This is a genomic window from Bradyrhizobium diazoefficiens (assembly GCF_016612535.1).
Classification (GTDB): Bacteria; Pseudomonadota; Alphaproteobacteria; order Rhizobiales; family Xanthobacteraceae; genus Bradyrhizobium; species Bradyrhizobium diazoefficiens_C.
The window spans coordinates 1,383,202-1,841,051 of the sequence record NZ_JAENXS010000001.1 but is presented as its reverse complement, the minus strand read 5'-3'; the positions used below and the strand labels follow the sequence as shown (position 1 = coordinate 1,841,051).

Annotated in this window: 420 protein-coding genes, 2 tRNA genes, 10 pseudogenes and 1 riboswitch (2 of these 433 only partly in view); of the genes and pseudogenes, 264 read left to right on the top strand and 168 right to left on the bottom strand. The window is 62.8% G+C overall.

Translation table 11 applies throughout. The features are described 5' to 3' along the window. The 5 genes in view from JJE66_RS08695 to JJE66_RS08675 are tightly spaced (at most 25 nt apart) and all read left to right on the top strand, a layout consistent with a single transcriptional unit that may run on beyond the window. A protein-coding gene (locus JJE66_RS08695) for an ABC transporter ATP-binding protein (protein WP_200513822.1) crosses the window boundary here: on the top strand, positions 1-618 show its 3' end. The gene continues 1,191 nt to the left of window position 1, outside the view; only the last 618 of its 1,809 coding nucleotides appear in the window; the start codon falls outside the window, past its left edge; the stop codon is at positions 616-618. Positions 619-643: 25 nt separating this feature from the next. Then, positions 644-835 carry a DUF4089 domain-containing protein gene (locus JJE66_RS08690; protein WP_200513821.1) on the top strand — a complete coding sequence of 64 codons (192 nt, stop codon included), beginning with the start codon at positions 644-646 and terminating at the stop codon, positions 833-835. A gap of 7 nt (positions 836-842) precedes the next feature. Next, positions 843-2,237 (top strand): AtzE family amidohydrolase, encoded by a 1,395-nt coding sequence (locus JJE66_RS08685; RefSeq protein WP_200513820.1) that lies wholly within the window; start codon positions 843-845, stop codon positions 2,235-2,237. Position 2,238: 1 nt separating this feature from the next. Continuing rightward, entirely contained in the window at positions 2,239-2,631 is a 393-nt protein-coding gene (hpxZ, locus tag JJE66_RS08680) for an oxalurate catabolism protein HpxZ (protein ID WP_200513819.1), read from the top strand. Positions 2,632-2,635: 4 nt separating this feature from the next. Further along, positions 2,636-3,358: a GntR family transcriptional regulator gene (locus JJE66_RS08675; protein WP_200513818.1), complete on the top strand. Its 723-nt coding sequence runs from the start codon at positions 2,636-2,638 to the stop codon at positions 3,356-3,358. Positions 3,359-3,473: 115 nt separating this feature from the next. On the opposite strand, the gene atzF is transcribed toward JJE66_RS08675, so the two are convergent. Both atzF and JJE66_RS08665 read right to left on the bottom strand, forming a co-directional pair. Then, positions 3,474-5,303 carry an allophanate hydrolase gene (gene atzF / locus JJE66_RS08670; protein WP_200513817.1) on the bottom strand — a complete coding sequence of 610 codons (1,830 nt, stop codon included), beginning with the start codon at positions 5,301-5,303 and terminating at the stop codon, positions 3,474-3,476. A gap of 194 nt (positions 5,304-5,497) precedes the next feature. Further along, entirely contained in the window at positions 5,498-6,004 is a 507-nt protein-coding gene (locus JJE66_RS08665; protein WP_200513816.1) for a MarR family winged helix-turn-helix transcriptional regulator, read from the bottom strand. Positions 6,005-6,154: 150 nt separating this feature from the next. Here JJE66_RS08665 and JJE66_RS08660 point away from each other — a divergent pair, with 150 nt between their 5' ends. After that, entirely contained in the window at positions 6,155-8,005 is a 1,851-nt protein-coding gene (locus tag JJE66_RS08660) for a feruloyl-CoA synthase (protein ID WP_200513815.1), read from the top strand. A 281-nt stretch (positions 8,006-8,286) separates the two neighbouring features. Here the strand turns inward: JJE66_RS08660 and JJE66_RS08655 are convergent, their stop codons facing one another. Beyond that, entirely contained in the window at positions 8,287-8,790 is a 504-nt protein-coding gene (locus tag JJE66_RS08655) for a MarR family winged helix-turn-helix transcriptional regulator (protein ID WP_200513814.1), read from the bottom strand. A gap of 83 nt (positions 8,791-8,873) precedes the next feature. On the opposite strand from JJE66_RS08655, the gene JJE66_RS08650 reads away from it, so the two are divergent. Continuing rightward, positions 8,874-10,082 carry a cytochrome P450 gene (locus JJE66_RS08650; RefSeq protein ID WP_200513813.1) on the top strand — a complete coding sequence of 403 codons (1,209 nt, stop codon included), beginning with the start codon at positions 8,874-8,876 and terminating at the stop codon, positions 10,080-10,082. 32 nt (positions 10,083-10,114) lie between these two features. Next, positions 10,115-11,326 (top strand): ABC transporter substrate-binding protein, encoded by a 1,212-nt coding sequence (locus JJE66_RS08645; protein WP_200513812.1) that lies wholly within the window; start codon positions 10,115-10,117, stop codon positions 11,324-11,326. Positions 11,327-11,397: 71 nt separating this feature from the next. Here JJE66_RS08645 and JJE66_RS08640 read toward each other — a convergent pair whose 3' ends face one another. After that, positions 11,398-12,663, bottom strand: a complete 1,266-nt coding sequence (locus JJE66_RS08640; RefSeq protein ID WP_200513811.1) for an NAD(P)/FAD-dependent oxidoreductase — start codon at positions 12,661-12,663, stop codon at positions 11,398-11,400. Positions 12,664-12,976: 313 nt separating this feature from the next. On the opposite strand from JJE66_RS08640, the gene JJE66_RS08635 reads away from it, so the two are divergent. Further along, on the top strand, positions 12,977-14,149 hold the full coding sequence (locus JJE66_RS08635; protein ID WP_200513810.1) for an ABC transporter substrate-binding protein: 1,173 nt from the start codon (positions 12,977-12,979) through the stop codon (positions 14,147-14,149). A gap of 154 nt (positions 14,150-14,303) precedes the next feature. Here the strand turns inward: JJE66_RS08635 and JJE66_RS08630 are convergent, their stop codons facing one another. The 10 genes from JJE66_RS08630 to JJE66_RS08585 form a co-directional block, all read right to left on the bottom strand. Next, positions 14,304-16,175, bottom strand: a complete 1,872-nt coding sequence (locus JJE66_RS08630) for a bifunctional sugar phosphate isomerase/epimerase/4-hydroxyphenylpyruvate dioxygenase family protein (RefSeq protein WP_200513809.1) — start codon at positions 16,173-16,175, stop codon at positions 14,304-14,306. Continuing rightward, on the bottom strand, positions 16,172-17,230 hold the full coding sequence (locus JJE66_RS08625; RefSeq protein ID WP_200513808.1) for a Gfo/Idh/MocA family protein: 1,059 nt from the start codon (positions 17,228-17,230) through the stop codon (positions 16,172-16,174). The genes JJE66_RS08630 and JJE66_RS08625 overlap by 4 nt, the downstream gene beginning before the upstream one ends. Next, complete coding sequence (locus JJE66_RS08620; RefSeq protein WP_200513807.1) at positions 17,227-17,964, bottom strand: ABC transporter ATP-binding protein; 738 nt, start codon at positions 17,962-17,964, stop codon at positions 17,227-17,229. Before JJE66_RS08620 ends, JJE66_RS08625 begins: the two co-directional genes overlap by 4 nt. 10 nt (positions 17,965-17,974) lie before the next feature. Then, positions 17,975-18,718: an ABC transporter ATP-binding protein gene (locus JJE66_RS08615; protein WP_200513806.1), complete on the bottom strand. Its 744-nt coding sequence runs from the start codon at positions 18,716-18,718 to the stop codon at positions 17,975-17,977. After that, positions 18,715-19,713 carry a branched-chain amino acid ABC transporter permease gene (locus JJE66_RS08610; protein WP_200513805.1) on the bottom strand — a complete coding sequence of 333 codons (999 nt, stop codon included), beginning with the start codon at positions 19,711-19,713 and terminating at the stop codon, positions 18,715-18,717. The genes JJE66_RS08615 and JJE66_RS08610 overlap by 4 nt, the downstream gene beginning before the upstream one ends. Next, positions 19,710-20,585 (bottom strand): branched-chain amino acid ABC transporter permease, encoded by an 876-nt coding sequence (locus tag JJE66_RS08605; protein WP_200513804.1) that lies wholly within the window; start codon positions 20,583-20,585, stop codon positions 19,710-19,712. Before JJE66_RS08605 ends, JJE66_RS08610 begins: the two co-directional genes overlap by 4 nt. A 181-nt stretch (positions 20,586-20,766) precedes the next feature. Further along, positions 20,767-21,897: an ABC transporter substrate-binding protein gene (locus JJE66_RS08600; RefSeq protein WP_200513803.1), complete on the bottom strand. Its 1,131-nt coding sequence runs from the start codon at positions 21,895-21,897 to the stop codon at positions 20,767-20,769. 55 nt (positions 21,898-21,952) lie between these two features. Further along, positions 21,953-22,831 carry a shikimate dehydrogenase gene (locus JJE66_RS08595; protein ID WP_200513802.1) on the bottom strand — a complete coding sequence of 293 codons (879 nt, stop codon included), beginning with the start codon at positions 22,829-22,831 and terminating at the stop codon, positions 21,953-21,955. A gap of 132 nt (positions 22,832-22,963) precedes the next feature. Next, entirely contained in the window at positions 22,964-23,902 is a 939-nt protein-coding gene (locus JJE66_RS08590; protein ID WP_200513801.1) for a LysR family transcriptional regulator, read from the bottom strand. A gap of 207 nt (positions 23,903-24,109) precedes the next feature. Further along, the gene (locus tag JJE66_RS08585; RefSeq protein WP_200513800.1) at positions 24,110-24,286 is read right to left on the bottom strand and encodes a hypothetical protein; all 177 of its coding nucleotides are present in this window, start codon (positions 24,284-24,286) and stop codon (positions 24,110-24,112) included. Between the two features lie 167 nt (positions 24,287-24,453). On the opposite strand from JJE66_RS08585, the gene JJE66_RS08580 reads away from it, so the two are divergent. The 7 genes from JJE66_RS08580 to JJE66_RS08550 all read left to right on the top strand — a co-directional run bounded on the left by JJE66_RS08580 (position 24,454) and on the right by JJE66_RS08550 (position 29,801). Continuing rightward, complete coding sequence (locus JJE66_RS08580) at positions 24,454-25,182, top strand: LuxR family transcriptional regulator (RefSeq protein ID WP_200513799.1); 729 nt, start codon at positions 24,454-24,456, stop codon at positions 25,180-25,182. Positions 25,183-25,267: 85 nt separating this feature from the next. Further along, entirely contained in the window at positions 25,268-25,927 is a 660-nt protein-coding gene (locus JJE66_RS08575) for an acyl-homoserine-lactone synthase (protein ID WP_200513798.1), read from the top strand. Between the two features lies 1 nt (position 25,928). Then, positions 25,929-26,147, top strand: coding sequence for a hypothetical protein (locus JJE66_RS08570; protein ID WP_200513797.1), 219 nt, complete (start codon positions 25,929-25,931; stop codon positions 26,145-26,147). A gap of 314 nt (positions 26,148-26,461) precedes the next feature. After that, entirely contained in the window at positions 26,462-27,379 is a 918-nt protein-coding gene (locus tag JJE66_RS08565) for a branched-chain amino acid ABC transporter permease (RefSeq protein ID WP_200513796.1), read from the top strand. Then, the gene (locus JJE66_RS08560) at positions 27,376-28,320 is read left to right on the top strand and encodes a branched-chain amino acid ABC transporter permease (RefSeq protein ID WP_200513795.1); all 945 of its coding nucleotides are present in this window, start codon (positions 27,376-27,378) and stop codon (positions 28,318-28,320) included. Before JJE66_RS08565 ends, JJE66_RS08560 begins: the two co-directional genes overlap by 4 nt. After that, the gene (locus JJE66_RS08555) at positions 28,313-29,080 is read left to right on the top strand and encodes an ABC transporter ATP-binding protein (RefSeq protein ID WP_200513794.1); all 768 of its coding nucleotides are present in this window, start codon (positions 28,313-28,315) and stop codon (positions 29,078-29,080) included. Before JJE66_RS08560 ends, JJE66_RS08555 begins: the two co-directional genes overlap by 8 nt. Continuing rightward, positions 29,073-29,801 (top strand): ABC transporter ATP-binding protein, encoded by a 729-nt coding sequence (locus tag JJE66_RS08550; RefSeq protein ID WP_200513793.1) that lies wholly within the window; start codon positions 29,073-29,075, stop codon positions 29,799-29,801. Before JJE66_RS08555 ends, JJE66_RS08550 begins: the two co-directional genes overlap by 8 nt. A 198-nt stretch (positions 29,802-29,999) precedes the next feature. Here JJE66_RS08550 and JJE66_RS08545 read toward each other — a convergent pair whose 3' ends face one another. The 3 genes from JJE66_RS08545 to JJE66_RS08535 form a co-directional block, all read right to left on the bottom strand. Next, positions 30,000-30,350 carry a hypothetical protein gene (locus tag JJE66_RS08545; protein WP_200513792.1) on the bottom strand — a complete coding sequence of 117 codons (351 nt, stop codon included), beginning with the start codon at positions 30,348-30,350 and terminating at the stop codon, positions 30,000-30,002. A gap of 288 nt (positions 30,351-30,638) precedes the next feature. Further along, complete coding sequence (locus JJE66_RS08540) at positions 30,639-32,075, bottom strand: glutamine synthetase family protein (protein WP_200513791.1); 1,437 nt, start codon at positions 32,073-32,075, stop codon at positions 30,639-30,641. 129 nt (positions 32,076-32,204) lie between these two features. Further along, a complete protein-coding gene (locus JJE66_RS08535) occupies positions 32,205-33,563 on the bottom strand; it encodes an aromatic ring-hydroxylating dioxygenase subunit alpha (protein WP_200513790.1) in 1,359 nt (452 codons plus the stop codon). A gap of 112 nt (positions 33,564-33,675) precedes the next feature. Here JJE66_RS08535 and JJE66_RS08530 point away from each other — a divergent pair, with 112 nt between their 5' ends. Further along, a complete protein-coding gene (locus JJE66_RS08530; protein WP_200513789.1) occupies positions 33,676-34,461 on the top strand; it encodes an IclR family transcriptional regulator C-terminal domain-containing protein in 786 nt (261 codons plus the stop codon). Between the two features lie 115 nt (positions 34,462-34,576). On the opposite strand, the gene JJE66_RS08525 is transcribed toward JJE66_RS08530, so the two are convergent. Both JJE66_RS08525 and JJE66_RS08520 read right to left on the bottom strand, forming a co-directional pair. After that, complete coding sequence (locus tag JJE66_RS08525; protein ID WP_200513788.1) at positions 34,577-34,972, bottom strand: group II truncated hemoglobin; 396 nt, start codon at positions 34,970-34,972, stop codon at positions 34,577-34,579. A 13-nt stretch (positions 34,973-34,985) separates the two neighbouring features. Beyond that, positions 34,986-35,894: a helix-turn-helix transcriptional regulator gene (locus tag JJE66_RS08520; protein WP_200513787.1), complete on the bottom strand. Its 909-nt coding sequence runs from the start codon at positions 35,892-35,894 to the stop codon at positions 34,986-34,988. A gap of 133 nt (positions 35,895-36,027) precedes the next feature. Here JJE66_RS08520 and JJE66_RS08515 point away from each other — a divergent pair, with 133 nt between their 5' ends. The 4 genes from JJE66_RS08515 (at position 36,028) to boxB (ending at position 41,808) form a co-directional block, all read left to right on the top strand. After that, the gene (locus tag JJE66_RS08515; RefSeq protein WP_200513786.1) at positions 36,028-37,569 is read left to right on the top strand and encodes a benzoate-CoA ligase family protein; all 1,542 of its coding nucleotides are present in this window, start codon (positions 36,028-36,030) and stop codon (positions 37,567-37,569) included. 115 nt (positions 37,570-37,684) lie between these two features. Next, complete coding sequence (locus JJE66_RS08510; RefSeq protein WP_200513785.1) at positions 37,685-38,503, top strand: alpha/beta fold hydrolase; 819 nt, start codon at positions 37,685-37,687, stop codon at positions 38,501-38,503. A gap of 156 nt (positions 38,504-38,659) precedes the next feature. Further along, positions 38,660-40,348, top strand: coding sequence for a 2,3-epoxybenzoyl-CoA dihydrolase (gene boxC, locus JJE66_RS08505; protein WP_200513784.1), 1,689 nt, complete (start codon positions 38,660-38,662; stop codon positions 40,346-40,348). Positions 40,349-40,371: 23 nt separating this feature from the next. Next, positions 40,372-41,808 (top strand): benzoyl-CoA 2,3-epoxidase subunit BoxB, encoded by a 1,437-nt coding sequence (gene boxB, locus JJE66_RS08500; RefSeq protein WP_200515306.1) that lies wholly within the window; start codon positions 40,372-40,374, stop codon positions 41,806-41,808. A gap of 174 nt (positions 41,809-41,982) precedes the next feature. Here boxB and JJE66_RS08495 read toward each other — a convergent pair whose 3' ends face one another. Both JJE66_RS08495 and JJE66_RS08490 read right to left on the bottom strand, forming a co-directional pair. Next, the gene (locus JJE66_RS08495) at positions 41,983-42,783 is read right to left on the bottom strand and encodes an SDR family oxidoreductase (protein ID WP_200513783.1); all 801 of its coding nucleotides are present in this window, start codon (positions 42,781-42,783) and stop codon (positions 41,983-41,985) included. A gap of 117 nt (positions 42,784-42,900) precedes the next feature. After that, on the bottom strand, positions 42,901-43,959 hold the full coding sequence (locus tag JJE66_RS08490; protein ID WP_200513782.1) for a polysaccharide deacetylase family protein: 1,059 nt from the start codon (positions 43,957-43,959) through the stop codon (positions 42,901-42,903). A gap of 165 nt (positions 43,960-44,124) precedes the next feature. On the opposite strand from JJE66_RS08490, the gene JJE66_RS08485 reads away from it, so the two are divergent. The 10 genes from JJE66_RS08485 to phoB all read left to right on the top strand — a co-directional run bounded on the left by JJE66_RS08485 (position 44,125) and on the right by phoB (position 54,143). After that, a complete protein-coding gene (locus JJE66_RS08485) occupies positions 44,125-45,519 on the top strand; it encodes an OmpA family protein (RefSeq protein ID WP_200513781.1) in 1,395 nt (464 codons plus the stop codon). 2 nt (positions 45,520-45,521) lie between these two features. Continuing rightward, the gene (locus tag JJE66_RS08480; RefSeq protein WP_200513780.1) at positions 45,522-45,821 is read left to right on the top strand and encodes a hypothetical protein; all 300 of its coding nucleotides are present in this window, start codon (positions 45,522-45,524) and stop codon (positions 45,819-45,821) included. A gap of 452 nt (positions 45,822-46,273) precedes the next feature. Further along, a complete protein-coding gene (locus JJE66_RS08475) occupies positions 46,274-47,329 on the top strand; it encodes a lysylphosphatidylglycerol synthase domain-containing protein (protein ID WP_200513779.1) in 1,056 nt (351 codons plus the stop codon). A gap of 33 nt (positions 47,330-47,362) precedes the next feature. Continuing rightward, positions 47,363-48,661 carry an ATP-binding protein gene (locus tag JJE66_RS08470; RefSeq protein WP_200513778.1) on the top strand — a complete coding sequence of 433 codons (1,299 nt, stop codon included), beginning with the start codon at positions 47,363-47,365 and terminating at the stop codon, positions 48,659-48,661. 144 nt (positions 48,662-48,805) lie between these two features. After that, entirely contained in the window at positions 48,806-49,816 is a 1,011-nt protein-coding gene (gene pstS, locus JJE66_RS08465) for a phosphate ABC transporter substrate-binding protein PstS (protein ID WP_200513777.1), read from the top strand. A 184-nt stretch (positions 49,817-50,000) separates the two neighbouring features. Next, positions 50,001-50,996 (top strand): phosphate ABC transporter permease subunit PstC, encoded by a 996-nt coding sequence (gene pstC, locus JJE66_RS08460; protein WP_200513776.1) that lies wholly within the window; start codon positions 50,001-50,003, stop codon positions 50,994-50,996. Positions 50,997-51,000: 4 nt separating this feature from the next. Next, the gene (gene pstA / locus JJE66_RS08455) at positions 51,001-51,846 is read left to right on the top strand and encodes a phosphate ABC transporter permease PstA (RefSeq protein ID WP_200513775.1); all 846 of its coding nucleotides are present in this window, start codon (positions 51,001-51,003) and stop codon (positions 51,844-51,846) included. Continuing rightward, on the top strand, positions 51,843-52,664 hold the full coding sequence (gene pstB, locus JJE66_RS08450; RefSeq protein WP_200513774.1) for a phosphate ABC transporter ATP-binding protein PstB: 822 nt from the start codon (positions 51,843-51,845) through the stop codon (positions 52,662-52,664). Before pstA ends, pstB begins: the two co-directional genes overlap by 4 nt. 11 nt (positions 52,665-52,675) lie before the next feature. Then, a complete protein-coding gene (gene phoU / locus JJE66_RS08445) occupies positions 52,676-53,392 on the top strand; it encodes a phosphate signaling complex protein PhoU (protein ID WP_200513773.1) in 717 nt (238 codons plus the stop codon). Between the two features lie 37 nt (positions 53,393-53,429). After that, positions 53,430-54,143 (top strand): phosphate regulon transcriptional regulator PhoB, encoded by a 714-nt coding sequence (phoB, locus tag JJE66_RS08440; RefSeq protein ID WP_200513772.1) that lies wholly within the window; start codon positions 53,430-53,432, stop codon positions 54,141-54,143. Positions 54,144-54,259: 116 nt separating this feature from the next. On the opposite strand, the gene JJE66_RS08435 is transcribed toward phoB, so the two are convergent. Further along, the gene (locus tag JJE66_RS08435; RefSeq protein WP_200513771.1) at positions 54,260-54,772 is read right to left on the bottom strand and encodes a GcrA family cell cycle regulator; all 513 of its coding nucleotides are present in this window, start codon (positions 54,770-54,772) and stop codon (positions 54,260-54,262) included. Positions 54,773-55,224: 452 nt separating this feature from the next. Between JJE66_RS08435 and JJE66_RS08430 the strand changes: the two genes are divergently transcribed. From JJE66_RS08430 to JJE66_RS08420, 3 genes are all read left to right on the top strand, one after another. Continuing rightward, the gene (locus JJE66_RS08430) at positions 55,225-56,427 is read left to right on the top strand and encodes an aspartate aminotransferase family protein (protein WP_200513770.1); all 1,203 of its coding nucleotides are present in this window, start codon (positions 55,225-55,227) and stop codon (positions 56,425-56,427) included. Further along, the gene (gene argF, locus JJE66_RS08425) at positions 56,427-57,362 is read left to right on the top strand and encodes an ornithine carbamoyltransferase (RefSeq protein ID WP_200513769.1); all 936 of its coding nucleotides are present in this window, start codon (positions 56,427-56,429) and stop codon (positions 57,360-57,362) included. Before JJE66_RS08430 ends, argF begins: the two co-directional genes overlap by 1 nt. Before the next feature lie 170 nt (positions 57,363-57,532). Then, a complete protein-coding gene (locus JJE66_RS08420; protein WP_200513768.1) occupies positions 57,533-58,552 on the top strand; it encodes an Hsp33 family molecular chaperone in 1,020 nt (339 codons plus the stop codon). Positions 58,553-58,676: 124 nt separating this feature from the next. Here JJE66_RS08420 and apaG read toward each other — a convergent pair whose 3' ends face one another. Then, positions 58,677-59,081, bottom strand: coding sequence for a Co2+/Mg2+ efflux protein ApaG (gene apaG, locus JJE66_RS08415; protein WP_246756136.1), 405 nt, complete (start codon positions 59,079-59,081; stop codon positions 58,677-58,679). A 168-nt stretch (positions 59,082-59,249) separates the two neighbouring features. Between apaG and JJE66_RS08410 the strand changes: the two genes are divergently transcribed. The 3 genes from JJE66_RS08410 to JJE66_RS08400 are packed head-to-tail and all read left to right on the top strand — an operon-like array spanning position 59,250 to position 62,305. Then, entirely contained in the window at positions 59,250-60,521 is a 1,272-nt protein-coding gene (locus JJE66_RS08410; protein WP_200513767.1) for an OpgC domain-containing protein, read from the top strand. After that, a complete protein-coding gene (locus JJE66_RS08405) occupies positions 60,521-61,291 on the top strand; it encodes an SGNH/GDSL hydrolase family protein (RefSeq protein WP_200513766.1) in 771 nt (256 codons plus the stop codon). The genes JJE66_RS08410 and JJE66_RS08405 overlap by 1 nt, the downstream gene beginning before the upstream one ends. Before the next feature lie 12 nt (positions 61,292-61,303). Continuing rightward, the gene (locus JJE66_RS08400; protein WP_200513765.1) at positions 61,304-62,305 is read left to right on the top strand and encodes an SGNH/GDSL hydrolase family protein; all 1,002 of its coding nucleotides are present in this window, start codon (positions 61,304-61,306) and stop codon (positions 62,303-62,305) included. Positions 62,306-62,442: 137 nt separating this feature from the next. Here JJE66_RS08400 and JJE66_RS08395 read toward each other — a convergent pair whose 3' ends face one another. Further along, on the bottom strand, positions 62,443-63,639 hold the full coding sequence (locus JJE66_RS08395; protein ID WP_200513764.1) for an O-succinylhomoserine sulfhydrylase: 1,197 nt from the start codon (positions 63,637-63,639) through the stop codon (positions 62,443-62,445). 70 nt (positions 63,640-63,709) lie between these two features. After that, positions 63,710-63,789, bottom strand: a riboswitch (SAM riboswitch). Positions 63,790-63,898: 109 nt separating this feature from the next. Here JJE66_RS08395 and JJE66_RS08390 point away from each other — a divergent pair. From JJE66_RS08390 to JJE66_RS08380, 3 genes are all read left to right on the top strand, one after another. Beyond that, the gene (locus JJE66_RS08390) at positions 63,899-65,011 is read left to right on the top strand and encodes a 2'-deoxycytidine 5'-triphosphate deaminase (protein ID WP_200513763.1); all 1,113 of its coding nucleotides are present in this window, start codon (positions 63,899-63,901) and stop codon (positions 65,009-65,011) included. Positions 65,012-65,167: 156 nt separating this feature from the next. Next, positions 65,168-66,220: a hypothetical protein gene (locus JJE66_RS08385; RefSeq protein ID WP_200513762.1), complete on the top strand. Its 1,053-nt coding sequence runs from the start codon at positions 65,168-65,170 to the stop codon at positions 66,218-66,220. Positions 66,221-66,386: 166 nt separating this feature from the next. Further along, entirely contained in the window at positions 66,387-67,829 is a 1,443-nt protein-coding gene (locus JJE66_RS08380) for an MATE family efflux transporter (protein ID WP_200513761.1), read from the top strand. Here JJE66_RS08380 and JJE66_RS08375 read toward each other — a convergent pair. From JJE66_RS08375 to JJE66_RS08355, 5 genes are all read right to left on the bottom strand, one after another. After that, positions 67,826-68,305: a hypothetical protein gene (locus tag JJE66_RS08375; RefSeq protein WP_200513760.1), complete on the bottom strand. Its 480-nt coding sequence runs from the start codon at positions 68,303-68,305 to the stop codon at positions 67,826-67,828. The genes JJE66_RS08380 and JJE66_RS08375 overlap by 4 nt on opposite strands. A gap of 101 nt (positions 68,306-68,406) precedes the next feature. Continuing rightward, a complete protein-coding gene (locus tag JJE66_RS08370) occupies positions 68,407-68,805 on the bottom strand; it encodes an SRPBCC family protein (protein ID WP_200513759.1) in 399 nt (132 codons plus the stop codon). Between the two features lie 90 nt (positions 68,806-68,895). After that, entirely contained in the window at positions 68,896-69,255 is a 360-nt protein-coding gene (locus JJE66_RS08365; protein ID WP_200513758.1) for a VOC family protein, read from the bottom strand. A 55-nt stretch (positions 69,256-69,310) separates the two neighbouring features. Beyond that, on the bottom strand, positions 69,311-70,150 hold the full coding sequence (locus JJE66_RS08360) for a helix-turn-helix transcriptional regulator (RefSeq protein WP_200513757.1): 840 nt from the start codon (positions 70,148-70,150) through the stop codon (positions 69,311-69,313). A gap of 93 nt (positions 70,151-70,243) precedes the next feature. Next, positions 70,244-70,819 carry a methylated-DNA--[protein]-cysteine S-methyltransferase gene (locus tag JJE66_RS08355; RefSeq protein WP_200513756.1) on the bottom strand — a complete coding sequence of 192 codons (576 nt, stop codon included), beginning with the start codon at positions 70,817-70,819 and terminating at the stop codon, positions 70,244-70,246. Positions 70,820-70,994: 175 nt separating this feature from the next. Between JJE66_RS08355 and JJE66_RS08350 the strand changes: the two genes are divergently transcribed. The 4 genes from JJE66_RS08350 (at position 70,995) to JJE66_RS08335 (ending at position 72,808) form a co-directional block, all read left to right on the top strand. Beyond that, a tRNA-Gly gene (locus JJE66_RS08350) sits at positions 70,995-71,068 on the top strand. 170 nt (positions 71,069-71,238) lie between these two features. After that, a complete protein-coding gene (locus JJE66_RS08345) occupies positions 71,239-71,820 on the top strand; it encodes a helix-turn-helix domain-containing protein (protein ID WP_200513755.1) in 582 nt (193 codons plus the stop codon). Next, a complete protein-coding gene (locus JJE66_RS08340; RefSeq protein ID WP_200513754.1) occupies positions 71,820-72,332 on the top strand; it encodes a GNAT family N-acetyltransferase in 513 nt (170 codons plus the stop codon). The genes JJE66_RS08345 and JJE66_RS08340 overlap by 1 nt, the downstream gene beginning before the upstream one ends. Before the next feature lie 2 nt (positions 72,333-72,334). Beyond that, on the top strand, positions 72,335-72,808 hold the full coding sequence (locus tag JJE66_RS08335) for a GNAT family N-acetyltransferase (protein ID WP_200513752.1): 474 nt from the start codon (positions 72,335-72,337) through the stop codon (positions 72,806-72,808). Here JJE66_RS08335 and JJE66_RS08330 read toward each other — a convergent pair whose 3' ends face one another. Then, the gene (locus tag JJE66_RS08330; protein WP_200513750.1) at positions 72,809-73,336 is read right to left on the bottom strand and encodes a DUF1003 domain-containing protein; all 528 of its coding nucleotides are present in this window, start codon (positions 73,334-73,336) and stop codon (positions 72,809-72,811) included. It abuts the gene before it with no gap. 105 nt (positions 73,337-73,441) lie between these two features. On the opposite strand from JJE66_RS08330, the gene JJE66_RS08325 reads away from it, so the two are divergent. From JJE66_RS08325 to JJE66_RS08290, 8 genes are all read left to right on the top strand, one after another. Continuing rightward, positions 73,442-74,485, top strand: coding sequence for a LacI family DNA-binding transcriptional regulator (locus tag JJE66_RS08325; protein WP_200513748.1), 1,044 nt, complete (start codon positions 73,442-73,444; stop codon positions 74,483-74,485). 91 nt (positions 74,486-74,576) lie between these two features. Then, entirely contained in the window at positions 74,577-76,031 is a 1,455-nt protein-coding gene (gene xylB / locus JJE66_RS08320; RefSeq protein ID WP_200513746.1) for a xylulokinase, read from the top strand. Beyond that, entirely contained in the window at positions 76,032-77,354 is a 1,323-nt protein-coding gene (gene xylA, locus JJE66_RS08315; protein ID WP_200513744.1) for a xylose isomerase, read from the top strand. Between the two features lie 12 nt (positions 77,355-77,366). After that, positions 77,367-78,125, top strand: a complete 759-nt coding sequence (locus JJE66_RS08310; RefSeq protein ID WP_200513742.1) for an ATP-binding cassette domain-containing protein — start codon at positions 77,367-77,369, stop codon at positions 78,123-78,125. Further along, positions 78,125-79,207 carry an ABC transporter permease gene (locus tag JJE66_RS08305; protein ID WP_200513741.1) on the top strand — a complete coding sequence of 361 codons (1,083 nt, stop codon included), beginning with the start codon at positions 78,125-78,127 and terminating at the stop codon, positions 79,205-79,207. The genes JJE66_RS08310 and JJE66_RS08305 overlap by 1 nt, the downstream gene beginning before the upstream one ends. A gap of 97 nt (positions 79,208-79,304) precedes the next feature. Beyond that, complete coding sequence (locus tag JJE66_RS08300) at positions 79,305-80,237, top strand: sugar-binding protein (protein WP_200513740.1); 933 nt, start codon at positions 79,305-79,307, stop codon at positions 80,235-80,237. Positions 80,238-80,339: 102 nt separating this feature from the next. Continuing rightward, on the top strand, positions 80,340-81,317 hold the full coding sequence (locus JJE66_RS08295; RefSeq protein WP_200513739.1) for an aldo/keto reductase: 978 nt from the start codon (positions 80,340-80,342) through the stop codon (positions 81,315-81,317). Positions 81,318-81,320: 3 nt separating this feature from the next. Then, positions 81,321-82,169, top strand: coding sequence for an amidohydrolase (locus JJE66_RS08290; protein WP_200513738.1), 849 nt, complete (start codon positions 81,321-81,323; stop codon positions 82,167-82,169). Positions 82,170-82,291: 122 nt separating this feature from the next. On the opposite strand, the pseudogene JJE66_RS08285 reads toward JJE66_RS08290, so the two are convergent. From JJE66_RS08285 to JJE66_RS08265, 5 genes and pseudogenes are all read right to left on the bottom strand, one after another. Next, a pseudogene (locus tag JJE66_RS08285) lies at positions 82,292-82,935 on the bottom strand (IS5 family transposase); the annotation flags it as partial. A 294-nt stretch (positions 82,936-83,229) separates the two neighbouring features. Beyond that, positions 83,230-83,595 (bottom strand): nuclear transport factor 2 family protein, encoded by a 366-nt coding sequence (locus JJE66_RS08280; protein ID WP_200513737.1) that lies wholly within the window; start codon positions 83,593-83,595, stop codon positions 83,230-83,232. A 108-nt stretch (positions 83,596-83,703) separates the two neighbouring features. Then, entirely contained in the window at positions 83,704-84,054 is a 351-nt protein-coding gene (locus JJE66_RS08275) for a RidA family protein (RefSeq protein WP_200513736.1), read from the bottom strand. Positions 84,055-84,223: 169 nt separating this feature from the next. After that, positions 84,224-85,141 (bottom strand): PHB depolymerase family esterase, encoded by a 918-nt coding sequence (locus JJE66_RS08270; protein WP_200513735.1) that lies wholly within the window; start codon positions 85,139-85,141, stop codon positions 84,224-84,226. Positions 85,142-85,144: 3 nt separating this feature from the next. Further along, positions 85,145-86,803, bottom strand: a complete 1,659-nt coding sequence (locus JJE66_RS08265; protein WP_200513733.1) for an FAD-binding dehydrogenase — start codon at positions 86,801-86,803, stop codon at positions 85,145-85,147. Between the two features lie 252 nt (positions 86,804-87,055). On the opposite strand from JJE66_RS08265, the gene JJE66_RS08260 reads away from it, so the two are divergent. The 5 genes from JJE66_RS08260 (at position 87,056) to JJE66_RS08240 (ending at position 91,549) form a co-directional block, all read left to right on the top strand. Next, a complete protein-coding gene (locus tag JJE66_RS08260) occupies positions 87,056-87,583 on the top strand; it encodes a hypothetical protein (protein WP_200513732.1) in 528 nt (175 codons plus the stop codon). Positions 87,584-87,756: 173 nt separating this feature from the next. Then, positions 87,757-87,882 carry a hypothetical protein gene (locus JJE66_RS38415; RefSeq protein ID WP_283818438.1) on the top strand — a complete coding sequence of 42 codons (126 nt, stop codon included), beginning with the start codon at positions 87,757-87,759 and terminating at the stop codon, positions 87,880-87,882. 24 nt (positions 87,883-87,906) lie between these two features. Continuing rightward, the gene (locus JJE66_RS08250; protein WP_200513731.1) at positions 87,907-88,497 is read left to right on the top strand and encodes an SCO family protein; all 591 of its coding nucleotides are present in this window, start codon (positions 87,907-87,909) and stop codon (positions 88,495-88,497) included. Between the two features lie 246 nt (positions 88,498-88,743). Further along, positions 88,744-89,679, top strand: a complete 936-nt coding sequence (locus JJE66_RS08245) for a transporter substrate-binding domain-containing protein (RefSeq protein WP_200513730.1) — start codon at positions 88,744-88,746, stop codon at positions 89,677-89,679. A 226-nt stretch (positions 89,680-89,905) separates the two neighbouring features. Continuing rightward, a complete protein-coding gene (locus tag JJE66_RS08240) occupies positions 89,906-91,549 on the top strand; it encodes a lysine--tRNA ligase (RefSeq protein WP_200513729.1) in 1,644 nt (547 codons plus the stop codon). 114 nt (positions 91,550-91,663) lie between these two features. Here the strand turns inward: JJE66_RS08240 and JJE66_RS08235 are convergent, their stop codons facing one another. Beyond that, the gene (locus JJE66_RS08235) at positions 91,664-92,317 is read right to left on the bottom strand and encodes a helix-turn-helix transcriptional regulator (protein ID WP_200513728.1); all 654 of its coding nucleotides are present in this window, start codon (positions 92,315-92,317) and stop codon (positions 91,664-91,666) included. A gap of 181 nt (positions 92,318-92,498) precedes the next feature. Between JJE66_RS08235 and JJE66_RS08230 the strand changes: the two genes are divergently transcribed. Together JJE66_RS08230 and JJE66_RS08225 are read left to right on the top strand one after the other, a co-directional pair. Beyond that, the gene (locus tag JJE66_RS08230) at positions 92,499-92,843 is read left to right on the top strand and encodes a DUF952 domain-containing protein (RefSeq protein ID WP_200513727.1); all 345 of its coding nucleotides are present in this window, start codon (positions 92,499-92,501) and stop codon (positions 92,841-92,843) included. Then, entirely contained in the window at positions 92,840-93,937 is a 1,098-nt protein-coding gene (locus tag JJE66_RS08225; RefSeq protein ID WP_200513725.1) for a quinone-dependent dihydroorotate dehydrogenase, read from the top strand. Before JJE66_RS08230 ends, JJE66_RS08225 begins: the two co-directional genes overlap by 4 nt. Positions 93,938-94,063: 126 nt before the next feature. Here the strand turns inward: JJE66_RS08225 and JJE66_RS08220 are convergent, their stop codons facing one another. From JJE66_RS08220 to JJE66_RS08205, 4 genes are all read right to left on the bottom strand, one after another. Then, positions 94,064-95,389 (bottom strand): MATE family efflux transporter, encoded by a 1,326-nt coding sequence (locus JJE66_RS08220; protein WP_200513724.1) that lies wholly within the window; start codon positions 95,387-95,389, stop codon positions 94,064-94,066. 189 nt (positions 95,390-95,578) lie between these two features. Continuing rightward, entirely contained in the window at positions 95,579-95,881 is a 303-nt protein-coding gene (locus JJE66_RS08215; protein WP_200513723.1) for a DUF6460 domain-containing protein, read from the bottom strand. A gap of 273 nt (positions 95,882-96,154) precedes the next feature. Further along, complete coding sequence (locus tag JJE66_RS08210; RefSeq protein ID WP_200513722.1) at positions 96,155-97,816, bottom strand: cisplatin damage response ATP-dependent DNA ligase; 1,662 nt, start codon at positions 97,814-97,816, stop codon at positions 96,155-96,157. Further along, entirely contained in the window at positions 97,813-98,850 is a 1,038-nt protein-coding gene (locus tag JJE66_RS08205) for a ligase-associated DNA damage response exonuclease (RefSeq protein ID WP_200515304.1), read from the bottom strand. Before JJE66_RS08205 ends, JJE66_RS08210 begins: the two co-directional genes overlap by 4 nt. Before the next feature lie 53 nt (positions 98,851-98,903). Between JJE66_RS08205 and JJE66_RS08200 the strand changes: the two genes are divergently transcribed. The 4 genes from JJE66_RS08200 to pdeM all read left to right on the top strand — a co-directional run bounded on the left by JJE66_RS08200 (position 98,904) and on the right by pdeM (position 104,785). Beyond that, positions 98,904-99,830, top strand: coding sequence for a class I SAM-dependent methyltransferase (locus JJE66_RS08200; protein ID WP_200513721.1), 927 nt, complete (start codon positions 98,904-98,906; stop codon positions 99,828-99,830). Positions 99,831-99,935: 105 nt separating this feature from the next. After that, the gene (locus JJE66_RS08195; protein ID WP_200513720.1) at positions 99,936-101,165 is read left to right on the top strand and encodes an ABC transporter substrate-binding protein; all 1,230 of its coding nucleotides are present in this window, start codon (positions 99,936-99,938) and stop codon (positions 101,163-101,165) included. A 204-nt stretch (positions 101,166-101,369) separates the two neighbouring features. Then, on the top strand, positions 101,370-103,934 hold the full coding sequence (locus JJE66_RS08190; RefSeq protein WP_200513719.1) for a ligase-associated DNA damage response DEXH box helicase: 2,565 nt from the start codon (positions 101,370-101,372) through the stop codon (positions 103,932-103,934). A gap of 152 nt (positions 103,935-104,086) precedes the next feature. Next, positions 104,087-104,785, top strand: a complete 699-nt coding sequence (pdeM, locus tag JJE66_RS08185) for a ligase-associated DNA damage response endonuclease PdeM (protein ID WP_200513718.1) — start codon at positions 104,087-104,089, stop codon at positions 104,783-104,785. 164 nt (positions 104,786-104,949) lie between these two features. Here the strand turns inward: pdeM and JJE66_RS08180 are convergent, their stop codons facing one another. After that, complete coding sequence (locus tag JJE66_RS08180) at positions 104,950-105,810, bottom strand: LysR family transcriptional regulator (RefSeq protein ID WP_200515303.1); 861 nt, start codon at positions 105,808-105,810, stop codon at positions 104,950-104,952. Between the two features lie 98 nt (positions 105,811-105,908). Here JJE66_RS08180 and JJE66_RS08175 point away from each other — a divergent pair, with 98 nt between their 5' ends. Both JJE66_RS08175 and JJE66_RS08170 read left to right on the top strand, forming a co-directional pair. Further along, positions 105,909-106,835, top strand: a complete 927-nt coding sequence (locus JJE66_RS08175) for a DMT family transporter (protein ID WP_200513716.1) — start codon at positions 105,909-105,911, stop codon at positions 106,833-106,835. A 12-nt stretch (positions 106,836-106,847) separates the two neighbouring features. After that, complete coding sequence (locus JJE66_RS08170) at positions 106,848-107,621, top strand: MBL fold metallo-hydrolase (RefSeq protein ID WP_200513715.1); 774 nt, start codon at positions 106,848-106,850, stop codon at positions 107,619-107,621. A gap of 119 nt (positions 107,622-107,740) precedes the next feature. Here JJE66_RS08170 and JJE66_RS08165 read toward each other — a convergent pair whose 3' ends face one another. The 4 genes from JJE66_RS08165 to JJE66_RS08150 all read right to left on the bottom strand — a co-directional run bounded on the left by JJE66_RS08165 (position 107,741) and on the right by JJE66_RS08150 (position 113,178). Next, positions 107,741-111,238 carry a tetratricopeptide repeat protein gene (locus JJE66_RS08165; protein ID WP_200513714.1) on the bottom strand — a complete coding sequence of 1,166 codons (3,498 nt, stop codon included), beginning with the start codon at positions 111,236-111,238 and terminating at the stop codon, positions 107,741-107,743. 285 nt (positions 111,239-111,523) lie between these two features. After that, on the bottom strand, positions 111,524-112,027 hold the full coding sequence (locus tag JJE66_RS08160) for an RES domain-containing protein (protein WP_200513713.1): 504 nt from the start codon (positions 112,025-112,027) through the stop codon (positions 111,524-111,526). Next, positions 112,024-112,497, bottom strand: coding sequence for an antitoxin Xre/MbcA/ParS toxin-binding domain-containing protein (locus tag JJE66_RS08155; RefSeq protein WP_200513712.1), 474 nt, complete (start codon positions 112,495-112,497; stop codon positions 112,024-112,026). Before JJE66_RS08155 ends, JJE66_RS08160 begins: the two co-directional genes overlap by 4 nt. Before the next feature lie 90 nt (positions 112,498-112,587). Next, entirely contained in the window at positions 112,588-113,178 is a 591-nt protein-coding gene (locus JJE66_RS08150; protein WP_200513711.1) for a PadR family transcriptional regulator, read from the bottom strand. Between the two features lie 189 nt (positions 113,179-113,367). Between JJE66_RS08150 and JJE66_RS08145 the strand changes: the two genes are divergently transcribed. From JJE66_RS08145 to JJE66_RS08130, 4 genes are all read left to right on the top strand, one after another. After that, positions 113,368-113,754 carry a nuclear transport factor 2 family protein gene (locus tag JJE66_RS08145; protein ID WP_200513710.1) on the top strand — a complete coding sequence of 129 codons (387 nt, stop codon included), beginning with the start codon at positions 113,368-113,370 and terminating at the stop codon, positions 113,752-113,754. Positions 113,755-113,791: 37 nt separating this feature from the next. Then, positions 113,792-115,582: an acyl-CoA dehydrogenase C-terminal domain-containing protein gene (locus tag JJE66_RS08140; protein ID WP_200513709.1), complete on the top strand. Its 1,791-nt coding sequence runs from the start codon at positions 113,792-113,794 to the stop codon at positions 115,580-115,582. 70 nt (positions 115,583-115,652) lie between these two features. Continuing rightward, the gene (locus JJE66_RS08135) at positions 115,653-116,861 is read left to right on the top strand and encodes an acetyl-CoA C-acetyltransferase (RefSeq protein WP_200513708.1); all 1,209 of its coding nucleotides are present in this window, start codon (positions 115,653-115,655) and stop codon (positions 116,859-116,861) included. A gap of 183 nt (positions 116,862-117,044) precedes the next feature. Beyond that, positions 117,045-119,258 (top strand): FAD-dependent oxidoreductase, encoded by a 2,214-nt coding sequence (locus tag JJE66_RS08130; RefSeq protein ID WP_200513707.1) that lies wholly within the window; start codon positions 117,045-117,047, stop codon positions 119,256-119,258. A gap of 89 nt (positions 119,259-119,347) precedes the next feature. On the opposite strand, the gene gstA is transcribed toward JJE66_RS08130, so the two are convergent. Next, the gene (gene gstA / locus JJE66_RS08125) at positions 119,348-119,962 is read right to left on the bottom strand and encodes a glutathione transferase GstA (protein ID WP_200513706.1); all 615 of its coding nucleotides are present in this window, start codon (positions 119,960-119,962) and stop codon (positions 119,348-119,350) included. Positions 119,963-120,088: 126 nt separating this feature from the next. Between gstA and JJE66_RS08120 the strand changes: the two genes are divergently transcribed. From JJE66_RS08120 to JJE66_RS08110, 3 genes are all read left to right on the top strand, one after another. Continuing rightward, positions 120,089-120,586: a MarR family winged helix-turn-helix transcriptional regulator gene (locus tag JJE66_RS08120; RefSeq protein WP_128968787.1), complete on the top strand. Its 498-nt coding sequence runs from the start codon at positions 120,089-120,091 to the stop codon at positions 120,584-120,586. 99 nt (positions 120,587-120,685) lie between these two features. Then, positions 120,686-122,056, top strand: a complete 1,371-nt coding sequence (locus JJE66_RS08115) for a glutamate--cysteine ligase (RefSeq protein WP_200513705.1) — start codon at positions 120,686-120,688, stop codon at positions 122,054-122,056. Between the two features lie 112 nt (positions 122,057-122,168). Further along, entirely contained in the window at positions 122,169-122,747 is a 579-nt protein-coding gene (locus JJE66_RS08110) for a PAN domain-containing protein (RefSeq protein WP_200513704.1), read from the top strand. A gap of 114 nt (positions 122,748-122,861) precedes the next feature. Here the strand turns inward: JJE66_RS08110 and JJE66_RS08105 are convergent, their stop codons facing one another. The 3 genes from JJE66_RS08105 to tldD are packed head-to-tail and all read right to left on the bottom strand — an operon-like array spanning position 122,862 to position 125,410. Continuing rightward, complete coding sequence (locus JJE66_RS08105; RefSeq protein WP_200513702.1) at positions 122,862-123,200, bottom strand: MmcQ/YjbR family DNA-binding protein; 339 nt, start codon at positions 123,198-123,200, stop codon at positions 122,862-122,864. Between the two features lie 9 nt (positions 123,201-123,209). Next, the gene (gene lepB / locus JJE66_RS08100) at positions 123,210-123,986 is read right to left on the bottom strand and encodes a signal peptidase I (RefSeq protein ID WP_200513700.1); all 777 of its coding nucleotides are present in this window, start codon (positions 123,984-123,986) and stop codon (positions 123,210-123,212) included. Then, positions 123,983-125,410 carry a metalloprotease TldD gene (gene tldD, locus JJE66_RS08095; protein WP_200513698.1) on the bottom strand — a complete coding sequence of 476 codons (1,428 nt, stop codon included), beginning with the start codon at positions 125,408-125,410 and terminating at the stop codon, positions 123,983-123,985. Before tldD ends, lepB begins: the two co-directional genes overlap by 4 nt. A gap of 254 nt (positions 125,411-125,664) precedes the next feature. On the opposite strand from tldD, the gene JJE66_RS08090 reads away from it, so the two are divergent. Genes JJE66_RS08090 through JJE66_RS08080 form a run of 3 tightly spaced genes read left to right on the top strand, consistent with a single transcriptional unit; the run spans position 125,665 to position 126,574 of the window. Beyond that, positions 125,665-125,961 carry a hypothetical protein gene (locus tag JJE66_RS08090; RefSeq protein WP_200513697.1) on the top strand — a complete coding sequence of 99 codons (297 nt, stop codon included), beginning with the start codon at positions 125,665-125,667 and terminating at the stop codon, positions 125,959-125,961. Between the two features lie 59 nt (positions 125,962-126,020). Continuing rightward, positions 126,021-126,245 (top strand): DUF433 domain-containing protein, encoded by a 225-nt coding sequence (locus tag JJE66_RS08085; protein ID WP_200513696.1) that lies wholly within the window; start codon positions 126,021-126,023, stop codon positions 126,243-126,245. Then, positions 126,242-126,574 (top strand): DUF5615 family PIN-like protein, encoded by a 333-nt coding sequence (locus JJE66_RS08080; RefSeq protein ID WP_200513695.1) that lies wholly within the window; start codon positions 126,242-126,244, stop codon positions 126,572-126,574. The genes JJE66_RS08085 and JJE66_RS08080 overlap by 4 nt, the downstream gene beginning before the upstream one ends. Positions 126,575-126,587: 13 nt before the next feature. On the opposite strand, the gene JJE66_RS08075 is transcribed toward JJE66_RS08080, so the two are convergent. Next, a complete protein-coding gene (locus tag JJE66_RS08075) occupies positions 126,588-127,133 on the bottom strand; it encodes an invasion associated locus B family protein (RefSeq protein WP_409362799.1) in 546 nt (181 codons plus the stop codon). A 447-nt stretch (positions 127,134-127,580) separates the two neighbouring features. On the opposite strand from JJE66_RS08075, the gene coxB reads away from it, so the two are divergent. The 9 genes from coxB (at position 127,581) to JJE66_RS08030 (ending at position 134,647) form a co-directional block, all read left to right on the top strand. Then, complete coding sequence (gene coxB, locus JJE66_RS08070) at positions 127,581-128,435, top strand: cytochrome c oxidase subunit II (RefSeq protein ID WP_200513694.1); 855 nt, start codon at positions 127,581-127,583, stop codon at positions 128,433-128,435. A gap of 88 nt (positions 128,436-128,523) precedes the next feature. After that, positions 128,524-130,149 (top strand): cytochrome c oxidase subunit I, encoded by a 1,626-nt coding sequence (ctaD, locus tag JJE66_RS08065; RefSeq protein WP_200513693.1) that lies wholly within the window; start codon positions 128,524-128,526, stop codon positions 130,147-130,149. A gap of 62 nt (positions 130,150-130,211) precedes the next feature. Continuing rightward, on the top strand, positions 130,212-131,156 hold the full coding sequence (locus JJE66_RS08060) for a heme o synthase (RefSeq protein ID WP_200513692.1): 945 nt from the start codon (positions 130,212-130,214) through the stop codon (positions 131,154-131,156). Positions 131,157-131,163: 7 nt separating this feature from the next. After that, positions 131,164-131,328 (top strand): CoxF protein, encoded by a 165-nt coding sequence (locus JJE66_RS08055; protein ID WP_200513691.1) that lies wholly within the window; start codon positions 131,164-131,166, stop codon positions 131,326-131,328. A gap of 6 nt (positions 131,329-131,334) precedes the next feature. Further along, positions 131,335-131,991: a cytochrome c oxidase assembly protein gene (locus JJE66_RS08050; RefSeq protein WP_200513689.1), complete on the top strand. Its 657-nt coding sequence runs from the start codon at positions 131,335-131,337 to the stop codon at positions 131,989-131,991. A 64-nt stretch (positions 131,992-132,055) separates the two neighbouring features. Then, positions 132,056-132,913 carry a cytochrome c oxidase subunit 3 gene (locus tag JJE66_RS08045; protein WP_200513687.1) on the top strand — a complete coding sequence of 286 codons (858 nt, stop codon included), beginning with the start codon at positions 132,056-132,058 and terminating at the stop codon, positions 132,911-132,913. Positions 132,914-133,008: 95 nt separating this feature from the next. Beyond that, entirely contained in the window at positions 133,009-133,410 is a 402-nt protein-coding gene (locus JJE66_RS08040) for a DUF983 domain-containing protein (protein WP_200513685.1), read from the top strand. Further along, positions 133,407-134,171: an SURF1 family protein gene (locus JJE66_RS08035; protein ID WP_200513683.1), complete on the top strand. Its 765-nt coding sequence runs from the start codon at positions 133,407-133,409 to the stop codon at positions 134,169-134,171. The genes JJE66_RS08040 and JJE66_RS08035 overlap by 4 nt, the downstream gene beginning before the upstream one ends. A 110-nt stretch (positions 134,172-134,281) precedes the next feature. Beyond that, entirely contained in the window at positions 134,282-134,647 is a 366-nt protein-coding gene (locus JJE66_RS08030) for a nuclear transport factor 2 family protein (RefSeq protein ID WP_200513681.1), read from the top strand. Here the strand turns inward: JJE66_RS08030 and JJE66_RS08025 are convergent. After that, entirely contained in the window at positions 134,644-135,984 is a 1,341-nt protein-coding gene (locus tag JJE66_RS08025; protein WP_200513680.1) for a histidine kinase, read from the bottom strand. The genes JJE66_RS08030 and JJE66_RS08025 overlap by 4 nt on opposite strands. 86 nt (positions 135,985-136,070) lie before the next feature. Between JJE66_RS08025 and JJE66_RS08020 the strand changes: the two genes are divergently transcribed. From JJE66_RS08020 to JJE66_RS08000, 5 genes are all read left to right on the top strand, one after another. Continuing rightward, entirely contained in the window at positions 136,071-136,715 is a 645-nt protein-coding gene (locus JJE66_RS08020; protein ID WP_200513679.1) for a response regulator transcription factor, read from the top strand. Positions 136,716-137,261: 546 nt separating this feature from the next. Then, complete coding sequence (gene thrC, locus JJE66_RS08015; RefSeq protein ID WP_200513678.1) at positions 137,262-138,680, top strand: threonine synthase; 1,419 nt, start codon at positions 137,262-137,264, stop codon at positions 138,678-138,680. Beyond that, positions 138,677-139,966 (top strand): pitrilysin family protein, encoded by a 1,290-nt coding sequence (locus JJE66_RS08010; protein ID WP_200513677.1) that lies wholly within the window; start codon positions 138,677-138,679, stop codon positions 139,964-139,966. The genes thrC and JJE66_RS08010 overlap by 4 nt, the downstream gene beginning before the upstream one ends. 35 nt (positions 139,967-140,001) lie before the next feature. Then, positions 140,002-140,589, top strand: coding sequence for a GNAT family N-acetyltransferase (locus JJE66_RS08005; RefSeq protein ID WP_200513676.1), 588 nt, complete (start codon positions 140,002-140,004; stop codon positions 140,587-140,589). A gap of 148 nt (positions 140,590-140,737) precedes the next feature. Continuing rightward, a complete protein-coding gene (locus tag JJE66_RS08000) occupies positions 140,738-141,391 on the top strand; it encodes a hypothetical protein (RefSeq protein WP_200513675.1) in 654 nt (217 codons plus the stop codon). A gap of 128 nt (positions 141,392-141,519) precedes the next feature. On the opposite strand, the gene JJE66_RS07995 is transcribed toward JJE66_RS08000, so the two are convergent. From JJE66_RS07995 to JJE66_RS07975, 5 genes are all read right to left on the bottom strand, one after another. Then, positions 141,520-142,005: an ATP F0F1 synthase subunit B gene (locus tag JJE66_RS07995; protein WP_200513674.1), complete on the bottom strand. Its 486-nt coding sequence runs from the start codon at positions 142,003-142,005 to the stop codon at positions 141,520-141,522. A 5-nt stretch (positions 142,006-142,010) separates the two neighbouring features. After that, entirely contained in the window at positions 142,011-142,574 is a 564-nt protein-coding gene (locus tag JJE66_RS07990) for a F0F1 ATP synthase subunit B' (protein ID WP_200513673.1), read from the bottom strand. Between the two features lie 62 nt (positions 142,575-142,636). Continuing rightward, positions 142,637-142,867: a F0F1 ATP synthase subunit C gene (locus tag JJE66_RS07985; RefSeq protein WP_200457466.1), complete on the bottom strand. Its 231-nt coding sequence runs from the start codon at positions 142,865-142,867 to the stop codon at positions 142,637-142,639. 52 nt (positions 142,868-142,919) lie between these two features. After that, positions 142,920-143,669, bottom strand: coding sequence for a F0F1 ATP synthase subunit A (locus tag JJE66_RS07980; protein WP_200513671.1), 750 nt, complete (start codon positions 143,667-143,669; stop codon positions 142,920-142,922). A gap of 114 nt (positions 143,670-143,783) precedes the next feature. Then, the gene (locus JJE66_RS07975) at positions 143,784-144,158 is read right to left on the bottom strand and encodes an AtpZ/AtpI family protein (RefSeq protein WP_200513669.1); all 375 of its coding nucleotides are present in this window, start codon (positions 144,156-144,158) and stop codon (positions 143,784-143,786) included. Between the two features lie 414 nt (positions 144,159-144,572). Between JJE66_RS07975 and JJE66_RS07970 the strand changes: the two genes are divergently transcribed. The 3 genes from JJE66_RS07970 to JJE66_RS07960 all read left to right on the top strand — a co-directional run bounded on the left by JJE66_RS07970 (position 144,573) and on the right by JJE66_RS07960 (position 146,807). Beyond that, the gene (locus JJE66_RS07970) at positions 144,573-145,091 is read left to right on the top strand and encodes a hypothetical protein (protein ID WP_200513667.1); all 519 of its coding nucleotides are present in this window, start codon (positions 144,573-144,575) and stop codon (positions 145,089-145,091) included. 125 nt (positions 145,092-145,216) lie between these two features. After that, positions 145,217-145,690: a secondary thiamine-phosphate synthase enzyme YjbQ gene (locus tag JJE66_RS07965; RefSeq protein WP_200513665.1), complete on the top strand. Its 474-nt coding sequence runs from the start codon at positions 145,217-145,219 to the stop codon at positions 145,688-145,690. A 177-nt stretch (positions 145,691-145,867) separates the two neighbouring features. Then, a protein-coding gene (locus tag JJE66_RS07960; protein ID WP_409362789.1) for an IS630 family transposase occupies positions 145,868-146,807 on the top strand; the annotation gives its coding sequence in 2 pieces (ribosomal slippage) (positions 145,868-146,203 and positions 146,205-146,807; 939 coding nt in all). 12 nt (positions 146,808-146,819) lie between these two features. Here JJE66_RS07960 and JJE66_RS07955 read toward each other — a convergent pair. Then, the gene (locus tag JJE66_RS07955; protein ID WP_409362827.1) at positions 146,820-148,448 is read right to left on the bottom strand and encodes an MFS transporter; all 1,629 of its coding nucleotides are present in this window, start codon (positions 148,446-148,448) and stop codon (positions 146,820-146,822) included. A gap of 312 nt (positions 148,449-148,760) precedes the next feature. On the opposite strand from JJE66_RS07955, the gene JJE66_RS07950 reads away from it, so the two are divergent. Then, entirely contained in the window at positions 148,761-149,432 is a 672-nt protein-coding gene (locus JJE66_RS07950) for a response regulator transcription factor (RefSeq protein WP_200513663.1), read from the top strand. Positions 149,433-149,670: 238 nt separating this feature from the next. On the opposite strand, the gene JJE66_RS07945 is transcribed toward JJE66_RS07950, so the two are convergent. Then, positions 149,671-150,576 (bottom strand): LysR substrate-binding domain-containing protein, encoded by a 906-nt coding sequence (locus JJE66_RS07945; RefSeq protein WP_200513662.1) that lies wholly within the window; start codon positions 150,574-150,576, stop codon positions 149,671-149,673. Between the two features lie 120 nt (positions 150,577-150,696). Between JJE66_RS07945 and JJE66_RS07940 the strand changes: the two genes are divergently transcribed. The 3 genes from JJE66_RS07940 (at position 150,697) to JJE66_RS07930 (ending at position 154,078) form a co-directional block, all read left to right on the top strand. Next, on the top strand, positions 150,697-151,119 hold the full coding sequence (locus tag JJE66_RS07940; RefSeq protein WP_200513660.1) for a DoxX family protein: 423 nt from the start codon (positions 150,697-150,699) through the stop codon (positions 151,117-151,119). A gap of 46 nt (positions 151,120-151,165) precedes the next feature. Continuing rightward, the gene (locus JJE66_RS07935) at positions 151,166-152,032 is read left to right on the top strand and encodes an NmrA family NAD(P)-binding protein (RefSeq protein ID WP_200513659.1); all 867 of its coding nucleotides are present in this window, start codon (positions 151,166-151,168) and stop codon (positions 152,030-152,032) included. Positions 152,033-153,046: 1,014 nt separating this feature from the next. After that, complete coding sequence (locus JJE66_RS07930) at positions 153,047-154,078, top strand: alpha/beta fold hydrolase (protein ID WP_200513658.1); 1,032 nt, start codon at positions 153,047-153,049, stop codon at positions 154,076-154,078. Between the two features lie 15 nt (positions 154,079-154,093). Here JJE66_RS07930 and JJE66_RS07925 read toward each other — a convergent pair whose 3' ends face one another. The 5 genes from JJE66_RS07925 to JJE66_RS07905 form a co-directional block, all read right to left on the bottom strand. Beyond that, entirely contained in the window at positions 154,094-157,603 is a 3,510-nt protein-coding gene (locus JJE66_RS07925) for a hybrid sensor histidine kinase/response regulator (protein ID WP_200513657.1), read from the bottom strand. A gap of 303 nt (positions 157,604-157,906) precedes the next feature. Further along, positions 157,907-159,136, bottom strand: coding sequence for a 5-aminolevulinate synthase (gene hemA / locus JJE66_RS07920; RefSeq protein WP_200513656.1), 1,230 nt, complete (start codon positions 159,134-159,136; stop codon positions 157,907-157,909). Between the two features lie 227 nt (positions 159,137-159,363). After that, a complete protein-coding gene (locus JJE66_RS07915) occupies positions 159,364-160,425 on the bottom strand; it encodes an MBL fold metallo-hydrolase (RefSeq protein WP_200513655.1) in 1,062 nt (353 codons plus the stop codon). Between the two features lie 184 nt (positions 160,426-160,609). Next, positions 160,610-162,763, bottom strand: a complete 2,154-nt coding sequence (locus tag JJE66_RS07910; RefSeq protein WP_200513654.1) for a methyl-accepting chemotaxis protein — start codon at positions 162,761-162,763, stop codon at positions 160,610-160,612. A 166-nt stretch (positions 162,764-162,929) separates the two neighbouring features. Then, a complete protein-coding gene (locus JJE66_RS07905) occupies positions 162,930-163,652 on the bottom strand; it encodes an outer membrane protein (protein WP_200513653.1) in 723 nt (240 codons plus the stop codon). 279 nt (positions 163,653-163,931) lie between these two features. On the opposite strand from JJE66_RS07905, the pseudogene JJE66_RS38610 reads away from it, so the two are divergent. Beyond that, positions 163,932-164,360 (top strand): annotated as a pseudogene (locus JJE66_RS38610) (PAS domain-containing protein); the annotation flags it as partial. 75 nt (positions 164,361-164,435) lie between these two features. Beyond that, positions 164,436-165,266 (top strand): annotated as a pseudogene (locus tag JJE66_RS07900) (methyl-accepting chemotaxis protein); the annotation flags it as partial. 61 nt (positions 165,267-165,327) lie between these two features. Here the strand turns inward: JJE66_RS07900 and JJE66_RS07895 are convergent. Then, positions 165,328-165,648, bottom strand: a complete 321-nt coding sequence (locus JJE66_RS07895; RefSeq protein ID WP_200513643.1) for a hypothetical protein — start codon at positions 165,646-165,648, stop codon at positions 165,328-165,330. Positions 165,649-166,015: 367 nt separating this feature from the next. Here JJE66_RS07895 and JJE66_RS37920 point away from each other — a divergent pair, with 367 nt between their 5' ends. Then, a complete protein-coding gene (locus tag JJE66_RS37920; protein ID WP_246756130.1) occupies positions 166,016-166,306 on the top strand; it encodes a hypothetical protein in 291 nt (96 codons plus the stop codon). A 13-nt stretch (positions 166,307-166,319) separates the two neighbouring features. Here JJE66_RS37920 and JJE66_RS07890 read toward each other — a convergent pair whose 3' ends face one another. After that, on the bottom strand, positions 166,320-166,529 hold the full coding sequence (locus JJE66_RS07890; protein ID WP_200513642.1) for a hypothetical protein: 210 nt from the start codon (positions 166,527-166,529) through the stop codon (positions 166,320-166,322). After that, complete coding sequence (locus JJE66_RS07885) at positions 166,526-166,690, bottom strand: hypothetical protein (protein WP_200513640.1); 165 nt, start codon at positions 166,688-166,690, stop codon at positions 166,526-166,528. The genes JJE66_RS07890 and JJE66_RS07885 overlap by 4 nt, the downstream gene beginning before the upstream one ends. A gap of 365 nt (positions 166,691-167,055) precedes the next feature. On the opposite strand from JJE66_RS07885, the gene JJE66_RS37915 reads away from it, so the two are divergent. Continuing rightward, positions 167,056-167,328 (top strand): hypothetical protein, encoded by a 273-nt coding sequence (locus JJE66_RS37915; RefSeq protein WP_246756129.1) that lies wholly within the window; start codon positions 167,056-167,058, stop codon positions 167,326-167,328. An 11-nt stretch (positions 167,329-167,339) separates the two neighbouring features. On the opposite strand, the gene JJE66_RS07880 is transcribed toward JJE66_RS37915, so the two are convergent. From JJE66_RS07880 to JJE66_RS07865, 4 genes are all read right to left on the bottom strand, one after another. After that, complete coding sequence (locus JJE66_RS07880; protein WP_200513638.1) at positions 167,340-168,959, bottom strand: ABC transporter ATP-binding protein; 1,620 nt, start codon at positions 168,957-168,959, stop codon at positions 167,340-167,342. 2 nt (positions 168,960-168,961) lie between these two features. Then, positions 168,962-169,801, bottom strand: coding sequence for an ABC transporter permease (locus tag JJE66_RS07875; protein WP_200513636.1), 840 nt, complete (start codon positions 169,799-169,801; stop codon positions 168,962-168,964). Then, complete coding sequence (locus JJE66_RS07870; protein ID WP_200513634.1) at positions 169,798-170,769, bottom strand: ABC transporter permease; 972 nt, start codon at positions 170,767-170,769, stop codon at positions 169,798-169,800. Before JJE66_RS07870 ends, JJE66_RS07875 begins: the two co-directional genes overlap by 4 nt. Before the next feature lie 280 nt (positions 170,770-171,049). Continuing rightward, the gene (locus JJE66_RS07865) at positions 171,050-172,600 is read right to left on the bottom strand and encodes an ABC transporter substrate-binding protein (protein ID WP_200513633.1); all 1,551 of its coding nucleotides are present in this window, start codon (positions 172,598-172,600) and stop codon (positions 171,050-171,052) included. A 216-nt stretch (positions 172,601-172,816) separates the two neighbouring features. On the opposite strand from JJE66_RS07865, the gene JJE66_RS07860 reads away from it, so the two are divergent. The 3 genes from JJE66_RS07860 (at position 172,817) to JJE66_RS07850 (ending at position 174,958) form a co-directional block, all read left to right on the top strand. Further along, entirely contained in the window at positions 172,817-173,440 is a 624-nt protein-coding gene (locus JJE66_RS07860; protein ID WP_200513632.1) for a TetR/AcrR family transcriptional regulator, read from the top strand. A 253-nt stretch (positions 173,441-173,693) separates the two neighbouring features. After that, positions 173,694-174,356 (top strand): DUF3313 domain-containing protein, encoded by a 663-nt coding sequence (locus JJE66_RS07855; protein ID WP_200513631.1) that lies wholly within the window; start codon positions 173,694-173,696, stop codon positions 174,354-174,356. A 32-nt stretch (positions 174,357-174,388) separates the two neighbouring features. Further along, the gene (locus JJE66_RS07850) at positions 174,389-174,958 is read left to right on the top strand and encodes a DUF2147 domain-containing protein (RefSeq protein ID WP_200513630.1); all 570 of its coding nucleotides are present in this window, start codon (positions 174,389-174,391) and stop codon (positions 174,956-174,958) included. Positions 174,959-175,031: 73 nt separating this feature from the next. On the opposite strand, the gene JJE66_RS07845 is transcribed toward JJE66_RS07850, so the two are convergent. Beyond that, the gene (locus JJE66_RS07845) at positions 175,032-176,582 is read right to left on the bottom strand and encodes a winged helix-turn-helix domain-containing protein (RefSeq protein ID WP_200513629.1); all 1,551 of its coding nucleotides are present in this window, start codon (positions 176,580-176,582) and stop codon (positions 175,032-175,034) included. A 134-nt stretch (positions 176,583-176,716) separates the two neighbouring features. Here JJE66_RS07845 and mddA point away from each other — a divergent pair, with 134 nt between their 5' ends. Next, entirely contained in the window at positions 176,717-177,505 is a 789-nt protein-coding gene (gene mddA, locus JJE66_RS07840) for a methanethiol S-methyltransferase (protein WP_200513627.1), read from the top strand. Positions 177,506-177,641: 136 nt separating this feature from the next. Beyond that, complete coding sequence (locus JJE66_RS07835; RefSeq protein ID WP_200513625.1) at positions 177,642-178,064, top strand: GFA family protein; 423 nt, start codon at positions 177,642-177,644, stop codon at positions 178,062-178,064. A 49-nt stretch (positions 178,065-178,113) separates the two neighbouring features. On the opposite strand, the gene JJE66_RS07830 is transcribed toward JJE66_RS07835, so the two are convergent. Next, a complete protein-coding gene (locus JJE66_RS07830; RefSeq protein ID WP_200513623.1) occupies positions 178,114-179,673 on the bottom strand; it encodes a winged helix-turn-helix domain-containing tetratricopeptide repeat protein in 1,560 nt (519 codons plus the stop codon). Positions 179,674-179,959: 286 nt separating this feature from the next. Here JJE66_RS07830 and pcaB point away from each other — a divergent pair, with 286 nt between their 5' ends. Together pcaB and JJE66_RS07820 are read left to right on the top strand one after the other, a co-directional pair. Continuing rightward, positions 179,960-181,321, top strand: coding sequence for a 3-carboxy-cis,cis-muconate cycloisomerase (gene pcaB / locus JJE66_RS07825; RefSeq protein ID WP_200513621.1), 1,362 nt, complete (start codon positions 179,960-179,962; stop codon positions 181,319-181,321). Between the two features lie 102 nt (positions 181,322-181,423). Next, positions 181,424-182,680: an aminopeptidase gene (locus JJE66_RS07820; protein ID WP_200513619.1), complete on the top strand. Its 1,257-nt coding sequence runs from the start codon at positions 181,424-181,426 to the stop codon at positions 182,678-182,680. Between the two features lie 131 nt (positions 182,681-182,811). On the opposite strand, the gene JJE66_RS07815 is transcribed toward JJE66_RS07820, so the two are convergent. Further along, a complete protein-coding gene (locus JJE66_RS07815; RefSeq protein WP_200513617.1) occupies positions 182,812-183,366 on the bottom strand; it encodes a hypothetical protein in 555 nt (184 codons plus the stop codon). A 236-nt stretch (positions 183,367-183,602) separates the two neighbouring features. On the opposite strand from JJE66_RS07815, the gene JJE66_RS07810 reads away from it, so the two are divergent. Further along, positions 183,603-184,058 (top strand): cupin domain-containing protein, encoded by a 456-nt coding sequence (locus tag JJE66_RS07810; RefSeq protein ID WP_200513615.1) that lies wholly within the window; start codon positions 183,603-183,605, stop codon positions 184,056-184,058. A gap of 190 nt (positions 184,059-184,248) precedes the next feature. Then, on the top strand, positions 184,249-184,638 hold the full coding sequence (locus JJE66_RS07805; protein WP_200513613.1) for a nuclear transport factor 2 family protein: 390 nt from the start codon (positions 184,249-184,251) through the stop codon (positions 184,636-184,638). Here the strand turns inward: JJE66_RS07805 and JJE66_RS07800 are convergent. The 4 genes from JJE66_RS07800 to JJE66_RS07785 form a co-directional block, all read right to left on the bottom strand. After that, positions 184,635-185,174, bottom strand: coding sequence for a hypothetical protein (locus JJE66_RS07800; RefSeq protein WP_200513611.1), 540 nt, complete (start codon positions 185,172-185,174; stop codon positions 184,635-184,637). The two genes, JJE66_RS07805 and JJE66_RS07800, sit on opposite strands and share 4 nt — an antisense overlap. A 65-nt stretch (positions 185,175-185,239) precedes the next feature. Beyond that, the gene (locus JJE66_RS07795; protein WP_200513609.1) at positions 185,240-186,052 is read right to left on the bottom strand and encodes an MBL fold metallo-hydrolase; all 813 of its coding nucleotides are present in this window, start codon (positions 186,050-186,052) and stop codon (positions 185,240-185,242) included. 91 nt (positions 186,053-186,143) lie between these two features. After that, complete coding sequence (locus JJE66_RS07790; protein WP_200513607.1) at positions 186,144-187,670, bottom strand: permease; 1,527 nt, start codon at positions 187,668-187,670, stop codon at positions 186,144-186,146. After that, on the bottom strand, positions 187,667-188,416 hold the full coding sequence (locus JJE66_RS07785) for an ABC transporter ATP-binding protein (RefSeq protein WP_200515300.1): 750 nt from the start codon (positions 188,414-188,416) through the stop codon (positions 187,667-187,669). The genes JJE66_RS07790 and JJE66_RS07785 overlap by 4 nt, the downstream gene beginning before the upstream one ends. A gap of 275 nt (positions 188,417-188,691) precedes the next feature. Between JJE66_RS07785 and JJE66_RS07780 the strand changes: the two genes are divergently transcribed. The 6 genes from JJE66_RS07780 to JJE66_RS07755 all read left to right on the top strand — a co-directional run bounded on the left by JJE66_RS07780 (position 188,692) and on the right by JJE66_RS07755 (position 195,465). Further along, positions 188,692-189,567: a branched-chain amino acid ABC transporter permease gene (locus JJE66_RS07780; protein ID WP_200513605.1), complete on the top strand. Its 876-nt coding sequence runs from the start codon at positions 188,692-188,694 to the stop codon at positions 189,565-189,567. 5 nt (positions 189,568-189,572) lie between these two features. After that, positions 189,573-190,724: a branched-chain amino acid ABC transporter permease gene (locus JJE66_RS07775; RefSeq protein ID WP_200513603.1), complete on the top strand. Its 1,152-nt coding sequence runs from the start codon at positions 189,573-189,575 to the stop codon at positions 190,722-190,724. Beyond that, positions 190,721-191,479 carry an ABC transporter ATP-binding protein gene (locus JJE66_RS07770; protein ID WP_200513601.1) on the top strand — a complete coding sequence of 253 codons (759 nt, stop codon included), beginning with the start codon at positions 190,721-190,723 and terminating at the stop codon, positions 191,477-191,479. The genes JJE66_RS07775 and JJE66_RS07770 overlap by 4 nt, the downstream gene beginning before the upstream one ends. A 3-nt stretch (positions 191,480-191,482) precedes the next feature. Beyond that, entirely contained in the window at positions 191,483-192,271 is a 789-nt protein-coding gene (locus JJE66_RS07765) for an ABC transporter ATP-binding protein (protein ID WP_200513599.1), read from the top strand. A gap of 77 nt (positions 192,272-192,348) precedes the next feature. Then, entirely contained in the window at positions 192,349-194,187 is a 1,839-nt protein-coding gene (locus tag JJE66_RS07760) for a long-chain fatty acid--CoA ligase (protein WP_200513597.1), read from the top strand. A gap of 78 nt (positions 194,188-194,265) precedes the next feature. After that, positions 194,266-195,465, top strand: a complete 1,200-nt coding sequence (locus JJE66_RS07755; protein WP_200513595.1) for an ABC transporter substrate-binding protein — start codon at positions 194,266-194,268, stop codon at positions 195,463-195,465. A gap of 165 nt (positions 195,466-195,630) precedes the next feature. Here the strand turns inward: JJE66_RS07755 and JJE66_RS07750 are convergent, their stop codons facing one another. Both JJE66_RS07750 and JJE66_RS07745 read right to left on the bottom strand, forming a co-directional pair. Continuing rightward, positions 195,631-196,773 (bottom strand): DUF1311 domain-containing protein, encoded by a 1,143-nt coding sequence (locus tag JJE66_RS07750; RefSeq protein ID WP_200515299.1) that lies wholly within the window; start codon positions 196,771-196,773, stop codon positions 195,631-195,633. Positions 196,774-196,859: 86 nt separating this feature from the next. After that, positions 196,860-197,612, bottom strand: coding sequence for a transglutaminase-like cysteine peptidase (locus JJE66_RS07745; protein ID WP_200513593.1), 753 nt, complete (start codon positions 197,610-197,612; stop codon positions 196,860-196,862). 656 nt (positions 197,613-198,268) lie between these two features. Here JJE66_RS07745 and JJE66_RS07740 point away from each other — a divergent pair. The 11 genes and pseudogenes from JJE66_RS07740 (at position 198,269) to JJE66_RS07695 (ending at position 219,797) form a co-directional block, all read left to right on the top strand. Beyond that, positions 198,269-209,260, top strand: coding sequence for a VCBS domain-containing protein (locus tag JJE66_RS07740; RefSeq protein ID WP_200513591.1), 10,992 nt, complete (start codon positions 198,269-198,271; stop codon positions 209,258-209,260). A gap of 163 nt (positions 209,261-209,423) precedes the next feature. Then, positions 209,424-211,655, top strand: coding sequence for a CHASE2 domain-containing protein (locus JJE66_RS07735; RefSeq protein WP_200513590.1), 2,232 nt, complete (start codon positions 209,424-209,426; stop codon positions 211,653-211,655). A gap of 160 nt (positions 211,656-211,815) precedes the next feature. Further along, positions 211,816-212,080: pseudogene (locus JJE66_RS07730) on the top strand (dipeptide/oligopeptide/nickel ABC transporter ATP-binding protein); the annotation flags it as partial. A 10-nt stretch (positions 212,081-212,090) separates the two neighbouring features. After that, positions 212,091-212,288: a hypothetical protein gene (locus tag JJE66_RS07725; RefSeq protein ID WP_200513589.1), complete on the top strand. Its 198-nt coding sequence runs from the start codon at positions 212,091-212,093 to the stop codon at positions 212,286-212,288. Next, positions 212,285-213,700: an amidase gene (locus JJE66_RS07720; protein WP_200513588.1), complete on the top strand. Its 1,416-nt coding sequence runs from the start codon at positions 212,285-212,287 to the stop codon at positions 213,698-213,700. Before JJE66_RS07725 ends, JJE66_RS07720 begins: the two co-directional genes overlap by 4 nt. A 61-nt stretch (positions 213,701-213,761) precedes the next feature. Beyond that, a pseudogene (gene dppD, locus JJE66_RS37910) lies at positions 213,762-213,920 on the top strand (dipeptide ABC transporter ATP-binding protein DppD); the annotation flags it as partial. Positions 213,921-214,136: 216 nt separating this feature from the next. Further along, positions 214,137-214,406, top strand: a complete 270-nt coding sequence (locus tag JJE66_RS07715; RefSeq protein WP_200513587.1) for a GlsB/YeaQ/YmgE family stress response membrane protein — start codon at positions 214,137-214,139, stop codon at positions 214,404-214,406. A 272-nt stretch (positions 214,407-214,678) separates the two neighbouring features. Further along, the gene (locus tag JJE66_RS07710; RefSeq protein ID WP_200513586.1) at positions 214,679-216,427 is read left to right on the top strand and encodes a type I secretion system permease/ATPase; all 1,749 of its coding nucleotides are present in this window, start codon (positions 214,679-214,681) and stop codon (positions 216,425-216,427) included. Beyond that, on the top strand, positions 216,424-217,758 hold the full coding sequence (locus JJE66_RS07705) for an HlyD family type I secretion periplasmic adaptor subunit (RefSeq protein WP_200513585.1): 1,335 nt from the start codon (positions 216,424-216,426) through the stop codon (positions 217,756-217,758). Before JJE66_RS07710 ends, JJE66_RS07705 begins: the two co-directional genes overlap by 4 nt. Before the next feature lie 215 nt (positions 217,759-217,973). After that, on the top strand, positions 217,974-219,443 hold the full coding sequence (locus JJE66_RS07700; RefSeq protein ID WP_200513583.1) for an AMP nucleosidase: 1,470 nt from the start codon (positions 217,974-217,976) through the stop codon (positions 219,441-219,443). A gap of 78 nt (positions 219,444-219,521) precedes the next feature. Next, positions 219,522-219,797 (top strand): DUF1488 family protein, encoded by a 276-nt coding sequence (locus tag JJE66_RS07695; RefSeq protein WP_200513581.1) that lies wholly within the window; start codon positions 219,522-219,524, stop codon positions 219,795-219,797. Positions 219,798-219,869: 72 nt separating this feature from the next. Here the strand turns inward: JJE66_RS07695 and JJE66_RS07690 are convergent, their stop codons facing one another. Further along, on the bottom strand, positions 219,870-220,352 hold the full coding sequence (locus JJE66_RS07690; RefSeq protein WP_200513578.1) for a CinA family protein: 483 nt from the start codon (positions 220,350-220,352) through the stop codon (positions 219,870-219,872). Between the two features lie 169 nt (positions 220,353-220,521). Here JJE66_RS07690 and JJE66_RS07685 point away from each other — a divergent pair, with 169 nt between their 5' ends. Genes JJE66_RS07685 through JJE66_RS07675 form a run of 3 tightly spaced genes read left to right on the top strand, consistent with a single transcriptional unit; the run spans position 220,522 to position 223,139 of the window. Then, on the top strand, positions 220,522-221,580 hold the full coding sequence (locus JJE66_RS07685) for an amidohydrolase family protein (protein WP_200513576.1): 1,059 nt from the start codon (positions 220,522-220,524) through the stop codon (positions 221,578-221,580). A 24-nt stretch (positions 221,581-221,604) separates the two neighbouring features. Further along, positions 221,605-222,726, top strand: a complete 1,122-nt coding sequence (locus tag JJE66_RS07680) for an amidohydrolase family protein (RefSeq protein ID WP_200513575.1) — start codon at positions 221,605-221,607, stop codon at positions 222,724-222,726. Then, positions 222,726-223,139: a Rieske (2Fe-2S) protein gene (locus JJE66_RS07675; RefSeq protein WP_200513573.1), complete on the top strand. Its 414-nt coding sequence runs from the start codon at positions 222,726-222,728 to the stop codon at positions 223,137-223,139. Before JJE66_RS07680 ends, JJE66_RS07675 begins: the two co-directional genes overlap by 1 nt. A 68-nt stretch (positions 223,140-223,207) precedes the next feature. Here JJE66_RS07675 and JJE66_RS07670 read toward each other — a convergent pair whose 3' ends face one another. Together JJE66_RS07670 and JJE66_RS07665 are read right to left on the bottom strand one after the other, a co-directional pair. After that, entirely contained in the window at positions 223,208-224,557 is a 1,350-nt protein-coding gene (locus JJE66_RS07670) for an MFS transporter (protein ID WP_200513571.1), read from the bottom strand. 142 nt (positions 224,558-224,699) lie between these two features. Continuing rightward, entirely contained in the window at positions 224,700-225,593 is an 894-nt protein-coding gene (locus tag JJE66_RS07665) for a transcriptional regulator GcvA (RefSeq protein ID WP_200513569.1), read from the bottom strand. A gap of 110 nt (positions 225,594-225,703) precedes the next feature. Here JJE66_RS07665 and JJE66_RS07660 point away from each other — a divergent pair, with 110 nt between their 5' ends. Next, positions 225,704-225,907, top strand: a complete 204-nt coding sequence (locus tag JJE66_RS07660; RefSeq protein ID WP_200513567.1) for a DUF1127 domain-containing protein — start codon at positions 225,704-225,706, stop codon at positions 225,905-225,907. A 68-nt stretch (positions 225,908-225,975) separates the two neighbouring features. After that, positions 225,976-226,599, top strand: a complete 624-nt coding sequence (locus JJE66_RS07655; RefSeq protein WP_200513565.1) for a GNAT family N-acetyltransferase — start codon at positions 225,976-225,978, stop codon at positions 226,597-226,599. 189 nt (positions 226,600-226,788) lie between these two features. On the opposite strand, the gene JJE66_RS07650 is transcribed toward JJE66_RS07655, so the two are convergent. Together JJE66_RS07650 and JJE66_RS07645 are read right to left on the bottom strand one after the other, a co-directional pair. Further along, positions 226,789-227,619, bottom strand: coding sequence for an enoyl-CoA hydratase (locus JJE66_RS07650; RefSeq protein WP_200513563.1), 831 nt, complete (start codon positions 227,617-227,619; stop codon positions 226,789-226,791). 110 nt (positions 227,620-227,729) lie between these two features. After that, positions 227,730-228,431, bottom strand: coding sequence for an SDR family NAD(P)-dependent oxidoreductase (locus JJE66_RS07645; protein ID WP_200513561.1), 702 nt, complete (start codon positions 228,429-228,431; stop codon positions 227,730-227,732). Positions 228,432-228,664: 233 nt separating this feature from the next. Between JJE66_RS07645 and JJE66_RS07640 the strand changes: the two genes are divergently transcribed. Then, positions 228,665-230,449 carry an acyl-CoA dehydrogenase family protein gene (locus tag JJE66_RS07640; RefSeq protein ID WP_200513559.1) on the top strand — a complete coding sequence of 595 codons (1,785 nt, stop codon included), beginning with the start codon at positions 228,665-228,667 and terminating at the stop codon, positions 230,447-230,449. A gap of 43 nt (positions 230,450-230,492) precedes the next feature. Next, entirely contained in the window at positions 230,493-231,581 is a 1,089-nt protein-coding gene (locus JJE66_RS07635) for a Zn-dependent alcohol dehydrogenase (RefSeq protein ID WP_200513557.1), read from the top strand. A 124-nt stretch (positions 231,582-231,705) separates the two neighbouring features. Here the strand turns inward: JJE66_RS07635 and JJE66_RS07630 are convergent, their stop codons facing one another. The 4 genes from JJE66_RS07630 to mbfA all read right to left on the bottom strand — a co-directional run bounded on the left by JJE66_RS07630 (position 231,706) and on the right by mbfA (position 235,674). Then, positions 231,706-233,178: an amidase gene (locus JJE66_RS07630; RefSeq protein ID WP_200513556.1), complete on the bottom strand. Its 1,473-nt coding sequence runs from the start codon at positions 233,176-233,178 to the stop codon at positions 231,706-231,708. A 90-nt stretch (positions 233,179-233,268) separates the two neighbouring features. Continuing rightward, positions 233,269-233,799, bottom strand: coding sequence for a cytochrome b (locus JJE66_RS07625; RefSeq protein ID WP_200513554.1), 531 nt, complete (start codon positions 233,797-233,799; stop codon positions 233,269-233,271). Between the two features lie 30 nt (positions 233,800-233,829). Further along, positions 233,830-234,693 carry a hypothetical protein gene (locus tag JJE66_RS07620; RefSeq protein WP_246756126.1) on the bottom strand — a complete coding sequence of 288 codons (864 nt, stop codon included), beginning with the start codon at positions 234,691-234,693 and terminating at the stop codon, positions 233,830-233,832. A 9-nt stretch (positions 234,694-234,702) separates the two neighbouring features. After that, positions 234,703-235,674: an iron exporter MbfA gene (gene mbfA / locus JJE66_RS07615; protein ID WP_200513553.1), complete on the bottom strand. Its 972-nt coding sequence runs from the start codon at positions 235,672-235,674 to the stop codon at positions 234,703-234,705. A 164-nt stretch (positions 235,675-235,838) separates the two neighbouring features. Here mbfA and JJE66_RS07610 point away from each other — a divergent pair, with 164 nt between their 5' ends. Continuing rightward, positions 235,839-236,561 (top strand): hypothetical protein, encoded by a 723-nt coding sequence (locus JJE66_RS07610; RefSeq protein WP_200513552.1) that lies wholly within the window; start codon positions 235,839-235,841, stop codon positions 236,559-236,561. A 181-nt stretch (positions 236,562-236,742) separates the two neighbouring features. Here the strand turns inward: JJE66_RS07610 and JJE66_RS07605 are convergent, their stop codons facing one another. The 6 genes from JJE66_RS07605 to JJE66_RS07580 all read right to left on the bottom strand — a co-directional run bounded on the left by JJE66_RS07605 (position 236,743) and on the right by JJE66_RS07580 (position 241,998). Beyond that, positions 236,743-237,105, bottom strand: a complete 363-nt coding sequence (locus JJE66_RS07605) for a hypothetical protein (RefSeq protein WP_200513551.1) — start codon at positions 237,103-237,105, stop codon at positions 236,743-236,745. Positions 237,106-237,217: 112 nt separating this feature from the next. After that, on the bottom strand, positions 237,218-238,375 hold the full coding sequence (locus JJE66_RS07600) for an alpha/beta hydrolase (RefSeq protein ID WP_200513550.1): 1,158 nt from the start codon (positions 238,373-238,375) through the stop codon (positions 237,218-237,220). A 26-nt stretch (positions 238,376-238,401) separates the two neighbouring features. Further along, positions 238,402-239,268 (bottom strand): MBL fold metallo-hydrolase, encoded by an 867-nt coding sequence (locus tag JJE66_RS07595; protein ID WP_200513549.1) that lies wholly within the window; start codon positions 239,266-239,268, stop codon positions 238,402-238,404. Positions 239,269-239,282: 14 nt separating this feature from the next. Next, complete coding sequence (locus JJE66_RS07590) at positions 239,283-239,894, bottom strand: glutathione S-transferase family protein (protein ID WP_200513548.1); 612 nt, start codon at positions 239,892-239,894, stop codon at positions 239,283-239,285. 161 nt (positions 239,895-240,055) lie between these two features. After that, positions 240,056-240,898 (bottom strand): fumarylacetoacetate hydrolase family protein, encoded by an 843-nt coding sequence (locus JJE66_RS07585; RefSeq protein ID WP_200513546.1) that lies wholly within the window; start codon positions 240,896-240,898, stop codon positions 240,056-240,058. 248 nt (positions 240,899-241,146) lie between these two features. Next, positions 241,147-241,998, bottom strand: coding sequence for an MBL fold metallo-hydrolase (locus tag JJE66_RS07580; RefSeq protein ID WP_200513545.1), 852 nt, complete (start codon positions 241,996-241,998; stop codon positions 241,147-241,149). Positions 241,999-242,120: 122 nt separating this feature from the next. On the opposite strand from JJE66_RS07580, the gene JJE66_RS07575 reads away from it, so the two are divergent. Then, the gene (locus JJE66_RS07575; RefSeq protein ID WP_200513544.1) at positions 242,121-242,552 is read left to right on the top strand and encodes a DUF3775 domain-containing protein; all 432 of its coding nucleotides are present in this window, start codon (positions 242,121-242,123) and stop codon (positions 242,550-242,552) included. A gap of 54 nt (positions 242,553-242,606) precedes the next feature. Here the strand turns inward: JJE66_RS07575 and JJE66_RS07570 are convergent, their stop codons facing one another. From JJE66_RS07570 to JJE66_RS07555, 4 genes are all read right to left on the bottom strand, one after another. Next, entirely contained in the window at positions 242,607-243,389 is a 783-nt protein-coding gene (locus JJE66_RS07570; RefSeq protein WP_200513543.1) for an SDR family oxidoreductase, read from the bottom strand. 180 nt (positions 243,390-243,569) lie between these two features. Then, entirely contained in the window at positions 243,570-244,082 is a 513-nt protein-coding gene (locus tag JJE66_RS07565) for a CvpA family protein (RefSeq protein ID WP_200513542.1), read from the bottom strand. Positions 244,083-244,402: 320 nt separating this feature from the next. Continuing rightward, positions 244,403-245,995 (bottom strand): GMC family oxidoreductase, encoded by a 1,593-nt coding sequence (locus JJE66_RS07560; protein ID WP_200513541.1) that lies wholly within the window; start codon positions 245,993-245,995, stop codon positions 244,403-244,405. A gap of 70 nt (positions 245,996-246,065) precedes the next feature. Next, complete coding sequence (locus JJE66_RS07555) at positions 246,066-247,442, bottom strand: coniferyl aldehyde dehydrogenase (protein WP_246756319.1); 1,377 nt, start codon at positions 247,440-247,442, stop codon at positions 246,066-246,068. A 392-nt stretch (positions 247,443-247,834) separates the two neighbouring features. On the opposite strand from JJE66_RS07555, the gene JJE66_RS07550 reads away from it, so the two are divergent. The 3 genes from JJE66_RS07550 to JJE66_RS38600 all read left to right on the top strand — a co-directional run bounded on the left by JJE66_RS07550 (position 247,835) and on the right by JJE66_RS38600 (position 248,416). Continuing rightward, positions 247,835-247,911: transfer RNA gene (locus JJE66_RS07550), tRNA-Met, on the top strand. A 7-nt stretch (positions 247,912-247,918) separates the two neighbouring features. Next, a complete protein-coding gene (locus tag JJE66_RS38605; protein WP_311979835.1) occupies positions 247,919-248,116 on the top strand; it encodes a hypothetical protein in 198 nt (65 codons plus the stop codon). Between the two features lie 51 nt (positions 248,117-248,167). Beyond that, positions 248,168-248,416: a hypothetical protein gene (locus JJE66_RS38600; protein WP_311979834.1), complete on the top strand. Its 249-nt coding sequence runs from the start codon at positions 248,168-248,170 to the stop codon at positions 248,414-248,416. Positions 248,417-248,452: 36 nt separating this feature from the next. Here JJE66_RS38600 and JJE66_RS38595 read toward each other — a convergent pair. After that, positions 248,453-249,526, bottom strand: a pseudogene (locus JJE66_RS38595) (recombinase family protein); the annotation flags it as partial. 547 nt (positions 249,527-250,073) lie between these two features. On the opposite strand from JJE66_RS38595, the gene JJE66_RS07540 reads away from it, so the two are divergent. The 9 genes from JJE66_RS07540 (at position 250,074) to JJE66_RS07500 (ending at position 256,356) form a co-directional block, all read left to right on the top strand. Further along, positions 250,074-250,376: a hypothetical protein gene (locus JJE66_RS07540; protein WP_200513539.1), complete on the top strand. Its 303-nt coding sequence runs from the start codon at positions 250,074-250,076 to the stop codon at positions 250,374-250,376. Further along, the gene (locus JJE66_RS07535; RefSeq protein ID WP_200513538.1) at positions 250,373-250,807 is read left to right on the top strand and encodes a type II toxin-antitoxin system VapC family toxin; all 435 of its coding nucleotides are present in this window, start codon (positions 250,373-250,375) and stop codon (positions 250,805-250,807) included. The genes JJE66_RS07540 and JJE66_RS07535 overlap by 4 nt, the downstream gene beginning before the upstream one ends. 11 nt (positions 250,808-250,818) lie before the next feature. After that, complete coding sequence (locus JJE66_RS07530) at positions 250,819-251,760, top strand: restriction endonuclease (protein ID WP_200513537.1); 942 nt, start codon at positions 250,819-250,821, stop codon at positions 251,758-251,760. A gap of 18 nt (positions 251,761-251,778) precedes the next feature. Continuing rightward, positions 251,779-253,101 carry a hypothetical protein gene (locus tag JJE66_RS07525; protein ID WP_200513536.1) on the top strand — a complete coding sequence of 441 codons (1,323 nt, stop codon included), beginning with the start codon at positions 251,779-251,781 and terminating at the stop codon, positions 253,099-253,101. Positions 253,102-253,189: 88 nt separating this feature from the next. Further along, a complete protein-coding gene (locus JJE66_RS07520; RefSeq protein WP_200513534.1) occupies positions 253,190-253,534 on the top strand; it encodes a hypothetical protein in 345 nt (114 codons plus the stop codon). Continuing rightward, positions 253,504-253,902, top strand: a complete 399-nt coding sequence (locus JJE66_RS07515) for a helix-turn-helix transcriptional regulator (RefSeq protein ID WP_311979833.1) — start codon at positions 253,504-253,506, stop codon at positions 253,900-253,902. The genes JJE66_RS07520 and JJE66_RS07515 overlap by 31 nt, the downstream gene beginning before the upstream one ends. Before the next feature lie 3 nt (positions 253,903-253,905). Further along, entirely contained in the window at positions 253,906-254,919 is a 1,014-nt protein-coding gene (locus JJE66_RS07510) for an ImmA/IrrE family metallo-endopeptidase (RefSeq protein ID WP_210349643.1), read from the top strand. Continuing rightward, positions 254,916-255,602 carry a C1 family peptidase gene (locus JJE66_RS07505; RefSeq protein ID WP_200513532.1) on the top strand — a complete coding sequence of 229 codons (687 nt, stop codon included), beginning with the start codon at positions 254,916-254,918 and terminating at the stop codon, positions 255,600-255,602. Before JJE66_RS07510 ends, JJE66_RS07505 begins: the two co-directional genes overlap by 4 nt. Continuing rightward, a complete protein-coding gene (locus JJE66_RS07500) occupies positions 255,574-256,356 on the top strand; it encodes a hypothetical protein (RefSeq protein ID WP_200513530.1) in 783 nt (260 codons plus the stop codon). Before JJE66_RS07505 ends, JJE66_RS07500 begins: the two co-directional genes overlap by 29 nt. Here JJE66_RS07500 and JJE66_RS07495 read toward each other — a convergent pair. The 3 genes from JJE66_RS07495 to JJE66_RS07485 are packed head-to-tail and all read right to left on the bottom strand — an operon-like array spanning position 256,329 to position 258,411. Further along, the gene (locus tag JJE66_RS07495; RefSeq protein WP_200513528.1) at positions 256,329-257,036 is read right to left on the bottom strand and encodes a uracil-DNA glycosylase; all 708 of its coding nucleotides are present in this window, start codon (positions 257,034-257,036) and stop codon (positions 256,329-256,331) included. The genes JJE66_RS07500 and JJE66_RS07495 overlap by 28 nt on opposite strands. After that, positions 257,033-258,208, bottom strand: coding sequence for a nucleoside triphosphate pyrophosphohydrolase family protein (locus JJE66_RS07490; RefSeq protein WP_200513526.1), 1,176 nt, complete (start codon positions 258,206-258,208; stop codon positions 257,033-257,035). The genes JJE66_RS07495 and JJE66_RS07490 overlap by 4 nt, the downstream gene beginning before the upstream one ends. Beyond that, the gene (locus JJE66_RS07485; protein ID WP_200513524.1) at positions 258,205-258,411 is read right to left on the bottom strand and encodes a hypothetical protein; all 207 of its coding nucleotides are present in this window, start codon (positions 258,409-258,411) and stop codon (positions 258,205-258,207) included. Before JJE66_RS07485 ends, JJE66_RS07490 begins: the two co-directional genes overlap by 4 nt. Positions 258,412-258,689: 278 nt before the next feature. Between JJE66_RS07485 and JJE66_RS07480 the strand changes: the two genes are divergently transcribed. From JJE66_RS07480 to JJE66_RS07460, 5 genes are all read left to right on the top strand, one after another. Continuing rightward, positions 258,690-259,538 carry a hypothetical protein gene (locus tag JJE66_RS07480; protein WP_200513523.1) on the top strand — a complete coding sequence of 283 codons (849 nt, stop codon included), beginning with the start codon at positions 258,690-258,692 and terminating at the stop codon, positions 259,536-259,538. Positions 259,539-259,735: 197 nt separating this feature from the next. Beyond that, positions 259,736-260,932: a DUF932 domain-containing protein gene (locus JJE66_RS07475; RefSeq protein WP_200513521.1), complete on the top strand. Its 1,197-nt coding sequence runs from the start codon at positions 259,736-259,738 to the stop codon at positions 260,930-260,932. A 232-nt stretch (positions 260,933-261,164) separates the two neighbouring features. Then, positions 261,165-263,252, top strand: coding sequence for a ParB/RepB/Spo0J family partition protein (locus tag JJE66_RS07470; protein ID WP_200513520.1), 2,088 nt, complete (start codon positions 261,165-261,167; stop codon positions 263,250-263,252). Between the two features lie 57 nt (positions 263,253-263,309). Further along, the gene (locus JJE66_RS07465) at positions 263,310-264,359 is read left to right on the top strand and encodes a toprim domain-containing protein (RefSeq protein WP_200513518.1); all 1,050 of its coding nucleotides are present in this window, start codon (positions 263,310-263,312) and stop codon (positions 264,357-264,359) included. 327 nt (positions 264,360-264,686) lie between these two features. Next, positions 264,687-265,622, top strand: a complete 936-nt coding sequence (locus tag JJE66_RS07460) for a DUF2493 domain-containing protein (RefSeq protein ID WP_200513516.1) — start codon at positions 264,687-264,689, stop codon at positions 265,620-265,622. Between the two features lie 45 nt (positions 265,623-265,667). Here the strand turns inward: JJE66_RS07460 and JJE66_RS07455 are convergent, their stop codons facing one another. Continuing rightward, on the bottom strand, positions 265,668-266,372 hold the full coding sequence (locus tag JJE66_RS07455; RefSeq protein ID WP_200513514.1) for a hypothetical protein: 705 nt from the start codon (positions 266,370-266,372) through the stop codon (positions 265,668-265,670). 357 nt (positions 266,373-266,729) lie between these two features. Between JJE66_RS07455 and JJE66_RS07450 the strand changes: the two genes are divergently transcribed. From JJE66_RS07450 to JJE66_RS07440, 3 genes are all read left to right on the top strand, one after another. Then, complete coding sequence (locus JJE66_RS07450; RefSeq protein WP_200513512.1) at positions 266,730-266,897, top strand: hypothetical protein; 168 nt, start codon at positions 266,730-266,732, stop codon at positions 266,895-266,897. A 148-nt stretch (positions 266,898-267,045) separates the two neighbouring features. Beyond that, positions 267,046-267,564, top strand: a complete 519-nt coding sequence (locus JJE66_RS07445; protein ID WP_409362798.1) for a hypothetical protein — start codon at positions 267,046-267,048, stop codon at positions 267,562-267,564. A gap of 513 nt (positions 267,565-268,077) precedes the next feature. Further along, positions 268,078-268,404: a DUF736 domain-containing protein gene (locus JJE66_RS07440; protein WP_200513510.1), complete on the top strand. Its 327-nt coding sequence runs from the start codon at positions 268,078-268,080 to the stop codon at positions 268,402-268,404. Between the two features lie 104 nt (positions 268,405-268,508). Here the strand turns inward: JJE66_RS07440 and JJE66_RS07435 are convergent, their stop codons facing one another. Together JJE66_RS07435 and JJE66_RS07430 are read right to left on the bottom strand one after the other, a co-directional pair. Beyond that, on the bottom strand, positions 268,509-268,919 hold the full coding sequence (locus JJE66_RS07435; protein ID WP_200513508.1) for a hypothetical protein: 411 nt from the start codon (positions 268,917-268,919) through the stop codon (positions 268,509-268,511). A 155-nt stretch (positions 268,920-269,074) separates the two neighbouring features. Further along, positions 269,075-269,308 carry a helix-turn-helix domain-containing protein gene (locus JJE66_RS07430; protein WP_060910525.1) on the bottom strand — a complete coding sequence of 78 codons (234 nt, stop codon included), beginning with the start codon at positions 269,306-269,308 and terminating at the stop codon, positions 269,075-269,077. A 229-nt stretch (positions 269,309-269,537) separates the two neighbouring features. On the opposite strand from JJE66_RS07430, the gene JJE66_RS07425 reads away from it, so the two are divergent. The 26 genes from JJE66_RS07425 to JJE66_RS07300 all read left to right on the top strand — a co-directional run bounded on the left by JJE66_RS07425 (position 269,538) and on the right by JJE66_RS07300 (position 290,886). Further along, the gene (locus JJE66_RS07425) at positions 269,538-269,801 is read left to right on the top strand and encodes a DNA -binding domain-containing protein (RefSeq protein WP_200513506.1); all 264 of its coding nucleotides are present in this window, start codon (positions 269,538-269,540) and stop codon (positions 269,799-269,801) included. Positions 269,802-269,934: 133 nt separating this feature from the next. Continuing rightward, positions 269,935-270,144 carry a transcriptional regulator domain-containing protein gene (locus tag JJE66_RS37905; RefSeq protein ID WP_246756124.1) on the top strand — a complete coding sequence of 70 codons (210 nt, stop codon included), beginning with the start codon at positions 269,935-269,937 and terminating at the stop codon, positions 270,142-270,144. 61 nt (positions 270,145-270,205) lie between these two features. Beyond that, on the top strand, positions 270,206-270,724 hold the full coding sequence (locus tag JJE66_RS07415; protein ID WP_200513503.1) for a DUF2285 domain-containing protein: 519 nt from the start codon (positions 270,206-270,208) through the stop codon (positions 270,722-270,724). Between the two features lie 200 nt (positions 270,725-270,924). Continuing rightward, on the top strand, positions 270,925-271,176 hold the full coding sequence (locus JJE66_RS07410) for an AlpA family transcriptional regulator (RefSeq protein WP_200513502.1): 252 nt from the start codon (positions 270,925-270,927) through the stop codon (positions 271,174-271,176). A gap of 14 nt (positions 271,177-271,190) precedes the next feature. Then, on the top strand, positions 271,191-272,306 hold the full coding sequence (locus JJE66_RS07405) for a replication initiator protein A (protein ID WP_200513501.1): 1,116 nt from the start codon (positions 271,191-271,193) through the stop codon (positions 272,304-272,306). After that, positions 272,303-272,941, top strand: coding sequence for a ParA family partition ATPase (gene parA / locus JJE66_RS07400; RefSeq protein ID WP_200513500.1), 639 nt, complete (start codon positions 272,303-272,305; stop codon positions 272,939-272,941). Before JJE66_RS07405 ends, parA begins: the two co-directional genes overlap by 4 nt. Beyond that, positions 272,938-273,192, top strand: coding sequence for a hypothetical protein (locus tag JJE66_RS07395; protein ID WP_200513499.1), 255 nt, complete (start codon positions 272,938-272,940; stop codon positions 273,190-273,192). The genes parA and JJE66_RS07395 overlap by 4 nt, the downstream gene beginning before the upstream one ends. Further along, positions 273,189-273,707, top strand: coding sequence for a DUF2840 domain-containing protein (locus JJE66_RS07390; protein WP_200513498.1), 519 nt, complete (start codon positions 273,189-273,191; stop codon positions 273,705-273,707). The genes JJE66_RS07395 and JJE66_RS07390 overlap by 4 nt, the downstream gene beginning before the upstream one ends. After that, positions 273,704-274,249 carry a S26 family signal peptidase gene (locus JJE66_RS07385; RefSeq protein ID WP_200513497.1) on the top strand — a complete coding sequence of 182 codons (546 nt, stop codon included), beginning with the start codon at positions 273,704-273,706 and terminating at the stop codon, positions 274,247-274,249. Before JJE66_RS07390 ends, JJE66_RS07385 begins: the two co-directional genes overlap by 4 nt. Positions 274,250-274,284: 35 nt before the next feature. Further along, positions 274,285-274,620, top strand: a complete 336-nt coding sequence (locus JJE66_RS07380; RefSeq protein ID WP_200513496.1) for a DUF736 domain-containing protein — start codon at positions 274,285-274,287, stop codon at positions 274,618-274,620. 246 nt (positions 274,621-274,866) lie between these two features. Then, on the top strand, positions 274,867-275,532 hold the full coding sequence (locus JJE66_RS07375; protein ID WP_200513494.1) for a lytic transglycosylase domain-containing protein: 666 nt from the start codon (positions 274,867-274,869) through the stop codon (positions 275,530-275,532). Between the two features lie 354 nt (positions 275,533-275,886). Then, positions 275,887-277,626, top strand: coding sequence for a VirD2 family relaxase/mobilization nuclease (locus JJE66_RS07370; protein WP_200513492.1), 1,740 nt, complete (start codon positions 275,887-275,889; stop codon positions 277,624-277,626). A gap of 41 nt (positions 277,627-277,667) precedes the next feature. Further along, complete coding sequence (locus tag JJE66_RS07365) at positions 277,668-279,647, top strand: conjugal transfer protein TraG (RefSeq protein WP_200513491.1); 1,980 nt, start codon at positions 277,668-277,670, stop codon at positions 279,645-279,647. 7 nt (positions 279,648-279,654) lie between these two features. Continuing rightward, positions 279,655-280,095, top strand: a complete 441-nt coding sequence (locus JJE66_RS07360) for a CopG family transcriptional regulator (RefSeq protein WP_200513489.1) — start codon at positions 279,655-279,657, stop codon at positions 280,093-280,095. A gap of 237 nt (positions 280,096-280,332) precedes the next feature. Continuing rightward, complete coding sequence (locus tag JJE66_RS07355) at positions 280,333-280,806, top strand: GNAT family N-acetyltransferase (protein ID WP_200513487.1); 474 nt, start codon at positions 280,333-280,335, stop codon at positions 280,804-280,806. A 356-nt stretch (positions 280,807-281,162) separates the two neighbouring features. After that, the gene (gene trbB, locus JJE66_RS07350; protein ID WP_200513485.1) at positions 281,163-282,161 is read left to right on the top strand and encodes a P-type conjugative transfer ATPase TrbB; all 999 of its coding nucleotides are present in this window, start codon (positions 281,163-281,165) and stop codon (positions 282,159-282,161) included. After that, entirely contained in the window at positions 282,158-282,499 is a 342-nt protein-coding gene (locus tag JJE66_RS07345; RefSeq protein WP_200513483.1) for a TrbC/VirB2 family protein, read from the top strand. Before trbB ends, JJE66_RS07345 begins: the two co-directional genes overlap by 4 nt. Beyond that, complete coding sequence (locus JJE66_RS07340; protein ID WP_200513481.1) at positions 282,499-282,774, top strand: VirB3 family type IV secretion system protein; 276 nt, start codon at positions 282,499-282,501, stop codon at positions 282,772-282,774. Before JJE66_RS07345 ends, JJE66_RS07340 begins: the two co-directional genes overlap by 1 nt. A 7-nt stretch (positions 282,775-282,781) precedes the next feature. Further along, a complete protein-coding gene (gene trbE / locus JJE66_RS07335) occupies positions 282,782-285,220 on the top strand; it encodes a conjugal transfer protein TrbE (RefSeq protein ID WP_200513478.1) in 2,439 nt (812 codons plus the stop codon). Next, on the top strand, positions 285,217-285,975 hold the full coding sequence (gene trbJ, locus JJE66_RS07330) for a P-type conjugative transfer protein TrbJ (protein WP_200513477.1): 759 nt from the start codon (positions 285,217-285,219) through the stop codon (positions 285,973-285,975). The genes trbE and trbJ overlap by 4 nt, the downstream gene beginning before the upstream one ends. Before the next feature lie 10 nt (positions 285,976-285,985). Further along, positions 285,986-286,306 (top strand): putative entry exclusion protein TrbK-alt, encoded by a 321-nt coding sequence (gene trbK-alt / locus JJE66_RS07325; protein WP_200513476.1) that lies wholly within the window; start codon positions 285,986-285,988, stop codon positions 286,304-286,306. Continuing rightward, positions 286,303-287,664: a P-type conjugative transfer protein TrbL gene (gene trbL / locus JJE66_RS07320; protein WP_200513475.1), complete on the top strand. Its 1,362-nt coding sequence runs from the start codon at positions 286,303-286,305 to the stop codon at positions 287,662-287,664. The genes trbK-alt and trbL overlap by 4 nt, the downstream gene beginning before the upstream one ends. Before the next feature lie 3 nt (positions 287,665-287,667). Next, the gene (trbF, locus tag JJE66_RS07315; RefSeq protein ID WP_200513474.1) at positions 287,668-288,354 is read left to right on the top strand and encodes a conjugal transfer protein TrbF; all 687 of its coding nucleotides are present in this window, start codon (positions 287,668-287,670) and stop codon (positions 288,352-288,354) included. Then, positions 288,354-289,433 carry a P-type conjugative transfer protein TrbG gene (gene trbG / locus JJE66_RS07310; RefSeq protein ID WP_200513473.1) on the top strand — a complete coding sequence of 360 codons (1,080 nt, stop codon included), beginning with the start codon at positions 288,354-288,356 and terminating at the stop codon, positions 289,431-289,433. Before trbF ends, trbG begins: the two co-directional genes overlap by 1 nt. After that, positions 289,424-290,632 (top strand): TrbI/VirB10 family protein, encoded by a 1,209-nt coding sequence (locus JJE66_RS07305; RefSeq protein WP_200513472.1) that lies wholly within the window; start codon positions 289,424-289,426, stop codon positions 290,630-290,632. The genes trbG and JJE66_RS07305 overlap by 10 nt, the downstream gene beginning before the upstream one ends. Next, positions 290,629-290,886 carry a DUF2274 domain-containing protein gene (locus JJE66_RS07300; protein ID WP_200513470.1) on the top strand — a complete coding sequence of 86 codons (258 nt, stop codon included), beginning with the start codon at positions 290,629-290,631 and terminating at the stop codon, positions 290,884-290,886. Before JJE66_RS07305 ends, JJE66_RS07300 begins: the two co-directional genes overlap by 4 nt. Here JJE66_RS07300 and JJE66_RS07295 read toward each other — a convergent pair. Next, positions 290,850-291,761, bottom strand: coding sequence for a LysR family transcriptional regulator (locus JJE66_RS07295; protein WP_311979905.1), 912 nt, complete (start codon positions 291,759-291,761; stop codon positions 290,850-290,852). The two genes, JJE66_RS07300 and JJE66_RS07295, sit on opposite strands and share 37 nt — an antisense overlap. Between JJE66_RS07295 and JJE66_RS07290 the strand changes: the two genes are divergently transcribed. From JJE66_RS07290 to JJE66_RS07215, 16 genes are all read left to right on the top strand, one after another. After that, complete coding sequence (locus tag JJE66_RS07290) at positions 291,747-293,225, top strand: FAD-binding oxidoreductase (RefSeq protein ID WP_200513468.1); 1,479 nt, start codon at positions 291,747-291,749, stop codon at positions 293,223-293,225. The genes JJE66_RS07295 and JJE66_RS07290 overlap by 15 nt on opposite strands. Positions 293,226-293,347: 122 nt before the next feature. Continuing rightward, positions 293,348-295,387 carry a hydantoinase/oxoprolinase family protein gene (locus tag JJE66_RS07285; protein ID WP_200513466.1) on the top strand — a complete coding sequence of 680 codons (2,040 nt, stop codon included), beginning with the start codon at positions 293,348-293,350 and terminating at the stop codon, positions 295,385-295,387. Positions 295,388-295,392: 5 nt separating this feature from the next. Next, positions 295,393-296,859 carry an NAD-dependent succinate-semialdehyde dehydrogenase gene (locus JJE66_RS07280; protein ID WP_200513464.1) on the top strand — a complete coding sequence of 489 codons (1,467 nt, stop codon included), beginning with the start codon at positions 295,393-295,395 and terminating at the stop codon, positions 296,857-296,859. Between the two features lie 18 nt (positions 296,860-296,877). Beyond that, positions 296,878-298,887: a hydantoinase B/oxoprolinase family protein gene (locus tag JJE66_RS07275; protein ID WP_200513462.1), complete on the top strand. Its 2,010-nt coding sequence runs from the start codon at positions 296,878-296,880 to the stop codon at positions 298,885-298,887. Positions 298,888-299,076: 189 nt separating this feature from the next. Then, positions 299,077-299,664 carry a TetR/AcrR family transcriptional regulator gene (locus JJE66_RS07270; protein WP_200513460.1) on the top strand — a complete coding sequence of 196 codons (588 nt, stop codon included), beginning with the start codon at positions 299,077-299,079 and terminating at the stop codon, positions 299,662-299,664. 312 nt (positions 299,665-299,976) lie between these two features. Next, a complete protein-coding gene (locus JJE66_RS07265; RefSeq protein ID WP_311979832.1) occupies positions 299,977-300,810 on the top strand; it encodes an aldo/keto reductase in 834 nt (277 codons plus the stop codon). Positions 300,811-300,833: 23 nt separating this feature from the next. After that, on the top strand, positions 300,834-301,682 hold the full coding sequence (locus tag JJE66_RS07260; RefSeq protein ID WP_200513458.1) for a D-amino-acid transaminase: 849 nt from the start codon (positions 300,834-300,836) through the stop codon (positions 301,680-301,682). A gap of 155 nt (positions 301,683-301,837) precedes the next feature. Beyond that, positions 301,838-302,920, top strand: a complete 1,083-nt coding sequence (locus JJE66_RS07255) for an ABC transporter substrate-binding protein (RefSeq protein WP_200513456.1) — start codon at positions 301,838-301,840, stop codon at positions 302,918-302,920. A gap of 156 nt (positions 302,921-303,076) precedes the next feature. Then, the gene (locus tag JJE66_RS07250) at positions 303,077-304,174 is read left to right on the top strand and encodes an ABC transporter ATP-binding protein (RefSeq protein WP_409362797.1); all 1,098 of its coding nucleotides are present in this window, start codon (positions 303,077-303,079) and stop codon (positions 304,172-304,174) included. Between the two features lie 16 nt (positions 304,175-304,190). Further along, positions 304,191-305,963: an ABC transporter permease subunit gene (locus tag JJE66_RS07245; RefSeq protein WP_200513453.1), complete on the top strand. Its 1,773-nt coding sequence runs from the start codon at positions 304,191-304,193 to the stop codon at positions 305,961-305,963. A 149-nt stretch (positions 305,964-306,112) separates the two neighbouring features. Further along, complete coding sequence (locus JJE66_RS07240; protein ID WP_200513451.1) at positions 306,113-306,961, top strand: aminotransferase class IV; 849 nt, start codon at positions 306,113-306,115, stop codon at positions 306,959-306,961. A 66-nt stretch (positions 306,962-307,027) separates the two neighbouring features. After that, positions 307,028-307,444 carry a RidA family protein gene (locus JJE66_RS07235; protein ID WP_200513449.1) on the top strand — a complete coding sequence of 139 codons (417 nt, stop codon included), beginning with the start codon at positions 307,028-307,030 and terminating at the stop codon, positions 307,442-307,444. A gap of 69 nt (positions 307,445-307,513) precedes the next feature. Beyond that, complete coding sequence (locus tag JJE66_RS07230; RefSeq protein ID WP_200513447.1) at positions 307,514-308,983, top strand: M81 family metallopeptidase; 1,470 nt, start codon at positions 307,514-307,516, stop codon at positions 308,981-308,983. 244 nt (positions 308,984-309,227) lie between these two features. After that, entirely contained in the window at positions 309,228-310,391 is a 1,164-nt protein-coding gene (locus JJE66_RS07225) for a CapA family protein (protein ID WP_200513445.1), read from the top strand. 130 nt (positions 310,392-310,521) lie between these two features. Further along, on the top strand, positions 310,522-312,171 hold the full coding sequence (locus JJE66_RS07220) for an AMP-binding protein (protein ID WP_200513443.1): 1,650 nt from the start codon (positions 310,522-310,524) through the stop codon (positions 312,169-312,171). A 392-nt stretch (positions 312,172-312,563) separates the two neighbouring features. Next, the gene (locus JJE66_RS07215; protein ID WP_200513442.1) at positions 312,564-313,259 is read left to right on the top strand and encodes a GntR family transcriptional regulator; all 696 of its coding nucleotides are present in this window, start codon (positions 312,564-312,566) and stop codon (positions 313,257-313,259) included. Positions 313,260-313,601: 342 nt separating this feature from the next. Here JJE66_RS07215 and JJE66_RS07210 read toward each other — a convergent pair whose 3' ends face one another. The 8 genes from JJE66_RS07210 to torT (JJE66_RS07175) all read right to left on the bottom strand — a co-directional run bounded on the left by JJE66_RS07210 (position 313,602) and on the right by torT (JJE66_RS07175) (position 324,434). Beyond that, entirely contained in the window at positions 313,602-314,525 is a 924-nt protein-coding gene (locus JJE66_RS07210) for an alpha/beta hydrolase (protein ID WP_200513441.1), read from the bottom strand. A 312-nt stretch (positions 314,526-314,837) separates the two neighbouring features. Continuing rightward, positions 314,838-315,614: a cyclase family protein gene (locus tag JJE66_RS07205; protein WP_200513440.1), complete on the bottom strand. Its 777-nt coding sequence runs from the start codon at positions 315,612-315,614 to the stop codon at positions 314,838-314,840. Between the two features lie 139 nt (positions 315,615-315,753). Then, positions 315,754-317,583 (bottom strand): hydantoinase B/oxoprolinase family protein, encoded by a 1,830-nt coding sequence (locus JJE66_RS07200; RefSeq protein ID WP_200513439.1) that lies wholly within the window; start codon positions 317,581-317,583, stop codon positions 315,754-315,756. A 4-nt stretch (positions 317,584-317,587) separates the two neighbouring features. Beyond that, positions 317,588-319,660: a hydantoinase/oxoprolinase family protein gene (locus JJE66_RS07195; protein WP_200513438.1), complete on the bottom strand. Its 2,073-nt coding sequence runs from the start codon at positions 319,658-319,660 to the stop codon at positions 317,588-317,590. Positions 319,661-319,708: 48 nt separating this feature from the next. Further along, entirely contained in the window at positions 319,709-320,755 is a 1,047-nt protein-coding gene (locus tag JJE66_RS07190) for an ABC transporter permease (protein ID WP_246756120.1), read from the bottom strand. Next, positions 320,712-321,737: an ABC transporter permease gene (locus JJE66_RS07185; RefSeq protein ID WP_246756119.1), complete on the bottom strand. Its 1,026-nt coding sequence runs from the start codon at positions 321,735-321,737 to the stop codon at positions 320,712-320,714. The genes JJE66_RS07190 and JJE66_RS07185 overlap by 44 nt, the downstream gene beginning before the upstream one ends. Beyond that, positions 321,734-323,272, bottom strand: coding sequence for a sugar ABC transporter ATP-binding protein (locus JJE66_RS07180; protein ID WP_246756117.1), 1,539 nt, complete (start codon positions 323,270-323,272; stop codon positions 321,734-321,736). The genes JJE66_RS07185 and JJE66_RS07180 overlap by 4 nt, the downstream gene beginning before the upstream one ends. A gap of 55 nt (positions 323,273-323,327) precedes the next feature. After that, positions 323,328-324,434, bottom strand: coding sequence for a TMAO reductase system periplasmic protein TorT (gene torT, locus JJE66_RS07175; RefSeq protein ID WP_246756115.1), 1,107 nt, complete (start codon positions 324,432-324,434; stop codon positions 323,328-323,330). Between torT (JJE66_RS07175) and JJE66_RS07170 the strand changes: the two genes are divergently transcribed. From JJE66_RS07170 to JJE66_RS07110, 13 genes and pseudogenes are all read left to right on the top strand, one after another. Continuing rightward, positions 324,417-326,015 carry an aspartate aminotransferase family protein gene (locus JJE66_RS07170; protein WP_246756113.1) on the top strand — a complete coding sequence of 533 codons (1,599 nt, stop codon included), beginning with the start codon at positions 324,417-324,419 and terminating at the stop codon, positions 326,013-326,015. The two genes, torT (JJE66_RS07175) and JJE66_RS07170, sit on opposite strands and share 18 nt — an antisense overlap. Further along, positions 326,012-327,727 (top strand): acetolactate synthase catalytic subunit, encoded by a 1,716-nt coding sequence (locus JJE66_RS07165; protein ID WP_200513435.1) that lies wholly within the window; start codon positions 326,012-326,014, stop codon positions 327,725-327,727. Before JJE66_RS07170 ends, JJE66_RS07165 begins: the two co-directional genes overlap by 4 nt. Before the next feature lie 175 nt (positions 327,728-327,902). Then, complete coding sequence (locus JJE66_RS07160) at positions 327,903-329,339, top strand: aldehyde dehydrogenase family protein (RefSeq protein WP_200513433.1); 1,437 nt, start codon at positions 327,903-327,905, stop codon at positions 329,337-329,339. A 189-nt stretch (positions 329,340-329,528) separates the two neighbouring features. Then, positions 329,529-330,794: a Glu/Leu/Phe/Val dehydrogenase gene (locus tag JJE66_RS07155; RefSeq protein ID WP_200513431.1), complete on the top strand. Its 1,266-nt coding sequence runs from the start codon at positions 329,529-329,531 to the stop codon at positions 330,792-330,794. 41 nt (positions 330,795-330,835) lie between these two features. Further along, positions 330,836-332,911 (top strand): hydantoinase/oxoprolinase family protein, encoded by a 2,076-nt coding sequence (locus JJE66_RS07150; RefSeq protein WP_200513430.1) that lies wholly within the window; start codon positions 330,836-330,838, stop codon positions 332,909-332,911. Continuing rightward, positions 332,908-334,656 carry a hydantoinase B/oxoprolinase family protein gene (locus JJE66_RS07145; RefSeq protein ID WP_200513428.1) on the top strand — a complete coding sequence of 583 codons (1,749 nt, stop codon included), beginning with the start codon at positions 332,908-332,910 and terminating at the stop codon, positions 334,654-334,656. Before JJE66_RS07150 ends, JJE66_RS07145 begins: the two co-directional genes overlap by 4 nt. A 64-nt stretch (positions 334,657-334,720) precedes the next feature. Then, positions 334,721-335,188 (top strand): PaaI family thioesterase, encoded by a 468-nt coding sequence (locus JJE66_RS07140; protein WP_200513426.1) that lies wholly within the window; start codon positions 334,721-334,723, stop codon positions 335,186-335,188. Between the two features lie 531 nt (positions 335,189-335,719). Then, positions 335,720-336,955: a branched-chain amino acid ABC transporter substrate-binding protein gene (locus tag JJE66_RS07135; RefSeq protein WP_200513424.1), complete on the top strand. Its 1,236-nt coding sequence runs from the start codon at positions 335,720-335,722 to the stop codon at positions 336,953-336,955. A 120-nt stretch (positions 336,956-337,075) separates the two neighbouring features. Further along, the gene (locus JJE66_RS07130; protein WP_200513422.1) at positions 337,076-338,023 is read left to right on the top strand and encodes a branched-chain amino acid ABC transporter permease; all 948 of its coding nucleotides are present in this window, start codon (positions 337,076-337,078) and stop codon (positions 338,021-338,023) included. Next, positions 338,020-339,321 carry a branched-chain amino acid ABC transporter permease gene (locus tag JJE66_RS07125; RefSeq protein WP_200513420.1) on the top strand — a complete coding sequence of 434 codons (1,302 nt, stop codon included), beginning with the start codon at positions 338,020-338,022 and terminating at the stop codon, positions 339,319-339,321. The genes JJE66_RS07130 and JJE66_RS07125 overlap by 4 nt, the downstream gene beginning before the upstream one ends. 8 nt (positions 339,322-339,329) lie before the next feature. Further along, entirely contained in the window at positions 339,330-340,079 is a 750-nt protein-coding gene (locus tag JJE66_RS07120) for an ABC transporter ATP-binding protein (RefSeq protein WP_200515288.1), read from the top strand. Beyond that, positions 340,079-340,774, top strand: coding sequence for an ABC transporter ATP-binding protein (locus JJE66_RS07115; RefSeq protein ID WP_200513419.1), 696 nt, complete (start codon positions 340,079-340,081; stop codon positions 340,772-340,774). The genes JJE66_RS07120 and JJE66_RS07115 overlap by 1 nt, the downstream gene beginning before the upstream one ends. A gap of 243 nt (positions 340,775-341,017) precedes the next feature. Continuing rightward, a pseudogene (locus JJE66_RS07110) lies at positions 341,018-342,065 on the top strand (transposase); the annotation flags it as partial. Positions 342,066-342,301: 236 nt separating this feature from the next. Here the strand turns inward: JJE66_RS07110 and JJE66_RS07105 are convergent. From JJE66_RS07105 to JJE66_RS07090, 4 genes are read right to left on the bottom strand one after another with little or no spacing between them, the layout of a single operon-like run. Further along, complete coding sequence (locus JJE66_RS07105) at positions 342,302-343,114, bottom strand: ABC transporter permease (protein ID WP_200513418.1); 813 nt, start codon at positions 343,112-343,114, stop codon at positions 342,302-342,304. 16 nt (positions 343,115-343,130) lie between these two features. After that, positions 343,131-344,087 carry an ABC transporter permease gene (locus tag JJE66_RS07100; protein ID WP_200513417.1) on the bottom strand — a complete coding sequence of 319 codons (957 nt, stop codon included), beginning with the start codon at positions 344,085-344,087 and terminating at the stop codon, positions 343,131-343,133. 41 nt (positions 344,088-344,128) lie between these two features. Further along, complete coding sequence (locus JJE66_RS07095; protein WP_200513416.1) at positions 344,129-345,163, bottom strand: extracellular solute-binding protein; 1,035 nt, start codon at positions 345,161-345,163, stop codon at positions 344,129-344,131. A gap of 20 nt (positions 345,164-345,183) precedes the next feature. Beyond that, the gene (locus JJE66_RS07090) at positions 345,184-346,146 is read right to left on the bottom strand and encodes an ABC transporter ATP-binding protein (protein ID WP_200513415.1); all 963 of its coding nucleotides are present in this window, start codon (positions 346,144-346,146) and stop codon (positions 345,184-345,186) included. A gap of 477 nt (positions 346,147-346,623) precedes the next feature. On the opposite strand from JJE66_RS07090, the gene JJE66_RS07085 reads away from it, so the two are divergent. The 22 genes and pseudogenes from JJE66_RS07085 to JJE66_RS06980 all read left to right on the top strand — a co-directional run bounded on the left by JJE66_RS07085 (position 346,624) and on the right by JJE66_RS06980 (position 379,468). Then, positions 346,624-347,520, top strand: coding sequence for an ATP-binding cassette domain-containing protein (locus tag JJE66_RS07085; RefSeq protein WP_200513414.1), 897 nt, complete (start codon positions 346,624-346,626; stop codon positions 347,518-347,520). A 28-nt stretch (positions 347,521-347,548) separates the two neighbouring features. Then, a complete protein-coding gene (locus JJE66_RS07080; protein ID WP_311979831.1) occupies positions 347,549-349,177 on the top strand; it encodes a GMC family oxidoreductase N-terminal domain-containing protein in 1,629 nt (542 codons plus the stop codon). Between the two features lie 106 nt (positions 349,178-349,283). Next, positions 349,284-350,306, top strand: a complete 1,023-nt coding sequence (locus JJE66_RS07075) for a Gfo/Idh/MocA family protein (RefSeq protein WP_200513410.1) — start codon at positions 349,284-349,286, stop codon at positions 350,304-350,306. Between the two features lie 358 nt (positions 350,307-350,664). Further along, on the top strand, positions 350,665-352,269 hold the full coding sequence (locus tag JJE66_RS07070) for a GMC family oxidoreductase (protein WP_200513409.1): 1,605 nt from the start codon (positions 350,665-350,667) through the stop codon (positions 352,267-352,269). 130 nt (positions 352,270-352,399) lie between these two features. Beyond that, positions 352,400-354,574 carry a thiamine pyrophosphate-dependent enzyme gene (locus tag JJE66_RS07065; protein WP_200513408.1) on the top strand — a complete coding sequence of 725 codons (2,175 nt, stop codon included), beginning with the start codon at positions 352,400-352,402 and terminating at the stop codon, positions 354,572-354,574. A gap of 80 nt (positions 354,575-354,654) precedes the next feature. Next, complete coding sequence (locus JJE66_RS07060; protein ID WP_200513407.1) at positions 354,655-355,917, top strand: dihydrolipoamide acetyltransferase family protein; 1,263 nt, start codon at positions 354,655-354,657, stop codon at positions 355,915-355,917. A 316-nt stretch (positions 355,918-356,233) separates the two neighbouring features. Then, entirely contained in the window at positions 356,234-357,313 is a 1,080-nt protein-coding gene (gene torT, locus JJE66_RS07055; protein WP_200513406.1) for a TMAO reductase system periplasmic protein TorT, read from the top strand. 21 nt (positions 357,314-357,334) lie between these two features. Beyond that, the gene (locus JJE66_RS07050) at positions 357,335-357,577 is read left to right on the top strand and encodes an ATP-binding cassette domain-containing protein (protein WP_200513405.1); all 243 of its coding nucleotides are present in this window, start codon (positions 357,335-357,337) and stop codon (positions 357,575-357,577) included. A gap of 186 nt (positions 357,578-357,763) precedes the next feature. Continuing rightward, positions 357,764-358,135, top strand: a complete 372-nt coding sequence (locus JJE66_RS38840; protein WP_200513400.1) for an ATP-binding cassette domain-containing protein — start codon at positions 357,764-357,766, stop codon at positions 358,133-358,135. A gap of 1,109 nt (positions 358,136-359,244) precedes the next feature. Next, entirely contained in the window at positions 359,245-360,858 is a 1,614-nt protein-coding gene (locus JJE66_RS07040; RefSeq protein ID WP_200513398.1) for a GMC family oxidoreductase, read from the top strand. Between the two features lie 164 nt (positions 360,859-361,022). Continuing rightward, positions 361,023-362,771: a thiamine pyrophosphate-binding protein gene (locus tag JJE66_RS07035; RefSeq protein ID WP_200513396.1), complete on the top strand. Its 1,749-nt coding sequence runs from the start codon at positions 361,023-361,025 to the stop codon at positions 362,769-362,771. A gap of 271 nt (positions 362,772-363,042) precedes the next feature. Further along, the gene (locus JJE66_RS07030; RefSeq protein WP_409362796.1) at positions 363,043-364,107 is read left to right on the top strand and encodes an amidohydrolase family protein; all 1,065 of its coding nucleotides are present in this window, start codon (positions 363,043-363,045) and stop codon (positions 364,105-364,107) included. A 17-nt stretch (positions 364,108-364,124) separates the two neighbouring features. Next, positions 364,125-365,732, top strand: a complete 1,608-nt coding sequence (locus tag JJE66_RS07025) for a GMC family oxidoreductase (protein WP_200513394.1) — start codon at positions 364,125-364,127, stop codon at positions 365,730-365,732. A 230-nt stretch (positions 365,733-365,962) separates the two neighbouring features. Then, a pseudogene (locus JJE66_RS07020) lies at positions 365,963-366,224 on the top strand (DUF2274 domain-containing protein); the annotation flags it as partial. Between the two features lie 86 nt (positions 366,225-366,310). Beyond that, positions 366,311-367,765 (top strand): FAD-binding oxidoreductase, encoded by a 1,455-nt coding sequence (locus JJE66_RS07015; RefSeq protein ID WP_200513392.1) that lies wholly within the window; start codon positions 366,311-366,313, stop codon positions 367,763-367,765. Beyond that, positions 367,752-368,687: a fumarylacetoacetate hydrolase family protein gene (locus JJE66_RS07010; protein WP_246756111.1), complete on the top strand. Its 936-nt coding sequence runs from the start codon at positions 367,752-367,754 to the stop codon at positions 368,685-368,687. The genes JJE66_RS07015 and JJE66_RS07010 overlap by 14 nt, the downstream gene beginning before the upstream one ends. Positions 368,688-368,878: 191 nt before the next feature. Further along, entirely contained in the window at positions 368,879-369,850 is a 972-nt protein-coding gene (locus JJE66_RS07005) for a MurR/RpiR family transcriptional regulator (RefSeq protein ID WP_200513390.1), read from the top strand. 173 nt (positions 369,851-370,023) lie between these two features. After that, positions 370,024-371,367, top strand: a complete 1,344-nt coding sequence (locus JJE66_RS07000) for an aminotransferase class III-fold pyridoxal phosphate-dependent enzyme (RefSeq protein ID WP_311979830.1) — start codon at positions 370,024-370,026, stop codon at positions 371,365-371,367. Positions 371,368-371,441: 74 nt separating this feature from the next. Continuing rightward, complete coding sequence (locus tag JJE66_RS06995; protein WP_200513386.1) at positions 371,442-373,520, top strand: hydantoinase/oxoprolinase family protein; 2,079 nt, start codon at positions 371,442-371,444, stop codon at positions 373,518-373,520. A 109-nt stretch (positions 373,521-373,629) separates the two neighbouring features. Then, on the top strand, positions 373,630-375,360 hold the full coding sequence (locus JJE66_RS06990; RefSeq protein ID WP_200513385.1) for a hydantoinase B/oxoprolinase family protein: 1,731 nt from the start codon (positions 373,630-373,632) through the stop codon (positions 375,358-375,360). A 436-nt stretch (positions 375,361-375,796) separates the two neighbouring features. Beyond that, complete coding sequence (locus JJE66_RS06985; RefSeq protein WP_200513384.1) at positions 375,797-377,674, top strand: MBL fold metallo-hydrolase; 1,878 nt, start codon at positions 375,797-375,799, stop codon at positions 377,672-377,674. Between the two features lie 162 nt (positions 377,675-377,836). Further along, a complete protein-coding gene (locus JJE66_RS06980) occupies positions 377,837-379,468 on the top strand; it encodes a long-chain fatty acid--CoA ligase (RefSeq protein WP_200513382.1) in 1,632 nt (543 codons plus the stop codon). A 165-nt stretch (positions 379,469-379,633) separates the two neighbouring features. On the opposite strand, the gene JJE66_RS06975 is transcribed toward JJE66_RS06980, so the two are convergent. The 4 genes from JJE66_RS06975 to JJE66_RS06960 form a co-directional block, all read right to left on the bottom strand. After that, the gene (locus JJE66_RS06975) at positions 379,634-380,254 is read right to left on the bottom strand and encodes an aminodeoxychorismate/anthranilate synthase component II (RefSeq protein ID WP_200513380.1); all 621 of its coding nucleotides are present in this window, start codon (positions 380,252-380,254) and stop codon (positions 379,634-379,636) included. Continuing rightward, complete coding sequence (pabB, locus tag JJE66_RS06970) at positions 380,251-381,636, bottom strand: aminodeoxychorismate synthase component I (protein WP_200513378.1); 1,386 nt, start codon at positions 381,634-381,636, stop codon at positions 380,251-380,253. The genes JJE66_RS06975 and pabB overlap by 4 nt, the downstream gene beginning before the upstream one ends. Positions 381,637-381,785: 149 nt before the next feature. Next, on the bottom strand, positions 381,786-382,097 hold the full coding sequence (locus tag JJE66_RS06965) for a Dabb family protein (RefSeq protein ID WP_200513376.1): 312 nt from the start codon (positions 382,095-382,097) through the stop codon (positions 381,786-381,788). Between the two features lie 162 nt (positions 382,098-382,259). Then, complete coding sequence (locus JJE66_RS06960; RefSeq protein WP_200513374.1) at positions 382,260-382,895, bottom strand: GntR family transcriptional regulator; 636 nt, start codon at positions 382,893-382,895, stop codon at positions 382,260-382,262. A gap of 114 nt (positions 382,896-383,009) precedes the next feature. On the opposite strand from JJE66_RS06960, the gene bioB reads away from it, so the two are divergent. From bioB to JJE66_RS06930, 6 genes are all read left to right on the top strand, one after another. After that, on the top strand, positions 383,010-384,005 hold the full coding sequence (gene bioB, locus JJE66_RS06955; RefSeq protein ID WP_200513372.1) for a biotin synthase BioB: 996 nt from the start codon (positions 383,010-383,012) through the stop codon (positions 384,003-384,005). Between the two features lie 55 nt (positions 384,006-384,060). Beyond that, on the top strand, positions 384,061-384,414 hold the full coding sequence (gene panD, locus JJE66_RS06950) for an aspartate 1-decarboxylase (RefSeq protein ID WP_200513370.1): 354 nt from the start codon (positions 384,061-384,063) through the stop codon (positions 384,412-384,414). 85 nt (positions 384,415-384,499) lie between these two features. After that, positions 384,500-385,654 carry an 8-amino-7-oxononanoate synthase gene (locus tag JJE66_RS06945; RefSeq protein ID WP_200513369.1) on the top strand — a complete coding sequence of 385 codons (1,155 nt, stop codon included), beginning with the start codon at positions 384,500-384,502 and terminating at the stop codon, positions 385,652-385,654. Continuing rightward, a complete protein-coding gene (bioD, locus tag JJE66_RS06940) occupies positions 385,651-386,286 on the top strand; it encodes a dethiobiotin synthase (RefSeq protein WP_200513368.1) in 636 nt (211 codons plus the stop codon). Before JJE66_RS06945 ends, bioD begins: the two co-directional genes overlap by 4 nt. Then, positions 386,283-387,569, top strand: a complete 1,287-nt coding sequence (locus JJE66_RS06935) for an adenosylmethionine--8-amino-7-oxononanoate transaminase (protein ID WP_200513367.1) — start codon at positions 386,283-386,285, stop codon at positions 387,567-387,569. Before bioD ends, JJE66_RS06935 begins: the two co-directional genes overlap by 4 nt. 19 nt (positions 387,570-387,588) lie before the next feature. Continuing rightward, positions 387,589-388,056, top strand: coding sequence for an SDR family oxidoreductase (locus JJE66_RS06930; protein ID WP_200513366.1), 468 nt, complete (start codon positions 387,589-387,591; stop codon positions 388,054-388,056). 876 nt (positions 388,057-388,932) lie between these two features. Here JJE66_RS06930 and JJE66_RS06925 read toward each other — a convergent pair. From JJE66_RS06925 to JJE66_RS06915, 3 genes and pseudogenes are all read right to left on the bottom strand, one after another. Continuing rightward, positions 388,933-390,252, bottom strand: a complete 1,320-nt coding sequence (locus tag JJE66_RS06925; protein ID WP_246756110.1) for an SIR2 family protein — start codon at positions 390,250-390,252, stop codon at positions 388,933-388,935. Next, positions 390,249-390,620, bottom strand: a complete 372-nt coding sequence (locus JJE66_RS06920) for an XRE family transcriptional regulator (RefSeq protein WP_200513365.1) — start codon at positions 390,618-390,620, stop codon at positions 390,249-390,251. Before JJE66_RS06920 ends, JJE66_RS06925 begins: the two co-directional genes overlap by 4 nt. A 4-nt stretch (positions 390,621-390,624) precedes the next feature. Beyond that, a pseudogene (locus JJE66_RS06915) lies at positions 390,625-390,990 on the bottom strand (type II toxin-antitoxin system RelE/ParE family toxin). Between the two features lie 812 nt (positions 390,991-391,802). Between JJE66_RS06915 and JJE66_RS06910 the strand changes: the two are divergent. Both JJE66_RS06910 and JJE66_RS06905 read left to right on the top strand, forming a co-directional pair. After that, entirely contained in the window at positions 391,803-393,455 is a 1,653-nt protein-coding gene (locus JJE66_RS06910; RefSeq protein ID WP_200513364.1) for a tripartite tricarboxylate transporter substrate-binding protein, read from the top strand. 58 nt (positions 393,456-393,513) lie between these two features. After that, a complete protein-coding gene (locus JJE66_RS06905; RefSeq protein ID WP_200513363.1) occupies positions 393,514-394,500 on the top strand; it encodes a tripartite tricarboxylate transporter substrate binding protein in 987 nt (328 codons plus the stop codon). A 231-nt stretch (positions 394,501-394,731) separates the two neighbouring features. On the opposite strand, the gene JJE66_RS06900 is transcribed toward JJE66_RS06905, so the two are convergent. The 4 genes from JJE66_RS06900 to JJE66_RS06885 form a co-directional block, all read right to left on the bottom strand. Then, positions 394,732-395,328 (bottom strand): DUF1349 domain-containing protein, encoded by a 597-nt coding sequence (locus tag JJE66_RS06900; RefSeq protein ID WP_200513362.1) that lies wholly within the window; start codon positions 395,326-395,328, stop codon positions 394,732-394,734. Positions 395,329-395,468: 140 nt separating this feature from the next. Next, on the bottom strand, positions 395,469-396,386 hold the full coding sequence (locus JJE66_RS06895) for a substrate-binding domain-containing protein (protein ID WP_409362826.1): 918 nt from the start codon (positions 396,384-396,386) through the stop codon (positions 395,469-395,471). 37 nt (positions 396,387-396,423) lie between these two features. Beyond that, entirely contained in the window at positions 396,424-397,761 is a 1,338-nt protein-coding gene (locus JJE66_RS06890; protein ID WP_200513358.1) for an ABC transporter permease, read from the bottom strand. Then, positions 397,758-399,398, bottom strand: a complete 1,641-nt coding sequence (locus JJE66_RS06885) for a sugar ABC transporter ATP-binding protein (RefSeq protein WP_200513357.1) — start codon at positions 399,396-399,398, stop codon at positions 397,758-397,760. Before JJE66_RS06885 ends, JJE66_RS06890 begins: the two co-directional genes overlap by 4 nt. A 168-nt stretch (positions 399,399-399,566) precedes the next feature. Between JJE66_RS06885 and JJE66_RS06880 the strand changes: the two genes are divergently transcribed. Both JJE66_RS06880 and JJE66_RS06875 read left to right on the top strand, forming a co-directional pair. Next, complete coding sequence (locus JJE66_RS06880) at positions 399,567-400,280, top strand: GntR family transcriptional regulator (RefSeq protein ID WP_200513355.1); 714 nt, start codon at positions 399,567-399,569, stop codon at positions 400,278-400,280. Between the two features lie 220 nt (positions 400,281-400,500). After that, a complete protein-coding gene (locus tag JJE66_RS06875) occupies positions 400,501-401,502 on the top strand; it encodes a restriction endonuclease (RefSeq protein ID WP_200513353.1) in 1,002 nt (333 codons plus the stop codon). A 113-nt stretch (positions 401,503-401,615) separates the two neighbouring features. Here the strand turns inward: JJE66_RS06875 and JJE66_RS06870 are convergent, their stop codons facing one another. The 4 genes from JJE66_RS06870 to JJE66_RS06855 all read right to left on the bottom strand — a co-directional run bounded on the left by JJE66_RS06870 (position 401,616) and on the right by JJE66_RS06855 (position 405,894). Beyond that, entirely contained in the window at positions 401,616-402,806 is a 1,191-nt protein-coding gene (locus JJE66_RS06870; protein WP_200513352.1) for a hypothetical protein, read from the bottom strand. Positions 402,807-402,996: 190 nt separating this feature from the next. After that, positions 402,997-403,779: a hypothetical protein gene (locus JJE66_RS06865; RefSeq protein WP_200513350.1), complete on the bottom strand. Its 783-nt coding sequence runs from the start codon at positions 403,777-403,779 to the stop codon at positions 402,997-402,999. A gap of 345 nt (positions 403,780-404,124) precedes the next feature. Further along, the gene (locus JJE66_RS06860) at positions 404,125-405,162 is read right to left on the bottom strand and encodes a thermonuclease family protein (RefSeq protein ID WP_200513348.1); all 1,038 of its coding nucleotides are present in this window, start codon (positions 405,160-405,162) and stop codon (positions 404,125-404,127) included. Positions 405,163-405,393: 231 nt separating this feature from the next. Further along, positions 405,394-405,894, bottom strand: a complete 501-nt coding sequence (locus tag JJE66_RS06855) for a hypothetical protein (protein WP_200513346.1) — start codon at positions 405,892-405,894, stop codon at positions 405,394-405,396. A gap of 305 nt (positions 405,895-406,199) precedes the next feature. Between JJE66_RS06855 and JJE66_RS06850 the strand changes: the two genes are divergently transcribed. Continuing rightward, positions 406,200-409,238, top strand: a complete 3,039-nt coding sequence (locus JJE66_RS06850; protein ID WP_200513345.1) for an AAA family ATPase — start codon at positions 406,200-406,202, stop codon at positions 409,236-409,238. 12 nt (positions 409,239-409,250) lie between these two features. On the opposite strand, the gene JJE66_RS06845 is transcribed toward JJE66_RS06850, so the two are convergent. Next, on the bottom strand, positions 409,251-409,454 hold the full coding sequence (locus tag JJE66_RS06845; protein WP_200513343.1) for a hypothetical protein: 204 nt from the start codon (positions 409,452-409,454) through the stop codon (positions 409,251-409,253). Between the two features lie 53 nt (positions 409,455-409,507). Between JJE66_RS06845 and JJE66_RS06840 the strand changes: the two genes are divergently transcribed. Together JJE66_RS06840 and JJE66_RS06835 are read left to right on the top strand one after the other, a co-directional pair. Next, positions 409,508-410,701 carry an OpgC domain-containing protein gene (locus JJE66_RS06840; RefSeq protein WP_200513341.1) on the top strand — a complete coding sequence of 398 codons (1,194 nt, stop codon included), beginning with the start codon at positions 409,508-409,510 and terminating at the stop codon, positions 410,699-410,701. A gap of 12 nt (positions 410,702-410,713) precedes the next feature. Continuing rightward, positions 410,714-411,202, top strand: coding sequence for a DUF2059 domain-containing protein (locus tag JJE66_RS06835; RefSeq protein WP_200513340.1), 489 nt, complete (start codon positions 410,714-410,716; stop codon positions 411,200-411,202). A gap of 9 nt (positions 411,203-411,211) precedes the next feature. Here the strand turns inward: JJE66_RS06835 and JJE66_RS06830 are convergent, their stop codons facing one another. The 6 genes from JJE66_RS06830 to JJE66_RS06805 all read right to left on the bottom strand — a co-directional run bounded on the left by JJE66_RS06830 (position 411,212) and on the right by JJE66_RS06805 (position 418,295). Beyond that, a complete protein-coding gene (locus tag JJE66_RS06830) occupies positions 411,212-412,708 on the bottom strand; it encodes a sugar ABC transporter ATP-binding protein (protein ID WP_200513339.1) in 1,497 nt (498 codons plus the stop codon). After that, positions 412,705-413,802 carry a hypothetical protein gene (locus tag JJE66_RS06825; protein ID WP_200515284.1) on the bottom strand — a complete coding sequence of 366 codons (1,098 nt, stop codon included), beginning with the start codon at positions 413,800-413,802 and terminating at the stop codon, positions 412,705-412,707. Before JJE66_RS06825 ends, JJE66_RS06830 begins: the two co-directional genes overlap by 4 nt. Then, entirely contained in the window at positions 413,799-415,922 is a 2,124-nt protein-coding gene (locus JJE66_RS06820; RefSeq protein WP_200513338.1) for an ABC transporter permease subunit, read from the bottom strand. The genes JJE66_RS06825 and JJE66_RS06820 overlap by 4 nt, the downstream gene beginning before the upstream one ends. A 79-nt stretch (positions 415,923-416,001) precedes the next feature. Beyond that, the gene (locus tag JJE66_RS06815) at positions 416,002-417,018 is read right to left on the bottom strand and encodes a sugar ABC transporter substrate-binding protein (RefSeq protein ID WP_200513336.1); all 1,017 of its coding nucleotides are present in this window, start codon (positions 417,016-417,018) and stop codon (positions 416,002-416,004) included. 40 nt (positions 417,019-417,058) lie between these two features. Further along, entirely contained in the window at positions 417,059-418,030 is a 972-nt protein-coding gene (locus JJE66_RS06810; protein ID WP_200513334.1) for an ABC transporter permease, read from the bottom strand. Further along, complete coding sequence (locus JJE66_RS06805) at positions 418,011-418,295, bottom strand: hypothetical protein (RefSeq protein ID WP_200513332.1); 285 nt, start codon at positions 418,293-418,295, stop codon at positions 418,011-418,013. The genes JJE66_RS06810 and JJE66_RS06805 overlap by 20 nt, the downstream gene beginning before the upstream one ends. A 348-nt stretch (positions 418,296-418,643) precedes the next feature. On the opposite strand from JJE66_RS06805, the gene JJE66_RS06800 reads away from it, so the two are divergent. Continuing rightward, positions 418,644-420,257, top strand: coding sequence for an acyl-CoA synthetase (locus tag JJE66_RS06800; RefSeq protein ID WP_200513330.1), 1,614 nt, complete (start codon positions 418,644-418,646; stop codon positions 420,255-420,257). 52 nt (positions 420,258-420,309) lie between these two features. Here JJE66_RS06800 and JJE66_RS06795 read toward each other — a convergent pair whose 3' ends face one another. Then, on the bottom strand, positions 420,310-421,509 hold the full coding sequence (locus JJE66_RS06795) for an MFS transporter (RefSeq protein WP_200513328.1): 1,200 nt from the start codon (positions 421,507-421,509) through the stop codon (positions 420,310-420,312). Positions 421,510-421,695: 186 nt separating this feature from the next. On the opposite strand from JJE66_RS06795, the gene JJE66_RS06790 reads away from it, so the two are divergent. From JJE66_RS06790 to JJE66_RS06780, 3 genes are all read left to right on the top strand, one after another. Further along, a complete protein-coding gene (locus JJE66_RS06790) occupies positions 421,696-422,499 on the top strand; it encodes an MBL fold metallo-hydrolase (RefSeq protein WP_200513326.1) in 804 nt (267 codons plus the stop codon). 158 nt (positions 422,500-422,657) lie between these two features. Next, a complete protein-coding gene (locus tag JJE66_RS06785; protein WP_200513325.1) occupies positions 422,658-423,674 on the top strand; it encodes an alpha/beta fold hydrolase in 1,017 nt (338 codons plus the stop codon). Positions 423,675-423,687: 13 nt separating this feature from the next. Beyond that, entirely contained in the window at positions 423,688-424,635 is a 948-nt protein-coding gene (locus tag JJE66_RS06780; RefSeq protein WP_200513323.1) for a fatty acid desaturase, read from the top strand. A gap of 61 nt (positions 424,636-424,696) precedes the next feature. Here the strand turns inward: JJE66_RS06780 and JJE66_RS06775 are convergent, their stop codons facing one another. Together JJE66_RS06775 and JJE66_RS06770 are read right to left on the bottom strand one after the other, a co-directional pair. Then, positions 424,697-424,927 carry a hypothetical protein gene (locus JJE66_RS06775; protein ID WP_200513322.1) on the bottom strand — a complete coding sequence of 77 codons (231 nt, stop codon included), beginning with the start codon at positions 424,925-424,927 and terminating at the stop codon, positions 424,697-424,699. Between the two features lie 137 nt (positions 424,928-425,064). Then, on the bottom strand, positions 425,065-426,045 hold the full coding sequence (locus JJE66_RS06770; RefSeq protein WP_200513320.1) for a YafY family protein: 981 nt from the start codon (positions 426,043-426,045) through the stop codon (positions 425,065-425,067). A gap of 86 nt (positions 426,046-426,131) precedes the next feature. On the opposite strand from JJE66_RS06770, the gene JJE66_RS06765 reads away from it, so the two are divergent. Beyond that, entirely contained in the window at positions 426,132-426,776 is a 645-nt protein-coding gene (locus JJE66_RS06765; RefSeq protein ID WP_200513319.1) for a glutathione S-transferase family protein, read from the top strand. Positions 426,777-426,793: 17 nt separating this feature from the next. Next, complete coding sequence (locus JJE66_RS06760) at positions 426,794-427,228, top strand: DUF6157 family protein (protein ID WP_200513317.1); 435 nt, start codon at positions 426,794-426,796, stop codon at positions 427,226-427,228. On the opposite strand, the gene JJE66_RS06755 is transcribed toward JJE66_RS06760, so the two are convergent. The 4 genes from JJE66_RS06755 to JJE66_RS06740 all read right to left on the bottom strand — a co-directional run bounded on the left by JJE66_RS06755 (position 427,229) and on the right by JJE66_RS06740 (position 431,054). Beyond that, entirely contained in the window at positions 427,229-428,014 is a 786-nt protein-coding gene (locus JJE66_RS06755) for an enoyl-CoA hydratase/isomerase family protein (protein ID WP_200513315.1), read from the bottom strand. Between the two features lie 12 nt (positions 428,015-428,026). After that, entirely contained in the window at positions 428,027-429,136 is a 1,110-nt protein-coding gene (locus tag JJE66_RS06750) for a cyclic nucleotide-gated ion channel (RefSeq protein ID WP_200515283.1), read from the bottom strand. A 141-nt stretch (positions 429,137-429,277) separates the two neighbouring features. After that, the gene (locus tag JJE66_RS06745) at positions 429,278-429,496 is read right to left on the bottom strand and encodes a hypothetical protein (RefSeq protein ID WP_200513313.1); all 219 of its coding nucleotides are present in this window, start codon (positions 429,494-429,496) and stop codon (positions 429,278-429,280) included. Between the two features lie 121 nt (positions 429,497-429,617). Then, positions 429,618-431,054, bottom strand: a complete 1,437-nt coding sequence (locus JJE66_RS06740) for a TAXI family TRAP transporter solute-binding subunit (protein WP_200513311.1) — start codon at positions 431,052-431,054, stop codon at positions 429,618-429,620. Between the two features lie 403 nt (positions 431,055-431,457). Here JJE66_RS06740 and JJE66_RS06735 point away from each other — a divergent pair, with 403 nt between their 5' ends. Both JJE66_RS06735 and JJE66_RS06730 read left to right on the top strand, forming a co-directional pair. Further along, positions 431,458-431,805 (top strand): DUF3307 domain-containing protein, encoded by a 348-nt coding sequence (locus tag JJE66_RS06735; protein ID WP_246756297.1) that lies wholly within the window; start codon positions 431,458-431,460, stop codon positions 431,803-431,805. 149 nt (positions 431,806-431,954) lie between these two features. After that, the gene (locus JJE66_RS06730; RefSeq protein WP_200513307.1) at positions 431,955-432,353 is read left to right on the top strand and encodes a hypothetical protein; all 399 of its coding nucleotides are present in this window, start codon (positions 431,955-431,957) and stop codon (positions 432,351-432,353) included. On the opposite strand, the gene JJE66_RS06725 is transcribed toward JJE66_RS06730, so the two are convergent. Both JJE66_RS06725 and JJE66_RS06720 read right to left on the bottom strand, forming a co-directional pair. Next, on the bottom strand, positions 432,350-432,664 hold the full coding sequence (locus tag JJE66_RS06725) for a YkgJ family cysteine cluster protein (protein ID WP_200513305.1): 315 nt from the start codon (positions 432,662-432,664) through the stop codon (positions 432,350-432,352). The two genes, JJE66_RS06730 and JJE66_RS06725, sit on opposite strands and share 4 nt — an antisense overlap. A gap of 16 nt (positions 432,665-432,680) precedes the next feature. Continuing rightward, the gene (locus JJE66_RS06720; RefSeq protein ID WP_200513303.1) at positions 432,681-433,379 is read right to left on the bottom strand and encodes a YafY family protein; all 699 of its coding nucleotides are present in this window, start codon (positions 433,377-433,379) and stop codon (positions 432,681-432,683) included. A 112-nt stretch (positions 433,380-433,491) separates the two neighbouring features. On the opposite strand from JJE66_RS06720, the gene JJE66_RS06715 reads away from it, so the two are divergent. Together JJE66_RS06715 and JJE66_RS06710 are read left to right on the top strand one after the other, a co-directional pair. Continuing rightward, on the top strand, positions 433,492-433,779 hold the full coding sequence (locus JJE66_RS06715; RefSeq protein ID WP_200513302.1) for a hypothetical protein: 288 nt from the start codon (positions 433,492-433,494) through the stop codon (positions 433,777-433,779). Positions 433,780-433,816: 37 nt separating this feature from the next. Then, entirely contained in the window at positions 433,817-434,545 is a 729-nt protein-coding gene (locus JJE66_RS06710) for a glutathione S-transferase family protein (RefSeq protein WP_200513300.1), read from the top strand. 77 nt (positions 434,546-434,622) lie between these two features. On the opposite strand, the gene JJE66_RS06705 is transcribed toward JJE66_RS06710, so the two are convergent. The 11 genes from JJE66_RS06705 to JJE66_RS06655 all read right to left on the bottom strand — a co-directional run bounded on the left by JJE66_RS06705 (position 434,623) and on the right by JJE66_RS06655 (position 443,951). Further along, entirely contained in the window at positions 434,623-435,774 is a 1,152-nt protein-coding gene (locus JJE66_RS06705; RefSeq protein ID WP_200513298.1) for an ABC transporter substrate-binding protein, read from the bottom strand. Positions 435,775-435,865: 91 nt separating this feature from the next. Then, positions 435,866-436,285: a thioesterase family protein gene (locus JJE66_RS06700; protein WP_200513296.1), complete on the bottom strand. Its 420-nt coding sequence runs from the start codon at positions 436,283-436,285 to the stop codon at positions 435,866-435,868. A 12-nt stretch (positions 436,286-436,297) separates the two neighbouring features. Next, on the bottom strand, positions 436,298-437,059 hold the full coding sequence (locus tag JJE66_RS06695) for an SDR family NAD(P)-dependent oxidoreductase (RefSeq protein ID WP_200513294.1): 762 nt from the start codon (positions 437,057-437,059) through the stop codon (positions 436,298-436,300). Between the two features lie 18 nt (positions 437,060-437,077). Then, positions 437,078-438,961 carry a feruloyl-CoA synthase gene (locus JJE66_RS06690; protein ID WP_200513292.1) on the bottom strand — a complete coding sequence of 628 codons (1,884 nt, stop codon included), beginning with the start codon at positions 438,959-438,961 and terminating at the stop codon, positions 437,078-437,080. After that, a complete protein-coding gene (locus tag JJE66_RS06685) occupies positions 438,958-439,767 on the bottom strand; it encodes a crotonase/enoyl-CoA hydratase family protein (protein ID WP_200513291.1) in 810 nt (269 codons plus the stop codon). Before JJE66_RS06685 ends, JJE66_RS06690 begins: the two co-directional genes overlap by 4 nt. A 153-nt stretch (positions 439,768-439,920) precedes the next feature. Then, entirely contained in the window at positions 439,921-440,319 is a 399-nt protein-coding gene (locus tag JJE66_RS06680) for a type II toxin-antitoxin system HicB family antitoxin (protein ID WP_200513289.1), read from the bottom strand. Between the two features lie 5 nt (positions 440,320-440,324). Beyond that, entirely contained in the window at positions 440,325-440,513 is a 189-nt protein-coding gene (locus JJE66_RS06675; protein WP_200513287.1) for a type II toxin-antitoxin system HicA family toxin, read from the bottom strand. A 45-nt stretch (positions 440,514-440,558) separates the two neighbouring features. Continuing rightward, positions 440,559-441,020 (bottom strand): DUF3237 domain-containing protein, encoded by a 462-nt coding sequence (locus tag JJE66_RS06670; protein ID WP_200513286.1) that lies wholly within the window; start codon positions 441,018-441,020, stop codon positions 440,559-440,561. An 11-nt stretch (positions 441,021-441,031) separates the two neighbouring features. Then, the gene (locus tag JJE66_RS06665; protein ID WP_200513285.1) at positions 441,032-442,351 is read right to left on the bottom strand and encodes a TRAP transporter large permease; all 1,320 of its coding nucleotides are present in this window, start codon (positions 442,349-442,351) and stop codon (positions 441,032-441,034) included. Positions 442,352-442,353: 2 nt separating this feature from the next. Beyond that, entirely contained in the window at positions 442,354-442,860 is a 507-nt protein-coding gene (locus JJE66_RS06660) for a TRAP transporter small permease (protein ID WP_200513284.1), read from the bottom strand. Between the two features lie 74 nt (positions 442,861-442,934). Continuing rightward, positions 442,935-443,951 (bottom strand): TRAP transporter substrate-binding protein, encoded by a 1,017-nt coding sequence (locus JJE66_RS06655; protein WP_200515282.1) that lies wholly within the window; start codon positions 443,949-443,951, stop codon positions 442,935-442,937. Between the two features lie 255 nt (positions 443,952-444,206). On the opposite strand from JJE66_RS06655, the gene pobA reads away from it, so the two are divergent. Then, positions 444,207-445,376, top strand: coding sequence for a 4-hydroxybenzoate 3-monooxygenase (gene pobA, locus JJE66_RS06650; RefSeq protein WP_200513283.1), 1,170 nt, complete (start codon positions 444,207-444,209; stop codon positions 445,374-445,376). A gap of 240 nt (positions 445,377-445,616) precedes the next feature. Continuing rightward, positions 445,617-446,036, top strand: a complete 420-nt coding sequence (locus JJE66_RS06645; protein WP_200513282.1) for a PaaI family thioesterase — start codon at positions 445,617-445,619, stop codon at positions 446,034-446,036. Positions 446,037-446,061: 25 nt separating this feature from the next. Here the strand turns inward: JJE66_RS06645 and JJE66_RS06640 are convergent, their stop codons facing one another. Beyond that, positions 446,062-446,946, bottom strand: coding sequence for a LysR family transcriptional regulator (locus tag JJE66_RS06640; RefSeq protein WP_200513281.1), 885 nt, complete (start codon positions 446,944-446,946; stop codon positions 446,062-446,064). Between the two features lie 123 nt (positions 446,947-447,069). On the opposite strand from JJE66_RS06640, the gene JJE66_RS06635 reads away from it, so the two are divergent. Further along, on the top strand, positions 447,070-447,702 hold the full coding sequence (locus JJE66_RS06635; RefSeq protein WP_200513280.1) for a pyridoxamine 5'-phosphate oxidase family protein: 633 nt from the start codon (positions 447,070-447,072) through the stop codon (positions 447,700-447,702). Here JJE66_RS06635 and JJE66_RS06630 read toward each other — a convergent pair. Both JJE66_RS06630 and JJE66_RS06625 read right to left on the bottom strand, forming a co-directional pair. After that, positions 447,699-448,784, bottom strand: a complete 1,086-nt coding sequence (locus JJE66_RS06630) for an AbrB family transcriptional regulator (RefSeq protein ID WP_200513279.1) — start codon at positions 448,782-448,784, stop codon at positions 447,699-447,701. The two genes, JJE66_RS06635 and JJE66_RS06630, sit on opposite strands and share 4 nt — an antisense overlap. Positions 448,785-448,884: 100 nt before the next feature. After that, positions 448,885-449,160 carry a PsiF family protein gene (locus tag JJE66_RS06625; protein WP_200513278.1) on the bottom strand — a complete coding sequence of 92 codons (276 nt, stop codon included), beginning with the start codon at positions 449,158-449,160 and terminating at the stop codon, positions 448,885-448,887. Between the two features lie 187 nt (positions 449,161-449,347). On the opposite strand from JJE66_RS06625, the gene JJE66_RS06620 reads away from it, so the two are divergent. Beyond that, complete coding sequence (locus tag JJE66_RS06620) at positions 449,348-449,848, top strand: hypothetical protein (RefSeq protein WP_200513277.1); 501 nt, start codon at positions 449,348-449,350, stop codon at positions 449,846-449,848. 134 nt (positions 449,849-449,982) lie between these two features. On the opposite strand, the pseudogene JJE66_RS06615 reads toward JJE66_RS06620, so the two are convergent. Both JJE66_RS06615 and JJE66_RS06610 read right to left on the bottom strand, forming a co-directional pair. Further along, positions 449,983-450,626: pseudogene (locus tag JJE66_RS06615) on the bottom strand (IS5 family transposase); the annotation flags it as partial. 105 nt (positions 450,627-450,731) lie between these two features. Further along, positions 450,732-451,208, bottom strand: a complete 477-nt coding sequence (locus JJE66_RS06610) for a hypothetical protein (protein WP_246756109.1) — start codon at positions 451,206-451,208, stop codon at positions 450,732-450,734. A 64-nt stretch (positions 451,209-451,272) separates the two neighbouring features. On the opposite strand from JJE66_RS06610, the gene JJE66_RS06605 reads away from it, so the two are divergent. The 3 genes from JJE66_RS06605 (at position 451,273) to JJE66_RS06595 (ending at position 453,122) form a co-directional block, all read left to right on the top strand. Then, positions 451,273-451,656 (top strand): CidA/LrgA family protein, encoded by a 384-nt coding sequence (locus JJE66_RS06605; protein WP_200513275.1) that lies wholly within the window; start codon positions 451,273-451,275, stop codon positions 451,654-451,656. After that, entirely contained in the window at positions 451,653-452,375 is a 723-nt protein-coding gene (locus JJE66_RS06600) for an LrgB family protein (RefSeq protein ID WP_200513274.1), read from the top strand. The genes JJE66_RS06605 and JJE66_RS06600 overlap by 4 nt, the downstream gene beginning before the upstream one ends. Positions 452,376-452,462: 87 nt before the next feature. Next, the gene (locus JJE66_RS06595) at positions 452,463-453,122 is read left to right on the top strand and encodes a DsbA family protein (protein ID WP_200513273.1); all 660 of its coding nucleotides are present in this window, start codon (positions 452,463-452,465) and stop codon (positions 453,120-453,122) included. Between the two features lie 80 nt (positions 453,123-453,202). Here JJE66_RS06595 and JJE66_RS06590 read toward each other — a convergent pair whose 3' ends face one another. From JJE66_RS06590 to JJE66_RS06580, 3 genes are all read right to left on the bottom strand, one after another. Continuing rightward, positions 453,203-453,409: a hypothetical protein gene (locus JJE66_RS06590; RefSeq protein ID WP_200513272.1), complete on the bottom strand. Its 207-nt coding sequence runs from the start codon at positions 453,407-453,409 to the stop codon at positions 453,203-453,205. A gap of 82 nt (positions 453,410-453,491) precedes the next feature. Next, positions 453,492-454,562: a phospholipase gene (locus tag JJE66_RS06585; protein ID WP_200513271.1), complete on the bottom strand. Its 1,071-nt coding sequence runs from the start codon at positions 454,560-454,562 to the stop codon at positions 453,492-453,494. Between the two features lie 21 nt (positions 454,563-454,583). Next, positions 454,584-455,573, bottom strand: a complete 990-nt coding sequence (locus tag JJE66_RS06580) for a S1C family serine protease (protein WP_200513270.1) — start codon at positions 455,571-455,573, stop codon at positions 454,584-454,586. A gap of 281 nt (positions 455,574-455,854) precedes the next feature. Here JJE66_RS06580 and JJE66_RS06575 point away from each other — a divergent pair, with 281 nt between their 5' ends. Next, positions 455,855-457,273 (top strand): M20 family metallopeptidase, encoded by a 1,419-nt coding sequence (locus JJE66_RS06575; protein WP_200513269.1) that lies wholly within the window; start codon positions 455,855-455,857, stop codon positions 457,271-457,273. Positions 457,274-457,536: 263 nt separating this feature from the next. Next, positions 457,537-457,850 carry the 5' portion of a peptide ABC transporter substrate-binding protein gene (locus JJE66_RS06570; RefSeq protein WP_200513268.1) on the top strand. It continues 1,477 nt past the right edge of the window, so the window shows 314 of its 1,791 coding nt (coding positions 1-314); the start codon lies at positions 457,537-457,539; its stop codon lies beyond the right edge, outside the window.

Below are 457,850 nucleotides of genomic sequence, written 5' to 3'. Positions count from 1 at the left end.
CTCGACCAGACCTCCGGCCTGATCCGGTTCGACGGCGAGGACATCGGCGCCATCGCGCCTGCTGCCTTTGCCCGGTTGCCGCAGCGCAGCCGCATCCAGATGGTGTTCCAGGACCCGACCGACAGCCTCAACCCGCGCTTCACCGCCGTCCGCGCCATCGCCGATCCGATCATGCAGCTCGGCGACATCAGGGGACGCGACGCCCTCCGCTTCCGCTGCGAGGAGTTGGCCACCATGGTCGGTTTGCCGCACAATTTGCTGGATCGTTTCCCGCACCAGCTCTCCGGCGGCCAGAAGGCCCGCGTCGGCATCGCCCGTGCCATCGCCCTGCATCCAAAGCTCGTCATCCTGGACGAGCCGACGGCGGCGCTGGACGTCTCTGTCCAGGCCGTGGTGCTGAACCTGCTCCAGGACCTCAAGGCGCGGCTAGGTATGAGCTATCTGTTCGTCTCGCATGATTTGAATGTAGTGCGCTTGTTGTGCGATCGTGTCATTGTGATGCGGTCGGGGCGGATCGTCGAGGAAGGCTCTTCCGAAAGGGTCTTGAACGATCCGCAGGACGACTACACCAAGGAGCTGTTGACGGCGATCCCGCATCCGCCGTTGCCGGTACACTGAGAGTGCACTGTTGTTTGGGAGCGTGATGGCCGAGCCACAACAAAATCAGTTCGACGACTATATCGACGCCGTATCGAAAGCGCTGGCGCTGCCGGTCGAGGACGCCTGGAGGCCGGCGATCCGAGCCAATCTCGAAGTCTCGCTGCGGCTCGCCCGCCTGGTCGACGAATTCGCGTTGCCGGACGAGACCGAGCCAGCGCCGATTTTCACGGTCTGACGCTGCCATGACCACCAAGCCAGAGATGACCGCTGCCGAGATCGCAAGTGCGGTTGCGGGCAGCAAGATGTCCGCGCTCGATGTCACCGAAGCAGCGCTCGCGCGGATCAACCAGCACGACACCATCCTCAACTCCTTCACCGATGTCACCGCCGAGCGCGCCCGTGCCAAGGCGCGTGCGATCGATACCGATATCGCCGCGGGCAAGGACGTCGGCCCGCTCGCCGGCGTGCCCTTCGCCGTGAAGAACTTGTTCGATGTCGCGGGTCTCGCCACGCGGGCCGGCTCGAAGATAAATCGCGATCGTGCTCCCGCGACGCGCGACGCCACGCTGATCGAGCGCATGGAAGCGGCCGGCGCCGTTCTCGTCGGCGCGCTCAACATGGGCGAATACGCCTACGACTTCACCGGCGAGAACGTCCATGATGGTCCCTCGCGCAATCCGCATGACACCACGCGGATGACCGGTGGCTCGTCCGGCGGTTCGGGCGGCTCCGTCGGCGGCGCTCTGGTGCCGATCGCGCTGGGCTCAGACACCAATGGCTCGATCCGCGTGCCGTCCTCGTTCTGCGGCATCTTTGGCCTGAAGCCGACCTATGGCCGGCTCTCGCGCGCGCGCTCCTTCCCGTTCGTCGCGAGCCTCGATCATCTCGGCCCGTTCGCGCGCTCGGCGACTGATCTCGCGCTCGCCTATGACGCGATGCAGGGGCCGGATGCCGACGATGCCGCCTGCACCATGCGCGGTCTGGAACCGACGACGCCGCTGCTCGCCAATCCGGTTTCGGACCTGCGCATCGCGATCGCAGGAGGCTATTTCCAGAAGAACCTATTTCCGGAAGCCGTCGAAGCCGTCAGCCGTGTCGCCAAGGCACTTGGCGCAACGCAAGTGGTTGACGTGCCCGAAGCCTCGCGTGCCCGCGCTGCCGCTTACGTCATCAGCACCACCGAAGGCGCCTCGCTGCATCTCGATCGCCTGCGCAAGCGCCCGAATGATTTCGATCCCGCCGTGCGCGACCGGCTGATTGCGGGCGCCATGGTGCCGGCGCCGCTGGTCGATCGCGCCCAGAAATTCCGCCGCTGGTATCGCGCACAGTTTTCCGAGATCTTCAAATCGGTCGACGTGCTGCTCGCGCCGGCGACGCCCTGCACTGCGCCAAAACTCGGCCAAGTGAACTTCAATCTCGACGGTGTTGAGCTGCCGGTGCGCGCCAATATCGGCATCCATACCCAGCCGATCTCCTTCATCGGCCTGCCGGTGGTCGCCGTCCCGGTACCGCTCGAGCCGCTGCCGATCGGCGTGCAGATCATTGCCGCGCCCTGGCGCGAGGACATCGCGCTGCGGGTCGCGTACGCATTGGAAAAGCTGGGCGTAGTCGCCGCACCGTCGCCGAGAGGAATTTAGAATGGAGATCGATCTCCCCGACGTGCTCGCGGAAGTCCAAGCCGCGTTCGAGCGCTACGAGCAGGCTCTCGTCAGCAACGACGTCGCCGTGCTCGGCGAGCTCTTTCGCAACGACTCCCGCACGCTGCGCTACGGCATCGGCGAGAACCTCTATGGCTACGAGGCGATCGCCGGCTTCCGCGCCGGCCGCTCGCCGTTCGGCCTCAACCGCCGCACTGCGAAAACCGTGATCACCAGCTACGGCCGGGATGCGGCAGTAGCCTCCACCCTGTTCTATCGCGACACGGCTCCCGGCAAGGTCGGTCGGCAGATGCAGACCTGGATTCGCTTCCCGGAGGGCTGGCGCGTCGTCGCTGCCCATGTCAGCATCATCGACGAGTCGAAAGAGACCTGACCGTATGACGCTTGACGATTTTCCGCAGGGGATACTGCCGGCCGAGCCGGTAGTGCCGCGCGTCGACCGGGCATTGCCGTCGGTGCAGAAGGTCACGCGCGCCGAGGAGCTGCGTTTGCAGCTTGCGGACGAGATCGTGCGCGGCGCCCTGGCCCCCGGCTCGCCGCTGGACGAGACCGACATCGCACGGCGCTTCAGCGTCTCGCGCACGCCGGTCCGCGAGGCGTTGCGTCAGCTTGTGGCAAGCGGCCTGATCGAGGCGCGGCCCCATCGCGGCGCGGTCGTCGCGCAGCCGTCGTTCGAACGGCTGACGAGCATGTTCGAGGCGATGGCGGAGCTGGAGGCGTTGTGCGCCGGCCTCGCGGCCGAGCGCATGTCGGCCGCCGAGCGCCATGGGCTCGAAGCCATCCACGAGGAGCTGCGGGTGCTGAGCTACGCCGGAAATCCCGATCGCTTCCACGAGGTCAACGAGCGCTTCCACAACGCGATCTATGCGGGATCGCAGAACGGCTACATCGCCGAGATCACGCTAGCGACGCGCGTACGCGTGCAGCCGTTCCGCCGCGCCCAGTTCCGCAATCTTGGCCGCCTCGCCAAATCGCAAGCCGAGCACGACCGCGTCGTCGTCGCCATCATGCGCGGCGACAAGCAGGGCGCGGCGGCTGCGATGCGCGCGCATATCGAGCTGGTGCGCGGAGAGTACGAGATTTACGCGGTGTCGGTCTGATCTTGTAGGGTGGGTTAGCCGTAGGCGTAACCCACCACTGTCCGTATCTGCGGAAACAGAAGAGGTGGGTTACGCCAGCGGACTGCGCTTCGCGCAGCCGCAGGGCTAACCCACCCTACGAAACCTGCGCCGTCGCAGCTTCCGCCACATAGGCACGCCAGCCGCCATAACTTGTGATGTCGCGGGCGTCACTCAGCACCTCCGGCTCGACGAGAAACCCCTTCACACGACGTCCATCCGCAAGCCTGATCGTGCCGATCGCCATCGGCGCGGGGATTGCATTGACGAACTTGCCGAAGGCGGACGACGACAGCGACCAGATCTCCAGCTCGATCGCCGTGCCCTTGCCGGCTTCGACGCGCAGCATGCCGGGCTTCGGCGGCGTGGTCTGAAGCGCATAGAGCTTGTAGTCCGGCGAAGTCTTGGTCGCCTCGATCAGCTTCGCGTCCAGCGCCTTCAATTCACCGTTCAGCGCCATGCCGGAGAGATGCGCGCCGACCACCGCGATCGGAATCTCGTCGCTGCTGCTCGCGGCAAGCTGGGCAAGCGGTGCCTGCGCCACACCCTTGGCGCCCACGGTGAGCTTGGTGTCGGCATGGAAGACACGGCCGATGCTTGCGAGCATGGCGTCGTGGCCCGCGGGGGCGAGCAGTGTGATGCCGAACGGAATGCCGTCGGCGCGCATCGCCGCCGGCAGCGCGAGACCGCACAAGTCGAGCAAATTGACGAAATTGGTATAGGTGCCGAGCCGGCTGTTGAGCTCGACCGGATTGGCCAGCACCTGCGCTGTCGTATAGGCCGTCGGCGCGGTCGGCAGCACCAGCGCGTCGATATTGGTGAAGGTGCGCTCGGCGATCTTGCGCAAACCTTGCAGGCGGTAGAGCGCCGAGAAGGTTTCCGCCGCCGTGAGCCGCGCGCCGGCCGCGGTGATCTCGCGCGTCACCGGATGGATCGAGTCGGGCGCAGAGGCGAGCAGATTCTTGATCACGAGATAGCGTTCGGCGACCCAGGGCCCCTCATAGAGCAGCCGCGCCGTCTCGTAGAACGGCTCCAGGTCGAACTCGATCAACGTCACCCCGAGCGACGTCCAGCGCTTCAGCGCATCGCTGTAGGCGGCCTCCGCCTTCTTGTCGCCGAAGAAGATCAGCTGTCCGTTGCGCGGCACGCCGAGGCGCAAGTTTGCGGGGAACGGCGTGAGAGCGCCAAGCGGCCGGTCGCGCGAGAATGGATCGGCCTGGTCGGGGCCGGCCATCACCGACAACGCGAGCGCGGCATCGTCGACCGTCAGTGCGAACACCGAGATGCAGTCGAGCGTACGGCAGGCCGGCACGAGGCCTGCCGTCGAGATCATGCCGAGGCTCGGCTTCAGCCCGACGATGTTGTTGAGCATCGCCGGCACGCGGCCGCTGCCGGCGGTATCGGTGCCGAGCGACAGCGGCACGAGGCCCGCGCCGACTGCTGTCGCCGATCCCGAGCTCGATCCGCCAGGAATGAGATCCTCGCGGATCGAGTTCTTCGGGATGCCGTAGGGCGAGCGCACGCCCACCAGGCCGGTTGCGAATTGATCGAGATTGGTCTTGCCGATGATGATCGCGCCGGCGGCGCGCAGCCGCTCCACCGCAGTGGAATCATGCGTGGGGGTGTAGGAGAAGGCCGGGCAGGCCGCCGTGGTCGGAAAGCCCAGTGCGTCGATATTGTCCTTCACCCCGACCGGCACGCCATAGAGCGGCAGGCTGGCGGCATCCGCGCGCGTGGCGAGCTTTTCGGCCTCCGCGATTGCGTTCTTCTCGTCGCGCAGGCTGATGAAGATGGCGGGATCGTTGTGGTCGCGGATGCGCTGATAGGTCCGCGCGACCGTCTGTACCGGCGTGAGCGTGCCCGCGCGATGCGCGGCCACGATCTCGGCGATCGTTTCAGGCTGCTCAGCCCCCAGTTCAGCCTTCATGGCGACAAAACTCCGGCAACTTGTCCTCACCCGGAATGAAGCAAGCCATGTGCCATTGTGTACAGAATCCGGGCAGGCGCGGCATCCAGGATACTATCGAAGGATCAGTAGGTTGGGGGATATTTCGATTGCCGGCCAGGCTCTCGCGGCAGCGCCCTGTTACGTGCATCTGCCCAAAACATGGGCGGGCGGGATCAAGTGAAGCAAGCGAGGATCTGGAGCAGCTGCTCCCGGTTCGCCTTGCCGATCTTGTCCTCGACATGCCGCTCGTGCTCGGCGGCGAGCCGCTTGAACTTCTCCAGCGCTGTCTCGCCCTGCGCGGTGAGGTGCAAGGCGTGGGAGCGCCGGTCCGCCTTCGACCTGACCCGCTTCACGAGCTTGCGGCTCTCGAGACTGTCGAGCAGATGCACCAGCCGGGCGCGCTCGATGCCGAGACGCTTGGCGACTGCCATCTGCGACAGCCCGGGATTGGCGCCGATCACCGTCAGCACCGAATATTGCGTCGGCCGTATGTCGACATCGCCGAGCGTCTTGATGAAGTCCTGAAAAACCCAGATCTGGAAGCGCCGCACGGCATAACCGGCGTGGCCGACCAGCGCATCGAGGCCGATCTCGTCCGCGTCGTTCCGTCGCGCTGCGCCATTGCCGGCGCGTTTGCGTGGGGAAGGGCGGGTGTCGGCTCGATCTGCGCTGGCTGTCACATCGTGTCTCCTGCCGGGCGATCTTAGCGCCTCGACGGCTCAAGCGGAAGATTGTTGTTGACGACAACAATCGTCCTGCCCAACATTGTGGCCAAAGCAGCCCGGAACGAGGCTGCGGCCGATCCGGACATCCGGGTGGAGGAGGAAACCATGACAACCGCCCCACGCGGTGATGCCTCGAACCTGTTCGCAACGCCAAAGACCACAGCCGAGCATCGCGCCGACGGCAGCATCGTGCTGCGCTCGTCCGAGCCTCTACGCGAAGATGCGCGCTGCATCGGCGACTGGCTGGAGCATTTTGCGCGACAGACGCCCGACAAGGTCTTCCTCGCCGAGCGCGGCAACGCCGAGGCGCCCTGGGCCATGGTCACCTATGCACAGGCGCTGCGGCAGGTACGAGCGGCTGCATCCTGGATTTTGGCGCAGGGCTTGGGCGCGGAGCGTCCGCTCGTGATCCTCTCCGACAACAGCATCGATCACGCGCTGCTCGCGCTCGCCGCTCAGCATGTCGGTGTGCCCTCAGCCGCGATCTCGCCGGCCTATTCGCTGATGTCCAAAGACTTCGACAAGCTCAAAAGCATGATCGCGTTGCTTGAGCCGGGCGCAATCTACATCTCGGCCACAAAGCCGTTCGCGGCGGCGCTGGCCGCCATCAAGCCGCTCCACACGGCGCAGATCATCAGCGGCAATGGCGAGGACGCCGACGCGCTAGCCTTCCGCACCATCGCCGCGACGTCCGAGACGCCCGACGTCGCAGCAGCCTTTGCCGCGGTGACGCCGGACACGATCGCAAAATTCCTCTTCACCTCGGGCTCGACCGGTACGCCGAAAGCCGTCATCAACACCCAGCGCATGCTGACCTCGAGCCAGCAGGCCAAGGCGCAGACCTGGACCTTTCTCGAGCAGGGGCCCGGCGATCTCGTCATTCTCGACTGGCTGCCCTGGAGCCATACGTTCGGCGCCAACCACAATTTCAACCTCGTCCTGCGTAACGGCGGCTCGCTCTATATCGACGGCGGCAAGCCTGCGCCCGGCCTGTTCGCGACCTCGCTTGCCAATCTGAAAAGCGTGATGCCGACGGTCTATTTCAACGTACCGCGCGGCTTCGACATGCTGATCACGGCCCTGCGTGGCGACGAGGATCTGCGCCGCCGCTTTTTCGACGAGGTGAAATTCGCCTTCTATGCCGGCGCGGCGCTGCCGCAAAGTCTCTGGGATGCGCTCGAAGAGCTTTCGATCAACACCGTCGGCCGCGCGCTGCCGATGGTCTCGGCGTGGGGCTCGACCGAGACCTCGCCGCTGGCGACCGACTGCCATTTCCTCGCCGAACGCTCCGGCAATATCGGCGTGCCGATTCCCGGAACGGAGTTGAAGCTCGTCACCTCCGGTGACAAGCTGGAAGTGCGCGTGCGCGGTCCCAACGTCACGCCCGGCTATTGGAAGGCACCGGAGCTGACGAAGCAGGCGTTCGATGAGGAGGGGTTCTATCTCATCGGCGACGCCGTGAAGCTTGCAGACGCCGGGCGGCCTGAGCGCGGCCTGTTCTTCGATGGCCGCGTCGCGGAAGACTTCAAACTCAATTCCGGGACCTGGGTCAGCGTCGGCACGCTGCGCGTTGCCGGGATCGCTGCGCTGGCGCCGCTGGTGCAGGACATCGTCGTCGCCGGTCATGGCGGCGATGAGGTGCGCTTGCTGGTGTTCCCGAACATCATCGCCTGTCGCGCCCATGCCGGCCTGCCCGAGACGGCCGGTGTGGATGATGTGCTGATGCATGGCAAGGTCAGGACCGCGATCGCGCAAGGTCTTGCAAGAATGAAGCAGCAGGGCGCCAATTCCTCCGGCCACGCCACGCGTGCGCTGCTGCTCGTTGAGCCGCCGTCGGTGGATGGCGGCGAAATCACCGACAAGGGCTACATCAATCAGCGCACGGTGCTGACGCGCCGCGCGGATGCGGTGAAACGGTTGAACGATGATGGGTCGGCCGAGTGGATCGGCCTGTAGCTTTTCAGGGATAAAGATAGAGTTAGGCACGCTCGCTCCTCGTCGCAATGACGGCGATGGGGCAGCGCGGCAAAATGAGCCAGCCATTCTTCCGCAATATCCTGCATGATTATTTTGTTGCTCAAGCAACTAATTTATGCGAACCGTTCCAAACAAGGATGACGGCGGGGGAACCGCTGCGCCGGATATCGGAGGAAATAATGCTCGGCAGAGAGGGTGCCGCCGGCAAACACCAGCGCCTGCCTGAAGGCAGCAATATCGCGCGCCCGCGATGGCGGGCCTCAGGTGTCGGTGCTCCCCGTCACCGTACCCAAATTCTCGTGCAGCCGGCGCAACAGATCGACCAGCACCTCGCGCTCGTCCTTGCTCAGACAGGACAACAGCCGCCGCTCGCGCTCGAAGGCCGCGACGATCACCTTGTCATGGGTGGCGCGACCTCGCGCCGTCAGCGAGATCGAATGGGTGCGGCCGTCGTTCGGATCGGTGCGGATCGACACCTGCCCGCGCTTCTCCAGCCCCGCAAGCGTTCGGCTCACCGGGCCCTTGTCGAAGCCGATGACGTGGCAGATGCGCGAGGCCGGAATGCCGGGCTCGATCGCCAGCAGCGACATGATCCGCCATTCCGTGACGTTGACGCCGAACTGCCGCTGATAGAAGGCAGTCGCGCTGTTCGAGAGCTTGTTGGCGATGAAGGTGATGAAGGCCGGCACGTAACGGTCGAGATCGAGCGTCGGTCCCGTCTCAGCGGGCGCGGGCTTCTGTCGGGATCTGGTCGAAGGCGGCATATCGGGTGTCTGACTCGCGGCGTGCCTGCAGACCTAAGGGCATGCGCCACCCTTTCACAAGATCAAAATGAGGGAGGACTTCAATGAGCGCACCCGATTCCTCAGCGACCGGCGTCCCGCATCTCGACGTCGATCCCTTCGCGATGAACTTTTTTGCCGACCCCTATCCCACGCATGAGCTGCTGCGGGAGACAGGGCCGGTGGTCTATCTCGACAAATGGAACGTCTACGGCGTGGCCCGGCATGCCGAGGTTCATGCCGTGCTGAACGACCCCATGACCTTCTGCTCCAGCCGCGGCGCCGGTCTGTCCGATTTCAAGAAAGAGACGCCGTGGCGGCCGCAGAGCCTGATCCTCGAGGCCGATCCGCCTGAACACACCCGCACCCGCGCCGTTTTGTCGAAGGTGCTGTCGCCGACTGTGATGAAGGGGCTTCGCGACCGCTTTGAAGCAGCGGCCGAGGAGCGGGTTGACATGCTCATCGAGAAGCGCAGCTTCGATGCCATCGCGGACCTCGCCGAGGCCTATCCGCTCTCGATCTTTCCGGATGCGCTCGGGTTGAAGCCGGAGGGCCGCGAGCACCTCATTCCCTATGCGAGTGTGGTCTTCAATGCCTTTGGGCCGCCGAATCAGTTGCGGCAGGACGCCATCGAGCGCTCGGCTCCGCATCAGGCCTACGTCACCGACCAGTGTCAGCGCGATAATCTCACGCCCGGCGGCATTGGCGCTTGCATTCACGCCCATGTCGATGAGGGCGCAATCACGGCCACGGAAGCGCCGCTGCTGGTGCGCTCACTGCTCTCGGCCGGCCTCGACACCACCGTCAACGGCGTCGGCGCGGCCCTCTATTGCCTCGCCCGCTTCCCCGACCAGTGGCAGCGCCTCCGCGGCGATCTCACGCTTGCGCGCAACGCCTTCGAAGAAGCCGTGCGCTTCGAAAGCCCGGTGCAGACCTTCTTTCGCACCACCACGCGCGATGTCGAGCTGTCCGGCGCGACCATCGGCGAGGGCGAGAAAGTGCTGATGTTTCTTGCTGCCGCCAATCGCGATCCGCGACGCTGGGACAAGCCCGATAGTTATGACATCACCCGCCGCACGTCCGGCCATGTAGGCTATGGCTCGGGCATCCACATGTGCGTCGGGCAGCTCGTTGCGCGACTCGAGGGCGAGACGATGCTCACGGCGCTGGCGCGTCGTGTCGCCACGATCGAGATCACGGGCGAGCCGCGCCGCCGCTTCAACAACACGCTGCGCGGGCTCGACAGCCTGCCGGTCGCCATCACGCCGGCCTGACCGCGACGGCAAATCAAACAGGGGAGGGAACGATGAAGTATCTGAAGTGGCCGCTCGTACTGGCTGCGAGCCTTATGAGCGGCGCGGCGAGCGCCGAGATATCGGACAATATCGTTCGCGTCGGCGTGCTCAACGACATTTCCGGAATTTTCCAGGATACCAACGGCATGGGCTCGGTCGAAGCCGCGCGCATGGCGGCGGAGGATTTCAACGGCGGAGCTAAGGGCATCAAGGTCGAGGTCGTCTATGCCGACCACCAGAACAAGGCCGATGTCGGCAGTGCCATCGCCCGCAAATGGCTTGATGTCGAAGGCGTCGATGCCATCGTCGACGTGCCGAATTCGGCGGTCGGACTCTCCATCAACACGCTGTTGCGCGGCAGCCGCATGACGTACCTCGCATCATCGACCGCGAGCGCCGATCTCACCGGCAAGGCCTGCTCGCCCAACACCATCCAATGGGTCAACGACACCTGGGCGACCGGAAACACCACGGCGGCTGCGATGATGTCGCGCGGCGGCAAGGACTGGTATTTCCTCACGGTCGACTACGCGCTCGGCAAGGGCATCGAGGCGGAGGCGCAGAAATATATCGAGGGGCACGACGGCAAGGTGCTCGGCTCCTCGAAGCATCCGCTCGGCACCTCCGACTTCGCCTCGTTCCTGTTGCAGGCGCAGGGCTCGAAGGCGCAGGTGATCGGGCTGGCGAATGCCGGCGGCGACACCATCAATGCCGTGAAGCAGGCGGTCGAGTTCGGCATCCAGCAGGGCGGCCAGAAGCTCGTCGCGTTCCTGCTCTTCATCAACGACGTGCACGGCATGGGGTTGAAGGTCGCGCAGGGCCTCCAGCTCATGGAAGCCTTTTACTGGGATATGAACGACGACACCCGCGCCTTCGCCAAGCGCTTCGCCGCGCGGCCCGGTATGAACGGCAAGATGCCGAGTGGCAACCAGGCCGGCGTCTATGCCTCCACGCTCGCTTATCTCAACGCGGTCGCGGTCACAGGCAGCGACAACGCCAAGGACGTCGTACCGGAGATGAAGAAGTTCAAAGGCAGGGACAAGCTATTCGGTGACACCGCGATCCGTCAGGATGGGCGCGTTGTGCATCCGATGTATCTGTTCGAGGTGAAGAAGCCGGAGGAATCGAAATATCCATATGACTATTACAAGCTGGTTTCGACCATCCCGGCGGAGCAGGCGTTCCGTCCGATGGCGGAGGGCGGGTGCGAGCTGGTGAAGTAGCGATGTAGCTGCGGGCGCTTCTTCACCCTCCCCTGGAGGGGCCCTCCAGGGATCGGTAAAAAGAAGCCGCGCTACCCCACCACCTTGCTTGAGCCCTGCGTGATCAGCCGTGCCGCGCGCTGGTCGCGGGCGTAGATCCAGAGCCAACTGAGCGCGACGCTGAGGCGGTGCCGGAGACCGATCAGGAAGTAGATATGGGCGATGCCCCAGATCCACCACGCGATGGTGCCGCGCAGTTTGATCCGGCCGAAATCGATGACGGCCAGCCCCTTGCCGATCTGGGCGAGGCTGCCGGAATGTTTGTAGCGGAACGGGGCCGTCGCCGCGCCGCGCAAGCGGGCCTTGATCGTCTCGGCGACATGGCGGCCCTGCTGCTTCGCGGCCGGCGCGATGCCGGGCACCGGCTTGCCGTCCCAGGCGTTGATCGTCACGGTGTCGCCGATCGCAAAGATCTCGGGATGGCCCGGAATGGTGAGATCGGCCTCGACCTGCACGCGCCCGGCGCGATCGGCCGGCGCGCCCAGCCATTCGGCGGCGGGTGAGGCGCGCACGCCAGCGGCCCAGATCATGGTTTTCGCGTTCAGCCGCTGTCCGCCATAGACGACGCCGTCGCGATCGACCTCGGTCACGGGCTGGCCCAGCACGACCTCGACGCCGATTTTTTCGAGCGAGGCCTGCGCATAGGCGGAGAGATCGTCGGCGAAACCGGCGAGCACGCGCGGCCCCGCCTCGATCAACACGACGCGCGCCTTCGTGGTGTCGATGTTGCGGAAGTCCGGCTGCAGCGTGTGCCGCGCCAGCTCTATAATGGTGCCGGCTAGTTCGACACCGGTTGGTCCAGCGCCGATGATGACGAAGGTGAGCCGTGCCGCGCGCCGCGCTGGATCGGTCTCACGCTCGGCGCGTTCGAACGCCACCAGGATATGGCGCCGCAATGTGGTCGCATCCTCCAGCGTTTTCAGTCCAGGCGCGAACTGCTCCCATTCGTCATGGCCGAAATAGGCGTGGCGGACCCCTGTCGCAAGTACGAGCGTGTCGTAGGGTACCTCGCTGCCGTCATCGAGCAGCACCCGACGCTTCTCCGCGTCCACGCCACTGACGTTCGCAAACAGCGTCGTCACCTCGCGCCGGTCGCGCATGAGATGACGCACCGGCCAGGCGATCTCGCTGGTCGCAAGCGAGGCGGTCGCGACCTGGTAGAGCAGCGGCTGAAACAGATGATGGTTGCGGCGGTCGATCAGCGTGATCTCGACCGGGCTGCCTGCGAGCCGGTAGGTCGTCTCCAGCCCGCCGAAGCCGGCGCCGACGATGACGACGCGATGGGGAGTTGCGGCCATGATGCACCCTCGAATCTTGCTGCTGCTATCCTTCATTTAAGTGCGGATTGGGCGCCGCGGTCCAATAGCCGTCATCAATGACGGAATAGGCTGGGCGTATCGACAGTCTCCGAAAGAAAGCGCCGCAGCCTTGGACCAGTCCTTGGTCGAAGTAAGTAGAATTATATTTCTTGCCATGCCCGATTGAGGCGAAATATGGTGCAGGGGCAGGTGCTGAGCCATTGGCGGCTCGACAGATTTTGCGTTCAATAGAGACAGGCCCCGGGCGGCGATCACCCCGTTTCCGGGATCAATAATACGGAGGGGAGTGGTTATGAGGACGGCATTCTGGCTGGCGGGCGCGGCTGCGCTTGCGCTGGCAAGCCCGGCATTCGCCGGCGACACCATCAAGATCGGTTTCGTCTCGACTTTCAGCGGCCCGACCGCCGTGATCGGCAACGACATGCGTAACTCCTTCGAGCTCGCGCTCGACCACATGGGCCGCAAGATGGATGGCAAGCCGGTCGAGGTGATCTACGAGGATGATGGCCAGAAGCCAGATGTCGGTAAGCAGAAGACCGAGAAGCTGGTGCAGTCCGATCATGTCGACTTCATCGTCGGCTACATCTGGTCGAACGTGCTGCTGGCTTCGCTCAAGACCGCGGTGGATTCGCAGACCTTCCTGATCTCGGCCAATGCCGGCCCGTCGCAGCTCGCGGGCGAACTCTGCTCGCCATACGTGTTCTCGACCTCGTGGCAGAACGACCAGACGCCGGCCGCCGTGGGCCTCTACATGAACGCGAACGCCGTCAAAAGCGTGTTCCTGATCGGCCCGAACTATGCCGCCGGCAAGGACATGCTCGCGGGCGTCAAGAGCACGTTCAAGGGCGAGATCAAGGGCGAGGAATATACGGTCTGGCCGAGCCAGCTCGACTTCTCCGCCGAGCTCTCCAAGGCGCGCGCTTCGGGCGCCGAGTCGATCTTCGTGTTCTATCCCGGTGCGGCCGGCGTGCAGTTCCTCAACCAATATGCGCAGGCCGGCCTGAAGAGCACGATGCCGCTCTATACGGCTTTCACCGTCGACGAGCTGTCGCTGCCGCTCCAGAAGGAGAACGCACTCGGGGTACCCGGCGCGCAGGAATGGGTCAACGATCTCCCCAACGAGCAGAACAAGCGCTTTGTCGCAGACTATCGCAAGAAGTACACCGGGCTCCGTCCGACCTATTACGGCGCACAAGCCTATGACGCGGCCCAGCTCATCAACAGCGCCGTGGTCGCTGTGAAGGGCGACACCAGCAAGAAAGATGCGATGAAGGCCGAGATGGAGAAGGCCAACTTCAAGTCGCTGCGTGGCTCGTTCAAATACGGCAACAACCACATCCCGATCCAGAACTTCTATCTGCAGGACGTGGTGAAGGGCGCCGGGGGCGAGCTTTCGCTGAAGACCGTTGCCACCATCGTCACTGATGACCAGGATCGATTCCACGACAAATGCCCGATGAAGTGAGCTCTCTCCTCTCCCTCTCCCCGTTCTTACGAGGAGAGGTTAGGGTGAGGGGCTGCTTCCGCAATCACGGTGAGAGTTGGATTCGCGGAGGGCCCCTCCCCCGATCGCTGTGCGATCGACCTCTGCCCGCAAGCGGGTCGAGGTGAAGAGGTGCCTAAACCCGCGGCATACTCGCGGGGCGCACTTCGCGCGCCTGCGCCGCGAGCCTGATCCCGGCATTCGCCGCACCAAATCCCTGGTAGCTCCGTCTCTCCACGATTTCGAAGAAGAAACGCTCATCAAAAATGTGGGTATAGACTTGGAAGAACTCGCCGTCGCCCTCGCGGTCGTAGAGGATGTGGTTGGTGCGGAGTTTTGCCATCATTTCGGGCGCAAGGTCGTATTTGGCTTCGATGTCGTCGTAGTAGTTGTCAGGGATGTCGAGAAAATCCGCGCCGCGGGCGCGCATCGCGGCGACGGTGGCAAAGATGTCGTTGCACGCGAATGCAACGTGCTGCACGCCCGAGCCAAAGAACTCCGAGATGAAGCGCGCTGGCAGCGTGCGGTTGGCCGAGGAGCCGTTGAGAACGAAGCGCAGGCTCTGGTCGGCGTTGATGACGGCCTGACTCTGCACGAGGCCTCGGGGGTCGGCGATCTCCATCTGCGGCAGGCGGGTGAGGTCGAGGATGCCGGTGTAGAACAACAGCCAGGACAGCATCTCATCATAGGGCATCGACTGCGCGATGTGATCGACCGCGAGCAGCGCATCCGCGCTTGCATCGGTCGCAACAGGCGCGAAATCCGTATCCCAGTTCTGGCCGGCCCGGTCGAGGAAATAGAGAAGACTGCCGCCGACGCCGTGGATCGCGGGGATCTCCAGCTCGCCCGGACCGACCGGCTGGTAGAAGGTGCGCGCCTTCAGCGTTTCGGCCCGCTGCATGGCGAGGCCGGCATTGTCGACGTCGAGCGCGATGGCGCAGACGCCGGGACCGTGCGTGACGTAATGCGAATGCGCAAAGCCGTCGGTCTCGCAATTGATCACGAGTTCGACCTTGCCCTGCGACCAGCGCTCCACAGCCTTGCTGCGGTGCTTGCCGCTTCTGCGGAAGCCGAGCTGTGAAAACAGATGCGCGAGCTCGCCGGCCTTGGTCTCGTTGACGGCGAACTCGATGAAGCCCGTGCCGCTGCTCCTGGCCTTCGGCGCCAGCGGCCCGCCGACGAGATTCGGCCAGTCCGGTGCGAGCTGGTCCTGTAACAGGATCAGCGAGCGCAGGCCGTCGACCGCGGTCTGCGCCGCCGAGCCGGCGCGGAACTGGTCGTTGAAGATCTCCAGCGACCATGGACCGGAATAGCCGGTCGCGGCAATCGCCTGCATGAATTCGCCGACCGGCAGATCGCCCTGGCCGGGGAAGGAGCGGAAGTGCCGGCTCCACGACAGGATGTCGAGTTCGAGCTTTGGTGCGTCGGCAAGCTGCACCAGAAAAATCTTGTCGCCGGGGATCGAGGCCATGGCGCGGACCGGGAAGCCGGGCGCGAGTGCGTGAAAACTGTCGAGGATCACCCCGATCGCGGGATGATCGGCGCGGCGCACGATCTCCCAGGCATCGCGGTAGTCGTTGACATGCCGACCCCAGGCCAACGCCTCGTAGCCGACCCGCAAGCCGCGCCTGGTCGCGCGATCGCCGAGCTCGCGAAAATCATCCGCGGCGCGGTCGATGCCGCCGAGCGAGTGAGGGGAGACGTTGGAGCAGATCAGCAGCAGATCGGTGCCGAGCTCCTGCATCAGGTCGAACTTGCGCTCGGCGCGGGCAAAGTTGCGCAAACGCTGCGGCTCCGGCATGCCCTCGAAATCACGAAACGGCTGGAACGCGCAGATCTCGAGACCGAGATCCTTACAGAGTTTTGCGATGTCACGTGGACCCGCGCCGAACGACAGCAAATCGTTCTCGAAAATCTCGACCGCTTCGAAGCCGGCGGCTGCGATGGCGCGGAGCTTTTCGTCGAGGGCCCCTGAGAGGGAAACGGTCGCGATCGAGCGCTTGTTCATGCTGCCTGCTCCATGATTCGGCCCGGCGATATTTTTTGGCTCGTGCGTGCGGCCTCGCTGACGGCTTCGACGACCGCGAGCGTGCCCATTGCGTCTTCGGCGGAAATCAGCGGCTGCTCGCGGCCCGCAATCACCGCGCAGAAATGCCGGAGCTGCTCGGCCAGCGGGTCGAGCGCCGCCGATGCAATCGTTTGGCGCGACAGCGGCATATGCCAGCCGGGCTGTTGCGCATAGGACCACAGCTCCATATTCGGGATGGATAGTGATCCCTGGGTGCCGGAAAAGATGTAACAGGGCTGATGCTGCTTTGGATACGCGGAGTTCTCGCCCGACGCGAGCTCCCAGCTCCACGGCGCCGGTGTCGCATCCGATACGGTCGCGGTCCCCAGCGCACCATTGGCGAAACGCAGCAGCAGTGCGGCCGTGTCCTCGACGGCGAAGCCGCGAACCATGTTCGAGGTCAGCGCCTGCACCTCGGTGATTTCGCCGCAAATGAAGCGGAGATTGTCGATGTCGTGGATGAGGTTGATGAGCAGCGGACCGCCGCCCTGCTCGCGCCGCCAGGTCACGCCAAAGTAATCATCGGGCTTCTTCAGGAGCCATAGTCCGACCACGGCGGTGAGTTGGCCAAGCCTGCCGGTCGCCACAGTCTCGCGCGCGGCCTTGATGATCGGATTGTGCCGGCGGTGATGGCCGACCAGCATCGGCACGCCGCTGCGCCTGATCGCCGCGCACAGGCGCTGCGCGGCCGCGACCGTGTCGGTCACCGGCTTCTCGATCAGTGCGGGCACACCGGCCTCCGCGCAGTCGAGCGCCATCTGGAGATGCAGCGCGTTGGGCGAGGCAATGATGAAGCCGTCGGGCTTTTCCTGCGCCAACTGCTCGCGGTGATCCGCATGCCAGGGCGTATTGCGTCTCTGCACAAATTCTTTCGCGGCGGGGGAGGGATCTGCAATGCCGGCCAGCACGCAATCCGGCGAAGCGTCGATCAATTCGACATGGCGGCGGCCGATCAGGCCGGCGCCGGCAATTGCGATGCGCATTGGCGCGCTCATGCCGCACCCTCCTCCATGGCGCCGCCGAGGAAGAGCTGGCCGATCCTTGGATCGTTCAGGATGCGCTCCGCCCTGTCGGTCATGCGGGTCTGGCCGAGCTCGAGCACGATGCCGATGTCCGAGATCTCCAGCGCCGAGCGCGCGTTCTGCTCGATCATGAGGATGGTGACGCCGCGGTCGCGCAGACCTTTCAGGATGTCAAAGGTCTGCTGCACCATCAGCGGCGACAGGCCGATCGAGGGCTCGTCGATCAGCACCAGCTTTGGCTCGAGCAGCAGCGAACGGGCGATCTCGAGCTGCTTCTGTTCGCCGCCGGAGAGAGTCGAGGCCTGCTGCGTCGATTTGCGGCGCAGCGCGGGAAACAGGTCGAGTGCCGCCTCGATCCGCGCCGGCAGGTCGAGGCTCTTTCCGGCGGCGACGCCGCCGAGCTCGATATTGTGGCGCACCGACAGCTCGGGAAAGATGTTGCGGCCCTGCGGCACATAGCAGATGCCGGCGTTGAGCAGCGCGCGCTGGCTCAGATTCGTGACGTCGCGACCCGCGAAGCTGATCTTGCCCTCGCGCAGCTTGAGCAGGCCAAAGATCGCCTTGAACACGGTCGATTTGCCGGCGCCGTTCGGGCCGATGATCGTGGTGATGGTCGCCTGCGGCACCGCGAATGTCGTGCCGTTCAAGATCGTCATCTTGCCGTAGCCGCCGACGAGATTTTGAACCGAGAGGATCGTGTCGCTCACCGCAAACTCCTCAATGTCCGAGATAGGCTTCGATCACGGCCGGGTTCTTACGGACCTCGTCCGGTCGCCCCATCGCCAGCACCTTGCCTTCCGCCATCACCATCACGCGCGAGCACAGCGACATCACGAACTCCATATTGTGCTCGATCACGACGAAGGTGGCGTTCTTCTCGCGGTTGATCGCGACCAGCCGCTCCTTGAGATCCGTCAGCATCGAGGGGTTGACGCCGCCTGCTGGTTCGTCGAGTAGCACCAGGCGCGGGCCGCCCATGAAAGCCATGGCGGCATCGAGCAGCTTCTGCTGGCCGTAGGAGAGGCCACCAGCCGGTTCGGCGGCGAGGTGGTCGAGCTTGAAAAAGCCGATCATCTGGTTGGCGGTTTCAGTCAGCCCGGCATCGGAGCGGCCGACCAGGCGCGAGGCCATGTTGCCCTGATGCTCCTGGCCCGCGAGGATCAAATTCTCGCGCACCGAGAGTTTTGGAAACACCTGCAAGAGCTGGAAGGTGCGGCTGACGCCGAGCTTGTTGAGCTCGGCGGGGCGCAGGCCGGTGACGACTTTGCCGTCGAGCTTGACCTCACCGCCTGATGGCGTGAGCTGGCCGAGGATGCAATTGAATAAGGTCGACTTGCCGCAGCCGTTCGGACCGATCAGGCCGAGGATCTCGCCCTCGCGGACGTCGAAGGAGACGCCGTCGACCGCGGTGATGCCGCCAAAGCTCTTCTTGATGTTGGTGACTTCGAGCACCGCACTCATTGCACCGTCTCCAGCCGGGACTTTGCGACGGCGCGCAGCGCGGAAGCCGCCTTGGTGCGGCGTTCGGCGAGGTAGCGGTCGAGGATTCCCAAAATGCCGGTCGGCGACCAGATCAGCAGCCCCATCACCGCGATCGCGTAGAGCATCAGATAATAGCCCTCGGTGAAGCGCAGCCACTCCGGCAGCAGCACGGCGATCATCGCACCAAGGAAGGGACCGAAATAGAATCCGGCGCCGCCGACGATCACCATCATCAGCAGGTCCAGCGAGAGCGACAGGTTGAACGGCACGGGGTCGATATATTGCGTCAGCGGCGCATAGAGCGCACCGGCGACGCCGCCGAGCGCCGAGCCGATCGCGAACGCCATCAGCGTGTAGCGGCGGGTGTCGATGCCGAGCGACTGCGCGCGCAGCGGATTTTCGCGCAACGCCATGAAGGCGCGGCCCCAGGGCGAGCGGATCAGCCACCACACCGCGACCGACACGATCGCGAGCGAGCCGAGGCAGACGTAGTAGAACGGCAGCGGCTTGTTGGTCGCAATCCCGAAGATATGGGGACGCGGAACGTTGGAGATTCCGTAGATGCCGCCGGTGAGCCAGCTCTCGTTGCGGAACACGAGGAAGGCGAGGGTGGAGAAGGCGAGGGTGACGAAGGCGAGGTAGTGATGCTGCACGCGGAGCGCGGGATAGCCCAGCACCCAGCCGACTGCGAAGGCGAGCACGATCGCGACCACGATTGCCGCCGGCAGCGGCCAGCCGTGTGTCGTCATGATCGCAGAAGCATAGGCGCCGATGCCGACGAAGGCACCCTGCGCCAACGACACCTGGCCGGCATAGCCGAGCGTGAGGTTGAGGCCCATCGCGGCGATGGTCATCACCGCCCATTGGCTCAGGATGAACAGGCCGTAGCGGTTGAAGTTCATGGGAATGACGATCACGCCGGCGATGACAATGAGGCCGAGCGCGATCTTCAGGGGTTTGGCGAAGCCGCTCATACCGTGCGCTCCTCGGCGCGGCCCAGCAGTCCTTGCGGCCGGAACAGGATGACGACGATCAGGAAGATCATCGGCACGGCGGCGCGGTACTGCGTCGAGACATAGGCGGCCGCGAGATTGTCGAGCACACCGATCAGAACGCCGCCGGCGATCGCGCCGCGCACCTGGTTGAAGCCGCCGACGATCGCCGCGATGAACGCGGCCTGGCCCAGCACTTCACCGCTCGAGAACTTCGCCAGATAGATCGGCGTGATCAGCAGCGAAGCAAGCGCGACCAGGAAAGCGTTGATCAGGAAGGTCAGCAGGATCATGCGCTCGACCGGCACGCCGATAATGCGCGCGACCGTCGGGTTCTGCGCCGCCGCCTGCATCTGATGGCCGAGCGAGGTGCGGTTGAGCAGCGTGGTCAGGCCGAAGACGGCAAGGATGGCGACGACGAGGACGCCGATGCTTTGCAGCGAGACCGCGTGGCCAAGGATCGAGATATCACCCGTCGGCACGATCGACGGAAACGATGAGGCCTCGGCGCTGAAGAACTGTTTGACGGCCTCCTTGATGCCGATCGCGAGCGCCATGGTCGCGATCGCGAGCGGCAGCACGCCATGACGCATCATCGGATCGACCAGCAGCATCTTGAAGGCGAGGCCGAGCAGGGTCATCGAGAGTAGGATGCCGAGGATGATCGCGAACCAGAACGGCGCGCCGGCATGCATCGCCGCCAGCATCAGGAACGCCGGCAGCATCACGAACTCGCCTTGCGCGAAATTGATCGTCTGCGAGGTCTGCCACAACAATGTGAAGCCGACCGCGACCAGCGCATAGATCGCGCCGGTGGCAAGCCCCGCGACCAGAAGATCGAACAGATTGGACATTTTCCCCTCTCGCCGTTCTGACTTCCCCTCGCCCCGCTTGCGGGGAGAGGGTTGGGGTGAGGGGGAATCTCCGCCAGGTCGCTGATAGTTGGACTCGTGGAGCTTCCCCGTCACCCGGATCGCATCTTCGATGCGATCCGACCTCTCCCGCAAGCGGGGAGAGGTGAAAGACCAGATCGCTTCACTTCACCTTCGGCAGCACCTGCTTCACGACCTGCTTGCCTTCGACGACCTCGACCAGGAAGCTCTGGCGGTCGATATCGCCGTTCTGATCGAAGGTGACGTCCATCAAGATGCCCGGCTCGTCCGCGGCCTTGATGGTCAGGCCATGCAGCGTGTCGGCGAACGCCTTGGAATCGACCTTGCCCATCTTCTCGGTGGTGGCCTTCACCATGTAGACGGCGAGGTAGCCCTTCAGGCCGTTATGGTCGGGCACGTAATTGTACTTCTTCGAGAAGCGGTCGCGGAAACCCTTGATCAGGTCGACCGGGGCATCGGTGGTGAGACCGACATGGCCGCGCGCGCCGTTGGCGGCGTCACCCGCGAGCTCAATCACTTTCTGGCCGATCAGCGTGGTCTCGCCCATCAGCGGCGCGGTGACGCCCTGGCGCTTCAGCTCCTTCAGGATGCGCGCGCTCTCTTCCTCGTTGAGATAGACGAACACGGCGTCGGGATTGGCAGCCTTGATCTTGCCGACGTCGGCGGCGAAGTCGGCCTGTCCCGCTTCGGTTGAGAGGTCGGCGACGACTTTGGAGCCGAGCCGCTCAAGTTCCTTGATGACGACGTCGCGCCCGCCGCGGCCGAAGTCATTGTTGACCCAGACCACCGCGACCGTCTTCGCCTTCATGTCGTCGTGGATGTATTTTGCGACCTTCGGCATCGAAGATTGCTGGCCGAACGAGGTGCGGAACAGGAACTTGTTGCCGGCCTGCGTCAGCTCGGCGGCTTCGCCGCCCATGATCTGCGTGATGCCGGCTTCGGCCGCGAGCGGCGCGGTGACCTTGACCGAGCCGGAATAGCCGGGCCCGAGCAACACATAGGGCTCGGCGTCGAGCGCCTTCTGCACTTGTGCGCGCGCCACGCCCGGGTTCGACTGCGAGTCGGCGTGGGTGACCTCTAACTTGCGGCCAAGCACGCCGCCCTTGGCATTGATCTCCTCGATTGCGAGGTCAATGCCGTTCTTCCAGTTGGTGCCGACGGTGGCGCCGCCACCTGAGAGCTCGGCGACGTCGGCAAGCTTGATCGCCTGTGCGAAGGCGCCCGTCGTCGTGATTGCGGTGAGCAGCGCGCCCACCATTAGCGTTGATTTCATCGTCCTCTCCTCCCGTTCCAATTTTGCAAGCGGCCTTGTGTCCGGCCGCTTCGCCTCAAGCTGCCTGATAGGCGGCGCTGCGCGCTGCCATCACGGCGTCAAAAGCCTCTCCCATGACGTCGGTCGACGGGGCAAGGCTGGTGAACAGTTCGAAGGCGTCGGCCGCCTGGTAGATCGCAAGTTCGCGCCCGGTCATGATCCGCGCGCCCTTCGCTTGCGCCGCGGCAAGGAGCGGCGTGATCAATGGCGAATAGACGGCATCAGCGACCCACAATTTGTCGTGCAGCAGCGCCGCCGGGACCGGCATGCCCCGGCTCGGCAGCATGCCGACCGGCGTGCCGTTGACGAGGCCGGTTGCGCCGTCGAGCGCGTCCTCGACGCTTGCGGTCACTCTGGCGCCGCCATGCCTGGCGAGCAGAGCGGCGAGTTTTTCGGCGCGTGCCGGTTCGCTGTCGAAGATGCGGATGTCGGAGACCTCAAGACCCGCCAGCGCAAAGGCAATCGCCTTGCCGACGCCGCCGGCGCCGATCACGGCCACCGCATTTCCGGAGCGCGCCAGCAGCGGTGTCACCGCGCGCGCAAAGCCGGTCGTGTCGGTGTTATGGCCGATCAGCCGGCCATCCTTCACGACCACGGTATTGACGGCGCCCATGGCGGCCGCGCCCGGCGCGAGCTCATCGAGCAACGGCACCACGGCTTCCTTGTAGGGAAAGGTGACGTTGACGCCGGCAAAGCCGAGCCGCCGCACGCCCTCGAGCATCATGCTGAGACCGGTCGCATCGGCACCGGCGACTTCGATGAGCTGGTAATGGCTGCGCAGGCCGAGTGCCTCGGCGGCGCGCTCGTGCATGGCAGGGGAGGCGGAATGGGCGATCGGCGCGCCGATCAGGCCGGTCAGGAGCTTTTTGGGGGCAGCAGGTCCGCGGCTAGACATGATCCACTATCGTCTCGTGAGGCGCGTTGATGTCGGGCCATTAGCGGGGAAATCCGCGCAATTCCAAGAGGGACGATAGTCTTTCCCCTGCCTAACACAATTACCCATTTATCTTCTAAACCTAACATAATGTTATTTCTTTCGCCCGCGCACGGAAGCGGCCTTGCCGTTGCCGCGGGACGGCTCGACCGCGCGCATCTCGGTGCGCAGGGACTCGATGAAATGCTCGACATGGAGCGACAGCGGCGCGCCGCGTTTGACCGCGATGTAGGTGTCGAACCGGGTCGGCTCGGTGATCTTCAACAGCTCGATGCCGGGATAGCCGCCATGGGCGACCGTGAACTGGTCGATGATGGCGATGCCGAGCCCGGCCTTCACCAGCGCGCAGACCGTGGTGCCGAACCGCGCGCGAATGGTGATGTTATACTCCAGCCGGTTGCGCGTAAAAATCTCGGCCATGATCCGGCCGTAGGGGTCGTTGGGATCGATGCCGATCAGCGGGTAGCGGGTAATCTCGGCGGCCGAGACCTGCTTGCGGTCGGCAAGCTCGTGGCCGGGCGGCACGATGCAATAGAGCTCGCCGGAGGCGAGCGGCATGAAGTCGAGCCCGGAATGCTCCAACCGGTAGCTCATCGCCACGCACTCGCCGCGGCCGAGCATGAGATAGTCGATGGCCTCCTCGAGCTTGAGGATGTTGATGTCGATGCCGAGATCGGGGTAGCGGCGGCGGACACGCTCGATTGCGCGCGGCACCATCACCTGCGAGATGCTCGGCACCGAGCCGATGCGCAGTTCCGACAACCCGCCGCGGCCGATCTTGGAGATGATCTCGGAGAGATCGTCGACCTTCTTGTAGACGCCGTTGATCTGCTCGAAGATGTTCTCGGCTTCCGGCGTCGGGAAATAGCGCCCGTTCTGGCGCTGGAAGAAGCGGATGCCGAGCGAGCGCTCGGTGTATTTGACCAGACGGCTGATCCCCGGCGCCGACACGTTCAACAGCTTCGCCGCGCCGCCAATGGTGCCCGTCACCATCACGGCACGGATCACTTCAACCTGGCGCAGCGTCATCATGAACAGGGATCCCAAAAGACGATCGTGGTGACGATCATCTCACGAGAGCCGTGATGTCATCCAGCGGCAAGTGTCTGTCGATCGAAGCGGCAGAAGGAAACCCGACTTCGCGACCAGGGCGTTTCGACTAAAATCAGCGGATTCAAATGGAGGCACGACAGTGTCGCGCGATCTCCTTCATCGGCCTCGCGCTTGTTGCAACGCGTTCTAGCTCGCCGGCCCCTCAGGCGACACGCTGCCCGGCCGCTCCGCGCGCTCGCTTTGCAGCACGTCGCGCGCGAACTCGATGATCTTCTGCTTGTTTGGCGTATCGTGGACCGCGAAGAACACGCGGTTCAATTCCAGGCCGAGCACGCTGTTGAGGGCGATGTTCTCATCTTCCATCGTGGCTTTCCCGCTCTAGACGTCTTAGGTGTAACTTGACGTCACTTCCTCCACAAGTAGATTAAATCATCGGTGCCGATGTCGCACCGGGAAACTACGGACGCGGTGAATTGAGGCCGTCCCCAAAGACGTGCTATACGGAACGGCGAGGGTCAGGAAACGAACCGATGTCCGCCGTGGATTATGGCCGGGAAGCGCTGGACTTCATCGAAGGGCTGGGAGCCTTTGGCAGGGTTCCGGATGCCATGGATGCGCTTGCGATGACGTTCGGCCGCTACGGCTTCGAGCATATCATCGTGACCGGCTTGCCGAATCCCGATCAGCGCTTTTCCCAGATGGTGCTGGCCAAGAAATGGCCCGCGGAGTGGTTCAGCCTCTATACCGCAAAGAGCTACGACCGCGTCGATCCCGTGATCCGGAAGTGCCGGCATACGGTCAACCCGTTCGAATGGTCGGAAGCGCCCTATGACGCCGACCTCGAGCCGGGTGCGGTGGAGGTGATGCGGCGCGCCGCCGATTTCCGCATGTCGCGCGGCTTCGTCGTGCCGATCCACGGCTTGACCGGCTACGAGGCCGGCGTCTCGCTCGGCGGCGTTCATCTCGATCTCAATGCCCGCAGCAAGCCGGCACTGCATCTGATCGCGATGTACGGCTTCGATCACATTCGCCGTCTGCTCGCGCCGTCGCCGCATCCGTCGGCGCGCCTGACCCCGCGCGAGCGCGAGGTGATCGCCTGGGCGTCGCAGGGCAAGTCCGCCTGGGAGATCGGCGAGATCCTGAACATCACGCAGCGCACCGCGGAAGAGCATCTTGCAACCGCTGCGCGCAAGCTCGGCGCCGTCAACCGGACGCATGCGGTCGCGATCGCGATCCGCCAAAGAATCATCAATCCCTGAAATCTTCGCCTACTGGGAAATTTCCCAATAGTCGGTTCGGCCGTTTTCGCTGAGGCTGTCCCCATTGCAAGCCATGGGGGAATTCATGATTCATGTCATTTCCGCCGTCAACCGGCACCTCTACGAAGACGTCCTCGATCAGCATTTCCGGGTCCGTCACGAGATATTCGTCGAAGAGCGAAAATGGGAGGCGTTGCGCAGGCCCGACGGCCGCGAGATCGACGCCTATGACAATGACGACGCGATCTACCTGCTCGCTCTGGAGAACCGCCGCGTGCTCGGCGGCTATCGCCTGTATCCGACCACCAAGCCGACCATGATGAGCGAGGTCTTCCCCCATCTCGCCGCGGTGCGGGGCTGCCCGGACGATCCGCAGATATGGGAGTGGTCGCGCTTCTTCGTCACGCGTGAGCGCCGCGACGGCGCCTTCAATCTGCAACTGATGGCGGCGGCGCAGGAGTTCTGCCTCGACCAGGGCATCGAGCGGCTCTGCCTGGTCATGGAGACATGGTGGCTGCCGCGCTTCCACGACATCGGCTTTGTCGTCACGCCGCTGGGATTGCCGGCGCTGATCGAGGATTCCTGGACCATGGCCGCGACCATCGAGGTCCGCCAGGACTCGCTCGACATCGTTCGCGATCGTATCGGGATGAAGAACGTCGTCCATCAGGACGGACCGCGTCTCGATTGTATCGCCCGTGCCAACCTCTGCGGCCGCACCGCCGCCCAACGAAAGAGCGCCTGAGATGTCGAACATGATGCGAGACAGCCAAATCATGGCGCAAACCAAGGACGAGAACCTCGGCTACATGTCCGACATGGCGCTCGAGCTCGCGCAGATGGCGGAAGACACCGGATTGGCGACGCTGGCCTACCTGTTCCGGATGGCCGCGCTGGAGGCCTCGACGGCCAATAGCGAGCTCGCCGAGCCGGACGATCTTCCTCATCAGATCACGTCGCACTAGACGTAATCCCCTTTTCATTCCGACACGTCGCGCCCTTTCCCCGGCAACGGGGGGAGGGTTATCGTTTGGGTGCGGCAGGTCGACAGGCGCGGCTGCCTTCTTGCACCGTGTGGACCAGCAACGTGCGGGCAAGGCGCGGCCGTCCGGCGCGCCAAGATGCAACAAAGTGCATGTCAGGCGCGGAATCGCTCTTGCTTCGGAACGATACTGCCATTACCCATTTTTGGGCCTTGAAGAGGCAGGGGGAGCTCATTCACTGATGGCGACTGTGTTCGAACATCGGCGCGCGTCCGCGCGCGCCTGAAAGAGTTTTGATGCTGCTCGTCGTCGAACAGTTCCTGAACGGATTGCAGTTCGGCCTGCTGCTGTTCCTGCTCGCCGCCGGCCTGACGCTGGTGTTCGGGATCATGGATCTCGTCAACCTCGCGCACGGCTCGCTCTATATGATGGGCGCCTATTTCGCCGCGACTTTCGCGGCGTGGACCGGCAGCTTCCTGCTCGGCGCGCTGCTCGGGCTGGGCGCGACCTTGCTGCTCGGCATCGTGCTCGAGATGACCGCGCTGCGGCATCTCTATGGCCGCGATCATCTCGACCACGTGCTCGCGACCTTCGGTCTGATCCTGTTCTTCAATGAAGCCGTGCGGCTGATCTGGGGACCGGCCGGACTTGCACTGCCGCTGCCGGCCTGGCTCACCGTGCCGGTGCCGATCCTGCCCGGCATTCACTATCCCGCCTACCGGCTCGCTATCATCGTCGTCGCGCTGCTGGTGGCGCTGCTGCTCTATCTCGGTGTGATGCGCACCCGCATCGGCATGCTGATCCGCGCCGGCGCCTCCAACCGCGAAATGATCGGCGCGCTCGGCATCAACATCAAGCTGCTCTACACGCTGGTGTTCGGTCTCGGCGCCGCACTCGCCGGCCTTGCGGGCTTGATGCAGGCGCCGATCCTCACTGTGCAGATCGGCATGGGCGAGAACATCCTGATCCTCGCCTTCGTCATCATCGTGATTGGTGGCATCGGCTCGATCCGTGGCGCATTCCTCGCCGCGATCTTCGTCGGCATGATCGACACGCTCGGCCGCGCCTTCCTGCCCGATCTGCTGCGCCAGGTGCTGAGCGGCGCTGCTGCCTCTACCGCGGCGCCCGCGCTGTCCTCCATGCTGATCTACCTGCTGATGGCGATCGTGCTGGTGGTGCGGCCGGAGGGGCTGTTTCCGGCCAACCGTCGATGAAGCCTTTCACGGTGAGCAAGGCCGCCACGGCCCTGATGCTGGCGGGCCTCGTGCTGCTGCCGCTGTATTCGCAGCTGTCCGGCAACATCTTCATCCTGACGCTGTTCACACGCGTCGTCATCCTGGCGCTGGCCGCGGCAAGTCTCAACCTCATGATGGGGTATGGCGGCATGATGAGCTTTGGCCATGCCGCGTATCTCGGCATCGGCGGCTACGCGGTCGGTATGCTGGCGCAGGAAGGCGTCGGCTCCGGCTTCATCCAGTTTCCGGTCGCGCTCGCGGCCTCCGCGATCTACGGGCTGGTGATCGGCGCGCTCAGCTTGCGCACCCGCGGCGTCTATTTCATCATGATCACGCTGGCGTTCGCGCAGATGGCCTATTACGTCGCCTCGGGCCTTGCGCGCTACGGCGGCGACGACGGCCTCACCATCTACAAGCGCAGTGATTTCTCCGGCTTGATCAACCTGTCGAATCGAACGCAGTTCTACTATCTCTGCCTCACCTGCCTCCTCAGTGTGATCTTCCTGATCTGGCGCATCGCCAATTCGCGCTTCGGCATCGTCGTGCAAGGGTTGCGCTCGAACGAGCAGCGCATGCAGGCGATCGGGTTTCCGGCAAAACGCTACCAGCTCGTCTGCTTCGTCATCTCCGGCATGATGTGCGGCCTCGCCGGTGCGCTGCTCGCCAACAACACCGACTTCATCAGCCCGGCTGTGATGTACTGGACCCGCTCCGGCGACCTGATGGTGATGGTGATCCTCGGCGGCATGGGCACACTGTTCGGCCCTGTCATGGGCGCGGTGGTCTATCTGCTGCTGGAAGAGTTCCTGTCGCAGATCACCGAATATTGGGCGCTGATCATGGGGCCCCTCCTGCTGCTGGTCGTGCTGTTCGGCCGCGGCGGCATCATGGGCCTGCTCGGGAGGTTCAACCGTGACTGAACCGCTGCTCCGCGTCGAAAAGCTGGTGCGCCGCTTCGGCGGGATCACCGCAACGGACAACGTCTCGCTCGACGTCGCGAGCGGTGAGCTGCACGCCATCATTGGTCCGAACGGCGCCGGCAAGACCACGCTGATCAGCCAGCTCACCGGGCATCTCGAGCCGCATTCCGGCAGCGTATCGCTCGGTGGCCGCGACATCACTTATCTGCCGGCCTATCGCCGCTGCGCGCTGGGCCTTGCCCGTTCGTTCCAGATTACCTCATTGCTATTCGACTTCACCGCCGCCGACAATGTCGCGCTGGCGGCGCAGGCCCATGCCGGCCATTCCTTCCGCTTCTTCGCCAATGCCCGCAAGGAGAAAGGCCTGCGCGACGCCGCCCGTGCCGCGCTCGACCGCGTCGGCCTGTTGCACCGCGCCGACGTCGTGGTGAACAGGCTCAGCCATGGCGAGCGCCGCGAGCTCGAGCTTGCGGTGGCGCTGGCGAGCGAGCCGAAGCTTTTGCTGCTCGACGAGCCGATGGCCGGTCTCGGCGTTACCGAGTCCCAGCGCATGGTGAAGCTGCTTCAGGAGTTGCGCAAAGAGGTCTCGATCGTGCTGGTCGAGCACGACATGCCCGCGGTGTTCGCGCTCGCCGACCGCATCTCTGTGCTGGTCTATGGCCGTGTCATTGCCTCCGGCGATCCAGCCGCGATCCGCGCCAACGAGGACGTCAAGCGCGCCTATCTCGGCGACCAGCATGTGGTGACGCACCATGTCTGAAAAAGTGGTGGCTGACACACTGCTCGACGTCGAGGGCATCGAGACCTGCTACGGCCTCAGCCAAGTGCTGTTCGGCCTGTCGCTGTCGATCAAACCGGGCGAGATGGTCTCGCTGATGGGCCGCAACGGCATGGGCAAGACCACGACCATCCGCTCGATCATGGGCCTGACGCCGGCGCGCGCAGGCAGCATCCGCTTTGCGGGTACTGAAGTCCGGCAGCTGCCATCGTATCGGATCGCCAAGCTCGGCGTCGGGCTCGTGCCAGAGGGACGCCAGATCTTCCCCAACCTCACCGTGCGCGAAAATCTGGTCGCAGCTGCCGCCGATCGCTTTGGCAATGCCAAACCCTGGACGCTGGCCGCGATCTACGTGCTGTTCCCGCGGCTTGCCGAGCGGGCCGCCAACATGGGCAACCAGCTCTCCGGCGGCGAACAGCAGATGCTCGCCATCGGCCGCGCGCTGATGACCAATCCAAAGCTGCTGATCCTGGACGAGGCGACCGAAGGTCTCGCACCGCTGATCCGCGAAGAGATCTGGAACTGCCTTTCTATGCTGAAGAGGCGGGGCCAATCGATCCTGGTGGTCGACAAGAACGTCGACCACCTCGCCCGCATCTGCGACCGCCACACCATCATCGAGCGCGGCAAGACGGTGTGGAGCGGCACCTCGGACGAGCTGATGGCCGAGCCGGATCTGCAGCATAAATATTTGGGGATTTAGAGAGGCGGAGGCGAGGGGTGGAGGCGGCCTCGCGTCTTACATTCAGTGTCTTCCCGGCGAAGGCCGGACCCATACCGCGGAATCTATCCGGTACGGTCGCTGCTAGTTCCGAACGATGAGTCTTTGCCAAACGTCTCCTTCTGGCTATCGGTCCCGGCCTTCGCCGGGACGACTCTGGGGGCGAGCTTAGCGGCCGAACTACCAATAAATCCCATGCCGGTGCAGCTCGCGGATCACGCGTGCCTCGGTGGACGGCCGGTGGTGCTTCGGCTTGACCGTCTCGGTCGCGCTGGCGGCCTGGATGGGCGTAGCGGCCGGAGCTATTGCGGATGGCGCGGTTGTGACCGGCGGCGTTGAAGCCGGTGCGGTGGTCGCCGTCTGGACATTCGTCGCCGGCGATGCCGCGGGTGCCTGCGGCGTGACCGGCGCTGCCGGCTCAGTTGCCTGCTGGCTCGAATTGGTCGCTGCGAGGCTCAGGCTGCGCGGACCGCCGGCATGGGCTTGCGTTGCGAGCAGCGATATTGCCGCGATCAGGATCAGCTTGCGCATGAAACACCCCTATTTTGTCGCTCTATCTTGCCTGACGGGTAGCCGGCTGCCGCTAATGGGCGAGGCGGTGCGTACCGATGCCGACCAGGGTCGACCGGCAGGACAGGCGATAGATCAGGCTGAACAATTGACCCCACATGACCGAACTCCCTTGTTGATCATCAAGCTAGCCTAGATCCGCTCTTTTTCAGGCGTTTTTCGTTGGCCGGGAAAATGGCTTCGTCGGGTGCTTTTAAAATGTCGCCGGAACCGCTCGGACGAAGTCGCCTCACGGCGGCGTGAGGCGCGTCAGAACATCTCGAAATATTCGCGGTGCTCCCAGTCGGTCACGTCGGCGAGGAAGCGGTCGATCTCGGCGTTCTTGATGTGGGCGTAATAGTCGACGAACTCGGCGCCGAATTTCTCGCGGAAGAACGGGTCGTCCTTCAGCGCGGTCACCGCTTCGCGCAGCGATTTCGGCAGCAGCGGCGCTTCGGTCTCATAGGGCGTGTCGGCCGAGGGGCCGGGCTCGAGCTTGCGGTCCACGCCGTCGAGACCCGAAAGAACCTGGCAAGCCATGTAGAGATAGGGATTGGCGGCGGGCTCGCCGACGCGATTCTCCAGGCGCGTGGCGGCATCGTTCGCGCCGCCGAGCACGCGGATCATCACACCGCGATTGTCGCGGCCCCAGATCGCGCGGTCCGGTGCCAGCGAATAGGAGCGGTAGCGCTTGTAGCCGTTGATGGTCGGCGTGGTGAACACGGTGGCTGCGCGGGCGTGGTCGAGCAGGCCGGCGAGGTAGGCGCGGCCGAACGCGCTGAGCGGTTCGCCGCCTTCCTTGGCCATGAACTGGTTCTCGCCGCTCGCCCGCGAGACGACCGACTGATGCAGGTGCCAGCCGCTCGCGAACAAATTCGGCAGCTTCGGCCGGCACATGAAGGTGGCGTGATAACCGTGGCGGCGCGCGATCTGCTTCACGGCCGAGCGAAACAGCACCATATTGTCGGCGGGCTCCAGCCCCTTCTTCGGCGCGAAGGTGAACTCGCATTGGCTCGGCCCGAACTCGACCTCGACGGTGCGCAGGGGCAGCCCGAGCGCGATGATATCGCGGCGCAGAATCTCCAGCACCGGCTCCATCTGATCAAAACGCTGCTCGGTGAGGTACTGATAGCCGTGTGAGAGCAGGCTCACCGACGGCGGCGTGCCGGGCTGTCCCGCGTCTTCCGCGCGCATATGCGGGTCGTCGAGCTTGAAGATGTGAAATTCGACCTCGAGCCCCGCGACGAAGTCACAGCCGCGGCTGCCGAGCTCGTCGAGCGCTTTTCGATAGAGTCCGCGCGTTGCGAACGGCACCGGGCGGCCGTCGTTGAAATAGAGATCACAGAGGACCCAGCCCGTGGTCGGCGCCCACGGGAGCACGCGAAACGTGGTGGGGTCGGCGACCATCAGCACGTCGGCCGCGCCTTCCATCTCCTTCATGCCGAAGCCGCCGCCTGATGTGAACACCGGGAACACCGTGCGGTGCGAGGTGTCCTTGGCGAGCATGGTGGTGGTGATGGAGCAGCCGCTCTCCAGCGAGGCGATCGCCTCGGCGGCGATGATGGTCTTGCCGCGCAAAATGCCGTGCTGGTCGGGGAAGGCGAGGCGGATGACCTCGAGGTTCTTCTCCTCGACGAGACGACGCATGCGCGTCGCGGCGTCCTTCTGCTCATTCGACCACAGCGCATGACGCGCGACGAAAGTCACTGTGCTACTCCCTCAACTGCCGTAGGTGGGCAAAGCGAAGCGTGCCCATCGCCTCTATCGCCCGAACGGATGCATGGTGGGCACTGCGCTTTGCGCCGTTGCCCACCCTACGGTGTCCGCGCATGAACGTCACTCCGCCGCTGTCAGCCGATGCACGTTGTCTGCGATCTCCTTCGGTACCGGCGCCGACCACGGGGCGCCGCGGCGGCGCTTGACGTCGACTTCCATCCAGTAGGTCTCCCAGCCCCGGGTCGGCCCGATGCCGTCCATGGTCGCCGGTCCCTGGATCGAACGCGCATTGGCCTCGTCCAGGAACAGCATCGGCTTCTCGCCGCCGCCGACCTTCTCGATCTCCTGCCGCAGCAGGCGGCGATATTGCACGATCGCCTTGTCGCTGGTGCCGAGATGCTCCTTGGTGCGATCCTGGATCGCGCCCATCGATTCCACCGCCCACTGGTCGTGGACGTTGATGTCGTTGCCCATGCCGGTATAGGTCGCGGTCTGCTGCTCGTGCGGATCGAAGCCGTAATCGTTATTGCTGTTCTTGCGCGAGACGTAGTCGGGCAGCTCGTAGAGCTCGAGCCGCTGGTCGCGCATCTTCTTTTTGTCGACCGGGTTCGAATAGCTGGTGAAGATCGCGTACCAATAACAGTTCTCGTCGTCGACCGGCACGTGCCACTGCGTGATCGTCATCTCCGTGCTCATGGGGATGACGAAGCCGTGCGGGAAGAGCTGGTTGGTGACGCGCACATGCGTCCGCTCCTCGTCGATCTCGCGCAGCGCGATCAGCCGCAGGCCATATTCGGTGTGCTCGACATTGATGATGGGGCGGTCGTACTCGCGCAGGATTTTCGTCATCGGCAGGTCGCTTCCAGCGGACGCGCCGCGGAACTGCTTGCCGTAGGCCGTTGAAGTGTCCTCGTCCTCGAAGAAGCGATGCAGATAGGAAGCGTGGGCGGGATCGATGCCGACCTCCAGCGCCTGCAGCCAGTTGCAGGCCATGTGACCCTTGAAGGCAAACGTGTGCGTGCCGGGCGCGACGAAGCAGTCAAGCTCCGGAAATGCCGGTGGCTCGCCCTCGCCGAGATAGGCCCAGAGGATGCCGCTCTTCTCCACCACCGGATAGGAGCGCTGGCGGATGTTCTGGCAGAGTTTTGAATCTTTCGGCTCCGCTGGCGTCTCGATGCATTGGCCGGTGGCGTCGAACAGCCAGCCATGGAAGGCGCAGCGCAATCCGCCATGTTCGAGCCGTCCAAAGGCGAGGTCGGCGCCGCGATGCGCGCAGTGACGATCGATCAGGCCGTAGCGGCCGGTCTCGTCGCGGAACAGCACCAGATTTTCGCGGAGCAGTTTGACGGGGCGGATCGGCCGCGCGCCTTCGAGTTCATCGACCAGGGCCGCCGGCTGCCAGTAGCTCCGCATCAGCTTCCCGCAAGGGTCTTTCGGCCCGGTGCGGGTAATCAAGTCGTTCTGCTCCTGGCTCATCATGGCGGTCGTGTCCTTTTTCTGGAGACGTTTTGTTCGCCTATTGAACGAATGGGCGAATTATGACATGCCTTCGAACGGCAGCAAGCACTATTTTGCAGGACATTCCGGACCCATGCCCAAGCTGAAGCGGAGCGAGACTGACGAACGCGCGACGGATTTCGTCGAAAGCCTCGATCGCGGCCTGCGCCTGTTGCAATGCTTCGGCACCAACTCTGGCCCGATGACGCTGAGCGATCTCGCTCGCGCCGCCGAGCTGCCGCGTGCCACTGCGCGGCGCATGCTGTTCACGCTCCAGCGCGGCGGTTTTGTCAGTGGTGACGGAAAACTGTTCTCGCTGACGCCGCATGTGCTGACGCTGGCGGCGTCCTATCTGCGCTCCAACCAGCTCGTCGCGGTGTTGCAACCGGTGCTCGATTGCGTTGCGACAGCGGCGAACGAAATCTCCTCACTCGCGGTGCTCGACGGCGACGACGTCGTGTTCGTCGCCCGCAGCAGCCCGGCGCGAATGTTCTCCGGCGGATTGGAGATCGGCTATCGCCTGCCGGCCTTCTGCACCTCGGTCGGCCGCGCCATGCTGGGGCAGCTCGATGATGCCGATTGTCTCGCGCGCCTGAAGGCAACGAAGCGCGAGGCGCTGACGCCACAGACGGTGATCGATCCCAAGGCGCTGCTGGCGCGCATCGCCGCCGACCGCGCGCAAGGCTATTCGCTGGTCGACCGCGAGGCCGAGCCGCATTTCCGTTCGATCTCGGTGCCGGTGCGCCGCTACGACGACGTGATCGTCGCCGCAATCAACATGGGCGCCCATGTCGATCGCGTGCCGGCGCAGGAACTGATCGACCGTTTCCTGCCGTTGCTGCGCGATGGTGCGGAGTCCGTTCGATCGCAACTCCTGTAGCTGTGTAGGGTGGGTTAGCGCAGCGTAACCCACCATGCCTCCGCAATTGTGGAACGAAGTTGGTAGGTGACGCCGCGCTAGACTAACCCACCCCACGAAGCTTGCTCGGCGACTGTCACTGCCGGTTGCGCATCCAGTCGGCGAGGCCGGACAGCGCCCGATCGAGCTCCTGCCGCGCGGCAGTGTCAGTAACCGTCTCCTCCATCGCCCCATGCATGCACAGCAGCCACGCGTCGCGCTCGGCATCCCCAATGGCGAAGCCGATATGCCGTTGGCGCAGCCGCGGATGGCCCTTCTCGACCGAGTAGAGTTTTGGCCCGCCGGTCCATTCGGTGAGATAGCGCTTCAGCACGTCCCTGATCGGGCCGAGATCATCCGCATGCATGGCGCGGATGGTCTTCGCCTCCGGCAGCGTGTCCATGCGGTCGTAGAAGCGGTCGACGAGACGGTCGATCGCGGCACGGCCGCCGACCCGCTCGAACATGGAGATTGTGACGTCGCTGTCGGTCATACGAATCTCCGAACTACAGCGCCACGCTCCGCAGGCCAAAGCTGCGGGCTTCGTTCTGGAGCACCGGTCGCACCGCATCGATCAGCCGCGCAGCCGCGGCGTCCACCGACAATCCCGCCGTATCCACCACCGCCGTCGCGCGCGCATAGAGCGGTTCGCGGCTGAGCAAAATGTTGCGCAGCTCGGCCATCGCGGAGCGGTCGTCGGCCATCGGGCGGAGATCGCCCTGGCGGCGGACGCGGGCCATGTGCTCCTCGGGCTCGGCCTTCAGCCAGATCGTATAGAACGACGTCAGGATTTGGTCGAAGGTCAGGGGCTCCGAGACGATGCCGCCGCCGGTCGCCAGCACCATCAGTTCGTTGCGCGCGAGCAGCTGTTGCAGTGCAGCCTGCTCCATGCGGCGAAAGCCTTCCTGGCCGTAAAGCGCGATGATCTCGGCGACCGAGAGGCCATTCTGCTGTTCGACCTCCTTGTTGAGCTCGACGAAGCTCCAGCCGATCTTCTTCGCCAGCATCCGCCCAAGCGTCGATTTGCCGGCGCCGCGCAGGCCGATCAGCGCAATGCCGCAGAACGGCGCGCGCCGCGGCGCGGAGGCGCTGCCGCCGGCGAGCAGATCTTTTGCCTGCGCGATCTGCGCCGGCGTTGCCTTGCGCAGCAGGTCGCGAAACATCTGCCAGTCCGGCGTCGGATCGGCTGAGGGAAGCAGGTCTTCGAGATGCGCGCCCATCGCGTCCGAGACGCGGCGCAACAGCACGATCGAGACGTTGCCCTTGCCGCTCTCGAGCTGCGCGATGTAGCGCTCCGAAATTCCGGATACTTTGGCGAGCACTTTGCGCGACATGCCACGCAGCGCGCGCATGGTGCGCACGCGCTGGCCGAGCTGTTCGAGAAAGCGGGATTCGGCGTCGGGACTGTCGGTCATGAGGCTTCTTTAGCGGATGCCTTCTTTAAAGGGGCCGGCGCATGTTAGTGAAACATAATGCCTGATGGCATTGACAGCAAGCTGTCACAGTGTCTTTCTATGAATTATAATTCTAAATTCGGGGGAGACGACCGTGAGCGAGGGATCCTACAACGCGGTGACCTGGCTGCTCGACCGTAACGTCGAGGAGGGCCGTGGCAGCAAGACCGTGTTCGACGACACCGTCTCGCGGCTCACTTATGGCGAGCTCCAGCAACAGACCCGCCGCGCGGCCAACATGCTGCGCCGGCTCGGCATCCGCCGCGAGGAACGCGTGGCGATGATCATGCTGGATACGGTCGATTTCCCGATCGTGTTCCTGGGCGCGATCCGCGCCGGCATCGTGCCGGTGCCGCTGAACACGCTGCTGACATCAGAGCAATACGCCTACATCCTCGCCGATTGCCGTGCGCGTGTGCTGTTTGTTTCCGAGGCGCTCTATCCCGTCATCAAGGACGTCGTCGGCCGCATGCCGGATCTCGAGCATGTCGTGGTCTCCGGCGCCAAGCAGAACGGCCACAAGCAGCTCGCGGAAGAACTCGCGCGCGAGAGCGATCAGTTCACGACCGCTGCAACGCATCCCGACGAGCCGGCGTTCTGGCTCTATTCGTCCGGCTCGACCGGCATGCCCAAGGGCGTGCGTCATCCGCATGCGAATTTGCAGGCGACGGCGGACACCTATGCGCGCCAAGTGCTCGGCATTCGCGAGAACGACGTCGGTCTCTCCGCTGCAAAACTGTTCTTCGCTTACGGCCTCGGCAATGCGCTGACCTTCCCGATGTCGGTCGGCGCGACCACGATCCTGAACAGCGAACGGCCGACGCCGGCGCGGATGTTCGACCTGATGAACCGCTACAACCCCTCGATCTTCTACGGCGTGCCGACGCTGTTCGCGGCGATGCTCAACGACGAGGCGATGAAGAGCGAGCGCGGCGGTGGTGCCTTGCGCATCTGCACCTCGGCCGGCGAGGCGCTACCGGAATCTGTCGGCAATAGCTGGAAATCGCGCTTCGACGTCGACATTCTCGACGGCGTCGGCTCGACCGAGCTCTTGCACATCTTCCTGTCGAATGCGCCCGGCGACATCAAATACGGCTCGTCCGGCAAGCCGGTGCCCGGCTACGCGGTGCGGCTCGTCAACGAGGCCGGCCAGGACGTCGCCGACGGCGAGGTCGGCGAGCTCCTGGTCGATGCGCCCTCCGCCGGCGAGGGTTACTGGAACCAGCGCCAAAAGAGCCGGCGCACGTTTGAAGGACCGTGGACCCGCACCGGCGACAAATATGTTCGCGACGCCGAAGGCCGCTACACCTTTTGCGGCCGCGCCGACGACATGTTCAAGGTCTCCGGCATCTGGGTCTCGCCCTTCGAGGTCGAGAGCGCGCTGATCACGCATCCCGCCGTGCTGGAAGCCGCCGTCGTACCCGAAGCGGATCCGGAGGGCCTCTTGAAGCCAAAGGCTTTCGTCGTGCTGCGCCCCGGCGTGAAGACGACGGATCTTCAGGAGATGCTTAAGGAGCACGTCAAGCAGAAGATCGGCCCGTGGAAATATCCGCGCTGGATCGACGTGGTGGACTCGCTGCCGAAGACCGCGACGGGAAAGATCCAGCGGTTCAAGCTGCGCGAGGGCACGAACTAGCCACAGCCGTCATGGCCGGGCTTGTCCCGGCCGTCCACGGGCAGCCCCGAACGAGGAAAGACGTGGATGCCCGGGTCAAGCCCGGGCATGACGACGGAAACAGAAGAGCGAAGAAATGACCAATCTCACTCCCTCCGGTTTCCTCAGCGTCGGCGGCGCCAGCCTCGAATACAAATGGCTCGCGCCGCAGGCCGCAGATGCGCCGACCATCGTCATGCTGCACGAAGGCCTCGGCTCCGTCGGGCTGTGGAGCGATTTTCCGGAAAAGCTCCAGCAAGCCACCGGCGCGGGCGTCTTCGCCTATTCGCGCGCCGGCTACGGCCAGTCGAGCCCGGTCGCGTTGCCGCGGCCGCTCGATTACATGCAGCGCGAGGCGCTCGACATACTGCCGAAAGTGCTCGATGCGATTCCCTTCAGGCGCGGCCTGCTGCTCGGCCATTCCGACGGCGCTTCGATCGCGGCGATCTATGCCGGCGCGCATCAGGATCATCGCCTGCAAGGCATCGCGCTGATCGCGCCGCATTTCATTGTCGAGGACATCTCGGTGACATCGATCGCCGCGATCAAGACGGTCTACGAGACCACCGACCTCAAGACAAAGCTGTCGCGCTGGCACAAGGATGTCGACAACGCCTTTTATGGCTGGAACGGGGCTTGGCTCGACCCGAAATTCCGCGACTGGGACATCTCGGAATATCTGGCCTACATCCGCATTCCCGTCCTGGTTGTGCAGGGTGAAAACGACCAATATGGGACACTGCGTCAGGCCGAGATTGTGCAAGCCGAATGTTACTGTCCGGTAGATCTAGAAATCATTTCAGACGCGGGCCATTCCCCGCATCGTGAAGCGCCCCGAGTGACGCTTGACGCCATCGGGCAATTCGCAAAGGCAGCCCTGCGCGACGATCGGGGACTTCAGGGACGCGCCGCATGATTTTGCGGAGGCGCGCTCGGGGCGGTGGTGCGATCTCCATAGTCATAGTCGCCATGAAGCAAAGTGCATATATCGCCCATTAAGGACTAGACGCGCTCCAGAAGATGCATTATTGTGCATCTAACGGTAAAACCAAGACGAGCTCAAGGGTGGCCCATGGCCGGGGAAGATCGGCGCCTCGCAGGCGGCGCGACATTCATCGATTTCCAGACTGAACCGTCTCGCTACAAGCACTGGAAGCTTGCGGTCGACGGCAACATCGCGACGCTGACGATGGATGTCGACGAGAACGGCGGCCTGTTCGAGGGCTATCTGCTCAAGCTCAATTCCTACGATCTCGGCGTCGATATCGAACTCGCCGACGTGGTCCAGCGGCTGCGCTTCGAGCACCCGGACGTGAAAGTCGTGCTGATGCGCTCGGCCAAGAACCGCGTGTTCTGCGCCGGCGCCAACATCCGCATGCTGGCGGGCTCGACCCATGCCCACAAGGTGAACTTCTGCAAATTCACCAACGAAACCCGCAACGGCATGGAAGACTCTTCGGAGAATTCCGGCCAGCGCTTCATCACGGTGGTGAACGGCTCGGCCGCCGGCGGCGGCTATGAGCTGGCGCTCGCGACCGACCACATCATTCTCGCCGACGACGGCGCTTCTGCGGTTGCTTTGCCCGAAGTGCCGCTGCTTGCGGTGTTGCCGGGCACCGGCGGCCTCACTCGTGTCGTCGATAAGCGCAAGGTGCGCCGCGACCACGCTGATTTCTTCTGCACCATCGAGGAAGGCGTCAAGGGCAAGCGCGCCGTACAATGGCGCCTGGTCGACGAGATCGCGCCGAATTCGAAGCTGGAAGCCAGGATCGCCGAGCGGGCCAAAGAATTCGCGGGCTCTTCGAAGCGCGCCGGCAGCGGTAAGGGCGTTGCACTGACCCCGCTCAGGCGCGTCATCGACGAGACCAGCCTGCGTTACGGCTTCGTCACAGTCGATATCGACCGCACTGCCCGCATCGCCACCATCTCGATCAAGGCGCCGGAGGCCGCGCCGCCTGCCGACATCGACGGGATGATGGCGCAGGGCGCTGCGTTCTGGCCGCTCCAGGTCGCGCGCGAGCTCGACGACGCCATCCTGCATCTGCGCATCAACGAGCTCGAGATCGCCATGCTCGTGTTCAAGAGCCACGGCGACCGCGCCCATGTGCTGGCATCCGACGCCTTCCTCGAAGCCAACAAGGCGCATTGGCTGGTCAACGAGATCCGCCATTACTGGAAGCGCGTGCTCAAGCGCATCGACGTCACCTCGCGCACGCTGGTGACGCTGGTCGAGCCCGGCTCCTGCTTTGCCGGCACGCTGGCCGAGCTCGTGTTCGCCGCCGACCGCTCCTACATGCTGATCGGCACGCGCCAGGGCGACAACCAGCCGCCGCCGGCGATCGAGCTCTCGGCGATGAATTTCGGCCCGTATCCGATGAGCCATGGCCTGACGCGGCTGCAATCGCGCTTCCAGGCTGATCCCTCCGATGTGAACCGCGCAGAGGACACCGTCGGGACCACGCTCGACGCCGAGGCGGCCGAGGAGCTCGGTCTTGTCACCTTCGCGCTCGACGACATCGACTGGGACGACGAGGTCCGCGTGTTTCTGGAGGAGCGCGCCAGCTTCTCGCCCGACAGCCTCACCGGCATGGAAGCGAGCCTGCGCTTCGTCGGCCCGGAGACGATGGAATCGAAAATTTTTTCGCGCCTGACCGCGTGGCAGAACTGGATCTTCCAGCGCCCCAACGCCGTCGGCGAGGAAGGCGCGCTGCGCCGCTACGGCAGCGGCCAGAAGCCGAAATTCGATATGACGCGCGTTTAGGGAGAAGCCCGGCCATGAACATCATGAACGTCGACTACTCGACCAAGATTCCGAATAACGTCAATCTCGCCGAAGACCGTCAGGTGCTGAAGGCGCTCGAAGGCTGGCATCCCGGCTACATGGATTGGTGGAGCGACATGGGGCCCGAAGGCTTCCAGGAGTCGCTGGTGTACTTGCGCACCGCTTACTCGGTCGATCCGCGGGGCTGGGCCAAGTTCGACTATGTCCGCATGCCCGATTATCGCTGGGGCATTCTGCTGGCGCCGCAGGAAGAAAATCGCGTCGTTCCCTTCGGCGAGCATTTTGGCGAGCCTGCCTGGCAGGAAGTCCCGGGCGAGTATCGCGCCATGCTGCGCCGCCTGATCGTGATCCAGGGCGACACCGAGCCGGCTTCCGTCGAGCAGCAACGTCACCTCGGCAAGACCGCGCCTTCGCTCTACGACATGCGCAACCTGTTCCAGGTCAATGTCGAGGAAGGCCGTCACCTCTGGGCGATGGTCTACCTGCTTCAGAAATATTTTGGCCGCGACGGTCGCGAGGAGGCCGACGATTTGTTGCGCCGCCGCTCGGGCGACGCGGATAGCCCACGCATGCTCGGCGCCTTCAACGAGGCGACGCCGGACTGGCTGTCCTTCTTCATGTTCACCTATTTCACCGATCGCGACGGCAAGATGCAGCTCCACTCGCTGGCGCAGTCGGGCTTCGATCCGCTGTCGCGCACCTGCCGCTTCATGCTGACCGAAGAAGCTCATCACATGTTCGTCGGCGAGACCGGCATCACCCGCGTCGTGCAGCGCACCTGCGATGCCATGCGCGAAGCCGGCATCACCGATCCCTCCGATATCGCAAAAGTCCGCGCGCTCGGCGTGATTGATCTTCCGACCATCCAGAAGAAGCTGAACCTGCACTATACGCTGTCGCTTGATCTCTTTGGCTCGGAAGTCTCGACCAACGCGGCCAACGCCTTCAACACCGGCATCAAGGGCCGCTATCACGAGACCCAGATCGACGACGATCACCAGCTCAAGAACGCGACCTATCCGGTGCTCAAGTTCATCAACGGCGAGATCAAGCTGGTGGACGAGCCGGCGCTGACCGCGCTCAACATGCGCCTGCGCGACGATTACAGCCAGGATTGCGTCAAGGGCATGCTGCGCTGGAACAAGGTGATCTCGACCGCGGGCTATGATTTCCAGCTCAAACTGCCCAACGTCGCCTTCCACCGCCACATTGGCGAGTTCAAGGGCATCCACGCGACGCCCGACGGTCTTTTGATCGACGATGCCTCCTGGGCCAGCCGCAAGGACGATTGGCTGCCCTCGAGCGCCGATGGCGACTTCATCACTTCGCTGATGCAGCCCGTCACCGAGACCGGCCAGTTCGCCTCCTGGATCTCGCCGCCGAAAGTCGGCATCGACAACAAGCCGGGCGATTTCGAGTACGTGAAGATCGAGTCGTAGCGTCGGGGGCTGACGCTCTCGCTCGACGCAGACTGTCATCACCCACGAAAGCGGGTGATCCAGTACTCCGCGGCAGCAGTGATTCAGCCGATGGGCCGCAGCGTACTGGATGCCCCGGTCAAGCCGGGGCATGACAGCGGAGTGCGAGGCGCGAACTTTGCAGAACCCCGTCGCCTACCCCGCGATCTCCAGCCCGGCATTCGCATACACCACGCCGCCATCGACGGCGATGGTGTTGCCGACTACGTAATCGCCCGCGCGCGAGGCGAGGTAGATCGCAACGCCCGCCATGTCCTCGTCGGTTCCGATGCGCCGCGCCGGAATGCGCTTGGCGACGTCGTCCGAATGGTCGCGCGCGGCGCGGTTCATGTCCGATTTGAACGCGCCCGGCGCGATCGCGGTGACGTTGATGTTGTCCTTGATCAGCTTCGTCGCCATGCGCCGCGTCAGGTGGATCACCGCGGCCTTGCTGGCGGCATAGGAATAGGTCTCGCCCGGATTGACGAAGATGCCGTCGACCGAGGCGATGTTGATGACCTTGGCGGGCCGCTCGTGCGAAGCCGCCGCGCGGAGCGGTTTTGCCAGCGCCTTGGTCAGGAAGAACAGCGACTTGACGTTGAGGTCCATCACCTTGTCCCAGCCGCTCTCGGGGAATTCGTCGAACTCCGCGCCCCAAGCGGCGCCGGCATTGTTGACGAGGATATCGAGCTTCGGCTCCAGCCTGATGATTTCGGCAGCCAGCTTGTCGCAACCTTCGACGGTCGAGATGTCGATCGGCAGCGCGATGCATTCGCCGTCATATTGTGCCGAGAGCTCTTTTGCCGTGGCTTCGCACGGCCCTGCTTTGCGCGCGGTGATGTAGACCTTCGCCGCGCCTTGCGCGAGGAAGCCTGCCGCGATCATCTTGCCGATGCCGCGCGAGCCGCCGGTCACGAGCGCGACGCGGCCCTTGAGTGAGAACAGATCGTTGAACATGATGCCTCCCTTGCGTTGGCGACGTTTTGAGCGCGGCGGGGGAGGGCTGTCAATCTTGTCGTAGTCCTGGCTTTCGTCTGGACGACGCCGGAATGTGCGATAGCAGCGGAGTTGACGCTACGCCGCCGCAAACCGGCGAAAGCCGTTCCACATTGCGGTCGCGGCGCCGGAGGTCAGCACCGGCAGAATGCGTGCGTCCTGGTAGTTGCCGTTCAACGAGACGCGCGGCAGCGCGGTCATGTGGCCGGCGTTCTCGGCGAACAGCATGCCCGGCCGTGTCGTCACCGCGGTCTTGAAGCCGGCTGAGGCGGCCAGCGCGAATTCGCGCATCCCCGCCGCCTCGCGGTCGCCATAGGGGTAGGCGAGATGCTGCACCTGGCGCTCCAGCGTAGTCTCGATCCGCGCCCGGCTTACGGCCATCTCCTGCGCGGCGATCTCCTCGCTCTGCCTGGCGAGATTGCAATGACTGATGGTGTGGGCGCCGATCGTGACCAGCGGATCGGCCGCGAGCCGCTTCACCTCGTGCCAGGTCAGGCAGAGGCTGCGGCACAGCGCGGCCATGTCGACATCGTACTTCGCGCAGAGCGCCTCGATCTCGCGCTTCAGATCGTGCTCGCCCGGCAGCGCGCGCAGCCAGTCGTGCAGGCGGTCGAATGCCGCCTGCTTCGCGGCCGGCGTCGTTGCGTCGAGCCGAAGCGCGGAATGGCCGATCTGCACGTCGACCTGCTCGGCCTTGGCGATCACGGCCTCCAGCGCGGCCCACCACAGCCGGCCGGTGCCCTCGGCGAAGTCGCTGGCGACATAGATGGTCGCGGGCGCGGCAAATTCGCGCAGCACCGGCAGGGCATGGTCCTGATTGTCGCGATAGCCATCGTCGAGGGTGAAGGCGGCGAAGCGACGGTCGAACCGGCCCTGAACCAGCCGTTCGTGCAACTCATCCATGCCGACAATGTCGATCTCGCGCGAACGCAAATGGCACAGGGTCGCGCGCAGGAAATCCGGGGTGACCTCGAGATGCCGGTTCGGCTGGAACGCGCCCTCACGGGCCGGCCGCACGTGGTGCAGCATGAAAATGGCGCCGACGCCCGACAGCAGCGGCCGCAGCAGATGGTGCGCCCCGCTGAAATACAGCGCTTCCAGCCCGGCGCGGATGATGTTGTTACGGAGTTGTTTCATGACCGGCTGGCCGCCCCTGGGCATTCCGCCCTCAACTTAAGGAATGACCCTTGAAGAAAAAGTTATTCCAATTGTCCACGCACGGCCTCCGAAAGGGCCGCATTTCCGGTTTGACAGCCCGCCAAGGGTTTGTTTTGTCTCCGGTTCCAGAGTTCGGGTCGTCGAATGCAGAAGCTTTTCAGGTGGGCCAGCAAATGGTGGCCGGGGTTGATCCCCCTCGCCGTCATGTGGGGATTTGCGGCCTGGAATGACACCTTGCCGGTCGAGGCTGACCTGTCGGCTCGCAGTTCCGCCGCACTCAAGGACACCGTTCTGGACAAGACCCGGATCGCGGTCGACGGTCGCGACGTCAGCTTGGCGGCCGACGCCTTCTCCGAGGAGGGCCGCCGCGACGCGGTCATGGCGGTCGAGAATGTTGCCGGCGTGCGCCTGGTCGACGATGCCACCCGGCTGGCTCCCGAAGCAAAACCCTTCGTCTGGAACGCCGAGCGCGACGTGGTGCGGGTGACGCTGTCGGGCTCCGCGCCGCTGCCGTCGATGAAGGACCGGCTGGCGGAGGCCGCGCGCAAGGAGGTCGGTGGCGTCGAGGTGGCCGATCAGATGGGCTTGGCCCGCGGTGCGCCGCCGCGGTTCGAGGCCGCCGCGATGCTGCTGCTCGACCAGATCGGCAAGCTCAAGGACGGCAAGATCACGATCACCGATACCAAGGTCAATCTGTCGGGCATGGCGCGCGACCTCGGCGGCCGCGAGGCGATCGCAGCCGCGCTGAAGAACCTCCCCGAGGGCTTCTCGATCGCCGCCAACGAGATCAAGGCGCCGCCTTACATCTTCCAGGCCTACAAGGATCCGGTCGCGGCCACCGTGACGCTGACCGGCTACGTGCCCGACAACAACGTTCACGCCAACATCGCGACCAGCGTGTCGCGAAAACTCTTCAACGAGAAGGTTGTCGACAATCTGAAGGCCAGCATCGGCGCGCCCACCTCCTTCAACATCGCCGTGGTCGCAGCGCTCGGCGCGCTGTCGCGGCTGTCGACCGGCACACTCGTCGTGTCCGATCGCGAGGTCAAGTTGTCGGGCGATGCGCTGTACGAAGGTGCTGCGAATGAGATCCGTGCGGGTCTCGGCAAGGACTTTCCGAAGAATTGGCAATACAAACCCGAGATCACGGTGAAGCCCGCGGCAGGGCCGGTCGACGGCACCGTCTGCCAGCAATTGTTCTCGGAGCTGTTGGCCAAGGGCAAGATCCGCTTCGAATCCAAGCGCGCCGACATCGATCCTGATTCCGCCGGCATTCTCGACCATCTGATCGAGACCGCGCTGCGCTGTCCCACCAGCAATATCGAGGTCGCCGGCCACACTGATTCCGACGGCGAAGACGCTTTCAACCAGGCGCTCTCGGAGAAGCGCGCGCAATCGGTGATCGACTATCTGGTCAAGGCCGGCCTGCCGGCTGACCGTTTCACCGCGGTCGGCTATGGCAGCACGCAGCCCGTCGCCGGCAATGACACCGACGACGGCAAGGCGCAAAACCGCCGCATCGAATTTCTGGTGAGGTGACGATGCCCTATCTCGTCTCGTTCCATATGGGCTGGCTGATCGGCTCGCTGCTGCTGGGCTTTTGCATGGGCTGGATTTCCGTGGTCCAGCGCGGCAACGGGACCTCGAAGACGACCGCGCGCTGGCTCGCCGTGCTCGTTGCGGGACTGGTTGCGGCTTCGTTTGCGCATGTCGTCCCGGGTCGTTTCGGCTACTGGCTCGATCTCGGCCTGATCATGTTCGCCTGCTACCTCGTCGGCTGCACCATCGGTGCGTGGCTGCGCTATTGGGTGGTCTCGCGCAGCCAGCCTGCGGCTCTGTGATGTTGCCATGCACCCTGACCGTTGGGAATGAGGGCGCGGCGCTCCCGGCTTTTGGCCTATCGGAAAATCCTTGCACAATCGCTGCGGGTGTCCCTCTTACAACAGGCGGATGCGGCCTATAGATTGATTTCGGCTTAAGGCGTGACGGAACATTGTGCAGCCGAAATCATCAAAACTTCATGGCCCCTGCGCAGGATTGCCATGGAGATTCGCCTCAGCCTTGCCGCCGAAAGCGCCAAACCGTGCATCAGGAGCCCGCAACCCTGCCTAAAATACTGAAAGCACGTGTTTTTGTTCGAATTGGCGAATTCCACTCCGGCGCAAAACGCGCTAGTGGAAGGGCGGGGGGCATGCGCGATGCCGGAGCCGGCGGCGAGGGGTCGTTGAGTGCCAGTGCGTCGTTCGCCCGTTCGCCGGCCACCCTGGCCGCTGAAGCGTTGTTCGAGGTCTAGATGCTGGAAGCCATACGCAGGGCGATGTCGGTTCTGCGCCAGAAGCAAATCCTGCATAAGCTTGGAGTTGTGATCAGCATCGCGGTCATCGGCATCGCTTGCTATGTGCTCTACCACATGCTGCGCGGCATCGACATGAACGAGGTGATCGAAGCGATCAAGAGCACCGAGCCGCGCCAGATTGCGATGGCGGCGCTGTTTGTCGCCGCGGGCTATTTCACGCTGACCTTCTACGATCTGTTCGCCGTGCGCGCGATCGGCCATTCCCACGTGCCCTATCGCATCAACGCGCTCGCGGCCTTCTCCAGTTATTCGATCGGGCACAACGTCGGCGCCAGCGTCTTCACCGGCGGTGCGGTGCGCTATCGCATCTATTCCGCCTATGGCCTCAACGCGATCGACGTCGCCAAGATCTGCTTCCTCGCCGGCCTCACCTTCTGGCTCGGCAACGCCGCCGTGCTCGGCCTCGGCATCTCCTATCATCCGGAGGCGGCCACTGCGATCGACCAGCTGCCGCCCTGGCTGAACCGGACGATCGCGATGATGATCCTCGCCGCATTGGTCGGCTATGTGGTCTGGGTCTGGACCCAGCCGCGTGCGGTCGGCCGCGGTCCCTGGACCGTGGTGCTGCCGGGCGGCCCGCTGACGCTGTTGCAGATCGCGATCGGCATCATCGATCTCGGCTTCTGCGCGCTCGCGATGTACGTGCTGGTCCCGGACGAGCCCAATCTCGGCTTCGTCGTGGTCGCGGTGATCTTCGTCTCGGCGACGCTGCTCGGCTTCGCCAGCCATTCGCCCGGCGGGCTCGGGGTGTTCGACGCCGCCATGCTGGTCGGCCTCTGGCAGATGGACCGGGAGGAACTGCTCGGCGGTATGCTGCTGTTCCGCGTCCTCTATTATTTGTCGCCCTTCGTCATATCTGTAATCTTGCTGACGTTTCGCGAGGTTATCATCGGCGCCCGATCGAAGCGCCTGCAGCAGGCGGCGCTCAAGCTCGATCCAGGCCCACCGCCTGAAGCCGCCTATGTGAGAGAGCGTAGAGACAGCGGCGTCTGACCGGCACAAGCCCTTAAGGAGAAGCCCGCCCCGATGGCGATCGACGCTCCCTCGTCTCCCTCCGCCCAGCCATGGTCCGACCGGCTGCGGCACTCGACCATCATCCTGATCGCCGCAGCGCTGGCGCTGTCGGTGGTCGTGTCGCTCGGCGAATTGTCGGTGGTGCGCGCGGCGACTGTGTTCCTCTGCATCGCGGCCGCTGCGCTGATCCCCTGGCGGCTGCATGATACCGCCGCCTCGCGCGAGGACACCCGCCGTGTCAATCCGGTCGAAAACGCGGCAGTGGCCGCGGTGGTCGCCGGCATGCCGGATCCGGCCGTGCTGCTCGACCGCGCCGGCCGCGTCATCCATCTCAATGCCGCGGCCGCCCAGCTCGCGCCGGCGCTGCGCAGGAACGAACTCGCCCAGTTCGCGCTGCGCTCCCCGGAGATCATCACGGCGCTTCGCGAGTCGATTGCGACCACCGAGCCACGGCGCGCGACCTATCTCGACCATGTGCCGGTCGATCGCTGGATGGAGCTGATCATCACCCCGGTGCCGGTGCCGACCAATTTCGGTGGCGCCGACAAATGCATGCTGATGACCTTCCACGACCAGACGCCGCTGCGCCGGGTCGAGGAGATGCGCGCCGACTTCGTCGCCAATGCCAGCCACGAATTGCGCACGCCGCTGGCTGCGCTCTCCGGCTTCATCGATACGCTCCAGGGCCAGGCCAAGGACGATCCCAAGGCGCGCGAGCGCTTCCTCGGCATCATGCACAACCAGGCGACCCGCATGGCGCGCCTGATCGACGATCTGCTGTCCCTGTCGCGGGTGGAGCTGTCGGCCCATGTGCGGCCGGATACCCTGGTCGACCTGCTGCCGATCATCTTCCAGGTCGCCGACGGGCTCGAGCCGCTGGCCCGGGAACGCCAGGTCGAGGTCGAGACCCATTTGCCGGAAGGGCCGGTGATGATCGCGGGTGATCGTGAGGAACTGCTGCGCCTGTTCGAGAATCTGATCGAGAACGCGCTCAAATATGGCGCCTCGGGCGGACGCGTCATCGTGTCGCTGACATCAGGCACGGCCACTGATGGAGCTCAGGAAATCCGGGTCCTGGTGCGCGATTTCGGCCCCGGCATCGCGCCCGAGCACCTGCCGCGCCTGACCGAGCGCTTCTACCGGGTGGACGTCGGCGACAGCCGCTCTCAGGGCGGAACCGGATTGGGATTATCGCTGGTGAAACATATTCTTAACCGTCATCGCGGACGGCTTTTGATCGAAAGCGTGCCCAGACAGGGCGCCACTTTCACCGCATGTTTTCCCCAGGCCAGGCCTGCGGTTCCAGTCTAAAACAACCGCGATTTCAGTTGCTTAGCTCCGTCATCCGACTGTCACGAAACCTTCGTAAAAGCACAGCCGACCGCTCCTAAAGGGGCGGCACGGGGAGCGCGATCGGGCGCGGATGGCGCTTCGCTCCCCTGTATGGAGACCAGCATGAATTTCATCAAAACTATCGTCGCTGCTGGCTTGGTCGCCGCATCGTCGTCGGCTTACGCCGCCGATATTACGGGCGCAGGTTCCAGCTTCATCTTCCCGGTTCTTTCCAAGTGGGCTGACGCGTACAAGAAGGATACCGGCGGAGTCGTGAACTACCAGTCGATCGGATCGGGTGCCGGCATCAAGCAGGTACAGGCCAAGACCGTGACCTTCGGCGCCACCGACGCTCCGCTGAAGTCGGATCAGCTCGACAAGGACGGTCTTGCGCAGTGGCCCATGATCATGGGCGCCATCGTTCCGGTGGTGAATATCGACGGTGTGAAGCCCGGCGACATCATGCTCGACGGTCAGACCCTTGCCGACATCTTCCAGGCCAAGATCACCAAGTGGGACGATCCTGCGATCAAGAAGCTCAATCCGAAGGTCACTCTGCCCTCGGCGGCGATCTCGATCGTGCATCGTTCGGACGCTTCTGGAACATCCTTCAATTTCACTGACTATCTGGCGAAAGTCAGCGCGGATTGGAAGTCCAAGGTCGGTTCCGGCACCGCCGTCGAATGGCCGGCAGGCGTCGGCGCAAAGGGCAACGAGGGCGTTTCCGCCAACGTTGGCCAGACCAAGAACTCGATCGGTTACGTCGAGTATGCCTATGCCAAGCAGAACAAGCTGACTTATACCGGGCTGGTCAACAAGGCCGGCAAGGCTGTGCAGCCGACCAACGAGGGTTTCCAGGCCGCGGCTTCGAATGCCGACTGGGCACATGCGCCTGGCTACTACCTGATCCTGACCGACCAGCCGGGTGACAAGTCCTGGCCGATCGTGGCCTCGACCTTCATCCTGATCCACAAGGACGCGACCGACAAGGCGGCCGTCCAGGACGCGCTCAAGTTCTTCAAGTTCTCCTTCGATAAGGGCGCGAAGATGGCCGAGGACCTCGACTACATCCCGATGCCCGAGCCGGTGATCAAGCAGATCGAGAAGACCTGGTCGGCGGACATCAAGAGCTGATTGCGAAAAGCTTTCCCCGGGGACCGCGGCGAACGTGATGCGCCGCCGCCGTCTCCGGGGGGCTTGCCCGCAAAGAGCGATCGATCCGGATGCGACGCACGACAGTCGTAGCGCCGCATCCGGGCGACCAGATCGATCCAGCAAAAAACAGGTAGATTGAGTAAGGGGCTCGGGCGTGGCAGAGATGACCGTACAAAGCGACTCGCAGGTTTTGGAAGCCGCCGGACCGTACGATCGCGCCAAGGCGTTGAGCGCCTTCAGGCTGGGCGATCTCACATTCTACTGGATTACGCGCGTGAGCGCGATTTCAGTGCTGCTGATCTTGGGCGGCATCATCATTTCCCTGATCATCGGCGCGTGGCCGGCGGCAAAGGCGTTCGGTTTTTCGTTCCTGTTGACCGAGCGCTGGGCCCCTTCCGCGGATCCGCCGGTGCTCGGTGCGCTCACGCCGATGTATGGCACGTTGGTCACGTCGCTGATTGCGATGCTGATCGCAATTCCGGTCGGGCTGGGCATCGCGATCTTCCTGACCGAGCTCTGCCCGCAATGGCTGCGCCGGCCGATCGGCATTGCCATCGAATTGCTCGCCGGCATCCCCTCGATCATCTATGGCATGTGGGGTTTCTTCGTGCTCGGCCCGTTCCTGGCCAACACTTTCCAGCCCTTCATGATCAAGATCTTTGACGGCATTCCCGTGCTCGGCGCGATCTTCGCCGGCCCGCCGTCCTATCTGAGTCTGTTCAACGCGGCGCTGATCCTGGCGATCATGGTATTGCCATTCATCACCGCGATCTCCGTCGACGTCTTCAAGACGGTGCCGCCGGTGTTGAAAGAGGCGGCCTACGGAGTTGGCTGCACCACTTGGGAAGTCGTCCGTAGCGTGGTTATTCCCTACACCCGCGTCGGCGTCATTGGCGGCGTCATGCTGGCGCTGGGCCGTGCGCTCGGCGAGACCATGGCGGTGACCTTCATCATCGGCAATTCGTTCCGTATTTCGTCCTCGATCTTCGCTCCGGGCACCACGATCTCGGCCGCGATTGCCAGCGAGTTCGCCGAGAGCGACGGCTTGCATCAATCCGGCCTGATCCTGCTTGGTTTGCTGCTGTTTGTTCTGACGTTCTTCGTGCTGGCTGCGGCGCGTCTGATGCTGTTGCGGCTGGAAAAGAAGGCGGGGAAGTAACGCCATGAACCCGATCTATGTACGCCGCCGCCGCAAGGACATCGTCATCCGCGGCCTCTGCTTCGCCGCCGCGGCCTTCGGCGTGACCTGGCTCGCACTGATCCTGATCACGTTGCTCTACAACGGCGTGACCGGGCTGACGCTCCAGGTCTTCACCCAAAGCACTCCGCCGCCCGGATCGACCGAAGGCGGCTTGCTCAATGCCATCGTCGGCTCGGTCATCATGACCGTGATCGGAGTCGGCATCGGCGCACCGCTCGGCATGTTCGCCGGTACTTATCTCGCCGAATACGGCCGCAACGACCGTCTGACCTCGGTGATCCGCTTCATCAACGACATCCTGCTCTCGGCGCCCTCGATCATCATCGGCCTGTTCATCTACGGCGCGGTCGTGGTGCCAATGCGCGGCTTCTCGGCATTCGCCGGCTGTCTCGCACTCGCCGTCATCGTGATCCCGGTGGTGCTGCGCACGACCGAGGACATGCTGCTGCTGGTGCCGAACGCGCTGCGTGAGGCCGCCTCGGCGCTCGGTCTGCCGCGCTCGCTGGTGATCAAGCGGATCGCCTATCGCTCGGCGCGCTCGGGCCTGATCACCGGCGTCCTGCTGGCCACCGCCCGCGTCGCCGGTGAAACCGCGCCGCTGCTGTTCACCGCACTGTCGAACCAGTTCTTCAGCCTCAGCCTGACCAAGACGATGGCGAACCTGCCGGTCACCATCAACAACTTCGTGCAGAGCCCCTACGCCTACTGGAAGCAGTTGGCCTGGAGCGGGGCGCTGCTCATCACGCTGACCGTTCTTGCCCTTAATATTGGTGCGCGCATCCTTGGCGCCGAGAGGACCGCAAAATGAGTGATCTTTCCGTATCGATGAGCGCGGCCGGTGGACTGCCGCAAGCGCCAGTGCTGCCGGAGGCGCCCGCCAAGGTGACCGTGCGCAACCTCAACTTCTATTATGGCGAGCACCATGCGCTGAAGAACATCAATTTGGTGCTCGGCGCCAACCGCGTCACGGCGTTCATCGGGCCGTCGGGCTGCGGCAAGTCGACCCTGCTGCGCATCTTCAACCGGATGTACGACCTCTATCCGGGCCAGCGCGTCACCGGTCAGCTGATGCTCGACCAGACCAACATCCTCGACCCCAAGCTCGATCTCAATCTGCTGCGCGCTCGCGTCGGCATGGTGTTCCAGAAGCCGACGCCGTTCCCGATGACGATCTACGAGAACATCGCCTTCGGCATCCGCCTCTATGAGAAGATCTCCAAGTCCGAGATGGACGACCGCGTCGAGAAGGCGCTGCGCGGCGGCGCGCTGTGGAACGAGGTCAAGGACAAGCTCAACGCTTCCGGCCTGTCGCTCTCCGGCGGCCAGCAGCAGCGCCTCTGCATCGCCCGCACCGTCGCGGTGCGGCCCGAGGTGATCCTGTTCGACGAGCCCTGCTCGGCGCTCGACCCGATCTCGACCGCCAAGGTCGAGGAGCTGATCCAGGAATTGTCCGAGAGCTACACGATCGCGATCGTCACCCACAACATGCAGCAAGCGGCCCGCGTCTCCGACAAGACCGCTTTCATGTATCTCGGCGAGCTGATCGAATTCGACGACACCAGCAAGATCTTCACGTCGCCGACCGATCGGCGCACGCAGGATTACATCACCGGCCGGTTCGGCTGAGGAGACGGGACATGGGTTCTGAACATACCGCAAAGGCCTTCGATACCGACCTCCAGGAACTCACCCGGGCGGTCGCGGAAATGGGCGGCCTCGCCGAGCGCATGATCGTCGATTCCGTCGATGCGCTGATTCGCCGCGACGTCGCGCTGGGCCAGCGCGTGGTCGCAACCGACGCGGAGATCGACGCACTCCAGAAGAAGATCGAGGAGCGCGCCGTGCTCACCATCGCCCGCCGCCAGCCGATGGCGGTGGACTTGCGCGAAATTGTTGGCGCCATGCGCGTCGCCACCGACCTCGAGCGGATCGGCGACCTCGCCAAGAACATGGGCAAGCGCGTCGCGGCGCTGGAGACGGATTTCCATCCGCTCAAACTGTTCCGCGGCCTCGAGCACATGACCGACCTCGTGCAGCAGCAGGTCAAGTCGGTGCTGGATGCCTATGCCGCGCATGATCTGCCGGCCGCGATGGCGGTATGGAAGGGCGACGAGGAAGTCGACGCCATCTGCACCTCGCTGTTCCGCGAGCTCCTCACCTACATGATGGAGGATCCGCGTAACATCTCGTTCTGCATCCACCTGATGTTCTGCGCCAAGAACATCGAGCGGATCGGTGACCATGCCACCAACATCGCCGAAACCGTGTTCTACATGATCGAGGGTCAGGCGATGACCGACAAGCGACCGAAGGGCGACATGACGACCTTCGCCGCGCCGATCCCGAATACCTGAATACGCGATACCTGAACACGTAAGGAGCGACGACCCGATGGGCGCACGCATTATGGTGGTTGAAGACGAGGAAGCTCTGACCGAGCTTCTTCGTTACAACCTCGAAGGCGAGGGCTATGACGTCGAGACGGTGATGCGCGGCGACGACGCCGATACCCGCCTCAAGGAGCATATCCCCGACCTGATCGTGCTCGACTGGATGCTGCCGGGGCTGTCCGGCATCGAGCTGTGCCGCCGGCTGCGTACTCGGTCGGATACCAAGCAGCTGCCGATCATCATGCTCACCGCGCGCGGCGAGGAGAGCGAGCGGGTGCGGGGACTGGCGACCGGCGCCGACGATTACATCGTCAAGCCGTTCTCGGTGCCCGAGCTCCTGGCGCGCGTGAAGGGCCTGCTCCGGCGCGCAAGCCCCGAGCGGCTCGCAACCGTGTTGGCTTTCGGCGACATCGAGCTCGATCGCGAGAAGCGTCGCGTGGCGCGCTCGGGCCGGCCGATCGATCTTGGCCCGACCGAATATCGCCTGCTGGAGTTTTTCCTGGAGCATCCCGGCCGCGTGTTCTCGCGCGAGCAGCTGCTCGACAGCGTCTGGGGCCGCGACATCTACATCGACGAGCGCACCGTCGACGTGCACATCGGCCGCCTGCGCAAGCTGCTCAATCTCGGCCGCGAGCAGGACCCGATCCGCACCGTCCGCGGCGCGGGCTATGCGCTCGATGATCGGTTTGCGAAGGCCGAGCAGGCGTCGGGTTGATGTGATTTCGGCGGTCTGAATCGACGAGTGCCGCCATACCCTCCGTTGTCATCCCGGCCCCCCGTGCGCAATTGCGCACCAGGCCGGGACGACCTTCTCGATAGTATTCGCTGAACTCAGCGCGGGCCCGGCTTCACCGGCGCGCGCCGGCGGTCCGATGCCGGCTGATACGCAACCCGCGAGTGCTGGGCGCAGTAGGGCAGGCCGGAGAGCGCCTTGCCGCCGCAGAAGAAGAAATCCGGGCTTGAGGGATCGCCGACCGGCCAGTGGCAGGTCGCCTCGTTCAGTTCAAGCAGCGACAGCCGCTGGCTCATCGGCACCACGTTGTCGTAGGTGACCGGCTCGGCCTCGACCTCGACCTCGAAGGCTTGCGCCAGCGCGGTGTTGCCGCGCGCGATCGGCCGGCTCACCCGCATCATGTGCTGCGCGGGACGCACCTTGCGCGGCCGCGGAGCAGCCGAAGACGGGCTCTTGGCGCGACCGGAGAGGCCGAGCCTGTGTACCTTGCCGATTACGGCGTTGCGGGTCACATTGCCAAGCTCGGCCGCGATCTGGCTGGCCGAAAGTCCGGCCTCCCAGAGCTTCTTAAGCTGCTCGACGCGATCATCTGACCAGGTCAAAACCGTCATTGCACCCTTTCCTTCGCCGGCGCCTGCCATTCTGGGGCGGCACAACGAATGCCTAAGCTTCTAAAAACCCGTGCCGTCAGAATCCCTTAAGGCTCGCCGGGCGCAATGAGACGCCCGAACGTTTACGCCGGTACATGAGGACTCTTGGGATCAGAACCGCTGCACGAGATGTCGTATCTGACAAGCCAAACGCTACAATATGGCGTGACTCGCGCGCAAGAGTCCGCCGACTCGCTTCCACATGTTCCGTGGCCAAAAACCCGCAAAATCGCTACCGCAAGACTACGGAATCATCGTTTCGCGAGGCTTTCCGGGCGGCATTGACACCCGTGGTGCCAAGCATAAGATAGTGACACGTGCCGCCCTTAAAAGGCGGCACGTTTCGTTTTCCGGACCAAATGATGCGCTGCGCAACGCACGTTCAGGCCGTCCGAAACATCCAAGAGACCGTCATGACCAACAGCGCCGCGCCGCATTTGCTCCCCGTTTTCGCCAGGGCCGACATCGGTTTCGAGCGCGGCGAGGGCTGCTGGCTGATCGCGACCAATGGCGATCGCTATCTCGATTTCACTTCGGGTGTGGCGGTGAATGCGCTCGGCCATGCCCATCCCGCGCTGGTCAAGGCGCTGCAGGAGCAGGCGACCAAGCTCTGGCACATGTCGAACCTGTTCCAGAGCCCGGATGGCGAGAAGCTCGCCGCGCGTCTCTGCAACGAGAGCTTCGCGGGCTTCGTATTCTTCTGTAATTCCGGCGCCGAGGCGCTGGAGGGTGTGATCAAGCTGGTCCGCCATCATCACTTCTCCAAGGGGCATCCGGAACGTTACCGCATCGTCACCTTCGAAGGCGCCTTCCACGGCCGCACGCTGGCGACGCTGGCCGCGACGGGAGCTGCAAAATATCTCGAGGGTTTTGGTCCGCCGATGGACGGTTTCGACCAGATCCCGCATGGCGACATCGAGGCCGTGAAGAAAGCAATCGGTCCGCAGACCGCCGGCATCCTGATTGAGCCGATCCAGGGCGAGGGCGGCGTGCGTTCGGCGGCTCCCGCCTTTCTGAAGGCGCTGCGCCAGCTCTGCGACGAGAAGGGCTTGCTGCTCGCGTTCGACGAGGTGCAGACCGGCATGGGCCGTACCGGCGATCTCTTCGCCTACAGGCGCACCGGCGTCACACCTGACGTGATGTCGCTAGCCAAGGCGCTCGGCGGCGGTTTTCCGATCGGCGCGGTGCTGGCGACCGCGGACGCGGCCTCCGGCATGGGGCCCGGCTCGCACGGCTCGACCTTCGGCGGCAATCCGCTGGCGATCTCGGCGGCCAACGCCGTGCTCGACGTCATGCTCGAGCCCGGCTTCTTCGACCACGTGCAGAAGATGTCGCTGCTGTTGAAGCAGAAGCTCGCCTCCGTGATCGACCGTCATCCCGAAATCGTCAGCGAAGTGCGCGGCGAAGGGCTCCTGATCGGCATCAAGGCCGTGGTGCCGTCGGGCGACCTGGTCGCGGCGCTGCGCAATGAAAAGCTGCTCACCGTCGGCGCAGGCGACAATGTCGTGCGCTTCCTGCCGCCGTTGATCGTCACCGAGGCCGAGCTCGAGGACAGCGTTGGACGGCTCGAACGCGCCTGCACTGCGCTATCGGACAACAAGCGGGCGGCAAGCTGATGAGCAAGGGACCCGATAAGACTCCGAAGCACTTCCTGGATATCAACGAGCTGCCGCTGTCGGAGCTCAAGAGCATGCTGGCGGCCTCCTCCGCCATGAAGGCGAAGCAGAAGGCGCATCAGCCGGTCAGGCCGCTCGAAGGCAAGACGCTGGCGATGATCTTCGAGCGCCCGTCGACGCGTACGCGCGTGTCGTTCGACGTCGCCATGCGCCAGCTCGGCGGCGAGCCCATCATGTTAACCGGGGCCGAGATGCAGCTCGGCCGCGGCGAGACCATCGCCGACACCGCGCGCGTGCTGTCGCGCTACGTCGACGCCATCATGATCCGCATCCTCAATCACGAGGCGCTGCTGGAGCTTGCGGCCTACGCCACCGTGCCCGTCATCAACGGCCTGACGCGTCGCTCGCACCCTTGCCAGGTGATGGCCGATCTCATGACCTACGAGGAACATCGCGGCCCGATCGAAGGCAGGACCGTGGCCTGGACCGGTGACGACAACAATGTGCTGGCGTCCTGGGCCCATGCCGCCGAGCGATTCAAGTTCAAGCTCAACGTCGCAACGCCTCCGGAGCTCGCGCCGAAGAAAGTGATGCGCGACTGGATCAAGGCGACGAACGCGCCGATCGTGCTCGGCACTGATGCCGAGGCGGCCGTGAAGGGCGCCGACTGCGTCGTCACCGACACCTGGGTCTCGATGGGCGACAAGGAAGGCGAGCACCGCCACAACGTGCTCAAGCCTTACCAGGTCAATGCCAAGCTGATGTCATTGGCAAAACCCGACGCGCTGTTCATGCATTGCCTGCCGGCCCACCGCGGCGAGGAGGTCACCGACGAGGTGATCGACGGCCCGCAATCGGTCGTGTTCGACGAGGCCGAAAACCGCCTGCACGCGCAGAAGGGCATTTTGGCCTGGTGTTTTGACGCGGTGAAGTAACCCCTGCCTGTAGCCCGGATGGAGCGCAGCGAAATCCGGGTTTGTTTCTGCGAGGGGATGTGGGCCCGGATTACGCAGCGCTCCATCCGGGCTACGCAGGCCGTCGTTTCAACGACGGAATGTGGGCGTTGCTCTTCCAATTTCCACCCTCCGACCCCAGATAACGCGCCATGATTTCTCAATCCCCTGACATGAAAACCGGGCCAGAGGGCCCGGTTCGCGCGCCATCCGCGGTTCCGATCGACGACGCCGTGCTGCCCTATGAAGTCGACACGCTCGACGTGCGCGGGCGGCTCGTCCGGCTCGGTCCTGCGCTCGACGAGATCCTGACCAAGCACGATTATCCCGCGCCCGTGGGCAAGCTGCTCGGCGAGGCCATCGTACTGACGACGCTGCTCGGCTCGGCGCTGAAATTCGAGGGCCGCTTCATCCTCCAGGCCCAAACCGACGGTCCGGTGTCGTTCCTGGTCGTGGACTACAACGCGCCGGATCGCTTGCGCGCCTATGCGCGGTTCGATGCCGCGCGCCTTGGCGAGGCCAAGGATTCCGGCATGCACTCCGGCACGCTGCTCGGCCACGGCCATCTCGCCATGACCATCGACCAGGGTCCCGACATGAGCCGCTACCAGGGCCTGGTCGCGCTCGACGGCGGCAGCCTGGAAGACGCCGCCCACGAGTATTTCCTGCGCTCCGAGCAGATCCCGACGCGCGTGCGCCTCGCGGTCGGCGAGGAGTGGCGCTCGAGCGACGGCGGCAAGCATCGCTGGCGCGCGGGCGGCATGCTGATGCAATTCCTGCCGAAGGCGCCGGAGCGCGCGCGGCAGGCCGATCTACATCCCGGCGATGCGCCGGAGGGCGTTGAAGTTCACAGCGTCGCTGAAGACGATGCCTGGGTCGAAGCGCGTTCGTTGATCGAAACCGTCGAGGACGTCGAGCTGATCGATCCCGATCTCTCCGGCGAACGGCTGCTCTACCGCCTCTTCCACGAGCGCGGCGTGCGCGTGTTCAATCCGCTTGTTCTGAAAGCGCAATGCTCCTGCTCGCGCGACGCGGTCGCCGCGATGTTGAAGAGCTTCTCGCCGGACGACCGCACCGCCATGGTCAAGGACGACAAGGTCGTCGTGACCTGCGAGTTCTGTAGCTCGGTGTACGAGTTCACGCCGGACGAGGCAGGCGTGGAAGGCGCGTAAACGCTCCATTCTTCGTCATTGCGAGCGCAGCGAAGCAATCCAGAAATCTTTCCACGGCGGCAGTCTGGATTGCTTCGCTGCGCTCGCAATGACGTGGGGAGGCAGCTGTGCTCTGCACCAGCCCCTAGTTCAACACCCGCTTGTTGTCCGGGCTGTCCAGCGAAAACGTCGGCACGTCGATCTCGAAGCGTTCGCCGCTTTCGCTGACCATCTGGTAGCGGCCGGTCATGAAGCCGGAGGCGGTCGATAAGGGCACGCCGGAGGTGTATTCGAAGCGCTCGCCGGGGGCCAAGGTCGGCTGCTCGCCGACCACGCCTTCGCCCTTGGTCTCCTGCTGCCGGCCGGTGGCGTCGGTGACGATCCAGTGCCGCGTCTTGAGCTGCACGGTCTCGTCGCCGGAGTTGGTGATGACGATGGTGTAGGACCAGAAATAGCGCGAGCGGTCGGGCGACGACTGCTCCGGAACAAAATTCGGCTCGACGGTCACTTCGATCTGGCGGGTCACGGCGCGGTACATGATTGCCATCATAACGAAATCCTGGCCGGGAACCAAATGCTTGAGCCCGCTTGCGGGACATCGTGCCGCCAGAATTGACAGGGAAGTACTCCCAGATGTGATCCGGCGGCTTTGCGAGGCGGCGACCGGACCGGTACACTCCTCATACGTCGCGATTTGCGGAAGGGTTTTTGGGCCCCGATGACCATTGCCGACCAAGTGACGGGATCGACGATCGCGGGAACCGCGGGTACCAAGCCTGCGGAAGCCAAACCCGTGGGTGCGAAGCCGCGCGTCGCCGCGCCGGCCATCACGCTGCCCGCCATCGGCGAGCGCGAGCTCAGGCTCGACCTGTTCCGCGGCCTGGCGCTGTGGCTGATCTTCATCGACCATCTGCCGCCGAATTGGCTGACCTGGTTCACGATCCGCAATTACGGCTTCAGCGACGCCACCGAGATCTTCATCTTTATCTCCGGCTACACCGCCGCCTTCGTCTATGGCCGCGCGATGCTGGAAAACGGCTTCCTCATCGCCACCGCGCGCATCCTGCGGCGGGTCTGGCAGATCTATGTCGCCCACGTCTTCCTGTTCACGATCTTCCTCGCCGAGATCTCCTACGTCGCAACCAGCTTCGAGAACCCCCTCTACACCGAAGAGATGGGGATCATGGACTTCCTCAAGCAGCCCGACGTCACCATCGTGCAGGCGCTGTTGTTGCGCTTCCGCCCCGTCAACATGGACGTGCTGCCGCTGTATATCGTGCTCATGCTGGCGCTGCCCCTGATCCTGTGGTCGATGAAGTGGAAGCCTGACGTCACGCTCGCGATATCGACCGTACTCTACGCGGCGACCTGGGAGTTCGACCTTTACTTCTCGGCCTATCCGAACGGATTCTGGGCGTTCAATCCTTTGGCCTGGCAATTGCTTTTCGTGTTCGGTGCATGGTGTGCGCTCGGAGGTGCGCGACGCATGTCGCGCATTCTGGCTTCGCCCGTGACGATGTGGATCTCGATCGCTTATATCGTCGCCGCGTTCTACGTAACGCTGACCTGGTACGTGCCGCAGCTCTCGCAGTTCATGCCGAAGCGGCTCGAACAATGGATGTATCCGATCGACAAGACCGACCTCGACGTGCTGCGCTTCACGCATTTCCTGGCGCTGGCTGCGCTCACCGTGCGCTTCCTGCCACGGGAGTGGCCGGGCCTGAAATCGCCGTGGTTGCGGCCGCTGATCCTGTGCGGCCAGCATTCGCTGGAGATCTTCTGCCTCGGTGTCTTCCTGGCCTTTGCGGGCCATTTCATCCTGGCCGAGGTCTCCGGCGGCCCAGCCATGCATGCGCTGATCAGTCTCTCCGGAATCCTGATCATGTGGGCGATGGCATGGGTGATTTCGTGGTACAAGCGCGTAGCTGACAAGAGCGGTGCGAAACCCAAAATCGCCGTCGGCAACGCCGATATGGCGGGAGGGGGCTGATGAAGGCGAAGGTTCTCCTGAGCCTGATCCTGTTGTGCGGTGGCCTCGCCGCGCCACCGGCGCGCGCGGGCGACGCCGTGCCTGCCGCCCCCGCAGCCTGCGAATTGCCGTCCTATCTGCTCACCACCGAAAGCCAGCTCCACAAGGTCGCCGATACCGTCAAGGCCGGCAAACCGCTCGAGATCCTGGTGATCGGCAGCCGCTCGACGACCATTCCATCGTCGGAAGACAGCTCCTATCCGGCGCGGATGCAGGCCATTTTGAAGGACAAGCTGTCGTCGTCGGAGGCGGTGCACGTCTCCGTAGAAATACAGAGCAAGAAGACGGCGGAAGAAGCCGCCTCCACCTTCGTTAAGCTGATGGAAGCAAAAACGCCTACTTTGGTTATCTGGCAGACCGGGACCGTGGATGCTATCCGCTCCATCGATCCCGACGATTTCCGCGGCGCCGTGACCGAAGGGGTCGCTGCGTTGCAAAATGCAGGAGCTGACGTCGTCTTGATGAATTTACAGTACAGCCCGCGTACTGAAACCATGATCTCGGCGCCGCCTTATCTCGACAATATGCGGGTGGTGGCGCAGGAGCATGATGTCCCGCTGTTCGACCGTTTCGCGATGATGCGGCAATGGAATGATCAGGGTCAGTTCGACCTGTTCAGCCCCTCCCGCGGCCCTGAACTCGCGAAACAGGTCCATGATTGCATCGGCCGGGCGTTGGCACAGTTCGTGATCGACGCTGCCCATCTGGGGCCGGCCGAGCAGCAAAATTGAGGTCTAGCGTAAATGAGTTCTCTCCGCCCTTTTGGCCTGTCGACATGGCTGGCCGCGCCCGCAGCGGCGGCGCTGCTGATGCTGACGCCTGTGTTGCGGGCACCTGCTCACGCGCAAGCAGCCGAAGCGACGCCCGCTCCGCAGGCGGCTAATCCCGCGCCGGCATCACCGTCCCAGACCACCGTCGCCGCGACCAGCCAGCCGGCCACCGAGCAGCGCGGCCTGACCTCGCGCGCCATCGACAAGGTGAAGCAGGTGGCGAAATCCGCCGGCGACATCTTCAGCCGCGTGCCCTGTTTGGCGCCGAAGGGCGGCTCGAAGACAATGGGCTCGCTGCCGCACGTTGCGACCAAGCTCATTGCCGGCCAGCCCGTCGTCATCGTCGCGTTCGGCTCGTCGTCGACGGCAGGCTATGGCGCGAGCTCACCCGACTTCAACTATCCGAACCGTCTCGCTGCGCAGCTGCGCCGGCAATATCCGACCGCGAACATCACTGTCATCAACGCCGGCGTCGGCGGCGAGGACGCGCCCGAGATGATCAAGCGCCTCCAGACGGAGGTGATCGACGTGCATCCGGATCTCGTGATCTGGCAGGTCGGCACCAATGCCGTACTGCGCAATCTCGATCCCGGCGACACTGCCAAGATGGTCGAGGATGGCGTCGCCCGCATCCAGGCTGGCGGCGGCGGCGCCGACGTCGTGCTGGTCGATCCGCAATATTCGCCGCAGGTGACCCAGCGCGCCGACAGCGCGAACAAGATGGTGAAGCTGCTCGGCAAGGTCGCCGCGCTTCGTCACGTCGGCATCTTCCCGCGCTTCGAGGTGATGCGCGACTGGCACGAGAAGCAGGCTCTCCCGGTCGAGAGTTTCGTCATCGCCGACGGCCTGCACATGAACGATTGGGGCTACGCCTGCTTCGCCCAGCTCCTCGGCGACGACATCATCCACTCCGTCGGCCAGATCAAGCTCGGCGTGAATGTGCCCGCGGATGTACGGACGTATCGGCCGATGTAGGATCGATGCCGTAGGGTGGGTTAGGCGAAGCCGTAACCCACCATGCTTCAGCGAATGCGGAACGAAGTTGGTGGGTTACGCCCAGCGGTTTGCGCTTCGCGCAATCCGCGGGGCTAACCCACCCTACAATTCCACCCTTACGCCTTCTCCAGCGCCGCCGTCAGATCCTCGATCAGATCATCCACATGCTCGAGCCCAGCCGAGAAGCGGATGAACCCCTCGCTGATGCCGAGCGCGGCGCGATCCTCCGGCTTCAGCCGCTGATGCGTCGTGGTGGCCGGATGCGTGACGAGGCTCTTGGCGTCGCCGAGATTGTTGGAGATCTTCGCGAGCTTGAGCTCGTTGAGCACGCGGAACGCGCCCTGCTTGCCGCCCTTGACCTCGAAGCCGACCAGCGTCGAGCCGCCGCGCATCTGCTTTTTCACCAGCGCGGCCTGCGGATGATCGGCGCGGCCGGGATAGACCAGCCGCGAAATCTTCGGATGGCTGGCCAGCACGTCGGCGATGCGCGCCGCGGTATCGGTCTGCGCACGCACGCGCACGCCGAGCGTCTCCAGGCCCTTGAGCAGGACCCAGGCGTTGAACGGCGAGATCGACGGTCCGGTCTGGCGCATGAAATTGTGGATGTGCTCGGCGATAAAGGCTTCGGAGGACAGGATGATGCCGCCGAGGCAGCGGCCCTGGCCGTCGATGTGCTTGGTCGCGGAGTAGACGACGACGTCGGCGCCGAGCGCCAGCGGGCTCTGCCAGATCGGGGTTGCGAACACATTGTCGACGACGAGCCGCGCGCCGCTGCCGTGTGCGATCTCGGCAATGCCAGGAATGTCGAGCACGTCGAGCGTCGGATTGGTCGGGCTCTCCAGGAAGAACGTCTTGGTGTTCGGCCTCACGGCACGCTGCCACTGGTCGAGATCGGCTCCGTCGACCAGCGTGGTCTCGATGCCATAGCGGGGAAGCAGATCCTGAATGACGTAGAGGCACGAGCCGAACAGCGCCCGCGACGCGACGACATGATCGCCGGCTTTCAGCGGCGCCAGGATGGCCGTGGTCACGGCAGCCATGCCGGTTGCTGCCGAGCGGGCGGCTTCGGCGCCTTCGAGCTCGATCATGCGGCGCTCGAACATCGCGATCGTCGGGTTCGAGTAGCGTGAATAGATGAAGCCGGGGTCCTCGCCCTTGAACCGCGCCTCGCACTCCTCGGCGCTGTTGTAGACATAGCCCTGGGTCAGGAACAGCGCTTCCGACGTCTCGCCATATTGCGAGCGCAGGGTGCCGGAATGGACCAGGCGGGTTTCGGGACGGTAGTGCGTGGTGGACGCCGCGGACTTCGACATAGGATCTCCTCTGCGTGACCATCGAAAATGGTCACAAAAAAACCGGCCTGGATATATCCACGGGCCGGGATCACAGAGGTCCCCGGCCTGTTTAGCGACTTATTTAACGTGGCTGCAAGCCGGCCGGCTCAAATCACCACGGGATAAGTGATGCTCATATTCCGCAATGGCCTTTCCGTCAAGGCGTCCATCGGATAGCCGTAAAAGGCTGGTATTTCCCGCATGTCCGGATGTATTTGACCCCTGACGAGGACCCCGGTTGAGTTTCACGCTTGCCGCCGACGCCAATGGTATCCTGCCCGACCGCATGATCGCGGCGATGGCGAAGGCAGGCCTCATCCTGCCCGCATACGATTTCGTCGAAAGCCAGATCCAGCCGGCGAGCCTCGATCTGCGCCTCGGCGACATCGCCTATCGCGTCCGCGCGAGCTTCCTGCCCGGCCCCGGCGCGACCGTCGCCGAGCGCATCGACCAGTTGAAGCTGCATGAGTTCAGTCTCGCCGACGGCGCAGTGCTGGAGACCAACTGCGTCTACATCGTGCCGCTGCTGGAAAGTCTCGCGCTGCCGCCGGAGATCGTCGCGGCGGCGAACCCGAAGAGCTCCACCGGTCGGCTCGACGTCTTCACCCGCGTGATCGCCGACGGCACCCGCCGCTTCGACATGATCGGCGCCGGCTATCACGGCCCGCTCTATGCCGAGATCAGCCCGAAGACGTTTCCGGTGTTGGTGCGCGAGGGCTCGCGTCTCTCCCAAGTGCGCTTCCGCACTGGCGACGCCATCCTCAATGCCGACGAGCTCGATGCGCTGCATGCGTCCGAGCGTCTCGTGGATATCGACGATGCCGATCTCGCAGGCGGCGTCGCCGTCTCCGTCGATCTCTCCGGCGAGAAGGCCTCAGGCTTCGTCGGCTACCGCGCCAAGCGCCACACTGGTGTCGTCGATGTCGATCGCCGCTCCGGCTACTCCGTCGAAGAGTTCTGGGAGCCGATCTCGGCGCGCCCCGACGGCAGCCTGATCCTCGATCCCGGCGAGTTTTATATCCTTGCCTCGAAAGAGGCTGTGCAGGTGCCGCCCGATTATGCCGCGGAGATGGTGCCGTTCGATCCGCTCGTCGGCGAATTCCGCGTGCACTATGCCGGCTTCTTCGATCCCGGCTTCGGCTATGCCGGCGCCGGCGGGCTAGGATCGCGCGCCGTGCTGGAAGTGCGCTCGCGCGAAGTGCCGTTCATTCTCGAGCACGGCCAGATCGTCGGCCGCCTCGTCTACGAAAAGATGCTGGCGCGCCCCGACGCCATGTACGGCCAGCGCATCGGCTCGAACTATCAGGCGCAGGGATTGAAGCTGAGCAAGCATTTCCGGGTAATTCCGTAGCGCGGATTGCGCTTCGCGAAATCCGGGACTCTGTCGCTTGTGGCAACAAACCCGGATTACGCTGCGCTCCATCCGGGCTACTGTTGAGATCGCGTCCCGTTGCGTCGCTCCATCCGCGATGACACACTCGCGCAAGACAACAAGTCGGGAGCGAACATGACCGCCGCAGCTGACTCCGCACAAGATGCCCAATGGAAGCGCTGGCGCGCGGTCGCCGATCTCTATCACGCCTACTTCACGGGTCTCATCCTCACCGTGGTCACCCGCCGCGGCACGGCCGATGCGGCCGAATTCGTCTTCCGCGTGTTTCGTCGCCAGCAGCAGGAGCGCTTCCTACCCGGGCTCGAAAAGCTGGGCCTCGCTCATCTGCCGCCTGCGGTGGCGGCTGCGCAATATCATTATCTCTCCAACTGGATCGGCGGCGTGCATGTCGAATACATGTACGAGAGCGACCGCAAAGCCTGGATCCGCTATCCACCGCCGCGCTGGATCTGGAAGGGCACCGCGATCTGCGGCGTGCCGGGCGAGGTCTCGCGCGCGATGCTGCGCGGCTGGCACGCCAACAACGGCGCAGCACTCGGTGATACCAGGCTCGGCTTCGTTTGCACCAAACAGAGCGTCGATGGCCAGGACGGGCTCGAGGGCTATTATCACCAATACGACCAACCGCTCGAGCTCGACCAGCGCCTGGTGTTCGCGCGGCATCTCGAAGCCCCTACGTTCGATGCCAAGACCGCGCCGGCCCTGCCGGTCTCAAGCTGGCCGAAGTCGCGGCTCGAAAAAGCCTATCGCAACTACGCGATGGAATATGTTCGAACCGCCGCGCCCGTGATGGTGCAGCTGTTCGGCCCGGAGGACGCCAGTTATCTCCTGCACCTCACCGGCAAGCTGATTGGCATGCAATATTTCGACGAGGTCGGGGCGGCGCTGTCAGCGACGCGCGGTGGTCCGAGCGAGTTCGCATCCTTCCTCACCGCGCTGTTCGCCGCGCAAGACGATGCGGCCGAGATCGCTCAATCCGAAGGCACGTTCGAAATCCGCCAGCAGAGCTGGAAATTGATGGATGACGTCGCCGACTATCACCGCGCCTGCGCCAAGGTGCTGGAGGGATTGTTCGAGGGACTGGCCGCCGGTTGCGGCCGGCACATTGGCGTGCACCTCCGTCCGACGGTCGGCGGTCGCGCGCCGCTGGTCTGGACCATCGCGTAATTCCACCCGCTGAAATGCGCTGCCGCAGGGCACGCCTGCGCCCGGCGCAGGAGGAATCGGCAATTGCCGTGCTAACAAGCTTTTCGCGCGCCCTTTGCGCGAACAAATTTATTGGCACACCTACGCATTGCCGCGCCGCAAACGGCGCTTGTGCCCGGGAGAGGAAATGTCCGACATCGCCGAAATCCCGGTCGATGAACAAGAGCGTCCGCTGCCGCCGCCTCCGCGCCCCGTGCGGAGTGCGCTGACCGACGGGCCGATCCTGCGTACGTTGCTCGGGCTCGCTTGGCCCAACGTGGTCGCGCTCTCGGCCGGCACCTGCGTGGTGATCGCGGAGACCTCCTATATCGGACGCCTCGGCGTGGAAGCGCTGGCCGCGATGGCACTGGTGTTTCCGACGGTGATCCTGACCATGACCATGTCGGGCGGCGCCATGGGTGGTGCCGTGGCTTCGGCCATCGCACGCGCGCTCGGCGCCGGTGATCGCGAGCGCGCCGGTACGCTGGCCGCGCATGCGCTGCTGATCGGCATCACCTTCGGCCTCGTCTTCATGCTGGGCATGCTGATCTTCGGGCCCAGGGTGCTCGAGATCCTCGGCGGCCGCGGTGATGTGCTAGCGCATGCGATCGCCTACACGCAGGTGTTTTTCGGCGGTGCGGTGCTACCCTGGCTGCTCAACACCATGGCCGGCGTCCTGCGCGGCACCGGCAACATGAAGCTGCCGTCGCTGTTGATTCTCAACTCCGCGGTTTGGCAGATTGTACTCGGCGGCACGTTGGGCCTCGGGCTCGGACCGATGCCGCAGCTCGGCATGCGCGGCGTCGCCGCCGGCGCACTGATCGCCTATTCCATGAACATCTGCGTGATGGGCTGGTATCTGTTCTCCGGCCGCGCGCGGGTCGTTCCAAAATTGCGCGGGCTTCGCATTCAGTGGGCGATGTTCTTCGACATCCTCAAGGTCGGCGCCATCGCCTGCTTCTCGCCGCTGCAATCGGTGCTGACGATCTCGATCTTCACCCACATGCTGGCGAAGTTCGGCACCGCAATCCTCGCCGGCTACGGCATCGGCGCGCGGCTGGAATTTTTGCTGACCTCGATCGCGTTCTCGTTCGGCATCGCGTCGGTGCCGATGATCGGCATGGCGGTCGGCGCCGGCCGCATCGCGCGCGCCCGGCGCATCGCCTGGATCGCGGGTGCGACTGCCTTCGTCGCCGTCGGCGCGCCGGCGTGCCTCGTCGCGCTGTTCCCCGATCTCTGGGTCGACATCTTCACCGACAGCGCGACGGTGCGCGCGACCAGCCATCAATATCTGTCGACGGTTGCGCCGTTCTACGCCTTCATCGGCCTCGCCTCGACGATGTACTTCTCGTCGCAAGGCGCGGCCAAGGTAATCGGCCCGGTGCTGGCGCAGACCGCGCGACTGGTCTACATCGCGACCGCCGGCTGGTGGCTGTCGACGCACGACGCCACCGCGCAAAACTTCTTCTGGCTTGCCGCGAGCTCGATGATTGTGCTCGGCCTGCTGTCATGCTCCAGCGTGGTGCTGACCCGCTGGGGGCCGCGTGAGACGACGCCGGCTGTTCGACCGGTGCTGTCAGTCGTCGACTAGCGATGCCGGTGGCGGCGATGGCCGCCACCGCCGCCGACATTGGCGAGCCGCATCAATTGCGGGATCATCGCCATCATGTCGCCGCCGCCTGAGCTGCCGAGCATGCCCATGATGTCGCCGCTGCCCGTCGGCATGTAGCCGCCTCCACCCATCGGCGCGTAGCCGCCGTAATTGGGCGCACCGAACCCGCCGCCGTGATTGCCGCCGGCGAGGCCGCCAAGGCCTCCCATGCCGCCGCCGTCATTTTCCATCATGCGGCTCATCATCGGGCCCATGGTCTGCATCATCATGGCGAAGCGGCGCTTACCCATCTTCGCCTTCATCATTTCCAGCATCGGCGCCATCTGGGTCATCATATCCTCGCCGCCAGCACCTCCGCCGCCGCCGAGGAACTGCGCCTTCGCCGGCGTGCTCGCGACCGAAAACAGCAGCAGCACGGCGGCTGCCTGGCAGATCACCTTGTCCGCACCTCTCATGGCAATGCTCCTCGCGTGCGTGGCGTCGCCGGGAGAGCGAGGCCAACCGGACGCACGCAGCCATGGTTACGGTCAAGGAGAGGAGCGCTCTGTGAGAAAGATCACGCAAGCGCGGGGAACGCCCTGTGCATGGCGGCTACGGCTTCGCCGGTCTGCCCTTGGACATAGGGAGCAAGCTCGTTCGGCAGCATGTCGATGATCCAGACCAGGCGGCACCTCGCCTCGCCGTCGGCAATCACCTGCACCGAAGCGCTGTAGTGCGTCAGCCGTTCGCTGTTGATCGCATAGACCAGCCGCTGCCGCGCCTCGTCGCAATCGACCAGCACCTCGCGCGCCACCGAGCCATTGGCGAAGGTGACGATGCGTGCATCGCCGTCGAGCGCGCAGGCCGTGACGAAGCCCGGCACCAGCCGCTGATGCAGCGCGCCGAAATCGCGCACCGCATCCCAGACGTCAAGGGCCGAGGCGGGGAGGGGGATGTCGTTGTGGATGGAGGCCATAGGAAGAGGTGTCCTTGATTTTCGTGGTTGCCAAGCGCACCGTCATTGCCAGCGCGGGCTCCTCGCAATGACGGTGTCCGCGGCCAACGCTCACGCGCAAACCGCCTCGACATTGTTGCCGTCAGGATCGATCAGGAACGCCGCATAATAGGTCGGGCTGTAATCCTTGCGCGGTCCGGCGCCGCCGTTGTCGTTGCCACCGCTCTTCAGGCCCTCGCTGTGAAATGCCTTCACCGCGTCATGGTCCTTGGCGCGAAACGCGATATGCGCGCCGTCGGCCTTGCGGCCCTTGTTCAGATGCAGCCAGAGCCCCGGCTCGCCCTTCGGCCCGAAGCCGGCATAGCCGTCGCCGCTCGAGCACAGGACATAGCCGAGCGGCGCCAGCACCGCAGTATAGAAACGCGTGGCGGCGTCGAGGTCGGCAACGCGCAGTCCGATATGGTCATACATGGTCGTCTCCATTGCAAAGCGCGCCGCGGATGGCGCGCGTCGGAGACGACTCTAGTCAGTTGAGGGCGTACCGCTCTTGGAGAATCTTGCGCTCACCCTTTGAAGCCTGCCGGAACTTCGTCGGCGGCATGCCGGCGGCGCGGTGGAAGGTGCGGACGAAATTGGAGAGGTCGCCGAAACCGACGTCATAGGCGATGTCGGTGATCGCGATATCGTCCTCGGTGAGCAGGCGCGCCGCGTGCCGCAGCCGCGAGCGCACCAGATATTGATGCGGGGTGACGCCGAGCACGTTGGAAAACAGCCGCAGGAAATGGAACGGGCTCAGATCCGCCAGGCGAGCGGCCTGTTCCAGATCGATCTCGGCATGTGAGTTGTCGTCGATCCACAGCGCGGCCTCGACCGCGCGGCGGCGGTCGCGCGCGGTCGAGGCCGCGGGCTTGCGCGGCTTGCCCGAGACCATCTCGATGAAGCGGCTCGCCAGAATCTGGCCGACCTCGTCGAGGCCGAGATCGCTGTTGCCATCTGCCGCCGTCTGGGCGAGCTCGCCCAGCACCATCAGCTCGGACAGCGGCGGCGTTGCGCCGACCCGCCAGACCTCGCGCCGCCCGCCGAGCGCGTCGACCAGGTCCTCGCTGAAGAAGAACGACAGGCAGACGTCGCCGCAGACATGCTCATGCGTGCAGGTGTATTCGTCGCCGGGGGCGCCGACCAGCAGCGAGCCCGCCACCAGCTCGAAGAAGCCGGCGCGACAATGGCAGCCGAAGCTTCCCGACCGGACATAGGCGATGGAATGGCCGGTGCGGCATTCGGCAAACGGCTTGTCGCCCGGTCCCGCGTCGCAGCGAAACTCGGAGACTGTCATCGCGTGTGACGTCAGCAGCGTGGTTGCATCCATTCCACCTATCTAGGCATGATCCGGAGAAGTGTGTAGCGGTTCTCCGAAAAGATCATGCCCAAAAATAAACCCAAGGCGCAATCCTGTTGCGCCTTAATGGGATCGCGGCGGGGCAACGGGCAGCAGCACCTCGAACAGCGTCTTGCTGGCGATGGGATGGGCGCCCTCGAGCGACAACAGCCGCCGCTTCGAGATCACTCCGCCGTAGGGCGAGATCCGGTCGGCATAGCTGCCGGCCTCCAGCACCCGGTGGCAGGGCACGATGATCATGTAGGGATTTCTGGCGATCGCCTGCGCCACCGAATGCGCGGCACCGGAGGCACCCAGCGCCTTCGCGATCTCGTGATAGGTGCGCGTCTCTCCGCGCGGGATGGTGCAGGCATATTCGTAGACCCGCCGGTTGAAGGCGGGCACGTCGCCGGCGTCGAGGCTGACGTCGGAAAAATCGGGATCGCTGCCCTGCAGCAAGGCCACGATACCCTCGATCGCAAGCTCGGCATTAAGCGGAGCCTGCTGCTCGCGCGCCTCGGGATGGACCGCAAAGATCCGGCGGCGGGTGTCGATCTCGCGCGCCTCCGGCAATTGCACGGCGACCACGCCGGTGCCGCTCCAGATGATGCCGCAGCGCCCTATGGCCGTGTCGAATGTCGTGTAAGCACGCCCCACCATGCACACGCCCCACTCAGTGCACGCATCTCCCCAGACACGAGATCATACCACCGCCACAATCCGGCGCACCCAAAATCTTGCCAGGACGTTAACAACCGGCCGGCCGGGCGCGCCAAATCGCTTGGCGCGCGGCGCCGTCTCGGCTAATCAGGACGGGCGTGAGGCACGCGCATCCGCGGGCGTAGTTCAATGGTAGAACGGCAGCTTCCCAAGCTGCATACGAGGGTTCGATTCCCTTCGCCCGCTCCAAGCTTCCCAATTGCATGTTCGTTTGATCCGACCGCGCAAGCGGTCGCTCGCGCTGAAAAAGATTCCAATATATTAGCTCCTCGCTCCCGGCACGCACCCCTCCCCCGGCCTAAGCTCCTCTCGCCCGGCGGATGCGGTCCTCGTGCCGGGCAATGTTCGGATCAGAGACCATGGACCAGCAGAAGCTCGACAGGGCGATCGGTCGCCGATTGAAGACTTTGAGGACGCAGGCCGGCATGACCTTGAACGAACTTGCCGCGCGCTCCGGCGTCAGCCGGGCCATGATCGGGCGGGTGGAGCGGGCGCAGAGCAGTGCGACGGCGGCGCTGCTCAACAAGCTCTGCGCCGCGCTCGATGTTTCGCTCAGCGACGTCGTCGCGCTCTCGGAGAAACCGCCGGAGCGGCTGACGCGGCTGGCCGACCAGCCACAATGGCGCGATCCCGACAGCGGCTACCGCCGGCGTCATGCCTCGCCGGCCGATGCGGCGAGCGGCATCGAGATCATCGTCGTCGACCTGCCGGCCGGCGCGCGCGTGTCCTACAGCCCCTGGGGCCGCAACGCCTTCACCCAGCAGCTCTTGATGCTGGAGGGGACGGTCTGCGTGCATATCGACGCCAAGGCGGTGCGGCTGCGTGACGGTGACTGCCTCGACTTCGATGTCATGCGTTCCGTGACCTTCGAGAACGAAACCAAGCACGACGCACGCTACGTCGTCATCACGCGGCGCGGCACGTCATACGGGAAAATGTGATGTCGCTGATCGTCCGGGACGCTACCTCCGAGGATGCCGAGGATATCCTCGCGATCTATAATTATGCTGCGATCAACACCACGGCGGTCTGGACCGACGGTCCGGCCGATCTCGCCTCGCGACGCGAATGGATCCGCGCACGGCAGCAGGCAGGCTATCCCGTGCTGGTCGCGATGAAGGGCAGGGACGTCGTCGGCTTCGCCTCGTTCGGCGATTTCCGGCCCTTTCCCGGCTATCGCCACACCGTGGAGAATTCGGTCTATGTCGACGAACGGCATCGCAGGGCAGGGATCGGCCGCAGCCTGCTGGCCGCGCTGATCGAGCGTGCCACGGCGCTGGACAAGCATGCGATGGTCGCGGGGATCGAGGCCGCCAATGTCGGCTCGATCGGCCTGCACGCCTCGCTCGGTTTTGCCGAGGTCGGCCGCATGCCGGAGGTCGGCTGCAAGTTTGGCCGCTGGCTCGATCTCGTCTTCATGCAGAAGACGCTTGCAAGTAACGTGAGACCCTGACGATGCAGATCCGCACCGGCGATACCTTCGATCCGCGCGTCGTCGCGCTGCTCGATCACCACGTTACGACGGCGCGGGCGCAGACCGCCCGCGGCAGCGCGCATGCGCTCGATCTCGCCGGGCTTCGCGCCAGCGGCGTCGCGTTCTGGACCGGCTGGGATGGCCAGACCCTGGTTGCGACCGGCGCGCTGAAAACGCTCTCGGCCGACCACGGCGAGGTGAAGTCGATGCACACGCTCCAGACCACGCGCCGCCGCGGTTTTGGCGGCCTGATGCTCCGCCACATCATTGCCGAGGCGCGCAGGCGTGACATGACGCGGCTGAGTCTGGAAACCGGCTCGTGGGACTATTTCAAGCCGGCCCACGCGCTCTACCGCGCCCATGGCTTTGTGCCTTGCGGTCCGTTCGAGGGCTACGCCGAGGACCCCAACAGCCTTTTCCTGACGCTTGATCTCTCGGGATCGGCGACTCGATAATCAGGGGCGCGTTTCTTCGATCTTGTCGAGCACGCGCTCGGGGGCGATGTCCCGGGCCGCCTCCTCCAGATCGCGCTCGGACTCCGGCTTGACGTCGAGCCGTTCGGCGATCTGCGCCAGAAGGCGGGCGACCTTGGTGAGCTCGTGCTCGGCAAGCAGGCTGATCTGGAGGTCGAGATCGGCGCGCTTGTCCGCTGCTGCGGTCATGCGGTTCTGCGAGATCAGCACGAATGTCGAGAGGAAGATTGCCTCCACGGACGCGACCATCGCCAGCATCACGAAGCTCTCGTCCCAGGCGGGGATACCCGGCAGCCAATGTAGATTGGCGATGATCCAGAAGCCGCACACGGCGAGGTGCAGGTAGACGAACCTCATGCTGCCGGTAAACGCCGTGATGGCGTCTGCGACCTTGTCCTCGCTCCGGGCCCCCCGCTGCTCGCGGCGGCGGCGTTCGACCAGGGCCCGGATGTTGCGCTCAAGGGTCGGACTCAGCCCTTCGCCGGGGTCATGGGTGATTTCGCTGCGCACCCGGCGGCAACGGCCGACCTGGACAGCCGTTCCTAGGGAGGAAAAATGACCAGTGTCCCTCAAAATGAGTTGCGTACCTCAAAATACCTCTGCTAGCCTTCAGCCATGACTGAGGAGACCGTTTCCGCCGCGCTGACGTTGAAGGACATTGCCCGCGAGGCCGGTGTCAGCCTCGCGACGGTCGACCGCGTCCTGCACAACCGTCCGGGCGTGCGGCCGGACACGGTCCGACGCGTCCAGGAGACGATCGCGCGCAACGCCTTCCAGCCGCATGTCGCCGCCGCCGAGCTCGCCCGTGGCCGCGCCCGCCGCTTTGCCTTCGTGATGCCGTCGGGGCCAAACCCGTTCATGCAGCAGATCGAGGCCTATCTCGGCGAGATGTCGGCCTGGCTCTCGGCCCGGCGGCTCAATGTCGAGATGGTCGCAACCGATGTGTTCGATCCGTTCGTGCTTGCCGCTTCGCTCGAGGCGCTGTCGGGCGATTGCGACGGCGTTGCGGTGGTGGCGCTGGATCATCCCGGCGTTCGCGCGGCGATCAACGACCTGGTCGATGCCGGCACCAAGGTGGTGACCCTGGTGTCGGACGTGCCGTCGTCGCGCCGCCACCATTATGTCGGCATCGACAACATTGCCGCCGGCCGCACCGCCGCCGCGCTGGTCGGCCGGCTGGTCGGCGAGAAATCCGGCAAGGTCGCGATCATCGCGGGCTCGCAGGGCCTGCGCGATCACGCCGAGCGCATTTTTGGCTTCAATCAGGTGATGGCGTCGGAATTCCCCGGCCTCAGCGTGCTGCCGGTGCTGGAAGGGCGCGATGAGGATGAGCGCTCGCAGCAGCTTCTGGCGCGGCTGTTCGGCAGGCATGCTGACATTGTCGGCCTTTACAACGTCGGCGCCGGCACACAGGGCGTGGCCAGCGCCTTGAGCGAAGCCGGCCGCGAGAAGCAGGTGGCGTTTGTCGCCCACGACATCACCGCGCTGACGCGCCGGCTGTTGTTGCAGGGGGTGATGGATGCCGCGATCTCACAAAATCCGGGACATGAGGCGCGCGCCGCCGTGCGGGTGCTGCTCGCGCTCGCGCGCGGCGAGCCGATCTTGCGCGAGCAGGAGAAGATCAGGATCGACATCGTGATGCGGGACAATCTGCCTTAGGCCGGAAGGGCTGGCGGCAGCGTGAATTTATGAGGACGGCCCGCGGAACAGGCGACGGAGATCGCCGGCCGGGCCAGCAAGGGAGGACGGCGTGTATCTCGGATTGGACATCGGCACGTCCGGTGTGAAGGCGGTGCTCGTGAGCGAAGCCGGCGCGATCGTCGCGACGGCGGCGCGCGAGCTCGTGCTGTCGCATCCGGCGCCGCTGTGGTCCGAGCAGGATCCCGACGCCTGGGTCGATGCGGCGATCGGCGCGGTTGATGATCTCGCGCACCATCATCCGCGCGAGGTCGCGCAAGTGCGCGGCATCGGGCTGTCGGGCCAGATGCATGGCGCGACACTTCTTGATGCGGACGGACGCCCGCTGCGCCCCGCCATCCTCTGGAACGATGGCCGTTCGCAGGCCGAATGCATCGAGCTGGAGCGCCGCTGTCCCTCGCTGCACGCCATCGCCGGCAATCTGGCGATGCCCGGCTTCACCGCGCCCAAGCTGCTCTGGGTGGTGCGGCACGAGCCGGAGATATTCGCGCGCGTTGCAAAAGTGCTGCTGCCGAAGGCCTATGTCCGCTATCGCCTCACCGGCGAGATGGCCGAGGACATGTCGGACGCCGCGGGGACGCTCTGGCTTGACGTCGGCCAGCGCCGCTGGTCGGCGGAGCTGCTCAAGGCTACCGGGCTCGATCTCTCCCACATGCCACGCCTCGTCGAAGGCAGCGAAGTGAGTGCGGTGCTTGCGCCGGAATTCGCGCAATGCTGGGGGATGGCAAAAGACGTCGTGCTCGCCGGTGGCGCCGGCGACAACGCGGCGAGCGCGATCGGGCTCGGCGCCATCGCGCCCGGCGATGCCTTCCTGTCGCTCGGCACATCCGGCGTCGTGTTCCGGGTCACCGATCGCTTCGCGCCGGCGCCGACCTCGGCGGTGCATGCGTTCTGCCACGCGCTGCCCGGCCTCTGGCACCAGATGGGCGTGATGCTGTCGGCGGCGGCCTCGCTGGCCTGGCTCGCAGGCGTGATGGAGATGCCGGCCGCGGCCCTGCTGGCGCCGCTGGGCGAACGCGTCGACGGGCCGAGCCCCATCAAATTCCTGCCCTATCTTGATGGCGAGCGGACCCCGCACAACGATGCCGCCGCCAGCGGCGCCTTCGTCGGCTTGCGCGGTGGGACCGGACGCAGCCAGATCGTCCAGGCCGTGCTCGAAGGCGTGGCCTTCGCCGCGCGCGACAATCTGGCGGCGCTGAGCGCAGCGGGCGGGCCTATTGCCGAGGTTGATCTCGTCGGCGGCGGCTCGCGCTCGCCGCTCTGGGCGCAGATCTGCGCCGACATTCTCGGCATTCCCGTGCACCGCGTCGAGGAGGGCGAGGTCGGCGCGGCGCTCGGCGCTGCGCGGCTCGGCCGACTTGCGGCGACCGGTGAAGACCCAGCGCAGATCTGCACCCGTCCGCGCCGGCTCGCCAGCTTCGTGCCCCGCGCATCCACGACGAGCGCCTATGACGAGGCCTATCGCCGGTGGCGCGCGCTTTATCCCGCATTGAAGGAGACGATTTAAGTGAACGCACCAGCCAAGTTCTTCGATGCAAGCACGCCGGTCGCCTTTGCCGGCAAGGATGCTGGAAACCCGCTCGCCTTCCGCTGGTACGACAAGGACCGCATGGTTCACGGCCGCAGGCTGGAGGACCATCTACGCTTTGCGGTCTGCTATTGGCATTCCCTGTGTTGGCCGGGCGCCGACCCCTTCGGGGGCGAAACGTTCCTGAGGCCTTGGCACCACGGCAGCGATCCGATGGCGATGGCGCGCGCCAAGGCCGATGTCGCCTTCGAGCTGTTCCGCCTGCTGGATGTGCCCTTCTTCACCTTTCACGACGTCGACGCGGCGCCGGAGGGCGCTTCCCTCAGCGAATCCGTCGCCAATCTCAATGCGATCGCCGATCTCTTCGAAGCGAAGATGGATTCGGCCAAAGTCCGCCTGCTCTGGGGCACCGCCAACCTGTTCACGCATCGCCGCTACATGGCCGGCGCCGCGACCAATCCGGACCCCGAGATCTTCACCTATGCCGCCGGCCAGGTCCGCGCCGCGCTGGAGGTGACGCACCGGCTCGGCGGCCAGAACTACGTGCTTTGGGGCGGTCGCGAGGGTTACGAGACGCTGCTCAACACCGATCTCAAGCGCGAGCTCGATCAGCTCGGCCGTTTCGTCTCGCTCGTCGTCGAGCACAAGCACAAGATCGGCTTCAAGGGCCCGATCCTGATCGAGCCGAAGCCGAAGGAGCCGACCAAGCATCAGTATGATTTCGACGTCGCCACCTGCTATGGCTTCCTCGCGCGCTACGACCTCCTGAATGACGTCAAGCTCAACATCGAGCAGAACCACGCCATCCTCGCCGGCCACTCCTTCCATCACGAGGTTGCGCTCGCCGAGGCACTCGGCGTGTTCGGCTCGCTCGACATCAACCGCGGCGACGATCTGCTCGGCTGGGACACCGACCAGTTCGCGATGAATGCGGGCGAGCTGGCGCTGGTGTTCCACGAGATGCTGAATCGCGGCGGCTTCACCTCGGGGGGTCTCAATTTCGACGCCAAGATCCGCCGTCAGTCGATCGACCCCGACGACCTCATTCATGCCCATGTCGGCTCGATGGATGCCTGCGCGCGGGCGTTCCTCGCCGCCGCCGACATGCTCGATGCCGGCGCCCTCACGGCGCCGCTTGCTTCGCGCTACGACGGATGGGCAGGTGCTGAGGGCCGGGCTATTCTGGGTGGCCAACGGTCGCTCGCCGATCTCGCCGATCGCGCGCTGGGGCCCGGCTTCGACCCGCAGCCGCGTTCGGGGCGGCAGGAATATCTGGAATCACTCGTCAACCGCTACGTCTGAGCGAGGTCGCTGATGGCAAGTGCAGATGCAACACCGGTCCTCGAACTCTCCGGCATCGGCAAGGAGTTCGGCGCGATCCGCGCGCTGCATGGCGTCGACATGCAGGTGCTTCCGGGCGAAGTGGTCGGCCTGATGGGCGACAACGGCGCCGGCAAGTCGACCTTGGTCAAGATCATTGCCGGCAATTTTCGTCCCAGTCATGGCGAGATCCGCTTCGCCGGCAACGCGGTCAATTTCAACCGGCCCATCGATGCCCGTACGGTGGGAATCGAAGTCGTCTATCAGGACCTCGCACTCGCCGACAATCTCACGGCTGCCGCCAACGTGTTTCTCGGCCGCGAGCTCAAGCGCAAGTTCGGACCTATCGCGCTTCTCGACCACAAAGCGATGGCGTCGCGCGCGCTGGAACTGTTCGGCGAACTGCGCTCGGAGACGCGCCCTGACGATCTCGTCAAGCAGATGTCGGGCGGGCAGCGCCAGGCGGTCGCGATCGCGCGGACGCGGCTCTCCAATGCGAGGCTGGTGATGATGGATGAGCCGACCGCCGCGATTTCAGTGCGCCAGGTCGAGCAGGTGCTGGGCCTGATCCACCGGCTGAAGGAGCAGGGCGTCGCGGTGATGCTGATCTCGCACCGCATGCCCGACGTGTTCGCGGTGTGCGATCGCGTCGTCGTGATGCGCCGCGGCGAGAAGCGGGCCGACAAGGCGATCGGCTCGACCTCGCCTGAGGAGATCACCGCCCTCATCACCGGTGCGAAGGAGGTGGCGTGATGGCCATGCCCATGGAATCTCTGGTCACGTTCTCGAATGTCGGCAAGACCAAATGGTGGCAGCGCGGCATCTTCGCGTCCCAGACCGGCTATGTCCTGATCGCGCTGGCGGTGCTGCTGGTGGTCATGCATTTCGCCAGCCCGTATTTCTTCACCGAAGGCAACATGCAGAACGTGGCGAAGAATTTTTCCTTCGTCGCGATCGCGACCCTCGGCGTTACCTTCGTCATCATCACCGGCGGCATCGATCTCTCCGTCGGCTCGATGATGTGCTTCTCTGCCATCATCACCTCGATGGTGATGACCGAGCTGTCGACACCCGGCGGGCTCGGCGCATCGCTGTTCGTCCATATGGCGGCTGACGGCAAGACCGTGATCGCCAACATGCCGGGCCTGATCCTGCTTGTCTCGGTGCTGGCGGGGCTTGTCGTTGCGTTGATCATCGGGCTCGTCAACGGCTTCTGTATCGCGACGCTCGGTCTGTCGCCCTTCGTCACCACGCTCGGCATGCTCTCGATCGTGCGCGGCCTCTGCTATGTCGTCACCAACGGCCGTGGCAGTTTTCCAGGCGGACCTGATGCTGATTATTTCTACGCGCTCACCTCGGGCGACGTGCTCGGCCTGCCCGTGCCGTTTATCTATCTGGTGATCCTGGCGCTGGTGATGGCGGTGGTGCTGCACCACACCTCGTTCGGCCGCCATGTCTTCGCGCTTGGTGGCAACGAGAAGGCGGCGGAGCTCACCGGCATCCCGGTCGTGCGGGTCAAGATCGAGGTCTATGTGATCTGCGCGCTCGCGGCAGGTCTCCAGGGCATCGTCATCTCCGGCTGGCTCGGTTCAGCGCCGGCCAACATGGCGACGTCGTACGAGCTCAACGTGATCGCGGCCGCTGTGATCGGCGGTGCCAACCTCGCGGGCGGCATCGGCGGTCCGCTCGGGGCCATCGTCGGCTGCGTGCTGCTCGAGGTGATCCGCAACGGCCTCGTGCTGGCGCAGGTCTCCTCCTACTGGCAGCAGACGCTGGTGGGCGTGATCATCATCCTGGCCGTGCTGGTCGACCGCATTCGCTCGCGGATGATTTGAAGTGACGTCGTTTCGGGAAGGCAAAGAAAATGCTGCCTGTCCGCTTCCCGGACGAATCTCGAGAGGGCAGGCACCAAACAAGGGTGGAGGAGAGACAATGAGGAAGATTCTTCTTGCGGGCATCGCGGTGGCGATGATGGCGACGCCGGCATTCGCGGCGAACTACCGCTTCGTGATCGTGCCCAAGGCGATGAACAATCCGTTCTTCGACTTCGCGCGCGACGGCTGCGAGAAGCGCGCCAAGGAGCTCGGCAATATCGAGTGCATCTACAAGGGGCCGATCGAGCATGAGCCGGCGACACAGGCGCAGATCATCCAGGACTTCATCACCCAGAAGGTCGACGGGCTCGCGATCTCGGTCGCCGACGTCGCAGCCATGACCAAGACGATCGAGGCCGCGACTGCGGCCGGCATCCCCGTCATCACGTTTGATGCCGATGCGCCGGGCTCCAAGCGGATCGCCTATATCGGCACCAACAACAAGGAGTTCGGCGTCGCGCTCGGCAAGCAATTGCTGAAGCTGCGGCCCGACGGCGGCAAATACGGCATGGTCTCGGGCGGCCCCGGCGCCAAGAATCTCGCCGAGCGCGTCGATGGCGTCCGCGAGGCGTTGAAGGGATCGAAATGGACCGAGGTTTCGGGCTCTCCGACCTTCTGCAACGACGATCCCGCGCTCGCGATCCAGCAGATGACCGACATGCGCACCGCGACGCCCGACCTCGCCGCGATCGTTCCCGTCGGTGGCTGGCCGATGTTCGCCCCCGAAGGCTTCAAGGCCTTTGCCTCCAGGAGCAAGAAGGACATCGACAGCGGCAAGTTCACGCTCGTCGTCGCCGATACGCTGAAGATGCAGCTCGAACTGCTGCGTGACGGCTATGCCAATGCGCTGGTTGGCCAGCGTCCGTTCGAGATGGGCGAGAAGGCGATGGACACGCTGCTCGCCATCAAGAAGGGCCAGAAGGTGCCGGAGATCGTCTATACCGGCCTCGACCTCGTGACCAAGGACAACGTGGCGCAGATGTTGAAGTAGCAGATGTTGAAATAGGAGTGTCGCCAGCCCCACACTCCTATGCTCTCTCCCGCTTGCGGTCTCCGCAGGCGGGAGAAATACTGGCTGCTGGAAGGAATGGGAATGCAACGGTCGCGACTGGGTTCACTCGACGTCACCTCAATCGGCCTCGGTACCGCGCCGCTCGGCGGATTGTTTGCTCCGGTCAGCGACGCCGATGCGGCAGCGACGCTCGCGGCTGGCTGGTCGGCCGGCATCCGCTTCTACGACACCGCGCCGCTTTATGGCTTTGGCCTGGCGGAACGGCGGCTGGGCGCCTTCCTGCGGCAGCAGCCGCGCGATTCCTATGCCATCTCGACCAAGGTCGGCCGTCTCCTGCGCGCGCCCGACGGTGCGGCGGTCGAGGATGAGCACTACAAGGGCACGCAAGGTGAGCGGCCCGTATTCGACTTCTCTTATGACGGCGTGATGCGCTCGGTCGAGGAGAGCCTCGTCCGCCTCGGGCTCGATCGCATCGACGTCCTGCTCGTGCATGACCCCGACGATCACTATGACGACGCCGTCACTGGGGCCTTCCGCGCGCTCCAGCGCCTGCGCGCCGAGGGCACGATCAAGGCGATCGGCGCCGGCATGAACCAGTCGGAAATGCTCACGCGTTTCGCCGAAGCCGTGCCGGTCGACTGCTTCCTGCTCGCCGGCCGCTACACGTTGCTCGATCAGGGCGCGCTGGATGCGCTGTTTCCGGTCTGCCGAGAGAGAGGTATCGGCATCCTGCTTGGCGGCATCTACAACAGCGGCATTCTGGCCAATCCGCGTACGAGCGCGAAGTTCAACTACGAGGATGCCGATGCGGCGCTCGTTGCGCGTGCACTCGAACTCGACGAGCTCTGCCGCAGGCACGGCACCGAGCTGAAGGCCGCCGCGCTCCAATTCTGCATGGCCCATCCGGCGGTGACGGTCGCCGTGATGGGCGCGCGCAACGCGGACGAGGTCGCCGACAATATCGCGATGTCGGAACGCACGGTGCCGCCGACCTTCTGGCAGGAGTTGCGGGCGCGAAACCTCGTCGATGTGCGGGCACCGCTGCCGGGTGGAGCGTGAGCCATGGTCATTGACGCTCACCAGCATTTCTGGGATCCCGCGCGCGCCGATTATCCCTGGATGGACGCGCCTGAGCTGGCGCCGATCCGCCGCGCCTTCGGCCCCGCCGATCTCGCGCCGTTGCTGAAAGCGAGCGGCATCGATGCGAGCATCGTGGTGCAATGCCGTTCCGCGGTGGAGGAGACTGAGGAATTTTTGCGCATCGCGCATGCCTCGCCCTCCGTCATCGGGGTCGTCGGCTGGGCCGATCTGACCGATGCCTCGCTCGGCAACATGCTCGACCGCCTGCAGGCCTTGCCGGGCGGGGACAAGCTGGTCGGCATCCGTCACCAGGTCCACGACGAGGCCGATCCCGACTGGCTGTTGCGCGCCGATGTCCAGCGCGGACTGGCGGCAATGTTCGCCCGCAATCTCGCCTACGACTTCCTCGTCCGCACCCGCGAGCTGCCTGCCGCGATCGCGACCGCCAAAGCCTTTCCGCACGCGCGCTTCGTGCTCGACCATGCGGCAAAACCGCCGATCGCCGATGGCGGCAGCGCGGAATGGTCGGACCGCGTCGCGTCGCTTGCCGCCTGCGGCAATGTCTGGTGCAAGGTCTCAGGCCTCGCGACGGAAGCGACCTGGAACGATTGGGACGCGGCGCGGCTGTTTCCGTTCGTCCAGCACGCGGCGAAGTGTTTCGGCGAGGACCACCTGATCTTCGGCTCCGACTGGCCGGTGTGTCTGCTGGCGGGGAGCTACGGCGAGATCAAGAGCGCGCTGGAGGCGTGTCTGGTGAAGCTTGGAGCCGAGGTTCGCGAGAAGGCGTTCGGGGTGAATGCGAGGGCTGCGTATCGGTTGGGAGTTGACTGAGCAAAGCTTGCGCCTAATCAAAGGTATCGTCCCGGCCTAGGGTCTGTTGAGATTCATCTGGAATGGATTACAGCGGTGGCGAGGTAAATCATCGCCTCGAAGCTGCTGTCTGTCTTGTCGCAACGCATTGCTATGCGTTTGAATTCCTTGAGCTTGCCGAAGAAATTTTCGATCAAGTGACGCCATTTGTAAATGTCTTTGTCGATGTCGAGAGGCTGAGCGCGCCTTTGATGTTGCGAGATGACGATCTTGGCCTTGCGTTCGTTCAAGTCTTCGATGATCCAGTTGGAATCAAAAGCCTTGTCGGCGATCAAGCCACCGAACTCGATATCCTTGATCAGGGGCACGACGCCGACGGTGTCAAAGCGATGGCCGGGGAGCAGGATGAACCGCACCAGATTCCCGAGCGCGTCAGTCAGCGCGAGGATTTTGGTGGTCCAGCCGCCTTTTGACTTGCCGATGGCCTGATTTTTGGTCCCCCTTTTGCTCCCTGCCCGTGGCGGTGAACCTTGACGATGGTCGCGTCGACCATGGCGAACTCCATGTCCGGATCATCCGATACGGCATCGAAGATCCGCTTGAAAACACCGGCTTTCACCCAGTCGCGATAGCGTTTGAACACGGTATTCCAGTTGCCGAACGTCGGCGGCAGATCCCGCCATGGGCTGCCCGTGCGGGCGATCCACAGTACAGCTTCCAGAAACAGACGGTTATCGCTTCCACTGCGGCCGGGGTCCCTCGGCTTGCCCAAACAAACCGGCTCCATCTTCGCCCATTGAGCATCTGTCAGAACGAATCGGGGCATGCCAAACTCCTTTCGGAGCTTGAATCACGGACATTCCGTTCTGTGAATCCTGAATCTCAACAGACCCTAGTGCGCAATTGCGCACGGGGGGGCCGGGACCCATAATCACAGGGAGTAGTTTGGCGAAAATTAGTCGTTCGGCACTCCCACCGTCAGCGGCCTGAAAGATCACGCGGTATGGGTCCCGGCCCCCCGTGCGCAATTGCGCACTAGGCCGGGACGACGGCTGAGGTTGAGGAGACAGTACGCGTCGCCTCACGTCCTCGCGGGCACCTGGTCGAGAAATCCGGTGATGCTCTTGATACGCCCGTCTTTCAGCACGGCGAAATCGGTGCCCTTGATTGGGCTGTCGACACCGTCGGGACCGAGGCCCCACGAGAAGCGGATGTGGTCGCCATAGCCGTTGGGTTCGCCGATCAGCTTGAACTTGAACTCGGGAAAGCGCTGGTGCACGCCGGCGATCAAGGCGTCGACGCCGTCATAGCCGTCACCGGTCATCAAGGGGTCGACATAGCTCGCATCCGCCGTCCAGTTCTCGCTGAGCAGCTCGCGCCGGCGGTTTGGCGCGCGCTCGTTCCAGAGATCGATATAGCGGCGGGCGATGGTGACGGGATCGGTCATGGTGTTCTCCTTCGATGACGCCGTGGTTCGGCTGACCTGACTATCGAAGGTTCACGCGCGCTGATCGATTACCTCGGAGGTCATCAGCGCGCGTATTTTTTGAGAAGATTACTTCGCCGCGGTGACCATGATCTCGACGGTGTATTGCGCTGCCGCGAGCTTGGCTTCGACGGTGGCGCGGGCCGGGGTGTTGCCGGGCGACACCCAGCTGTCCCACACCGCGTTCATTTCCTGGAACGTCTTCATGTCGGTGATGTAGATCGTGGCGGACAAGAGCTTCGACTTGTCGGTGCCGGCCTTGGCGAGGTGGCCGTCGATGGTCTTCAGGATGTCCTGGGTCTGCTTGGTCACGCTTTCGCCGGCCGCGTTGTTGGCGACGACGCCGGCGAGATAGACGGTGTTGCCGTGCACGACGACCTGGCTCATGCGCGGGCCGGTTTCAAAACGCTGAATGCTCATTGGGGATCTCCTGGTGGGAATGGCGGCCCTGTCTAGCGCAGCGGCATCGGCCGTGCCACCCCGGGCACGCATGCGTTGCCGGGCACGCATGCGTTGCCGGGCACGCATGCGTTGGCGGGCACGCATGCATTGCCGCCAACGCATGCGCTGCGAGCGATGCGTGCGCCGCCTAACGAAACTGGCTGAAGAAAGCCCAGATCGTCTCGGCGCCGTCGATATCCCCGTTCTGCGGTCCGAGCAGGCGGGTTGCGATCCTCGGGAAGCGCGCATCCGGAGCAAATCCTGGCATGCGGTGGCCGCCGTGGTTGACGCGATAGAGCACGACGTCGTGCCCTCGCGGACAGCGTGACGTGATCCGCGTGACCGTGGATTGATCGGCGGGCGCCTTGTCGGGCATATCAGTTACATCGGCGTCGTCGGCATCGCAGCCATTGAGCTCGCGCCAGAACGCCACGGTCTTCTCGGTGGACCAGAACCCGTCTGCGGCAAAATAACTCGAGCCGCGTCCGCCTTCGTAGGGGATCAGCGGATCGGCCGTGCCGTTCATGATCAGCATCGGCAGCGGCCGCGATGGACGGCACGTGACAGCGGCTTCATCGGTGAGATTCATGATGACGCTGGCGCCGGCCGCGAACAAATCGGCGCGGGCGCAGACCAGCGTCATCACCATCGCGCCACCATTGGAGACACCGGTGACGTAGACGCGCTCTGCATCGGCGGTACCGTCAGCCACGAGTTTCCCGACGAGCTTGGCGATAAAGGCGACGTCATCGGTGCCCGGCGGTGGTCCACGCAGCTCGGGTCCTGCCTTCGTCCGTGCATCGGCCCAGGCATGGTTAAGGCCATCAGGGAAGACCACGGCAAAGCTTTCGCGCTTGGCGATTTGTGGCCACGCCGTCCGCGCGATCATGTCGGCGCCGCGCTGGGTCTTGCCATGCAGCACGACCACGAGCGGCACCGGCTTTTTCGCCGGCAGCTGTACGGTGTAGGACCGTTTGACGCCGTTGACGTCGATCGTTGCGGCGGACGCGGTTGGCGCGACCGCAAGCGCCGCAACAAGCACCCCGATCCGCATCCACCATCGCATGATCTAGCCCACCGCTTTCGCCGCCGCGCGGCCCGCATTGCGCCCCGAGAACAGGCAGCCGCCGAGGAAGGTGCCCTCCAGCGAGCGATAACCATGCACGCCGCCGCCGCCGAAGCCCGCGGCTTCGCCGACCGCGTAGAGGCCAGGGATGACGCTGCCTTCCTCGCCGAACACCCGAGAGTCGAGATCGGTCTCGAAGCCGCCGAGCGTCTTGCGGGTGACAATGTTGAGCTTGACCGCGATCAGCGGCCCCTGCGCGGGATCGAGAATGCGGTGCGGCGAGGCGGTGCGGATCAGTCTGTCGCCGATGTAGCGTCGCGCGTTGTGGATGTTCATCACCTGCGCATCCTTGACATAGGGATTGGCGATCTCGCGGTCGCGCGCTTCGATCTGCATCCTGATCTCGTCGAGCCTGAGCAGATCGTTGCCGGCAAGCTTGTTCATGGCCGCGACGAGGTCTTCGATCTTGTCGCGCACGATGAAGTCGACACCGTGGCTTTTGAACGCCTCCACCGGCGCCGGCGCGCCCTTGTTGGTGGCGCGGCGAAGCGTCATCAGCCAGCTCTTGCCGGTGAGATCGGGGTTCTGCTCCGATCCCGACAGCGCAAACTCCTTCTTGATGATGCTCTGGGTCAGGATGAACCAGGAATAATCATAGCCGGTGGACATGATGTACTGGAGCTGGCCGAGCGTATCGGAGCCCGGAAACAGCGGCGCCGGCAGCCGCGTGCCCGTGGCGTCGAACCACATCGAGGAGGGGCCGGGCAGGATGCGGATGCCGTGGCGCGGCCAGATGGGATTCCAGTTCTGGATACCTTCGACATAATGCCACATCCGATCGCGGTTGATCAGCCGCGCGCCGGCCTTCTCCGTGATGCCGATCATGCGGCCGTCGACATGTTCGGGCACGCCCGAGATCATGAATTTCGGCGGCTCGCCGAGCCGCTTCGGCCAGTTCGCCCGCACCAGATCATGGTTGCCGCCGATGCCGCCGGAGGCGACGATCACCGCCTGCGCCTTCAGCGCAAACTCGCCGACGATAGTGCGCGACGAGCTCTTGCCGCGCTCGACGTTGTCCGGCGCGAGGATAGCGCCGCTGACGCCGTGGACCGTGCCATTGGTGACGGACAGCGCATCGACGCGATGGCGGAACTTGAAGATCAGCCGGCCGCTCTTCGCCGCCTCGCGCGCGCGGCGCTCGAACGGCTCGACAATGCCAGGGCCGGTGCCCCAGGTGACGTGAAAGCGCGGCACCGAGTTGCCGTGGCCCATCGCGTCATAGCCGCCGCGCTCGGCCCAGCCAACCACGGGGAAGATGCGATGCCCCATCGCCCGCAGCCAGTCGCGCTTCTCGCCGGCCGCGAACGTCACATAGGCCTCGGCCCATTGGCGCGGCCAGAAGTCGTCGTCGCGGTCGAAGCCGGCGGTGCCGAGCCAGTCCTGCATCGCGAGCTCGAAGGAATCCTTGATGCCGAGCCGGCGCTGCTCCGGCGAGTTCACCAGGAACAATCCGCCGAACGACCAGAACGCCTGGCCACCCAGCGACTGCTCGCCCTCCTGGTCGACCACGATCACGCGCTTGCCGGCGTCGGCGATCTCGGTCGCCGCCACAAGTCCCGATAGTCCTCCGCCGACGACAATGACGTCCGCCTGCTCAGTCATGAGTTCCCCCCCTGTAGTTGCCCGGAATTGAAGCCAGTTGCCGTAACTGAGATCAAGGGTTTGACGCGTAACACATCATTAACTTGTTCCACTTTGGGATGAAGGCCGACCTGAGTGCAGCGCGGACGCAACACTGGATTTGAATTTGTTTTGAGCGAGCCGGCCTGCCTAGACAAAGCCGCGGTTACAACAGACGCTGGGCGTGCATCACCACCTGACACACAGATTCGAATTCGACTGGGGCGGGGGCCAATGAAGTTTCTGACGGGGTTGCTGGCGGCGATTCTGCTTCTGATCGCTGGAATGGGGGCTTCTCACGCTGTGGTTCGGATCGCGGATGACCGCGGCGGCCGGATCGGAACTTACGTCGACAAGTACCAGGATATGCGGCAGTCCGGCGACACGGTCATCATCGACGGCCTCTGCGCCTCGGCCTGCACCATCGTCCTCGGCGCCATCCCGCACGACCGGATCTGCGTCACCTCGCACGCGACGCTCGGCTTCCACGCCGCCTGGGATTTCGGTGCCAACGGCCGCGCCGTGACCAACGCTGAGGCGACCCAGATGCTCTATGCGATGTATCCCTCGCAGGTGAAGCGCTGGATCTCGCACCGCGGTGGCCTCACGCCGCACATGCTGTTCCTGAAGGGCAGGCAGCTCCAGGCCATGTACAAGCCCTGCTACCTCGACGCCCAGGCCTCCACTAACAAGCCCGCTTCGCCCCGACCCGCGCCGAAAGCGGAAGAGTTGGAGTCCGCTCGAGGCCAGCTGCTCCACTGAGACGATCAGCACGATGTGATTTTTGGTCCGCCCGCGGCGCTTGTCCGTCGGCGGGCTGAAGCCTATTGAGAGGCAGGGACCGGGGTCTTCGCCCCGATCGTTGTCATGGCTCAATCGCTGCACCCGGCGCATCCGTTACAGGACAATTCGCCCACTGCCGGCCGGACGCGTCCGTGCTGCTGTGGACCGGGGCAGGCGTCGGTGGGCTGATGGTGATCGGCGCGCTCGCGCTCTGGTTCCATTACGGCTCCCAAGTGTTCTTCGAAATGATCAGGACCGGCTTTGCCGCCTGCTTCTGACCCGCGACAGGAAGTTTTCCGCTCATGAGCTCCACTGCCCGTCCGCTGGTCATCGCAACCGCCTTCGCCTCAAGCCTCGTCGTCGGCCTGCTGGTGCTGTTCTGGGCCATGGGCGGGGTGAGCAAGGTGGCGCAGCCGGCCGCGATCGGCGGCCCGTTCCAGCTCACCGACCAGAACGGCAAGGCCGTCACCGACAAGGATCTCAAGGGCAAGCCGACCCTGATCTTCTTCGGCTACACCCATTGCCCCGACGTCTGCCCGACCTCGCTGTTCGAGATGTCGGAAGTGCTGCGCGCGATGGGCAAGGATGCCGATAAGGTCAACGCCGTCTTCATCTCGGTCGATCCCGAACGCGATACGCCGGCGACGATGAAGGACTATCTCTCGAGCTTCGATCCGCATCTCGAAGGCCTCAGCGGCGATCCTGCCGAGACTGCCAAGGTCATCACCTCCTACCGGGTCTATGCCAAGAAGGTCCCGACCAAGGACGGCGACTACACCATGGACCACACCGCGCTGATCTATCTGATGGACCGCGACGGCCGCTTCGTCTCGCCGTTCAACCTGAAGCGGACCCCGGAAGAGGCCGCGACCGAGCTGAAGCGGTATCTCTGAAGGGGGCTGTCCGGGCGCAACTGTCTCCACAGCGTCATGGCCGGGCATAGCCGTCCGAAGGACGGCGTCGCTTCCGCTCGCCTATGTCCCGGCCATCCACGTTCTTGGGGCCAGGCGCGAAAGTTCGTGGATGCCCGGGACAAGCCCGGGCATTGACGACCGCCTAGCCACAATCGGCGCTCGCGTTCCCGGCCGGATGGTCTATAAGGCCTTCCGATCCCAACGAAATTCGTTCATTTCCGGCCGATGGTCCCATCGCAACAGGCGAAATCGTCCAAATCTGCCCGTGGCCTCCTGACAGGGCTGGCCGTCGCTGCGTGCCTGCTCGCAGGCCTGCCCGGCGCAAGCGCGCAGGCCCCGGCCAAACAGCCTCCCGCAGCACCTCAGGCCACGCCGCACATTGCACGGCAAGCCGCACCCCAGGCCGTGCCCGGCTTCTGGGACCCGCGCCGGCGCCCGGAGCGGCCGGACCTGTCGCGCCTGACCGTGATCCGCTTCCTGACCGAGACTGACTATCCGCCGTTCAACTATACCGGCGCCGACGGCAATCCGGCCGGCTTCAATGTCGATCTCGCCCGTTCTCTTTGTGAAGAGATCAAGGTCACCTGCACGGTGCAGATGCGCCGCTTCGAGACGCTGGTCGATGCGCTCACCTCCAACCGGGGCGATGCGATCATCGCCTCGATGGCGGCGAGCCCGCAGCTGCGCGCGCGCGTCGACTTCACCGATCCCTATTACCGCGTGCCGGCGCGCTTCGTCTCGCGCAAGGACGCGGTGATGCCGGAGATTCGCCCTGAATATCTCGAAGGCAAGAAGGTCGGCGTCATCGCTGGCTCCGCGCACGAGGCTTATCTGAAGGCGATGTTCACCGACGCCGAGCTGCACAGCTATCCCAATGACGACGCGCTCCGCGCCGCGCTCCGCAAGGGCGAGGTCGATTTCATCTTCGGCGATGCCATCTCGCTGGCGTTCTGGATCAACGGCACCGATTCCGGCGATTGCTGCGGCTTTTCCGGCGGGCCCTTCGTCGAGAGCCGCTTCTTCGGCGAGGGCATCGGCATCGCCGTGCGCAAGGGCAACGACGTGCTGCGCCAGGCCCTGAATTGGGCCCTGTTCCGCGTCTGGGAAAAAGGCCGCTACACCGATCTGTGGCTGCGCTATTTTTCGGTGAGCCCGTTCTGATCTTCGCCTCTCCCCGCGTGCGGGGAGAGGCCGGATTGCATCGAAGATGCAATCCGGGTGAGGGGGACTCTCCGCGAGTCCGTCTCTCACCGTGACTGCGGAAGCAGCCCCTCACCCCAACCCTCTCCCCGTAAGAACGGGGCGAGGGAGTAAGTGCGGCGAATGCCGCACGACCTTTTGCATTCTGCCCGGAAATCGCTATTTTCCGCGGCCCGGAGGCTCCTCGATGTCCGTTATCGATCCCAGCATGACCCCGAGCGATCTTCGCGCGCTCGCCGAACAATCCAACGCCTGGCCGTTCGAGCAGGCGAAGGCCATTGTCGCGCGGCTGAAGAAAAGCCCGAAGGACGAGGTGCTGTTCGAGACCGGCTACGGCCCGTCCGGCCTGCCGCATATCGGCACGTTCGGCGAGGTCGCGCGCACCTCGATGGTGCGGCATGCCTTCCGCGTGCTGACCGAGGACAAGATCAAGACGCGCCTGCTCGCCTTCTCCGACGACATGGACGGTTTTCGCAAGGTGCCGGACAATGTGCCGAACAAGGATCTGCTGGCGCAATATCTGGGACGGCCGCTCACGGCGGTGCCCGACCCGTTCTCCAATGAATATCCCTCGTTCGGCGCCGCCAATAACGCGCGCCTGCGCGCCTTCCTCGATCATTTCGGCTTCGACTACGAGTTCGCGAGCTCGACCGACTATTACAAGTCAGGCCGCTTCGACACGACGCTGCTCAAGATGCTGGCCGCCTACGACAAGGTGATGGACATCATCCTGCCGACGCTCGGCCCCGATCGTCGCGCCACCTATTCGCCGTTCCTGCCGATCAGCAAGACCACCGGTGTCGTGCTCCAGGTGCCGATGATCCGCCGCGACGTCGCGGCCGGCACGGTGACCTATGTCGATCCCGATACGAACGAGGAAATCGAGACGCCCGTCACCGGCGGAAATGTAAAATGCCAGTGGAAGGCCGATTGGGCGATGCGCTGGGTCGCGCTCAGCGTCGACTACGAAATGGCCGGCAAGGATTTAATCGACTCGGTGAAGCTGTCCGGCGCCATCGCCAAGGCGCTCGGCGCCACGCCGCCGGAGGGTTTCAACTACGAGCTCTTCCTCGACGAGAAGGGCCAGAAGATCTCGAAGTCGAAGGGCAACGGCCTGACCATCGACGAATGGCTGCGTTACGCCTCGCCGGAATCGCTGTCGCTGTTCATGTATCGCGAGCCGAAGGCGGCGAAGCGTCTGTTTTTCGACGTCATTCCGCGCCAGGTCGACGACTATCAGCAGTTCATCGACGGTTTTGCCAAGCAGGATGGCAAGCAGCAACTCGGCAATCCCGTCTGGCACATCCACTCCGGCCATCCGCCGAAGATCGAGATGCCCGTCACGTTCCAGTTGCTGCTGACGCTGGTGTCCTCGTCGAATGCGGAAAACGCCGAGACGCTGTGGGGCTTCATTGGCCGCTATCGTCCGGGCGTGAGCCCGCAGACCCATCCGAAGCTCGATGCGATGGTCGGCTATGCCATCAACTATTACCGCGATTTCGTCGCGCCGACGAAGCAGTTCCGCGAGCCAACCGACGTTGAACGCACTGCGTTGCAGGATCTCCGGGATGCGCTGTCGCAACTGCCGGCGGAGTCCTCGGCCGAGGAGATCCAGAACGTCGTCTACGAGATCGGCCGCCGCGATCCCTTCCTCGATCAGGTCAAGAAGGGCAAGGACGGCCGCCCCGGCGTCACGCTCGACTGGTTCAACATGCTCTATCAGGTGCTGCTCGGCCAGGAGAAGGGCCCGCGCTTCGGCTCGTTCGTTGCGGTGTATGGCGTGCAGAACGCGGTCAACATGATCGACGGCGCGCTGGCCCGGAGTGCGTAGGATCATGGTATCGTAGGGTGGGTTAGCGAAGCGTACCCACCTCTATGCTTGCCACCTGTTGGAGACGTGGTGGGTTACGCTTCGCTAACCCACCCTACACGATCGCGTCGCCCCTCACTGGCTCGCCCACACGATTCTTGCGATCCACGCGACATCGCTGACCGCAAGTGTGCGCTCGTCCTGCGCGCCGTCGAGCGACTGCAGCTCCAGCGCCTTCGCCGTGCGGCGCTTCAGCGTCGCAACTGTCACCTCGCCCGTCTTGGCCTTCACCACCACGCGATCTCCCTTGCGGATCGGCGTGCCGGGCGAGACCAGGATGACGTCGCCGTCGCGATAGGCGGGCGCAAGCGCGTCGCCGGAAATCTCCAGTGCAAAGGCGCGGTTGTCCTCGGCGGTCGGCAGCGCGATCTCGGTCCAGCCCTTGCCGGACGGAAGGCCGGATTCGTCGAATGCGCCGTTCGCGCCGGCCTGTACGAAGCCGAGCAGCGGCACCGAGCGGCCGTCGCCGGCATCGTCGCCGATCAGCCTGGCAAAAATGTCGATCGACGCCTCCGCCGCCGCCAACGCCTTCGCGATCGATTCGGTCGAGGGCCAGCGTTCCCGGCCGTCGGAGGTGACGCGCTTGGACTTGTTGAAGGTGGTGGGGTCGAGCCCGGCGCGCTTGGCAAGGCCGGACGGCGACAGTCCAGCGCGCGCGGCCAGCCGGTCCAGCGCGCCCCAGATCTGGTCGTGGGTCAGCATCCTCTGCGCTTTGGCCTGTCTGACCATGAAAGGTCCAGCCCGTCGCAACTCAGGAAAACTATCCTCAAATCAACCGGTTTTCCGTTTTTCGCGCAAGGGGCGGCGGCTAACTCTTGAGTTCAGAGGGGGCGGCCTTTACGGTCGCGCTCGGGTTTTAAGACCCGTAAGAGACGAAAAACCCGAAGAGATTCAAAGGGCTCCGCAAGCGGTGGTCAAGATCTACAAAATCTGTCCGGCCTCGGCCTGGCGCGAGGCGGAACGGCAGGGTGTGTACCGCGGCAGCGCGGACGATGCGCGCGACGGTTTCATCCATTTCTCCACGGCCGCCCAGGTTCCCGAGACCCTGCGCAAGCATTTCTTCGGCCAGCGTGCGTTGTTCCTGGTCGAGATCGACGACGAGGCACTCGGCCCCTCGCTGCGCTGGGAGCGCTCGCGCAATGACGAGCTTTTTCCGCATCTCTATGGCGAGCTCGATCTCGGCGCGGTCCTCTCGGTGACGAATCTCAACATGCGCTCCGATGGCAGCCACGACACCCCGGAGCTTGCTCCGTGATCCGCGCCTTCGATGCGTTTTCTCTGCCAGTGCTGCGCTGGCTCGATCCGGAGGATGCGCACCGCCTCGCGATCCAGGGCCTGCGCTTCCTGCCGCCGGTGAAGCCGCGGCCGGACGACCCAAAACTCGCGGTGCGCGCCTTCGGGCTCAATTTTCCCAACCCGATCGGCATGGCCGCGGGTTTTGACAAGAGCGCGGAAGTGCCCGACGCGCTGCTGCGGCTCGGCTTCGGCTTCGTCGAGATCGGCTCGGTGACGCCGAAGCCGCAAGGAGGCAATCCGCGGCCGCGGCTGTTTCGGCTCGAGCGCGACGAGGCCGTGATCAACCGCATGGGCTTCAACAATGACGGCGCCGAAGTCGCGTTGCGCCGGCTGGCCGCGCGCGCGCAGAACGGCGGCCTCGTCGGCGTCAATGTCGGCGCCAACAAGGATTCGCCCGATCGCGTTGCCGACTACGTCAAGCTGATCGAGACCTTTGCGCCGGTGGCGAGCTATTTCACCGTCAACGTCTCCTCGCCGAACACGCCGGGCCTGCGCAATCTGCAGGAAGGCGCGCTGCTCGACGATCTGCTCGCGCACGTGATCGACGCGCGCGATCGCGTGCGCGAGAGCGCCGGCGACACGCCGGTGCTGCTCAAGATCGCGCCTGACCTGAGCCTCGCCCAGCTCGACGACGTCGTGCAGGTGGCGCGCTCGCGCCGGGTCGACGGCATGATCGTGTCGAACACGACGGTCGCGCGGCCGAGCACGCTGCGGGAAGAGATGCGCGCCAAGGAGCAGGGCGGCCTGTCCGGCCGGCCGTTGTTCCGCCTGTCGACGCGGATGGTCGCGGAGACCTATGTGCGGGTCGAAGGTGCATTCCCGCTGATCGGCGTCGGCGGCGTGGATTCCGGCGGTGCGGCGCTGACGAAAATCCGCGCCGGCGCGAGCCTGATCCAGCTCTATTCGTCGCTGGTCTACAAGGGTCTCGGCCTCGTCGACGAGATCAAGCGCGACCTCACTTCGACATTGTTGCGCACGGGCCGGGATTCGCTGTCCGAGATCGTCGGTGCCGATGCGGCCACGCTGACGGCGGAAGACTGGCCGGGGATGTAGGTCTCGTGCCCCGGACGCAGCGCAGCGCTTCTTCAGCGGTGCGCTGCAGAGCCGGGGCCCACAAGCCGCTGGGTCCCGGCTCTGCGCAGCAGCGTTTCACGCTGCAGCGCGTCCGGGACACGATCGTTAGAATTTTAAGAACGTCGCCCGGTACAGCGCCGGATACCGTGCACCCTGCAAGCCGCCGCGCGCGACGTAGAACGCGATCAGCGCGCACCACAGCCCGGCATTGCCCAAGGATTGCAGCGCCCACCAGACGCCTAAGAAGATCGCGAGCGAGGCCAGCATCAGATTGCGCATCTCGCGCGCCCAGGTCGCACCGACATAGATGCCGTCGAAGCCGAAGGCGAACACGCCGGGCACCGGCGCGAGCGCGATGAACAGCAGGAAGTCGCGCGCGGCACGGCGGACGTCCTCGCTCGCGGTCATAAAATTGATCACGTTCGGCCCGAACAGCGCGAACAGCACCGCCACGACCAGCGCGAAGCCGAGGCCCCAGAGCAGCACCAGCCGGGTCGAATCGGCAAAACCCTTGGCGTCGCGCGCGCCAAAAGTGCGGCCGCAGAGCTGCTGGGCCGCGTTGGCGAGGCCGTCGAGGAAGAAGGCGCTGACCAGCAGGAAATTGTTGAGCACGGAGTTTGCGGCCAGCGTCACGTCGCCGGCGCGTGCGCCCTTGGCGGTGAAGAACAGGAACACGGCGATCAGCGCCGCGGTGCGGATCATGATGTCGGAGTTCACCGCCAGCATCCGCATCAGTTTCGCCCGGTTGAGCAACGTGGCACGCGGCACGGCAAAGCCGCCCTCCGCATATCGCCGGCAAACGATGACGCCGAGCACGAAGCCGATCGTCTCCGACAGCAGCGCGGCGATCGCCGCGCCCGCGATGCCGGTGTCGTAAATCAGCACGAGCAGAATCGTTGCCGCCATGTTGATCAGGTTGATGACGACCTGGAGCGCGAGCGCCGGATTGGCGCGGGCCTGTCCCACCAGCCAGCCGAGAATGACGTAATTGGCGAAGGCGAATGGCGACGACCAGATCCGGATCATGAAATAGGTCTTGGCGGCGTGCGTCACGCCCACGCTGCCGCCCATCAAATCGAACAGCACGCCGGCCAGCGGCAATTGTAGTGCAATCAGCCCAGCGCCGATCAGGCCTGCGACGATGAAGCCGCGCACCAGGATCACGGTCAGCTCGCGCGTCTCGCCGGCGCCGAGCGCCTGTGCGGTGAACGCGAGCGTGCTCATGCGCAGGAATCCAAACAGCCAGAACAGACAGTCGAAGATCACCGAGGCCATCGCGACGCCGCCGAGCAGGGCGGCATCATCCAGTCGTCCGATCGCGGTGGTCGAGACCACGCCGATCAGCGGCGTGGTAAGGTTCGCGACCATCGCGGGACCAGCGATGGCGAAGACCTGGCGGGAGCCGACCTTGGAGGGAAGCGGTGCGTTCATGTCAGCTGCGTGTAGCCGACCAACGGGCCGAATGCACTATCGCGGCCGGCATGGCGTGCTTGCGCCGGCCGCGCATTTTGGAGGGCCTCAGAGCGTTTTCGAGCGAAGTGGATGCCGGTTCGCGTCAAGAAAACGCGTCAAAACAAGACTCTAGAGCCCCGTTCCGATTTCATCGGAACGGGAAAGGCTCTAGCGGCGCGGTGAGCCGAACACGCGCGACAGCAGCCAGATCGGGATCACGATGACCGCGCCGAGCAGGAAGTAGCGCCACAGCCAGTTCACGGTATCGAAGCCGAGGTCCCACAGCCGCTGGAACAGCAGACGAATGCTGATGAGGATATTCCAGGGATCGAAGCCGATCGCGGCCAGCACGACGCCGACCAGGATCGAGAGCAGCACCAGGCGAAACGCGACCGCCAGCGGCGAGCCGCCGAGAAAGCGGTTCAGCCCATCGCTGCGGCCGGCCGGCAAATCTCTGACGTCTTGGACCATCTCAAACTCCTTGGGCGGATTCGCCCGCATTATAGGGCACGGCGAGGCACATGGGGAACCCGCAACGGGCCGTCAATCAGCTTACGGGACTTTAATTCGGGCAAGCACATGCCGCGGACTGGCTGCAATCTCTCCCGGTTGCGGGAGAGGTCGGCGCGCCGGGTGAGGGCTCTGTCCTCTTGGGTAATCCCAATGAGGAGACACCCTCTCCCCAACCCTCTCCCGCAAGCGGGCGAGGGGGCGCGCCACCTTTGTGGCCGCGATCGAGCGCCATCAAGCCTCAATTTCCGCCGGCTCCGCTTTCAGCATCTTTTCCAGCGTTTCCAGCCGGTCCGCCTCCCGCGGCGGCTTGTCCCAGCGCAAGCGGCTGATGCGGGGGAAGCGCATGGCGACGCCGGATTTGTGCCGCGGCGAGCGCTGCAGGCCCTCGAAGGCGACCTCCAGCACCAGCCCCTTGTCCGCTTCGTGCACGACATGGCGGACGGGGCCGAACTTCTCCGTGGTGTTGCTGCGGACGAAGCGATCGATCTGCAGCAGCTCCTCGTCGGTGAAGCCGAAATAGGCTTTTCCGACCGGCACCAGCTCGTCGCCGTTCTCGGTCTCGATCCAGACGCCAAAGGTGTAGTCGGAATAAAAGGACGAGCGCTTGCCGTGGCCGCGCTGCGCATACATCAGCACGGCATCGATGATGTGCGGATCGCGCTTCCACTTCCACCATTGGCCCTTCGGCCGTCCCGGCAAATAGGGCGCGTCGCGCCGCTTCAGCATCACGCCTTCGACGGCGTCGGCATCTTCGCCGGCGCCAGCGCCCGCCGGATCGGCGCGCGCGGCGGTCAGCGCCTCCCAGCTTGTGAAAGGGATTGTGGGCGAGAGGTCGATACGGGGATCGCCAAGCTTTGTGATGAACGTCTCCAGCCGCTCCCGTCGTTCCGCGAACGGCAGCTCACGCAGATCATTCTCGTCGTCTCCGAGCAGATCATAGGCGCGCAGATGGATCGGAAACTCTTTAATCAGCTTCGGCGAGACCACTTTGCGGTTGAGGCGCTGTTGCAGGACGTTAAAACTCTGCACGCGGCCTTCGCGCAGGATTAGCAACTCGCCGTCGATTGCGCCGGGGAGCCGCAGCGACGGCACCAGATCCGGGAAGCTCCCCGTGATGTCCTCGCCGGTGCGCGAATAGAGCCGCGTGGCGATGTGCCCGCGCTGGTCGCGTCCGGCGACTGCCTGCACGCGGATGCCGTCCCACTTCCATTCGGCGACGTAGTCGGCGGGATCGAGTGCGGCGAAATCGCCGTCCTCGATCGCATGCGCCAGCATTACAGGGCGGAACGGCGCAGGATCGCGGTTGACCGGCTTGTCGGCGCGGCCTTCCAGCCAGGCGAACAAATCGAGATAGGGCGGAGCAAGCCCCGGCCAGATCAGCTCGACCTCGTGTGCGTCCTTCTCGCCAAGCGCGGCGGCGGCGGTTTTGGCCAGACGTGCCGAGACACCGATCCGCAACGCGCCGGTGACGAGCTTCAGCAGCGCCCAGCGGCCGGTCTCGTCGAGCTCGTCGAGCCAGCGTTCGAGCTGCTTTGGCAGCTCGGTCTTGCCAAGCGTGCGCAGCGTGGTGACGACTTCGGTCAGCGTGGGCGGAGGCGGGTTGTTATGGGTGGCCATGGCCGCCTTCGGCCACATCAGCGCCACCGTCTCCGAGAGATCGCCGACGTAATCGTAACTCAGCCCGAATAGCACCTCATCGGTACGCGCCGCGATCAAATCCCGGATCAGCGCCGGCTTGGCGTGCTTGAAGCTGAGCGCACCGGTCAGCGCTGCCAGCGCGTAGCCGCGGTCGGGATCGCCGACCTCGCGAAAATAGCGGGTGATCAGCCGCAGCTTGTTGTTGCGGCCGGGCTCGTAGGCGAGGCGGTCCAGCAGTTCGGCGAAGCGGTTCATGCCTCGGCCTCGCCCTGAAGCGGCGGCTCGCTCTCCTCCTCCTCGCCATAGCCGACGAGATCGAGCGGCTGCGCGCGGAGGCCCTTGCTCTTGCACCAATGCACCAGCGCGTCTTCCTGGCCGTGGGTGACCCAGATCTCGCCGGCGCCGGTCGCGATCATGGTCGCTGTGAGACCGTCCCAATCGGCATGGTCGGAGATCACCAGCGGCAATTCGATGCCACGTTGCCGGGCGCGGGCGCGCACGCGCATCCACCCCGACGCGAACGCGGTGACCGGATCGGGGAAGCGCCGCGTCCAGAGATCCGATGTTGCCGACGGCGGTGCGAGCGCAATGGTGCCGGCGAGTGCTGCCTTCTTCACGCCCATCACCGGCCGTAGCTCGCCGAGCTCGATGCCGCGGCTCTGATAATAGTGCGTGATGGTCTCCATCGCGCCATGCAGATAGATCGGCGCGTCGTAGCCGGCCTGCCGCAATAGCGCGATCACGCGCTGCGCCTTGCCAAGCGAATAGGCCCCGACGAGATGCGCGCGCTCCGGAAACAGCGCGACCGAGGCCAGCAGCTTCTTCACCTCGTCCGCCGCGTCGCCATGCCGGAACACCGGCAGGCCGAACGTCGCTTCGGTAATGAAGACGTCGCAGCGCACCAGCTCGAACGGCGTGCAGGTCGGGTCGGGTGCGTCCTTGTAGTCGCCGGAAGCGACGATGCAGGTGTCCTTACAGGTCACCGCGATCTGCGCCGAACCGAGCACATGGCCTGCGGGGTGAAACTTCACCCTGACGTCGCCGAGCCGGATCTCCTCGCCGTAGCGGATCACTTGCGTCGAGCCGGCAAAATTCTCGCCATAGCGCAGCCGCATCATGTCCAGCGTTTCCTGCGTCGCCAGCACCGCGCCATGACCGGCGCGGGCGTGATCGGAATGGCCGTGGGTAATCACGGCCCGCTCGACCGGGCGGACCGGATCGATGTGGAAGCCGCCGGGCTTGCAGCATAGGCCGGCAGCAGTTGGCAACAGGATGTCTTGCGGACGCATATCTGTCATATAGGCTGCGCCGCGAATTCTTCGAGTCATCCTTCTGGTTCCCAATGCCGCTCCGCCTGTTTCTGACCTCCGGCGATCTCATGGCCGACCGCCGCTTCGAGTTCGCGCGCGACCTCCAGCTCAAGGGCGACCTGCCCGCCGCCGCCGACCTGCTGGAGCAGGCGCTCGAGCTGGCGCCGAACTTCACCTCGGCCTGGTTCACGCTCGGCGAAATCCGCCAGCAGCTCGGTGAGCGCGACAAGGCCGTCGCGGCCTTCCGCAAAGCGCGTGAGTTCGATCCCGGTGATCAGCACGGCGCCAGCCTGCATCTGATCCGGCTCGGTGACGAACAGCTCTCCGAGATGCCCAAGGCCTATGTGCAGGCGCTGTTCGATCAATACGCGCCGCGCTTCGAGCACACGCTGATCAACGATCTCGACTATCGCGCGCCGTCCCTGATCTTCAAGGCGGTGGTGGCCGCACGCGTTGCTGCGAAGAAGCCCGCTCTGTTCAAGCACGCCATCGATCTCGGCTGCGGCACCGGGCTCGCGGCCGCCGCCTTCGCCAAACAGGTCGATCATTTCACCGGCATCGATCTGTCGCCCGGCATGATCAAGGAGGCGCGTGCGACGGAGCTTTATGCCGAGCTCGAGGTCGCCGATATGATCGAGGGCCTGCGCGGCAAGGCTGACGCCAGCGCGAACCTCGTCGTCGCTGCGGATGCGTTCGTCTATCTTTCCGATCTCGCGCCGGTGCTGAGCGAAGCCGAGCGCGTGCTCGTATCAGGCGGCGTGCTTGCGTTCACACTGGAAACGCATGACGGCAGCGGCATCGTCCTCGGCGAAGGCCTGCGTTATGCCCATTCGGCGGAATATGTGCGCGGCGCGATTGCCAGGGCTGGGCTCAAGCTTGTGACATTGGAGCCCGCGTCGCCGCGCATCGAGAACAACGAGCCGGTGCGCGGCCTCGTCGTCGTCGCCGAGAAAACTTGAGTCTAGACGCTAATCGCTCTGCGATCTGAGCAAAGCGACGAACTTCCTACTTGCGGCGCGTGGCGGGATGCCAGCACAATGCGCGCATTAGGGAGAGAAACAACAATGACGAAGAATCCATCGCGGCGCGATGTCAGTGCCGCCGCGCTCGCCGCCATCGCCGCATCCGTGTTGCCCGCGCCCTATGTCTGGGCCGCGGAGAAGAAATACGACGCGGGCGCGAGCGACACCGAAATCAAGATCGGACAGACCGTGCCGCATTCCGGCCCCGGCTCGCTCTATGGCGTGCTCGGGCGCATTGGCGAAGCGTATTTCCAGATGCTGAACGAGAAGGGCGGCATCAACGGACGCAAGATCAAGTTTCTCACCATGGACGACGCTTACAGCGCGCCGAAATGCGTCGAGGCGACGCGGCGTCTCGTGGAGCAGGAAGAGGTGCTCGCGCTCTACGGCTCGCTCGGCACCGCGCCGCAGACCGCTGTGCACAAATACCTCAATTCCAAGGGCGTTCCGCAGCTCTTGCTCAACACCGGCGCGTCGAAGTGGAATCAACCGAAAGAGTTCAAATGGACGATGGCGGGCCTGCCGCTCTATCCGACCGAGGCGCGCATCCTGGCGCGGCACGTCGTCAGCGTGAAGCCGAATGCCAAGGTCGGCATCCTCTACCAGAACGACGATTTCGGCCGCGATTTCCTGGGGCCCTTCAAGAAGGTGCTGGCCGATGCCGGCGGCACCGCATCTGTCATCATGGAGCAGACCTACGATCTCACCGATCCCACCGTCGATTCCCAGCTCATCAATCTCTCGAAGTCGGGCGCTGATGTCTTCTACAACATCTCCACCGGCAAGGCGTCGTCGCAGTCGATCCGGAAAGTGGCCGAGCTCGGCTGGAAGCCGCTGCAGCTGCTGTCGGCCGGCTCGACCGGTCGCTCGATCCTCAATGCGGCAGGGCTGGAGAACGCCGCTGGTATCGTCGCGATCCGCTACAACAAGGAAGTCGGCCTGCCCAAATGGGAGAAGGATCCCGACGTGATGGCGTTCGAGGCGCTGCGCAAGACCTACATCCCGACCATCGACCCCGACAACACCATCGCCTTCGCCGGCTACGGCCAGGCCGTCACCATGGGCGAGATCCTGCGCCGCTGTGGCGACGAGCTCACCCGCGCCAACGTGCTGAAGCAGGCGTCCACGCTCAAAGGCTTCCACTCGCCCTATTTCCTCGATGGCGTCACCTACGACTACACGCCCGAGGACTACACGCCGATGAAGACGCTCTATATCTCGATCTTCAGCGGCAAGGATTGGGACATCTCCGACAAGCCGATGTCGGAGTGAGTATTCTCCCTCTCCCCGTTCTTACGGAGAGAGGGTCGGGGTGAGGGGCTCTCTCCGCGGGGACGGCGGCAGTTGGACTCGCGGAGACTCCCCCTCACCCGGAATCCGCGCTACGCGCATTCCGGCCTCTCCCCGCAAGCGGGGCGAGGCGAAGGAAGCCTCCACCCCTCGACGAACCCGCGCCCACGGCTTACCTGTGATGCCGTGCCGCCCCGCATTCTCAAAATATCGGCCGAGCCGGCCGCGCTGCTGCCCGACCGTTTCCAGCAATGGTTTTCGGCCCGCGGCTGGTCGCCGCGTGAGCATCAGCTCGCGCTGCTGGAGAAAGCGCGAGAAGACGCTAGCGCGCTGCTGATCGCGCCGACCGGCGCCGGCAAGACGCTGGCGGGATTTCTGCCGACGCTGGTGGAGCTGAGTTCTACTCCCTCGGCACCGGCGAAATCCGTCGTCTCCACCGGCCGCGCCGTCCAGCGCAGCGCCGGTCTCCACACACTCTACATCTCGCCGCTGAAGGCGCTGGCCGTCGACATTGCCCGCAATCTGGAACGGCCGATTGCCGAGATGAGCCTGCCGATTAAGGTCGAGACCCGCACCGGCGACACGCCGGTGTCGCGGCGCCAGCGGCAGCGGCGCTATCCGCCTGACATCCTGTTGACGACGCCCGAGCAGCTCGCGCTGCTGCTGTCCTCCGACGACGCGCCGTTCCTGTTCGCCTCGTTAAAGCGCATCGTGCTCGATGAGCTGCACGCGCTGGTGACGTCCAAGCGCGGCGATCTGCTATCGCTGGGGCTGGCGCGGCTGTGGCGGCTGGCACCGCAGATGCGCGTCATCGGTCTGTCGGCGACGGTCGCCGAGCCGGAATCGCTGGCCCGCTTCCTTGTGCCGCAGCCGAAGGACAACGCCGAATCGGCCGACATCGTCATCGCCGGCGGTGCCGCGCCGCCGCTGGTCGAGATGCTCGACACACGCGAGCGGTTGCCCTGGGCCGGCCACAGCGCGCGCCACGCGCTTCCCGAAATCTACGAGCTGATCAAGGCAAACAAGACCACGCTGGTCTTCGTCAACACCCGCAGCCAGGCCGAGATGCTGTTCCAGAATCTCTGGAGCATGAATGACGACAACCTTGCGATCGCCCTGCATCACGGCTCGCTCGACGTCGCGCAACGGCGCAAGGTCGAGGACGCCATGTCGGCGGGCAGACTGCGCGGCGTGGTCTGCACCTCCTCGCTCGACCTCGGCGTCGACTGGGGCGATGTCGATCTTGTCGTCAATATTGGCGCGCCCAAGGGCTCCTCGCGCTTGATGCAGCGCATTGGCCGCGCCAACCACCGTCTCGACGAGGCTTCCCGCGCCGTGCTGGTGCCGGCCAATCGCTTCGAGGTGCTGGAATGCCGCGTCGCCATCGACGCCATCGCCGAGAATGCACAGGACACGCCGCCACTGCGCACCGGCGCGCTCGACGTGCTGGCCCAGCACGTGCTTGGCTGCGCCTGTGGCGAGCCGTTTCTCTCGGATGAACTCTATGCCGAAGTGCGCACCGCCGCACCCTACGCGGATCTCTCGCGGCAGGATTTCGACGACGTCGTCGATTTCGTCGCCTCCGGCGGCTACGCGCTGAAGACCTATGAGCGCTTCGCCCGCATCAAGCAGGACAAGGAGGGACGCTGGCGCGTCGCCAATCCAAAGGTGCGGCAGAGTTATCGGATGAATGTCGGCACCATCGTCGAGGACGACATGCTGAAGGTGCGGCTGGTGCGCTCGCGCGGCGGCGGTGCCGGATCGACGGGCGTGATCGCGCGCGGCGGCAGGTTGCTCGGCGAGATCGAAGAGGCCTTCATCGAAGGCCTCTCGCCCGGCGATACCTTCGTGTTCAGCGGCGAGGTGGTGCGCTACGAGACCCTGGTCGAGGACCAGGTCTATGTCTCGCGCGCCAACGACAAGGACCCGAAGGTGCCGTCCTATATGGGCGGCAAGTTTCCGCTCTCGACCTATCTCGCCGAGCGGGTTCGGCGCCTGCTCGACGACGGGCACGCGTGGAAAGGATTGCCGGAGCAGGTGCGCGACTGGCTGTCACAGCAAAAGGACGTGTCGCGCGTGCCGGCCGTGCGTGAGCTGCTGGTGGAAAGTTTTCCACGCGCGAACAAGCATTATATCGTCTGCTATCCCTTTGAAGGCCGGCTCGCGCACCAGACGCTGGGCATGCTGCTTACGCGCCGGCTCGAGCGCGCCCGCGCCCGGCCGCTCGGCTTCGTCGCCAACGAATATGCGGTGGCGATCTGGGCGCTGGGCGACCTGTCCTTCATGATTAGAGATGGCCGGATCGACCTCGACGCGCTGTTCGATCCCGACATGCTCGGCGACGACCTCGAGGCGTGGCTCGCTGAATCCGCGCTGATGAAGCGCACGTTCCGCAATTGCGCGATCATCTCCGGCCTGATCGCGCGACGCCATACCGGCGAGGAGAAAAGCCGGCGCCAGGTGCTGTTCTCGACCGATCTGGTCTATGACGTCTTGCGCAAACACCAGGCCGATCATGTCCTCTTGCGCGCCGCCCGCGCCGATGCCGCCACCGGTCTGCTCGATCTGCGCCGCCTCAGCGATATGCTCGTCCGCATCCAGGGCCGCATCACCCACCGGGAACTCGACCACGTCTCCCCGCTCGCCGTCCCCGTGATGCTGGAAATCGGCCGCGAGTCAGTTTATGGCGAAGCTGGAGACGAGCTCTTGGCCGAAGCCGCCGAAGAGTTGGTCAAAGAGGCGATGTCGTAGAGAATTTTGCCAGTGAGGCGCGCTAATCCATCAACGCCGTCGTGCCCGGGCTTGACCCGGGCATCCACGTCTTTCCTGCCGCGACAAGAACGTGGATGGCCGGGCATAGGCGAGCGGAAGCGACGCCGTTCTTCGAACGGCTATGCCCGGCCATGACGGAGCAAGTGGCGCTATCGATCTCATCAACGCGCACACTGGATGTCGCCGGGGTGTCACTTCACGCCGATCTCTCCGGCGCGTTGTTCTGGGAAGAGCAGCGCCTGCTCGTCGTTTCTGATCTGCATCTGGAGAAGGGTTCCAGCTTCGCCACACGCGGCGTGCTGCTGCCGCCTTACGACACGCTGGCGACGCTCGGCCGGCTCGCTGCTGTCATCTCCCGCCATGACCCTCGAATGGTCATCGCGCTCGGCGACAGTTTTCATGACCGCTCCGCGCATGAGCGGCTTTCGGCGGATGATCGTGACGCGGTCGCAGCGCTCCAGACGGGGCGCGACTGGATCTGGATCTCAGGCAATCACGATCCGATGCTGCCGCGCGATCTCGGCGGCACCATTGCCGACGAAGTCGCAATTGGCCCAATCACCTTCCGTCACGAGCCGACCGGCGCGCATGGCGAGATCGCCGGCCATCTCCATCCCAAGGCCCGCGTCTCGACGCGCGGCCGCTCGATGGAGCGTCGCTGCTTTGCCAGTGACGGTGAGCGCGCCGTGATGCCGGCGTTTGGCGCTTATGCCGGCGGCCTCAGCATCCGCGACGCGGCGTTCGCAAAAATCTTTCCGAAGAACGGCTTTGTCGCCCACCTGCTCGGCGACCGCCGCGTGCACGCGATTGCCGCATCGCGGTGTTATTGAGGCGCACGCTTCGTAGGGTGGGTTAGCCCTGCGGCTGCGCGAAGCGCAGTCCGCTGGCGTAACCCACCACCTTCATTTCCGTAGCGACAGACAGTGGTGGGTTACGCCGAGCAGATGCGCTCCGCGCATCTGCAGGGCTAACCCACCCTACGCATCTCACAAGATCACGCCGCCTTCGCCTGCACGGTCTCGCAAAACTCCGCGAGCCGGTCCGCCAGCCGCAGCGTCGCGGACGTGGCGTTGGGCGCGGCCATCAGCGCCACTTCGGTGCGGTTGATCGGCGCAAAACCATCCTTGGCGGTCAGCACGCGATGGTCGGCCTGGATCGACATCTCCGACAGAATGCTCAGGCCCATGCCGGCGGCGACGGCGGCCTGGATGCCGGCAAGGCTCGATGACGAATAGGACATGTGCCAGGCGCGGCCGGCACTTTCCAGCGCGTGAATGGCGCCGGCGCGGTAGAGGCAGCCGAGCGGAAAGCCGATCAACGGCACCGACGGCACGGCGACGTCGATCGGATGGCTCTTGCTGGTGACCCAATGCACCCGCTCCGGCCACACCGCGATCGCGCCCTTCGCGCCGGCCTCGCGCTTGAACAGCGCAAGGTCGAGCTCGCCGCGTTCGAGGTCGCGGGACAGATTCTTGCTCTGGTCGGCGCGCACATCGAGCCGCAAGCCCGGATGCGAGCGCGAGAACGCGCCCAGCAGCTTTGCCAGCCGATACGCCGCGAAATCCTCGGGGATGCCGAGCCGGATCGCGCCTTCGCCCTCGTCGCGCAGCACGTCGCGTGCTTCCTCCGCGAGCGTGAGCAGCCGCCGTGCATAGGAAAGCAGCCGCTCGCCGGCCTCGGTCGGGCGGACGTCCTTGCCGTCACGGTGCAACAGCACCTGGCCGACATCCTCCTCCAACCGCTTGATTTGCTGGCTGACGGTCGATTGGGTGCGGTGGACGCGCTCGCCGGCGCGGGTGAAGCCGCCGGCCTCGACGACCGAGACGAAGCTGCGCAGAAGCTCCAGATCGAGCACGGACGCCTCCATTTATAAATCCACTGATTGTGAGTTAATCATTTAATTTCCAAATAGCAACCCGCGTCCCTAGATCGAGGGCTCAGGAGAATGCCTACATGTCCCTTGCCCCCTCGATGTCCGTCCCCCGCAGCCGCTTCAATACCCTGCCGCTTGCTATCGGCGTGTTCTGCCTGCTCTGGAGCTACGCCTTCGTCGCCGGCAAGATCGGCGTCACCCATTGTCCGCCGCTGATCCTGCTCGCCGCGCGCTTCTCGCTCGCCGGCATCTTGATCCTCGGTGCAACGCTGGTCCGCGGTGATGACTGGTCGCTGTCCTGGCGCGACGCTGCGATCTTCGCGGTGCTAGGCGTTGCCAACAACGCACTTTATCTCGGGCTCGGTTACACCGGTCTGCAATCAGTGTCCGCCGGTCTCGGCGGCCTGATCGTCTCGGCCAACCCGGTATTCACGGCGGCGCTCGCCGCGCTGTTGCTCGGCGAAGGCATGACCTGGCGCAAGGCCAGCGGGTTGTTGCTCGGCATCATCGGCGTGATAGCGATCGTCTGGCATCGCCTGTCGATCGGCACCGACTCGTTTCACGGCATCATGTTCACGCTGGCCTCGCTCGCCTCCATCGTCGCCGGCACCATCCTGTTCAAGCTGCTGGCGCCAAAGGGAAGCCTGTGGATCGGTAATGGCGTGCAGAATCTCGCCGCCGGCATCGTGCTGACGCCGGTCGCGCTGACCTTCGCGGACGTTCATTTGATCGACGTCACGCCAGGCTTGATCGGCGCCTTCGCCTTCCTCGTGCTCGGCGGCTCGATCCTGGCTTACTGGCTCTGGTTTCATCTCCTGAAAGTGTGTGGCGCCACCGCCGCCAGTGCCTATCATTTCCTGATGCCGCCGCTCGGCATGCTGTTCGCGTATCTCGTGCTCGGCGAGCACGTCGAGGCGCGTGACCTGCTCGGGATCATTCCGGTGGCGGTCGGCATTTACCTGGTGACGCGCCCCGCCAAGTCTCCTCTTGAAAGGCCCGTCGCGTAAGAGGAGTTCCTCATGCCTGTTTCCATCACCCTGATCGGCGGGCCCACTGCGCTGATCGAGATCGACGGCTTTCGCCTGCTCACCGATCCCACCTTCGACGCGCCCGGTGCTTACGAATTACCGCATGTGAAGCTGGAAAAGACCATCGGTCCCGCAATGAAGGCCGAAGCGATCGGCCCGATCGACGCCGTGCTGCTCAGCCACGACCAGCACTCGGACAATCTCGACAAGTCCGGCCGCGACTATCTGCTTAATGCGCCGCGCGCGCTGACGACGGAGGCCGGCGCGAGACGTCTCGGTGGTCATGTCGAGGGCCTCGCGCCCTGGGCGACTGCGCATCTGAAGGACGACGACGACAACACGCTGACGATCACCGCGACGCCCGCGCGCCACGGCCCGGCCGGCATCGAGCCGTTGTCGGGCGACGTCATCGGCTTCGTGGTGCAGTCGAGCCGAAAGGACACGCGCGCGGTTTACATCAGCGGCGATACCACCTGGTTCGACGGCGTCGCCGAGGTCGCGCGCCGCTTCAAATGCGGCGTGGTGCTGCCGTTCGCCGGCGCTGCGCAGACCCGCGGGCCGTTCCATCTCACCATGGACACCAACGACACCATAGAGACCGCGCGCGCCTTCCCCGATGCGATGATCGTTCCCGTGCACACCGAAGGCTGGGCGCATTTCCGCCAGAACAGCGAGGACCTGCGCAAGACGTTCGACGTGCTCGGCTTCGGCACGCGGCTGCGGCTGCTGGAGCCCGGCGTGCCGACGGTAGTCGAGGCGCCCTAGCTATCACCACCGCCGTCATTGCGAGCGCAGCGAAGCAACCAGCCTGTCTCCGCGGAGACTCTGGATTGCTTCGCTGCGCTCGCAATGACGAGTGGAGATACCTTGGTGCTTGAGATGCCTTAATGCGCGGCCGACGCCGACTTCTTCGCAGCGACCGGCTTCGGCGCCGGCTTGGTGCTCGCCTGCGGCGCGGTGTCCCAGCCGCCGGCAGGCGCATGGACACTGACGGCGTCGTCGGGCTGCGGCTCGGCGCTAAAAGTCTGGATCGCGAGCTTGGCGGCGGCGAGCGATTGCGGATCGAGGCGCTTGGCGACGTCGTCGCGCTTGGTCGACGAATCTCCGTCCCCTTGGGCGGCAGCCAGGCTGAACCATTTGTAGGATTCGGCGAGGTTCTGTTCGACGCCGATGCCGCGGGCGTAGAGGATGCCGAGGTTGAACTGGCTGTCGGCGACGCCGCGATCGGCGGCCTTGCGGAACCATTGCGCCGCGCTCTTGTAGTTGGCGCCGCGTCCGCCGCCGTCGGCGTCGAGCACCGCGAGATTGTGCATCGCCTTGGCGTTGCCGCGCTCAGCCGCCTGCGTGTAGTAGCGGCGGGCGATGTCGACGTCCTTCTTCACCCCTAAGCCCTTTTCGTAGAGCGTGCCGAGGCGGAAGGTCGCCGGCACCACGCCGGCCTGCGCCGCGCGGTCGTACCATTTAGCGGCTTCGTCGTAGTTCGCGGCCACGCCCTTGCCTTCGGCAAAGCGCACGCCGATCTCGTAGGCCGCGGTCGCATCGCCCTTCATCGCGGCGGTGCGCAGGCCCGGACCGCCGATGCCGTCAGGCAGCTTCTCGCTCGGCGGCACCTGCACCGTGCCGAGCCGTGCGCGGCTCATGCCCGACAGCGCGCCGGTGATATCGCTGTTCGCCGCGGGCGGGGTTGGCGCTGCGGCGGGAGCGGGCGGAATTTCGACCGAAGCCGTGTTGCCGGAAGTCGTCACAGGCGCCCGCGCGGCATTGTTCAGGGACTGCTTGCCGATCGGCGTCGGCGAGGTCATCGATGGCGTGACCTGCTCGGGCGCGGCGGGCTTGCTCTCGACCGGCGGCGCCTGCGGTGTGGGCTGGCTCGACGTGTTCTCCATCGCCTGCGGCGCCGGCTGTGTGCTGCCGCCTTCGAGCAGGTTCATCGCCATCTTGAAGGTGCCGAGCACGATCACGACCACGCTCGCGCCGACCAGCAGCGAGCGGATTTTCGAGGTGATGGTCGAGCCACCTTCCTGACCCGCGGCTTGTCCTTTTGCTTGACCCTTGTCCTTGGTGCGGGCCGTGATCGCGGCCTTGACGCCACGGGCGGGCTTTTCCGGCGGCTGTGCGGCGGCAGCTTGCGCGGCGCGGCGCGCGGCCGCGATGAAGCTCGACGACGACACCGGCTCCTTCGGCGCGGCGGGGATTTCGCTGATCGCGCTCTCGGACGCGGCAATGCGCTCGAACGGCGTAGCGGGGCGGCCGTTCGGGCGGGTGCCGGGCTCGAGCGGATGATCCGGCGGCAGTTCGGGCGCGATCGCGGCGCGCGCGGGCGCCGTGTGCGGCTCCAGGATCTCGCTGATCGCGCGCGGCGGCAAAAGTGGTGTGGCTTGCGCTGGCGGCGGGGCGGCCGGCGCTGCGGCATGGAATTCACGCGGCGCGGCGACGAAGCTGGAGTGCGCCGGCTGTTGCGAAGCGGCCGGATTCGGCAGCTCGGGCTTCGGATCGTAGTTCGGCTGCGGCGGCCGTTGCTCGCGCGCCATCGGCGGCGGCTCGACCATCGGCATCGGCGCAGCCGTCGGGGCAGGGGCCGGCGGCGCCGTGCGCACCGCGCGCAGATCGCCCTCGATCATCGAGAGGCGATCGACGACGTGGCCGAGCGTGTTGTGCACGGCCTCCAGCGAATCCTGCGTGCTGCGGTTGGTCTCGGACTGGCTGAAGCGGATGTCTGAGAGTTCGCGCTTGACCAGATCGACCATGCCGGAATCGGGCGGCGGCGCCGAGCTGCGGCTCTCGGCGAGCGCGGAATAGGTCGCTTGTTGCCGTTCGAGGTGCCGCAAGATGTCGTGCAGCCCGTCCTCGACACGGGTGAAGTTTCCGCCGCGCGAATCGGAGGCGGCTTCGATGCGCTCCAGCAGATAGGAGACCCGCTGCTCGAGATGCGCGAAGGTCGAGGCCGAGTCGTTGCCGACCTGCATGCGGTCGAAACGGTCCGACAGCGCGCGGATGGCGCCTTCCAGGTGTTCGGTGCTCTCGGCCGGTTGTGGCCGCTCGCGCGTTTCCAGCGCAGACGTCAGCGCGGCGATGCGCTGCTCCAGCACCGCAAAGCTGTCGCTGTGGCTGGGAGCGCGGGTGACCTGGTCGACCTTGGACGACAGCAGCTGCACGTCCTCGGACAGGCGTGCCAGCGCTTCGTTGGAGGCGACGTTCGAGACGATGCCGCGCAGCGCCGAGATCGCGCCTTCGAGCTGGCGCACCGTCGAGGGATCGTCGTTGGCGCGCAGGATCAGATCGAGCTTGGCGCCGAGATTGCGGATCGCTTCGTCATAGCCGGTGAGCTGTTCGGCCGGCGTCAGCGTGCGCAGCACCTGCTTGATATCGGACAGCGCGTTCTCGATGCCAGACAGAACCTGGCCGTCGGTGCCGGACGAGCGGGTCTCGTCGATACGACGGTGCAGCGAGCGGATCTCGTTCTCGATCGATTCGATCGCGCGGCGCGGCATCGCCTCGGTGATGGCGTTGCGGATCTCGGCGAGCTCGGCGCGGAAGCCGTTGATCGCCTGCTCGGTATTGTCAGGACGCTGCAGCGATTCGATCTGGCTGGTGATCTTGAGCAGATGGCGTTCGAGCGACGAGAAATCCGGCCCCGGCTGCGGTGGCGGCGGAGCATAGGCAGGCGTGGGCGGCGCCATCGGCGGCAACGGCGTCGGTGTATAGGTTGCCGCGGGCGCAATCGGCGGCGCGGCGCGCGGCGGCATCTGCCGCGGTGCGAATCCGTCGAGCTCGCTCTGCCGTGCAGTGATCTCGGCGACGGCGACATCGAACGACGCGGGGCTCAGCGGTGGTGAGCTGCGATAGACTTGGGCTGCCGCGCGCTCGACCGCATCGGCCTGGCGTTGGCGCGCTACGACCGGTGCCGGCCGCGGCGCCTGAGGCTGCTGCGGTGCTTGAGGTTGCTGCGGCTGCTGGGGCCGCGCGATCTGCGAGAGCCGGGCATCGAGCCGCGAGATCGCGTCGTTGAGCTGGCGGGCGACGCCCTGCTCGCGCGACACGTCTCTTTCGCGAGAAGAGTCCCGGCGCGGTGCGGCGGGCTTTGAAATGCGTTCGATCTGCTGGGTGATCGCGTCGAGCCGCTGATGGATGTCGGCGACTTCGCGGCTTTCCTGACTCGGTCCCTGGTCGGGTCCTTGGCTCGGCATCTGCTGAGCGCGCGGATCGGGACGCTGGTCCTGACGCTGCTCGTAAGGGCCGCGAAAGTTTGGCGGGGCAGTCTCGCCGAGCGTGGAGTTCAGCCAATCATTGAGCGACATGCCGGCGCGACGCGCAGCAGCTTCGGCCCGCTCCCTCACGGATGGATCGATGCCGTCAACACTCCACGATACGCGCGAATTCATGACTCTGTCCGGTTCCGACTCCGGCGCCCCACCCGGCGCCTCCAGTCTCCCCACGCGTGCCGGTTGCAAGACAATCGAATTCGGCGCGGGTCGTCTGCCTCGAAAACCGACTTTTGTCCGTTACGGTAAATAACGGGTTAAGGAACGCGTCGCGGGTGTCTTAAAGTTGGGCGGCGGGAACCGATGTCATGCCCCGCGGAGGCGGGCATCCAGTACTCTGAGGCCGCGCGGTTAGAATCGAGTCGCCGCGGCGTACTGGATCGCCCGCCTGCCGTCCGACAGCTCTTAACGAACAGGTGGATGCAAACGGGTGTCCAAGGCAAATGGATCCTGGGATCTCAGTTTGTAGGAGCCGGAGGCGTTGGAATCGATGAAAATCAGGTTCCAGCTCGCGGTCGAAACCACACTCGGAATCACAACGAACCTGTGTTTTGCCAGCAATTCGTCCCCGAACGCCTGCTGGCCGGCACTCGGTATCCCCGGCCTCAGCCAATTGGGGTTTGGAACCGTAGAGGGCTCGACCACAAAGACGCCGTCCGGATCGATGGTTGCCGCCGTGATCACATGAGGCACGGTGTCCAGCGCGCGAAATCCCTTATGGACGGCGACCTCCAGAATCGCCGTAGCGGGATCGATCGCACAGTACACGGCCCGAACGCCTCGGCTATTCCAACGGCCGCCGACCAAAAACGCCCCCTCGCCACTGTCCCAAGTGGCCGCGTATTTGGATTGATCGAGACGCCAGGCCACCAGCTCGGAGCCTCCGAGCGGTGCAGGAAGCGGCGTCACGCGTAAACGCCATACTCAAGCCGTGCGAGAAAATCCTCGACGAGCTCGACGCCGGCAGGGGTCGCCAGCAGATCGATCGGCTTGCGTTGATCGAGACCGATGGCCGGACGTTCCAGCCATTGTTCGGCCTCTTGCTTCGATCCGAAAATCGAAGTCGCCTTCGCCAATATCTCTGCGAGCTTCCACGCGCGGCCACTCTGCTCGGAGCTGAGCTGACGAATATCTTCGGCCGTATGCCGCTGATAGGTTCGGTGGCTCATTCCGATCGCCCTGGCGAACGAATCGTCCCAGCGGAGAAAAGCGAAATTCGCGACCAAATACAGCAGTGCCTTGGATGGAAGGCCGTTCACGAGAATTTCGTGAGCCTCCAATGGGCTCCGAGGCATCTTTCGGAAGGTGGAGGTCCCTCCGAGAAGTCGAGCGACCGCCGCTAGCCGGGCAACGTCAGGAGATTGAGCTCGTTCGTCCATCGGCGTAGTCCTCGCCACTTGTCGTATACAGTATGACAAGTGTCGTATGGACTTTCAAGTGGCGACGTATGGGCTCGACAGCGCGGATGCTCAGCTTTTTCCCTCCCGCTTGCCGTCCTCCAGCGGCACCACCGTGCTCTTGCCGCTCATCGCTGACAGCGCTTCCAGCGCCTCCTCGCAGAAATCGGCCACCATCTGCTCGTGCCGGGCGCCGAGGCGAAGCAGCAGCAGATTGCCGAGGTCGAGCACGCCGGACGCCGCTCCTTCGGGAAAACGCTTTTTCAGGATCCGCTCATAGTTCTCGTGCCGGTCGCGGTGATGCTCCAGGCGGTCCATCAAATCGGTGCGGATCGGCTCGATGTCGATGCTGTCGAGGGCATGCAGCCGCACCAGCAGGTCGTCCTTGATCGAGGGCGGCGTGCTCGGCCGCGCGGCCCAGTGCCGCAGCGCTGTTCGACCTTCCGGAGTGAGCGTATAGATGAGTTTGTTGGGTTTGCCGGACTGCACGACCTCGCGGCCCTGGATGTAGCCGCGGTCGCGCAGCTTGGAGAGCTCGCGGTAGATCTGCTGGTGGTCGGCCTTCCAGAAGAAGCCGACCGAGGAGTCGAACGTCTTGGCGAGCTCGTAGCCCGTCATCGGACGTTCCGTCAGGCATGCGAGGATCGCGTCGCCCAGTGCCATGTGACCTGCCTCCCTGTGACCTTGACCAACCAGCTTGACTTTATGCGTATCGACGCATATGCGTCAATGTGCATATGAGGTGGGCCCGAGACCCGCCAGAATCGGCCTCCTGCGCTACTGTGCATGGGGTTGTTTTCGAGTTTTTTGCCAAGGCCTTTCAAGGGAGGCCTTTCAAGGGAGGCATCCGACATGAGCGGCCTCGATTCCTGGTACGGCTACATGAAGTCCCATGATGCGAAAGCGCTCTGGGACCTGCTGCATCCCGACACCGTGTTCGAAAGCCCGGTCGTGCACTCGCCGCAGCGTGGCCGCGACATCACCTTCAAATATCTGGCGAGCGCCGAGAAGGTGCTGGGCGGTCCCGGCTTCACCTATGTGGGTGAATGGAAGAACGCCAATGGCGCCGTGCTCGAATTCAAGACCATGATCGACGGCATCGAGATCAACGGCGTCGACATCATCACTTTCGATACCGAGGGACGCATCACCCATTTCAAGGTGATGGTGCGTCCGCTCAAGGCCATCAACATGCTGCACCGCCTGATGGCGGAGCAGTTGGCCGCCGCCCAATCGTAGACAATTCCACCACTTCAAGACTTGCCGGGAGACCACCATGCCGATCTATAAAGCCCCCGTCGAAGACGTGAACTTCCTGCTCAACGACGTCTTCCAGATCGACCGCTACGACAATCTCGCCGGCTTCTCCGATGCGTCAAGCGACGTGCGCGAGGCGATCCTCGGCGAAGCCGCCAAGCTCGCCGAAGAGGTGCTGCAGCCGCTCAATCGCGTCGGCGATCTCGAAGGCTGCAAGCGTACTGAGGACGGCAGCGTCACCACGCCGAAGGGGTTCAAGGACGCGTTCAAGCAGGTCGCCGAAGGCGGCTGGCTTGGTCTCTCTGCTCCGACCGAGTTCGGCGGCCAGGGCCTGCCGGTGACGCTCTCGCAAGCCGTCAACGAATTCCAGATCTCCGCCAACATGGCGTTCTCGATGTATGGCGGCCTCACCATGGGCGCGACCGCCGCGCTCATCGTGCACGGCTCGCCCGAGCAGAAAAAGACCTACGTGCCGAAGATGGTGGCGGGCGAGTGGACCGGCACCATGAACCTCACCGAGCCGCAATGCGGCACCGACCTCGGCATGCTCCGCACCAAGGCGGTGCGCCAGGCCGACGGCTCCTTCAAGATCACAGGCACCAAGATCTTCATCTCGGCCGGCGAGCACGACCTCGCCCCCAACATCATCCATCTCGTGCTCGCCCGCATCGAGGGCGCGCCGGCCGGCATCAAGGGCGTGTCGCTGTTCGTGGTGCCGAAATTCCTGGTCAATGCCGACGGTTCGGTCGGCGCCCGCAACGGCGTCGTCTGCGGCTCGATCGAGCACAAGATGGGCATCCACGGCAATTCCACCTGCGTGATGAACTACGACGGCGCCACCGGCTGGCTGATAGGCGAAGAGAACAAGGGCATGCAGGGCATGTTCGTGATGATGAACGAGGCCCGCCTCGGCGTCGCCGTGCAGGGCCTCGCGCAGTCCGAGGTCGCCTATCAAAACGCAGTCGCCTATGCCCGCGAGCGCATCCAGGGCCGTTCGCTCACCGGCGCGAAAGCGCCCGATAAGCCGGCTGATCCGATCATCGTGCATCCCGACGTGCGCCGCACGCTGCTCTCGATCCGCGCCTTCAACGAAGCCGCGCGCGCCTTCGTGATGTGGACCGCGCTGAAGAGCGACGTCGCCCATCGCTCCGAGGATCCCAAGGACCGCCAGGCCGCCGACGACCACATGGGCCTGATGACGCCGGTGCTGAAGGGCTTCCTCACCGATTACGGCTTCGCCAACGCCGTGCAGGCGCAGCAGATGTATGGTGGCCACGGCTACATCGCCGAGCAGGGCATGGAGCAGTTCGTGCGCGATGCGCGTATTGCGATGATCTATGAAGGCGCCAACGGCATCCAGGCGCTCGACCTCGTCGGCCGCAAGCTGCCGCGCGACGGCGGCCGCGCCATCATGGCCTTCTTCGGCGAGGTCATGGCCTTTGCCAAGGAGAACGGTGGCGACGAGGCGATGAAGCCCTTCATCACCCCGCTCTCGGCGTCGCTCGGCCATCTCCAGCAGGCCACGACGTGGCTGATGCAGAACGCGATGGCGAAGCCGGACAATGCGGGAGCAGCCGCAACCGACTACCTGCATCTCTTCGGCTTCGTCGCGCTCGGCTACATGTGGGCGAAGATGGCGAAGGTCACGCAGGCGAAGATTGCCGAGAGCGGAGCGACGCCCTATCTCTCGACCAAGCTCGTCACGGGTCGTTTCTTCATGGAGCGGATGTTGCCGGAGACCGCGGCCAATCTCGCCCGCGTCCAGACCGGCTGCGCCACCATCATGGAATTGCCGGCGGAAGCGTTCTGAGGATTTTCGCGTCACCAATCATCGCGATCGCGTCGCGGTCGTCACCAATCGCTGTAATCAGGAGGCTCCCATGACAGATGCCTATATCTACGATCACGTCCGCACCCCCCGCGGCCGCGGCAAGGCCGACGGCGCGCTGCACGAGGTCACCGCGCTCGCACTTGCGGCCGTGCCGTTGAAGGCGCTGAAGGACCGCAACAATTTGCCGGAAGATTCGGTCGATGACGTCATTCTCGGCGTGGTCGATCCCGTCGGCGAAGCGGGCTCCGACATTGCGCGCTTTGCCGCGCTCAAGGCGGGTCTCGGCGAAGCCGTGCCCGGCGTGCAGATCAGTCGTTTCTGTGCTTCCGGTCTCGATGCCGTGAATTTTGCCGCGGCTCAAGTGATGAGCGGCCAGCATGAGCTCGTGATCGGCGGTGGCGCCGAATCCATGAGCCGCGTCGGCATCGGCGCGTCCGGCGGCGCCTGGCCGATGGACCCCTCGATGGCGGTGCCCTCCTATTTCATGCCGCAGGGCGTCTCGGCCGATCTGATCGCCACCAAATACGGCTTTTCGCGTGACGATGTCGATGCCTACGCCGTGCAGAGCCAGCAGCGCGCGGCGAAGTCTTGGGACGAAGGCCGCTTCAACAAATCGGTGGTGCCGGTGAAGGACATCAACGGCCTCACCATCCTCGCCAAGGACGAGCACATGCGTCCCTCGACGACGATGCAGTCGCTGGCGCAGCTCCAGCCGTCGTTCACGATGATGGCGCAGATGGGCGGCTTCGACGGCGTCGCAGTGCAGTCGCATCCGGAGATCGAGCGCGTCAATTACGTGCACCATGCCGGCAACTCGTCGGGCATCGTCGATGGTGCCGGCGCCGTGCTGCTCGGCAGCAAGGAGGCCGCCAGCAAATACGGCTTGAAGCCGCGCGCAAAAATCCGCGCGTTTGCGAACATCGGCTCCGAGCCGGCGATGATGCTGACCGGCCCGGTCGACGTCACCGAAAAGCTGTTCGCGCGCTCCGGCATGAAGAAGTCGGATATCGATTTGTTCGAGCTCAACGAGGCTTTCGCCTCCGTCGTGCTGCGCTACATCCAGGCCTTCGACATCGACAACGCCAAGATCAATGTCAATGGCGGCGCGATCGCACTCGGCCATCCGCTCGGCGCCACCGGCGCGATGATTTTGGGCACCGTGCTCGACGAGCTCGAGCGCACCGACAAGTCCACCGCCCTGGTGACGCTCTGTATCGGCGGCGGCATGGGTACCGCGACGATTATCGAGCGGGTGTAACGAGCTGCCGTAGGGTGGGTTAGCCCTGCGGATGCGCGAAGCGCAGTTCGCTCGGCGTAACCCACCTCTTCTGTTTCCGCGGAGAAAGACAGCGGCGGGTTAAGCCTTCGGCTAACCCACCCTACGAAATCCCCATCAACCGCCGCGCCTGACATCGGCTGCCGGCACCGAGGAGCAACCAACATGGCTTACAAGAATTTCAAGGTTGAGACCGATTCCGACGGCATCGCGCTCGTCACCTGGGACATCCCGGGACGTTCGATGAACGTGCTCGACGAGACCTCGACCAGCGAGCTCGACGCGATCGTCAAGGAAACCACGGCCGACGCCGCGGTGAAGGGCGTCGTCATCACGTCGGCGAAGGAAGCGTTCTGCGCCGGCGCCGATTTGTCCATGCTCGAGGGCATGAACCAGGCCTACGCCAAGGAGCTCAAGGAGAAGGGCGAGACCGCCGCGAACCAGATGCTGTTCGACCAGGCCCGCCGCTTCTCGCAGGTGCTGCGTTCGATCGAGACCTCCGGCAAGCCCTGGGCGGCCGCCATCAACGGTCTTGCGCTCGGCGGCGGTTTCGAGATCACGCTGTGCTGTCACTACCGCGTGGCGGCGGAGAATCCCAAGACGCGCCTCGGCCTGCCCGAGGTCAAGGTCGGCTTGTTCCCCGGCGCCGGCGGCACGCAGCGCGTGCCGCGGCTGGTGCCGCCGCAGGACGCGATGACCATCTTGCTCAAGGGCGATCCAGTCACCGTCGAAAAGGCCAAGGCGTTGAACCTCATTCACGCCATCGTGCCCGCCGCTGATCTCGTCAAGGCCGCAAAAGACTGGATCAAGGGTGGCGGCAAGGCCGTCGCGCCCTGGGACGAGAAGGGTTTCAAGCTGCCCGGCGGCCCGGTGTTCTCCAAGGCCGGCATGATGATGTTCCCGGCCGGCAACGCGATCTATCGCCGCGAGACCTACGACAACTATCCGGCCGCGCGCGCGATCATGAGCTGCGTCTATGAGGGCCTGCTGTTGCCGATCGACGCGGCGCTTCGCGTGGAATCGCGCTACTTCACCTCGGTGCTTCGTTCGAAAGAAGCGGCAGCGATGATCCGCAGCCTGTTCCTGTCGATGCAGGAGCTCAACAAGGGTGCACGACGTCCGAAGGACATTGCCCCGACCAAGGTGAAGAAGATCGCCGTGATCGGCGCCGGCTTCATGGGCGCGAGCGTCGGCTACGTCTCGGCCCGCGCCGGCCTCGACGTCGTCCTGATCGATCGCGACCAGGAGAGCGCCGACAAGGGCAAGGCGCATGCGCAGAAGGTGATCGAAGACCAGATCAAGAAGGGCCGCGCCAAGCCGACCGATGCCGAAGCGCTGCTCGCGCGCATTACGCCGACCGCGGACTATGCGGCCCTGAAGGACGTCGACCTCGTCATCGAGGCCGTGTTCGAGGACCGCAAGGTCAAGGCTGATACCTTTGCCAAGGCGCAGGAGCATATGAAGCCCGACGTGGTCTTTGCGTCCAACACCTCGACGCTACCGATCGCCTCTCTGGCCGAGAGCTTCAAGGATCAGGGCAAGTTTGTCGGCATCCACTTCTTCTCGCCGGTGGAGAAGATGATGCTGGTCGAGATCATCAAGGGCAAGAACACCGGCGATCTCGCGCTGGCGACCGCGCTCGACTATGTCCGCCAGATCGGCAAGACGCCGATCGTGGTGAACGACTCCCGCGGCTTCTTCGCCAATCGCTGCGTCGGCCGTTACGTCGCCGAAGGCAACGAAATGTTTCTGGAAGGCGTGCCGCCGGCGATGATCGAGAACTGCGCCAAGATGGCCGGCATGCCGGTCGGCCCGCTCTCGCTGTCCGACGAGGTCGCGCTCGACCTCGGCCTCAAGATCATGAAGGCGACGGAAACCGACCTCGGCCCCAACGCCATCAACTCCGATCAGAAGAAGCTGATGGTGGAGATGGTCGAGACGCAGGGCCGTCTCGGCCGCAAGAACAGCAAGGGCTTCTATGACTATCCCGAGAAGGGCAAGGGTCAGAAGAGCCTGTGGCCGGGCCTCTCGGCGCTGCAGCCGAAGCAGCTCGATCCCGACACGCTCGATGTCGAGGAGCTGAAGCAGCGCTTCCTGGTGGTGCAGGCGGTGGAAGCTGCGCGCACGGTCGAGGACCACGTCATCACCGATCCGCGCGAGGCCGATGTCGGCTCGATCCTCGGCTTCGGCTTCGCGCCGTTCACCGGCGGCACGCTGTCCTATATCGACTTCATGGGCACCAAGACCTTCGTCGAGCTCTGCCACAAGCTGGAAGCCAAGTACGGCTCGCGCTTCACGCCGCCGAAGCTGCTGGAGGAGATGGCCGCCAAAGGGGAAACCTTCTACGGCCGCTTCGCGCCGAAGAAGGCGGCCGCGTAAGGCCTCATTCGACGCGTCTCACGCAGTTGTGACAACAAGAAAGGCCGGATCAATCGATCCGGCCTTTCGCAGTTTCATCGAGCTTCGTCTCAGGCGGCTTGTGCGAGCCCTTCCTTTTTCAAAGCTTCCTGCACCTTCGGCCGTGCCGCGACCCGGGTCTTGTAGGCGATGAGATGGGGCATCGCCGAGAGGTCGAACTTCATCCGGTCGCCCCAGGTCAGCATCGTGAAGAGATAGCCGTCGGCGACCGAGAACTGCTTGCCCATGAGGTAGTCGCGGCCGGCGAGCTGGCTATCGATATATTTCAGCTTGCCCATGACGCGATCCTTGAAAAATGCCTTGGCCTCATCGTTCAGGGCCGGCGCGAACAACGGTCCGAAGCTCTTGTGCACCTCCGAGGTGAGGAAGTTCAGCCATTCGAGCAGCTTGTACCGCTCGGAACTGCCGTGGGCCGGCGCCAACGCCTTGGCGGCGGCCTGGTCGGCGATCATCTGGACAATGACCGGGCCTTCGGTCACGATCTCACCGCTGTCGAGGCCCAGCGCCGGGACCTGACCCTTCGGATTCACCTTCAGATAGTCGTCACCATTCTCGAGCTTCTTGGCCCGGAGATCGACCTTGACCAGCTCATAGGGCAGGTCGGCCTCCAGGAGTGCGATATGCGGGGATAGCGAGCAGGCGCCGGGCGAGTAATACAGTTTCATGGAATTTCCTCCTCTTTTGACTTGGCCGGGGTGAAACTACGCCTACATGCACTTGCATGAAATAGTCAAGATTGATGCAGGTGCATCGAATGAGGTAAGAAGCGGGCGATGAGTTTGAGCGGGACCATGAAACGTAAACCATCGACCGAGGCAACCAGTGCCTGGATCCGCCTGATGCGGGTGCAGAGCCGTGTGCTCGACTGCGTCGAGCAGGACCTGAAGAAGGCCGGTTTCCCGCCGCTGGCCTGGTATGACGCGCTGCTCGAATTGTCGCGCGCGCCCTCCGGCGAGCTGCGGCCGGTGGAGCTCGAACGGCAAATGCTGATCCCGCAATACTCGACCTCGCGGCTGATCGATCGTCTGGTCGACGAGGGGCTCGCCTCCCGGCGCGAATGCAAGATCGACAAGCGCGGTCAGTTCGTCGAGATCACGGAGGCCGGCCGCGAGTTGCAGAAGCGGATGTGGGGCGCCTACTCGGCTGCAATCGAGAAATATGTCGGCTCGAAACTGTCCGATGCCGATGCCGTCAAGCTCAGCGGTCTGCTCGACCGGCTGGGTTGCTCGTGCGGTGAGATGAAACTGCCGCCCGTCGTCAACGTCAACGAAAGCTCGCCGTCGCGATGATCTCGCGGCAAACCAGCACGTCCGCGCGCCCGGTGGGTTCGCGGACCATCCCCGTCACCCGCGCGCATTCGATCGAAGCGCTTTTGAGTAGAGTTTGATATGGCGCGAGACCAGATCGACATGACGCCGCTGCAATCGCGTGACGAGCTCGTCGCGTGGTTCGAGGCCGGCTGCAAGGACCCGTCCGAATTCCGCATGGGCACCGAGCACGAGAAGACGCCGTTCACGCTCGAGGGCCACCGTCCGGTGCCCTACGAAGGCGCACGCGGCATCGGCGCGTTGCTCGAGGGCATGAAGCTCCTGCTCGGCTGGGAGCCAATCATGGAGAAGGGCAACATCATCGGCCTCTATGACGTCACGGGTGGCGGCGCGATTTCGCTCGAGCCCGGCGGACAGTTCGAGCTCTCCGGTGCGCCGGTCGAGAACGTGCACCAGACCCAAAGCGAGCTGATGGCGCACTTAGCTCAGGTGCGCGAGATCGCGACCCCGCTCGGCATCGGCTTCCTTGGCCTCGGCATGACGCCGTCCTGGTCGCGCGCCGACATCCCGATAATGCCCAAGGGCCGCTACAAGATCATGACCAATTACATGCCGAAGGTCGGTCAATACGGCCTCGACATGATGTACCGGACCTGCACCGTGCAGACCAATCTCGACTTCTCCTCGGAAGCCGACATGGTCAAGAAGCTGCGCGTCTCGCTGGCGCTGCAGCCGGTCGCGACCGCGTTGTTCGCCAACTCGCCGTTCACCGAAGGCAAGCCGAACGGCTTCCTGTCCTTCCGCTCCGAGATCTGGCGCGACACGGATAACGCGCGCGCGGGCATGATGCCGTGGGCGTTCGAGGACGGCATGGGCTTCGAGCGCTATGTCGACTATGCGCTCGACGTGCCCATGTATTTCGTCAAGCGCGGCGACGATTACATCGATGTGTCGGGCTCCTCGTTCCGCGCCTTCTTCGATGGCCGCAACAACAATCTGCCCGGCGAGCGCCCCACTCTGTCGGACTGGGCTAACCATCTCTCGACGATCTTCCCGGAGGTGCGGCTCAAGCGTTATCTCGAGATGCGCGGCTCCGACGGCGGCCCGTGGGGACGGCTGCCGGCGCTCTCGGCATTCTGGGCCGGACTGCTCTATGACGATGTGTCGCTCGACGCCGCCTGGGACATGGTGAAGCACTGGACCGCGCCTGAGCGCCAGGCCCTGCGCGACGACGTGCCGCGCTTCGGCTTCAAGGCGCGGATCAAGGACCGCTATCTCTTTGAGATCGCCAAGGAGTGCCTCGTTCTGGCACATGCGGGCCTGCGTCGCCGCGGTCGCATCGACGCGATCGGCCGCGACGAAACGCGGCATCTGGAGCCGCTTGATCGCATCATCGATTCCGGCCGGACGCCGGCCGAGGAGATGCTCGAGAAGTTCAACGGCGGCTGGAACGGCTCGGTGGAACCAGCCTACAGGGACTACGCGTTCTAGTTCATTGGACCACGATCAGGATTTAGGCCGTTCATCGCCCATACAGGTTTGCGGCGATCAAATGACCAGCTGAAAAACCTGAGCGCCGTCAATAAACTCGAAAGCTGTTCCGATGGGGAAGGGCCGCCTGCCTGGGGCCGTCATGGCAAAGGTCTCGGCAAGCGTCGTGGCCTGCGTTACGTTGCTTTCGCTCGTGTTTGCGAGCGGGCCTGCACGTGCCCAGACGGCGTTCGACCGGCCCGGCGGCGATTATTTCAACACGCCGGTCACATCGGGTGATCCCGCGGATTGTGCGCTGCTCTGCGAGCGCGATCGCCGCTGCCGCTCGTGGAGCTTCAGCTATCCCGACATCGACGGCGCCGCGGCGGTGTGCTGGCTCAAGAATACCGTGCCGCCGCGGGTGCCAGGCAGTTGCTGTATCTCCGGCGTGCGCGGCGCCGGCGTGATCGAGCCGCGCATCGAGGGCGTCGAGACCTCGATCGATCGTCCCGGCGGCGATTTGCGCAGTTTCGAGCTCAAGGACGGCGAGAGCGAGGACGCCTGCAAGGCGGCCTGTACCGCCGACAACAAGTGCCGCGCTTTCACCTACGCCCGTCCCGGCTACACGGGCCGCGGGGCGCGCTGCTTCCTGAAAAAGGACATCAAGCCGCCGCGGCGGAAGGCCGGCTTCACGTCGGGAGTGGTGCGGTAGGGTTCGCCGTACGCCGGACGCGTAGGGTGGATTAGCCGAAGGCGTAATCCGCCGCTTCTGTCGCCGCGGAGATCAAAGTGGTGGGTTACGCTTTGCTAACCCACCCTACACATCTCACTCCGCATCATGCTTTGCGCGGGCCGCTTTCGATGCGAGCACACTCCAGCGCCGTCGCAGGAACGGCTCGACGATCGCGCGTTTCGCCTTGGACAGGCGGATCAGCACGATCGGATGGTCGGCGTAATGATCGGTGAAATGGAAAATCTTCGGCTGGCTCTCGACCAGCATCGCGCGCTCGTCGATCGGCACATCTGGCATCACCAGGCTGTCGCCATCCTCTCTCAGGCGCGCCAGCATCTTCTTGCGCACCTTCAGAGCGGGCGTGCCGTAGGAGGTGCCGTCCTCGACCTCCGGCCACGTCAGCGCAAATTTTCTGACGTCGTCGAAGGTCATGAGACCGGCTCAATGCACGGCGGTGAAGAACCGCGCCAGCCGGAAGCCGGAGAGCCAGGTCCACACCGGCTGACCGCGCATGCCGAGATCCCAGGAGCCGAGCACGGCGTCCGCACGGCCGACCAGATTGTCGACCGGCAGCAGGCCGACGCCGCCGGAGCGCAACGGCACGCGGCTGTCCGCCGAATTGTCTCTGTTATCGCCGAGCACGAACAGGTGGCCGGCGGGTACCGTCACTTCCGGCGTGTTGTCGAGCGGGCCATTGTCGCGCATCTTGAAGATCAGGTGCGAGACGCCGTTCGGCAGCGTCTCGACGTAGCGGTAGGCGGGCTCGCTGCCGCCATTGTCGTCCTCGGCGGCACCAACGCCGTCGGGCTTCAGTTCGGCGGGACGGTCGTTGATGAAGAGCTGACCCTGCCGCATCTGGATGCGGTCGCCGGGAAGGCCGACGACGCGCTTGACCCAGGCCTGCGAGCGATCGCCGGGCCAGCGGAACACCACGACATCGCCTGCCTTTGGCGTCTCCGCGAAGACGCGGCCTGTTTCCGGCAGGTTGATCTGGATGGGCAGCGACGAGGTGCCGTAGCCATAGGGGAATTTCGAGGCGAGCAGGGCATCGCCGATCAACAGCGTCGGCTCCATCGAGCCCGACGGCACGTAGAACGGCTCGGCAAGCGCGCCCTTGGCGATGAAGACGGCGGCGACGATGCCGGCGAGCTGCACGAGCTGGCCGGCCCAGCCGCTGCTCTTTCGCTTGGCGGTGACAGTTCCTTTTTCCACGCTCATGCGCCCGTTCCACCCACAGTAATGCGTTCCATCAGAAGCGACGGCTGGCCGACGCCGACCGGCACGCCCTGGCCGTTCTTGCCGCAGGTGCCGATCCCGGTATCGAGCGCGAGGTCGTTGCCGATCATGCGAATGCGGTGCAGGTCGGTCGGCCCGTTGCCGATCAGCATGGCGCCCTTCAAGGGCGCGCCTAACTTGCCGTTCTCGATCTTGTAGGCCTCGGTGCACTGGAACACGTACTTGCCCGAGGTGATGTCGACCTGTCCGCCGCCGAAATTCGCGGCCAAGACGCCGTTCTTCACCGAGGCGATCATCTCGGCCTGCTCGCGGTCGCCCGCGAGCATGTAGGTATTGGTCATGCGCGGCATCGGCACATGGGCATAGCCCTGGCGGCGGCCGTTGCCGGTCGGCTTCATGTTCATCAGGCGCGCGTTCTGGCGGTCTTGCATGTAGCCGACCAGAATGCCGTCCTCGATCAGCACGGTGCGGTTGGTCGGCGTGCCCTCGTCGTCAATCGAGAGCGAGCCGCGGCGCGAGGCAATGGTGCCGTCGTCGACCACGGTGACGCCCTTGGCTGCGACCTGCTGACCCATCAGGCCGGCAAACGCTGACGTTTTCTTGCGGTTGAAATCGCCTTCCAGACCATGGCCGACCGCTTCATGCAGCATCACGCCGGGCCAGCCGGCCCCCAACACGACGTCCATCTCGCCGGCGGGGGCGGGAATCGACTCCAGATTGACCAGGGCCTCGCGCAGCGCACCGTCGGCGGCATCGCGCCAGTTCTTGCTTTGGATGAATTCGGCATAGCCGGCACGGCCGCCATAACCCTTGCTGCCGCTCTCCTGGCGATCGCCCTGTCCAGCGACGACCGAGACGTTGACGCGCACCAGCGGGCGGATGTCGCGATAGCTTTCGCCGTCGGGCCGCAGGATCTCGACGACCTGCCAGGTCGCGCCGAGGCTGACACTGACCTGCCGTACCCGCGGGTCCTTGTCGCGCAGATAAGCGTCGATCTCGGCGAGCAGTTTGACTTTGGTCTCGAAGCCCGGGGCATCCAGCGGATTGTCGTCGCCATAGAGCCGCACATTCGTGCGCGGGGGCGGAGCCGCAAAGCTTCCGGAATAGCCGCCGCGGACGGCGGCGACCGCATCGGCGGCGCGAATCAGCGCCGGCAGCGATACGTCGGAGGAATGCGCGTAGCCGACCGCATCGTCCTTGACGGCGCGAAGCCCAAAACCCTGAGAGGTGTCGTAGGTCGCCTGCTTCAGCCGCCCATTGTCGAACATCAGCGCTTCGGTCTGGCTGTATTCCAGGAACAATTCGCCGTCGTCGGCGCCGGCAAGCCCGCGCGCGACCTCGTGGCGAACCTGGTCGCGGTCGAGATTGGCGCGGTCGAGCAGGGAGGTTGTTGCAGGGTTGGTCATCGATCACCCATTGTCGGAGACATGTTCGGCAAGATAACGGCTTCCCGGCCGTTCGGCGAGAGGGCGGACCGTCACATTACCGAAACGACATGATTGAAATCATTGCGATATCGGATATTCATCCCGAAAGCCTCCGGGCGACGACGGCTTCGGACCGCCGCGGATCAATTTCAAACGATCACCTTAAGCCGATCTTGAAGAGTCCCAGGTATATCGTGGGCGTGCCTGCTCCGGCGGTCTGCGAGACGCGACGCATGTGGAAGCTCATCCTGCCGCTGGTCGATTTCATTGACCGGTATCAAGGCCTCATCATTGGCTTTGCTGTGCTGGCTTCGGTCCTGCTCCTCAATCAGATCATCTACCGCCTGTTCTGGAGCTCTTATCCCTCGCGTGACGACTATCTTGCAGCTCACCCCGGCTGCGCCACGACGGATGGCGTTGTCTGCGCGACATGCCGGCAGAAGGCCGCCAGCATGCCCGTCCAGGGAAGCGGCCGCATCTTCCGCTGCACCTGGTGCGACATGGACCTCTTTCGCGTCGACAGGGCGTGAAGAGCTGTCGAGGGGGACACCGATGGTGCTGCCCTCCGATTAATGCTATGGTTTAAGCTATGGACTATCGGGACATCATCTCCATCGAGCCCGGCAAGCGCGGAGGCCGACCGTGCATTCGCCATATGCGAATCGCCGTGGCGGACGTGCTCGGCTGGTTGGCTGCGGGGCAGAGCCATGCCCAAATCCTCGATGATTTCCCTGAGCTGACCGAGGACGATATCCGGGCGTGTTTGGCTTATGCGGCTGACCGCGAGAGGCGGCTGGTCACTGCGCCGATATGAAGCTTCTGTTTGATCAGAATCTCAGCTTCAAGCTCTGCCAGATGATTGCCGACCTCTTTCCAGACTCCAGCCATGTCCGACTGCTTGGCCTATCCGAAGGCGCGGATCGCGCGCTTTGGGATTTTGCCAAGGCAAATGGCTTTTGCATCGTAACGCAGGATGTCGACTTCGCCGATCTTGCCGGCTTATTGGGGGCTCCGCCCAAGGTGATTTGGCTGCGAGCCGGTAATCAGACGATGTCGGCCATTGCAGAGTTGCTGCGACGTCAAGCCGAGACGATCCGATCGTTTCAGGACGCCGCCGCAGCAGCTTGTCTCGAGATCTACTAGGTCGGCCGTCGCCCTACGGCAGCTTGTCATATCCCTCGCCGAGCCCGTTCAGGCTGAGCGGGAAGCCGATGCCTTCTTCCGGCGTCTCGAAGATGATGAAGGTCGCGGTCTTGGCGCTGCGGAGCTGGCCGAGCAGCTTGTCGTCCATAACGACCTCGGCGACGCAGCCGTTGGGCAGGCAGCGGACGAAACCGGCGCGGCCGACATCCTGGTTGTCGAGCTTCAGCCCGAGGCCGGAGGGCAGCAGCACGCCGAGGGGGGCGACCACGCGCATCAGGCGGCTCTTCTGGTCGGCGGTCTTCAGTACGATGACCGTGAGGCCGGCGTTGGAGCGGTCCTCTGCCACGACGCTCTGGATCAGGGCGCATTGCTCGGCCTGGGCGCCGGGCGGGGTATCGCAGCGAATCTGCCAGTCGCCATGGACGGAGCGCACCGCGCCCTGCGCATGGGCGGCGCCGGGCAAGAACACGAACATGGCAAGGAAAAGGGCGGCGGCCAGGAGGCCGATCAGCGCCTTGATGCCGTCATCCGGCCTCGCCATGCATCTCGAAAGCCCCATCGGGGTCGGTCCCTTTGCTCGCCTGGGTCGCTCGCGCTGGTGGACTGATACGGGAATGACGGCGGCTTGAAGGCAATTCCCAAGCAAATCCCGCGCCGCCTTGGCTCGCCATCGCCGACACGAATCAAGTTCCTGCGCGATTGTCCGCCAGTGCCTAACGCGGGCAATTCCGCTGTCAAGCCGCGGCATCCCGGGAAACGGTATTTTTGTCTGATGTTGCTGGGAAATATCTTGCGGGTGATGGGAGGCAGACCAAGCCCAAGACTGCATTGCGATAGATCAAGAATTATGGTTTGAGAGGCTTGATTTCGGCGTTTGAGCGATCTGGCCCAATTCCTCTTAGAGGTATTCTTGAGCGGCGTTTCGTTGGACGGGCGGGTCGAATAAGCATTTCCCGGAAATAGGGGAATGCACCTGGGGTGATTTCGTAAGGGGAGCGCGAACGGCATGAGGATGTCGATGGGTCGGGTGGGCCGGCATTTGCTGGGAATGGCCACCATCGCCTTGGTGGCGGCTGGCATCACGCTGGCGACGGGCGGCGCGGCGTTCGCCGAGCTCGGGCAGCCGCAGCCGTGGGAGTGGCACCTTCAGGCCTCCGGGTCTCCGGTGATGGACAATATCGTCTGGTTCCACAATTTCTTGTCCGTGCTCATTATCGTGATCACGCTGTTCGTGCTGGCGCTGCTCGTGGCCGTGGTCGTGAAGTTCAACGCGAGGGCCAATCCGGTGCCGTCGCGGACCACCCACAACACGCTGATCGAGGTGGCCTGGACGCTGGTTCCGGTGCTGATCCTGGTCGGCATCGCGGTGCCGTCGTTCCGCCTGCTGTTCCTCGAGCTCGACGTGCCGAAGGCGGATCTGACCATCAAGGCGACTGGCAAGCAGTGGTACTGGTCTTACGCCTATCCGGACAACGGCAAGTTCGAGTTCGACTCGCTGTTGGCCCAGGACAAGCAGCCCCGGCTGCTCGGCGTCGACAACGAGATGGTCGTGCCGGTCAACAAGGTGATTCGCGTCCAGGTCACCGGCGCCGACGTCATCCACGCCTTCGCGCTGCCGGCTTTCGGCGTCAAGATCGACGCCATTCCGGGGCGGCTGAACGAGACCTGGTTCAAGGCGACGAAGACCGGCATGTTCTACGGCCAGTGCTCGGAGCTCTGCGGCAAGGACCACGCCTTCATGCCGATCGCGATTCGCGTGGTGAACGATCAGGAGTTCGCCTCCTGGGTCGAAACGGCGAAGAAGAAATATGCAAGCGGCGGCACCAGCACTTTCGCCTCCGCGGCCGGCCCGACGCAGTAGGCGTCGGGTAACGGTTTGAGGGGACCGAAAGCGACATAATGGGCGGGACCTCCGAAGGTCCGAACGGGACGCAAGGCAGGATTTGAAAATGGCAACCAGCGCAGCAGCACACGGCGATCACGCGCAAGACCACGGACACGACGAGCACGCCCATCCGACCGGATGGCGGCGCTACGTCTATTCGACCAATCACAAGGACATCGGCACGATGTACCTGATCTTCGCGGTCATCGCCGGTATCATCGGTGCCGCGTTGTCGATCGCGATCCGTGCCGAGTTGATGTATCCGGGCGTGCAGATATTCCACGAAACGCACACCTATAACGTCTTCGTGACCTCCCACGGCCTGATCATGATCTTCTTCATGGTCATGCCCGCGATGATCGGCGGCTTCGGCAACTGGTTCGTGCCGCTGATGATCGGCGCGCCGGACATGGCGTTCCCGCGCATGAACAACATCTCATTCTGGCTGCTGCCGGCCTCGTTCGCACTGCTGCTGATCTCGTCCTTCGTCGAGGGCGAGCCGGGCGCCAACGGCGTCGGCACCGGCTGGACCATGTACGCGCCGCTGTCGAGCACCGGTCATCCCGGCCCGGCCGTCGACTTCGCGATCCTGTCGCTCCATCTGGCGGGCGCGTCCTCGATCCTCGGCGCGATTAACTTCATCACCACCATCTTCAACATGCGCGCGCCGGGCATGACGCTGCACAAGATGCCGCTGTTCGTGTGGTCGATCCTGGTGACGGTGTTCCTGCTGTTGCTGTCGCTGCCCGTGCTCGCCGGTGCGATCACCATGCTGCTGACCGACCGCAATTTCGGCACCAGCTTCTTCGCGCCCGATGGTGGCGGCGACCCCGTGCTGTTCCAGCACCTGTTCTGGTTCTTCGGTCATCCCGAGGTGTACATCCTGATCCTGCCCGGCTTCGGCATGATCAGCCAGATCGTCTCGACCTTCTCGCGCAAGCCCGTATTCGGCTATCTCGGCATGGCCTACGCCATGGTCGCGATCGGCGGCATCGGCTTCGTGGTGTGGGCGCACCACATGTACACGGTCGGCATGTCGTCGGCGACGCAGGCCTATTTCGTCGCCGCTACCATGGTGATTGCGGTGCCGACCGGCGTGAAGATTTTCTCCTGGATCGCCACGATGTGGGGCGGTTCGATCGAGTTCCGTGCCCCGATGATCTGGGCGGTGGGCTTCATCTTCCTGTTCACGGTCGGCGGCGTCACCGGCGTCGTGCTGGCGAACGCGGGCGTCGACCGCGTGCTCCAGGACACCTACTATGTCGTCGCGCACTTCCACTACGTGCTGTCGCTCGGCGCCGTGTTCGCGATCTTCGCGGGCTGGTACTACTGGTTCCCGAAGATGTCGGGCTACATGTACAACGAGACGCTGGCGAAAGCGCATTTCTGGTTCACCTTCGTCGGCGTCAACATGGTGTTCTTCCCGCAGCACTTCCTCGGCCTGTCGGGAATGCCGCGCCGCTATGTCGATTATCCCGATGCGTTCGCCGGCTGGAACCTGGTCTCCTCGATCGGCTCCTACATCTCGGGCTTCGGCGTGCTGATCTTCCTCTATTGCGTGCTCGACGCCTTCATGAAGAAGGTGCCCGCGGGCGACAATCCCTGGGGTGCCGGCGCGACCACGCTGGAATGGACGCTGTCCTCGCCGCCGCCCTTCCACCAGTTCGAAGTGCTGCCCCGCGTGCAGTAATCAAAACGCCTGCGGCGCCCGAGACGGGCGCCGCAGCTCTATAACGAAGCGAGTTGAATTTAGTGTCCGTCCTCGATCAGAATGCCATCAACATCAATCCCCGCATCTCCGAAGCGGAGGTCGGCGATTACATCGCGCTGCTCAAGCCGCGGGTGATGTCGCTCGTGATCTTCACCGCGGTGGTCGGAATGGCGATGGCGCCGGGGCACTTCCACCCCGTGCTTGCGATCACCTCGCTGCTCTGCATCGCCGTCGGCGCCGGCGCTTCCGGCGCGCTCAACATGGCACTCGAGGGGGACATCGACGCCAAGATGTCGCGCACCGCGAACCGCCCGATTCCACGCGGCCGCATCACCCGGCCCGAGGCGATGGCGTTCGGCATGACGCTCGCCTTCTTCGCGGTGATGACGCTCGGCATCCTCGTCAACTGGATCGCGGGCGCGCTGCTCGCCTTCACCATCTTCTTCTACGTCGTGATCTACACGATGGGCCTGAAGCGCTGGACCGCGCAGAACATCGTGATCGGCGGTGCTGCCGGCGCGCTGCCGCCGGTGGTGGCCTGGGCTTCCGTCACCGGCACGGTCGACGTCGAGCCGCTGCTGCTGTTCGCCATCATCTTCTTCTGGACGCCGCCGCACTTCTGGGCGCTGGCACTGTTCCGCTCCGACGATTACGCGCGCGCCGGCATCCCGATGCTGCCCAACGTCGCCGGTCCCGACGCAACCCGTCTTCAGATTCTGCTCTACACCGTCGTGCTGATCGCGGTGGCTGCCGCGCCCTGGGCGCTCGGCTATTTCGACGCCGTCTACGGCGTCACCTCGCTGGTGCTCGGTGCCGGCATGCTGGTGCTAGCTATCAACGTCTATTTCCGCCGCGAACGCAGCCAATCGCTGCGCGCGACGCGAAAGCTGTTCGCGTTCTCCATCTTTTACCTGTTTGCGCTGTTTGCGACCCTGCTGGCCGAGGTCGTGTACCGCGCGCTTGCTCCGATGGTCGGGGGCGCATGATCACGACATGGCTGACAAACCCGAGCCAGATGGAATCGTCCTCACCGAGGCGCAGCAGAAGAGCCGCCGTCGGCGCTCGATCGCAATCGCGCTCGCGCTCGGTGTTCTCGTCGTGCTGTTTTTCGCCGTCACCATGGTCAAGGGACCGGCTGTCCTAGTCCGGCCGATGTAGGAAGAGATGGATCGAGAGCCGACCATATCGCAGGATCAGAGCCGAACGGCCAGGAAAGGCCGTTCAGGGGGCTTGGGCCGTGACGTGCTGGTCGCCTCGATCTGCGGCGGCGTGGTCGCGCTGATGGTCGGCGCCTCCTACGCGGCGGTGCCGTTCTACAATTGGTTCTGCCGCGCCACCGGCTTCAACGGCACGACCCAGGTCGCAACTTCCGCGCCTGCGACCGGCCCGATCGCGCGCAAGATCTCGGTGCGTTTCGATTCCAACGTCGCGCCCGGCCTGCCCTGGAAGTTCGCGCCGGAGCAGAACGAGGTCGAGGTCAATATCGGTCAGGTCACGACCATCTATTACACCGTGACCAACCAGGCCGCGCGTACGACGTCGGGCCAGGCCGCCTACAACGTCGCGCCGCTGACGGTCGGCTCCTATTTCCAGAAGATCAACTGCTTCTGCTTCACCGAGCAGACCATGGCGCCCGGCGAGAAGCGCGAGATGCCGGTGGTGTTCTACGTCGATCCGTCGATCGTCAATGATCACGACAATGACGGGCTCAACACGATCACGCTGTCATACACATTCTATCCGGTGCGCGATCCGGTGGTGAAACCGCTGGCATCCGGTGAAGACGACACACGCAAGGGGAATCTCCAACCGCCGGGTTGACGCTCAGGGTTGGAATACGGGGATAAGTGCCGGACAGGCACGGGATTGAGGAGAGAGACCGCAAATGGCTACCGCGCAAGGCAAGCACCACGACTACCATCTGGTCGATCCCTCTCCGTGGCCCGTGGTCGGATCCATCTCGGCCTTCATCATGGCGATCGGCGCGATCACCTGGATGCACCACATGCTCTCTGCCGCGCCGATCATCTTCGGGGTCGGTACCATCGGCGTGCTCTACACCATGGCGAGCTGGTGGGGCGACGTGATCAAGGAAGCCCAGTACAAGGGCGACCACACCCGCGTCGTGCAGATCAGCCACCGCTACGGCATGATCCTGTTCATCGCCTCCGAGGTGATGTTCTTCGTCGCCTGGTTCTGGGCTTATTTCAATGCGGCGCTGTTCCCGGCCGATCCCGTTCACGCGACCCGCGAAGCCCTGTTCGGCGGCGTCTGGCCGCCGAAGGGCATCGAGACCTTCGATCCCTGGCATCTGCCGCTGCTCAACACGCTGATCCTGCTCACCTCCGGCACCACCGTGACCTGGGCGCACCATGCGCTGCTGGAAAACGACCGCCAGGGTCTGAAGTACGGCCTGATCCTCACCATCCTGCTGGGTGCAACCTTCACCTGCGTGCAGGCCTTCGAGTACAGCCATGCGGCGTTCTCGTTCGCCGGCAACGTCTATGGCGGGACCTTCTTCATGGCGACCGGCTTTCACGGCTTCCACGTGCTGGTCGGCACGGTCTTCCTGACCGTATGCCTGGCGCGGGCCTATGCCGGCCACTTCACGCCGACGCAGCACCTCGGCTTCGAATTCGCCGCCTGGTACTGGCACTTCGTGGACGTGGTCTGGCTGTTCCTGTTCCTGTGCATCTATGTCTGGGGACACGGCGCCGAGACCATGGCTCACGGCGCGCACTGAGCTGTAACGCATTCATCAGAAAGGGCGGCCGCAGGGCCGCCCTTTCGCTTTCCTGGGCCGAGGCCTCGGCCGAAACTGTGATAGACTAGTGCGTCATGAACGAGACCGCCGGCACGCCTCAGTCCCAGCCCCCCGTCCTGCAAAGCGCGCTGCGCGGGCTCGGCTGCAAATGCCCGCGCTGCGGTAAGGGCAAGCTCTATGCGGGCTTCCTGACGCTCGCGCCGTCCTGCGACCGCTGCGGCCTCGACTACGCCTTCATCGACACCGGCGATGGTCCTGCGATCTTCATCATCATGCTGGCTGGCGCGATCGTGGTCGCCTGCGCGCTCATTGTCGAGGTCAAGTACCAGCCGCCGTACTGGCTGCACGCGGTGTTGTGGCTGCCGCTGATCCTCGCCACCACGCTGTTGCCGCTGCGCTCCATGAAGTCGCTGCTGATCGCGCTGCAATTCCACCACAAGGCGGCGCCCGGCCGGCTGGTTGACCGCGCGAAATGAATGAGACTGAGCGCAAGCCCCGCGTGGCCGGCTTCACGCTGTTCACGCTTCTGCTGACCGCGGCGTTCGTCGCGCTCGGAATCTGGCAATTGCAGCGTCGTACCGCCAAGCACGAGTTGATCGCTGCGCTGACCGAGCGTCTCGCGGATGCACCGGTCGCGCTGCCGCCGCCAGCGCGATGGGTCGCGCTGACCCCTGCGCGGGACGAATTCCGCCGGGTCAGCTTCATCGCGACCTATGCGGCCTCGCCGGATGCGATGGTCTATTCGTCCGGCTCCGCCGTGCGCAAGGATGCCTCCGGCCCCGGCACCTGGGCCTTCCTGCCGGCGCAGCTTTCGAGCGGCGAGATCGTCGTGATAGATGCGGGCTTCGTCGAGAACACGATGCAGGAGCGCGGCGTCGAGGATCGCGCGGTGAAGAAGCTCGTCACCGGCGCGCCTGTTACGCTTACCGGCTATCTGCGCTTCCCCGAAGTCCCGGGCTGGCTGACGCCGGCCGAGAACCGGGACAAGCGGCTGTGGTTCGTGCGCGATCATCTGGCGATTGCAAGCGCGCTCGGTTGGGGCACGGTCGCACCGTTCTACATCGATCTCGAGCAGCCGGTGCCTGAGAACGGCATTCCGCGTCCCGGGCCGCTCGACGTGAATCTGAAAGACGACCATCTGCAATACGCCATCACCTGGTTCGCGCTTGCCGGCGCCGTGCTGATCGCATTCGCAGTCTGGCTGCGGGGACGACGGCAGAGCGGAGTAGACCCGTAGGTTCCCGGAGGGAACCCGGTATCGTCCGGTCTTTATTATTCAGCGCATATTCACGAGTGTGATCCTAAGCCGCCTTTGAAATTTTTCCGCGGCAAACAGGATTTTCCGGCGTGCGCGATTTCGATCAGATGGGACTCGTCGTCGATTGGGTGGATGCCTGCCGCAAGGGCGACCTCGCGATGCTGCTGGACCTCTATGCCGAAGATGCCGAGTTAAAATGCACGTGCAACGGCACGCGTCTCTATCGCGGCCGGCGCGAGCTTGAAAGCTATTGGGGACCGAAGCTCAGCGCTTTCGCGTCGGCAGGCTTTGGCCTTGAAGAGATCCATCCCGCGCAAAACGGCGTCGATCTCGAATATTCTGTCGCGGGGGCGCTGCGCGTCCGCGTGTCGTTTCTCTTCAGTGCGGAAGGCAAGATCCACAGCGCGCTGTGCGAGCCGGCGCAGCAGGGCTCGCACGATTGCGGTGCCTGTTAGGTTGATGCCCGCCCGTCTCGCACCGTTCCCACCGGCAGACGACAGCGCACATAGGTTCGCTCATCCGCCCGCAGCAGCGACAGCGAGCCGCTGAGCGCACGTACGCGCTCATGCATTCCGGTGAGGCCGCGGCCGAACACATTGTCGGCGGGAAAGCCGGCGCCGTCGTCGGAGACTTCGACCGCGAGCGCCTCGCCGGCGATGCTCGCCTGCACCTGAACGTTGCGTGCTCCGGCATGGCGCAGCACGTTGGTCAGTGCTTCCTGGATCAGCCGATAGACTGTCTGGGCCAGAGGTCCGCCGATCTCGTTCAAGCCAGGATCGAGCGCGGTCGTCAGGCTGACATGCGGCGCTTGTCGTCGAAAGTTCTGGAGCAGTGTCTGCAGGCTGGCCTCAAGCCCCAATTCCTCGATGTAGAGCGGCCGCAGCCGGTCGAGGATGGGGCGGTTGGTTTGCTGGAGCGCCTCGACCGATCGCATCACCTCTTGCACGGAGTTGCCGAGATTTCCCGTTTTCGGTGAGGATTCGCTCAACGCGATCGTGCCGGCACGGATGCTGAACAGCAGCGGGCCAAGCTCGTCATGCAGCTCGCGGGCGAGATCGCGCCGCTCATTGTCCTGAAGCGACACCAGCTGGTGCAGGAGATCGCGATTGTCCTGGCTCAATTGCGCGAGCGTGGTTGCCAGCGCATTGGCCTCCTCGCAGCTCAGGCGGATTTCCGGCGGCCCCGCGAGCGGAATCGGCATCGCGTAATCGCCACGCCGGATTCGGGTGAGTCCTGCGCCGAGATTTTGCAGCGGTCGCAGTGTGGACCCTGCGAAGACATAGGCGATCGTTCCGGTCAACACCATCAGCACCGCAACGAGGCTCGTGAGGGCCAAAAAGGCGATCCATTTTTCGAACAGGTCGGCCGACAGGTCGGGCACGAACACGATGTCACCAACTTGCCTGTCCTGGATAGTGACGGGAGATGCCGCGTCCATCTCCGGGATGGCGATCAGGTCTACGAACCATCGCGGCACGCCATGCACATTCCGCAGGCCGTCCTTCGCCGAGGGCACAGTACCCGCTTCCACGGACCGGAATTGAATATCAGAGGAGGGATCCAGGGAACGGACGAACGCGTCGAGTACTTTCCGTGGATTATCCGATGCGCCGAGAGCGCTGTTGAGTGCGACAGCGACGGTCCGGGTCGAGCGTCGGCCCGGCTCATTCTCATCGGCCAGCTGACCGGTGGCAAATGCCTGGAGCAGTACGCCGCCCATGGCCAACGCAGCGACAAAGCTCAAGCCGAGCGGAAGAAACAGTTGGGTTCTGAACGAGAGCCGTTGCCACATTAGGTCAATTCTAACGCGCATTGGCGGGATTTTCTCTTTCCATTTGTTCCTGCCGGTCTATGAGTCGAACAAACAGAGAGCGCGCGATGCAAGATACCGCCAAGCCGGCGATCAGGGTTTTGATCGTCGACGACCATCCTGTGGTGCTGTCGGGATGTCGCACCTTGTTTTCGTCTGACCATTCGATCCGGATCGAGGAGGCGAGCGACGCCAAATCAGGGCACCGGGCCTATATCAGCAAGCGTCCTGACGTGACCGTGATCGACATCAGCCTGCCCGACGTCTCCGGCTTCGAGCTGATGCGCCGGATCCGCAAGGACGACCCGGACGCCAAGATCATCATGTTCAGCATGAACGACGATCCGGCCTTCGTGGTGCGCGCGGTCGAGCTGGGGGCGCAGGGCTACGTCTCCAAAGGCGACGATCCGCGGATCCTGCTCAAGGCCGTGCGCAAGGTGGTCGCAGGCGACAATTTCATCTCGCCGCAGCTCGCGGAGGCCGTGACGTTCTCGGGCGCCGCGATCAAGGCCAATCCTGCCTCGCAGATGACGCCGCGGGAGCTCGAGATTCTCCGCCTGCTCGGGCGTGGCAACAAGATCGTTGAGGTCGCGGAAGCGCTCGGCATCTCCTACAAAACGGTCGCCAACACCACGTCCCTGCTCAAGCAGAAATTAGGGGCCAAGAATCACTCTGATCTGATCCGGATCGCCGTGGAAATCGGGATGAACTGATACCGGCAGGGACCGAACCGGCTGCTCCAGGATGCAGCCGGTTCGGCCGCGGATGAGCGCTGCCGTTCATCCGGGCAATGGGTGGACAACGGCTGACACCTTCCGCCGACACAATGGGTCGACGAGGCGTTCGTTCCTTGTTCGATGCATCGATCCGGGAAAAAACGGCACTGAGGCCGAGTGCGGAGCAGTCTGATGGCCGGCGCTGCCGAGGTCCATCGGGAAAAACAGGAACATTTCGGCTGCGCGCGCCGTTTTTCTCCTTGACGATCCCATGACGGGTGACGATAGCTCGAACGAATGATTTCAGGGGCAGGCGCCCCGACGCGGAAACCAGGTCTGCACACATCAACGACAGACCTTCCAGGAGGGGGCTGCGGCATCGCCGCAGCCCTTTTTCGTTGGGCAGGACGTGGCCGGGAAGCGGTTTCCTGATGCCGCAAAACACTCTATGGTGCCGGGAGCGCCCCTGAGGCGGACTAGGAATATCGTGAAATCAAAGGCTTATGGCCCGGATTCAGGCCGGCTTGGCCTTTGGAGGGCAGTTTGACTCGTTATATTTCGACCCGGGGCGAGGCCCCCGAGCTGGGCTTCTGCGACGTGATGCTGACCGGGCTTGCCCGCGACGGGGGCCTGTATGTGCCGGTGACCTGGCCGCAGCTCTCAGTCGAGACCATTGCCGGCTTCTTTGGCCGCCCCTACTGGGAAGTCGCGGTCGAAATCATCCGTCCCTTTGTCGGTGGTGAGATTTCGGACGCGGACCTCGGCCGCATGGCGAACGAGGCTTACGCCACCTTCCGTCATCCGGCCGTGGTGCCGCTGCGTCAGATGTCGCCACATCAATTCGTGCTGGAGCTGTTCCACGGTCCGACGCTCGCCTTCAAGGACGTGGCGATGCAGCTGATCTCGCGGCTGATGGACCATGTGCTGGCCAAGCGCGACCAGCGCACCACCATCGTGGTCGCGACCTCCGGCGACACCGGCGGCGCCGCAGTCGATGCGTTCGCGGGACTGGAGAATGTCGACCTCGTCGTGCTGTTTCCGCACAAGCGCATCTCCGAGGTGCAGCAGCGGATGATGACGACGACGGGCGCCGCCAACGTCCACGCGCTCGCCATCGAGGGTAATTTCGACGATTGCCAGGCCCTCGTGAAGGGGATGTTCAACAACCATCGCTTCCGCGATGCAACCTCGCTGTCCGGCGTCAATTCGATCAACTGGGCGCGCATCGTCGCGCAAGTGGTCTATTACTTCACCTCCGCAGTCGCCGCCGGCGCGCCGGCGCGCGCAGTGGATTTCATCGTGCCGACCGGCAATTTCGGCGATATTTTTGCCGGCTACGTCGCCAAGCGCACGGGCCTTCCGGTGCGGACGCTGCGCATTGCCGCCAACGTCAACGACATTCTCGCCCGCACGCTCAAGACCGGCATCTACGAGGTGCGCGAGGTGCACGCCACGGCATCGCCGTCGATGGACATCCAGATCTCCTCGAATTTCGAGCGGCTGCTGTTCGAGGCGGGCCGGCGCGATGCGGCCGGCGTGCGCCGGCTGATGGAGCAGCTGAAACAGTCCGGGCGCTTCGTGCTGCCCGACGCCACGCTCGCCGCGATCCGCCAAGAATTCGACGCCGGCCGTGCCGACGAAACCGAAACCGCGGCTGCGATCCGCGCCGCCTGGCGCGAGGCCGGCGAACTCGTCGATCCCCACACGGCCGTGGCGCTCGCCGTCGCCGACCGCGACACCACCGACACGACCGTGCCCAACATCGTGCTTTCGACTGCGCATCCCGCCAAATTCCCGGACGCCGTGGAGGCCGCCTGCGGCCAGCGGCCGCAACTGCCAGCATGGCTCGACGGTCTCATGACCAAATCCGAACACATGAAGGTGATGAAGAACGATCAGAGCGAGGTGGAGCGGTTCGTGCTGTCGGTCAGCCGCGCCGCAAAACAGGGAGTTGCCGGATGAGCGTCGAGATTTCCAAGCTTGCGTCCGGCCTGACCGTCGTCACCGACAACATGCCCCATCTCGAGACCGCCGCGCTCGGCGTCTGGGCCGGCGTCGGCGGCCGCGACGAGAAGCCGAACGAGCACGGCATCTCCCACCTCCTCGAGCACATGGCGTTCAAGGGCACCACGGGGCGCTCCTCGCGCGAGATCGTGGAGGAGATCGAGGCCGTCGGCGGCGACCTCAATGCCGGCACCTCGACCGAGACGACGTCCTATTATGCCCGTGTGATGAAGGCCGATGTGCCGCTGGCGCTCGACGTGCTGGCCGACATCCTCGCCAATCCCGCCTTCGAGCCCGAAGAGCTCGAGCGCGAGAAGAACGTCATCGTGCAGGAGATCGGCGCGGCGCAGGATACGCCCGACGACGTCGTGTTCGAGCATCTCAACGAGCTCTGCTATCCCGACCAGCCGATGGGCCGCTCGCTGCTCGGCACCGCCAAGACGCTGAAAGGCTTCAACCGCGACATGCTGCGCGGCTATCTTTCGACGCATTACCGCGGCCCCGACATGGTGGTGGCGGCGGCCGGCGCCGTCGATCACAAGCAAGTCGTCGCCGAGGTCGAAAAGCGCTTTGCGAGTTTTGAGGGAACGCCGGGGCCCAAGCCTCAGGCCGCCCAGTTCGGCAAGGGCGGCGCCAAGGTCGTGCATCGCGAGCTCGAGCAGGCGCACCTGACGCTGGCGCTGGAAGGCGTGCCGCAGAGCGATCTGTCGCTGTTCTCGCTTCAGGTCTTCACCAACCTCCTCGGCGGCGGAATGTCGTCGCGGCTGTTCCAGGAAGTGCGCGAGAAGCGCGGCCTCTGCTACTCCATCTATTCCTTCCACGCGCCCTATACCGACACCGGTTTCTTCGGCCTCTACACCGGCACCGATCCCGCCGACGCGCCGGAGATGATGGAAGTCGTTATCGACGTCATGAATGATTCGGTGGAAACGCTGACCGAGGCCGAGATCGCCCGCGCCAAGGCGCAGATGAAGGCGGGTCTCCTGATGGCGCTGGAGAGCTGCTCGTCGCGCGCCGAGCAGCTTGCCCGGCACGTGCTGGCCTATGGCCGGCCGCAGACGGTGCAGGAGCTGGTGGCCCGGATCGACGCCGTCAGCGTCGAATCGACCCGGGACGCGGCGCGTGCACTGCTTTCGCGCAGCCGCCCTGCGGTAGTCGCATTGGGCAGCGGCAGGGGTCTGGACACGGCGGTGTCTTTTGCGGAAGGATTGACCAAGGCGCGCGCCAAGGCCCGGCTGCATTAGGAGCCGCGCAAGGCCGGCCCCCGGGAAGCATCACCATGGCCCTCTTTCGCCTGCCATCCAGTGGACCTGCCGCTCTCGCCCCCCGTGGCAACGGGCTGTTGCTCCGCGCGCCGCAGATGTCCGACTTCTTGCAATGGGCGCATCTGCGCGAGACCAGCCGCGATTACCTGACGCCGTGGGAGCCGATCTGGCCGTCGGACGATCTCACCCGCTCAGGCTTCCGCCGCCGCCTGCGCCGCTATTCCGAGGATATCGCCGCCGACCGCTCCTATCCCTTTCTGGTCTTCCGCGAACTCGACGGGGCCATGGTCGGCGGCATCACGCTCGCCAATGTCCGGCGCGGCATCGTCCAGGCCGGCACCATCGGCTATTGGGTCGGCCAGCCCCATGCCCACCGCGGCTACATGACGGCGGCGCTGCGGGTGCTGCTGCCGACGCTGTTCGGCGAGCTCAATTTGCACCGGGTCGAGGCCGCCTGCATCCCCACCAATGTGCCGTCGATCCGGGTGCTGGAGAAGTGCGGCTTCTCCCGCGAGGGGCTGGCGCGCCGCTATCTCTGCATCAACGGAATCTGGCAGGATCATTTGTTGTTTGGCCTGTTGCACGAGGATTTCCGCGGCTGAGCCGGACTTGCTCCCGCACCGAAGTCAGCTTTTTTCCTGCCTTGTTTTCTCGCCTTGGGATCGCCGACTTTGGCGATATAACCCGCTGGTCGGCCGGTGATCGGCCGGGATGTTGTCGCCGGGATGTTGTCATGGAGTACAGCGGTTCATGAAGGAGCTTCGCTCATTGCGGAAGGCGCTGCGGCGGGGTCCGGTGATCGCGCTGGCGCTGTCGGTGTCATTCGCGGCCGTCTCGCCGGTCGCGGCGCAGTCGCTGACCGACCGCTTCAAGAGCCTGTTCGGCGGCAAGTCCGACGAGCCGGCCCAGCCGAAGCCGGCGCCGGCCCCGGGTCAGCCGCCGGCCGATGACGATATCGATTGCCCGCAGGTCACGGTGCGTGCCGGAGCATCCACCTATGGGGTCGGGGTGACCGGCAAGCCGGCCGTCGGCAACGACGTGCGCTTCCAGGCCTCGATCACCAAGATGGCGCGCGAATGCGTCCGCAATGGCGGCGAGATCACTGCGCGCATCGGCATCCAGGGCCGCGTCATCGCGGGCCCCGCCGGCGCGCCCTCCACGGTCGAGGTCCCCCTGCGCGTCGCCGTGGTGCAGGGCGGCGTCGGCGAGAAGGTGATCGCCTCGAAGGCCTACCGGACCACGGTCGAGATGTCGGAAGGCGGCAGTGTGCCCTTCACGTTCGTCGCCGAGGACCTGTCCTATCCTGTGCCGACAGCCGCGACCGCTGATTCCTATATCTTCTATGTCGGCTTCGACCCGCAGGCGCTCTCGCCCGAGCCGAAGCCGCGGGGGAGGAGGAAGTAAGGTCTCGTGCCCCCGGACGCGGCGCAGCGCGCAGCGGTGCGACGCAGAGCCGGGACACGAGAGTCTTGCAGACAACAAAAAAGCCGGCGCTCATCGCGCCGGCTTTTTGATGGGTGAGGCGTCTACCCTCAGTTCAGCTTCTGCCGGACTTCGGTGATGCCCTTGGCGAGCAGATCGTCGGCGACCGAGCCTTTGACCGACTGCGACAGGATCGCGGAGGCGGCCTGCACGGCGGCTTCCGCGGCTGCGGCGCGGACATCGGCGACCGCCTGGGCCTCGGCGAGCGCGATCTTGCTCTCCGCGGTCTTGGTGCGACGTGCCACGAAGTCTTCCATCTTCGCCTTGGCTTCAGCCGCGATGCGCTCGGCTTCGGACTTGGCGTTGGCGATGATGTCGGCGGCCTCGCGCTCGGCCGTGGCGCTGCGGGCCTTGTAGTCGGCGAGCACCTTGGCCGCTTCCTGCTTGAGGCGCGTCGCGTCGTCGAGCTCGGCCTTGATGCGTTCGGCGCGGTGATCGAGCGCTTTCATCGCGGTCTTGAAGACCCCGAGATAGCCGAACACGACCATCAGGATCACGAAAGCGACGGCGACCCAGAATTCAGGTTCGAAGAACATATCCACTAACCCTTCAAGGACGCGTCAACGGCGGCATTGACTGACGCTGCATCCGGAACGACGCCCGTGAGCTGCTGCACGATCTGGCCTGCCGCATCGGCCGCGATGCCGCGGACGTTGCTCATGGCGGTTGTGCGGGTCGAGGCGATGGTCTTTTCCGCCTCGGCGAGCTTGGTCGCCAACTGGTCTTCCAGCACCTTGCGCTCGGCTTCGGCTAGCGCATTCGCCTTGTCGCGGGATTCGTTGCCGATCGCCTGTGCCCGCGTGCGCGCCGAAGCGAGCTCGCCTTCATAGGCCTTCAGCGCCGCGTCGGACTGGTCCTTCAGCTTCTGCGCTTCGGCGAGGTCACCCTCGATCTTGTTCTGACGCGCTTCGATCGCACCGCCGACGCGCGGCAAAGCGAGCTTGGACACGATCACGTAAAGAACGACGAAGAAGATCGCGAGCGACACCAGCTGTGAAGCGAAAGTGCTGCTCTCGAACGGCGGAAAGCCGCCACCGTGACCACCTTCGGTCTCGGTATGGGCGCCCACTGCTGGATCTTTTGCGCCGCCATGACTCTCAGCCATGGAGATCTCCTGTTGCTGTCATGCGCACCGCTTCGGTCGAAGCGGCGCGAAGAACGTCGTCCTCAGAGCGGAACGAACAGCAGCAGCAGCGCGATCAGCAGCGAGAAAATGCCGAGCGCTTCGGTCACGGCGAAGCCGAAGATCAGGTTGCCGAACTGGCCCTGAGCGGCGGACGGGTTGCGAACGGCTGCGGCGAGGTAGTTGCCGAAGATCACGCCGACGCCGACGCCCGCGCCGCCCATGCCGATGCATGCGATGCCCGCGCCGATGAGTTTTGCAGATGCCGGATCCATTTTAGACTCCTTGGAAGAAAGATTGGGTTTTGGGTGGAATTCCCCGGACCGCTCAGTGTCCCGGATGAATGGCGTCGTTGAGGTAGATGCAGGTCAGGATCGCAAACACATAGGCTTGCAGGAACGCGACCAGAATCTCGAGGGCGTACAGCGCGATCGTCAGCGCCAGCGGCAGCACGCCGCCGACCCAGCCGACGGCGCCGAGTGAGAAGCCGAGCATGGCGACGAAGCCCGCGAACACCTTCAACGCGATGTGGCCGGCCAGCATGTTGGCGAACAGACGGACGCTGTGGGAAACCGGCCGCAGGAAGAACGACAGGATCTCGATGAACATCACCAGCGGCAGGATGTAGCCGGGAACGCCGTGGGGAACGAAAATGCTGAAGAATTTCAGGCCGTTCTTGTAGACGCCGTAGATCAGGACGGTGAAGAAGACCAGCAGGGCGAGCGCCGCCGTCACGATCAGATGGCTGGAGATCGTGAAGGTATAGGGGATGACGCCGACCAGGTTCGAGACGCAGAGGAACATGAACAGCGAGAAGATCAGCGGAAAGAACTTCATGCCTTCCGCGCCAGCGGTCGAACGGATCGTCGACGCCACGAACTCGTAGGAGATCTCGGCGACCGACTGGAGGCGCCCGGGAACCAGCTGCGTGCCGCTGGCAAGCATCAGGAACGAGATCACTGCCACTGCGACCAGCATGTAGAGCGATGAATTGGTGAAGGCGATCGTGTGATTGCCGATATGGCCGATCGTGAAGAGAGGCTCGATGTTGAACTGGTGGATCGGATCGATTTTCATCGGCGCGGCATCTCTTGGTCTGCCGGGCGATGCCGGCTGGTCTCGGTCTGCCGGCCGGGCCGGCCCGCACCGGCGAAGCCGGCGCGAAAATTCCTGTCCTGGTGTCGGATCGGCTTAAGAACCACCGCGCCCGTTCTGACCCGCGCCCGCCGTTCTCACCACATTCACCACGCCGGCGACGAAGCCCAGCAGCAGGAACACGATAAATCCGAAAGGCGACGTCGACAGCAAGCGGTCGAAACCCCAGCCAATCCCCGCTCCGACAACGACACCGGCGACCAACTCGGAGGATAACCGAAAACCAAGCGCCATCGCCGAGGCTCTGGCCGCTCTGTCTTCTCCGTCACCTGCGGGTTGCTCGGTCTTGACGTGGCGGCCGCGAAATTCGGACAACCGCTGATCAAGATTTCCGAGCCGTTCGGAAAGCGCAGCTTCCTCGGGCGATCTATCGCGATCTCCATTCTCGCCGTGTCCCGTGTCTTGAGCCATGCCACGAAGACCAGAAACGCTGCGGTTGAATGGAAATTACGCCCGCCACCCTCAAAAGCCGCGCGGACCATACTGACCGCACATAATCAAGTCAAGCCAAGTCACGATCGCGTCGTGTTCAGTTATGTATCTGATTTTATTTACGATATTGCCTTTCGCGTCAGCGCTGCACACAGCGTGACGCCGCACCGCAGCAGCTCTCCGCGCGATCCGCCGATGCGGCCGACATTTCGCCGCGCTCCCGGGATCAAACGGACCGCCGCCATCGTTGATTTCGCAGACGCGGTTTTGGGGACGAATTCGAGCGGGCCGGCGATGCGCCGTCGCCCGCCCAGGTGTAGAATTTCACGGTGTAGAATTTCGAGGTGTAGAATTTTGGGGCGTGCCACCTTTCGCGGCGTGGCGGAGAGCGCGATGAGAGCAGCGACATCATCCACAACATCATGGCTTGCGGCAGCGATCGTTGCGCTGGCGATGGTCAGCGGTAGCCTGGTTGCCGCGCAATCCGCGCCCGACGGCGACAACGGCCGCTACAGCATGACGCCGATCCCCGACGGCGTGCTGCGGCTCGATACCCGCACCGGCACGGTCTCGACCTGCACCAAGAACGGCACCGGCTGGGCCTGCTACGCCGTGCCCGACGAGCGCTCCGCGCTCGATGCCGAGATCGGACGACTCCAGGCCGAGGTCGAGAAGCTGAAGGGGCAACTCGCCGCCGGGCCGACGGTATCCGGCAAGATCGACGAGGCGCTGCCGAAATCCGATTCCCTGAAGAAGGGCGAGCCAAAGGTCGCCGAGGGCGACCGCAAGCTCGAGATCCCGTTGCCGAGCGACCAGGACATGGACCGCATGATGTCGTTCCTGGAAAAGGCATGGCGCCGGCTGATCGACATGGCCAACCGCGTGCAGAAGGACGTGTCGGGAAAGATTTGAGCCGCAACGCGGTGGGACAAAGGCGCAAAGCGCCGTGCCCACCATCTTAAATATCGTTGCGCGAATTGGTGGGCACGCTTCGCTTTCCCCACCCTACGATAACTTTCGAAGTTGAGAGATCTGTGATGACATCAGCAAAATCCGTCACACGCTCGGCGCCATCGTCGGTGCAAGCCACCACCATCTCGTCGTCGCTGCTCACCGTGGATACGCCAGGGCGCGGCTTCACCGATCTCACCTCCGAGGTCACGAAATTCATCACGGACGTTCACGCCCGCGACGGCGCGTTGACGCTGTTTATCCGCCACACCTCGGCGTCACTGACAATCCAGGAGAATGCCGATCCATCCGTCCTCGTCGATCTCACCACGGCGCTGTCACGGCTTGCGCCGGAGAATGCGCCCTGGACGCATGACACCGAAGGACCCGACGATATGCCCGCGCACGTCAAGACGATGCTGACAGGGACCTCGCTGCACGTGCCGGTCCTGAACGGCAAGCTCGCGCTCGGCACCTGGCAGGCGATCTATCTGATCGAGCATCGCAGCCGCCCACACCGGCGCGAGGTCGTCCTGCAATTCATCGGCGAAACACGCTGACTGACGGTCGCTGACAAAAAAACGGCCGCGGAAGCCGCGGCCGTTTGGTTCTCACTGGCGCGACGTCACGCCGGTCAATGTCGACTAAAGCGGGATGGTGTTAGCTTGAATCGATTTGGGATTCCCAAATCAGCTTGTTTCTGATTCACCATGCTGGCTGGGCGGAGGCCAGCATGGATGGGCAAGCCTTATTCTCTGGATCTTCGCAAGCGTGTCGTGGCCGCTATTGAGGGCGGGATGTCCCGCAATCAAGCCGCCAAGCGGTTCGGAGTGGCAATCAGCACGGCAATTGGCTGGATGAAGCGGGTCGAGAAGACCGGCAGCGTCGAGCCTGGCCAGATGGGCGGTCACAAGCCGAAGGCGGTTTCGGGAGACCACGCCGTCTGGCTATCGCAACGGATCAAGGCCGGCGATTTCACCATACGCGGGCTCGTTGCCGAGCTTGCCGGACGCGGCCTGAAGGTCGATTACCACTCGGTGTGGGACTTCGTGCATGCCGAGAAGCTCAGCTTCAAAAAAAAGCGTGGCGGCTGGCGAACGCGATCGACCCGAGGTCGCGCGGCGGCGAGCCCAGTGGACAAAGTATCAAGATCGCGTCGAAGCTGAGCGCCTGGTCTTCATCGACGAGACCTGGACCAGGACCGATATGGCGCCCTTGCGGGGATGGGCGCCGCGCGGAGACAGACTTCACGCCAAAGTGCCCCACGGCCGCTGGAAGACCATGACCTTCCTGGCGGCTCTGCGGCATGATCGGATCGATGCGCCATGGTTCATCGAGGGGCCGATCGATGGCGCGAGCTTTCGTACCTATGTCGAAAAGGTTCTACTGCCCGTCCTTCGGCCCGGCGATATCGTCGTCTTGGACAACCTCGGCAGCCACAGGAGCAAAGCAGTTCGCCAGCTCATCCGTTCGGTCGGCGCCAAACTGTTCTTCCTGCCAAAATACTCGCCCGACTTGAACCCGATCGAACAGGTCTTTGCCAAGCTCAAGCACCTGCTTCGCAAAGCTGCCGCGCGAACTGTCGATGCGGTCTGCGCTGCAATCGGCCACGCACTCGATGCCTTCACACCCGTGGAATGCGCCAACTACCTCAAAAATTCAGGATATCGAACTTAATGCCATCACGCTTTAGGTCTGCTTGATGTCGACGTCCTTGGTCTCCGGCAGGAACAGGAAGCCGACCACGAGGCTCATCGCGGCAATGGCGACCGGGTACCACAGGCCGGAATAGATGTTCCCGGTTGCGGCCACGATCGCGAATACCGTCGCGGGCAGGAAGCCGCCGAACCAGCCGTTGCCGATATGGTAAGGCAGCGACATGCCGCTGTAGCGGATGCGGCTCGGGAACAATTCAACCAGCCAGGCGGCGATAGGCGCGTAGACCAGCGTCACGTAGACCACGAGCAACCAAAGCAGGAACACGGTCATCACGTAGTTGATGTCGTTGGGGTCGGCCGAAGCCGGATAGCCGTGGGCCTTGATCGCGGCGGGCAGCGCCTTGGCGAAATCGGGAGACGTCGCATTCAGCGCCTGCTCGCCGATCTTGACCTGGGCCGGCGTTCCCTTCGGGGCCTCCTCGGTCCGGTAGTTCACCGAAAGATTGACGAGCGCCGCCTTGGCGATGTCGCAGCCCGTGGTGAATTTCTCGGTACCCGTTGCCTTGAACTGGAACGAGCATTCGCTGGGATCAGCGATCACCGTGACGGGAGACGCGGCCAGCGCCGCTTCCAGCTTCGGGTTGGCGAAGTGGGTGATTCCCTTGAAGATCGGGAAATACGTCACTGCCGCCAGGAGGAAGCCCGCGAGGATGATCGGCTTGCGGCCGATCTTGTCCGACAGGATTCCGAAGATGACGAAGAAGGGCGTACCGAGCGCGAGCGCGATCACGATCATGATCTGTGCGGTGACCGCAGGGACCTTGAGGGTTTGGGTGAGGAAGAACAGCGCGTAGAATTGTCCGCCGTACCAAACCACGGCTTCACCGGCGGTGGCGCCAAACAGCGCCAGGATGGCGATCTTTGCGTTGCCCCACTCGCCGAAGGCTTCGGAGAGCGGACGCTTGGATGTCTTGCCCTCCTCCTTCATCTTCTGGAACACAGGTGACTCGTTCAGGCTCAAACGGATCCAGACCGAGACGACCAGCAGAACGCCGGACAGCAGGAAGGGCACGCGCCATCCCCAATCGCCGAAGGATTCTTCGCCCATCGCGGTCCGGATGCCGAGAATGAGCAGCAGCGCGAGGAACAGTCCCAGCGTCGCCGTGGTCTGGATCCACGACGTATAGTAGCCGCGCTTGTTCTGTGGCGCATGTTCGGCGACATAGGTCGCCGCGCCGCCATACTCACCGCCCAGGGCGAGGCCCTGCACGAGACGGAGCCCAATCAGCACGATCGGCGCGGCGATGCCCCAGGTTGCGTAACCCGGCAGAAGGCCGATGAAGAACGTGCCCACGCCCATCAGGGTCATGGTGATGAGGAAGGTGTATTTGCGTCCGATCATGTCGCCGAGGCGACCGAAGATCAGCGCACCGAACGGGCGAACCGCAAAGCCGGCGGCGAAGGCGAGCAGCGCGAAGATGAAGCCGACGTTCGGCGGAACGTTGGAGAAAAAATATTTTGCGAGGAAGGCTCCGAGCGTGCCGTAGATGTAGAAGTCGTACCATTCGAAGACAGTGCCGAGAGAGGAGGCGAAGATGACCTTCCTCTCCTCGGCAGTCATTCCTCTCGTGCGGACACCTGTGCCCGCTGCTGCAGCCATGGTCATCGTTTCGCTCCCCGTAAGCTGATGCAAATCCCTGCGCCCGGATGCCGGGTCTCCATAGGACCTTGACTCAAAGTAACATCGGCGTGAAACCGGTCCCAATACGACTTTCGGCCTTGCGCACTGACACGCAACTGACGGTGCGGATATATAGTGCAGCGCCGCGACGCTCGGCGGCGGATTAACCCCTTTCCCGCAAAGGCATAATGTGCCCTTGCATGCCACGGCCGGCCGGGGGAAGAATTGACCATTGTGCCGGTTCGGACTACTGGCCGGGTTGTGAACGACAGCAAGAGATCCAAGAGCTCGATGAGCGCTCCCTCCACCCATCTCGTCATAGCCGATGACCATCCGCTGTTCCGCGACGCACTGCGGCAGGCGGTGGCGAGCGTCCTGAGCACGGCCAAGATCGACGAGGCCGGGTCGTTCGAGGATCTGACGAAGCTGCTGGAGCAGACCTCCGACGTCGATCTGGTCCTGCTCGATCTCTCGATGCCCGGCATCTCCGGCTTTTCCGGCCTGATCTATCTGCGCGCGCAATATCCGGCGATCCCGGTGGTGATCGTCTCGGCCTCCGACGACAGCGCCACGATCCGGCGCTCGCTCGATTTCGGCGCCTCCGGCTTCATCCCGAAGCGGTTCGGCGTCGAGACGCTGCGCGACGCCATCCTCAAAGTGATGGAGGGGGACGTCTGGGTTCCCGCCGACACTGACCTGTCGGCCGCCGCCGACCCCGACATGACGCGCCTGCGCGACCGCCTGGTGACGCTGACGCCGCAGCAGGTGCGCGTGTTGATGATGCTGTCGGAGGGACTGCTCAACAAGCAGATCGCCTACGAGCTCGGCGTCTCCGAGGCCACCATCAAGGCGCACGTCTCGGCGATCCTGCAAAAGCTCGGCGTCGAGAGCCGGACTCAAGCGGTGATCGCGGCGGCGAAGATCGCCGGCGGCCAGTGGAAGCAGGGCACGCCGACGGGGTAGTCGCGTTTACTCTTAAGTCGCGGATGTCCGCTCCTGAGGGCAGAGCGGCGTGATTCTGTTCGTAAAGAGCATTGCCGGTTTGACCCCAAGCTGACCTCGAGAAGGGAGCGGGAGTTGTTTCCGCTTCGAGCCCATCCTCGGCTTCAATATTGCATCATGTTGGACCGCCGGGCCGCCGACCGGCCCGACATCACTTCAGAATGTTGATTTCGAGGCCCGGATGAAGATGTTCGTCTCGCTATTCCAGATACGGCCTCAGCACATCTTCGATCCATTTCATGAATGCGCGGACCCGGCGCGACAGATTGCTCCGATGTGCAACGACGAGGGACACGGCGAGCGCCCGACGACGAAAGCCGGGTATGATCTCCACAAGCGCTCCACTCTCTATGTATCGGCCAATCCCCAACAGTGGCGCCTGAACCAGGCCAAGGCCGGCGAGGGCAGCGGCTTCGTAGGTCTGCGCGCTGTTGACGTGTAGCGCACCTGGCAACTGAAGCGTCGCGTAGCTGTCGCCGTCCGGATATTCCCATCCATAAGGTCTTGCGCCCAGCATCGTCGAAAAATGAATCGTCCGGTGTTCCTGACGCTGGAGATCTTCCAGCGATCGAGGGACGCCATATCGCGCCAGATAGGCGGGACTGGCGGCGTCGACCATGCGCAACCGGCCCAGTGGGCGGGCAATCAGCGTCTCGTCCCCTATGGGTCCAAGCCGCAATACACAGTCGAACCCCTCTTGAACCAGATCGACTTGCCGATCCGTACTCGATACCTCCAACTCCAGCTCGGGGTGAGACGCCATGAAATCCGGCAACGCTGGCACGATCGTTGTGCGCGCCACCTCGGTCGGAAGATCGACCCGTAAACGCCCGCGGAGCGCCACGCGCTCGCCTGCGAACATCGCGTGTAGGTCATCGACTTCCGCAAGCAGATCGCGAGCACGCGTATGAAACGCGCGTCCGTCCTCTGTCAACTGCACGCTGCGCGTCGTCCGGTGCAGGAGCCTGACCCCGACATCTTCTTCCAGCTTCCGGACCGCCGTTGAGGCCCTCCCCTTCTGGATGCCCAGGCTATCGGCCGCGCGGGTGAAGCTGCCCATTTCCGCTACCGTTATGAATATGAGAATGGGTTCGAGATTCTGCATTTTCGTGCCTCGGTATTGTTCACTGCAAAGAGAACAGCCTGTTCAATCTACCGGCGTTTATCACGACCAAGAGACACAATAAGTTTCGAGATATTGGGACCCCCAATCGGAGAACAACAAGTGTCCGAAACCGTAAATCTACATCAGGTGCCTGAAACTATGACCTTGCATCGCGCCCTGTGGGTCGGCCGGTTGATGAGCGCGTTTGTCGTCATCGCTCTGATGGCGGATGGGACTATTCAGCTGTTCGCGCCGTCGCAGATCGCGAGCATGTTGCATGAAACCGGCTTCGCGACGGAGGCGACCCGCGTCGTGGGTCCGATCATCCTCGCCTGCGCCATGCTTTACGCGATCCCGGCTACTGCCGTCCTCGGCGCGATTCTGGTGACTGGCTTTCTGGGCGGCGCCATCTGCGCCCATGTCCGCATCGGCGAGCTGGGGTCGCAGCCGGAACTCATTGCCCTGCTTCTGGGCGCGATGGCATGGGGCGGTCTCTACGTGCGCAATCCCCGTATCCGGGCGGTTCTGCCGCTCATCCGTTGAACCAACAGGGGCATTTGTTCCGTCCCTCAAGATCAGGAGAAAACGCATGTTTTTAGTAACGGGAATTACCGGAAAAGTGGGCGGCGCAACTGCGAAACGCCTCTTGGCACAAGGCAAGGAAGTACGGGCGCTCGTCCGCAATCGCGAGAAGGCGGCTAACTGGGCGGGCCAGGGCGTGGAACTGGTCGACGGGGATTGGAATGACTCGGCAGCCATCGAGCAGGCGCTCAAAGGCGTCGAAGGCGCGTTCGTCATGTTGCCGGCTGTCTGGGCGCCCTCGCCCGATTACAAAGAAGCCAAGGGCGTGATTGCAAACTATGTTGAGGCGCTCACCAAGGCAGCGCCGCCGCGAGTGGTTGCCCTTTCGTCGATGGGCGCGAACAGAACCAGCGGGCTCGGGATGATCACGGCCTTGTCGCTTCTGGAGCAAGGTTTTCGTGGCCTGACATCCCCAATGGCATTTGTGCGCGCAGGCGGCTTTTTCGAAAACTTCCTCTACGGCTTGCAGGTCGCCCAGGGCGGAACGCTGCCGGTCTACTACAATCCGACAAACCGGAAATCGACCATGGTCGCGACGAACGACATCGGCGCGGAAGTCGCAACCCTTTTGACCGGGCCAGCCTGGTCAGCACAGCGCGTCGTCGAGCTTGGTTCGATGGTCAGCGCGGATGACATCGCAGAGCAATTGGGTGACGTCCTGAATCTCGACGTGAAGGCCTTTGCAGTCCCGCGTGCGGGGTGGGCGGAAGCGTTCGAACAATTCGGCATCCCGAAGGGCCGCACCGGACCTGCCGAAGAAATGTTTGAGGCCGTGAACGCGGGATGGATGGACCTCGGAGCCGAGGATACGGAGCACGTAGCGGGTACGACGTCCGCACGCGATGTCTTCGCGGCTGCACATTCCTGTTCCTGACGAGAAATTGGCGTTCTTCAAGAGCACTGCATTATGAGTCCGGCCTCGGTCACCCCAGCTCTTGCGTTGCCATCGGGCAAAACAGCAAGGGCTCGGTCAATCCGTTTTCCCAAAATATTCTACTTTACCGAAATTCGGTTTTGTCGTATGTGTCGCCCATCCTGATCCGGTGACAAGGGGCGGTCGTACGTCGTCACGAGCCGCGGATCGGGTTGCGGTGGACGCTGAGCGGCGCCGTCGCGGATGTGAGTGGCAGGGCGGGGCAGTGGATTGAGCCGAGCCCCGTGAGCGACTTGCAAGCCGCGTGAACGAACGGCGCCTTGTCCGGCGAGGCCTTTTGGCGAAGCCGGATGCTTGCGTACGGCAAAACCGTGTGGTCCTGGCCGTCGTCGCTACGGCCAAGTTCTTGCGGAGGCGGCATGGTGTCAACCGGCGCCATGCTGGTGAATTCCGTGAGGCGAGGGAGGCCAGAAGGAATTCGGCTCCCGGGAGAGCACGGCATAAGCCGTCCAACCACTGCGCAGGGAAGGCCGTGTGTTCGGCTTCACCTGTATGCCGCTGTGCAGTTCTTGTTGCGCTACTGCGCACAGCGGACCGTGGGTGCCAGCCGGCACCCGGCCTTCCCTGCGCCCTTTCTTTCGAGAGGGCGTGAAGCGGACAGCAAAACCCGGGCGAAACGCGCCGCGGGAAGGCGAAGGCGTATCAGTGGGTCGAAATGCGTCTTAGATTTGCGGTGTCGAGCCTTGCTCGCAATGACGAGTTCTTGAGGGCGATGGTCTGGCAATCTCACAGGAGAGTGCATTGACGCGGGTTTCCGAAGCCGTAAGCAAGCCATGCTTGCGGATCCCTGCAAACGGGTTCCAGCCCGCCTCACAACTTCTCACAAGTCCAAACGAGCCTTTCGCGGCAGGCGCTGATAGTCAGTTGCGTGACCGCCAAGAAGAGCCCAACCGAGCCACGCCAGTGTCGATCTGATCTGACGACCCGGACGATCCTTAATAAGGCACCTCAAAGATGAAACAGAATATCGACCAGCATCGCCGCCAGTTCCTCGGCATCGCAGCCGGGACCGCCGCCGTCGGCCTCGGCGCGATCAACCTCGCACGCGCCGAAACGGCAGCGCCGCGCCCTTCCGCAACGAACGCATCGTTCGGCACGATCAAGCAGGTCGATGCCGGCGTGCTGAACGTCGGCTACGCCGAAGCCGGCTCCGCGACCGGACCGGTGGCGATCCTGCTCCACGGCTGGCCCTACGACATTCACAGCTTCGTCGAGGTCGCGCCGATCCTGGCGCAGGCCGGCTATCGCGTCATCATCCCGTATCTGCGCGGCTATGGCTCGACGCACTTCCTCTCCAGCGAGACCCTGCGCAACGGCGAGCCGGCCGCGCTGGCCGTCGACATCATCGCGCTGATGGATGCGCTCAACATCAAGAAGGCGGTCCTCGCCGGCTTCGACTGGGGCGCGCGCACCGCCGATATCATCGCGGCGCTGTGGCCGGAGCGTTGCCGCGCGCTGGTGTCGGTCAGCGGCTATCTGATCTCGAGCCAGGCTGCCGGGAACGCGCCGCTGCCGCCGGCGGCCGAGCTGCAATGGTGGTACCAGTTCTATTTCGCGACCGAGCGCGGTCGCGCCGGCTACGAGAAGTACACGCATGATTTCGCAAAGCTGATCTGGAAGCTGGCCTCGCCGCAGTGGAAGTTCGACGACGCCACCTTCGATCGCAGTGCGGCGGCCTTCGACAACAAGGATCATGTCGCGATCACGATCCACAATTACCGCTGGCGGCTCGGGCTCGCCAAAGGCGAAGCGAAATACGAGGAGATCGAAAAGAAGCTTGCGGCAACGCCCGTCATCGGCGTGCCGACCATCACCATGGAAGGCGACGCCAATGGCGCGCCGCATCCCGATTCCAGCGCCTATGCCAAGAGGTTCTCCGGCCGCTACGATTATCGCCTGATCACCGGCGGCATCGGCCACAATTTGCCGCAGGAGGCACCGCAGGCCTTTGCCAAGGCCGTCATCGACGTCGACGGCGGGGCATGAGGTCAGGGCAGCATCTCACTCCGCTGCCACCATCTGCTGCGTCCGCCATTGCCCGAGCAGGGCGCGCAGCGACGCCGGTTTCACCGGCTTGTTCAGCACCGCGATCTTCTCATCGCGCGCGGCCATCTGCACGGCGGGGCTGCGATCGGCGGTGATCAGGATCGCGGGAATGGTGTCGCCGAAGCGGCGGCGGATGTCGCGGATGGCGGCGATGCCGTTGCCGCGGTCGAGGTGATAGTCGACGAGTAGTCCGGTGACGCGTTGGCCCGCGGCTTCGATCGCGGCGATGGCGCCTTCGGGATCGGCGACCGCGATCACCTCGGCGTCCCAGGCCTTCAACAGGGTCCGCATGCCGTCGAGGATCGCGGCGTCGTTCTCGATGCAGACGATCAGCGCGCCGGAGATCGGCGTACGCGCCAGCGGCGTCGCGCTGGTCACGGCCGCAGTCAGCGTCACGGCCTTCGCCGTCGGGACCGTCACGGAGAACAACGATCCGCCACTCGTATTGGCGTCGATGGCAACGCCGTGGTTGAGCACGCGCGCCAGCCGCTCGACGATCGACAACCCCAGCCCCAGCCCGCGCGCGATGCGTGCGCCCTGCTCGAGGCGGTGGAATTCCTTGAAGATCTCGCCGCGCTTGGCTGAGGGAATGCCGACACCGGTGTCGTAGACGCAGATCTTGAGCGAGGGGCCTTGGCGGCGGCAGCCGACCAGCACGCGGCCGCGCGGGGTGTACTTGATAGCGTTCGAGATCAGGTTCTGCAGCAGCCGCCGCAGCAGCAGCCGGTCCGACTCGACCGGCAGCGAGCAGGGCACGAAGGTGAGGTCGAGACCCTTGGCGCGCGCGATCGGGGCGAACTCGATCTCCAGCGAGCGCATCAGATCGGCCATCTTGAAGCTCGAGATCGAGGTCGCCATCGCGCCGGAATCGAGCCTGGAGATGTCGAGCAACGCGCCGAGGATCTCCTCGATGGCTTGCAGCGATTCGTCGATGTTCTCGACCAGCCGCGTCTCCTCGCCGCTGTGCTGGCGCTCGACCAGGCTCGTGACGTAGAGCCGCGCCGCGTTCAGCGGCTGGAGAATGTCGTGGCTGGCGGCTGCAAGGAAGCGCGTCTTGGAGATGCTGGCGTCCTCCGCGCTGCTCTTGGCCAGCGCCAGCTCGGAGTTCAGCCGGGTCAGCTCCTCGGTGCGGTCGCGCACGCGCTTTTCCAGCGTCGCATTGGCGCGCTCCAGCGCCTCGGCTGCTTCGAAGGTCGGCGTGACGTCGGTGAAGGTGATGACGAAGCCGCCGCCCGGCATGCGGTTGGTCAGGATCTCGATCACCAGGTGCCGTTCCGGCAGGCGTTCGAGATAGGGCTCGCCGTCGGTGGTGTAGGCCGCGAGCCGCCGCTCCAGCATGGCCTCGCGCTCGATCGGATCGTCGGGACTGCTAACGCCCATGAATTCCAGGATCTCGCGCAACGGCGTGCCGAACTGGATGAAATGCGGGGGGACGTTGAGGAGATCGCCGAACTGGCGATTGGAGCAGATCAGCTGCAAATCAGCGTCGAGTACCGCGATGCCCTGGCGCACATGGTTGAGCGCGGTCTGCAGGATCTCGCGATTGAAGTGCAGCGCCGCATGGGAATCGTCGAGCAGCTTCAGCGCGGCCTTTGCCGAGACCGTCCGCTTGCGCAGCAGCAGCGACATCACGAGTCGCGAGGATGCAGCCCCGATCGAGGATGCGATCAGGTGCTCGGCGTATTGCAGCAACTCGAAATCGGCGGGGGCTCCGGATTCCAGCCGTACATTGCGCCGCGTCGAGAAGGCCTCGAACGAATGCCGGGCGCGGTCGGGGCCGAGATATTGCGCGACCGTGGTCTGGATGTCCTGCACCGTGATGGTGGTGCGCCAGCGGCGGAAGTTCGGGGCGATCGGGGCGAGCGTATTGGGCACGAACAGATCGGCCTGCACGAGCTCGATCGACGAGGGCTGTCGCGCCAGCGACAGCAGCACGTAGGTGAGGATGTTGAGCGAGAGCGACCAGACGACGCCGTGCATCAGCGGCGACAGATCGGCGCCGAACAGCGCCTGCGGCCGCAGCGCCTCGATGCTGAAGGGACCGTGCTGCAGCAGCAGGATGCCGGCCGTCGAGGAATCCATGAAGCTCGGAATGAACAGCGTGTAGAGCCACACGGCGAAGCCGACGAGCATGCCGCCGATGGCGCCGCGCGCGGTGGCGCGCCGCCACAACAGGCCGCCGAAGAAGGCGGGCGCGAGCTGCGCGATGGCGGCAAACGACAGGAGGCCGATCGCCGCGAGCTGGGTGTTGCCGAGCGCACGATAGTAGAAATACGCCATGACCATGATGGCGAAGATCGCGAGCCTGCGCGAGCGCAACAGGAAGTCGCCGAAATCGGTGGCCCCGGCGTGGCCGTCGGGCCGTCGTTGCAGCACCAGCGGCACCACCAGGTCGTTCGAGACCATGATCGAGAGCGCGACGCATTCGACGATCACCATCGCGGTTGCCGCCGACAGGCCGCCGACGAAGACGGCGACGCTGAGAAGTCTCGCGCCGCCCTCCATCGGCAGGGCCAGCACGTACATGTCGGAATCGACCGCGCCGAACGGGAAGCTGATGAGGCCGGCCAGCGCAATCGGGATCACAAACACATTGATGGCGACGAGATAGAGCGGAAACAGCCAGCGCGCGCGGCTGACCTCGGCATCCGAGGAGTTCTCGACCACGCTGACGTGAAACTGGCGCGGCAGCAGCATGATCGCGCACAGCGACAGCAGCGTCATGGTCAGGAAATTACCGATCGACGGCGAATAGTTGATCGCGCGTACCGCCTCCGGCGTCTTCATCGCGCGCTCGATCAATTCGTGCGGCGAGAACATCCAGAAGGTGACGAAGATGCCGGCGGTGAGGAAGGCGACGAGCTTGATGATGGATTCGGTCGCGACCGCCAGCATCAGGCCGTGCTGATGCTCGGTGGCGTCGGTCTGCCGCGTGCCGAACAGCACCGCGAAGGCCGCCATTGCCAGCGTCACCATCAGCGCCATGTCGCCGAGAATCGGGATGTGGGAGAACGCCTGGTCCTCGCTCAGAATGACTTCGAGCGACGAGGCGACCGCCTTGAGCTGGAGCGCGATGTAAGGCACCGAGCCGATGATCGCGATCAGCGCCACGGTTGCCGCCACCGCCTGGCTCTTGCCGTAGCGCGCGCCGATGAAGTCGGCGATCGATGTGATGTTGTGGGCCTTGGCAAGCTGGATCACGCGGCGGAGCACGCCGGCGCCGAGACCGATCATCAGGATCGGGCCGACATAGATCGCGAGGAAGTCGGTCGATGTGCGGGTGGCAAAGCCGACCGAGCCGAAGAAGGTCCAGGAGGTGCAGTAGATCGCCAGCGACAGCGGGTAGATCAGCCCGGACGCGCGGCCGGGGCCGGCCGGCGAGCGGCGATCGCCATGGCTCGCCACCAGGAACAGGAAGCCGATATAGCCGAAGGCGGCAGCGATCACGCCCCAGTCGTGCAGCATGGCGAGCGTGCTTCTCCCTGGGCGCTGACCGCGCCCGATCTCATTTTCACTCGCAAATCTAGCGCGTTGGCCGGGTGGTGGCGACAGCGAAATGCCGCGCCGGGGCGGGAACTGGGGTTGTCGTTAAGGTGCTCGGCGAGCTGTTGCACTCCCTCGCCCCGCTTGCGGGGAGAGGGTGGGGTGAGGGGGGCTCTCCGCGGGGACGGTGACAGTGAGACTCGCGGAGACTCCCCCTCACCCGGAATCCGCGCTTTGCGCGCATTCCGGCCTCTCCCCGCAAGCGGGGGGAAGCGAAGGACCGATCTACTCCGCCGCCAGCGACTTTTCCCGCAGCGGCAGGTCGAGGCGGTCCCACACCTGCAGCAGGGCTTCGGCGAGCCGATCGATCAGGCCGTCGTCATGGTAGGGCGACGGCGTGATGCGCAGGCGTTCGGTGCCCTTGGCCACCGTCGGATAGTTGATCGGCTGGATGTAGATGCCGTGCTCTTCGAGCAGCAAGTCGGAGGCCTGCTTGCACTTCTCGGCATCGCCGATGAACAACGGCACGATATGCGTGTCGCTCGACATCACCGGCAGACCGGCGGCATTGAGGATCGCCTTGACGCGCGCGGCGCGGTCCTGGTGGCGCTCGCGCTCCCAGCTCGAGGTCTTCAGATGCTTGATCGCAGCCGTCGCGGCCGAGCAGATCGCCGGGGGCAGCGCGGTGGTGAAGATGAAGCCCGGCGCGTAGGAGCGCACGGCGTCGATGATCTGGCCGTTGGCGGCGATGTAGCCGCCGAGGCAGCCGAACGCTTTCGCCAGCGTGCCTTCGAGGATGTCGATGCGGTGCATGACGCCGTCACGCTCGGCAATGCCGCCGCCGCGCGGGCCGTACATGCCGACCGCATGGACCTCGTCGACATAGGTCATCGCGCCATACGTCTCGGCGAGATCGCAGATCTTTGCGAGCGGCGCGACGTCGCCGTCCATGGAGTAAAGGCTCTCGCAGGCGATCAGCTTCGGCCGGTTCGGACCGGCCGCCTTCAGCAGCGCTTCGAGATCGGCGAGATCGTTGTGGCGGAACACTTGCCGCTCGCAGCCGGACTGCCGAATGCCTTCGATCATCGAATTGTGGTTGAGCTCGTCCGACAGGATCAGACAGTTCGGAATGAGCTTTGCGATCGTCGCGATGCCGGTCTGGTTGGAGACATATCCCGAGGTGAACAGCAGTGCGGCTTCCTTGCCGTGGAGGTCGGCGAGCTCGGCCTCGAGCTGCACCAGCGGATGATGCGTGCCGGCGATGTTGCGGGTGCCGCCCGCGCCGGTGCCGACTCGCGTCGCGGTCTCGACCATGGCGCCGACCACTTTCGGGTGCTGACCCATGCCGAGGTAATCGTTGGAGCACCAGATCACGACGTCGCGCTTGCCCTTGGGCGAGTGCCACAGCGCGTGCGGGAACCGGCCGGCGATGCGTTCGAGGTCGGCGAACACGCGGTAGCGGCGCTCGGTGTGGAGACGATCAAGGGCAGAGTTGAAGAACTGAGCGTAATCCATCGGGACAACCTGAGACGGAACTGGCCAAAAGGGCGCATCGTTTTAGAGCTTTTCCAGCTCTAATGTCTATGCGCTATCCCACATTTGGCCGTGAGGGGCATTTGGGCAAAATGCCCTATCGTGCGATTTGAAACTTGATCCCGATCAAGTCCGCGCGACTTGTAATGCTGCCCTGCACCATCCGTTTGCTCCCTCGCCCCGCTTGCGGGGCCGGGCTAAGACAACGCTCACGTCGTCCTGAACTGCAGCACGCCGTCCTTGGTCTCGGCCGTCAGCCGGCCCTCGACGATCATGTAGTTGACGTGGGCGACGAGCTCGCCGGCCGCAAATCCCATCTGGTGTTCGTCCAGCACATGCTTGTTGAACACGACAGGCACAAGCGCACGCGAGGTCTGCGGCACCTCGCGGCAGGCCTCCGCGATCAGACGGCAGCGTTCCTCGTGATGGTCGGCGAGCTGCTTGATGCGGGTCTTCAGTCCGTAGAACGGCACGCCATGGCCGGGCAGCACGAGCAAGTCATACGGCAGAGTGGTGGTGAGGCTTGCGAGCGAGGCGAGATATTCGCCGAGCGAATTCTGGTCGGGCTCGACCGCCCAGACGCTGACGTTCGGCGAGATCTTGCTCAACACCTGGTCGGCGGAGAGGAACAGCTTGTCGTCGGCGCAATACAGCATCACCTGGTCGAGTGCATGGCCGCCGCCGGTGATGACCTTGAAGCGGCGCGTGCCGATTACGACCTCGTCGCCATGCGAGATACGGCGGTAGGACGGCGGCAGCACCGAGACGCGCTTGAGATAATCCTGGCCGCGGCCGAGCAGCTTTTCGGTGAGCGACTCGTCCATGCCATGGCGCCGGAAGAACAGCCGCTGCGCCTCGCGCCGCTCCTCGGTACCGCGGTTCTGGTGATAGACCGATTGTAGATATTCGACCTGCGACATCACCAGCGGGCAATTGAACCGCTCGACGATCCAGCCCGCGAGACCGACATGGTCGGGGTGGGAGTGCGTGACGATCAGGCGCGTGATGTTGACGCCCTTCAGCGGTCCTTCGAACAGCTTGGTCCAGGCCTCGATCGTCTCCTCGTTGCCGAAGCCGGCGTCGACCATCGCATAGCCGTCGCCGTCGGCGAGCAAATAGATGTTCACGTGGTTGAGGCGGAACGGCAATTTCAGCCGCGCCCACAACACGCCGGGCCTGACCTCCACGACCTCTTCGGGGCCGGGATGCTGTTCCCAGGGATAGCGCAGGGCCTCGGCCGAGGACTGCACGGTGTCGGTTTTTACGTTCATGCTACCGGCTTAAACCCAGCGCGGGCGGGGCGCCAGCCGAAAAAGGACGCGAGCCTAGCTCGCATAGCGGTCATTCCGACAGTTTTCCGTAGCCCGGATGGAGCGCAGCGAAATCCGAGGACATCGCCGCAAGCGTGAACGCCCCGGATTGCGCTCCGCTCCATCCGGGCTACGGGTCGGCGACCTACGCAGCCCGCATGTTGTTGAGGAACGCGTCGATCTCGCCGCGCAGCATGTCGGCCTCGCGTCGGAGCGCGTCGGAGGCACTCAGCACTTCGGTCGCCGCAGCGCCGGCCTCGGCCGAGGCCGTGGAGACACCGACGATGTTGCTGGAGACCTCGCTGGTGCCCCCGGCCGCGTGCTGGATGTTGCGGGCGATCTCGCGGGTGGCCGCGCCTTGTTCCTCGACTGCCGCCGCGATCGTCGTCGTGACGTTGTCGATCTCGCCGATGATCCGGCCGATGCCCTGGATGGCGCCGACCGCCGAGGTTGTGGCCTGCTGCATGCTGGCGATCTGGGTTCGGATCTCCTCCGTTGCCTTCGCGGTCTGGCTCGCGAGGCTCTTCACCTCCGAAGCAACCACTGCGAAGCCGCGGCCGGCCTCGCCCGCGCGCGCCGCCTCGATGGTGGCGTTGAGCGCGAGCAGATTGGTCTGCGACGCAATCGTCTGGATCAGGTCGACCACGACGCTGATGCGGCTCGCGCCGTCGGCCAGGCTCTGCACCGTGCTGTCGGTGGCGCCGGCCTCATCCACCGCCTTCTTGGCGATCGCAGCCGAGGTCACGACCTGCTTGCTGATCTCCTCGATCGAGGACGACAGCTGCTCGGTGCCGGACGACACGGTCTGCACATTGACCGAGGTCTCCTCGGCGGCGGAGGCGACTGCGTTCACCAGCGCATTGGACTGATCCGCGGTGTTCGACATGCTCTGCGCGGTCGCCTGCATCGAATTGGCCGATTGCGCCAGATTGTCGAGCGCGGTGCGCACCGTGCGCTCGAACTCCGCAATCTTCGCCTCCATATGCGCGGCACGCTCGGCCTTGATGACGCGATCCTTGTCCTGCTCGCCGGCAAGCGCCCGGGCCTCGATCATGCTGTCGCGGAACACCGTCAGCGTTTCCTTCATCACGCCGATCTCGTCGTTCTGCCGGGAGCGGACGATCTCGGTATCGAGGTCGCCGGCCGAGAGCAGCTGCATCGCGCGCTGAAGCTCACGGATGCGGCGCAGGATGTTGCGGCCGACATACAGCCAGACGAACAGCGCCGAGCCGACCAAGGTGAGCCCGCCGAGCGCCAGCATTGCGGTCGTGGCAAGCGAAATCTCCTGGCGCGCCTGGAACGTCGATGCGTTGGTCTCCTTCTGCACGCCATCGACCAGCTGCTGTACGCTGATGCCGAGGCCGACATTGAGCTTGCGGGTCTCGTCCAAAATGGTCTGGCCGTAGTCGATGGAGTCGAGCTCCTTCTGGCGGATCTTGAAGACGCCGGTCTTGCCCTCGCCAAAGGCGAACAGCTTCTGCACGGCGTCGCGCACGGCCTGCATCGAGGGAATGTTCGGGATGTCCTCGAGGTTGGACTTGACGCGGTCGCGTGTCGTCTTGAATTCCTTCTCGATCGCTTCGAGCGTATCGCTGCTGTTGGCCGAGAGTGCCGCCATCATGTCGGCGGCCATCAGATTGCCATTGGCGGAGACGGTCGAGACCTGGGCGACGGTGCGGGCGGCCTCGGTGGCATCATCGGCCGACACGTCCGCCGCGCCGAGGATCGCGTTGAGGCGCGTCTGCGCATCCAGCATGGCCGGGCCTGCGGCGCCGACGAAGGAGATCTGGGCCTTGCGCAGTGCTTCATACTGCTTGTCGTGGAGCGCGCCGGTGTCGAGTCGTTCGCGCGCCGCCGACACGAGGCTCTGCGTGGCATCGTCGATGCTCTTGGCGGTGTCGCGGAGCGCGTTCGCAGTCTGCTGGTCGGCGCCGAGCTCGATGATCTCACCGAGCTTGGCCATCGCCTGTTGCTGGATGTCCTTCACGTTCTTGGTGCGCTCGTTCAAAGCATCATCGCTGGGCGAAGCGAGCAGGCCCGGGCCCTGCGCTGCGAGCGTCGCGCTCTGCGAGGCGAGCTGAAGGCTGGCGGAAAGACGCGGGATATCGCGGCCGCTCAGGTCCATCATGGTCGATCCGAGATGGTTGAACACGAAGCCGGCGCCGGCTGCGATCACGAGGCCCATGCCCGCGATCACGGCGAAAGCCGCGAACAGGCTGCCGCGCAGGCCCCATTTCGGCATTTTGAAGCGCGGCTTGAAACGGCCAAGGACACGGCCAATACCCAGACGGATCGCCATCGAAATTCCCCCACACCCGTAATCTTATGTTTTCGACACGGAGTATCCCTGCAGCGGGTTAAAAAATCGCAAGTTGCACAATTGCTTGGCTAGTTCCGCAGAGCGAAAAATGAAAGGGCCGGCAACGATGCCGGCCCTTGATTGTGAAGAGTTTTTTCCGGCGCGATCAGTAGCGCGCGACCATCGGGCTCGCCCAATTGAAGCGGTAGTTGACGCCGGCCTTGAAGGTGTGATCGTCGGTGGTGAAGTTGCCGGTGCCTACCAGTGGGCCTGCGGTGAAGTGCGCGTCGCCGAAATTGTAGTACTGGTACTCGGCCTTGGCCGACCAGTTCGGGGCGAACATGTATTCGAGGCCGGCGCCGACGGTGTAGCCGTTGCGATGATCGCCATCGATGATGAAGCCGGTCGGCACGCCGCCGATCGTCACTTTCTCGTTGTTGTCCGAATAGGCGTAACCGCCCTTCACGTAGACCAGGCCCGGGCCCCAGGTGTAGCCGAGACGGCCGGTGATCGAGCCGAGGCCGCGCTGGTCGTTGGTGTAGGCCACGCCGCCCGGGAACACCGCGCCGACATTGCCGGAAAGCCAGGAATATTGGGCCTCAGTGCCGACCACGAAGTTCGGGTTGACCTGCCAGTCCGCACCGGCCTGCAGACCGCCGAGGAAACGGCCATTGCCGTTGTTGCCGGTGGAGAGGCCGTTGAAATTGTTGTCGCTGGAGAACGCGCCGCCGACATGCGCACCGATGTAGAATCCGGTCCAGTTGTAGATCGGCGCGGCATAGGCCGGCGCCTTGTTGTAATAGGGGCGGGCGCCGAGATCGGCACCGACTGCCGGCGCAGCCGCGCCCACCGAGAGCAGTGCAACGGTCGCAAACAGAATCTTCTTCATCGTCCAAACTCCAAACACATGGTCCCCGGCAGGCGCGCTGTCCGCGCCGTCGTTGGTTTTGCAGATAGCTTGCTTTTGACTAAAATGCTGTCACATGCATGGCACAGCGACCTCCGATGGCCTCAAAACGTTGCGCGTGCCTAACGCGGAGTTAATGAGCGGTGAAGCCCAGGGAGCAGTGAAGAAAGCCTTAACCCCGTCGAGCACCGCAGTTTTCCGGTCGTCAAGGCTAACGCCGCATTAACGCAAGCGTGGAACTCTTCCGGCTGCGCAGAGGCAATGCGTCGTCCGGATGTTTTGTCCGCGACAGCACTTTTGGGGACGAGCATGTTCAAGGGACGCTTTACAAATCAGGCCTTGCTTCGCAAGGCCGAGTGGCTCGACACGCTGTCGCTACATTGCGGCGTCGGATTGTGGGACGCAATCTTCCATGAAGGCGATGCGATGCACGCTAAGGCGCAGTGGACCTGGTCGTCCGAGTTCCGGCGCCTCCTCGGCTTCAAGACGGAGGCCGAATTCCCCAACGTCGTGCAATCCTGGTCGGACCGCCTTCACCCGGACGATGTCGCCCCCACATTTGCCGCCTTCGGCTCGACCTGCCAAACCGGGATCGGCTACGACGTGAAGTATCGTTTGAAAGCCCGGGACGGAAGTTATCGCTGGTTCCGGGCAACCGGCGGCGTCGTGCTCGACGAGAATCGCAAGCCGCGACGCGCCTGCGGATCATTGGTCGAAATCGATGGGCTGATGAAGGGGGATGAAGAAAAGAAATTGCTGCTTCGCAAGCTGGCCGTCGATTTCGAAGATGTCATCGGCAAGATCGTGGCGACCGTCTCCTCCGCCTCGTCGGAGCTCGAGAACTCGGCGACCGGATTGACCGCCACGGCCCAACGCTCGCAACGCTTGACAGCCACCGTCGCGGGAGCTTCCGAGGAAGCTTCGAACAACGTTCAATCGGTCGCTTCGTCCGCCGAGGAATTGTCATCCTCTGTCAGGGAAATCAGCCGGCAGGTGCAGGAATCGGCTCGCATCGCCAATGAGGCGGTCGGGCAGGCACGCAAGACCACCGATCGCGTCAGCGAATTGTCCAAGGCGGCGGCCCGCATTGGTGACGTTGTCGAGCTGATCAACAGCATCGCCGGCCAGACCAATTTGCTGGCGTTGAACGCGACCATCGAGGCCGCGCGCGCCGGCGAGGCCGGCCGCGGCTTCGCCGTGGTCGCTTCCGAGGTGAAGGCGCTGGCCGAGCAGACGGCAAAGGCTACAGGTGAAATCGGTCAGCAGATCAGTGGCATCCAGGCCGCAACGCAGGAGTCGGTCGGCGCCATCGGAGAGATCAGCGGAACAATCGAGAGGCTGTCGGAAATTGCCTCGGCCGTTGCTGCTGCCGTTGAAGAGCAAGGCACGGCGACGCAGGAGATTTCCCGCCACGTCCAGCAGGCGGCAGAGGGCACGCAGCGGGTCTCCGCCAATATCCTGGATGTGCAGCGCGGAACCACAGATACCGGTTCGGCGTCCTCCCAAGTCTTTTTGGCGGCAAAGTCGCTGTCGGGCGAAAGCCAACGCCTGAGGGACGAGGTGAGCCGGTTCCTGAAGACGGTGCAGTCTGCCTGATTTGACTCGGCGGCGTCGACGGCGTGCCGAGTTGCGCCGTGATTGACGACACCGGGTAGCCTCAACCAAGACGCCGCCGAACCTCCTCGCGCATCTGGGCGCGGAAGGCCGCGCGCTTTGCGGGTCGGTCTTCCTCACGCACGTCGTGGCGATCGAAAATGTCGAACTTCTCCAGGATCGGATAGCGCTCGCTTGCCATCGCCAGCACGCGCAGCACCTTGGTCGCGGCGAGCGTCGGTCCGCTCACCTCCCAGCGCCGGATCGTGTCGGCGCCACCCTTCTCAGGCAATGCGCACAGCTTCGCCATGTCGGCCGCGGTGAGCTTGCGCTCGATGGCCTCGGAGAGGTCGTCACGGAGTTGCTTCAGTTCGGGGCCGGTCATGTCACCTCAATCCGCGAAGTCGTCGAAGCGAGTGCAGTAGCGCTGATTCGGGTCCATCCGAAGGCGGCCATGATCGTGGTAATATCTCCGCCCCGGTCGAGCGTCAGCGAGGGGAATTCCATGCCCGTGTTCAAGCTGCCCCTGTCGGGGGATGTCGTTCAGTCGATTTATCCGCCCACCGGTGAATTGGGTCGCCACCGTGAAGGAGCGCCATAGCCGCAAGGCCAGCCGTCCGCGGCGGCGCTGATCGCGCCACCGCCTGCGCTCCCGTACATGTCGCGGCACACGGAGTTGTAAGCCTGTGGTGTATTGAAACGGTCTGACCAACGAACGACTTGTAAGGGGGCAAGCAACGAGAGGAACAGCCATGACAAGAACCAAGCTCTCTATTGCGGCACTTGTCGCTGTCGGGCTGGCGGCGGCGCCCTTCGCGGCCGAAGCGAAGGGGCACAGATCCAGCAGGCACATCAGCACGACCGTGCCGGCCACAACCTATGGAAGCCCTGGAGTGACCGCGACGCAGCCCAGGACTTATGGAAGTTCGGGACAGTCGATCGGAACGGTCACGGCGCCATCGATCGGAACGTATAATTGGCCGTCGGTCGGCGTAACCAATGCAGTCCCGACCTGGAGCAATACGAACCCGCCCGTCAGGTAGGGAGCCTCCAATATCATGCGCCCCTGCTGCCCTGTTGGCCGATCACGCAGCGCCATCCCGCCAGCCGCTCGGCCGGATGCTGGTTCATCCATTCGGCGAGCTGCGGCGCGCCCATCATGCAGGACTGCATCGAGACGTCGGCGAAGTCCGACGTGGTGACGATCTGCTCGTGGCAATTCGCCGGCGAGGCAAGGCTGCAGAGCACGGCTATGATCTTGATCACGCGAGGTTGCCCCCGTCGCCGCGACGGATATTCGTTCCGTCCGGCTGCTCGCTGACCGGATCCGCCGGCGGGAAGATGCTGTCGTAGATTGCGCGGGCCTCCTGGATAAGGCGGATACGCTCGCGATCGGACTTCGAGACAAACTGAATAACCTGGCCCATGTCGGCTCCGTTGGATCGGTGATCCGTTTTAAAATGATGATAATCATTCAATAGGGATGTAGGGGACGACATTCGGGTTTGCAGCTATGAGTTCGGTCATGCGGGATAAAAAGCCCGTGACTGCTCCGATGCGGGGGGCGGAACGGGATACCGGAGTGAAGCGTCTGCCTCGTGCCGCGGCGCGCGCTCACCGGGGCCGGGCCGGAGCCGTTCGTCGCAGCATCGTGATGGAATGTCAGGACCCGCGGTGTGTGCATGTTACGGCACATTTTCGCGCGCGTGGCGTTGTCCGTAGGTTCAGTTCACGAGCGGTTCGCCCCAGCGCCGGCCGATGCGGCTGAGGGATAGTACCAAAAGGATCAGCCATGACGAGAACGAGACGCTCCATTGTTGCACTTGTCGCTCTCGGATTTGCGGCGACGCCATTTGCTGTGAGCGCACAGACGTCCGGGACGGGTACACAAGGCAGCACGAGCGTGCGCCCCGGAGCACCGGCACAGCAAGGCACTTATGGAAGTTCCGGACAGACTGTCGGGACGGTTACCGCGCCGTCGATCGGAACGTCCAACCAACCTTCCGTCGGTGTGACTAACTCAGTCCCCACCTGGAAAAACACGAATCCTCCGGCCAAGCAGTAACCGCGCTGACCTCACGCCGCCGGCGCGCGCTCCTTCTGTCCCGGCACCGCCGCGAGCAGTTCGCGGGTGTAGGGGTGCTCTGGCGCGGCAAAGAGCTGCGCGGTCGCCTTCAGCTCGACGATCGCGCCACGCTGCATCACTGCGATGCGGTCGCAGATCTGGGCGGCGACGCGCAGATCATGGGTGATGAACAGCATCGACAGGCCGAGGCGCGTCTTGATATCTCCAAGCAATCTCAGCACCTGCGCCTGCACGGAGACGTCGAGCGCGGACACGGCTTCATCGGCGACGATGATCTCCGGCTCGAGCGCGAGCGCGCGTGCAATGCCGACACGCTGGCGCTGACCACCGGAGAACTCGTGCGGGTAGCGGTCGAGCGCGCCCGCGTCGAGACCGACCATTCTCAGGAGATCGCGCGCGCGGTCGAACGCGACCTTCGGGGCAGTGCCGGCCGCGATCGGGCCGTCGGCGATGATGTGGCCGATCTTGCGGCGCGGATTGAGCGAGGCGAACGGATCCTGAAAGATCATCTGGATGCGGTGGCGCTCGGCGCGCAGCGCCCTGCCGGAAAGCTGTGTGAGATCGGTGTCGCCGATCCGCACCGTGCCGCGGTCGGCTTCGATCAGCCGCATCACGAGGCGCGCCACCGACGATTTGCCGGAGCCGGATTCGCCGACGAGGCCGAGCGTCTCGCCCTTCAGGATGTTGAAATTGACCTCGCGCGCCGCATCGACGCGGCGATCCTCGCGAAACCAGCCGCCTGAGGTGACGTAGGTCTTGTCGAGGCCGATCACCTCGACCGCCCTGGCCTGATGATCGAGAGGCGCGCGCGCCGGCGGGTGCATCGACGGTACGGCGGCGAGCAGCGCTTTGGTGTAATCGTGCTGCGGTTCGTTGAAGACCACCGCGGCGGGGCCCTCCTCGACGACCTTGCCGTGCCTGAGCACCACGACCTGGTCGGCGATGTCGGCGACCACGCCGAAATCATGCGTGATGAACATCACCGCCATGTTGCGGTTGCGCTGCAGGTTGCGGATCAGTTTCAGGATCTGCGCCTGCGTCGTGACATCGAGCGCGGTGGTCGGCTCGTCCGCGACCAACACGGCCGGCTCGAGCGCGAGCGCCATCGCGATCATGGCGCGCTGGCGCTGGCCGCCGGAGAGCTGGTGCGGATAGGCGCGCACGATGCGTTCGGGGTCGGGCAGGCCGACCTCGCGCGCCAGCGACAATGCCTTGGCGCGGCGCTCCCTGGGCGTCAGCAGATCGTGCGCCTCGAACATCTCCACCATCTGGTCCCCGATCCGCATCAACGGATTGAGCGCGGTCATCGGCTCCTGGAAGATCATCGCGAGGCGGCGGCCACGCAAATCGCGCCAATTGTCGTCATCGAGCTTGAGCAGGTCGCAGCCTTCGAACTGGATCTCGCCTGATGTGACCGACACCGTGTCGGGCAAGAGACCCATCAGCGCATGCGCGCACATCGACTTGCCGGAGCCGGATTCGCCGACGACGCAGACGATCTTGCCGGGCCGCAGATCCAGCGAGACGCCGTCGACGGCGAACGGACGCTCGGCGCCTTTGGGCAGCGCGAGCCGCAGATTCTTGATCGAGACGGCGGGCGGGGCGGTCATCGTCAGCGTCCTTCCCGCGACAGACGCGGATTGAGCGCGTCGTTGAGGCCTTCGCCGATCAGGTTCAGCCCGAGCACCGAGATTAGGATCGCGACGCCGGGAAACACGGTGATCCACCAGGCCTGGCGGATCACGGTGCGGCCGGCGCCGACCATGTAACCCCAGGAGATCAGATTGGGATCGCCGAGGCCGAGAAACGACAGCGACGATTCCAGCAGGATCGCGGTTGCCACCATCAGCGAGGCCAGCACGATCACCGGCGACAGCGCATTGGGCAGGATCTCGCGCAAAATGATCCAGGTGTTGCTCTGGCCCGTGACCACGGCGGCCTGGACATACTCACGTGTGCGCAGCGACAGCACCTCGCCGCGCACGAGGCGCGCAACCGGCGGCCAGCTCACCACCGCGATCGAGGCCACGATCGAGTAGATCGAGGGTTGCAGGATCGCGACCAGCACGATCGCGAGCGCGAAGCTCGGGATGGTCTGGAAGAACTCGGTGAAACGCATCAGGGCGTCGTCGACCTTGCCGCCGAAATAGCCGGCCATGGCGCCGATGGGCACGCCGACCACCAGCGCGACCAGCGTCGAGACGAGCCCGACAAGCAAGGAGACGCGTGCGCCAAAAATCATGCCGGCGAACACGTCCCGGCCGAGCGCGTCGGTGCCGAGCGGCACGGTCGAGAGCGTGAAGGGCGGCAGGAACGGCCGCTGCACCATGCGCCATGGCGAATTCGGGAACAGCATCGGCCCGAACACCGCGATCCCGATCGCGAGCAGCAGGATGACGAGCCCGATGACGCCACTCGGGCTCCGCAGCATCGATTTCCAGAACTGTTTCATGCGGCGAATTCGATGCGTGGGTCGACCAGGCGATAGACGAGGTCGGTGATGAGGTTGAAGATCAGCACCATGATCGAGCAGGTCACGAAGACGCCGAGCAGCAGATTGTAGTCGCGCTGCAGCAGCGCGTCGTACATCAGCCGCCCGATGCCGGGCCAGGCGAACACGGTCTCGGTGATGACGGCGCCGCCGATCAGCGTGCCGGCATGCACGCCGGCGAGCGTCACCACCGGCAGCAGCGCGTTGCGCAGCACATGGCGTCGCTGGATCACGGCATCGCTGAGGCCCTTGGCGCGCGCGGTCTTGACGAAGTCGAGCCGCTTCACCTCCAACATCGAGGCGCGCGTCATGCGGGTGTAGGTCGCCATGAAGAACAAGCCGAGCGTCATCGCCGGCATGATCAGGTGCGCGCCGACGTCGACGACATGAGCAAGCCCGGTGTAGTTGGCGCCGACGGTCTCGTAGCCGAAGCTCGGCAGCCAATCCACGGTGACCGAGAACAACAGGATTCCCATCAGCGCCACCCAGAAGATCGGCATGGCGTAGAAGATCAGCGCAAAGATCGTGATGGCGGTGTCGAGGAAGGTCCCTGCAAAACGCGCGGCGAAGGTGCCGAAGAGAACGCCGAGCGCGAGCGAGATCGCGAACGCGGTGAGCGTCAACAGCAGCGTCGCCGGCAGCCGTTCCGCGATCAGCTTCGCCACCGGTGCCTGCTGGCGGAAAGAGAAGCCGAGATCGAAGGTCGCGATGCCCTTGACGTAGATGAACAGCTGCTCGGGCAACGGCTTGTCGAGGCCGAATTTTTCCCGGAGTTGTTGAACGAAGACCTGGTCGCTGGCCCCGGCCTCGCCCGCCATCACGACAGCGGGGTCGCCGGGCGCAAGCCGGATCAGGAAGAAGTTGAGGACGACGATCGCAAGCAGGACGATCACGCCCTTCACGACACGCTGAGCAACGAAGGAGAGCATCTTAGATTCGTTTGCCAGTTGGTTGAGGCGGTCTCGCCGCGAGGAGCACCTCTCCCCGATGGGGAGAGGTCGCGCCAAAGGCGCGGGTGAGGGGGATCTGGTCCCACGAGGGAGTGCAACCCCTCACCCGGATCGCATCCGACGATGCGATCCGACCTCTCCCTATGGGAGAGGTGGGCGCCGCCGATGCCTCAGCGTCTCGATACGATTTCATCGTGAAACCAGTTCGTAGCCTTGGAGCGACACCGTGGCGTTAGGTGGCCGCGGTTGCATGCAGCCCTCACTTGTCGAGCCATGCGTCCTTGAAGCCGTCATTGACCCCGATCGCGGTCGTGATCAGGTTCTTGACCTTGCAGCGCGTGATGGTCGGGAATTGCAATTCCAGCATCCAGGCCACCGGCACGTCGTCGACCAGAATCTTCTGCGCTTTCTCGTAGATCTCCTTGCGCTTGGAATCCGGGGTTGCGACCGCGCCGTCGGCGAACAGCTTGTCGATATCGGGATTCGAATAGCCCTCGACGTTGTTGAACACCTGGCCCTTGGCAATGGCGCTGGAGACGTAGTTGCGGCCGACGCCGAGCGCGGGATCGCCGTACTGGTAGAGATAGGTGAAGGCGATGTCGTAGTCCCAGTCGCCGATCTTCTGGTTGCCGCCGGCGACGTCGGTCGAGATCGTCTCGATGTTCATGCCGACGTCGATGAGGTTCTGCTTCACGGCTTCACCCCAGCGCTGCCAGGTCTCGCCATAGGCGAGCGGCAACATCCGGATCTTCTCGCCCTTGTAGCCGGCTTCCTTCAGCAGCGCCTTGGCCTTGGCCGGGTCGTAGGGGTATTTCGGCACGTCGCCGGTGTAGTACTTGATGGTCGAGGCCGACGGACCGGTCGCGACCTTGCCGAGCCCGTTCCAGATCACGTCCTTGGCGAAGTCGCGGTCGATCGCATACATGATCGCCTGCCGCACCCGCTTGTCCGCGAGCGGACCCTGCCGGTTGTTCAGCCACAGCCAGGCCAGCGGCGAGAAGAACTCCCAGCCGGCGCCGGTGACGCAGGTGTCCTTCAGCTTGGACAGCCGCGGCACATCGAAATTCTCGACCGAACCGCCGGGCAGCACGTCGACCTTGCCGGTCTCATACGCCACCGATCGCGCAGCCGCGTCGGGAATGATCTGCCAGTAGATCTCGTCGATATAGGGTTTGCCCTTCTCGTAATAGTTCGGATTCTTGACCAGCCGGATAAACGAGCCCTTCTGCCATTCCTTGAACATGAAGGGGCCGGTGCCGACCGGCGCGTTGTTGTAGGGATTGGTCTTCCAGTCGGTGCCTTCATAGAGATGCTTCGGCACCATCGGCATCGATCCGACCTCGAAGATGCCGAGGAACGGGCCGAATGGCTGCTTCAGCGTGAACACCACGGTGTAGTCGTCGGGCGCCTCGACCTTGTCGACCTGCATCAAATTGGCGCGTGCGCGCGCGTGCGTCTGCTTCAGCATCTCGATCGAGAACAGCACGTCGGCGGCGGTGAAGGGCTTGCCGTCATGCCAGGTCACGCCCTTCCTGAGCTTGAAGGTGTAGGTCTTGGCGTCCTCGCTGACGCTCCAGCTCTCGGCGAGCTCGGGTTGCGGCTCGAGCTTGGGGCTGTAGCGCAGCAGGCCCTCGAAAATGTTGCCCGAGACCATCTGGGTCGGGCCGTTCTGGATCATCGCAAGCATCAGGCCGGGCGGCTCGGGCTGGATCACCGCATTGATCGTGCCCCCCATTTTCGCCTCTTGCGCCAGCGCCGAGGCCGTGAGGCCGCAAGCCAGGAGGAGACCAAGCAACACTCGTTTCGACATGTCGTATCTTTCTCAAGCACGACCGGCCGTCAAAGCTTCGCGACGTCCTCGCGCGCAAAGCAACGGCCGGCCCATCCCGGTCCCCATCCGGCATCGAGGCTCACATAGTCTCGTTCGGCGCCGCAAGATGAAAGTCTCGACAGTGTTCGCACAAAAAATGTACAGCGCGTCCTGTTTTCACTTGATTCATTGTCCTGTCACGGAGACAAGTCCGCCATGGACAACGCGACACGCTCCGAACGATCCCGCAACGCTGCGCTCGATGCTGCGCTCGCCATCATCGCGCGTGACGGGCCGGGCCGGCTGACGCTCGATGCGATCGCGCGCGAGAGCGGCCTCAGCAAGGGCGGCGTGATGCATCAATTCCGCACCAAGGACGCGGTGCTGAAGGCATTGCTCGAGCGTCAGATGGCGCATTTCGAGCAATTCGCGGCGCCTTACCGCGCCAAGGCGCGCGCGGAGTCCGAAAACCCCGAACTCGCCACCGAAATCGCAACCGTGCGGGAGGCCGCCAACACGCCCAATTCGGCGGCGCTCGCGCTGCTCGCGGCAATGGTCGCAAATCCGGACTTGATGGCGCTGCCGCGCGACAGCGATCTGAAGACGATCGCGGCGATCAAGTCCGAGGCCTCCGATCCGGATCTCGCCATGCTGCGCTGGGCGGCCGCCCGCGGGCTCCTCCTTGGCGAGCTATTCGGCATGTCGCCGCTTCCCAAGGCGGAGCGCGAGCGCCTGTTCGCGCGCCTGCTCGACGACAGCCAGTGGAGCGCGCTGGACAAGCAGGCCAAGCCGCGCGGCGGCACGGCGCCGAAGAGCCCGACCGCGCGCAAGCGCGCCTGATTCAAAGTCAACGATTTCCGAAGGCCCGCTGCCCAAAGCCGCGTCTGCGGCCAAATGCACCAGTCATCATTTTTGCAGTTTACAAACCGCCTGGTCGGTTTTATAAAACGGAAACACTGAAGCGGTCCAAGGCGTCTGACATGGCCCCGGACGATGCCTTGGGCTGGCAATGGTGAAGGCCGCAGCCGTCTCTGGTCCCGCAGACGGCTGCGGCCGCCGTCACCTTTCGAAGAGCCGCAAAAGGAGTTCTGGAATGGATCGCTCGATCGCCCTGCGCGGTCTGGGAACGCTGGTGCTTGGCGCGGCCGTAGCCGGCTGCGCCTCGGTTGCGCCCGTGCCTTATTCGGAGATGGCATCCTCGGCCTATATGGCGCCGGACAAAGCGGATGCCTCCGGCCGCGTGCCCTACCGTTACTCCACGTCGGTCGATTGGCGCGCATACAATAAAGTCATCCTCGAACCCGTCGTGGTCTACCGCGGCAGGGACCAACAGTTTGGCGACATCTCCGACCATGACAAGGCGACGCTCGCCGCCTACATGCAGACCCGCTTCGCCGAGCGGCTGCGCGGCCGCTTCACGCTGGTGCGCGAGCGCGCACCGAACACGTTGCGGATCCGGCTGACGCTCACCGGCGCAGTCACCAATACGCCGGTGCTCGGCACGCTCTCCCGCTTCGACATGGCGGGCGCCGTCTACAACGGCGTGCAGGCTGCCCGCGACGGCGAGGGCACCTTGACCGGCTCGGTCATCTACGGCGTCGAGATCTTCGACGCCACGACCGCGCGCCTGCTCTCCGCCTACGTCACCAAGCAATACCCCGGCGCCTACGACATCAAGGCCAGCGTCGGCGCGCTCGCGGCCGCCAATGCCGGCGTCGACAAGGGCGCCGACGCCCTGATGGCGCAACTGAACTGACGCCGCAACTCCTCCAACGAAAGGTGCCGCTGATGAATTTCGTCCTTCGCTTCGTGCTGCGCGTCGCCATTACCATCGCGATGATGATTTTTGGTGGTCGGGTCGGCGCGGTCACGCCCAACGATCCAAGCGGCACCTGGCTCGTCGAGGACGGCCGGGCCCGCATCCGGCTCGAGCGCTGCGGACCGTCGCGCGACCGCATCTGCGGCTTCATCGTCTGGATGAAGGAGCCGGCCGACAAGCGCGGCCAGCCCTACCGCGACAAGGAAAATCCCGAGCCCGACAAGCGCGCCCGCGCGCTGCTCGGTCACCAGCTGATCATGGGTCTGCAGGCGACGCCGGAGGGGCGGTTCGCCGGCGACATCTACAATGCCGAGGACGGCAGATTCTATTCGGTCTCGCTGTGGCGCGAATCCGCCGACCGCCTCAAGCTCAAGGGCTGTCTGATCAAGCTGTTGTGCCAGACCCAGACCTGGCAGCAGACCCTCGACGCCCAGCCCGGCCAGCTCATCGGCCTCACCGGCGATCTCAACGGCCCTCGCGCGGACAAGGAATGGGCCGCCGTGCCGGCCCCGAAGCCGACGCTGGTGAAGGCGAAGTAGCGGATCGCTTCGCTCCGCGCAAGGACGAGGACGACGCTTCTGCGCCTGAAAACGAGCAGCAGTGAAAAAGACTTCAGTGCAACCCCGCCCGCCGAAATCCGTCCAGATAGTGTTCGCGATCCGCATCGTTGGCCCACGGCAGCTGCGTCGCGATCCAGTCCAGCGAGATATTGGGTTGGGTGCGGCGCAGCTCCTGCAGCGCCATGTCCGCCAGCGCGCTGTCGCCGGTCATGCCGGCAGAGACGGCGAGCACGCGATAGGCGCCGGTGAGATCGCCACGATGGCGGATCGCCTCGCGCGCAAGCGCGATGGCCTCGTCATACTGCCGCTCGGTGAAGCGGGCATATCCGGCGATGCCGTAATAGATTGCCAGCGACGGATCGCGCGGTGAGAGTCTGATCGCCTTTTGCGCCGCCTCGAACGAATCGTTGGGTCTTCCGGCATAGGACAGCGCCAGCGCGTAATAGCCCTGTGCCAGCGAGAAGTTCGGATTGAGCGCGAGCGCCCGTTCGAACTCCGACAGCGCATCCGCAAGCCGACGCGTCGAGAAGCAGACGCTGCCGAGCGCGGCATGGGCCCAGGCATTCTCATGGTCGCAGCGCATCGCGGCGAGCGCAGCGTTCTCCGCGATCGGCGCCGTCGTGGCCAGCTCCGCCCAGCCCAGATGCACGCCGAACATGTGGCTTGCCGCCAGCACCGCCAGCGCCTGGCCGTAATCCGGATCGATCGCGATCGCGCGCTCGAGCAGTTTCTGGGCTGCGACATGATCCTGCGGCGTAATGCGCCAGTAGTGCGACAGCGCCTGCATCAGCAAGTCCCAGGCGTCCAGGCTCGACGGCGGCTTTCGATGCGCGCGAAAATTCTCCGCGGCATGGATCTGCGGTTCGATCGCCGCGACGATCCGCTCGGTGATCTCGTCCTGCACGGCGAAGACGTCGACCAGCTCGCGGTCGTAGCGCTCGGCCCAGAGATGGCCGCCGGTTGTGGCGTCGTTGAGCTGCGCGGTGATGCGCACGCGATTGTCCACCTTGCGCACGCTGCCCTCGACGATGTAGCGGACGCCGAGCTCCTCGGCGATCTGCTTGATGTGGACAGCGCGCCCCTTGTAGGTGAAGGACGAGTTGCGGGCGATCACGATGAACCAGCGCTGCTTCGACAGCGCAGTGAGGATGTCCTCGCTGATGCCGTCGCCGAAATAATCATGGGCCGGATCGCCGCTCATGTTCTCGAAGGCGAGCACGGCGATGCCCGGACGATCCGTCGCGACGCGTGCGGGGCTGGATGTGGCGCCGGCCCGTGCGGGCTTTGCTGCCGCTTCTTCCCGAACTTCGCCGACGAAACGAAAGCCCTTGCGCGGGATCGTCTTGATCAGCCGCTGCGTCGCGCCGTTGTCACGGAGCGCCCTGCGCGCGGCATTGATCCGGCTGTTCAGAGCGGAGTCCGAGATGATTCGGTCGCTCCAGATCTGGCTGATCAAATCATCCCTGCTGACGACGCGGGCGCGCTGCGCGACGAGGTAAAGCAGCAGATCGAACACCTGTGGCTGCAGCGGCACGGTCGTCCCGGCGCAGGTCAGCTCGCGCAGATCGCCGTCGAGCACATTGTTTTCAAAGAAAAATCGCACGTTTCTGTCGTCTCAAGCAAAAATCAAAGTCGTCTCAGGCGAAAATCAATCGTCCACGAAAGTCAGGGGACCTCCGATGCGGCATGGTGCAGCGACCAATGAAGTGCCGAATTTTTGGCACAACGGAGCTGTTTATGACCCAAATTGATCATCAGGTTGATTCCCTGAGGCCCGACGTTTCGGGTTCGAAAGTTTTCAAGTTCATCGCTTTTCTGTACGGAATTGCGGCGTATCTCGTGTTTTGCGTTACGATTGTCTATGCCATCGGTTTTGTGATGGGGCTGGTGGTGCCGAAGACCATCGACACCGGAACCGACACGCCCATGGCCGAGGCCGTGATCATCAATCTGCTTCTGATGGCGCTGTTCGCCGTTCAACACAGCGTGATGGCGCGCCAGCGCTTCAAGGCGTGGTGGACGCAATTCGTCCCCAGGCCGGTCGAGCGTTCGACCTATGTGCTGTTCGCCAGCCTGTCATTGCTCCTCCTGTTCTGGCAGTGGCGTCCGTTGCCCATGGTCATATGGGACGTCGCCAATCCCGATCTTGCCGTGACGCTGGTCACGTTGTCGTTCGCGGGCTGGGTGCTGGTGTTCACCTCGACCTTCATCATCAACCATTTCGAATTGTTCGGATTGCATCAGGTGGCGAATAATCTCATCGGCAAGCAGGCCGCGCCGCCGCGGTTCAAGACGCCGCTGCTCTACAAATTCGTCCGTCATCCGATCTATCTCGGCTTCATCATCGCCTTCTGGGCGGCGCCGACCATGACCGCAGGCCATCTCCTGTTCGCGGCCGTGACCACGGCCTACATCTTCGTCGGCATTGCGCTGGAGGAGCACGATCTCGTCGACCTCTTCGGCGACGAATACCGGCAGTACAAACAGCGGGTGTCGATGCTTATTCCCTGGCGCCGGTCACTCTAGGTGTTGTCTCTCTTGGCGCGCGTCCTCTGAACGGACGATGCGGCCAAGTGCCATTTCGCCTCTCGCCGCGGGCGGGGAGAGGGAGTAGAGGTAGATCGCCTGCCTCTCCAACTTTATCCGTAAATGGAGACGAGAAATGAAACATGTCGGAAACTGCTTCTGCGGCGCGGTCACGATCGAGGTCACGGGTGAGCCTGCGGCGATGGGTTATTGCCATTGCCGCTCCTGCCGCTCGTGGTCGGGCGGACCGGTGAACGCCTTCAGCCTGTGGAAGCCGGAGGCCGTGCGCATCACCGAAGGCGCGCAGAACGTCGAGACCTTCGCCAAGACGCCGATGAGCCAGCGCAAATATTGCAGGAAGTGCGGCGGTCATCTCATGACCAATCACCCGCCGCTCGACCTGATCGACGTCTTCACCGCCACCCTCCCCACGCTCGCCTTCACCCCCGGCGTCCACGTCAACTATTCCGAGACGGTGCTGCCGATGCGCGACGGCCTGCCCAAGCTGAAGGATTTTCCCGCCGAGTTCGGCGGCAGCGGTGAGATGATGCAGGAATAGGAGGACCTCACCCCGACCCTCTCTTCGCAAGCGGGGCGAGGGGGAGGGACTACTCCAGCCCCGCGCGCCGAAATCCTTCCAGATAAAGCGCGCGGTCCTCGTCCCGCAGCATCGGCAGGTCGCGCGTGATCCAGGCGAGCGAGATGCCGGGCTGGGCGCGGCGCAAGCCTTCCAGCGCGGAGGCGGCAAGTGCGGGATCACCCGACATGCCGGCCGCTGCCGTCAGCACGCGGTGCGCGCCGACGAAATCGGCCCGCTGGCGCATCGATTCCCGCGCCATCTGCATGGCGTCCTCGTAATTATGCCCGATGAACTGGGCGTAGCCCGCGACACCGCAATAGATCGCCGCGAGCGGATCGCGCGGACTGAGCTGCAGCGCGCGGCGTGCGGCGGCATCGCCGTCTTGCCACCGTCCGGCGTAGCACAGCGTGACGCCGTAGAAGGCGTGCGCCATCGCGAAATTCGGATTGAGCATCAGCGCCAGCTCGAATTCCGCCAGCGCATCGTCGAAGCGGCGGCGGAACAGATAAGCATAGGCGAGCCCGTGATGGGCCCAGGCATCGTCGCGATCGGCCTCGACCGCGGCAAGCGCTGCGGCTTCCGCGACGGGGACGGTCGCGCCCATGTCGGCCCAGCCCATATGGGCGCCAAAGACGTGGCTGGTCGCGAGCAGGCCCAGCGCCTTGCCATAGGCCGGGTCGATCGCGATTGCCTGTTTGAGCAGCGCCTGCGCCGATGCATTGTCCTCGCGCGTGATGCGCCAGTAACGCGACAGCGCGCGCATCACGAAGTCCCAGGCATCGAGGCTACCCGGCGGCTTCTGCTGGGCGCGAAAATTTTCGGCGGCGTAGAGCTGCGGCTCGATCGCGGCGACGATGGCTTCTGTGATCTCGTCCTGCACGGCGAAGATGTCGGCGATTTCGCGATCGTAGCGTTCCGCCCAGAGATGGCCTCCGGTCGAGACGTCGTTGAGCTGGGCGGAGATGCGCACGCGATCGCCGCTTCGGCGCACGCTGCCTTCGAGCACATAGCGGACGCCGAGCTCGCGCGCGACCTCGTTGAGATGCACGGCGCGGCCCTTGTAGACGAAGGAGGAGTTGCGCGCGACGACGAAGAACCAGCGCAGCTTCGACAGCGCGGTGATGATGTCTTCACTGATGCCGTCGGAGAAATAGTCCTGCTCGCGGTCGCCGCTCATGTTGGTGAAGGGCAGCACGGCGATCGCGGGCCGGTCGGGCAGTGCCAGCGGGGCGTGCGACGCTGGGAGGCCGCGGCCGGGTTCTACCGTCGCTGCCCCGGACTGGGTCTCGACATCGCCGACGAAGCGAAAGCCCTTGCGCGCGATGGTGCGGATCAGGGCCTGCCGGGCACCGTTGTCGCCGATCGCCTTCCGCGCCGCATTGATCCGGCTGGTGAGCGTGGATTCGGAGACGCTGCGGCCGTGCCAGATTTTGTCGATCAGCTCGTCCTTGCTGACGACCCGGTCGCGGTTCTCCATGAGATGGACGACGAGGTCGAAGACCTGCGGTTCCACGGATACGGGAACCTGCTCGCGGCTCAGCTCGCGCCGGTCGGTGTCGAGAAGGTGGTCCCGGAACATAAACTGCACGTCGAAAACTCGGGCCTCACGGCGATTTCAGGCATTGATGAAATCAAAATAGATTTCGGTTTGAGGTCTGTAAGTCCCCCGGGAGGTCAGCCCGGTTCAACGCAACCGCCGGATGGCTGCCATGCCATTTGCGTGGAGGAATACAACTTGAATTGGAATGTGACGGTTTTGGTCAGGTTGTCGCGGCATTCCGGCGATATCCGGATGCCGACGGACCACCATTGCCGAACACGGTCACCTGCGTAAGCTATCTCCCACATAAAGTAACAGCAGCAAAGAAGCGCCCATGTCCGCCTTTCCCGCCTCGACCACCGTGCTCGATTCTATGCTGTTCCGCGATGCTTTCGGCACGCCGCAGATGCGCGAGGTGTTTTCCGATGTCGCGCTGGTCGGGCGCTATGCGGAAGTCGAGGTGGCGCTCGCGAAGGCCGAGGCGAGATGCGGCGTGATCCCGCAGGACGCCGCCGATCAGATCGCGGCCCGCACCGATGTCGCCGCGCTCGACTTCGAGTTGCTGCGGCAGGAGACCGACATCGTCGGCTATCCGATCCTGCCTTTGGTGCATCAGATGGTGAAGCAGTGCGGCGAGGCCGGCCGCTACGTGCATTGGGGCGCGACCACGCAGGACATCATGGACACCGCGGTGGTCCTGCAGCTGCGCGCTGGCTTCGAGGTCATCGAACGCGATATCGCGGAGCTGCGCAAAATCCTCGCCGATCTCTCCAGGCGCCATCGCGACACGCCGATGGCGGGCCGCACCCATCTCCAGCAGGCGCTGCCGGTGACCTTTGGCTACAAGACCGCGATCTGGCTTGCGATGTTCGACCGCCAGGCCGAGCGTCTGACGCAATTGAAGCCGCGCGTGCTGGTCGGCCAGTTCGCGGGCGCCGCCGGCACGCTGGCCTCGCTCGGCGACAAGGGCTTCGAGGTCCAGGCGGCGCTCTGTGCCGAACTGAAGCTTGGCGTTCCGATCTCGACCTGGCACGTCGCGCGCGACGGCTTTGCCGAGGCCGTGAACTTCCTCGCGCTCGTCACCGGCTCGCTCGGCAAGATCGCGCTCGACATCATGATCATGGCCTCGACCGAATTCGCCGAGGTCTATGAGCCCTTCGTCAAGGGCCGCGGCGCCTCCTCGACCATGCCGCAGAAGCGCAACCCGATCTCCTCGGAGCTGATGCTTGCCGCGTCCAAGGCGGTGCGTCAGCACGCGGGGCTGATGCTGGATGCCATGGTGCAGGATTTCGAGCGCGCCACCGGTCCGTGGCACGCCGAATGGATGGCGATCCCCGAAAGCTTCGTGCTGACTGCCGGCGCGCTGCACCAGGCCAAGTTCGCCCTCGCTGGCCTGATCGTGGACGAGAGGAAGATGAACGACAACCTCGCCCTTAGTCGTGGTCTGATTGTGGCCGAAGCGGTCATGATGGGGCTGGCGCCGCAGATGGGCCGGCAGGACGCGCACGACGTGGTCTACGACGCCTGCCGGCTCGCCAACGAGGAGGGCATCAGCCTTGCCGATGCGCTGTCGGCCGATCCGCGCGTCACGGCCCAAATCGATCGCGCCGGCATCGAGGCCCTCACTTCACCGATAAATTACCTTGGTCTTGCGCCGGCCATGGTCGACCGGGTGCTGAAATCGGCAACGCGTTGAAAACCAAACTGCGTATCTTTCACAGGCGCCAAGACGCTCGCGCACTTGTGTCTCGTGATGCTAGACTTAGATTGAACGAGAGATTCCGACAGAGGACCCGGCATGACTGATCAACGCAATTCCGCAACTTCCATCGATCCCGTGAAACTCGACCGTTTGGCCGAGGTGGCGGTGAAGGTGGGATTGGGCTTGCGGCCGGGACAGGACCTTCTTCTGACGGCGCCAGCGATGGCGCTGCCGCTGGTGCGGCGGATCGCCGTGCACGCCTACAAGGCCGGCGCGGGAATCGTGACGCCGATCCTCTCGGACGAAGAAATGACACTGGCGCGCTATCGCTACGGTCACGACAGCAGCTTTGATCGCGCCGCCGGTTGGCTCTACGAGGGCATGGCGAAGGCGTTCGCCGACAACACCGCGCGTCTCGCCATCGTCGGCGACAATCCGATGCTGCTGTCGGGCGAAGATGCGTCCAAGGTGGCGCGCGCCAGCAAGGCCAATTCCATGGCGTATCAGCCGGCGCTGGAAAAGATCGTCAATTTCGATACCAACTGGAACATCATCGCCTATCCGAGCACATCCTGGGCCAAGCAGGTCTTCCCGAACGATCCCGAAGAGATCGCGGTCGGCAAGCTCGCGGACGCCATCTTCGCGGCGTCCCGTGTCGATCGCGAGGACGCCACGGCCAATTGGGCAAGCCACAATGCAGTGCTGCGCGAGCGCACCAATTGGCTCAACGGCCAGCGTTTTCGCGCGCTGCAATATTCAGGGCCCGGCACCGACCTCACCATAGGCTTGGCTGACGGCCATGAATGGGAAGGCGGTGCCTCGCTCTCCAAGAACGGCATCAGCTGCAACGCCAATATTCCGACCGAAGAGGTCTTCACCACGCCACACTGCCGGCGGGTCTATGGCCATGTCGTGAGCTCGAAGCCGCTGTCCTACCAGGGTACGCTGATCGACAACATCGCCGTGCGCTTCGAGGACGGCAGGATCGTCGACGCCAAGGCCTCGCGCGGCGCGGAAGTGCTGAACAAGGTGCTCGACACCGACGAGGGCGCACGCCGCCTCGGCGAAGTGGCGCTGGTGCCGCATTCCTCGCCGATCTCGCAGAGCGGGCTGCTGTTCTACAACACGCTGTTCGACGAGAACGCAGCGTCCCACATCGCGCTCGGCCAATGCTATTCGAAGTGCTTCGTCAACGGCGCGCAGCTCACGCCGCAGCAGATCGCCGCGCAAGGCGGCAACCAGAGCCTGATCCATATCGACTGGATGATCGGCTCGGCCGAGACCGACATCGACGGTATTCTGGCCGACGGCAGCAAGGTGCCGGTGTTCCGCAAGGGCGAGTGGGCGAAGTAACGCCGCAGCTCGTCATGCCCGGGCTTGTCTCGGGCATCCACGTTCTTTGTGTCGCAAGGCGTGGATGGCCGGGACAGGCCCGGCCATGACGATCGTGGAAGGTTCAAGTCCAAACGCTGGCGTCAAGGGTCTCACGCCGCCGGGTTCCGCAGCATCGGGTTGTTGTCGATGCTGAAGCGGTTGAACAGCGTCGTGAACGGACTGCCGTCGGTGGCCCGCACGATGGCGTCGGAGGCTGCGACCGCCTCGTAAAGCGCGCCGACCGGATCGTCTGCCTCCGGCAGGTCGAGTCCCCCGCGGATTTCCTCTCTCGCCTCGTTGACGTCGTCCTCGTCCTCGAGTGTCGCCTCCAGCGCATCCGCCGCGCGGCGCATTTCCTGGAGATCGCCGCCGGCGGAGAATTTGAGGATGTCGAGCCAATAGGGGTGGGCAATGACGAGCTGGATGAACGCCTCGAAACTGTCGGCGACAATGCCCGCGCGACCTTCGGACGAGACGTAGAGCACATTCCGCGACGGCAGCAGCACGAAGGCGCCGCCTGAGCCGTCACTGCCGATCTGCCGGGCGCGTTCGACGCCGTCGATCGTGAACCAGGGCTCCTCGTCCGGCGCAAACGAGACGTCAAGGCTGCCGAGCCAGGCGACGATCTCGCCTTGGGCTGTCAGAACCTCTGGGGTCAGGGGCATCGATGGGGCTCCTTCTGGGTCGCTTCGCGCACTTTGTCGCACCCCGGAAAAGATCGGTTCATGTGCTCGAATTTGCAGGGAAATCGCGACGTTAACCGCTTCGCGTCTGCAACTTGCGGCTGATTGTCGGGGCGTGCGTAAGAAAGAATTAAAAGCCGGCTATTAGCCTTCCCGGCATCTTTCGAAACAATCCGGGTCCGACCCGGCCATACTTATTCTATCGCCTGGGGAAGCAGATGTCGCGCGCGTTGATTGAAATCAGTAGTTGCAATGTGGATTTGGAGCTGCGGCCGATCGAGCCGGCATGGATCATCGAGGGTAACCCGGTCTCGCGTTCGCACATCCTGTCGACCAGCGCAGACGGCACCTCCTCGACCATCATCTGGTCGTGCACCGAAGGCCGCTTCAACTGGTACTATGATTTCGACGAGACGATCATGATCCTGGAAGGATCGATCGTGCTGGAGAGCGACGGCATGCCGCCGAAGCGCTACGGCGTCGGCGACGTCATCTTCTTCCGCGACGGCGCGCATGCCAAATGGCATGTCGAAGGCCACGTCAAGAAGATCGCCTTCTGCCGCAAGACCAACCCGGCCGTCATTGGCTTCATGATCCGCGTCGTCAACAAGCTGAAGCGGATGTTCCTCTCGGCGGGCGAGCGCCGTTCCGCGACACTGATGGGTGCCGGCTAATCTTATTCAAGGACGCTTCCCAGCGGCCACGACGGAGAGGGGCCGGGATGAAAATCCCGGCCCCTTGTCGCGTGCGCATGACATCGCGCTTGTTGGCAAGTTTGCGTTTTCCCTCGGCGTGGAAGCCGAACGCAACGTTTGCGGCAGTCGCGCGTTTTGCAGGTCAAGCAGGCAGATCGGAGGAACCGAAATGGCCAACGCGACTGACGAGAAGCTCAAAGCGATCGAGGATTTTCTCGCGGGTCTCACGTCGAATGACCTGGACAGGATGCCGTTCGCCGACGACATCGTGCTGATCAGCCCGATCGATCCGGAACACCCCGTGGTCGGCAAGGCAGCCGCGGCGGAGTTCCTAAAGAAGCGCGTATTTCCCAGAATCCCCGTACGCAGGGCCGAAGTGGAGCGCCATCTGGTCGATGGCGATTGCGTGGGCACGCTATGGAAAGCGACCTTCGCTCCGGCGGGTGCAACAGAAGTTGTGGTGCCAATCTTCGACTTCTTTCGGATCGAGAACGGAAAGATCAGGGAACTGCGTCCCTATTTCGATCCGAAGCCGTTGAAAGAAGCTGCGGCTGCCTAGTCTGTGCTGGCAGCGATCGCCGCCCGCCGGATCGCCCCGACATCGACCACCAGCCGCCAATCGGTTGCCGTTGCGGGCTTGACCTCGCCGAGCCAGTGGAAGGAATTCTCGGTAATCTCCGTAAAACTCCAGCGCGTGAGGTCGCCGGATTCGGTCGTGCCTTCCTGCACAATGTCTTCGCCGCGCGGCCGGCCGATCTGTTGGCGAAACATGCAGCGGCCGGGATCGAACCAGGAAATCCGCCACGCGGAAATGGAGGGGTCGTAGACGCGCAACGTTGTGCCGTACCAATTGCCGGCGATCGGAAAAGCCGGACTGCCCGAGGGGTGGGGAATGATCCAGATATCCTGGACGGCACGGCCCTTGAGCACCCAGCCGAAATGAATCTCGCCCGGCGCGGTGTGCCTGGTACCGTCGGGACCGTGCGCCGTGATCTCGGCATCCCAGTCGCCGACGAAGCGGCCGTAGAGCTGAAGTGCCGCCGCGTGCTCCGCGTTCGGTCCATCCGCATGCAAAAGTCTCGCAAAGTCGGTCATGTCGATCTCCTGTTGCGAGGAGATCAGCACGAACAGCCGATAGCCGGCTTGGATAAAATTGCGCGTCAGACCCCATCGAGGATGATCACCGTCGGTGTCGACGGCAGCGTATCTCGCGAGATTCGCAGGGACCGCTCGGTGCGGCGGTCGATTTCGAACTGCTGGCCGATTAGGCGCATGAATTCGTCGAGCGGGGTGGCAAAGCGGTGCATCGGCAATACCACCGAAGCGCGCAACCGCTTGGTGATCTCCGAGACGCCGTCGAGTGACATGGTGTAGGTGCCGTCGATCGGCACCATCACGATGTCGAGCCGTCCGATCTGGGCGAAATGGCTGTCGTCGAGCTTGTGGTGGAGATGGCCGAGATGGCCGATGCAGAGGCCCGCGACCTCGAAGATGAAGATCGAATTGCCGTCGCGGATCATGTCGGTGCCGGAATCGTCGCCGAAATAGCGGCGGATGTCGGTCGTAACGTTGCGGATCAAGGTGTCGCCGATGCGTTCCGAAATGGCGGCGGGTTTGCCGTCCTCGCCCCAGCCATGCAGCACATGGGGAATACGCTTGTCGGGGAAGAGAGTGTAGTGGGTGCTGTGCGCCCGGTTCATGGTGACGACATCGGGCAGCCGGCCGACCTGATAGGCGCCGCTATAATCGGTCGCGATGCGCAGGCCGCCAGGCGTGTCGATGAAATAGGTGGAGTGGCCGGCATAGGTGATCTCGACCTCGGCCGCAGCGGTCGCCTGCCTGAAGGCGACCGGCATCGCGCGAGGCGCCGCGTTCGCCATGGCCAGGCATTCGCTGCGCGGTGGCTGCTGGGCGAGGGCTGGTGAGAGACAGGCGCTCAACAGCGCAAATGCCGCCGAGATGAGTTGCCGCATATCGAGTCCCGTGACCTCAGGGAAGTCTAGCGCGCAACGCAGCGCGTCGCCAATGGACTGCGATCAACAGCGCGTCAGTGTCGCACCGCCTTCACTCCCGACGCGGGCTGAACTTCCAGGTGATGGCAACTAGGCCCGCAGTAATCAGGCCGCTGACGATGCCGGCGATGGGGAGCGTGAGCAGCAGTGCCGCGGTGGCGGCCCAGCCGATCGAGGAGAAGGCCTCGGCGAAGGTGGCAAGCCGCGAAGACGTCTGACGGCGGCGGAATTGGCTGCGTCGGGCCTGGACGCGGAACCAGAGCTGGATCGCGGTGGCGGAGGCGGCGCTGATGATCATCGTGGCTGCCGTGATCGCAGCCTGGAACGGCGAGGCGAAAACCAGCGCCGCAACCAGCGGGCTGAAGATGACGGCAATCGCAATCAGCACCACCTCGATCTTGGCCCGGATGACGTTCGAGGGTGTCAGCGGCGCAGTCGCGACCAGATCGGGCGCGTCCTCGCCGGAGATCGTCAGCCAGGCGAGCCCTCCGGCGAGCTGACCCGCGGCCATCACGATCACGGGCGAGATCAGCGTCAGCGCGGCAGAACTGTCGGCAAAGCTACGCCAGAGCAGCAGCGCAGGCGGCACCAGATAGAGCAGCTGCATCAAAGTCTGCGAGATCAGCCAGGGGTCGCGCCAGAGCAGCGTGAACTCCTTGCGCCGCAGCGCCTGCTGCCGCGATCCGCCGCGGAACGGGCGTTCCTTCGCGCGCTTGCGGCCGGATGTGCCATAAGCGGCGGCGTCGATCGCGGTATCGGCGAAGCGGCCCGAGAAGATCGCCATCACGCTTCCGAGCAGCACGAACCCAAGGGCCAGCAGCGACAGCAGCGCGTTGCTGTCACCCATGGTGGCCCGGGCGGGCCACCACCAGATGCTGTCGATTTCGGGGGCGTGGGAAGCGAAGGCACCGGACGTCAGAATGGTGAAGCGCGACAGTGTGCCATAGGAGATGATCGCGGCGACCTGGAGCGCGATCACGAAGCCGGCGCCGATGATGGCGGCTAGGATCTGGGCCACGAAGCGCGTTCGCGCCGGGCCGATCAGGCGAAACAGGAGGATGGTGACGGCGATCGCGATCGCCGCAGCCGACAGGCCCATCGCGACGACCACGCCGAAGGCCGCAAGCCATCGCGGGCCGCCGCCGATCACCAGCACGTCGATGAAGGGCGTCGAGAACAGCAGCGCCATCGTCGTGACGGTGAGTGCGATCGCGGCAATGCGCACCGAGAACAGATTGGCGAGCCGCGCCGGCGAGGACATGATGAGGTCGAGATCGGCGCGGGCGTAAAACACCCGCGTCACCGATTCGATCGCCTGCGACAGCATCAGCGTCCAGGCCAGGAAGATCGTCGCCGAGATCACGATCAGTGAGGATTTGTCGAGCGGCAGTTGCAGATTGGCAAAGCGGCCGATCACGGCCCAGGCCGGCACGTGCAGGAGCGCCGCGAAGAAGAGCAGGCCGACCACGGCCGCACGCGTTCGCCGGCGTCGTCCGCCCGACATCATGGCGAACCATTCGCGCCACGCGAGCCGAAGCTCGTGACGGGCAAACCAGGAGAGCGCGGTCGCCGAGCTCATGCGGCTTCCTGGAGCGTCACCAATGCGATGAAGAGATCTTCGAGGCTGGTGTCGGCATGGCCGTTCTGCTGGCGCAGCTCAGTGAGCGTGCCTTCCGCGACCAGTCGGCCCGAGGCGATCACGCCGATGCGGTCGGCCATGCGCTCGGCCACCTCGAGAATATGCGTGGTCATGATGATGGTGCAGCCAGCCTGAACGCGTTCGTTCAAAAGGCCCTTCACATGGCGCGCCGAGACGGCATCGAGGCCAGTCAGCGGCTCGTCGAGGATGATGAGGCGGGGATCGTGCACCAGCGCGCCGGCGAGCGCCACCTTCTGACGCATGCCCTTGGAAAAGCCGTCGCAGCGTTCGTGCCGGTGCGGTTCGAGTCCGAGCGAGCAGAGGAGTTCCTCGGCGACCGGTTCCGAGACGGATGGCGAAATGCCCCAGAGGCCGGCGACGAATTCCAGATATTCGAGCGGGGTCAGCTTGTCATAGATCATGGGTTCGTCGGAGACCCACGCGGTCACCTGCTTGGCGGCGACGGGATTTTGGAGCGCATCGATGCCGAAGATCGAGACCGCACCGGCGTCGGGCCGCAGCAGGCCTGCAACCATGCGCAGGGTGGTGGTCTTGCCGGCGCCGTTGGGGCCAACCAGGGCGTAGAATTCGCCGGCATGAATGGTGAGATCGAGGCTATCGACCGCCAAACGGTCAAAACGCTTCGTTAACCCCAAGACTTCGAGCGCCGAGCTGTCGGGCTTCATGACGGCCACACCATCCGGTTTTGCATTGCTCGCGACCATGACCTGAAGATGTTTCGGCTCGGTGAATCGCGCTGCCGCAAATTCCGGCATCCGACTTCGACGACGCCTTGGACTAAAGGCAAGTCACCGTTTGTTGACAGCGCTTGGCGGTTCAGGCTGAATTGGCGACGGGACAAATGGCGCTGACGCGGCGAAAACACTGCGTAGCGGCTGGACACAAGATGCGAGATGGCGGTCATCAAGAACCGCTGGTTGCATCCGGAGGAAGCGCGGCGATGCTGGATTTCGTTCAGCAGCTGGTCAGCGGTGTTGCGCTCGGCTGTGTCTACGGCCTGATCGCGCTCGGCTTCGTGCTCGTCTACAAGGCCACCGAGGTCGTCAACTTCGCCCAGGGCGATTTGATGATGCTGGGCGGCTTCTTCGCCTTTACCTTCATCGGCATGATGGGCCTGAACTACTGGGTCGGCTTTGCCGGTGCGGTGGTGGCGATGGCGCTGTTCGGTATGCTGGCGGAGCGGATCGTGGTGCGGCCGATCCTCGGCTATCCGCAGTTCTCCATCATCATGGCCACCATCGGGCTCGGTTACTTCCTGCGCTCGGTCGCCGGCATGATCTGGGGCACCGACGATTTCAAGATCGAGACGCCGTTCAGCCAGGGCGTGCTGCGCATCGGTTCGCTGGTGCTCGCCCATGACAAGCTCTCGGTGATCGCGGCGACGATCATCCTCTGCGCGCTGCTCTGGCTGTTCTTCAACAAGACCACGCTCGGAACCGCGATGCGCGCCAGTTCCGAGAACATGCTGGCGGCATATTACATGGGCATTCCCGTCAAGCGCGTGGTGTCGATCGTCTGGGCGATCAGCGCGGCGGTCGCGACCTGCGCCGGCGTGCTGCTGGCGCCGATCACCTTCATTCACTCGAATGTGGGCCTCGTGCTCGGGCTCAAGGCGTTTCCGGCCGCGGTCCTCGGCGGCTTCGGCTCGATTCCCGGCGCGGTCGTCGGCGGCGTGCTGATCGGCGTGATCGAGAGCATGGCCGGCTTCTATCTGCCGGAAGGATGGAAAGATGTCGCGCCCTACATCGTGCTGCTTGCGGTGCTGCTGCTGAAGCCCGAAGGCCTGTTCGGCCTCCACGCCCGCAAGAAGGTCTGAACGCGATGCGCTTCCTGTTCAAGACCGACTATGAGGACGATATCAGGCTCTTCCCGCATTCGGGCTATGTCGTCTCCTATGGCCTCCTGCTCGCGGTGCTGCTGATCGCGCCCTACGTGCTCTCCAGCTATCTGATGAGCCAGCTCGTCTTCGTCTGCATCTATGCGACCGTCGGCGTGGCGCTGCTGATCCTGACCGGCTTTACCGGGCAGGCTTCGCTTGGGCATGCCGCGTTTCTCGCGATCGGCGCATATACGGCCGCCTATTTGCAAAAATACAACGTCCCTTTTCCGCTCTATTTCCTCGCCGCAGGCGCCCTGACCGGCCTGATCGGGGCGCTGGTCGGTTTCCCCGCGCTGCGGCTCCAGGGCATCTATCTCGTCATCGCCACCATCTCCTTCGCCTTCATCGTCGAGGAGATTTTGGCGCGCTGGGAAAGCGTCACCAACGGCAACGAGGGCATGCGAATCAAGGCGGTGTCGCTGCTCGGCGCCACCGTCTCGCGCGACAGCCCGACTTTCTATTTTCTGTGTCTCGCCGTACTGGTGCTGACCATCGTCGGCACGCTCAATCTGCTGCGCTCGCCAACGGGGCGCGCCTTCGTCGCGATCCGCGACAGCGAGACGGCGGCGCGCAGCATGGGCGTCAATGTCGCGCTCTACAAGGTCAAATCCTTTGCGATCTCGGCGGCGATCACCGGCTTTGCCGGCGTGCTGTTCGCGCACAAGCTGTCCTTCATTTCGCCGGAGATGTTCACGCTCCAGCTTTCGATCGAGTTCATCATCGTGATCCTGATCGGCGGCACCTTCTCGCTGCACGGTGCGGTGCTGGGCGCGATCTTCATCGTGATGATCGACCCGTTCCTGACGTATCTCAAGGACGACATGCCCGATATCATCGCCGGCGTTGCCGCGACGTTTGGTGCCGGCAAGGAGCGCGCAGCGCACATCCAGGACAGCATCGCGACGTTCGCATCGCTGAACGGCCTGAAGGGCGCGATCTACGGCATCATCATCATGCTGTTCGTGCTGTTCGAGCCGCTCGGCCTCTACGGACGCTGGCTGAAGATCAAGCTCTTCTTCCAGCTGTTCCCGCTCTACAAGCGCGCGACCTTCAAGCGGCAGAAGATCTACGTGAAGTCGGAGCGGAACCGATGAGCTATCTGCGCGCCGAGAATTTGTCGCTGCATTTCGGGGGCCTCAAGGCCGTCGATGCGGTGTCGTTCGCGGTCGAGAAGGGCGAGATCCTCTCCATCATCGGTCCAAACGGCGCCGGCAAGAGCTCGATCTTCAACCTGATCTCGCGAATCTACCGGCCGACTTCGGGTCGCATCTTCTTCGAGGACCAGGACATCACGGAGGAGCCGCCTTACGACATCGCCAGGCTCGGCATCGCTCGCACCTTCCAGAACATCGAGCTGTTCGAGAATGCGACCGTGCTGTCCAACCTCCTGGTCGGCCGTCACCGCCATTCGACCACGCAGCTCTGGCAGGAGCTTTTGTTCCTGCCGAGCGTGCGCGCCAAGGAGAAGCTGCATCGCCGCCGGGTCGAGCAGGTGATCGAGTTCCTCGACCTCGAACCCTATCGCGACAAGCTGATCTCGGGCCTGCCTTACGGCGTACGCAAGGTGATCGAGCTCGCACGCGCGCTGTGCTCCGAGCCGAAACTGATCCTGCTCGACGAACCGTCCTCCGGCCTCAACGTGGAAGAGACCGACGATATGTCGTTCTGGATTCGCGACATGAAGAGCGAGCTCGGCGTCACCGTGCTGATGGTCGAGCACGATATGTCGCTGGTCAACCGCGTTTCCGATCGTGTGATCGCGCTGAACTATGGCCGCGTGCTCGCCATGGGCTCGCCCAGTGAAGTTCAGCAGCATCCCGACGTCGTCGCCGCGTATCTGGGAGCCTGACGGATGGATGCGACCACGGCGCCCGAGATCATCCTGAGGCTCTCCAACATCGAGAGCTATTACGGGCCGATCATGGCGATCCGCGGCATCTCGCTGGAGGTGCCGCGCGGTCGCATCGTCACGCTGCTCGGGGCCAATGGTGCCGGCAAGACCACGGTGCTGAAGACGATCTCGGGCATTCTCGACCCGCAAAAGGGCTCGATCGAGTTCATGGGCAAGTCGATCCAGCGCATGGAAGCCGACCGCATCGTACGGCTGGGCCTCAGCCATGTGCCGGAGGGACGCGAGGTGTTCCCGTTCCTCTCCGTGCGCGAGAACCTGATGATGGGCGCCTATCCGCGCAGCGACCGCGACGGCGTCGCGGCGGATATCGAGCGTGTCTACGGCTATTTCCCGCGGCTGAAGGAGCGCGTCAACCAGCCGGCCGGGCAGCTCTCCGGCGGCGAGCAGCAGATGCTGGCGATCGGGCGCGCGCTGATGAACCGTCCGACATTGTTGCTGCTCGACGAACCCTCGCTCGGCCTGTCGCCGATCCTGGTGAAGGAGATTTTCACGATCATTCGCCGCGTGAACGAGGAGCAGGGCATGTCGATCCTGCTGGTCGAGCAGAACGCCAGGGTGGCGCTGGAGACGGCGCATTACGGCTATGTGCTGGAGCTCGGCCGCATCGTCATGAACGACAGCTGCGACCGCTTGATGCATTCGAAGGACATCCAGGAATTCTATCTTGGCGCCAAGGAACAGGGTGCGCGAGGCGAGCGGCGCTGGAAAAAGAAGAAGACTTGGAGATGAAGAACTGGCGATGAAGAACTTGGAGATGAAGAGCTGGCGATGATGAGTTGACGCGAAGCGACAACGAGGAGATGCGCATGGCCCGACCGGCGGTGTTGACGGTCGCTGATACGATCGCGAAGAGCTTTTTGCGCGCAGCAGAGCTGCGCGGCGACAGGCCCGCGATCCGCGAGAAGACGTTCGGCATCTGGCAGCCGACGAGCTGGCGCGAGTGGCTGGAGGTCTCGAAGGAGATCGCCTACGCCCTGCACGCCACCGGCTTCATGCCCGGGGACGTCGCCTCCATCATCGCCAATGCCGTGCCGGAATGGGTCCATGCCGACATGGGTATCCTGTGCGCCGGCGGTGTCTCGTCGGGCATCTATCCGACCGACTCCGCGGTTCAGGTCGAATACCTCGTCAACGATTCCGCTACCCGGGTGATCTTTGTCGAGGATGAAGAGCAGCTGGACAAGGTCCTCGCCATTCGTGCGCGCTGCCCGACCTTGCAAAGGATCATCGTGTTCGACATGGAAGGCCTCAGCGGCTTCTCCGACGACATGGTGACGTCGCTCGACGCGTTTCGCGCGCTCGGCCGTAACCACATGGTCGGCAACGAGGAGCTGTGGCAGCAGATGATCGACGGCCGCGGCCCGGGCGATCTCGCAGTCCTCGTCTACACGTCGGGCACGACCGGTCCGCCCAAGGGAGCGATGCACGCCAACCGCAGCGTGACGCATCAGATGCGCCATGCCAACGATTACATCCCCGCACAGGAACATGAGGAGCGACTGATCTTCCTGCCGCTTTGCCATGTCGCGGAGCGTATCGGTGGCTACTATACCTCGCTTGCGCTGGGCTCGGTGATGAACTTCGCCGAGAGCTCGGAGACCGTGCCGGACAATCTTCGCGAGGTGCAGCCGACGGTCTTCCTCGCGGTGCCGCGGATCTGGGAGAAGTTCTATTCCGCCGTCACCATCGCGCTCAAGGACGCGACCCCGTTCCAGCAATGGGTCTACCGCCGCGCCATCAAAGTCGGCTTTCGCATGACCGATTGCCGGCTCGGCGGCGGGACGCCGTCGCGTTCGCTCAAGCTCGCCAATCGATTCGCCTATTGGCTGGTGTTCCGCAACATCCGTCGCATGATCGGGCTTGATCGCTGTCGCATCGCGTTCACGGGCGCAGCACCGATCTCGCCGGACCTGATCCGCTGGTATCTCGCGCTCGGCATCAACATTTGCGAGGTTTACGGCCAGACCGAGAATTGCGGTGTCGCGACCGTGATGCCGCCGGACCGCATCAGGCTCGGTTCGGTCGGCAAGGCCGTGTCATGGGGCGAAGTCGCGCTCTCGCCGGACGGCGAGATCCTGATCCGGGGTGACTTCCTGTTCATGGGCTATCTGAATCAGCCGGAGAGGACGGCGGAAACGATCGATCCGCGCGGCTGGCTGCACACCGGCGACGTCGGCACCATCGACAACGAGGGCTTCATCAAGATCACCGACCGGATGAAGGACATCATCATCACCTCCGGCGGCAAGAACATCACGCCGTCGGGGATCGAGAACCAGCTCAAATTCTCGCCCTATATCTCGGACGCCGTGGTGATCGGCGACAAGCGGCCCTACCTCACCTGCCTCGTGATGATCGACCAGGAGAATGTCGAGAAGTTCGCTCAGGACCACGACATCCCCTTCACCAATTACGCCAGCCTGTGCCGGGCAAGAGAGATCCAGGACCTGATCTGGCACGAGATCGAAGCGGTGAATGGCAATTTCGCCCGCGTCGAGACCGTCAAGAAATTCTGCCTGATCGAACGCCAGCTCACGCCTGAGGACGAGGAGCTGACACCGACCATGAAGCTGAAGCGCAATTTCGTGCACAAGCGTTACGCTGCCGAGATCGAGGCGATGTATCTCGCGCGCGCGGTGGCGTGAGGCGCATCTTCAGGAACAGCGAAGGAGTGATGGCCCTCACCCTTCGCATCATATGGGCCCCAAGGAGAGGAGACGTCAATGTCGAAATCGTTGAGAACGTTCGGCCTTGCTGTAGGCGCGGTGGCGCTCACCTGTCTGCCGGCAGCGGCGCAAACCAAGGTCACCAATGAAGGCATCTCGGCCAACGAGATCGTCGTCGGCACCCACCAGGATTTGTCCGGCCCGATCAAGGTCTGGGGCGTACCGGTCTCCAACGGCATGAAGATGGCGGTCGAGGAGATCAACGCGGCCGGCGGCATCAACGGGCGCAAGATCAAGATGATCCTGGAAGACAATGGCTACGATCCGAAGAAGGCGGTGCTGGCGTCGCAGAAGATGGTCGAGCGCGACAAGATCTTTGCGATGATCGGCCCGATGGGTTCGCCCACGGTGCTTGCCGCGCAGGACATCCTGTTCGATGCCGGCGTGCTCCAGCTGTTTCCGCTGACGGCCGCCGAGTTCACCTTCAAGTTCGATCCGGCCAAGCCGCAGGAGCGGCTCAAGTTCAACAACCTCCTGCCTTACGTCGAGAGCACGCGCGCCGCGCTGAAATACATGATGGATTGGAAGAGCTTCAAGAAGCCCTGCATCATGCATCAGGACGACGAGTACGGAAAGAACGTGCTCGACGGCTTCAACCAGCAGCTTGCCGCGATGAAGGTGCAGCCCGCCTCGATCACGAGCTACAAGCGCGGTGCATCCGATTTCAGCGCGCAGATCGCCAAGATGAAGTCCGACGGCTGCGACCTCGTCGTGCTCGGCACCGTGATCCGCGAGACCATCGGCGCGATGTCGGAGGCGAAGAAGCTCGGCTGGGACGTCACCTTCCTCGGCGCGACGCCAACCAACGTGCTGGAGGTGCCGACGCTCGGCAAGGAGGCGGTCGAAGGGCTCTATGCGGCGAGCGGTTTCGAGATTCCCTATGAGGACACCGCCAAGGGCAAGGTCCACGACTGGCTGATCAACTACAAGAAGATGTTCAACACCGAGGCCAATACACAGGCCATCATCGGCTACAACGCGATTATGACTTTCGCCTTCTATGCGCAGAGGGCGGGCAAGGATTTGACCGGGCAGAAGATGCTGGACTCGCTCGAGTCAGGCGAGAAATTCCTCGACATCTTCAACTCGCCGCCGACGAAGTTCTCCAAGACCGACCACCTCGCCAACACCATCACCCAGGTTCAGCAGGTCAAGAGCGGCCGCTGGGTTCTGGTGAAGGACAATCTGATGTTTTGATGCTTCTTCGCCTCTCCCCGCTTGCGGGGAGAGGCCGCAGCGCATCGAAGATGCGATGCGGGTGAGGGGGACTCTCCGCGAGTCCAGCACTCACCGCGATCGCGGAGGCAGCCCCTCACCCCGACCCTCTCCCCGCGAAGGGCGGGGAGAGGGAGAAGAGTCATCCTACGACCCCCCGCCCGCGGTGCCCGAGTTCACCGGGGCCAATTCGTCTTCGCGGCAACGCCAGCCGTCGGCAGCTTTCACGAAAGCAAACGTCCGCTGGATTCGCAGGCGGCGTGTGACGTTGAAGGCTTCTGCGGAGCGCTCTTTGTTGCCGGCGCCCGGCTGCGGACGGCCGGTCCTGGGGTCCCAGCAGGTACCGGTGCAGGTGGTGGCGACCTTGCTGCAGGTGGTGAACGGCGCCAGCACGACCATCTCGATCTCGCCGGTGACCTGCGCCTCCTGATCGGTCACCTGGCTGTCGAGCGCGTAGACGCGGTTGATGCGGAGAAAATTGCCGCACGAATTGGCGGCGTGGATGCGCGCGGCGCAGAAATCGACGGCATCGGTGTCGGGCTCGCTGGCTGTGACCTGCCGGCCGAACACCTTCTTCGGATCGCCCTTGGCGGCCGCGATCTCGTCGGCCTTGTGCTTCAGATAGTCGGCGAGACAGCTTTCCGCGGAGTCGAGCTCCCCAAGCGGCACGTTCTCCTTGCCGACCAGATTGCACTTGCGATCGCGCTCTCGCGTCCAGCGACCGTATTCGGCGTAGGCAAAGCGCGCCGCGGTCGGGTCCAGTCTGCCGATCAGGCCGAGCACCTGGCTGTTCAGCTCGGTCTCGGTCAGCGCCAGCGACGGCTCCGCGCAGATCAGCGCGCCGGCCGCGGTGTTGGCCGCGAGACAGTCGAAGTCCGGATCGCGCACGATCGTGGCGCGATCCTCGGTCACCTTGAGAAGGCAGGCTTTCACCCGGTCGAAATCCTCGGTGCGGACCGCGGTCTGGCCGACGATGCCGCAGCCGAGATTGCGTTGGCGGATCCAGATCGCGTTCTCTTCGATGCCAGGCAGGCGATCGGGCAGGCGGGCGAGCCGCGCCTCGATGGCGGTGCTGAGCTTTTCGGCGGCGGCAGACAGCTCGGGATCACCGCAGAACAACTGATTGCCGGGGTCGCGGATCGGCTGGCAGTTGTTCCTGGCAAACAGCGGCAGCCTGTCGGCAACGGAGCGGTCGGATGTGCCGGATTGCGCGAAGCCTGGTGCCGCCGGCAATGCCAGCATTACCGGCCAAGCCAGCAGCGCAAGCACAGTCAACACGATCAACCGCATTCCAAGTACCCCCGGCATGGCCATGGCCATGCTAGCGTCCCGGATCGCGCGGTGGAATGGGTTTGTGGCGGGTGGTTACACCCGGATCACCGCGCCTCGGCCTCGGCCGACACCATCGACACCCGCTGGCTCTCGCCCCGCACGGGTTCGCCGACATATTTCAGCACGGCAGAATGGTAGAGCACGAACAGCGGCTGATAGCTGCGGGCGTCGTCGTCCTCGACCATGGCCATGCGGCGATTGTCCAGCATCAGCCAGTGGCCGTCGAGCTTTGCTGAGGCAATTGCATGCCCTTCGCCGCTGCGGGTGTCGCGCACCACGACGATGCGGAGGTCCTCCGCAGCGACACCGGCAAGCCGCAGGGCGGCCAGCTTGGCGATGGCGTAATCCTCGCAATCGCCGGCGCCACGCTCGAAGGTCGCGAGCGGCGAGCTCCAGATGTCTTCGGCGCCGTCACTTTCGGCGCGAATGGCGAGGTTGACGGCACGGTTGGTCTCGCCGAGCAGCGCACGGCCGTCGCGGGTACGGGCCTGGTCGACGATGGCGAGCAGTTTCAGCGCCGCGGGCGAGGCGCAATGGTCGCGGTCACCGTCGCACAGCGCGAGCTGCACCATGTCGTCGTCGAGCTTTTCCTTCAGTGCGAACCATTTCTGACGCAGGCCTCCGGTGGAAATGGCGAAGGCGAATACGCCGAACGGCTCGGCAGATTTGCGCACAAGCACGCCTGCGCCCGGCGACAGCAATGTGCCGGCACGAACGTCGTCGGCCGATCCGAACAGGATCAATCCGCACAGGACAAGGATTGCGCGCCAGGCGCGCGAGCGAGCAGCGGTCTCCATCTGACATCCCCTTTCCGGCTTCGCCAGGTCCCCCTCGACCTCGACGTGCCGGGCTTGTTGCTTTCGCGGAGATAGTGCGAGACGGCCCGTTTTGTTCTGCTTAACGAGGCCCGGCAGGGGCCCCAAAACCACGGAGCAGGCTGAACCGGGCCTGCCGGACTTCCGTAAAACTTTACGAAACGGGGCCCGGAGAGTTTCGGCCGCCGCCGCGAACTGGAATAAATTGCAGGCATAAATTGTGGGATTGTCGATTTTGCGCCTATGGCTAATGATCCGCTATTTCACGGCTTCTGTTAATTGGATCACAGATTTAGCTCCGTATTTGTCGCAGTATGTTCCGAGGGGTTACGAAGAAAAGATGACATAAGTATCCACCATTAGATTTATACTTCGGAATACATGGGGTTATGGGGAATTTGTTCGAATAGACGAAACTCTACTCGCTAAGAATGCTCGATTTACATCAGCTTATCTTTGATGTCGCCGCAGGCATAGGCGCCGGCGGGCAAGTCACGCAAAATCACACGAGCAATAGATGGTTTCGCTAAGGACTTGGTAATGATATGCAAGCTTAAGCGGTCGATACTTACTTAAATATTAACCATTTTTACGGTGCCCGGTTGAATTACGCTGGCCAATTTGACGCCGCGCTCTTCTTGGATGGCAAGGGTCCTCGCTCGCCCGCCGACGTCCATGTCGATTCGTTTACCGCCCATGCCCATGGCCATGTGCCTGAAGGCGCGGTCGTCATTCCCGACCCCAATCTGATCTTCCACGGCGAGTTCAAGCGCACGGGCGGCGATCTCGTGCTGTCGCACGATGGCCGTGAGTTCGTCGTTCACGATTATTTCAGGGGCGACAACCGCGCGGCGATCGCCTCGCCCGACGGCGCCCATCTTACCGGCGACATCGTCAGCGCGCTCACGGGTTACGTCCAGTACGCCCAGGCCGCGCCCGGCGTCGCCGCGGCGCAAATTATCGGCCACGTCACCAAGCTCACCGGCAGCGCCACCGCGATCCGCAACGGCGTCTCGGTCATCCTGAACAACGGCGACAACGTCGAGAAGGGCGACGTGGTCTCGACCGGCTCGGACTCGACGCTCGGCGTCACCTTCATCGACGGCACCGTGTTCGGCCTGTCCTCCAACGCGCGGATGGTGCTGAACGAGATGGTCTACGACCCCAACGGGTCGAACAACTCCTCCCTGTTGAGCCTGGTTGCGGGCACCATCACCTTCGTCGCCGGCGAGACCGCGAAACACGGCGACATGAAGGTCGACACCCCGGTCGCCACCATGGGCATCCGCGGCACCGCCGTGCTGAACCAGATCAGTTTCGTCATTCCCCCCGGCGGCGGTGATCCGCAGCCGCAGGTGAGCTTCCAGGTGCTGGTCGAGCCGAACGGCACCACCGGCTCCTACATCCTGTTCGACAAAGTTACGCTGCTGCCGATCGCGACGGTCAATCAGGCCGGCCAGATGGTCCAGATCAGCGGTGGCAACGTCTCGATCTCCAATGCGCTGCTGTCGCCGGACGTGCAGAAGCTGATCACGGACGTGTTCACGCTCAAGTTCACGGACAACAACACCAACACCAAGCTGACCACGAACTTCACCGACACCATCACGCAGAACGGCAACATCGTCTTCATCAAGACGGACACCGGTGCCGCCGCGACTGCGACCTTCACCAACACCGTCAACAACGGCTCCGGCCCCGGGCAGGGCGGGCCGGACAAGGGGGCCGACCGCTTTCCCGGCGCGCCCTTCGCGCAGAGCCTCAATCTCAATCACAATGTGACGTCGGCCTTTTCTCTGAAGGAGCATGCGAACGCGACCGGCGACCACTTGGACACGAGCGGCGACGCCGTACCTCCCGACACGATCTCCTGGCTGATCACCTTCGTCGATCAAAATCTGGGCGATCGGCCGACGGTGAGCGTGGACCTCGGTGATGCGCCAAACTATGTCTACATGGACGCTGGCCATCACGACGTCACCGGTTCGCTCAGTGCGCTTCAGAAGCTGGACATCGCGGCGACGCAGATCCAGATCGGCGTTGTCGCCGACGGTGGCAATAATAACAACGGTTCGGCGGTCCTGACCTACACGATTCCCGACCACGCCTTCGACTTCCTTGCGGAGGGTGAAACGTTGACGCTGGCCTACAAGGTCCGCATCAATGACAATTTCGCGGTCAATCCCGAATCTACCTACATCACGATCACCATCACGGTCACCGGCACCAACGACAAGCCGGTCATCACCTCCAGCGTCCCGACCATCACCTTCGAGGGCGGCACCAGCGTGCCGGGCGGCCCGCTCACCACCGACGTTCCGACGTCGGGCACGCTGGCCTTCAAGGATGTCGACCTCACCGACACGCACTCGGTCTCGGTGAAATTGACCAGCGCCAGCTTGCCGGACGGCACCGTGCCGCCGGGCCCGCTCGCAGCGTTTGAAAGCGCGATGTCGGTTGCGATCGCGACCGGCTCTGACAGCACGGGCACGGGCACTGGCACCATCAACTGGTCGCTGGCCGATCTGCCCGTCTACCTCGCCGACTTCATTCCGAAGGGCGAGGTGCTGACGCTCGTCTACACCGTGACGGTCGCCGACGAGCACGGCGCGACCTCGCAACAGACCATCACCGTCACGATTAAGGGCACCGACGCAGCCGCGGTGGTGTGGATCGCGACGAACACGGACGGCGCCCCCCCGGGCGGCTTCTGGAAGGACGCGGCGAACTGGGAAACCGGCACGGTCCCGACCCTCACTGACGACGTCATCGTCATCACCGATCAGCTCCACGGCCTGACGCCGTCTTATCCGGTGACGATTGACGCGGCCGCCTACGCCAACTCCATCACGATGAACGATTTCGGCGGCCCGCCGCCGAAGGTGATCAATAAGAGCGTGCTGACGGTCGCCGGCGCGCTCGATATGAGCGCCGACTCGATCTTCACCAACACCGCGACCGGTACGATGTCTGTCGGCGGCAAGGCCGAGATCCTGGACACGGCCGTGCTCACCAATGCCGGGTATCTGACGCTCGCGGGCGGCGGCGATTTCGCCAGCGGCACCACGATCACCAATTCCGGCACGATAGAGCTCACCGGCGGTACGCTGAAGACCCTGGCCGAGATTCACAATGCCGGCGGCACCCTCAAGGCGGATAGTGGCGCGACGCTGATCGTCGATGCCGCGACGGTCGATGGCGGCACCGTCACCATTCTCGGCACGCTGGAACTCGATGGCACCAGCCTGATCGAGAACGGCACTCTGAATAATTTCGCCGCGGTCAACGTCAAGGGGACGGCGGAGTTCGCCAACGAAATTGTCGCCAACAAGGCCGGCGGCACGATCGAGGTGTGGGCGAACCACGCGCTGACGATCGACCAGGGCTCCGTCGTTAACAATGCCGGTAATGTCAACGTTGATGCCAGCAGCAAGCTGACGGTCAATGGAGCGACAATCGACGGCGGAGCAATCGTTATCCTTCCAGGAACGCCGGAGTTCTACTACGGCGTGAGCGACGACGCCGACGGCGTGTTCATCGTGACAACCGGCGGCCCGAACGTCGGCACGGTCACAAATAACGGCGAGATTGATCTCACCGGCAATGCTGTGATCAGCTATGGCATCCTGAAGAACAATGCCGCCATCGATGTCATCGGCATCGGTAATGCGCTGGACGGCGAAATCGTCAGCAATAGCTCAACCGGCACGATCGAAGTGCTGGCAAACGGCGCCCTGACGATCGACCAGGGTTCGAGCGTCACCAACACCGGTAACCTCACGGTCGACGCCACTGGCAAGCTGACGGTCAACGGCGCCTCCATCAGCGGCGCCGGCACGGTTACGGACAATGGCGAGATCGACCTGACTGGCAACGCCGTGCTGAACGGCGGTGCTCTCAAGAACAACGCGACCTTCAAGGTCAGCGGCATCGGCAACGCGCTGGACGACGAGACGATCACGAACGCTTCGACCGGCACCATCGAGGTGCTGGCAAACGGCGCCCTGACCATCGACCAGGGCTCGAGCATCGCCAACATTGGCAACGTCACGGTCGACGCCACTGGCAAGCTGACGGTCAACGGCGCCTCCATCAGCGGCGCCGGCACGGTCACGGACAATGGTGAGATCGACCTGACCGGCAACGCCGTGCTGAGCGGCGGTGCCCTGAAGAACAACGCGACCTTCGACGTCAGCGGCATCGGCAACGCGCTGGACAATGAGACCCTCACTAACGCCGGCACGATCGAGGTTCTGACCAACGGCGCGCTTGCCATCGATCAGGGCTCGACGGTCGACAATTCGAGCGGCGACGTCGTCGTCGATGCCAATGCCGCCTTGACCCTGAGCGACGCCACAATCGCCGGCGGCACCATCAACGGCAGCGGCACGATCGAAATCGCCGGCGCCAGCACCATCGACGGCGGCGCCACGCTCAGCGTTGCCGCGGTCACCGCTGATGCCAAGCTGACGCTGGACGGCGTCACCGTGTCCGGCACGGTCATCACCGACAATGCCAGCATCGAACTCGACAACACCGTCAAGCTGAAGGACAGCGCCGAGATCAAGGGCGGTCCGGTCGCCAACAAGGGCACCCTGGAGATCGCCGGCGCCGCGACGCTGCTCAATGACGTCGTGACCAACACCGGCCACATCGTCAAGGTCGACGACAGCCAGGCGCTGACGCTGTCGGGCACCGAGATCACCGGCGGCACCATCAATAATTACAGCGGTGCGCTCGGCGCCATGATCGACGTCACCGGCAACAGCACGATCGACGGCCAGGCGACGCTGAATAAGGGTGCCGTGACGGTCGAAAGCGGCTTCGCGCTAACGCTCAACGATGCGACGGTTGCCGGAACCGCGATCGCCAATTACGGCACGGTCAAGGTCGAGACGGCCAAGAAGCTGACGATGAACGGCGCGAGCCTGACCGGCGGCGCACTCACCGTCTCCGGCACGGTCGATTCCTTGGGCACCAGCACGATCACCAACGCCAATATCTCGAACAGCTCTCTGATCGAGGCGATCGGCGGTGTGCTGGCGCTGGTGGCGACGACGTCTGCGACCATCGCCAACGATGGCGGCACCATTCAGGCCAAGGGCGGCGAGCTCGACATCAATGGCGAGGGCGTCACCAACACCGGTACGCTCGCCGCTATCGACGACGGCACGCTGAAGCTGATCTCGATGAAGGTGACCAACGCCGGCGGCGCCGTATCCATCGAGTCCGGCTCGACACTGGATCTCAATGGTGCGACCATCGATGGCGGCACGATGACCATCGGCGGCACGCTGGAATCCACCGGAACCAGCGCCATCACAGAAGGTGACATCACCAACACCGGCACGATCACCGTCACCGGCGGCACGCTGACGATCGATCCCGCGGTGCTCCATACCATTAGCAACAGCCATTTGATCCAGGCCAATGGCGGTGAGCTCGATATCGCCGGCGAACTGTTGACCAACACGGCGGATATCAAGGCGATCAACGGCGGCATCCTGAAGCTGTCCGCTGTCATCGTGACCAATAGCGGCGGCACGGTCACGGTCGACGGCACGTCAAAGCTCTATCTGTCCAATCTCTCCGCGATCAACGGCGGCAGCCTGAGCAATTCCGGCCATCTCTATGGCGTCTCCGGCAGCAACAGCGTGACCGCCGCCGTCAGCAACACTGGTACCATCGAAGTGCAGGGCGGCACGCTGAACCTCTCCGGCGGCCTCAGCGGCGCAGGCTCGCTGGTCATCGACGATGGCGCGACGCTCGAACTCGCAGGAGCGACGGCGCAGACCGTGACCTTCGCCGGTGGTGCCGACACGCTTCAGCTCGACAAGGTGGCCGGCCAGAGTTTTACGGGCACGATCACCGGCCAGTCGTCGGCCGGCGGCACCTTCACGGTGACAGGCGCGGCCGACATCACGACGGCAAGCGGCGATGCGCTCGACTTTGCGGCGTCGGGCGGCACGCTCGCCAAGCCGGCCGATATCGTCCTCACGCCCACCGGCGCGCTGAAGGGCGCGGCGAACGGCATCGCCGTCACCCAGAACGGCACCGGCAACATCTCGCTGACGGCGACGAAGGACGTCACGGGCCTTGCGGGCAATGGCATTACGCTGCGCGACAGCGCGACTGGCGCCGGTGATATCACGGTCAATGACCTCACCGGCAAAGCCACCGGCGCCGGCGCGAATTCGGTCGGCGTGCTCGTCGAGAATTTGAACTCCGCCAATGCCGGCGACATTTCGATCACCCAGCGCGGCGGCGCCGTCAGCGGCGCGTTTGGCATCGACGCGACCACCCAGGGCGACGGCAACATTACGATCGACGCCGGCGGCACGATCACGGGGAGCTCGATCTACGGCATCCGGGCGCGCAGCTACGGCGCTGGCAGCGAGACGGTTACCACCAAGGCTGGCAGCATCGTCACGTCGGGTAGTTCCGGCATCGTCGCGGCAAATCGGGCGACGTCGGTCGACGCGTCGGACGCCAGCACGATTACCGTCAACGCCTACGGCACGATCAATTCCGGCAGCAGCCTCAATCAAAGCGGCAACACGCCGGGCGGCATCCAGGCCGGTTATAATGGCGCGACCACCGGCTCCGTGGCGAACGCCGCCGTCAACGGCTCGGTCACCATCAACAACTACGCCAACGTCACCGCCGCCGGCGGCTTCGGCCTCCATGCCTACAATTACGGCGTTGGCGACGTCACGGTGAGCGATGGCGCCGGCACCACGGTGATCGGTGCCAACCAGGGCATCCGGGCCCAGGCGCTTAACGGCGGCGCCGGCGACGTCGACGTCATGGTCGGCGCCAATGCCCATGTCACGGGCACTGCGAGCTACGCCATCTTCGCCTACAGCATCGACGCCGGCGACATCCGCGTGACCATGTCGTCCGGTGACGTGCTGAATTCGGGCAGCTCCGGCATCGTGGCGGTCAACTATGCCACCGCCATCGCCAGCAGCGTCGACAGCACGATCGTCGTCAAGGCGCACGGCACGATCAATTCGGGCACGACGCTGAACGACAATGGCACGACGCCCGGCGGCATCATCGCGGGCTATAACCCCAACGGCAATTCCACGTTCTCCAACCTGGTCAACGGCGACGTCACGGTCGAGAGCGACGCGACGATCAATGCGGCCACTGGCTTCGGCATCGAGGCTTTCACCTGGGGCATCGGCGACGTCACGGTGACAACCGGTGCGACGTCGTCAATCACCGCCTCGGGAGGCGCCGCGATCGGCGCCGTCGATCACGGTGGCGGCGATGTCGGGGTCACCAATGAGGGTTCTGCCGCCGGCGCAGTCGGCTTGTCCGCTTTTGCCAACGGCGCGGGCGACGTCACCATCGTCAATGATGGCGATCTCACCGGCACCGGAACCGTCGGCATCAACGTCACACAGAACGCTGCGGGCGCGACCGGCTCGACGCACATTACCAACACCGGCTCCGTCCTCGGCGCCGACGGCTATGCCGCGATCTATGTCCAGGAGAATACGCATGGCACTGCGCTGATCGACAACTCCGGCACCATCGGGCCGGACGATGCCGGCAGCGTCGTCTCGACGACCTACGCCATCTTCGAGACCGGCGGCGCGATCACCATCAAAAACAGCAACCACATCAACGGCAACATCTCGGTCGCCAGCGCCACTTTCGACAACGAGAGCGCCGGCACCTGGACGGTTTCGGGGACCAGCGTGTTCGGCACCCTGTCCACAATCGACAATGCCGGCGAGATCGATCTCCTCGACGGCGCCTCGGTCTCGAGCGCGGACGGGCTGACCTTCGCCATCAGCAACTCCGGCAAGATCGAAAGCTGGGGCACCGCGTCGATCACGGGCAACATCACCAATGCCAACACGATCGAGATCCACACCGACGGGACGCTATCGCTGTTCGGTTCGCTGTCCGGCTCAGGTTCGGTCACGATCGACACCGGCGCGACGCTCGACGTCGATGGGACGGTGTCGCAGACCGTCACTTTCAACGGCGGCGGCAGCGAGCTCCGGATCGACACGTCGAGCTTCGGCGGATCTGTCGCGGGGTTCGCCGCGACCGACAAGCTGGATCTGTCGACCATCAAGTTCGATGTCGGCACCTCGTCGACCTACGATGCCGCAACCGGCAATCTCGTCGTCAGCGATGCCTATGGCCACAGCATCACGGTGAAGCTCACCGGTACGGACTACAGCAGCGCGCATTTCGCTGGCAGCAGCGACGGCCATGGCGGCACGCTGATCACGCTCAATGCCGTTGACGACGCGCCGGCCCTCACCGCCGCCGAGGCGCCGCCGAGCCTGAGCTTCGCCGAGCTGGACAACAAGACCGGCTATTCGACGACAATGGACCCGGCGTCAGGCGGCACCGGCACGATCCATTTTGGCGATATCGATCTGACCGAGCGTCCGACGGCGAAGATCACCCATCAGGATGTAAGCTGGCTCGCCGCCGACCACACCACGTCCCTGACGCTGACGCCGGACGAGACCTCGGCGCTCGAGCACGCGCTGACGCTCCAGCAGACCGGCAACAAGAACAACGGCACGGTCGGCTGGACCTATTCGATCGCCGACAGCTCGCTGGACTTCCTCGGTCAGGGCCAGACCGCGACGGTGGTCTCCACCATCGAGCTCAGGGATCATAACGGCGGTTGCGATACGGCCCAGGTCACGATCACCATCGCGGGCGCGAACGACGCGCCGACCGTGGCTGCGGTGACCGCGGGACCGCTGGTGGATACGGCTGCGGCCGATACCTTCTCCGATCTCACCGGGCAGCTGGTCGGGACCGATGCCGACACCGGCGAGACGGCGACGCTGAGCTATGCCGTGCTCGACGCGGACAGCCATGCAGTGACGACGCTCGCGGGCCATTACGGCTCGCTGACGGTCAATTCCGACGGCACCTACAGCTACGCCGCCGGCGCGGCTGCGATCGACGCGCTGTCGGAAGGCTCCTACCACGATACGTTCACGGTGCAGACCACGGACGCGCATGGCACGACCGGCACGGCGACGCTCACGGTGGACGTGACTGGCGCCAACGACGCGCCGGCGATCACGGCTGAAGCGGGTGACAGCGCCGGCGCAAGCGTGAACGAGAGCAATGCGGGGCTGGACAAGTCCGGCACGTTGACGGTTTCGGACGCCGACACCGGCGACCACGTGAGCGTCGCGCTTGATCATGTCAGCGTCTATCTCGATGGTCATCTGCAGACCGACGATGTCGGCGGGCTGTCGAACGCGGACCTGCTGAACTATCTCACCATTCAGTCCGGCGACATCCTCGACGGCACCGCCACCCACGCCCAGTTCTCCTGGGAGTTCAATTCGGGCGACCAGGCCTTCGACTTCCTCGCCGCAGGCCACACGCTCTCGCTGCAATACACCATCGCGCCCAACGACGGCCACACCAGCGGCACGGCCGATATCGTCACCATCAACATCGCCGGCAGCAACGATTCGCCAACGCTCGACAATGCGACGCTCGGCGCGATCAGCGAAGATACCGCCGCGCCCGCCGGGTCCACTGTCGGCAAGCTGTTCGCCGCTGGCTTCCACGACGTCGACGACGGCTCGAACCTCTCGGCTGTTGCCATCACGGCCGACCACGCGATGGCGTCGCAGGGCGTCTGGCAGTACGAGGTTGCGGGCAGCAATCAGTGGATCGATATCTCCGGCGTCAGCGATACCGGCGCGCTCGTTCTGGCCACCGACACATTGATTCGCTTCGAGCCGGCCGCGAACTACAGCGGCGTGCCGGGCAGTCTCGACGTCCACGCCCTCGATGACACTTATGGCGGTGGCGTCAGCGGCGATACGCCCGTCCTGATCGACATCACGTCTTCCGGGACTGTGTCCAGCGTATCGGCCCAGGCGGCCACGCTCAACACCGAAGTCACCCCGGTCGCAGATGCGCCGGCATTCACCGCGATGGCCGTGAATTATGTCGCCGACAGCCTGACCGGCAACAGCATCGACCTTACGAAATGGCAAATCGTCCTGCCATCGGTGCCTGGCACCGCCGACGATGCGTCGGTCACGCCAACGGCCAATGGCGTGGTCCTGCACGATCACGGCTACCTGGAGACGACCTCCGGCTTTACCCCGACGGCAGCCACGCCGCTGCATGTCAGCCTGAGCTTCAGCCTCGACGACGGCGTCGGCCCCTATGTCGCGGTCACTGACGGCACCGACGGGACGACCGGCGCATTCGGCTCGCCGGCCAACGGTCTGTCCTTCATGTTCGGCTGGGGCCACGGGTTGGTTATCGCCAACAACGCCACCGGCGAAGCTGTCAATCTCTCGGCCGGCCTTAGCCAGGGCACCGTCTACGACGCGAGCATCACCGATGACGGCTCCCATCAAACCGTGGTCATCGTCGATCACGGCACCGGCGAGACGGTCGGCACCTATACGTCCGACTTCAGCGACTACGCTGCCGGCAATCTCGTCACCATCACCAACCGTGAGGCGAACGACAGCCAGCACGACGCCACGGTCAGCAATGTCACCGTCTCCAATGCTTTCGAAGGCGAGCACGGCGTGCCCATCGCACTTTCGGGCCTCACCGCCGTCACCGATACCGACGGGTCGGAGCACATGTCGCTGGATCTGTCCGGCTTCCCGGATGGCACGACGTTCTCGGTCGGTCAGGCCGGGACAGGGGCCGAGGCCGGCCACTGGCTCATCAGTTCGTCGGATATTTCCTCGCTCGGCGCTTCTCCGCTGACCATGACGGCGCCGGCCGACTACATCGGCGAGTTCAGCCTGCATGTCAGCGGCACGGTGGTCGATCAGGCGACCGGCCTGAGCGGGCCACTGAGCGAAACCGAGACGTTCACCAACGATGTCGCGGTCAAAGTTGATGGCGATGCGCCTGTCGGCGGTCCGGTCATCGACACCGACAATTTCACCGTTTCGCATGATCACGGGCTCGGTACCGACACCATCTACAATCTGTCGGTTACCGACGGCGATTCCGGCGCCCCGACCGACACCTTCACGGTCACGGCGTCGACCTCGCCCACGCCTTCGACCGATACCAGCAGCGTCGATGTTCCGACGACGTCCGGCTCGCTGAATGACATCAATCTCGGCTTGGCGAACGGCGTCACCTATACGCCGGGCGATCCGGCACCCGACCAGGACCACATCACGTTGACCGTGACCGACAAGACCACCGGCCTCAGCGACACCGTCAACTTCATCTTCAACGAAGGCGACGCCAGCCAAGGCGTCACGCTGAACGGCACAGCCGGCAAGGACGTCATCTTTGCGACGACGACCGGCGACACGCTGTCCGGTAACGGCGGCAAGGATCAGTTCGTGTTCGCGCCGGGCTCGGCTGGGTTCGACGACGAAGGGCATCCCGTCGCTGACTACTCGCACACCATCACCGATTTCATCGAAGGCGTTGACAGGATCGACCTGCGCCAGTTCTCGGATGTCAGCTCCATCCACGGCCTCACCATCACCCAGCAGTCCGGCGATACGCTGATCGACTGGCAGCAGCAGGTCGGCGTGGGCGAGGGCTCGGTGACCGAGCATGAGCAACTGCTGCTGAAGAGCGTGACTGCGACACTCAAGGCCAGCGATTTCATCTTCCACATCACCTGATGAGCGCCGGATCCGGCGCGCGGCCGGCCGGTCGGCGATCAACGCGCATCTTGACCCCGGCAAAAAATCCATAATCCTTCTGCCACCAGGGAATAGCCAATCGCGCCCCGAGGCTGCATGATCGGCCTGGAGGACGTGACGCGCGGCAGGAAGCTCGACTGACATGAAACGTCTCAAAATCCTGCGCAGGTGGTTCGCGCGAAAATTCGGCTTTGCGCGGATGGTCTGCCTCGGGCTGCTCGTCGTCTTCGCCGGCTTGCGCCTCTGGGATCCGCCGCCGGTGCAGGAGTTGCGGCTGCGCACCTTCGACATGTTCCAGCTGATCGACCCGCGCGACAAGGGGGTGCGACCGGTCACCATCGTCGACATCGACGACAAGAGCCTTGCCAGGTTTGGCCAATGGCCGTGGCCGCGGACGCGGATCGCGGACATGATCATCAACCTCACCAACAATGGCGCGGTGGCGATCGGCTTCGATGTGGTGTTTTCAGAGCCCGACCGGCTCAATCCGGATCTGATCGCCAGCCAGATGCGCTATCTGGACGACGCCACCCGCACCAGGCTGCGCGAGCTGCCGAGCAACGACCAGATCCTCTCGGACGCGATCAAGCGTTCGCGCGTGGTGCTGGGCGAGACAGGGCAGCAGGAGATCACGTCCGAAATCGACAAGACGCTGCCCTTCACCGGCGTTGCCACGGTTGGCGAAGCGAACGCCGAACGCTTCATGTTCGAATTCCCCGGCCTGCTCCGCAACGTGCCTGTCATCGAGAAAGTCGCGGCAGGCCGCGGCCTGTTCAGTATTCCGACCGAGCGCGACGGCCTGATCCGCCGCGTGCCGATGATCATGCGCGCCCAGGGTAACACCATGCCCTCGCTCAACCTCGAGATCCTGCGGGTCGTGACAGGGACGCCGACACTGCTGGTTCGCACCGACAAGACCGGCATCCGCGCCATCCGCCTCAAGGGCGTCGAGATCCCAACCGACAAGAATGGCCAGCTTTGGGTCCATTACGCTCGCCACGATCCCTCGATCTACGTCTCCGCGGCCGACGTGCTCGACAACACCGTGCCGCCGGGCAAGATCAACGGCAAGCTGGTGCTGATCGGCACGTCCGCAGCCGGGCTGAACGACATCAAGACCACGCCGGTGTCCTCGACCATGCCCGGCGTCGAAATCCACGCTCAAGTGATAGAAAGCGTGCTCACGGGCGCGGTGATCTCGCAACCGAACTACGCGCTCGGCGTCGAGCTGCTCGCCGCGCTGATCATCGGCATTCTCGTCATCATCTTCACGCCGAATCTCGGGCCGGTGCGGCTTGTGATCGCGGGCGCGATGTTTGCCGGCATCCTGATCGGCACGTCCTGGTTCTTCTATTGGAAGTACCGCTATCTGATCGACTTCACCTATCCGCTGCTGTCGACCACCGCGATCTACCTGACCTTCATCTTCGCGAGCTTCGTGCGCGAGCAGCGGCAGCGGAAGGAGATCCGCGGCATCTTCGCGCAATACATGTCGCCCGTGCTGGTGGAGCAGATGGCGCAGTCGCCGGAAAAGGTCGTGCTCGGCGGCGAGGAGCGCGAGATGACCATCATGTTCTCGGACGTGCGCGGCTTCACCACGATCTCGGAGAGCTACAAGCACGATCCGCAAGGGCTCATCGTGCTGATGAACCGCTTCCTGACGCCGCTCACCGACGTGATCATCGAAGAGAAGGGCTACGTCGACAAGTATATGGGCGACGCCATCATGGCGTTCTGGAATGCACCGCTCGACGATGGCAAGCACCAGGTCAACGCCTGCGAGGCCGCGGTCCGGATGCTCGAGAAGATCGACGTAGTCAACAAGGAGCGCGAACAGGAAGCCGCCGACGGCGGCCACGTCTACATCCCGCTCAACGTCGGCATCGGCCTCAATACCGGTATCGGCGTGGTCGGCAACATGGGTTCCGACCTGAAGAAGAACTATTCGGTGCTTGGCGACAGCGTGAACCTGGCGTCACGCCTTGAAGGCCAGACCAAGGAATACGGCTTCCCGATCATCGTCGGCTCCCGGACCGCGCTCGCCGCCAAGGACAGTTTCGCAATTCTCGAGCTCGACTTCATCATGGTCAAGGGCAAGACCGAGCCGGAGGTGATCTATGCGATTGCCGGCCGCGAGGACGTGATGCATTCGGGTGCGTTCCAGCGCCTGCGCAACATCACCATCGAGATGCTCGGCTGCTACCGCAATCGCGACTGGCAGGGCGCACTCGACGCCATCGAGCGCGGCCGCCGCAGCGAGGACGCCGACACGCTGGAGAAGCTGTTCAAGCTGTACGAAGCGCGCATCAAGGATTTCCAGCTCGATCCGCCGCCGGAGGGCTGGACCGGGGCGTTTGCGCTGCTGACGAAGTAGCGGCAGATGAGCGGTTTGTAGGGTGGGTTAGCCCTGCAGATGCGCAGAGCGCATCTGCAGGGCGTAACCCACCGCTGTCTCTATCCGCGGAGACAGGCGTGGTGGGTTACGCCTTCGGCTAACCCACCCTACCATTGGCCCTCACTCCACCCCGATCGTCGTGCTCGCCGATCTCAAGCGCGAGTTCGGCTTGACCTATCTCTTCATCAGCCACGACCTCAACGTCGTGCGTTACATCAGCGACCGCGTGCTGGTGATGTATCTCGGCGAGGTCGTCGGGCTGCCGCTTCCACACGCGCTGCGCGTTTGCGGAGCCGCTCTGCGCAAATGCCGCGCCAAAGCTCGCGGCCGTCGATAGAATGGGCCACGACGCCGCCTGCTACATGGCCATTCCGGGTTCAGGCCATAGCCGCGCGCGCCCATAGAGGAAACCGCATGACGAGACCGACGACAAAGGAAATCAGGGCGACGGCGCAAGTCGCAGGCGTCCCCGTGGACGACGAGATCGCGACGCGCATCTCCAATTCGATCGGGCCGGCCTTCGAGGGCTTTGAGGCTATCGCCGGAACGCTGCCGTTCGACCTCGAGCCGGCGCTCTATCCGCTGGCGCAGACGCAGAAGGTGTCGAAATGAGCACCGAGCCCGCATTGATGACGCTCACCGAGGTCGCGCGCGCGATCGCGATGAAGCAGGTATCCTCGCATGAGGTGACGCGCGCGCTGTTGCACCGTATTGCGCAGTGGCAGCCGCATCTCAACGCGTTCATGTCGATCGAGTCGGAAGCCGCGTTGAAGGCGGCCGATGCCGCCGACGCCGAGCTTGCCAAAGGCGAGGTCCGTGGTCCGCTGCACGGGGTGCCGCTGGCGCACAAGGACATGTATTACGATGCCGGCCACGTCGCGACTTGCGGCTCGCTGATCCGTCGCGATTTCGTCCCGACCGTGACGTCCACTGCCCTGCAGCGCTTGAAGGATGCCGGCCAGGTTCGCCTCGGCACGCTGCATCTCGCCGAGTTCGCCTATGGCCCGACCGGCCACAACGCCCATTATGGCCCGGTGCGTAATCCCTGGAATGTCGCGCATATCACCGGCGGCTCGTCGTCAGGTTCGGGCTCGTCGGTCGCCGCGCGGCTGACTTATGCGGCGCTCGGCTCGGATACCGGCGGCTCGATCCGCATGCCCGCGCATTTCTGCGGTGTCACGGGGCTGAAGACCACGGTCGGCCGCGTCAGCCGTGCCGGCGCGATGCCGCTGTCGCAATCGCTCGACACGGTGGGCCCGCTCGCGCGCACCGCCGAGGATTGCGCGCTGCTGCTGGCGCTGATGGCTGGCCCGGACCCTGAGGATTCCACCTGTAGCCACGAGCCGCTGTCGGACTATGTCGCGGCGACCAAGGGCTCGCTGAAGGGCCTCAAGATCGGTGTGCCCGCGTCGTTCTATGTCGACGATCTCGACAGCGAGGTCGCGCGCGTGCTGGACGAGACGATTGCGGTGCTCAGGCGCGAAGGCGCCGACATCCTCACAGTCGAGTTGCCCGACCAGCGGCAATTGTCTTCGGCGAGCCAGCTCGTGCTCGCGGCGGAAGCGGCCGCCTTCCACAAGCGCTGGATGATCGAGCGTCCCCAGGATTACGGCTCGCAGACGCTGATGCGGCTTCAGAACGGCCTCGCCGTTCCCGCCATCACGTATCTGGAGGCGATGCGCTGGCGCGGGCCTGCGCTTGCCGCGCACAACGCCGCGGCGGCCGGCGTCGACGCGATCATCGCGCCGGCATCGCCTGTGCCGGCGCCGACGATCGAGGAGAGCGATGTCGGCGGCGGACCGGACGCGCCGGCGCTGTTGCAGCGGCTGACGCTGTTCACCCGTCCGGTGAACTTTTTGGGCCTGCCGTCGCTCACCGTGCCGTCCGGCTTCACCAAAAGCGGCCTGCCGATCGGCATGCAGCTGATCGGCCGCTCTTTCGACGAAGCGACCCTGCTCACCATCGGCGCCGCCTTCCAGCGCGTCACCGACTATCAGGACCGGGTCCCCAAACTGCCGTCATGACAAAGCTCGTCGATATCGCAGGCCTCAACATCCGCTTCACCGGCGAGCGCACGGTCTATGCACCCCGCCTTCGTTGGCCGAGAAGCCTCACAACTGCTCCTTCGCCCCGCGTTGTAAGCTTGCCGAGCCGCGCTGCCTCGAGCAGCTGCCGCCCAACGTGGAGGTCGGCCCGGGCCGGGCGGCGAGGTGCGTGCTGGCGGAGCCGGTGGCCGCTTCGTAACCGATGCGCTCCGGAATTCGAAAATCCCCTGCGCCATCCCGCACTTGTCACAATCCACCGGCCGTGTTCGAAAAAGCGCAGTTCTACTGTGCATGGGGTTGTTTTCGACATTTTTGTCGGACTGAGGCCACCCCAAGTCGTCGGGAGCAGTATTCAGACCCCGTTCATCCCGGTTCCCGTTCCATGGCCCCCGTTCACGGAAGAGGGATCTGACTTATGTACATTTCCAATGAAGGCCTGCTCGTCATTCTGTTCGTCGGCCTGGTGGCCGGCTGGCTTGCGGGCAAGGTGGTGCGGGGAACCGGGTTCGGCATCATCGGCGACATCGTCGTCGGCATCGCCGGCGCGCTGGTGGCGAGCTTCCTGTTTCCCAGGCTCGGCATCCATATCGGCACCGGGCTGGTGTCCGAGATCGTCTATTCCGCCATCGGCGCGGTTATCCTGCTGCTGGTCGTGAGGCTGGTGCGCGGCGGCGGCCGGTTCTAGCCTCCCCGGTTTCAGTCGATCGGAACTTTGCGCCTCTCCCCGAGCTGGGGAGAGGCGTCATTGTCTGCCATAAAAAGCCGCAAAGACTGTGAAATACCGGACTTGCGCATCGGGCCGTCCGAGGTAGATGTGACGGTGTCCGGATTCATTCGATTGCGTTGCACGCAGGGGAGAACCCGTTATTAATCCGGGGCGCGTACGCCTCAATTTGCCTTTGGATTTAGGGCTTTGGAAATCGGGGTTTTGCCCCTCACCCGAAAGAGATCAGACTGATGGCAGCCGTTCCCGGCCTCCGCCGTTCAGAGCTCGGTGACGCGCTGCGGGCCTGCCGCACGGCGCTCGTCGGCCTTGCCTTCATGAGCTGCATGATCAACCTGCTCTATCTGACAGGGTCGATCTTCATGCTGGAGGTCTATGACCGGGTGCTGCCGAGTCGCAGCATCCCGACTCTGGTCGGCCTGATCGTCCTCGCCAGCGGCCTCTATATGGCGCAGGGCGTGCTCGACATGATCCGCAACCGCATCCTCGGACGGATCGGAACCGCGCTCGACGAGGCCCTCAACAAGCGCGTGTTCGACACCATCGTGCGCCTGCCGCTGCTGGTCGGCAGCCGCAACGAAGGGCTGCAGCCGCTGCGCGACCTTGACAATGTCCGCTCCTTCCTCGGCGGCATGGGCCCGAGCGCATTCTTCGACCTGCCCTGGCTGCCGCTCTATCTCGCCATCTGCTTCGCCTTCCACGTCATGATCGGCGTGACCGCGCTGGTCGGTGCCGTCATCCTGGTCGGCCTGACACTGGTCACCGAGTTCCTGTCCCGGCAGCCGGCGAAGGAGGCGATGGGCCTTGCCGCCCAGCGTAACGATCTCGCCCAGTCCAGCCGCCGCAACGCCGAAGTGCTGGTGTCGATGGGCATGGCCGGCCGGCTGAACCGGCGCTGGAGCGAGGCCAACGAAAAATACCTCGCCGGCAATCAGCGTGCGAGCGACGTCGCCGGCGGCCTCGGCGCGATCGCAAAAGTGCTGCGGATGATGCTGCAATCGGCGGTGCTCGCGGTCGGCGCCTATCTCGTCATCCACCAGGAGGCCACCGCCGGCATCATCATCGCGGGCTCGATCCTCTCGGCCCGCGCGCTGGCGCCGGTCGATCTTGCGATCGCGCATTGGAAATCCTTCGTCGCGGCCCGCCAGAGCTGGCATCGCCTCAGCCGCCTCCTGGAGCAGATGCCGGCGCAGATGATGCCGACCCAGTTGCAGGCGCCCACCAGTCGTCTGTCGATCGAAGGCGTCGCCATGGTGGCGCCGGGCGACCAGCGCCTGATCGTCCAGGACGTCAATTTTGCTCTCGAAGCCGGCATGGGCCTTGGCGTAATCGGGCCGAGCGGCTCCGGCAAATCGTCGCTGATCCGCGCGCTGGTTGGCGTCTGGCAGCCGGTCCGCGGCAAGGTGCGGCTCGACGGCGCGGCGCTCGACCAGTGGGCGTCCGACGTGCTTGGCCGCCATATCGGCTATCTGCCGCAGGACGTCGAGCTGTTCGGCGGCACCGTCGCGCAGAACATCAGCCGCTTCGATCCGGAGGCTACTTCCGACGGCATCATCTCCGCGGCCAAGGAAGCCGGCGTGCACGAGATGATCATCAAGATGCGCGAGGGCTACAATACCCAGGTCGGCGAGCAGGGCACCTCGCTCTCCGCAGGCCAGGCGCAGCGCGTGGCGCTGGCGCGCGCGCTCTATGGCAATCCGTTCCTGATCGTGCTGGACGAGCCCAATTCCAATCTCGACACCGAAGGTGACGAGGCGCTGACCCGCGCCATCCGTGCCGCGCGCGAGCGCGGCGCCATCGTCATCGTGGTGGCGCACCGGCCGATCGGCGTCGAAGCGGTCGACCAGATCCTGGTGCTGCGCGACGGCCGCATGCAGGCCTTCGGGCCAAAGGAGCAGGTGCTGGCGCAGGTACTCCAGCCGCGCGTCGCACCGCCGACGCCAATCAAGGTCGTCAGTGAAGGCGGAGTGGCCAAAGCATGAGTACGATGACCGTTGCCGGGACAAAGCCCGCCGCGAACAGGACCGTGCAGCAGTCGATCCGGTTTCACCTGATCCTGGGGCTCTCGATCGTGCTGTTCCTGGCGGTCGGCCTCGGCGGCTGGTCGTCGACGGTGCTGATCTCCGGCGCGCTGATCGCGCCGGGCCAGATCGTGGTCGAATCCAACGTCAAGAAGGTGCAGCATCCGACCGGTGGCGTGGTCGGCGAGGTGCGCGCCCGCGACGGCGATTTGGTCAAGGCCGGCGATATCGTGGTGCGGCTCGACGATACCGTGACCAAGGCCAACCTCGCCATCGTCACCAAGAATCTCGATGCGGCGCAGGCGCGCGCGGCGCGGCTTCAGGCCGAGCAGCGCGGTCTCGACAAGATCGAGTTCCCGCAACCGCTGCTCGATCGCGGCGACGATCCCGACGTCAAGGCGCTGCTCTCCGCCGAAACCAAGCTGTTCGACGTCCGTGTCAACGGCCGTGCCGGCCAGAAGGCGCAGCTGCGCGAGCGTATCCAGCAGCTCAACGAGGAGATCGAGGGGCTCGTCGCGCAGGAGAAGGCCAAGGACAAGGAGATCGCGCTGGTGCTGCAGGAGCTCACCGGTGTGCGCGATCTCTATGACAAGCACCTGGTGCAGATATCGCGCCTGACCACGCTCGAGCGTGATAGCGCCCGCCTCAACGGCGAGCGCGCGCAGTACATCGCCCAGCGTGCGCAAGGCAAGGGCAAGATCACCGAGACCGAGCTCCAGATTATCCAGGTCGACAAGGACATGGTCAGCGAGGTCTCCAAGGATCTGCGCGAGACCAACGACAAGATCGGCGAGCTGATCGAGCGCAAGGTCGCGGCCGAAGACCAGCTCCGCCGCGTCGACATCCGCGCGCCACAGGACGGCATGGTGCTGCAATCGACGGTGCACACCGTCGGCGGCGTCGTCACCGCCGGCGACACCCTGATGCTGATCGTGCCGCAGGCCGACGACCTTCAGGTCGAGGCCAAGGTCAATCCGGTCGATATCGACAAGCTGCAGATCGGCCAGAAGACGCTGCTGCGCCTTTCCGCTTTCAACCAGCGCACCACGCCCGAGCTCAACGGGGTCGTCACCCGCGTCTCGCCCGACGTCACCACCGACCAGCGCACGGGCCAGAGCTACTACACCATCCGCGTCTCGATGTCGGCGGAAGAGGTCGCCAAGCTCGGCGACTCCAAGCTGATCCCCGGCATGCCTGCGGAAGCCTTCGTCCAGACCGGCGACCGCACTATGCTGTCCTATCTGATGAAGCCGCTGCACGACCAGTTCATGCGGGCGTTTCGGGAGAAGTGACGCGCGAAAGCGCGTCATCCCGGAGCGCGCTTAGCGCGCATCCGGGATTTCGAGCCACAGACTCGATCTAGTAGGGTGGATTAGGCGAAGCCGTAATCCACCACTTTTCTATCCGCGGAAGCAGAAGAGGTGGGTTACGCTACGCTAACCTACCCTGCGGCACCGCCTTCTTTGCTATAGTTCGACTCAGGTCCCATAAAACCCGGCCTCGAACCATGCAAGTCCCGCCCTCCATCGCCACCAAATCCTTCAACGACGCCGCGAGCGCCGTTGCCCGCCTTGAGGAGATCTACGAGCGCAACACCAAATTCCTGCGTGAGCGGTTCGAGGCCTATGTCACCGGCGAGGCGATCGCGACGCGGGTCCGCGCCTATTATCCCTTCGTCCGCCTCACCACCGCGACGCATGCGCGGCTGGATTCGCGGCTCTCCTACGGCTTCGTCGCGGGTCCCGGCGTGCACGAGACCAGCGTGACGCGGCCGGATCTGTTCCGTGCCTACCTCACCGAGCAGATCGGCCTCCTGATCCAGAACCACGGCGTTCCCGTCGAGATCGGGGAGTCCGCCGAGCCGATCCCGATCCACTTCGCCTATCGCCGCGACATCAATATTGAAGCCGCCATCACCACCAGCGATAATTCGCTCGTCACGCGGTCGCTGCGTGATGCGTTCGACGTGCCTGATTTGGCCGCCATGGACGACGCCATCGCCGACGGCACCTTCGAGCTTCAGCCGGGCGCGCCCGAGCCGTTGTCGCTGTTCCGTGCCGCCCGCGTCGACTACTCGTTGCGCCGGCTCTATCACTACACCGGCACCGACCCCGAACATTTCCAGAATTTTGTGATCTTCACCAACTATCAGTTCTACGTCGATGCCTTTGCGCAGCTCTGCCAGCAGCGGCTCCAGTCCGGCGAGGCTGGCCTCGAAGCCTTCGTTGCGCCCGGCAATGTCATCACGCACAGCGGCGGCGCGACGACCGGGGAAGCGCCTACGCGCATCCCGCAGATGCCGGCCTTTCACCTGGTCGCGCCCGGCTATCGTGGCATCAGCCTGATCAACATCGGCACCGGTCCGTCCAACGCGCGCAACGTCACCGATCACGTCGCGGTGCTGCGGCCGCATGCCTGGCTGATGCTCGGGCATTGCGCCGGCTTGCGCAACACGCAGCGGCTCGGCGATTACGTGCTCGCGCATGGCTATGTGCGCGAGGACCATGTGCTCGACCGCGAGCTGCCGCTGTGGGTGCCGATCCCCGCGCTGGCCGAGATGCAGGTCGCACTGGAGGAGGCGGTCGAGGACGTCACGGGGCTTGAAGGTTTCGAGCTCAAGCGCCTGATGCGCACGGGCACGGTCGCCAGCGTCGACAACCGCAATTGGGAGATCTCGGGGCCCGAGGTGATCCGCCGGCTGTCGCAATCGCGCGCTGTGGCGCTCGACATGGAATCGGCCGCGATTGCCGCCAACGGCTATCGCTTCCGCGTTCCCTATGGCACCTTGCTCTGTGTCTCCGACAAGCCGCTGCACGGCGAGATCAAGCTCGCCGGCATGGCCAGCGAGTTCTATCGCCGCCGCGTCGGCCAGCATCTCGAGATCGGGTTGAAGGCGCTGGAGCGGCTCAAGCAGCAGGAATCGGAGCGGCTGCATTCGCGCAAGCTCCGCAGCTTTGCCGAGGTGGCGTTTCAATAGAGCGAAGTCGCTCTTTGCTGCTGACAAGCGAAGCGATTTTCAGCATTGTCCGACGCGGGGCTCGACCGGGACGACTTGATGCCGCTGACGCGCGACAGGATCATTGGCCATGACCTGGAACGGCTGGCCTTCCGCTTCACCATGATGCGTGAAGACGAAGTCGTCCAGTGCCAGATCAGCGACGCCGCGATGGATGAGCTCGCGGGCATGCAGGGCACCGAGAGCAGCGCACGGCAGGCGCAGTTCACGTCGCTGCGCGAGACCATCGAGCGGATCGCCTCGGATGTCTACGACGAGGCGCCGCGGTTCAAAGGCTACGTGGTGCGGATCTTCATACGGCATTTGGGGAGATAGATTTCGCCTTCGCCAGGACGACATCGAGATTGAAGCGTGGCTACTCCATCTCACTTCCAAGCGATTGTGCGGCTACTCCGAGAGGCTCCTCAGCAACAGCTTCAGCGCCGTCGCTGCAAAAATCTGCATATTGGCGAAACGGTCGTTGCTGCCGGTCTCCAGCGTCATCACTTCCGCTGCCGGCCCCGCCACCGCCATGCAGCTGTGGCCGGCCGCATCGCCGTAGCGGTTGCCGGTGGGGCCGGTTGCACCGGTCTCGGACACGCCCCAATCGGAATTGAAGCGGCTGCGCATCTGTTCGGCGAGGAGTTTCGCGTAGGGCTCCGATGACGAGCGAAAACCCTTCATTCCCTCATCCGAAATATCCATCAGCACGCGTCTGGCGTCGCGGGTGTAGACCACCGCGCCACCGAGGAAATAAGCGGATGCGCCGGGGACCGCGAGCAGGCTCATCGAGATCAGGCCGCCGGTCGAGGATTCCGCGACCGCAATGGTCTGTTTGCGCGCGATCAGTTTGGCCGCGACCTGTTCCGCAATGCCGACGAGCTCTTTCATCCCTTTGACCTCTCTGTTCTCGCAACCGAGCTGCGCCTTCCTAGCATATGACAGCGGCCTTGGCCGAGTTGCGGGCGACGGGCAGGCCTGCTTGAATGGCGGACAAGGCGGAGCGGCCAGGCGCCGCCCGCGACAAGACACGACGAGGAAACGTGAGAAGGGAGACGTCATGGCGCCCCTGATCGCCGGCGGGGTGGATTGCGACGTGCATCCGGCCGTGCCGCATCTGATTAGCCTGCTGCCCTATCTGAATGACTACTGGCGTGATCAGGTGAAGACGCGCGGCATGGTCGATCTCGTCTCGCAATCCTACCCGAAGAACTCGCCGATCGTGGCGCGCCCCGATTGGCGCCCCGAGAGCGGTAAGCCGGGCGAAAGCCTCGAGGACATGCAGCGCCATGTGCTCGATCCCTTCCAGCTCACGCATGCCATCTGCAACCCGCTTTACGGGGTGCAGATGGTGTTTTCCGAGGACATGCAGGCCGCGTTCTGCCGCGCGCTCAACGAGTGGCTGGCGAAAGAATGGCTCGATCGCGACGCGCGGCTGCGCGGCTCGATCGTGATCCCGACGCAAAGCGTCGAGAAGGCCGTCGCCGAGATCGAGCGCTGCGCCCAGGACAGGCGCTTCGTCCAGGTGCTGGTGCTGGTGATGGGAGACACGCCGCTCGGCAAACGTGCGCTGTGGCCGATCTACGAGGCCGCAGAACGGCTCGACCTGCCGATCGGGATCCACGCCGGTTCCGCCTATCACAATCCGCCGACCTCGGTCGGTTGGGGTTCCTATCACATCGAGGATTATGTCGGTCAGGCCCAGGCGTTCCAGACCCAGCTCACCAGCCTGATCGTCGAGGGCGTGTTCGCCAAATATCCACGGTTGAAAATGGTGATGCTGGAATCCGGCGTCTCCTGGATATCGCCCTATCTCTGGCGCCTGCACAAGTTCTGGCGCGGGGTGCGGATGGAGACGCCCTGGGTCGATCGCGCGCCGCTGGAAATTGTGCGCAGCAACATCCGCTTCTCGTTACAGCCATTTGATGCGCCGCGGGACGAAGCGACATTAATTCGCCTGTTTGATCATATGCAGTCCGACGAATTGGTCCTATTCTCCACGGACTATCCGCACTGGCAGTTCGACGGCCAGGACGCGTTGCCCGAGGGTCTCACCCCCGATCTCGTGCGCAAGATCATGATCGACAATCCGCATGCGACCTATCCCCGCCTGATCTAGCCCGCTGCCAAAGGAGGCAAGGCGATGAATATCCAGTTTCGCGAGAGCCTAGAAGCCGCTTCCTCCCTCACTGCCAAGAACGCGACAAAGACCGCGATTGCGGACTGCGACATCCATCCAGCACGCGCCAGTCGCACCGAGCTCTATCCCTACCTCGCCAAACGCTGGCAGCATCATCTCGAAGTCTACGGCGTCCATGCCTATCAAGGCATGATGGACGGGCCGCCCTATCCGAAAGCCCAGCCCAACGCCTCGCGCCGCGATGCCTATCCGCCGGAAGGCGGCCCGCAGGGCTCCTCGCTCTCGTTCATGCAGAAGCAGCTGCTCGATCCCAACAACGTGCAGCTCGGCGTGCTCAATCCGCTCAACTCCGGGCAGGGCATCCGCAACCACGAGCTCTCGGCCGCGCTGTGCTCGGCGATCAACGACTGGCAGATCGACAAATGGACCTCGAAGGACAAGCGGCTGAAGGGGTCCATTGTCGTCGGCAATGAGGACGGGCTGTCGGCTGCCGCCGAGATCCGCGAGCGCGCCGGCGACAAGAATTTCGTCCAGGTGCTGCTGCTCAGCCGCAATGTCGAGCCGCTCGGGCAGCGTCGCTACTGGCCGATCTATCAAGCCGCGGAAGAGGCAGGTCTGCCGGTCGGTGTCCACGCTTTCGGCTTCGGCGGCAATCCGATCACGCCGTCGGGCTGGCCTTCCTATTACGTCGAGGAAATGGTGGGACATTCGCAATGCCAGCAATCGGCGCTGGCAAGTCTTGCTCTGGAAGGCGTGTTCGAGCGCTTCCCCAAGCTGAAGATGGTGATGATCGAGGCCGGCTTCGGCTGGGCGCCGTCGCTGGCGTGGCGGCTCGACAACGTCTGGCAGCGGCTGCGTAGCGAGGTGCCGCATGTCAAACGGCCGCCGTCGGAATATATCCGCGAGCAGGTGTGGTGGACCACGCAGCCGATGGAGGACCCCGAGCGGCGCGAGGATCTGTTCGACGTCATCAACTGGATCGGCTGGGACCGCCTGCTGTTTGCGACCGACTATCCGCATTGGGACTATGACGAGCCGTCACGCGTGCTGCCGGCGGGCGTCAGCGAGGACAATCGCGAGGCGTTCTATCTCGGCAATGCCAAGAAGCTGTACGGCATTTCCTGATGGCGAGACACGTCATTGCCCCGGTCGACGAACTTCCACCGGGGACGCGAAAATTTCTGGAGATCGACGGACGGCCGATCGCGGTCTTCAACATCAAGGGCGAATATTTCGGCCTGATGAACCGCTGCCCGCATCAGGGCGCGGCCTTGTGCGAGGGGCCGCTGATTGGCCTTGCGCAATCGAGCGACCCCGGCGAGATCGAATACACCAAGCTCGGCGAGATCATCCGCTGCCCCTGGCACGGCTGGGAGTTCGACATCCGCACCGGCCAGTCCTATTGCGACCCGCGCCGCTTCCGCGTGAAGGCGTACCCGGCTCATGTCGAGCCGGGTACGAGCGTGGTGAAGGGGCCGTATGTGGCCGAGACCGTCACGGTGAAGGTCGAGAGCGACTACGTGGTGGTGGAGCTTTAGCTGCATGAGCAGTGCGCCTCGCCCCGTTCTTACGGAGCGAGGTCATGCCGAGCCTGCCCGCTTTGGCTTTACGCCTTGCCCGTCGCCGGCTCCGACACCGGATCATACGTCGCTACCGTCTGGCGGCCACCGCGATAGACCACGAGCGCCGCAATGATGCCGAGCGCCGCGCCGAACATGAGCCAGTACGCCGGCGAGGCCTTGTCCCCGTTGGTCATGCTGATCAGTTTGGTTGCGACAATGGGGGTGGACGTGCCGAAGATGCCTGCAGCCAATGCGAAAGCGATCGAGAAACAGGTGGTACGAACATGTGCCGGTACGATCTCGACCAGACATCCCAGCATCGTGCCACTGTAAACGCCAAAGTAGAACGAGAACATCATCTGGACTGCCAGCAGCTTTCCGAGGGTGGGGGCTGCGGCGAGCCAGGAGAGCGCCGGGTAAGCAGTCAGGAACGCCAGAGCCGCGATCGTGACCAGCACTGGCTTACGGCCGATCCGGTCGGATACCGCGCCGCCCACCGGATTCCAGATGAAGTTGGTCACCGCAACGAGAAGGGTCACGAGCAATGTCCCCGTTGGCGAAAGGTTGAGCTGCCTTCCGAAGCCGGGGGCATACACGGTGATGAAGTAGAAGGTCGTCGTGGTCAGCACCGCGATCATCATGCCGAGAATGACAATGCGCCAGTTCGCGATCGCGGAAGCGAACACCTCGCTCGCGGTCGGATGTTTCTTCATGGCGAGGAAGGCTGGTGTTTCCTCAAGCGATCGCCGCAACATGAAAATCACGGGGATGATGATGCAGCCGACAAAGAACGGGATGCGCCACTTCGCGATTCCCCCGATGGCATCCAGGAAAGTATCGCTCGGAATGGCTTCCCTCAGGACGAAGCCGATGATCGCTGCGACAAAGATTGCGACCTGCTGGCTGGAAGACTGGAACGAGGTGTAAAAGCCGCGATTGCCAGGGGTCGCGATCTCCGACAGATAAACAGAGACGCCGCCCAGCTCCACGCCGGCGGAGAATCCCTGTATCAACCGGCCGATCAGGACAATGACCGGGGCGGCAACGCCGATCGCGGCGTAAGACGGACAGAAGGCGATCACCACGGTCCCGAGCGCCATGAGCGCAAGCGTGACGATCAGGCCCTGGCGGCGGCCGATGCGGTCGATATAGGCACCCAGCACGACTGCGCCGACCGGACGCATCAGCGCACCGAGCCAAAACACGCCATACGCATTGAGGAGTGCCGCGGTCTCGTTTGCAGCGGGGAAAAACGCCTTTGCGATATCCTGCGCGTAAAATCCGAACAGGAAGAAATCGAACTGCTCGAGGAAATTGCCGCTGGTGGCGCGCAGGATCGCGCCAATGCGCGACTTGATCTCGGGCGGATTGGTTGATGTTGACGGTCCAGCCATGGCGTTACTCCCCTGAAGACGTGGCCGGACCGGAACTCATTTTCACGGCAAGGCGACAGATTGTTGCTGCGACAATCTGACTATCCCCTCTCGCGCGGGGCTTTGCGAGTCAACCCATTTCACTGCGGAAGTTGATGATTTTTCAGGCTTTATCCTGCGTTGCGGCGATCATCCACTGACGGAATGCGGCGAGCTTCGGCGCCTCACGCCGGCCCTCCGGCGAGACCAGGTAGAAGCCGGCATCCGCCGGCAGCGCGATCTTGAAGGGAACCACGAGCCGTCCCTTGGCGATGTCGTCCCGGACGTAGGAGGTCCGCCCCATCGCCACGCCCATGCCGTCGATCGCCGCCTGAACGGTCATGAAGGTCATGTCGAAAGTGACGCCGGGCTGCCGGGAAATGTCCGTCGGCAGGCCTGCCGCCGTTAGCCAGAGCCGCCAGTCGTCGGTGCTGTTGGTGTGGAGCAGCACGTGGTCTTTGAGATCCGCAGGCGTGCGCAGCGGCTCGTCGCATCGCAGCAGCGACGGACTGCACACCGGAAACAACTCGTCCGCCATCAGCCAGTCGGCGCGCAGGCCCGTCCATTGGCCTCGGCCGTAGCGGATTGCGGCATCGACATTGTCACGCTGGAAATCGACGAGGCTGGTCGAGGTGGTGATGCGAACGTCGATGCCGGGATTCGCCTCCTGGAAATCGGTCAGCCGCGGCAGCAGCCATTTTGCCGCGAGCGAGGCCAAGGTCGAAACCGTCAGCACCTTGTCCTCGTCCTTGCGCAGCAGCCGGTCGGTCGCGAGCCGGAGATCATTGAAGGCGGCGCGGATACCGGGGAGGTAATCGCGCGCTTCCGGCGTGAGCGCCAGCGCGCGGTTCTGCCGGATGAACAGGCGGATACCGAGCTCTTCCTCGAGCCGCCGGATCTGATGGCTGATCGCGGTCTGCGTCACGTTCAGCTCACTCGCGGCCAGCGTGAAGCTGAGATGGCGCGCCGCGGCCTCAAAGGCCCGCAATCCGTTCAGGGAGGGTAATCTGGCAGTCATTTGGCAGCATGATGCATGAGCTTATTTCATGCGAAAGGGTACAAATTGTCGTTTGTCGAAGTTCGCGCGCAGGAGGATATTGGTGTCAAATATAGCTCAAGGAGCTGAAAATGTCTATTTGCACTGACAATTCTATGACAAATCATCATGCACCGAGCCTGATCCATCAGATCGGCGACACCCTCCACATCTGGCAGGAGCGTTACCGGACCCGCCGCGAACTGACCAACTGGACCGCCCGCGACCTCCACGACGTCGGCCTGTCCTGGAGCGATATCGCCCTTGAGGCTGAGAAACCCTTCTGGCGGGCCTGATTGGCCGCCAGGCCGGCGCCGCCTGATCAGAGGGGCGCCGGCGGTCCCTTTTCGCTAGGTCGCGTGTCATGAGCACTCTTCGCCTGGAAGACCTGAGGCAATATTCGGATACGCTGCGGACTCGCGAGGGCGAGGCGATCAACGTTCGCTTCGTCGAGCCGCGAGACACCGATGAACTGCAGCACTATTTCCGCTCGCTCTCGACCGGCTCCCGTTACAACCGCTTCTTTGGCGCGATCAGCGAATTGCCGGGGAGCTTGCTGCGCGAATTCCTTGATATCGGCGCGCGCGAGCGCTTCACGATGGTCGCGACCAAGATGGTCGATGGTTTCGAGACCATCGTTGCTGAAGCGCGCTACGCTTTCCACGCCGAGACCTCGGCGCTGGAATTCGGTCTGTCGGTCAATAACCGCTGGCAGGGCCACGGCATCGCCACCGCGCTTCTGAAGAATCTTGAATGTCGCGCCGCGGCGCTTGGCGCCGAGCACATCTTCGGTGACACGCTGCGCTCCAACCAGACCATGATCTCGCTCGCGCGCAAATCCGGCTTCGCCTTCGTCAACCATCCGGACGACTGGAAGCTGGTGCGCTTCGACAAGGAGATCAGCGCCGCGCCGAAGGACATTCCCTGCGCCAGCTGGCGTCTCGCCGCCCTTTCCCGTCAGGCCGTAAGCCCCTCAGCCTCGGCCTGACACCACTCGAGGCCCGGCTCAGGTCAAATCTGGGCCGGGCACCTTTTTTCTTCACTCAAGCATCGTCGTTGGTGAATTCGGTCGAATCTCTGCGTAGCCTGGATGGAGCGAAGCGCAATCCGGGATTCGTGCGGTATTCGCAGGCGCCCCGGATTTCGCTTCGCTCCATCCGGGCTACGTTGCAGCGCGCTACTTCCCCGTGAACAGCGCCTTGCGCTTCTCGATGAAGGCTTGCACCGCTTCCTTGTGATCGGCGGTCGTGGTGAGGCGGATCAGGCGTTCGGCCTCGTGGTCGCGGGCTGTTTCAAAGTCGAACTGGAGGGCCTCGTCGAGATTGTCCTTCATGTAGCGCAGCGCGAGGCGCGGGCCCTCGGCCAGCGATTTCGCCAAGGCGAAGGCTTCGGCTTGCAGTCTGTCGTCGGGCACGACACGGTTGACGAGGCCGATGGCCTCGGCCCGCGCGGCATCGACGCGATCGCCGGTGAACATCAGCTCGCGGGCCCGCGCGGTACCGACGAGCCGGGTCAACAGCCAGGCGATGCCGTAATCGCCGGACAGCGCGATGCGGGCGTAGCCGGTGGCGACGAACGCCGATTGCGCGGCGATGCGGATGTCGCAGGCCATGGCCACCGCAAGCCCGGCGCCGACCGCGGGGCCGGGGAGGGCGGCGATTGTCGGCTTGCGTACCGACACCAGCGCGCCCGTGAGCAGGCGCTGCCGCTCCTGAAGATCGGCAACGCGGTCTTCGAGCGACATGTCCAGCTTCTTCGGGTCGCGATGCGCGCCCATGCCCTTGACGTTGCCGCCGGCGCAGAAGGCTTCGCCGGCGCCGGTGAGCAACAGCGCGCCGACATCGGGACTCTCGCCGCAGGTGCGGATCATCGTGCGCAGCGCCGGCGTCAGCGTGTCCGACAGCGAGTTGCGCGCCTCGGGCCGGTTCAGTGTGATCACCGCGACGCGGTCGCGGATCACGCAGAGGAGTTCAGTGGTGCCGGTGTCGATGGTGGTTTCGGTGGTCATGATTTCCGCCCTGTAGGGTGGGCACGCGAATTGTGCCCAACATTTGTTTCCACGTCATCGATGGTGGGCACGGCGCTTCGCGCCTTTGCCTACCCTACGGCACTCTCGCCTCAAAACTTCTCCACCCAGGGCCGCAGCTCGATCTCCCAACTCCAGGCACTGCGCGGCTGCTGCAGCACGTTCCAATAGCTCTCCGCGATCGCATCGGGATCAAGCATCGAATCCGGCTTGTCGGTTGGCTCCGTGCGCGCCGCGCTCTTGATGCCGCCGTCGATCACGAAATGCGCGATATGGATGCCTTGCGGCGATAATTCGCGCGCCATGCTCTGCGCCAGCCCGCGCAGCGCGAACTTGCCCATCGCGAACGGAGCAGATTGCGCATAGCCCTTGACGCTTGCGGACGCACCAGTGAACAGGATCGCGCCGTATTTGTTGGGCAGCATGCGCTTTGCTGCCTGCTGCGCCACAAGGAAACCGCCATAGGCGCTGACCGCAATCGCATTCGCGACCTCGGCCGGCACCAGATCGACGAACGGCCCGCGCGAGCGGCCGCTGGCATTGTAGACGACGAGGTCGGGCGTTCCGATCTCGCGCTCGACCAGGCCGAACAGCCGCTCGACCTCCTCGGGCTCGGTGGCATTGCAGGCATAGGCTTTCGCGCCGGTCTCGCCGCAGAGCGCACCGAGCTTCTCGATCTTGCGCGCGGCGAGCGCGACGCGGATGCTCTGGCCGGACAGCAGCCGCGCCAGCGAGGCGCTCAGGCCCTCGCCGGCGCCGACGATGAGGGCGATCTTATATTTCGGATGTTCCATGATGTGGTCTCTGGCGTGATCTCTCGGGGACGGGACGCCGCTGATCTATGTATCCGCCGTGCGGACGACCAGCCGGGTCGATCACAATTCCGCAGAGCGAGTTGCTTCTTCACGGCGATCATGCCTCCCTGACAATTTGCGGCTTTATCGCCTCTCGCGATGGGAGCATGATCGACATCATCTCAAGCGGCAAGCGTTAAGAATGCCGCCGGGCGGAAACGAAGAGGACGATCATGCACGAGCCGGTCACAGGGCAGTCGAAAAATGTCGCGGCCGCACCATCCGGCCTGCTGGCGCCCGATACCACTGGCATGAACTTCTACCGCGCCGATCAGACGCTCACCGATCTCTTGCGCATCCACCTGCCGGACACGCTATTCCGCCACATCGAGCCGCATCTCGATCGACTGGGCGAACTGGCCGGCGGCCATCTGGATGATTGCGCGCGCCTCGCCGACCGGCATACGCCGGTGCTGCACCAGCGCGACAAGTTCGGCCGCGACGTGCAGTGGATCGAATATCACCCGGCCTATCGCGAGCTGGAGAACGCGGCGTTCGGCAAATTCGGCATCCACGCACTCTCGATCCGCGAGGGCATCATGGGCTGGCCGGACAAATATCCTGTCGTGGCCAAGCACGCTTTCACCTTCCTGTTCAACCAGACCGAATTCGGCATGGGCTGTCCGATCAACGTCACCGACGGCTGCGCAAAACTGCTCTCGAATTTCGGCAGCGAGGCGCTGAAGGCGAAATATCTCGACGGACTGACCTCGACCGACATGAGCAAGCTGACCCAGGGCGGCCAGTTCATGACCGAAAAGGAAGGCGGCTCCGATGTCGGCACGCTGACGACGCGCGCGGTGCAGGAGGGCGACCATTGGCGCCTCCACGGCGAAAAATGGTTCTGCTCGAATGCCGATGCGAAAGTGGTGATGCTGCTGGCGCGCCCGGAAGGCGCGGGCCCCGGCACGCGCGGCGTCGGCCTGTTCCTGATGCCACGCTTCCTCGACGACGGTTCGCAGAACCACTACCGGATCGTCCGTCTCAAGGATAAGCTCGGCACCCGCTCGATGGCGTCGGGCGAGATCAAGCTCGAAGGTGCGATCGCCTATGCCGTCGGCAAGCTCGACCGCGGCTTCGTGCAGATGGCCGAGATGGTGAACTCGTCGCGGCTCTCCAACGGCGTCAAATCCACCGCGCTGATGCGCCGCGCCTATCATGATGCGATGATGGTGGCGAAGAACCGCGTGGTGTTCGGCAACCGCATCATCGACCTGCCGCTCGGCCGGCGCCAGATGCTGAAGATCATGCTGCCGGTCGAGCAGGCGCTGTCGATGAGCTTTCTCACGGCGGACGCACTCGATCGCGCCGAAGCCGGCAGCCAGGACGCGGCTGCGCTGCTGCGCATCCTGACGCCGACATTGAAATTCCGCGCCACACGTGATGCGCGAAAGGTCTGTGGCGATGCGCTCGAGATGCGCGGCGGCATCGGCTATATCGAGGAATTCGCCACCGCGCGACTGCTGCGCGACGCGCATCTCGGTTCGGTCTGGGAAGGCACCGGCAACATCGTCGCGATCGATGCGCTCCGGCGCGCGGTCGGCCGCCACGGCGCCGAATCCGCGTTGGCCGCCGATCTGCACGCGCGGCTCGACGACAGCGCCTCCGTGCCGCAGGCCTGGCGTGACCGCCTGCGCGGTCTCACCGATCGCGCGGTTGGCTTCGCGCGCGATGTCGCAGGCAACTCGGAGAACGAGGCCGATGCCCGTCGCGCCACCAGCCTGCTCTATCACGTCGCAAGCGCGGTAGCACTGGCCTGGGAGGCTCATCGCATTCACGACATGCGCGGCGATGCGCGCCGGCTGCTGCTGTCGCGCCTCGTGATCGACCATCGCGTGGCGCCGAGCGATCCGTTCCGGCTGACGGAAAATCCTGCGCAAGCGAAGATCGCCGCGCTGCTGCTCGGCGATCGCGATACTGGCATGAGCGAGGTTGGCGAACTGGTTCTGGCAGCGTAGGCTGCACCCGCGTTCAAACAAAAAAAGCGACAGGGAGTGCTCGATGAAGGCCGCCGTCCTCTACGAAGTCAACACGCCGCTGGTCATCGAGGATATCAGCCTGCCGAAGCCCGGCCCGCGCGAGGTCCTGATCCGCACCTCCGTCGCCGGCCTTTGCCACTCCGATTTGCACTTCATGGAAGGCCTCTACCCGCATCCGTTGCCCGCGGTGCTCGGCCATGAATCGGCCGGCGTGGTCGAGCAGGTCGGCTCGGACGTCACCTACGTGAAGCCCGGCGACCACGTCGTCACATGCCTTTCGGTGTTCTGCGGCACCTGCGACAATTGCACCACCGGCCGCACCGTGCTCTGCACCGACACGACCGTGAAGCTGCTGCCGGGCGTCTCCAACCGGATGCAATGGTCGAAGCCGGAAAAACTGCATCAGTTCCTCAATCTCTCGTCCTTCGCTGAGCAGATGCTGGTGCACGAGAACGCAATCGTCAAAATCCGCAAGGACATGCCACTGGAGCTCGCGGCGCTGATAGGTTGCGGCGTCATCACCGGCTACGGCGCGGTGGTGAATACGGCCAAGGTCACGGCTGGCGAAACCGTGGCCGTGATCGGTTGCGGTGGCGTCGGCATGGCCGCGATCAATGGCGCGCAGATCGCCGGCGCCGGCCGCATCATCGCCATCGATACCAATCCGGCAAAGCTCCAGCTCGCGAGCAAGCTGGGCGCCACCGACATCATCAATCCCGCCGACGGCGACGTGGTGAAGCAGGTCCGCGACCTCACCAATGGCGGCGTGCATCACTCCTTCGAAGTGCTCGGCCGCAAGGAGACCGCCGAGCAGGCCTTTGGCATGCTCGCTTCAGGCGGTACGGCCACCATCGTCGGGATGATCCCGTTCGGCCAGAAGATCGAACTGCACGGCTTTGACTTTCTGCGCGAGCGCAAGATTCAGGGCTCGTCGATGGGCTCCAACCATTTCCGCGTCGACATGCCGCGGCTGGTCGATTTTTATTTGCGCGGCCGGCTGCACCTCGAAGACTGGATCTCGGCCAAGCTGAAGCTGTCGGAGATCAACGAGGGTTTTGCCAACATGAAGGCCGGCAAGACGCTGCGCAGCGTGATCATGTTTGACAGCTGAGCAAGGGCGCTGCCCGTAACCCGATGGAGCGAAGCGCAATCCGGGATCTTTGTCGCGGACAGGCTGCCCCGGATTTCGCTGCGCTCCATCCGGGCTACAGGACTCCTGCGCAATGACGAAAGGGTCAATCGTCAAACATCTTCGGCGGCACGAACCCGCCGAACTCACGCTCGATCAGCTCGGCCAGTTTCAGCGGCGTGCGGTCCTCCAGCCACGGACCGACGATCTGAACGCCGACCGGCAGGCCGTCCGGCGCAAAGCCGGTCGGGATCGCGGTCGAGGGCAGGCCGGGGAGCGTGGCGATGCCGGGCCAGGCGAGCTGGTCCGGATAGACGTGCGCCTTGCCGTCGATCATGATCCGCCGCGTTTCCTGGTCTTCAGAATGGTCGTGCGGATAGGCCGGCGTCGGCATGATCGGGCAGATCACTGCGTCATATGTCTTGAACAGCTCGCGCCATTGCGCGCGCAGCCGCGTCCGCCCGCCGTTCGCCATCAGCCAGTCGCGATGGCTGAGCGCGATGCCGCGCAGCCGCTCGGCGGCGAGGCTGGTGTCGCCTTCCGGCAGCGCGGCTGCGGCCGCCTTGGCGCCGGCATAGATATCGGGCGCGAAGCTTGCGGCGAGGAACGACATCAGCATGCGCATATAGAGCCGCGATGACGCCGCGAAATCCGGCAGCAGCGGACTGCTGCGCGCGATCGTCACACCAGCCTTGACCAAGTGGTCGGCGAGCCCGTTGATGGTGCCCCGCACCGCGGTGTCGGTCGGCAGCACGGGATCGGTGTCGATCACAAGCACGCGGAAATCCTTCAGCGCGGTCTGGCGCGCCGCCGGCAATTCGAGCCGGTAGGCCAGACCGGCGTCGATCGGATCGGGGCCGGCCATCACGTCGAGCAGCAGCGAAAGGTCGGCGGCGCTGCGCGCCATCGGGCCAATCACCGAGAGATCACGCTCGAACGGCAAGGGTGGCAGCGGCGGCGGCGTATGCCCGCGCATCGCCACGAGGTCGAAGGTCGGCTTGTGGGCGTAGACGCCGCAATGAAAGGCCGGCACGCGCAGCGAGCCGCCGATGTCCGAGCCGATCGACAGCGGGCCATAGCCTGCGGCAAGGGCTGCCGATGATCCGCCGGACGAACCACCCGGCGTGCGCCCTAGATCGTAGGGGTTGTTGGTGGTGCCGTAGATGTCGTTGTAGCTCTGCCAGTCGGCGAGCGCGAGCGGTACGTTGGTCTTGCCGAGCACGACGGTGCCGGCGTCCTTCACGCGCGTGACCGGCAGCGAATCTTCCCTCGCGATGAAATCCTTCTGCGCAGGATTGCCCCAGGTCGTCGGCAAGCCGGCGATATTGTAGGATTCCTTCACCGTCATCGGCAGACCGAGCAGCGGCTTTTGTTCGCCGCGGGCCAATGCGGCGTCTGCCTCGCGCGCGGCGCTCAGCGCGCGGTCGAAATCCCGGACGCAGATCGCGTTGACCTTGCCGTCGTGCCGTTCTATGCGATCGATCGCATCCTGGGTGAGCTCGACCGACGAGACCTTCTTCGCCGCCAACGCAGCCGACAACTCGACCGCGCTCTTGAAACTCCATTCCGATTTCGGCACGCCATGCTCCTGCGCTTCACTGGAGGGATGATGCGCAGTTCTATCAGATGCCGCAACAGCCGTTTGATCGTGGTTGATCTGTCTAGAATGCTACCCAGGCAGCATCCGCTGCATCACGCGATCACGATAGATGAGGATGTGCGCGAGCGCGGCCGCAATGTGAATGCCGATGGTGATCAGCAGCGCCCATTCCATGGTCTGGTGCAGGCCGTCGATTGTTCGTCCCGCGGCGGCGTTGTCGGACGCCAGCATCGGCAGCGGTACGAGGTAGAAGAACGAAATGGACCATCCACGGAAGGACGCAAACAGCCAGCCGGACAGCGTGGTCGCAAGCACCAGGGCATAGAGCAGCCAGTGCACGGCTTCCGAACTCAAACGCTGCCAAGCCGGCAGGGAGCTCTCCGGCGCCACGGGATGGGTTAGCCGCCAGACCAGGCGAAGAACAGTCAGAACCAGGATCGAAATCCCGATCGACACGTGAAAGGTCATGGCGGCGCCGGGCGTCATGCCGCGATGGAGGTCCGGCATCAGCCAACCAAGTGGATATTGCACGGCAAGCAGCGCGACGATGAGCCAATGGAAGATCTTTGCAGGCGTGCCGTAGTGCAGCCGGGCGGTCATGTGCTTACTCGCATCAATGATTGAGGTCGATCAGGATTGGAAACCGCGCGTTGCGGCATGGATGAACGGATTGACGGGCCCGCTGCTCATTCGCGTGTTGGCGTCCGCTTTTTGCCCGGGCACGGGAAAGGCATAGCCGATGATCGTCTTGACGACGAGGCGGTCGGACGCCGGCGTCAATCCGTAGCCGACGCCAAAGTCCACGTCGAATACGCCCGCCTTGAAGTCGGTGACGGCGAACAGCGTGTGCTGCTGGTCGGAAAGCTTGCTGAAATTTCCGATCTCGCCGAGATCGGCATAATATTCGAGACCGGCGAACAAATCGTTACCGAAGTTGCGTGCCAGCCGGGCGGCGGGCGCGAAGTCGGCCTCGCCCTTGTTGCCGAACCCGATATCGACGATCGGGTTCACGATGAACTCATATTGCGAATTGCGCACGCCGATGACCGGGCGGATCTCCAGTCCCCATCGCGTCTGCGCGAACTTCGGCATTTCGTAGCTCAGCTCGAAATTCACGCCGTAGAAGAAATTTCGCTGTTCGGCATGCGGCGAGACGAACAGCGTGCGCAGCTTGAGGGCGTCGGAGAGGAATTGCCGGTCCTGCACGGCGAAGGGCAGATAGAGCCCGAGTTCCCACCAGTCGGTCATGCCATAGGCGAATTCGGGCGTCCCGTTGAGGCTGTGGTTGGACGGAAAGCCGCCGGGGAACGGCGGGTCTTTCTGTCCAAGCGCGACATAGTTGAGGTGCTGCTGGATCGTGAACTGGCCGACATCGGCGATGCCGGCGTTGTAGACTTGGATCTCGTCGGTGGCGCGTGCGGCGCTCGGCGCAAGCAAGATCAATGTGCCGGTCAGGCTTGCGGCCGCAACGGCATATGAACGAAGACTTTTCATCGTCGTTACCTACGCCGCCCCGATCAATATGCCGACCGCCAGCACGATGGCACCGCCGAGCACGATCTGAAACACCGCCTGCAGGAACGGCGTGTCCATGTAGCGCGAGCGGATGAAGGCGATTGCCCACAATTCGAAGAACACGACGACACCGGCGATTCCCGTCGCGATCCAGAACGCGTTAGCCCAGCTGTCGGGCACGAGATAAGGCAGGGTGTGGCCGAGCCCGCCGAGCGTCGTCATCGCGCCGCAGGTGAGGCCGCGCAGCCAGGGCGAGCCGCGGCCGGTCAGCGAGCCGTCGTCCGACAGTGCTTCCGCAAATCCCATGCTGATGCCGGCGCCGATCGAGGCGGCGAGGCCAACGAGAAAGGTCTGCCAGTTCTGATGCGTGGCGAAGGCCGCCGCAAACAGCGGCGCCAGGGTCGAGACCGAGCCGTCCATCAGGCCGGCGAGGCCGGGCTGCACATATTGCAGCACGAACATGCGTCGGCTCGTGCGATCCTCTTCGGCGCGCACGTCGGGTTTGAGAATCTGGTCGGTCAGCTTGGCGGCAACGTGTTCGTGACCCTTTTCGGCTTCAGCGAGGTCGCCGAGCAGGCGGCGCACGCCGACGTCCTGCGCCTGCTCGGACGCCTTCACGTAGAACCGCTCGGCCTGGAACTCCATGGTCTCGACTTCCTTGCGGATGGTGTCGAGCGAAAGGTTTTTCGTCAGCCAGATCGGGCGGCGGCGCAGAAACCCCTTCACATCCTCGCGGCGGATCGGCGGCAGATGCGGACCGAAGCGCTGCTCGTACATTTTCAGCAGCATGTGGCGGTGGCCGCGTTCCTCCTCGGCCATCTGCTCGAACAGCTTTGCCGAGTCCGGATAGCGTTCCTTGAGATCCTCGGCGAAGCTCATGTAGATTCGGCTGTCCTCCTCTTCGCCGGAGATCGCTACGGCGAGGACTTCGCGCTCGGACAGATCGGCAAAATTCTTCACGGATTAACGCCTGCTCACAGTTTAGAATAGTTCTAAATTCATATAGGCTGCAATTCGTTCAGGGTCAATTCACGCGAAAAGCCCGACCTCTTGTGCCGTCACGGCGGCGCATGTTGCGGTGCCGGGTCGCGCAAATTCGCAGATGTCTGTTGACGGGGTGAAACATGGACAAGGTCAAGTTTCGGCTGAACGATCCGCGGCTGGCGCCACGCCGCACCAAGCTCGAAATTCCCGGATGGGCCGGCAAGCGCGAGCCGCGCGCGAACGGCTCGCGTGAACAGGTCTGGCATTGCGTGCCATTTTCCGAGGGCGCGCAATACGGCATCGAGCTGTTCTATCCCTATGATTTCGAGCTTCACGTCACGACTAGGGATGGTCGCTTGATCCTCGAAGCCGATTGGGGTGAGCCGCCGGAAGGCGGAGCCGAATGGCCGCCGTTTCGCAAGTTTGGCGATGCGTTCTACACCTATCAGATCCTGCTCGATCTCAAGGTCGAAAAAGGCATGGCGATCCGCACGGAGCCGCATCCGCGATTCTATACCGATCCGACCGACACCGTGCCGATCGCCGTCCCTGCGCTGATCCGCAATTGGTGGCCGATGATGTTCTTCTGCGTCTTCAAGGCGCCGGCCGAAGGGCGAATCCACATCTTCCGGCCCAACGAGCCCTTCGCGCAAATCCTCGTCATTCCCGAGGAAGCCAATTTCGAGCTCGAGCCCATGGACGAGGAGGAGGCGGCGGAGCGTGAGCTTCAGGCCCGCCGCATCTACACCAACCGGCCCAAACTGGCGGCCGGCACCGAATGGACGTCGTCATCCGATACGGTGTTCGACGGCACTTACCGGCACCTGCACCGCGCCGCGAAGGAAAAGGCACGCGGGGAATAGCGGCAGACGACCCGCTCGGACTCGCTGTTGCCTTTATCCTAGCTTGGTATCTTCGTGTGGGAGTGATCTGTGCCGACCGCGTGCGTCGGATGATTATGCCTATTTCTCCCGATTTTCCTGTCGGCAAAAATAGAACAGGACCCGAAGGTCCTGTTTATCCGATTCCCTGGCGCCAGCGACCTCAGTAGTCGCGGCGATAGAAGCTGTGATGATGGTGGTGATGGTGATGGTGATGATAATACCGCCGATACCGCGGCACCACCACGACCGGCGCGTCGTAATAGCGACGGCGATAGAAGCTGTGATGGTGGTGATGATGATGGTGATGGTGGTAGAACTGGGCCACCTGAAGCTCTCCGCCGGCCTTTGGCGGCGTCGCTTCATCGATGGCTTGCAGCAGGGCGCCGGCATTTTGGATCGGCTCCAGCAGGTCGGCGTATGAGTTCGCCTGCAGCACGTCGCTCGGTGCGGGCGTGGCTTGGGCTGAGCCGAGCGTTCCGAGTGCGGCCACCGCACCCAATAGTCCAGCGATCTTCTTGTCCATCATCATTCCTCCATGGTCGCCGGACCCAGTTCCGGTATCCCGCAACGTCAGACATTGCCGAATGTTCCCTGAACCGCGGATTAATGCCCTGTGACGGGATCGTGGCGTCGCCTCAGTGTGTCTTATCTACCGCGGTGCGGTGGAGAAATTGCAGCAGCAGCCGGCTGACCTCGGCCGGCTGTTCCTGCTGCACCCAATGGCCGGCGCCATCGACGAGATGGCAGCCGAGCATTTTGGTGCACCCGCGCCCCTGCATCGCTTCGAACGCGCCGGGCCGCTGATAGGTGCCCCAATCCTGCTTGCCCGAGATGAAGCAGGAGGGCACGTCGATGCTGCGTCCAGCGAACAGCTGCATCTCGTTGTTGAGCATGCCTGTCGTGCCGTAGCGATACCATTGCAGCCCGCCCTGGAATCCGGTGCGGGCATATTCGGCACTGTAATAGGCGAGATCGCTGTCCGGCAGCCATCGATTGGCGGCGATCGCGGCCGGCGAGGGCATCACCTTCGCGACCGTCTCGGCCATGGTCTCACCGAGGTCCATCACGTAATAGCTCGGCAGCTTTGCGAGCTCGCCCGCCGACCACGATTTCAGCGGAGTTGGCTTGTTGCCGGTCCAGTCCGCGCTCTTGTGATGATAATAGGCGCGCAAAAAATCATGCACGCCCTGCGGCGCGTGCTGCATGTCGGCGTTGGCCGGACGCGTTGCGTAGTACCATTGATAGTGTTTGCGCGGGCGCGGCAGCGCGGCGAGTTCGCGATGCACGGGATCTTCGATCGCAGGCTTCGCCGGACTATCGACCGTGCCAAAGGGCAACGGCGGCGCTCCGCCGAACGGCGCACTCATCAGCGTCACCGAACGAAACACGTCGGGCCGGATCAGCGCGCACCAGGCAGCGACCGGGCTGCCGAAATCATGTCCGGCGAGATCGACCTGCTTGTAGCCGAACGCCGACACCAGGGCGAGCGCGTCGCGCACCAGATTGAGCAGCGAAAACGGCGTGAGATCGCCGTCGTAATCGGCGGTCCATCCGGTGGTGCGGCCATAGCCGCGCTGGTCGGGTGCGAGCACGTGATAGCCGGCAGCGGCGAGCGCCGGCATCACCTTGCGCCAGGAGAAGGCGAGCTCCGGAAAACCGTGCAGCAGCAGGATGCAGGGGCGGCCCTTGGTCTCGAAGCCCGCCTCCAGCACATGCATGCGCAGGCCGTTGATGCCGTCAACAGTGCGAGAGCGGATACCGGCGGGCAGGGGGATGTCGGGGAGTGTCGTCATTGCTTTCTCCACCCTACAGCATCACGCTACACCGCCGCGCAGACGAACCCGCTACCCTTGCGCCTGATCTTCCCGACCGACGGTGAGGGGAAATGCGCGGTGCAGCACAGCGTGTCGGTGTCGCAATAGCGCTCCAGGAAGCTGCGGCGCGTCGTTGCCGCCGCCGCCTGGTCGACGTCGAACTTCACCGACATCTCCGGATACAGCGTCTGGATCGGCGTGTGCATGAGGTCGCCGGAGAACACGGCATCGTCCTTGCCGCGGCCGAAAGTGAAGGCGACATGGCCCGGCGTGTGGCCTGGCGTCGGCAGAATGCGGACGTGATCGCCGATCTGGTGATCGTTGGTCACGAGCTCGTGGCGCCTGGCCTCGACCACCGGCAGCACACTGTCGGCGAAGGGCGGAACGGGGGCTTTTGCGTTCTGCTCCGTCCAATAGTCGAATTCCTGCTTGGCGAACACGTAGCGCGCCTTGGGGAAGGTCGGCACCCAGCGGCCGTTCTCCTGCCGCGTGTTCCAGCCGACATGATCGACATGCAGATGCGTGCACATCACGAAGTCGATGTCGTCAACTGGGATGCCGGCGGCGGCAAGTCCGCGCATATAGGTGTCGTCGGTCTTCATGTTCCATATCGGTCGCGGCCGCGGCTTGTCGTTGCCGATGCAGCTGTCGACCAGAATGGTGTGATGCGGCGTCTTGATCACATAAGACTGGAAGCACAGGATGAGAACGTCCTGATCGTCCAGCGCCTTCGCCTCTTTCATCCACGCGCGGTTTTCCGCGAGCACGTCCGGCGTGAGCCCCGGCAAGAGCTCCAGCGCAGGTAAGAACGTGGTTTCCTGCTCGATGATGCGATGGATGGTGAGATCGCCGACCGAGTATTTCAGGCTCATGAGAACTCCCGCTATTATGCCGCCGGCGGCACCGAGATCTTCACCGAGGGCCGCTCCAGCATCTTCTGATGAAAGGCGTCGAGCTTGGGATAGGCCTTGCGCCAGCCGCAATCGGCGAAGCGGAAGTCGGCATAGCCGAGCACGCAAACGAGGCCGATCTGCGAGATGTCGAACGGGCCGTTCAAGACTTCGGGCATGTTCTCGAAGCGCGCCATGCCGGTCCAGGCCCGGTTCCAGTGGTCGTCCAACCACGCCTGCCATTGCAAGCCCTGCGGCCGCACCATCTTCTCGTAGCGGCACAGCAGCATGGAATCGAGCATGCCGTTGATCAGGGAGTGATTGGTCTTGGCCTTCCAGCGCTGCGGACCGTAATCCGGAATCAGGCTGCCGCCGGCCATCTCGTTGAGATATTCGACGATGACGTAGGAGTCCAAAATCACGTCGCCGTCATTGGTGATCAGCACCGGCAGCTTCTTCAGCGGCGTGATGCGCGAATAGTCTTCGTTGACCGTGCCCGGCGCCACGGTCGCCGGCGTGAATTCGATCTTGTCGATCAGCCCGAGCTCGATCGCGGCGATGCGCACCTTGCGGGCGAAGGGCGAAGCTTGGGAGAAGGAGAGTTTCATGTCGAATCCACCAATGAAAGTTGGAGTTCGTCATTGCGAGGAGCCCGCGACAAAATTGCAAGCAATTTTGCGTTGGTGCGACGAAGCAATCCAGACTGTTTCCTCGGAGGGATCCTGGATTGCTTCGCTTCGCTCGCAATGACGGGGAGAGGCCCGAGACCTTACGCCGCCACGATCTCCTGGCGCTGTTCGCCGAGGCCCTCGATGCCGAGCGTGATGACGTCGCCGACATTGAGGAAGGTCGGCGGCTTCATGCCGAGGCCGACGCCGGGCGGGGTGCCGGTGGTGACGATGTCGCCCGGCAGCAGCGTCATGAACTGCGAGACATAGGAGATGCACTTGGCCATCGAGAAGATCATGGTCTTGGTCGAGCCGGTCTGGCGGCGCTGACCGTTGACGTCGAGCCACATCGACAAGTTCTGCACGTCCTTGATCTCGTCCTTGGTGGCGAGCCACGGCCCGACCGGGCCGAAGGTGTCGTGCGACTTGCCCTTGGTCCATTGACCCAGGCGCTCGGTCTGGAAGTTGCGCTCGGAGACATCGTTGCAGACGCAATAGCCGGCGACGTAGTTCAGCGCATCGGCTTCCGAGACGTACTTGGCGCGGGTGCCGATGATGGCGGCGATCTCGACCTCCCAGTCCAGCTTGGTCGAGCCGCGCGGCTTTTCGACCGCGTCGTTCGCGCCGCACAGCGAGGTATTGGCCTTCATGAAGATGATCGGCTCGGTCGGGATCGCCGCGCCGGTTTCCTTGGCGTGGTCGCTGTAATTGAGGCCGATGGCGACGAATTTCGAGATGCCGGTGACGGGGGCGCCGAAGCGCGGCTTGCCGGAGACGGCGGGCAGCGACGCCGGATCGATGGCGGCGAGCTTCTTCAGGGACTCCGGCGAATAGGCTTCGCCGGTCAAGTCCTGCACATGCGCCGACAAATCGCGCAACTGGCCGGATTTCTCGATCAGGCCGGGCTTTTCCGCACCCTTTTCGCCATAACGAACAAGCTTCATTCTCGTTTCTCCCTTGGGATGGACCGATCAGTTAAATAGCTTCATGGAACAGGGCGGCGGGAAATTCAACCGCTCAAAGTGAGGCGCATTGCAGCCCTTCCTGCGTAGGGTGAGTTAGCCCGCGGCTGCGCGAAGCGCAGTCCGCTGGCGTAACCCACCTCTTCTGCATCCGCGGAGGCAGACGTGGTGGGTTACGCCGAGCCGTTTGCGCTTCGCGCAATCCGCGGGGCTAACCCACCCTGCGAAGCCTACGATTGCAGCGCCTCAAACCTGAACGCATCTCCCTCTCGCTTGATATGCCCGGCCGAAAAATGCCCGCCGATCACCAGCGTCGGCGTATCGGCAAAGCGGCCGAACAGCGCTGCCCGCGTGGTGGCCGACTGCGCCTGATTGGAATCCGCGGTCGAGGACCAGCCGAGATGCGCCATCTGGCAGGGGTGATGGGCGACGTCGCCGGTCAGCAGGCCCTGCTCGCCGTCCGACTGGATGAGGATGCTCATATGACCGGGGCTGTGGCCGGGCGTCGGGATCATGCTGATCTCCTCGGACAGAAGGTGATCGCTGGGGATCAGATCGACGCGGTCGGCATCGATGATCGGCTTCACGGAATCGTTAAAAACGGCCTGCTTGTCCGGCTCGGTCGAATGGTCGCGCCAATGCTCATATTCGGTGCGGCCGAACACGTAACGCGCCTTGGGAAAGGTCGGCACCCATTTGCCGCCGACGAGCTTTGTGTTCCAGCCGACATGGTCGACATGAAGATGTGTGCACAGCACGGTGTCGATGCTGTCGGGCGCGAAGCCGGCTTGCGTCATCATCTCAGGGAATGGCGTGGTGCGGTTGTTCCAGGTCGGCACGTTGCGGCCCTGCTTGTTGTTGCCGAGTCCGGTATCGACCACGATCCGTTGCGTCGGCGTCTCCACCACCAGGGAATGGATCGACATTTTCAGCCGGCCTTGTTCGGTGGCGAAATGCGGGATCAGCCAGGGCAGCTTCTGGATCTCGTCGTTGCTGGCCAAAGGCAGGATGAAGCGGGTCGAGCCGACTGTCTCCAATTCCACCACCTTGGTGATTTTGACTCGGCCTACCTTCCACTGCATGCGGCGTATCCTCAATTTTCTTGCTTTCGCGAAAGATGCGGCCTTCCGCCGTCTAACGCAATGGATCATCTGTCGCGATATTGCGTTATCCGAGGAACCCACCGAGACCCGAAGGGGAGCCCATGCCAGAGCTAGCCATTTCCGCCGACAAGGTCGCCTTCATCATCGAGAAAGCGCGCGAATTCGACGTCAAGGAAGCGGCCTCCGATCCGGATTCGGGCTCCAACCCGTCCGATGACGACGAGATCGACGTGCTCGAAGACACCAATTCCGATCCGGTCACGGCCGAGCTCGGGGGCTTCATCCAGGCGTTGAACGAGGACGAGCAGCTCGACCTCGTCACCCTGATGTGGATGGGTCGCGGCGATGGCGATGCGGAGGAGTGGGACGATCTGCGCGCTCGCGCGGTCGAGGCGCGCAGAGAGTACAAGTCTCCGCGGCGCGAGACGGTGCAATATCTCCTGGGCGAGCCGATGCTCGGCGATCTCCTCGCCGACGGCATGGACGAACTCGGCATCGACTGGTCCGACGAGCGGACCACGCCGGTGGCGTGAGTCCTCAGATGAGGACGTCCGCCGCCGGTCCCGTTTGCTCGTATCGGACCGCTCTCAGAGCGTCCCCGGGAACGCACCACCGTCGAGCAGGATGTTCTGCCCCGTGATGAAGCCGGCCTTGGCGCCGCAGAGGAAGGCACAGGCATAGCCGAACTCGTCGGGCTGGCCGAAGCGGCCGGCGGGGTTGAGCTTGGCGCGTTCAGTGAGAATCTGCTCGGGCGTCGTGCCGCGCTTGTCGGCCTCGGCCTTTGCGGTGCCGGTCAGACGGTCGGTCTCGAACGGACCCGGCAGCAGGCCGTTGATGGTGACGTTGTTGATGACGGTCTTGCGCGACAGGCCGGCGATGAAGCCGGTGAGTCCGGCGCGCGCGCCGTTGGAGAGGCCGAGAATGTCGATCGGCGCCTTCACCGCGGCCGAGGTGATGTTGACGATTCGGCCGAACTTGCGCGCCATCATGCCGTCCACCGTCGACTTGATCAGCTCGATCGGGGTCAGCATGTTGGCGTCGATCGCCTTGATCCAGTCGTCGCGGGTCCAGTTGCGGAAATCGCCGGGCGGCGGGCCGCCGGCATTGTTGATCAGGATATCAGGCTCGGGGCAGGCCTTGAGCACGGCCTCACGGCCCGCGGGCGTCGTGATGTCGCCGACGATCTCGGTGACCTTCACACCAGGATAGGCTTTGCGGATGTCCTCGGCCGTCTTCTTCAGCGCGTCGGCGCCGCGCGCGGTCAGCGTGACGTCAACGCCGGCTTCGGCCAGCGAGATGGCGCAAGCGCGGCCGAGGCCCTTGCTGGATGCGCAGACGATGGCGCGGCGACCTTTGATCCCAAGATCCACTGTTTCACTCCCGTAATGTCAGGCAGGCTTTTCGACGGCGGCACTCTAGCCAATCGTGGCGCCGCTGGTAAGGGACGGAGTCGCGTCAAAATGCATGGCGCACGCTGCGGCGATGCAAATCCGCGGGCATGATCCGGAAAAGTGTGTAGCGGTTTTCCGAAAAGATCATGCCCAAACACTTCAGATGCGGCGCTCCTGCTTGAGGCGGTCGATCGCCGCAGCCGCCTCCGGCGGCAGCGACCTGAAGCCCATCTGTCCGACCGCCGAGAACAGCGGCCGCAGATGCGAACCGGCGAGGAAGGGCGGCTGATGATTGGCCGGTACGATCTGGTCGAACACCAGCACCAGCGTGGTGGCGACGAGGCCGACCCTGATGGCGCCGAGCGCGGCGCCGCCGAGGCGGTCGCCGATCCCGGTCTCGCGGATCGTGTCGTCGAGCACGAAGCGGCCAATATACCCCAGCAACATGCCGACCACCAGGAAGATGCCGAAGAACCAGATCCAGTTCTGAAGCTGCGGCGCATTCGGGTTGTCGGCGATCTGCGGCGCGACCATCGGCATCAGCGAGACAGCGATCGGCGCGGCGAGGAGATAAGCGAGGATGGTCATGGCGCTGCGCAGCAGGCCGGTCCTGAACCCGAAGCCGATGGCAATTGCGAGCGCGGCATAGACGGCGAGATCGAAACTGTTCATGGGCGAAACCTGCCTTGGAACGAATGAACGCCGAAGCGATCGTTCCGGTTTCAGATCGCTAAAATCGTCTGTATTTTTTCGCTTCAAGAGCTCAGGGATTGCGCGAATATCAGGCTTACTCGACGCTGGTAAAGAAACCACCCTCGTGGCCGGCGTCCCGGTCCTTCTTCGCCTCTCCCCGCCTGCGGGGAGAGGCCGGATTGCATCAAAGATGCAATCCGGGTGAGGGGGACTCTCCGCGAGTCCAACTATGACCATTTTTGCCGAGGCAGCCCCTCACCCCAACCCTCTCCCCGCAAGAGCGGAGCGAGGGAGAGCGACTACCGCATCTCCGCCTTGATCATATCCGCCGCCTTCTCGGCGATCATGATGGTCGGCGCATTGGTGTTGCCGCCGATCAGTGTCGGCATGATCGAGGCGTCGACGACGCGCAGGCCTTCCACGCCGTGCACCTTCAGCGTCGGATCGACCACGGCCATCGCATCCGTGCCCATCTTGCAGGTGCCGACGGGGTGATAGACGGTGTCGACGCGTTCGCGCAGGATGGCGCGGATGTCGTCGTCGGTGCGCACATCGGACGTGAACATGTCCTTCTTCTGCAGCGCGCGCAGCGCAGGCGTCTCCATCAGCCGGCGCGTCGTCTTGAAGGCCGCGACCATCGCCTCGAGATCCTCCGCTTCCCCTAAGAAGTTCGGATCGATCATGGGGGCAGCGAGCGGATCGGCGCTTTTCAGCCAGACGCTGCCGCGGCTCGTCGGCCGCAACAGGCAGACATGGCATGAGAAGCCCGCCTCCTTGTGCTTCTTGCGGCCGTGATCGTCGAGCATCGCGATGACGAAGTGCAGCTGAATGTCCGATATTTCGAGGTCGGACCGGGTCTTCAGGAAGCCGCCACACTCGGCGAAATTGGTGGTCATCAGGCCGCGCCGCTCCCGGCGGTAGCGCTGGATGGCGCGGAGCAGGGATGGCAACCGGCCAAGCGATGCATGCACGAAGTGCGGATAGTCGGAGGCGTAGACGAACACGAAATCCGGATGATCCTGCAGATTGCGCCCGACGCCGGGCAGATGATGCGTGACGCCGATACCGTGCTTGCCAAGCGCCTCGCCATCGCCGATGCCCGACAGCATCAGCAATTGTGGTGACTGGAAGGCGCCGCCGGCAAGGATCACCTCGCGGCGGGCGCGCAGCTGCTTTGTCTGCTTGCCCTGCACATATTCGATGCCGACCGCGCGGCCATTTTCGAACAGGATTTTCGTGGTATGCGCCCCGGTCTCGACGCGCAGATTGGCGCGCTTGTCCATGTGGGGCTGCAGATAGGCGCGTGCCGCGCTCCAGCGCTCGCCCTTGTGCTGCGTCACCTGATAGCTGCCGAGCCCTTCGTGATCCTCTTCATTGAAGTCCTCGCGGATGCGGAATTGCGCCTCGCGCGCGGCCTGATGGAAGACGTCATGGATCGGATTGTCCGAGCGCAGCCTGTTGACATGCAGCGGGCCGCCCTTGCCGTGATACGCGCCGTCGAAATCGAAATTGTTCTCCGAGCGCTTGAAATAGGGCAGCACGTCGGCATACGACCAGCCTTCATTGCCGAGCGAGGCCCAGTGGTCGTAGTCCCATTTGTGGCCGCGGATGTAGACCATGGCGTTGACCGCGGAGGAGCCGCCGAGGCCCTTGCCGCGCGGTTGATAGCCGATGCGGCCGTTCAATCCCTTCTGCGGCACGGTATCGAAGGCCCAGTTGGCTGCCTTGTATGGCAGGGCCAGCCCGAACGGCGTCGTGATCCGCCAATTGTCGTTGCGTCCGCCGGCATCGAGCAGGGCTACGGATGTCGTCGCATCCTCCGACAGCCGGCCCGCCACCGCGCAGCCGCCGGAGCCCCCGCCCACCACGACGAAATCGAATGTGTCAGTCACGTGTGTTTCCCCCTGAGAGTCTTTTTGTTGTTTTCGTCATTGCTTCGCTCGCAACGACGGCGTTGAGCCGCTACGACATGAACCGCATCATCTTCTCCAGCCGCGCGATCTTGCCGCCATAGGGCGGATAGAGATCGGCGAGGCGGTTGAACTTGGAGCGATAAAATACCGGCTTCAGTTTGCTGAACGTCCTAAAACCCCATTCGCCGTGATAGGCACCGGTGCCGGAGGCGCCGACGCCGCCCATCGGCTGGTTCGTTTGCGCGAAGTGAAACAGGCAGTCGTTGATCGTGACTCCGCCGGAGACAGTGCGCGCCAGTACCTCGTCACGCGCGTCGCGGTCCCTGCCGAACCAGTATAGCGCCAGCGGCCGGTCGCGGCGATTGATGAAGGCGATCGCGTCTGCGGAATCGCGAATGCCCAGCACCGGCAGCACCGGGCCAAAGATCTCCTCCTGCATCGCGGCCATCTCCTCGGTCGCACCAAGGATCAGCGTCGGCGGGAATTTGCGATGCGCCTTCCAGTTCGGATCGTCCGCCTGCGCCGGTTGCAAAATCTTCGCGCCGCGCTGCGCGGCATCTGCGACCAGCGCTTCGAGCCGCGCATAATGCCGATCGGAAATGATCGAGGTGTAGTCCTTGTTGGCGGGATCGGTGCCGAACATCCGCCGCATCTGCGCGCGCACCTTCTCGGCGAAGGCCTGCAACGCGCTCTCCGGCACCAGCACATAGTCCGGCGCGATGCAGGTCTGCCCGGCATTGAGCAGCTTGCCGTAGGCGATGCGCTCGGCCGCCTCGTCGAGATCGGCTGACACATCGATGATCGCCGGCGACTTGCCGCCGAGCTCGAGCGTCACAGGCGTGAGATTGCGCCCCGCAGCCTCCGCGACCAGCCGCCCGGCCCGCGTCGAGCCGGTGAACACGAGATGATCGAACGGCAGGCTGGCAAAACCCTTTGCGATCTCGTCCTCGACGCCGGTGACGAGCAGCTCCGTGGCATCGAACGTCTCGGCGACCGCCTCCCTCAGCAGCGCGGAGAAGTGCGGCACCAGTTCGCTCGGCTTGATGATCACGCGGTTGCCGGCCGCGATGGCGCCGATCGCGGGCGCGAGCGTCAGCTGCAGCGGATAATTCCAGGGCGCGATGATGCCGACGATTCCGAGCGGCTGCGGGATCAACCGGTTGCGCGCGGGCAGGAATTGCAGCGCGGTCGCCACCCGCTGCGGTGCCATCCAGCTCTTCAGGTGCTTTGACGCATGCCGGATCTCGGAGAACACCATCATCGTCTCGGCGATATTGGTCTCGACCGCCGAGCGGTGGCCGAAATCGGCTGAGATCGCCTGCCGAAAACGCTCTTCATTGGCGGCGACCACGGCGCGCAGCCGCGCCAGCCGGTCGAGCCGCTCGGCGCAATCAGGCGCCGGCTCGGCCCGCGAGCGCGCGACCATGGCCTGAAAACTGTCCGTCAGCGCGGCCAGCGGGGCACTCGCCAGGAGGCGGTTCGATGCGTTGTCCAAGGAAGTCTCCAAGGCGGTCCTCCCCAAATCGGCGTTTCGCCTTCTGTTTTGTCGCCGCAAGCTGGCCGTTTGTGGAACTTCTGGCAAGTGTGTGGCGAACCGGGCGGAATCCGCGCCGGTTAACTGTCACAAAGTTGAAAAAACGTCCCCTCAGCCCTTTCCAAAGGCGGTTCGGGTTGATACATACCCCCAGCACCCGACGGGCCTTGCCCGGGGTTGCCTTCCAAGGAAGCCTTTGGGACGGGAGAAGCAAGCCACGCGAGCAGCGTTGGCCCTCAATCCACCGTCCCGGGCATTTTCTTTGAAGGCGCGCAACGGTTTAACGCGGGGTGGAGCAGCCCGGTAGCTCGTCAGGCTCATAACCTGAAGGTCATAGGTTCAAATCCTATCCCCGCAACCAACGATACTTGCGAAAGCAAGGCACCCAAAACCCCGGCTTCCGAAAGGACGTCGGGGTTTTTCTTGTTCGCCGCAAACCGCAGGATCGCTGCCAGGTCGCCGCGCAGCACGATCGCCAGCTCGGCCTCGTCGGGCACGAGCGTGACCTGATCGACCAGCGTTCGGAAGAGTTCCGCAGCCTCGGCCTTGCCGTCTTCGCTCTGTAGGCTCTCATAGAGCGTCGAAATCCGCTGGCGGTAAATCTCCGCCATGTTCGGATGCAGGAGAGGCGGCGGCTCTTCCGCGTTAGCCAGCAACTCGGTGAGTTCTGCCTTACGGGCTTCGAGGCTGCCGATCTTGTCCTTGAGCTGCGCGCCGGGCACCCCATCCAGGATGGCTTGGATCGCTCGATCCAAGTCCCGCTGGACGCGTTCCAACTCTTTCCGTTGACTGATGATGTCTGCGCTACGCTCAATACGCAGCCGGTTCACCTCGCGCGTGAACTCGTCACAGAATTCCTTGAATAGCTCGGGCTCCATCAGGTGGGTTCGCAAACCGCTGAGCACCGAGGCTTCGAGAGCGTCCCGCCTGATGTTCAGGCGGTTATCGCACGTGCCTTTGTTCCGCGAAGTCGCGCAGCCGAGCAGATCCTTCGAGATCATCGTGTAACCGCCACCGCAGCAGCCACACTTCACAAGACCGGCGAACAAGTGCTTCGGGCGTCGCCGCTCGTTCAACGGGTTCTCGCCGGGCTCAGGCGCCTCATAGGCGAGTAATTGTTGGCGCGCCTTCACCGCATCCCAGACTTCCTGGTCAATGATGCGCATCTCCGGCACCTCCTGAATCACCCACTCGGATTCAGGATTGAGACGCGACACCCGCTTTCCCGTGTCCGGGTCCTTCAGATAGCGGAGCCGGTTCCAGACGAGACGGCCGACATACAGTTCGTTGTTGAGGATGCCAACGCCGCGCTTCGGATTGCCATGGATCGTCGACGGTCCCCACTCGGAGCCCTGCGGCCCGGCCACGCCTTCCTTGTTCAGCTCAAAGGCAATCGCGCGCGATGATTTGCCGGCAATGTAGTCCGCGAAGATGCGGCGGATGATGGCAGCCTCGGCCTCGTTGATCGTCCGATCGCCGCGGATCGGCTCGCCATTTGCCGCGAACTGCTTCACCACGTCATAGCCGAAACACAGCCCACCACCGGACTTGCCGTCCTCGACGCGGCCGCGCAGCCCGCGGCGCGTCTTGTCGGCTAGGTCCTTCAGGAAGAGGGCGTTCATCGTGCCCTTGAGACCGACATGCAGATGCGTCACGTCACCTTCCGACAGCGTGACGATACGCACTCCGCTGAAGGCCATACGTTTGAACAGTCCAGCGATATCCTCCTGATCGCGGCTCAGGCGATCCATCGCCTCTGCGAGCACGACGACGAATTTGCCGCGCATCGCGTCGCTGATCAGCTCTTGAATGCCGGGGCGCAGTAGCGACGCCCCGGAGATCGCGCGGTCGGTATAGCTGTCGACGACCGTCCAGCCTTGCTTTTCTGCATGCAGGCGGCAGACCCGCAACTGATCCTCGATCGAGGCGTCTCGCTGATTGTCCGATGAGTAGCGGGCGTAGAGCGCGACCTTCATGAGGCGACCTCCTTACTCCGGGAGGCGGTCTCGCGTCCGGTTGTTTGTTTCAGCCTGAACGAAGTCCCGTGCAGCCTGTCGCGCCAGCAGCCGGACCAGATCGATGAGGCGTGGATCGGGCTTCGACGACGCAGGCACAGCCGGTTCGCGGGTCGCGTCGGCGACCACACGAAGCTTGTCGGCTGTTGTACGTCTTGGTCGCGCCACGTTCGCGTCCTTGTCCACGCGCGGAAAACTCCGCTTCGAGACAATGATGCCAAGTGATGGCGCGTTGGCAAGATGAAAACGTGTTGTAAATCAATGGCTTGTGTCGCGCTTGGGCGGGTGCTGGCGGGGGGCAGCGTAGTGGCGGTGCGCGGGTCGATGGCCATCGTAGCAATAATATATTTGTGATCGCCCTCCTTGGAAGGAGGGCGTCTTGCCACGATGGCACCTTCCGGCACCTTGGAGAGGCCGTCTTCATTTGCCGGGACCGATAACAAATCCACCAGCCTTGCACTCCACAGAAAACGTGGCTATATATCTGGATATAGCATGGAGGCAGGCGATGAGCAACAGTGCGCAGAAGAGAGCCCTCGAGAATTATCGGTCCCGCCTGACCGAGCGTGGCATCGCGCGGTTCGAGGTCCAGGCGCTCGACGCCGACCGCGATCTGCTTCGATCCCTTGCCCGGAAATTGACGGAGGACAGTCCGGAAGCCGGGCAGCTCCGTCGGACCATACAGCAGGCGGTGGCAGGTGAGCCTCAGAAAGCGGGCGGCATTCTCGCCGCGTTGCGTCGCTCTCCTCTGGTTGGCGCGGATCTCGACCTCAGCCGTCCGCGAGAAGAGGGGCGTAAGGTCGATCTGTGACGCGCTACCTTCTTGATACAAATATCATTAGCAATGTCATAAAGCCGGAGCCGTCGGGCTCGCTGCTGGCTTGGATGGGCGCGCAGAAAGACGACGACCTCTTCATCGCTTCGCTTACCGTCGCCGAAATCCGCCGAGGCATCTTGGAGAAACCGAAAGGCAAGAAGCGCAGCACCCTCGAAACTTGGTTCGCCGGCCCCGAAGGTCCGCAAGCGCTGTTCGCCGGTCGCGTCCTGCCGTTTGACGAGAAAGCTGGCCTCATCTGGGCCAGTCTTATGGCTGGTGGGAAGGCAAAGGGACGTCCCAGAAGCGCACTCGACACCATCATCGCTGCGGTTGCCGAGGCCAATCACTGCGTCGTCGTGACAGACAATGAAAAGGATTTCGAGGGTGTTCAGATCCTCAACCCGCTTCGCAGCTCTGGGAGTTAGGAGGTAGACAGGTGAGGATAGCTCGAACGGTCCGGCCTATTCACTTCGAGGATTTCAGCGGCATCGAGTTCGAACGCCTCGTGTTCGCCTATCACCTCTGCGATGGCTGGACTGACCCCGCTTGGTTCGGCCAGACGGGAAGCGACCAAGGGCGTGACATCATCGGCACACGTCCGTTCGACGACCAGCCTGACGAACGCACCGTCATTCAATGCGTCAATCGCGGCAGCCTGACTCGGGCAAAGGCCGAGAAGGATATGGCAGCCGCGGTCAAAGCTACGACCGGCAAACCTGACGCTTTCAAGTTCGTGTGCCGCGGCAGTGTCTCGGCCCAACGCCGCGATGAGGTTCGCTCGGCGGCCGCGAAATTGGGCGTCCCTAAAGTAGCGATCTGGTCTGGCACGGAGTTCGAGGAGCAGCTCCGGCTTCGAGCCGAATTCCTTCTGCGGCGCCTGGTCGACGGCGTTCCGTTTCCCGACAGCGAAGTCGAGTTGCGCAATTTCGTCGACAAGTTTCAAGACGTCGATGACGAGCAGGACCTTGCAATGTTCGCCCGTGCCTTCGATCGGCCGGCGTTTCGGACGCCATTTCAAGAAGAGAGCAATCTCCACGCATTCCAACAGGCCATTGACGACACGATCCGGGTGCTCAGCACGGGCATCTGGCAAACGCGGGAGGGCGTCGAAATCCACCGACTTCCTTCGCTTCATCACATCCGCGATGCCAGCATCCGCAGCGCCCTCGAACTAACTGTTCGTGAATTGGACCAGCTTCGACGTCGATTCAAAGCGCTGCTGTCCTCCGGCGAAATCAGACCTTGCGGCTGCGGCAATCCCGCTTGCCCGACTTTCATGCTGACCGACGCAGCAGCTCGCGAGATGGACCGGGCGCGCGATCGAGTGCTTACCGCTTTCCGACGACCATATCCCTCCTTCAAGGTCGTCCTGGAATGACGGCCGCCCAGTCTCCCGATGGCTGCTGACCTCCATAGCCTTATAGCCGGCGTTCTGCAGCCGATGACCCACGCGGAGCTGAGTGAGGCACCGGAGCGAATCGCCGGCCTCGTCGTCCCGACGGGTGAAGGTCTCTCAAAGCGGCAACGCGTCGAGCTGGCGCTCGCCAACTTTACCGAGGAGGAACTGGCGCGCTTGGCCTTGAAGTTCGCGGCTCAGCGCGGAGACATCCCCCTCGACGAAGCCGGACGCAAGGTGCTAGAAGCTAGCGACCCGCCTCTGACTCACATCACCCGGCGCGACGTCGCGCGTACCTTCGGAGATGACCTAGCCGGCGAGCGTGGCACGGTGGAGATGGTCGGACGATATTTCCCTCTCTCCACGCCCATTGAAGATTTCCTCGGAAGCAGCGGTCGAAGCCTGCGCGATCAGATCGCGCAGCACATGGATCGTAATCCCGGTGATTGGTCGGTTGAATATCTGTTCGGCGAAATCGGCGCATTCGACTGCTCCAGAGCACGGTTCGGCGCGTTGCTCGAGGAAGCTGTTCACCCCCTCTCAAGATCGGGGAAGGAGCAATTGCAGACGGTCGCCGCCCTCAACAAAATCCTTTCGCGCGATGGATACGAGTTGGCGCAGGAAAGCGAACTCTCCGGTCACCCGATTTTCGTCTTCCGCTCCCTCGTGCGCGGAGTAGACGGCCGACCCAACAACCTGATCTTCGCTTCCCAAGGCCCGAAGCCCGAGATTGGCTTCGCCGATGCTATCAACAACGACATCGTCATTCTCTCTGGTGAGGAGAGCTGCTTGGTCTATGACCGGCCGATCAGCCCAAACGGACTTCTCTGGTCGGAGCTCGTGGCGTGGTGGCGCGCGGTCACTTCAGGGGCCGACGCGGCAAATCTTGGTGCGCGCCTGCAAAAATCATTGGCGTCAGAAGCCGAGCGAAAACTCTTCGCCACGTACTTCAAGGTCTATCGATCAGGCCTTGGCGATGCACTGCCGGCGCTCCTGCCGCAGGTCTATCTTCACTATGACCCCGCTGTCGTGAAGACCTTGCGCCATCGCCTGCCGCTTCCACGGCAGCGCATGGATTTCTTGCTCCTCCTCCCCGAGCGCCAACGCATCGTCCTAGAGGTTGATGGGAAGCACCACTTCTCAGAGAAGGACCAGGCGTCGTTGAAGGTCTATGCGGAAATGGTGTCGGCTGACCGGGAATTGCGCCTTGCCGGGTATGAGATCTATCGCTTCGGCGCGAATGAGCTAGTCGGCGACGGGGCCGAATCGAGGATCACCGATTTCTTCGAGAAGCTCTTTCGACTGCATCGCATCGGGCGCTAGCTGGGACCGGCCCAAAAGGGCCTCGAAACCACTTGCATGTCGGAAATTCAGACATTATATTCGCTACGGGTCCTAGAAAGACACAGCGATGGCAACCACCACACTCGCCCCGCCGCCCGTTAAGATTGCGCCATTCCCCATGGCTGCCGTCGAGGCAAAACTGCGCGACGAATTGATCGAGGCCGTGAAGATCGAGGCGTCGATTAGGGGAATGGCTCTGCCCTCGGTGCCCGCGGACATCTCCAAAGCGTCCGTTCACGTAGACTCGTTGGTGGTCGTTTCGATCCTTTGCGCGGTCGAACCGATTGTCGGATTCGAGCTGCCTGAAAGCGTCGTCCGGGCAGGCGGTTACACTTCGGTCGACAGCGCTCTCGGGCAGCTATTGCCTCGTTTGGAGAAAGAGTGGACGAAGAAGAAAGGAGCGAAATCATGACTGAACTCGCAGTTCATCCGGACAACGATGACGAAGCCCGCCGGCTCCTGGGCGATCGTCTACGTGAAGCGCGCAAGTATCTCGGTCTGAAGCAGGAAGAGGTCGCAACCTATTTGAAGATTCCACGAACCGCCCTGACGGATATCGAGAATGGTCAACGCCGCGTCGAGGCGATCGAACTCGCCCGGCTTGCCAAGCTGTACCGTCAGCCGGTGGGCTATTTCACCGGGGAAGACGCTGCTGCGAGCTTGCCGATCGATGTGGCCCATCTGGCGCGAAAGGCGGCGGACCTGTCCGAGCAGGACCGCAGCGAACTCGGACGTTTCGCCGAATATCTGCGCGCTCGGTCGCGCGCGGCACGAGTCTGATCCATGGTGGCCGCGGATTATCCGAGCGCCGTTCGCGCTGGCACGATGGCCGCGGCCCGGCTGCATCAGCAGCTTGACTTGCGTCAGCAGATCGAGGCGGCCGGGGGCAACGTCGACATCTTCGCCGCTATCCATGCCTTGGACCTCCCGCTGCTTGTACGGCCCCTGCAAGGGCTCCTTGGTGCTTATCTGAGCGAACCTGGACCCGGCGTCCTTGTTACGACCCAACGTCCGATGAGCATTCAGCGGTTTACCGCGGCTCATGAGCTCGGCCACTTTCGCATGCAGCATCAGCCCAGCCTTGATGACGAGAGCATTCTGCGACGGATGCCGTTGCAGGCGCAGCCGACAGGCGACTTTCAGGAGGTTGAGGCCGACGCGTTCGCCGTCGAGTTCATGATGCCCCGCTGGCTTGTCGCTTGGCATGCGGCGCGCCAGGGCTGGACCGTTCCGGATTTTCGGCGACCGAGCGCGGTCTACCAGCTCTCTTTGCGGATCGGCGCCAGTTATGAGGCGACTTGCTGGACGCTCGCCCGCCACCGATTCATCCAGCCGACGCAGGCGCGGGAGCTACTTCAGACCCAGCCGCGTGAGATGAAAGTCGCGCTGCTTGAGGCCTACCAGCCGCAAGACTACCGCGGCGACGTCTGGCTGCTCACCGAGCGCGACGCAGGAGCGCGCATCGACGGCAGCCGCAACGATCTGTTTGTCCTCCGGCTCGAAGAACATAGCGGCGGAGGCTACCTCTGGGACATCGATCAGCTCAAAGAGAGCGGATTCGCCGTCGTCCGCGACGACCTACAGGCGATTGACGCCGATGGTGTCGGTGGCCCTGTCATCAGGCGGGTGACGGCAACGCCACCGGACACCTATCGCGGACGGCTCGCGATCGACGAACGTCGACCATGGGATCCTGATCCGCCGCTTGCGACCCTTGCCGTAGATGTCGATCTGACTGGCCCTGAGCAAGAGGGGCTTTCGCGCGCCGAACGGCGAAGGCTGCTTGAGGCCGCATGAGCGACATTACGATTTCGGTCGATTTGCGGGCTTCTTTCGGCCCTGCCCGCAATCAAGGGGCGCGCCCTACTTGCCTTGCCTTCGCCGCGAGCGATGCGCACGCCGCTCTACGTGAGGGTTGGGCGCCATTGTCATGCGAGTATGCCTTCTTTCAAGCGCAACGGCGCGCCGGCCGAGCGCCGAACACCGGCGCCCTCTTGTCCTCGATGCTGCAGGCGCTCCGCAAGGACGGGCAACCCGAAGAGAGCGGCTGGCCCTATCTGTCGGCAACACCGGCGGACGTAGCGTCATGGGCGCCGCCGCGCGAGATCGGCAAGCTGTTTGGCCGTAACGGCGCAAGCGCTACCCACTCGATCGACCGAATCATCCAGGAACTGGATCAAAGGCGCCCCGTGATCGTGCTGACGATGCTGTCGCGCGCCTTCTATCAACGGAACCCGCAAGGTGTCGTTAATCCCGCGCCCGGCGAGCAACCGGAGCCTGACCGGCGCCACGCTGTCGTCGCGGTCGGCCACGGGAAGGTCGACGGCCAGCGTGCCGTCCTGGTGCGTAATAGTTGGGGGCCGAGCTGGGGTGACGCGGGCTACGGCTGGCTTACGGAACGGTTCCTTGGCTCACGCATCTATGCGGCCGCAACCTTGTTGGAGGAGGTCGATGTACCTGCCGATCCCATCGCAGCCTGATTGCGCGAGCGCCTGGCGCGAAGCCGTGCGCGCCGTCGATGGTCGCCCAGGCCACGCGGCCTACAATGTCATCATCGATATCGCGGATCCAGTCGCTCATGCGACGCTGGCTAACCCACGTGTCGCGATCGTAGACGAGTTCTTGTCTGACTGCGAGAAGTCGGTGGAGACGGTGGCGAACACCATCTTTCCTGCCGGCCTTTATCGCCGGTACGGCGCACCTGCCTTCTTCGATATTTTTCGCGACAATATTCTGAAGAAGGTTCGGCGAAGCGAACGCTGGTCTGGTTACTATTTCGAGCGCATGATTCAATATCCGGTGGCCGAGGGTGATGCGCCCAATCAGCTCTGGGATATCGTCGAACGTCTGAAAAACGAGGACGTGCGGGCCCTAAACAAGTTCGAGCTGTCACTGTTCGATCCAGTCAGGGATGTCGATAATTCGCCTTATGGCGGACAGTGCCTCAGTTTCATGAGCTTCAAGATCATGCCTGGCGCGGAAAAGACGCTGACCTTGACCGCGATGTATCGCAATCACTTCTATATCGAAAAGCTGCTGGGAAACCTGATTGGTCTTGGCCGCCTCATGGACTTTGTCGCTCATGAGGCGGGCCTCAAGGTCGGCGCGCTTACCGTCATTTCCACCCATGCCGAAATCGACCAACCCCGTCGCAACGGAAAGCCTGCCAGCCGATCCGACATTACTGCGATGATCACAAAGTTCGATCAGGCAGCAGCGCCTTTCGCGGCTTGAGTGCCGGAGAAGGGAAGCTCTAGCGTCTGTCGATTGTCATCGTCGGCCGCGACACCGTAGATGTGATTGACGCCCGAGATGAACTCGGCCTGGCCGCCATAACTTGGATGGCGCACGATCTCGACCGTTATGTCGAGGCCGTTTAGCGCCATGCCGGCATCGCGGCCGATTGCCACGATCCGGCGCGGCTTGATCATTGCAATGAGAGCCGTGAGCAATGGCCACGTGGCTTCGCGCTCACCCCTTGTGTGGCAACGATTCGAGAACGGGTCATCCGCCTCATGCGGATGAAGAGGAAATATATTCCACAACACGGCGGGCTCGCCGATGCGAGTTAGCACGCTCCAGACGATGGCCGCGGTCCGCTCCGCGACCACCGGACCTTTTGTCGCGCGATCCAGTGCTATGCCGCCCATCAGCGCCGCCGCCTGGCCCAAATGGACCTCGTCCGTCAGCGGCACGCCCGTTCTGCGGCCGCCACGATAGCCCAGATCGCGGGCGATCCAGATCGTGTCGACACGCGCAGTTATGGCCGCATCCAGACAGCGCACAAGATTCCGCCGCCGGACGCGCGCGGCATCTGCTCGATCATAAGTCGAGCAACAATCGGCGTAGGGATTGAACACCGAAGGTAGGTGCGTTTCGGCGAGGGCTTGGGCAAAGGACTTCGGCGTTTTCAAAGCAGTGTCTCGATTGTCAGGCGACGGTTATTCGTATCGATGTGGAGACGCCCGCGTCGATGCTCGCGCAGGAAGCGGAAAGCGGCATAGCCCTGCAAGATCGCCTCTTCCCAAAGCCACAACGGGATTTGCTCCACTTCATACCCGGCGACGAACTGGCGGATATGCTTGAGCATGTCGAACGGCAACTCACCAACCTTGACGTCAGCGAAGAAATTCAGGGCCACGGCTTGCCCGAAAATCCACGTCGCTACGCCTTCTTCGATCAGCGTGGCGCGTGCTCCATCCTGTGCCTCGTCGATCTTGGGATCGCTCTTGCGCTTGAGTCGGAAGAGAGAGCGGATGACGGGCGACCAAGTCAAAACCGCCACATAGGCGTAATGAAAGACGTCGTGAAAGCGGTAGTCATCGGCCGTCATGGCGTTGTCGGTCAGCCGATCGCCGATGTTCAGACCGTTGCAACGCTGGAATACATAGGTTTGACCGCGAACTTTACGCTCAAACACGTCGACGTAGAGGTCGCGGGGCAATTTTTCTTCAGCTTCCGCGGACTCGTCGAGCGGTGCTGGGTAGATGCGTTCGCGAGGCCACCGATCGAATATCTTGTTCAGATTCTTGACCGCCGCCGCCTCGAGCGTCACGCCCGCTTCGTTCGCGGCCTGAATCAAGGTTCGCATGATCGCGACAAGGCGCCCTGCCAAAGCCGCTTGGTTATTCGTCAGGCGCCCCGCTTCGTGGTCGGTCATCAGCAAACCGACCTCGCCCGCGAGCTGGAGCAGTGTCTTCTCGAATGCTGGTGTCGGCTCCGCTCTGCGAGTCATTATTGGGGGTTGGAGGGAAGCGAATGAAAGTAGGCCATCAGGCGCACGCTGCCAGTCCGCATATCCCCGATTTAGATTTCCAGCTATATCGCCGAGAGACAGCCCTCCGCGCGCGGCAACCGTCGTGAGATACCAAAGTACGTCGCCCAATTCCTCAACGACCGCACCTGCATAGCCGAGATACGAAGCTCGATCTCGCTGCTTCTTTTTGACCTCGCTGAGCAGGCTGCCGGTCTCGCCAAACAGACCCAGCAGCGGAAACGTGAGCGAACCGCTGTCGCTTCGCTGATCGGTGGTCAACGCCTGCGCGACATAGTCCTGAATGGTAAGCGGAGTGAACTCTTCCGTCATGCTGGCCGCTTCTTTCGACGGTCGGAGATTGCTTCATCGGGGACGGTCACGCCATACGCCTTCAGCGCACGGAGGACGACGACCCGAATCGGCTCGCGCGCCTCCGCGGCCCGAATGCCGAGGTGGTGCTTCGTAACCGACGGCACCTGGATCTGCAGGTACTCATCAACCTCGCTGGGGGATTGCGCAGCGGCAGCCTTCATGAAATCACAATATCCTACATTTCATGAAACCACCATATGATGAAATCGTGAATTCCTGCATGCCGACGTCGACATCCGCCGGCGACTCCAAAAGCTCGGCTCCTCTTGCAAGGCCGCAGCGCCCAGGTCACGCATGTGACAATAGGCCCGGCCGTAGCGGCGAGCTATCTAAGGGGCTACGCACACACAACCTCTATATCCCTGATCTCTATATAGATGCGATCAAGGTCAGGACACGGGACGGCAGATGAAAGAAGGTCGCGCGGAGCGCTCAGAAGATGCGCAATACTGAAGAGGGGGAGCATATGACCGATGAAGGGCCCGAAATGGACAAGGATTCGATCATAAGCGCTATGATGAAGGGCGACGTCCTCGGAATCCGAGATGCACGATTAAATCAAATCATTCACGACATCGCCGAATGGGCTCGGCGCCGTTGGACGGCCGAGGATTCGCCGAACCTAGTAACATACGAAATCATTGAGCTCGCATACAGTTACCCCAAACGTGCGCACGACTTGATTGAAAGCATGCGCGCATTGGTGCAGGCGGATCGCGTCGTCCCGGCAGTAATTCTGGCAAGAGCGCTCGTTGAAACGATCGCCATGGGTCGATACTTCATCGACAAGATGGAGAAAAGCTTGGCTGACGGGGACTTTGCTCGATTGGAGACGCAATTCTTCCGGTTCTATGCAGGCTCCAGGCTCGGAGAAGCAAAGATCAAGTCCATCCACATCAATGACGCACTTCGTGAGCTAGAAGCCACCGACGTCGACTACGTGTCCTATCTCGTCAATAAATATCCATTTCTTTGGAGCATGTCGGGACCGAATCCAACCGAGGCGTTCACAGGCGAAGCCTCGTTGCTCAAGACTTACGACAAATTGAGCGAGATCTCTCACCCAAACGGCCTCGGGACGCAATATCTCTATCCTGCTGCCGATGCACCGGACAACTCAGAGGTCATATCTTTCTATCGCTACATGACTGGCGTTGCGATTTGGCGGGCTCATCACCTACTCGCTGCGCTCGGTGGGATGAAAACATTCCCGGGTCGCTTCGTTGCGAAATTCCCAGATAGGACCCGGTTCTCCGATGACAATCCGCTCCGGAGCAGCTCGGGCTAACAATCGGGCTTACGCCGATACGGAAGCGGGATTGTGGGGAAAGCCTTCCCCCTGGTCGGCGCCGCGGTCGCCGACGCCCCCCCTTCTGCGGGGACACCCCCGCAACGCCCCCATTAGAGTGAGAGGGCGGATCGGCTTCGCCGTGACGGGTTGAAGATTGGAGGAGAGGCCTCCGGCGCCTGTCGTGGAGATGACCCATGACCCAAGTCGAAATTCTCAGCGCCGCCCGCGACCGCGTCGGCGGCTACAAGGTGGACGTGACCCGCGGCGAGCGCGTCGGCCGCGTATCCTCGGAATGGTTCTCGCGCCCGGCGGATGAGCGTTATCTGTCCTTGTCGGATCTCTACGCCGCCGTGCGCGACCGGACCGAGCACAGCCGGACCCGAACCGTCGAGAGCGCGGCGATCCGGGTGGAGGCGAGCCGCGACGACGCAGAGCGCCTGGCGCTGATGCTGCCCGGCTCGGATGCGCCAATCGCGCCGACCCATTGGAGCTTTGGTCAGCTCGCCAGTCTGGTCGGTGCGCCGGCTGCGTATCTGCGGCAGCTTCCGGCGCCGCTGGCTGGCATCAACCTCCAATACGGCTTGACCTCGCATCGTGCCGAGCAGGTGAAGACGCTCGAGATCGAAGACGGTCGCGTCGAACTGCGGGCCGTCACCGGGCCGGACTATGGCCGCATCTTCGACCAAGAGTTGGTCTCCGCCGTGCAGCGGATCGCCGGGAACGGCACGGGCGACACACGCTGGAAGGTGCCGGGCGTGCTCGACTGGTCGACCGGCATCTACAACCCACGCGTCGATGTCACCCAGGACACCACGACCCTCTACGCTTCCGATCGCGACGTCTTCCTCTTCCTGGTCGACGACCTCAATCCGATCGAGGCCGGGCGGCTGCCCGACGGCTCGCCCGACCTGTACTTCCGCGGCTTCTATTGCTGGAATTCCGAGGTCGGGGCTAAGACGCTCGGCATGGCGAGCTTCTATCTCCGCGCCGTCTGCCAGAACCGCAATCTCTGGGGCGTCGAAGATTTCGAGGAAATCACCATCCGCCACTCGAAATACGCCGCCTCGCGTTTCGCGCATGAGGCTGCGCCAGCGTTGACCCGCTTCGCCAATTCCTCGCCGGTGCCCTTCGTCAACGGTATCAGGGCCGCCCGGGAAAAGATCGTGGCCCGCACCGACGATGACCGCAGCGAGTTTCTGCGCAAGCGCGGCTTCTCGAAGACTGAGACGGCGAGGATCATCGAGACCGTATTGGCCGAGGAAGGGCGCAAACCTGAGAGCGTCTTCGACTTCGTCCAGGGCATCACCGCCGTTGCGCGCGACAAGACCCACCAGGACGCTCGGCTCGATCTTGAGGCGCGCGCGAAGAAGCTGCTCGACCGTGCAGCCTGATTCCCGGAGAGCCGGATATGCGGAACGGCGTGTTTCCGGCTTTCAACGCAGCCCGGCCTGACTCCGGCTAATTGGGAGTCAAAGACCCGCTGATTGGAAGTGACCGGCGCTTCCTCCTTTCCCGGTCGTCGGTTCCGCGGCGCTGCCCTCAGAGGAAGAGGGCGGCGCTGCGCTTCGTGACGAGTTGATGCCGAGAGAGAGGCTCTCGGCGCTCGTCGCGGAGTATCATCCCATGGCGACTACCGTTCAGAAGATCACCCTCTCGCCCTCGCGCGACATTCCCTTCAACAAGCTCTTGCTCTCCCAGTCGAACGTCCGGCGCGTGAAGGCCGGCGTCTCGGTCGAGGAGCTGGCGGACGATATCGCCCGTCGCGGCCTGCTGCAGGGCCTGAGTGTGCGCGCGGTCGTCGATCAGGCCGGCGTCGAGACCGGCATGTTCGAAATCCCGGCAGGTGGCCGGCGCTACCGAGCGCTGGAGCTGCTCGTGAAGCAGAAGCGTCTCGCCAAGACCGCGCCGGTGCCGTGCATCGTCCGCGAAAGCGGCATCGCCGAGGAGGACTCGCTCGCCGAAAACGTCCAGCGCGCCCCGCTGCATCCGCTTGACCAGTTCCGCGCCTTCCTCGCACTGCGCGAGAAGGGCCGGTCCGAGGAGGAGATCGCCGCCGCGTTCTTCGTTTCGGTTAACGTGGTGAAGCAGCGCCTGAAGCTGGCGTCGGTCTCGCCGGCGTTGCTCGACGTCTATGCCGAGGACGGCATGACGCTCGACCAACTCATGGCCTTCACCGTCTCCGGCGACCACGAGCGTCAGGAGCAGGTCTTCGAGCGGCTGAAGGCCTCCTACGACAAGCAGCCCTACACCATCCGGCGCATGCTCACCGAGGGCGCGGTCCGTGCCTCCGACAAGCGGGTGCAGTTCATCGGCGTGGACGCCTACGTGGCGGCAGGCGGCACAGTGCTGCGCGACCTGTTCCAGGGCGACGATGGCGGCTGGCTGCAGGATGTCCCGCTGGTCGACCAGATGGTGGCCGACAAGTTGAAGGTGGAGTCGGATGCGGTCTCTGCCGAAGGCTGGAAGTGGATCGAGGTCGCGTCCGATTTCGCTTACGGCCATGCCTTTGGTCTGCGCCAGCTCCGGGGCGAGACCACCGCGCTGACGGCCGAGGAAGAGGCGACCCGGGACGCGCTCCAGGCCAAGTTCGACCGGCTGTCCGAGGAATACCAGGACGCTGACGAACTACCGGACGAGGTGGACGAGCGCCTGTCGGAGCTGGAAACGGCGCTGGAGGGCTTCGAGACCCGGCCCCTGGTGTTCGACACCGCCGAGGTCGCCCGCGCCGGCGCCTTCGTGAGCATCGGCGCTGATGGCCAGCTTCGCGTCGAGCGCGGCTATATCCGGCCGGAGGACGAGTTGGCGGCCGAGCCCGAGTCCGACGTGTCCGCGGATGACGAGGACGAACGAGCCATCGCCGCCAGCTCTGTTGGCACCGAGGCCATCGTGGCCACCGAGGCCATAGCTGAACCGGAGGAGGAAGAGGGTCTGTCGCCCATCTCCGACCGGCTGATGACCGAGCTGACCTCGCATCGCACGCTCGGCCTCCGCCACGCGCTCGGCGAGCGGCCGGATGTCGCTTTCCTCGCCGCCCTGCACGTCCTCACGCTGAAGACGTTCTACCACTACGGCTCGGATAGCTGCCTCGAACTCGATTTGAAGAGCGTCAGCTTCGGCACACAGGCGCCAGGGCTAAACGACAGCGCATCGGCCGAGGCGATCCGGGCGCGCCACGAGAGCTGGGCGAAGGCGCTTCCCAAGGAGTCTGCCGACCTCTGGGACGCGCTGCAGGAGTGGGACGGCGACAGCCAGGCGGGCCTGTTCGCCCACATCGTCAGCCTCTCCGTGAATGCCGTGTGCGAACCCTGGAACCGGCGCCCGCGGGCGTTCGCCCATGCCGATCGCCTCGCGCAGGCGGTTGACCTCGACATGGCGGCCGCCGGGTGGAAGCCGACCGTGGATAACTTCCTCGGCCGGGTGACGAAGGCCCGTATCCTGCAGGCGGTGGCGCACGCGAAAGGTCAGCGCGCCGCCGATCGGATCGAGCATCTGAAGAAGGGCGACATGGCGGCCGAGGCGGAAACGCTGCTGGCCAACACCCGCTGGCTGCCCGAACCGCTTCGCACGCTGGGCCTCGCCTCTGGCGACCAGGCGCCAGCGCCTGCGACCGAGGAAACTCCAGAGCAGCCCAGCGAAAAACTGCCGGAGGACGAAGACGAGCCGGCCGCTCAGAATGACGACACCGGCGAGCCGATGATCGCAGCCGAATAGCTGCCCTGCGCAAAAAGGCCCGCCGGAGACGGCGGGCCTTTTCTTTCGAGGACCATCATGGCCGATACTGTGCGTGATCTCGCACAACGCCTTGGGCAGCAAGCCGAGGCCGTGTGCCGCCATTACCTCTCCGCCGGCCGACGGGAGGGCCGCTACTGGCTGGTAGGCGACGTCCGCAATACGCCGGGCCGCTCGATGTTCGTCCGGCTCAAGGAATCTGCGAAAGGGCCGGCCGGCAAATGGACCGACGCCGCCACCGGCGAGCATGGCGACCTGCTCGACGTGATCCGCGAAAGCTGCGGCCTGCTCGTCTTCAAGGACGTCGCCGACGAGGCGCGTTCGTTCCTCAGTCTGCCGCATCCCGAACCGGAGCCGGGCCCCCGATCACGCACACAAAGCGCTCCGACCGGATCCCCGGAGGCGGCACGGCGACTGTTCACCATGTCGCAGCCGATTTCTCGTACTCTCGTAGAAACGTATCTCCGCAATCGCGGCATTACGGCTTTGCACGGAGCCGGAAGCCTGCGCTTCCACCCACGCTGCTACTACCGGCCGGACGAGCATAGCCCGACCGAGACCTGGCCGGCGATGATCGCCTCCGTCACCGACCTCTCGGGCCATCTCACCGGTGCGCACCGCACTTGGCTCGATCCGGGCGGCTTCACTGAGGCGACGCTCGGCAAGGCGCCGATCGATACGCCGAGAAGGGCGCTAGGGGATCTCCTCGGTCACGCCGTTCGATTTGGCGTGGCGGGCGAGGTGATGGCGGCCGGCGAGGGTATCGAGACGATGCTGTCCCTCCGACGCGTCTTGCCGACCATGCCGATGGTCGCGGCCCTCTCGGCGGCGCATCTCTCCGCCATCCTGTTCCCGGACACGCTGCGGCGACTCTACATTGCTCGTGACGACGATCCCGCCGGCGACCGCGCGATGGCGACGTTGATCGACCGCGCGCAGGAGGATGGGATCGAGTCGATCGTGATCTCGCCACGGCTCGGCGACTTCAACGAGGATCTGCGCTTACTCGGGATCGACGTGCTTCGGGCCGCGAGCCGGATTCAGATCGCGACGCAGGACGTTGCCCGCTTCATGGAGCTGACGGCATAACCGGAACCGGATGGGGGGCGGATCGGCAGCGTCGTCACCGTAGGGCCGGTGGTCATGCTTCCCTCAGCGTCGGAGAGGACCACGTCCACGGCCTTCTGAGAGGGCGATCGGGCAGCAAGCGGCCCGGACCGGCAATGGCTGCGGCCAACGATTTTCCGGCGCGGCCTGCGGCCGCTTTCCATCGCGAAGCAAAATCGCCGGCCTTCGCCATCCTTCGCTGTCGCTTCGGCCCTCCGCTTCGCTGCGGGTGCAGGTCCGGACCGCCCGCCGCCTTCGTCGCCATGAAGGCCGCGATGGGCGCGGCCGATCCGACGAAGGAAAGCCGCGATGACCCCCGACAACGACGACGATTTCGAACCGCACCACAGCTCATCTCCGACCGACCAGGTCCTCCATGAACTCCAGCTCTATGGCTACCGTGCCTTCCACGACGAGCCGGATCCCAGGCCGCTCCCCGAAGCGCAAATCCTTGCCGGCAGCATTTCCGACATCTTCGACGCCCTCGTGTTGGCGCTGGCCGACACCCGCCTCGAACCTGACCTCGAAGACCTGCTCTGGTCGACGGTGAACGTCTTCCACCGGGCCATTGACCGGATCGAACGCGAACTCGACGACAACGAGCTGGCGCAGCAACGGTCGCAGCGCGAGCAGGATGGCAGCGAGGTTAAGTCAGTCGAGCTGGAGCGCCTGACGGCAGAAGGTCAGACGCTGATCGAACGGCGCAACGCCTTCGAGCTGATGCGCGACCAAGCCGCCGACCAGTTCGAGCACCACACCCATTCAACCTGGCGACCGCGCAACGGGTCGAAGGTCAACCACTGCAACCTGACCGCGGCGATGATCGACAGCCGAGACTTCCTCGTGGCGAAGAAGCGCGCCGACAGCCAGGTGCTCCTGCCGGCAGGGCCAAAGGTGGCGCTCACTGGCGGGCTCGATTTCAACGATCATCGGCTGATCTGGGCGAAGCTCGATCAGGTCCACGCCAAGCACCAGGACATGGTGTTACTACACGGCGGTTCACCCAAGGGCGCCGAGCTGATCGCGGCCAAGTGGGCCGACAACCGCAAGGTGCCGCAGATCGCTTTCAAGCCCGACTGGACGAAACACGCCAAAGCCGCACCATTCAAGCGCAACGACGCGATGCTGGAGGTGCTGCCGATCGGTGTCCTGCATTTCCCGGGCACCGGCATCCAGGACAACCTTGCCGACAAGGCGAGGAAGCTCGGCATCCCGGTCTGGAGGTTCGGCACGGTCGGCGCGTAAGCGCCGCCCGCTTCCACCTTCACTCCTCAGGATAGGCGAAAGAGTTCATGGCTGCTGGCGCCAGAACTGAGTGCTATAATTGTTCAGCCCGCGGGTATACGAATCGATCGTCGCCTGGAACGTGTCCGGGATCTTGTCGCCGTCACCACCTTCTCTAAAATAGTCCCTAACCGAATAGAGCGCCCCTCTCATCAGGTGCTGCCATGTTTGAGACAATTCGTTCTGCCGATCCTGCTCCTGCTTGGCGGCGCTCGGCTTTCGCTTGGGGACCGGGGTCGTATAGTCGGGACGTAGATCTACGTCATGGACGAACGTTATGCTGCCGAACGTCCACTCGTCATCGACGGTCCGGCGCCACCGATAGCTCACTCTGACACTCAGGCGTTTGTCAAAGCGGTAAGGCGGCACGATCTGGTCATCGACGTAGAAGACCTGCCCTTCCTTCTGTTCCTCTTCCATTCGTCGCTTCATGGCATCAACCGCGAAGGATAAATCACTGCCCGCGCGCTGGAGAGTGTGTCCGGTTTCCGCGCGCTTTCGTGGTGCCTTGGCCTCGCGGTATTTCGCTAGTGCCTGTTCGAAGTAATGGAGCTTTTTTGAGATGTAGGGACCGCAGCTTGTGAGAGGCAGCCGATTCAGATCACCCAGTCGTTCTTCCCGGATCGCCTGATCGACAAGCCTGTCCAGCTCGTTGTCGTCGATCGCATTGAGAGCATTCTGTTGATCGCGGGGGATGTTGATCTCTCCCATGCCTTGTTACCTTACTTTTGGTCTGTTGAGGCTCGAATGATTGCGACGGCCACTACCGCGCGTCGACTCACAATTCATCCTAGCCGATCAGCCGTCGCACCGTGACGGCAATGATGTTCCAGCCGAAAGCCACGCGACCCTGACAACCGGGCTCCCGCCGGCGGACACCATCCCGCTTCCATGGCGCTGATCCTTGGTCCAGCCGAGTGCCTGACGCCATCAACCCACAAGGGGTCGGCTTACGCTGATGCGTGCCGCCGCTTCGTCTCCGCCTGCGCGGTGATTGCGGCCCTCGGCCGGACACGTCGGGCGCTTGTCGCGTGGGGATGGTCCCCGCGCCGCACAGGAGCCGGATCAATGTCTCAAGCACTCGCATTCGCAAACGGCTGGAACCTCGCCAACACGCTCATGGTTTGCGTCGTCATCTTCCAGGCCGGCACAGGCGAATACGGCGTCATGCCGGCCGCCGAATACGACGGCGATCAAGACGCCGTCGTATTCGAATTCGATCCTTTCCAGTCGTGAAGGGGCGGATCGTTACGCGCGACGGGCTGCGGAATTCCCTTGGGATTTCCGCTCCCGATCGTGGTTGTTTTCCGTTATACTCATGCATGCGCCGTGGTGGTGGTGGAAGGCGCGACCGTCAGATCTTTATCTCACGGAGACCGCCGCCATGATCATCTTTGGACCACTGCTCGTCGTCGCCGGTATCGGCTTTTTCTGCTGGTTGCTGTTCACGCTCGCTGTCTTCGCACTGCCCCTCTCTGTTGGCCTGACGATCGGCATCTGGACCTTCCACACCGGCGCTGGAGTACTCGGGGGCACCGCAGCAGGGCTTATGGCGGGTGGTGCAACCATTTGCATTGGCCAACTCGCACTCGCCTTCGTGCCATGGACTTGGCTTAGACTCTTGATCCTCCTCCTCTATATCGCGCCCGCCACCGTCGCCGGGTACAGCGCGACGCACGGAATTGCCCAGATGGCGATGTCCTCGCCCACCTGGCAAGCGATCTTCGCGATCGTTGGCGCGACCGCAGTCACCATTACGGCGTTCTCCGCTTTACGGCCATGGCCGTACCCGGGGCAGGCGGACGGGATTTGGGGCAGGGCTGATACCATAGCGGCCGTCGGTGGGGTGGGACCAGATCGGGCGCCCAGAGCGCTCGCGGTGCTCATCTTCGACATCAAATAGAGAGCGGCCCGAGCGTCGAGGCTCGAATCATCGCGGGGTGGCCGAGCTATTGGCGATTGTTGAGTTGCGGTGGTCAGGCGGTGACGTCTCACGAACACGGGCAACAACTCGAGGCGATAGGCGTATTGCTCAGGTGCAGTCGCGGAAACTTAGATCCGTCCGTCGCCGGGCAGCGCGGGAGCCAATCTCCGCCGAATTCCCTTGCCGAACTTGGCAGGACGCGAGGATCGCCAAGTTCTCCTTGATGTCAGCTCTGTTCGGACCGAGCGCACCAAACGGCCTCTTCGATGGGTGGATCTGGCCGAAGGCCGGCTGAAGCCTCGATCGCCTAAGGCGCAACAGCGGCGTCACAACTTTCTTCCCCTGCCGGCTCCGCCGTCATTCCTCGCGAGACAAGAAAGTTCCTCCTTTGCTGTCGAGCCCTTCAGGTGCGCCGTCGATCGCCTACGGCCTGTCGATCACCATCGAGGCCGCAAGGTGCGGGCTCGAAAACAGAGATCAAGGAGAACTACCATGGCGACCATCGGCACCTTCAAGAAGATCGGCAACAACGAGTTCAACGGCGAAATCGTCACCCTCTCGCTTCAGGCCAGGAACGTCCGGATCGTCCCCGAGACCAGCCGCTCAGGCGACAACGCCCCCAGCCACCGGATCTATGTCGGTCGTGTGGAGATCGGGGCAGCCTGGTCCAAGCGTTCCAACGAGGGCCGCGATTATCTCGGCCTCAAGCTCGACGATCCGAGCTTTACCGCTCCGATCTTCGCCAACCTCTTCGCTGATGAAGAAGGTGAGGGCTTCAGCCTGATCTGGTCCCGCCCAAGCCGTCGGAATGGCGACTGAACCGACCCGCGATGCCCCGCCCGGCAGATCCGGCGGGGCATCGCAAAGCTCGAGAATAGCGACACCTCGTTTGCGGTGACTGCGAAGGAGGGGGAAAATTGCGATCAGCGGGCGCGTGCTGCCTTGATCGGCCGGCGTTGATTGGCCTCCAACACGCTATCGACGATGTCTCCCCAGTCGGGGCAGATTGCGATCAAACGATCCAGCACCGTGGGATCCCGTTCGATCTGGCCGAGTGCCTGGGCGCGCCATCGATCGTTGAAGCTGATGCTCATTAGCCCCAGGCACTCGACGACCGAACTGTCGGGCTGCAAGTGCTCCAACGTTGCCGTGACCAAGGCCGTCCATTGTTGGATCAAATTCCAGGGCTCTCGCTCGGTCCTGGCCTCCAACTTCTCACCGAGCAGCCCGATCAGTGCGACAAACCGGGTTGGCCAAGATTGCGGTTTGAGCTCCACCACCAGAGCGTCAACCGTCTCGCGGATGTCGACTGGCAAATGCTCGTAGAGGGTCATGAAGCTTATTCCATCTCACTCAACATGCACTTCCCTAACGTGCGCAGTTCGAATGAGACCGGCATCATGTGAGGGCGCCTATCAAGTTATGCGTGACGAAACGCAGAGTTGATTCTCAACATGGCAGAGTTGTGGCAGCCCACAAATACAACTCGTTATCGAGCCCGATGAGGATGAGCAGCCGTTCGTTTAACGAGATCGGCCGCTTCGACGCCTAGCGCCTCCGCGATGCGGCCGAGCACCGTGACGCTCGCCGACACATCGGCGCGTTCAATTGCGCCGACATAACGGACACTTAGTCCGGCGCCATCGGCCAACTCTTCCTGCGTCATCTTCTTCACATGACGTATCCGACGCAAATTGACCGCCATGACCTCCTTGAGATCCATGACGACGAGGGAACTTGCATCGGCACGATCGTTCCAGGAATGATCGTTCCGATTCGTATCGCCATGTGCTAGTCGTTTCTTCCCGGTTTGGACCAGTTTGCTACTTCCGGGGAGGGGCGTGATGCAGTTTACGCATCACGGCAGAATTCGCGCGTGACGATTTCACAGCTTGTAAAGCTTCGGGGTTAGAGGGATTCTATCGCTGCATCAATGCTGAGGGGCAATTGCAATGAACGAAGCGCCATTTCAGGACCGGCCGCCAATAACTGACCGCGTCAACGCCTACGACGAGAAACATCTTGCAATCTATGTTCGGTTGCTGATGGCCGAAGAAGAGGGCGCTGACTGGCGGGAAGTCGTCAGCGTGATCTTCGGGCTCGATCCTGCGCGCGAACCGGACCGTGCCAAAATCGTACACGACAGCCATCTCGCCCGTGCGCGATGGATGTCGGATGCCGGGTATCGGGACCTTCTGCGGCCGCGGATGCAGTGAACTGCACCCCTGTCACGCAAATTGCGATCTCACGTGATGCAACCTCAAGGTCTAGCCGGCCGAGCCGACTTTCCGGATCGTGGGTGTGTCTCCTCCTGCAGGAGGGCAGAATAAAAAGAAGAGGTCACACATCATGCCCACTCAATACTGGCGCTCGCCGGAAACGATCGAACGGCTCAATCGCCTTGAGCGCCCAGGTTTTGCTCTCGAGTTTCTGCGGCGCAATGCCGACTACCGCCGCGACTTCGCCCGTACCGAGCGCCTGATCGCGCACGACGGCGCAGATTCCGAAACCATCCGAACGAGTTTCGCACATCGATGGAGGTTGCGGTGTCGCCCATGATCCAGTTTCTCCGGTAGGACCCGAGCCAACCATTTGGCTCCCCGAGGCATCACCGGGAACATTGATCCTAGAGCCCGCGCCGCCGGGCTTCGGTACCCTCCGTTCGATTGATCGCAGCGCTTTCGGGCAGTCGCTTCTCGAACTGTCCGATGCTGACGGTCGCGAGCTGGTGATTGCGGACGGGTCGGGTGAACTTCATGTCCGTTTGCGTGACGAGCAGGCGGCGCGCCGCCCTGCCGTGCTTCTGCCGCTCGACGGCATGGGCGAACTGCGGGCCGACGTAGCGCTACACTTCGCGCGCCGCCTTGCTGGCCAGCGCAGCAGTCTTCTGCCGGCGGCCCTGCGGCTGACGTCGTTTCAGAAACGGCGATTGATCCAGCTCCTTCACACCTCCGACGTCCTCGACCTGGGCGGCGGCCCGCGCGACGTCGCCGCAAAGGTGCTTGCCTCCGACCACGCCCAACGTCGTTCAGTCGAGTGGAAGGATTCGCATGCCCGCCGCAAGGCGAACCGGCTCATTCACGACTCGAGAGCCTTGGTCGAAGGGGGTTATCTGAAACTCCTGCGCGGCCTCCGATAGGCACCTCGATCCCTCAAAGCCATCGACCTGATGAGTTAACCCGCGCCTGGTAGCGCTCGGCTTCGCCGGGTTGCGACGGTGGGGGGGGACACAAACGTACGTAGATTTTCGTCCACCCCCGACGCCTGAACGCTCCGCCACTCTGGCCGCCACATGCCGCGACTTGGCCGCGGCGCTTCGAGGCAAGACGGAGATCTCCCATGCTCGACCGGACCGCGCAGCTCACCACGCGCTACGTGCGCACCCCCGAGGCCGCGCGCCTTCTCGGCATCTCGCCGCGCACGCTCGAGAAATATCGCTGCCACGGCAATGGCCCGACCTTTCGCAAGCTCGGCGGCCGCGTCGTCTATGCCATCGGCGATCTCGAAGCCTGGGCCGATCAGGCCGCCTGTACGTCAACGTCCGACCCTCGCTACGTCGAGGCCCGCGCCGCCGGCAACGCGCATCGCTGAAGGCAACGCTCGTCATGTCGTCGCGCCGCCTCATCATGCCCAGCGAGCGAAGCAAGCTCGACCCGTTCGTTGTCGCTACCGGGGACGCCAGCCCGCGCGACCAGCGCGACTTGATGGAGCGGCCGTTCTTTTCGCTCGCCAAGGCCAAGCGGACGACGCCCATCCATTATGAATCCGGCGACATCCGCGTTGAGGTTTATGCGGTTCCCGAGCATGGCATGGCGACGATCTGGGACGCCGATGTCCTGATTTGGGCAGCCAGCCAGATTGTCGAGGCCGAGAACCTCGGTCTGAAGACCTCGCGCTTCCTGCGCTTCACGCCTTACCAGCTTCTGACCGCCGTCGGGCGGCAGACCGGGGCCCGCGACTACAAGCTCCTGAAGGGAGGTCTGGCCCGCTTGCAGGCGACTGTCATCCGTACCACCATCCGGCAGGGCGAGCATTGGCGGCGTCATCAGTTCTCCTGGATCAACGAATGGGAGGAATGCGCAAGGCGCGACGGCCGCATCGAAGGCATGGAGTTTGTTCTCCCCGACTGGTTCTATCGCGGCGTCATCGATCGCTCGCTCGTTCTCACGATTGACCCTGCTTACTTCAGCCTGACGGGCGGGATCGAACGCTGGCTCTACCGCGTCGCCCGCAAGCACGCCGGCCGCCAGCCGAGAGGATGGCTGTTCGAGGTCGCGCACCTCCACGCGAAGTCGGGCAGCCTGGTGCGTGTGTCTGATTTCGCGCTGCAGATCCGGCGCATCGCCGCGCGCCAGCCGTTGCCAGGCTATCGCTTGCGCGTCGAGCGCGAGGCGCGCCGCGAGCTGCTGCGTATCGTGCCGGCCAAACTATCCACCGCCCCTGTGGACAGTGCTGTGGAAACGCTCGGGACTTCGCACGCAAACCGTATCGGGATTCCGCACGCAGCCCTATCGGGACTTCGCACGCGTGAACCGCAACTAGCGCTTTGGTCGGAAAACGAGATTCCGGGTCTTAACTTAGAGTCTAACTTAGAATCTAACTGTTGTAGTGGGGCCGCGCGTCCTGCGGATAGCGCCGACGTCCGCAATGAGCCGTCGACCAAGCACCCAAGCCAATCATCTCGGTCTCTTCTCGTCCGCAAGACGGGAGGCGAGCGATGATTGTCGCCGTGCTCAACCAAAAGGGCGGTGTCGGCAAGACCACGCTCGCTCTGCACCTTGCCGGTGAATGGGCGCTGCGCGGAAAGCGGGTGATGCTGATCGATGCTGACCCGCAGGGCTCGGCATTGGACTGGTCGCAGCAGCGGGCGCGAGAGAATGTCCCACGGCTGTTCGGCATCGTTGGCCTCGCGCGCGACACGCTCCATCGCGAGGCGCCGGAGATCGGCCGCACCGCCGATCATGTCGTCATTGACGGACCGCCGCGCGTCGCCGGATTGATGCGTTCGGCGCTGCTTGCCGCCGATCTGGTGCTGATCCCCGTGCAGCCGTCGCCGTTCGACGGCTGGGCATCGGCCGAGATGCTCGATCTGCTGCGCGAGGCTCGCATCTATCGTCCGCAGCTTGCCGCGCGCTTTGTGCTCAACCGTTGTGGTGCGCGCACGATCATCGCCCGCGAGACGGCTGAGGTTCTTGCCGATCACGACCCGCCGGTGCTCGCCAGCACCATCGGCCAACGCGTCGTCTTCGCTGACGCCGCGCAGTCCGGCCGGCTCGTCTTCGAGTTCGCCGAGCAGAACGCCGCCGCCCGCGAGATCACAGCTCTCGCTGCTGAAGTTGCGAGGTTCGCGCCATGAGCGAGCGCTCCACCAAGCGCGGTTTCGCTTCGCGTCCCGGCGATCCCGAAAGCTGGATCAAGGCTAGCGACGCACCGCCGCGCCGCGTGGATGACGGGGCCGCATTCACCGCGCGTCTGACCATCGACGTCACGCCGGCGCTACGCGGCCGCATCAAGGTCGTCGCGTTCCAGCGCGGCGTCACCGTCGCCGACATGCTGCGCGAATTGCTGGCGCGAGAGTTCCCCGCAGACACCGGAGAGCCGTCATGAACGACAATGAGGCCTTGCCGCCGCGCACCGTGCCGCCCTCCCATCGGCGCGAGGTCGCGTTCACCCATGTCGAACTGACCTGGATCGAGAAGCGGATCGAGCACTGGCTGCGCTTCGGCCGTCGTACGGAAGAGAAGATCCTCGACCGTCGCCGCAGCATCTCAAGTTTTGCACCCGGCAGCATCTTCGGCTTCGTCCGCTGGGCCTCAAACGACTATGGCACTGTCGTGTCGCGCATGGACATCGTGCGCGCCGTGGAGGCGGGTCAGCGCTATCAGACGCTGCCATTCGTCCGCCCCGGCGGCGACATCCTCCTGCGCGTCGATAGCTGGCCGAAGGTCGAGCGCGTGTTGCAGGCGATCGACGCCATCGAGGCGCTCGCCATCGATCCGGCCGACGCCGCCCCCGAATACTGGCGACATCTCCACAACCGTCTCGCCGCCGACCATGTGCCGCGCGCGTACACGCGCGAGCAACATGTCGCCTGGCTCAAGCGCCGGAGCGTCACGCCATGACCCGATTTGGCTACGTCATGGCGACGTACATTGCGGTGCTCGTCGCCGGCGGCTTGGTGTTCGTTCATCCCATGCCGCGGCTGATCTGGAACGCCACCGCGAGCACACCGATTGGGCTCTACGCGCTGCATCCGCTGGGACGGCTGCATGCTCTCGAACTGGTCGTGGTGCGGCTGCCAGAGCCCATCGCGAACGTCCTCGCCGATGGAGGCTTTCTTCCAAAAGGTGTGCCGCTGCTGAAGCACGTGATGGCGCTGCCAGGGCAAACCGTGTGCCGGTCCGGCGATGCCATCACCGTCGATCATGTCGATGTCGGCGCCGCACACGATCGCGACCATCTCGGCCGTCCGCTGCCGCGCTGGAGCGGTTGCCACACCCTCCAGCCGGGCGAAGTCTTCCTCATGAACCCGACCGTCCCGCACAGCCTGGACGGCCGCTATTTCGGCGCGCTCCCCGTCAGCTCGATCGCCGCGCGCGCGGTCCCGCTTTGGACCGACGAGGCCGGTGACGGCCGCTTCGTCTGGCGCGCCGCCACCCATTGACCTGCTTCCCAACCCGCCAAGTAAGGAGGCCTCCCATGGCGCAGATCGGCCAGTTCACCCGCGACAAGTCCACCTTCACCGGACGCGTTGAAACGCTGTTCTTCGAGCGGATTCTGATCCTCACCCCAGCCGAATCCTCGGATGCCGAGAACGCGCCGGACTACCGCATCCGCCTCGGAGACCCGGAGGGTCCAGAGATCGGCGCAGGATGGAAACGCACCGGCGAAAAGGCCGGCGAGTACGTTTCGCTCATCATTGACGACCCGGCGCTGCCGCGGCCGATCCGCGCCAATCTCTTCCAATCGGGCGACGACAAGTCGGTCTGGACGCTGAACTGGACTCGTCTGCCACAGCGCGCCGAGCGGGATTGATGCATGCAGGGTCCCGTCACGCACGCCGCCGACAAGGCGCATCGAAGCTCGATCCCCTTGCGCGCGGCAAAGCCGTCTCTTCCGTCCGGTCCGCGCAACCGTCGACCGGCCGCCGCGCACAGCGGTGGTCAAACTGGAGGTCCGTGCGCACCGCCGGTAGGCAGCAGGACGCCGCGCCGTAATGGCGGAGCCACGGCGGGCCTTGCCGTTCTCCTCCTTACCGGCCTGCTGGTGATCGGCGGGGCAATGCCGGCAGTGTCAGCAGAGAAAGTGCCGGCGCGCGGTCAACCGACGAACGATCGCTATGCCACCCATGTGGCGGAAGCCGCGCAGCGCTTTGGCATTCCGGCAGCATGGATACACGCCGTCATGCGCATCGAGAGCCATGGCGAGCGGCGCGCCGTTTCACCCAAGGGTGCGCTCGGTCTGATGCAACTCATGCCCAGGACCTGGGCGGATATGCGCGCTCGCTATGGTCTCGGGCGCGATCCCTTCGATCCCCATGACAACATCCTTGCCGGCACCGCCCTCCTCCGCGAGCTTCACGACCGCTACGGTTCGCCGGGCTTCCTTGCGGCCTACAATGCAGGCCCCGGCCGCTACGAGGATTTTCGCGATAGAGATCGTCCGCTGCCGGCGGAGACTGTCGCCTATGTTGCGGCCATCGTCCCTTTTGTCGATGCGGAGAGGGCACCAGGACCTCTTCTCCTCGCGGCCTCTTCTCGTTCATCCTGGACGCGGGCGCCGCTGTTTTTCGACCACGCTGACGGACCGCCGGCTGTCACGTCAGCGACGCCTGATCGACGAGCGCACGACAGACCCGCTGCCGTTCCAGTGCACGATCTCTCGGCGATTGCGCCGCAGTCGGAAGGCCTATTCGTCGCGCTCTCGACAACGGGACGATCGCAATGAATGCAGGGCTTCGCCGAAACCATGGGTCCAATCGATGCGCGCCCCTCAGCACCCAAGCTGCGGATATTTCGATCATCGCCGCGCAATGCCGGCTCCGCACCCCGATCCGATGCGACTTCGTGCTCAGGCGTGTCTTACCGCATTCCTGCGAAGGAGAAAGAGCAGGCGAGGGAGACCAGCACGCAACGACCGAACGAGGGCGAGATAAAAGGCCGCAATGTGCGGCTCGGTCGGTCGGTTGTTGTTGCTGGTGTTTTTCTCTGATCCGGCAATGTGCGGCTTCGGCGCGCAATGTGCGCCTCACCATCAACGCATTGCAGGGACTCTTCTTTTCGCACATTGCCGAGGCTGGCAATGGCTGAAGAGAACGATTTCCAGCCGCGGCCCGGCCGCATCCGCTCCTCGCGAAGCCAGCGCGCAAAGCCCTTCATCGCGCAGGCGCTCGCCGCCGCTCAGCGCGCCGGCGGCGGGATCTCGCGACAGGGTTTTCTGAGAAGTGCGAAGCGCTCGACCTTCGGGCGCGGCCGCGTCGCCAGCGTGCGGGCGAACCGCCTGCTCACCGGCCGTTCGCGTCTGGTGACGATCAAGACCCGCGTTGTCCGGCATAGGGCGAGATCGGCGCCGCTCACAGCTCATCTCGGCTACCTCCGGCGCGAGGGCGTCACCCGGGACGGGGAGAGGGCCCGTCTGTTCGGCCCGGACACGGAGGATGCCGATCCCAAGGCCTTTGCCGAGCGCTGTCAGGATGACCGGCACCACTTCCGTTTCATCGTCTCGCCCGTGGACGCGCCTGACATGGCCGACCTCAAGGGCTTTGCGCGCGAGCTGGTTGGCCAGATGGAGAAGGATCTGGCTACCCGACTCGACTGGGTGGGCGTTGATCACTGGAATACCCAGCACCCGCATGTCCACATCATCGTGCGCGGCGTCGCCGAAGATGGCCGGGATCTCGTCATCTCCCGCGACTACATCAAGGAGGGGATGCGCGCCCGCGCCCAGGACCTGGTCACACAGGAGCTGGGTCTGCGCTCCGATCTCGACATTCGCCGATCGCTCGAGCGCCAGGTCGAAGCCGAAAGCTGGACGCAGCTCGACCGCCAGCTTGTTCGTGACGCAGGCCGGCACGGCGTCATCGACCTTGCGCCCAATCCGGCCGAGCCGCCTGATCAGTTCCATGCGTTGAAGGTTGGCCGGCTGCGACGCTTGGAGAGCCTCGGCCTTGCGCGTCAACTCGGGCCGGGCCAATGGGTCATGGACGAGGCCACTGAAGCGACGTTGCGCGAGCTCGGCGAACGCGGCGACATTATCAAGCGCATTCACCACAGCCTGACCGAACGCGGCATCGAGCGCGGGACCGCAAGCTACGTGCTGGCGGGCGAAAGCCTCGACGTCCCTGTCATCGGGCGTCTCGTCGATCGCGGTCTCGACGACGAGCTCAGGGGGACCGTCTATGCCGTGGTCGACGGCGTAGATGGCCGCACCCATCACATCAGGCTCCCCGACCTCGACGCTGCCGGCGACAGCGCGCCAGGCTCGATCGTCGAGCTACGCAAATTCTACGACGCGCAAGGGCGGCATCGCGTGGCGCTCGCCGTCCGTTCCGATCTCTCGATTGAAGCGCAAGTCACGGCGAGCGGCGCGACATGGCTCGATCGGCAGGCCGTCGCGCGCGACCCTATGGCGCTCGGCCAGGCCGGCTTCGGTGCCGAGGTCCGCGACGCTATGCAACGGCGGGCCGAGCAGCTTATCGAGCAGGGTCTCGCCGAACGCCAGGCGCGCGGACTGATGTTCGCGAAGAACCTCATCGGCACGCTACGCCGCCGGGAGTTAGAGGATCTCGGCAAGCAGCTCGCCGCCGAGACCGGCCAGCCGTTCAACCCGTCGGCTGGCGGCGAGTATGTGGCCGGCACTTATCGGCAGCGCTTCGCGCTCGCTTCCGGCCGCTTCGCCATGATCGACGATGGTCTCGGCTTTCAGCTCGTGCCCTGGACGCCCTCACTCGAAAAGCAGCTCGGCCGGCATGTCTCTGGCGTGGCCCGCAGCGACGGCGGCATCGATTGGGGTTTTGGGCGCAACCGGGGGCTCGGCCTGTGAGCGATCCTTCCAATCACCGACGTCAGGAGAGGGCGGCCGCGATGTCCGCGACCAAGATTCTCTGGGGACAGGTCATCACGGTCTTCGCGACCGTCCTGTTGACGGTCTGGGCCGCGACGGAATGGACGGCTTGGCGGCTCGGCTTCCAGCCCCAGCTCGGAAAGCCTTGGTTCGAGCTATTGCATTTTCCGTTCTATCTCCCACCCGCCTTCTTCTGGTGGTGGTACGCCTACGATGCTTACGCGCCGTCGATCTTCATGGAGGGCGCCTATATCGCGGCATCCGGTGGCATCATCGCCGCAGCTGTCGCAATCGGCATGTCGGTCTGGCGTGCCCGCGAAGCAGAGAATGCCGAGACCTATGGCTCCGCGCGATGGGCAGAGGCAAAGGAGATCGAGCAGGCCGGATTGCTCGCGCCGGACGGTGTCGTGCTCGGCCGGTTTGAGCGCACCTATCTTCGCCATGATGGACCGGAGCATGTTCTGTGTTTCGCGCCGACCCGGAGCGGCAAGGGCGTCGGCCTCGTCATCCCGTCGCTCCTGACGTGGCCGGGGTCGGCCATCGTCCACGATATCAAGGGGGAGAACTGGCAGCTCACCGCCGGCTTTCGCGCGCGCCACGGCCGCGTCCTTCTGTTCGACCCGACCAACCCAAAGTCCTCGGCCTACAATCCGCTGCTGGAGGTCCGCCGTGGCGAGTGGGAGGTGCGCGACGTCCAGAACATCGCCGACATTCTGGTGGACCCGGAGGGCAGCCTCGAGAAGCGGAACCACTGGGAGAAAACCAGTCACGCGCTCCTGGTCGGCGCGATTCTCCACGTCCTCTATGCCGAGCAGGACAAAACCCTCGCCGGCGTCGCAGCCTTTCTGTCCGATCCCAAGCGACCGATCGAGTCGACGCTTGCCGCAATGATGCGGACGGCGCATCTCGGCGAGGCCGGCGTCCATCCTGTCGTCGCTTCCGCCGCGCGCGAGCTACTGAACAAGTCCGGCAACGAACGATCCGGCGTCTTGAGCACTGCGATGTCGTTCCTGGGCCTCTACCGAGATCCGGTGGTGGCGGAGGTGACGCGACGCTGCGACTGGCGGATCACCGACATCGTCGGCGGAGAGCGAGCGACCACGCTGTACCTCGTGGTGCCGCCCTCGGACATCAACCGCACCAAGCCGCTGATCCGATTGATCCTCAATCAGATCGGCCGCCGTCTGACCGAGGATCTGCAGGCCAAGGCCGGCCGTCGTCGGCTTCTCCTGATGCTCGACGAATTCCCGGCGCTCGGCCGGCTCGACTTCTTCGAGTCTGCGCTGGCGTTCATGGCGGGGTACGGCATCAAGAGCTTCCTGATCGCGCAATCGCTGAACCAGATCGAGAAGGCTTACGGGCCCAACAACTCGATTCTCGACAACTGTCACGTCCGGGTCAGCTTCGCGACCAACGACGAGCGGACCGCGAAGCGGGTGAGCGACGCGCTCGGCACCGCGACCGAGATGAAGGCGATGAAGAACTATGCCGGAAGCCGGCTCGCGCCTTGGCTGGGCCACCTGATGGTGTCGCGGTCGGAGACTGCCCGCCCGCTGCTCACGCCCGGCGAGATGATGCAGCTGCCGCCATCGGACGAGATCGTCATGATGTCGGGTCTCCATCCGATCCGGGCGAAGAAGGCGCGCTATTACGAGGATGGACGCTTCCAGGAGCGCATCATGGCGCCGCCGACGCTGTCCAAACCCAATGGCGGCCGGCCGGACGACTGGAGTTCACGGCCACTGCCGCCGCGTCCAACGGCATCAGAGAGGTCGACCGACGACCAGACGGACGACGAAGATCCAAAGACCGCCGACCGCCGGCGGCAGCCGGAACTGAATCGAGACATCGTGGAAAAGAAGGAACCGCTCGACAACGAGTTCGCGTCTGATCTCGCCGACGAGGCCGATGAAGCAGCCCCGCGGATCAGGCGCATGACCGACATGCAGGGCGTCGCGCGCCAAGCGTCGCTCGATCCCGGCGACGATCTCGGATTGTGAGGCAGGCATGACCGCGCCGAAGAAGAAGGCCCAGATGTCGGTCTATCTCGATCCTGACGTCATGAAGGCGCTGTCAGCCTACGCCGCCCGGCGCGAGCAGTCGCTGTCGCTCATCGCGGAAGCCGCCATCGCGTCCTTTCTGTCACCGGACGCCGATGAACGGCGTGAAGCTGCTATTGCCAAGCGCATCGAGCAGGTCGACCGCCGAATCGCGCGGCTTGAGCGGGATGTCGGGATTTCGATCGAGACCATCGCTCTCTTCATCCGCTTTTGGCTCACAACAACACCGCCACTCCCCGAACCGGCCGCCAAGGCCGCAAGAGCACAGGCCGGCGCGCGTTATGATAATTTCGTCGCCGCATTAGGGCGGCGGCTCAATCAAGGGCCGAAGCTCCGGCAGGAGATCCCGGAGGATGTTCAGAAGACTGGGGCGTTTCAGGGTGACTAGCCGCGCATCTGGATCGAAGTCTGCAGGAAACCTGCGTGCGCCGCGAAAAAGGTCCGCCGATATGTAGAATAGAGCGAATATGAGGTCGTTCGTTTTCACTGCGATAAGAACCCCTCGGGGCTCTCCCTGAGGAAGGTATTCGCCGAAGAGTGCCGTGATCCGTCGACCCACCCATGACCGGACAACGGCAAATCCGCAAACGGATAAGGCGCAAGGGACATCTGGAGTGCACTTCTTATGACGCTCGACGGCGATATTTCCTTCAGAGCCGCTCGCCGCGAAGACGCGGAGACGGTTTTCAACATCACGAAGGCGTCGATCGACGGCCTTGCACGCGCGTCCTATTCTCGCAATCAAATCGAGAATTGGATGGGTGAGCGTACACCGGCATTTTACGAAGAGCTCATCGCCAAGGGGCGAATGACCGTGTGTCTGCGCGGGGGCATTGTGGTCGGATTTGTCGATGCAGAGCCTGGCGAAGTAACACGCCTATTTATGTCGCCAGAAGCTGCTGGCGCCGGACTGGGGCGGCGGCTGCTCGAGATCGGCATTGTCCAGGCACGGTTGGGCCATAACGGTCCAGTGAGGCTCGAAGCGACGATCAATGCCGAAGGTTTCTATCAAAAGCATGGCTTTAGAAGCATAGGTAGAGGTCACTTTTCTCACGGTCGCGGTGGCGAGCCTATCGAGATCGTGCATATGGAATTGTGAACTTCGACCTCTTGCTGCGTCTGTTGCGACAGCACACGTGGCGATCGCCGGCTTCCGCATACGCCTGCTCTTCGGCCGCATGGGCGCTATTTCGAACTCCGCCTCCGCGGTCTGCGCCAAGTAAACACACTCGACTCCAATACGCTGTGTCGCCGGGACGGCGGCGAATCGACATGCGCCACCCTTGCTGGCGATCACATCGCGTGCTTGAGAGATACGACAGCGCAAATATTTTTTCTCTGCTCTACGCTGGCTCCTTACGACGGCTGAATACTTGTTGAACTGACGCGTCTCCTGCCTTTTCTATCCATCCCCATCGCCGATCGCTTGCCGCGATTGGCCTTCGGGGGACGATCGTGGCGGGCACTTCACACCATTCGGAAGCCTTTTCGCGTGGCGCGCGCATGCTGCGGACTGCGCTGGGCCCCGCGATAGCCAGCTTCCTCGAAGACCCCTCGATCGTCGAGGTGATGCTCAACCCCGATGGACGGCTCTGGATCGACCGGCTGTCCGGCGGGCTCGAGGATAGCGGACGAATGATGTCCGCCGCCGACGGCGAGCGGATCGTGCGCCTGGTTGCGCACCATGTCGGTGCTGAGGTGCATGCCGAGAGGCCGCGCGTCTCGGCCGAGCTTCCCGAGACGGGGGAGAGGTTCGAGGGGCTTCTCCCGCCTGTCGTTGCGGCGCCGGCCTTTGCGATCCGCAAGCCCGCCGTTGCTGTCTTCACTCTGGATGATTACGCGGCGGCCGGCATCATGACGGCGGGCCAGGCGGGCATGCTCCGCGAAGCCGTCGCCGCCCGCAAGAACATCCTGGTCGCCGGCGGCACCTCGACCGGCAAGACCACGCTGACAAACGCACTGCTGGCCGAGATCGCCGGCACCACCGATCGCGTGGTCCTGATCGAGGATACGCGTGAGCTGCAATGCTGCGCGCCCAATCTGGTCGCGCTGCGCACCAAGGACGGCGTGGCGTCGTTGTCCGATCTGGTCCGGTCCTCGCTGCGTCTACGCCCCGACCGGATTCCGATCGGTGAGGTGCGGGGCAGCGAAGCCCTGGAGCTCCTCAAAGCCTGGGGCACGGGCCACCCCGGTGGGATCGGAACGATTCACGCCGGCACGGCACTGGGCGCGCTTCGTCGCCTTGAGCAACTCATCCAGGAAGCCGTCCTCACCGTTCCCAAGGCGCTGATCGCCGAGACCATCGATCTCGTCGCGGTGCTGCGCGGCCGCGGCAGCGAACGCCGCCTCGCCGAACTTGCTCTCGTCGCCGGCCTCGATCCCGCCACCGGCGATTACCGCGTCCAGTCGGCCGGGGCGGGCGGCCAATCCTCGCTTCCCAAGGACCCGTCATGATCCAGTTGCCTCCCGCGATCCGTCACGTTCGCCGCCGCTTCATCGACCTCACGGCGATTGCCTTCATGTCCATCGCTGTCGCGCCCGCGGCCTACGCCTCCGGCTCCTCGATGCCGTGGGAGACGCCGCTCAATCAGATCCTGGAGTCGGTGCAAGGTCCGGTCGCGAAGATCATGTCGGTCATCATCATCACTGTGACCGGCCTGACGCTCGCGTTCGGCGATAGCTCGGGCGGCTTCCGCCGGCTGATCCAGATCGTGTTCGGCCTGTCGATCGCCTTCGCCGCGTCGAGCTTTTTCATGTCCTTCTTCAGCTTCTCCGGCGGAGCCCTGGTGTGATGGCGGCGATCGTCGATCCAGACGTGCCGGGCTTCTTCGCGCCGGTCCATCGCGCGCTCACCGATCCGATCCTGATGGGCGGGGCGCCCCGCACCGTTGCGATCGCCAACGGCACGTTGGCGGCCGCCATCGCGCTCGGCCTCCGCCTCTGGATCCCCGGCGCGCTGATGTGGGCCGTGGGCCATGCCGCCGCCGTCTGGGCGGCCAAGCGCGACCCGCAGTTCGTGGACGTCGTTCGACGCCACCTCCGCTATCCATCCTTTCTCGGCGTATGAGGCTTCCATGCTAAACCTCGCCGAATACCGCAGCCGGCCCGCCAGTCTTGCCGACTTCCTGCCTTGGGCCGCCTTGGTCGCGCAAGGCGTCGTCCTCAACAAGGACGGTGCGTTCCAGCGCACCGCGCGCTTCCGTGGTCCGGATCTCGACAGCGCGACGCCGGCCGAGCTGGTCGGCGTGACGGCCCGCCTCAACAACGCGCTCCGCCGTCTCGGCTCAGGCTGGGCGATCTTTGTCGAGGCCCAGCGCATCGCCGCCCAAACCTATCCGCACGACAGCTTTCCCGACGCCGCATCAGCGCTGGTCGATCTGGAGCGGCAGGACGCCTTCGAGGAGGCCGGTGCGCATTTCGAGAGCCGCTATTACCTGACCTTCGCCTGGCTCCCGCCCGCCGAGGACGCTTCGCGCGTTGAAGCCTGGCTCTATGAGGGCCGCGCCCAGCGCGGCGTCGATCCTCACGAGCTGCTACGCGGCTTCGTCGATCGCACGAACCGCGTGCTGCAACTGGTCGAAGGGTTCATGCCGGAGGCGGCGTGGCTCGATGACGGCGAGACGCTGACCTACCTGCATTCGACCATCTCGACCCGGCAACAGCGGGTACGCGTCCCCGAGACGCCGATGCATCTCGACGCGTTGCTCGCGGACGAGCCGCTCGCCGGCGGCCTCGAGCCGCGCCTCGGCCGCCATCATCTTCGTACACTCACCGTGGTCGGCTTTCCGACCGCGACTCACCCTGGAATTCTCGACGAGCTGAACCGGCTCGCCTTCCCCTACCGCTGGTCGACCCGCGCGATCCTCCTCGACAAGACCGAGGCGGTGAAACTGCTGACCAAGATCCGCCGGCAGTGGTTCGCTAAGCGCAAGTCGATTGCCGCCATCGTCAAGGAGGTCATGACCAACGAGGCCTCGACGCTGGTCGATAGCGATGCGGCGAACAAGGCCGCCGATGCCGATCTCGCACTTCAGGAGCTGGGCACTGACGACGTCGGCCAAGCCTACGTCACCGCGACCGTCACCGTCTGGGACGAGGATCCCGGTCTGGCCGCTGAGAAGCTTCGCCTTGTCGAGAAGGTGATCCAGGGGCGGGACTTCACCTGCATGCCGGAAGGGGTGAATGCGCTCGACGCCTGGCTTGGCTCTCTGCCGGGGCACGCCTACGCCAACGTCCGTCAGCCGCCGCTCTCGACAGTGAACCTGGCCCACATGATTCCGCTTTCAGCGGTCTGGGCCGGACCCGACCGCGATGAGCATCTCCGCAGCTCCCCGCTCTTCTTCGGCAAGACCGAAGGCTCGACACCGTTCCGCTTCTCGCTGCATGTCGGCGACGTCGGCCACACCCTGATCGTCGGTCCGACCGGCGCCGGCAAGTCCGTGCTGCTGGCGCTGATGGCGATCCAGTTCCGGCGCTACCGGAAAAGCCAGATCTTCGCCTTCGATTTCGGCGGTTCGATCCGCACCGCCGCGCTTGCCATGGGCGGCGACTGGCACGACCTCGGCGGAAGTCTGTCGAACAGTGCGGAGGACTCCGTCGCTCTTCAACCGCTCGCACGCATCGGCGATGCGGCGGAGCGCGCCTGGGCCGCCGAATGGGTGACCGCGATCCTCGCCAAGGAAGGCATCACCATCGATCCGACCGCGAAGGAGCATGTCTGGTCGGCGTTGACTTCGCTGGCGTCCTCGCCGGTCGAGGAACGCACGATCACTGGACTGGCGGTCCTGTTGCAATCAACCGCGCTCAAGCAGGCGCTGCAACCTTATTGTGTCGGCGGCCCCTCCGGTCGGCTGCTCGACGCGGAGGCCGAGCAGCTCGGTTTTTCGTCGGTCCAGGCGTTCGAGACCGAGGGCCTGATCGGCGCTGGCGCTGCGCCTGCCGTCCTCACCTACCTCTTCCATCGCATCGAGGGACGGCTCGACGGCCGGCCGACCCTCCTCATCATCGACGAGGGTTGGCTCGTCCTCGACGATCCGGCCTTCGCGCAGCAGCTCAGGGAGTGGCTGAAGACGCTACGGAAGAAGAACGCGTCCGTCGTCTTCGCTACCCAATCGCTCTCCGACATCGATGGCAGCAATATCGCGCCGGCGATCGTCGAGAGCTGCCCGACGCGCATCTTCCTGCCGAACGAACGTGCGATCGAACCGCAGATCACCGCCGTCTACCAGCGGTTCGGTCTAAACGACCGCCAGATCGAGATCATCGCACGCGCGACGCCGAAGCGGGATTATTACTGCCAGTCTCGCCGCGGCAATCGGCTCTTCGAGCTGGGGCTCGGGCCGGTTGCGCTCGCCTTCTGCGCCGCATCGTCCAAGTCCGACCATGCTGCAATCGAACGGCTGCTCGCCGAGTATGGCCACGACGACTTCACGTCCGCCTGGCTCGCGGATCACGAGCTGCTCTGGGCCGCCGATCTGATCCCTGACCTGACAAACCTGGAGGTGCAATCATGACCGCCCTGAAGATGCGGCGCGCAAGCTCGGTCGCCGCGACCGCTTTCTCGCTCGCATTATCGATCTCGCCGCCTTTGACGACGCAGGCTAGCGCGCAGTGGATCGTCTACGACCCCACCAACTTCAGCCAGAACGTGCTGACCGCGGCGCGCGAGCTGCAGCAGATCAACAATCAGATCCAGATGCTGACCAATCAGGCCCAGAGCCTGGTGAACCAGGGAAAGAACCTCGCCAGCCTGCCGTTGTCGACGTTGACCCAGCTCCAGGCACAGGTCGCACGGACCCAGTCGCTGCTGAGTCAGGCCCAGAACATCGCCTTCAATGTCGAACGCATCCAGACGGCGTACTCCACAAGTTACGGCACGGCGGCAGCTACGGGCTCCAATGCGACGATGTTTGCCGCGGCGCAAAGCCGTTGGCAAAACTCGGTTGGCGCGTTCGAAGACTCGCTGAAGGTGCAGGCCGGCGTCGTCGGCAATATCTCGACCAACTCCAGTGCCATGAGCTCGCTGGTTACCGCCAGCCAGTCGGCAAGCGGCGCCCTGCAGGCCGCGCAAGCCGGCAACCAGCTCCTTGCCCTGCACTCCCAGCAGCTCTCCGACCTTGTCGCGGTTCTCGCCGCGAAGGGACGGGCGGACGCGCTGGAGCAGGCGCGCGTAACGGCGGCCGAGTCGCAGGGTCAGCAGCAATACAAGATCTTCTCGACGCGCAGCGGCTATCAGCCCGGCAACGTCACCATGTTCAGCGGCAACTGAGGCACAGGCCATGGAGCGCTCGGATATTCTTCGCGCAGGCGCGATGATCATCGTGTTTGTGCTTTTCCTCGTCGCGCTGCACGTCATCCATCGGCGTCCAGCTGAGCGGCCAGTGTCCGACGCCCCCTCTGCCTCCACTCCCGATGATCTCTCGGCCGAGCTGCTCCGCTGCGCTGAGCTTGGACCCCAGGATGCCGAAGATCCGCACTGCCAGGCGGTTTGGAAGGAGAACCGCGCGCGCTTCTTCGGCAGGCCGGCGCGGCCACTTCTGCCGCAGGCCGCGCCGGCCACGCCGCCGACGACGAGCACTCCGCAGGGAGAGAAGCCATGAACAATGTCGGCGTTATCGACACCTTCCTCAATACCTTCACGACCTACATCGATTCGGGTTTCGGCCTGGTCAAAGGTGAGGTCACGTACCTTTCGTCGACGTTGATCGTCATCGACATCACATTGGCCGGCCTGTTCTGGGCCTGGGGCGCAGACGAAGACATCCTGCAGCGGCTGGTGAAGAAGACGCTCTACATCGGGTTCTTTGCCTTCGTCATCACCAACTTCAACAACCTCTCAGGCGTCATCTTCAACAGTTTCGCCGGCCTCGGCCTGAAGGCCGGCGGCTCGTCGATCTCGACAGCGGATTTCCTGCGGCCCGGCAGGCTCGCGCAGGTCGGGCTCGACGCCGGGCAGCCGCTGCTCGACGCCGCAAGCCAGATGATGGGCTTCACCAGCTTCTTTGCGAACTTCGTCCAGATCGCCGTGCTGATGGTGTCCTGGCTCCTGGTGCTGATCGCCTTCTTCATTCTTGCAGTGCAGTTGTTCGTCACGCTGATCGAGTTCAAGCTGACGACGCTCGCCGGTTTCATCCTCATCCCGTTCGCTCTCTTCAATAAAACCGCTTTCCTCGCTGAGAAGGTGCTGGGCAACGTCGTCGCCTCCGGCGTCAAGGTCATGGTGCTCGCCGTCATCGTCGGCATCGGCACCGGGCTCTTCTCCCAATTCACCACCACCTATGCCGGCGGCCAGCCGACCATCGAGCAAACGCTCTCTGTCGTGCTGGCGGCACTCGCCATGCTCGGCCTCGGCATCTTCGGTCCCGGCATCGCCACCGGGCTTGTGTCGGGCGCGCCGCAGCTTGGCGCCGGCGCTGTAGTGGGGACGGGTCTCGCTGTTGCCGGCACGGCGTTAGCGGGCGGAGCTGCGCTTGGGCTGGCGGGGCGGGGAGCAATGGCCGCGACCTCTGGTGCTGCGGCCGCCGCGCGCGGTGGTGCCGCGATGGCGGGCGGCATGTCGTCGGCCTACAGTCTCGCATCAGCCGGTCGGTCCGGCGCCGGCGGCGTCGCGTCTGGTCTCGGCGGCGCGGGCCGTGCGGCGGCTAGTCACGCGGCAGCTCCCGTCAGACGCGCCGCTGCAAAAGCGGCAGGGACGATGACGGAGAGCTACACCTCCGGCGCTCGGGCCGGTGTCGCCAACACGGGTGGCTCCTCGACGATGGGGACCATTGCGAGCGGCGAGGCCGCAAACACTGGAGCCGCATCTCAAGCAGCAAGCGAGAGCGGTGCTCCCGCCTGGGCCCGGCGCGTCAAGCGCAATCAGACCGTCATTCACGGCGCTCAGACCGCCGCGCAAGCCCTCAAATCCGGCGACAGCCATGGCGGCGGCCACGCCGTCGACCTCTCGGGAGGAGAATAAGAAATGTCAGTCTTCCGGCGATCCTCGGTCCGCTACGGCCGCACACCCGAACCCGAAACCCCGTACCAGCGCGCAGCGCAAGTGTGGGACGAGCGTATCGGCTCCGCCCGCGTACAGGCCAGGAACTGGCGGCTTATGGCCTTCGGTTCGCTGATCCTCTCCTGCAGCCTCGCCGGCGGCCTCGTCTGGCAATCCACGCACGGCACTGTCGTTCCCTGGGTGGTGCAGGTCGACAAGCTCGGCGAGGCGCAAGCCGTGGCGCCGGCCACCGCCGACTACAGGCCGAACGACCCGCAGATCGCCTGGTATCTCGCCCACTTCATCCAGATCGTGCGCTCGCTTCCGGCCGACCCGATCATCGTGCGGCACAACTGGCTGCAGGCCTACGATTTCACGACCACGGCGGGCGCGGCGGCGCTGAACGACTACGCCCGCGCCAATGACCCCTTCGCCAATCTCGGCAAGCAGCAGGTCGCTATCGACGTCTCCAGCGTCATCCGCGCCTCGCCCGATAGCTTCCGCATCGCCTGGGTCGAACACCGCTATCAAGACGGGGCGCTCGCCGGCACCACGCGTTGGACCGCGATCCTCACCATCGCGATTCAGCCGCCCACCGATGCCGATCGGCTGCGCAAGAATCCACTCGGCATCTACGTCAACGCCATCAACTGGTCGAAGGAGCTGGGATAATGACCCCGCCAATTTTCTTGAGAGCCGGCGGTCCGGCGTCCCGCTTTTCCAATATTCACAAAAGCCGGAGACACGGCGATACGTCTTTCCGTAAATCCGCTCCTGCGGCTTTGCTGATGGTTGTCTCTGCGCTTGGTGGCTGCGCGCACAATTTCATCCCGCCTGACATCAACTACGATAGTGCGGAGCCCGCGACGCTCGCGGTCGATCCGCCGGCGCCCGTCAAGATCGTGGAATTGCCGAAACCTCTGCCGTTGCCCGGGCAGTTGAAACCGCTCGCCGCGGGCAAACGCGTCCCGGAAGCCGCCGATCCAAAGGTTCGCGTCAAGCAGGCCAATGCCGCGGCACGGGTGCAGCCGGTCCGCAATGGCTTCATCAACGCGGTACAGGTCTATCCCTTTTCCGGCGGAGCCCTCTACCAGGTCTATACGGCGCCCGGTCAGATCACCGACATCGCACTGCAAGACGGCGAGCAACTCGTCGGTTCCGGTCCGGTCGCCGCCGGCGACACTGTGCGCTGGATCATCGGCGATACCGAGAGCGGCGCGGGGGCGACCAAGAAGATCCACATCCTGGCCAAGCCGACGCGGCCGGAATTGGTCACCAATCTCGTGATCAACACCGACAGGCGGACCTACCTGCTCGAGCTGCGCTCGACGGAGAAGACCTACATGGCCTCGGTCTCCTGGCAGTATCCCGAGGACCAGCTCATCGCACTTCGGCGGCAGAATGCGACGGCTGAGGCCGCCGCGCCAATCGCGGCTGGCGTCGATCTCGGCTCGATCAACTTCCGCTACGCGATCGAGGGCGATGATCCAGCCTGGCGGCCGCTGCGCGCCTTCGACGACGGCAACAAGGTCTATATCGAGTTCCCCAGCGGTATCGCGCAAGGCGAAATGCCGCCGCTGTTCGTGATCGGTCCGGCCGGCGGGTCCGAACTGGTGAACTACCGCGTGAACCGCAACTACTACATCGTCGATCGCCTGTTTGCCGCCGCCGAATTGCGTCTTGGCGACAAGGACAGCGAGCGGCGCGTGCGCATCGTCCGCACCGACGGAAGGCCCCGCGCATGGCGATAGATGGCGAACACGAACATCAAGGCGACATCCCGCCCATCGCGTCGCCGGACCTTCGGCTTCGAGGCGAGCGGCCGCGCGTCACACGCCTCTCACGCAAGGTGCTCGTCGGCCTCGGCGCAGTGTCGGCCCTCGCCGTCGCGGGCGCGCTTGGCTACGCGCTGCAGACCGGCAATAAGCAGCAGACCGGGCAAGAACTGCTCAGCACCCAGAACAAGCCTTCGGCCGAGGGTCTGGCGGGCTTGCCGAAGGACTATACCGGTCTGCCGCGCCAGGCGCCGCCGCTTGGGCCGCCGCTGCCCGGCGATCTCGGCAAGCCGATCCTCAACGCAGGCGCTGCACCGAACACCGTGGTCCCCGGAACGACGTCCGATCCGGAGGCGCAACACAGAGCGCAGGAGATTGAGGCAGCCCGCGTCAGTCGCCTCTTCGCCCAGACCGCACAGCAACCGCAGAGCGTCGGCCAATTCATCCCGAATGCCTCGGCCAGCACAGTGGCGACTCCAGCCGCGACACCCCCCGTCGATGCCGGATCAGCCCAGAACATGCAGGACCGCAAGACGGCCTTTCTCAATGCTTCGACGGACAAGCGGACGGTCAGTCCGGACCGGCTCGAAGCCAAGGCTTCACCTTACGTCGTGCAGGCCGGCGCCGTGATTCCGGCCGCGCTCATCACGGGCATTCGTTCCGATCTGCCTGGCCAAGTGACCGCTCAGATCACGGAGGCGGTCTGGGACAGCCCGTCCGGAAAATATCTCCTGATCCCGCAGGGTGCGAAACTGATAGGTCAGTACGATAGCTCAGTCGCGTTCGGCCAGTCTCGCATCCTCCTGGTCTGGACCCGCATCATCATGCCGGACGGCAACTCGATCGTGCTGGAGCGCCAGCCCGGCGCCGACACTGGTGGTTATGCCGGACTCGAGGACGAGGTCGATAACCATTGGGGCATGCTGTTCAAGGCCGCCGTCCTCTCGACCCTGCTCAGCGTCGGAGCGGAGGCGGGCACGAGCCAAAATGAGAACAACCTCGTTCAAGCGATCCGCAGCGGCGCGTCCAACAGCATCAGCCAGACCGGTCAGCAGATCGTGCAGCGCCAGCTCAACATCCAGCCGACGCTGACCATCCGGCCAGGTTTCCCGGTTCGGGTCATCGTCACGCGGGATTTGGTGCTGGCGCCCTATGGCAAGGGAGGAACACCATGACGAAGCTCAAGCTTGGGCCGCTCGAAGACGACAAGCCGGTCAAGCTCACGATCGAGCTTCCGGCGGCAGTCTTCAGGGATCTCAAAAGCTACGCCGAGATTTTGACGCGTAGCGGAAATGCAACGGCGCCGACCGAGCCTGCCAAACTGATCGCGCCGATGATCGAACGTTTCATGGCGACCGACCGGGCCTTTGCCAAGGCACGACGAAACGCTGCTCAGCCCGTGCCTGGACCGGCCGAGAGATCGGGATAGCGCTCGCGAAGCAGGTCGAGGAACGGACGCAGCGATGGATTGGAGTTGTCATGCCGCCAATAGCCGCGGAAACTCAGTCGCGTCGGACCGTCGGCATCGTGGACCTCTCGGAAGGTGACTCCCTCATAGGCAGCGCCGGTCGCACCTTCCAATGCAAGCAGAAGGCCTCTACCGGCGCCGACCAGGGTGAGAAGTCGGTCAAGTACGACATCATGGTGAAGCAGCCGGCACGGGTCGGAACTCCCCAATTTGCCGATAAGGACCTTAAGCAGTTCGGGTGCCGGGCCGTGCTGGGTCAGCAGAAGCGGTTGTTCTCTCAGTTCGGCCCAATAAACCACATCGCGCGCAGCGAGTGTATGGGTCTTGGGGAGAGCAACGACGACACGTTCACTCCAGAGCAACAACGACCTGTCGCTCCACCTTGGAGTGGGTTCGGCGACGAAGGCGATGTCAATGGCGGAGCCGGCGAGGTCGGAGATGAGACGGTCTCTGGATCCGTCGACAAATTGCGTATCGACATCCGGGAAGCGGTGCTGATGGTCGGAGAGAGTCGCCCGGAGATTACCGGCGGAGAACGATGCGTGCACACCAATGGTCAGTCGACCGCTCTCGCCACGCGAGCGGTTCTTGACACGCACCGTCATAGCGTCTGTCTGATCCACGATGCGCTGGGCCGTACTGAGAAATTCCTGACCTTCAATTGTTGGTCGCGTGCCGCCATTGGTGCGCTCGAAGAGAGTCACGCCCACCGTGTGTTCAAGACTTCGCAAGCAGCGACTGAGCGTTGACTGTTTGATTCTGAGCGTCTCTGCCGCTTGGCGGAGACTTCGGTGCTGGGAAGCGACGATTGCCCAACGTAGATGTCGAAATTCCACTGGCACGGTCACTTAGTTTTCGCTTCCGAAATACTACTTGACACAATCCCAAGACGATTGCAAAAGTTACATAACGCATATTCGGTATGTTTGGGGCTCAAAGCCGTGGGTTGCGCAAATATCTTCCCTTCCGACTTTACTGACAGGCCGTACTGGTGGGGCGATTGGAACCCGCACGAGTTTCCGCTTGTAGAAGTTCCGCGAGAGGCAGACGCCGTCGTCATTGGCGCCGGCTACGCCGGCCTGTCCTGTGCTTTGGAATTGGCGCGAAATGCCAAGTCCGTGGTCGTTCTCGAGGCTGATGTGCCGGGCATTGGCGCCAGTACCCGCAATGGCGGCCAGGTGACCGGTGGAGTCAATGTAGGCAAAAAGCCGTCGGGTGGTGCGCCCTCTGAACTATGGAAGAAGCGCGAATCTGCGATGCTTGCTGAGGCCGCCGAGGCTTACCGGCTATTTGAGCGAACACTGGACCTTTACGGCATCGATTGCAGCTACCGTAGAAATGGGCGCATTACTGCTCTCTGGACCTCAGAGCATTTGCGGGGCTGGGCCGAACGCATCCCGCTGCTCAACGCGCAAACAGGCGCGGACATCCGCGAGATGTCGCCTGACGAGATGCGACGGGAACTGGCGAGCGACTACTACGCTGGTGGTGTTTTCGTTTCGCACGCTGGGCATATTGATCCTGCCAAATACTTCCGCGGTCTCTTGCGCGCCGCGCAGTCCTCCGGAGCCGTAGTCTGCAGCCATGCGCCGGCAAGCAAGATCGAGCGTCGAGGTGAGGGCTTTGAAGTAACGACCGAGCGCGGCGCTGTTCGGGCACGCGAGGTGGTTATCGCAACAAACGGCTATACTGGAATGCTGATGCCAGGGCTGCGCCGCCGTGTCGTGCCAGTGACCTCGCATCAGATCTGTACAGAGGAACTGCCATCTGATCTCCAGCGATCATTGATTCCCAATGACCGGGCGGTTGTAGAGACGCGACGCGTGACCAATTATTACAGTATGTCGCCAGATGGCAAGCGGCTGCTGTTTGGGGGCCGCGCTCGTTTCTATCCGCTCACCGCTCGCCAATCGGCCACTGTGTTGCATACCCAGATGGCCGCCCGTTTCCCACAGCTCGCCGATGTGAAGGTTAGCCACAGTTGGGGCGGCTATGTCGCCTTGACGTTCGATTTCTTGCCACACATCGGCAAGTTGGGCGGCGTGCACTACGCGCTCGGCTGCAACGGGAGCGGCGTAACTATGATGAGTTACCTCGGACACAAGGTAGCGCGCCAGATTCTCGATCGGCCAGAAGCCGAAACGAGCGCGTATGCTGCACCATTGCCAACGCACCCGCTCTACCACGGCCGGCCGTGGTTCATGCCCGTGATCGGTACCTACTTCCAATTGCGAGACGTCGTGGACCGACAGCTTTCTCGCCGCCGCGCCGCGTCGTCTCCGGCGCGAAGTGCCGCATGAACGTGGCATTCCAGCTTTGGTTTCAATCGACGCTGTATGAAGCCACGCGGGTTGTTCTCTACGGGGGCGCCGCTGCGTTGAACAAGCGAAGCGACAAGTGAGCCCTTCTCGGAGATGTCGAAATGAGTCTTAGAATTGGTGTGGACATCGGCGGATCGTTCGCGGATTTCGCCGTCCTGGACTCGCAGACGCGCAGTGTTCGCACTTTAAAGGTCTTCTCGCGGCCGGACAGCCCGGGCAGTGAAGTGCTCGAAGGCATGGCCGGTCTGGCCCGCCGCTACGGCATCGATGCGCGCGACGTTATCTATTTTACCCATGGCACTACCGTCGGCGTCAACGCGGTTGTGCAACGGCGGGGTCTGCGACTAGGGCTCATCACAACGCGCAACTTTGAGGACGTGTTGGATATTGCGCGGCTCAAGATTCCGGACATGTACCACTTGATGTCCACTCGACCGGCGCCACTGGTTCCGCGCGACCGAGTCTTTGGCGTCGACGAGCGGCTCAATTTTGATGGCAGTGTAGACACTCCGGTCGACGAGGAATCTGTGTTGGCCGCTTTGGATGCGATGAAACGCGCCGAATGCGAGGGCGTTGTGATTTCATTGCTGCATGCCTACCGGAACCCGGCGCACGAACAGCAAGTCAAGGCGATCCTGCAACGTGCGCAACCGGATCTATTCGTATCTTGTTCGCATGAGGTTTGGCCGATCATCCGAGAGTACGAACGGACCCTGACAGCTGTTATTGGCAGCTATGTGCAGCCAAAGGTCGCGCACTATCTCTCGAGTTTACAAGCGGCACTCAAGAAAACCGGCGTGCCGGCCGACCTCAAGGTGACTAAGTCCAACGGCGGCGTCATGAGCGCTGAGCATGGCAAGTCTAATTGCGTTCAGATGATTCTGTCTGGCACCGCATCTGGCGTGATTGGTGCAGCTTACATCGCGGAGCAATGCGGCATCCGCAACTGCATGAGCCTCGACATTGGCGGTACGACTGCCGACGTCGCGCTCATTATCGACGGTAAGCCGCAATACGCCACAGGGGAGTACATCGGTGACTTCCAAATCCACATCCCATCCGTGTCGGTGTCGTCAATTGGCGACGGCGGCGGTTCGGTTGCTCGGGTTGACGAGTTCGGCGTCCTGAAGGTTGGCCCCGAAAGTGCCGGCTCCAACCCCGGTCCTGTCTGCTACGGTCGAGGTGGTACGCGCCCCACAATTACCGACGCCTTCGCCGCAATGGGAGTTCTAGGCCAATCGGCTCTTGGTTACAGTACGGTGCAAGTCGACCGCGACGCTGCTATCCGAACGATTGCAGAATTGGCCGGTTCGCTCGGACAGGAGCCCCATAAAACCGCAGAAGCCATCGTCAATGTTGCTATTTCTGGCATGTACGCGGGCGTCAGCCGACTGGTGTCTCGCTTCGGCATTGACCCGCGCAGCTTTACGTTGCTTCCTTTCGGCGGTGCCGGTCCGATGCTCGCCTGCCATCTGGCGCGGGCACTGAATATCGATGAGATACTTGTGCCAGCGACACCGGGCGTATTGAGCGCTTTGGGTGGCCTCATCGCAGACACCAAAAACGACTTCGTTAAGATAACCTATTACAATTTAGATGCCAACACCCTTGAGCAACTAGATCAAGACCGTGCCGAACTGGAAGCTCTCGCGCGCGGCTGGATCCGCGAGGAGACCGGTAGTGACGCTGAGGCAGAGGTCAGTCTGTCTGCCGACATGCGCTACCGCGGCCAATCCTTTGAAATCGATACTCCGCTCAGTCCTGCCTCTATAGCTGCAGGCGATCTCGCCGCTGTGCGCGCAGCATTCCACCGTGAGCATGAGAAGCTCTACGGCTATAGCGACGAGACTGCCATCGTTCAGGTCATCGCACTTCGCCTGATCATAACAGCGCCGACACCTAAACCGGCATTGCAGACGCTCGAAGAAGCGACCGGACTGCCGCAACCGTTGCGTTCGGTCGAGGTTTTCATGGACGGGACCTTCCGTGAGGTGCCGCTCTATCAGCGGGATGCGTTGCGTGCCAACCAGTGCTTTGATGGCCCGGCGGTCGTTGTGCAGGATGATACAACCACCTGCGTACTGCCTGGCTTCAAGGTGACAGTTGACCATCACGGCAACCTGTTGATTAGAGCGGTGTGATCAGCATGAAACTCTCCGAGCGACTTAAAGAAGCCGGGCTGCTGAAACGGCATTTCCTTTGCGACGGACAATGGCACGCTGCATTGTCCGGGACCCAATTTGCGGTCGCGGATCCGGCCACTGGCGTCCAGATCGCGAGCGTACCCAACGCCGAAGCCGCTGATGCAACCGTTGCCATCGATGCGGCCGAGCGAGCCCTGCCATCCTGGCGTGCGCTCACGGGCAAACAAAGGGCCCGTACGATGCGCCGCTGGTACGACCTGCTGTGCGAGAGCGCTGAGGACCTCGCCGTACTGATATCAGCTGAAGAGGGCAAACCGCTGAACGAGGCGCGCGCTGAAGTCGAATACGGCGTTTCGTTCGTCGAGTGGTTTGCAGAGGAAGCCAAGAGGATCGACGGAGACGTGCTCCAGAGCCCGAACTCCGACAAGCGCCTACTCGCTTTGAGGCAACCGATCGGAGTTTGTGTTTCAATTACTCCCTGGAATTTCCCCTTGGCCATGATTACGCGGAAAGTGGCCCCCGCGCTTGCCGCAGGTTGTACAATTGTGGTCAAGCCCGCGGAGCAAACTCCGTTGACGGCGCTCGCGATCGGCGAGCTTGGTTTACGGGCTGGCATACCGGGCGGCGTACTGAACATCCTGACCGCTGATAGCGCCAATTCTGTATTGGTTGGTGAAGTGTTGACCGGCGATCCGCGTGTGACGCATCTGTCCTTCACCGGATCGACGGAGGTGGGTCGCCTTCTGATGCGCCAATGCGCGTCCACCATCAAAAAGGTATCTTTAGAGCTCGGAGGGCATGCGCCGTTCATCGTGTTCGACGATGCGGATCTGGAAGGTGCCATCGAGGGCGCGTTGTCAGCCAAGTACCGCAATGCGGGTCAGGCGTGTATCTCGCCGAACCGCTTCTACGTACAGGCTGGTATCCACGATCGCTTTGTTACGCGCATCTCCGAGCGCAGCGCAGCACTGCGGGTTGGCAACGGCTTCGACCCGGGCGTCAACATTGGGCCACTGATCGACGCGCAAGCGGTGACGAAGGTTCAGCAGCATGTAGACGACGCAATCCGTCAGGGGGCCCAGCTAGTTACCGGCGGCAAGCCGGGCGAATTGGGTTTCTTCCAGCCTACGGTGATAGCCGGCGTCACGCAGGCAATGGTGATGTCGCGCGAGGAGACCTTCGGGCCGGTGATCGGCGTCGCTCGGTTTGAAACGGAGGCCGAACTGCTGGCGATAGCCAATCACAAAGAATATGGGCTGGCCGCCTATCTCTACACGCGCGATCTAGCTCGAGCCTGGCGGGTTGCTGAGGCTCTGGAGTTCGGGATGATCGGTATCAACGCCAGCGCAATCTCTAACGAGGTGGCCCCATTCGGCGGAGTTAAGCAATCCGGTCTTGGTCGAGAAGGTTCGAAATACGGCATCGATGAGTACCTCGAAATGAAATACTTGTGCGTTGGATTGCAGTGAAAGTTCATGAGAACGAGCATGGATTTCGATAAAGCGGAGCTACAGGTTTTTGCCAACTATTGCGTTGCGGTAGCGGAAAGCATGGCTTTCACGTTGGCACGCACCGCGCATTCCACTTTCGTCAAGGAGACGGAAGACTTCTCCTGTACCATTATGACCCCCGACGGTCAGACTTTCGCGTCACCGCGAACGTTGGGAGCGACTTGGTACGCTGGGCTGGACTATGGCCCCCTGTTGCAGTTGGTGGGCTCGTATGAGCCCGGTGATGTCTGGTTCACCAACGATGCTTACAGCGGTTACGTAGCTACACATACGCCGGACATAGTGATGTGGAAGCCGGTGTTTCTCGAAGGCGAGCTGATCTGCTTTGTCGGAGGACACATCCATAACACCGATATGGGCGGTGCGGTCCCAGCTTCCTTATCCCGAACGCTGACTGAAGTGCACCAGGAGGGCATCCGTTTTCCGCCAATGAGGATCGTGCGGGGCGGCGTGGTCGACGAAAGTTTGCTATCGCTGATGGCCACAAACGTTCGTGCGCCTGAGCAGAACCGAGGCGACATGAAGGCTCAATTGGCGAGCTTGGCCACCGGCGAACGCAAAATTCTCGAAACCGCCGAGCGTTTTGGACGCCAGCGTTTCCGTGACGGCATTGAGGCGCTGTTGCGTTATTCGGAGCAGCAAGCACGGGCAGTGGCACGCACCATCCCGGACGGCAATTATTTTTTTGCCGACTACGCCGACGAGGATGCCGCTATCGATGGAAAGCCGATGCGGGTTGCTTTGGCGCTGCGCGTGCGCGATGGCGAGCTGGAATTGGATTTCACTGGAAGCGATCCGCAGCTGTCATCCTCTCTAAACGTGCCCACGGGCGGGCGCGAGCGTCACGTCCTCCCGCTAGTTGGCTTAAACTACGTGCTTTACTCACTCAATCCGGACTTGCTCTTGAATGCCGGTATGTTGCGTATTGCGCGATGTATCCTGCCGGAAGGTTCAGTCCTGAACCCGCAGCCGCCGGCAGCGGTAGGGATGCGCAGCCTGACATGCATGGTCCTGCAAGTGGTTGTGCTCGGCGCCTTTTCACGTGCCGCACCGCACCGATTGCCTGCGTGCCCGTCGTCAGGCATGTCGATCCTTAATATCAAAACCATGGACAGGGATGGCCGGACGATCATGGCTTCAATCGGACCCATCGGGGGCGGAGCCGGTGGCGGGCCAAGTGCCGACGGTTCTGATGGTTCGGGCGCCAACTCAGCGTTTCTCCGTAACACCCCAGTGGAGATCAACGAGGCCGAGGTACCGATCCGAATCCGCCGCTACGGTCTGGTGCCCAGCAGCGGCGGAGCCGGCAAATACCGTGGCGGGTTGGGAACCGTCATGGAATTTCAAGTCTTCTCGCCCAACACGCTGGTCACGGCGCGCAACCGGGATCGATCGTACTTCGGCGCATGGGGCGTGCTCGGTGGATCGGCCGGACGGACCTCAACCTTTACTCGGAACCCGGGGTTGTCCAATGAAGAGAATCTGGGAAATATCGATCTAGTAGACTGCCGGCCGGGCGATATCATTCGCTGTGAAGGTGGAGGTGGAGGAGGCTACGAGGATCCGTTCGAACGCGTGCCTGCTAAGGTGTTGGAGGATGTACGCCGCGGCTATGTGACCGCAGCCGATGCGCGAGAGCTGTACGGCGTGTCTATAGGCAATGGGCTCTTGGATGAGGTCGAAACTTCTCGCATGCGCCGAGAACGTGCTCGGCGCATGACGCTTGAGCACTTCTGCTACGGTGCGGTGAGGGTCGCGCACGAGACGAAGTGGACCGAGGCGAGATACGCGGCACTGACGCGACGCCTTGCTGAATTGCCGGTGACCTGGCGGTTCTTCCTGAAGCATCAGGCTTTTGATGCGCTCGATGCCCGCCTCGCCGTTGGGGAAGCGCCGGATGGTCCAGAGGTGGTGGACGACATTTTCGACGCACTTATTCTGCAGTACCCTGAATTGGCCGTAGGACGGGGCCTGCGGCCGGCATGACGGTGGCCCCCGCACTCCGGGACCCAGACAGAATGATCGGACCGGACTCAAGCAAATTGTTTGCCAGCTTGAGAGCAAAGCCACCTTCACGGCTCTCTCGCGACGAGATATTACTCGGTGATGTCCAAGACAGCACAACGTCCACGGCGGTCACAGGCGGATCGAACTGCAGCTGCAAGAGCTGCTTTGGTGAGCGCCGCCATAACCGTGCTCAGTGAACAGGGGTTCGCACGGGCCACGAGTGTCGCGATAGCAGAACAAGCAGGCCTATCTACCGGCGCATTGCATCACCACTTCGCGACCAAAGAGGACCTTTTTATTGCCGTGCTGGACGATGTCACCGCGAATGTGATCGCGTTGTTCGCCGATCTCCGGGAGGGGAGGGGCGGTAGCTCCCACCTCGCCGATGCATTGATAGGCTCGCTGTGGTCGGTCTATGGCAAGGGGGCTTATTGGGCGGTCTGGGAGATCAACATAGGCTGGCGAAGTGACAAGGGCCTATGCAAGCAGTTGGCGGATCACCGCAGGAACTCGCGCGGCCAAATGGACGCCGCTATTCGCGACAACTCGTTTCTTTCCGATCGCACCAAGAACACGCTGATTGCACTTCTCCCTTTTATCCTTTCGGCAATGCGCGGCATGTTCCTCGAGACCTTCGCGAACCGCGAGGATTCGTTCTTTCAAAGCCAATTGGACGTTCTTGCTGGCCTCCTGAAAGCTCGCCTGGACCAGGCCGCCACTCAGCGTCGGCAGGGTGAGTTCGCTGCAGACGCCTAAGTCATGAACTCCGGCTTTCAGTTCTGACGAAGTTCGGAGTTCGGGCCGATGCCAGCTTGCTCGAACAGGTGGCCCAGCGCCAGGCGTCGAATTCCACGGGCCGACTGTTTTCGGGCACAGTCGGACGGATTGCCTACGAGCTTCTCGACTCGGGCCAAAAATTAATCTTGACACAATTGCAATATACGCATTTACATAACGCGCATTCGGTATGTTATATGATCGTCTCTTGGGTGGCGGCGGATCGTCCGATGTACTTCGGACATGGCCCCGCCTGAAAGCAGCAGGCTCGTCGTTTATGGATGCGGTGACGTGAATAGTGCAGCCAGCTTAGTGACGGGCTGTTTCCGCATGCCGCGGATTGGCTTGGGTACCTGGAAGCTCGAAGGGGCCGATGCCATCTCCGCAGTTCTAGCGGCTTTAGAGGCCGGTTACGAGCATATTGACACCGCGGGCCGGTACGGGAACGAAGAGGCTATCGGGCAAGGGATCGCGCGCGCTGGAGTTGCGCGCTCCCGATTGTTTCTTACCTCGAAAGTGTGGTGGACGGATCTAGAGCCGGAGCGGCTCCTGGCCTCCGTCGAGCGCAGCGTTGACTCTCTTGGCTGCGACTATCTCGACCTCCTCCTGGTGCACTGGCCGAACCCCGCGGTGGAACTCTCAAATACGCTATCGGCTATGGCAGAGGCCAAAGCAATGGGCCTTGTAAGGAATATTGGCCTTTCCAATTTCCCCTCGAGAGCCCTGTCCAAGGCTGTGCAACTAAGCAGTGAGCCGATCGCGGCGCTTCAGTGCGAATATCACCCTTATCTGGATCAGTCGAAGTTAATATCGATCTGTAGAGAGGCGCGAATTGCCTTCGTGGCGTATGCGCCGTTTGGCAGCGGTGCACTGCTGTCGGACCCGACGATTACAGATTTTGCGGCGGCCCACGGGACGACTGCAGCGGATATCGTTCTCGAATGGCTGATGCACCAAGAAGGTGTGGCGGCAGTCCCACGTTCTTCAAACCCTCAACGAATTGCCGCCAATCTGCGCAGAGGCAATATCTCGCTTTCCTCACAAGAGATGGCCGCAATAACCGCTCTACACAGGCCGGACGGCCGTGTGTTTTCCCCTTCATGGGCGCTGGATTGGGACGAGTGAACGAGAGCAAGATGGAGGTGAGAATGACGGAGATCGTGTGCCTCAATGGTCAATTCGTGCCAGCGGCGGAGGCCAAAATATCGATCTTCGACCGCGGTCTCACCTTCGGAGATAGCATCTATGATTGCTGCCCCGTTGTTGCTGGCCGCCTCATCAATTGGCCTCTCAATCGTGCCCGCATACAGCGCTCGCTGAAGGAGATCACCCTTTGCGTGCCGGATCGCTTCTGGAATGAACTCGACGAGCGCGCCACTGAGTTAATCAAGCTCAATGATCTGCGTGAGGGATACGTCTACCTTCAGGTAACACGCGGCGTGGGCGAACGTGTCTTCACTTACGACGACAACATGACGCCCACAGTCATCCTGAGTGTCTGCAGGACTAACATCGTTAAGCGAGGCCACGCGTATCGAGGAATCGCCGTGTGCTCGGTCGAAGATCTCAGATGGGGGCGGCGCGATATCAAGACTACGCAGCTGCTCTATCCGGTGATGGCCAAGATGGAGGCGAAGTCAAAGCAATGCCAGGAAGCTTGGCTCGTCTCCGCAGGAATGGTGACGGAGGGAGCCTCGACTAACGCATACATCGTTCAGCGCGATGGCACCATCGTTACCCGGCCGATCTCTCAAGAAATTCTAGCGGGCTGCACCCGAGATGCGCTGCTTTCGCTCTGCAAATCCAGGCGTATCAATGTGGACGAGCGAGCGTTCGGCCTCGAAGAGGCGCTCACTGCTCGGGAGGCATTTATAACGAGCGCAATCCACTTTGTGACGCCGGTGACTATCATCGACGGAAAGAAAGTTGGAGATGGGAAAATAGGTCCGCTCACGGCCGACCTGCATGAAGCGTTCTTGCAATCAATAGGTTGCTGACAAAGGTCCTCGCTGTCGTTCGCGACGCGGTCGTCAAACGAAAACAGAGGCCCCTTGATAATTGCTTCTTACGAATGCACGAACGAATTGAGTTCTGACTCAACGTGATTGTCGATCGACCCAAACAAGATCTGACCAATGGAGGAGAACGGCCAATGACATTTCTCATCAATCGTAGACGTCTCATGCTTGCCACCTCGTCCGCTGCGGCGGTTGGTGCGTTTGGGGTCAGCCCCAGCCGTGCGGCCACGAACGAATTGAGAGTAATCGTAGGCGGCGGCGATTTCGGCAAGGCATTTGTCGAAGCCTACGTCAAACCCTTCGAAGCGGAAACCGGTGTCAAGGTTACGCCAATAACCCAGAACATCGACCCAGCACAAATTCCCATGATGGTAACGACCAAGAGCGTTACCGTTGATGTCGTCATCATGGGTTTGCCCGAACAATTCGCGAGGGAGGGTTACCTCGAAAAGATCGACTACTCGATCTACAAAAAGGAGGAACTGGATGGCATTATTGAGCGATGCAAGCATCCCTATGGCGTTGGTCCTTACGTTGTCTCGTTGAACCAGGTTTACAACACCAAGAGTTTTCCCGCGGATAAGCCGCGCCCGAACACCTGGAGTGATTTCTGGGACGTCGAGAAGTTCCCCGGCAACCGTTCGCTCCCGTCGGTGAACTGGGCTCCGTGGGAAGAGGCGCTGCTGGCGGACGGTGTACCGGTCGATAAGCTGTATCCCATCGATGTGGAACGAGCTGTGGCAAGCTTGAATAAAATTAAGCCACATGTGCGGAAATGGTGGATGAACGGCTCGGAAATCTTGCAGATAATGCGTGACGGTGTGGCCGATCTGGCCGACTGCTATGATGGACGCGCGGTGTTCTTGATGGATCACGGTTCGCCCATCGAGATTGTCAGGAATCAAGCGAAACTATATTCCGATTATTTGGCGATCCCGAAAGGCAGCCCGAATGCGGAGAATGCGCAAAAGTTTATCGCGCTCGCTCTGCGCTCCGACCGACAAGCGGCCTTTGCCAAGCTTTATCCTCAGGCACCCACGAATCGCAAGGCCTATGAATTCCTTGATGACAAGATAGCGCGCAAGCTTTGTACCTACCCCGAGTACTTGAAACAGGGTTATTTCCAGGATCTGAAATGGTACGCGGAAGTCGGGCCGGACGGAATGACTAACCGCGACCGGCTCAACAAGCGTTGGAACCAGTGGATTCTGGAATAGCTAACTAAGAAATAAGCTGCCTTGCCATCCGCACGTAATGGCAAGGCAAATAGTCGGTGTTCGCTACTTAGGAGCGTCGTCGATGGTCTGGGTCCTCCTCCGGTAGGGAAGATGGGCCGATGTCGGTCTGCTTCCGGTCGCATTGGAGATTCAGTCGTGGGTTTGCCATTTGAAAAGACGGACCAGCCAATTTCAGGCGAGGGACCGTCGGAAAAGTTGTGTGAGAATATTCAGATCGAGTTCCGCAACGTTACGAAGTTGTACGGTACGATCGCTGCTGTCAAAGACCTGTCGCTATCAGTGGGGAGGGGCGAGTTCTTAACGATCCTCGGTCCCAGTGGGTCGGGAAAAACCACCACGCTGATGTTGCTCGCGGGATTTGCGTCTCCCACCAAGGGGGACATCCTCGTCGCCGGAAAATCGGTGGCAACGGTACCCGCATATCGGCGCGATCAGGGTATCGTATTCCAAAGCTACGCATTGTTTCCGCACTTGAGCGTGCGGCGGAATCTCGAGTTTCCCCTTGAAATGCGGGGTATGAGGTCGAGCGAGCGTTCAACGCGGGTAGACCGCATACTTAGCCTCGTACATCTTGGCGAGCATGGCGAGCGGATGCCAAGCCAGCTAAGTGGCGGCCAGCAGCAACGGGTAGCTCTTGCGCGTGCGCTGATTGCCGATCCTCCGGTCCTCCTGCTGGATGAGCCGCTTGGTGCTCTTGATCGTAACCTTCGGGAACAGATGCAGGGCGAGATAAAGAGCCTTCACAAGGAATTCGGCATCACCACGGTCTGCGTGACACACGATCAGGAGGAAGCGCTGACCTTATCCGACCGTGTCGTTGTAATGCGCGATGGTCGAATTGAACAATCCGGGACGCCCGAAGTGCTCTACGATCAACCGGCAACAAGATTTGTGGCCAATTTTCTTGGTGAAGCCAATTTCCTGGAGAGTTGCGGGATAAAGGTGGAAGCGGGCATCCCGCACCCCAACGGTGCTATTGCCATGATCCGGCCGGAACGGATCAGCTTGTCGGCACTTTCGGCATCACCGCCGAGCCCCGATCAAAGACAATCGGTCACAGGTACCGTTGAGGACATGATATACGCAGGCCCGCTGCGAAAGTATCGCGTACGTGTGGGCGCCGGCGCGATCCTGGTGCGTCAACATGTCGATTCGGAGCAAGATGTCTTTTCCTACGGAGATGAGGTTCGACTGGATTGGCGGCGTTCAGACGTCCGCTTCGTCGCAGCCTGATCGGGGGTGAACTGGTATGAGAATACTCAACAATTTGGGTCGCATGCCGATCTTGCTCACGGTGCCTGCCATCGCAATCCTTTTGATTGCAGTTGGCGTTCCCATCGTTCAACTGTTCTTGACAAGTCTGAACGCGCCCGCGCTTTCGCTCGTCAACTACGAGGCTTTCTTCGGTGACAGCGCAAATCGCCGGGTTCTGCTTCAGACGATAGAAATCAGCATTATCGCCACGCTGCTGTGTCTCATCATAGGATATCCGACAGCATATCTCATCGCCGGCGCCTCGAAAAAAGTGCGAGTGGTGCTCACCGTATTGGTGTTCATTCCGTGGCTTACCAGCGCCTTGGTGCGCACTTACGCGTGGGTGGTGATACTTGGAGACCACGGGCTAATCAACCAGTCGCTACTCGGCCTGGGGCTAATTTCGCACCCGCTGCCACTCCTGTATAACCGTCTAGCCGTCTATATCGGTATGGTCCATATCATGCTTCCGATATTCATTCTGCCGCTTCTCAGCGTGATGGTGGGCATAGACAAGTCGTTGATGGCTGCGGCGCGCAGCATGGGGGCACGTCCTTTCGCAGCGTTTTTCAGAGTCTATCTTCCGCTCAGCCTACCAGGTGTGCGCAGCGGGGTATTGCTTGTCTTCGTGATTTGTTTGGGGTTCTACATCACGCCGGCAGCGCTCGGTGGACTTCGGGATGTCATGCTGTCCAATTTCATTGCCACTCAACTTTCGACCTCGGTTAATTTGGCACCTGTGGCCGCCTCGGCATTCATCTTGTTGGCCGCCGCTGCAGTCGCGCTATTCATTTTTGGGCTAGATCTTTCCGGAGGGGGTAGCCACGGCGCCATTGAACTGACGAAGCGAAAAAGGCTCCAGCGAGCACGTAGAGTGGCTCTGTGGCTGAATGAATTCGCTGCCCATCATAGAGCAAAACGGTGGCGAATCGAACTTTATCGACCAGCCGAAGTCATACATTGGTCGACTCCGGTCGGAGCACTGTTTCTGACATTGGTGATGCTTTTCCTTCAGGTTCCTGGCCTTATCGTGATCGCGATGTCATTCAGCCCAGCGGCAGTTCTTGAGTTTCCGCCCTCTGGCTTTTCGCTGCGGTGGTATGAAACCTTTTTCGCAGACCCCAGCTGGACCAGTGCCCTCATGGTAAGCCTCCAAATCGGGCTATCGGTCGCCTTGGTCTCGGCAAGTGTTGGAACGCTTGCGGCGTTCGGTCTCAATCGTACAGTTACCCGTGTCCGATCATTGTTGACCATGGTTATCCTTACTCCGATCACCTTTCCCATTATTGTCGTTGGCGTCGTGATCTATTTTGGCTTGGTCAGGTTGGGACTGATCGGAACGATATCGGGGGTGGTTATTGCGCATAGCGTTGGGGCGATTGCCTACGTATTTGTAATTGTCTCCGCCACTTTGGCGAATTTTGATCGGCGGTTGGAGCAGGCGGCGATGAGCATGCGCGCGGGACCGATAACAACATTCCGAAGGGTGACTGTTCCACTTATTTTGCCGGGCATTGTTGGCGGCGCGGTATTTGCTTTCATTCACTCCTTTGACGAGGTCATCATCACATCCCTTGTCAGCGGATTTTCGATAAGAACATTACCGCTCAAAATGTACGAGAACATAAGCAATCAAATCGATCCGACGATTGCTGCAGTGGGTTCCTTGCTCACGCTTCTGCCGGCACTTTGGTTGCTCGTGCTTTATCTGACGTGGTGGAAATCAAGATCGTTGGCTCAGAATGTCCGCCCGGAGTCGCTCGCTTAGCTTATCGAGCTTACAAACTTTCCCTGCCAAATCATCTTGACTCCGGCGGTTAAGCACAGTTACGTAACGCATACGCGGTATGTTATGATCAAGAAGGCGACCCAAAGTGGGCAAAATAAAGATCCATGCGAAATAGATCGGAGTTGGCTGTGAAGGATCTCGTATGCCTCAACGGCGAGTTCATGCCAGCCTCGGAAGCGAAGATTTCTGTCTTCGATCGCGGTTTAACCTTTGCGGATAGCATCTACGACGTATGTGTCGTTGTGGGGCACCGTATGATCAACTGGTCCTTGAATCGCGCGCGCATGAAGCGAGCGTTGCAGGCAATTCGCCTTGACGTGCCAGACCAGTTTTGGACGAAACTTGATGATCGGGTCGCCGAGTTAATCCGGCTCACCGATTTACAGGAGGGTTTCGTTTACATCCAGGTGACGCGTGGGGTTGGCGAGCGCACGTTTACATATGAGGACCGCCTGACGCCGACGGTCATATTGAGCGTCAACAGGATAACGATTGTCAAACGTGGAGCCGCTTATCACGGGATCGCGGTGTGTTCGGCGGATGACTTGCGATGGGGGCGCTGCGACTTCAAAAGCAATCAGCTCCTCTACCAAGTGTTGGCAAAGGTGGAAGCCAGGTCCAAAGGCTGCGATGAGGTGTGGCTTGTCTCTCGCGGACTAGTGACTGAAGGCGGCTCGACGAACACCTATATAGTTGACCGCGACGGGACCATCGTCACTCATCCTCTTTCGCAACAAATTTTGGCAGGCTGCACTCGGGACGCACTGTTGTCTCTTTGCAAATCTCTAGACCTAAGGGTGAACGAGCGCGCGTTCAGTTTGGACGAGGCTCTTGCGTCTCGAGAGGCGTTTATCACAGGCGCGACACACCTCGTGACGCCGGTCACCTCTATCGACGGACGGAAAGTTGGAGACGGCCAGGTGGGTGAACTTACAACAAAACTCCACGAGGCGTTCCTCCAGTCAATCGGCTGCTAGCCCGATCCGATATGGGAATATGAGCCGCCTATCTGTTGCGCTTACCAGCTATCCCTGGAGATCTTGATGAAGAAGGCACACGTCGTTCTTTCCAGCCCGAAGGATGTGTTTCCGGGGGTCAACTATGAGCACGCCTCAAGGGCAGGAGATCTCATCTTCTTGGCCGGCCAGATCGCACAGGACGAGAACGGAAACTGGGTGGCGCCTGACGATCCTTATAAGCAGGCACAACAGATCTATCGCAATATCGACCGCGTGCTCGCTCATGTGGGCGTAACACGTCGTGATGTTGTTAAGGTCAACACCATCTTGATAGATGGAAACGACCGAGAGGCAGTGACGAGAGCGCGTTTGGAATATTTCGGTGACCATCGGCCACCTCACACGGGCGTTATCGTCGCCGCACTATCATGGCCCGAAATAAGGATTGAAGTCGAGGTGATCGCATACGCGCCACTCGAGAAGTCGGAAAACAAGGGATGACCGAGCTGTCAGCATCTTCGTCCGTTCCGGAACGGAATTGACGTGCCACAAGAACCGGGAGACTCTTCAATGCGCTTGTTCGCCGCTACACTTGCCACGGAAACGAATCCTTTCTCTCCTCTTCCGACCAGCCTCAATTCTTACAAAGAGTGCGTCTTCCTTAGGCCCGGCGAGCACCCGGAAGAGACGCCGCTTTTCTGTACGGAGCCACTCTGGGTCGCGCGCCAAAGGGCAGCCGCTGAGGGCTTCACGCTCATTGAAGGAAGTTGCTTCGCCGCTTCTCTCGGGGGCACCACCAAGCAGCGCGACTATGAGTTCATGCGCGATGAGATCCTGAGTCAGCTCAAGGCGGCGCTTCCCGTAGACGGCGTGCTGCTCGGCCTTCATGGCGCTATGGTGGCTCACGGTTATGAGGACGTTGAAGGCGACATATTGGAGCGCGTGCGCGCCCTCGTCGGCCCGAAATGTGTCATAGGCGTCGAACTCGATCCGCATTGTCATCTCAGCGTCAAACGGGTGGAACTCGCTGACGTAATAGTCCTTTACAAGGAGTATCCTCACACCGACATGGTCGAACGCGCCGAGGAGGTGCTTGATCTCGTGCTGAAGACGCTGCGGGGAGAAATCAAGCCGGTTATGTCTCTTTATGACTGCCGACAAATTCAACTTTGTCTAACCACCGTGCCGCCGATGCGCGGCTTCGTCGATCGAATTAAGGCGATGGAAGGCAAGGACGGGGTGCTCTCGATCTCTATCTGCCATTGCTTTCCTTGGGGCGATGTGCCGGACCTATCCGGCCGCATTCTGGTCACCATGGACAAGGACAAAGCGAAGGGCGACGCACTCGCTACTATCATTGGCGAGGAGTTCATTTCTATGCGCGGCAAGAACTTGCCGCAATATTACTCCATCGACGACGGAATCAGCGCGGCCCTTGAATGCAATGACCCGCCAGTTGTGATCACGGATGCTGCCGACAGTGCCGGGAGTGGTGCGCCGTCCGACAACACGAACATCTTGCGCCGTCTCATTGAGCGCGGTGTCGAGAGTGCCGCGGTAGGTCCCATCTGGGACCCAATCGCGGTACGGCTCTGCTTTGATGCGGGCGAGGACGCCGAGTTTCCTTTACGCTTGGGCGGCAAGATTGGTCCGAGCTCTGGACTCCCGATTGACGCGATGGTGACTGTGGTTGGCCTGAAAGCCGATTGCTGGCAAACCTTTGGTCCGCGCCGGGGTTTGCTTGGTGATTGCGCCGCGATACGAGTGGGCGGCATCGAAGTCCTGCTTGTCAGTAACCGCACTGCGAGCACAGGCTTGGAGCTTTTCCGTAACGTCGGTATCGACCCTCTTACCAAGAAGATCGTGGTTCTCAAGTCCGCGAGGCCTCTCATGACGGCCGATGGTCCGATCGCTGCGAAGATGATCAATGTCGAAAGTGATGGACTGGCGAGCCTCGATTATCGCAAGATTCCTTACCGACGGATCAATCGCCCAATCTGGCCGCTCGATGGAGCTACTAGCCCTGGCCTCATCTTCTGACGAGGCACGTCACCGAACCGACCTCGATAGGCGGACTTGGAATCCAATTTCGAGGCGAGGCATTCCTGCTCGCGCTTCTTCGGAGTTTAGCGGCACGCTTGCTAGGACCCGAGAACCGCGCCATCCGGAGCGATGAAAGGGCGCGCGCGAAGGGGCATGTCGCAAATCGGCCGCCGCTGCAGGCGGGAATCGTCAGAATCAAACTAGCGGTAATTCCGCAGACCTCAATAATTAGGAGATCGTATTGGGTGTTTGGACTTTGGGAGCCGTCGGCGACGTCTTCGTCAATCGCAAGAAGCCGAACGATGCGTTCTTCGGTTCCAACGATTTGCTGCATAAGATCGATGTCGTATTCGGTAATTGCGAAGGCGTGTTTACCGATCATCCGCATTTTGCGCCCAGTTCTGGCTGGCAAGTTATCGCGCCGAAATTGAATGGAAGCGCGCTCGGCGAAGCTGGATTTGACGTGATGGCGGTCGCGAATAATCACATTATTGATGCGGGGCACGAGGGGCTGGCCGACACCTTGAACTTACTTCATTCGCAGGGGATCAAGACCGTCGGCGCTGGGGCAAACCTGGCCGAAGCAACAGCAGCCGCTGTTGTCGAGCAACACGGCACTAGAATCGGCTTTCTCGGTTTCTCGTCCGTCTATCCCGTCGGCTATGACGCTCGCAGATCGAAGCCCGGGCTCGCCGCTATGCGAGTTCATTCACATTATTTCATTCCTGAGTGGTCTTATGGTCATGTCGAACCGGGCGTAGTGCCCGCAGTTAGGACTTTCCCGTTTCCCGAAGACGTCGAGCTCCTGAAGTCGCTGATCCGGGATCTGCGCAGCAGGGTAGATGTCGTCGTCGTCAGTCACCATTGGGGGCAGGCCGCCAGGCCCGTTTACTTGACCGAATACGAACGGACTCTTGGCCGTATTTCCATTGAGGCAGGTGCTGACGTGGTCCTAGGGCATCATCATCATTTCCTGCGCGGTATCGAGTTTCACGAGGGTAAGCCTATATTCTACGGCCTCGGTCATTTCGTTTTCGATCTGCCAGGCCTCGACGTCATTCACAATGGCCATGAGCTGGAAAAACTGAAGGCGATTGGGGAGTACGCGATCTATCCACGCGAGGGCTTTCCCTTGTCGCCATTCCATCCTGACGCTCGCATGACGATGGTCGCCGCCTGCGATTTCGAAGGACCTGAGATGATATCGGTTGGATTTTTCCCATGTCTCATCAACGAGGAAAATCACGCTATGCCGTTAAAGGTAGATGATTCGCGAGCTCAAGAAATCGTCGACTATATGTCAAGGATTGGCGGCGAAGTTGACTTTGAAACGTGCTACTCACCTATTCTAGAGAGATCGGGCCTCGCCTATTCACGGGCAACGAGAGGCCGAAGAGTGGGCTAGAGCTCTGTGCAAACGAGGGCGGATACCAAATCCATCTGTCGGCGAACGTAAACGCTTGCTCATGCCAACTTCTGAGCTATCGGCCGCTTGGCGCTCGGCCAACACTGAGGTTCGTTCGAAAGGAAGACAAGTGTTCCATAGCACGATGATGGACGTGCCACTCTCGCTTAATCATCTGCTGGAGCGCGCGGGCAAGATTTTTGCCGCTAACGAGATTGTCTCGCGGCTGCCTGACAAGAGTCTTCGCCGGCACACCTACGGTGAGTTCTATCGGCGCACGCGCTCGCTCGCGTCGGCGCTGCAGCGGCTTGGTCTTAAGAAAGGTGACCGCGTTGCCACGCTGTGCTGGAATCATCATGCTCACCTGGAGTGCTATTTCGGAATCCCAGCGGCAGGCGGTGTGATGCACACGCTGAACTTGCGACTGACGCCCGACGAGATCGGCTGGATTGCGGCAAATGCAGGCGACCGCTTCCTGATCGTCGACGACATCCTCTTGCCCCTGTACAAGCAATTCGCGCATTTGCACCAGTTCGAGCGCGTGATCGTCTTCCCGTTCTCGGGAGGGCGTGTTCCGCCGGACACGGAAGACTACGAGGCCTTGCTGAATCACGCCGATCCCGATGCTTTCAAATATGAGGCGCACGAGGAAACCGACCCGGTTGCAATGTGCTACACGTCCGGTACCACCGGCCGTCCGAAAGGCGTGGTGTACTCTCACCGTTCGACCATCCTGCACATGCTGGTCGGAAGCCTCGGCGAGTTCTGGGCGCTGCGCAGCACCGACGTACTTCTGCCCATCACGCCGATGTTCCACGTGAACGCCTGGGGCATTCCCTACGGCGCGGTGAACCTGGGTGCGAAGCTCGTGTTTCCCGGACCGCACCTGCATTCCGACGACATCCTCGACCTGATGCAGATCGAGCCGCCGACGATGGCCTTCGGAGTACCGACAATCTGGATGACCTTGTTGCAGACCTTCGAGGCGGCGCAGGCCGAAGGTTCGCCCGACCGCGGCCGATGGAAGTTGCCGAAACCGCTGCGCGCCGTGACCGGCGGCGCAACCGTGCCCGAGTCTTTGATTCGCGCGCTCGACAGGCATGGCGTGTGGATCGAGCAGGGATGGGGCATGACCGAAACGTCTCCTCTCTGCACCAGATCATACCACCGGGCTGAGCTGCGCGATGCAGGCAATGAGGAGAAGTATCGTCGCGCCGCCATGGCCGGCGTGCCTGTCCCACTGGTGGAGCTGCGGCTGTGCGGTGACGAAGGTGAGCAGCCGTGGGACGGCAAGAGCGTAGGCGAGATTCAGGTGCGCGGGCCGTTCATTGCGGGCTCCTACCACGATGCGCCCGTTTCGAGCGACAAGTTCACCGAGGATGGCTGGCTACGTACCGGCGACGTTGCCTCAATCGATCCGCTTGGCTTTGTGCGTATCACCGACCGGACAAAGGACCTCATCAAATCCGGCGGCGAATGGATCAGCTCGGCCGATCTCGAGAATGCGCTGATGGAGCACCCTGCGGTCGCCGAAGCAGCGGTGATCGCGATCCCCAACGAGAAATGGAGCGAGAGGCCCTCGCTTGCATCGTACTCAAGCCTGGCAAGCAGGTGGACACGACGGAGTTCAGCGAGCATCTCCTGGCGCGCAGTTTCGCAAAATGGCAGTTGCCCGATCGCTATGAGTTCATCGACGCAGTACCACGAACGTCGACCGGCAAGTTCTGGAAAGCGAAGCTGCGCGAACGATTTCCGCAGTGAGAGTGCTCTCGGTCGCTGACCGCCGCGCTGGCCCGTTAGGCTGGGGACAAAGTCAGCCTGCGACCGAAATCAGCATCGCGATGATGATGCGTCAGCTCTGTGGGGTCGTCTAACGTGACGCGCCGCTCAACCACTGTGCTTGTGCTGTAATTCTGTTGGCCCAAAAGTGCTCTCATCCCCGCCGCGCTCACATTTTGGCCGAAACACCGAGGGCACACAGTCGGAACCTGATTTCCACTCCGTTCCAACCCGAAACGCAGACGAGAGCCACGGTCACGACCTCCCGTGCTCGGCTGGGGTCAAATAGTCGAGGAGAAAAAAGGCAATCCGCCACAGATCGTTGCGAATGACTGGTTTTTGTGTTCTGGTGTTTGGTATAACACATAACATAGCTGACGACCAGCAGATTAGATGACGCTAAACGAACCCGACCTTGCGAGCCCCCTTGCGCCCCTCGACCGGCAAGCCAGTTTGGGCGAACTCGCCTACACCTCGCTCAAGGAGTCCATCATTAGCGGGCAGTTTGTGCCAGGACGCAAGCTGACCGTACGATCGGTTGCGCAAGCGCTCGGTGTCAGCACGACGCCTGTCCGTGATGCCATCGTTCGCCTGATCAGCGAGGGCGCCCTGGTTAATCTTGGGCCGAAGACCGTCGTCGTGCCGGTACTTACCATGGCCACACTCGATGAAGTGACGAAGATCCGCCTTGCGCTCGAGGGATTGGCAGCATTCGAAGCCACCGCGCATATCGAAGACCGGGACATCTCGTTCCTGGAAGAGACGCAGATCCGTATCAACGATGCGATGGACAAGTCGCAATACGCCGATGTCCTTCGTCTCAACAAAGCATTCCACTTCCGGCTCTACGGGACCTCCGGAATGCCCCGCCTGGTCACACTCATCGAATCTCAGTGGTTGCGCATCGGGCCGTCGCTAAACGATCTATATCCCGAGTTTGCAATCCACCGGCGGGGGGTCTCGAACCACCAATGGGCTATTGGCGGACTGAAGGACAGAGACGCTACGGCCGTACGGGCGGCGATCGAAAACGACCTGCGGGAGGGCTACCGCCGTCTGAGCAATCTCGTCCAGTCTCGACAGGACTAGGCTCCTAACCACAAGAGTCGCCCAAAAGTCCGTCTTCGCTCCAGGACGCGACCAGCAGATACTGACCACCTGCCGAACGCTTATGGGCGACCCCGAGCTCATCATGAGTAATGAGCCGACCGACGGCTTGGGACCTTTGATCGTTCAACAGGTCGGCGATTGCACGCATCGCGGAAGCGGGGTCTTCACCTTTTTGCTGGAGTAAACGTTGGCCATCGCGCTCTGGATATTGCATCGCGTCCACGTCATTGGCTATGGACGTATCGTTTTTTCGAAGCTGCGGCCAAATGACAGCCGTCGCAAGGAATGGCTCGAGGTTGTGACACGCTTGACGTGTCACGATCACGCGGGACGAACAGATTGCGACTCATCGAATGATCGATTCACTGCTCGCACACGATCACTCGCCGCCAGCTTTTGTTTCAGCCATCCGAAAATGCAATCGTCTGAACTCACGAAGTTTTCGATTTCCCACCCCTGGCTGCGGATCATTCGCGGGACGACCAACTGCAGATCGAAATGCGCTTGCATGCACTCAGCCTGTAGTTTGACCGCCTCCGATACGCTCACGATACCGCGCCCGCCGGCGACCACGAGAACTGGGCATTTCAACAGTCGTATGCGTTGGGCGCGATGTGCTGGCACTGCATGTTCGCCCGTCGAGGTCGCAGCTCCCGTCATCCAACCGACAGACGCCAAATTCCGAGACCGATGCCAAAGACCGCCATCGCAAACTGCCGCCGCAAGGCGCCGATCACATGCAGCGAAATCGGTCGCAAGGACAGCCGACAATTCCTCTCCGTAAACGCCGATTCGCCTGGCATCAACGTCGGGCCGCCTTGATAAATAGTCCAAGCAGCAAGACAACAGAAGGTTCGAGTGGCTGCGCGAGCCACTTGAGATATCGTCGTGAGAGATGACGAGTACCGAAAGATCTTGGCCAATCACCACCGGCAATAGCCTTCCGAGCAGCGTCGCTGCGGATTCTTGCTCCATACTGATGCATATCACTGCCGGCGTGTGCCGATTGGGGCTGGCGGCCCGCAAGTAATAAGCTGGCACTTCAACCTGATCAAAACATGCAATGTTGATCCGCTCGATTTTCTGCACCAGAGATGAATTCAATCTCTGAATACCACGCTCGATCTTGGTTGAAACGTCTCCATGTTGAGGATCGCCTTCGTCAATCAATCGCCTGGTCACTTCAAAGGCGGTCAAGGCGCAAAGCCAGGCCTCGGCTGCCTCAGCAAAGGTGCCATTCTGCATGTTGAGGTCACCGATGGCGCAGTGAGCATCCGCGATGCTTGTCCACCTTGCGACGAGGTTCTGCCGACTTGTGGCTCCGTCGAGGTCAGTGAGACCTGGATTGTCCAAGAACGCTGCAGCGTCTCGCCTTGTGGAGGCAAGATTGCCGCTCGCTTGACACTGAGCAGCGTACTCCATCCGATTAGCCCCCTTGGGTGCATTCTCACCGTGGGCCCAGCATCAATCAAGTCGCTCCGGTCAACGTGACCCTTGCTGCTGCCATGCCCTGATGCTCGACACTGTTCTTTTGGCCGCAGAACACAGGAATTCGCCTCAGCAGTCATCACAGCAGTAGGCGATCGGCCGAAGCGGCGACCCGGAGCCGTGTTCGATGGGCAGCGGGGCCGCCATGAAAAGGCAGCGGCGGGAGACGAGCTCCAGATTAGCAACGCATTCCAGGATCAAGATGCCGTTTGGCAGCCAATGCTTGAAGTGCCCGGGCAACGTCCCTGTGGAGACACCATCCACCAACGCCGCTTCGCAGGCGATCGTGTCTGCGCCGACGGCTCGAACCTTCCGTTCCTTGAAGAGGAGCACCAGTTCTTCGTTCATGCCCGGAGCATTGCGGGCATACCACTGGGCCTGTGCATCACGACGCCAATGCTGCTTCAACCATCCGAAGTTCACGAGTGCGATCTCGTCAGGGCCGACCGAGATGCCATGCTTACGCTCGTAGGATTCGACGTCCGAAGGCGAAAGGATGTCACCGGGTTTCCAGTCGCGATCGGAAAAATCGTAAACAACCGCCTCGGCGACGAGCCGGTCAACAGCAACCGTTTCGATCGAAGCGTGCATCTGGTCGGCAACCGTATGCGCGGGCGCGTCGACATGACATCCGATATGCTCGGCCATGCTGAGATTCTGGCAGTAATATCCATCGTTCTCGTGCACGACGGTCGGATCGATGATCAGATGGGGATGCGTTGGCCAGCGTGGGATGCCCCGACCCAAGGTTGGTGCAAGGTCGACAGGCCGCAGAGATCGAAGGTGCTGGGCGGCAGTCCGGATCGCTTCGAAGCCATCCGGTTTGGGTGCGATTGGATCCTTCATGTGACTCCTTAAAGATACGACGTTGTCATTGCCCCGCGGCGGATATTCTGGTCACTTCGTGCTTCCGCAGCGCTTCGAGATGCCTCAGCTGGCCGCAACGAGCTGGCGTTCATGGGGGCGTGGCTTAGAGGGTTTTATCTCAGGTGGCGCCGCCATGACGGAGTTTGGCGGTGGCCATCTCGTCGAGCGACAGCATTCCCGCCGTGCCGTCCGCTGTGAGAGCGACCCGATATACATCTCGTGCACGTTCGAGAGTCTCGCGCATCTCGGACACATCGCGCAGTACGAGGGCTGGATCTCGCTTGGCGGGATCGCCGAACCCGCCGCCGCCGTTTGTCGTGCCGCGCACAGCCTGTCCCTTGTGGATGACCTGGATGCCAAAACCGGGCACTCGTTCTTCTCGGCCGTCCTCATGGATAACGTAGGACACAGCGAGCGATCCTGATTGCCCCCCGAGCACACCCTTCGGCGCGAACACCTGGCCGTCCGAGTTGGTGGCGACCGTCATCGTGCCCTCGCGGACACGATAGCGCGTCTCTATGGCCAGCCCGCCCCGGTGCGCACCAGCCCCACCGCTTCCAGGTACGACGCGCAGGTGATCGACAATCATGGGAAACTTGATCTCATTGATCTCGATGCTGTCCCGATAGGTCAGCCCCGAAGACGCCGGGATGCCGTACGTGCCCCAACCGTCAGCGTACGGCGAAGCCGGGCCACCGTTCGAGGCTAGTGTCAGCTGGCTGATGTAGGGACGGGCGCCGTTTCGGAAATCGGTCCCGGAAATGACACCTGTGTTGACGCCCAGGCACAAGCCACCCTCGGCCAATCCGAACCCTTGACCCAATCCCGCCAGTGCAGATTGCACGAGATTCACAAGGCGATCGGCGACATTCGTCGTGGCGATCGAGCAACTCGCCGGAAAGCGGGGAATGCCAACTACCGAATTCTCGCGCAGCAAGACCGTAAGGCGGCGGAACGCGCCAGAGTTTCGCGGCAGACCGGCACCCAGGCTGTGATAAATCCCCGCCATGACGCTGCTGCGGGCGGTTGCTTCAGTCTGATTGAAGCCGGCTTTGACGCAGTCATCGTTATGGCGGAGGTCAACGATGATTTCACACGCGCTCGGATCGACCTCGATCACGGCTTTGACCGCGATGCCTTCGGGCAGAACTCCTGGCACGGGGTCGTGGCGCGAACTCACGTCCATGCGACCCTTCGGCAGGGCGGCGATGCGGGACGCCATGAGGCGTTCAGAGTAGTCGAGCCATTCCTTGATGAAGGTCTTGATCCTTGCTGTTCCGTGCTCGCGGCAGAGCTCCTTCAGCCGCCGCTCGGCGATGCGTGCGGCCCCGAGCGTCGCAAGGAGATCGCCGCCCCACTGCTCTGGAACGCGGATGCGGCGCATGCCCAAACGGATGACATCCTCGATTGTGTGTCCGTTTCGTTGCAGTCGCATGCAGGGGAAGATGATCGCGCCTTCCTCGTACACGTCTCTTGCAAACGGGTGGTAGGTCGTAGGCAGGCTGTTGCCGATGTCGGCCTGGTGGGCTTTGGCGCAAGCTGTGAAGAGATGCTCGCCATCGACGAAGACCGGCACCATGACGGTTTGGTCGGCGGGGTGCGTGTTGCCCGTGTAGGGATCGTTGTCGATGAAGGCATCACCCTCGGCCAGATCCGGATGAAGACGTGCGATATTGGCCGACTGCATGTGCGAATTGAAGGTATGCACGGGCAGTCCGTCGGCGACGGCGACGAGTTCCCCCTCGCCACTAACAATTGCGCAAGAGAAGTCACGTCCGTTGCTGACGATCACCGATCGCGCAGAACGCAGGACCGTATTCGTCATCTCGCGAACGATCGCCTCGAATCGATTGGCCAGCACGGCCGCCAGGATAGGATCGGTAAACGCGACCGGGATCGACCTTGGCGCCTGATCGACGGCGGGGCTTACGCCGGGCGGCTGCGTCATTGATTTACCTTTCCAGCTTCAGAAGATAGCTGCCGGTGGGAGACAGGCACGCGGATGCATTTGGCGGCACGACGATGGTGGTCGTGGGCTCGAGGATAATCGCAGGACCGGCGACCTCCAGGTCCGGCCTGAGGGCTGGGCCGTCGTAGAACGGCGTGTCGATGAGCCCTTGCCCCGGGAAATAGGCGCCCTGCCGCTTGAGGAGGGCGCTGCGCTCCTCGCCCGCGATCGGCTGCGCAGCTGGACGCGGCAGAGCAACACGCAATCTGACTTTCCAGGTCAGGAATTCGACCACGCCATGAGGGTCGTCGACGCCGAACGTACGCTCATGGGCCTTATGGAAGCGCGCTGCAAGCTCCGTCGCGTCGAGTTCGCCCTCATGGGAAAAACCCGGAAGGGGAACCTCGAGCTCCCAGATTTGCGCGCGATAGCGCGCATCGACCGCAATTTCGAAGCTGCAAGCCGCTTCACGCGGGATCTTCAAACCCGCCCGCAACGTCTCGAGCGCTGCATGGGCGCGCGACAACGCGCGTCGGACGACGGTTTCATCAAATGCGTCGGAGCTCGTGATGCCGCTCGCGGCCTCCTCCGCAACCACGTCGGAGAACTGCATGCCGCAGGCGCTCAAGGCGCTCGCAGTCTGCGGGAGCAGGACTGTCTTGCAGCCAAGGGCCCGAGCCACCGAGGCGATGTTGAGGCCGGCAGCCCCGCCACCTGCCACGAAGACACTCCCCCGTGGATCCACGCCTTCGGAGACCGTGATGTCCTGGATGGCGGAGATCATGGTCTCGTCGGCGATGGTCAGGATCGCGAGCGCCGTTTCCTCAACAGAAAACGAGAGCCGGTCCGCAACCGTTGCCACGGCAGTCCGCGCCGCGGCAGCATCGAGAGTCATCCGGCCGCCCAGGAAAAGGTGTGGATCGATGTAGCCCGCGACCACTGCGGCATCCGTGACGGTTGGCAGCTTGCCGCCCCCCGGATAGCAGGCCGGACCTGGTACCGATCCGGCGCTCTGCGGACCGACACGCAAGAGTCCCCCGTCATCCACCCACGCGATCGAGCCGCCTCCGGCGCCAACACTGCGAATATCTACCGAGGACAAAGCGAGCAGTTCCCCGGTGTACCTGGGCCCAAGCCAGGTCTCGCGCGTACGAACGACCTCTCCATCACGAATCAGGCCGACGTCGAAGGTGGTGCCGCCCGTGTCGCAAATGATGATGTCGCCGTTTGCCGTCACACGTCGGGCATATTCCCGAGCTGCGAGCGGCACCATGGCTGGTCCGGATTTGGTGAGGTGTACGGGTCTGTGAGCTGCCGCCGCGACCTCCATGCATCCGCCCACCGTTGTCGAAACGAGCAGATCGCCTGAGAAGCCAAGACGCTCAAGATCGGCTGCCATGTCCTCCAGAAACTTCTGCATCACGGGCTTGAGCGATGCATCGAGGACGGTTGCCGAGGCACGGCGATACTCCCGCGGCACTGGCAGGATCTCATGCGACAGCGTTACAGCCACTGACGAAGCATGCTCTTTGAGTAGTTGCGCGACGCGCAATTCATGCGCGGGATTGACGATTGACCACAGAAGGCAAACTCCCACAGCCTCAATGCCTAAGCGCTCCAATTGCCGCGCGGCGGCGATGACGCAAGCCTCGTCGAGGGTGGTCTCAACGCCGCCCTCCGCGTTGATCCTCTCTTTGATTTCGAAGGTCAGACGACGCGGCACATAGGGTTCAGGGAAAGGCGTGCGATAGTCGTGCGCATCCTTCTTGCCGCCCTCTCTCAGGTAGAGGATGTCCGGAAAGCCCGCCGTTACGAAGAGGGCGGTTCGCGCAGTTGATCGCGTTACGATTGCGTTGGTCGCACGGGTCGTCCCGAAAATGAGGCGACCCGCATGACGGATCACGTGCTCAGGCGTCACATCGAGCAGACGGGCTGCTGCGGAGATCGCACCATACATGCCTTCAAAAGCGCGCTTGGGTGTCGTCAATGCCTTCCCAATGGTCAGCCGGCCAGCTTCGTCCTGGATGACCGCATCCGTAAATGTTCCTCCTGTGTCGATCGTGATGACATAAGACATGGTAAATTTCACTCTCCAAGGCTCGATGCGGTTGTCGCGGCCACTCGTTTAGTTTCGTTGCGCTCGAAGGCGATCGAGGAGTACGCCTGCAACCACGATGACACCGAGCACGATCATCTGCAGGTAGCCGCTGATCTGGACGAGGTTCATGCCATTCGACAGGACAATGATGAAAAGAGAGCCGAGGAGGGCCGTACCCGCACTGCCGCAGCCGCCCGAGAAGCTCGCACCACCGACAATGGCCGCGGCCGCCGATTGCAGCGACAGGGTGCCGCCAATGCTCGGTTCGCCGGATCCCGTTCGCGCGGTCAAGATCATCGCTCCGAGCGCCGTCAAAACCGAGCTCAGGACATAGGCCGACATCAGGATGAGCCGGACTGGAACGCCTGCAACCTCCGCAGCTCGTGCATTCGTGCCGATCAGGTAAAGGCCGCGCCCGAACACGGTTCGACGCAACACGAAATGAACAACAAGGCCCGCGGCAATCGCGATCACAACGGGAGCCGGCAGGCCCAGCATCGTCCTCGTGTTGAGAAGCTGGAAGAACAGTTCAGGCATGCCTTGAACCGGATGACCGCCCGACAGAGTCGTGGCGATTCCTGTCGCGATGTTGAAGCTGCCCAGCGTGACCACGAAAGGAGTGACGCGTAAGACGCCGACAACAGATCCGTTGAAGGCCCCGACCAGCGCTCCGAGCGCCACGCCGGCAACAAGGCCCGCGATCACGATCACCGGCTCGCCAACATGGCCGGACCCAAGAGCTGCCATCGCGAGCGCTGACCCGACACTGACCATCGAGGCAGTCGGACCAAGAGAGAGGTCAAAACCCTTCCCTATGATCACGATGGTCTGTGCCATCGCGAAGAGAAACAGGAAGCTCGTCTGCTGCAGGATGTTGATGAGATTGGCCGGCGACATCACCCGAGAATCTGCCAGGGCGAAACCCGCGAACAAGATGACGACGCCGGTCGGCAAAAGCAGCTGCACGAGCGAAAAATGGATGCGACGCGCGAGCGCGGCAGGTGAGGGAGCGCTCATGCTGGCCTCTCGATCAGTCATGGACGGTCCTCCGGCGCCGAATTTCGTCGAGCGCAACTGCACAAATCAGGATCAACCCGATAAAGATAGGCTGGATGCGGGAATCGACGCGTAACAGGTTGAGCGCATTGGATAGGATGCTCAGAAATATCGCGCTCAGCGCGACCATCCCGACGCGCCCCACGCCTCCGTGCAAGCTCACCCCGCCGATCACGGCAGCGGCGATTGATTGCAGCATCATGAGGTCCCCGCCGAAGCTCGCTTGGCCCGATCCCACAAGTGCGGTCAGGAGTAGCCCGGTCACGGCGGCAAGCAGGCCCGATATCACATAGGCGGCAATTTGATAGCGGCGCGTCGAAATGCCGGAGACGATCGCCGCCTCCGTGTTGCCGCCGATCGCGTAGAGATAGCGCCCGAGGACGGTCCGGTGTTGGACGAACGCGAGCACAAGCAGGATGGCAATCGCCACATAGGCTGCGCTCGGAAGCTCGAACCAGCGTGCTCGGCCGAACTGGGTTATGAATGACGGCGGCAGGCCATACACCGGAATGCCGTTCGTGATGATCAGGGCGATGCCAAGCGTCACCGACATCGAGCCCAGTGTCGCGATGAAGCCGGATATGCGCAGCACGGCTACGCAAATTCCGTTGACGAGGCCCACCAGAATTCCCGTTCCAAGTGCCGCGCCGACACCCAGCGCGATGACAAGAGCATTCTGCTCGGGAAACGCGGTCCCCGCCCAGCGCATCGTTACGGCAGCAATTTCACTGGCGAGTGCAACAATTGCCCCAACCGACAGATCGAAGCCGCCGGAGATAAGCACGAGAGCCTGGCCGCAGGCGACGATCGTGAGCACGGATGCGTTTCGAAGAATGTTCGTTACATTGGCAACTCCGAAAAACCTTGGATCGAGGATGCACATCCCCAAAATCAAGACCGTCAGGAGGACAGGCAGAATGCCGATGGCGGATATTGAGCGCGAAAATGTCATCAGACCATCCTGCAAAGACGGGTGCTTGCGTGCTTCTTCAACGGTCAAGACGCTGGTCCTGTCGCAGCACTGGATTCCCGGCGGAAGAAGCTGGCGAGAACGTTCTGCTCAGTCTTCTCAGGACCCTCAAGTTCATTCACGATGCGCCCGTGGTGCATCACATAGAGACGGTTGGACAATGCCAGCACCTCAGGAAGTTCGGACGAGACCAGAACGACCGCGGCACCCGCTTCGAGAAGGCGCCCCATGAACTCGTAGACCTCGCGCTTGGCGCCCACGTCGATGCCGACAGTCGGCTCGTCGAACAAGAAGACCGAAAGGTCCCGCATCAACCCCCGGGCTAGCATCACCTTCTGCCGGTTACCGCCGGAAAGCTTGCCGGCAGGACGTTCAAGGTTCGGAGGACGCAGTTTCAATCGATCAACCGCCTGCTGGACAAGCGAACGCTCGTTCCGCTTATCCAAAAGACCTCGTCGCGCGATCGCCTGAACGTCCAAACTGGACATCGAGACGTTCTCCCGGACAGCACGCGCGAGCGCCAATCCTTCCGTTGCGCGATTGGCAGGGAAGTAGACAACGCCACGACGAAGGCTGTGCCTCGGCGAGAACGTGTCCTGGCCCGCCTCATGAAGCCGAATCTCGCCGCGCTCAATCTGTTCCAGTCCGTAGATGGCGCGCACCAGCTCAGACTTGCCGCAGCCGACGAGGCCTGCGATGCCTGTGATCTCGCCTGCGCGAGCCACGAAGTCCGCATCGCGGACCGCACCTCCCGCCGCCGATAAGCCTCGTACCTCGACGGCAACGTGCCCCGGTTTGTGGTCGAAGGTCGGAAACAAGCCGTCGATCTTGCGACCGGTCATCAGTTCAACAAGGTCGAAGTCCTGGACTCCGGTCGCCTCAAGCGTTCGCACAAGTTGGCCATCACGAAGCACGGTGATGCGGTCAGCGAGAGCTCGGATTTCCCGCATGCGATGCGATACGTAGATAATTCCGACCCCTCGTGCCTTGAGTGCTGCCACGAGCTCAAAAAGGCGCCCCGCTTCCCGCTCGGTAAGGGATGCGGTCGGCTCGTCGAGGATGAGAATCCTTGGCTCTCCGAGCAGCGCCTTGGCAATTTCGACCATTTGTTGATGTGCCCGCGACAGCGTTCCGACCTGGCGGTCGAGCTCAAGATCGAAGCCCAACTCCTCAATGAGGCGAGAAGCGCGCCGGCGCATTGCCGCAAGGTCGAGAATTCCCCCGCGTCTGATTTCACGGCCGAGGAAGACGTTCTCGACCACCGTCAGGTTCGGCGCGAGCGAGAACTCCTGAAACACTGCGCAGATGCCCTCACCGCGCGCGCGGTGAGGGGTGAGGTGGCTGAGATCTTGTCCATCAAACCGGCAGGTGCCCTCGTCAGGCTGGAACGTACCTGCGATGACATTGATCAACGTTGACTTGCCGGCGCCGTTCTCACCGAAGAGCACATGGACCTCGCCGGTCCGGACATCGAAATCAACCTGCCGCAGTGCGGTGATGCCCTGGAAGCGTTTGGTGATCCCTCGAAGGACCAAGATCGGCTCAAAAGCCTCCTCTTTTGCCATCCGAGGTGACTCCACAAACGCTTCCGACATTCGTCCGCCTATAAAACGCAACCGGTTACTGCTTGACGCTGTACACGGGGCTCCAGCTGGCCGGCGCCAGCACCGTCGACATGTCCATCTTACCCATCGTGCCCTTGTCGATCACGCCTGCGATCGGCTGCACAAGGCGGATAAAGGGCTTCTTGTCGAGGATGCGAACGGCTTCGTCGATAGCCACGCGCCCCTCGATGACCGGGTACTGAGTCGTAAAGGCGGTAATGTCTCCACGCTTGAGCGCATCGAGCATGGCCTGGTTCTCGTAGGTCGAGATGATCTTGATGTCGCTGCGGCCCGCCTCAGCCAACGCTCCGATGGCAGCTTCTGCGGTCGGAGCGGTCCCCCAGATGTAATTGATGGAGGGATAGGCTTGCAGTGCGTCCTGAACCAATTGTAGCTGCACCGCGACACCGGTGTCCCCGAACTTGGAAGAGAGCGTCTTCACGTTCGGATTCTTCGCGACCACAGTCTCGAAATCCTTATTCATGGTCTCTGCCCAACCCGAACCGGCAGGGCCCGGGAACGTCACGACGTTTGCGGTTTCGCCCGTCTTGACGCTCGCAAGCAGCGCATTGGCCGAGGCGCTCGCCATGGATTTAAGATCAACAAACACGCCGGCAGTCAGGTCAGGCGAGATGAAGCTGTTCGTAACCGCAATGACAGGAATGCCCTTCGCTTTCGCGGCCAGGACCTGCTTGGCAACGCCGACGGTGGAGATCGCACCGATCACGATCGCGTCCGCACCGCTCGCAATGCAGTCGTCAAACTGCGACAGCTGCTTGGGCAGATTGTCGTATCCGCCGGCCTCGTACAGATTCATGTTCACGCCGAGCGCCTTTGACTGCTCGGTGATGCCGTAGGCGACAGCAACCCAGAAGCTGTCCTTCATGTGCGGAAACAGCACGCAGATCTTGTGAGGTTTTTCGGCTTTTTCGACCGGCGTGTACTCAATGACCTTCAGCGCATCGGCCGAGGCGTCGTTCATCTTGAAGGGATACCACTTTGTGTCCCCGGCGGACGCGGGCGTGACCTTGATCGCGAACGCGAGGGCAACAGAAAGCAAGAACAGTCCGCACGACTTTTTCATCAATGTCCCCATCCTTCGACAATGAACCGACAGGCACATGACCAAAGCCTGACAAATTCATGTATCAAATATGATGCAACAAAAAATCAGGTGCGGCAAGCGACCGCACTGCTGAAAGATTCGGCAAGACGTAAATTTGTGCGCCGCGAGATGCAGTTTCTCGAAAAGAGCACAATAATTTTGTTGCATCAAATACCAAACAGCGTTACTTGCCAGAAATCCAGTCAAACGGGTGAGGAAATCGTGGCGAGGGGTCAGGCAGGTTCGAATACGGGGACGGCATTTGCGCGTGCCGGGCAAGCCTCTAAAGACAGCTTTGCTCGGGCGCGGCTTGTTTTTCCCGACGGCACGTCGCGCGTCACCATCGAGCGGGACCCGGAGCCGGTCTACATCGAACGCGGCTCCGGCAGCTATGTGTTCGACATCGATGGAAGGCGTTTTCTGGATCTCAACTGCAACTTCACAACGCTGATCCACGGCCATGCATTCGCGCCTGTTGTCGAAGCCTTGACTGATCAGCTGCAGCGCGGCAGCTGCTTTGCAAATCCGACGCGCGGCGAAATCGAGCTGGCAGAGCTGCTTTGCGACCGGATTCCGCGAGTCGATCGGGTGCGTTTCGTCAACACCGGAACCGAGGCGGTCCTCTTCGCGGTCAAGGCTGCTCGGGCCTTCACCGGGCGGGCGAAAATCGCCAAGCTCGAGGGCGCCTATCATGGCGCCTATGATTGGGTTGAGGTGAGTCAGGCGGCGACGCCGGATAACTGGGGTGACCCTGCCTCCCCCAACTCTGCGCCTTTCTATCGCGGCATGCCTCAAAGTGTCCTCGACGAAGTTGTTGTGCTCCGCTTCAACGATATCGAGGGAGCGCGCCGGCTATTGTCGTTGCATGCGCGCGATCTCGCGGCCGTCGTGTTGGATCCCATGCCAAGCCGCGGCGGTCTGACTGCCCCGAAAGCGGAATTCATTGCCGCGGTTCAGCAGGCCGCGCGCGACAACGGCGTGCTGGTGATTGCTGATGAGGTTTTGAATCTCAGGCAGGGTTTCGAAGGGGCTGCCGCGCGCTATGGCCTCGTTCCGGACCTTGTCACCATGGGCAAGATTATCGGTGGCGGTCTGCCGATTGGCGCAATCGGCGGCCGCGAGGACGTGATGAAGGTGTTTGATGCCTCGGCGGGCCGGCCCCTGCTTCCGCAGGGGGGGACGTTCTCCGCCAATCCCCTGTCGATGATCGCTGGCCTTGCCTCGATGCGGCATCTGGACCATGCGGCCTTTGCTCATCTGGAGACGCTCGGCAACTTTGTACGAGACGGAATTAGCCGGGCTATCGAAAAGAGGGGAGTCTCGCTCTGTGTGACGGGCGCCGCCTCGCTGTTCCGTATTCATCCCATGGCGCGACCGCCAATCGACTATCGCGATGCCTATCCGACGCCCGGCGGAGCAGCCCTCATGAAGGAGCTTACGCGCTTCTTTGCCGCAAACGGCATCATCTTGCCCTATGGCGCCGCTGCCGCGCTCTCGACACCGATGACGCGCGCCGATGCTGAGGTCGTCATCGAGGTGTTCGAAGGCTTTCTCGACAATCATCAAAACGAGTTGGACGGCATTGAGGTGCAGAAGTGACCGAAGTAACAGTTGCGCAGCGTATTGCCTTCGCTTTGCAGCGTCACGGCGTGAAGGTGATCTTCGGCCAAAGCCTGCCGTCAGCCGTCATTCTTGCGTGCGAAGCGATCGGTATTCGGCAGCTCGCCTACCGACAGGAAAACATGGGCGGCGCGATGGCCGACGGCTTTGCGCGCGTGTCAGGTCAGATCGCCGTCGTTGCGGCTCAGAATGGGCCCGCGGCAACCTTGCTCGTCCCTCCTCTTGCCGAGGCCTACAAGGCGAGTGTTCCCATTGTTGCTCTGGTCCAGGAGGTCGAGCGCAACCAGCTCGACCGTAATGCATTCCAGGAACTCGATCATTTCGCGCTGTTCTCGTCCTGCGCCAAATCGGTGCGGCGCGTCATCACCGCGGATCGCATTGATGATTATGTTGATGCGGCCTTTGTCGCTGCCGGCAGCGGCCGGCCGGGGCCCGCTGTCCTGCTACTGCCGGCCGATCTGTTGCGCGAAAATGCGCCCGCTTCCAATCGTGAGCGCCGGTCGAGCTTTGGTGAATGGCCAATTGATCGGCCGCGCCCGAGCGATGCAGAGGTCCGAGCGGCTGCCGCATCAATTGCGGCGGCAAAGGCTCCCGTCGTTCTCGCTGGCGGCGGCGCCGCATCTCCGGCCGCGGCAGCTGCGCTGGCCAAGCTGCAGGACGTCGCGCATCTTCCGGTCGTCACCACGAATATGGGCAAAGGTGCTGTCGACGAAACGCACCCGCTCTCCGCCGGAGTCCTCGGCGCTCTGGTCGGTCTGCGCTCGCTCGGCAAGCATACTCTGCCGATCCTGCAGGAGGCGGATCTCGTTCTCCTGGTCGGTACGCGCACCAACCAGAATGGCACTGACAGCTGGCGACAAGTTCCTGCAACTGCGCGCGTCATCCATATCGATGTCGACCCCCAGGAGATCGGGCGAAATTATGAAGCGACGCGTCTTGTTGGCGATGCTGCGGCAACGCTGGAAGCGCTCTGCAGTGTGATCGAACAGGTTGACCTTTCAAGGCGTCGCGATAGCCGTTCGGGCTTGGAGAAGCGTATCGCCGCGGCCTGGACGAGCTTCGAAAACGAGCGCTCCGTGTTTTCGGGCAGCACTGGAAGTCCAATCCGGCCTGAGCGTGTGATGCACGAACTCCAGGCGCGCTTGACGCCGGAGACAATCGTTGTCGCCGACGCAAGCTACTCGTCGATGTGGGTGGTCGGTCAGCTTCGTAGCCGAACGGCGGGCCAGCGCTTCATCACGCCCCGCGGTTTGGCCGGACTTGGCTGGGGACTGCCACTTGCTATCGGCGCCAAGCTGGCGCGGCCAGCTAGCCCAGTTGTCGCCTTGGTCGGAGATGGCGGCTTTGCGCACAGTTGGGCCGAACTCGAAACCGTGGTCCGCAGCAATGTGCCCGTTGTCGTTATCGTGCTCAACAACGGTATTCTCGGCTTTCAGAAAGATGCGGAGACGGTGAAGTTCGGCGGCTACACGACAGCCTGCCATTTCTCACCTGTTGATCATGCTGCGATCGCGCGTGCGTGCGGATGTGGAGGCGCGGTGGTGTCAGCGCCCGGCGATCTGGGGAAGGCCCTCGACCTTGCGCTGGCAGAGCAGCGGCCATGGTTGATCGAGGTTGTGACCGATCCATCGGCTCATCCGCCCATCTCGCTTTTCGACGGGACGCTCGACCGTGCCCTCGCGGCTGTTTGAGAAGGACCTGCGGGGGACGACTAGGCGTCCGCCCTGCCGAAGCAGAAGTCCGGGATAGCTCGACGGCCCCGCCCAGGGCGAGCTCGTGAGCCCATTTTTTGACTTATCGCCGCGTTCATCGCGGACGGCCAATGAGCGCATCCAACATTGCGCCTGGAACTGAACGAGACTGCAAATGGACCTTTATCGACACTATATCGCCGGGCGCTGGGTCGAGTCCGCCAAAACGCTGGACGTGATCAATCCCTCCGATGGCACGAAGATGGCCGAGATATCTCGTGGCGGAGCGCCGGAGATCGACGCTGCGGTTGCCGCAGCTCGAACCGCTCGCAAGGGAGCATGGGGAAAAATGGACGCGGTTTCACGCGGCCGTCTCCTCCTCAGAATGGCCGACCTCATTCGCCGCGACGCCGAGAAGCTTGCCAAATTGGAGAGCGATGACGTCGGCAAACCGATGACTGTCGCACTCGCTGACGTAGCGGTCTGTGCGCGCTACTTCGAGTATTATGGCGCTGCCGCCGACAAGGTGCATGGTGAGACCATCCCGTTTCAGACTGGTTTCACCGTCCTGACTTTCTATGAACCGCACGGCGTGACGGCGCATATCGTGCCCTGGAATTACCCGCTGCAGATGACCGGCCGGTCGGTGGCGCCCTCGCTCGCCATGGGCAACGCGATTGTTCTTAAACCTGCCGAGGACACCTCCCTCTCGGCGCTTGCGCTGGCAAGACTTGCGGAGGAGGCAGGCTTTCCGCCGGGTGTGTTCAACGTCGTCACAGGCCTTGGTGAAGAAGCTGGCGCGGCGCTGTCGGTCCATCCAGGTATTGGGCACATCAGCTTCACCGGCTCTCGTGAGGTCGGCCGGCTGGTCCAGACCGCGGCCGCCAGGAACACGATCCCGGTCACGCTCGAACTGGGTGGAAAATCACCGCAGGTCGTCTTCTCGGATGCGCCTCTGGAAGACGCGGGTGCCACGATCGTCAAAGGCATCGTGCACAATTCAGGTCAGACCTGCAGTGCCGGCTCGCGCGTCTTGATCCAGGACGACATCTACGATGAATTCACAAGCCAGCTCGCCAAGCGGTTCAAGGCGCTTCGGGTCGGCTCCGCGAGCCAGGACCTCGATCTCGGCCCTGTCGTCAATGCCGCGCAGCGGGACCGGATCGAGAGCTATCTGGATACGGCTCGACGGGACAAGTTGCAGATTCTGGCGGAAGGCTCGTTCGGCACGAACCTCCCTGCGGGCGGCTACTACGTCAAACCGACGCTGATCGGCAATGTCCCTGCAGATCATGCGCTGGCGCAGGAAGAGATCTTCGGTCCGGTGCTGGTCGCGTTGCGCTTCAGTGAGGAGGAGGACGCGCTGCGTATCGCAAACGATACTCCGTACGGGCTCGTTGCCGGCGTGTGGACATCCGATCTTGGCCGTTCGATGCGCCTGTCGCGCAGCATCGAAGCAGGCCAGGTATTCGTGAACATTTATGGCGCCGGCGGTGGCGTTGAACTGCCGTTTGGCGGTGTGAAAGGATCGGGTTTTGGTCGGGAGAAGGGATTTGAGGCGCTGTACGGTTTTGGTGTTCTGAAAACCGTGACGATCCGCCATGGTCTCTAACAGCCGCAAGCTGTGTCGAGTGCGGGTGAATCATTCACCCGGCCCGCTGTGTTCGATTCGTTCGTCGTCAGTGTCTTTCCTCCCTCGACGAACGCCAACTGGCCGCCCCTTTAGGGGGCGGCCACTTTTCCTTTTCCAGACTGAGCCTTCTGGATGGGCTTCAGATCCAGTTCGATGAGATGACTGACGATGAGTAGATCAATCTATGGCGGTCCCGTCTTCGAGATGGCAAGGCAGCAGTTCGAGCAGGTTGCCAATCATCTGCAGATTCCGGAAATGGACAGGGATCGACTGCTTTATCCGAAGCGCGCAATCGCCGTGTCCTGTCCCATTCACCGCGACGACGGTCGAACGGAAGTCTTTCAGGGTTACCGGGTGCAGCATCACCTGACGCTTGGGCCGACGAAGGGCGGCACCCGGTTCGCTCCATCGGTGGATGTCGGCGAGGTCGCAGCATTGGCAGTCTGGATGAGCTGGAAGTGCGCTCTCGCGGGGCTTCCCTATGGCGGAGCAAAGGGAGGCATCACCGTCGATCCCTACACTCTGTCGCTACGCGAACTCGAAGCGCTATCACGCCGCTACATGCAGGAGATGATACCCTTCGTCGGGCCGCACACCGATGTCATGGCGCCGGACATGGGCACGAATGAGCAGGTCATGGCCTGGTTCATGGACACCTATTCCATGTACCAGGGCCAGACCGTCAATGAGATCGTTACCGGAAAGCCGGTGTCGGCAGGAGGCACGCTTGGCCGACGCGAGGCGACCGGCCGCGGGGTCGCCTATCTCGTCGCTCGGGCCCTTGATCATCTTGGGATCGCTGCGGGCAGCGCGACCGCTATCGTCCAGGGTTTCGGTAACGTCGGGTCAGTGACCGCATATTCCCTTGCGGAGAAAGGCGTGAAAATTATCGGTGTCAGCGATCACACCGCCGCGTACCATGATCCAGCCGGACTGGACGTGGCGGAGCTCCAACGACACGTGGCCAGGAGAGGCCAGCTTGCGGGGTTTTCGACGCAGAGCACGATAGAGCCTTCGGAGCTGCTGTTGCGAAAGTGCGATGTGCTCGTCCCGGCTGCGATGGAGCAGGTTATTACGGGCCAGAATGCCTCCGAGCTGAAATGCCGCATTCTGGCCGAAGGCGCCAATGGTCCGACGACGCCCGAAGCGGATGCCATCCTTGATCAACGACGCGACGAGATCTTTGTGTTGCCCGATATTCTCTGCAACGCGGGCGGGGTCATCGTCAGCTATTTCGAATGGGTGCAGGATCTGCAGCGCCTGTTCTGGGAGGAGGCCGAAGTGTTCGACCGCCTCTACCGGATTCTCGAGCGCTCCTTTCAGCAAGTGATTGCCCGCGCCAAGCGCGACGGCATTTCTCATCGCTTGGCAGCGATGGCAATCGGCGTAAGTGTTGTGCAATCGGCCAAGCGTACCAGAGGCCTTTTTCCGTAATGACTGTTGTTCCGACCCATAGCACCGAAACGGAGAGACCAATGCTTGTTGCCCCCTGGCGCATCGGAATCGACATCGGAGGCACCTTTACCGATGTCGTGGCAATAGATGCCAATGGTCAGATTGAGGTTCTGAAATCGCCTTCCAGGCCGGACGATCCGACCGCTGGCGTGATGGCGGCACTTGAGGGGCTCGCGCGACGTATTGGGCTCGCCACGAAGGAGCTGCTTGGCGGCTGCTCGATGCTCGTGCATGGCTCGACGATTGCGACGAACACCGTGCTCGAGGGCAAGGGCGCCAAAGTCGGGCTTCTCACCACCAAAGGATTTCGCGACACGCTTGAAATCCGACGCGGTATCCGCGAAGAGCCCTGGAACCATCGTCCGTCGTTTCCCAAAGTGCTCGTGCCACGCCGCTGGCGCCTGCCAGTAGGGGGACGGCTCGACAAGGATGGGCAAGAGCTCACGGCCCTGGATGAAAATGACGTCAAGGCGGGATCGGCGGCATTCAAGGCTGCGGGCCTCGATTGTGTCGCAGTGTCCTTCCTGCATAGCTATGCCAACGGCGCGCAGGAGCGTCGGGCCATGGAGATCCTTTCGGCGGACTGGGATCCGGACGCGATTTTTTGCTCCCACGAGATCTCGCCATATGCTGGCGAATATGGTCGTACGTCCTCGACTGTCCTTGCCGCCTACGTCTCAAGACGTGTCGTTCCATACCTGCGGTCTTTGGAAGGCATTTTGCGGCAGAACGGTCTGTTCGGTCCGCTGCTCCTCATTCAAAGCAACGGGGGTATCGCATCCGTAGACGAAATCGCGCGCAATCCCGCCTGCCTCCTTCTTTCCGGACCTGCGGCACAAGTTGGTGCGCTGAGACATGTTGCGGCGACAGCGGGAACCGACAATCTGATCTCTTTGGAAATGGGAGGGACGAGCTGCGACCTCGCCTTGATGGAAAGGGGGCGCGTCCATTCGACCGACCGGATCGATATCGCGGGATACCTCGCCCTTGTGCCGAGTGTAGACATTCATTCTGTGAGCGCGGGCGGCGGCAGTATTGCCCGGCTGGATGCTGGCGGAATGGTTACGCTCGGGCCCGATGGCGCCGGATCGATACCAGGCCCGGTCTGCTATCGGCGCGGCGGGCAGAACCCGACCAACACGGACGCCCAGCTCGTCCTCGGCCGTCTTGCCCCAGGACCGTTCGCCGGCGGCACGCTCGATCTTGACGATCAGGCGGCCCGGCAGTCGCTGCAGCGTGTCTATGGCGATACTATCGGCCTTGCACCCGAAGCGGCCGCTCTCGGCGTTGTCGAGCTGATGGACCAGAACTTGCGCCATGCCGTGGAGCATGTGAGTGCGGAGCGCGGTTTCGACCTTCGCGACTTTACGCTTGTCGCTGTTGGTGGTGCCGGCGCCTTGCACGCAAGTTCGGTCGGCCGAAGCCTCGGCTGCTCGACGGTTTACATCCCGCGGCTCGCCGGCGTCTTCTGCGCGTTCGGTATGCTCAATTCCGACGTACGGCTCGACGAGGTCCGAACGATCCGCCGCCCCTTCAATCAGCAGGCCCTCCAGGAGCTGGAGCGGGTTGCGCACCAGCTGGAAATCGGGCTGCGCGCACGTCTCATGGCGTACGGCGAGGCGGGCAGTCATCCGCGTTTCACCCGCTACATCGATCTCAATTACCTGGATCAGCAGTCTCAGCTCTCTATTGAATGGGCGGATGACAGTATCGACAACATCGTCTCGACCTACGAGGAGCGTTACAGCCTCCTGTATGGGCACGCTCACAAGCATTCACCGATCATGACGTGCGCGCTACGTGTCAGCGGGGCTCGCCAGTTTCCGGGCGTTTCGGTCCAGAAAATGGCAGTTGCTGAGTACGGTCCGCCGCCTTCTGGCCAGCGTCGCGTCTACGTTAGCCGGGACATCGGAGCTGTAGACGCAAACGTCTACGAAGGCTCGGATCTGCGGCCAGGCGCACATCTTATTGGACCTGCAGTCATCAACGATATGACCACCACCGTGTTCGTCGGAAAGGATGACAGGTTGGAAGTGGACGCGACGAACAACTTCGTTGTTCGGCTGGCTGTTCCGGCTCAAGGAGGCAAGGCATGAGGACAATCGATCCAATCAGCTTGGCACTTGGCCAGAAGCAACTCGATCACATCTGTCGCACCATGGGCTGGGTGATGGCGCGAACCGCGCGAAGCCCGATCTTCAGCCAGTCGCACGACTTCTCGTGCTTCATCGGAAGCAGATCTGGGCAGGTCGTGTCCCAAGCCGACGGTATTCCGATTCATACCGGAGGAGGTGGGATTGCGCTGACGCGGCTTCTGGAGACTTTCGAGGGCCGCATCAGCCCCGGCGATTGTTTCCTGGCGAACGATCCTTATGTCGCCGGCGGCAATCATCTGCCTGATTTCACGGTCATGCGACCAGTCTTCCTGGACGACGCACTCATTGCCTTCACCTGCAATCGTGCCCATCAGTCCGATATCGGCGGCGGCGCGGCCGGGACCTACAATCCGAAGGCGGAGGAGATTTTTCACGAAGGCCTGCGCATACCCGTCATAAAGCTGGTCTCGCGAGGAGAGATCCAGGATGATCTTTGGCGCCTCATCCTTCTGAACTCGAGAACTCCCGACCTTCTCGACGGCGACCTCCGTGCCATGCTGGGCTCCACCGAAATCGGCGCCAAGCGCGTTCAGGACATGGCGAGGCCCATGGGAGGCGAGGGGCTGAGCCAGTTGTTTGCGTCGCTGCTCGACTGGGCAGAGGAAAGCTTCCTGGCGGCGATCCGCAAGCTGAAGCCAGGAACATACCTCGGCGAGGACTTTTTCGATCACGACTGCTTCGAGCCCATCGAGGCACGCATCAAGGCTGCCGTCACCATTGGCACGGACGGACTTCTGGTCGACTTCGCGGGCACGAGCCCCCAGATGCGCGGCTTCAAGAACAGTTCACTGGCGAATACACGATCAGCCGTGCTTTTTGGGCTGATCTCGTTTCTCGGCGCACACATCCCGCGTAATGATGGCGTCTTCCGCCGCGTTCGCGTCGAGGCCCCTGAGGGATCGCTCGTCAACGCGAAGCCGCCAGCTCCGGTCACCTCCGCGACCACTTATCCAGCCCATCAGATTATACATGCGATCTGGCAGGCATTGAGCCCAACGGCTCCCGAATTGAGCTGCGCAGGCTGGAGCCGGATCTCCCACTGCAATACGTCCGGGACGGATGGCAGCGGAAGATACTACGTTGCATATCAGTGGTTGGCGCAACCGGGAGCCGGCGCCGTCAAAGGCCGAGACGGATTCAATGTCATGGGGCAGATCACTACGCTCGGCGGTCTCGCATTGCCCGATGTTGAAGACTTCGAAACAAGCTATCCCTTCCTTGTCGAGCGTCAGGAGTTTGTCACCGATGGTGGTGGGCCGGGCCGCTACCGGGGCGGCACTGGTGCGGTAGCAACCGTCCAAGTGCAGTACCCCGCAGAGTACTCATTCCGCGGCGAAGGCAACGGCAATCCGACGTCCTTCGGCGTCCTGGGTGGACATGCAGCGGGCATTGGGAGCTGTTCAATCGAGTTCGAGAATGGTTCGTCTTACGCGCCACCGCGCTTCGGGGTCGAAAAGCTTCTCCCCTTGACACTCACGATCAGGGCCGCGGGCGGTGGCGGCTTCGGATCACCATATCTGCGGCCTGCGGAAGAGGTCCTCAACGACGTTCTCGATGGAATGGTCAGCCGTGAAATGGCGGAGGCGGACTACGGAGTTGTTCTGACCGGTAAAGATCTGCAAATCGATGAAGAAGCAACGCGCGTGCGGCGTGAGCAGCTCAAGAAGGGCGAAATCGGAGCATAACCAAAGCGTGCTCTGAAAGGCTCGACCGCGCAAAACCCTACATTTGGAGGCCCATGTGCACGACTTGAGCGACATCAGCAAGTCAGCCCTGCTTACACGTCCCGATCTGCATGAAGCGACGGAGGGTGAGTTCAAAGGCTGGCGCACCTGGACGTTCGATAGTTTCTTGAACCAGAACGGACCGTTTTGGCATCGTGTGGACGCGGATCGAACGGTACATTGTGCTTTCCGCGTGCAGAAGAAACACCTCAATGGCCACGGGAACGTTCATGGCGGATGCTTCATGGCTTTCGTGGACTATTGCGTATTTGCCATCGCAGGCCTCGTGTTGGAGGGGCCCGGGGTTACGGTCTCCCTGTCCAGCGAATTCCTCGACGCGGCGCACGAGAATGAGCTGATCGAGGCCACAGGCCAGGTTACCCGCGCCGGCGGTTCGCTGATATTTGTCCGAGGTGAACTGAAGTCCGGCAAACGGCTGCTGCTGACGTTTTCCGGCACCATCAAACGAGTGAGGCGGAAGCCCAGCACGTGAGCGCTATCGGACCACCTCAATACCAGAGCGTCGAACGGCTCGCCAGATAGGCCTTCAGCATCCGCTTCCCGCATGGCCGTTCTCCTGAGATCGTCGTGAAGCTTGGTGCGCATCCCGGGAGAAGCAATTCCGGCCGGCTTCTTCGAAGTGCCGCACCTTGCCGCGCCCCAACTATCCCTTCCTGGCGCTCGGATCTGCCCTCGTATGCGCAACTGTTGCGAACACAATCGAGCAAGTTGAAGTTAGTTGACGGGCGGGGCCGCCGGCCTCGTCTCGCACGACCGCTAGCGGACGGGTCGCGCTTCAGGGTGCCGCAGTCGACGTTCGGCCCCCCAAACTGCTGCGCTATTTGTACGCCATAGGTTTGGCAAGAATGGCTAGGCGCTCGCCGACGCGGATCTCTTCAAGGTCTTCGTTAACGGCGGAAACATACAATCCATGTTGACAATTCGTGGATCAGATGTTCCAATTTCACGTATGTTTGGACGTTGTGGGCTGTCGGACTTGCTGAGGAAAACGGGAGGAAATTCCATGCGCACATCTGTCGCTACCCTGCTCGTCGCGCTGCCGCTTGCGATCGGTGCTGCACGAGCGGAGGACACTGTCAGAATCGGCTTAATCGATGGGCTATCTGGCGGCGGCGCCGCTGGCGCAGAGGTTGTACTCAAGCAGTTTAAGTTTCTCGCAGACGAACTCAGCGCCAAGGGCGGCCTTTTGGGCAAGAAGGTGGAAGTCATCCCGTTCGACGGTAAGACGAATCCGCAGGAGAGTCTGATTCAGGCGCAGAAGGCAATCGATGGCGGGATTCGGATTCTGACCCATGGCGGCGGCTCGTCGGTCGCCGGCGCCCTGACAGATTTTGTGACCAAGTACAACGAGCGCAACCCCGACCACGAAGTGCTATATCTCAACTGGGGCGCAGTCGATCCGGTGCTCACCAACGAGAAGTGCAGTTTTTGGCATTTCCGGTTCGATGCCAACTCAGACGTCCGGATGGAGGCCCTCACCAACTACATAAAGACAGCGCCGCAGGTGAAGAAGATCTATCTGATCAACCAGGACTATTCGTTTGGCGAATCGGTACGAACTCAGGCCCGTAAGATGCTTGCAGCGAAGAGGCCCGACGTTCAGATCGTCGGAGACGAGTTGCACCCGCTTTTGAAAGTCACCGATTTCGCTCCTTATGTCGCCAAGATCAAGGCGTCGGGCGCCGACAGCGTCATCACCGGAGACTGGGGTCAAGATTTCGCGCTACTGCTCAAGGCCGCAGCCGACGCTGGCCTCAAAGCCAACTGGTACACCTACTATGCCAGCAACATTGGCGGCCCGACCGCGATCAAGCAGGCCGGGCTCGACCATCAGGTCTTTCAGATCTCGGAAGGCGTACCGAATCTGGGTGCTCCCGGTCTGGCTGAGTTCGAGAAGGCATTCCGCGCCAGGTATGGCGTCAGCGCCTATCCGCGTGCGGTCATTAGCGACGAGATGATGATGCTCAAGCTCGCAGTCGAGCAGACAAAGTCGCTCGAGCCGATCAAAATAGCCAAAGCGCTTGAGGGCATGCCGTACGAAGTGCTGGATGGCGGTAACGGTTTCATGCGGAAGGACGATCACCAGTTCTTCAGGCCGATGTACATTTCCTCGTTCGGCGAGCGAAGCGAGAAGGAACCGTTCGACGAGGAGAAGACCGGATGGGGCTGGCGTCAATTGGGAAAGATTGACACGCAGCAGACCATTCTGCCCACCACTTGCAAGATGGAACGCCCCTGAGCCGGTCCGACGTCTCCCTTGACGACGCGGGACTAGGGGGCGGTGAAGGCACTTCAAACAAGTGCACGCGACGGCCTGTTGCGTGCGCAGCGCAATAATTGACGTACTGCAAGGAGGCGCATGTCTGAGTTGATCTTCACGTCCACGCTCAATGGAATCCTGTTTGGTATGCTGCTGTTCCTGATGGCGAGCGGCCTGACCGTCATCTACAGCATGTTGGGCGTACTCAATTTCGCCCATGCCGGGTTCTACATGCTCGGTGCCTTCTTCGGCTATCAGCTCAGTCGCTGGTTCGGATTCTGGCCGGCACTGCTGATCGCGCCGCTGGCCGCGGGTACGCTCGGCGCAGCGGTCGAGCACTACGGCCTGCGCAATGTGCACCGGAACGGCCACGCCGCCGAGCTGCTGTTCACCTTCGGCTTAGCCTATGTCATCCAGGAAACCGTGCAGGTGATCTGGGGCAAGGCGCCGGTGGATTACCGGGTGCCAGAGTTGCTCGACTTCCCGGCCTTCACGGTCTTCTCCACCAACTACCCCGCCTACAAGGTATTCATGCTGGCCATGGCATTGGTGATTTTCGCGGTGTTGCTGCTCGGCATCAAGCGCACCCGGATCGGTATGATCGTGCAAGCCGCACTGACCCACCCACAGATGGTCGCCCATCTCGGCCACAATGTGGGGCAGATCTTCATGCTGGTGTTTGGGCTCGGCACCGCGCTCGCTGCAGTCGCCGGTGTAATCGCCGGTCCGGCTTTGGTGACCCAGTCCGACATGGCGGCGCTGCTCGGCCCGATCCTCTTCGTGGTGATTGTGGTAGGCGGGCTCGGTTCGTTACCTGGCGCCCTCATCGCCTCGCTTCTGATCGGCTTGCTGCAGACGTTTGCTGTCGCGATCAACACCTCATTGGGCAGTCTGTTTGGCTCGCTCGATCCGGCACACGCGCCCTCGCTTTTGACGGACATCTGGAACGTCAGCATCGCTCAGATTGCCCCCGTGCTGCCCTACCTGCTGCTGGTGCTGATCCTGATCTTCCGCCCGATGGGCCTGTTGGGAACGCGCGCAACATGACCATTGTCACCCCGCTCCCGCTTAGAGCGTCTTCGACACGACGCGATGCACTGCGATTCTATGGAACCTGGTTGGCGGTCATCCTCGTGATACTGATTCTGCCGCGGGTGTTCTCGTCCGGCGGCTCGCTAACGACTTTCAGCCTGGCCGGCATCTCCATCATCTTTGCGCTATCCTACAACATCCTGCTCGGCCAGACCGGCCTGCTGTCGTTTGGTCACGCGGTCTATTACGGACTCGGCGGCTTTCTCGCCGTTCACGCCATCAATTTCCTGGGGGCGGCGAAATGGCCGGTGCCGTTGCCGGTCGTGCCGCTAATTGGCGGCTTCGCCGGCCTTGCGTTCGCGCTTCTGTTGGGCTGGGTATCTACCCGTCGCGGTGGCACCGCCTTCGCCATGATCTCGCTGGGGGTTGGCGAGTTGGTCGCCTCGTCGACCTTGATTTTGCGCAGTTTCTTCGGCGGCGAGGCTGGCATTACCACCAATCGCACCAAGCTGTTGCACTCATTCGGCTTCTCGTTCGGACTGCAAATCCAGATTTATTATCTTGTGGCGGCTTGGACGATCATCGCACTGGTCGCGATGTACGCGCTGACCCGCACACCATTTGGAAGGATGTGCAATGCGGTACGAGACAACCCGGAGCGTGTGCAGTTCATCGGCTTCGATCCCCATGTCATCCGCTTCATTGCATTCACGTTTGCCGGCTTTTTCGCTGGCAGCGCTGGTGCCTTGTCAGCGATCAACTTCGAAATCGCCAATTCCGCGTACCTCGGCGCTCAGCAGTCGGGGTTAGCACTATTCGCCGCCTATATCGGCGGGATCGGCGTCTTCATCGGGCCAATCGTTGGCGCGATCTTCATCACCTATCTCTCGCTGGTGCTGAGCGATCTGAGTTCCGTATGGCAGCTTTATTTCGGACTGATCTTCATCGCCGTGGTGGCGTTCGCTCCAGAAGGCATCGCGGGGCTGCTGCTGCGGCACCGGCCGATCTGGCGCGCCGGCGAGATCATGCGCGTGCTGCGTGCCTATCTGGTTGCGGCGCCGCCCACAGCGATGATGCTGACGGGCCTGGTGCTTGGCGTCGAGATTGTGGCGCGCCACGCGGTTGACAGCCGCGACAATCCGATGATGCACCTGTTCGGCCTCAGCATGGACACCAGCGGGCCGTTGAGCTGGGCGATCGCGGCAGTGCTGACGCTCGGCGGTTTCGCAATCGCCCGCGTCACCTGGACCGGCGTCGCTCGCGCCTGGGACGACGCCATGACAGCCGCCCGCGCCGAAGGGTATCTCACATGACGTCCTCCTTGCCGCTGGCTATCGAAGCGCGCGAGGTGTGCAAGAGCTTTGGCCGCCTTGAGATCATCCGCGGGCTCAACTTGAGCGTCGCCGCTGGCGAGCGCCACGCCATCATCGGCCCGAACGGCGCCGGCAAGTCGACAACCTTCAACCTGATCAGCGGCTACATGGCGCCTACCTCTGGCGAGGTTCTGCTCAACGGCCGAGTAATCTCCGGGTTGCCGCCGTTCCAGATTAACCGCCGTGGATTGTCCCGCAGCTTCCAGGTGACCAACGTGTTCGCGCGCATGAGCGTGTGGGAGAACGTGCGTTGTGCGCTGTTGTGGGCCGCTGGTCACCGCTATTCCTTCTGGAAGAATGTCGATCGCCTGGGCGATGTGCGTGAGCGTACCGAAAAGATCCTCGAGGACGTTGGGCTTGTTGGACGTGCCCAGGCGCCGGCGGGACTTCTCACCTATGCCGAACAGCGCGCACTCGAAATCGGTATCACCACAGCCGCCGGCGCGAAGGTCATCCTGCTGGACGAACCGACAGCGGGTATGAGCCACGCCGAGACCGAACGTGCGGTGGCCTTGATCCGCCGCCTCACTGAAGGCCGAACTCTCTTGATCGTCGAGCATGATATGAGCGTGGTGTTCGGCCTTGCCGATCGCATATCGGTGCTGGTCTACGGCCAGATCATCGCCTCGGGCACGCCGGATGAGATCCGCAACAACGCCCGGGTTCAGGAAGCCTATCTCGGCGTGGAGGTGGCGTGATGCTCGAGGTTAAGAAACTGCACGCCTACTACGGCAAAAGCCACATTCTTCAGGGCGTCGACATGCAGGTCCGCTCTGGCGAGGTGGTTAGCCTTCTCGGCCGCAATGGGGTGGGCCGCTCAACAACGGTCAAGGCGATTATGGGGGAGGTCGTGCCGCACGGCTCGATCCGCTTCAAAGGCATCGAGATCGCCGGCCTGCCGAGCTATCGCATTGCAAGGCTCGGGCTCGGATATGTACCGGAGAATCGCGACATCTTTCCAACGCTCACCGTGCGCCAGAACCTCCTGATGGGCGTCAAGGGGCCGCGCAAGCCTTGCCGTTGGAGCCTCGCGGACATGCTGGACATGTTTCCCAATCTCAAGTGCCGCGCCGACACCCCGGCGGGCGTGCTCTCCGGCGGCGAGAAGCAAATGCTGACGATCTGCCGCACCCTGATGGGTGACCCAGAACTCGTCATGATCGACGAACCGACCGAGGGACTCGCGCCGCTGATTGTGCAGCAGGTCGGGGATCTGATCGCCGCCATCGCCAGGCGCGGCTTGGCGATCCTGCTGGTCGAGCAAAAGCTCTCGATCGCCCTTCGCATTTCAGATCGGCTCTATGTGATGGGTCACGGACGCATGGTGTTCGAAGGAACTCCGGCCGACCTCAAAGCCAACGCTACAATCCGGAAGGAATGGCTGGAGGTGTAGCAGGGAATGAGGCAGCAGCAACGTGCCTGAAGAACCAGTTCTACACTGGGGTGTGATCACCAAGAAGAGTTCTCGCCGGCCGACTGACTTGACGCAGCTGTCCGTGAAGAACCAACAATGCCTCGATGTGGAATCGGAAGGAGCAACGAACGTGCATTAGGACTTGCCGGGATCGCGGTTGCGAAGAGGGTTTCCTTGCAAATCTGATATTCTGTGGTCGCAAGAGGGTTCGACGAGGGGACGATGCGACGCATGGAACGGCGGGACAGCGGACAGGCCGATCTTCTGCGCTTGCGGCTAGACGCGATCATAGACACGAACCATGCGCTGGTGAAGCTGGCGCGGACGATCGACTGGTCCTTCTTGAGGAGCGGTTCGGGGCCGTCTACGGGGATAAGCCGGGTCGGCCGCCGCTGCCGATGCGCCTGATGGCGGGGCTCTCGATCCTGAAGCACACCTTCGACCTCTCCGACGAGGTGTTGTGCGAGCGCTGGCTGGAGAAGCCCTATTACCAGTTCTTCTGCGGCGAGGAGTTCTTCCAGCATCGCCTGGTGTTTGACCGCTCCTCACTGACGCGCTGGCGCCAGCGCATGGGCGGGAAGAAGCTGCAAGCGTTGCTGCAGGAGAGCCTCTCGGTCGCCACCAAGACCGAGGCGATCAAGCCTTCCGACCTCAATCATGTCATGATCGACATCACGGTGCAGCCCAAGAACGTCATGTTCCCGACCGACGCCGGCAATGTCGACTTGCTCAATGAGTTCGCGCTCGGCCGTATGCTGTCATGGGCGCGACGGCTGCTTGATCAAAAGCAGCACCAGCGTGGTCCGAAGGTCTACTCGCTGCATGCGCCGGAGCTCGAATGCATCGTAAGGGCAAGGCGCACCGGCCTTACGAGTTCGGGGTCAAGGTCTCGGTCGCCACCACGGCGGCGCACGCCCGCGGCGGTCAGTTCGTCGCCCATGTGAAGGCGCTGCCCGGCACCCCCTATGACGGCGATACGCTCAAAACCGTGATCCCGGACATGGAAGCGCTAATCGGCAACGTCATCGAGCGCATGTTGCTCGACAAAGGCTACCGCGGTCACCATGCCCCGCCCGAGTATAAGTTCAGGGTGTTCATCTCAGGCCAGAAGCGGCGGCTAACTCTACAGATCAAGCGCGAGCTGCGCCGGCGCTCCGCTGTTGAGCCGGTCATCGGCCATCTCAAATCCGAACACCGGATGGGCCGCAACTACCTCTCGCACCGCCAGGACGGCGCCATCAACGCCGTCCTCGCCGCGGCCGGCTACAACTTGTACAATGCGCATCTCGAGCGAAGCTCGGGCAGCGGGCCCATTCTTCCGCGAGGTCATATCAAGTTGTAGCGCGGATCACCGCCACCTCGGAGTATCAGGGTTCAGCGGTTGCTTCGCCAAGCCCTAATTGATGTTTCCTGTCTCGCGTTCATGCTACTGGGCGTAACTTAATCCCTGCGGGCGTTTCGACTGTCGTTGTCAGGCGCCAGAACGCGATGAGCAATTTACGCGTTCTACTGGGCGACCGCGAATGGTTTGAATTTACTCAAGCGGGCACGAATGGCCGCAACCGCCGCCAACGCCAAGACCGTAAAGGTGGTGAGCAGGGTTGCGATTACGGTAATGGTCGGATCTACCTCGATCTTCAACTGATTGAACATCATCTTCGGCACCGTCTGGTACGTGCCGCCGATGAAAGACGTCACGATCACTTCGTCGAAGCTGCCCATGAAAGCGAATATCCATGACGTCAATAGGCTGGGCGCCAGGACAGGCAGAACGACCTTACGCAGCGTAAGGAACCATGATGCCCCGAGGCTCCATGCCACCTGCTCGATACGTAGATCGAACTCTTCGATAGCGACTCCGAGCACCATCACGCAGAGCGGCGCGTTGAGTATCGCGTGCGCCAAGACAAGCCCAATGAAGCTGCCAAGCAGGCCGACTTTAGCGAGCCCGATATAGAGGGCGACGGCGATGATGATCGTGGGCGCGAAAAGGGGCGCAAGGAAGTTTCCCTCTGCCCAGCCACGGCCCCCAATAGAGCTGCGGCGCAGCCCGTAGGCCGCAAGACCGCCTAAGCCAAGCGCAACGATCGACGAGATCAGCGCCAAAACCGCCGACGTTCGCATCGCATCCATCCAGCGCGTATCGCCGAAGAATGCCTCATACCAGCGCAGTGACAGGTCGGATGGAGGAAAGGTCAGCACCGACTCCGAGGAGAATGACATCGGAATGACGATGGCTAGCGGCGCCGTAAGAAACAGAAGGCCAGCAATTCCGATCGCTGCCAGGATGCTCCGCGCCCACAAAGAACTACCGATCATGCATTCCTCTTCATGCCTATTTTGCCGATACCTTTTGATCCACACGACGGTAGGCTGCGAAGATGAGCAGCATAACGACCAGAAGTATTGTCGAGATGGCCGACGCCTGTGCCCAATTCGGAAACTGGTTTATCAGCATGTCGAGTACATTGGCGATCATGGAGACACGGCCGCCGCCGAGGATGGCGGGCGTAATGTAGAAGCCGAGGCAGAACATGAAGACCAGCAATGCGCAGGCGGCCAGCGTCGGCATCGTCAACGGGAAGTAGATCTTCCAGAATATCATTCGCGGCGGGGCGCCCAGCGACGCCGCCGCCCGCAGTAGTCGGTCGTCAATGCGAACCATGGCTGCGTACAGAGGCAGCACCAGTAATGGCAGCAGCACGGCGGTCATGCCGATGGTCACGCCAATCGCGTTGTAAAGGAATTGCACCGGAGTGTGGGTAAGCCCCAGCCATTGCAGCGTGCGGTTGACGAGGCCATCATTGCCCAGAATGACGATCCAGGCATAGGTCCTCACTAGAACGCTAACCCAGAACGGCAGCACGACTAGAGCGATCACGATGATTTTGGCGCGACCGCTCAGACTTCGCATCCAGTGTGCCAACGGATAGCCGATCGCGACGTTTGCAAAGGTGACAATCACGGAGATGCCCAAGGTGTTGGCCAGCACGCGCAGATAGATCGGCGCTTCCAAGAGACTCTCGTAGGACTGGAAAGTGAAACCCTTCGTATTGTCCCAGAAGGCCAAGCTCAGCATGTATCCGATCGGGGCATCGAAGGCGACGACGATCAGCACCAGCAAGGGGATCAGGAAGCCAAAGCCTGATGTGATGAATCCCGAGCCGCAAGAGCGGCTCGTGGCCAACTCACCTTCATTCTTATGCGGAGGAGGCGCCATTTCATGCGCGGAGGAACGGGAAATGTTCGCATATGACTCATTGAGCGTATCGGATTGTGAATCGGCCAGCACCTATTCCAGCCTTTCCCTAAGAAGAGGAGAGTTGATCTCGTTCACAGGCTAAGCTTGAATTGCTGCCATTCTTTATTCACGGCTTCGCCGTTGTCGGCCCACCATTGAGAATTTTCGAGCCATTGAACCATTTTGTTTTGCTTGCTATTTGCGAATTTCCAGAGTTGGTCCTTGGGGAGATACTGTTCGAGGTCGACGGAGGCGCCGAGGGTAGTGTGGATCTCCGCGTACTTCGCCTCGTTCTCCGGGAGTGTCATCTCATGCAACAGCTTGTATGCCGCAGCCCGATCCTCGAGCTTGGAATTCTTGACAATGCAGGCGTAGGCTATATCGAGCTTGCCACCAGCCCAGGTCATGCCCAAGGCCGAATCGCCAACTACTCTGGTCGCAAAGCAGATGCCGTACTGTACCTCGTTGTCCCGCAAGAGCTGCGCCCCTTGTGGAACCGTGGTCGACCACACAGAGACGTTGTTCTTAAACTCGCGAAGCTTCTTGAAACCGGCGTCAACGTCGAGAGGGTATAGCTTCTCGACCGCAACGCCGGTCGCCAAAACGGCGAATGGCAGGCAATAGTGGGGCATATCAATCAGAACACGCTTGCCCGGGAATGCCGTTGCGTCGAAGAAGTCGGCCCAGCTCTTGAGTTCCTTCATGCCGGCGCGCCAAGCCATGACAGTTGAGAAGTACTGGTGGCCTAGGCCGTACTCCTTCTTGGCTTCCGGAAAGATCGGCGCAGGATTGACAGCCGCCCAGTCGATGGGCTCGAGCAACTCGAGGCGCTGCGCGATCAACATGTTGACCGAACTCATGCCGGTAGACAATACGACATCGGTCTGTCGGGCCTCGACCAGCGCGCGCAGTCTGCCCAGCGAGTTGGGGCTCTCCTGCACTACCTTGATCCCGGTCTTTTTGGTGAAAGGTGTGATGAAGCCTGCTTCCCACGCCTTCGAGGAGATGCCTCCGTCCTCGAGGATGCGAATTTCCTTGATTTCGGCACGTGCGGGGCGCGTGCCCAAAAAGCTGACTGCCGGCAGCCCGACGGCAGCCGCGCCCACAAAACGACGACGATTGATCATCTTCATCCCTCCGATATGAACTATGCCACCGGCCAGACGTCGCCGGGGTCCCACGAAACAACCACACGTTCGTCCTTTGCGAAGTTCGAACCGAGGAACGGCACTGCAGCCACCAAGGGCTCTCCTTCTTCCACCGCCAGATAATAGCGCACCATCTGGCCTAGATAGATCGCCTCGACGACCCGCGCAGCTTTGCCCTCGCCGTTCGCCGCGAGGCGTATGCGCTCGGGGCGCACTACGCCACTGCGGCCATCCTGCAGTCCGATGAAATTGGCGATGCCCAGAAATTCCGCAACGAAGCGGTTGGCGGGCTTCAGATAGGATTCGGCCGGCGTCGCCACCTGCTGCGTGCGTCCGTTGCCGAGCACCATGATGCGATCGGAAAGCGACAGCGCCTCCTCCTGATCGTGCGTCACCAGGATGGTGGTGACACCGAGGGTGCGCTGGAGTTGCTTCAGCTCGATCTGCAACTCCTCGCGCAGCTTGCGGTCGAGCGCGCCCAGCGGCTCGTCGAGGAGCAGGATGTCCGGTTTGAAAACGAACGCACGCGCCAGCGCCACGCGCTGTTGCTGTCCGCCCGATAGCTGCGAGGGACGTCGATCGCCCAATCCCTCCAGCCTCACCAACTTCAAAGCCTCGAGTGCACGGTCGCGTGCGAGTGAGCCGTTGATGCCGCGCACGCCCAGGGGGAACATCACGTTATTCAGCGCCGTCATCTGCGGGAACAAGGCGTACGACTGAAATACCAATCCGATGTTGCGAGTTTGCGGCGGGGCGTCGGTGACATCGCGACCGCCGATGAATATCCGGCCAGCAGTAGGCTGGTTGAGGCCCGCGATCAGCGACAACAGGGAGGTCTTGCCCGACCCGCTTGGTCCAAGGATCGTGACGAACTCGCCTTGCGAAACCTCGAGATCGACGTTGTCCACGGCAGCGAAGTTACCGTAGCGCTTGGACACGCCCTCGAGACGGATATTCGACATCTAAGACCTCGCTTTGATGGAGTGCCTGACGCAGCGTAGTTGAAGTGCAACGTCGCGTGGCTGAACTCGCGTTCGTTGTACCTGTCACGAAAACGGCGCTGGCGACGGACGAGCCGATGCCGAACGCCATAGGCGTCAATCGCCTTGCACGCCGGGACTAGGCTTTCATGCGGGATTGGCATGTTGTGGAACGGGTTGATTTCGACCCGACTGGCTAACGAGTCCGCACTTGCCATTCAGGGTCGGTGAGAAACCGGTAGTGATTGAGCGCAACATCGCCAACGCCCCACCAGACAAGGGATCGATGCAACGATCTTGGCCTTATCTTTTTCCCGCGCGGGACCGCCCGCGAGTGGCAATCTGAGCAGCATGGTTTCGCCGAACTTGCCCATGGGGTCTCCTCTACCTTCGTTGAGCGCGCGTTCTCCGGCCCTTGTGCAAGACAAAATCATGTGATCCAATGTATGTCAATGTGGATTGTATGATCCAACGAGCGAGTTTGGGATCGAAGCGGGGGAAAAACACAATGGCGAGGATCTGGGCTTCAATCTCGATCCCAACCACCTCGTCGGCAGGCTCTCCCGGACGCATCAACAAATGGTTGAGATCGCGAAGGCGCTGCTCGTCGAGCCTAGAATCCTAATCCTCGATGAGCCGACCGCATCGCTCACCGAGCGGGAGGCCGGGTGGCTCTTCGAACTGGTGGCGACGCTCAAGGCTCGTGGCGTCGGGATCATCTATGTCTCGCATGGGATGCAGGAAATACGCGCCCTGGCCGATCGGCGTCACCGTCCTGCGGATGGGCAACTTGTCCGCACGCTGGAGGCGGCCGGAGCATGGGACAGCGACCTCGTCGAACTGGTGACAGGCCGCAAGATTGACGGGCTGTTTCCGAAGTTCGATCAGCAGTTAGGGCGAGTTGCCATGGAGGTCGCGGGCTTGTCGACCTGGAGGTGCGGTCCGCGACGTAAACTTCGCAGCCCGGTTCGGTTCAAGATCACGGGCATCGCCGGCCTGATCGGCTGCGGGAAATCAAAACCGGTGCGCGCCATCTACGGACCTGAGGACATTGAGCGCGGTGCCATCCGGCGTCAGGACCAATCCCCGTCGACGCTCTCACCGAGACAGAGGCGGCGCCGCTGCGTCGCTGACTCCCCCGCCAACCGTGTGACGGCGGACGGCTGCTCGAGGCGGGCGCCGCGATCGTGCGGGTGTCCTCCGAACTGGCGGAGATGCTGGCGCTATCGCGCAACAGCGGACGGTGCTGGGTCGCTACTATACGCCATCGGCGGTAATGCGGAGGCGCCAGCCGTTTCTGACGCAAACGCCCGGGTCGAGAGCCTATGGAACCATATAATCCATCTTGACAAATAATGGATCACATGATCCGAATGGACGTACGGTGGACTGGTCACAAGGCCGAAGATTTGGAGCGCGCGTGCAATCAGAGTTTGATTACATCGTGGTGGGCTCGGGTTCGGGCGGGAGCGTCGTGGCCTCCAGGTTGTCCGAGGATCCGAACTTGTCGGTGCTTCTCGTGGAGGCCGGTGGGTCAGACAAGTCTCTCAAGATCGCCATGCCAGGCCTCGCCAGTTCGCTCTTTGGGGATCCGAAATATGACTGGTGCTTCACTGCAGAGTCTGACCAGACGCGGGCGGGACAGCGCGACTACATGCCGCGCGGAAAAGTTCTCGGGGGGACGAGCGCGATTAACGCAATGTGCTTTCTCCGCGGCAGCATCGAAGATTTCGATGATTGGGCTTCACTCGGCAACGAGGACTGGGATTACCGGAGTGTTCTCCCCTATTTTCGTAAGTTGGAAAGTTATGAGGGTGGGGAAAACGTGACGCGCGGCAATACTGGCCCGCAGCCGGTGTCCTTCTTGAGGTCCGCCCATCCGATGTCAAAGATATTTCTGGACGCATCCGTCCGTCATGGAGCTAAGCACATACCCGATCTCAACAGCGGAGAGTACGAAGGAGCTGGCTTTCCTCAGGTCTCGCAGCTCAAAGGCTCGCGATATAGCGCGGCGCGCTCATACGTCTGGCCCGCGACCAAACGTCGAAATTTTCGGCTGCTCTTGCAGACGCAGGTTCGACGAGTGCTGTTCGAGAATCGCAGGGCAACTGGCGTCGAAGTTATCAGAGGTGGTCGTCGCACCATTTTCAAGGCCCGCAAAGGAGTTGTGCTGAGCGGTGGAGTCTTCGGCTCGCCGCACATTCTTATGCTCTCAGGCATCGGACCTGCCGAGCAATTGAGGCGCGTAGGTATTGATGTTCTGGTTGACGCCCCTGGGGTAGGCAGAAATTTACAGGATCATGCTGGCACGCGTCACGTGGTTCGAGTCGATACCCGGACGCTCAACATGATAATCGGGCCGATGGAGAAGTTGGCGGCCGGATTGCGTTGGCTTTTTCTTGGGCAGGGGCCAGCAGCAAGCTCCATGACCCAAGTCGTCCTGACTCGAAAGCTGGATTCCGGAAACCAGCTTTCCCGTTTTCAAGTCCTGTTCACGCCCGGCGCCTATGACCTTGGCCCAAATGGTCCCCGATTTTTGGATCGGCCTGCGGTCACGGCGATCGTAAACGTTCATCGTCCATATTCTTCCGGCCATCTCGAATTGGCCTCGGCTGATGCGCGCGAGCCGCTTAAGATTCATCCGAATCTCTTTGCCGACGAGCGCGACGCTGACACTCTCGTTGCGGGCCATAAAATCTTGAGAGAGATCTTCGACACGGAGCCGCTTCGGGCCCGCGCAATAGAAGAGCTGAGACCTGGCGTGTCACTTCAAAGCGACGATGCCCTGAAGGCTTTCGTCAAAGAGACGGCAAAGGGAATCTTTCACCCTGCCGGAACCTGCAAGATGGGGACTGATCCTTTCGCCGTGGTCGGAAGTAGGCTGTCCGTGTACGGTGTACAAAATCTTTACGTGGCCGATGCGTCCGTTATGCCTTTCGTCGTCAGTGCGAACTTAAGCGCAACCTGCATGATGATTGGAGAAAGGCTAGCTGAATGGCTGAAGGCTGCTTGAAGTGGACATGGCAAGCCAAACCCCGCGGCCAAAGTGCCGCGCCACACTCCTGCATCGCTTTGTCTGCAGGAGCTAGTACTCGTACCGACGCTTCGGAATGGCCAAAATGACCGAGCGACTGTCCTTGGAGGAGTCACCAATAATGAAATTAGGCATAGTGGGGCTCGGGCAGTGGGGCCAGAAGCTTGTGCGGGCAATTCAAGAGGATGGAATTCCCAAGAGCCAGCTCTTCCATTTTGCAGCAGGCTACACGCGATCACCAAGCAAGCACCGTACGTTCGCTCTCCAGGAGAAGCTTCACCTCTTCGACAGTTATCAAGAGTTCCTGCAATCCAAGTCTGTTGATGCCGTCGTTATCGCGTCACCTCATAGTGAGCATGTCGATCAGATCTGCGCGGCTGCAGATGCCGGTTTGCACATCTTTGTCGAGAAACCGCTAGCCCTGGATGTTGCTGGTGCGGTGAAAGCAATAGGCGCTGCCCGGGATGCGGAAAGGCAACTTGCCGTCGGGTTCAACCGCAGGTTCTTACCTGCGTACTCGAACTTGAAAGAGATTCTGTATAGCGGTCGGCTCGGCCGAGTCTTGCATATTGAGGGCAACTTTTCGGCACCACAAGCCCTGCATTTCTCACCGGAGGATTGGCGGGCGGATCACTCCCAAACTCCCGCGGGCGGTATGACGTTGATGGGCATCCACATCCTCGACGCGATGATTGGTCTAGCGGGTGCCATCTCTGGCGTAAGAGCAAGGTCACGAAGACAGTTTCTCCAGATCGACATGGACGATACCACGGACGTCCAGATCGAGTTCGCAGGTGGTTCTACCGGCTATCTCAGCACAGTACCGGCGACAGCTCACAATTGGAGACTGCAGGTGTTCGGAACGGCGGGCTGGGCCGAGATGCGCGGTTATCGGCAACTCACTTTCGCAGCGGTCGGCCAAGATGCGCAAACGACACAGTTCGCCGCGGTCGATATCGAACGCGCAGAACTCGAGGCTTTCGCAAAGTCTGTCGTCGATCAGACTGAGTATCCAATTCCCCTCGACGATGTTGTGAGGGGCATCGGCGCGCTCGACGCGGTTTTCCAGTCAGTAAGAGAGGACCGTTTCGTCACCGTCGAATGCTAGGGAGCCGTCCGCGATTTCGCGACGGATCGGGCTCTTCTGATGGTTAGCCTCCTCTGTCGGAGGCGATCGCAAGAGAGCGCATCTAGGAGGGGAGCGCGTAAGCGGCCCGTGCTCAAGCCGATTTTGTCTCCCCTTATCGCAGATTTCGATGTGCCGCGCGTTCATCGCCAGGAGTTACCTTATCCTACGCCGCTTGGGCGCAACGAGTTCAGCAGTGTTGTTGGACCATATGATCCAATATATGTCAGCGGGATTGATTGCTCCGCACCTGCCGCCTAAGATGGTTTAGACAGCCTCGCGGGCACGGCCCAGAACGCCGCCAGTCCGTCGTGCTCGTCTGAAGGTGGAACTGCAGAATATGCCCAAGTGGGACTATATCATCGCCGGCGGTGGCTCGGCCGGTTGCGTATTGGCTAGCCGTCTGAGCGAAAATCCGAGTGTTGAGGTCCTCCTTCTCGAGGCCGGGCCGCCCGATAAATCGATGTGGATCGACATTCCAGCGGGCTTCACGAGGTTGCTCAACCACGAAAAGTTCGATTGGAAGTTTCAGATGGAGCCCGACCCAAGCATCGGTGGCCGGCGCTCTCCCTCTCCGAGCGGCCGTGGGCTGGGCGGCTGCAGCACGATCAACGGCATGCTCTATGTGCGCGGCCAGCCGCTCGATTACGACAGCTGGGCCGCGCTCGGCAATCGCGGCTGGTCTTACGAGGACGTGCTGCCCTATTTCAAAAAATCTGAGCACTACGAGTGCCAGGGAGACGCATCGCGAGGCAAGGGCGGACCCCTGAACGTGTGCGAGACGACGGGGCGTAATCTGCTGTGCGACGCTTTTCTCAAGGCCGCCGTTGGTAGCGGTTTTCCTCGTAACGAGGACTACAATAGCGGGCAGCAGGAAGGCTTCGGTTATTATCAGGTGCTGATCAAAGGAAGCCGGCGCTGGTCCGCGGTTCGTGCCTATCTAGATCCGGTGCGCAGCCGGCCCAACCTGCGCGTGGAAACCGATGCGCTCGTGAGTCACATCCTGCTCGAAGACAAGCGCGCCATTGGCGTCATGTATACTGCGCGCGGAGAAAAGCACGAGGCGCGGTGCGGCCGCGAGGTGATCCTGTCGTGCGGCACGCTGCTGTCCCCTGGCGTGTTGGAGCGCTCCGGCATCGGCCAGCCGGAGGTGCTGCAGAAGGTCGGCATCGAGGTGCGCCACGAGCTCAAGGGCGTGGGCGAGAACTGCGGCAACCACTTCATCGTGGGCACCTCTCACCGGGTCAACCAGCCGATCACGCTGAACGAACAGACGCGCGGCCTAAGGCTGCTGCGCGAGATAGCGCGCTATTACACGAGCGGCACCGGCGCGCTCTTGGGCACCGCGGGCCCGGTGTTTGGTTTCGTGCGCACGCGGCCCGATCTTGCGACGCCCGACGCGCAGATATTCATGTCGCGCGCCACGTCAGCCGCGCCGTGGCCGCGGATCGAACTCGAGAAAGAACCTGGCATGGCCGTCTCGCTGTACCAGTGCCGACCCGAGTCGCGTGGCTCCATCCATATCAAGTCGCTGGCGTCCGGCGCCGAGCCCGCGATCCGGCCAAACTTCCTCGCGACAAAGACCGATCGCGACTGCACTGTGAGTGGCATGCAGATCATCCGCACGATCATGAGGCATCCTGCGATCGCGAAATACGTCGCCTTCGAGAACCGCCCCGGGGACAAGGTGCAGAACTACGACGATTGGCTCGACTACGCGCGAAGCGCGGGGATTGGAATTTGCCACATCGTCGGGACCTGCAAGATGGGTAATGATCTTTTGGCGGTAGTCGATGACCGCCTGCGCGTGCGGGGCCTTGCCGGGCTACGCGTGATCGATGCCTCGATTATGCCGACCGTGCCCTCCGGCAACACCTACGCGGCCACGATCATGGTGGCCGAGAAAGGCGCCGACATGATCAAAGAGGATGCAAGGAGGACGTGAGCCTCGTGTACTGACCCGTTTCCTTCGCCGCTTGTGAAGGACTTCGGACAATGCGCACCGCGGTATAGCAGCCCCGGAAGTGTTTGAAGGTCAGACCCGCATTTGGCGCCATCTATGAGGAGAAGAAAGCGTGGCACATAAAGTAGAACTCAGCCCGTCTGCGGATTGGTATCGTGTCGAAGTCGACGAAGCAGACTGGGCGAAGTTCTCGCAGGATGATTTGGTCCGTTGGTATAGCCAGATGTTGCTCGTCCGCCGCTTCGAGGAAAAAATCCTCGAACTGGAATCGGCCGGGCTCGTTCATGGCCCCGCTCATGCCAGTATCGGTCAGGAGGCCACAGCCGTCGGCGCGATGTCGCTGCTCGGTTCGCATGACCAGATCAACGGTACGCATCGCGCGCACCATCAGGTGCTGACTAAACTGATCAATGCTCAAATTCCCGCTGGCTTTAATGTACGAAAGCAGGACTTCACGCCGGAGATGGACGACGCCATTTATCGTTTAATGGCTGAAATCATGGGCTTGAAGCCTGGGTGTTGTGCCGGTCGCGGCGGGTCGATGCACATGCGTGATCCGGGCTCGGGCGTCGCCGGGACCAGTGCGATCGTTGGTGGCAATGTGCCTCATGCGGTAGGCTATGCCCTTGCTGATCACGTCCTTCATCGTGATGGCGTGTCCGTCGCTTTTTTCGGCGACGGCGCCGCTCTCCAGGGAGCGGTTTATGAATCCATGAACATCGCTGCGGCTTACAAGCTGCCCGTTATCTTTTTTATCGAAAACAACCTCTACGGCGTTTCAACACATATCGAGGATGTGACGGGCGAGACCCGGCTAGCTTCGCGCGGACCGATGCTTGGTTTCATGGGCATCGAATGCGACGGCATGGATGTCGTCGCCGTGCACGAAGCCATGGATCTCGCGCTAAAGGCAATTCGCAGCGGTCGTGGGCCGGTCGTCATTGAGGCGACGTGCTACCGGTTCCTGCATCAAAGCGGTAGCAAGAAGGGAAGTGAGCTGGGCTACCGTAGTAAAGAGGAGGAAGACCAATGGCGCAGTCGCGATCCCCTCCGAGTGGCTAGCGATCACCTTCGCCGTACGAAGGCACTGGACGACGACGGGTTTGCCTTGCTCGACGAGCGCGTGACCGCCGCCATCCAGCGGGCGGTCCAGCAGCTCACGGAGAAGAGCCCCGGTAGCAACGTGCTGCGCATCCCGGAAAACCACTGGCCCTCTACATCATCTGTCGATGAGGGTATTCTGAGTGATGGCAGCGAGTTTGAGGGTGCAAAGTTCAGGGAGTTGGAAGACTACAGACCAGATGAACTGCAAAAGTCTCGGTTCGTGGTCGCCGCAGCGGAAGCGTTGGGCGCAGCAATGGCAGCCGATCCGACGATCGTTGTGATGGGCGAAGACGTTCATCGGTTTCGCGGCGGCGTAAGCGGCTTTACAACCAAGGCTTTGGAAAAGTTCCCGGAGCGGGTCCTGGCGATGCCAATCGCCGAGAATGGTTTCACCGGCGTTGCACTCGGTGCTGCCCTTCGCGGCCTTCGCCCAATCGTGGAAATCATGTTCGGCGACTTCTGCCTGGTCGCCGCTGATCAGATTTGTAACGCTGTTGCAAAAGTGCGTCACATGTTCGGCGATGGATTCCCAGTGCCAATCGTCATGCGCGTGCGCGTGGCGCCACATGGGGGCTACGGCTCTCAGCATTCGGGTGACATGTCGGCGCTCTTTCATCTGTATCCGGGATGGCACATATTCTCGCCAACCACTCCGTTCGACTATATCGGCATGCTCAACACCGCCCTGCGCTCGAATGATCCCGTAATGATCGTCGAGCACGTCGAATTCTATCAAGAAGAAGGACTCGTGCCACGTGCCGACAGGGACTATTGCATTCCGCTTGCCAAAGCGAAGGTGGTTCGCCCGGGTTCCACCTGCACTCTGCTCGCCACATCGGTGATGGTGCCGATGGCGATTAAGGTCGTGCAGGACACGGGTATAGATGCCGAAATCATCGACTTGCGCAGTCTGGGACAACTGAGCACGGACTGGCCGCTCATACTCGGATCGGTCGCCAAGACCAATCGCGTACTAATCGCGGAGCAGATGACAAACGGTCTTGCTTTAGGCCGACATTGGATCGCAGAGATCCAGTCGCGCGCGTTCAATGACCTCGATCACGAGATTCTCCATGTTACAGGCAGCATCGCCGCGCCTGTGGTCTCCGCCCTGCTCAATCGCGCGGCCCTCGCTTCGTCCGAGAAACTTCGAAATGCTTTAATCTCGATTGCGAACGCTTAGCTGGCCTGACGGTACCGATCTATGTGCAGTCGCTGAAAAGCTGCGCCGGTGCTGAGAGAGGAATTGCTGAGGAAGCTCAAATGGCAGTCGATATTGTATTTCCAAAGGTAAGCCTCGAGACGGATATCGGGTCCATTTCTCGCTGGTTGGTAGAGGACGGCTCCGCCGTTTCACAAGGCCAGATCTTATTTGAAGTGGAGAACGACAAGGTCGCGGTCGAGGTCGAAGCTTGCGCCAGCGGCACGATCAAGTTCTCTCATTCATGCGACGAGAGAATAAGGGTCGGTGAAACCGTCGCTCGGATTTTTCCGCCGAATGAAGCGGTGGTTCAATCCGATAAACAGATCGTCGACCGATCGACATCGAACCCAAGACCTGCCTCCACTCCTGGTGATACCGCGGTAGCCTCAAAGGCCGGTAGCAACCGCGTCATTGCGACCCCTCTGGCCAGGCGCCTCGCCAAGGAGAGCATGATCGACCTCTCGACCGTAATCGGTACGGGTCCGGGCGGGCGCATTCAGAAACGCGACATCGACCCGGCAAGATCCGAGGTGGGTCTGAAGGCGCCCGCGCCTGCCGGCGCGTCGACTTTCGCGTCGTCCATGTCAGACCAGCAGATCCTCGCACTTTTCGAGGCGGGCAGCTACCACATCGTGCCGCATGATGGCATGCGTCGGACGATCGCACGGCGGCTCACTGCATCGGTGCAGAACGTCCCGCATTTTTACCTGAACGTTGATTGCGATATCGGGAAGCTGATCGCCGCTCGCGAAGAGATCAACAAACAAGCGCCAACCGACGCGGATAGGACGCCGCTCTACAAGCTGTCCGTCAATGACTTCATCATCAAGGCAATGGCACTCGCCTTGCAGCGAGTTCCAGACTGCAACGTGAGTTGGACCGATAGCGGGATGGTCAAACATAAGCATTCCGACGTCGGTGTTGCGGTCGCGATCCCCGGCGGATTGGTCACGCCGATTATCCGCCGGGCAGAAATCAAGTCGCTATCGGCAATTTCAGATGAAATGAAGAATTTGGCTGTTCGCGCTCGCGCCCGCAAGCTGAAGCCGGAAGAGTATCAAGGCGGCACAACCGCCGTCTCAAATCTCGGAATGTATGGAATCAAGGACTTTACTGCGGTCATAAATCCCCCGCATGCGAGCATTCTCGCGGTCGGTACCAGCGAGGATCGTGCAGTGGTGCGCGGCAGGGACATCGACATCGCACGTCGCGCTAGCGTTACGCTCTCCTGTGACCATCGCGCAATTGACGGCACGCTCGGCGCCGAACTCGTGGATGCGTTCAAGCGGCTGATTGAAAATCCCACGATGATGATGGTGTGAGGGTGCACGACGCCGGCCTCATCCTTCCCTGAAACGGTGGGCGAATTTGCTCCTTGAGGACGGACGTGTGTGCCTGTCCAACAACGCCGCCGAGAGAGGCCGCGTAGCAACTAGGGTTCGGGTCGAGCCGGGCTTGCGACGGCGTAAGTCAGTCCCACGCACTGGTTTGCCTGGGGTGCACCTCCCAACATTATCTGTAGTCGGAACATATGATCCAATTTCGCAAAGTCGGGATTGATTGTTCTTGTGTTGCGACGTTTTTGTGATATTAAATTGCGTTTAAGGCGGCGTGACCGCTCTTTGATTAGGGGGAAGCATGATGATTTCGAGGAAGAAGTTCTGGGGGCTGCTACTGATCTCCGTCGCGCTTCCCCTTGTGCCCCAGATTGCGCCGGCCGGTGCATCTGGCACAAAGTGGTATCCTTTCGCGATGAATGACGCTTCTTCCGGCGCACCGAAGGCGATTGAGTACTCGCCGCTTGATAGAGCGGAAAAGCCCTATAACATCTGCGTCCTTTTCCCTCACATGAAAGACCCTGGCTGGATTTCGGTCGACTACGGCATCGCCGAGCAGTCAAAGGCGCTTGGCGTTAACATGAATCTCTATGAAGCTGGCGGCTACGACAATCTGCCCAAGCAGCTGTCGCAGTTTGATGACTGTATCGCGAGCGGGATCGATGCGATCGTGATTGCGGCAATCTCCCCCGTTGGGGTGGCCAAGCAGGTGTTAACTGCGAAAGCCAAGGGCATTCCAGTAGTCGCCGTCACGAACCCATTCATTTCACCGGACTTGAGCGCAGGTGTCTTCATCGACCTTCAAGCCATGGCTACAGCGTCGGCCAACGCCTTGCTGGCCAGTATCAAGCCGGGAGAAACAGTCAATGTGGTAACGTTCCCTGGTCCAGCAGGTTCAGGTTGGGCCGAGACGATGAATCAGGTCTTCAAGGAGGTCGTCGCCAAGAATCCGAAAGTGAAGGTGCTTGATTCCAAGTTTGGAGACACTGGTGTTGCGGTGCAGCTCCAGCTGGTCCAGGACGCGCTGCAGACTTACCCGTCCATGAATTACATGTGGGGGACTGCGACGATGGCAGAGGCGGCCAGCGGTGCCTTGGCTGCGAGTGACCGCGGTGACGTGAAGATCATTGCGAGTCACGAAAGTCCGGCGATGCTCGATGCGGTTAAGCGAGGCGACGTAATCGCATTCCCGACTCAGCACGGCGTTATCGAAGGGCGCGTGGCTATTGATCAGGCCGTGCGCATCCTGGAGAAGCGGCCCTTCATCCGGCTTGCCCAGCCGATTCCGACGGTGGTCGACAAGGGCTCAATAGATAAGTTGGATACATCGACGTTCGTGGCCCCGGCCAACTGGAGTCCCGTTTACAACGTCAAGCAGTGACGATCCGCGTCGGGGGATCAGGTGTCGGAAGCGTTAGTCGCGCCGCCTCAGCAGGTAAAGGAAGCCGACCCGGCTTTGATCATCCGGGGCGTCACCAAATGTTTCGAGGGTGTCACCGCACTGCGCGAAGTGGACTTCGACTTTCGAACAGGCGAGGTGGATGTGCTCTTCGACGAAAACGGCGCAGGCAAGTCGACGTTGACAAACATCATTGCTTGCACGTTTTCCCCGGGCGAGGGCACTTATCTGTTCGAAGGGGCGTGATGTGCGCCGGCTGACTCCGCATCAGGCGCGCGGCGCGGGAAGCAGCGCTGTTTTCCAAGGCTTCTCGCTAGCGCCAAATCTCACGGTCGTCGAGAACGTCTTTCTCGGTCGTGAGGTCAAGCGCAACGGAAGTCTGGATCTTGCGGCCACGCGAAAGCGGGTGCCGATTCATCGAGGAACTGCGCTTTGATCTCGATCTTGACCCGCTTGGTCGGCGCGCTGTCACGCGCTCATCAACAGATGGTTGAGATCGCGAAAACGCTGCTCAGCGATCCGAGGATCCTGATCCTCGATAAGCCGACTGCATCGCACACCGAGCGGGAGTCTGGGCGGCTCTTAGATCACCGCGATGCTCAAAGCGCGGCCGGCCGAACCAACCATCGGCGGAGCTCTATCGCTGCAATCCGCAACCGCAGCCATCGTAGGCGGCGGGAGCTTTTCGGGTGGCAGCGTCGGCACGGCCCTCCTTGGTTCTATATTCATCATTGTTCTCTCAAACGGAATGAGAAGCGGCGTTGGTGGACGGTGTTTCGACTGACGTCCTGCCGGGGCATATGAAGCACTGGCTCCCAAACGGCATCCTGATCCTCGAATGCGTGGCCAACCTGGAGCTCGTCTCCCGCCGCTGCCTCTTTGTAGCCGCCCCGCTGCCCATCGAACACGGCTCTGGCTCCCCGCTTCCGCGCTTCGCCCTATTGCTTTCTGCTCCGATGACTCCTGAGGCGACGTCCTGTGTTTTGGAGCGGAAAGAACGGTGTCGAGCATCTGGGATGGCAGCAACAAGGCTAACTTTGACTAGAGCGATTTGACTGATGAGTCTACGGAGAGGATTTACGCTAAGGGGATCGTTGGATGCGCTGCTCAGTGCAAATGAAGCAGCAGTGCCTCCGGAAGGCGAGAGCTGCGGCGTTCTTGCAGAATCGGCGTCTCGTTCACGTCGAAGGACGCGTCGTTTGGAAGGACTTCGTCGTAAGTTTAGCCTATGGCCGTACCAAATTAGAAGCCGTGCGCTTGGTAGTCGCGGGCAAGAGATCCTGGCGTCGGCGATTACGATCAGACAGGTGCCGAGCGCCATCACTGCCAACGTGGTTCGACTACTTGCGCCAGCGCGCCCCCTTACCCGACTGGAGCGAGCACCCGAACAGCAGGCCCTGACCTTCCGTACGGCTTCGCCCTGGTCCGCGTCCACCGCATGCTGGCGTCCGTTCGGTTCAGTACGCCGGAGAGACGATTCGCGCGATCGCTAAAGTGCTACCGGTCTAAAATGCGGCGGGGAGGCGTTTCTCGGGGCATCGAGCCTCTAGTGGCCCTAGGTTGCCGATCGAGAACAGGCGGACATCCTTGTGGCGAGGTCAGTACTGCTGTTCGCAATCGGAGCGGGCATGCAATCGAAGGACTGCGACACAGGGCACGAAATCATTCCATCTCTCAGATGTCTTTCAACAAAGAACTAAACAGCTGGTGCCCGATGCACAGCTGAACTTGGGTTGCCGTAGGATCAGACGCAACTCCAATCCAGTATAGGTCGACAAGGAACCAAATGATCCGGAATCCTTGTAGCGGGATTGACTGTTCCTGATCCATTGGATAAATTGCGGGCATCACATGCGCTGAAATCACAAGTGGCGCGGGCACTCTGCCGGTCGTGTGAAGGAGCAGGGAAGTCTATGCCCGTATGGGATTACATCATCGTTGGTGCCGGCGCGGCAGGCTGTGTGCTTGCTAATCGCCTGAGCGATGATGCGAAGTTGAAGGTCTTGCTGCTCGAGGCTGGACCGCGCGACAAATCAGTGTGGATCGATATTCCTGCAGGCTTCACCAAGCTCCGGAACCACAGGGAGTTCGATTGGAGCTTCCAGATGGAAGCGGATGAAGGTGCGGCCGGGCGGTGTCTTCCATGTTCAAGCGGTCGCGGGTTGGGCGGCACGAGTTCCATCAACGGAATGCTCTACGTGCGCGGTCAGCCATTCGATTATGATACTTGGGGTCGACTTGGCAATCGCGGATGGTCGTACGAGGACGTACTGCCTTACTTCAAAAAAGTTGAGCACTATGAGGGCCGGGATGGCGAAGCTCGCGGCAAAGGCGGTCTTCTCAATATATCTGATCAGAAGCCTCACCCCCTCGGGGACGCCTTCATTCACGCTGCCGAGGCCTCTGGCTTCACGCGCAATGGCGATTATAACGATGGGAATCAGGAAGGGTTTGGCTACTACCAAGCGACCATCAAGGGTCGTCGCCGTTGGTCGGCAGCCCGAGCTTTCTTGGATCCCGCGCGGAGCCGGCCAAATCTGCATATTGAGACCGAGGCGCTGGTAGGTCGCGTCCTGCTTGAGGGGAAACGGGCGGCTGGCGTCGCCTATACCTTGAACAACGAAATGCGCGAGGCGCGATGCCGCGGCGAAGTAATCATCTCGTGCGGCGCACTCCAATCGCCGGGCATGCTGGAACGGTCCGGCATAGGCCAGCCAGAACTTCTCACGAGGCACGGTATCGCGGTGCATCACGAGCTGGCAGGTGTCGGTGAAAGCTACGGTACTCATTACGCTCAGAATATGGCTTGGCGCGTCAACCAGCCGATAACGTTTAATGAGCTGGCCCGGGGCTTCAACCTTCTGCGGGAAGTCGTGCGATATTATGTCAGTGGCACCGGAGTGCTCACACGGGCCGCAGCCCCTGTGTTCGGCTTTGTACGTACTTCACCCAGCGTAAAAACGCCTGACGCGCAGTTCGCCATAGGGCCAGGGAGCTACGATCCGGCACAGCTCGGGCGCCTGGAGAGAGAGCCTGGTATGACGGTGGCGACCAGCCAGTGCCGGCCGCTTTCACGGGGCACGATCCATATCAAATCTCCGGTACCCGGCAGCGAGCCTGCGATCCGGCCGAATTTTCTCTCGGCTGAAACCGACCGCAATTGCGCCGTGGCAAGCATGCAGATCGCGCGCAAGATAATGAACCATCCTGCGATCGCGAAATACCTCGCTTTTGAGATGAGACCCGGCGACAAAATTCAGAACTACGATGAATTGCTCGACTATGCACGTCGAACCGGCAGGGGGTATGGCCATCATACCGGGACTTGCAGAATGGGTCATGACCCGCTGGCCGTGGTCGATGATCGACTGCGCGTGCACGGGATTGTAGGCCTGCGGGTGATCGATGCGTCGATTATGCCAACTGTCCCCTCAGGTAACACTTATGCGCCCACGACTATGATAGCTGAGAAGGGGGCCAGCATGATCAAGGAAGATGCCAAGCAACTCGGGCCGCTCGGACCGTGAGGAGCTGAAGTGTGGTCTACGGTTTTCCGTTCGAGGGGGCCACGCCCGCCGAAGGATTGAACCGAGCACTCGTATAGGATCGCGCCTTAGTCAAGCAGCTGCCTGATTGATATGGGCCTCGGAAAATAACTCTAACAGAACATCTATTGATCGGGGAAATCACAATGACTGTGGCTCGCATGCTCAAAACGGAATCGGTCGCCGCTGAAGTGATTGCGCAAGCATTGAGTGACGCGGGGATCGACATGGTATTCGGCATGTCGGGCGGCCATACGGGGCCGCTATTCAACGCGCTTCAGGGGCAACAGAACCGCATACGAACTATCTTGGTACGCGAAGAGTCCCTCGCAGGTGTCATGGCCGAAGTCTACGGACGACTCAAGAGGTTGCCTGGTGTGATGATTGGACAAGGGCCATGGGTACTGGGCAACGGAATGATTGGTATTCTGGAGGGATATCTGTCCAGTACCCCCATGCTGTTGCTCAGCGACTTCTCGGATCTAACGCAGTTCAACATGCACGCCCCCTATCAATCCGGTAGCGGCGATTATGGCGGTTGGGATGTCCGCAACGGTTTCAAGAGCGTCTCAAAGGAAGTATTCAGTGCTTTTGACCCTGTTCCAGCCGTTCAGGCCGTTCAACTCGCGATCAAGCATGCCATGGCTGGTCAGAAAGGTCCGGTCGCAGTACTTTTCGGGCAGAATGCGCTCATCGGCACAATCAGTCCCGATTCGATGCCTCGGATCTATCCTACGTCCCGGTATTTGCCTCCAAGACCGCAGGGAGCAAGCATCGAAGCTGTGGGCCAGGTCGTCGCCGCCATCCGCGCCGCCAAGAAGCCGGTGATCATCGCGGGCAATGGTGTGCGCATAGCCAATGGTTATTCGCAGCTTCAGACGCTCGTGGAGGCGCTGAATGTTCCCCTGGTCACCACGGCATCAGGAAAGGGATGCTTCCCCGAAACCCACGCCCTTTCGCTCGGCGTGTTTGGACCGTTTGGCACTGCAGCCGCAAACGCCTGCGTAGCCGACTCTGACTTTGTCGTGGTTATTGGCTCCAAACTCGGCGCAAGCGACACCTGTAGGGAGCACCCCGACCTCCTCGATCCCGAACGTCAAACGTTTGCACAGATCGATATCGAAACAAAAAACGCAGCTTGGACCTTCCCTGTCGATTACCAGCTGATCGGCGACGCCGCGATCATCATGGACGACATGAAGACCGCCCTCCGTGCTGTCCGAACAGACAGTCAGAACAATGAGGGAGCCAAGCGGGTCGAACGGTTCCGTAAAGAGCACGGATATTTCAACCAGGCCGCCTACCAATCAGAAGACAAACCTATCCATGCTCAGCGTGTCATTGGCGAGATGATGAAGCACTTGCCAGCGGAATCCATCGTTACCTGCGACGCGGGCGAGAACCGGATATTTATGACCAACCTCTATCAAATAAAGCAGGCTGGCGGGATTCTTATGGCTGCCGGCGCCGGACCGATGGGTTTCGCGGTTCCGGCCGCCCTGGCTGCCAAGCTCGTCCATCCTGATAAGGTGGTGGTGGCGGTCGCAGGCGACGGCGGGTTTGCGATGACCATGAATGGTCTCATGACCGCCATTGAGCAAGATATCCCAATCATTACTGTCGTGTTCAACAACAGTGCTTTGGGATGGGTGCTGCATGGTCGAGGGGCATTCACGAAATTTAGCGACTTCGATTTTGCAGCAATTGCACGGTCCATGGGCTGTCACGGTATCCGTGTGGAGAATCCGGACAAAATCGGAGAGGCTTTGCAGGAAGCGCTAGTTTGTGGAAGGCCGACTGTGATCGATGTCGCGATCGGTCTTGAGAATTTGACTTATGAGGCGGTCACGTCGCCGTTGATGAGACGGAAGAAAGCAAGCGGCGAATATCAATAGGAACACCGAAGATGCCACGTTGCGTGAATGATTGTTAGCTCAAGGCGGCGGCCGAAACTGATGCCGAGCTTCAAAAAGGCGCTTGTACGCAGGCTAGTACTGAGTGCGGTAATCGTGGTTCTCGCGACCTACCTATAGGTCACGTGCCCTTGTCGCCTTGGGCTCCAGGGCGTGCGACGCCGTGATCCGGTGCCGCAGGCTCTAAGCCGACCCAGTTAGTCAATCTCGCATTGAGAATGTGAGGACAGTTCAGAATGGGAGTCAAATAAGCGTGGCCACGGTTGGCAAGCTCACGTCAAAGACCATTTTGTTTGATCATCCGCGCCAAGAGTGGCTCTCGCTGCGCAGCGAGGAGATCATTGATCCAAACCGACCGATTGTTGATCCTCATCATCATCTTTGGAGCCACCGAGCGAGCAGGTATCTCATAGAGGAAATATGCGCAGATATTGCGAGCGGGCACAATGTTGTCGGAACAGTTTACGTCGAGTGTAGCTCGATGTACCGCGCATCTGGACCCGAAGAGTATCGTCCGGTGGGCGAGGTTGAGTTTGCGAACGGCATTGCGGCGATGAGTGCTAGTGGCAATTATGGCCCCGCGCTGATATGCGCTGGCATCGTTGGCCACGTTAACCTATTGCTCGGCGAGAGGGCCGTATCGGTGCTGGAGGCTGAGATTGCTGCCGGCAACGGCCGCTTCCGAGGCATTCGTCATTCGACCAATTGGGACGACGATCTAAATGTCCCCGGAATCTATGTGAACAGGTCCAAAGGATTGTTGCTTGATCCGGTCTTCCGGACGGGGTTTGCGCAGCTCGCCCCACTTGATCTTAGCTTCGATGCTTGGCTATTCCATCCACAAATCGGCGAACTGGCCGACCTTGCCCGTGCATTTCCTAATACGAAAATCGTGCTTGACCATTGCGGTGGGCCGATCGGCGTCGGTAGCTATGCCGCATTGAGCGCAGAGACATTCGCTGTCTGGAAAGCAGCGATCCAAGATCTTAGCAAATGTTCAAATGTTGTAGTGAAGCTTGGCGGCCTCGCAATGCGGCTGTTTGGCAGCAATTTCCATCAGCAGCCCAAACCACCTTCCTCCGAGCAACTTGCGGCCGCCTGGAGGCCATTCATCGAAACTTGCATCGATGCATTCGGTCCCGACCGATGCATGTTCGAGAGCAATTTCCCACCAGACAACGACCAGTGCAGCTATCAAGTGCTATTTAACGCCTTCAAACGGATTGCCGCTCAATATTCCGACGACGAAACGAACGCGCTGTTCGCCGGAACGGCCGCCTCCTTTTACAAACTTCATCTTCCAGAACGTCGAACCTGACCGAAAGTTACATCACGATGCGCTGCTCCGATAGATACGACTTCATTGTCATTGGCGCAGGCTCCGCCGGCTGCGTTGTAGCGTCTCGGTTATCTGAATCCGGGAAGCATTCCGTTTTACTCGTTGAAGCGGGAGGCAAGGACAACAGCCCATGGATTCATATTCCTGTCGGCTATGCGAAGACCTTTACCGACCCGCGTGTAAACTGGCTCTCCGAAAGCAAGCCCGAGCCGAACTTAAACAATCGGCCCATGTTTCAGCCGCGAGGCAAGGTCCTCGGCGGCACAAGTTCTATCAACGGTATGCTCTACATAAGGGGCAACCGGGCCGATTTCGATGATTGGGCCCAGTTGGGCTGTGAAGGCTGGGACTACAAATCCGTCCTACCCTATTTCCGCAGGGCCGAGGACAACGAACGCGGCGCGGATGAATTCCATGGCGTCGGTGGACCGTTGCATGTCTCGAACCAGCCCAACCAAGCGCTTGCCGAGTTGCTGCTCGAAGCGTGTGTCCAGGCGGGCATCCCATATAACCCCGATTTTAATGGTGTTCAGCAGGACGGTGCGGGCTACTTTCAGGCGACGCTGAAAGCAGGGCGTCGGTGGAGTACTGCTACCGCATACTTGGAGCCCGCTCGGGGCAGAAGAAATCTCACGATTTTGACGAAAGCTCACGCGACACGAGTTGTCATCGAAAATCACAAACCAGTTGGAGTCGAATTTCGATCTAGAAACGAAATCTCCAGAGCATATGCCAACCGCGAGATCATAATCTCCGGCGGTGCCTTCGGTTCGCCGCATCTTCTGTTGCTATCGGGCGTTGGTCCAGGACAGCACCTCCAGGATATGGGGATTCCTGTCCTTCATGAACTCCCGGGCGTCGGCTCCAATTTGCAAGAGCACTTCGGCATTCCATGCGCTTGGCGGATCAATCGAAGACTGTCTATGAACCACCTCCGCGGGAGTTTGCCCCATCAACTTGCGGCAGGACTGAAATATATCCTCCATAGTAGTGGACCATTGGCTCAAACCGGAATCCATGTCGGCGTATTTTTCCGCAGCGATCCAAGGCTGGATCGTCCAGATCTCGAAATGATCATGAGAGCGTACAGCACAATGGGACGGACCGCTAAAAAGCTAATCCCTCATCCATTTCCGACCTTCGGCGTGGGCGTTCAGCACCTGCGCCCAGAAGGTCGTGGGACGGTTCGACTCAAAAGCCGCAACCCGATCGTTCAGCCGGAAATCCGGTTCAACTTCCTGCGTAGCGCTTACGACAACCAGGCGATGATAACCGGAATTCGGACTGCACGCAAAATTGCTGGTCAAGTTGCCTTGAAAGATCTCGTCGTTGAGGAAGTTCTACCCGGCCCGTCTATCGCGACGGATGAGCAGCTACTGGAGGAGATAAGGAGCCGTGGCGCGGCCTGCCTGCATCCCGTTGGGAGCTGCGCCATGGGGGTTGGGAACGATGCGGTGGTTGATTCCCGATTAAAGGTGCGGGGTATTGTGGGGTTGCGTGTGGTGGATGCGTCGATCATGCCATCAAACGTGCGTGGCCACACCAACGCGCCGACGATCATGATCGCGGAAAAGGCGTCGGACATGATTTTGGCCGACAATTAAGCAGTCCTCGCTCAACATTAACTGTAAGCGCTTAGCCGGGACCCTATTGAGGCTGGCTTGAAGTCATTGAGGCTGGCTTGAAGTCTTGCGGAATCGCCACGGCATGAGGTCTTCGATCCTGCTATGGGAAATGGCCGTCGATGATCGCCTCGAGTGTTCGGTGATGTAGGTACCGGCATCGTCATGTGGGATTTGGTGCTGTCGCCGTACGGTAAGGGAGGCACACCACGACGAAGCTCAAGCTTGGGCGGCTCCAAGACGAGAAGCCGGTCAAGCTCACGATCGAACTGCCGGGCGGCGGTCTTCAGGGATCCCAAGAGCTACGCCGAGATTGTGACGCGTAGCGGAGGTGCGACGACGCCGACCGAGCCTGCCGAATTGATCGCGCCGATGAGCGAGCGCTTCATGGTGGCCGACCGCACCTTCGCCAAGGCACGGCAAAATGCAGCTCAGTCCGGCCCTGCATCAGCCTCGCAACTGACGGCAAAGTAGGGTTGGAACGAATGAAGCTATTGACAATGGGATGAACCAAATGGTTCAACATTTCATGCCGCGAGAGACTGGAGAATGCTTAGGCCATGTCCGACGTAAACGAGCTGCGTCAACGGCTGATTTCGGCCGCAACTGAGATTACTGGAGTTAAGGGGATTCTGTCGTCGCCTGCCGAGACGGCTGGTTACCTGATGGATTGGCGGCGTCGTTACAAGGGCGAGGCGTTGGCCGTAGTGTTGCCCACGAGCGTGGAGCAGGTTTCGGAACTGGTCAAGCTGTGTTCCAGGCTCGGGATAGCAATAGTGCCGCAGGCGGGAAATACCGGAATGACCGGAGGTGCTATCCCCATCAACGATCGTCCTTCCATGATCCTCAACGTTTCAAAAATGAACCGGGTGAGAGAAGTAGATGGTCTGAACAATTCGGTCATTGTCGAAGCCGGCTGCATTCTGGCGACTCTGCGAGAGGTCGTAGAGCGGGCCGGCAAGCTGTTTCCAATGCTGCTTGGCAGTGTGGGGAGTTGCCAAGTTGGCGGCCTGGTTTCTACCAACGCTGGTGGCGTAAATGTCTTGCGCTATGGAAACATGCGCGACCTCGTGTTGGGCTTGGAAGTCGTCCTGCCGGACGGCAAGATCTGGAATGGCCTGAAGGTCCTGAGGAAGGACAATTCAGGGTACGATCTCAAGCAGCTCTTTATCGGATCAGAGGGAACGTTGGGGATCGTGACTGCCGCAGCGCTTAAGCTCTTTCCGCAGCCAACGAATAGCGGAACGGCGATGGTGTCACTGCCAAACATACAGGCGGCTGTCGACCTTCTGAGGATCTTTGCGGAAAGCGCAGGAGGCAAAGTCGAGGCGTTCGAAATCATCTCCAAGGGACAGCTCGAGAACGTTCTCGCGCATCACGGAGAGCCGTCCCCCATGCCTCTTTCCTCTCCATGGTATGTCATGATTGAGCTTGCGGACAGCAGCACCAATTGGGATCCGAACGAGATATTTGAGCAAATTCTAGCGGGGGCGGTCGAGCGCGATTTGGTCCATGACGCAGTAATTGCCTCGGATTCCAAGAAGGCCGAGCGACTATGGAAACTGAGGCATACAATCTCTGAAGCGAACATGCGAAAGGGATTCTCAGTTGCCAACGACACGTCCGTTCCCATTTCCAAGATAGCGCTCTTTATCGAACAGGTGGATGAGAGGCTCAAGCAGGAGTTCGAAGCCGCCGACGTGTACTATGCAGGTCATGTGGGGGACGGGAATATTCACGTCATTATAGTCTTCGATAGAAGTGTCTATGACACGGACGAAAAGCGAGAAAAGGCGGCTGCGCGCGCCAACTTCATTGTTCATGAAGCAAGTGTTGACCTCGAGGGCAGCATCAGCGCCGAGCACGGCGTTGGACTGATGCACATCGAGGAACTCGAGCGCTTCAAAAGCAATGTCGATCTTGAAATGATGGCTCGGATCAAGAGAGCTTTCGATCCAGGTAACATCATGAATCCCGGCAAGGTGCTGGCCACCCATCGTATTGACGCTCTTTGAAGAGATCAAAGAAATGAAACTTGTGTCTGCAGTCTATCGCGATATGCCCCGCGTGGGAGTCGTTTCGGGCGAAACAGCGATCCTGCTCCCGACGGAATTTAGCGATCTTTTGCCAATCATAGAGGGTGGGGCCGAAGCGCTGGCCGAAGTAAAGCGACTGGTCGGCGGGGAGGAAGCTGAGCACGTGGCGCTTGCAGATATGGCGCTTCTCCCGCCCATCCGGCGCTTTCGCCGTGACATCCTTTGCACGGGATGGAACTATCTCGACCACTTTAACGAAGGCAAAGAGAAGCGCGCCAGTCAAGATGTCAAGGAGCTACCGAAGGCGCCGACTTTCTTTACGAAGGGGCCCGATACCGTTATCGGGCCACGCGATCCCATCGCATTCGACTCGAGAATCTCGACCAAATGGGACTACGAGGCAGAATTGGCCGTGGTCATCGGAAAGGCCGGCCGCAGCATCCCCGAGCACGAAGCCGCGGCCCACATCTTCGGCTATTGTCTGGCAAATGATGTTTCGCAGCGGGACTTGCAGCGCCGGCACGGCGGCCAGTGGCTCAAGGGTAAGAGCATCGATGGGACGATGCCGATCGGTCCATACCTTGTAACCCCTGACGAAGTCGACCTCAGTACAGTCAGGCTTCAATGCCTATTGAATGGAGAAGTTCTCCAGGATGCTCTGGTCTCCCAGATGGCGTTTTCTGTGGAGAGGCTGATTGCGGAGCTCTCATTTGGGATGACATTGAGGCCCGGTGACATACTGCTGACCGGCACGCCAAGCGGCGTTGGTTTTGCCCGTACTCCGCCCGTCCTGTTGGCTGAGGGGGACGAGGTTATCGTACGCGCGACAGGTCTGGGCGAACTGCGAAACCGGCTCAAGCGGGTTGATCTTTTTGGCGATTCGGACATCTCGCTTCAATGAGACCGATATAGACATCAAGGCTACGGGACTATTGCGTTTCACAGCCGAACTGTCGCCGTCGCTGCTGCTCTTCCGCTGAAGAGTGGCCCCGCGCATCCGCCGGTATGGCCAAGAGACGGATGGCTATATACCCAAGGCGTCGCTAGAATATATCTGCCGGTCAGCCGGACTGGCATGATAGGAGATGCTGCGTGGGATCAGTGGAGCTGGTTGAGGAAATCAAGGAAATTTGCGTCGATTTGTCCGGGCAGGCCGTCGAGGCGGCTCATTATCTTATCAACAATCCGGACGAAGCGGCTTTCCACTCGATGCGGGAAATCGCTCGACGTGCAAACGTCCCCCCCGTGAGCCTTGTCCGGCTGGCCCAGCGCATGGGATTGCCCGGCTACGGCGAACTGCGGCAGCGCTTCATCGACACGATGCGCGATCGTCAGCAGAGGGATCGCCTGTCGACCACTCGCAACGAACAAACCGCAAGAGCACTAATCCACAAAATGGGCGAAGGCGCCCGATTGGATGACATCATCGAATCGTTTTTCGCAGCGGAGCTCGATGTTGTAAGGCGGGCTCGTGCGCATCTGTCCGAGGAAAAGGTGACCGAGGCAGTCGATCTTCTGGCGCATGCGCCAAAAGTATTTGTTTGTGGCAGAAGGACTACATTCACACCAGCTTATACATTGGCATATGCCTTACGAAAGGCGCGGCCAAACGTTATTCTCTTAGACAGCCCGGGAGGAGCACCCGAAAGTCTTCTCGAGGACCTCTTGCCCGGCGATGCGTTTGTGGCGGTAACTTTTGCACCCTTCAATCGGGTCGTTCATCGACTCGCTGAGAAGGCGGCCCAATCGGGAGGGCAGATAATCTCGATCACCGATAGTTTCGCTGCGCCTGTGAGTGAGCTTGCGGGTCTGCATTTTGTCGCGCAAACGTCCGGCCAGGCATTTCCAGAGTCGCCCCTCGGGGCGATTGCCATAGCCAATCTTCTCGCAGCCTTGGCGATCGGACGTCTTGGCGAGCCTGCACAAACCAGGATTCGCGAAAACGAGCGGTTCCTGCACGGATCTGGCGAATATCTCCTCTCGGGAAAACTTATCAAACGCCGGCGCCCCGCCGTCGCGGCTTCGCGAAAGCGCCCAGCAAAAGATAAGCGAAAAAAGCGTTAGCCAGGCCCGCGGACGAGTTCGCCGCTCGAAGCTTGCGCGCGGCAGCGGGTCACATTTTGTGCCGTTGGATCAAATGATCCACTTGACAGAAGTGTGGATCATGTTGTTCATTGGCCTATCTGATTTTCCGGAGAGTGCGAATGACGGGTCCAGGTCGGGGAGCTGGCGCAGGGGTGAGCGCGCCGCTAGCAAAATCGCGGTCTGAGGCCGCCTATCTACGCGAAGCCAAAGTCGTGCCGGGCGGATCGATGCGCGCCGCTCAATGGTTCAAGCCCCACCCTCCCTATGCTGCGCGGGGTGAGCGGTGTTGGGTCATTGACATCGACGGTCGGCGCATACTCGATTGTGCCAACAACTTCTTTTCGCTCATTCATGGTCATGCGTTTCCTCCGATCCTTGAGGCGGTGCACAGTGCGATGGCCGGCGGTACGGCATTCGGGCTGCCAACCGAAAGCGAGATTTTGCTTGCCGAGGCGCTGGCTGCTCGCAATCCAAGGATGGAGCAGACGCGTTTCTGCAATTCTGGAACAGAGGCGGTGCTCTCTGCGGTGAAGGGGGCTCGCGCCATCACCGGAAGGGAGAGGATTGCGAAATTCGAAGGTTGCTATCACGGTGCCTACGATTGGATGGAAGTCAGTCTCGATCCCGCGCCTGTCAATTGGAATGATGAGAATGGCGATCCCGCCTCGGTGCGGTGCAATGCGGGGGCGCCCGAGTCGGTACTGCGCGAAACAGTCGTGTTGCCGTATGACGATGCTCAACGTTGCGCTGACATTCTTCGCCGCGAGGGGCGATCTCTAGCTGCAATCGTTGTCGATCCTCTCGCCTCTCGGGCGGGAACGGTGCCAATGTCGAGAGAGACGACGGCTGTTCTGCGCGAGGCGTGCCAGCGTGATGGGATTTTGCTGATCGCAGACGAGGTCATCAGCTTTCGTCTTTCGTTTGATGGAGCATCGCGATCTTTCGGCCTCGAGCCGGATCTGATCGCAACCGCAAAGATCATTGGCGGCGGCTTGCCCATCGGAGCCGTCTCCGGCTCGGCAGATCTGATGTCGATCTTCAATCATGCCGAGGGCAAACCGAAAGTCTCGATGGGTGGGACATTCAGTGGCAATCCGCTGAGCATGGCGGCGGGGCTCGCGTCTCTTGCGCACTACTCGCAGTCAGCGATTGAACGGCTGAACGGACTGGGCGATCGGCTGCGCAATAAGGTCAGAGACGGCTTCTCTGCGGCCGGGGTTGAAGCAAGCTTTACGGGAATGGGATCGCTGTTCAGGCTTCATTTGGGGAGCGCCCATATCACCGGCTACCGGACGGCGTATGCCAGCCCGGAGAAGGCTCAGCTCATCCGGCGGATACAGTTTGCGATGCTGGATGAGGGTATCTTGCTCACGCCAAACTGCTCAGGCGCACTATCGACTCCAATGACTGAGGCTGAGGTCTCCTTGATCGCGGACAAGCTAGTGGCCGTCGTTGCCAGGGAAGTGGCGGGGCATGAACGCGTCGCTGTCGGCTGATCAGCGGCCGCGCCGACAATGCAGCAGTTCGACCGCCAGGATAGAACCGGGAATGTGTTGATGGGACCCACTCAATGTTAGTTGCGCCGTTTCGAATCGGAGTTGATGTTGGTGGCACCTTTACCGATCTTGTGCTCGTTGACGCTCGGGGAAGGGTCGAGGCATTCAAGTCGCCATCAGTTCCTGCAAATCCCGCTGAGGGAGTTCTCGCGACAGTCGAGCTGGCCGCTAAATCACTGAATAGCAGCGTTAAAGCCTTCCTCTCCAACACGGGCTTGTTCGTTCATGGATCGACGGTCGCCACGAACACGCTGCTCGAAAAGAAGGGAGCGAAGGTGGGGCTGTTGGTCACGGACGGCTTTCGTGACTCGCTGGAGATCCGTCGTTCTATCCGGGAGGACGTTTGGGATCACCGTCGGCCGTTTCCGCAAGTCCTCGTTCCTCGATATCTTCGGCTACCCGTCACGGAGCGGATAGAGGCTGACGGTACTGTACGAATTCCATTCGATCCCGAATCCGTTGCGGCCGCAGCGCGCGTCTTCGCGGAAGAGGGGGTAGAGGCGGTTGCGATCTGCTTTCTTCATGCTTACGTGAATCCTGCACACGAACGTGCCGCGAAGGCTGAGCTGCAGAAGCTCCTTCCCAAGGTATGGGTGAGTGCGTCATCAGACATCGCCCCAACAATCGGGGAGTATGAAAGAACCTCGACGACCGTCGTCAACGCATACGTGGCGCCGCGGGTCGTTCCCTACCTAAAAAGCTTGTCCGAGCGATTGGCTGCCCTGGGCCTGCCGCGCAAACTGCTGATGATCCAGTCGAACGGTGGTGCAATCTCAATCGACGAGATCGGCCATGCGCCGGTAAATCTGGTCCTATCCGGTCCTGCAGCAGGCGTTGGGTCGCTGAGGTTCTTCGGAAAAGATGCGGGCTCGGACCATTTGATCTCGATAGAGGTTGGCGGCACGAGTTGTGATGTCACCTTGATGCAGCGCGGTGAGGTCAGCATGACCGACCAGATCGTGCTCGACGGCTACCATCTCAATATTCCAGCCGTCGACATTCACACGGTCGGCGCGGGAGGCGGGACCATCGCCTCAGTAGATGGCGCGGGTCTTCTGAAAGCTGGGCCTGAAGGTGCCGGTTCGATGCCGGGCCCTGCCTGCTACAGCCGCGGCGGTGAACGTCCCACCGTGACGGATGCCCAATTGGTGTTGGGTCGCCTCAAGCCCGGTCCGTATGCCGGCGGCGCCATTATGTTGGATCTGGACAAGGCGAGGAGGGCGATCGAAATTCACATCGCCCAGCCGTTGAAACTGAGTGTTGAGGACGCCGCCGCCGGCATCATCCAGCTGGTTGAACGCAACATCCTTCACGCGGTGGAACGTTCCTCGCTTGAGAAGGGCTACAATCCAAGAAGCTTTGCGCTTGTGGCGGCAGGTGGGGCGGGGCCTCTGCATGGATCCGCCGCGGCTAGACTGCTTGGCAGTTCAACCCTGTACGTGCCCCGTCTTGCCGGCGTGTTCTGCGCCTTCGGCATGTGCAATTCGGATCTTCGCCATGACCATCTGCGAAGTTGGCTGCAGGACCTCGACGGCAAAACCGGTTCATCACGAGACCAGCTCGAGCACGGGTTCCAACAGATTGAGGCGGCGGCGGGCGAAGTCCTGACGCGAGAAGGCTTCGAGGGGAGTCGCGCAATTCTTCGACGCGGCTACGATCTGCGCTATTTCGGTCAACAATGGACAGTTGCCGTTGAATGTCCCTCGACCGACCCCGTAATCGTTCGCGCCAGTTTCGAAACTGCCTATGAACGTCTATTTGGATACGTGCAGCCTGGTGGGGCAATTGAAATCGTAAACCTGCGCGTTGCAGCGATCGGCAGGCTGGATCCGCTCGAGATCACTGGCGCTCTCCCCGTTGGTGCAGATCCGGTGCCGCAATCGCAACGGCGCGTGTGGATCGACAGAGAGACTGGGTTTGCCACCATTCCTGTCTATGACGGCACAATCCTTACGCCGCGTCAGCAACTGGTCGGCCCCGCGGTCATCGAGGAGGCCACCACCACGATCTTCGTCGGGCCAGGCGATCGGCTCGCGATAACTGATGCGGGCAATTATCGCGTGTCCATCGCTCACGCCGGAGCTGGAGCATAAGGCGAAGGGCTGTGACTGGCCAGGTTATGGCCGGCGGACCGAATGGCGTATCGGATGTGAATGCAGATGGGCTCGTCCGCCGGTTGGCGCAAGAATGATAGGTGAAACCATGAGCACCGCGGTGAGTTACGATCCTGTTCTGTTGGCCATTCTGCAGAAGCAGCTTGACCACATCAGTGTGCAGATGGGCGCGATTATGACCCGCACGGCACGCAGCCCCATCTTTAGCCAGAGCCACGATTTTTCTTGTTTCATAAGCAGCGCAGCGGGCGAGACAATCGCACAGGCCGACGGACTGCCGGTCCATTCCGGCGGCGGCGGTTTCGCTGTTCGCGCCGTACTTAGGGATTTTGCGGACCAGATCGACGATGGCGACGTCTTCATTCTCAGCGATCCCTATGTTGCGGGCGGCAACCATCTGCCCGATTGGACCCTCATCCGTCCGGTATTTGTCGGCGACGAGTTGGTGGGATTCTGCAGCAACCGGGCTCATCAATCCGACATTGGTGGCGGCGCCGCAGGAACCTACAATGCGGCTGCCACTGAGATTTTTCATGAGGGAATTCGGCTGCCCGTTCTCAAACTGATCGAAAGGGGCAAGCGACGGGACGACCTCTGGCGACTGCTGCTGCTGAATTCCCGTTGCCCCGATCTGATGGAGGGTGATGTCGGGGCGATGCTGGGCTCCACGCGCATCGGTGCTAATCGGACGGCCGAGATCGTCGGCCAGCTCGGTGTCGAGAGGGGAAAATCATATCTGACCTCTCTGCTGGACTACGGCGAGCGGAGAATGCGCCAAGCGATCTCGGCACTCCCGGACGGCACCTGGGAAGGTTTCGATGTTAGCGACACGGATTGCTTCGAAAGCGTTGATGTTGAGACGCGAGTGAAGGTGACGATCTCCGGCGACAAAATCACGTTCGATTTCACCGGTACGTCGCCGCAAATCAAAGGGTTTAAAAACAGCGGCATCGCCAACACGCACTCGTCCGTCTACTGCGCCCTTTCTTCGTTCCTGGATCCCGATATTCCCCGTAATGAGGGTGTCTATCGTTGCGTCAAGATCATTGCTCCGGAAGGTACGATCGTAAATGCGCTGCCGCCGGCTCCCATGACGATGAATACCGTGTTTCCAGCGATCGATATCATGAATGCATGCTGGCGAGCGTTAGCGCAAGCAGAGCCAGGTCGCGCGTGCGCGGGCTGGGGCAAGTCCGTCCATAGCAGCTCGGCCGGAAAGAAGGCCTCTGGTGAGGTTTTCGTCCTCTACCATTGGCATGGCAGCGCAGGTGGCGGAGCGGTGAACGGGCGCGATGGTTTCCCGACCAGCAGCCATCAGATGACGCTGGGCGGAATGTTCATCCCGAATGTGGAAACCTATGAGCAGAGTTATCCGATCCGCATCCATCGTTACCAGATGCGCTCCGAGTCCGCGGGCGCCGGCCAATACCGGGGCGGAACGGGCGTCGACTATGTTGCCGATATCCTGGCCGGCGGAGAGCACTCACTGCGTGGTGAGGGCGCCCGCAAACCGACGGGCGCGGGCGTCAATGGCGGGCTTTGGGGCGCCAAAGGCTCGCTGAAAGCCTTCGATTTGGCGACGGGAGATGAATTCTACTGCCCGCAATACGGTGTTCAGCAGGTCAAGCCGTTTCGTATCGTTATCGAATCGTCCGCGGGGGGCGGTTGGGGCCATCCTCACAAGCGCGATGCAGGCGCAGTCCTGCGCGATGTCCGTGATGAACTCGTTTCGCCAGAAACTGCTCTGGCGGTTTATGGCGTCGAGATCTCAGCAGACCGGAAGTCGATAGTATCGACCAAGGCAAGGCATGGAGACTAAGCCACAAGGAAACTATTGGGCGGATTGCACAACGTGAAGACGGTGATTGCTCGCGCGGCTGTAACAGAGCCGCCGAACAAGGATTCAGGGCAATTCCTCTGCTGGCGATCTTTTGAGGTTGTTCGTCGCAACTTCCTCCCGCGACGGACCATCACTGGCCGCCCCTCCTTGGGGCGGCCATTTTTCTTCCGCGTGAGCTCTTGACTTTACACTTGGATGAGTTTGGACGACCGGCAATGCCAGATCAAGCTGAAGCGGTCCCGTATTCGAGGCGGCCACGCGACTATTCGCGCAGGTTGGCGATCACCTGCAGATCCTGGGGATGGACAGAGATCGGCTGCTCTACCCGAAGCGCCATCGCGGCGTCCTGTCCCATCCACAGGGCGACAGTCATACCGAGGTCTTCCAAGTCTACCGTGTGCAGGGAGCGCGCTGAATGTCTCTGATTAAACACTCCGAGAACCTCTTTGAGTTTCGAGACACTTGTAACGTTTACATCCTGAAGAGTGGCGCCGAATGCCTGCTGATCGATACAGGATCCGGGGCGGTTATGCAGCATCTCCCCGGTATCGGCATCGAGCGGGTCGCCTGGGTTCTTCACACCCATCACCACCGCGATCAATGCTGGGGAACGTCTGTCGTCCAGAAGGCCGGAGCGAAAATTGCCGTACCTGAATACGAGCGACACCTGTTTGACAATGTAGAGGCCTATTGGCAAGCGAAGCGCATCTACGGCAACTACAATGACACCAACACATTCTTCTCACTAGGAACCAACGTTCCTGTCGATGCAATCCTCGAAGATTACGCCACTTTTGTCTGGAAGGAGTACGAGTTTCGTGTGCTGCCGGCGAAGGGACATACGTACGGCATGGTTAGCCTCATCGCCGAAGTGGACGGCCGAAAGGTCGCGTTTACCGGCGATCTGATGACGAGCGGCGGTAAGCTCTATCAACTTCATGCAATGGAATATAGCTACGGCAGCCTGGTTGGCGTTGAATTTACAATGCAGTCGATTCTCGCCTTGAAACGAGAGAATGTGGCGACTGCATACCCATCACATGGGACGCCGATACGAGAAGTAGCAGGGGACATTCGCAAGCTCGAATCGAGACTTGAGGCGCTTGCGGATTTAGGCAGGCTTTCTACGTCGGGCTTCAGTAGTATTTTCTTCAAGGACTGGCAGACTATACGCGAGAGCAAACTTCAGCCGATCACCCAGCACCTGCTGTGGGCAGGACCATACACCTGCTCCAATTTCTATGTCGTGCTGAGTGGTAGCGGCCACGCCATGCTGATTGACTACGGGCTGACTTCTTTGGCCCATCTCCATATTTCCAATGATCATGGTAGCTATCAGGCCCTGCGTTTCGTTCAGCATCACCTCGAGCAGCTGCGCGACGACTACGGGGTGCGGGAGATTGAACTCGTCATTCCCACCCACATTCACGACGACCATGTCTGTGGCATACCGTTTCTCCAGCGGCATTTCGGTACTCAGTGCTGGGCTCTTGATTGTGTCGCCGAGGTCATTACGGCACCCGATGCGTGGGCGAGTACCCCTTGTTGTTTCCACCGGCCTATACAGGTGCAACGCACACTGCGAGATGGCGAAGAGTTTCATTGGAGAGGATTCGATTTCGAGATCCATCACGCTCCAGGTCAGACCGAATACCATGCGATGATCTTAGGCGAGATCGATGGCAAGCGGATCGTGTTCGGCGGGGATAATCTCTTCCTGTTCAATCCTCAGGCGGGGGAGATTGATCGCGACATTGCCATCCAGTCGACAGTCATGCGTAACAGTTTTCAGTTGGACATGCATCGCCGCTGCGCGAATGTGATGCGCGTGATGAAACCCGATCTTTTATGCCCCGGGCATGGAGAATTGATCCCCATGACTCAATCGCGCGTCGCAGAGTATACCGACTATATCGACCGCAAGGAGACAGCCTTCCGCGAAGTCGTCAATGAACCCGCAAACCATTTCATCGATCTGTTCTGGGCGCGGATGCTGCCCTATCTTTTAGAGGCGCGCCCGAACAGCGAAGTCGCATACGCGGTCAAGATTCGTAACAATCTTGAGCGCTCGGCCGTCTTCAGCGCCCGGCTGCTACCGGCATTTGGATGGACCTCGCATGGAGGCCTGGAAAGCATTCCGCTTGAGCCTGGCGAGCGAGGCGAAATATTGTTCAGTGCGATCGCACCGTCCCGGGCCGATCCACGACGAAGGCTCATGACCGCTGAGATCTTGATCGACGGTGTATCGCAGGGGCCCATCTGTGAGGCTCTGGCATGGACTTCGCCGGATTAGAGCAGAATGGCTATCTGCACACGCCGACATTCGGAGCCTCCGATGATCTCATGATCCCGACGACCGAGCTCGCCGTCGGAGACATCCTCGATCTGCTAAATTCCCAAGGCTGGCGGCTAGCCGCCGCTTGGCCAGACCTCAATTCGTTCGAAAGGAAGACAAGTGTTCCAAAGCACGATGATGGACGTGCCACTCTCGCTTAATCATCTGCTGGAGCGCGCGGGCAAGATTTTTGCCTCTAACGAGATCGTCTCACGGCTGCCTGACAAGAGCCTTCGCCGGCACACCTACGGTGAATTCTATCGGCGCACGCGCTCGCTCGCGTCGGCGCTGCAGCGGCTCGGTCTTAAGAAAGGTGACCGCGTTGCCACGCTGTGCTGGAATCATCACGCTCACCTGGAGTGCTATTTCGGCATCCCAGCGGCGGGCGGTGTGATGCACACGCTGAACCTGCGACTGACGCCCGACGAGATCGGCTGGATTGCGGCAAACGCTGGCGACCGCTTCCTGATCGTCGACGATATCCTCTTGCCCCTGTACAAGCAATTCGCGCATTTGCACCAGTTTGAGCGCGTGATCGTCTTCCCGTTCTCGGGGGCGCGGGTTCCGCCGGACACGGAAGATTACGAAATCCTGCTAAATCGCGCCGATCCCGAAGCTTTCGAATATGAGGCGCACGAGGAAACCGACCCGGTTGCAATGTGCTACACGTCCGGTACGACCGGCCGTCCGAAAGGCGTGGTGTACTCCCACCGTTCGACCATCCTGCACATGCTGGTCGGAAGCCTGGGCGAGTTCTGGGCGCTGCGCAGCACCGACGTACTGCTGCCCATCACGCCGATGTTCCACGTGAACGCCTGGGGTATTCCCTACGGTGCAGTGAACCTGGGTGCGAAGCTCGTGTTCCCCGGACCGCACCTGCATTCCGACGACATCCTCGACCTGATGCAGATCGAGCCGCCGACGATGGCCTTCGGAGTGCCGACAATCTGGATGACCTTGTTGCAGACCTTCGAGGCGGCGCAGGCCGAAGGTTCGCCCGACCGCGGCCGATGGAAGTTGCCGAAACCGCTGCGCGCCGTGACCGGCGGCGCAACCGTGCCCGAGTCTTTGATTCGCGCGCTCGACAGGCATGGCGTGTGGATCGAGCAGGGATGGGGCATGACCGAAACGTCTCCTCTCTGCACCAGATCGTACCGGCGGGCGGAACTGCGCGATGCAGGCAATGAGGAGAAGTACCGTCGCGCCGCCATGGCCGGCGTGCCTGTGCCACTGGTGGAGCTGCGGCTGTGCGGTGACGAAGGCGAGCAGCCGTGGGACGGCAAGAGTGTAGGCGAGATTCAGGTGCGTGGGCCGTTCATTACGGGATCCTATCACGATACGCCCGTTTCGAGCGACAAGTTCACCGAGGATGGCTGGCTACGCACCGGCGACGTCGCCTCAATCGATCCGCTCGGTTTCGTGCGGATCACCGACCGGACAAAGGACCTCATCAAATCCGGCGGCGAATGGATCAGCTCGGCCGATCTCGAGAATGCATTGATGGAGCACCCCGCGGTCGCCGAAGCAGCGGTGATCGCGATCCCAAACGAGAAATGGAGCGAGAGGCCGCTCGCTTGCATCGTACTCAAGCCTGGCAAGCAGGCGGACACGAAGGAGCTCAGTGCGCACCTCCTGGCGCGCAGTTTCGCAAAATGGCAGTTGCCCGATCGCTACGAGTTCATCGACTCAGTTCCGCGAACGTCGACCGGCAAGTTCTGGAAAGCGAAGCTGCGAGAACGATTTCCGCAGTGAGTTGCTCTCCGTCGCTGAGCGCATGCGGTGTCAGCAGGGCATAATCAAATCGCACTCGTGAAAGCAGGACCGTGGGGAAGGCTTGTACCAGGAGCGCGCAATCTGGCGAACGGCTGCTGCTCACGTTTTCCGGAACGATCAAACGAGTGAAGCAGAAGCCCACCACTAGGGCAGCGAACGGCTCGCCAGATGGTCCGACGGCGACGATCGGACCGCATCTGCCAGTCGCAAGAAGTTTGAAAGCAGCTCGTCGCCGTGTTGGGTCAGTATCGACTCCGGATGGAACTGCACGCCATAAGTCGGCTGATGGCGATGGGCAAGGGCCATGATCTCGCCTTCTTCGCAACGCCCGGTCACTGTGAGCTCCGGCGCGCACAACTTGTCGAGCTCGACGACAAGAGAATGGTAGCGCCCGACGCGAAGCGGAGACGGAAGTCCTTCGAAGAGGCCGCGAGCGTTATGCGATATGCGAGAAGATCGGCCATGCATAGGGCGGCGTGCACGAGTTACCCGTCCGCCGAAAACACTCCCGATGCATTGATGTCCTAGACAGATTCCGAGAATTGGGATCCTACCGGAAAGTTCACGAACGGCGGCGGTGGATATTCCGGCCTCGTTTGGAGTGCATGGCCCCGGGGAGATAACCAGGGCGCGCGGCTTGAGGCCAACAAGGTCGCTGACGCCGACCGCGTCGTTGCGGATCACCTCGGTTGCCTCACCGAGCCTGCGGAAGTAGCGAGCAATATTGAAGACAAACGAATCGTAGTTGTCGATAATGATAATCACGACGCGCCCGGTGCACGAAATGCATCGAAGATCCGTGCCGCCTTGGCAAGCGTCTCCTCGTATTCGGCGTCTGGGTCCGACAAGGCCGTGATCCCGCTACCCGCATGGAAGACCGCGCGATCCCCTTCAATCGTCACCGTACGAATCGCAATATTTGTGTCCATGTACCCGTTGAAGCCGATGTAGCCAATCGCCCCACAATAGACGTCCCTTGCGATCCCCTCAATTTCAGCGATGATTTCCATCGATCGAACCTTTGGTGCTCCCGTAATGGAGCCGCCGGGAAAGCTGGCGCGAAGCAGGCTGAGGGCGTCTCCATCTGTTTCAAGCTCACCGGTCACGACCGAAACGAGGTGGTGCACCGAAGCATAGGATTCGAGCTTGCACAGCACTGGAACCGCAACGGAATGTAGCGTGCAAACACGTGACAGATCATTGCGCAAGAGATCGACGATCATCGTGTTCTCGGCACGATCCTTCTCGGAATTAAGAAGGGTTTCGGCGCGGCGATGGTCTTCCTCGAAATCAGCCGAACGCGCGATCGTCCCCTTGATCGGGCGCGTTTCGACCTGCCGCCCGTCGAGCTTGACGAATCGTTCCGGAGAGCTCGAGGCGACCGTCAGCATGCCGTAGCGCAGAAGGGCAGCGAAGGGGGCCGGGTTCAAGGATCGGAGCCGACAATAGAAGCCAACCGGGTCAAATAATGTCGGCAAGCGGGCGCTGAAGCGCTGCGCGATATTGGCTTGGAAGACCTCTCCAGCCAGAATCAGGTTGATGACACGCCGTACGGCCGCAACGTAATCCTCACGATGGAAGTTCGAGTGCCATGTCCCCACTGCAACGGTGTGTTCGGCGGCGGGCGGTTTTGGCTTCGCAAGGAGTGCGGCAAACTCCTTGGCGCGACCGCGTGCTCGCTCCCTTCGGCGGGCGGGATCCTGCTCCGGCCATCCCGTTGACACGATCCAGCATCTGCGATGAGGGTGGTCGAAGCTGACGACAACGTCATAGAAATGCAGGATGGATTGCGGCAGACCGAGGTCGGTACGTTGCGCCGGCAAGCGCTCCAATGTCCGGCTTAGATCATAACCGAAGAATCCGGCGGCGCCTCCCTGGAACGGTGGAAGATCGGGTCGATACTCTTGCGGATAGTTCGCAAGCCGTGCCCGAAGCAGTTCCCATGGATCGCCGTCGAGAGCCTCATCGTTCCAGAACGCTCGCCCGTCCACGACCTTGTAGGTGCTGAAGGGATCGCAAGACAGATACGAATAGCGCCCGAGCAACTCATTGCTTGCTGCGCTATCGAAGAACGTAAGGTTGGCGCGATGCGCCAGCTTTTGCATTGCTGTGATTGGCTCAATCCAGGGCAGCTCGCGAACATGCATCCGACTGATCAGTTTCGGAATGCTGACGCGCCTGGACCGGCGCCGCCAATGTGACACCGACTGCCAGGCGAGCGGCGATCGCTCCACCCACTCAAGAGGCCGATCATCAGGTCAACTTCTGCTATGGGTACATTGGCGATGTGGACAGCCTATGGTCCATCTTCGGGCAAATCGGAAGGGACAATGTAATCGGCTGCGAACCGCAGCTCCCGGAGCGGTCGAACTCGTCTGATTGCTTCCTGATAGAGATCGTGCGCTTTGTAAGCTGCAAGTTCCATCTCGTTGTCGAACTCCCCATAAACCACGATATCGATGTCATTGCCGAGCTGATCAGTCTTGCGGTTACGAGCGACCTCGAGCCGTTGTGCATGCGGGATCGTGGTGAGAACCAACAGGCCATCGACGATTTGGTCAATGTGGGACTTATCTTTGGCGGTGAATAGAACGATGTGACGGATCATGGAAGCCGTGGAGTGATGTCGCAAGGAATTCATAACTATCGTCGGACGCAGCTCGCCGCAACCTCTCGCTCAGCTTGTCGCCTCGCGCAGTGAGAGGATCGATGATCTGGCTCTGTTGAGACGTTTCGGAGGATCGAGGCAACCAGGCGAAATCTTGTCGGCTCATGAGGCGGGAAGGGTAAGCCGTTCTATGGTTTGAATGTGACGCGCGAGCAGGTTACAAGCGTGGTCGAAGTTGCGAGCGCGCAACGCTTGCAGAATCAGGCGGTGATCCTGGTTAGACCGCGGTCGCCAGCCGGCAGTCCTCGCCATCGCGAACACCAATCGAGAGTTTGCAAGCTGGAGTCCGTCGAGGCTCGCGAGAAGGCGCGGCATGGCGCACGGCATCACCAGCGCCTGGTGAAAAGCGCGGTTGGTCCTCTCAAACTCCTCGATAGTCTGGGCATTGTCGCTTTCAATCAGGGCGAGTTCGATCCGTGCCAAATGAACCGATGTGAGTCTTGGCGCCGAATTGCGCAACGCGACCACTTCGAGCGCGGCACGCATCTCGGCGATCTCCTTCACTGCATGTGTATCAAGCGGTGCAACCCGGACACCGCGACGCGGTACAGCTACCACAAGATGTTGGGCCTGCAATTGCCGAAAGGCTTCGCGCACCGGGACGTGACTGGAATTGAATTCCCGCGCGATGTGATCCTGCCGGAGGGGAGCGCCTGGCTGCAGTGTCCCGCTGATGATGCGCTCAGCGATTGAGTCCGCAATGCGCGCGACGACCGTCGTGTTCTCATCAGCGATCATAGATTATCTATCGCAAAAACGGGTGCATCGGCGAGGAGGCTCGATTAGCATCCATTCGAGCATGATGACTATAGATAATTCACACGATTATCTATGATTTGCAGGAGTGAGCATATGGATGCTGGTGCTGGAGCACAATGGGAGAAGGCGGGCGCTCTCGCGCTGCTTCGCAGGGATTGGAATCGTCCCGAGGTAAATGCCCTCTATGGCCTGCCATTTGCCGACGTGATGCTTGAGGCGCAAAGCGTTCATCGTGAGAACTTCGATCCGAACCATGTCGAAACCGCGAGCCTGCTCAGTATCAAGACGGGCGGCTGCCCTGAGGATTGCGGCTACTGTTCGCAGAGCGCGCATTATGACACTGGCCTGAAGGCCACCCCCCTGATGGATCGCGCCGATGTGGTTGCGACCGCACAACGCGCGAAGGACGCCGGCGCGACCCGCTTCTGTATGGCTGCGGCGTGGCGCAGTCCGAAAGACCGTGACCTTGATCAGGTCTGTGACATGGTCAGTGCAGTCAAGTCTCTGGGCATGGAAACCTGCGTCACGCTTGGCATGCTCAAACCAGAACAGGCCGCAAGACTCGCCGATGCCGGGCTCGACTTCTACAACCATAACGTCGACACCTCGCCCGACTTTTACGGCAAGATCATCACGACCCGGATCTTGCAGGATCGCATCAATACACTTGCGCATGTACGCGACGCCGGCATCAAAGTGTGCTGCGGTGGCATCATTGGAATGGGCGAGGGCGTCGAGGATCGCCTTGCCATGCTCGTCCTGCTCGCCAATCTCCCTTCGCATCCGGAAAGCGTGCCGATCAACCTGTGGAACGAGGTCAAAGCTGTGCCGGTCAACGACACAGCGGACCGTCCCGACCCCATCGCCCTGGTGCGCCTGGTCGCGACGGCCCGCATCATGATGCCGAAGAGCGTGGTGCGCCTGTCCGCCGGACGGCGGCATATGAGCGATGAACTGCAGGCGCTGTGCTTCCTGGCCGGCGCGAATTCAATCTTTATCGGCGATGTGCTCCTGACCACAGCCAATCCGGGAGCCGAGCGCGACGCCAATTTGCTGGCTCGGCTCGGCATGACGTCCGGGTTCGACTGAGCAAAATGGCTCACCAAAGGCGCATGTGGTACGCCAGTCCAATTTGAGGTGAGAAATGCAAGTGACCTTGATGAAAGGCAAAATTCATCGCGCGTCGGTGACGGAGGCCGATCTTCACCATGAAGGCTCGATATGGATTGATCGTGCGCTGTTGGACGCCGTGGGAATTATCGTCAACGAACGCGTCGACATCTACAACGTCGAAACCGGAGCGCGCTTTGCAACCTGCGTTGTCGAGGCGCCCCAAGGCTCCGGCACGATCAGCCTGAATGGTGCGGCCGCGCGCCTCGCGGTGCCCGGAGATAAGGTCATGATCGTTGCATATGCCTGCTTTGACGAGACCGAAGCGAAATCATTCGCACCCCGCATTGTGCGGGTTGACCGCGAAAATCGCAGCCTCGCCGGTTAAACCGCCGCATGCTTGACGTTAGAAGTGCTGTTCTAACAGGCCAATGGTGCTCTTGCGCAATTGGCGACGAGTTCGAGAGTGAAGAATGTCTACAGTCCCGCCAACCAAAGGTGCGCAGTATGCCGCCGCGCTGCACGCGCTGAAAGAAGACAACCGGCTGCGTGGCCTCAAACCGCGCTCGGGAATCGATTTTACATCGAACGACTACCTGGCGCTGGCAAGCGCACCGCGCATGAAGAAGGCTATAACGGGCGCGCTGGAGGCGGGGACGCCGATCGGGGCCGGCGGCTCCCGGCTTTTGCGAGGCAATTGCGACGAGCACGAGCGCCTCGAAATGGAGGCGGCTCAGTTCTTTGGAGCGGAGACCGCTCTCTTCTTTGGCGGGGGGTATGTTGCAAACTTTGCCGTCCTGACGACGCTGCCGCAACGTGATGATTTGCTCGTTCTCGATTCGCTCGTGCACGCGAGTATCCATGAGGGCGCAAGGGCGGGCCGGGCCGACTTCCGGATAAGCGCCCACAACGATCCTGACGCGGTCGAAAGCACAATTCGTGAGTGGCATGCGAATGGCGGGATCGGCCGGGTCTGGATCGTGGTCGAAAGCCTCTACAGCATGGATGGCGATTTCGCGCCACTGAAGGATCTCGTAGCAATAGCCGACCGGTATGATGCGTTCCTCATGGTGGACGAGGCCCATGCCACGGGCGTGTTCGGCGACCACGGGCGAGGACTGACCGCACCCTATGAGAGGCATGAAAACGTCCTGGTGGTTCATACCTGCGGCAAGGCTCTGGGGGCTGCCGGCGCACTCGTGACCGGGCCACGCGTGCTGCGTGATTTTCTGGTCAATCGCTGCCGTCCGTTCATCTTCGCGACCGCCCCGTCGCCATTGATGGCGATCGCCGTACGGGAGGCATTATTGATCCTCCGAGACGAACCGGACCGCCAGCAGCGTCTAGCCGATCTGGTCGCGTTCTCCCATCAGGAGATCCGCAAACGGCGTCTGGAGAGCCCTTCGGACTCTCAGATCGTGCCATTTATCGTCGGGGACAACGCACGTGCAATGCGCCTTGCCTCTGCATTGCAGGGCCATGGCTTCGACGTCCGCGGAATCCGGCCACCAACCGTCCCGGCGGGAACAGCGCGCTTGCGAATTTCACTGACACTCAACGTGGAGAAGAGCGACGTGCTTGCGATGCTCGATGCGCTCACCGAGGAGACGAGGGACTGGGTTCGATGAGCCAGCGGATCGTGGTGACGGGGACCGATACCGGCATCGGAAAAACCGTGTTTTCAGCAGGACTCGCTCATCTCCTGGGTGCGAGCTATTGGAAGCCGATTCAGGCGGGTCTCGAAGAAGAGACCGACACAGACGTGGTCGCACGATTGGGCGGTCTCTCCGCGGATCGCATTATGCCGGAACTTTACCGACTCCGAACGCCTGCATCCCCCCATCATTCGGCGGAAATCGATGGAGTGCGCATTGACGTGGAGTCCCTGCATCTGCCTGAGGCCGGGCAGCGGCCTCTGGTGATCGAGGGCGCCGGTGGGCTGATGGTGCCGCTGAATTCTGGCATGCTCTACATTGACGTCTTCGAGCGGTGGGACCTTCCTGTCGTGCTTTGCGCAAGAACGCAGCTTGGTACGATCAATCACTCGCTGCTTTCGATAGAGGCGCTTCGAAAGCGGCAGATTCGCATTCTTGGGATCGCGTTCATCGGGGAAAGAAGTCCCGAAACCGAGAGTGCGATTTGCGAGATCGGGCGCGTTCGTTGGCTGGGCCGATTGCCCTGGCTTTCGCCACTTGCGGCAGACACGCTGCAGACCGTGTTCCAGAACGCATTCATCCCTGCTCATTTCTTGAATCCATGATGCCAAAGAAGAACTCGCCAATCTGGCATCCATTCACGCAACACGCGCTTCAAGACGAGATGACGAGGGTTGTGCGTGGGGATGGTGCTTACCTCAGCACGTCTGATGGACGTCGTATCCTGGATGCGATTTCATCCTGGTGGGTCGTAACCCACGGCCATTGCCATCCCCGTATTGTGAACGCCATTCAAGACCAGGCAGCCAAGCTCAACCAGATCATTTTCGCCGGCTACACGCATGACCCGGCCGAGGAGGTTGCAGCGCTTGTGTTGGAACTCGCGCCGCCCGGCCTCGATCATGTCTTCTTCTCCGATAGTGGCTCCACAAGCGTGGAAGTCGCCTTGAAGATGGCGCTTGGCTATTGGCGTCATCTCGGGAAGCAGCGAACGCGCATCGTTGTGATGCAACACTCCTACCACGGCGATACGATCGGTGCGATGTCAGTGGGTGCCAGATCCGTATTCAATGCGCCATACGGGCCGTTGCTGTTCGACGTGATATCAGTCCCGTTTCCGGCCAGCGGCCGTGAGCAGATAACGCTCGATGCGCTTGAGACTGCATGTCAAAAGGATAGTCCGGCCGCCTTCATTGTCGAGCCCCTGATACTTGGGGCCGGCGGAATGCTGATGTACCCCGCCTGGGTGTTGAAGGAGATGAAGCGGATCTGCGAGGCGTCGGGCGTCTTGTTCATTGCTGACGAGGTCATGACGGGGTGGGGCCGCACTGGTACATTGTTTGCTTGTCAGCAGGCCAACGTCACGCCCGATATCGCCTGCTATTCGAAGGGACTGACCGGAGGAGCGCTTCCGCTCGCAGTAACACTCTGCCGCTCAGACATCTTTGATGCGCACTATTCGAAGGATCGCGCCCGGACGTTTTTTCATTCGAGTTCGTATACCGCAAACCCAATAGCCTGCGCCGCGGCGAAGGCCAATCTGGAAATTTGGCAGGATCAGCAGTCTCATCAGCGCGTGGCATCGGTAGCCAGGATGCAGGAGCGGGCGATTGAGCCATTCCGTACTGATCCACGCTTTGCAAACGTCCGTCGGACCGGTACCGTCACAGCACTCGATCTAAGAACGAGCGAAGCGGGCTATCTTGCGAAGATCGGTCCCGAACTTCAGGCATTCTTTATCGAACGAAATCTACTTCTGCGACCGCTTGGCAACACGATTTATGTCATGCCGCCATATTGTGTCACGGCATCAGATCTTGATGAGATCTACGGCGCAATCCGCGATGCGGCCGATGCGACGGCTTGGAGGCGCAACTATGTAACGTAGAAGTATCCGGCGTCGGTGCATGGCGCTCGATGCAGCTGACCAAGCCTCCATCGCGCGCCTCAAGCACGCTCTTGTCGATCAACCGATCGACATCATCATCAACAACGCGGGAATCATCGGCCCGATCGGCCAGTCGGCCGCCTGCATCGAAGCCGAGGGCTGGATGACTACCCTGCGTGTCAACGCCCTTGGTCCCGTACTCATTGTCGAGGCGCTGAAGGAGAACTCGAGGCGTGGCTCCGAGAAGAAGCTGGGTGCAGCAGCGGCTTGGGCTCCACCAGTCTCGGTTATATCGGCGCCGCCAGCGCCGACATCAATAGATATGCGTATCGGGCCTCGAAGGCAGCGCTCAACAAGCGGCATGCGGAGCTCTCGCGCGAATGGGCTGGCGACGGCGTGCTGGTGGGAATACCGGCCCCCGGTTTGGTCCGGACCGAAATGGGCGGCGCGCACGCCGCCGCCGATGCGGGAAGGGGATCTCCGATGAGCCACTGGCAAGCGAGTCGGATTTGTTCCGACGATGCGCTGCTCGGCGCGTCCAACTTCGAAACGACACAGTTCAGAACAGGCTGTTGAACGCGTGACGCAGCCGCTCTGTTTGAAGCAGCGACGCGTCCCCGAGCAGCCGCAAGGCGCCGGTGAGATCCAGGCTGAGCGCGGCGGCCCGACGCCAATGATGTAATCCGTCGCCGCGCCGCGGCCAGCGCCTCCACCTTCGCCACCTCCCCTGAAGAGGCCGGCTGCTTTGCGTTGGTCCTGGAAGGCAGGATCTCCTCGCCCTGGAAGGTGCCGCTCGTGGCCGCGTCCGAAGTTGATCCGGACGCCACAACCGCGCCATGCTCGAGCGCCGCCTCGAAGAGGATTTCTCTTTGACCCGCGCACGAATTTGGGGCGGTGGCGCGCTCGGTGCATTGGAAGGTTCGGAAGCCGCCGCCGACCGCGGAATTCGATGAGGCGGGCATGGCTGATGGCCAGGGCTCGCCGCTGGTTCGCCCGCTCGTCGATTGTGAAATCCCGGTCATGGGCCACCGCTTCGCACATCGACGATTTCAGGGCCCGCTCTTCGGCACGTGTTCGGGCAGGACCTCGTCGATTTCGGCCGCCCTCGATGGCCCGCCCGGATTCTCGCGTCCGCGCGGCTTCGCTGGCCGGCGGGAGCACCGCTGTCGTCGACGAACGAAACGGTGACGGTGATGGTTTCTCGAAGATCGTCGGGCAGCAGATAGGGCGGTGTCGAAGACGTGGACGAATCCCATGAGCGCCGCGTTTTCGAAACAGGTCACGGGGCCGGCTGAGCCAGTCCACGTCCAGGTCTCATACTGGGCGTCGCGAAGGAGGATTTCGGCTTGTGTGAAGATGTCCATCAGATGCCCAACGCCGCTCTTGCCCCAGGGAGGTCGTACCATTCGCCCGCTGGATCAGGACGAATGACGTCGCCGGCGCGTCCGCTGCGCACGACGTTGTCCGGGACGCCCAGGTCTGTCGCGCCCACTGCTACAACGATGTCAGACTGCATCGCGGCAGGCGGCTCGACGAACTTCCCACGAAGCGTTCCGAGGACGGATTGAGCTCCGTTGAGGACGCGGATGGTCCGGCCGTTCAGATCATAACCGTCAGCCCGTTCAACAGCCCCAGCCTGACGGAGCAGCAAGTGGAAAAAGCCGAGGGCTTCCGGATTTGCAGGGCGCAGGAGTTTGGCCGGCTCTGCCGCTGAGACGCCTTCGGCATCGCGCCTCAGACCATACAGAGCTTCGCTGTCGAAGTTGCCGACGTTGAGCCAAGCTGGGTCGCACTGGACTCCGATGGCGTGTTCAAAGGCGGCCCGTCCGGCGTCCAAGACCTGACGAAGGTAGTTCGATGAGAACGCGCGACGAAGCTCGTCGAGCGCCGCAGCCCCGGACTCTTGGACATGTTCGAACGTCACGTTTTGTGCGTGCGCTATCTCCCAGAGCTGCGGGGCTTTCTGCTCGAGCCCGTTTGTCGGCGAGAGGTCAATCACGGTCACGGACAGCGGCTGCACATCGATCAGCGCTTCGCCGATCACGGCGTTGAGGTATTCCCAATCCGACCAGAAGCCGACGACGAGCAGGTCCTTTTGCCGAAGGTTGGCAGCCATCCACACTTTGCTTCGCGCAATTCGAGCTGAGATGGTCGGATCGTGGAGCTGCGAAGGCGCCCAGACCGTGGATGGCCGATCGCGGTGAGAGCAGCCATGGAATTTCAGCAAAGGTGCTTGGCGCACTGAATCGACGGTTGCTTCATCTCCATCGAGCGAACCGCGGAAGTCCGCCCCATAATCCCAAGCGCGTCTCTCGATGAGCGTATCGTAGTTGCTCGATATGCCGGCAACGGCGGCGCGAGTGATGAGGAAATCCGCTATCGCAGCATGCCCCGTGTTCGACGGTCGCACAAAAGCGGGCCAAGGCACGAGATGTTCGATGAAGACCGATTGCAGGGTGTTGAGGCCTGCAAAGTGCTCGGCGAGTGCCTCGAGATTGTCCCGAAGACCGACGTCGCAGTTCGGGTCAGATTCGAGACGGTATTTGTCGAAGCACCGCTCGGTGACCGCACGGGCCGACGGCAGGCTACTGGGTGGCGCCATCGACAGCCCGGCGCCGCAGACCACCAGAAGGCGGCCGGCGTTAATAGAGGCTAGCAGTCGAGTGATTGTCTCAGGCGTCAAGCAAGCCTCCGCCGAGAACCAGCTCGCCGACCTGGCGGTTTCGCCGCCGGCTGAGTTGAGTCGCCGAGATGTTCGATCCTCACAGGCGGCCGGGCCGGCAGCTTCACCGTCAGTTCGAGTTTGCCACCGATCGCTTCGACATAGCCGCGGAGTGTCGAGAGATACATGTCCGCCTGGTTCTCGATCTTGGAAACTGACGGTTGCTTAATGTTCAGGGCGGCCGCGACATCTTCCTGGGCCTTGCCGGCGATCTGGCGCAGCTCGCGCAGCCCTTCGACCTCCTGCCGGAGTTCGTCATAGCGCGCTTCGATCTGCTCCTGCTGGTCGCGGGGCAGGGAAGCTATGACCTGATCGATGCTCCGTCCCATAGGATCATCCCTTCTTTACGGATTTCAGATTTTCCAGATGGTCGGAAAACCGGCTGTCCGCCTTGGCAATAAGCTGCTTGTAGAAGCGCTTTTGGCTACCGCCCGACTTGTCGCCCGCGACCAGAACGATGGCGTTCCTCTCCGGATCGAACGCGAAGGCTGCACGCCATTCGCCGTCCGCAGCGGAGAAACGCATCTCCTTCATGTTGGCGTGTTTCTAGCCTTTAAGCGTGCCGACGTAGGGGCGACCGAGCTGCAAGCCGAATTCGGCAAGCAGCACCGCGACGGCCAGAAGTTCGGTCTGAACACCGCGCTCGAAAGCCAGAAACTCCGCCCCGAAGGCGTTGTGAAGTCTGACATCCCAACTCATATAGCTTCCAAGCTATGTTCGGTCAAGGGTGATGAGGCCAGCATCAATTGCCCCCTTCAGCGTTCCCGGGCATGCGAAGGAGGTGGCCGGTGCTCCTTGATTTGATCTTGCAGTGAGCCACCACGAGGTCGGACGCCCGGTTGGATCTGTAGGTACCCCTCGCATGGATCGGCCCATGCGGGAGCGGCATACCTCACGACTGCAAGTGGATTCCCAAACCTGCCATACTGCATTCGGTGGCAAGCAGTTATGCGGCTAGCTTTGGTACGGTCCTCTCTACCAATCGCAAGAATCGGGCGTTGCGAGCCCCCGCCACCAACGATACTTGCGAAACCCCGGTCCCAGGAACAGGCGTTCCATTTCGCCGGGATCGGGTGTTGCGTGTCCCCGCAACCAAATTCGGACTTCACCAGTTCCGATACGAAATGGCCCGCATCGCGCGGGCCATTTTTGATTTGTGAGATGCTTGCCGACCATCTCCGGCCACGACGAACCGAGCGGACGGCGCCGTTTGGCACAGGCGATTTGCGATCTCTGGTCATCATTAAACCTTCGCGGCTGGCGGCTTGACAGGCCTTCGGCGGTCCGGCACGGGCGGCCGTGCCCAGCAAAGCTCGTGGGTCCTTCCCTGACAGTCGCCATGGGCCGCGCGCTGGCGGCCATGTCCCTGCCTCACCCGATCGGGTGAGGCTGCGCCTGCGGGCGCACGCTAGAATTTGCAATCCGACAAGGTCGGCTATTCTTGGGTCGAGGCGCCGAGCGCGGCTATTGGTGGCTGCGCGCAAATTTTCACAAGTTGTAGCGAGGCGAAAATGGCAGTTTCACAGTCTCATCTGTCTCAGCCTGTTGGAGCTGGAATTGGTGCAACCGGCCTCTCGCGCCCGGCGCCACCGCGTGGTTTTGCGACCAGGCCGATCCATCTTGTGATTCCCTACGCACCGGGCGGTTCGAACGATGCTTTGGCCCGTCCATGGGCGGACAAGATGCGCTCGATGCTCGCTACGATCATCATCGACAATATCGGCGGCGCGGGCGGAGCGGTTGGCGTCAGCGCCGCGGCGAGGGCGCGGCCTGATGGCTACACCATCCTGCTCGGAAACGTCGGCAATCAGATTGTCGCCCCCATGGCTGCGACATCACCGCTCTACGATCGGCTTCACGATTTCGAGCCAATCCGTCGCCTGGCGATGACCGGCTTCTTCATTGCTGTTCATCCGGCGCTGCCTGTTGGCAACTTGAGCGAGCTTGTGGCGTACGCGCGGACCCGTCCCAGCGGGGTTTCCTGTGCGACGGCAGGAGTTGGTACCATCAATCACCTGGTGGTCGAGACATTGAAGCTGCAGGCCGGCCTGCCGGACCTCCGGCACGTGCCATATTTCGGAGCGGGGCCTGCGACGGCCGATCTTGTTGCGGGCGAGGCCCAATTGCTGGTAGCGGTCGCGACCGGACAACTCATCGATCTTCACAGAGCCGGCAAGATCAGGATTCTTGCCGTCACGACGCCAACCCGGCTCGACGCGGCGCGCGATATTCCGACGGCAATCGAATCGAGGATGCCCGAACTCAACGCGCAAAGCTGGCTTGGGCTGTTCGCACCAAAAGCAACGCCTCGCACGATCATCGACCACATCGCGCATGCGACGAGCGAGGGCATGGATGATCCGGCGTTTCTACAGACGCTGCTCACCGCGGGCATGGAGCCCGATCTGCGTTCAAGCCCGGAGCAGATGCTCCGCATCCTCAAGGGCGATATTGCGCGCTGGGCACCCGTGATCAGAGCGATCGTGCCGAACATCGACCAAAATCGCTCGCTGCAGCGCGTCGAGCATGAAATTCTCGACCGCTTCGCAAATGGCGTCATTCTGGTTGATCGCGAAGGAAAGGTTTTGTTTGCGAACGCGGCGGCCCGAATGCTCGCGCAGGACCGAAGCCCATTGCGCATCAGCGGCGCCGAGATCAAGACAAACTCGCCGCCGCACACGGCGCTGCTCGGGCGGCTCATCCGGAGGGCCGCAGCCGGTGTGGTCTCGAACCACTTGTTGCTCCCGCTGAGCGGCGACAGTCGCTCCTTGCATATTCGTATCAGCTCCGTGCGGGGCAAGGATATCTCTGCTTTTTCAAGCCCGCACACGGACTCCGTTGCGGCCATTCTGCACATAAGCGATCCGAGGATCGGCACCTCGGTTTCGGTCAAAAGCCTGATCGATGCCTATGGCTTGACGGAGGCGGAAGCAAGAATCGCGATCGCCGTCACCCACGGATTGCCGATGACGCGGACCGCTCGCGATCTTGGGCTGTCGCCGAATACCATCAAAACCCATATGCGACGTATCTTCGTAAAGACCGGGACCTCAGGCCAGGTCCAGTTGGCGATGTTGCTCACGGCTCTCGCCATGAACCACTTTTGCTTGCCATCCGTCGCAGCAGATTTGAAAAATCGCGGCGTCGGTCACCATATCGGGTGAGGCGGTCTGTTTCGGTCGGCGATATCGTCCTTGCGAACTTCGACGGATGGAGCGCGAAATGTCGGTTTCTCGTCGTCATTTTCTTCAGATCGCAGGCAGTGCAGCCGTGTCTGCGACATTGCCGCGCGCGGCGCGGTCGGAAACCCCTTCCACGCGACCGATCCACCTTGTCATCCCCTATGCCGCCGGCGGCATCAACGATGCGGTTGGCCGTCCATGGGCGGAAAGGGTGCGACCGCTGCTTGGTGGTGTCGTGATCCAGAATGTGGGTGGTGCCGGTGGAGCGTTGGGTCTCGATATGGCAGCTCATGCGCAAGCCGACGGCTACACCATCGTGATGGGGAACGTCGGTAACCTCATCATCACGCCGATCGCATCTGCGCATCCATTGTACGGGGCGGCCGATTTCGAGCCGATCTATCGGCTGGTGAGCACGGCGCTCGCCATAGTCGTGCACCCTGCGCTGCCGGTCACCAATCTGGGCGAGCTCGTTGCCTATGCCAAGGAACATCCAGGCCAGCTTTCATATGCCTCAGCCGGCGTGGGCACCATGAACCATCTCGCCGGCGAAATGTTCAAACTGCAGAGCGGCATCAAGGATCTGAGGCATGTGCCCTATCGCGGTGCTGCGCCGGCTACCAACGACCTGATCGGCGGGCATATTCCAATCATGTTTATGTCCTGCACGGGCCAGCTGCTCGAATTGCACAGGGCCGGAAAGATCAGAATTCTGGCGATGACCAGCCAGCATCGTCTTCCAGGCGCGCCCGATGTGCCAACGGCCATTCAGTCCGGCCTGCCGGATTTGAAAGCCGAAAGTTGGCTGGCGCTGCTTGCTCCGAAGGGGACACCGGGTGCCGCAATAGAGCACATTGCGGATGCGACACGCGACGTGATGGCTGACCCGAATTTCCGCGAGATGCTGATGGCCGACGGGATGGAACCTGAACTTGATTCCAATCCGCAAAAGACGGCGCAAGCAATTGAAGAAGCGGTTGCACGCTGGACGCCGGTAATAAGAGCGATCGAGCTGAAGCTTGATTAGGCGTCGGCATGTCCGCATGCGACTCAACTCGCGCAGATGCGTCACCCGGCCGGGCCGAGATTCAACGTGGCGGTAGCGCGCAAAGCCGACGGAAAGCCGCCTCGCCCCTTCGAAAGGTGACGACAGACGGACTGCGATCGCCTCCTTACTCAAATTCAAAGTTCGCGCCCCTGGTCCGAATGGCGTCAGAGCCAAATTTCCGCCTCTGCTGAGCCATGGCGTGCATCAGCTCTAACTGAGATCGTGCAGATCCTTGCCGAGCGGCGGTTTCAGGGAAAATCTCGTGAACGTGACCGGCAATCCCCCTCGTTCGGGTGTGCAAGCCATTGGTCCGACCCGGTAGGATTGCGCCGTGGTGAAAGGAGCCAATCGGACGAGTGGCCAGATTTTGCCATCAGCCGAGGCCTGCAATCGCAGAACGCCGCCCGCGATCGTGACGCGCATCCGGAAATCGCCGGCATCGTGCTCATAGGGGGCTGTTGCCCAATCCGACTGCCCGTTGGTCAATACGCTCGAGAGCATGGCGCGCCCGTCCGAAAATTCGATTCCGGCTTTGACCCAATGCTCCGCGTCGACGCGCACCATGATGCCGGCTTGATCGTAGAGTTCTCGAAAATCGCACTGGACGCGCAACTCGGCAGTAAAAGCCTCTGCGGTCCGAAAACCCAGAAAGTGGCCGCTGTCGCGGTGGAACCCGTAGTGAGTTTTCTGCCAGAAATCGGTGGCCTGGTCGGTGACGATCTCGAGGCTGTCGTCCTGTGCGGTGGTCCATCGTTCCGGTTCGTTCAGCCAGACACCATCCTGCCTGGCGAAGACGGCAGCGCTCATGTCAAACCTCAAAGAAAGTTGCCGATTCCGCCGGATCTCGATCTGGCGCAATAGGCAGCCGCGCCGCGAACGGAGAGCCCGGTGCGGGATTTGACGCACCTGGCTCTCGTGGGCGCTACATCGGTGAAGCCAGATCAAGGCTATCCGTTCTTCTTCAGGATCTCCGACGCATTCTCCTTGGTGATCAGCATTGTTGGCAAGGTGATGACTGGCTTGAGCTTCTCGCCCTTGAGCAGCTTTGCCGCCTGCCTCAATCCTTCGGCGCCGGGCGTTGCGTAGAGGAACGTCGCGGTAAGCTGGCCCTTGGAGACCCAGGTGACGCCTTCGTCCGGCAATCCGTCGATGCCGATGATGAACTTGATATCCTTGTCGCGGCCGGCGTCCTTGGCGGCGAGATATGCGCCATAGGCCATCGGATCGTTATGACCGTAGACCATGTCGATCTTCTCGTTGTTGCGAAGCGCCGTTGTCATGATGTCGTAGGCCTTGTCCTGCTTCCAGTCGCCCGACTGGTTGTTGAGCAGGTACTTGATGCCGGGCTCCTTGTCGGTGAAGGCATGGAAGCCGTCGTGCCGGTCGTGCGCGGGTTGAGTGCCCATGCCGCCCCAGATTTCGACGACGTTGCCGGCCGCCTTGCCCGGACCGCCGAGCAGCTTCACCGCGTGCTCGCCGGCCGCCTTGCCGATCGCAACGTTGTCGCCACCGATGAACTGGGTGATGCGCTTGGTGTCGACGTTGCGGTCGAGCACGATGACGGGAATCTTGGCGTCGATCGCCTTTTCGACCACGCCGGTCAGGCCGGCCGATTCCTTGGGCGAGACAAGGAGCACGTTGACCTGCTGTACGATCAAATTGTCGCAATCGGCGACCTGCTTCTCGGTCTTGTCCTGGCCGTCCGTAATGATGAGGTCGATATCCGGATGGTTCTTCGCCTCGGCCTGGATGTCCTTGTTGAACTGCACGCGCCACGGCTCCAGCGTGGTGCACTGGCTGAAGCCGACTTTCGACCTGCCCGCGGCCCTTGCAGGCGTCCAACCGGCCGGCAGATAGATGGTCATTGCGGCACCCGCCGCGGTGGTCGACAACTTCAAGAATTCACGACGCTTCATCGAGATCCTCCCTTGCGAATTCTGCCTTTGCGGCGCTTGGCGGCCGATGGGGTTCGGCCGTTCTCGGATCGGCCTGTGCTTCGCCCGATCGGCGGAACCGCCATCGCGCGACGAGCTGGCCGAGATTCTGTTCCTGCACCAGCACGGTGCAGACGATGATCAGCCCCTTCATCACGAGCTGGACATTGGAGTCGATGTTCTGAAGCTGAAGAATGTCGGAGAGCAGGCCGAAGATCAGGACGCCAACGAATGTGCCGGCGAGGCCGCCGCGACCGCCCATCAGGCTGGTGCCGCCGATCACGACGGCGGCGATCGCGTCGAGCTCGAGGCCGGTGCCCGCGTCGGGCTTGCCCTGGCGGTACTGCGCGACGAACAGCACGCCGGCGATCCCCGCGAGAAGGCTCGACAGCAGGTAGGCCGTGAGCTGCACCTGCGCGACCTTGATGCCGGAAAGCTTCGCGGCCTCGATGTTGCCGCCGATCGCGTAAGCATAGCGCCCGAAGGTGGTGAAGCGCAGGATCGCGCCGAACAGGCAGATCGCCGCGAGGAAGAAGACACTTGGCACAGGCAGCACGCCCCACAGCATCGAACGCAGCAGCTCGAAGGCCTCGGTCGCATTGGTGCCGGTGTAGACCGGTACCACGGCATTGTCGGACCCGGCCGTCAATCGCGCGATGCCGAGTGCGCTGACCATCATCGCGAGCGTCGCGATGAAGGGCTGCAGCCGACCGGCGACGATCAAGAGCCCGTTGATGCCGCCAAGCACCATCGCGAGGCAGGGCGCGATCACCAGGACACCGAGAACGCCGAATTTGGCCGGCACCTGGCCCATCGTCCACCACCCGATTGCGATGGCGGCGGCGAGGCCCAGCAATCCCGGTATGCCCGTGCGCTGCCAGTGCGTCAGCGAGATCTCTCGTCGTCGTCCGGCACTGACATCGCGGCCACGCGCGAGGCCGGCGAACACGAAGCGTGCAGCCAGCGCCACGGCAGCGCCGCTGACGAGGATTGCCGCCGGGACGCCCAGGACAGACGCCGAGGTCCAGCCGGGCTTGGTCAACAGCATGGCGCAGATCACCGTCGAGAAGCCCATCACCGAGCCGACCGACAGGTCGATGCCGCCGAGCAGGATGACCATGGTCATTCCGGTCGCGACCAGTCCGGTGATCGAGACCTGGCGCAGCACGTCGGTCAAATTGCCGTAGGACAGGAAGATGTTGTGGCCCGATGACGTATGCGGCGAAACAACAGCGCCGATCAGGCAGATCAGCAGGAGCCCCCAATAGAGCTTGGTGCGGGAGAGCAGGCGGAACAGGGCTTTCATGATGCCGCTTCCTGCGACCATTTCGCCATCCCTGGTGCCGCAAGGCGCATCACCGTCTCCTGCGTCGCGTTCTCGCGTGCGAGGATGCCGGTCTGGCGTCCCTCGCACATGACGAGGATGCGGTCGGACAACAGCAGGAGTTCGGGCATTTCCGAGGTGACCACGATGATGCCGAGCCCCTGCGCGGCGAGATCGAAGATCAATCGGTAGATCTCCAGTTTGGCGCCGATGTCGATGCCGCGGGTTGGCTCGTCGAGCAGCAGGATGCGCGGCTCGGTCGCCAGCCATTTGCCGATCACGACCTTTTGCTGGTTGCCGCCGGACAGCGCAGCGGTCTCTTGGCCGATGCCGGTGCAGCGAACCGAGAGCCGCTTGACCATGTCGGCGGCGAGTGCGCGTTCGCGGGTGAAAGCGCGCAGGCCAAATCGCGAGAGCGCGCCGATCGAGGGCAGCGCGACATTGTCGCAGATCGAGGCCGCCAGATGCAGGCCGCGCTCCTTGCGGTCCTCGCTGACGAGCGCGACGCCGAGATGATAGGCGTCGGAGGGAGAGTTGATGTCGACCGCAGCACCGTCGATCGCGATGCTGCCGGTCCGCCAGCCACGCGCCACACCGAAGATCGACTCCAGGATCTCCGTCCGGCCGGACCCGAGCAGGCCGCCGATACCGAGGATCTCGCCGCGCTTCAGCTCGAAACTCACGCCGTGCAGCGTCCGCCGCCATCCGTGCGGACCGAGCGTATCCAGCGTCAGGTCCTGCACCGAGAGGACGGCCGCGCCGTCCTGCGCGGTTGCGCCGCGCGCGTTCGCGGCCATCTCGCGGCCGACCATCGCCGAGATGATGGCTGCGCGCGAGAGTTCGTCGATTCGCGCCGTCACCACGCGCCGGCCATCGCGCAGCACGGTGACGCGGTCGGCAAGCTCCAGCACCTCCTCGATGCGATGCGACGTGTAGATGATGGCGACGCCCTCGCTCGCGAGCTGGCGCACGATCTTGAACAGCGTGTCACACTCCGACGACGACAGCGCCGAGGTCGGCTCGTCCATGATGAGGATGCGCGCATTGAGTGATAGCGCCTTGGCGATCTCGACGAGCTGCTGCTCGCCGACGCGCAGGCCGGCAATCCTGGTGTCAGGCGCGATCGTTACGCCGAGGCGGGCCAGCAGGCGCTCGGCGGCTCTGGCCATCCGGCGCCGGTCGATCAATACGCCGCCGATCAGCGGCTCTCGGCCAAGGAAGATATTGTCGGCGACGCTCAGCTCGGGAACGAGGTTCAGCTCCTGGTGGATGATGGCGACGCCGGCCTCTTCAGCGTCGCGCACGCCGCTGAATGACGCTGCTTGGCCCTCGACCAGAATGGTGCCGTCGTAGCTCGTGTGCACGCCGGCAAGGATCTTCATCAGGGTGCTCTTGCCGGCACCGTTCTCGCCCATCAGCGCATGCACTTCGCCGTAGCGAAGTTCGAAGTCGACGTCGTGGAGCGCCTTCACCCCGGCAAAGGATTTGGAGACCCGCTCCGCGCAGAGGACGGCCTGTCCGCCCGGCACGCCGGCACGGCTGCCAAGTTCGACCACGCGAGAGGCGCGCGGCGCATCGCGCTCGTCGTCCGCCCCGAGCGCTCCGTAGCGTGTCTCCATTGGGTTTTCCTCCCGGCGTGCCGTCAGTCCTTGAAGACATCGAGCCGCAGGTGACCGTCTATTGATTGACTGATATGCTAGTTATATCAGCTGACGCTCGTCAAGCCTTTTGGCCGCGCCATTGGCGTCGCGGCATCGAAATGTGTAGATCGGCCGGGGGAACACAGCATGCATTCAGTCGGCGGGTTCAGTGGCGGCGCGAGGCCAGCGCGCGGGCGCAGCGCAGGCGGGTCGAAAGTCGATCAGGCCTACCTTGCTCTGAAGCGCGCCATCGTCTCAGGCACGCTCGCGCCCGAAACTCCGATCGACAAGAACGGGTGGTGCGCGCGCTTTGAAGTGTCGAAGCTGTCGATTACGACGGCAATCAACAGGCTCGCCTTTGAAGGACTCGTCGTGGTCGAGCCCCAGCGCGGCTCCTACGTCGCCAGGATTCATCTCGAGGACGTCCGGCAGTGGATGCTGATGCGTCGCGCGCTGGAGGTCGAGGTCGTCGGCGTCTGCGCGGCCAGCATGTCGGACGATGCGATCACTGCGCTCAGCCAGAATCTCGCCTATCAAAAGGTCGCGATTGCGAGCGGAGACCTCGAAGGATTCCACGAGCTCGATACCAGGTTTCATCGCCAGATGACCGAGAGCCTGGGCCTCACGCGCGTTGGTGAATCTCTCGACACGATCCGAACTCACCTTGAACGCGTTCGCCGCACGCTGCTGCCCGAGCCGGGCCGGCCCAAAGGAACTTACATGGAGCACGAGGCGATCTACCGCGGGATTGCAGATCGCGATCCGGACCGGGCCAAGGGCGAGATGACCAACCATCTCGACCGCGTCGCGCGCGAGCTGCATGCCTTCGTGGAGAAGCATCCCGGCTTCTTTGAGAGTTAGGCTGAGGTGTGGCACATGTCGCGTTCCCCCGCGGTCGAGCGAGATCTCACCGCAATCGGCGGATTCCAATTGAGTACACCGTAATACGAGATAGATCCGTCGCGCACCCATGGTACAATAACGTCAGTGGACCGTCGCAGATTCGACCCCCATCGGCTCCCTAGCTTGATTGAGGGCCGCACCTACGGCCATTGGCGCTAATCAAGGACCAGGCGGCAAGATGACCGCGAAAGCTAAGGGAAACATCCTAGAAGACCTCGTAGCGATGATGCATAAGGTACCCGGCCTTCGTGTCGAAACGCGGAAGAAGCTTCCCGTCGTCAAAGGCAAGGTAAAGCGCAGCCGCGAAGTTGACATTCTGATCGCGTCCGACGTCGCGGGCTATCCTGTACAAATCGTGCTCGGATGTAAGAACGAAGCCAAGACACTCGGCACGACGGACGTCGACATCTTCGCTGGCATCCTGACCGAAGTGGGCATCCCTTGGCAGCAAGGAATTCTCGTCAGTGTCAAGGGATATACGCGAGACTCTCAGGACGCCGCCGACTGGCGTGGGATGCGAACGCTCGTCTTCGAAGGCCTCAGTGCCGATCGCCTCGGCCACGAGATAAACGCGGCCCTCCAGTCCATCGTTTATTTACTGGTCTCGCAATCCAATCTCAGCAGGTTTCCCTATGTTCCAGATGCTGGCGGTGGTGACCCCCGGTTCATCAATGCGGTGCTAGACTCTGAGAACGAGCCATCGTTCACACAGATTATGACTCGTTTGTGGGAATTATGGGTATCTGACGTTATTCCAGCCAAGATCGACGAACATCACATCCTTCTCAGGCCGAAGAACCCCGAAGCGACATGGCGTGTGATCGCTGATGCGAGCGTGACCGGCTGGACCGCGTCCGTGCCCGGCACGTTTACCCGCAGCATCTTGAAGGATACGGGAACGGGCGAAATTGATCGTCTGCACATCTCAGCGAAGTTCGATGAGATCAAAGGTCCTTTGACGCTCCAGCTCGTCACTTCAGAGGACGCTTTGTCGCACCTTCAGACCAAAGAGCCTCTGACGGTCGTGACGCGGGTTCGCGTCCCCCGCATAGTGTCCAACCTCGGCTACTGGCCTCTTACCGCTCAGGCCGTGCAGAAAGCCAAGGCGCTCCTTGATGCCGGCAAGCCCGTGACCTTTGAAGACATCGAAACGCCAAACATCGCGGACGCTTGGCCGTAGCGTCGTCCCAATTTCCCTTCAGTCAGACAAGCCGCACTACAAGATGTCTTCTCTTTGTGCCCGGTTCTGCCGAGGCGCGCGTTGCTGTCACACGCCGAATAGTGAACAGCGGATCAAGACTTGTCCGTTCTGCCTTCGGCCCTTTTGAACATGGACTCTACATACTCCTGAATGGCATCTAACCATTCTTGTTGGTGGGCAGGAAGCAGGTCCGAGATGCGAGGCATATTTCCGGTGGACGTTCGCAGCGCGGATTCAGTGCCCTGCTTAATCTCTCCCACCTGCCCCCCGATGGCTCTCGCTAAGGTTTCGTTGTACTTGCGTCCAACTTCGGTGCGCCCCCACCATGTCGAGGGACTGGTTTCTACCAAGCCATCTTTAGAGATTGTTCCGAGATTTAATGGCTGCCCCTCGGGGGAAGGATGCTTAAGATTAAGCCCGCCCTTTCGCTCGACGTAGAGGCCCAGTTTCTCCGCCTCGGCAAGCAAGCCCTTCAATAAGACTGGCCAACGTTGATCTTTTCGGGCAAGCACGTCGTAAAACTCGTCTTCACTAATGCTCACCCCTCGCTTTGGCGAAGAAAGAGCTGATCCGCCCGCGCTGCCGGTGGGGACATCAATTACAAGCGCTTGATTTTTTTGGTCGATCTGCACGACTCCACGCTCAATCAGAACGGTCTTGGCCAATACCGACGGTATGACCAGCTTGATCCCTTCAATTGGCGCTTCGTAAACGGCCAACTCTACAAGAGCGAACGTAAAGCGATGTCCGGCATGCGATTGCAGCAATTCGGTCAGAGGCAAGATATCCTCGCGAATGCCGTCACCGACGATCGCAATAATCGCCCTCCCGCGCAAAAGATTGCGGGTTAGCGCATCAACAAATTCTGCTTCATCGAACTCGGGATCGGCAATGAACAAGTCCGCCATCGAACGGACCGGTTTCTCAGATTTCGTTCGTGATCTGACCGCGGCCGCATCCAGTTCGTCATATGACATCGCGAAGATCGCAGCCGCATACTCCATCGCCTGCGCGACGGCTGAACGGCGCGCTTCCGGATTACGCCACAGCTTCGTTTCGACCAAGATCAGGCCGCCGGTACTCGTTACATAGAGATTGTCCAACGCTCCGGAGCGACCGCCGCCGAACGTGACAGGCAATTCCCGGCACACAGGAACAAGATCGCCGAAACCTGGCTCGATTTGCTCGATAGGGAAGAGCTCTGGTCGTCGATAGAGAAGCTCCTGTAGCCAGGCCTCATCGAACCGAGATCCCGCCTTGCCACTGAGGTCAATGCGCGCCAACGTGCTTGCAGTGCTAATCTCGCCGTTGATCCACTGAGGTCTACCGTCTCGGCGCCGTGGGCCAGCCATCCGCAATGTCCCTTGAATAGCGATAATCTGAAATGAAAGTCCGTCTGAGCATATTCGAACGTGAAATCGGGAACGGGTGTAGAAGTCTAAGACTCTAAGATGACGGCTACGCGGAGTAACTCTAACAAGGGGTTTGAGTGCCGGAGACGCGCGACACAGTTAGTTCAGCCGTACTCACGAGATAGCCTATGCCACCCTCAAGCATGTCGTCCGCGTTGCGTTGTTCTGTGTGGCCGTAAATGCAGCGAGAACGGTCGAGGGAGAACGTTGGCGACTTCAGGACGGCTCCTTCGCTTGACTTTAGTACCAATATTAAATGCTGTTCGCCTCTCCACGTTCCTGATCCATTATAATAGGCAAATGTTAGATGCACACGCTGTTTAGGTACCGTGGGCGTCTGGCATTCCTGAATAACACTCACAGCGATGCCAGATAGATCGCCAACATGATTGCCGGTTCCGTCCAGGGTTGGCACATTCGGCAGCGGGATGTTTTTCAGGACCGTAGGCACGCAGGGCTGCTGGTCATTTGATGAGCCTTGCTGACGAGTTGCCTTGAATTTCGCAAGCGCATCGAGCTTTTCGAGCGTGCTGAGTTTGGTGTCAGCGCTGATAATCGAACAGAAGAGATAGTTCAAATAGGCTTCCTGCTGTGCAGGATAATAGTCCTTGGATTGAGTATAGATCTCTTTTTTAACCGCATCGATCTGACCGCCAAGATCTGCCTGTCCAACATATTTCGATAGCAACTGTGCTTTACCCTGCAAATTGCCTTTGATGGACTCATCATTTTGCAGCTTTTGGTCAAGCGTAGGAGGCGGTCCACAATTGATTTGTTGTCCGAAAGCGGAATTCGTCGTCCCGACAGCAAGACCGACGAATATCACGTAAGCGTGCCATCTCAATGTCGCGTCTCCTTTGGTTTGGAGTACCTTATTGGATAGGCGGCGCGTAAGACAAGCCCAATACAATGTTGGCGAGTCTGTGTACTCTGGACTGAGCGGAGTTCTATGAGGCCTGGATCACATATCGATGTATTTCCGGTGCGTCCGTATCGTGGCCCCACCAGTATGGGTGTCTGGTATCTCCGACGAATGCAGAGCGGTTGAACCTGCCTGCCTTCTCTTGTGCGATGGCAGTGGCTTTCTCGTAGCCGTCGGCCACGTCGACGTGACCTCTTGTTACGGTGACAGTGCACTAAATATTCGTGCCAAATTCATTGCACTGTAACTCTCTGTCCACCGTAACTCTCAAAACGCCGTAATCACCTTCCCATCCGCCCCCACCAGCGTCGACGGCGCTTCCCCGAACACCAGCCCATCCGGCTGAAACTTGATCGTCTTCCCGCCCTCGACGAACTCCGCGAAATTGCGCGGCGTCGCCGAGTGCACGCCGTTGGCGAGGAAGTCGTCGATCTCGTAACAGGTGTCAGGCTTGCCGCCGGAGCCTTCGCCCAAAAACTTCTGGAAGTTCTGGCTCGTGATCTTCGCTTTCTTGCGCGCCGACCAGTTGGTATAGCGGCGGAAGAGCTTTGGCAGGATCACCGGGCCGTTGTCGGTCGCGAGCACGTCGGTCTCGTTCTTTTTGGGCTCGCGCAGGTCGAAGTCGAAGGCGGGAATGGTTTTGGCGAGGTTCTTCCAGACCGGCAGCTTCTTCGTTCGCGCGGTCTTGGTCAGCGCCAGCAAGGCCTGGATTTCGTCGTCGTTCATCGAGGAGTAGAACGTCGGATAGGCAAAGCCCTGCTCGACCAGCCAATGGTTGATGTCGACCGTCTGGTTCGCGACCGTCACCTCGATGTCGCCGACCAGCCGTCCATAGGTGTCGAACACCTCGTTCGGCGCATCGACATGGGTGAACACCCGGCAGGCGAGCGTTGCCTCGCCGGTGCTGCTGAGGAGATCATGCAGCGCCTTGGTCGAGGTTGCGCCGAGGAACTGCCGATAGGAATGCGTGACCTCGTGATAGGCCTGCCGCTTGGCGTCCGTCAGCCCCTTCTTCTCGGCGGCCGAGAGCGGCGAGGGCTGATAGTGCAGCTCGGGGGCGTCGATGCCCTGGAGGCGGATGGTGAGCTTGCCGTTCTTGATCGGCGCGGTATTGGTTCGTCCCTTGACCTTGGCATTGTCGAAAACGTGGGTCGGCTGGGAGGGCGATGAATCGTTCTTGCGGAAGCGGATAGCGTCAGAGGCGACGTTCACCACGACCTTCGTGGTGTCGGCGTCCGAGCGTCCCTCCGGCCAGAACTGGCTGACCTCGATGGTGCCTTCGACCTCCAGCAATCCAACGGGCATGGGTCGCTCCTCCACATGAGTTGGCGGCCGCTTCGACAAGGCGACTCGCACACGCAATCGAAGGCAGCGGACCATCTTCGTACGACAGGCCCATGACGGGAGAAGGTGTGGAGACACACCGCCGCAGTGCGGGTTTGCTGCGCGTCCACCACACGCCGAAAAAAAGCGGGCTGGCAAAGTGCCGGCCCGCGTCGTTCAGATCAGATGATGCAGTTGCGATCTTGCTCGGGCTCAGCCTTTCGCGGGCTTGTGCGGGCAGACCATCGTCAGGTTGAGCAGCTTCGGCGTCTTGCTGTCGCCGTCGTACTCCCACTCCAGCCGGATCTCATGCCGGTCGGCGTTACGGTCGGTCGGCTCATGCGTGATGATGTTGGTCTTCATCGGGATCGGCGGCTCCGCGTTGAAGCATTTCCGCACGCAAGCGTCGAGCAGCGCGCATCGGGTCAGCGGAACGACTTTGGGCTCGTCCCTGGACAGCGGGGTGGTGTTCGGCTGGGTGGTGAGATCGAGGCGAGCACGGCCCTTCTCCTTCTGCCAGTGCTTCGCGCTGCCCTGCGGCCACTTGCTCTTCGGAGTCAAAATCAGGTGATACTGGCCGTATTCCAGCGTCGGCAGGTGAATGTTTTCCGACGCTTTGAGCTTCTTGACGCTCTTCTTCATGTTCTCCAAAGGAAAGTAGTTCGCATTCATCAGGTCCTTAAATGGTCGGCCCGTATAAACTCGCATGCCCATATGTTTGCCCCTCAATGAGTCCCTTGGCGTCCCCGGGAAATATGCCGCTCTGCGAAACTCGCAGGCCGGAACGAAAGCCTGGCAGCTCTCGATTCGAAGCCTCTTTCTCGCGCGACATTAATAAGGCTACCACCAGAGACTGTGAATCGTCCAGATCAGCAACCGCGTTGGCGGCACTCCGCCGGGGATGGATCGCCTGCCCTGTTACTAGGCGTTGCTAAGCAAGGTTCGATAAGCGATCTTGTTGCGATCCGCGCGCGGGGGCCCGATCGACAGTGCCTTTGGAATCACTTGAGAGCACGGGAATGCATTGCGCTGCATGTCAGTCGCCGATCGACCCAGGCGACAGCCGGTGCCGCAAATGCGGCGCGGCCGTCCGGCGGTCCGACCCCGACAGCGAACGTCGCTTTGTGACGATTCTTCGTGCTGACGTCATCGACTCCACGGGTCTTGTTGCTGAATTGGATCCAGAGGAGGCGGTCTCGCGCCTCGAGCCGGCGCTGGCCGCCATGAGGGCCTCCGTCCGTCAGTTCAGCGGTATTGTCAGCAAGGAGCTGGGCGACGGGCTCTCCGCTGTGTTCGGCGCCCCGATCGCGGACGACAACCACGCGCCGCTGGCGTGTCATGCCGCGATCGAGCTGGTCCGGCGCGTCGCAAGCCTCGGTGATCCCGGGCTTCAGGTCCGGGTCGGACTGCACTCCGGCCATGTCGTCGCCTACATGGTCGCCAGCGAATTCTCCAAGGTCTACGAGATCGGCGGCGCCGCCCAGCATCTGGCCGCGCGGCTGGAGCAGGAGGCCGAGGCGAATCAGATCTACGTCTCGGAGGCCTGTCACAATCTCGCCGACGGGCATGTCCGGTTCGAGCACCTCGGCGACAAATCCCTGCGCGGCTTCAGTCAGCCCGTGCCGGTCTACCGGATCGTCGGTGCCAGCGACCTGTCGAGCTGGCGTGTGCGACGCGCCCGCAGCGTCTCCCGGTTCGTCGATCGCACCACCGAGCGGGACTTGCTGGATCGCGCGGCCGGGCAGGCCAGGGCCAGCCGACAGACCGTCCTGCTGCTCGGGGATGCCGGCATCGGCAAATCACGGCTGGCGCATGAGTTTGCCCAGAAGCTCAGGGCCGAGGGCTGGCGGCTGATCGACGCCGAGTGCAGCCCGAATCTGCAAGGAGCGCCCTTCAGCACGCTCAAGCGAATCCTGCTGTCGGGCATGGACACAGCCGCGAGGGACCCCGGCGACCCTCTGAAGGACCTGTCCGCGATCCAGCAGAGCGCCCTCGACGCGGTGCTCGATGTACCGATCGCGAACCCGCAATGGGACGAGCTCGAGCCTCATGCCCGCGGACGCGTCATCTCCGATGCGAGCTGCGCCGTCATCCAGAGCCTGGCCAGCCGCCAGCGGACGGTCCTCCTGTTGGAGGACCTGCACTGGATCGACCGGGCCAGCGACGTCGTCGTGGCCGCCATTGCCTCGCTGGCGGTGCCCGATCTCCTGGTGCTGCTGACTTCCCGCCCGAACGGCATGCCGGTCTGGATCGCGCGCTGCCACGCGGAGGTCGTCGCGATGCGGCCGCTCGACGACGATTCGGGGCTGGAAATGCTGTCCGACATGCTCGGATCGTCCGAGACCAATGCCGATCTGAAGAGCCGGATCATCTCCCATACGGCCAACGTGCCGCTGTTCATCGAGGAGGTCTGCCGCGGCTTGAAGGAGAGCGGCACCCTGCGCGGCGAGTGGGGCGACCTTGCTCTGGTGCGCCCGATTGACGAGCTCGGTATTCCCACCAGCATTCAGGGCGTGATCGCTGCGCGCCTCGACCGTGTGTCAAAGCAGGAACGCTCTGTCTTGCAGGTCGCAGCGGCCTTGGGGGCGCGTTCGAGCGAGGCCTTGCTGCGGAAGATTGCGATTCAGCCGGAAGATGCCCTGCGCGGCTGCCTCGTCTCGCTCGATCGCGCCGAGCTGCTGGTTCGGATCGACAGCGAATTGGAGGATTCGCTGGAGTTTCGGCACGAGATGGTTCGCCAGGTGACCTACGATTCGATGGTCGAGAAGGTGCGCGAGGACATCCATGCGCGCATTCTGGCAGCACTCGAACGCAGCGAGGCTGAGGATCCCGACAAGCTCTGCTATCACGCCACGCGGGCGAAGGACTGGGACAAGGCGTTCGGTTACGGTCGGGCCTCGGCGCGGAAATGCCTGGCGCGGTCCGCCTTTACCGATGCCGCGGATTATTTCGAGGCCGCGATGCGATCGCTGGATAAGACGCCGGAAAATCCTGTGCGGGAAGCCAAGGCCGTCGATATTCGCATCGAGGCGCGCGCGGCGTTCATCGGGTCCGGCCATATTTCCGAATGGCTGAACCTCGGCAAGGAGGCCCAGCGTCGCGCCGACGCGATCAACGACATCGGGCGGAAGGTGGCTGCCATGACGGTCGTGGCGGCGGCGCAGAACTTCTATGGTGCGCCGGTGGAGGCGATCACGCTCAATGAAGAGGTCGTGGGCCTCGCTGAGCAATCAGACAATTCGGGTTGGCTCAACGCTGCGCAATACGGTCTCGGTCAGGTGTATTTCCTTTCTGGCCGCTATCGTGAAGCCGATGGGTTGTTTGCGCGGGCCTGCGCCCAATTGATGGGACCGGAGGCGAGTGCGCCCTTCGGGACGACACCGAAATTCGCGTTGCTGCTTTGCTGCATGATGGGCAGCATCAATCATACCGTCATGGGTGAGCTCGACGCCGCCGAGCAGCTCCAGCGGGAGGCCGCTGCGATTGCGGACGAGACCAGCCGTCCCTATGACCGCGTTGCCGCTGCCTATAGCGGCGGCTGGCTGATGCTTGGCCGGGGCGATCCGGCCGTGGCCGCATCCATTCTCGAGGGCGGTTTCGTGCTGGCGCAGAAACACGGCATCCGGCTGTTCGTGCCGGTGCTCGCCTGCCATCTCGGCATCGCCTATCTGGAGCAGGGGCTGTACGATCGGGCGTGCGGCATGCTGGCCGAGGCGCGCGAAGAGGCGCGCGCCGTCGGCTACACCTCCGCGGTGCTGCGCTCGTCGATCTACCTTGCGCTGGCGACCAACCGGCTCGGCGATGTCCAGGCGGCCCAGAACATGTTGCGCGAGGCGCGCAATACCGCGCGCCAGCAGGGCTTTTCCGGCCTCGAGGCCGAGGCCCTGTTCGGCGAGGCCGTGGTGACGCCGCCATCGAGCGAGGAGAACCGGACCATCATCCTCTCCGCCTTGCGCGCCGCGATCGCGATCGCCTCCGAGAGCGGCGCGAAGCCGCTGCTGCAGAAGGCCGAGGCGATGCTGAACGGGATGCTTGCTGAGGGCCACGAGTTCGCTTGAGACGAGGCTGCGTCAGCCGGGATATTGCCCGACGGGGCAAGTGAATTTCTCAGGGAATGCAAGGGCTTGGCTACTGTGCATGGGGTTGTTTTCGCCGCTTTGCGCGAGGCCGCGTTGCGTCGTGATGACAAGTCCCTTGCGCGGGCGCCGAGGTCGGCTACCGTCGGCCTGCCAGCCGTTGGGGCAGGTGACGATTTGTTTGATCTTTTTTGGCATCCGATTTCATCGGCGCCGCGACGGCGCGACGCCCACCGGACGAGGCGGGGGCCATGATCATACGAGACCAGGCAGCACTGTTGGCGCCGGTCGAGCGCGATTTGCGGCTCGACCTCTTCCGCGGGATCGGGCTGTGGATGATCTTCCTCGACCATATCCCGCACGACGTCGTGGCCTGGCTGACCTTGCGCAATTGCGGCTTCAGCGATGCCGCCGAGTTCTTCGTCTTCATCTCCGGCTATCTGGTCGGCTGGATCTACGGGCCGATCGTCGCCGGCGGCTGGTTTCTCGCCGCGCTGAAGCGGCTGTGGCGGCGGGCGGCGGAAATGTATGTCGCGCACATCATGCTGTTCCTGCTGTTCACGGCGCAGATCGCCCGCACCGCGCGCCGCTTCGATAATCCGATGTACGAGCACGAGTTCAACGTGTTCAATTTTCTCGCGCATCCGGACGAGCTGATCGGGCAGGCGATCCTGCTGAAATACAAACCGGTCAATCTCGACGTGCTGCCGCTCTACATCACGCTGGTGTTCGCCGCGCCCTTCATCGTCTGGTGCCTGGTGCGCCGGCCGAACCTGACGCTCGCCGCGTCCGTGGTGCTCTATGTGCTGTCGCGCTGGTTCGACTGGAACGTCGCCTCCTATCCGCCCGGTACGACCTGGTACTTCAACCCGTTCTGCTGGCAGCTGATGTTCGTGTTCGCCGCCTGGTGCGGCATCGGCCAGATCGACAAGATCGGCCAATGGGTGTGGTCGAAGGCGACGATGGCGGTGGCCGCGGCCTGGCTCGTCTTCGCCCTCGTGATCGTCATGACCTGGCATGTCCCCGCCCTCGAGGCCCTGATCCCGAAATGGACGATCAAGGCGATCTACCCGATCGACAAGACCGACCTCGACATGCTGCGCTTCACGCACTTCCTGGCGCTGGCCCTCTGGGTGCCGCATTTCGTGTCGCGCAAATGGCGGGCGCTGCATACCGCATGGCTGCGTCCCGTCATTCTCTGCGGCCAGCATTCGCTGCCAATCTTCTGCCTCGGCGTCTTCCTGTCGTTCTCGGCGCACTGGATCCTGACGCAATACACCAAGGGCGTCTGGGAGCAGCTCGCCGTCTCGCTCCTCGGCATCGTCATCATGATCGGTGCCGCATGGTTGCTCGATCGCGCCGAGCGGGTGCCGAACCTGTTCGTTAAGGTGACGGAGGTCGAGGAGCCCGAAGCCGCCATCGAGATCGCGCCTGCGGGCCATTGAGTGGAGAGGTCCATGTCCAGACGGTTGTTGACGATCGCCGGCATTCTCCTGCTCCTCGCTTATGGCGCGTCCGCACAGGTGCCGTCGCCGGAGGCTCTGAATGCGGCCCGCAAGCTCGTCGTCACGCTGAAGATCGCCGATCAGTATCGCGCGCTGCTGCCGCAGCTCCTGCTCAAGCTGCGGCCGGTGGTGGCGCAGGACAGGCCGGAGATTGAGCACGATTATGACGCGATGACGGCGCCCGGCGCCGAGATCTACGCCCCGTTCTTTACCGCGATGGTCGACCAGATCGCCGCCGTCTATGCCGCGAGCTTCACCCTGGACGAACTGCGCCAGATCGAGGCATTCTACGCCCAGCCAGCCGGGCAGAAGCTTCTGGCGCAGTCGGATGCACTGGCGCAGGCGAGCACGCAGATCGGCCAGGATGTCGGCCAGAAGGCCGCCGACCAATTGAAGCAGCGCCTGATCGAAGCGCTGCGCCAGAAAGGGCACAAGCTGTAGCGGTCGTCCTTAGTGGATCGCTGCGTACATGATCTTCTCCTCCGTCGCCTCAAGTGCAGAGAATTCCTCCACGACCTTGCCCTGGCGCGAGACCAGGATGCGGTCGGACAGCGCCATGATCTCGGGCAGATAGGACGAGATGACCACGACCGCCTTGCCCTCGTCGGCGAGCCGGTTGATCAGCTCGTGGATCTCGACGATGGCGCCGACGTCGACGCCGCGGGTCGGCTCGTCGAAGATGATCAGGTCGGGCTCCTGCACCAGCGACTTGGCGATCACGACCTTCTGCTGATTGCCGCCGGACAGCTCGACCACCTTGCCGTTGTCGCCGATGGCGCGAACCTTGAGCTTCTCGATCCAGGTCTTGCCGACCGCATCGGCCTCCCGCCGCGACAGCATCATCCGTCCCCTGGGAAATTTCGACAGCAGGCCGAGGTAGATGTTGCGCGCGATCGAGGAGGTCTCGAAGAAGCCCTCGACCTTGCGGTCCTCGGTGACATAGGCGATGCCGGCCTTGACCGCCGGTGCCGGCACCCGGTAGCGCACCGGCTGGTCGTGCAGCAGGATCTCGCCGCCATGGAAGAAGTCGCGCTTGAGCACGCCGGCGACGATCTTGAAGGTTTCGGTGCGGCCCGCGCCGACGAGGCCGAACACGCCGGTGATTTGCCCCGCGAAGACCGACAGCGAATTGTTCTTCACCATCGGCGCCATCTTCAAATTCTGCACCGTGAGAACGCGCGCGCCGACCGGCCGCACGCTGCTCTTCCGCGCACCGTAGAGCGTATTGGAGAGATCACGACCGACCATGGCCTGCACGATCGCGGTGCGGTCGAATTTGGCGACGTCGTCGGTCACGACATGCTTGCCGTCGCGCAGCACCGTGATGCGGTCGGCGAGCAGTAGGGCCTCCTCCAGGGCGTGCGAAATGAAGACGATCGAGACGCCGCGCTTCTTGAGGTCGCGGACGAGGTCGAAGAAGTACTTCTTCTCCTCCGGCGTCAGCGATGCGGTCGGTTCGTCGAAGATGATGACCTTGGCGCGGTGCAGGACCGCGCGCGCGATCTCCACCATCTGTTTCTTGGCCGCGCCAAGGCCGCTGACGGTTGCGGTCGGCGTGACGTCGAAATTGAGCGACTGCAAAAACTGCTGCGCAGCGATGTAGATGCCGCGCAGACGGTTGTAAAACTTCTCCTGCCCGAGAAACAAATTCTGCGCCACCGTCATGGTCGGTACCAGGCTGTTCTCCTGGAACACCATGGCGATACCGAGATTACGCGCCTCCAGCGGCGTCTTCGGCGCGACATCGACGCCGTCGACACTCATGGTCCCCGAGGTCAGCGTCACGACGCCCGCCATCACCTTGGTCAGGGTCGACTTGCCGGCACCGTTCTCGCCGACCAGTGCGTGGATCTCGCCGCGGCGGAGGTCGAAGTCGACCCCGTCGATAGCCGGCACGCCCGCGTAGAGTTTTGTGGCCTTGCGCAGCGAGAGTGCGATGTCGCTCATGTCCGAAACTCCTCGGCAAGGCCAGCAAGGGGCAGCTTCAGGACACGGCCCGGCCCCTTCGCGATCAGGACGAGATCGTTGCCCACTTCGATGGCGGCGACGATTCCGTGATTGATGCCGTCGACCCGGCTGTGCAGTGAATACAGCGGCTGGCTGTCGGCATCGAGACGGATGACGAGGCCATAGGAACGTGGTGGCGCCCAGGGCTTGATGACGCCCATGGTCTTGATGTGTGCGCCCTGCATCGGCTCCTTGAACGATCGCCCGGAGCGCAGGCGCGGCGCAACCCAATAGGCCGGATCGATCTCGGCCATCATGCGCCGCCGATAGCCGGGCTCGCGCAACACGAACTCGACGAGTTGGGTCCGCGCGGTGAAGGCGGTGAGCCAGTAACCGCCGCCGGACGCCTTCGACAGTCGCGATGGATAGACCGGGAGGTGAGCAAGTACGATCTTTGGCGATGCGCCTGATGCCACGAGAACGAGGCGGTGGCGCCAGCTCTCGCTGACCAGCATGCCGTTACGATGTGCGCAGGCGCCGAAAGCGTAACCGAGTCCCTGGCCCAATCGTGTCACGGTTTTGCTACCGGGATCCAGCTTGAATACCCGTCCGGTCCGATTGAGCTCGAGGAGGTCGCGCGCCCAATCGTCGACCCCGCTTGTCGCCGAGCCGTCCGTCGCAATCAAGGTGTTGTCGTCCGCCAGCGCCAGCGCGTTGACGGCGTTGAACGCCGCATCGGAAAACGTCACGCTCGGCTGCTCGGCCGAGGGGCTTGCGTAAACACGCACCTCGCGTCCCCCCAGCGCGACGGCAAGGCCGCCGCCAGGCAGGGCACATAGCGCCGATATGGGCCGCTCGAAGCTGCGCACTTCAGATGCCATGCCGCCGTTCAGGCACATCAGTCGCTGGCCATCCGCGATGAAGAGGTTGCTTCCGTCGGTGGCAACGTCTTCCGGCGCCTCGCATGTCAGCAAGGTCTCGGCCGATTCCAGCCTCTGGTTCGGTTTCAATGCGCCGTCGAACGACGGCACGGTGATGGTGGCATCGCCGCGCCCGAGAAAGCGGTTGGCGAACTCCCTGACGGCCGCGATCACGACAGCTTCCCCCATCGCTTGTCATACTGGACGAAGTTCGGATCGGCGTTGTCGAGCTTATAGCGGCCGATCCGGTTGTTGAGGATGCCGCCCAGATAGAGATAGCCGCGATGCTCGCGCATCGAGGTGATCATCGGATGGTTCTCGCCGTGCAGATCCCAGAACGATTCGACGATCTTGCCCTGCTCGTTGAACTTGACCACGCAGCCGGTGTTGATGTTAGGGAACAGCCACTCGTCGACCGGGACACGCTTGGCCATGCGACGGCGGAAGCCCGGCATCTTCCAGGCGAGGTCGAGTGAGGGACTGCGCATGCCGACCAGTGCCAGCCAGTAGTTGCCGTCGGAGGCGAGGTTGATGTTGTCAGGGTAGCCCGGCAGATTATCCATCACGATCTCGATCGCGCCCTTCTTCGCGCCAGCGAACCAATAGCGCTTGATCGAGCAGCCAAACGTCTCGGCGAACAGGATCGAGTGACCATCGCTGGCGACGCAGATGCCGTTGGGGAATTTGAGCCCGCGCAATTCTGTGCGCGTCGCGCCGGTCTTGGTGTCGTAGGAGATGATGCGGCCGTTGCCGCGCGCTTCCAGTCCGTCGATCGGCCACTCGTCCATCTCGTAACGCACGGTCGCTTCGGAGAAGAAGATCAGCCCGTCGTCGGTGATGTCGAGGTCATCGGCGAGTCGCAGGCGGCTGTCGTCGTTGACCGAACGCATGCTGCGGTTGGTCTCGTCGGTGGCTTTCTCAACCGTGCCATCAGGCTTGATACGATAGAGCCCCATACCGCCGATGCAGACGTAGAGATTGTCCTCGCGGTCGAAGGCCATGCCGAGCGGCTGGCCGCCGATATGAGCGAACACTTCCATCTTCTGGTAGTCGGGCGCAAGGAAGCGGATGATGTCGCCGTGACGCGAGCCTGCATAGAGATTGTCGTGACGATCTAGGATGACGTCTTCCGGCGCCTCGATCCGTCCGAGACCGATCGACTCGACGTTGCGCAGCTTGTCGTTCTGCTCGAATGGCCCGCCTTGCCCGATTTCTGTTGGCGGAGGTGGCGGCAGCGCGTGGTAGGTCGGCGCGACATAGACCTTGCTGATGATGCGGGTTCGGTTCTTCTGCCAGCGGATATCGACCATCGCAGCGACCAGCAGAATGCCGGCGAGCGCCATGCGGTTGACGCCGCCGCGTGCGTTCATCGTCGTCAGGCCGTTGGTGATCAGCAGGACAATCAGCACCCCGACCGCCGATTTGGCGACCGAGCCCTTGCCGCCGCCGAGCGTGATGCCGCCCAGCACCGTCGCGGTCAGCACGATCACCTCAAGTCCGACACCGATGTCGCCGCCGACGGTTCCAAGACGAGAGGCGAAGAACAGCGCGCCGATGCTGGTCAGCACGCCGCTTGCGACGTAGCAGAGCGCGATCGTACGACGAACGGGAATGCCCGAATTGTACGCCGAGCGGCGCGAACCGCCGATTGCGGTGATATGCCAGCCTGGGCGCAGCCGCGTCAGGAAGATATGGCCGAAGATGGCGATGACGATATAGACGAGCGCCACCGTCGGAACGCCGAAGACAGAGCCGGCGCCGATGAAATCCCATGACGGGATGTCGGGGAAGGCCGAGGCGATGGCGTTGGAGTAACGCTGGATCAGGAGATCGTAGGCCGAGCGGTAGATGATCAGGGTGATCAGCGTGGTGATGAAGGCGCGCAGCCGCAGATATCCGACCAGGACGCCGTTGACGGCGCCGAGCAGCGCGCCGCAGAGCAGCGTGGCGACGACCACCGCGGGTACCGGCCAGCCCAGCACGTCGAGCAAATAGAGGGCGCAAAAATCCGTCAGTGCAAAGATCGAACCGACGGACAGATCGATGCCGCCAACGATGACGACCAGCGCCAGCCCGAGCGCAATGAAGCCGATCTCTCCGGCCTGACGCGCGGTGTCGGCGAGGCTCGCCGGCGACAGGAAGTTGTCGATGGATCGGCTGAACGCAAAGCCGACGATCAGGAGAAGGATGACCGGAATGGCTGTCTCGGTCCATCGCTTGGACAGGATTTCGCCGAGCAGATGATCAGGCCAGTAGCGGTAACGCAGGCTTGTCAGGGTATCGCGCATCGGCATTCCAGCAGTGCATGGACAATGTTGGGAACGAGGTCCCCGAGACCGGAGTGTCCCGAGGACCGCACGCGTCGTCGTCGGATTATTTCTTGAGGTCGCTGAGATTCCAGCAGGCCGTCTGGCTGTCGGCGTTCTCCTTGGTGATCGGAATCAACGTCGTGTACTCCGAGCCCTTGACCGAGCCGGGCTTGACGCCCGACGACAGCAGCCATTTGATCGTGCCCGCCATCTGCGCCGCCTGAGTCGGCACGTCGTAACTCATGTTGAGATCGAAGGCGCCGGACTTCACCAATTCGCAGGCGCCCTTGCGCTCGCCGCCGCCGGATGTTGTGAGGAACACCTTGCCGGTGAGGCCGGCTTCCTTGACGGCTGCTGCCGTGCCGATGTCCATGCCGTCCCAGAAGCCGACGATGCCGCAGAGGTCGGGATTCTGTTTCAGGACGGTTTGCGTGATCGCCTTGGCCTTGGCGGCGTCCCAATCGGCCGCCTGGCTCGACACCACCTTGATCTCGGGGTGCTTGGCGAGCACGTTCTCGACGCCTTTGAGCGTATAGGCGCTCGCGGCCGCCGACAGTGCGCCCTGGATGATCGCGATCTTGTTCGACTTGCCCTCGCAGGCCTTGACCACGGCTTCGGTCTGACGTTCGCCGATCTCGACCCAGTTGGCGCCGACGAAGGCGGAGCTGCGATAGGCAGAACCCATGTTGATTTGGATGACGTAGATGCCCTCGTTCTCGGCCCGCTGCAGCAGCTTGGCATAGGTCTGCACGTCCGGATTGTGGACCACCATCACGGCCGGTTTCTCGGAGATGAGCGAGGTGACGGCCTGCGCGCCAGCATTGGTGTTCCAGTTGGCGTCGCGGATGACGAACTTGACGCCGAATGGCTCGAGTTCTTTTTTCAGCCCGGCATACCAGCCCTCGGTTAGGTCGAAGTTCATCGCGACCGGCACGTAGGCCACGGTCTTGCCGGCGAGCGCTTCCTTGAACGGCTTCTGGAACGGCTCGTCCAGACCCTGCTGGGCGAGAGCCGGTCCGGTCAGTGCCACGAGAGTCAGTGCGGCGAGGGTCACCCTTGTCGTGTTGCCAAAGGTCGTCATTGCTTCCTCCTTGGTTGTAATTGTCGTTCTTGTCCGTCGTTCAGATATCGCCCTGCTGTGCCGTTTCTTCGTTGCGCGGATTCAGGAAGGAATCCGTGAGGACGGCGAGCAGCAGGACCACGCCCTTGATGAGATTTTGTCCGGCGTAGGAGATGTCCATGATGGTCATGCCGTTGAGCATGGTACCGATCAGCAGCGTGCCGATGATCACGTTCAGCACGCCGCCACGACCGCCTGAGAGCCCGATGCCACCCAGCACGACGACGAGGATCACATCGTAGATCAGCGTCGAGTTGAAGACGCGGGTCGGCATGGAATTGACGGATGCGGCCATCACCAGGCCGGCGAAGCAGCCGATCAGGGCGGCGACCACATATTGCAGCACGATGATCGGGCGGGACGGAATGCCGGTGACACGCGCGGCGTAAGGATTATCCCCGATCGCGTAGATATAGGCGCCCCAGCGGGTCTGGCGCAGCAGGAACGCGACCACGATACAGGCGATCGCGAACATCACGATCGAGGTGGGAATGCCGAGAATCGTGCCCTGTCCGAGCCGCTCGAAGCCGTTCATGCCCGGACTCCATTGTACGACGTCGAGCTGGAACAGGGCGGCTTGCCCAAGCCCGGCAAGCAACAGGCCTGTCGCCAGCGTCGCAAACAGCGAGGGCACCTCGGCATAGGCGATCAGCCAGCCATTGACGAGGCCGAAGGCGATCGTGAGCAGCACGGCGGTCAGCAGCGATAACGGCAGCGAATGACCGTTCTGCACCATCTGAAGCACGAGTCCCGGGGGCACCGCGAGCGCCGCGATCAGCGAGATGTCGATGCCGCGGCCGATCACGACGATCGCCATGGCCAGGCCGAGGATGCCGAGCACCGCCACGTTCTGGAGCAGTGTCAGCATGTTGTCCGCCGTCAGGAAGCCGTTCAGGAAGATCGAGAACACGAGGAACAGCAGCGCGAAGACGGCGAAGACGATCTCCTGTTGGTTAAATCGGAAATGCTTCATCGCGGTCCTTCCTGCAAATCATGGGCGCGCCATTTGTCGTGGCGTTGATTGGGCCTGGGAGAGTGCCGTAAGCACACCGGGCGCCGCCGCCGCGAAGAGAATGATCAGTAGCAACCGGGAGCTTGCTATCGAACGGTACATCGAAATCGTCGAGGCCGGGGGGCTGCCTCTGTGCGATGGTGGAGGCACGATGGCATTCGATGCGCGTGCGCAGCGCTTCCATCGGGAATGCGTTCGTCCACAGTCGCCGGCGCGCGAGATTCACGCTGCCTCCCCAAATTTCGTCCCGGACCTTTTTGCGTTGTTATGGTCCGGGCGTGGGCTTTGCGCCCTTGTTCGTCATTCGTAGCGCAGAGAGTGGCTGCCGGACAGGGGGCGGCCAGAATTTTCTGAGAGAGCGCTCGCTCTTATTTTCGGGCGATGTTGTGCGCCAGCCTAGATTTGCTTCTCTGAAGCGTCAATTCTTGCGTGACGGCGCCACGGTCCCAACTGGATTTGACGTGGCAGGTTGCGCCGATTACGCTTTGTGTAAACTCGAAAATGCGTGAGAGCGATAGCCTGATCAGTGCCCGGGCCGATCTTCACGCAAATCGCCAATTCCCGGGGGACGGAAATGTCGAGCGACATCGCAGCCACCATCTCGAAAGCGCGCGAGCATTCCATCGGCGATCTCCTGCGCCGCGCAGGCAGCCGCGAGCCGAGCAAGCTTGCGGTGAGCTGCGGCAATGTGAGCTGGACCTTTGCCGAGATGGACGCCATCTGCAACCGGCTCGGCCGCGGCCTGCTCGGCCTCGGGGTGAAGAAGGGCGATCGCGTTGCGGTGCTCTCGCGCAATTCGCACGCCTTTGCCGTGCTGCGCTTCGCGTTGGCGCGGATTGGCGCGGTGCTGGTGCCGATCAACTTCATGCTCAATCCGGACGAGATCAATTTTATCCTCAAGAGCTCAGGCGCAAAGCTCCTTGCGACGGGGCCGGATTTCGTCGAGCCGGCCAAGGCCGCAAGCGCCAAGGATTGCGCGGTCGAGAAGATGATCTGGCTGCCGGGCGAAGATCCCGCCACCGCGCCCGCCGGCCTCACCAGCTTCGACGCTCTCCTTCATGCCGACGGCTCGTGCCTCGAGGCCTCCGTCGACAGCCGCGACCTCGCGCAGATCGTCTACACCAGCGGCACGGAATCCCTGCCCAAGGGCGCGATGCTGACCCATGAAGCCGTGATGTGGCAGTATGTCAGCTGCATCATCGACGGCGGCATGAGCGTGGACGACAAATTCCTGCACGCATTGCCGCTCTATCACTGTGCCCAGCTCGACGTGTTCCTGGGGCCGCAGCTCTATCTTGGTGCCTCCGGCGTCATCACGGGCAAGCCGACCGCCGACAACATCCTGGCGCTGATCCATGCGCACAGGATCACCTCGTTCTTTGCGCCGCCAACGATCTGGATCGCGATGCTGCGCTCGCCGAATCTCGACAAGACAGACCTGTCGACGCTGCAGAAGGGCTATTACGGCGCCTCGATCATGCCGGTGGAAGTTCTGCTCGAGCTCCAGCGTCGCCTGCCCGCCGTAAAATTCTGGAACTTCTACGGCCAGACCGAGATCGCGCCGCTCGCGACGGTGCTGCGGCCCGAGGACCAGCTGCGCAAGGCCGGCTCGGCCGGCAAGCCGGTGCTCAATGTCGAGACGCGCGTGGTCAATACGGCGATGGAGGATGTGAAAGTGGGCGAGGTCGGCGAGATCGTCCACCGCTCGCCGCATCTGTTGTCCGGCTATTACAACGATTCCGTCAAGACCGCGGCGGCGTTTGCCGGCGGCTGGTTTCACTCCGGCGATCTCGCCACCGTCGATGACGAGGGCCACATCACCGTAGTCGACCGGGTCAAGGACATGATCAAGACCGGCGGCGAGAATGTCGCGAGCCGCGAGGTCGAGGAGATGGTCTATCGCATCCCTGCGGTCTCCGAGGTCGCCGTGGTCGGCCTGCCCGACCCGCGCTGGATTGAGGCGGTCACAGCCATCGTCGTAGTCAAGACTGGCGCGACGCTCGACGAGGACGCCGTGGTGGAACATTGCGCCGGCCAGATGGCGCATTTCAAGGTGCCGAAGCGCGTGATCTTCGTCGACAGCCTGCCGAAGAACCCGAGTGGCAAGCTGCTCAAGCGCGAACTGCGCCAGCGCTTCGTCGGCGGCGAGGCGCTCGACAAGGCGGTCCAGAAGAACTTTGGGCCCTGAGTGCTCTTCGCCTCTTCCGGCAAGCAGGAGGAGAGAGGAATTCTAGACTAGCTCAATACTTCTTCACGTGCATGCCGAACGCCAACCAGAGCGCCACCGATGCAAGGCCAAAGCCGCCAAGCAGCAGGAAGGTCGGGCCGTAGCCGATCCATTCCGCGATCCAGCCGCCGAGTGCTGGACTGAGGCTTGCCCCGACGCCTTGCACGGTGATGACGGCACCCTGGCCGAGATTGATGCGGCCGGTGCCGTCAAGCGAGCGGGCAACCATGCCGGGGACGGCGACCGTTTGGAGCCCGGTGCCGATGCCGTCGAGCACTTGTACGGGCACAACACCCCACCAGCCGCTGAGAAAATACGCCAGCACACCGCGGACGGGCAGGAACATGAAGGAAACCAGGATCACCGGCCAATAGTTGCGTTTCCCCGCGACCTGCATGCCGATCAGGGACGTCACGACCATCACGCCCTGCGCAATGATGACAATGGTCGCAACGAAGCTTGGGCCGTTGGCCTGACCCGCGCTCACCGCGGCAAGGCCATAGAGCGGCACGATGGCGGCGTTGCCGAGATGAAAGATGGCCAATGCCAGCGCCAGCACCAGCAGCGGCTTGTGCCTGAAGAGAACGGAGAGACCTGCCGGCGGGTTTTTGCTCTCATCTTCCTTGCTGCCGCGGGCCTGGCGGTCATCGATGGCCTTGGCCGGAATCATCAAGACGCAAGCCACCGCGACGGCGCCGAACACGGCAGCCAAAACGAATACCCAGACGTAGCCGAATTTGTAGCCGAGATAGCCCGATAGCGCCGCGCCGACCATGTTGCCCGCATGGTTGAAAGCCTGATTGCGCCCGTTCAGCGCATTGAACCCCTTTTGCTTGGCGATGCCGAGCGAGATGCCGGTGACCGCCGGCACGATCGCGGCGCTCGCCAGCGATTGCGCCACTTGCGAGAACGTCACCGCCCAGAAATTTTGCGAGATCAGGATGATGGCGGAGGCCAGCACCACGCAAATACCGGGGATGACGACCCACAGCCGCTTGTTGCGGCTGGAATCGATGAAGCCGCCGATTGGCGTCGTGACCAGCATGCCCGCGACATTGCCGATGGTCATGGCGGTGCCGATCAACCCGCTCGCCCAGCCGCGTTCCTGCAGGAACACGCCGACGAAGGGCCCGATGCCCGACTGCATGTCGGCCATGAAGAAGTTGATGGCGTACAGGGGCCAGAGACGGGGGGAGGGCGGGCGCGATGTCATCGAGACGCTAAACGTGATGCTGCCGGTCGACTGTGGTCTCGCGCGCAGGCGGACATGGCCGGCCGTTTGTGCCGGGGCGGACCGGAAAGTAACCTGCGCTAACCGCCTTGGTTCCGATCGGACTTGCGATCGCGGGACCGCGATGTCATTTCTTCTTTGCGACCGTCTCATTTCTGGATCAAGGCCATGCCCCTCTGGACCTGCGAAACCTGCGGCGCCCAATTTTCAGACAGCGGAAAGCCGCCCGTATCCTGTCCGATCTGCGAGGACGAGCGGCAATATGTGAACTGGAAAGGGCAGACGTTCCTGGCTCGCGAGGCGCTCGCCGGACGCTGCCGGCTCGTCTGGCGCGACGATCTCGGTCTCACCGGTATCGCGCTCGAGCCGAGCTTTGCGATCGGGCAGCGCGCGCTGCTGGTCCCCGATGGCAAGGGATGCGCGATGTGGGACTGCATTCCGCTGGCAACACCGGAAGCTATCACTTATGTCAAATCGCTCGGCGGCCTGACAGCGATCGCGATCTCGCATCCGCATTATTATGGCGCGCTCGCAGACTGGAGCGACGCTTTCGGCGGTGTGCCGGTCTATCTTCACGCCGATGACCGCCAATGGGTGACGCGGCAGCACTCCCCGATCGTGTATTGGACCGGCGATCATCATCGCATCTCGGCCGACGTCCTGCTGCTCCGCACGGGCGGTCATTTCGCGGGTGCCACCATGTTGCACGATGCGCACGGTGCCGACGGCAAGGGCGCGCTGCTGACTGGCGATATCGCACAGGTGACGATGGACCGCCGCTTCGTCAGCTTCATGTACTCCTATCCGAATTACATGCCGTTGAGCGCGGCAGCGGTACGGCGGATCGCGGCGGCCGTCGAGCCGCTCGCCTTCGATCGCATCTATGGCGCCTGGTGGGGCCGCAACATCGCCTCAGGCGCCAAGGCCGCCTTCGCGGCGTCGGTGGGGCGATATATCGCGGCCATCGCCTGATCTGAGCGACGTCCCCGAAACTTCCTTGCCTTCATCTAATAACTGTACTAAACGTCCAGTTATTGAGCGCGACGCAACGATGCGTTTGCCCGCCCGGCACGATCGATGCATCGTTGTTTCAGCGGCGCGCTCTGCGGCCGCATGAGCGGGAGTTGGGCATGACGGAGCAGCGAGATTACGAGATCTTCGAGGCTGGCGATGTTGCGCTCCAATCCGGCGCCGTCTTTCCTGCGCTGAAGCTCGCTTACAAAACCTTCGGTACGCTGAACCCGGCCAAGGACAACGTCATCCTCTATCCGACCTCGTTCAGCGCGCAGCACTATGACACCGAGTGGCTGATCCAGTCCGGCGGCGTGCTCGATCCCGAGCGCTACTTCATCGTTATCCCGAACCTGTTCGGCAACGGTCTTTCGTCCTCGCCGTCGAATACCGTCGCTCCGTTCCCGCAAATGACTTATCACGACGCTATCGCGGTTCAGCACAGGCTGCTCACTGAGTGCTTCGGCATCTCAAAGCTTGCGCTGGTCTATGGCTGGTCGATGGGCGGCATGCAGGCCTATCACTGGGCGGCCCTCCATCCCGATATGGTCGAGCGCGCTGCGGTGGTCTGCGGCAGCGCGCGCTGCGCGCCATACAATTACGTTTTCCTCGAAGGCGTAAAGGCCGCGTTAACCGGCGATCCCGCGTTCCGCGACGGACGTTTCGTCGAAAAGCCTGCCGCCGGATATCGCGCGATGGGGCGCGTCTATGCCGGCTGGGCGATGTCGCATGCCTTTTATCGCGACGAGGTCTGGCGCGAGGCGGGCTTCACCTCCCTCGAGGATTATCTCGCCCGCGCCTGGGATGCGACCTTCGCCCGGCGCGACGCCAATGATCTCCTGGCGCAGGTCGGCATCTGGCAGCGTGGCAACATCAGCCGCTGCGCGACGTTTAGCGACGATTTCGATCGGGCGCTTGGCGCGATCAAGGCCCACATGCTGCTGATGCCGGGTGCCACCGACCGCTATTTCGATGTTCGTGACAACGAAGACGAAGTCGGCAAGCTGACCAACGCGAAATCCGCCATGCTCCATCCGATTCCCTCGGTGCACGGCCACCGCGCCGGCAACCCCGTCAACAACCCGCCCGATCACGCCTTCCTCAAGGCCGAGATCGCCGCACTCCTCAGCAAATAGGGTAGGCCCCGCCATGACTGACGCTACCGTTTCAGAGCCGGGCCATCGCCTGAAGCCGTTGACGCCGGCGATGCTGCGCGACTTGTCCGTGCGATCCAACCTCAAGGGCGCCGCGCAAAGCTTCAGTCATTACGGTCTGGTCGTGCTGGTCGGCGCGCTGATCTGGAAGGTCTCATCGACCTGGAGTGTGCTCTGGGCGTTGCCGTTAATGGTGGTGCAGGGCTATTTCGTCGCCTTCCTGTTCATGGCGGTGCACGAGACTGCGCACAAGACGGCGTTCAAAAGCCGCGGCCTCAACCTCGCGGTCGGCTATCCCTCAGCCTTCATCATCGGACTGCCTTACGAATATTACTGCCTGTTTCACTGGGACCACCACCGCTACACCCAGGATCCGGACAACGACCCGGAGCTGATCGTCGGCGTGAAGCCTAAATCCGACACGCAACTCGCGATCGCTTATAGCGGCCTGCTCCAGGTCGCCGGCCGTCTCTGGCTGATGCTCGGCCATGCCGTCACAGGCCAGGTCGTCGTGCGCTGGATCCCCGAGAACAAGCGCGCCATTATCGTGACCGAAGCTCGCACCTATGCCGCACTTTATGCCCTGCTGCTTGCGCTCTCGCTGTGGTTCTCGTCAGCGCTGCTGCTCTGGGTCTGGATCGTCCCGCTGATCGTCGGGCAGTTCTTCCTGAGGCCCTATCTCTATGCCGAGCACACCGGCTGCGAGCGGACCCGCAGCGCGTTCCAGAACACCCGCACCACCTATACCGGTGCGCTCGTCAAATGGTTTGCGTGGAACATGCCCTATCACGTCGAGCACCACGCCTATCCCTCGATCCCGTTTCACGCGCTACCGAAGCTGAACGGAATCGTCGACGGCGAGATCGTCTATCGCGGCCGCGGCTACATCAGAACGACGCGCGAGACCTGGGCCTGGTTTCGCCGGCAGCGGAAGAGTGCTTAGTCTAGCCAAATGCAAAACTCCGGCCGCAGCGCGACCGGAGCTTTGTCGTGAAGGCAGGATATCAATAGATCCCGTAGGCGCAGACATTCACGACGCGCACGCGTGCGCCGTGGCGGGTCTGGATGACGCGCTCCTGGTAGCAGTTGCTGACGCTGGTGTTGACGTAGACGCCGCCGAAGCCCCAGCCGGGGCCCCAGTGGTGGAAGCCGTGGGCCGATGCGGCGGTGGGCGCGAGTGCGGCGGCGCCGAGCGAACCGGCGGCGATCAGACCAAGTGCAAGCTTACGAAACATTCTCATTCTCCAGTGTGGCGCGAAGCCGTTGTTGTGTCCCTGCTTCTCGGTCGAGGCGACGCGCGAACGCGTTCACATGGTGAGGCGAGAATCGTGTTTCAGGATCGTTTCGCGGTCTGCGGCGGAATGCGCCGCCGTCAGGCTTTCCGCGCCGCGCGATAGCGCGCGGCCATCGCCTGCGTCATCTCGGCCATCTTCTCGCGGAGGTCCGCGGGTTCCAGCACTTCGGCCTCGGCCCCGAGCCGCAGCAACTCGGCCGCGGCATGCCATGAGGTCTTGCCGGTCGGTACTCTGGCGATGCGCCAGCCGTCGGCATCGGTGGTCTCGTCGATCTGCGTGCGCGCCCTGACATAAGGCTGGCTCAGCGCATCGAGCAGCTTGACGCCGATTGGCGACAGCCGCACGATCGCGACGTTCGGATGCATCTCGGCTTCGAGCCGCAGCGTCGCGTTCTGCCAATAGGTGGCGAGATCGAAATCGGCGGGACGATCGATGCGCTCGTCGAGTGCCGTGCAGTCGAGCACGCGCGCGACGCGATAGGTGCGCACGCTGCCGTCGACTTGCCCCGCGAGATACCAGCTGCCGCCCTTCAGCACGAGGCCGAGCGGCGCGACACGGCGCTGCTTCTCGGCGCGCCAGCTCTGGTAGCGGATTTTGATGAGCGTTCCGCGGAGAGCTGCGCCGGCAATCGCGCGCAGATGTTTGGGTTCTTCCGCTTCGCCGAACCAGCCCGGCGCGTCCAGGTGAAAACGTTCCTGCATGCGCCCGGCATCTTCGCGCAAGTTCGCGGGCAGCGCCGCCATCAGCTTGTTCCGCGCGGCGATCATCGCGGCATCCAGCCCGAGCGCCGCTGCCGGGCCCGGGAGGCCCGCGAGGAACAGCGCGCCCGCTTCGCTCTGCGACAACCCATTCAGGCGCACGCGATAGCCGTCGAGCAGCCGATAACCGCCTTCCGCGCCGCGATCGGCATAGACGGGGACACCGGATGCTGCGAGCGCGTCGATGTCGCGATAGATTGTGCGCACCGACACCTCGCAGGCCTCGGCAAGCTCGGGCGCGGTGACCTGCCCCTTGGCTTGGAGGGTGGTGAGGATCGACAGCATCCGGCTCGCGCGCATGATCCCTTAAACCATACCTGACACAAGATGTCAGGTATCCGCCGCTACAAGATGTGCCATTGCAAGCCCGCCCGAGGGAGACCGCCATGACCGATCCGAACCGCATCACGCTGTATTATTCGCCGCAGAGCCGCGCCACTGGCACGCGGGTGCTGCTGGAGGAGCTGGGGGCGCCCTACGATCTCCACGTTCTCAACATGAAGGCAAGCGAGCAGCGCCAGCCCGCCTATCTCGCCATCAATCCGCTCGGCAAGGTGCCGGCGATCCGCCATGGCGAGGCGCTCGTGACCGAGCAGGTCGCGATCACCATCTATCTCGCCGATCTGTTTCCCCAGGCGGGGCTGACGCCCGCGCTGAGCGATCCGCTGCGCGGCCCCTATTTGCGCTGGACCGCCTATTACGGCTCCTCGTTCGAGCCCGCCCTGATCGACAAGTTCATGCAGCGCGAGCCGGCGCCGATCACGCAGTCGCCCTATGCCGACTACGACACGATGCTCGGCGCGCTCGAGACGCAATTGTCGGAGGGACCGTATCTGCTCGGCGAGCGCATGACCGCCGCCGATGTGCTGTGGGGTATCGCGTTCAGCTGGACCATGATGTTCGGGATCGTGCCGAAGAAGGACGTTTTTGCCCGCTACGCCGACCGCATGACCTCGCGGCCGGCGTTCCAGCGGATCACTGCGGCCGACGCCGAGATGGCCGCGCAGCATGCCGCGGCGGCTGGCGGGTGAATGATCCGGGGTTGCAGATGACGAAGCCGATGCATACGACCAACTGCTTCAACACCTTCATCCGGGTTGCCGAAGACTGTCCTGCGCGTACTGGCGAGGAGCCCCCGCTGCGCGCGGGAAAGCCGACGGTGGCGTGCCTGCAATACGGGATGATCGCCAAGGCACCGTACAAATACACGTCCGACGACGTGATCTTCGCGACCTCTGCGTCGGGACGCGAGCTCGATGTGAAGGCGACGAAAACGGAGAAGCATGCGGCCCGTGAAGCGTTCTTCTCCCGCGGGCAGGCGTGCATGAGGGCGTCGAGCCTGGGCAAGCGCTTCGGCTGGGGCGTTCATGCCGACAGTGAGGGCCGGATCGCGATCTACGCCATCGACAGCAAGCGCTACCAGTCGCTCGCCCGCGATCCCAAGCTCACGCAGGTGCGCGCGATGCGGTCGAAGCGGGCGTGATCAGAATCTTGGAGCCCTCTTCTCCCCGAACGCTTCGATGCCTTCCTTGATTTCGTCGCCGCGCATGCTGTCGCGGTGACGCTGGTCGGTGGCCTGCTCGTCCAGCTCGCCGCGGGCGAATTCGTTGATCGCACGCTTCATGCCGCGCATCGCGTTCGGAGCATTGCCGGCGAGAATGTTGGCGAGCTTGTCGACTTCCTCGTCCAGAAATTCCACCGCCACCATGGCGGTGAGATAGCCGATACGCAGCATCTCCGAGGCGGTGATCTTCTGCGCTGTCAGGAACAGCTTCTTCGCATTGTCGACGCCGAGCCGCGTCACGTAGCGCTTGATGCCGCTCCTGTAATAATGCAGCCCGAGTCGCGCCGCCGGCATGAACATCTCGGCGGTGTCGATTCCGATGCGGAAATCGCAGGCGAGTGCGAGGTCGGTCGAGCCGCCATAGACGCCGCCATTGAGCCGGCAGATCGTCGGCAGGCCGAGGTCCTCCAGCCGGTTGACGACGACTTCGAAGGCCGAGCCCGCGCTCTGCTGCTCGTTGGCGCTCACTGCCCGCTCGGCGACCGAATTCAAATCGTAGCCTGCCGAGAATGCGCGGCCCGTACCCGTCAGCACCAGCACGCGGATCGCGGGATCGGCCTCCACCCGGTCGAACAGCTTTACCAGTTCGCCGAGATCCTCCGCCTGGAGCCGGTTCAGATGCTTTGGCCGGTTCAAGCGGATGGTGGCGCGTGCACCATTGATTTCGAGCACGGGGCCACTGGCCGCCTCAGTGGTCTCCGACATTGTTGTCTCCATTTATCTGTTTTCGAGCGTGCGCCGCCTGGCTTCCGCGTCGATGGTCTCGGCGAGATCGGGGTGCCGCGCCATCAGCACGCGGAAGTCGACGAGATCGAGCACCAGCAGCCGCGACACCTTCGTGGTCGAGACATTGGCGCCGCGCATGTTGTTGCCGAGCAGCGCCATCTCGCCGAAGAAAGCACCCTCGCCGAGATGCACCTTCTTGCCGGGCAAGTCGACCGCGACCTCGCCGGCGGCGATGAAATACATGCAGTCGCCCTGCTGGCCCTTCCGGATGATCATGGTGCGCGCGGGCAGTTCCATGGTGCGGAGCATGTGCGTGACGTCGGCAATGGCCGCAGGCCCAAGCGCTGCGAAGAACGGCACCTTGCTGACGGATTCCCAAGTCTTGAGGAAATTGTCGCGTCGGGTCTCGGCGGCGAAGCCGGTCGCCAGGATACCGGTCCAGAGGCCGAACACGCCGAGGCCGGAGATCATCACCAGCGCGGCCACAATACGCCCGAGCGGTGTGACCGGCACGGCGTCGCCGTAGCCGGTCGTCGTCAAGGTCACCACCGCCCACCACAGCGCGGCCGGCACGCTGCCGAAGGTCTGCGGCTGCACGTCCCGCTCGAGAAAATATTCGGCGACGGAGGCGAGGAACACCACCATCAGGAAGATCACGAGCACGCTGAGCAGCGGGCCCCATTCGAACGCCAGTACCCGGCGAAGCTGGCGCAGGCCAGGAATGCCGGGCACCACCTTCAGCACCCAGAGCACGCTGAACAACCAGGCCGTCTTGGGTTCGGCGCCCAGAATCAGCGCGGCCGGCACCGCCAGCGCCCCGACGGCATCGACCAGGCCGGCGGAGGAGGACATGTAGAGTGCCAGTCGGTGCTGCAGCGCCATGTGGCGCAACCGGACCACCCATTCAAACACGAAATAGGCGAGGCAGGCCCATAGCAGCAGGTCGACCCATCGGTGCGCCGTCTCGTAGGCTGGATCGACAGTCAACAGCACCATGCTGAGCACACCGACGGTCACGGCCACATAGGCGGCCTTGGTCATGTTGCGGCCGGCCGTAGCGGCCACGAACTGGGCCAGAGCGGGAAACATCGGCTTGGGCATGCGGGATGGCGGCTCAGTCTGGTGCTTGCGTCCCGGCTGGGACTTCGGCGTCAAAGTGCCTGCCCGCACCGAGGCCGTCAACGACGGCAGGGGCAACAGGAGCACTCAGCACGGCGTCCGACGCAGGACCAGACTCAGCGGCTATTTGAAGTGCGGCGGCTCGTCGTAGCCGCGCCGGCTGCTCAAAAACAGCAGCATCATCAAGCCGATGCCAACGACGACGGAGAACCCCGCGCCCAACGCCAGCGCCACGTAACCTTCCGTCGGGATCGGGTCGCCCCCGACCGCCATGGCCGAGTAGGCGAAGTAACCAACCGCAACCAGCATTCCCAGCATGATGATGAGAAGGAGCATACGCATGGTGCGTTCTCCGGTTGTGCTAGGAGAACCAACGGTTGCACCGGGGAAACGGTTCCAGGGTCGGCGCTGCGATTCGCGCTAAAAAGCTGAACGAGCCGGTCCTGAGTCGCGAATCGATAGGTCAGGCGCTCTGAGCTGTCTTCACCACCACGACATTGCTGTCTTCGGGTGGGGGGAGGGGGGCGGCGATCTTCTCGACCTCGCCGGCGTGGCGCTTCAGGTAGTCACGGCGCATGCCGATCTCGTCGCGGACGAATTCGTAGCCGAGCTTGAAGGTATCGAGCCCGTCGGTACTGATCGTGCCGTCACGCAGGCCGATGACGGCGCCGCGCAGGATGCTCTCGAGTTCGTCCTGGAGACATTCGAGCTGGTCCAGCGAATGGGCGTGCTCGATACGCTCGCCGATATCGAGGACGGCGGTGGAGAGCTGGCCAGCCTTCTCCGGCGCGATCCGGGTAATCTTGGCGTAGATCGCGGCGAAGATCGAGCCGATGACGCTGAGCGCGGCGGCGCCCAGATACATCAGGTCGCTGTACTTATCCATGAACGACTTGGTGTCGTCGTTGATGTAGTCGGCTGCCCCCTGATGCGCCATCACGAAGGCGTCCTTCTCGACGGAGGCCGGCTCGATGTGGGTCGCGAAGCCGCTGTCGAGCCCGAGTGCGGACTTGTTCTCGTAGACGATGCGCGCGATGTCGCCGGCAATGGTCGCCGACATCTTGGATTGCGCGACCAGCAACCATTCGAGCCCGATCGTGTCGAGGTCGTCGTCGGGAATCTCCGGCGAAACGGACAGCGTGCCGGCGGTCAGCGTTTCGTCGGAAATGCCGGGGAATTTGCGCGCCAGCGCCTTGGCTTCGTCGATCGCGTTCAGCGTGAAGCCGCCGCGCTTGGCGACTTGTTCATAGGCCTTGTCCCGCACCGCCTTCGAGGTGTGGACGATGGCGATCACCGCGCTGAAGCCACTTGCCGGTGCAAACAGCTTGTCCAGCGTCGCGCCTTGCGGCGCCATTTGAATCTTCACAGCGTCCGGTCCGTCGGGGATGTCGAGGATGTTGCGGACGAAGGCGAGCGAGGATTCGTTCTCGGCGAGAACCGCGACCTTCTTCTTCTTCAGCTCGGCCAGCGACTTGATCTTCTTGTTGCCGGGGCCGAGCAGGAGCACGAGATCGTGCTCCAGGATCGCGAGCGTGCGCGCCCGCAGCGGCACCTTGGCGTCGGTGCGCAGGACTGCAAGATCGGCCTGCTTGTGATCGAACTGGGCGAGCGCCTTGGCATTGTCGGCATTGTTGACGATCTTGATCCGGAAACGCGAGGCGTTGTTCTTCAGCAGTGTGGCGAGCTTGGTCGCGAACAGTGCTTCGTCGCTGGTGGGAGCGCCGACGGCAAAGGTCAGCGTCTCTGAATTGTGCAACCACGCGCGGCCGGCCCAGACGGTGGCAAGCGACAGCAGCAGGGTCAGCACGACATACAGCAGAACCTGCTGCTGATTGGTCTTGATCACCTTGGGACGCCGGGGCGGCGCTTCTCTCGACGAGGTAGGGCCTTCAGCACTCATGGCAGCACTCTGGCCTTATTCTGATATTGCGGGCGGCACGGTGATCGCCGGCGGCACGCTCGAAAATTTCGTAAGCGTCTGAAAAAAGAACGATAATCCTCTACCTGAGGATGATAGCGCTCCAACGAGAGAATGCAAATTCTGCGCCGAAGGTAACCTTACTCGACCGATCCGCGCCGTTTGGTCATGCTATCACCGTTTAGCCACAGTTGGCGATTTTCCAGTTCCCCCGGCTGCATTCCGTCGCGGGAGATGTCATAAATCATCCGTCCCGATGATCTGACGGGTCCAAGAAGAAGTTGCGCTGAACGCTCCATTTTTTCTTATCAAGTCAACGAGGGCGTCAGTTTTGTCGTTTCCACCCCTGTCATCGGCGGTTCCGGTCGAAGCGCTCATTGGCTGGATGTTGCTGCTCACCTTCAAGCACATCATCGCCGATTTCGTTTTGCAAACCGCCTGGATGGCGCAAGGCAAGGACCAGAAGCACGGCTGGGCTTTGCCGCTTCTGGTGCATTGCCTGATTCATCTTGCGGTTGCGCTGCCGCTGATCCTGATCGTGGCGCCGCGATTCTGGTTCGTGGCGCTGATCGATTTCGTCATCCACATCACGATTGATCGCGCCAAGGGACTCGTCTCGGCCAACTTCGGCGTCAACCAGGAGCACCCCTGGTTCTGGACCCTGATCGGCGTCGACCAGGCGCTGCACCACCTCACCGGCTTCGGCCTTTCCATCTTCATGGGGGCGAACTGAGGCTGGCTGTCTGCGTCTGCGGTCCTCGGCCCGCCGGGGCCGGCTGATTCGCGGATGGCGCGCAAGGACCCCGGGTGACTACCGCCCAGTGTGGTTAACCTTTCATTAGAGAATTGCGCTGCATCTTCCCCACACGAGGGAGAATTGCAATGTTTTCAAGCCGTGACGCTTTTGAAAGCGATTTCTGCCCGGTTCGCGACGAACTCCTTGGCGAAATGTATCGCGCCAGTGAGAGTGGCCTGCCGCGGTTGGTTGAGAGTGTTTCCCCTGACGCCCGCGCCATGCTGGCGCTGTTCTGCTATCGCCGCAGCCATTTGCATTCGCTGGCGGTTGCGATCGCGGCGAGCTGCAGCGAGCGCGATCTAATCGAGAACGGCGGCCGTGTCGGCTCGACGCTCTACGCGCTGTCGCGCGCGGGCTCGGCCAAATCGACGCCGTCGCACTCGAGCGGCCGCAAGCCGATCACACTGTCGACCAAGCCGCTCTCGGTGCTTGCACCGCTGGACGACGAGCTCGACGACGAAATCAGCGAAGCTGTCCCCGCCTAAACGGCGCCTATCAGCGGCAGCCCGAACTTCCGCCGCGCCATCGCGCATTCGGCGTCGCCCGGCATGCAGGTGCGGCACACCTCCGGTCGCACCGAATAGACGCCGCAGGCCGTTGCCTTCCCGATCTCGCCCTGCAAGGCCGAACAGCGATCGCCCTCGCAGCGCATGCCGGATTGGCGCGCGTTGACGAGAGTCTCCGGGATCGACGCAAGCTCCTCGTCGCTCTCGATCGAGAAGCGCGGCCAGTTTTGCGAATAACCGCAGCAGGCGCCGCAGCTCTGGCAACAGCTCGACAGATCAATCTCTTCCATCGTCGTCACGTGTCCTTCACGTATCCTTGGGCGGGCCCCAGACCAGGCTCTGCCGCCATCTCGCGCGCAGCACGTCGCGCCGCTCCGGATATCTTTCGTCGAGATACGTCGCATCCACCACCCTGTCGGTGCGGAAGCTGCGGAAGTCGCTGCGCAGCTCGCACCAAGCCGCGAGCAGGCGGACCGCTTCGAGATAGCCGACCGAGATCGGCCAGACCATGCGCTCGCTGGGGCGACCCTGCTCGTCGCGATAGCGCAGCATGATCTTCTTGCCTTCGTGGATCTGGGTGCGCGTGCGCGCCATGTCCAGGCGGTCCGGCTCCCGGTTCCAGCTTGGCCGCGCGCGGCTCGCCGGCTCCAGCACGAACGGGCGCAGGCGCTCGGGGACGGTGTCGGCGATCTTGGCCATCAAATCTTCGGCCGCGCGCGCCAGTGTGGAGTCGGCATGGCCTGCGACCCATTGCGCGCCCAGCACCGCCGCCTCGATTTCGTCGGGTGTCAGCATCAAGGGCGGCAGGTCGAAACCCTTCTCCAGGATGTAGCCCATGCCGGCTTCGCCGCGGATCGGCACGCGCTGGCCGATCAGCGTTGCGATGTCGCGGTAGATCGTGCGCTTCGAAGTTTCGAGCTCGGCCGCAATTGCATCCGCCGTCAGCGGTTTACGAGTGCGCCTCAGCACCTGGATGATCTGAAACAGCCGGTCGGCGCGTCTCATGACAGTTCTCTTATCGGTGGCGGGTCAGACAACGGCGCGTGGATGCTGACAGGATGTTGGCAGCAGGGAGGTTCTATACCGGGACAACACATCGACTGAAGAGGATTTGTCCATGATCATTCCGACCCATTTTGGTCCCGCGGGTCCGTTGTGGCGGGCCCAGACCTCGCTGCACACCCTGCTGTATGCTCGCGCCTTCAACCGTCTCGTGTCTTTCGATCTCACCGTCGTCGACCTCCGCATTGCGCTCGCGACCATGGTGACACGCTCGCTGGTCCAGGCCGCGGACGCGCTGGTCCGCCATGTCGTCCGTAGTTTCATGGGCCGCGCCTGGCGAGGGGCCCGTTTTGCACAACATATCACGGCTGCTGCCACCATGCTGGCAGCAGCCGACAGGTAGGTTCCGTCAACTCTTTCGGTCGTTCAGGAGAGCTTTCATGATCACGCTTTACGGCTTTGGCACGGGCTTTGGCCTGCCGGAAATCAGCCCCTTCGTCACCAAGACGGAGGTGCAGCTCAAGATGGCAGGACTGCCGTACCGGAAGGAGCGTGCGATGCCGCCGGCTTCTCCGAAGGGACAGTTGCCGTTCATCGACGACGGCGGCGAGGCGGTGGCCGATTCCACCTTCATCCGCGCCCATATCGAGCGCTGTTACGGGTTTGATTTCGACGCCGGCCTCAACCTTCAGGAGCGCGCACAGGCATGGGCGTTCGAGCGCATGATCGAGCATCACGTCTACTGGTCGCTGGTCGGTGCGCGCTGGGTTGATCCGGTCAATTTCGCCAAAGGCCCGGCGCATTTCTTCGACGGCGCGCCGGAGCACAATCGCGAGAAGCTGCGCGAGGACGCGCAATTTCGCGTCGCCGAGAACTATCTACTGTCAGGTCTTGGTCGCCATGGGCCCGATGACGACGTCGATCTCGCCGTGCGTTCGCTGTTCGCGCTGTCGGTGCAGCTCGGTGACAAGTCCTATCTGATGGGCGGCAAGCCCTGCGGTGTCGACGCGACCGCCTTCGGCGCGCTCGCCGGAATTTTGACGCCGTTCTTCGACTCCCGCTTGCGCGAGCGCGCCGAAGGATTTCCGAATCTCACCGCCTATGTCGATCGCATGATGGACGCGTATTATCCCGAATTCGCCTGGACGCCGCTGCGGCAGGCGGCCTGACGTCGCTCAAGTCGATCGCAAAACAAAAGAGCCGGCCCCACGGGCCGGCTCTCGTCATCTCAAGACTGACGCCGCGCTTACTTCACGAGCGTGTATTTGCCATCCTTGACCGTGAGCAGGATGCGCGAGCGGTCGTCGAGGCCGTAGCGATCCTTTTCGGTGAAATTGTAGACGCCCTGGCTCGCGGCGATTTCTCGCTCCGACAGCAAAGCCTGGCGGATCGCCTCGCGGAATTCCGGCGTGCCGGGTTTTGCTGTCTTCAGCGCCACCGGGATGACCCGCTTCAGAACCTCGAAGGCGTCGTAGGAGTGGCCGGCGAACTGGCTGCGGCTGTGCGGGCCGTACTTGGCCTCGTATGCCGTGTTGAGCGCAAGGCCCGGCTTCTTGGTCGCCGCCTCGTCCGGCTGATCCTCGGGGTCCATCACCGGGCCCGAGGCCATCAGGACGCCTTCCGCGGCCTTACCCGCGATGCGGATGAAGTCCATGCTTGCCGCGCCATGGGTCTGGTAGATCAGACCCTGATAGCCGCGCTCGCGCAACTCGGTCTGCGGCAATGCCGCCGCGGTGCCGGAGGCGCCGATCAGGATTGCATCGGGATTGGCGGCGACGAGCTTCAGCACCTGTCCGGTCACCGACGTGTCGGGACGCGCAAAGCGCTCCTCGTCGGCCAGGGTCATGCCCATCGGCACGCCCTGGGCCTTGAAGTCGTTGAACCAGAGGTCGCCGTAGCTATCGGAATAGCCGATATAGCCGACCGTCTTCACGTTGTGCGCCTTCATGTGCTGGTAGAGCACCTTGCCCATGATCGGGATCGGCTGCGGCATCGCCACCGACCACTTCATGCGTTCCGGGGTGATCGGGAATGGCGCGAGGCCGAAATGCGGAATGCCGGCTTCGTTGGCGACGTTCGAGACTGCAATGGTCGACGGTGTCAGGGCCGAGCCCATGATGATGTCGGCCTTGGATTCGGTGACGAAACGGCGGGCGTTGGTGGTGGCGGTGGTGGGATCGCCGCCGTCGTCAAGCACGATCACCTTCAGCGGCACGCCGCCGATCTCCTTCGGCACGAATTCCAGCGCGTTGCGCTCGGGAATGCCGAGAGCGGCGCCGGGGCCGGTCGTCGTGGTGGTGATGCCGATGGTAATTGCGTTGGTCTGGGCGAGCGCGGGCAGCGCCGGCAAGCTGAGTGTAGCCGCGGCGATGGCGGCGGTCAGGTAAAAGCGTTTCATTTGTTCCTCCCTTTACGTGTTTCTTTGAAAGCAGAAATCGGCGGTGAATTCAGCCCCGTCTTTTGGTGATGCGGCGATTTAGCTCCGGAATCTAATTGCCTACGAATTTCGCTACCATTTCCGGCGGAAACGGCGCGGATTTCAGCTTGTCGGGGTTAACGGGATCGCGGCCGACCAGGACGCGGGTCTCGAAACCTTCGATCGCCAGCGCCTCGCCCTTGTAGATGTTGTGCTTCACCTCGAAGCTCGAGCGCTTGATGCTCTCGATCTTCGTCTCGATGGTGACCCAGTCGCCATAGGTCGAGGGGATGTAGAACTTGGCCCGCGTATCGACCATGGGAATACCCACGAAGCCGTATTTGCGGACCAAATCCTGCTTGGAGAACCCGGCGACCTCGAACAGGGTCGACGTCGAATCGTCGAACATCGCGAAATAGCGCGGGTAGTAGACGATGTTGGCGGGGTCGCAATCACCCCACTGGATCTGGACGTCGCGCCGGTTCACGAACATGCGGTTCTCGTCTTACTTCGGCGCCATACGCAGCGAGCCGTCGAGGCGCACGACCTCGCCATTGAGATAGGAATTCTCGACCATGTGCAGGGCAAGTGCGGCGAACTCGTCGGCATGGCCGAGCCGGCGCGGGAAGGGGATCGCGGCGGCCAGCGAGTCCTGGGCTTCCTGCGGTAAATTGGCGAGCAGCGGGGTGAGGAATAGGCCGGGCGCTATGGTCAGCACGCGGACGCCGAACTGCGCCAGCTCGCGCGCGATCGGCAGCGTCATGCCGACGATGCCGCCCTTGGAAGCGGAATAGGCCGACTGTCCGATCTGGCCGTCGTAGGCGGCGACGGAGGCGGTGTTGATGATGACGCCGCGCTCGCCGGTCGCCTGCGGCTCGAGCTTCGACATCTCGGTGGCCGCGAGGCGCAGCATGTTGAACGTGCCGATCAAATTGACCTTGATGACCTTGTCGAAATCGGCAAGCGCCATCGGCCCGTCGCGACCGACGACGCGTTTTGCGACGCCGATGCCGGCGCAGTTGACCAGCACGCGCGCCGGACCATGGGCCTTGGTGGCCTGCGCAATCGCGGCCTCAGCCGAGGCGGCGTCGGAGACGTCGCAGGTCACGGCCACGCCCTTGATCTCGGCGGCGACGGTTTCCGCGAGCTTGGCGTTGAGATCGAACACCGCGACCTTGGCGCCCTGCGCCGCCAGCTTTCGCGCAGTGGCCGCGCCCAGTCCCGATGCGCCGCCGGTGACGATGGCTGGCTGATCTTTTAACAACATGGCGTTCTCCCTGATTTCTTAGCCGACCGTTATCACACGGTCCGATGGATTGGCAGCGTAGAGCTCCTCGATCAACGCGCCGCGATGCTCGAGCACAGCGCGCTGGTTGACCGAGCCCTTGTCGGTCACCTCGCCCTTGTCGATCGACAGCGGCGTATCCAGCAGGATCGCGCGGGTGATCCGCGTCGAGGATCCCGTCGCTGAAGAGAGGAACTGGGACAGGCGCACGCGGAAAGCTTCGCGCACCAGCCGGTCGCGGGCAGTGACGGTGAGATTGTCGGCGGGGAGCGTCGGGTTGATCAGCCGGCAGCCGTCGAGATCGAGCAGCACCAGCGCAGAGATCTCGTCGCGGTTGATGCCGGCGATGATGACGTCGCGCACCAGCGGCGCGCAGGCCGCAACAAAGCGCGCCCGCAAGGGACCAACGCTCACCCAGGTGCCGCTGCCGAGCTTGAAATCCTCGCCAATACGGCCGTCGAAATCGAAGCCGGCGTTGAGATCGTCGGGGTCGGTGGGCTTGAGCGCATCGCCGAGCTTGTAAAACCCTTCTTCGTCGAAGGATTTCGCGGTGATGTCGGGTTGACGCCAGTAGCCGGGCATCACGTTCGGCCCCTTGCAGCGCACTTCCATCTTGCCGTTGTTCGGCACCAGCTTGGCGTCGTTGCCTGACACCGGCAGTCCGACGTGGCCGGAGCGGCTGGTGCGCGGATTGACCGACATGAAGAATGGCGCTGTTTCGGTGGCGCCGAGGCCGGTCAGCATCGGCACGCGATAGCCTTTTTCTTTCACAGCGAGCTCGTCGAGGCTGTTCCAGACGAAGGGCGAGAGCGCCGCGCCCGAGAAGAACATCGCGTGCAGCCGGTCAAAGAACTTTGCGCGCAGGCCATGGTCGTCGCGCAAATAGGGCAGCAGCGATTCATAGCCCTTGGGCACGTTGAAATAGACCGTCGGCGAGATCTCCTGGAGATTGCGTACTGTCTCCTCGATCCCGCCCGGCATCGGCTTGCCGGCGTCGAGATACATCGAGCCGCCGTTATAGAGCGTCAGCCCGATATTGTGGTTGCCGCCAAAAGTGTGATTCCAGGGCAACCAGTCGATGATGACCGGCGGCTCGTCCTTGAGGAAGGCGAGCGTCTCGCGCAGCATTACCTGGTTGGCGCAGATCATGCGCTGGGTGTTGATGACGGCCTTGGGGTTGCCGGTCGAGCCCGACGTCAGCAGGAATTTTGCGATCGTGTCGGGACCGATCTTTTCGTGCACCGCGCCGAGATCGCCGCGGACCGGCGTTGCCATGAGGTCGGCGAGCAGGGTGACGTCGCGGCCCGGCACATGGCCGTAGGACGCGGCAATCTCGGTGCCGAGCGAGACATTGGCAGTGAGCGCGTCCGCGAACTTGTCGGCGTCCTCGGCGAACACCAGGCCTGGCGTCAGCAGCTTCATCAGATATGAGAGCTTGCTGTAATCCTTCGACACCAGCGAATAGGCCGGCGACACCGGACAGAACGGAACGCCGGCATAAAAGGCGCCGAACGCGAGCAATGCGTGGTCGATCGAATTGCCGGAGAGAATCACGACCGGCCGCTCCGCCGATAGGCCACGTTGGATCAGCGCGGACGCAATGTGCCGGCTTGCCGTGAGCAACTCGGCATAAGTGATCTTGCGCCAGCCGCGGCCGCCGTCGCGTTCCGCCATGAACACGCGGTCCGGCGTCGTCGTCGCCCAGTGTTGCAGGCGGTCGGTGATGCGGATGGGGTAATCGCCGAGCGGCTGCTTCGGCCGCAAATAAATCGTGCCGTCGTCGCGCCGTTCGATATTGATGGCGGGATCGCCGAATGAGATCGGCCGCAGCGGAGAAGTGCTCGCGCCGCGCTCTGTGCTGGAAGAGGACGGCTGGGCGCTCATGATTTCGGCTTCACCTTGGCGGTCTTGTGCTCGAGGAATTCGCGAATCCTGCGTTTTGCCTCTTTGTCGCTCTGCGCGACGGTAGCCATCAGCGATTCCATCAACAGGCCGGTCTGCGGATTGGCCTCCGCGATCATCGGCAGCGCCTGGAGCACGGCGAAATTCGTCAGCGGCGCGTTGGAGGCGACCTTGGCCGCAAGCTCCAGTGCCTTGGTGAGGCCGCTGCCGGCGTCCGTGACATATTGCGCAAAGCCGTACGAAGCGCCTTCGGTCGCGGAATAGACGCGGCCCGTCAGCATCATGTCCACCATCCGCGCCACGCCGATCAGCCGCGGCAGCCGCACCGAGCCGCCGCCGCCGACGAAGATGCCGCGCTGCCCCTCAGGCAGCGCGAAATAGGTCGAAGGCTCGGCCACGCGGATATGAGCGGAGCATGCAAGCTCCAGCCCGCCGCCGATCACCGCGCCCTTCAGCGCGGCGATGACGGGCACGCGGCTGTACTGGATGCGATCGAACACCCGGTGCCACATCTGCGAATGCAGCAGCCCGCCGGTTGCGTCATGGTCCTGGAGTTCGGAGAGATCGAGGCCGGAGGAGAAATGATCGCCGATGCCGTGGATCACGACCGCGCCGACATCCTCGGGCAGCGACGCAAAACACTCGCCGATTTCCAGGATGATGCCGTCGTTGAGCGCATTGCGCTTGGCCGGCCGGTTCAGACCCACGGTCAGAACCCGGTCCGCCCGCTCGATCCTCAACAGCCCAGAGGCGCCCGCGTCTGCGGTTTCGGCGTTTCCCTGTGTCATTTGCGTCCTTGTCAGAATAGTTATGTTGTATAACGAATTTTCGGGGAGTCAACAAGGAGGGCAATCTCTGCAATTGCCGTTGAGAAGGTTTCTCTGGACGGGACTGTTTCCAGGCAAATGAGCGCCGCGTGGCGCGCAATGCGCGGAAGCGCCTCAGGCGGCTTCGGTCATCAGTTTCTTCGCGGCCTGAGCAAGCAGGCCTGATCGCGTGTAGCCATGCGCCTCGGCATATTTGTCGATTTGCTCCAGGACATCGCCGGGCAAGGTGACGTTGACGCGCACGACCTTTGGCTGGTCGGCCTTGACCGACACCAGTATGGCGACGCCGGAGCGGTTCTCACGATCCGACATGATCTCTTCCAGCGAAGAAGGGTCTGGGATTGCTTCTCCGTCTTCCGCGATGCCTTCGAGGTGAAACGCCAGCGCTTCCTCAGCCATGTCCCGCGCTTCGTCGAGCGTGGTCCCTGCGGTCACGAGGCCTGGCAAATCGGGAAACGACACGCCGAAATCGCTGTGGGCATCCTTATGGATCAGACCAATGTAATGACGCATGGCGCTCACCTCAGCTTCAGGCCGGATTGGCGTTCAATACTCTTCAGGGTCCCGAGCGGGACGTCCCGCTTCGGATGGGGGACAGTAACGCGACCCTTTCTCGTCGGGTGCTTGAACTGGATGTGGCTGCCCTTCTGAGCCACTTGAAACCATCCGTCGCTTTGAAGGGCCGAGATAGTTTCTCGGCTATCCATGGTGTGTATTTATACACATTTATAGAGGCCCGTCAACAAAATGGGTCACATGACTTCATGCACGTCGATCACCACCCGGTCTGCATGTCGGGCCGCCGAGCCGACAAAGATGTGCTCCATCAACCAGCGATACTTCTCGTGCCCGGTCTCGAACCGCGGCACGGTGCGGAAGTAGATCAGCTTCGGATCGACCGGCTCACCGCGCTTGAGCTTTTGCAACAGCTCAACCGGGCCGAAGCGCATGCCCTTGTTCTCGACATAGACGACGGCACCATCGTCGGTCTCGAAGGCGTATTTGGCCTCGAGGTCGATCAGTTCGTTGGAGCGGATGGTCTGGAAGTCCGCCCCGAACGGCAGCACCTTGCCGGTGATCGCACCTTTCACCTCGCCGCCGATGATCGGGATGATGCGGCGGATGCCGATGCCGGTCTCGCCGGCGGTGACGACATTGCCGATTTTTGCCGTGATGGTGAAGACGTATCTGGTTTCGAGCGTCGGTGGGGTCATTGCCTGGCCTCTCAATGCGCCATCATCCTGGTCGGCAGCCACGTCGCCAGCAGCGGGAAGACGATCAGGATCACGAGCCGTACCAGATCCGTCGCAACGAACGGGATCACGCCCTTGAAGATGGTGGAGAACGACACATCCTTCACCACGCTCTTGATGACAAAGACGTTCATGCCGACCGGCGGATGAATCAGGCCGAGCTCGACCGTCATCACGATGATGACGCCGAACCAGATCGGATCGAAACCGAGATGCGTGATGACGGGGAAGATGATCGGCACGGTGAGGATGATCATCGCCATCGCGTCCATCAGGCAGCCGAGCACCAGATACATCAACATGATCAGCGCGAGCACGCCGTAGGGACCGAGGCCGAGGCCGGTGAGGAATTCCGTCACCTTCTGCGGGGTCTGCGTCACCGTGAGGAAATAGCCGAAGATCAGCGCACCGATCAGCACGGTGAACACTGCTGCCGCCGTGCGCGTCGCCTGGAGCAGTGAGGCCAGCACCTTCTCCCGGTCGAGCCGGCCGGTCAGCACGCCGATAATGAAGGCGCCGGTGGCGCCGACGCCGCCGGCTTCGGTCGGGGTGAAGCGCGGCAGGAAGGGCAGGCCGTAGAGGCCGCCGATGACGAACACGAACAGCAGCACCGGCGCCCAGATCTCCTTCAATCCGGCGAAGCGCTCGCGCCAGGGCAGCACCTTGCCCTTGGGCAGGAAGTCGGGACGGAAATATCCGATCAGGAAGATCGTGATCATGTACATGGTCATCGCCAGCAAGCCTGGAATGATGCCGGCGATGAAAAGCTTGCCGATGTCCTGCTCGGTGATGATGCCGTAGACCGCAAGCACGGTAGAGGGCGGCAGCATCGCGCCCAGCGTGCCGCCCGCCGCAATCACTCCGGTGGCGAAGGATTGCGGATAGCCGAAGCGGCGCATCTCGGGGTAGGCGACGGCGGAGAAGGTTGCGGCGGTTGCCACCGACGACCCGCAGATCGCGGCAAAACCGCCGCAGGCGCCGATGGTGGCAATGCCGAGGCCCCCGCGCAAGTGCCCGACAAAGCCGTTGGCGGCGCGGAACAACTCGCGGCTCATGCCGGAATTGCTGACGAAGGAGCCCATCAGCAGGAACATCGGGATGACGCCGAAGGTGTAGTCGGTGACCGTGCGCATCGAGGTCTGGCCGACCAGTTTCAGCGCCGGCGTCGCGCCGACGAGATAGGTGAAGCCGGACACACCGACGAGGCCCATGGCCATGCCGACCGGCACGCGCAGCAGCATCAATGCGAACAGGGAAACGAAGCCGAGGACGGCGACGGCATCGGTGCTCATGATTACTCCGTCGCCTTCAGCTTGGGGTCGTGCATCTCTTCGGGATGGAAGATCAGCCGGTAAGTGCGGATCGCGATCAGCAGCACGGCGGAGACATCGCCGATCCAGGCAATCGCGAAGAACGGCCAGGTCGGCATGTGCATGTCGAAGGTCTCAACGTTGTCATTGTAGGTGCCGCGGACCTTGTCGAACAGCGTCCAGGTCTGCACGCTGACGACGAACAGCAGCACCAGCGTCGCGAACACGTCGATCCAACGCTGATGGCGCGGGCCGACATTGCCCCAGACCAGGTCGACCGTGATGTGGGTGCCGCGATAGGAGGTCGCGGCGATGCCCCAGAAAATGAGGATACCGAGCAGCATGCGGCCGATGTCGAAGCTGTCGGGGATCGAATAGTTCAGCGTGTTGCGCAGCAGCACCGACAGGAAGATGTCGAGCGCGACGATGCCGACGAAGGCTGCCGCGATCCATTCGATCGAGTCGATGACGCGATCCATCCAGCGCTTCATGGGTGGAGGGTCCTCAAATTTGCAGGAAAGCGGCGGCGAGAGGATTCCCGCCGCCGCTTCTGTTTCAGTGAAAACTACTCCGCCAGCGCGTTGTACTTCTTCAGCGACGCCTTGAGGTCCGCAAGTGCGGCATCTGGATCGGCGCCGGCCTTCTTGGCGCCGTCGGCCCAGGTCCTGACCAGCGGCTCGGCGGCCTTCTTCCAGGCGGCGGTCTGGTCGGGGGTCAGCTTGTAGACCTCGTGACCTGCTTCCGCCTTCACCTTGTCGATGCCGGCGTCCTCGAACTTGCCCCAATGCTCGCCGACCACGCCGGCCATCTCGGTCGAGCAGTTCTTGTCGATCGCGGCCTTCTGCTTGTCGGACATCGCATTGTATTTGTCCTTGTTCATTACGAACACGAAGGTCGTGGTGTAGAGCGGCGCGTCCATGTCGTACTTGGTCACCTTGTCGATGCCGAACAGCACCAGCGAGCCCCACGGGAAAGTGACGGCGTCGGCGACGCCGCGCTCGATGATGTCGCGCACTTCGGGTGCAGACGACTGCACGTTGGTGCCGCCAAGCGAGGTGACGAAATTCGCCATGGTGGCGTGTGCGGGACGGATCTTCATCCCCTTCACGTCCTCCGGCATCACGATCTTCTTGGTGCGGGAGTGGAACGAGGAGGGCGAGTGGACGAAAGCGAGGCAGTATTTGACGTCCTTCATCTCCTTCTCGGCATATTTGCGATACCAGGCGTCCAGGCCCTCCGAACCGCCCTTGGCGTCCGAGATCAGGAACGGCAATTCGCCGGCACCGATGATCGGAAAGCGTCCGGGCTGGTAGCCGGGATTGACGTAGGTGACGTCGGCAATGCCGTCGCGCGCCATGTCGTAATGATCGAACGCCTTGCCGAGCTGCTGGGCCGGAAACACTTTACCAGTGATGGTGCCGCCAGAATCCTTGTTCACCGCGGCGACCCAGTCTTCCAAAGATTTCTGTAGCGGGTGGGACGCCGGCACCCAGTGCGAGACCTTCAGGTCGACGGTCTTGTCCTGCGCGAGTGCAGGCGTCACGCTTGCTGCCAGCAGCAAAGCCAGACAAGCTTTCCTCATCACGTGTCTCTCCCTCGTTGTGACGGCGGACTTCGATGGCCCGGTCTCGTTAATTAACATGTTATCTAATTGACCGGCGCGTTCAAGCCGGAACCGGCGCGACATCTATGTCAGCGATGTTGCATGGATTTGTCGCAGCTACCGGCGACGCGCACTCCCCTTTTGGCCCAACCGTTATATGATATAATTATCGTGCGCGGATCAACGCGACAAGCGAACTGCGACGAAACCCTACAGGATCGGGAGGAGCAAGTATTGCGGACAAAAGTCGCAATCATCGGGGCCGGCCCGGCGGGATTGTTGCTTGGTCAACTTCTGCACCAATACGGCATCGAGAATCTCATTCTTGAGCGGCAAAGCCCGGACTACGTGCTGGGCCGCATCCGCGCCGGCCTGCTGGAGGAGGGGACTGTCGGTCTGCTCGACCAGGTCGGCGCCGGCGTGCGGGCGCATGCGGAGGGGCTGGTGCATGAGGGCATCGAGCTCGCCTTTTCCGGCCGCCGTCATCGCATCGACATGAAGGGCGCGACCGGCAAGACGGTCATGATCTACGGCCAGACCGAGGTCACGCTCGACCTGATGAATGCGCGCAAGGCTGCCGGCCTCACGACAGTCTACGAGGCCAGGAATGTGCAGCCGCACGATTTCGACGGCAGTCACCCGCGCGTAACCTGGGCCACGGACGGCGTTACCCACACGCTCGATTGCGATTTCATCGCCGGCTGCGACGGTTTTCACGGCGTCAGCCGCGCCAGCGTCCCGGCCTCGGCGATCGAGGAGTTCGAGCGGGTCTATCCGTTCGGCTGGCTCGGCATCCTGTCCGAGACGCCGCCGGTCAGCCACGAGTTGATCTATTCCAACCATGCCCGCGGCTTCGCACTCTGCACCATGCGCTCGATGAAACGCAGCCGGCATTACCTGCAGTGCTCGCTCGACGACCATGTCGATCAATGGCCCGACGATCGCTTCTGGGACGAGCTCAAACGCCGGCTCGATCAGGAGGCGGCCGATAACCTGATCACCGGCCCCTCGATCGAGAAGAGCATCGCGCCCTTGCGCAGCTTCGTCGCCGAGCCGATGCGCTTCGGCAAGATGTTTTTGTGCGGCGATGCCGCGCACATCGTGCCGCCGACCGGCGCCAAGGGACTGAACCTCGCGGCTAGCGATGCGCATTATCTGTCGAGCGCCCTCCGCGAGTTCTACGACGAGAAATCCAGCGCCGGGATCGATGCCTATTCCGCCAAGGCGCTGGCGCGGGTCTGGAAGGCGGTGCGCTTCTCCTGGTGGATGACCTCGATGCTGCACAAATTCCCCGATACAGGCACCATCGGCGCACGCATCCAGCTCGCCGAGCTCGACTACGTCACGCAATCGCAGGCGGCGATGACCTCGCTGTCGGAGAATTATGTGGGACTGGCGTTCTGAGGACGGTGGCGTCGGTGCTGTAGGGTGGGTTAGCGCAGCGTAACCCACCATCTTTTGTTTCTGCGGTGACGGACAGCGGTGGGTTACGCCTTCGGCTAACCTACCCCATGGCCGTTGCGCTACTCGCGAGAGTGCCCGTTTCAAACATCCACGCAAATTCCGTTTAAAACTTTGTAGGCGGTGAAACTGCCATCCACATCGCGTTCAATGCTGACGACCCCTCAGTGACGCGAGAATGCCATGACCGACACCGACGTTCCCGAAGGCTTCCAGCCGCATCTGCGCGAGAGCCCGCTCACCGAGCCGTGGAAGCCGCTCTACGCGAAGAAAACCGACAAGGCCGTCATCATTGGCCTGCGGCTCGCAAGACCGCACACCAACGGCCGCGGCCTGATCCACGGAGGCCTGATCGCCGCGCTCGCCGACAATGCCATGGGCTATAGCTGCGCGCAGGCGACGAACTGGACCACATCGTTCGTGACGATCTCGCTTTCGGTGGATTTCGTCGGCTCCGCCGAAATTGGCCAGTGGCTCGCGGTCGAAAGCGACGTCATCAGGACGGGCAGCACGATCTGCTTCGCGCAGTGCCTGGCGATGGCCGACGATGCCGTCATCGCGCGGGCGAGCGGGACGTTCCGGGTGGTGCCGAAGAGAACGTAGTCTCTCGTGCCCGGGACGCGAGCGCTTACCCGAACCTCCAATCCGCCGTCTCCACCACGAGATCGATGAACGCGCGCACCTTGGCCGAGAGCAGGCGCGAGGTTGGATAGACGATGTGGATCGGCAGCGCCGGCTGCTCGTATTTCGCCAGCAGGATCTTCAGCCGCCCACGTTTCAAGCCATCGGCGGCTTGATAGGCCAGCACGCGCGTCACACCGCCGCCGGCCTCGGCATATTGCAGGGCAGCGTCGGCACTGTTGCTGGTGAAGCGTGGAGACGGTGTCACCTCGATATCGCGGCCATCCTGCGCGAAACGCCACGCCGGCGCGGGGCCGAACCGGATGGTCTGATGCGCGAGCAGCGCTTCCGGCGTCTTCGGCTCGCCGTGGCGCTTCAGATAGCCTGGCGTGGCCACCGTGATCCGCCGCATCTCGCCGACCTGGCGCGCGACCAGCGAGGAGTCGGCGAGATGGCCGATCCGTACTGCGGCGTCGACGGCGTCTTCCACGAGATTGACGAGGTTATCCGACAGCCTGAGTTCGCTGGCCACCTCTGGATACCGCTTGAGATAGGCGGTCATGACTGGGCCGACATGAAGCCGGCCGAAGCCGACCGGTGCCGATACCACGAGCCGTCCGCTCGGCCGGTTGCGCTCCTCCCGCGCCGAGCCGTCGGCCTCCTCGACGTCGGCCAGGATCCGCCGCGCGCGTTCCAGATAGCGCGTGCCGACGTCGGTCAATCTCACCTGCCGGGTGGTTCGCTGCAGCAGCCGCGCACCAAGATGCTCCTCAAGTGCCGCGATCAGCCTTGTCACGGCCGAGGGCGACAGCCTCAGTTTTCGAGCCGCCGGCGCAAAGCCGCGCAGATCGGCGACGGTGACGAAGACATGCATGGCTTCGAGGCGGTCCATGGCAACTATTGCATATAACGCAATGATGAAGTGTCAAGTGGACTGATTGTTTTGATAGCCGGAAGATCCACTTTAGTCCTCGAAAGACGCAGACATGCGCAGGAATTCTCAGGAGATGTTCCGATGACAGCAGCAGCACACGTTTATGCGAGCGATGTCGCCTTCACGCCGGCCGTCAAATCGATCCAGACCCGCAAAGGTTCGCGCGAGGGATATGCCTGCGCCGAGCAGCGCGGCTGGCGCACCGAGGTCGACGAGAGCCTGGCGACCTTCCTCTCCGATGCCAACAGCTTCTATTTCGCCACTGCCTCAGCGGACGGCCAGCCTTACATCCAGCATCGCGGCGGCCCGAAGGGTTTTCTGAAGGTGCTGGACAAGCAGACGCTCGCCTTTGCCGACTATGCCGGCAACCAGCAATACCTGACTCAGGGAAACCTCTCTGAGAACCCCAAGGCCTACATCTTCATGATGGACTACGCCCATCGCCGCCGGGTGAAGATCTGGGGCGAGGCGCGTGTGGTCGAGGACGACGATGCGCTGACGGACTCCCTGATGCCGAAAGGATATAGGGCACGGCCCGAGCAGGTGATCGTGTTCAAGATCGCGGCGTGGGACACCAACTGCCCGCAGCACATTCCGCAGAAGTTCGACGCCCCCGATGTGGCGGCGGCGTTAGCGGCGCGGGATCAACGGATTGCGGAGCTCGAGGCGCAGGTTGCGGCGCTGAAAGGGCAAGCGACGCGAGAGGAGGGCTAATCGTCCACGTCGTCCTGCGTGCGGCCGAACAGGTGCACGATGCCCGGGGTGGCGATCGTCACGAACACGAAGCGTGAGAGGTGGTGGGCGCCGACGAAGATCGGGTCGATATGCAGCGTGAGGGCCAGCGCCAGCATCGCGTCCATCGCGCCGGGCGCGAAGGCGACGACGACGTCGGAAAATTTCACCTGCGTGGTGAGCGCGGCGATGCCGACGAAGATCGCGGAAACGGCGATGGCGACCGCAAACGAGCCCAGCGCTGCGTTGATGTGGCCAGCCAGCGTCTTGATCCGCATCCGGGCGAAGCGGCTGCCGATCAGTGCGCCGATGCCGACCAGCGCGACGCCGCGCACCCAGTTCGGCAGGCCGCCCTCGACCCAGCCTGCGCCGTGCAGCACGCTGGAGCCGATCATCGCGCCGAACATCCAACTCGCCGGAAATTTGATCAGCCGCAGCAGGAGCGAAGCCGCCAGCGAAGCGGCAACCAGTTCGAGAAGATCGAGTGGCGAGGCAATCGCCGTCGTGAGCGACGGCGCGACGGAGGGCGCGACGCCCGCAATCGCCAGCACCATCGGCAGTGCCGCGGTGAGGATGATGACACGCATGGTCTGTACCACCGCGATGCCCGGCAGATCGGCGCCGCGCTCGACCGCCAGGATCGTGATCTGCGACAGCGCCCCCGGGCTGCCGGCGAGGAAGGCCGAGGTGCGGTCCCAGCCATGGGCGCGCTGGAGGTAATAGCTCGAGCCGAAAGTGGAGCAGAAGGTGGCGAGCGCTAATAGTCCGATGGTCAGCGGATAGGCACTGACCTGCTCAATCAAATGGCGCGACACGACGGAGCCCAGCGAAATGCCGAGCAGCACCAGCACTGTCTGGGTCAGGAGCGGCGGCACCGAAAGCTGGCGCCCGGCGATGGCGGCTATCCCGACCGCGATCATCGATCCCGAGATCAAGCCGCCCGGAAGGCCCGCAGCCAGGAACGTAAGGCCGCCGGCGGCGCCGATGACGAGCGTCTCCGCCGTGCGCAAGAGCTTGGCGCGGCTTGGCCATTCGAACGGCAGGGAGGCGGTGATTTGCTTCACACCACCTTATTGCAAATCGGCGAGAGGCGCACAATTGCGGCTACGTCATGCCGCAATGCGCGCGCCTCCCGTCAAAGGCGAGGGAAAGATTGTGACGGATTTACTTCTTGTCGGCGGCAGCCGGTGCAGCCATTCCGCCCTTGGCCGTCTTGATGCACTCGGAACGGAATTTCTTGCGCTCCTTGCCATGCAGGCCCTTGGCGTCCGCCTGCTTGGAGCATTCGAGCGACTCGGCCGAGTGCTCCTTCGGTGCCTTCTTGTCGGTGGTCGTGGTGGCATCGGTCTTCGCGGCCGGCGCCGCGGTCTGCGCGAAGGCGGTGCCGGTGGCGAACAGGGAGGCGATCGCAACGATGGCGAGGCGGGAGGCGAGGGTCATGATGTTGCTCTTCTTGCGAGAGTTGCGGAGGGCCGCGAACCTCGGCCTGCGTTGCTGAACGCGACATGAATAAACCTGAACATTGTGGTCACTATATTTTAGCGCCGAACGCCATCGCTTCCTTGTCGGACGTCCCCGGCACGCTAGGATAGCAGTCCTCGTTTTGCTTCCCTGAGGGAGACCAAGGATGACCATTCAAGCCAAATTGTTGTGTGCAATTGCGGTGTCGGGCGTTGCCGTGCTGGTGGCGAGCGCGCCGGCCCAGGCGCTGACCTCGCAGGAGTGCAGCGCGAAATATCAGGCCGCCAAGAAGGACGGCTCGCTCGGTACCATGAAGTGGAATGACTTCCGCAAGGCCCAGTGCGGCGCCGATGCAACGCCCGCAGCTGCACCGACCGCGGCCGCCCCGGCTGCGCCTCCGCCTGCTGCCGAGCCCAAGACGGCGGCGAAGAAGGAGGCTGCCCCCGCTGCTGCTCCGGGACCGACGATGCCGATGGGCAACGCCGTCTTCCCGAGCGCGGTCGATGCGAAATACGCCAAGGAGAGTGCCGGCAAGGCGCGCCTGCACACCTGTGTCGACCAGTACAATGCCAACAAGACCACCAACGGTAATGGCGGCATGAAGTGGATCGAGAAGGGCGGCGGCTATTACAGCGAATGCAACAAGAAGCTGAAGGGCGCTACCTGAGGCTTCAAGCTGAGGCCGAGGCCGGAGCCAAGCTCCGGCCTCTTGCTTTAAGGGTCTGTTGAGATTCATCTGGAATGGATTACAGCGGTGGCGAGGTAAATCATGGCCTCGAAACTGCTGTCTGTCTTGTCGCAACGCATTGCTATGCGTTTGAATTCCTTGAGCTTGCCGAAGAAATTTTCGATCAAGTGACGCCATTTGTAAATGTCTTTGTCGATGTCGAGAGGCTGAGCGCGCCTTTGATGTTGCGAGATGACGATCTTGGCCTTGCGTTCGTTCAAGTCTTCGATGATCCAGTTGGAATCAAAAGCCTTGTCGGCGATCAAGCCACCGAACTCGATATCCTTGATCAGGGGCACGACGCCGACGGTGTCAAAGCGATGGCCGGGGAGCAGGATGAACCGCACCAGATTCCCGAGCGCGTCAGTCAGCGCGAGGATTTTGGTGGTCCAGCCGCCTTTTGACTTGCCGATGGCCTGATTTTTGGTCCCCCTTTTGCTCCCTGCCCGTGGCGGTGAACCTTGACGATGGTCGCGTCGACCATGGCGAACTCCATGTCCGGATCATCCGATACGGCATCGAAGATCCGCTTGAAAACACCGGCTTTCACCCAGTCGCGATAGCGTTTGAACACGGTATTCCAGTTGCCGAACGTCGGCGGCAGATCCCGCCATGGGCTGCCCGTGCGGGCGATCCACAGTACAGCTTCCAGAAACAGACGGTTATCGCTTCCACTGCGGCCGGGGTCCCTCGGCTTGCCCAAACAAACCGGCTCCATCTTCGCCCATTGAGCATCTGTCAGAACGAATCGGGGCATGCCAAACTCCTCTCGGAGCTTGAATCACGGACATTCCGTTCTGTGAATCCTGAATCTCAACAGACCCTAGTTCAGCAATTTCTCGGCAGGCTTCGCGACGAGCTGCGAGCGCTTGCGCGGGCCGCGCTCGTCGAACAACAGACTCTGGCCGAAGATGAAGCAATAGAACAGGAAAGCTTGAGCCTCAGCTTCTTCGGCGTCGAGGCCCGTTGCGCGATAAAGCTCGGCGACGTGCTTGAGCCGCGCCGCGTCCACGCTCGCGACCGCCGCCGCGGCGGTCCCGTCGGAGCGCGCCCACTGCCGGATCGCGAGCTCGATCGCCATGCCGTCCGGATTGAGTCGCTCCGAATAGAGCTGGATCACCGCCTTCAGCCGCTCGCGGGGTGGCTCGCCGTCGAGGCTGGTCTGCTGCGCAATTGATGCCGAGCGTCCTTCGCCTTCTGCGAGGCCAAAGCTTTTGCCGAGCGCGGGGGCAAGACCACGCTCATCGCCACCATGACCGGAACGCTGATGGCGATGCTGCCCCGCGTTGCGGCTTCGCACGGAGCGCGTGCGTCCAGGGTATAGCGGCAATTGACAAGCCCTGCGGCGCATTCCTTGATGCATCATGCTTGCTAGTCTCGGTCTCATCCTGCTCTGCCAATTGATCGGCGAGGCCGTGGTCCGCGGTCTCGGCCTGCCGCTGCCGGGACCTGTGCTCGGTCTGCTGCTGCTTCTGATCCTCCTGCTCGCCCGCGACCGCTTTGCGCTGCTCGCGCAGGGGCCGTTGCGTAACGACGGCGTGGAGACGGCGAGCAAGGGCCTGCTGGCTCATCTCTCGCTGCTGTTCGTGCCCGCCGGCGTCGGCGTTGTGCAAAAACTCGATCTGCTGGCCTCTCACGGCATCGCCATCGTCCTGGTGCTTGCGCTTTCGGTTGTCGTCACGCTACTCGCAACCGTCCTGACCTTCCGCCTGGTCAGCCGCCTCTTGCGGCAACAGGACGCGCGATGAAGGACAATCCGTTCTCGCTCTGGGTCTATCTCTCGCAATCACCGCTGCTCTGGCTCACCGTGACGCTCTTGGTCTATGCAACCACGGATGCGGTGTCGCTGGCGACACGGCGCCATCCGCTCGCCAATCCCGTGCTGCATGCGATGTGGATCATCGGTGCGTTTCTGCTCGCGACCGGCACGTCCTACACCACCTATTTCGCCGGCGCCCAGTTCGTGCACTTCCTGCTCGGGCCGGCCACCGTCGCGTTGGCCGTGCCGCTCTATGAGAACCGCGACCGCGTGGTGTCGTCCATCGTTCCGATGCTGGTCGCACTGGTCGCAGGTTCAGTTACGGCGGTGGTCTCGGTCGTGCTGCTGGCGGAGCTCGCCGGCTTGCCGCGCGACGTGGTGCTGTCGCTGGCGCCGAAATCGGTCACGGCTGGTGTTGCCATGGGGATCGCCGAATCGCTGCATGCAGATCCTTCGCTGGCGGCGGTGGCGGTCATCCTTACCGGCATCATGGGCGCGATCATCGTCACGCCGCTGATGAACCGCACCGGCGTCACCGATTTCCGGGCCCGCGGCTTTGCCGCAGGTCTTGCCGCCCACGGCATCGGCACGGCCCGCGCCTTCCAGGTCGACGAGATCGCCGGCGTGTTCTCAGGCATCGCCATGAGCCTGAACGCTCTGGTGACCTCGTTCCTGGTGCCCTTGGTGGTCACGTTGCTGGTGCGATGACATCGTCTCCGCGACACTCTATATGAGGCGTAACAATTCCAGGTTCCGAAGCGTACTCGCAGAGATGGGACCGAAACGGGACAAGATATGGCTGGATTCAGGACTAAGGGCCTTGTGCCGACGCGCCGTGCGGCGCTGACGTTGATCGGCGCGGGTGCCTTCGCGGCTGGCGGTATGACTTTGGCCCGCGCGGCCACCGACGATGACGAGGTCCTGACCGAAGCCAAGGTGCTGCGCGATCCCGACGTTCCCGTCGCCGGCAATCCCGACGGCAACATCAGCATCATCGAATGGTCCGATTACAATTGTCCGTATTGCCGCAAGCTCGAACCCGAGTTGCGCCAGGTCATCAAGGATGACGGCAAGGTGCGGCTGGTGCTGAAGGACTGGCCGATCCTCGGTCCGGTGTCGGTTACGGCGGCGCGGATTGCGCTCGCAGCTAAATATCAGGACAAGTACCATCAGGCCCATGACGCCATGATGGGCGTCAGCTCGCGCCTGACCGAGTCGCGGATCAATGAGCTTCTGGCCGCTGCCGGCGTCGACATGGATCGCCTCAAGAGCGATCTTACGGCACACGGCAAGGACATCGACGTCATCCTGAAGCGCAACAACGAGCAGGCCGAAGCCTTCGGCTTCCGAGGCACGCCGTCATTCATCGTCGGCAAGTACCGTGTTCCGGGCGTGCTCAGCATGGCCGAATTCGAGCAGGTCATCGCCGATGCCCGCAAGGCCAAGATGAACTGACGCACGAGCTGCCCTGACCTCAGCCAGCACAAAGGCGCCGCCGCGGATCGCGACGGCGCCTTATTCATTTTCGGCCGAGATTATTTCGACGAAATCCGGACCCAGTCCTTGTGCGCGCGATCCTGCAGCGCGTTCCAGTCGGCCTTCGCGACATCCCAGTTCACGATGGTGCGATTGGTGGTTGCGACCTCGCCATTGGCGACGGACGACGTGTGCATGGAGTCATAAACATACACGCCGCAGCCGAGCAGCAGCGCGCCCAAAATCATCCCGAAAAAAGTCTGCATGGCGAACCTCCGGTGACCGGCGGATAACGTCGGCCCGGAGTGATGGTTCCGCGGCAGTGCGGCGCAGGTAAGGACGGTTCGTTCACCCCCCATTCAGCCATTGCAGCAGCTCCGCATTGATCTCGCGCGGATAGGTATGACTGAGGTCGTCGATCTCGCGATAAATGACGTCGGCGCCCGCGGCCGAAAGTGCAGCCTGCGTCTGTCGCGCGGTCTGCACCGGAAACATCCAGTCAAGCTTGCCGTGGGTGATGAAAATCGGCAGGCCCTGCAGGCGCGTGGCGTCGGCCATCTCCGCCATCAGCGGATGGAACGTCGCCGACACCGGTGCAAGGTGGGTGAAGGGCGAGGCGCCATCGAGGCCGGTGACGTAGCTGAAGGTGCCGCCGTCGCTCATGCCGGTCAGCAGCAGGCGTGAGGCGTCGATGGTCCAGCGGTTGCGCACCGTCTCCAGGATGCGCATGAGGTTGGGCGTGTCGGTGTCGTCGCCCATCAGCGCCCAGGTTTGGCCGGTCGCAGTCGGCGCCACCAGGATCGCGCCAATGCTGCGGGCATCGCGCAGCCAGTTCCACAGAAAGCCGCGTCCGTTGCCGCTGCCACCATGCAGCGCCATCACCAGAGGCATGGCACGATCGTGCCTGTAATATTCGGGCACGTAGACCGAGAAGCCGCCGCGGCTGCCGGGCTCGTTGCGATCATGGAAGATGCCGGTGTGCTCGCTTCCGCCAACTTCCAGCCGCGAGAGCAGGGCGTCATTCTCGCGATTGGCGGCGTTGAGGAAGAAGTTGCTCACGGGCGGAAACTGGGTCGACAGCGGATACAAGGCTTCCTGCGCGCGCGGCAGATGGCGCAGTGCACGGAAGATTGCGATCAGATCGCCCTTGCCGCGCTCGACCTCGCGGATGCCGGCGAAGGCGGCGAGCGTTTCGTTGCAGGCGTGATCGAGCCGCTCGCGCAATCCGGCGAACTGCTCCGGCCACGCGCTGATCGCTGCATGTGCCGACTGTAGCGCATTGTCCGGCGCGCCGATTGTGTTCATCACCGAGGCAAAAGCCGGTGGATGCAGATGCCGGGCGAAGAAGCCGAGCGCCTCCAGCGCGTTGAGCAATGGCGGCAGCACGGCCACGATGTCGTCGACGACGGCCTCCGTCATTGCCGCTTCCTCTGCGTGGACTCAGTGCAGCTTCGGCGCTTTTAACAGCTTGAAGCGATCGGTCGACGTCACCGTGACGTCGAAGGTGACGCCCTCATGATGCGCGGTGCCTTGATGATGCACGGTGAGCGGCACGTCGACGCCGGCGGCGCCGAGCCCCCACATCTTCTTGTAGAATCCCGTCTGGCTCGTGACCTTGTCGCCGTCCACGGCAAGGATCACATCGCCGGTCTTGAGCTCGGCGCGGGCGGCGGGACCATTGGCGGAGATTCCGATCACCACCACGCGGTTGTCGATCTCGGTCGAATAGAGTCCGAGCCACGGCCGCGCCGGCTTGTTGACGCGACCAAACTTGCGGAGATCGTCGAGGATCGGCTTCAACAGGTCGATCGGCACGATCATGTTGACGTGCTCGGCCTTACCGTCGCGTTCGCGCTCGAGCTGGAGCGAACCGATGCCGATCAGTTCACCGCGCGCGTTGATCAGTCCCGTGCCGCCCCAATTTGGATGGGCGGGATAGGTGAACAATGCCTCGTCGAGCAGATACTCCCAGTAGCCGGCGAATTCCTGCTTGGCGACGATCTGGCTCGCGACCGATCGCGTCCGCCCGCCGGCGCCGCCGACCACGACGCGATCGCCGAGCCGGGTCTCGGCCGACGAGCCGAGCGGCAGCGGTTCGATGTCGAGCCGGCCGAGCGCCTGCACCAGGCCGAAGCCGGTGACGGCATCGAAACCGAGCACATGACCCTCCATCACGCGCCCGTCACCGAGATGCAGCCAGACGGATTCCGCCTCGGTGATGAGGTAGCCGATGGTCAGCACCAGCCCGTCGTCGATCACGACGCCGTTGCCTGCGCGCTCGGTACCCAGCGTTTCGGCGCTGAAGGCGTCCGGCGGGATGATCGCGTGCAGGCCGACGACGGAGGCGAGCGCACGGTCGAGGTCAAAGCCGTAATCGCTCGCACGCGGCTGGTTGGCCGGCGGCACTCTCCATTCGGTTAAGGCGGGCATGGAGTTCTCCTGGCTGAGAGCATTGCTCCGCCATTGCTGCGGAACGACGCGCGAAGCACGCATAATTTATGCCGGAGGCAGCCGTCTTGAAAGCCTTGACCCCCAACTATTCCGGATGCCGTCGTATGAAACTGTCAGAAAAGACAGGAACGGCAGGTGAGACCGGCAGCTGCCGCCATCGACTCGGCATCAACCGCATGGCTGATGTCCGGTGAGCCGCTGGTCGTTGCTAGGTGAAGCTGCTAACCATTGCGTTTGACCAAGAGATCACGGGCCGAAGCATGGACAATCGCAGCGACATCTGGCGTGGCATCGACACGATCAAGGGACGTTTCATCGACCTCAGCGACAAGGTCTGGGGCATGCCCGAAGTGTGCTACACCGAGGCTCGGTCCGCGGCGGAGCATCTCACTGAGCTGCGCCACCAGGGTTTCCGCGTCACCGAGAAGGTGGCCGGCATTCCGACCGCTGTGATGGGCGAATGGGGCGAGGGCGGCCCGGTCATCGCCTTCATGGGTGAATATGACGCGCTGCCGGGCCTCAGTCAGGAGGCCGGAATCGCCGAGCACCGTCCGGTCGAGACCGGCGGCCACGGTCATGGCTGCGGTCACAATCTGCTCGGCTCCGCAGCGCTGCTGGCCGCCACGGCTGTCAAGGACTGGCTCGCCGAGAACAAGGTCCCCGGCCGCGTGCGCTATTACGGCTGCCCGGCGGAAGAGGGTGGCGCGGCGAAGGCCTTCATGGTGCGCTCCGGTGCGTTCGAGGATGCCGATATCGCCATCACTTGGCACCCGAGCAGCTTATGGGAAGTGGCGGTGACGCCGTCGCTCGCCAACACCCGCGCCGATTTCATCTTTACTGGCCGCACCTCGCATGCGGCGGCCTCTCCGCATCTCGGCCGCTCCGCGCTCGATGCGGTGGAGCTGATGAATGTCGGCGTGAACTATATGCGCGAGCACATGCCGAGCGACGCGCGTGTGCATTACGCGCTGCTCGATACCGGCGGAATCGCGCCCAACGTGGTGCAAGCGCATGCGCGCGTACGCTACTCGATCCGCGCCCGTGATCTGCCCGGCATGAACGAACTGGTCGGGCGCGTGAACAAGATCGCGCAGGGCGCAGCGCTGATGACCGAGACCAAGATGGAGATGAAGATCATCTCCGCGGTCTCCAACATCCTGCCCAATGCTCCCTTGGAGCAGGCGCTGCACCGGGTCATGGAAGAGCTCGGCCCGCCGCATTTCGACGACGCTGACAAGAGCTTCGCGACCCAGATACGCGCGACGCTGACCGACAAGGATATCGCCGCGGTGTATTATGCGATCGGCATGGAGCCGACCGATCGGCCGCTGGCCGACTTCCTGGTGCCGCTCGATGCCAAGCGTAACCCGCAAGTCGGCTCGACCGACGTGGGCGACGTGAGCTGGGTGGTGCCGACCGTACAGGTTCACTCACCGACGGTTGCAATTGGTACGCCTTTCCACACTTGGCAGGTGGTCGCGCAGGGCAAGAGCCCGCATGCCCACAAGGCCATGGTGCAGGCGGCCAAGGCCATGGCCGGCCTCGGCATCAAGGCGTTGACGGAACCGGAGCTGATCAAGGCCGCGAACGCGGACCTCAAGAAGCGGACGGCGAAGACACCTTACGTCTGCCCACTGCCGGATCACGTCGCGCCGCCGCTGACCATGTCCGTGGTGTAGAAATTCCGTCTCGATACTTCGTCTGATCCGGCGAACAAATTTTCTGCAGTGCAGCGCGATTTCCGGCGTGTTTTGACGCCGGATTGCCGAATGCTTGGGCTAACGGAACGCGTTTTGCCCAACGGACAGCCAACAGACCGTCTGCATACACACGGTCGCAGTTGACGCGCGGCCTATTCAGTGTGCCATCTACCGCCAGCCAAGCTCGGCGGCCGTTTCTCGCGGTCGCCCGCATCCATACGGGAACCAGACGGGGGACAACCATGCTGGACAAAGAACTGCGTTCGATGATCGGTGATGTGAAGGACGGGCGGATGGATCGCCGCGCCTTCATCCAGCGTCTGGCCGCCGTCGGCCTCACCGCTCCCCTGGCGAATCAGATTCTCGCCATCGGCGGCGTCGCCATGGCTCAGAGCCCGTCCCCCTATCCGCCAACCAAGCGCGGCGGCGGCGGCCCGCTCAAGCTGTTGTGGTGGCAAGGGCCGACCCTGCTCAACCCACATTTTGCCACCGGCACCAAGGACCAGGACGGCTCGCGCCTGTTCTACGAGCCGCTTGCAAGCTGGGACGCCAACGG

What these genes read in the sequence shown, in the direction of transcription:
- JJE66_RS08210 (WP_200513722.1), bottom strand. Translation starts at nt 97,816, where the DNA reads ATGAACCGCTTCGCCGAACTGCTGGACCGCCTCGCCTACGAGCCCGGC.
- JJE66_RS08290 (WP_200513738.1), top strand. Translation starts at nt 81,321, where the DNA reads ATGGTCATTGACGCTCACCAGCATTTCTGGGATCCCGCGCGCGCCGAT.
- JJE66_RS08275 (WP_200513736.1), bottom strand. Translation starts at nt 84,054, where the DNA reads ATGAGCATTCAGCGTTTTGAAACCGGCCCGCGCATGAGCCAGGTCGTC.
- trbK-alt (WP_200513476.1), top strand. Translation starts at nt 285,986, where the DNA reads ATGGAGCGCTCGGATATTCTTCGCGCAGGCGCGATGATCATCGTGTTT.
- JJE66_RS08530 (WP_200513789.1), top strand. Translation starts at nt 33,676, where the DNA reads ATGCCCAAGCTGAAGCGGAGCGAGACTGACGAACGCGCGACGGATTTC.
- JJE66_RS08535 (WP_200513790.1), bottom strand. Translation starts at nt 33,563, where the DNA reads ATGATGAGCCAGGAGCAGAACGACTTGATTACCCGCACCGGGCCGAAA.
- JJE66_RS08575 (WP_200513798.1), top strand. Translation starts at nt 25,268, where the DNA reads ATGATTCATGTCATTTCCGCCGTCAACCGGCACCTCTACGAAGACGTC.
- JJE66_RS06690 (WP_200513292.1), bottom strand. Translation starts at nt 438,961, where the DNA reads ATGAGCGCCCAGCCGTCCTCTTCCAGCACAGAGCGCGGCGCGAGCACT.
- JJE66_RS08110 (WP_200513704.1), top strand. Translation starts at nt 122,169, where the DNA reads ATGGGGAAGGGCCGCCTGCCTGGGGCCGTCATGGCAAAGGTCTCGGCA.
- JJE66_RS07390 (WP_200513498.1), top strand. Translation starts at nt 273,189, where the DNA reads ATGAACGACAATGAGGCCTTGCCGCCGCGCACCGTGCCGCCCTCCCAT.
- JJE66_RS07435 (WP_200513508.1), bottom strand. Translation starts at nt 268,919, where the DNA reads ATGACCCTCTACGAGCATTTGCCAGTCGACATCCGCGAGACGGTTGAC.
- JJE66_RS06605 (WP_200513275.1), top strand. Translation starts at nt 451,273, where the DNA reads ATGCTTGCTAGTCTCGGTCTCATCCTGCTCTGCCAATTGATCGGCGAG.
- JJE66_RS08435 (WP_200513771.1), bottom strand. Translation starts at nt 54,772, where the DNA reads ATGACGGTTTTGACCTGGTCAGATGATCGCGTCGAGCAGCTTAAGAAG.
- JJE66_RS07755 (WP_200513595.1), top strand. Translation starts at nt 194,266, where the DNA reads ATGTCGAAATCGTTGAGAACGTTCGGCCTTGCTGTAGGCGCGGTGGCG.
- JJE66_RS06855 (WP_200513346.1), bottom strand. Translation starts at nt 405,894, where the DNA reads ATGGGCATGCGAGTTTATACGGGCCGACCATTTAAGGACCTGATGAAT.
- JJE66_RS07480 (WP_200513523.1), top strand. Translation starts at nt 258,690, where the DNA reads ATGCGCAATACTGAAGAGGGGGAGCATATGACCGATGAAGGGCCCGAA.
- JJE66_RS07695 (WP_200513581.1), top strand. Translation starts at nt 219,522, where the DNA reads ATGCCGCTGACGCGCGACAGGATCATTGGCCATGACCTGGAACGGCTG.
- hpxZ (WP_200513819.1), top strand. Translation starts at nt 2,239, where the DNA reads ATGGAGATCGATCTCCCCGACGTGCTCGCGGAAGTCCAAGCCGCGTTC.
- JJE66_RS08335 (WP_200513752.1), top strand. Translation starts at nt 72,335, where the DNA reads ATGCAGATCCGCACCGGCGATACCTTCGATCCGCGCGTCGTCGCGCTG.
- JJE66_RS07665 (WP_200513569.1), bottom strand. Translation starts at nt 225,593, where the DNA reads ATGACTGCCAGATTACCCTCCCTGAACGGATTGCGGGCCTTTGAGGCC.
- JJE66_RS07655 (WP_200513565.1), top strand. Translation starts at nt 225,976, where the DNA reads ATGAGCACTCTTCGCCTGGAAGACCTGAGGCAATATTCGGATACGCTG.
- JJE66_RS07760 (WP_200513597.1), top strand. Translation starts at nt 192,349, where the DNA reads ATGGCCCGACCGGCGGTGTTGACGGTCGCTGATACGATCGCGAAGAGC.
- JJE66_RS06695 (WP_200513294.1), bottom strand. Translation starts at nt 437,059, where the DNA reads ATGTTGTTAAAAGATCAGCCAGCCATCGTCACCGGCGGCGCATCGGGA.
- JJE66_RS07810 (WP_200513615.1), top strand. Translation starts at nt 183,603, where the DNA reads ATGTCGCGCGCGTTGATTGAAATCAGTAGTTGCAATGTGGATTTGGAG.
- JJE66_RS08380 (WP_200513761.1), top strand. Translation starts at nt 66,387, where the DNA reads ATGTCCGACATCGCCGAAATCCCGGTCGATGAACAAGAGCGTCCGCTG.
- JJE66_RS06620 (WP_200513277.1), top strand. Translation starts at nt 449,348, where the DNA reads ATGACCATTCAAGCCAAATTGTTGTGTGCAATTGCGGTGTCGGGCGTT.
- JJE66_RS07125 (WP_200513420.1), top strand. Translation starts at nt 338,020, where the DNA reads ATGACCATTGTCACCCCGCTCCCGCTTAGAGCGTCTTCGACACGACGC.
- JJE66_RS07600 (WP_200513550.1), bottom strand. Translation starts at nt 238,375, where the DNA reads ATGACGACACTCCCCGACATCCCCCTGCCCGCCGGTATCCGCTCTCGC.
- JJE66_RS07995 (WP_200513674.1), bottom strand. Translation starts at nt 142,005, where the DNA reads ATGTTCTTCGAACCTGAATTCTGGGTCGCCGTCGCTTTCGTGATCCTG.
- atzF (WP_200513817.1), bottom strand. Translation starts at nt 5,303, where the DNA reads ATGAAGGCTGAACTGGGGGCTGAGCAGCCTGAAACGATCGCCGAGATC.
- JJE66_RS07275 (WP_200513462.1), top strand. Translation starts at nt 296,878, where the DNA reads ATGGATTTCGATAAAGCGGAGCTACAGGTTTTTGCCAACTATTGCGTT.
- JJE66_RS08345 (WP_200513755.1), top strand. Translation starts at nt 71,239, where the DNA reads ATGGACCAGCAGAAGCTCGACAGGGCGATCGGTCGCCGATTGAAGACT.
- JJE66_RS06595 (WP_200513273.1), top strand. Translation starts at nt 452,463, where the DNA reads ATGGCTGGATTCAGGACTAAGGGCCTTGTGCCGACGCGCCGTGCGGCG.
- JJE66_RS08685 (WP_200513820.1), top strand. Translation starts at nt 843, where the DNA reads ATGACCACCAAGCCAGAGATGACCGCTGCCGAGATCGCAAGTGCGGTT.
- phoB (WP_200513772.1), top strand. Translation starts at nt 53,430, where the DNA reads ATGGGCGCACGCATTATGGTGGTTGAAGACGAGGAAGCTCTGACCGAG.
- JJE66_RS07860 (WP_200513632.1), top strand. Translation starts at nt 172,817, where the DNA reads ATGGACAACGCGACACGCTCCGAACGATCCCGCAACGCTGCGCTCGAT.
- JJE66_RS07725 (WP_200513589.1), top strand. Translation starts at nt 212,091, where the DNA reads ATGACGAGACCGACGACAAAGGAAATCAGGGCGACGGCGCAAGTCGCA.
- JJE66_RS08055 (WP_200513691.1), top strand. Translation starts at nt 131,164, where the DNA reads ATGGCTGACAAACCCGAGCCAGATGGAATCGTCCTCACCGAGGCGCAG.
- JJE66_RS07445 (WP_409362798.1), top strand. Translation starts at nt 267,046, where the DNA reads ATGATCATCTTTGGACCACTGCTCGTCGTCGCCGGTATCGGCTTTTTC.
- JJE66_RS07815 (WP_200513617.1), bottom strand. Translation starts at nt 183,366, where the DNA reads ATGCCCCTGACCCCAGAGGTTCTGACAGCCCAAGGCGAGATCGTCGCC.
- JJE66_RS08080 (WP_200513695.1), top strand. Translation starts at nt 126,242, where the DNA reads ATGAAGCTTCTGTTTGATCAGAATCTCAGCTTCAAGCTCTGCCAGATG.
- JJE66_RS08400 (WP_200513765.1), top strand. Translation starts at nt 61,304, where the DNA reads ATGAGTTCTCTCCGCCCTTTTGGCCTGTCGACATGGCTGGCCGCGCCC.
- JJE66_RS07260 (WP_200513458.1), top strand. Translation starts at nt 300,834, where the DNA reads ATGACGGAGATCGTGTGCCTCAATGGTCAATTCGTGCCAGCGGCGGAG.
- JJE66_RS08365 (WP_200513758.1), bottom strand. Translation starts at nt 69,255, where the DNA reads ATGTATGACCATATCGGACTGCGCGTTGCCGACCTCGACGCCGCCACG.
- JJE66_RS07450 (WP_200513512.1), top strand. Translation starts at nt 266,730, where the DNA reads ATGTCTCAAGCACTCGCATTCGCAAACGGCTGGAACCTCGCCAACACG.
- JJE66_RS06930 (WP_200513366.1), top strand. Translation starts at nt 387,589, where the DNA reads ATGGCGCTCGATGCAGCTGACCAAGCCTCCATCGCGCGCCTCAAGCAC.
- JJE66_RS06790 (WP_200513326.1), top strand. Translation starts at nt 421,696, where the DNA reads ATGCCCCTCTGGACCTGCGAAACCTGCGGCGCCCAATTTTCAGACAGC.
- JJE66_RS06735 (WP_246756297.1), top strand. Translation starts at nt 431,458, where the DNA reads ATGTTGCTGCTCACCTTCAAGCACATCATCGCCGATTTCGTTTTGCAA.
- JJE66_RS06645 (WP_200513282.1), top strand. Translation starts at nt 445,617, where the DNA reads ATGACCGACACCGACGTTCCCGAAGGCTTCCAGCCGCATCTGCGCGAG.
- JJE66_RS07575 (WP_200513544.1), top strand. Translation starts at nt 242,121, where the DNA reads ATGCCAGAGCTAGCCATTTCCGCCGACAAGGTCGCCTTCATCATCGAG.
- JJE66_RS37905 (WP_246756124.1), top strand. Translation starts at nt 269,935, where the DNA reads ATGCCCACTCAATACTGGCGCTCGCCGGAAACGATCGAACGGCTCAAT.
- JJE66_RS07490 (WP_200513526.1), bottom strand. Translation starts at nt 258,208, where the DNA reads ATGACGGAAGAGTTCACTCCGCTTACCATTCAGGACTATGTCGCGCAG.
- JJE66_RS07200 (WP_200513439.1), bottom strand. Translation starts at nt 317,583, where the DNA reads ATGACGCAGCCGCCCGGCGTAAGCCCCGCCGTCGATCAGGCGCCAAGG.
- JJE66_RS07650 (WP_200513563.1), bottom strand. Translation starts at nt 227,619, where the DNA reads ATGACCACCGAAACCACCATCGACACCGGCACCACTGAACTCCTCTGC.
- JJE66_RS07015 (WP_200513392.1), top strand. Translation starts at nt 366,311, where the DNA reads ATGTCCGACGTAAACGAGCTGCGTCAACGGCTGATTTCGGCCGCAACT.
- JJE66_RS08175 (WP_200513716.1), top strand. Translation starts at nt 105,909, where the DNA reads ATGTCCCTTGCCCCCTCGATGTCCGTCCCCCGCAGCCGCTTCAATACC.
- argF (WP_200513769.1), top strand. Translation starts at nt 56,427, where the DNA reads ATGAGCAAGGGACCCGATAAGACTCCGAAGCACTTCCTGGATATCAAC.
- boxB (WP_200515306.1), top strand. Translation starts at nt 40,372, where the DNA reads ATGAACGTCGACTACTCGACCAAGATTCCGAATAACGTCAATCTCGCC.
- JJE66_RS08650 (WP_200513813.1), top strand. Translation starts at nt 8,874, where the DNA reads ATGAGCGCACCCGATTCCTCAGCGACCGGCGTCCCGCATCTCGACGTC.
- JJE66_RS07230 (WP_200513447.1), top strand. Translation starts at nt 307,514, where the DNA reads ATGCGCTTGTTCGCCGCTACACTTGCCACGGAAACGAATCCTTTCTCT.
- JJE66_RS08270 (WP_200513735.1), bottom strand. Translation starts at nt 85,141, where the DNA reads ATGCGATGGTGGATGCGGATCGGGGTGCTTGTTGCGGCGCTTGCGGTC.
- JJE66_RS07460 (WP_200513516.1), top strand. Translation starts at nt 264,687, where the DNA reads ATGACCCCCGACAACGACGACGATTTCGAACCGCACCACAGCTCATCT.
- JJE66_RS08675 (WP_200513818.1), top strand. Translation starts at nt 2,636, where the DNA reads ATGACGCTTGACGATTTTCCGCAGGGGATACTGCCGGCCGAGCCGGTA.
- JJE66_RS08490 (WP_200513782.1), bottom strand. Translation starts at nt 43,959, where the DNA reads ATGAAACAACTCCGTAACAACATCATCCGCGCCGGGCTGGAAGCGCTG.
- JJE66_RS07580 (WP_200513545.1), bottom strand. Translation starts at nt 241,998, where the DNA reads ATGCAGTGGAAGGTAGGCCGAGTCAAAATCACCAAGGTGGTGGAATTG.
- apaG (WP_246756136.1), bottom strand. Translation starts at nt 59,081, where the DNA reads ATGATGGCAATCATGTACCGCGCCGTGACCCGCCAGATCGAAGTGACC.
- JJE66_RS07155 (WP_200513431.1), top strand. Translation starts at nt 329,529, where the DNA reads ATGAGTAGATCAATCTATGGCGGTCCCGTCTTCGAGATGGCAAGGCAG.
- JJE66_RS07410 (WP_200513502.1), top strand. Translation starts at nt 270,925, where the DNA reads ATGCTCGACCGGACCGCGCAGCTCACCACGCGCTACGTGCGCACCCCC.
- JJE66_RS07710 (WP_200513586.1), top strand. Translation starts at nt 214,679, where the DNA reads ATGGCAGCCGTTCCCGGCCTCCGCCGTTCAGAGCTCGGTGACGCGCTG.
- JJE66_RS07910 (WP_200513654.1), bottom strand. Translation starts at nt 162,763, where the DNA reads ATGGCGATCCGTCTGGGTATTGGCCGTGTCCTTGGCCGTTTCAAGCCG.
- pstC (WP_200513776.1), top strand. Translation starts at nt 50,001, where the DNA reads ATGACCGTACAAAGCGACTCGCAGGTTTTGGAAGCCGCCGGACCGTAC.
- JJE66_RS07255 (WP_200513456.1), top strand. Translation starts at nt 301,838, where the DNA reads ATGACATTTCTCATCAATCGTAGACGTCTCATGCTTGCCACCTCGTCC.
- gstA (WP_200513706.1), bottom strand. Translation starts at nt 119,962, where the DNA reads ATGAAACTGTATTACTCGCCCGGCGCCTGCTCGCTATCCCCGCATATC.
- JJE66_RS07040 (WP_200513398.1), top strand. Translation starts at nt 359,245, where the DNA reads ATGCCCGTATGGGATTACATCATCGTTGGTGCCGGCGCGGCAGGCTGT.
- JJE66_RS08510 (WP_200513785.1), top strand. Translation starts at nt 37,685, where the DNA reads ATGACCAATCTCACTCCCTCCGGTTTCCTCAGCGTCGGCGGCGCCAGC.
- JJE66_RS06800 (WP_200513330.1), top strand. Translation starts at nt 418,644, where the DNA reads ATGTCGAGCGACATCGCAGCCACCATCTCGAAAGCGCGCGAGCATTCC.
- JJE66_RS08200 (WP_200513721.1), top strand. Translation starts at nt 98,904, where the DNA reads ATGCCGCTCCGCCTGTTTCTGACCTCCGGCGATCTCATGGCCGACCGC.
- JJE66_RS08580 (WP_200513799.1), top strand. Translation starts at nt 24,454, where the DNA reads ATGTCCGCCGTGGATTATGGCCGGGAAGCGCTGGACTTCATCGAAGGG.
- JJE66_RS07635 (WP_200513557.1), top strand. Translation starts at nt 230,493, where the DNA reads ATGAAGGCCGCCGTCCTCTACGAAGTCAACACGCCGCTGGTCATCGAG.
- JJE66_RS07715 (WP_200513587.1), top strand. Translation starts at nt 214,137, where the DNA reads ATGTACATTTCCAATGAAGGCCTGCTCGTCATTCTGTTCGTCGGCCTG.
- JJE66_RS08260 (WP_200513732.1), top strand. Translation starts at nt 87,056, where the DNA reads ATGAAGTTTCTGACGGGGTTGCTGGCGGCGATTCTGCTTCTGATCGCT.
- boxC (WP_200513784.1), top strand. Translation starts at nt 38,660, where the DNA reads ATGGCCGGGGAAGATCGGCGCCTCGCAGGCGGCGCGACATTCATCGAT.
- JJE66_RS07805 (WP_200513613.1), top strand. Translation starts at nt 184,249, where the DNA reads ATGGCCAACGCGACTGACGAGAAGCTCAAAGCGATCGAGGATTTTCTC.
- JJE66_RS08690 (WP_200513821.1), top strand. Translation starts at nt 644, where the DNA reads ATGGCCGAGCCACAACAAAATCAGTTCGACGACTATATCGACGCCGTA.
- JJE66_RS06850 (WP_200513345.1), top strand. Translation starts at nt 406,200, where the DNA reads ATGCATTGCGCTGCATGTCAGTCGCCGATCGACCCAGGCGACAGCCGG.
- trbJ (WP_200513477.1), top strand. Translation starts at nt 285,217, where the DNA reads ATGACCGCCCTGAAGATGCGGCGCGCAAGCTCGGTCGCCGCGACCGCT.
- JJE66_RS07520 (WP_200513534.1), top strand. Translation starts at nt 253,190, where the DNA reads ATGGCAACCACCACACTCGCCCCGCCGCCCGTTAAGATTGCGCCATTC.
- JJE66_RS06935 (WP_200513367.1), top strand. Translation starts at nt 386,283, where the DNA reads ATGATGCCAAAGAAGAACTCGCCAATCTGGCATCCATTCACGCAACAC.
- JJE66_RS08240 (WP_200513729.1), top strand. Translation starts at nt 89,906, where the DNA reads ATGTCCGTTATCGATCCCAGCATGACCCCGAGCGATCTTCGCGCGCTC.
- JJE66_RS06655 (WP_200515282.1), bottom strand. Translation starts at nt 443,951, where the DNA reads ATGAGGAAAGCTTGTCTGGCTTTGCTGCTGGCAGCAAGCGTGACGCCT.
- JJE66_RS07955 (WP_409362827.1), bottom strand. Translation starts at nt 148,448, where the DNA reads ATGGCTGCAGCAGCGGGCACAGGTGTCCGCACGAGAGGAATGACTGCC.
- JJE66_RS08660 (WP_200513815.1), top strand. Translation starts at nt 6,155, where the DNA reads ATGACAACCGCCCCACGCGGTGATGCCTCGAACCTGTTCGCAACGCCA.
- JJE66_RS07340 (WP_200513481.1), top strand. Translation starts at nt 282,499, where the DNA reads ATGGCGGCGATCGTCGATCCAGACGTGCCGGGCTTCTTCGCGCCGGTC.
- JJE66_RS06795 (WP_200513328.1), bottom strand. Translation starts at nt 421,509, where the DNA reads ATGACATCGCGCCCGCCCTCCCCCCGTCTCTGGCCCCTGTACGCCATC.
- JJE66_RS08115 (WP_200513705.1), top strand. Translation starts at nt 120,686, where the DNA reads ATGGCGCGAGACCAGATCGACATGACGCCGCTGCAATCGCGTGACGAG.
- JJE66_RS07620 (WP_246756126.1), bottom strand. Translation starts at nt 234,693, where the DNA reads ATGAAAAGTCTTCGTTCATATGCCGTTGCGGCCGCAAGCCTGACCGGC.
- JJE66_RS07305 (WP_200513472.1), top strand. Translation starts at nt 289,424, where the DNA reads ATGGCGATAGATGGCGAACACGAACATCAAGGCGACATCCCGCCCATC.
- JJE66_RS06910 (WP_200513364.1), top strand. Translation starts at nt 391,803, where the DNA reads ATGGCAGTTTCACAGTCTCATCTGTCTCAGCCTGTTGGAGCTGGAATT.
- JJE66_RS07745 (WP_200513593.1), bottom strand. Translation starts at nt 197,612, where the DNA reads ATGGAGACCGCTGCTCGCTCGCGCGCCTGGCGCGCAATCCTTGTCCTG.
- JJE66_RS08610 (WP_200513805.1), bottom strand. Translation starts at nt 19,713, where the DNA reads ATGAGCGGCTTCGCCAAACCCCTGAAGATCGCGCTCGGCCTCATTGTC.
- JJE66_RS07470 (WP_200513520.1), top strand. Translation starts at nt 261,165, where the DNA reads ATGGCGACTACCGTTCAGAAGATCACCCTCTCGCCCTCGCGCGACATT.
- JJE66_RS06675 (WP_200513287.1), bottom strand. Translation starts at nt 440,513, where the DNA reads ATGGATAGCCGAGAAACTATCTCGGCCCTTCAAAGCGACGGATGGTTT.
- JJE66_RS07875 (WP_200513636.1), bottom strand. Translation starts at nt 169,801, where the DNA reads ATGAAACAGTTCTGGAAATCGATGCTGCGGAGCCCGAGTGGCGTCATC.
- JJE66_RS07585 (WP_200513546.1), bottom strand. Translation starts at nt 240,898, where the DNA reads ATGAAGCTTGTTCGTTATGGCGAAAAGGGTGCGGAAAAGCCCGGCCTG.
- JJE66_RS08475 (WP_200513779.1), top strand. Translation starts at nt 46,274, where the DNA reads ATGCTGGAAGCCATACGCAGGGCGATGTCGGTTCTGCGCCAGAAGCAA.
- JJE66_RS06660 (WP_200513284.1), bottom strand. Translation starts at nt 442,860, where the DNA reads ATGAAGCGCTGGATGGATCGCGTCATCGACTCGATCGAATGGATCGCG.
- JJE66_RS06590 (WP_200513272.1), bottom strand. Translation starts at nt 453,409, where the DNA reads ATGCAGACTTTTTTCGGGATGATTTTGGGCGCGCTGCTGCTCGGCTGC.
- JJE66_RS08550 (WP_200513793.1), top strand. Translation starts at nt 29,073, where the DNA reads ATGTCTGAAAAAGTGGTGGCTGACACACTGCTCGACGTCGAGGGCATC.
- JJE66_RS08405 (WP_200513766.1), top strand. Translation starts at nt 60,521, where the DNA reads ATGAAGGCGAAGGTTCTCCTGAGCCTGATCCTGTTGTGCGGTGGCCTC.
- JJE66_RS07640 (WP_200513559.1), top strand. Translation starts at nt 228,665, where the DNA reads ATGCACGAGCCGGTCACAGGGCAGTCGAAAAATGTCGCGGCCGCACCA.
- JJE66_RS07935 (WP_200513659.1), top strand. Translation starts at nt 151,166, where the DNA reads ATGTTTTTAGTAACGGGAATTACCGGAAAAGTGGGCGGCGCAACTGCG.
- JJE66_RS06705 (WP_200513298.1), bottom strand. Translation starts at nt 435,774, where the DNA reads ATGAAACGCTTTTACCTGACCGCCGCCATCGCCGCGGCTACACTCAGC.
- JJE66_RS07035 (WP_200513396.1), top strand. Translation starts at nt 361,023, where the DNA reads ATGACTGTGGCTCGCATGCTCAAAACGGAATCGGTCGCCGCTGAAGTG.
- JJE66_RS06670 (WP_200513286.1), bottom strand. Translation starts at nt 441,020, where the DNA reads ATGACCCCACCGACGCTCGAAACCAGATACGTCTTCACCATCACGGCA.
- JJE66_RS07880 (WP_200513638.1), bottom strand. Translation starts at nt 168,959, where the DNA reads ATGACCGCCCCGCCCGCCGTCTCGATCAAGAATCTGCGGCTCGCGCTG.
- JJE66_RS08215 (WP_200513723.1), bottom strand. Translation starts at nt 95,881, where the DNA reads ATGGTCCAAGACGTCAGAGATTTGCCGGCCGGCCGCAGCGATGGGCTG.
- JJE66_RS07870 (WP_200513634.1), bottom strand. Translation starts at nt 170,769, where the DNA reads ATGCTCTCCTTCGTTGCTCAGCGTGTCGTGAAGGGCGTGATCGTCCTG.
- JJE66_RS08560 (WP_200513795.1), top strand. Translation starts at nt 27,376, where the DNA reads ATGAAGCCTTTCACGGTGAGCAAGGCCGCCACGGCCCTGATGCTGGCG.
- JJE66_RS08375 (WP_200513760.1), bottom strand. Translation starts at nt 68,305, where the DNA reads ATGAGAGGTGCGGACAAGGTGATCTGCCAGGCAGCCGCCGTGCTGCTG.
- JJE66_RS07685 (WP_200513576.1), top strand. Translation starts at nt 220,522, where the DNA reads ATGGCGCCCCTGATCGCCGGCGGGGTGGATTGCGACGTGCATCCGGCC.
- trbF (WP_200513474.1), top strand. Translation starts at nt 287,668, where the DNA reads ATGTCAGTCTTCCGGCGATCCTCGGTCCGCTACGGCCGCACACCCGAA.
- JJE66_RS07555 (WP_246756319.1), bottom strand. Translation starts at nt 247,442, where the DNA reads ATGGTCGCGCGCTCGCGGGCCGAGCCGGCGCCTGATTGCGCCGAGCGG.
- JJE66_RS06945 (WP_200513369.1), top strand. Translation starts at nt 384,500, where the DNA reads ATGTCTACAGTCCCGCCAACCAAAGGTGCGCAGTATGCCGCCGCGCTG.
- phoU (WP_200513773.1), top strand. Translation starts at nt 52,676, where the DNA reads ATGGGTTCTGAACATACCGCAAAGGCCTTCGATACCGACCTCCAGGAA.
- JJE66_RS06810 (WP_200513334.1), bottom strand. Translation starts at nt 418,030, where the DNA reads ATGAAGCATTTCCGATTTAACCAACAGGAGATCGTCTTCGCCGTCTTC.
- JJE66_RS07245 (WP_200513453.1), top strand. Translation starts at nt 304,191, where the DNA reads ATGAGAATACTCAACAATTTGGGTCGCATGCCGATCTTGCTCACGGTG.
- JJE66_RS07705 (WP_200513585.1), top strand. Translation starts at nt 216,424, where the DNA reads ATGAGTACGATGACCGTTGCCGGGACAAAGCCCGCCGCGAACAGGACC.
- JJE66_RS07395 (WP_200513499.1), top strand. Translation starts at nt 272,938, where the DNA reads ATGAGCGAGCGCTCCACCAAGCGCGGTTTCGCTTCGCGTCCCGGCGAT.
- JJE66_RS08370 (WP_200513759.1), bottom strand. Translation starts at nt 68,805, where the DNA reads ATGGCCTCCATCCACAACGACATCCCCCTCCCCGCCTCGGCCCTTGAC.
- JJE66_RS06745 (WP_200513313.1), bottom strand. Translation starts at nt 429,496, where the DNA reads ATGCGTATGCTCCTTCTCATCATCATGCTGGGAATGCTGGTTGCGGTT.
- JJE66_RS08635 (WP_200513810.1), top strand. Translation starts at nt 12,977, where the DNA reads ATGAGGACGGCATTCTGGCTGGCGGGCGCGGCTGCGCTTGCGCTGGCA.
- JJE66_RS06770 (WP_200513320.1), bottom strand. Translation starts at nt 426,045, where the DNA reads ATGCGCGCGAGCCGGATGCTGTCGATCCTCACCACCCTCCAAGCCAAG.
- JJE66_RS07675 (WP_200513573.1), top strand. Translation starts at nt 222,726, where the DNA reads ATGGCGAGACACGTCATTGCCCCGGTCGACGAACTTCCACCGGGGACG.
- JJE66_RS07205 (WP_200513440.1), bottom strand. Translation starts at nt 315,614, where the DNA reads ATGAAGGATCCAATCGCACCCAAACCGGATGGCTTCGAAGCGATCCGG.
- JJE66_RS06845 (WP_200513343.1), bottom strand. Translation starts at nt 409,454, where the DNA reads ATGCCAAAAAAGATCAAACAAATCGTCACCTGCCCCAACGGCTGGCAG.
- JJE66_RS06775 (WP_200513322.1), bottom strand. Translation starts at nt 424,927, where the DNA reads ATGTTTCGTAAGCTTGCACTTGGTCTGATCGCCGCCGGTTCGCTCGGC.
- JJE66_RS07780 (WP_200513605.1), top strand. Translation starts at nt 188,692, where the DNA reads ATGCTGGATTTCGTTCAGCAGCTGGTCAGCGGTGTTGCGCTCGGCTGT.
- JJE66_RS06965 (WP_200513376.1), bottom strand. Translation starts at nt 382,097, where the DNA reads ATGATCCGTCACATCGTTCTATTCACCGCCAAAGATAAGTCCCACATT.
- JJE66_RS07425 (WP_200513506.1), top strand. Translation starts at nt 269,538, where the DNA reads ATGAACGAAGCGCCATTTCAGGACCGGCCGCCAATAACTGACCGCGTC.
- JJE66_RS06780 (WP_200513323.1), top strand. Translation starts at nt 423,688, where the DNA reads ATGACTGACGCTACCGTTTCAGAGCCGGGCCATCGCCTGAAGCCGTTG.
- panD (WP_200513370.1), top strand. Translation starts at nt 384,061, where the DNA reads ATGCAAGTGACCTTGATGAAAGGCAAAATTCATCGCGCGTCGGTGACG.
- bioB (WP_200513372.1), top strand. Translation starts at nt 383,010, where the DNA reads ATGGATGCTGGTGCTGGAGCACAATGGGAGAAGGCGGGCGCTCTCGCG.
- JJE66_RS07985 (WP_200457466.1), bottom strand. Translation starts at nt 142,867, where the DNA reads ATGGATCCGGCATCTGCAAAACTCATCGGCGCGGGCATCGCATGCATC.
- JJE66_RS06700 (WP_200513296.1), bottom strand. Translation starts at nt 436,285, where the DNA reads ATGTTCGTGAACCGGCGCGACGTCCAGATCCAGTGGGGTGATTGCGAC.
- JJE66_RS07590 (WP_200513548.1), bottom strand. Translation starts at nt 239,894, where the DNA reads ATGAAACTCTCCTTCTCCCAAGCTTCGCCCTTCGCCCGCAAGGTGCGC.
- JJE66_RS07510 (WP_210349643.1), top strand. Translation starts at nt 253,906, where the DNA reads ATGGTGGCCGCGGATTATCCGAGCGCCGTTCGCGCTGGCACGATGGCC.
- JJE66_RS08135 (WP_200513708.1), top strand. Translation starts at nt 115,653, where the DNA reads ATGACAGATGCCTATATCTACGATCACGTCCGCACCCCCCGCGGCCGC.
- JJE66_RS06625 (WP_200513278.1), bottom strand. Translation starts at nt 449,160, where the DNA reads ATGACCCTCGCCTCCCGCCTCGCCATCGTTGCGATCGCCTCCCTGTTC.
- parA (WP_200513500.1), top strand. Translation starts at nt 272,303, where the DNA reads ATGATTGTCGCCGTGCTCAACCAAAAGGGCGGTGTCGGCAAGACCACG.
- JJE66_RS08085 (WP_200513696.1), top strand. Translation starts at nt 126,021, where the DNA reads ATGGACTATCGGGACATCATCTCCATCGAGCCCGGCAAGCGCGGAGGC.
- JJE66_RS08170 (WP_200513715.1), top strand. Translation starts at nt 106,848, where the DNA reads ATGCCTGTTTCCATCACCCTGATCGGCGGGCCCACTGCGCTGATCGAG.
- JJE66_RS07485 (WP_200513524.1), bottom strand. Translation starts at nt 258,411, where the DNA reads ATGAAGGCTGCCGCTGCGCAATCCCCCAGCGAGGTTGATGAGTACCTG.
- JJE66_RS07375 (WP_200513494.1), top strand. Translation starts at nt 274,867, where the DNA reads ATGCCGGCAGTGTCAGCAGAGAAAGTGCCGGCGCGCGGTCAACCGACG.
- JJE66_RS07115 (WP_200513419.1), top strand. Translation starts at nt 340,079, where the DNA reads ATGCTCGAGGTTAAGAAACTGCACGCCTACTACGGCAAAAGCCACATT.
- JJE66_RS07385 (WP_200513497.1), top strand. Translation starts at nt 273,704, where the DNA reads ATGACCCGATTTGGCTACGTCATGGCGACGTACATTGCGGTGCTCGTC.
- JJE66_RS07915 (WP_200513655.1), bottom strand. Translation starts at nt 160,425, where the DNA reads ATGAACGTAAAAACCGACACCGTGCAGTCCTCGGCCGAGGCCCTGCGC.
- JJE66_RS07430 (WP_060910525.1), bottom strand. Translation starts at nt 269,308, where the DNA reads ATGGATCTCAAGGAGGTCATGGCGGTCAATTTGCGTCGGATACGTCAT.
- JJE66_RS07090 (WP_200513415.1), bottom strand. Translation starts at nt 346,146, where the DNA reads ATGTCGAATATCCGTCTCGAGGGCGTGTCCAAGCGCTACGGTAACTTC.
- JJE66_RS07820 (WP_200513619.1), top strand. Translation starts at nt 181,424, where the DNA reads ATGACTGATCAACGCAATTCCGCAACTTCCATCGATCCCGTGAAACTC.
- JJE66_RS07610 (WP_200513552.1), top strand. Translation starts at nt 235,839, where the DNA reads ATGGACAAGGTCAAGTTTCGGCTGAACGATCCGCGGCTGGCGCCACGC.
- JJE66_RS07475 (WP_200513521.1), top strand. Translation starts at nt 259,736, where the DNA reads ATGACCCAAGTCGAAATTCTCAGCGCCGCCCGCGACCGCGTCGGCGGC.
- bioD (WP_200513368.1), top strand. Translation starts at nt 385,651, where the DNA reads ATGAGCCAGCGGATCGTGGTGACGGGGACCGATACCGGCATCGGAAAA.
- JJE66_RS08470 (WP_200513778.1), top strand. Translation starts at nt 47,363, where the DNA reads ATGGCGATCGACGCTCCCTCGTCTCCCTCCGCCCAGCCATGGTCCGAC.
- pstS (WP_200513777.1), top strand. Translation starts at nt 48,806, where the DNA reads ATGAATTTCATCAAAACTATCGTCGCTGCTGGCTTGGTCGCCGCATCG.
- JJE66_RS08130 (WP_200513707.1), top strand. Translation starts at nt 117,045, where the DNA reads ATGGCTTACAAGAATTTCAAGGTTGAGACCGATTCCGACGGCATCGCG.
- JJE66_RS07345 (WP_200513483.1), top strand. Translation starts at nt 282,158, where the DNA reads ATGATCCAGTTGCCTCCCGCGATCCGTCACGTTCGCCGCCGCTTCATC.
- JJE66_RS08220 (WP_200513724.1), bottom strand. Translation starts at nt 95,389, where the DNA reads ATGAACGCACCGCTTCCCTCCAAGGTCGGCTCCCGCCAGGTCTTCGCC.
- JJE66_RS07210 (WP_200513441.1), bottom strand. Translation starts at nt 314,525, where the DNA reads ATGCAGAATGGCACCTTTGCTGAGGCAGCCGAGGCCTGGCTTTGCGCC.
- JJE66_RS07670 (WP_200513571.1), bottom strand. Translation starts at nt 224,557, where the DNA reads ATGGCTGGACCGTCAACATCAACCAATCCGCCCGAGATCAAGTCGCGC.
- JJE66_RS08640 (WP_200513811.1), bottom strand. Translation starts at nt 12,663, where the DNA reads ATGGCCGCAACTCCCCATCGCGTCGTCATCGTCGGCGCCGGCTTCGGC.
- JJE66_RS06995 (WP_200513386.1), top strand. Translation starts at nt 371,442, where the DNA reads ATGTTAGTTGCGCCGTTTCGAATCGGAGTTGATGTTGGTGGCACCTTT.
- JJE66_RS08295 (WP_200513739.1), top strand. Translation starts at nt 80,340, where the DNA reads ATGCAACGGTCGCGACTGGGTTCACTCGACGTCACCTCAATCGGCCTC.
- JJE66_RS06580 (WP_200513270.1), bottom strand. Translation starts at nt 455,573, where the DNA reads ATGCCCGCCTTAACCGAATGGAGAGTGCCGCCGGCCAACCAGCCGCGT.
- JJE66_RS06960 (WP_200513374.1), bottom strand. Translation starts at nt 382,895, where the DNA reads ATGATCGCTGATGAGAACACGACGGTCGTCGCGCGCATTGCGGACTCA.
- JJE66_RS06765 (WP_200513319.1), top strand. Translation starts at nt 426,132, where the DNA reads ATGACCGATCCGAACCGCATCACGCTGTATTATTCGCCGCAGAGCCGC.
- lepB (WP_200513700.1), bottom strand. Translation starts at nt 123,986, where the DNA reads ATGAGCGTGGAAAAAGGAACTGTCACCGCCAAGCGAAAGAGCAGCGGC.
- JJE66_RS07795 (WP_200513609.1), bottom strand. Translation starts at nt 186,052, where the DNA reads ATGCGGCAACTCATCTCGGCGGCATTTGCGCTGTTGAGCGCCTGTCTC.
- JJE66_RS08265 (WP_200513733.1), bottom strand. Translation starts at nt 86,803, where the DNA reads ATGACTGAGCAGGCGGACGTCATTGTCGTCGGCGGAGGACTATCGGGA.
- JJE66_RS06860 (WP_200513348.1), bottom strand. Translation starts at nt 405,162, where the DNA reads ATGCCCGTTGGATTGCTGGAGGTCGAAGGCACCATCGAGGTCAGCCAG.
- JJE66_RS08050 (WP_200513689.1), top strand. Translation starts at nt 131,335, where the DNA reads ATGGATCGAGAGCCGACCATATCGCAGGATCAGAGCCGAACGGCCAGG.
- JJE66_RS07605 (WP_200513551.1), bottom strand. Translation starts at nt 237,105, where the DNA reads ATGGACAAGAAGATCGCTGGACTATTGGGTGCGGTGGCCGCACTCGGA.
- JJE66_RS06760 (WP_200513317.1), top strand. Translation starts at nt 426,794, where the DNA reads ATGACGAAGCCGATGCATACGACCAACTGCTTCAACACCTTCATCCGG.
- JJE66_RS07130 (WP_200513422.1), top strand. Translation starts at nt 337,076, where the DNA reads ATGTCTGAGTTGATCTTCACGTCCACGCTCAATGGAATCCTGTTTGGT.
- JJE66_RS06815 (WP_200513336.1), bottom strand. Translation starts at nt 417,018, where the DNA reads ATGACGACCTTTGGCAACACGACAAGGGTGACCCTCGCCGCACTGACT.
- JJE66_RS08245 (WP_200513730.1), top strand. Translation starts at nt 88,744, where the DNA reads ATGGTCCCATCGCAACAGGCGAAATCGTCCAAATCTGCCCGTGGCCTC.
- JJE66_RS07365 (WP_200513491.1), top strand. Translation starts at nt 277,668, where the DNA reads ATGTCCGCGACCAAGATTCTCTGGGGACAGGTCATCACGGTCTTCGCG.
- JJE66_RS08570 (WP_200513797.1), top strand. Translation starts at nt 25,929, where the DNA reads ATGTCGAACATGATGCGAGACAGCCAAATCATGGCGCAAACCAAGGAC.
- JJE66_RS37915 (WP_246756129.1), top strand. Translation starts at nt 167,056, where the DNA reads ATGACGAGAACGAGACGCTCCATTGTTGCACTTGTCGCTCTCGGATTT.
- JJE66_RS07885 (WP_200513640.1), bottom strand. Translation starts at nt 166,690, where the DNA reads ATGGGCCAGGTTATTCAGTTTGTCTCGAAGTCCGATCGCGAGCGTATC.
- JJE66_RS07680 (WP_200513575.1), top strand. Translation starts at nt 221,605, where the DNA reads ATGAATATCCAGTTTCGCGAGAGCCTAGAAGCCGCTTCCTCCCTCACT.
- mddA (WP_200513627.1), top strand. Translation starts at nt 176,717, where the DNA reads ATGACCCAAATTGATCATCAGGTTGATTCCCTGAGGCCCGACGTTTCG.
- JJE66_RS07440 (WP_200513510.1), top strand. Translation starts at nt 268,078, where the DNA reads ATGGCGACCATCGGCACCTTCAAGAAGATCGGCAACAACGAGTTCAAC.
- JJE66_RS06740 (WP_200513311.1), bottom strand. Translation starts at nt 431,054, where the DNA reads ATGAGTGCTGAAGGCCCTACCTCGTCGAGAGAAGCGCCGCCCCGGCGT.
- JJE66_RS08025 (WP_200513680.1), bottom strand. Translation starts at nt 135,984, where the DNA reads ATGTGGCAACGGCTCTCGTTCAGAACCCAACTGTTTCTTCCGCTCGGC.
- JJE66_RS07645 (WP_200513561.1), bottom strand. Translation starts at nt 228,431, where the DNA reads ATGGAACATCCGAAATATAAGATCGCCCTCATCGTCGGCGCCGGCGAG.
- JJE66_RS07690 (WP_200513578.1), bottom strand. Translation starts at nt 220,352, where the DNA reads ATGAAAGAGCTCGTCGGCATTGCGGAACAGGTCGCGGCCAAACTGATC.
- JJE66_RS08205 (WP_200515304.1), bottom strand. Translation starts at nt 98,850, where the DNA reads ATGCGTCCGCAAGACATCCTGTTGCCAACTGCTGCCGGCCTATGCTGC.
- JJE66_RS07700 (WP_200513583.1), top strand. Translation starts at nt 217,974, where the DNA reads ATGCAAGTCCCGCCCTCCATCGCCACCAAATCCTTCAACGACGCCGCG.
- JJE66_RS06835 (WP_200513340.1), top strand. Translation starts at nt 410,714, where the DNA reads ATGTCCAGACGGTTGTTGACGATCGCCGGCATTCTCCTGCTCCTCGCT.
- JJE66_RS07360 (WP_200513489.1), top strand. Translation starts at nt 279,655, where the DNA reads ATGACCGCGCCGAAGAAGAAGGCCCAGATGTCGGTCTATCTCGATCCT.
- JJE66_RS07075 (WP_200513410.1), top strand. Translation starts at nt 349,284, where the DNA reads ATGACCGAGCGACTGTCCTTGGAGGAGTCACCAATAATGAAATTAGGC.
- JJE66_RS08280 (WP_200513737.1), bottom strand. Translation starts at nt 83,595, where the DNA reads ATGACCGATCCCGTCACCATCGCCCGCCGCTATATCGATCTCTGGAAC.
- JJE66_RS06840 (WP_200513341.1), top strand. Translation starts at nt 409,508, where the DNA reads ATGATCATACGAGACCAGGCAGCACTGTTGGCGCCGGTCGAGCGCGAT.
- JJE66_RS07235 (WP_200513449.1), top strand. Translation starts at nt 307,028, where the DNA reads ATGAAGAAGGCACACGTCGTTCTTTCCAGCCCGAAGGATGTGTTTCCG.
- JJE66_RS08630 (WP_200513809.1), bottom strand. Translation starts at nt 16,175, where the DNA reads ATGAACAAGCGCTCGATCGCGACCGTTTCCCTCTCAGGGGCCCTCGAC.
- JJE66_RS07850 (WP_200513630.1), top strand. Translation starts at nt 174,389, where the DNA reads ATGAATTTCGTCCTTCGCTTCGTGCTGCGCGTCGCCATTACCATCGCG.
- JJE66_RS07025 (WP_200513394.1), top strand. Translation starts at nt 364,125, where the DNA reads ATGCGCTGCTCCGATAGATACGACTTCATTGTCATTGGCGCAGGCTCC.
- JJE66_RS08485 (WP_200513781.1), top strand. Translation starts at nt 44,125, where the DNA reads ATGCAGAAGCTTTTCAGGTGGGCCAGCAAATGGTGGCCGGGGTTGATC.
- JJE66_RS07865 (WP_200513633.1), bottom strand. Translation starts at nt 172,600, where the DNA reads ATGTCGAAACGAGTGTTGCTTGGTCTCCTCCTGGCTTGCGGCCTCACG.
- JJE66_RS06785 (WP_200513325.1), top strand. Translation starts at nt 422,658, where the DNA reads ATGACGGAGCAGCGAGATTACGAGATCTTCGAGGCTGGCGATGTTGCG.
- JJE66_RS07525 (WP_200513536.1), top strand. Translation starts at nt 251,779, where the DNA reads ATGGCTGCTGACCTCCATAGCCTTATAGCCGGCGTTCTGCAGCCGATG.
- JJE66_RS07215 (WP_200513442.1), top strand. Translation starts at nt 312,564, where the DNA reads ATGACGCTAAACGAACCCGACCTTGCGAGCCCCCTTGCGCCCCTCGAC.
- hemA (WP_200513656.1), bottom strand. Translation starts at nt 159,136, where the DNA reads ATGGATTACGCTCAGTTCTTCAACTCTGCCCTTGATCGTCTCCACACC.
- JJE66_RS06755 (WP_200513315.1), bottom strand. Translation starts at nt 428,014, where the DNA reads ATGTCGGAGACCACTGAGGCGGCCAGTGGCCCCGTGCTCGAAATCAAT.
- JJE66_RS08020 (WP_200513679.1), top strand. Translation starts at nt 136,071, where the DNA reads ATGCAAGATACCGCCAAGCCGGCGATCAGGGTTTTGATCGTCGACGAC.
- pdeM (WP_200513718.1), top strand. Translation starts at nt 104,087, where the DNA reads ATGACGGAGCAAGTGGCGCTATCGATCTCATCAACGCGCACACTGGAT.
- trbG (WP_200513473.1), top strand. Translation starts at nt 288,354, where the DNA reads ATGACCCCGCCAATTTTCTTGAGAGCCGGCGGTCCGGCGTCCCGCTTT.
- JJE66_RS07405 (WP_200513501.1), top strand. Translation starts at nt 271,191, where the DNA reads ATGTCGTCGCGCCGCCTCATCATGCCCAGCGAGCGAAGCAAGCTCGAC.
- JJE66_RS08035 (WP_200513683.1), top strand. Translation starts at nt 133,407, where the DNA reads ATGAATGAGACTGAGCGCAAGCCCCGCGTGGCCGGCTTCACGCTGTTC.
- JJE66_RS07595 (WP_200513549.1), bottom strand. Translation starts at nt 239,268, where the DNA reads ATGAGCCTGAAATACTCGGTCGGCGATCTCACCATCCATCGCATCATC.
- JJE66_RS08010 (WP_200513677.1), top strand. Translation starts at nt 138,677, where the DNA reads ATGAGCGTCGAGATTTCCAAGCTTGCGTCCGGCCTGACCGTCGTCACC.
- JJE66_RS07785 (WP_200515300.1), bottom strand. Translation starts at nt 188,416, where the DNA reads ATGAAGCCCGACAGCTCGGCGCTCGAAGTCTTGGGGTTAACGAAGCGT.
- JJE66_RS07565 (WP_200513542.1), bottom strand. Translation starts at nt 244,082, where the DNA reads ATGAACAGTTTCGATCTCGCCGTCTATGCCGCGCTCGCAATTGCCATC.
- JJE66_RS08645 (WP_200513812.1), top strand. Translation starts at nt 10,115, where the DNA reads ATGAAGTATCTGAAGTGGCCGCTCGTACTGGCTGCGAGCCTTATGAGC.
- JJE66_RS07095 (WP_200513416.1), bottom strand. Translation starts at nt 345,163, where the DNA reads ATGATCAATCGTCGTCGTTTTGTGGGCGCGGCTGCCGTCGGGCTGCCG.
- JJE66_RS07660 (WP_200513567.1), top strand. Translation starts at nt 225,704, where the DNA reads ATGTCTATTTGCACTGACAATTCTATGACAAATCATCATGCACCGAGC.
- JJE66_RS07300 (WP_200513470.1), top strand. Translation starts at nt 290,629, where the DNA reads ATGACGAAGCTCAAGCTTGGGCCGCTCGAAGACGACAAGCCGGTCAAG.
- JJE66_RS07765 (WP_200513599.1), top strand. Translation starts at nt 191,483, where the DNA reads ATGGATGCGACCACGGCGCCCGAGATCATCCTGAGGCTCTCCAACATC.
- JJE66_RS06665 (WP_200513285.1), bottom strand. Translation starts at nt 442,351, where the DNA reads ATGAGCACCGATGCCGTCGCCGTCCTCGGCTTCGTTTCCCTGTTCGCA.
- JJE66_RS38600 (WP_311979834.1), top strand. Translation starts at nt 248,168, where the DNA reads ATGCAGGAGAGGCGGCGGCTCTTCCGCGTTAGCCAGCAACTCGGTGAG.
- JJE66_RS06640 (WP_200513281.1), bottom strand. Translation starts at nt 446,946, where the DNA reads ATGGACCGCCTCGAAGCCATGCATGTCTTCGTCACCGTCGCCGATCTG.
- JJE66_RS08360 (WP_200513757.1), bottom strand. Translation starts at nt 70,150, where the DNA reads ATGGATGCAACCACGCTGCTGACGTCACACGCGATGACAGTCTCCGAG.
- JJE66_RS07950 (WP_200513663.1), top strand. Translation starts at nt 148,761, where the DNA reads ATGAGCGCTCCCTCCACCCATCTCGTCATAGCCGATGACCATCCGCTG.
- JJE66_RS07990 (WP_200513673.1), bottom strand. Translation starts at nt 142,574, where the DNA reads ATGGCTGAGAGTCATGGCGGCGCAAAAGATCCAGCAGTGGGCGCCCAT.
- JJE66_RS07455 (WP_200513514.1), bottom strand. Translation starts at nt 266,372, where the DNA reads ATGGGAGAGATCAACATCCCCCGCGATCAACAGAATGCTCTCAATGCG.
- JJE66_RS08385 (WP_200513762.1), top strand. Translation starts at nt 65,168, where the DNA reads ATGACCGCCGCAGCTGACTCCGCACAAGATGCCCAATGGAAGCGCTGG.
- JJE66_RS06895 (WP_409362826.1), bottom strand. Translation starts at nt 396,386, where the DNA reads ATGACCATCTATCTGCCGGCCGGTTGGACGCCTGCAAGGGCCGCGGGC.
- JJE66_RS08150 (WP_200513711.1), bottom strand. Translation starts at nt 113,178, where the DNA reads ATGGCACTGGGCGACGCGATCCTCGCATGCCTGACGGAACGTCCGATG.
- JJE66_RS08545 (WP_200513792.1), bottom strand. Translation starts at nt 30,350, where the DNA reads ATGCGCAAGCTGATCCTGATCGCGGCAATATCGCTGCTCGCAACGCAA.
- JJE66_RS08040 (WP_200513685.1), top strand. Translation starts at nt 133,009, where the DNA reads ATGAACGAGACCGCCGGCACGCCTCAGTCCCAGCCCCCCGTCCTGCAA.
- JJE66_RS07775 (WP_200513603.1), top strand. Translation starts at nt 189,573, where the DNA reads ATGCGCTTCCTGTTCAAGACCGACTATGAGGACGATATCAGGCTCTTC.
- JJE66_RS07965 (WP_200513665.1), top strand. Translation starts at nt 145,217, where the DNA reads ATGACATCAGCAAAATCCGTCACACGCTCGGCGCCATCGTCGGTGCAA.
- ctaD (WP_200513693.1), top strand. Translation starts at nt 128,524, where the DNA reads ATGGCAACCAGCGCAGCAGCACACGGCGATCACGCGCAAGACCACGGA.
- JJE66_RS08520 (WP_200513787.1), bottom strand. Translation starts at nt 35,894, where the DNA reads ATGACCGACAGTCCCGACGCCGAATCCCGCTTTCTCGAACAGCTCGGC.
- pstA (WP_200513775.1), top strand. Translation starts at nt 51,001, where the DNA reads ATGAACCCGATCTATGTACGCCGCCGCCGCAAGGACATCGTCATCCGC.
- JJE66_RS08120 (WP_128968787.1), top strand. Translation starts at nt 120,089, where the DNA reads ATGAAACGTAAACCATCGACCGAGGCAACCAGTGCCTGGATCCGCCTG.
- JJE66_RS08420 (WP_200513768.1), top strand. Translation starts at nt 57,533, where the DNA reads ATGATTTCTCAATCCCCTGACATGAAAACCGGGCCAGAGGGCCCGGTT.
- JJE66_RS07930 (WP_200513658.1), top strand. Translation starts at nt 153,047, where the DNA reads ATGAAACAGAATATCGACCAGCATCGCCGCCAGTTCCTCGGCATCGCA.
- JJE66_RS08590 (WP_200513801.1), bottom strand. Translation starts at nt 23,902, where the DNA reads ATGATGACGCTGCGCCAGGTTGAAGTGATCCGTGCCGTGATGGTGACG.
- JJE66_RS08300 (WP_200513740.1), top strand. Translation starts at nt 79,305, where the DNA reads ATGAGGAAGATTCTTCTTGCGGGCATCGCGGTGGCGATGATGGCGACG.
- JJE66_RS08430 (WP_200513770.1), top strand. Translation starts at nt 55,225, where the DNA reads ATGACCAACAGCGCCGCGCCGCATTTGCTCCCCGTTTTCGCCAGGGCC.
- trbE (WP_200513478.1), top strand. Translation starts at nt 282,782, where the DNA reads ATGCTAAACCTCGCCGAATACCGCAGCCGGCCCGCCAGTCTTGCCGAC.
- JJE66_RS08000 (WP_200513675.1), top strand. Translation starts at nt 140,738, where the DNA reads ATGAAGGAGCTTCGCTCATTGCGGAAGGCGCTGCGGCGGGGTCCGGTG.
- JJE66_RS08600 (WP_200513803.1), bottom strand. Translation starts at nt 21,897, where the DNA reads ATGAAATCAACGCTAATGGTGGGCGCGCTGCTCACCGCAATCACGACG.
- JJE66_RS07770 (WP_200513601.1), top strand. Translation starts at nt 190,721, where the DNA reads ATGAGCTATCTGCGCGCCGAGAATTTGTCGCTGCATTTCGGGGGCCTC.
- JJE66_RS07970 (WP_200513667.1), top strand. Translation starts at nt 144,573, where the DNA reads ATGAGAGCAGCGACATCATCCACAACATCATGGCTTGCGGCAGCGATC.
- JJE66_RS08045 (WP_200513687.1), top strand. Translation starts at nt 132,056, where the DNA reads ATGGCTACCGCGCAAGGCAAGCACCACGACTACCATCTGGTCGATCCC.
- JJE66_RS06715 (WP_200513302.1), top strand. Translation starts at nt 433,492, where the DNA reads ATGATCATTCCGACCCATTTTGGTCCCGCGGGTCCGTTGTGGCGGGCC.
- torT (WP_200513406.1), top strand. Translation starts at nt 356,234, where the DNA reads ATGATGATTTCGAGGAAGAAGTTCTGGGGGCTGCTACTGATCTCCGTC.
- JJE66_RS07735 (WP_200513590.1), top strand. Translation starts at nt 209,424, where the DNA reads ATGAAACGTCTCAAAATCCTGCGCAGGTGGTTCGCGCGAAAATTCGGC.
- JJE66_RS07505 (WP_200513532.1), top strand. Translation starts at nt 254,916, where the DNA reads ATGAGCGACATTACGATTTCGGTCGATTTGCGGGCTTCTTTCGGCCCT.
- JJE66_RS07170 (WP_246756113.1), top strand. Translation starts at nt 324,417, where the DNA reads ATGAACCGACAGGCACATGACCAAAGCCTGACAAATTCATGTATCAAA.
- JJE66_RS07070 (WP_200513409.1), top strand. Translation starts at nt 350,665, where the DNA reads ATGCCCAAGTGGGACTATATCATCGCCGGCGGTGGCTCGGCCGGTTGC.
- JJE66_RS06830 (WP_200513339.1), bottom strand. Translation starts at nt 412,708, where the DNA reads ATGAGCGACATCGCACTCTCGCTGCGCAAGGCCACAAAACTCTACGCG.
- JJE66_RS07905 (WP_200513653.1), bottom strand. Translation starts at nt 163,652, where the DNA reads ATGAAGAAGATTCTGTTTGCGACCGTTGCACTGCTCTCGGTGGGCGCG.
- JJE66_RS07975 (WP_200513669.1), bottom strand. Translation starts at nt 144,158, where the DNA reads ATGGCTCAAGACACGGGACACGGCGAGAATGGAGATCGCGATAGATCG.
- JJE66_RS07465 (WP_200513518.1), top strand. Translation starts at nt 263,310, where the DNA reads ATGGCCGATACTGTGCGTGATCTCGCACAACGCCTTGGGCAGCAAGCC.
- JJE66_RS07145 (WP_200513428.1), top strand. Translation starts at nt 332,908, where the DNA reads ATGAGGACAATCGATCCAATCAGCTTGGCACTTGGCCAGAAGCAACTC.
- JJE66_RS07150 (WP_200513430.1), top strand. Translation starts at nt 330,836, where the DNA reads ATGCTTGTTGCCCCCTGGCGCATCGGAATCGACATCGGAGGCACCTTT.
- JJE66_RS06820 (WP_200513338.1), bottom strand. Translation starts at nt 415,922, where the DNA reads ATGCCGATGCGCGATACCCTGACAAGCCTGCGTTACCGCTACTGGCCT.
- JJE66_RS08340 (WP_200513754.1), top strand. Translation starts at nt 71,820, where the DNA reads ATGTCGCTGATCGTCCGGGACGCTACCTCCGAGGATGCCGAGGATATC.
- JJE66_RS08155 (WP_200513712.1), bottom strand. Translation starts at nt 112,497, where the DNA reads ATGGACGAACGAGCTCAATCTCCTGACGTTGCCCGGCTAGCGGCGGTC.
- JJE66_RS08615 (WP_200513806.1), bottom strand. Translation starts at nt 18,718, where the DNA reads ATGAGTGCGGTGCTCGAAGTCACCAACATCAAGAAGAGCTTTGGCGGC.
- JJE66_RS07720 (WP_200513588.1), top strand. Translation starts at nt 212,285, where the DNA reads ATGAGCACCGAGCCCGCATTGATGACGCTCACCGAGGTCGCGCGCGCG.
- JJE66_RS07160 (WP_200513433.1), top strand. Translation starts at nt 327,903, where the DNA reads ATGGACCTTTATCGACACTATATCGCCGGGCGCTGGGTCGAGTCCGCC.
- JJE66_RS06635 (WP_200513280.1), top strand. Translation starts at nt 447,070, where the DNA reads ATGACAGCAGCAGCACACGTTTATGCGAGCGATGTCGCCTTCACGCCG.
- JJE66_RS08195 (WP_200513720.1), top strand. Translation starts at nt 99,936, where the DNA reads ATGACGAAGAATCCATCGCGGCGCGATGTCAGTGCCGCCGCGCTCGCC.
- JJE66_RS06585 (WP_200513271.1), bottom strand. Translation starts at nt 454,562, where the DNA reads ATGACGGAGGCCGTCGTCGACGACATCGTGGCCGTGCTGCCGCCATTG.
- JJE66_RS06730 (WP_200513307.1), top strand. Translation starts at nt 431,955, where the DNA reads ATGTTTTCAAGCCGTGACGCTTTTGAAAGCGATTTCTGCCCGGTTCGC.
- JJE66_RS06575 (WP_200513269.1), top strand. Translation starts at nt 455,855, where the DNA reads ATGGACAATCGCAGCGACATCTGGCGTGGCATCGACACGATCAAGGGA.
- JJE66_RS08355 (WP_200513756.1), bottom strand. Translation starts at nt 70,819, where the DNA reads ATGGTGGGGCGTGCTTACACGACATTCGACACGGCCATAGGGCGCTGC.
- JJE66_RS08090 (WP_200513697.1), top strand. Translation starts at nt 125,665, where the DNA reads ATGTGGAAGCTCATCCTGCCGCTGGTCGATTTCATTGACCGGTATCAA.
- JJE66_RS08075 (WP_409362799.1), bottom strand. Translation starts at nt 127,133, where the DNA reads ATGGGGCTTTCGAGATGCATGGCGAGGCCGGATGACGGCATCAAGGCG.
- JJE66_RS07355 (WP_200513487.1), top strand. Translation starts at nt 280,333, where the DNA reads ATGACGCTCGACGGCGATATTTCCTTCAGAGCCGCTCGCCGCGAAGAC.
- JJE66_RS08145 (WP_200513710.1), top strand. Translation starts at nt 113,368, where the DNA reads ATGAGCGGCCTCGATTCCTGGTACGGCTACATGAAGTCCCATGATGCG.
- JJE66_RS06600 (WP_200513274.1), top strand. Translation starts at nt 451,653, where the DNA reads ATGAAGGACAATCCGTTCTCGCTCTGGGTCTATCTCTCGCAATCACCG.
- JJE66_RS08235 (WP_200513728.1), bottom strand. Translation starts at nt 92,317, where the DNA reads ATGGTCAGACAGGCCAAAGCGCAGAGGATGCTGACCCACGACCAGATC.
- JJE66_RS08605 (WP_200513804.1), bottom strand. Translation starts at nt 20,585, where the DNA reads ATGTCCAATCTGTTCGATCTTCTGGTCGCGGGGCTTGCCACCGGCGCG.
- JJE66_RS07945 (WP_200513662.1), bottom strand. Translation starts at nt 150,576, where the DNA reads ATGCAGAATCTCGAACCCATTCTCATATTCATAACGGTAGCGGAAATG.
- JJE66_RS08305 (WP_200513741.1), top strand. Translation starts at nt 78,125, where the DNA reads ATGGCCATGCCCATGGAATCTCTGGTCACGTTCTCGAATGTCGGCAAG.
- torT (WP_246756115.1), bottom strand. Translation starts at nt 324,434, where the DNA reads ATGTGCCTGTCGGTTCATTGTCGAAGGATGGGGACATTGATGAAAAAG.
- JJE66_RS08595 (WP_200513802.1), bottom strand. Translation starts at nt 22,831, where the DNA reads ATGTCTAGCCGCGGACCTGCTGCCCCCAAAAAGCTCCTGACCGGCCTG.
- JJE66_RS08480 (WP_200513780.1), top strand. Translation starts at nt 45,522, where the DNA reads ATGCCCTATCTCGTCTCGTTCCATATGGGCTGGCTGATCGGCTCGCTG.
- JJE66_RS08585 (WP_200513800.1), bottom strand. Translation starts at nt 24,286, where the DNA reads ATGGAAGATGAGAACATCGCCCTCAACAGCGTGCTCGGCCTGGAATTG.
- JJE66_RS08165 (WP_200513714.1), bottom strand. Translation starts at nt 111,238, where the DNA reads ATGAATTCGCGCGTATCGTGGAGTGTTGACGGCATCGATCCATCCGTG.
- JJE66_RS08410 (WP_200513767.1), top strand. Translation starts at nt 59,250, where the DNA reads ATGACCATTGCCGACCAAGTGACGGGATCGACGATCGCGGGAACCGCG.
- coxB (WP_200513694.1), top strand. Translation starts at nt 127,581, where the DNA reads ATGAGGATGTCGATGGGTCGGGTGGGCCGGCATTTGCTGGGAATGGCC.
- JJE66_RS06720 (WP_200513303.1), bottom strand. Translation starts at nt 433,379, where the DNA reads ATGAGACGCGCCGACCGGCTGTTTCAGATCATCCAGGTGCTGAGGCGC.
- JJE66_RS06725 (WP_200513305.1), bottom strand. Translation starts at nt 432,664, where the DNA reads ATGGAAGAGATTGATCTGTCGAGCTGTTGCCAGAGCTGCGGCGCCTGC.
- JJE66_RS07370 (WP_200513492.1), top strand. Translation starts at nt 275,887, where the DNA reads ATGGCTGAAGAGAACGATTTCCAGCCGCGGCCCGGCCGCATCCGCTCC.
- JJE66_RS07280 (WP_200513464.1), top strand. Translation starts at nt 295,393, where the DNA reads ATGAAACTCTCCGAGCGACTTAAAGAAGCCGGGCTGCTGAAACGGCAT.
- JJE66_RS07980 (WP_200513671.1), bottom strand. Translation starts at nt 143,669, where the DNA reads ATGAAAATCGATCCGATCCACCAGTTCAACATCGAGCCTCTCTTCACG.
- JJE66_RS07800 (WP_200513611.1), bottom strand. Translation starts at nt 185,174, where the DNA reads ATGACCGACTTTGCGAGACTTTTGCATGCGGATGGACCGAACGCGGAG.
- pabB (WP_200513378.1), bottom strand. Translation starts at nt 381,636, where the DNA reads ATGCATGTTCGCGAGCTGCCCTGGATTGAGCCAATCACAGCAATGCAA.
- JJE66_RS08495 (WP_200513783.1), bottom strand. Translation starts at nt 42,783, where the DNA reads ATGTTCAACGATCTGTTCTCACTCAAGGGCCGCGTCGCGCTCGTGACC.
- JJE66_RS08250 (WP_200513731.1), top strand. Translation starts at nt 87,907, where the DNA reads ATGAGCTCCACTGCCCGTCCGCTGGTCATCGCAACCGCCTTCGCCTCA.
- JJE66_RS06680 (WP_200513289.1), bottom strand. Translation starts at nt 440,319, where the DNA reads ATGCGTCATTACATTGGTCTGATCCATAAGGATGCCCACAGCGATTTC.
- JJE66_RS07895 (WP_200513643.1), bottom strand. Translation starts at nt 165,648, where the DNA reads ATGACCGGCCCCGAACTGAAGCAACTCCGTGACGACCTCTCCGAGGCC.
- JJE66_RS07285 (WP_200513466.1), top strand. Translation starts at nt 293,348, where the DNA reads ATGAGTCTTAGAATTGGTGTGGACATCGGCGGATCGTTCGCGGATTTC.
- JJE66_RS37920 (WP_246756130.1), top strand. Translation starts at nt 166,016, where the DNA reads ATGACAAGAACCAAGCTCTCTATTGCGGCACTTGTCGCTGTCGGGCTG.
- JJE66_RS06985 (WP_200513384.1), top strand. Translation starts at nt 375,797, where the DNA reads ATGTCTCTGATTAAACACTCCGAGAACCTCTTTGAGTTTCGAGACACT.
- JJE66_RS07540 (WP_200513539.1), top strand. Translation starts at nt 250,074, where the DNA reads ATGAGCAACAGTGCGCAGAAGAGAGCCCTCGAGAATTATCGGTCCCGC.
- JJE66_RS06750 (WP_200515283.1), bottom strand. Translation starts at nt 429,136, where the DNA reads ATGCCCAAGCCGATGTTTCCCGCTCTGGCCCAGTTCGTGGCCGCTACG.
- JJE66_RS06685 (WP_200513291.1), bottom strand. Translation starts at nt 439,767, where the DNA reads ATGACACAGGGAAACGCCGAAACCGCAGACGCGGGCGCCTCTGGGCTG.
- JJE66_RS06905 (WP_200513363.1), top strand. Translation starts at nt 393,514, where the DNA reads ATGTCGGTTTCTCGTCGTCATTTTCTTCAGATCGCAGGCAGTGCAGCC.
- tldD (WP_200513698.1), bottom strand. Translation starts at nt 125,410, where the DNA reads ATGACCAACCCTGCAACAACCTCCCTGCTCGACCGCGCCAATCTCGAC.
- JJE66_RS07135 (WP_200513424.1), top strand. Translation starts at nt 335,720, where the DNA reads ATGCGCACATCTGTCGCTACCCTGCTCGTCGCGCTGCCGCTTGCGATC.
- JJE66_RS08140 (WP_200513709.1), top strand. Translation starts at nt 113,792, where the DNA reads ATGCCGATCTATAAAGCCCCCGTCGAAGACGTGAACTTCCTGCTCAAC.
- JJE66_RS07180 (WP_246756117.1), bottom strand. Translation starts at nt 323,272, where the DNA reads ATGGCAAAAGAGGAGGCTTTTGAGCCGATCTTGGTCCTTCGAGGGATC.
- JJE66_RS06890 (WP_200513358.1), bottom strand. Translation starts at nt 397,761, where the DNA reads ATGAAAGCCCTGTTCCGCCTGCTCTCCCGCACCAAGCTCTATTGGGGG.
- JJE66_RS07500 (WP_200513530.1), top strand. Translation starts at nt 255,574, where the DNA reads ATGTACCTGCCGATCCCATCGCAGCCTGATTGCGCGAGCGCCTGGCGC.
- JJE66_RS07625 (WP_200513554.1), bottom strand. Translation starts at nt 233,799, where the DNA reads ATGACCGCCCGGCTGCACTACGGCACGCCTGCAAAGATCTTCCATTGG.
- JJE66_RS07855 (WP_200513631.1), top strand. Translation starts at nt 173,694, where the DNA reads ATGGATCGCTCGATCGCCCTGCGCGGTCTGGGAACGCTGGTGCTTGGC.
- JJE66_RS08325 (WP_200513748.1), top strand. Translation starts at nt 73,442, where the DNA reads ATGACTGAGGAGACCGTTTCCGCCGCGCTGACGTTGAAGGACATTGCC.
- JJE66_RS07925 (WP_200513657.1), bottom strand. Translation starts at nt 157,603, where the DNA reads ATGCTGCACGACTGGGGCGTGATCGCTGCCGCCTTCGGCTATATCGGC.
- JJE66_RS08005 (WP_200513676.1), top strand. Translation starts at nt 140,002, where the DNA reads ATGGCCCTCTTTCGCCTGCCATCCAGTGGACCTGCCGCTCTCGCCCCC.
- JJE66_RS06920 (WP_200513365.1), bottom strand. Translation starts at nt 390,620, where the DNA reads ATGGGACGGAGCATCGATCAGGTCATAGCTTCCCTGCCCCGCGACCAG.
- JJE66_RS06885 (WP_200513357.1), bottom strand. Translation starts at nt 399,398, where the DNA reads ATGGAGACACGCTACGGAGCGCTCGGGGCGGACGACGAGCGCGATGCG.
- pcaB (WP_200513621.1), top strand. Translation starts at nt 179,960, where the DNA reads ATGTCCGCCTTTCCCGCCTCGACCACCGTGCTCGATTCTATGCTGTTC.
- JJE66_RS07790 (WP_200513607.1), bottom strand. Translation starts at nt 187,670, where the DNA reads ATGAGCTCGGCGACCGCGCTCTCCTGGTTTGCCCGTCACGAGCTTCGG.
- JJE66_RS08395 (WP_200513764.1), bottom strand. Translation starts at nt 63,639, where the DNA reads ATGTCGAAGTCCGCGGCGTCCACCACGCACTACCGTCCCGAAACCCGC.
- JJE66_RS08105 (WP_200513702.1), bottom strand. Translation starts at nt 123,200, where the DNA reads ATGACCTTCGACGACGTCAGAAAATTTGCGCTGACGTGGCCGGAGGTC.
- JJE66_RS07835 (WP_200513625.1), top strand. Translation starts at nt 177,642, where the DNA reads ATGAAACATGTCGGAAACTGCTTCTGCGGCGCGGTCACGATCGAGGTC.
- JJE66_RS08565 (WP_200513796.1), top strand. Translation starts at nt 26,462, where the DNA reads ATGCTGCTCGTCGTCGAACAGTTCCTGAACGGATTGCAGTTCGGCCTG.
- JJE66_RS06710 (WP_200513300.1), top strand. Translation starts at nt 433,817, where the DNA reads ATGATCACGCTTTACGGCTTTGGCACGGGCTTTGGCCTGCCGGAAATC.
- JJE66_RS06880 (WP_200513355.1), top strand. Translation starts at nt 399,567, where the DNA reads ATGCATTCAGTCGGCGGGTTCAGTGGCGGCGCGAGGCCAGCGCGCGGG.
- JJE66_RS07290 (WP_200513468.1), top strand. Translation starts at nt 291,747, where the DNA reads ATGTCGAAATTCCACTGGCACGGTCACTTAGTTTTCGCTTCCGAAATA.
- JJE66_RS06990 (WP_200513385.1), top strand. Translation starts at nt 373,630, where the DNA reads ATGAGCACCGCGGTGAGTTACGATCCTGTTCTGTTGGCCATTCTGCAG.
- JJE66_RS08625 (WP_200513808.1), bottom strand. Translation starts at nt 17,230, where the DNA reads ATGAGCGCGCCAATGCGCATCGCAATTGCCGGCGCCGGCCTGATCGGC.
- JJE66_RS07105 (WP_200513418.1), bottom strand. Translation starts at nt 343,114, where the DNA reads ATGATCGGTAGTTCTTTGTGGGCGCGGAGCATCCTGGCAGCGATCGGA.
- JJE66_RS07380 (WP_200513496.1), top strand. Translation starts at nt 274,285, where the DNA reads ATGGCGCAGATCGGCCAGTTCACCCGCGACAAGTCCACCTTCACCGGA.
- JJE66_RS07060 (WP_200513407.1), top strand. Translation starts at nt 354,655, where the DNA reads ATGGCAGTCGATATTGTATTTCCAAAGGTAAGCCTCGAGACGGATATC.
- JJE66_RS08525 (WP_200513788.1), bottom strand. Translation starts at nt 34,972, where the DNA reads ATGACCGACAGCGACGTCACAATCTCCATGTTCGAGCGGGTCGGCGGC.
- JJE66_RS07195 (WP_200513438.1), bottom strand. Translation starts at nt 319,660, where the DNA reads ATGTCTTATGTCATCACGATCGACACAGGAGGAACATTTACGGATGCG.
- JJE66_RS07750 (WP_200515299.1), bottom strand. Translation starts at nt 196,773, where the DNA reads ATGCGGTTGATCGTGTTGACTGTGCTTGCGCTGCTGGCTTGGCCGGTA.
- JJE66_RS08310 (WP_200513742.1), top strand. Translation starts at nt 77,367, where the DNA reads ATGGCAAGTGCAGATGCAACACCGGTCCTCGAACTCTCCGGCATCGGC.
- JJE66_RS08655 (WP_200513814.1), bottom strand. Translation starts at nt 8,790, where the DNA reads ATGCCGCCTTCGACCAGATCCCGACAGAAGCCCGCGCCCGCTGAGACG.
- pstB (WP_200513774.1), top strand. Translation starts at nt 51,843, where the DNA reads ATGAGTGATCTTTCCGTATCGATGAGCGCGGCCGGTGGACTGCCGCAA.
- JJE66_RS06875 (WP_200513353.1), top strand. Translation starts at nt 400,501, where the DNA reads ATGACCGCGAAAGCTAAGGGAAACATCCTAGAAGACCTCGTAGCGATG.
- JJE66_RS06900 (WP_200513362.1), bottom strand. Translation starts at nt 395,328, where the DNA reads ATGAGCGCTGCCGTCTTCGCCAGGCAGGATGGTGTCTGGCTGAACGAA.
- trbL (WP_200513475.1), top strand. Translation starts at nt 286,303, where the DNA reads ATGAACAATGTCGGCGTTATCGACACCTTCCTCAATACCTTCACGACC.